The following is a 453,671-nucleotide window of genomic DNA, read 5'->3' on the forward strand; positions in this document are numbered from 1 at the left end:
AAAGCGCACATCACGGCGGTGCGGCAGGCAACCTTCGGGGGGCGCCGCGCGTTATTCCAGGGGCTTTCGTGAAAGCCCGGGGCATCCAGTCGACAGGTTTCAGGCAAATATGGTGAGTTTCAAGTGGTTCGGTCCCGGCGTCGTCTCGGCGCTAACGATCCTGTCCCTCGGTGCGCAAGTCGCGCAGGCCCAGAAGGCCAAGGCCGGGATGCCCGAGGATCTGCTGCCCAGCAGCGCGCCCACGCCGGCGCCCGTCCGCACCTCCGCGCCGACCCCGCTCCCCGCCGCGCGGCCAAGCGCCGTCCCCGCCACCGGCACGACCCCGGCCGGCGTTCCGGTGGTGTCCTCGCCGATGGTGCAGGACGTCGTCGTGTCGGAGCCGGTCATGCCTTGGACGCTGGCCGACGCGCAGGCGCTGCTGAGGACCGTCGAGTACATCGGCAAGGAAGGGCTGCTGCCCGCCGACTACCAGCCCAGCGCTCTCAAGGCGGCGATAGCGGCGGGCGAGGGCGACGCGCTCGACGCTCTGGCCAGCCGCGTCTTCGGCTGGCTGATCGAGGACCTGCGCGACGGCCGCACGCCGATGACCGCGCGTGTCCAGTGGTTCGCGGTCGATCCGGACCAGGACGCGATGCCCACCGCCACGATCATGGCGCAGGCGCTGTCCGACCACGACATCGCCGGCGTGGTCGACAAGCTCGCACCGACTAACCCGGACTACGCCGCGCTCAAGACCGAGCTGAACGCCACGCCGATGGCCAACAAGCCGCGCCGTGCGCTGATCCAGGCCAACATGGACCGCTGGCGCTGGCTCGCGCGCGATCTCGGCACCGTCTACCTGATGACCAACGTGCCCGAATTCCAGCTGCGTCTGGTGGTCAAGAACAAGATCCTGCGGACTTACAAGACCGTCGTCGGCAAGCCCGGCCGCACCGCGACGCCGCAGCTGGCCGAGACGGTCAGCGCGGTCGTCTTCAACCCGACCTGGACGGTGCCGCAGTCGATCGTCAAGGGCGAGGGGCTGGGCGCCAGGGTGCTGGGCAACCCGAAATGGGCGGCGGCCAACCACTACAAGGGCTACAAGAACGAGAATGGCACGATCACCGTCGTCCAGCAGCCGGGCCCGAGCAACGCGCTCGGCCTGATGAAGATCGACATGCCCAACCCGCATGCGATCTACCTGCACGACACGCCCTCCAAGCAGTACTTCAACTCCGAGGTCCGCGCTTTCAGCCACGGCTGCATCCGCACCGAGCGCGCGGTGGAGCTGGGCATGACCATGGCGATCCTGGGCGCGCAGATGCCCGCCGCCGAGGCCGCCGAACTTTCCCGCGCGGGCGAGTACAAGAAGGTGCCAATGACGCGCACCTTCCCGGTCTACCTCACCTACTTCACCTTCGCCCGCTCGATCGACGGCGAGCTGAAGCCCTTCGCCGACATCTATGAGCGCGACACGCCGGTGCTCGCCAGCTTCAAGGCCGCCCGCGAACTCAAGACCACCCAGCGCGCCAGCGAAGAGGCGATCATCCAGCTCGACAACCCGCTCTGACCTGATCCGTCGTCCCTGCATTCGCGGGGACGACGCCGATCCAACGCGCGGGCGATTGCACGCATCGTCCCCTTGCCCCGCCGGGCCCGGCCGCCCAAGTCGGCTGCAACGGCAAGGAGACCTGCAATGACCGACACCAACGCCGACCGTATCGCCGAGGCGACCTCCCGCATCGCCGACCTCGAGGCCGAACTGGAAGCCGCCGGCACCACCACCAGCGAGGCCGAGGCGCTCGCCCGCGTGCGCGCACTGCTCCACGACTGGGTCGACAGCGTCGTCGCCGTGGTGGCGACCCCCGGGGTGGGCCGCGTCGTGCTGATCCATGAAGACGGCTCGGAATCGCGCATCGCTTCGCCCGAACTGCCGTTCCGGCTGGCCGTGCCGGTGACGTTCGGGGATGCGGGCGCCGCCGCCGATTGAAGATGGAGGCGACGCCTGGTTGCGCCCCAAAGCGGAGGTATTGCGTTCAGCGCAAACCAGTACCGACCGGCACAAACTGAAGCAGAACCCGCAAGCCGTAAGCGACACATGCCAACGCGCTGATGCCCAACAAACCGGTGAAATACCAAAACGGGATGCGCTGATTGCTGCGATAAGAAGTCATTATCGATGCGTCCGCATGGCTACGTCGAAGACGCTTCCAAACAGCGCCGCCAAGAACCAGCCCAACGAGGAGATAAATTACAGCTTGCACCATAAGGTTGCTTATCCCAATCGACAGCCGATGGCAGCTTACTACCTAAGCCCGTCATCCCCGCGAAGGCGGGGATCCTGCTTCCTTTGTGTCGGATGAGAGGTTGGATAACAAGCGGGCCCCCGCCTGCGCGGGGGCGACGGGGTTGTTGATGCAAACTCCCTGTTCGCACGAACCGGTGGCGAATGCAGGATTGGCGCCGACAGCGGCATCTTGGTCAGCGCGGCGAGTCAGGCCCCGGTGGGAGCGGGGACACGTCCGCCAGCCCCTCAGAACTGCCTGATCACCGCCAGGAACGCCTCGCCGTAGGCGTCGAGCTTGCGGGTGCCGACGCCGCCGATGCGGCCCAGTTCGGCCAGCGACGAGGGGCGTCCCTCGGCCATTTCGCGCAGGGTCGAATCGTGGAACACCACGTAGGGCGGCACGCCGGCCTCCTTTGCCAGTTCGCGGCGCAGTTCGCGCAGGGCTTCGAACAGCGGATCGTCGACCGGGTTGGACACGGCGTCGCCGCCGCGCGAGCGGCGCTTGCGGTCGGGCTTGGGCGGCACCACGATCGCGACCGCCGCCTCACCCTTGAGGATCGCGCGGGCATCGCCGCCGAGCGCGAGGCCGCCGTGCTCGGTCGGGGTCAGGCTGCCGCGCGCCTGCAGCGCGCGGGCGAGCGCCTTCAGCAGCGGCTTCTCGTCCTCGGTGAGGATGCCGAAGACCGACAGCTGGTCGTGCCCGCGCTGGAGCACGCGGTCGTCCGAGACGCCCGTCAGGACCTTTTCCAGATGCCCCAGCCCATACGTCTGCCCGGTGCGGTAGACCGCCGAGAGCAGCTTGCGGGCAAGGTCGGTGACGTCGACCACGCCGACCGGATTGAGGCAGTTGTCGCAGTTGCCACAGGTCTCGGGCGGATGCTCGCCGAAGTGGCGCAGCAGGACGGCGCGGCGGCAGGCGGCGGTTTCCACCAGCCCGGCGAGTGAATCGAGGCGCTGGCGCTCGCTCTGGAGGCGGTGCGGTTCGATCTCCGAGAGGCGCTGGCGCGCGCGCGCGAAGTCGTCCGCGCCCCAGAACATCACCGCCACCGAAGGGTCGCCGTCGCGCCCGGCGCGGCCGGTTTCCTGGTAGTAGCCCTCGATCGACTTGGGGATGCCGGCGTGGGCGACGAAGCGCACGTCGGGCTTGTCGATGCCCATGCCGAAGGCGACGGTGGCGACCATCACCATGTCCTCGGACGCGACGAAGGCGGCCTGGTTGCGGGCGCGGACCTCGGGCGCGAGGCCGGCGTGGTAGGGCAGCACGCGGCGGCCGGTGGCGGCGGCGAGGCTTTCGGCCAGCTGCTCCACCCGCGCACGGGTGGGCGCGTAGATGATGCCGGGGCCGGGATTGTCCTCGAGCACGGCCTTCAACTGGCGGCCGGCATTGTCGCGCGGCTGGATCGTGTAGCGGATGTTCGGCCGGTCGAACCCGGCGACGATCAGCCCCTCGTCCGGAATGCCGAGCTGGGCGAGGATGTCCTTGCGGGTATGGTTGTCCGCCGTCGCCGTCAGTGCGAGGCGGGGCACGTTGGGGAAGGCATCGAGCAGCGGGCGCAGCAGGCGGTAGTCGGGCCGGAAATCGTGGCCCCACTCGGACACGCAATGCGCCTCGTCGATGGCGAAGAGGCCGACGCGTGCGTTCATCAGCAGTTCGCGGAAGTGCGGCTGGCTGGCGCGTTCGGGGGCGATGTAGAGCAGGTCGAGCTCGCCCGCGCGGAAGGCATCGACCGTCCGGGCGCCATCGGTGTCGGCGCTGGTGAGCGCGGCGGCGCGGATGCCGTTGGCGCGCGCCGAGCGCAGCTGGTCGTGCATCAGCGCGATCAGCGGCGAGACGACCACGCAGGTGCCCTGGAGCAGCACGGCGGGCAGCTGGTAGGTCAGCGACTTGCCCGCGCCGGTCGGCATGATGGCGAGGGTGGAGCGGCCGTTGATGACGCGGTCCACCACCTGGTTCTGCACGCCGCGCAGGGACGAGAAGCCGAAGACGTCGTGCAGCGCCTTGGCCACTGCCGCATCGTCGGGCACCGGGGCGGGCGACCAGTCCACGTCGGGGGCGTGGATGTCCATCATGTCGGCGTCGGGTTCGCCGTAGAAGGTCGTCTCGAAAGGCCAGTCGTCGTCGTTCACGGGGCCGACTATGGCAGATGCGGGGGGCGCATGGGAACCCGCAGGCCGAGCGGTTTCCTCCGCTTTCGTGGCGATTGGGGGCCGGGGGCCATGACTTTGGCCAGCTCGTAGGAATCCGTAGCAGCCGGTTCAGGCGCGCTTTGCCGATCCGGTGTTAGTTCGGTGTTGCTGCAAACGTTTTCAGGTCGCGGGGACCTGACAGCCGGCAGCGCTCACGGGTCGGAAAAAGAAACAATGGGTCGCTATACGCAGGATGCCTTCGCCGGGCGCGGTGAGAGCCGGTGGAACTGGCTGAACGAGATGGAATTCGCCGAGAAGGCCCACGTTCTCAAGATGCTGGCGCGCGAGCTGGGGCAGGACACCGCGCCTGCCATCGACGAACTGGCGCACCATGGGCTCGATGCGGCGCTGGGTGTGCTGACCGTTGCCGCCGGCGGCGCCAACGTGGGCGAGGCTTACTTGCGCCACCGCGCCCTGTGGCGGGCGGGGCAGTCGATGGGGTGAGCCCGGCGTCCCCGGCTCGGCCGGGGACGCCGGGTGCTCTTGAGGCGCGGTCCCGGCCTCCGCTCAGTCGAGGTTGGGACGCAGCCAGCGCTCCGCCGTGGGCAGGTCGACGGCGCGGCGGCTGGCGTAGTCTTCCAGCTGGTCGCGGCCGATGCGGGCGACGCCGAAGTACTGGCTTTCCGGGTGCGCGAAGTAGAAGCCCGAGACGGCCGCCGTCGGCAGCATCGCCTGGCTTTCGGTCAGGATGATGCCGGCGTTGTCCGATGCCTTGAGAAGGTCGAACAGGATCGGCTTGAGCGAATGGTCGGGGCAGGCGGGGTAGCCGGGTGCGGGGCGGATGCCGCGGTATTCCTCGCGGATGAGCGCCTCGTTGGTGAACTGCTCGTCCGGTGCGTAGCCCCACAGCTTCGTGCGGACATGGGCGTGCAGGCGCTCGGCGAAGGCTTCGGCGAAGCGGTCGGCGAGGGCTTTGAGCAGGATGTCGGAGTAGTCGTCGTGCGCGGCCTGGAAGCGGGCGAGGTGCGGCTCTATGCCGTGGATGCCCACTGCGAAGCCGCCCAGCCAGTCGTCCTGGGTGTCGATGAAGTCGGCAAGGCAGAAGTTCGCGCGCCCGCGTGACTTCTTGACCTGCTGGCGCAGCATCGGGATGCGGGTTCCGTCCTCGAGCAGCACGTCGTCGCCGTCGCGATGCGCGGGCCAGAAGGCGCAGACGCCCTTCGCGGTCAGCCACTTCTCGTCGATGATCTTCGCCAGCATCGCCTGCGCATCGGCGAAGAGGCTGCTCGCGCTTTCGCCGACGACCTCGTCCGTCAGGATCGCCGGATAGTTGCCCGCGAGTTCCCAGGCGCGGAAGAACGGCGTCCAGTCGATCGTCTCGGCGAGGTCGGCGAGGTCCCATTCCTCGAAGACGTGGAGGCCCGGCTCGACCGGGGCCGGAGCCTTCTGCGCGAAGTCGGCCGGGAAGGCGTTGGCGCGCGCGTCGGCGAGCGGGAGCAGGTCGCTCTGGCCCTTGTTCGCGCGGGCCTCGCGCACCTTCTCGTAGTCGATCGAGACCGACGACTTGAAGCCTTCCGCCTGCGTGTCCGAGAGGAGCTGCGAGGCGACGCCGACCGCGCGGCTGGCGTCGAGGACGTGGATCACCGGCCCCGTGTAGGCCGGGTCGATGCGCAGCGCGGTATGGACCTTGGAGGTCGTCGCGCCGCCGATCAGCAGCGGGATGTTCATCTCCGCGCGCTGCATTTCCTCGGCCACGGTCACCATCTCGTCGAGCGAGGGGGTGATGAGCCCGGACAGGCCGATGATGTCGGCCTGGTTCTCGTTCGCCGATTCGAGGATGCGGCTCCACGGGACCATGACGCCGAGGTCGATCACCTCGTAGCCGTTGCACTGCAGCACGACGCCGACGATGTTCTTGCCGATGTCGTGGACGTCGCCCTTGACGGTGGCCATGATGATCCGGCCCTTGGCCTTCGCGCCGGGGAGCTTGTCCGCCTCGATGTAGGGGATGAGGTGGGCGACGGCCTTCTTCATGACGCGCGCCGACTTCACCACCTGCGGCAGGAACATCTTGCCCGATCCGAACAGGTCGCCGACCACGTTCATGCCGCCCATCAGGGGGCCTTCGATGACTTCGATCGGGCGCCCGCCGCGCGCGAAAATTGCGGCGCGCGCTTCCTCGGTATCCTCGACGACATAAGCGTCGATGCCGCGGACCAGCGCGTGCTCCAGCCGCTTGACCACGTCCCAGCCGCGCCATTCCTCGGCGGCCTTCTCGGCGACGACGTCCTTGCCCTTGTAGCTTTCGGCGAGGTCGATGAGGCGTTCGGTCGCGGTCTTGCCGTCGGCACCGATGCCGGGATTGCGCATCATGATGACGTCTTCGCAGGCGTCGCGCAGTGCGGGTTCGATCTGGTCGTAGACGTCGAGCTGGCCGGCGTTGACGATCGCCATGTCGAGACCGACCGGGATCGCGTGGTAGAGGAAGACCGAGTGCATGGCCCGGCGCACGATCTCGTTGCCGCGGAAGCTGAACGAGAGGTTCGACAGTCCGCCCGAGAAGTGGACGTGCGGGCAGGCGGCGCGAATCTCGGCCACCGCCTCGATGAAGTCGAGGCCGTAGCGGTCGTGCTCCTCGATACCGGTGGCGACCGCGAAGACGTTGGGATCGAAGATGATGTCCTCAGGCGGAAAACCGATGCCGGTGAGCAGGCCGTAGGCGCGCTTGCAGATCTCGATCTTGCGCTCCTTGGTGTCGGCCTGGCCGGTCTCGTCGAAGGCCATGACGACCACGGCGGCGCCGTAGTCCATGCACTTGCGCGCGGACTCGAGGAACGGCGCCTCGCCTTCCTTCATCGAGATCGAGTTGACGATCGGCTTGCCCGAGACGCACTTGAGCCCCGCCTCGATGACGTCCCACTTCGAGCTGTCGACCATCACCGGCACGCGGGCGATGTCTGGCTCGGCGGCGATCAGCTTGAGATAGGTGGTCATCGCCTCGACCGCGTCGAGCAGGCCCTCGTCCATGTTGACGTCGATGACCTGCGCGCCGTTCTCGACCTGCTGGCGCGCGACCTCGACGGCGGCGGGATAGTCGCCGGCCATGATGAGCTTCTTGAATTTCGCCGAGCCGGTGACGTTGGTGCGCTCGCCGATGTTGACGAAGCGGGCGCCGGTGGATGCAGGGGCAGTCGAGGTCATTGTCATTCTCGTTGAATCAGAGAGGTCGTGCGAGCACGAAGTCGTCATAGGTCTTGCCGCCGACGTCGAAGCGGCGCGTGCCGATCGTCTCGAAGCCGTGCTTGGCATAGAAGGAAAGCGCGCGGTGGTTGTCGTCCTTGACGCCCAGCAGCAGGCGGCGGGCGTCCCCCGCCTCGGCCATGACGGCCTGCATCAGGGCGCCGGCGATCGTCGAGCCCCGGAAGCGCGAGAGCAGGTAGATGCGCTTCAGCTCCACGTCGCCGGGCTGCGCGAGCTCCAGTTCGGGCTGGCACGACATCGCATAGCCCACCGGCGCGCCGCCCGGTTCGATCTCGGCCAGCCACGCCTTCGCGCCGCCCGCGAGATAGGCGCGGTACTTCTCCGCCGAGTGCTGGGCCGCGCAGTGCGCGACGAGGCCCGCGCCGTCGATGAAGCCGGCGAAAGCCTCGAGGAACGTCGCCGCGCCCACCAATGCCAGCGCCTCGGCATCGGCGGGGCCGGCGGGCCGGATGCGCCAGATGGGGATGTCTGCGTTCACGTCAGGCCGGGAGGATGAAGGGTTCGAGGCCCGCGAGGCGCGTCACGGCTTCCAGCTGCGGCAGCACGCGAGGCGGCATGGCGGCGACCTTGTCGGCGATGGCCTTGATATGCGCGGGAGTGGAACCGCAGCAGCCACCCAGCACGTTGACCTGCCCAGCGATAGCCCATTCGCCGACGAAGCCCGCCGTCGTGTCCGGCATCTCGTCGTACTCGCCCAGTTCGTTGGGCAGCCCTGCGTTGGGGTAGATCATGATGAGCGTGTCGGCGGTCTCGGCCAGCGTCTTGACGTGCGGGCGCAGCTGCGTCGCGCCGAACGAGCAGTTCAGGCCGATGGTGATCGGTTTCGCATGGCGCACCGCGTGCCAGAATGCTTCGACTGTGTGGCCCGAGAGGTTGCGGCCCGACAGGTCGGTCAGCGTCATCGACAGCATGATCGGCACCTCGCGGCCCAGTTCCGCCTCGAGCTGGCGCACCGCCATGATCCCGGCCTTGGCGTTGAGCGTGTCGAACACCGTCTCGATCAGGATGAAGTCGGCGCCGCCTTCGATGAGAGCCGCCGCCTGTTCCTTGTAGACACTCGTCAGGGTGTCCCAGTCGATCTCGCGGTAGCCCGGATCGTTGACGTCGGGGCTGAGCGAGAGCGTCTTGTTGGTCGGCCCGATCGCGCCCGCCACGAAGCGCGGGCGGCCATCCTTCGCCTGGTACTCGTCGGCGAGGCGGCGGGCGAGTTTCGCCGATTCGACGTTGATCTCGCGCACGAGATGCTCGGCGCCGTAGTCGGCCTGGCTGATGCGGTTGGCCGAGAAGGTGTTGGTCTCGGCGATGTCGGCGCCGGCCTCGAAGTAGGCGCGGTGGATCGCCTCGGGCACCTCGGGCTTGGTCAGCGCGAGGATGTCGTTGTTGCCCTTCTGGTCGTGGGTCAGGCCGAGGTTGCCGGCATAGTCGGCCTCTGCGAGCTTCCAGTTCTGGATCTCGGTGCCGAAGGCGCCGTCGGTGATGAGGATGCGCTTGGCCGCCTCGGCGAGGAATGTTTCGCGTGCGCTCATGCCGCGTTCTCCTTGGGGCGAAGGCCGAGCAGCTGGCAGATCGCGTAGGCCTGCTCGGCCTTGTTGAGGGTGTAGAAGTGGAAATCGCGCGAGCCGCCTTCGTAGAGGCGCTTGCACAGGTCGGCGGCGGCGACGGCGGCGACCAGCGCGCGCGGGCCGGGGCGCTCGTCGAGCCCGGCGAACATCGTCTCCAGCCAATCGGGGACGAGCGTGTTGCCGCTCATCCGCCGGATCGCCGCGAAGCTCGTCACCGGCATGATGCCCGGCAGGATCGGCGCGGTGATGCCCGCCGCCAGCACCTTGTCGAGGAAGCGGAAGTAGGCGTCGGTCGAGAAGAAAAACTGCGTGATCGCGCGGGTGGCGCCCGCGTCGAGCTTGCGCTTGAGGTTGTCGAGGTCGGCCTCGGCGCTCGCCGCCTCGGGGTGGATTTCGGGATAGGCGGCGACCGAGATCTCGAAGTCGTGGCGCGCCTTCAGCCCCTCGACCAGCGCGGCGGCGCTGGCGTAGCCTTCGGGGTGCGGCACGAAGCGGCCGCCGTCGGCCGGCGGCGGATCGCCGCGGAGCGCAACGATGTGGCGCACGCCCGCTTCCCAGTACTGGTCGGCGACTTCGGCGATCTCGTCCTTGCTCGCCGCCACGCAGGTGAGGTGCGCGGCAGGGACCAGCGACGTCTCGCGCACGATGCGCGACACCGTCGAATGCGTGCGCTCGCGCGTCGAGCCGCCGGCGCCGTAGGTCACCGAGACGAAGCTCGGATCGAGCGGGGCAAGCTGGGTGATCGCATCCCACAGCTGCTCCTCCATCTTCTCCGACTTGGGCGGGAAGAATTCGAAGGAGACGTTGATGTCGCCGGGCAGCCCCGCGAACAGCGGGGTCTCTGCGGGGCGTGTGGTAGCGGTCATGTCAGGCTCGTCTCTCGGTTAACGGTGGTTTCGACGGCAGGCGCATCGCCGCGCCGCGCCGTCCAGATCTTCACGGTGAGCGGATCGCCTGGCAGCGCGACCGGCGGGCCGGGCTCGAGCCCGGCGCCGGCCAGCAGCGCCAGCATCTGCTCGTCGGAAAAGCCCAGGCGCGCATGGGCGTGGCGTTCGCGCAGTTCCTCGTGCTCGTGCGCGGCGAGGTCGACCACGGCGATGCGTCCGCCGCGGCGCAGCACGCGCGCCGCCTCGGCCAGGACCGCGCCGGGGTCCAGCGAATAGTGCAGCACCTGGTGGAACAGCACGGTGTCGAAGGCGTCGGCGGCGAAGGGCAGGGCCCCGAAGTCGCCCTGCACGAGGTCGACCTTGTCCGCCGGCAGCGCCTGCAGCCGGGCGCGCGCGATGCGCAGCATTTCCGGGCTCTTGTCCAGCGCGGTCACGCGGCCCGCGCGCGTGGCGAGAAGCTCGGCCATGCGCCCGGTGCCGGTGCCGACGTCGAGCAGCGCGCCGAGCGGCTGCGTTTCGTCCCCGTTATCCAGCGCGCCGATCAGCGCGGCTTCCACCGGCTCGTCCGCGCCGTGCAGGCGGCGCAGTGTATCCCATTCGACCGCGTGGCGCGCGAAATAGGCCTCCGCGCTCGCCTCGCGCCCGGCGCGGATCGCGGCGAGGTGGCGGCGATCCTCGGCGCAGCGGGCGGAGAACTGCGCGTCGTCGCGCTCGGCCAGCGCCAGCAGCTGCGCCGAGGCGCTGCCCAGCGAGGGCGGGTCCCGTTCGTTGACGGCGCTGCGCAGGAACACCCAGCTGCCTTCCTTGCGGCGTTCGGCGAGCCCTGCATCGCACAGGATGCGGATATGGCGCGAGACGCGCGGCTGGCTCTGGCTGAGCACCTGCGCGAGTTCGCCGACCGCCAGTTCCATGTGCGCGAGCAGGCGCATGATGCGCAGCCGCGTCGGCTCCGAAAGCGCTCTCAGAAGGGGGTCGATCCGCATGGCGCATCATATAAAGATATCTTTATATGTTCGCAAGCCCTAGGAAATCAGCGGATTTCGGCCCTTAACAATCCTATTTGCGTTGCACCATTGTCTCGTCTAAAGATTGGCGCTGCAGGCTTGCCTGCAAGCGTTGGCCTATGGGTCAAACAATGCAAGGGGATTCGCATGAAGAAGATTGCTTTCGCGGCGTTCGCGTCGGTTGCCGCTCTGTCGCTCGCTGCTTGCGGTGGTGACCCGGCTCCTGAGGCCACTGAGTCGGTTGAGACCACGCCGGAAGAGATGATGACCGGTGACGCCACCGACGTTCCGACCGAGGCTCCGTCCGAGGCGATGTAATCGGCGCAGGGGGTCTGGCGCCTGCTTCGGCAGGCTGCTGATCCCCGCCGCTTTCCGGTTCGGGACCTTCACGGGAACCGATGGAAAGTCCGTTTCACGACGGACAGAAGCCCTCCCCACCGGGAGGGTTTTTTGTATCCGCCGCAGACGCGGGCTTCCGCCATCGAACCGAGCTGGCGCTGCCCGGCGGCGGGGGGTGAGGCCAAGCGCCGCGCCGCGCCGATTTTCGTTTGCACTGCCCCTGCCTGCCGGGCATCAACCGGGCCATGCCCGATACGCTGAAGATCACCCTCGCCCAGCTCAACCAGTCGGTGGGGGACATCTCCGGCAATGCCGCCGCCGTCCTCGCCGCGCGCGACAAGGCGCAGGGCAGCGACCTCGTCGTCTTCCCCGAACTCCACCTGATCGGCTACCCGCCCGAGGACCTGATCCTCAAGCCCTCGCTGATCGAGCGCGCCGCCGCGCAGCTCCAGGTGCTCGCCGAGGCGAGCGCGGGCGACGGGCCGGCGATGCTGGTCGGCTCCGCCTTCGTACTCGATGGTGCGCTGCACAACGGTGTCGCCCTGCTCGACCAGGGCAAGGTCGCCGCCGTGCGCCTCAAGCACGAGCTGCCCAACTACGGCACCTTCGACGAGATGCGTCTGTTCCAGCCCGGGCCGCTGCCCGAGCCGGTGATCCTGCGCGGCACGATGATCGGCGTCCCCATCTGCGAGGACATCTGGCAGCCCGAAGTCTGCCGTCATCTTGCCGACTTCGGGGCGGAAATGCTCGTCTGCATCAACGGCAGCCCCTACGAGATCAACAAGGACGCCCTGCGCATCGAAGGGGTCGCCAAGCGCCGTGCGGTCGATACCGGGCTCCCGCTCGCCTATCTCAACCGCGTCGGCGGGCAGGACGAACTCGTGTTCGACGGCGCGAGCTTCGTGGTCAACGGCGACGGCGGCCTTGCCGTGCAGCTGCGCGACTGGGAGGAGCAGGTCGCCGAAACCCGCTGGACCAAGACCGCCAAGGGCTGGCGCTGCGACCGGGGCACGGTCGAAAGCCTCGCCGTCCACCCCGAGGACATCTACTGCGCGATGGTCCTGGCCCTTCGCGACTACGTGAACCGCAACGGCTTCCCCGGCGTGGTGCTCGGCCTTTCCGGCGGGATCGATTCGGCGACCTGCGCCGCCATCGCCGTCGATGCGCTGGGGGCCGACCGGGTCTGGGGCGTGATGATGCCCTCGCGCTTCACCAGCGCCGAGAGCCGCGAGGACGCCGCCGCCTGCGCGCGGGCGCTGGGCATCCGCTATAGCGAAATGCCGATCGGCATGGCCATCGACGGCTTCGATTCGATGCTCGGCGAGGCGTTCGACGGCCTGCCGCGCGACCTTGCCGAGGAGAACCTGCAGTCCCGCATCCGGGGCGCCGCGCTGATGGCGCTGTCGAACAAGTTCGGGCCGATGCTGGTGACCACCGGCAACAAGAGCGAGATGAGCGTGGGGTATGCGACCATCTACGGCGACATGGCGGGCGGCTACAACCCGCTCAAGGACGCCTACAAGGTGACCGTCTTCGCGCTCGCCCGCTGGCGCAACCACCACGTCCCGCGCATCGGCCTCGGCCCCGCGCATCCGGTCATCCCCGAGAACACCCTGACCCGCGCGCCCAGCGCAGAGCTGCGCGAGGGCCAGCGCGACGACGACAGCCTGCCGCCCTACGACGTGCTCGACCCGATCCTCATCGGCCTCGTCGAGAACGACAAGAGCGTCGAGCAGCTGGTCAAGGAAGGCTTCGAGCGCGGCGCCGTCCGCCACGTCGAACGGCTGCTCCACCTCGCGGAATACAAGCGCCGCCAGGCCCCGCCGGGGGTCAAGCTCACCGCCCGCAACTTCGGCCGCGACCGCCGCTACCCGATCACCCACGCGTTCCGGAGCGGGTGACCGCCGCGCCCTACTGCGCCGCGAGCAGTTCCTCCGCCCCGCCCAGGTCCACGCTCACCAGCCGCGAGATGCCCTTTTCCACCATGGTCACGCCGAACAGGCGGTGCATGCGGCTCATGGTCACCGCGTTGTGGGTGACGACGAGGTAGCGCGTGTCGGTCTCGCGCGTCATCGCTTCGAGGAGGTCGCAGAAGCGCTCGATGTTCGCGTCGTCGAGCGGGGCGTCGACTTCGTCGAGCACGCAGATCGGCGCGGGGTTGGTGAGGAACAGGCCGAAGATCAGCGCCACCGCCGTCAGCGCCTGCTCGCCGCCCGAAAGCAGGGTGAGCGACTGCAGGCGCTTGCCGGGCGGCTGGGCGTAGATCTCCAGCCCGGCCTCCAGCGGATCGTCCGAATCGACGAGCGCGAGGTGGGCCTTGCCGCCCTGGAACAGCTGCTGGAACAGGCGGCGGAAGTGGCCGTCGACCGCCTCGAACGCGGCGCGCAGGCGCTCGCGCCCCTCGCGGTTGAGGTTGCCGATCGAGCCGCGCAGCCGGTTGACCGCCTCGGTGAGTTCGGCCTTCTCGGCGGCGCTGGTGACCAGTTGCCCCTCGGCCTCGGCCAGTTCGTCGGCGGCGACGAGGTTGACCGGGCCGATCCGCTCGCGCTCGCCAACGAGGCGTTCCATCGCTGATGCCTCGTTCTCGGCGCTGACGACTTCGGCGGAAGCGAAGGCGAAACGTTCGGGCAGGACCGGGGGCGGACACTGAAAGCGTTCGCCCGAGACGCGGGTCATCTCGACGCGGCGCTGGTCCTCGTGCTCGGCGCGGGCGACCGCCCCGGCGCGGCCCTCGCGCGCGGCGGCGAGGGTTTCCTGCGCGGCGGAAAGCGCGGCGTCCGCCCGCTTCGCGGCTTCGGTGGCGGCGGTGACGGCGGCGTCGGCCATGCCCAGTTCGTCGGCAAGGCGGATGCGCACAGCTTCGCCCTGCTCGATCTGCGCCATCAGCGAAGCGGGCTTGGCGGCAACGATCGCGCGCTCGGTCTCGATCTCCTCGAGCCGGCCGGCCATCTGCGCGAGGCGGTTGGTGGCATCCCCCGCGCGCGCCTGCCAGCCGCGGATGTCGCCGCGCTGGGAGGTGGTGCGTTCGCGCGCGACGGCAAGCCCTTGGTCGTGCGCGGCGAGGCTCGCCATCGCGGCCTGGAGCGCGGCGCGGGCCTCGGCATTGCGGCCCCGCGCGGTTTCCAGCTCGGCGCGGCCCGAGGCGGGATCGGGCAGGGCGGTGAGCTTGGCCTCAGCGGTGGTGACCTCGGCGGCGGCGGCGGAGCGCTGGTCTGCAAGTTCGGCCACGGCGGCGTCGAGTTCGGCGCGCCGGGCGCGCTGGCGGCTGCGCGCATCCTCGGCCTGGTCGACGGCACGCAAGGCGCCGCGCTCGGCATCGGCGGCGGCGGCGATGGCGCGCTCGGCGGCGATGGCTTGCGAGGAAAGCGCGGCGAGGTCCTGCTGGGCGGTGATCTGGCGGGCTTCGGCAATTGCCACAGCCTCACGCAAGGGTGGCAGCTGCGCGTCGAGTTCAGCGAAGCGGTTCTCGGCCTCTAGCCGGGCTGCCTCGGCTGCGCCTTCGCCGCGCGCGACGAAGCCGTCCCACCGCCGCAGGACGCCGCCGCGCGTCACCAGCCATTCGCCGGGGTTCAGCGACCGTCCGTCATCCGCCTCGACGACGTGGACGAGGGCGAGGCGGGCGGCGAGTTCCGCCGGGCATTTCGCGACATGGGCGGCGAGGCTGTCGGCGACCGGCGCGGGGGCCTGCGCGCCGGTCCAGAAGCGGCCGTCGGCATTCGCCACCGCGCCCAGCGGGGCCTTGGCGTCGCGGCCGAGCACGGCGGCGAGCGCGCGTTCGTACCCCGGCGCGGCGCGTAGGGCGTCGATGGCGACGGGCAGGCCGTGCGCGGCCTTCGCCCCCTTGGCGCGCGCCTCGCGGTCGCGGACGAGGGCGGTGTGTTCGCGCTCGATGCCGGTGAGGTCGGCACGGGCTCCGGCGAGCGCGGAGGCGGCGGCGTCACGCTCGGTCTGGAGCGCGGCCTTGCGCGCCTGCATGTCGTCGAGGCCCTCGCGTGCGGCGGTGAGCGCTGCACCGGCGGCTTCGGCCTTGGCGCGGGCGGCGGCGATGGCGGCGTCGAGGTCGGCGGCGCCGGGCTGGGCGGCGATCTGGCCCTCGATCCGCGCGGCGTCCTGCTCGATACGGGTCTGGCGGGCGCGGGCCTGCGTCAGTTCGGCCTCGGCGATGCGCCATTCGGCTTCGACGCCGGCCTGCCGCGCGGTGGCCTGCGCGAGTTCGAGTTCGGCGGCGCGGCTGGCCTGCTCGGCGCCGTCGAGCGCGTTGGCGAAGCGCGGGCGCCGGGCCTCGTCGGCCGCCAGCTGCTTCTCGCCCTCGGCGAGGTCGCGTTCGAGGCGGGCGAGGGCTTCGGCGGCGTCGCGGGTCAGGCGGTCGGCGTCGTGGCGGTCTTCCTCCAGCCGGGTGCGCTGGCGGTCGAGGTCGGCGAGGCGCTGCTCGGCGGCTTCGAGCTGGCTGGTCAGCGTCGCCATGCGGTGTCCCTGCGCCGAGGCGTCGTCGCGCCGGTCGGCCAATTCGTCGCGCGTCTGCGCAAGAGCCTCGGCGGCGGCGGCCTGCTGCGACTGGGCTTCGGCGGCAAGTTGCTGCGCGGCGCTCACTCGCGCTTCGGCGGCCCCAGCTTCGCGCTTCGCGGCTTCGGCGGCGGCGGCGGCGTCGCGCCAGCGGGCGAAGACGAGGCGCGCTTCGGCGAGGCGGATCTGGTCGGTCAGCGCCTTGTAGCGCTCGGCGGCTTTCGCCTGTCGGCGCAATGTGCCGACCTGCTTGTCGAGGCTCGCCATGATGTCGTCGAGGCGGGCGAGGTTGGTTTCGGTCGCGCGCAGGCGCTGTTCGGCGTCGCGGCGGCGGACGTGGAGGCCGGCGATGCCCGCCGCCTCTTCCAGCATGGCGCGGCGCTCGGTCGGCTTGGCGGCGATGACGGCGGCGATGCGGCCCTGGCTGACGAGGGCGGGGCTGTGCGCGCCGGTGGCGGCGTCGGCGAAGATCAGCGCCACGTCGCGGGCGCGCACGTCGCGGCCGTTGACGCGGTAGGCGCTGCCCGCGCCGCGCTCGATCCGGCGTACGACCTCCAGATCCTCGCGCGTGCCGTCGGCGCGGGCGCTGGTCTCGGCCTTGAGGACGACTTCGGCGAAGGCGCGCGGCGGGCGCTTGTCGGTGCCGGCGAAGATCACGTCTTCCATGCCTCCGCCGCGCATCGACTTGGGCGAGCTTTCGCCCATGACCCAGCGGATCGCCTCGAGCAGGTTGGACTTGCCGCAGCCGTTGGGGCCGACGACGCCCGTCAGCCCCGGCTCGATGCGCAGTTCGGCCGGCTCGACGAAGCTCTTGAATCCGCTGAGCTTGAGCCGGTGGATGCGCATCTGATCGTTACCGGCGGCGCATCAGCGCGCGCCGGCCTGCTGCAGCTTGGCCTCGACTTCCTTCCAGACCGACGAGCCGACCGAGTTGCCGTTGATGATGAAGCTCGGCGTGCCGGTGATGTTGAACTCGTCCGTCGCCTTCTGGGTCTGCTCGGCGAGCGCCTTGGCCTTGGCGGTGTCGGCAAGGCAGGCATTGGCCTGGTCGCGGGCGATCCCGCGAGAGGCGAAGAACTCGGTCATGCCGGCCATTTCGGAGATGGCGCCGATCTGGCGCTCCTTGGGCAGAGCGTCGATCGCGGCGAGCTTTTCCTGGCCGGCGGCCTGCATGTTCTCGAACATCTTGGGTTGCCAGGCCCAGAACTGCTCGCTGAGCGGGATCACCGCCTCGGTCGCGCCGCAGGTGGCGAGCAGCGAAGCGGGGATGTCGTAGGGGTTGAGCATGAAGTAGCGCAGCTCGTAGCTCACGCGGCCGCTGGCGACGTAGTCGTCGCGCAGCTTCTCGAAGCTTTCCTTGGCGAACTCGGCGCAGTGCGAGCAGCTGAGCGCGCCGTATTCGACCAGCTTGATCGGGGCTTCGGGGTTGCCCATGCGGTAGCCGCCCTCCGGCGTCCTGACGACGGTGTCGGCCCAGGCTTTGCCGGCGGGGGCGGCGATCTTCGCGATCGGCTCGCCCGAAGTGGGGGCCGCCGCTTCGTCCTTCTTGCCGCAGGCGGCGAGGCCGAGCGCGAGCGGGGCGGCGATCAGGCCCAGGACAACGTGGCGCGAGATCAGGCGGAAGCGGTGGCGGATCATCTTAGGCGAATCCCTGGATAAGCGATTGGGGCGAGGCTAGCCGATGGTCACGGCGAAGACAAAGCGAAGGGGAGCGAATTTGCGCCCGGTCTTCCACAGTTTGCACGGCGGAAGGCGCGGGCCGAAGGTCAGATGTTGCCGGCGCGGGTTTCGGCGATCTTGGCGGTGATCGCCTTCGATACCGAAGCCCAGTCGTTGGCGGGAAGCACCTCGCCGTTGAGCGTGAAGCTGGGGGTGCCCTGGAAGCCCAGCTTCTCGACCTCGGCCTGCTGCGCGCGCAGGCGTTCGAACGCGGCCTTGTCGGCGAAGCAGGCGTCGACCTGCGGGCGGCTGACGCCGGCGGCCTCCATCTTCTCGTAGAAGCCGAAGTCGCTGGCGATGGCGCGCATGCGGATGGGCAGTTCGCCCTGGTACCAGCGCGCCTGCTGGTCCTTGCTGAAGCCCTCGATCTTGCCGAGCCAAGTGTCCTGGGTGCCGAAGAAGGCGCTGTGGCGCACGAAGAAGCGCTTGGGGTCGCCGCAGTTGGTGAGCATCGCCACGGTGAGGTCGATGGGGTTGCGCAGGAAGTTGGTGACGGTCACCGAAACCTGCCCCCTGGGGACCACCGTGGCGCGCAGCACCGCGTCCGATTCCTTGTGGAAATGCGCGCAGTGCGGACAGGTGTAGCTGACGTATTCGACCAGCTTCACCGGCGCGTCGGGGTTGCCGTAGCGGTGGCTGCCGTTGGCGGTCGTCGCGACCTGGGCGACCCAGTTCACTTTCCCGGCGGGCAGCGCCGCGGGCTTCTTCGCGGGCGTGGCGGCGACGCTCAGCGCGGCGCAGGCGAGCAGGGCGGCGATACGGGAAGTGCTCTTCATCGGGTGTTCTTCTGCCATCCTATTGATCTTCGTCGGCCTTGGCCTCGATGCTGCGTGCCAGCGATTCCAGCACCGCGCGCAGCTCGGGGTCGCCGATGTCGCGCAGCGAGTCGCCGAGTTCGAACGGCACCGGCCTGAGCGTGGGCGGGGCGCCGCGCGGTTTTGAAGCAGGCGGCGGCTTAACCTCGCCTTGCCGGATCTTCACGCGCGCGACCGCCTTGTAGCCGAAGAAGCGGTTCACCCGGTCCATGATCTCGGGGATGACGTGCTGGATCATCGGCGCGTGCGCGGCCACGACGACCAGCTGGAGGATGCCCTCGGTCTTTTCGCCCGGCGGGAAGCGGATCGATTCCGGCGCGCAGACGCGGGCATGGCGGGCGCCGACGATCTCGGGCCAGCGCGACACCACGCTCGACTGGATGAAGCCGAAGCGGCGGAAGGCGGTGCGTCCCACTTCGGGCATGAGTTCGGAGATCGGGCGCGCGCCGCCCCCGCGCGGGCGCTCGTAGCGCTTGAGGCCGGCGGTGCCTTTCGCGGGCTTGCCTGCGCCGGGTTTGTCCACCTTGTCCAACTGTTTGCCGCGATTCCGTTATGGGCCCGTTGCATGGGCGTTCCATTGCTGGGCCTCCAATGCCATAGCGGTCGGATGGACGCCAGTTCGGATACCGCAGGGATGCCCAGGATCGCGCAGGACCTGCTCGGCTGGTACGACGCCCATGGCCGCACGCTGCCCTGGCGCGCGGCGCCCGGCGAACCGGCGCCCGACCCCTACCGCGTGTGGCTGTCCGAGGTGATGCTCCAGCAGACGACGGTGGCGGCGGTGAAGGCCTATTTCGCCGCCTTCACGACGCGCTGGCCGACGGTGGAGGCGCTCGCCGCCGCGCCGGAGGGCGACGTCATGGCGGCATGGGCGGGGCTCGGCTACTATGCGCGGGCCCGCAATCTGCTCGCCTGCGCCCGGGAGGTTGCGGCGGGCGGAGGGACGTTTCCCGACACCGAGGAGGGCCTGCGCGCGCTGCCGGGGCTCGGCGCCTATACCGCCGCCGCCGTCGCCGCGATCGCCTTCGGGCGGCGCGCGGTGGTGGTGGACGCCAATGTCGAGCGCGTCGTCGCCCGGCTGTTCGCCATCGACACGCCTCTGCCCGCCGCGCGCCCGCTGATCCGCGACCATGCCGATGTCGTCACCCCGGACGCGCGCGCGGGCGACTTCGCGCAGGCCATGATGGATCTGGGCGCCACCGTCTGCACCTCGCGCGCGCCCCGCTGCCTGCTCTGCCCTTTGTCCGCCGACTGCGCGGGCCGGGCGAGCGGCGAGCCCGAGCGCCTGCCGGTCAAGGCGGCGAAGAAGGCGAAGGCGACGCGCAAGGGCCGCGCCTTCTGGATAGAGCGCGAGCGCGGCGGCCGGGCCGAGGTCTGGCTGGTGCGCCGCGAGGGCAAGGGCCTGCTCGGCGGCATGCGCGCGCTCCCCGACGACGGCTGGGCCGCGCGTGCCGACGGCTCGGGCGAGGGGCCGCTCCCCGGCCCGTGGGAAAGCGCCGGGGCGGTCGGGCACGTCTTCACCCACTTCGCGCTCGAACTGGAACTTGCGGTCCACCTCGGCGATGGCTTCGAGGGGCTGGCAGACGGCGAATGGTGGCCGCTCGACCGGCTGGACGAAGCCGGCCTGCCGACCCTGTTCGCCAAGGCTGCCCGCCTCGCCCTCGCGGCCGAGAAGGAGGACGCATGATCGACCGGCTCGGGGCGGCGATGGACCGCCGGGCGCTGATGCGCATGGGCGCCGCCGCAGGGCTCGGCGCCGCGCTGCTGCCGCGGCTGGCGTGGGCGACGGGGCAGCCCGAACTGCTCCCCAAGGTTCGCGCGCTGGTCGAGCGCTGGACCGGGCCCGGCAGGTTCCCCGGCATGGTCGCCTCGCTCGGCCTGCCCGGGCGCGATGCGGAATTCGTCGCGCGCGGGAGCGAGGGCTTCACCGACGCCGACCCGGTGACGCCCGACAGCCTGTTCCGCATCTATTCGATGACCAAGCCGGTCACCGCGATGGCGGCGATGCAGCTGATCGGCGAGGGGCGCCTCGCACTCGACCAGCCGGTCCACGAGATCCTGCCGCAGTTCCGGCACATGGCGGTGCAGGACACCTACGACGGCTCGGTCACCGCGCTGCATGACGCGCCCGGTGCGATCACCATGCGCCAGCTGATGACCCACACTTCGGGGCTGGGCTATACGATCGTGCAGACCGGCCCGATCAAGGCGCTGATGGAGAGCAGGGGCCTCGTCCCCGGCCAGGTCAGCCGCCTGAAGGCGCCGAGCCTCGACTGGGGCACCCCGGTCAGGGGGCTCGACCACTTCGCCGACCGGCTGGCCGAGGTGCCGCTGGTCGCCGACCCGGGCAGCCGCTGGAGCTACTCGATGGGCCTCGACCTGATGGGCCGGGTGATCGAGGTGGTGACGGGGCGGCAGTTCGACGCTTACCTCCACGATACGATCTTCGCGCCCGCCGGGATGACCAGCACCGGGTTCCGCGTTCCCGCCGAGGAGGCGCACCGGCTGACCACCAACTACGTCGCGGTGGGCGAAGTCCTCCTGCCCATCGATGAGGGCGCGAGCTCGATCTACCTCGACGCGCCCGCCTTTCCCTTCGGCGGCGCCGGCCTCGTCAGTTCCCCGCGCGACTACGACCGCTTCCTGCGCCTGCTCGCCCAGTTCGGCACGATCGACGGCACGCGTGTGCTGGGCGAGGGCGCGGTGCGCGCGGGCACCTCGGATCTGCTGCCGCCCGGCCTCGCCATGCCCGCCAGCTTCGGCGGACCCGCCGGCTTCGGCGCCGGCGGGCGCGTGGGGCGCGGCGCGGAGGCGGGCATGTACGGCTGGTCGGGCGCGGCCGGGACGGTCGGCATGGTCGACATGGTGCGCGCCCTGCGCTCGCAGATCTTCGTCCAGTTCATGCCGCCCGATGCGCTGGACCTGCTTCCCGAATTCCAGTCGGCGCTGAAGGCCGATGTCGTTGCTCTCCTGGAGACCCGCTGACGTGCTGCGCACCGCCAAGCCCCCCATCGCCTTCGCCGGATCGCCCATCGACCGCGCCGACCACGTCCGCGGCGACCCCGATGCCATCGCCGCCCTGATGACCGCGCAGGCCCGGCTCATGCGGCTCGACGGGCTCGACCCGCTGCTGACCGCCGAAGGCCTGCTCGACTGGGGCAGCCTTGCCGACGCCGTGCCCGGCGCCGAACTGGTGTTCCTCGGCCTCGACGACGAGGCGCGGGGGTGCTTCGCGCAGGTTCCGCCTGCCAACCCCGCGGGCGGGCCCCATGCCGGACCGGCCAGCTGGAACGCGATGACCGTGCTCGAACCGGGCGAACTGGCGGCTTACGGCGGCGCCCGCGCGCTGGTCGGCTGGCATGCGCGCAATCGCTTCTGCGCGGTCTGCGGCCAGCCCACCACGATCGCCAAGGGCGGCTGGCAGCGCACCTGCACGGCCTGCGGGACGGAGCATTTCCCCCGCGTCGACCCGGTCACGATCATGACCGTCGAGTTTGAGGGCAAGCTGCTGCTCGGCCGCCAGCCACGCTTTCCGGCGGGGCGCTACTCGGCGCTCGCGGGCTTCGTCGAGCCCGGCGAGACGATCGAGGAAGCCGTCGCCCGCGAGACCTTCGAGGAAGCGGGCGTGCGGGTGCGTGACGTCACTTACGTCGCCAGCCAGCCGTGGCCGTTCCCCTCCTCGCTGATGATCGGCTGCCACGCCTTCACGGATGAGGGTGCCATCACCATCGACGCCACCGAACTGGAGGACGCCCGCTGGTTCACCCGCGAAGAGGTGGTCGATGCGCTCGAGGCCATCGAGGTGGGAGCTGTCGGCCGCGCCTTCGGGGCGCCGCCCCGGCATGCGGTGGCGCATGTCCTGCTGCGCTGGTGGGTGGAGCAGGGGTAGTTGAGGGGCGCCCGATCCTCCCCATCGCTGCACGACAGGGAGGATTGAAGATACAGGCCGCTCCAACCCATCTCCCCGCGCAGGCGGGGATCCCGCTCGTTCCTTCGACCTTGCGGTCGGCCGCGAGGACGCGGGGCCCCCGCCTTCGCGGGGGCGACGGCGCGTTTTGGCGTCCGGCTTGGTGCGCCGCTAGACCAGCCCCAGCCTCGTCAGTTCGCGCGCCAGCTTCGGCGGCATCGCGTCGCCGGGGTCCTCGCCCGACTCGAGGTCGCGGGGGGCGTCCTCGTCCTTGAGGTAGCGCCAGCCCTGGTGGGCGCGCTTGGGCTTGGTGAGAATCGGGATCAGCCGGGGCTCGAGCCGGATGTGCCAGCGGCCGTCCTCGGCGCGCTGCTCGAAGCCGAGGATCGGCGAGCGGCCGATCAGCGTGTGCTCGAAGATCCAGAACAGCGAGCCGCCGATCATCTCGGCATGGCGCGTGGGCAGGTAGCGCGTGGTCATCAGCGCCTCTCCGGTCCCGCCATTGGCCTCGCCGTGGCTTTCGAGCCAAGCGCGCAGGGAGGCGGGGCTGGTCGCGGAGAAGGCGATCTTGGTCATGTGCAGCGGCATCACGGCCAAGATAGGGAGCGCAGCGCCGTCAGGCGAGTCCCGTCAGCACCGCCAGCCCAAGGAAAGTGAAGAAGCCCATCGTATCGGTCGCCGTGGTCACGAACACCGCCGAGGACACCGCCGGGTCGACGTTGAAGCGCTCCAGCGTCACCGGCACCAGAATGCCGGCAAGGCCCGCCACGAGGTTGTTGATCAGCATGGCCGAGGCGATCACCGCGCCCAGCAGCGGATTGCCGAACAGCAGCGCGGTGCCGGTGCCCACCAGCACGCCGAGCGCCGTGCCGTTGGTCAGCGCGATGCGGAATTCGCGCCAGATCATGCGCACGGTGTTGGAATCGGTCAGCTGGTTGGTGGCGATGGCGCGCACCACCACCGCGAGCGTCTGGGTACCGGCATTGCCGCCCATGCCCGAGACGATCGGCATCAGCACCGCCAGCAGCGCGAAGCGGGTGATCGCGCCCTGGAACGCGCCCACCACGGAAGAGGCGATCATCGCCGTGCCCAGGTTCACCACCAGCCAGGTGAGGCGGGCGCGCACGGTGAGCAGGATCGGCTCGTTGATGTCGCCGTCGCCCGCGCCCGAGAGCAGCAGGGCGTCCTCGCCCGCTTCCTCGGAGATGATGTGGACGATGTCGTCGACGGTGATCTGGCCGATCAGCCGCCCCGAGGTATCGACCACCGCGGCCGAGATCAGCGCGTACTTCTGGAAGCGCAGCGCGACTTCCTCCTGGTCCATGTCGGCCGGGATCAGCGTCTGGTCGCGCGCCATGACGTCGTAGAGCGGGATGTTGCGCGGGCAGCGCAGGATCCACGAGAGCGCGCAGGTGCCGACCGGGCGGTGCATCGGATCGACGCAGAACACTTCCCAGAACTCGGTCGGCAGCTCGCGGTGTTCGCGCAGGTAGTCGATGAGGTCGCCGACGGTCATCGTCTCGGGCACCGCGACGTGGTCGCGGCTCATCATGCGACCGGCGGATTCGTCGGGGTAGGACAGCGCCGATTCGATGGCGGCGCGGTCTTCCGGCTCCATCTCGGCGAGGACGGCCTGCTGGTCCGCCTCGTCGAGATCCTCGAGCATCGCGACGGCGTCGTCGGTGTCGAGTTCGCCGGCGATCTCGGCGACGACGTCGGCCGGAAGCGCTTCCATCAGCGCCTCGCGGACCCAGTCGTTCATCTCGGCGATGACTTCCACGCCCATCATGTCGCGGATCGAGCTGGCGAGGGTCAGGCGTTCGCGCTCGTCGACCAGCTCGAACAGGTCGGCGATGTCGGCGGGGTGAAGCGGTTCGACGAGGTCGTAGACGCGGTCGGAATCCTCGGCATCGAGGGCCTCCTTCACGCTGCGCACGAATTCGGGCTTGAGGCGGTTGTCCTCGTCCAGCGATTCCGATTCGCCGGAATTCTCGGGCGAATCCGGGCGCGCGGTGTCTTCCGCTTCGGCCGGCAGTTCGTCCTTGAGGTCCGCTTCGCTCATAAGGGCCGGTCTACGCAGCTATTTCGCAATTGCAACAGGGGGCGGCGCGGCGGCGGAGGGAAAACGGCGCACGCGCAGAGGCGAAGACAGAAGGGACCTGCGCCCATTCACCGTCGTCCCCGCGCAGGCGGGGACCCCGCTTGTTCCTCGGAGGGGGACGAGGCGCGTGTGAGAGGCCGGCGCATCCTCGGTCGGGTCCGATCGGGAAGGCGGCTCCCCGTGATCCCCTCCCTTTACACCGCTCCCGGCGTGACATTGGCGCGCCGCGCTCTATATCGGGCGCCAAGCCGACCGGCGTGGATACCCGCCGGCAGAAGGAGACAGGCACAATGGCTGACGAATTTCTCACCCTCACGCTCGACACCGGCAACGGCGAAGGCGGCGACGTCAAGATCAAGCTGCGTTCGGACCTGGCCCCCGGCCACGTCGAGCGCATCAAGGAACTGACGGCTGAGGGCTTCTACGACGGCGTCAAGTTCCACCGCGTGATCCCCGGCTTCATGGCGCAGGGCGGCTGCCCCGACGGCACCGGCATGGGCGGCTCAAAGAAGCCCGACCTTCAGGCCGAATTCAGCGCCGAGCCCCACGTGCGCGGCGTCGCCTCGATGGCGCGCACCAGCTACCCGCACTCGGCCAACAGCCAGTTCTTCATCGTGTTCGACAACGCGACCTTCCTCGACAAGCAGTACACCGTCTGGGGCCAGGTCGTCGAAGGCATGGAATTCGTCGACGCGCTCCCCAAGGGCGAGCCCCCGCGCGAGCCGGGCAAGATCGTCAAGGCGACCATCAGCGAAGGCTGATTTTCCGGCTTTGGGCGACGGGAGGGGCGGTCCGATGGGGCCGCCCTTTTTCGTTCGGGTTGGGGTGGAGAAGGAAGCGGGGCCCCGGCCTACGCGGGGGCGACGGGGTTTTTGGGGATAGGCTACGGCGGATAACAAACCCCGTCGCCCCCGCGTAGGCGGGGGCCCCGCTTCACTTCGCGGCAAAACCCCCGCCCTCAAACCACCCCGCCCAACCGTTCGTACAAATCCTCCCAGTCCGGATTCGCAGTCTCGATCAGCGCGATCTTCCAGGCCCGACGCCATTTCTTGACCGCCTTCTCACGCCGGATCGCGTCCTCGATCAGGTCATGGTGCTCGGCGTAGACAAGTCGGATGAACCCGTATGCGCGCACGAACGCCGAGCCGGTCCCCTCGCGGTGCTGCCACAGGCGGCGTTGCAGGTGCGCGGTGACGCCGGTGTAGATGCCGCCGCGATAGCGGTCGCTGGTCAGGTAGAGCCAGCCGCCTTTGGCCACGCGATAGCTCCACAAGAACAAGCGGGGTCCCCGCCTGCGCGGGGACGACGAGGTGTGTTTGGAGACGCTTGCTCTTGTTTTCGCCAACTAATTTCCCGTCATCCCCGCGAAGGCGGGGATCCCGCTTTTCCTTCCCCCAAGCTCCCGGTAGACGGCTACTCATGGACCTCGAAATCGACATCGAAGCACCCTGGCTCCCCGCCACCGACTGGGCCGACCTCGCCGAACAGGCGCTCGAAGCGCTGGTCCAGGTCGCGCCGGAACTGGACAATCCGCGCCTCGTCGCCAGCGTGCTGTTCACCAGCGACGCCGAGGTCCACGTCCTCAACCGCGAGTGGCGGGCCAAGGACAAGCCGACCAACGTGCTGTCCTTCCCGATGCTCGAACGCGACGACCTGCTCGATCTCGCCCCCGACGGACCGCCCGAAATGCTCGGCGACCTGGCGCTCGCTTGCGAAACATGCACGCGCGAGGCGGCCGAGAAGGGCGTGCCGGTGGAGCACCATGCGACCCACCTCATCATCCACGGGCTGCTCCATCTCGCCGGCCACGACCACGAGACCGGCGAGGCCGAGGCCGAGGCGATGGAAGCGCTCGAAACAAAGGCACTTGCGATTCTTGCCATTCCCGACCCATATGGGGATCGTTTCTAGGCAACAGGGATTACCACGCACGATGGCCGACAATGGCCGCCACACCGAGTCCGGCTCGGGAGAAGGCGACAGTAGCGGCACGCTCTGGCGTGCTTTCCGCCGGTTGTTCCAAGGCGACGGCGACCAGTCGCTGCGGGCGCAGATCGAAGAGGTCATCAACGACCACGAGGGCGACGGGGATGCGGAAGCCGCGTCCAAGGGCGACCTCTCCTCGATCGAGCGCCAGATGCTGCGCAACCTGCTTCACTTCAGCGAACACGACGCCGACGACGTGGCGATCCCGCGCGGCGAGATCATCGCGATCCCGGCCGCCGCCAGCTGGGCCGAGGTCGTGGAAGCCTTCGCCGAGCACGGCCACAGCCGCCTGCCGGTCTATGGCGAGACGCTCGACGAGATAAAGGGCATGATCCACATCAAGGACGTGTTCCCGCTGCTGGCCCGCGGCACGCCGCCCCCGTCCGACTGGACGCGGCTGATGCGCCAGCCGCTCTACGTGCCCCAGTCGCGCGGGGCGCTCGACGTGCTGGCCGACATGCGCGCGCAGCGCATCCACCTCGCGGTGGTGATCGACGAGTACACCGGAACCGACGGCATCATCACCATCGAGGACCTCGTCGAGGAGATCGTCGGCAACATCGAGGACGAGCACGACGATGCGCCCGAGGAATTGCTGGTTGCAATCGATGCGGGTATGTGGGACGCCGACGCCCGCGTCGAGCTTGACGAAGTGGCCCGGCGGATCGACCCCCGGCTCGCCGAAGTCGAGGAAGCGGTCGACACGCTCGGCGGCCTCGCCTTCGTCCTCGCTGGGCAGGTCCCGCAGGTCGGCGCGATCGTGGACCACGACAGCGGCTGGCGGATCGAGGTGACAGGCGGCAACGAACGCCACGTCACGCGCCTCCGGCTGCACCCGCCGGTGGAGGAATTGGAGAGAGAGGCCCACTAATCGCCGTCCTCGCATCTGCGGTGGGCGACCTTAACCGAGTGAAAAGACACAGAAATTGGCCGTACGTCGTCTCCCCCCCCTCCGTGCTCTCGAAGCCTTCGTGCGCGTCGTGCGCCTTGGTTCCGCCAAGGCCGCGGCGAACGAACTCGCGCTCAGCCCGTCCGCCCTGTCGCGCCGTGTCGCCGCGCTCGAGGACTTCACCGGCAAGCGCCTGTTCACCCGCCAGCACCAGGCGATGAAGCTGACCGACGAGGGCCTGGCCTTCTACAACGCCATCGGCCCCAAGCTCGAAGAGCTGGCCGAGGCGGTGGAGGCGCAGATCGATCGCGGCCAGGTGCTGCGCCTGCACCTGGGCGTGCCCTCGCTGTTCGGCGGCCAGCGGCTGTTCCCGCGCCTGCCCGAACTGCGCAAGCTGCACCCGCGCCTGCACATCGACATCGACACCGGCGCCCATCTGGAAGACCGCGTGGGCGACACGCTGGACGCCGCCGTGATCCTCGCGAAGGAGCCGGACCCGGCGTACTACCGCGTCCAGCTCGACCACAACAAGGTCTTCGCGATCGTCTCCAAGGAGCTGGCCGAGGAGCTGGGCGCGGTGCCCGACGAGGCCAAGCTGTCGCGCCAGACCTTCCTGATCCACCAGGACCTGCCCGAAAGCGTCGAGGCGTGGAAGAACGCCATCGGCCTGCCCGACCTCGAACCCGCCTCGATCGACCGCTTCGATTCGGGCCAGCTGGTGCTGGAAGCCGCCGCGCAGGGACTCGGCATCGCCATCATGCACGACGACCACTTCCGCCGCGCCCATGACACCCGCCTCGCGCGGCTCTACGATATCGACGTGGAAAGCCCGTACCGCTACTGGTTCGTCTGCCGCCCCAAGTCGCTGGAATCACGCCCCGTGCGCATCTTCCACGAGTGGCTGCTGCAGGCGGGGCTCTGAGAGCGGCTCTCTCCCCTTCAGGGGAGAGAGCCGCAGGCTTGTCAGCTTGCTGACTAGCCGGAGTTGAGAGGGGAAGGCGGCGCACATTCCCCTCTCCCAACCCTCTCCCCTGAAGGGGAGAGGGCTCGCACTGCACCCCACCACATTTTCGATTTTCCCTGTCACACGAACGGTCTAGCCTGCGCCGGTGTGACCTTCTGGGGGAAATTCGTGATGCGTTCTGTCCTTGCCGCCGCTGGTGCGGCTTTTCTTGCCTTTGCCGCGCCCGTGCTCGCCGCCGAGCCGGCGCCGGTCGCGGCCGCGCAGGTCGATCCGGCGCGCCTCGCCGCGGCGCGGCAGACCGTCGACTACGTGTTCCCCGCCGGCACCTATGGCCGGATGATGGGCGAGACGATGGACAAGCTCATGGACACGATCATGGATTCGACCATGCGCCTGCCCATGAAGGACCTCGCCGGGATGACCGGCGTCGATACCGCGACGCTGGGCGAGGGCTCGCTCGCGGAGATGATGGAAATCTACGACCCCGCCTACAAGGAGCGCATGCGCCTCTCGACCCGCGCGATGATGGACGAGATGATGGGGCTGATGACCCGGTTCGAGCCCGAGATCCGCAGCGGCCTCGCCAGCGCCTATGCCCGCCGCTTCGATGCGGGCCAGCTGGCCGAGATGAACCGCTTCTTCGCAACGCCGACCGGCAGGGCCTATGCCGCCGATTCGTACCTCATCATGATGTCGCCCGACGTCATGGAGAAGATGACGGTCTTCATGCCCGAGATGATGAAGGCCATGCCCGCCATCATCGGCAAGGTGAAGGACGCCACCGCCAAGCTGCCCAAGCCGCGCACCTATGCCGACCTCTCCGACGCGGAGAAGGACAAGCTGGCCGGCATCCTCGGCATCGCGCGCGAGACGCTGGATGAGAACGAGGCGGCGAAAACCGCGGACGACGTCGTCACGGACGATGCCGGCGAGGCGGTCATGGATGACGCCGAGGAAGCGGCGATGGACGCGGCGGCGGAGTAGGCGCGAGGGCGCTCGCCGGGGAGGAGGACGCGGGGCCCCCGCCTTCGCGGGGGCCCCGCTTATCTGCTCACTCCGTCTTGCCCTCGTAGGCCTCGACGATGCGGCCGACGATCGGGTGGCGCACCACGTCGGCCACGGTGAAGCGGGTGACGGCGATGCCGTCGACGCCCTCCAGCCGCGATACCGCATCGGCCAGGCCGCTCATGCGCTCGCCGCCGGGGATGTCGATCTGCTTGGGATCGCCGCAGACCACCATGCGGCTGTTCTGGCCGAAGCGGGTGAGGAACATCTTCATCTGCTCGCGCGTGGTGTTCTGCGCCTCGTCGAGGATGACGAAGGCGTCGGCCAGCGTGCGGCCGCGCATGAAGGCGATCGGGGCGATCTCGATCTCGCCGTTGGCGAGGCGGCGCTCCACCTGCTCGGGCGGCATGCAGTCGTACAGCGCGTCGTAGAGCGGGCGCAGGTAGGGGTCGACCTTGTCCTTCATGTCGCCGGGCAGGAAGCCCAGCTTCTCGCCCGCCTCGACAGCCGGGCGCGAGAGGATCAGGCGCTGGACCGAGCCGGTCATGAGCTGCGAAACCGCCTGCGCCACCGCGACGTAGGTCTTGCCGGTGCCGGCCGGGCCGAGCGCGAAGATCACGTCGGTGCGGGCCAGCGCGCGCATGTATTCGATCTGCGTCGCCGAGCGCGGCACGATCGTCTTCTTGCGCGTGCGGATCATGATCGGCGCTTCGCCGCCGGTGTCGCCGGAGATGATGCCTTCGAGGGTGGGTTCGGATGACATGGCGATCAGCGATTCGATGGCCCCGGCGTCGAGGTCCTGGCCCATCTCCAGCCGGTGATACATGCCCTTGAGCGTATCGCGGGCGCGGGCGACGAAATCGTCGGGCCCTTCGATCTGGATCTTGTTGCCCCGCGCGGCGATGTAGACGCCGAGGCGGTTCTCCACCTGCACCAGGTTCGCATCGAACTGGCCGAAAACGGCCCCCAGCAGCGTGGGTTCGTCGAACTCTATTTCGACACGCGCCCGGCGGTGAGTCTCTGGGCGGAACTGCGCCGGATCAACGACGCGGGCTGCTTTGCGGGCCATGCGCTCCTTTCGGGTGAGGATGCTTTTCGTTCTACCGTGAAGATGGCTCCGCTCAGGCCGTCAGGCAAGGAGGGGGCGGAGGAAAACTTTTCGTTTCGTGGGGGATAACCGGGCGGCTCGCCGCCAAAATCGCGATTGCCCGGCAACTGTCGCAGAGGTGCGACACTTATGACCGGACGCTGCACGCGATGTTACCTGGTCATTCAGGGGCAGGGGTCCAGCTTGACAGACAGAAGGCCGGTCGAGGGTCGCTCCCGACACGGTCTCGCGACCAAGAAAAAGAAGGAGATGTCACCATGCGCAAGTTCTTCATCGCGGCGATCGCCGCGAGCGTTGCCCTCCCCAGCCTGGCGGTTCCGACGATGGCCTCCGCCCAGAGCGCCCGCGAAGTGCGCGACAGCGCCCGCGATGTCCGCCGCGACCAGCGCGACCTGCGCGACGCCCAGCGTTACGGCAGCCAGCGCGACGTGCGCGATGCCCGCCGCGACGTGCGCGATTCGCGCCAGGAACTGCGCGAGGACTGGCGCGACTATCGCCGTTCGAACCGCAACGCCTTCCATCGCCCCGCCTACGTCGGCCCGCGCGGCTACGCCTATCGCCCGGTCGCGGTCGGCCACCGCTTCGACCGCTCGTACTACGGCGACCGTTACTGGGTGCGCGACTATCGCGCCTACCGCCTGCCCGCGCCGCGCGCCGGCCACCGCTGGGTCCGCTATGGCAACGACGTGGTCATGGTGAATACCCGGACCGGCCGCGTGGTGACGGCCTACAACAGCTTCTTCTGGTAAGCTGACCTTTCCCGCGAGAGCGGAAAAGCCACCGAGAGACGGCCCCGGAGCGACGCTTCGGGGCCGTTTTTTTACCTTACGAGGCCAGCCACGCGCGCAGCGCGGCGTTGACCGCTTCGGGCCGCTCCATCGGCGCCATGTGGCCGCAATGCTCGACCTCGCGCAGCACCGCGCCGGGGATGGCGGCGGCGATCTCTTCGGCGTAGCGCGGCGGGGTGGTGCGGTCCTGCGCGCCCACGAGCACCAGCGTCGGCACACGTACCGCGCCGAGCCCGGGCAGGGCGTCTGACCGGCCGATGATGGCCGCCTGCTGGCGCTCGAAGGTGTCGATGCCGACCCTGAGCGCCATGGCCACCACCGCCTCGCCGATCGCTGGGTCGGCGTCCGGGTGGACGAGCAGGCCGAGGCTGCCGCGCAGGACTTTCTCGAACCCGCGCTCGCGCGCGGTCCGCACGGCGGCGCGGCGCACGGCGGCAAGGCCCGCGTCGTCGGCTCCGGCATTGGTGTCCAGCAGCGCGAGGCGGCTCACCCGCTCCGGCGCAAGGGCCGCGACTTCCATCGCCACGTAGCCGCCCATCGAGAACCCGGCGAGGGCGAAGCGCTCCGGCGCGGCGTCCAGCAGGCGCTGCGCCATCGCGGCGATGCTGTCGTCCCGCGCGGTGTCGGCGACGGTCATCGCCGCGGTGTCCGACAGTCCGTCCAGCTGCGCGCGCCAGACCGCATCGTCGCAGGTCAGGCCGGGGACGAGGACGAGCGGCTGCGGAGCGTTCACGCCGCCCGCACGGCGAGCGGCTCGGCGCTCAGGCTGACGAGGCCGCTGCCGGTGATCGCGACCGGGACCAGCTGGCCCACTGCCGCATCGGCGCTGAAGTGGACCGACTGGAGCCACGGCGACTTGCCCAGCCACTGGCCGGGCAGCCTGCCCTTGCGCTCCACCAGCACCTCGCAGGTCTTGCCCACCGTGGCGGCGTTGAAGGCAAGGCTGTCGCGGCCGAGCGCGGCCTGGAGGCGGATGAGGCGCTCGCCCATGACCTCGGGGGGGACCTGCCCGTCCATCGTTGCCGCCGGAGTGCCGGGGCGGGGCGAATACTTGAAGCTGAAGCACTGCGCGTAGCGGGCCGCGTCGACGACTTTCAGCGTATCCTCGAACTCGGCGTCGGTTTCGCCGGGGAAGCCGACGATGAAGTCGCCCGAGAGTGCGATGTCCGGGCGCACCGCACGGAAGCGCTCGAGGATGGCGAGGTAGCTGTCGACCGTGTGGCTGCGGTTCATCGCCTTCAGCACGCGGTCGCTGCCCGCCTGCACGGGCAGGTGGAGGAACGGCATCAGCTTGGGCGTGTCGCCGTGGGCGTCGATCAGGCCCTGCGTCATGTCGTTGGGGTGGCTGGTGGTGTAGCGGATGCGGGCGAGGTCGGGGATCGCCGCCAGCTCGCGGATCAGTCCCTCGAGGCCGACGGCCTGCCCCCTGGCGTTCTCGCCGGTCCAGGCGTTGACGTTCTGGCCGAGCAGCGTGATCTCGCGCGCGCCGGCATCGACGAGGCGCTTCGCCTCCTCGACCAGCGCACCGTGCGGCCGCGAGACCTCGGCGCCGCGCGTATAGGGCACCACGCAGTAGGTGCAGAACTTGTCGCAGCCCTCCTGCACGGTGAGGAACGCGCTCGGCCCGGACCTGCGGCGGCGGGGCAGGGCGTCGAACTTGGTCTCGGCGGGCATGTCGGTATCGGTGACGCGGCGGCCCTCGCCGGCCTCGCGGATCATCTCGGGCAGGCGGTGGTAGGCCTGCGGGCCGACGACCATCTTCACGGCGGGCGCGCGGCGCATGATCTCGCTGCCCTCGGCCTGCGCGACGCATCCCGCCACCGCGATGAGCGGGCTGGAGCCGTCCGGACGGCGCAGGCGGCCGATGTCGGAATAGACCTTCTCGGCGGCCTTCTCGCGGATGTGGCAGGTGTTGAGCACGACGAGATCGGCATCCTCGCCCTCGGGCGCGGGGGCGATGCCCTGCTCGGCCAGCAGCTCGGCCATGCGCTCGCCGTCGTAGACGTTCATCTGGCAGCCGAAGCTCTTGACCCGGTAGGTCTGGGGGGCGGTGGTGGTGGGCATGGGCTGGGCCGTTAGCGGAAAACAGGCGGTTTTGACAGGGGGGTGCGAGGGGCTTCGCCTCCGCCGTCACTCTACCCCTTTACCGTTTTACCGTCATCCCAGCGAAGGCTGGGATCGCCCTCGCTCACACGAGACGCTCGAAGATATCGCTCCAATCGGGATTGTCCGTCTCGATGAGTCGCACTTTCCAGTCCCGCTTCCACGCCTTCAGTGCTTTTTCACGCTGGATCGCCGCCACAATTTCGGCGCGCGGCTCCGCCAGGACCAGCCGGGTCAAACCGTATTTCCGGCAGAACGCCGATCCGGTGCCTGCCCGGTGCTGCATCATGCGTGCCGCGAGGTCTCGCTGGTCACGCCGACATACAGAACGCCGTGTGGTTTGTTGGTGAGGATGTATGTCCAGCCGCCCATGCCTTACAGCGTACATGGTGCCGACAGCGATCCCAGCCTTCGCTGGGATCACGACAGGATTTTAACGGAAGTCACCGTTTTCCTACACGCCAACGCCCACGCTACCCTGGCCCCCATGACCACACCGCGCCCCCGCTCCGCCCGCCGTCCCAACGCCCAGTACCGCTGGACCCGCGACAAGGCGCTCGCCTTCCTGCATGCGCTCGCCCGCGGGGCCTCGGTCGCCGAAGCCGCGCGGGGGGTGGGGATGGGGCGGCAGTCCGCCTACCGCCTGCGCGCGCGGCTGGGCGAGGGTTTCGCCGAGGTCTGGGACGAAGGCCGGCAACGCGCCGCGCAAGGCGACACCTTGCCGGTGGAAGGCGACACATCGGCCCCGCAAGGCGACACGTCCTCCGGCGCAAGGCGACACTTTCGCGCGCAAGGCGACACCCAAGGCGACACTTCTGCCGCAAGGCGACACCCGGGCGGCCCGTTTCCGCCCAGGACCGTGTAAACCGTGTAAACCCGGTGTCGCCTTGCGCCTGTTCCCCTTTGCCCACAGTTCGGCTATTCGCGCCCGCATGAGCAAGACGCAGACCCTTTACGCCGCCTTCACCGGCCACCTCCACGCCGCGCTCGATGCGCTGGAAACGGCGGGCTCGCTGCCGGCGGGCCTGAAGCGAAGCGCGATCACGGTCGAGCCGCCGCGCGACACGTCGCATGGCGACCTGTCGACCAACGCGGCGATGGTGCTGGCCAAGCCCGCCGGCCTCAAGCCGCGCGACCTCGCCGAAGCGCTGGTGGCCGAACTGTCGAAGCTCGAACTGGTGACCTCGGCGGAAATCGCCGGTCCCGGCTTCATCAACCTGCGCCTCGCGCCTGCCGCGTGGCTCGCCGAACTGCGCACGATCGCTGACCTCGGCGCTGACTACGGCCGCTCGGTGATGGGCGGCGGCACCACCGTCAACATCGAATACGTCTCGGCCAACCCGACCGGGCCGATGCACATGGGCCACTGCCGCGGCGCCGTGGTGGGCGATGCGCTGGCCAGCCTGCTGGAGTTCGCGGGCCACAAGGTCATCCGCGAATACTACGTCAACGACGCCGGCGGGCAGGTGCAGGTGCTCGCCCGCTCGGCGCACCTGCGCTACCGCGAGGCGCTGGGCGAGGACGTCGGCGCGATCCCGGAGGGGCTGTACCCGGGCGACTACCTCGTGCCGGTCGGCCAGAGCCTCGCCGCCGAGTTCGGCGACCGGTACGCCGCCGCGCCCGAATCGGAATGGCTGGCGCTGTTCCAGCAGAAGGCCGTCGCCGCGATGCTGGTGATGATCCGCGAGGACCTGGCGCTGCTGGGCATCCACCACGACCTGTTCAGTTCCGAAGCCGAACTCCAGGCCTCCGGCAAGCCCGACGAGGCGGAAGCCTGGCTGCGCGCGCGGGACCTCGTCTACGACGGCGTGCTCGAAGCGCCCAAGGGCAAGACGCTCGACGACTGGGAGGCGGTGGAGCTGCCGCTGTTCCGCTCGACCCGGTTCGGCGACGACCAGGATCGCCCGATCAAGAAGTCGGACGGCACCTGGACCTACTTCGGCGCCGACCTCGCCTACCACTTCCAGAAGGCCCGGAACGCGGACGCCCTCGTCGACATCTGGGGCGCCGACCACGCCGGCACCGTCAAGCGCATCAAGGCCGCCGTCGCCGCGATGACCGGGGCGGACGGGGACGCCACGCCGTTCGAGATCAAGCTGGTCCAGATGGTCCAGCTCCTGCGCAACGGCGAGCCGGTGAAGATGTCCAAGCGATCGGGCAATTTCGTGACGCTGGCCGAAGTCGTCACCGAAGTGGGCAAGGACGTGGTGCGCTTCACCATGCTGACCCGCAAGCCCGAGGCGCAGATGGACTTCGACTTCGCCAAAGTGGTCGAAGCCTCGAAGGACAATCCGGTGTTCTACGTGCAGTACGCCAATGCCCGCGTCCACTCGACGCTGCGCAAGGGCGCCGAAGCGGGCTTCGCGCCCTCCGGCGAGAACGTCGAGCTGCTCGGCGAGGAGGAGCTGGAGCTGGTGAAGCTCGCCGCGCAGTTCCCGCGCATCGTCGAAGCCGCCGCCGCCGCGCGCGAGGCGCACCGCATCGCCTTCTTCCTCGGCGACCTGGCGGCAGCGTTCCATGGCTACTGGAACCTGGGTAACGACCGGGTGGACAAGCGCTTTATTAACGTGGCTGATGGTACACTTACCGAAGCCCGGCTTTTCCTGGCCGCGCAGATCGGGCAACTTGTCCGGAACGGGCTGGCCTTGCTCGGTGTCGAGGCGGTGGAGGAAATGTAGGTTATGGCGGGCGCTGACGAAGGTTACTTCCCCAGGCCGGAGAAGAAGAACCCCGTGTTCGGCGACGGGTCGCCGACCACGCCGTACTTCGAGCCGCATGGCGAGGCCGGCGTCGCGCCGCCGTTCCAGACCGGTTTCGAGGAGCCGCGCCGGCTCGACATGGGCGAGGAGGAAGTGCGCCTCCCCTGGCTCGAAGGCGACGACGAGGACTACGAGGAAGAAAAATCGGGGATGGGCCAGGGGCTGTTGCTGGCCGGGCTCGGCGTGGTCGCGCTCGGCCTGATCGCGGCGGCCGTGCTGTGGGTCATCAACAGCCGGCCCGAACAGGTGCTCGTCGCCGACGGCGGCGTGATCGCCGCGCCCAAGGAGCCCTACAAGGTCAAGCCCGAGAACCCCGGCGGCGAAGTGGTCGCCGGCACCGGGGACACCAGCTTCGCGGTCGCGGAGGGCCAGTCGCGGGCCCCCCAGATCGACGGCCGCGGCCAGACGCCGCGCCCGGGCTTCGAGACGATGGCGCCTGCCTCCGCCAGGCCCGAGGCGAAGCCCTCCGCCGCACCGGTCGCCGCGGTGAGCGGCGTCGGCGTGCAGGTCGGCGCCTATGCCACGCGCGAGCAGGCCGAGGCGGGCTGGGTGACGCTGAAATCGCAGTACGAACCGCTGGGCGCCGTCAGCCACCGTATCGTGCAGGGCCAGGCCGACATCGGCACCGTCTACCGCCTCCAGGCGGTCCCTGGTGACGGTGCGGCGGCGCGGTCGCTGTGCGCAGGCATGAAGGCCGCGGGCATGAGCTGCCAAGTCAAGAACTGAGGGTCGGCTTCGTCGCCCGGGGTCCGTTGGCAGGATCGGCGATTTTCTGCGGTGACGGTGGGACAGACTAAATCATAGACCCGTCGCCCCGCCTTCACGGGGATGACGAGGTGTTATGGGAGACGACGGTGTTGTCGTGACAGTCCCAATTGCCCCTCAGGCTGTCAGTATCCGGTCCAGCGCGAGGCGGAACTTCTGCATGTCCTCGCCCGAGCCCACGGTGATCCGCGACATCGCCGGCAGCGCGGTCCACGAGCGGCCGATCTGCACGCCCTGCGCTAGGAACGCCGCGGTCATCTCCTTGGGCGTGGCGGTCTTCCATTCCACCATGAACATGTTGGCGCGGCTGCCGGGCACCGTCCTCAGGCCGCGCCGGGTGAGGTGGGCCACGGTCTCGTCGCGCACCGCCACCATCTGCGCCCGCCGCGCGGCGATCTGGTCAGCCAGCGGAAGCGAGGCGGTGGCGCAGGCGACGGCGGTCATCGGCAGCATGTCGGTCACCAGCGGGCCGTCGTAGCGCATCATCCGCTCATGCAGCGCCTTCGATGCGAAGGTCAGGCCGAGCCTCATGCCGGCCATGCCGAACAGCTTGGAGAAGGTGCGCATCACGATCACGTCGTCGCGCGTCGCCGCCAGTTTCGCCGCGTTCGGCGCACCGGCGAAGTGGATGTAGGCCTCGTCCACCAGGATCACCGCGTCCTTCGGTTTGTGCTCGGCGAGCCAGGCGATGTCCTCGACCGGCGTCAGCGTGCCGGTGGGGTTGTTGGGCGAACAGATGTAGTAGAGCCCCGCGCTCGGATCGGCGGCGAGCATGGCGCGCACGTCGTGGCGGTGGTCGGGGGTGAGCGGCACCTTCGAAACTTTCGCGCCCAGCCATTCGCCGGTCATCCAGATCGGCTCGAAGGTCGGGTCGGCGGTGACGATGCCGCGCGTGGGCGAGGCGAAGCTGACCGCGCTGCGGCACAGCGGGTCGCTCGACCCCGGCCAGGCGAGGATACGGTCGGCGGGAATGCCCTCGACCGCGGCGACGGCGGCGAACAGCTTCGCGTGGTCGCCATCGGGCTCGTAGCGGTTGCACTGCGCGATGGCCCGCATCGCGGCCTCGCCCCCGGCGGGAAAGGGCCCGGTCCAGCACTCGTTCGATTCGAGCCGCACCATCCCCGGCACCGGGCGCGGGGCCTGCGCGATGGCGGGCGCGGCCTGCGCCACCGTCATGCCGCCGCCGAGCAGTGCGGCGATCCGCCCGAAGTCGCGGCGGTTATAGCCGCGCGAGACGAGTTCTTCCCCAGCCTCGCTCCTGTCCAGGCGATCCTCGATACACGTGTGCTGCCGGTCCATGCCCATGTCCCCTGTTCCACGACAAGAAGCCGCGCCCATGCCACGGACGGCCCACCGTGCATCCGTCATAATGCACCATGGTTTGCGGCGGGCAAGGGGGGTAGGAGCCGGCGTGGAGGACATGTGCCTCACCTGCGCTGGTAGCGATGAAAAGCGCTGGCGTTGCTGCGGTGCTCACCGATGGCACCGGAGGTCAGGATCCCCCGGCCTCCGGTTGCCTCCACAACAACAGCCTCAGACGTCGAGGTTTGCGACGTTGAGCGCGTTTTCCTGGATGAAATCGCGGCGCGGCTCGACGATGTCGCCCATCAGGCGGGTGAAGATTTCGTCGGTGACGTCGGCATCTTCCACCTTCACCTGCAGCAGGATGCGGTTGTCGGGGTCGAGCGTGGTCTCCCAGAGCTGGTCGGCGTTCATTTCGCCCAGGCCCTTGTAGCGTGCGATCGACAGGCCCTTGCGGCCGGCCGCGAGGACCAGTTCGAGGAGCTGGCTGGGCCGCGTGATCGCATCGTCGCCCTTGGTGAGGCGGATGGGAGCGGCTTCGGTCGCGGCGTTCTCGTCATCGGTTTCGCCGGTGACGATGGGTTCGGGCTCGCTCGTTTCGGCAGCGGCGGTGGCGCGCACGAAGCGTGCGCTGCCCGAATAGACGTCGGCGTGTTCGGCGACGAGGCGCGCGAGCTTGCGGGCTTCGGCGCTGGTGAGGAAGCTGGCCTCGATCTTGTGATGGTCGGTGACACCGCGCCACAGGCGCTCGATCTCGACGTTGCCGTCGTCGGTGAGGGCGGCGCTCCAGCGGGCTTCGGTGTCGCCGCGCTGCAGCCAGGCGGCGGTTTCGGCCAGCGCGGTGCGGCGGGCCTCAGGCTCGATTTCGGCCTCGAGCGCGCCGGAGAGCGCGAGCGCCTCGATCAGTACGGGGTCGTAGCGACGCGGCACGAAGGCCATGAGGTTGCGCATGCGGATGGCGTGCTCGACCAGGCTTTCGAGGTCCTTGCCCGAACGCGCGCCGCCCGCGCTTTCCAGCACGCGACCGGCGATGCCCGCCTCGACGAGGTAGCGGTCGAGCGCGGCGGCGTCCTTGAGGTAGACTTCCGAGCGGCCCTTCGCGACCTTGAACAGCGGCGGCTGGGCAATGAACAGGTGCCCCGAGCGGATGATCTCGGGCATCTGGCGGTGGAAGAACGTCAGCAGCAGTGTGCGGATATGCGCACCGTCGACGTCCGCGTCGGTCATGATGACGATCTTGTGGTAGCGCAGCTTGTCGAGGTTGAAGTCGTCGCGGATGCCGGTGCCCATGGCCTGGATCAGCGTGCCGACTTCCTTGGACGAGATGATCCGGTCGAAGCGCGCGCGCTCGACGTTGAGGATCTTGCCCTTGAGCGGCAGGATCGCCTGGGTCTTGCGGTCGCGGCCCTGCTTGGCTGAACCGCCTGCGGAGTCACCCTCGACCAGGAACAGTTCGCACTTGCTGGGATCACGCTCCTGGCAGTCGGCCAGCTTGCCCGGCAGCGAGGCGATGTCCATCGCACCCTTGCGGCGGGTCAGTTCGCGAGCCCGCTTGGCGGCTTCGCGCGCGGCGGCGGCGTCGATGATCTTCTGGACGATCGACTTCGCGTGGCCGGGGTTTTCCTCCAGCCATTCGTTCATGCGGTCGGCCATCAGGCTTTCGAGCGGCTGGCGCACTTCGGAGGAGACCAGCTTGTCCTTGGTCTGCGACGAGAACTTGGGGTCGGGCAGCTTGACCGAGACGATCGCGGTGAGACCCTCGCGCATGTCGTCGCCGGTGAGCGTGACCTTCTCCTTCTTCAGAAGGCCGGTCTTCTCGGAATAGTTGTTCAGCGTGCGGGTCAGCGCGGCGCGGAACGCGGCGAGGTGGGTGCCGCCGTCACGCTGCGGGATGTTGTTGGTGAAGCACAGGACGTTCTCGTAGTACGAATCGTTCCACTCCAGCGCGACGTCGATGCCGACGCCGTCGCGCTCGGACGAGATCGCGATGGGGTCGGCCAGCAGCGGCGTCTTGTTGCGGTCGAGATACTTGACGAAGGCCGCGATGCCGCCTTCGTAGAACAGGTCGTGCTCCTTGGTTTCCTCGTGGCGCTTGTCGCGCAGGAGGATGCGCACGCCCGAATTGAGGAATGCGAGCTCTCGGTAGCGGTGCTCCAGCTTGTCGAAATCGAACTCGAGGACATTCTTGAAAGTGTCGTTCGAGGCCAGGAAGGTCACTCGGGTACCCTTCTTGAAGCCGTTAACATCGGGATTCTGCTCGACCTTCGGGGCTGGGCCGGTGACGACGAGCGGCGATACGGCGTCGCCGTGCGCGAACTTCATCCAGTGCTCCTCGCCGTCGCGCCAGATCTTGAGTTCCAGCCATTCGGACAGGGCGTTGACCACCGAGACGCCGACGCCGTGGAGGCCGCCGGAAACCTTGTAGGCGTTGTCGTCGCTGGTGTTCTCGAATTTGCCGCCCGCGTGGAGCTGGGTCATGATGACTTCGGCGGCCGAGACGCCTTCCTCGGCGTGGATGCCGGTGGGAATGCCGCGGCCGTTATCCTCGACCGAGACGGAGCCGTCCGGGTTGAGTTCGATCAGCACCAGGTCGCAGTGACCGGCAAGCGCTTCGTCGATGGCATTGTCGGAAACCTCGAACACCATGTGGTGGAGGCCGGAGCCGTCGTCGGTGTCGCCGATGTACATGCCGGGACGCTTGCGGACTGCGTCGAGGCCCTTGAGCACCTTGATGGAATCGGCGCCGTAGGCGTTCTGGTTCTTGGCGTTCGGAGTATCGCTGGACATGACCAGCATATAGGGTTTGCGCCGCCGTAACCCAAGCGAAACCCGCGCGGCAGCGGGGGTTTTCCACAAGGGTGGCGGCTTGGGTGGGCCGGCGCGGTGCCAAGGCCGCATGGCAGCGGAGATCGTCCGCTGTTTGCATCCAAATTATATCCGATCCGGATCAATTTACCGCGTCAGGGACGCCGGTCGTCCCAATCCAAGGGTAGCGGCTGGAGCCGTGTCCCGAGTGGGGCTTTGGGATCTGCGTATCCGAAAACAGACGCGAGTATGCAGTCCAGTGTCAGCGCATCAGGCCCATCTGTGGGGGATCAAGGCCGCTCAGGAAGGCATTCCGATCTCCTGCAATCCCTATCGCAATCCCCAGTCCCGAGCCGCATGGGAAGCAGGTCATCGGCGGGATATCTTCGCCGAGCGCATGCATCGGCCCGCTTTCCCGCTCGATTGAGACCAGCCCTCGGCACCAAACGCAAAAGGGCGGCCTTGCAGCCGCCCTTCTAGTGGGTGTCGGTTGCCCCTGTTGTCAAGGCTCCCTCCGGAGCCTCGAAAATCAGGCCAGCGTAAGCGCGAACGCCAGGGCGCTGGCGCCCAGGGCTGCGGCAAAACCGAACGTCCGATGGACGAGGGTCATAATGTGCTCCTGCAAACATTGTTTTCGTTTTATCGCATGCATGGCGCGTTTGGTCGCTCATGTTGCAAGGCGGCAAATAGGCTTGCCTAAATTTTACGCAAATTCAAAAGCAACAATCTTGCTTGCATAATTTGCAATCTGCAAATGAGTCGGCCGCAAGACAATCAAGAAGCCGTCCATAAAATCGATTATGGGCGGTTTTTCGTGCTTCACTTTGTGCGCTTTCATGCATCCGCACTCAGGAATGGCCCGTCGCGAGGACCCCGGCTAGTGGCCCATCTCAATACTGATTAAATTTTAGGCAGAGGTCGCTCCGAAATCGCGCGAGCTAAATCCAGGTCTCACGCAAGTGTCACGGCGAACGCGAGAGCGAAGGCGCCAAGGGCAGCAGCAAAGCCGACGGACTTTTCGACGAGGGTCATGACAAGTCTCCTTTTACGGGGGCCCGAAACGCGGCGCGACTCGGTCCTTCCCTGCGTTACCAATAAACTAAGGTAGCTTAGTAATTTATGCAATACCGAGTGAAGCATTAAAACTAAGTTAGCTTAGGAATAGGAGAACTCCCAATCCGAATGCCTCGATGCGTCCCTCCGGGCTGGACAGAAAACGCGCGCGCGACTAGTGGCCCGCCATGAATATCCCGTCCTCCGAATCCGTCCTGATCGTCGACTTCGGCAGCCAGGTGACCCAGCTCATCGCGCGCCGCGTGCGCGAAGCGGGCGTCTACTCCGAGATCGCGCCCTTCAACGCCGCCGAAGACGCCTTCAAGCGCATGAACCCGGTAGGGATCATCCTCTCGGGCTCGCCCGCGTCGGTGCTCGACGCAGGTGGCCCGCGCATCCCCGACGTCATTCTGGAGAGCGGCCGTCCGATCCTGGGCATCTGCTACGGCCAGCAGGCGCTGATGCATCAGGGCGGCGGCGAGGTCACCGGCGGAGACGGGGGTGAATTCGGCCGCGCCTTCATCGAGATCGAAGACGAGTGCGCGCTGTTCAACGGCCTCTGGAACGTCGGCGAGACGCATCAGGTGTGGATGAGCCACGGCGACAAGGTTACCAGCCTCGCCCCCGGCTTCCGCCCCGTCGCCTCGAGCCCGGGGGCGCCCTTCGCCGTCATCGCCAACGACGAGAAGCGCATCTATGCGATGCAGTTCCACCCGGAGGTGGTCCACACCCCTGACGGCGGCAAGCTGCTCAAGAACTTCGTACGCCACGTCTGCGGCATGTCCGGCGACTGGACCATGGCCGAGTTCCGCAAGACCAAGATCGCGGAGATCCGCGAGCAGGTCGGCGACAACCGTGTGATCTGCGGCCTGTCGGGCGGTGTGGATTCGGCGGTCGCGGCGGTGCTCATCCATGAGGCGATCGGCGACCAGCTCACCTGCGTCTTCGTCGACCACGGCCTGATGCGCATGGGCGAGGCCGAGCAGGTCGTCTCGCTGTTCCGCGGCCACTACCACATCCCGCTCGTCCACGTGGATGCCTCGACCCTGTTCCTCAAGGGCCTCGAAGGCGTCACCGACCCCGAGGCCAAGCGCAAGTTCATCGGCAAGACCTTCATCGACGTCTTCGAGGACGAGGCCAGGAAGATCGGCGGCGCGCAGTTCCTCGCGCAGGGCACGCTCTACCCGGACGTGATCGAATCGGTCAGCTTCACCGGCGGGCCCTCGGTGACGATCAAGAGCCACCACAACGTCGGCGGCCTGCCCGAGCGCATGGACATGAAGCTGGTCGAGCCGCTGCGCGAGCTGTTCAAGGACGAAGTGCGCGAACTCGGCCGCGAACTGGGCCTGCCGGATGTTTTCGTCGGCCGCCACCCGTTCCCGGGACCAGGCCTTGCCATCCGCATCCCCGGCGAAGTCAGCCGCGAGCGCTGCGACATCCTGCGCAAGGCCGACGCGGTCTACCTTGAGGAAATCCGCAACGCGGGTCTCTACGATGCCATCTGGCAGGCCTTCGCGGTGCTGCTCCCGGTCAAGACCGTGGGCGTCATGGGTGACAGCCGCACCTACGACAGCGTCTGCGGCCTGCGCGCGGTGACCTCCACCGACGGCATGACCGCCGACATCTACCCCTTCGACGCCGCCTTCCTCAGCCGCGTCGCGACCCGCATCATCAACGAGGTCAAGGGCATCAACCGCGTGGTCTACGACTACACCAGCAAGCCCCCCGGCACGATCGAGTGGGAATAACCGTCGCCCCCGCCACTGCCCAGGACCGCGACGCCATCGTCGCGCTCTGGAGCGAGGCGGGGCTGACGCGGCCGTGGAACGATCCGGTGGCCGACTTCGACCTCGCGCTCCGCGGCCCCGCCTCGACGGTGCTGGCGGCGCGGATCGAGGAACGCCTTGCCGGAACGGTGATGGTCGGTTTCGATGGCCACCGCGGCTGGGTATACTACCTCGCGGTTTCGCTCTCGCGGCGGGGTGAGAGCATCGGCCGCCGGCTCATGCACGAAAGCGAGCGCTGGCTGCGCGCGCGCGGCTGCCCCAAGATCCAGCTGATGGTGCGCGGCGACAATGCCGATGCGCGCGGATTCTACGCCGCGCTCGGCTACGATTTGCAGGACGTCGTAACCATCGGTCGGCGCCTGGACGGGGCGGCATAGCGCTTCTCGCGCCGGGCTTGCGGTGAACCGAGAGCTCTGCGCGCGAATTCCCTCCGCGGGCCATCGTCAAGTCCTGCGGATCATGACAGAACCGCGCATGTTTCCGAATTCCGGGGCATCACTCGAATCGGCCGCGCGAGAGCGCAGTCGTGGTGCGCGAGTGGATTCGAAAAGGAATGTGCGGATTGGGCGTGTCGACTATTGCGCTGGCGATGATGCTGGCGACTGCCGGACCGACCTTCCAGGACGACGGAGTTTCCGAGACGACACGCGGACCCACGCCAGGCGAGTCGCAGGTGCCTTTTCTCGATATCCCGCCGCCGCCCGCCGAGCCCGTCCCCGTGCCTTCCGAAGCCACGCCGCCGGCGCCCATCCATCCCGGGGTGACGGCCGGATCGGAGGAGGGCGTCATCATCGTCAATGCCGACCCGCGCGAGGTCCGCGCCGATCCGCTTTCGGACGTGAACGCAGCCACTTACGAGGCCGTGGCGGTAGTCGACGAGGCGGTGCTCGGCCCGGTCGCGGGAACGTACGAGAAGGTTATGCCCGAGCCGTTCCGCAACGGCATCCGGAACGTCCTGCTCAACCTCGTCGAGCCGGTCGTTTTCGTGAACTACCTGCTCCAGTTCAAACCGGGCAAGGCGATCGAGACGCTTGGCCGGTTCGGCATCAACAGCACGCTGGGTGTTGCCGGCCTGTTCGACATGGCCAGGCGCAAGCCGTTTTACCTGCCGTATCGGCAGAACGGGTTCTCCAATACGCTGGCCTACCACGGGGTTCCGACCGGCGCCTACCTGTTCCTGCCGGTGGTGGGGCCGACTACGGTCCGGGATATGTTCGGCCGGGTGCTCGACGTCTCGCTGGTGCCGTCGGTTCTGGGCAGTCCGTTCAACACGACTGCCTACGCGGTGGGAACCGGCGTTGCGAAGGGGCTGAACGATCGTATCGCGTTCGACGAGCAGATCAGCGCCAACCGTGCTCAGGCGGATCCCTATCTTGCCACGCGGGACTTCTACCTGAAGCGGCGGCAGGCGGAAGTCGATGCGCTGCACAGTCCCGAATACCGCGCCCGGAAGGGCATTCCCGACCCGGTTTCGCCGGTTGCCCTGCCGCATGTGAACCACAATGCGGCGCCGGACAGCGGGGCGGCACAATCGACCACTTATGTCCCCAGTTCCACCGGAATGGCCCCGGCAGCGCCTGCCGAGCCAGTTCCGACGCCGTAGTCCGGGTTATCGGGCGCGGCGGCGCCGGGGCCAGCTCGTGACGCCCGCCGCCGACAGCGGCCACCAGATCAGCACCGGTTGCAGCGCCAGTCGCGGGATGTGGTAACCAAGCCCGAGGCCGTGATCTGCCCGCGCCATGTCGAGCAGCATGTGCTGGACGTTCGCGGGCCAGACGCAGATTGCATAGGCGGCAAGACCCCATGCCGCCGCCTTGCGCAGCGCGCTTGAGAAAGGCTGGACGAGGCCCGCGGCTCCGGCCAGTTCGGCGATCCCGGTCAGTGCCACCACCGGCGCAGGATAGGGGACCCACGGCGGCACGATACCGATGAACGGACCGGGCACGGCGAGGTGCAGCACTCCCGCCGCCGCATAGGCGAGGGCGAGGGCGAGACGGGAGAGGGCGCGGTGGTTCATGGCGCCCACCATGCGCGAAAAAAGCCCGGGCGCGAAGGCCCGGGCTTGCGAGGTTGGAGCCAGGGCGGCTCGAAACGCGATCTCAGTAGTCGAACTTGACCGTCACCCCGTACGTCGCGGGCGCCGAGCGGTCGGTGGTGGCCCCGAGGCCAGTCGAGATCTTCTGCTGGAAGTATTTGGTGCCGGTGATGTTCTTGCCCCAGAGTTCGACGCCCCAGTTCTCGGTGAGCCAGTAGCCAACCGAACCATTGAGCAGCGCGTACTTCTTCTGGCGCAGCAACCCGTCGGATTCGAACGGGAAGCCGCTGTTGTAGTTGCCCAGCAGGCTGAAACGCAGCTCGCCCGTCTCGGTGACCGGCACCGTCAGGCTGGCACCCAGGCTGGCGGTGAAGTCGGGCGCGCCGGGGGTCTGCAGGCCCGAGGCGTCGCCGAAGCAGGTGGCGAAACCGCCGGTGGGCGCGCCGGTAGTCGTGCCCGGATCGGGCGTTCCGGTCGCATCGCAGACCGCAGGCAGGGGGTAGAGGAACGGCGCCTGATAAGTCGACCCTGGCTTGCCGAAGTTGCTGAAGCGCGAGTTCAGCCAGTTGAAGCCGCCGAAGATGCGCAGGTTGTCGGTCGGCGCGGCGTCGAAGTCGACGTCGAGGCCATCGACCTTCACCGAGGCGGCGTTGAGCAGCACCGCCGCGCCGATCACCCCGGCCGCCGCCGAGCGGATCTGATAGTTCGAGATGTCGTAGTGGAAGACCGCGGCGTTGACGCGCAGGCGGCGGTCGAACAGCTCTGACTTCACGCCCAGTTCGTAGGCGTTGATGTACTGCGGCTGCACCGGCGGGTTGGCCGGGCTCTGCAGCGAATAGGTCCCCGCCTTGAAACCCCGGTTATACGAAGCGTAGGCGCTGATGTCGTCGGTCAGTTCCTGCCGGATCGCGAGGCGGTAGGTGAACTTGGCGTAGTCGATGCTGTCCTCGGTCGGCGTGAAGGCGCCCAGCGTGTTGTTGGCCACGAGGTAGACCCCGCCCCCCAGCTTGCGCTTGTCCTTGGTATAGCGGATGCCGCCGATGACCTGCGTGGTCGGCGTCAGCTTGTAGCTCAGCTCGCCGAAGGCCGCGTAGGAATCGGTGTCGAGCGTGGCGTCGATGAATGTGCCGCCGTTGACGCCGCCCGCCGCAAGGCCGCGGAATCGCGAGGCGTTGTCGACTTCGGAGCGCAGGTAGAAGGCGCCGATCTGCCAGCTCAGCGGGCCATCGTCGGCCGAGGCGAGGCGCAGTTCCTCCTGGTAGGCGCGCGAGCCGGACTCGAAGGTGATGCGCAGCCACGGGATCTGGGTGGCATCGACGTCGAAGTCGGAATTGTTCTGGCTGTCGCGCAGTGAGCTGATGCTGGTCAGGTTGGCGAAGCCGAGGTCCGCCTCGATCGTGCCGCTCACCCCCCAGGACTTCAGCTTGGTCAGCGAATACTGGTCGGCCGCCGTATCCATGCTCCCCACCGAGTAGACCGGGGTGCCGAGGCCGCGCACCGGGAAGTCCTCGTCCACCGACCAGCCGATCGCGGTATTGTCGTCGTTGTCGTAATAGTCGCCTGCGAGCGTTACCTTGACGTCGTCGCTGGCGCGCCAGACCAGCTTGGAGCGGGCGCCCCAGTACTGCATCTTCTTGATGTCGCGGTTCAGCGTGATGTTGCGGCCCCAGCCCTTGCCCTGGTCGTAGCCGGTCAGCGCGAGGTCCATCGATACGTTCTCGGTGACCGGGCCGCCGAGGTAGAGCTTGCCCTGCACGGTCTGGTAGTTGCCGTAGCTGGCCTCGCCCTGCGCCTCGAAGACGTCGCCGGGCTCCTTGGTGATGATGTGGATCAACCCGCCGAAGGCGTTGCGCCCGAACAGCGTGCCCTGCGGTCCCTTCAGGACCTCGATCCGGGCGATGTTGTTGAACTGGGTGACGGTGCCGGACAGGTCGGGGATGTAGACGCCATCGACGTAGAAGGCGTTGGATCCCTCGTCGCCGACCGAGGCATTGGTGGTGCCAACGCCGCGCACGAAGAACAGACCGCTGGCGCCCGAACGCTGGAAGTTCACCGAGGGGACGACCTGGCTCAGGCTGTTGGTGTCGTTGACGCCGGCGCGAGCGAGCGCGTCTGCAGTGACCGCGGCGATGGCGATCGGCACTTCCTGCAGGTTCTCGGACCGGCGCTGGGCGGTGACGATGATTTCCTCGAGACCGCTGGCCTGGGTCTCGGTCGGGGGCGGCGCCGTTTCCTGCGCCAGCGCAGGGGCGGCCAGCGCCAGAGTGCTGGTGGATGCGGCGGTGAGCCAGGCGCGCAGGCGCAGGCGATCGGTGCGATAAGCCATCGGTTCTCTCCCTCTTCTCCAAGACGCCGCGGTATCTTTCCGGGTCGCCGTATACGCCTGAGGCGCATGGGGCTTTCATGGTCGCGGTATTGCGATCCTCTCGGCCTGCATCGTACACATCATGGCGACTGTACACCTGTCAAGTGGAGGCGGGCGACTGCCGGGGCGCTTGCACTTGCCCGAGGATGCAGGCCCCCCGCCGCCTGAGCATCCGGGCGGAGTCAGCCGTATCGCTTGTGCGATATCGCGGTCGGATGCCGTCGCTAGTCGGGTTCGTATAGCTTGAGCGTCGCCTCGATGAACGCGCGGACCTGTTCGTGTCCAACGGTCATGGCCACGTTGTTCTCGATGATCATCGAGCGCGCCAGGGCCGAGATCAGGGCGGCGAGCGCGGCCGGGGCCATCGGCGGGTCGGTCAGTCGCCGCTCGGCGCAGACGCGCTCGACGGCCTCGATCTGGATGGCGCGGAAGCTCTCGCCGCTGGCGCGCATCGCCTCGCGCAGGGCGGGATAGATCTTGCCCAGCGCCACGTACTCGAGCATCCGGCGGCCCTCCGGCATGTTGCAGTTGAGGTTCCACAGCGCATGAAGCGGGCGCGGGCCGGACAGGGCCTCGTCATGCAGCACGAAGTAGCTGGCGGAGGAGCGCTGGAACACGGTCACCACCAGTTCCTCCATCGACCGGAAGTAGTAGTGAACGAGCTGCGGCTTGACCTCCGCGCGTGCGGCGATGCGCCTCACCGTAAAGGCGGGATAGCCTTCCTCGTCGAGCAGCGCGGAGGCGGCGTCGATGAGGCGCAGCCGGGTGGCGGCACTGGTCGAGAGGTATCCGCGGTTGGCAACCATCGCGGGCAGTCTATGCGATGGGCGTCATATTGCAAACCGCGCCAGCTACCTGGCCGCGACGACCTTGCGGTAGGGCACGAACTCGCGCAGCCCGAGAAAACCGTTCCACATGTTGCCGGCGGAGCGGTCGTGCAACTGGATGGTATCGCTGCTGCACAGCTGGGAGGTGTAGAGCTTGGTCACCATGATGTCGTCGTCGGTCAGCCGGTCGACGTTTGTGGGCCGGTTGACGTAGATCGTGGAGCCGACGCGGTAGACGATCGCGGTCTTGTCGATCACCGTCGTGTCCTGGGTCTGCGAATATGGGATGCAGCTCACCGGCTTGCCCGCTTCGCGCCCCTCCAGCATCTTGGCGAGCTTCTGCTCGCCCGTCAGTTTGGTGCGGGCATCGACGGCAGGAGCGGCGAGCAGCGAGACGCCGAGGGCGAATGTCGCGGCGATGGCGAGCTTCTTCATGGCCTTGTTCCTTTCCAGCGCACCCCGCGTTGTCGCTCTTATGGCACGATTCGGCTGAACTGGGGCTGACCGTCCGGGGTTGCTCAGGCCGTGCCGCCCACCGTCAGTCCGTGGATCAGCAGCGAGGGCTGGCCGACGCCGGCCGGCACGCTCTGCCCGCCCTTGCCGCACATGCCCACGCCCCGGTCGAGCGCGAAGTCGTTGCCGATCGCCTTGACGCGGGTGAGCACCGAAGGCCCGTCGCCGATCAGCGTCGCGCCCTTGATCGGAGCGCCTAGCCTGCCGTTCTCGACCATGTAGGCCTCGGTGCACGAGAACACGAACTTGCCCGACACGATGTCGACCTGGCCGCCGCCGAAGTTCTTGGCGAAGATGCCCTTCTTCATGCCCGCGAGCATTTCCGCCGGATCGTCGCCTCCGCCCTTCATGAAGGTGTTGGTCATGCGCACCTGCGGGGCATGGGCGTAGTTCTCGCGGCGGCCGTTGCCCGTGGGCTCGACGCCCATGAGGCGCGCGTTTAGGCGGTCCTGCATGTAGCCCTTGAGGATGCCGTCCTCGATCAGCACCGTCTCGCGCGTGGGGGTGCCCTCGTCGTCGATGGTGAGCGAGCCGCGGCGGCCGGGGATCGATCCGTCGTCGACGATGGTGACGCCCGGCGCGGCCACCCGCTCGCCGATGCGGCCCGAGAAGGCCGAGGTGCCCTTGCGGTTGAAGTCGCCTTCGAGGCCGTGGCCGATCGCCTCGTGCAGCAGCACGCCGGGCCAGCCGGCGCCGCACAGGACCTGGAACTCGCCGGCGGGCGCGTCCACGCTCTCGAGGTTGATGAGCGCCTGGGCGAGGGCGGTGTCGATCGCCTCGTTCCAGTTCTCGGGCTTGAACAGGTCGTCGTAGAGGAAGCGGCCGCCCATGCCGAACGAGCCGGTTTCGCGCCGTCCGTTGCTTTCCGCGACAATCGAGACGTTGAGGCGCACCAGCGGTCGCACGTCGGTGCCGATGTAACCGTCGGGACGTACGATCTCGACCACCGACCATGAGCCCGACAGGCTGGCGCTGACCTGCGAGACGCGCGGGTCGCGGGCGCGGGCGGCGGCGTCGATGGTTTCCAGCAGGCGCACCTTCTCGGCGAAGCCCACGAGGTCGAGCGGGGAGGCGTCGGTGTAGAGCCGGGCGTTGGTCTTGGCCGGGGGCGCCGAGCGCCTGCCGGTGGCCGGGTCGAGCAGCTTGAGCGTCTCGCCCGCGCGGCGGATGGCGGCGGGAGAAATCTCGTTGGCGTGGGCGAAGCCGGTCATCTCGCCCGAGACGCCGCGCAGGCCGAAGCCGGCGTCGCGCGAATAATCGGCGGTCTTGAGCCGGCCGTCGTCGAAGCCGAACGCCTCGCTGGCGGCGAACTGCATGAACAGCTCGCCGTCGTCGCACGACTTCAGGGTTTCGGCGGCGAGCGCCTGTGCCTCTTCGGGCGAGAACTGGCCGTAGAGGAGCGAGCGCGGGTCGGTCATGGTCATGGTCATGGCCGACGATATAGGGAGCAATTAGCGCCCGGGGAAGGCGCCATTAGCGCGCGATCAGGCCGCCTGCTGATCCGCCGGGCCGCCCCTGAGCACGAAGTGGCGGTCGCAGTAGCCGCAGTCGACGTAGCCCTTCTCGTCGATCTCCAGCCAGACCCGCGGATGGCCGAGCGCGGCGCCGCCGGGAATGTCGGTAGCCCCGTCGCAGGATACGCGGTGGGAATCGGTGAGGATGGTTTCGGGCGGGTTCGTCATGGACCGGCGGAGTACCAAGGCGCGGGCGGAATTTCCAGACGGGAATTTGCGCGAGGGGATGGAACCTGGTTCTGGAAAATCCGCGTATGACAAACCCGCTCCAGTCCTCGTCGTCCCCGCGAATGCGGGGACCCCGCTTGTTCTTGTAAACTTGCATATGGCGCAGGAAGCGGGGCCTCCGCCTGCGGGGGGCGACGGAGTTTTCGATGGATCGCTTACCCCCGCCCTCAACGAGTGGCGGGGGCACTGCCTCAGGCCGGGATCACCACGTCGCCCGCTTCGGCGATGGCGGCGGCGACGGCCTTGGCGCGGGTCTCGGCGTCGATGGCGAGGCCCTCGGCCAGCACGAAGGTGGGGTTGGCGATGCCGATGAAGCCGAGCACGGCGCGCAGGTAGGTCTCGGCGTGCTCGACGGCGGCGCCGGGCTGGCCTTCGCCGTAGTAGCCGCCGCGCGAGAGGGCGACGAAGACCTTCTTGTCGCCCACCAGCCCGACCGGGCCCTCGGCGGTGTAGCGGAAGGTCTGGCCGGCGATCAGGATGCGGTCGATCCACGCCTTGAGCTGGCTGGGGATGGTGAAGTTGTACATGCCCGCGCCGATCACGATCACGTCGGAGGCGAGGAATTCGGCCAGTTCGGGAGTGCCCCCCGGGGTGCCCAGCACGTCGAGCGTGAGGTGGGGCAGCGCATCGCCCGCGAGATCGCGCTTCGTGACCGCGATCGCAGGGTCGGCGGCGGTGAGAGCGGAGACGATCGCGGCGGAGATGGCGCGGCTGGCCGAGTTCTCGCCGGTGATGCTGGAATCGATCTGGAGCAGCTTCATGGGATGATCCTTGGATGAAGGTCTGGAATTGTGACCAGGTCTAGCTATGTTGCCGCAGACGCTACGCCAAGAACGCATATTTTCGGGACCAGGTACCATGAAGCTGACCACCTTCGATGAGGGCACCGCGCCGACGGAGCCCAGGCACGACCCCGCCAGCAAGGACTGCCGGCTGGTCGGCGACATCCTCAGCCGCGTGGGCGACAAGTGGTCGATGCTGGTGGTGATGACGCTGCTCGATGGGCCGCTGCACTTCAACGAGCTCAAGCGCGCGATCATGGGCGTGTCGCAGCAGATGCTCTCGCGCACGCTGCGGGCGCTGGAGCGCGACGGGTTGGTGACCCGGACGGTCCACGTGGGCGTGCCGGTGCGCGTGGAATATACGCTGAGCGATCTTGGCCGCTCGCTGTCCGGACCGGTGAAGGCGCTGAGCAGCTGGGCGATCGACAGTGGCCCGGCGATCGAGGCCAGCCGGAAGGTCTACGACGGCGCGCACGACGCGGTTTAATGCGGGGTTGGGCTGTGAAGTCTGACCTTGGGCTCAGACCTCACAGCCCAACCTTGGGCCCAAACCCTAAACCGCGTCGTCCCCGCGCAGGCGGGGACCCCGCTTGTTCTTTCGACTTCGCGGTCAGCCGCCCGGAAGCGGGGCCCCGCCTTCGCGGGGGCGACGGAAAATTTGTTGCCAATCGAACGCGAGTTCCTTTCCGACCCTCAGGCCGGCGTGAACTTCACGTGCAGTTCCGCGAGGCCGCGGATGATGTAGCTGGGCTCGTAGGCAATCCGGCGCGCGCCGGCGGGGCCGTGGTGGGCCTCGTCCAGCGTGATCGCGCTGGTGTGTTCGAGGAAGCGGTCGAGGATGACCGCCACTTCGGCGCGGGCGAGCGGGGCGCCGGCGCAGGTGTGGGCGCCCCGCCCGAAGGCCACGTGCTCGCGGACCTTGGGGCGGCCGATGCGGAATTCGTTGGGCGCGTCCCAGCGGCGCGGGTCACGGTTGGCGGCGGAGAGCGAGATGACCACGCGCTTGCCCGCCGGGATCGCCATGTCGCCGATCCTGGTATCGCGCGCGGCGATGCGGAAGGTGGCCTTGCTCGACCCTTCCATGCGCAGCACTTCCTCGAGGAACGGGCCGATCAGCTTGCGGTCCTCGCGCAGTTGCTGCTGCATCGCCTGGTCCTCGCACAGGTGGCGCAGCGCGTTGCCGATGAGCTTGGCGCTGGTGTCCTGCCCGGCGGCGAACAGGAACATCGCCGACTTCACCACTTCCATCATGTCGGGCGTCGAGCCGTCGGGGTACTTGGCGTTCGCCATCTCGGTCATCACATCGCCCTGCGGCGCGGCGCGGCGTTCGCCGATGTAGCGGGCGAAGTAGCCGGCCATGACCATCAGCGGATGGACGCTCTGCCCCTCAGGCGTGTCCATGTTGCCGGGAGGCGGGGCACTGTCGATCAGCTGGCGGAAGGCCTCGCGGTCGTCGGCAGGGACGCCCAGCAGGTCGGCGATGACCATGGTGACGAACGGCGTGGCGACCGCGTTCACCAACTCGCATCCGCCCGCCGCGACGACCTCCCGGACCATCCCCTCGGCATATTCGCGCATGAACGCCTCGTTGGCCTTGAGCCGCGAGGGGGTGAACAGCGGGTTGAGCAGCGAGCGCGCGGCGAGGTGCCTGTCGCCGTCGTAGGAGACCATCAGCTCCATGTCGCCGGCGGGAGTGGCGTCAAGCAGCGCGGAGATGTCGTTCCCGGCAAGCTCGAAGGGCAGGGCGACCAGCGGATCGGGGTTCAGCCACGAAGAGAAGTCGCGCTTGTTGAGCAGCACTTCGACCGCCTCGGCGAAGCCGGTGACGAACACGATGTCGCGTCCGGCCATCTGGTGGACCGGGCCGTGGACGCGGATCGATTCGAAATAGTCGTAGGGATCGAGCAGGACCGAATGGTCGGTGAAGTAGTCCTTCTCGATGACGGTCGCGGCGCTGGCCATGGTTGCTCTCCCGTTGTGCGGCCTGTCTGGCCTGCGGATAGTGATATAGTGTGTATCATATCCGCGGGCAGCGCCTGCGTCAATCGCGGCCTCGACCGTCCCGGCCCTTTACGCAGGCCCCATCGTGGCCCAAATGCAGCGCCATGAGCATCGCCCCCGAGACCACCGCCGCCATCTCCATCCGCGACCTCGTCAAGCGCTACGCGCCGGCCGGGCCCGGAGAAGGCAAGCTGGCGCTCAAGGGCGTGTCGTTCGACGTGCCGGAGGGCGGCATCTTCGGCCTGCTCGGCCCCAACGGCGCGGGCAAGTCGACGCTCATCAACATCCTCGCCGGGATGGTCATGAAAACTTCGGGCAGCGCCGAGATCTGGGGCTTCGACATCGACCGCGACACCCGCAACGCCAAGCGGTCGATCGGCATCGTCCCGCAGGAGATCGTGTTCGATCCCTTCTTCACCCCTTTCGAGGTCCTGGAGATCCAGGCCGGGCTCTACGGCATCGCCAAGACCCTGCGCCGCTCCGAGGAACTGCTGCGTGCGGTGCACCTCGCCGACAAGCGCGACGCCTATGCCCGCACGCTGTCGGGCGGGATGAAGCGCCGTCTATTGATCGCCAAGGCGCTGGTTCACCAGCCCCCGGTGCTGATCCTCGACGAGCCTACCGCCGGCGTCGACGTGGAATTGCGGCGCCAGCTGTGGGAACTCGTCACCGAACTCAACCGCGAGGGGGCAACCGTGGTGCTGACCACGCACTATCTCGAGGAGGCCGAGGAACTGTGCGACCGGATCGCCATCATCAACCACGGCAAGCTTATCACCAACAAGCCGACGCGCGAGCTCGTCGGCATGGCGCGCGAGAAGATCATCGTCCTGACGCTCGACCGCGACCTCACCGAGCTGCCCAGCCATCCCGGCTTCCTCAAGTGCGTGAAGACGGGCGAGCGCGCGCTCGAGATCACCTACGACAAGGATCGCAGCAATGCGGGCGAAATCCTGTCGGCACTGCAGGCGCAGGGCTTCGCGATCATCGACGTCACCACGCGCGAGGCGGATCTTGAGGATGTCTTCGTCAGCCTGACGAGCGAGGCGCGCGCCGCCTGATCCTGGGCGCTTATACTTCCGACCGTCGCTGAGACTTCGTTCGTGCTCGCCGATTCGCGTTTTGCCGGCGTTCGCAGTAGCAGCGTAAATTCGTCGGGGCCCCGGCTGGCGTTGGCTGCCCGGCACCTAACCGAGGCGGCTTTCTGCCGTTTTGCACCTGCGAAGCATATGGTGAAAAATACCAATGCCGGAAGGCGTGTCCGGCATAAAATGTTGCTGGGCTGCGAGCAGAATGCCCGATGTGGATGGGGCGGGGGCACTATTAGATGTGTTTCAGGAAGCGATAGCTCAGCTAAGTAATTTGACTTAACTTTCGCTTCTACTTTCCTCGTCAAGTTTCCACACCTTCCTTTTCTTACGGCGGATAGGTTTTCCGCAGTGCCTACACTCCCCTATATAACTAAATCCATCCCATATAACGCCTTTTCGCGATGGGTCGTGTCTATTGGCAAAGCATAGTGCAATCGATATCGCCACGGAAATTGCCCCTCCGGTGTGTTGCGAAAGCTGACTAAACTAATTAAGGGTGGTTGCAAGGTAACTTTTAACAGAGATTACGGACTTTGTAATCATTTCAATTGCGATATCTAAAATCGTGGCGCACTGCAACATCGCGGCGAGTTGTTCCGAAACTGTTGCGGTCCCCTCGGGGGAGTGGCTAGGGAGGCGTCATGGAAACGCCATCTCGCCCCCTCGCCACGGCATCCCACGCATTCGACGCGCTCGTGATCGGCTCCGGCGCCGCGGGCCTCACCGCTGCGCTCGCGCTGGCCGACAAGGTGAAAGTCGCCGTCCTCGCCAAGGGGGGGCTGGCGACCGGCTCCACGGCCTGGGCGCAGGGGGGCATCGCCGCTGTCCTCGATGCCGGTGACACCTTCGAGGAGCACGTCCACGACACCATGGTGGCGGGCGCGGGCCTCAACCGGCGCGAGACGGTGGAATTCGTCATCGAACGCGCGCCCCATGCCATCGACCGGCTGATCGAACTGGGCGTGCCCTTCAACACCGAGGGGGACGCGCTGCACCTCACGCGTGAGGGCGGGCATTCGCACCGGCGCATCGTCCACGTCGCCGACGCGACCGGCTGGGCGGTGCAGCAGGCGCTGCTCGCGGCCGCCGAGGCGCATCCCAACATCACGCTGTTCCCCGGCCGCTCGTGCATCGACCTCATCACCGGGCGGCACGAGATGCGCTATTCGGGCTCGGGCCGTGTCTGGGGCGTCTACGCGCTCGACGAGGCGAGCGGCGACGTCGAGGCCTTCACCGCCCGCGCCACGGTGCTGGCGACCGGCGGGGCGGGGCGCGTCTACCAGTTCAGCACCGCCCCGCGCGGCGCCACGGGCGACGGCATCGCCATGGCCTGGCGGGCGGGCGCGCGCGTCTCCAACATGGAGATGATGCAGTTCCACCCGACCTGCCTCTACAACCTCGAGGTCAAGAACTTCCTCATCACCGAGGCCGTGCGCGGCGAGGGCGGGCACCTCGTCAACCCGCGCACCGGCAAGCGCTTCATGAGCTTCTACGATCCCGAGCGGCTGGAACTGGCCCCGCGCGACATTGTCGCAAGGGCCATCGACTCCGAGATCAAGCGCTTCGGTCTAGACTTCGTCCACCTCGACATCAGCCACCAGCCGCCCGAGTTCGTGAAGGAGCACTTCCCGAACATCCACGAGAAGCTCATGGGCCTCGGCATCGACATGACGAAGGAGCCGATCCCGGTCGTGCCCGCACAGCACTACACCTGCGGCGGCGTGCTGATCGACCTCGACGGGCGCACCGACCTGCCGGGGCTTTATGCCGTTGGCGAATGCACCGAGAGCGGGCTGCACGGCGCCAACCGCCTGGCCTCGAACTCGCTGCTCGAATGCTTCGTCTTCGGCGAGGCCGCCGCCGCCGACATCCTCGCGCAGTGGGACGAGTTCGAGGCGCCGCCGCCGGTGCGCTCGTGGGACGAGAGCCGCGTCACCGACTCCGACGAGGAAGTCATCATCAAGCAGAACTGGACGGAGATCCGCCGGTTCATGTGGAACTACGTCGGCATCGTGCGCACCACCAAGCGGCTCGAGCGCGCCATGCACCGCATCCAGATGCTCAATGGCGAGACCGAGGAATACTATCGCCACTTCCGCGTCTCGACCGACCTGATCGAACTGCGCAACCTCCTCCAGTGCGCCGAACTGATCGTCAGCAGCGCGCTGAAGCGCCACGAGAGCCGGGGCCTGCACTACACGCTCGACTACCCGGGCATCGACGCCGAGCCGCTCGACACGGTGCTGGTGCCCTGAGGGCGCCGCGCCGCGCAAGGCGACACCAGGTTTACACGGTTTACACGGTCCAGGGGTGAAACTGCCCCCGCCGGGCCGGAATGTGTCGCCTTGCGCGGAAAAAGTGTCGCCTTGCGCCGCCGAAGTGTCGCCTTGCGTGTCGCCTTGCGGCGGACACCTGTCGCCTTGCGCCGACAAGGCGACACTTGGTCGGCGGCTGTCGCGGTGAGGTCGGAAAGGGCCGGGCGGATCATGCGGCGACGGTAACGCGGCCGACTGGATGTAGGAAAGCGGACTGTCCGGTCACGCCCCTTTGCGGACGTTGCGACGATCTTATGTGGCGCAAGTTTTCATTGGCTGAACGCCTTGCCCAACGGGAACTGTCTCAACATGCCAGCGCTGTGAAAAGGCTTTTATAAGACGTCCGGATAAACGATGCGCCTTAGCTGAGTTAGAGCCAGCGCCAAAACCTAGCGCGACTTGATAAGCCGGAAGCCCAAGATTGCCGCCCATGACAATAACGGTGCCGTCCATCTCGATGCCCACATTAATATGTTGCCCTAGATCATGCCTTAAAGATTTCTCTGCCCCAGTATTTTTCAATTCTTGTGCAGTTTTTTCACTGCCATCGATAAATGTCATATTTTCCGATTTTGCTATCGTTCGCATCGTGCTTTTGAACTGGGCCACCCCTGCTTGATCGACCACACACATTTGGGTTTGCAAAAATGTGTCTTGTTGCCTGTTACAACCTTGCAGGCAGAAAAGCACACCAATGGAAAAAAGTACTGGCTTTGAGATTTTGACCATAGCGCATTCCACACTGCACGGATTTGCGGTCCCCACCTAGCACGTTGCCGTGCAAAGCGGAGTGTCCGCTTTCCACCCAGAGCCGCCATTAAAATCCTGTCGTCATCCCCGCGTAGGCAAGGATCCCGCTGTTATCCCCGCCGGTGGAAGGTTCCGGACAGCCGGCGGCTTCAGAACCCGATGTGCAGCAGGCGCCCGAGGAAGATCAGCGCGATCGCGCCGAGGATCGAGGCGAGGCAGCCCGCGCGGCTGAAGTCGCCGCTGCCGCGGCTGGTGACGAGGCCGGCGACCAGCGAGCCGCCGATGCCGAGCAGGATCGTCGCGATCCAGCCCATGTCCACCGCGCCGGGATAGAAGTAGCGCGCCAGCGCGCCGATGACGAGGCCGCTGATGATGGCGCCGATGATGTTCAACATGAGCTTCGGAAACTCCCGGTTGCGCGGGCGCCCCAGCGCGCCCGCCGCCGTTCGCTACAAGCGGCGGGTGACAGGTGGGTTGCACCTTTCCGCCGTGATCGCATCCATCGTTCCACCGGCGACATGCCGGATCGACGACGGGCATCCTTGTTTCGCCCGATTCGGTTCGTCGCAAGTGGGATTCGTCTGGTCGGTAATTTATGTGGAAAAATTTTCCCGGCGCGGGCGTGATTTAGCCCCTTGCGCTACGAAGGGGGGCAGGACTTCCCACGCGTCGCGACGGGCGAGCGCCGCAACGCGGCAGCGGTTCGGGCGCGAACGATCTTCGCGGCCCCTCTTGAACCTTTCGGCGGAAAGGGCACTATAGGTTGTGTCGCGCCGGTTGCCGGGCCTCAACACCTAGGGATATCGCTCCGGAGCCGGCAAGGCTCCGAAGGTGTCCCCAGGGTGTTGCCGGGCCTGGCTGGCAGGGCGCGCGGACGGTCTGGCAGGGAATGTCTGTTCTCATTTTGTACTGGAAATGGTAGACGGGCCGTCCAACGCCCGCCGACTCGCTTCCAGCCAGCAGGCCGCTGGAAACGGCGTGGACCGTCCTTGGCGGTCCGATGACATTTTGAATTACGGGGGCACCGATGGATTTCAGGAACGCAAGCGATGGCCAGGTGTCTGATGCAGATGGGGATGTGGGCGTGACTTCGGCCCAGGTCGAGATGGAGGGGCTCTACGCCTCGCGCGAACCCGCGCCCCGCCAGGAAAAGGAGACGGGCAAGGGCCCGGCAATCGCCATGGACAAGACAGACACCGCAACGGCCGAACTCGTCGCCGAAGCCCTGGCCCAGGTGCCCAAGGCGAGGCTCGTCGATCGCGATTCCAAGACGATCAACGCCCGCCGCTTCACCATCGTGACCGATGCGTCGCGCGACGCGCTCCTGACCGACTTCGGCAAGGAAACGCTCGACGACCGCTACCTGCTCCCCGGTGAGAAGTACCAGGACCTGTTCGCCCGCGTGGCCGACGCCTATGCCGACGACCAGGACCACGCCCAGCGCCTCTACGACTACATCTCGCGCCTGTGGTTCATGCCTGCCACCCCGGTCCTGTCGAACGGCGGCACCGGGCGCGGCCTGCCGATCTCGTGCTACCTGAACTCGGTCGACGACAGCCTCGAGGGCATCGTCGCCACCTGGAACGAGAACGTCTGGCTCGCCTCGCGCGGCGGCGGCATCGGCACCTACTGGGGCAACGTGCGCGGCATCGGCGAGCCGGTCGGCCTCAACGGCAAGACCAGCGGCATCATTCCCTTCGTGCGCGTGATGGATTCGCTGACGCTGGCGATCTCGCAGGGCTCGCTGCGGCGCGGTTCGGCCGCCTGCTACCTCGACGTCTCGCACCCCGAGATCGAGGAGTTCCTCGAGATCCGCAAGCCCTCGGGCGACTTCAACCGCAAGGCGCTCAACCTGCACCACGGCGTGCTGCTCACCGACGAGTTCATGGAAGCCGTGCGCGACGGCGCGCCGTTCCAGCTGCGCAGCCCCAAGGACGGCTCGGTGCGCAACACGGTCGATGCGCGCGCGCTGTTCCAGAAGCTCGTCGAGGTCCGCCTTGCCACGGGCGAGCCCTACATCGTCTTCTCCGACACCGTGAACCGCATGATGCCCAAGCATCACCGCGACCTCGGCCTCAAGGTCTCGACCTCGAACCTGTGTTCGGAAATCACGCTGCCCACGGGCCGCGACCACCTCGGCAACGACCGCACGGCGGTGTGCTGCCTCTCCTCGCTCAACCTGGAGACCTGGGAAGAGTGGAAGGGTGACAAGCGCTTCGTCGAGGACGTGCTGCGCTTCCTCGACAACGTCCTGCAGGACTACATCGACCGCGCGCCCGACGAGATGGCGCGCGCCAAGTACTCCGCCTCGCGCGAGCGGTCGGTCGGCATGGGCGTGATGGGCTTCCACTCGTACCTGCAGAAGCGCGGCATCGGCTTCGAAAGCGCGATGGCCAAGGCGCTCAACCTCCAGATGTTCCAGTACATCAACCAGAAGGCCAACGAGGCCTCGATGATGCTGGCCAAGGAGCGCGGCCCCTGCCCCGACGCCGCCGACCAGGGTGTGATGGAGCGGTTCAGCTGCAAGATGGCGATCGCGCCGACCGCGTCGATCTCGATCATCTGCGGCGGCACCTCGGCCTGCATCGAGCCGATCCCGGCCAACATCTACACCCACAAGACGCTTTCGGGCAGCTTCGTGGTGAAGAACCCGTATCTCCAGAAGCTGCTCGCCGCGAAGAGCAAGGATTCCAACAACGTGTGGAATTCGATCCTCGAGCATGGCGGTTCGATCCAGCACCTCGACTTCCTCTCGGCGGACGAGAAGGCGGTCTACAAGACCAGCTTCGAGATCGACCAGCGCTGGCTGCTCGAATTCGCCGCCGACCGCACCCCCTACATCGACCAGGCGCAGTCGCTGAACCTGTTCATCCCCGCCGACGTCGACAAGTGGGACCTGATGATGCTCCACTTCCAGGCGTGGGAGCGCGGCATCAAGTCGCTCTACTACCTGCGCTCCAAGTCGGTCCAGCGCGCCGGCTTCGCGGGCGGCGTGGAAGCGGACAACACCAGCGAACTCGCCAAGTTCGAACTGGCCGCCAGCGGCGGCTCGACCGACTACGACGAGTGCCTCGCCTGCCAGTGATCGGCTGACAGCCCAAGTTCACCGAGAGCGGCCTTCCGGGAAACCGGGAGGCCGTTTTCGGTTTCGCGGCGGGAATGCGATTGAACACTAGGGCGGGCCGTCCTAGCCTTGGCCAATGCGCCTTCTCCCGATTTTGCTCGCCTTCATGACGGGGTTATCGACCACCGCCCACGCTCAGGCTTCTGACGAACTGGAACGCGGCTTCATGGGGGCGCTGAAGGGCTGCGAGGAATGGGTCTTGAACCCGGCCAGCTGGGCGCAAGATCCCAAGGCATTTGCCGAAGCAGTCGGGCTCGGCGCCAGCATGGGCGAGGTTGCCGGCGTGGCGGACGCCGCGCTCCCGCCGCCCGCCCTGCGTCGTGGCAATCGCTACTGGCGGATAAATTCCACCCGGCAGGCCGGCTACATCCTGGTCGTCTCGGACCAGCTTCCGATATGTCACATCACCGGCGGCGGAGGGACGGATCTGCAGTCGGCGGTTACCCATGCGCTGGCCTCCGCCGAATTCCGGAGTCACTGGCAGCAGGGCAGCGTCACCCGCCGCGAGGGGATGGTCACCACCCCGTTTCGCAGTTCGATCGACCCGAAATTCTCGATCGTCATCAGCCATGCTGCCGCCCCCGGTGGCCGGCTCGACCGGGTGCAGGTTCTCGCGACCGCGACTTACGATATGGGCCACTAGGCCATGGGGGCATTCCCGACCGAGCGGGAAGGTCGCCGGTCATGCGCCTTGACGCGAATTCGGACCGGTTCGGGCGTCATCGCGGATGCAGCGGGCAACCAGGAGTGGGTCTCGTTCGTCGCAGGGTGACCAACGTTTCCCGCAGCGAGGACCACCCATGCCCCAGCCCACCGATATCGTCCTCATCCCCGCCGCGCCCGCTTCCACCGTCGATATCGCCGTCGATGTGACCCGTGGCGCGGCGGCGGGCGCGGTGGCCGGGTTCGCGGCGTCGGCGGTGATGAACGGGTTCCAGTCGCTGGTCACCCCGCTGTTCCAGCCCTCGGGCGCGGGTGGCCCTCCGGCGACCGAGCTGGCGGCGCAGCGGATCTCGGTGCTGGCGTCGGGCGCAAGGCTCGGCGACGGCAACCGGCAGGCGGGCGGCAATGCGGTCCACTACGTCGTCGGCACGCTGACGGGGGGGCTCTACGGCGCGCTCGCCGAAGTCCGGCCCGGCGTCACCCGCTGGCATGGCTTCGCGCTGGGCCTGGCGGCGGCGACGTTGGTGGACCAGATCGCGGTGCCGCTCTCGGGCCTCGCGCGGCCGCCCTGGCGCTACACGCTGAGGACGCATCTCTACGGCTACGCCTCGCACCTCGTGTTCGGCTTCGTCACCGAAAGCGTGCGCAAGTTGCTGCGGGAGCGGTTGGCGCAGGTGCGGCGCGAGCGGGCCGATGCGGTGACGCTGGACGACGTTTCGGTGCCGCTCATGCTGGGCCTCGCCAACGGGCAGCGGACTTTCACGCCACCGGCCGCCGTGACGATCGCGGCGGCGGGCAGCGGGCTCGGGCTGGAGGGGACGCCGCTGGCGCTGCTCAACTCGAAATGGACCGGCGTGCTGCTGGGCGCGGCGGCGATCGGCGAATATGTCATGGACAAGCAGCCGGGCATCCCCGCGCGCATCTCGCCGCCGGGGCTGACCGCGCGGGCGCTGGGCGGCGCCCTGTCGGGCGCGGCGGCGGCACGGCCCGGCAAGGCGTGGCTGGCGGCCGGCATCGGTGCCGCCGGCGCGCTGGCGGGCGGCTACATCAGCTACCGCCTGCGCATGAGCCTGGCGCGCGCGCTTGGCCGTGATCGCCCGGTAGCCTTCGCCGAGGACGCGCTGTCGCTGCTCGGCTCGGCCGCGCTGGCGGGCTATGCGGCCATGCGCCAGACCCAGCGCGACGCCGCCGGGCCGGACAAGCGGGCGGCTTAACCCGCGGGCGGCCGACCGCATCCACTCAAGGAAAACTTGAGAGTGACCAAGGGATATCAATTTCTACTAATTTGGTAGACATGCCATCAGGGCCCGGACACAAACAGTTCCAGGGACCGATATTCCGTGAAAATCCTGAAGTTCGTTGCCTTGGTTGCCGGCGTATCGTTCCTTCCCTTTGCCGCCCATGCCGAAGAAGCCGCCGATGCCGCGCCCGCCGCTGCGGATGCGGAGGGCGGCGCCATCATCGTGACCGGCGCGCGGGGGCAGACGCAGCGGTCGGTGGCGGACAGCCCGGTGCCGGTCGACGTGATCGGCCCGCAGGAGCTGAAATCGACCGGGCGCACGGGCCTGAAGGAAATCCTCGGCAACATCATCCCCTCGCTGACGATGCCTGCGCTGGGCGGCGGCGGCACGTCGGCGAGCGTGCGGCCGATCTCGATCCGCGGGCTCTCGGGCGACTACGTGCTGGTGCTGGTCAACGGCAAGCGACGCCACACGACCTCGCTCATCAACAACCTCTCGCGCATTTCGGGCGGGTCCACCCCGGTCGACATCGACCTCATCCCCACCAGCGCGGTCGGGCGGATCGAGGTGCTGCGCGACGGGGCGGCGGCGCAGTACGGCTCGGACGCGATCTCGGGCGTCATCAACGTGATCCTCGACGATTCCGCGACCGGCGGCGACCTGTCGCTGACCGGCGGCTCGCTTTATTCGAAGGGCGGTGAACTGGCGCAGGTGTCGGGCTCCTACGGCACCCGGCTGGGCGACGACGGCGGCTTCGTCCGCTTCGCGCTGGAGGCCAAGTACCACGACCGCGCCACGTCCTCGGCCGAGCCGATCCCCTACCTCTACCCGCTGGTGAACGGCCAGCCCGACCCGCGCGAGGCGGGCGCCGACCACCTCATTGCGGGCGGCTATGGCCGCTCGAACCGCGACAGGATCGTCAACACCAGCTACAATGCCGAACTGCCGCTGGGCGAGGACACCACGCTCTATTCGTTCTCGACGCTGAGCTACCGCGACATCAAGGACGCGCGCGGCGCCTCGGTCGCCGCCGCCACGGGCTACGGCGGGCAGGCCAACACGCAGGGCGCCTCGGTGCTGCCGCAGATCTATCCGGGCGGCTTCCAGGCCTATCGCCGGATCAAGGAGTGGGACTACCAGGCCGCGCTCGGCGTGCGCACGGCGCTGGCGGGCTGGGACTTCGACCTCTCGACCACCTACGGCAGGGACAACGTCGAACTGGGCGCCGAGAACACGCTCAATCCCTCGCTGGGGCCGACCAGCCCGACCGACTTCTTCATGGGCCGCCAGAAGCAGGACCTGTGGGTCACCAACCTCGACGTCAGCCGCGCCTACGACGTGGGCCTCGCCAAGCCGCTCAACGTCGCGTTCGGGGCCGAGTACCGCTGGGAGCGCTTCCAGAACATCGCCGGAGAGCCCGACAGCTACCGCGACGGCGGCTACGTGATCCCGGTGGACGACACCCCGTTCGGCAAGCTCTACGGCGGCCGTTCGCCCTCACCGGGGCTGGTGTCCTTCACCGGCACGTCGCCGGCCGACGAGACCAGCCTCAGCCGCAACAACCTCGCCGCCTACCTCGACCTTTCGACCGACGTGACGCCGGGCTGGTTCGTCGGCGTGGCGGGGCGGTTCGAGCACTATTCGGACAGCGCCGGGGACACTTTCAGCGCCAAGGCCTCGACCCGGATCGAGCTGGCACCGGGCCTGGCGCTGCGCGGCGGCGTCAACACCGGATTCCGCGCGCCCTCGCTGGCGCAGACCGGGTTCTCGACCACGCAGAACACGGTGACGGTGATCGGCGACGAGCGGGTGCTGACGGTCTCGAAGTTCCTGCCGGTCAACAGCGCGGCAGCGCAGGCGCTGGGGGCGAGCCCGCTAAAGCCCGAGAAGTCGCTCAACTTCACGGCGGGCGTGACCTATGAAAGCGGGCCGCTGCGCCTGACGATCGACGCCTACCAGATCCGCATCGACGACCGCATCGTCAAGACCGAGTTCCTCGGCACCGCGTCCAACGGCGGGTCGGCGATCAAGGCGATCCTCGAGGCCAACGGGGTCGAGGACGTCGACAGCGCGCAGTTCTTCACCAACGCCATCGACACCCGCACGCGCGGCGTGGACGCGGTGGCCGAATACACCCTCGATACCGCGGCGGCAGGCACCTTCCGGCTGAGCGCGGCCTACAGCTACAACCGGACCAAGATCCTCCACGTCATCGACAATCCGCCCGAGCTCGCCAGCCTCAACGTCACGCTGTTCGGCCGCCAGGCGCAGCGCGATCTCGTCGCCGCGACGCCGCGTTCGAAAGTGGTGCTGACCACCAACTGGTCGTCTGGCCCGGTGCGGGCGCTGGTGCGCGCCACGCGCTATGGGCAGTACACCGAGTCGAGCAACGTCGCCGCGTCCGACCGCACGTTCGGCGCCCGGTGGATCGCCGACGCCGAGATCGGCTACCAGCTGACCGAGGCGCTCGACCTGTCGGTGGGCGCCAACAACCTGTTCGACACTTATCCCGAGAAGAACGGCGCGGTCGCCTTCGACGGGTCCGGGCTTTACGGCGGCTTCGCGCCGTTCGGCCTCAGCGGGGGATTCTACTACGCAAGGGTCGGGCTGAAGTTCTGAGCGACCCGTCATCCCAGCGAAGGCTGGGATCGCTGTCGGCGTCGCGCAAGTTGCAGACATGGCGGATGCCGGCGGTCGGCCGTCGGAACGGTTTCGCCTCAAGAGTACCCGGCGGTCCCAGCCTTCGCTGGGACGACGGCTATTGGCTGGCGGGCGAGACTATCGTCCCGCTGGCGCAGCAGGTTCTCGACCACCGCATGGCTGCGTTCGTCGTCGACATCGATGGCCTGCGATCCGTCCGCCAGCACCACCGGCAGGATGCGCAGGCCCCGCCGCGCCGAGACCCGGGCCATGGCGGCGGCAAGGCTCACCGCGCGCAGGCGCAGGAGCACGAGGTCGATCAGCCCGAAGGCGCGCAGCACCCGCCAGGCGTTGCCGGCGAAGCGGCCGCCGCCCCGGAACACCTCGGCCGCGTGCAGCGCCTCGGGTCCGGCGACGGCGTAGAGGTTGCAGCTGGCATAGGCGTCGTCGGAGAACTCGTGGAAGCGGATGGCGCGGTCGGGGTTCACCGTCAGCACCGAGCTGCGCGTGGCCATGGCGACGGCGACTTCCGCCTTGCTGTCCTCCAGCGCCGCCAGCATCGCGTCGATCGAAGCGGGGCTGAGCAGCGCGTGGTCGGCGGTGGTGATGAGGAGCGGGCCGTCCCAGCCCTCCGCCGCCGCCATCACGCTGTCGACGAGGTTCGCGCGCGCCTCCACCAGCTTGACGATGCCGCGTCCGGGAAGCTGCGAGAGCACGTCGAACAGCCCGTCGAACGCCTCGCGCTCGACCGAGACGGCGAGGCTCTCGACGGCGGGATGAAGCGCCGCGATCTGCAGCACGTGCGCCACCAGCGGCCGCCCGCCGAGCGGGATCAGGCAGCGGTGTGACATGCCGAAACGGCGGGCGAGCGGATCCGCGCCGGCACTGCCTCCGGCGAGCACGATCACGCGCAGCGGCGATCCGATATGCACCCCACCTGCCGGGAGCGGCCCCGGCCCGTTTCTCGTCGTTTTATCCATGGTCGGCTGTCTTGGGCGCGCGATGTGACGGCGGCATGAAAGGTACGGGCAAATTCGCGCGCCCGATCCTTCCCGTCGTGCTGCGATGGCGAGGATCGGAGCACGCACAATTTGCTCTGTCGCGCGCCGGGCCCGCGTGGCAAGAGGGCCGACAACACTTCGGGTAGGCAGGAATACGATGGGACGCGAGACGGTACCGACGGGCGCGGGCTCCGCGAAGGAACTCACGCTGCGGGGCATCGCGCTGGGCGGGGCGATCACGCTGCTGTTCACCGCCGCCAACGTCTATCTCGGCCTCAAGGTCGGGCTGACCTTCGCGACCTCGATCCCGGCGGCGGTGATCTCGATGGCGATCCTGCGCGGGTTCAAGGACTCGACGATCTGGGAGAACAACATCGTCCAGACCGTGGCGAGCGCAGCGGGGACACTGGCGGCGATCATCTTCGTGCTGCCCGGCCTCGTCATGATCGGCTGGTGGCAGGGCTTCCCCTACTGGACCACCGCCGCGATCACCGGCACCGGCGGCATTCTCGGCGTGCTGTTCTCGGTGCCGCTGCGCCGTGCGCTGGTGGTGGATACCCCGCTTCCCTACCCCGAAGGCCACGCCGCCGCCGAAGTGCTGCGCGTCGGCTCTGGCTCGCGCGAAGGTGCGGAGGAAAGCGCCAAGGGCCTCTCGGTGCTGGTGTGGAATTCGCTCGCCTCCGCCGGTTTCGCCATCCTCACGCAGACGCGCCTCGCGGTGGGCGAGGCCTCCGTATGGTTCCGCACCGGCTCGGGCGCGACCGGGATTTCGGGCGGCCTATCGTTCGCGCTGCTGGGCGTCGGGCATCTGGTCGGCCTCTCGGTCGGCATGGCGATGTTCCTCGGTCTGGCTGTCGGCTGGTGGGTGCTGCTGCCGATCCTGACCGCGCAGGCCCCGCAGGCCGGGGACATCGGCGCCTGGGCGGGGAGCGTCTTCTCCTCGCAGGTGCGCTTCTTCGGCGCGGGGGTGATCGGCGTCGCGGCGGTCTGGACCCTGCTGCGGATCGCCGGCCCGGTGGTGGGCGGCATACGCTCCGCCATGGCCGCCAGCCGGGCGCGCCACTCGGGCGAGGCGCTGGCGCTGGAGGAGCGCGACCTGCCGATCACGGCCGTGGCGCTGGGCGCGCTGGCGATGCTGGTGCCGATCGCGATCCTGCTCTGGAGCGTCATCGCGGGCGGCCCGCTGGCGGGCAGCGAAGTGGTGCTGATCGCGGGCGCGGTGGTCTTCGTGGTCGTGTTCGGGCTGCTGATCGCGGCGGTCTGCGGCTACATGGCGGGCCTCATCGGCGCGTCGAACTCGCCGGTCTCGGGCATCGGCATCCTCTCGGTGGTCGCCGCCTCGCTCATGCTGGTGGGCCTGTTCGGGCGCGAGCAGGGCGCGGGCACCACCGAGGCGCTGGTTGCCTATGCGCTGATCGTGACGGGCATCGTGTTCGGCGTCGCGACGATCTCGAACGACAACCTGCAGGACCTCAAGACCGGCCAGCTCGTCGGCGCGACGCCTTGGAAGCAGCAGGTCGCGCTGATGATCGGCGTGGTCTTCGGCTCGCTGGTGATCCCGCCGGTGCTCGACCTCCTGAACACCGCCTTCGGTTTCGCCGGGACCCCGGGCGCCGGACCCAACGCGCTGCCCGCCCCGCAGGCGGCGCTGATCTCGTCGCTGGCCAAGGGCGTGCTGGGCGGCGACCTCAACTGGACGATGATCGGCTGGGGCGCCGCCGCCGGCGTGGTCTTCGTGGCTTTGGATGAAGTGCTGGGCAAGATGGGCAAGCTGCGCCTGCCGCCGCTGGGCGTGGGCATCGGCATCTACCTGCCGATGGCCGCGATCCTCCCCGTCGTCATCGGTTCTGTCATCGGGCATTTCTACGAGGCCTGGGCCGATCGCCGTTCCGACCCGGAGTTCGCCCGCCGCATGGGCGTGCTGACCGCCACCGGCCTCATCGTCGGCGAGAGCCTGTGGGGCGTGACCTTCGCCGGCATCGTCGCCGCATCGGGCAGCGACGCCCCGCTGGCGCTGGTGGGCGAGGGCTTCGCCGGGTTCGCGCTGGTGGGCGGCACCGTGCTGTTCCTCGCGCTGACCGCGCTGCTCTACCGCCGCACGCAGCGGCTGGTGGGCTGAAGCTCCGTCAGAGCCGGTCGAACACCGAGCCCATGCGCGGGCTGAACAGGCGCTCGTACGTCTTGAGCAGGTGCGTGTCGGTCATCGCGGAGATGTAGTCGCAGATGACGCGCGGGTCGGCGCCGCGCTCCAGCCGCGCGCATTCGTCGCGGGGGAGCAGGCGCGCCGGGTCCGCCGCCAGCGCCTCGTATACCGCGACGACCATCGCCTGGCCCTTGAATTCGAGCTGCTGGACTTCGGGGCTGCAGATCACCTCGCGCACCACGAAGCCCTGCAGCGCGTCGAGGAAATCGCGGCGCGGACCGCCGAGCGCCGCCCGCCAGCGCAGCAGCGGCTCGCGGAAGCCCTTCTTCTCGACATAGGCCGCGCCGGTCAGGAAGTGGTGGACCATGCGGCTGACGAAGCGCTTGCGGCCGTTGGCATCGCCGAACAATCCGTCGACCAGTATTTCGAAGACGTTGTTCTCGCTCTCGCCCGGGTACTTTTCCTTGAGCGCGTCGAGGAACGAGGCGCAGCGGCCGTCCATGGCGGCGGCGAAGGCGTCCTTCGTGACCAGACCCAGGGCGATGGCGTCCTCGAGGTCGTGGACGCCGTAGGCAATGTCGTCGGCGACATCCATGATCGTGCAGTCGAGCGACTTGTGCAGCGTGCGCGCATGCTTGCCGGGGACCTGTTCCAGCGTCTGGAACCTGTCGCGCTCGGAGGGGGAGAGGGTGGCGAGGATCCAGTCGACCACGTCCTGCTCGCTGTCGAAATGGCACTTGGGCGGCTTGCAGGCCTTCGGGTCGAGCACCCGGATCGTCGAGGGCCCGTCGAGCAGTTTCGGCACGATTTCCGGGTTGCGGGCGGTGGACCACGCCACCGGGTACTTGAGCACGCCGAGCATCGTGCGGCGGCACAGGTTGGCGCCCGCGTTGGCCGAGAAGCTCTCCAGCCGGGCGAGAATGCGCAGCGTCTGGCCGTTGCCCTCGAACCCGCCGTGGTTTCTCATGCAGTAGTTGAGCGCCACTTCGCCGCCGTGACCGAACGGGGGGTGGCCGAAATCGTGGGTGCAGCCGATCGCGTGGATCAGGCTGCGGTCGGGCAGCAGCGCGGTGGCCGTGTGATCGGGAAACGACTTGGCGAGCTGGCGCGCGAGGCCCCCGGCGATCTGCGCGACTTCGAGGCTGTGGGTCAGGCGGGTGCGGTAGAAGTCGCTGTCACCGAGGTTGAGGATCTGCGTCTTGCCCTGGAGCCGCCGGAACGAGGCCGAGTGGATGACGCGGGCATAGTCGATGTCGCCATCCTCGCGGGCGTCCTCCGTCTGCGGGTTCCAGTTCTCGCGGCGCGCCTGCCAGCTCATGTTGTCACCATGTGTCCGGCTATTCCAGCTGGCGGGGGAATGGGCAAGCGACCTGACGGCACAAAAGCCCGTCGTCCCCGCGAAAGCGGGGACCGCTGGCAAGGTCGCGCGCGTTGTCGGCTGGGCGGTTGCTGGCGGGTGGCTGTTGGAAAGCCCTCGTCTCAAGAGTACCCAGCGGTCCCAGCCTTCGCGGGGACGACGGGCTGTCTTTGATAAGGCTCCAGCCCTAAAGCGTGACGCCCCGCTTCCAGATGCCGATGGCGCGTTCGTCGTTGCTTTCGTTGCGTGCGGGCTCGCCGCTGGCGATGGCGAGGATGCGGTCGAGCAGCGCCTCGGCGGCGGCTTCCATGCCGATGTCCAGCACCATGCCGGCGTCGAAGTCGATCCAGCCGGGCTTGTGGGCCGCGAGCGCGCTGTTCGACGCGATCTTGAGTGTCGGCACCGGACTGCCGAGCGGGGTGCCGCGCCCGGTCGAGAACAGCGTGATGGTCGCCCCCGCCGCCGCCAGCGCGGTGGTGGAGACGGCGTCGTTGCCCGGCGCTTCCAGCACAGTCAGGCCGTTCGTCGACAGCCGCTCGCCGTAGCCGATGACGTCGTGGATCGGCGCGAGGCCGCCCTTCTGCACGGCGCCGAGCGACTTCTCCTCCAGCGTGGTGATGCCGCCGGCGATGTTGCCGGGGCTGGGGTTCTCGGACACCGGCTCGCCGTGGTCGATGAAGTAGCGCTTGAACGAATTGACCAGCGCCGAGAGCTTGTCGAACACCTCGCGGCTGGTGGCGCGTTCCAGCAGCAGCGTCTCGGCGCCGAAGATTTCGGGGATTTCAGTGAGGATCGCGGCGCCGCCCGCCTGCGTCACCGCGTCGGCCATGAGGCCGATCAGGGGGTTCGCGGTCAGCCCGCTCATCGCGTCGGAGCCGCCGCACTTGACGCCGAGGCGCAGCTTCGAGAGCGGCACGTCCTCGCGACTGTCTCCGGCCATCACGCCGAGCAGTTCTGCGATTCGCTTTTCACCGGCGGCGAATTCGTCGCCCTCGGACTGCGCGCGCAGCACGCGGATGCGGTCTCGCCGCTCCTCGGGAATGCGCGTCAGGAGCGCGTCGAGCTGGTTGGACTCGCAGCCCAGCCCCAGCAGCAGCACGCCGCCCGCATTGGGATTGAGTGCCAGCGAGGCGAGGATCGCCGCCGTCCCGTCGAGGTCGGCGCCGAGCTGCGAGCAGCCAAAGGGATGGTTGAAGGCGTTGACCGCATCGACGCCGGGCGAGGCCATCGCGTTGCCCTTCTGCGCCAGCCGCTCGCCCAGCCGGCCGACGCAGCCGACCGTGGGGAGAATCCAGAGCTCGTTGCGGGTGCCGACGCTGCCGTCCGGCCGGACGTAGCCCTTGAAGGTGCGCACGGGAGCGGCGTCGTCCTGCACGACGTCGCCCTGCGCCCCGGAGAAGGCGTAGGCCCGCTCGCCCGCCAGCGCGGTCTTCACGTTGTGGACGTGGACATGCTCCCCCACCGCGATGTCGCGCGTGGCGCTCCCGATCGGCGCGCGGTAGCGCCGCACCGGCGCGCCCGCCGCGATCGGGGCGACCGCGAACTTGTGTCCCCGGTCGACCGCATCCAACAGGTGCACGACCTGCCCGCCCACATCCACGTCCTCCCCCGCTTCGAGCGGACGCAGCGCGACGGCCACATCGTCTTCGAGCGCGGTACGGATGGCGACGGGCGGGGCGGCGACAGGGGCAGCGAGAGTTTCGACCATGGCCGCCGAATACAAGATTGCCAGCGCTGGCACAACTGGGTAATCGTCGCCCCGCGCCAAGGAGTCCCCACCCATGTCCAAGCTTTCGCTGCACCCCGACCGCCTGTTTCCGGCAGACCCGACGACGCGGGCCATCGCCCGCGCGCTCTACGCGGAAGTGGCCGACGCGCCGATCATCAGCCCGCACGGGCACACCGACCCCGAGTGGTTCGCGACCGACGCGCCGTGGTCGAACGCGACCGAGCTGCTGCTGGCGCCGGACCACTACCTGTTCCGGATGCTCTATTCACAAGGGGTCGCGCTGGACGACCTCGCGGTGCCCCGGCGCGGCGGCGTCATGCCGGCCACCGACCCGCGCGACGCTTGGCGCCTGTTCGCCTCGAACCGCCACCTGTTCCGGGGCACGCCGTCGAGCATGTGGCTCGACCATGTCTTCGCCGACGTGTTCGGTTTCGAGGTCGCGCTCGATGCGGGCACGGCGGACCATTACTACGATGCGATCGGCGAGGCGCTGGCCTCGCCCGCGTTCCGGCCGCGCGCGCTGTTCGAGCGGTTCAACATCGAACTGCTCGCCACCACCGAAGGCGCGGGCGACGACCTCAAGCATCATAAGGCGATTGCGGCCTCGGGCTGGAAGGGCAGGGTGGTCACCACTTATCGCCCGGATTCGGTGATCGACCCCGAGCACGATTCCTTCACGCGCGACCTTGCCCGCTTCGCCGACCTGTCGGGCGAGAATATCGACAGCTGGACCGGCTACCTCGCTGCCCACCGCAAGCGCCGCGCTGACTTCCGCGCGATGGGCGCGACCGCAACCGACCACGGTTTCCTCACCGCGCGCACCGCGAACCTCTCGCGCGCCGAGTGCGAGGCGCTGTTCGCCAGGGTAATGGGCGGGAAAGCGGACGCCGGCGAGGCCGAGCTGTTTCGCGCGCAGATGCTCACCGAAATGGCGCGCATGAGCCTGGACGACGGCATGACCATGCAGATCCACCCCGGCGCCGCGCGCAACCACAACGCCGGCCTGTTCGAGAGCCATGGCCGCGACAAGGGCGCCGACATCCCGCGCGGCACCGAATACGTCGAGGCGTTGCGCCCGATGCTCGACCTGTTCGGCAACGAGCCCGACCTCAAGGTCATCCTCTTCACGCTCGACGAGACGACCTATGCGCGCGAACTGGCACCGCTGGCCGGGCACTATCCGTGCCTCAAGCTGGGCCCGGCGTGGTGGTTCCACGACAGCCCGGAAGGCATGCGCCGCTTCCGCGAGATGACCACCGAGACCGCGGGCTTCTACAACACCGTCGGCTTCAACGACGACACCCGCGCGTTCCTCTCGATCCCCGCGCGCCACGACGTCGCCCGGCGCATCGACTGCGGTTTCCTCGCCCGCCTCGTCGCCGAGCATCGCCTCGCCGACTGGGAGGCTGCCGAACTGGCGCAGGAACTGACCACCGGTCTCGTGCGCAGGGCCTACGGGCTCGAGGCTCCGGTGCGCGTCATGGAACCGGCATGACGCGGCTTTCGAATGGTGCGCTGGGCGCGCTGCCCGCCGGAATCGCGCGGCCGGGGTACGACCGGAGCGCGGTGAAGACGGGCGTCGTCCACTTCGGCCCGGGCGCGTTCCACCGGGCGCACCAGGCGGCGGCGTTCGACACGCTGCTGGCTTCCGACCCGCGCTGGGGGCTGACGGGCGTGAGTCTCAACTCGCGCGGCGTGGCCGATGCGCTGAACCCGCAGGACGGGCTCTACACGCTGGCGCTGCTGGAGGAGCAGGTCGACTACCGCGTGATCGGCGCGATCGGGCGCGTGCTGACCAAGGACGAGCCCGCCGCGATCCTCGCCGCGCTGGCCCATGCCGACACGCGCATCGTCAGCTCGACGGTGACCGAAAAGGGCTACTGTCTGGGCGCTGATGCGGCGCTAAATTTCGCGCACCCCGCGATCGCGGCGGATATCGAGGCCTCGCGCGCCGAGGGCTGGGTGCCCGGCTCGTTCACCGGCTGGCTGGTGCGCGGCCTTCAGGCACGGCGCCTTGCGGGGCTGCCGGGCGTGACCGTGCTGTCATGTGACAACCTCACCGACAACGGCCGCAAGCTGGAAGCCGCGACGATCGCGCTGGCCGAGGCGATCGACCCGGAGACCGCGCGCTGGATCGCGGAGAATGTGGCGTTCCCCAACGCGATGGTGGACTCCATCACGCCCGCGACCGACGACGCCCTGCGCGCCCGCATCGCCGCCGCGACCGGTCTTGAGGATGCCTGGCCGATCCAGCGCGAACGCTTCACGCAGTGGGTGATCGAGGACCGCTTCGCCGGGGAACGCCCCGCGCTGGAACTGGCCGGGGTGACGTTCGCGGGTGAGGTGCGGCCGTTCGAGACCGCCAAGCTGCGCCTGCTCAACGGGGCCCATTCCTCGCTCGCCTACATCGGGCTCGGCCTCGGCTTCGAGACCGTGGCCGAGGCGATGGCGGACCGCGAACTCGCCGGTTTCGCCGAGCGGCTGATGCGCGAGGACATCGCGCCTTCGGTCACCGCGCCGCCGGGGCTCGACCTGCCGGGCTATATCTCGGACGTGCTTGCGCGCTTCGCCAATCCGGCGATCCGGCACCTGCTGTCGCAGATCGCCTGGGACGGGTCGCAGAAGCTGCCGTACCGTCTGCTCGACACGGTGCGCGATGCGCTGGCGGCGGGGCGCCCGGTCGCGCGGCTGGCGCTGCCGATCGCGGCCTGGCTGCGCTTCCTGGACCGCGCCGCGCGGGAGGGGCATTCGATCACCGACCCGATGGCCGGGGCACTGCTGGAGCGCGCGGGCGACTGGCGCAGCGTCGTCGCCCTGCGCGAGATCTTCGGGGACCTCGGCGGCGATCAGCGTTTCCTGCGCACGGTAGAGGGCGGTCTGGCGGCGCTGGAGGCTGGGCGTCTGGAACCACTGCCGGCCTGAGTTCCGAAAAAAGCGGGGTCCCCGCGGAGGCGGGGACCCCGCTTTGCTTCAGTCCGGCGCAGGTCCGGTGGTCTCCGCCGCCAAGATCTCGAGCGCTGCCTGGAACGGCGGCGGCGGCTCCCGACCTTCGACAAGGGCGATGAGCCGGTCGGCCGCGGCTGCCGCCATATCGCCGAACGGGCGCAGCACCGAGGTCAGCGCCGGGGTGAGCATGCGCGTCAGGATGCTGCCGTCGAAACCCACCACCGAAAGCTCGGATGGCACCGCGATCCGCCGCCGGGCCGCGACCTTGAGCACGCCGGCGGCCATGATGTCGTTGGCGGCGAAGATGCCGGTCGGCCGGGCGGGCAGGTCGAGCAGATGCTCGGCCGCCGCCACGCCCGAGGGGAAATCGTAGTCGCCCGGCGCTTCGGCCACTTCGGCCCCGACGTGCCGCGCGGCTTCCTCGAGGAAGCCCATGCGGCGTTGCTGGGCGGAGGCGACGTCGGCGGGGCCGTTGACGATGCCGAGCCGCCGGTGGCCGAGGCCCAGCAGGTGCCGCGCCACCAGCGCGCCCGCCTCCCGTTCCTCGCTGACGATCACGCCCGAAAAGCCGTCCAGCGGCACCGAGGACAGCGCCACCGCGGGGACCTGCGCCGCGCCCAGCGCGGCGGCGAGGCCGTCGAGGCCCGAGATCGGCGGCAGCACCACCAGCCCGTCGACGCGCGAGCGCTCGACGAAGGCGAGGACGTCGGCGATCGCCGCGTCCGGCTGTACCGGGGTGGGGTGGACGATCACCTCGTAGCCGCGCGCCGCCGTCAGGGCGACGATGCCGCGCTGGATGGAATCGAGTACGAGCGCGTTGCGGTCGTTGTGGATCAGGCCGATCAGGAACGAGCGGCGCATCGCCAGGCCCCGTGCGCGCAGGCTGGGGCGGAACCGCAGCTGCGCGATCGCCGCCTCGATGCGGGCCCGCGTTTCCGCATTCACCTTGGGCGACTTGTTGAGCACGCGCGAGACGGTGCGGATCGACACGCCCGCCGCCGCCGCCACATCGTCGATCGTGGGCTCGCCTTCGCGTTGTCTACCGGGGGACGCCTGCATCGTGGTATCTCTATGGCATGGCGCCGGGCGATCAAGCTCGGGCCGCCGCCGCCCGGTTCTTTCCGGGTGAGAAGTGGTTTGGCGGCCCCCTGTCGCCGGCTTCGACGACGGCGTTGTTTCCCGGCCCGGCGCGTGCCTCAGCCGAACCCCACGGTCCGGGCCCAGGCACGCCAGAGGTCGGGCCAGACCTCGACCGGCTTGCCGATGGCGCGGCGCAGCCCGAAGCCGTGGCCGCCGTTGGCGAACAGGTGCGCCTCGACCGGGATTTTGCGGGCCTTCAGCGCGGCATGCAGGCGCACCGTGTTTTCGGCCGGGACGACGTCGTCGTCCTCGGCGTGGAGCAGGAAGTGGGGCGGGGCGTCCGCCGGGACGTTGCGGTCCGGCGAATGCGCGGCTTCGAGCGCGGGCGTGGGCGCGGCGCCGAGCAGCAGGTCGCGCGAGCCGGGATGGGCGATCGCCGGGTCCATGCTCACCACCGGGTAGATCGGCGCGGCGCAGAACGGCCTGGCGGAAAGCCGGTCCGCCGCGTCGACCGGATCGTAGACTTTCGCGGCGAAGCGCGCGCCGAGGTCGGCGCACAGGTGTCCGCCGGCGGAAAAGCCCATGGCGGCCACCCGCTCCGGGTCGATGGCGAAGTCCCGCGCGCGGTGGCGGATCAGGCGCATGCCGCGCTGGGCGTCGGCGAGCGGGGTGTCGGGGCCGCTCGACCAGCCTTCGCCCGGCAGGCGGTAGAACAGCACGAAGGCGGTGAAGCCGCGCGCGGTCAGCCAGCGGGCGATCTCGTAGCCTTCCTTGTCGACGACGATCCACTTGTAGCCGCCGCCCGGCGTTATCATCACGGCGGAACCGTTGGGCCGGTCGGGGCGGAAGACGGCCATGCACGGCCGTGTCACGCCGTAGACGGCGCGGTCGGTGACGAGTGCGTCGGAGGAGCGTTCGTTGACGGTTTCGGTGAGGGGCGAGGCGAGCGTCGCGGGTGGACCCTTGGGCCACAGGTCGATCGTCTCGGTCGGCTGCGGCAGGCCCGGCGGCAGGGCGTTCGATGCCATGGGCGGGGCGGTCTGGGCGCTCGCCCGCGAAGCAAGTCCGGCAGCGGCGAGGGAACCGGCGATGAGAGTCCTGCGATCGAGATCCAAGGGGCTTCCCCGTGCTGCCGATGCTGAAAAGAAAAGGAGCGTGGCCTGCGCAGGCCACGCTCCAGTCGGAGGGATCAGATCTTCGCGCGCGCGCCGAACAGGATGGTGCGGCCGAAGTGGTTGTTCTCGTAGTTGCGGGTCTCGAACTTGTCGTTGTAGCGGTAGCGGTAGGCGTCGGTCAGGTTGTTGCCGTCGATCGAAAGCTCCAGCCATTCGGTCGCCTTGTAGCGCACCGCCGCATCGACGCTGGTGTACGAGCCGTAACCCTCGAAGACGTTGCCGGTGGCGCTGCCCGCGTCGGTGAACGGGCTGCGGTAGCTGACCGAACCGCGGATGCTGAACTTGCCGTCGTCATAGTACACCGTGGCGTTCCAGGCGCGCTTCGACACGCCGTAGAGCGTGTTGGCGTAGACCGCCGTGACGCCGGTGAGCGCGCAGGCGCCCGTCGTCGCATTGCGGGTGCAGGCCGAGGTGGCCGGCCCGGTGATGGTGTAGTCGGCGCTGCTGTCGACGAAGGTCATGTTGCCCTGGAAGCCGGTGTGGCTGAGCAGGCCGGGCAGGAAGGTGAAGGGCAGCTGCAGCGCCACTTCCACGCCCTTGAGCGTTGCGCCCGAGCCGTTGACCTGCGACGAAACCACGTATTCCTGGTTCGGATCGTAGTTGATGTAGGCAGGCGTGCTCTGGCCGAGCACATCGCGGCCGAGGCCGAGCTGCGGCAGCGTGGCGACATACGTGCCCGAGACCGGGAAGCTCTCGATCTTCTTGATGAAGCCTGCGACCGAAAGCAGCGACTGCGGCGCGAAGTACCACTCGACCGAGGCGTCGAAGTTGGTGGCGCGATAGGGGTCGAGGAACGGGTTGCCGAAGGTGACGCGGTAGTTGAAGCCGTCGACCGAGCCGCCCGGGTTGAGGTTGCCCAGCGAAGGACGGGTGATGACCTTGGCGATCGCGCCGCGCACGATCACGTCGTGGTGCGGATAGAACGCGAGGTTCATCGACGGCAGCCAGTCGTCGTAGGTCCGCTCGACGGTGGCGGCGACGCCTGCGGTGTAGCCGGTCGAGGTCTGCTTGGTGTGGGCATAGCGCATGCCCGCGTTGCCCGCGTACTCGAGGCCGAAGAGCTCCCCCTTCACGTCGAACTGCACGTATCCGCCCGAGGTTTCCTCGCGCACGCGGCGGTTGTTGCCCAGGTCCTCGATGGCGGTGCGGCCGTAGAGGTTGGTGTAATCGGCCGCATTGGCGATGTTGCCGACGAGCCAGGACGAGGTGGTGCCGGCGGGCTGGCCGGCGTCGCCGAGCTTGACGAGGTCGGAGATGTCCGAGGTCACGGGCAGGCCGTAGACGGTGGACGAGCACGTGACCGTGCCCAGGATCAGGTCCTTCGTACCGTTGGCGCCGCAGGCGGCGGTGTCACGCTGGAACAGCTGGGTGCGGAAGTCGAATCGCCGCCAGACCGCGCCCGCCTTGACGGTGAAGCCTTCGGTGAGGTCCCATTCGGTGCGCAGCTGCGCGGTCTTGAACTGGTTCTTCACGTAGGAAGGACGGTCGCGGATTTCGGCGAGCTGGAAGTTCGCCGGGTTGGTCACGTCGAGGTCGTAGCTCAGTACCGGCGACTTCATGTCGGTATAGTCGTAGCTGAAGCCGTTGGCGTTGCGGTTGTCGTAGGCGATCGTGGTCTCGACAGGGATGTCGGCATTCGACTGCGAGAAGCCGCCCACCGCGGTGAAGCGGAAGGTGTCGGTGACGTCCTGGTCCCAGGTCGCGCCGATCTGGTAGAACTCGGTCTCCGACTTGCGCAGGTAGCTTTCGGTGCGCACGTAGGCGTTGTTGAACGTCGCGCTGACCATGTTGCCGCTGTCGTCGTAGACCGGGTCGACGACGTTGAAGCGGCGCTCGTTCGAACGGGCGAGCACTTCGAGCCACTGCTCCTTGCGGTCTTCCTTGAACGAGGAATAGAGGCCGTCGATGGAGATCTTGGTGCGGTCGGTCGGCTCGAACTGGATCGAACCGGTCAGGCCGAGACGGCGGCGGTCATGCTCGACCTTGCCGTAGCGCGGGATGCGCGGGTGGAACGAGAGCGAGGCCGCGTCGCAGACCGCCGAGGGGCGGTAGCTGCCGCCCGAGTTGACGGGCGTGCCGCCGGTCGCGCCGGGCACCGAGTAGAAGCACGGGTTGCCGTCGACCGAGTTGAAATAGGCCTGCGCCCAGCGCACGGTGTTGTTGCCGCTTTCGATCGTGTCGGTGTGCGAATAGGCCGCCGACAGGTTCACGCCGAGCGTGCCGGCGTCGTTCTTCCACGAGACCAGGCCGGCGATGCGCGGGCCGACGTTGTCCGACAGGTCGTTGTACGAGCCTTGGACGTTGAGCACGGCGGTGAGGCCGGTCTTGCCCGCCAGCGGGTTGCCGGTGTTGAGGTCGACCACCGCGCCCAGCGAACCTTCGTCGAGGCTGGCTTCGGCGGTCTTGTGGACGACCAGGCTGCTGAACAGCTCGGAGGCGAAGACGTTGAAGTCGAACGAGCGATCGCGGTTGGCCGAGGCGCCGTCCGAGCTGGTGGTGATCGTCTCGAGCCCATTGACGCGCACGCGGGTGAACTGCGCGCTCAGGCCGCGAACCGTGATCGCGCGGCCTTCGCCGCCGTCCTTCTGGATCGAGATGCCGGGGATGCGCTGCAGCGATTCCGCGAGGTTCTGGTCGGGGAACTTGGCCATGTCCTCGGCCACGACGGCGTCCACCGCCGAGATCGACTCGCGCTTGACGTTGAGCGCCGCCTGCAGCGACTGGCGGAAGCCGGTGACGACGATCTCGTCCGCCGTCGCCTGGTCGATCGCCGCTGCCTCGGCATTGGCCTGCGCCGCGGCATCGGTGGCGGTGCCGGTGGTTCCGGTCGCGTCCTGTGCGAATGCCGCGTGCGGCAGGGCGAGCGCGCTGCCGGCGAACAGAGCGGCTTTCAAAAGCGAAATTCCTGAAACATGCTGGCGCATGACAACATCCCCTCACGGCCTGACCGGCCAATTGATACCGGTGTCAGAAAGGAGCGCGGCCATGCCTGCTCTGTTCCGGCACCTCTCTACTCCCACCCCCCTGAAGGGGCACTCAGGCAATCTCCCGATCGCCTCACCCGTTCCAAAGATCGTCCTTGCGAGCAGTGGTAACCGGTGTCATTAGTTAGTGCCGCAGGGAGGTCGCCCTGTCAAGAACCTGTGCCATTGGGAGATCGGCAGTGAAAATCCGCAGGCTGACAAGCCGTGTCCTTCTTACTTTCGTTGCGTTCACGCTGGTCCCCGGCGCCGCCGGCGCGCTGCCGTCCGACCCCACGCAGGGCGGCGACGGCGGCCGGATCATCCGCGTCACGACTCTGGCCAAGGACGGCCCCGGCTCGCTCAAGGCGGCGGTCGAGGCCAAGGGCAAGCGCGTCGTGGTGTTCGAGGTGGGCGGGGTGATCGACCTCGAACGCTCGATCCTCGACATCGACGAGCCCTACCTCACGATCGCCGGACAGACCGCGCCGTCGCCGGGCATCACGATCATCCGTGGCGGCATCGATCTCAGGGGCCACGACGTCAAGATCAGCCACATCCGCGTGATGACCGGCGTCGACGGGCAGGCCAAGCTCTCGGGCTGGGAGGCCGACGCCTTCTCCACCGTCGCCGCGCACAACGTGGTGGTCGAGCACTGCAGCTTCCTGTGGGCTCTTGACGAGAACATGTCGACCTCGGGCCCGCGCTTCACCGGCAAGACCGTGAAGGAATGGCGCGCGGCCACCAGCCACGACATCGTGTTCCGCGAGAACCTCGCCGCCGAGGGGCTTGCCGATGCCAGCCACCCCAAGGGCGAGCACTCCAAGGGCACCCTGATCCACGACAACGCCACCCATATCACGCTCTACCGCAACCTCTATGCCCACAACATGGAGCGCTCGCCGCTGGTGAAGGGCGGGGCGCAGGTGCTGATGGTCAACAACATGATCTACGACCCGGGCCACCGCGCGGTGCACTACAACCTCATGAACCTCGAGTGGGAGGGGCACGACTACGTCACCGGCGAGATCACCGCGGTGGGCAACGTCATGCGCGCCGGCAACTCGACCGCGCTCGGCCTGCCGTTCCTGACGCTCGGCGGCGACGGCGACCTGGCCTATTACGGCAAGGACAACATCAACGTCGACCGCTGGGGCAATCCCGCGCCCACTTTCGGCCGCTACGGCGTGACCAGGGCGAAACTCATCGAGAAGTCCGCGCCGCTGACCCCGCTTGGCGACCTCGAGGTCATGCCCGCCGCCGAGTTGGAGACCAGCCTGCTCGCCTCGGTCGGCGCGCGGCCGTGGGACCGGGCGCCCGACGACATCCGCGTGCTGTTCTTCGTCGCCGAAGGGCGCGGCGAGATCATCGACGACGAGAAGGTCGTCGGCGGCTATCCGCATCCTTCGCCGACCCGCGCCGCCTTCGCCGAGAAGGACTGGAACCTGGGCCCGATGACCCCGAAGTCCGGCCGATACCCCGGCCAGAAGGCGGGCGCGCAGGAGAAGCTCTCGGCGCGCGACAAGGAAATGCGCGAAGGGGCGGCCAAGTGATCGCCGCCCTGCTGCTGGCGGCGGCGGTGACCACCGCCCCGCCGATGGCGGTCATCGACGAGCGCGACACCGTACGGGAGGAGGCCCCGCCCCACGGCGCGATCGGGATGAGCACCGCCTACCGCATCTCCGACGCCGCCCCGGCGCCGCGCGCGATGGAGTTCCGCCGCCGCGTCCTCCACCTCGGCGCGGCGATCGGCGAGCATCCCATCGCCCACGACGAGGTCTACTACGTGGTCTCGGGCGAGGGCGAGGTCGTCTCGGACGGGAAGCGCGCGGCGCTGAAGCCGGGCATGACCGCCTACCTCTACGACGGCGCCGTCGTCGGCATCCGGCAGCAGGGCGCCGAGCCGCTCTCGCTGATCATCGCCTACCCGAACCCGCCCAGGGCGAAGTAACCCGCGCCTTGCCCGGCCCGGCGCCGGGCGGGACCGCCATCCGCCGGTCCCGGCGGCCAGCCCACCGCCTCCGGGCGCGTCACAAGGCGACACGAGGTTTACACGGTTTACACGGTCCAGGGCGGAAACTGCCCCCCGAGGCCCGGAATGTGTCGCCTTGCGCCGAAAAAGTGTCGCCTTGCGGGTGCCAGGTGTCGCCTTGTGCGCCGAATGTGTCGCCTTGTGCGGGCAGAAGTGTCGCCTTGCGGTGCCGGGCGGCACCTTGCGGGCATCGCGAAGCAGGCAGGAACGGGCTGGCGGGGTCATGCGCCGACCCTATGCCGGGCGCCGGCATGTAGGAAAGCGGACTGCCGGGCCTGCCGCTGCCGCAGTTCTCCCGCGTCGTGGCTGCTTACGACACTGGCCGCCATTCGCTGATGGCCGGCGGCGTGCACCTCACGCCATGTCATCGCGCCGGGCGCCGGGACAAGACGCCCGGAGTATGGTACCTGCCGCCGTCAGCGGGGGCTGAAGACGGCAGCAGGCACCCGGCTCGGCGCGCACATGGGGAACGCGCCGACCGATCGGCATCAGGGCATCAGCACGCTGTCGATGACGTGGATCACGCCGTTGGACTGGTTGACGTCGGCAATGGTGATCTTCGCCTTGCCGCCCTTGGCATCGACGACCCACCAGCTACCGCCCGGGCCCTTGGTGACGGTGAGCTTTTCGCCCTGAACCGTGGTGAGCGTGGCCTTGCCCTTGTGCATGCCGGCGTTCTTGGCGAGCATCGCCGCGCTCATCTTGCCGGCGACGACGTGATAGGTGAGGATCGAGGTCAGCTTGGCCTTGTTCTCGGGCTTGACCAGCGTTTCGACCGTGCCGGCAGGGAGCTTGGCGAAGGCTTCGTTGGTCGGTGCGAAAACCGTGAACGGTCCGGGTCCGGACAGCGTCTCGACCAGCCCGGCAGCCTTTACGGCGGCGACCAGAGTGGTGTGGTCCTTCGAGTTCAAGGCGTTCTCGACGATGGTCTTCGTCGGGTACATTTCCGCGCCGCCGACCATCGGGAAATGCTTCGTGGCCGCGGCCGCGCCGGTGGCGAGCAGCGCCGACCCGGCGACGACGAGACCGATCTTCTTGAAGTTTGGCATCCTGGCTTCCTTCTCCGACGACCCCAAAATGCGGGGTTCGCAAGGAGCTACGAGCCGAGGTTCGCGGCGGATGCACCGGCGGTTCAGATCGTCGAAATTTTTCCTGCGGCGATCGGTGCGCTGCTCGGGGCATCGTGCGGCGCGCCGTCGCGTGGTTCGAGCGTGATCGCCAGGGTCGCTCCATCCTCGAGCAGGCCGCGATGGCCGGCGGAGACCGCGACCCTGGTGACGCCGGACGGCGCCACCAGGCCCAGCGATCGCGGCACCCCGTCAGCGGGGATCACCCAGAGTTCGGGAGCCAGCGCGCTCTCGGGCAGGCGCATCGCCCGGATCCGCAGGACGCCGCCCGCCGGATCGTAATTCGCCGCGAGCAGGGCCGGCGCGCCTTCCGCGCCCAGTTGCGCGACGGCCGCCTGATCCGGGGCGCGGACGATCTCTATCGGCGTGGGTGCCGGGCGCAGGACGATGATGGCGGCGAGCGATGCCGCCAGTGCGCCGCTGGCGATCGCGCCCAGGCGCCAGCGGCGCAGCCGCCGCCGGAATCGGTTATCGTCGCCCGGCCCCAGGCGACGCTGGATCGCGGACCACAGCGCCGGGGCAGGGTGCTCCTCGAAGCTGGAGCCAAGGGGCGCGAGACGGCGGTGCCATGCGGCGACAGCAGCGGCGAATGCCGGATCGGACAGGCGCAGCCGGTTGGCGCGCGCGCGATCCTCTCCGTCGAGGATGCCCAGCGCGAGTTCGCCCGCAAGGACGTCGCGATCGTCGGGGCCCAGCGTGTCAGTCATCGCCCACACAGCCGCGCAACTGGATCAGACCGCGCCGCACCCAGCTTTTGAGCGTACCAAGCGGCACTGCCATCGCCTCGGCCAGCTGGCTATACGTCAGCCCGTCGAAGAAGGCCGCCCGGATAGCGCTGCGCGGACGATCTTCCAGCATTTCGAGACAGTCGAAGATCCGGGCCCGCTGCTGTGCGCCTTCGATGAGTTCGGGCGCAAGCGGGCTGGTGTCCGCCACGGCGGCGGCGGCGCTGTCGGGAAGATGCACCGTGGCGTTGGCGCGCCGCCAGTCTATGGCGGCGTTGCGCGCGATCGCGCAGAGCCAGGTGATCGGGCTTGCCCGGTTGCCGTCGAACCGGCCGGCGCGGTGCCAGATTTTGATATAGACTTGCTGCAAGACATCCTCGGCGGCTTCGCGATCCTGGCAGATACGCAGGCAAACGCCGAATAGCTTCGCGGAGGTGGAATCGTACACCTCGCGCAAGGCGGCCTGGTCTCCGTCCGCGACGCGCGCAAGGGCGGACACCAGTCGCCGCCTTCCATCATTGCTCCCGGTATCGGCCATTGTCCCCAGCCTATCCGAGTTTGCCCGACTTGCCAGCTTTTCCGAGCATACATCCCGGGGGCCGTCCTCGCCATGGATGTCCCTGCCCTTGCGGCGAGCCTCGGGGGCTTCGCCGCCGCTCAGCTGCCCGGCTGGACGTAGGGCGCGGTGGCCCAGAGTTCGCGCTGCCAGCGGCGGGGGTCGTTCACGAGTCCGGAGGTCTCATCGAAGACCATCGTCGCGCGGTCGGGCAGGCGGTAGGGGGACCACTCGGCAAGGCCCGGCCGGCCGGTCTTCGCAAGGCCGGTGAAGGCCTGCATCATCTTGGTCCCGAGCGCCCGCGCGGCGGCGTCGGTTCCTGAAAAACTGCCCGGCGCGGCCTGGGTGCCGAAGACGTAGGGGATGTCGTCGGTGTGCGCCGCGCCGCGCAGGGGATCGACCGGCGAGCGGCGGTCGAGCTGGTATACCCAGGTCGCCGCCGCGCCCGCCGCCGCGCGCGCGTCGGCCTCGATCACCTGACCGGGCCACGAGCGGCCATCGGTGGTGGCGGCGTAGTAGACCTGCTCGGGCGTCCAGCCGGGCTCGCGGGCGCGGTACTGCTCGACCACCCAGACCGGATCGAGGTCGATCTTGATCTCGGGCAGGATGCGGGCGGCGAGGTTGTCCCAGTTCAGCCCCTGCAGCTTGGGCCCGCGCGGGTCGAGGAAGGCGCGGGTCTCCTCGCGCACGTTGCCCAGGATCATCGGTATCCGCAGCGACTGCGGCGCGGCATCCGGCCAGAACGGGTGGCGCGGCAGGTTGGTCATGTCGAGCACCGGGCCGAAATAGATCCCGCCGCCCATCACCGGGTCGGCGGCGCCGAGGCCCTCGACCAGCCGCTCGACCGGCATGGCGCGCAGGGCCTCGACGTCGCCGGGCGCGAGTTTCAGGGCGCGCATGAACGCCTGCGTGCGCGCCCAGGCATGGGCGGGGCCGCTCGCCTGCACCTGCTGGCCGCTCATCGTTGCGGCCGAGTGGAACAGGCCCTGCGCCGCGGGCATCGCCATGAGCGTCGCGATCTTGGCGCCGCCGCCCGACTGGCCCAGCACCATCACCCGCGCCGGATCGCCCCCGAACTGCGCGATGTGGTCGCGCACCCATTGGAGGGCGAGGATCAGGTCGAGCTGGCCGAGGTTGCCGCTGTCGGCAAACTGCGCACCGAAGGGCTTGAGCCAGGCGTAGCCGAGCGCGTTGAGCCGGTGGTTGACGGTGACCACCACCACGTCGCCCTGCGCGGCGAGGTTGCCGCCGTGGGTCAGCGGGTCGGTGACCGAGCCGCCCGAATAGGCGCCGCCGTGGAAGTAGACCATGACCGCGCGTTTGGCGCGAGGGTCGGCCTCGGGCGTCCAGACGTTGAGGAACAGGCAGTCCTCGGACTGCGGCTCGTCGCCGGAGCCGCGCTGCGGGGCGAGCGGGCCGAAGGTATCGGCGGCGATGACGGGGCCCTCCCACGGCTCGGCGACGGCGCGGGCGAAGCGGGCGGCGCGGGCGTAGCGGATGCCCTTGAAGGTCTGCACGCCGTTCTCGGTCAGACCGGTGTAGCGGCCGACGCGCGGGGCCTTCACGGTGCGGGCGAGGAGCGGGGCAGGGGCGACGGCCGCGAGGACCGCTGCGGTTTTCACAAGGGTGCGGCGTGTGATGGGGGTGGTCATGCTACTCTCTCCCTACTCGCGAAAGCGGGGATCCCGCTTGGTCTTCAGCAGTCGCGCACGAGGAAGCGGGGCCCCCGCTTTCGCGGGGGCAACTAGGCTATGAAATGCAAACTCAGCTTCGCCTTCGCCGACCGCCCCCTACCGCCGCACGTCCCCGCCGCTGGCCGAAAACGCTTCCAGCTCGGCCGGGCCGATCAGGCACATGTCGCCGGGCTGGGTGTGTTTGAGCACGGTGTAGGCCAGCCCCGCCTGCGCGGTGGCGACGAGGTCGGCGCCGGCGAGCCACTTGTGGAGGACGCCCGCCGCGAAGGCGTCGCCGGTGCCGATGCGGTCGACGATGCCGGTCACGTCGACTTCGCTGGTCTGGTGCGCTCCGTCACGCCCGTCGATGCGCGCGGCGATGCGATGGTGGCCGGCGTTGACGATATGGCGCGCGGTCGAGGCGATGAGTTGCAACTTCGGGAACGCCTCGAAAGCGGCGAGGGCGGCTTCGCGGCGGCGGTCGGACCCGTCGCCGGAGAAGGCCGTGCCCAACAGCAGAGAGATGTCGCGGTGGTTGCCGATCATCACCGTGGCCGACTGCATCAGGTCGGTGAGGATCGCGCGCGGGTCGCTGTCCCACGCATCCCACAGCATCGCGCGGTAGTTGCCGTCGAAACAGATGGGCACGCCGGCGCTGTTGGCCGCGGCGACGGCGGCTTGCGCAAGCGCGACGCCTCCGGGGCCGAGCGCCGGCGTGATGCCCGACAGGTGGAGCAGTCGGGCTCCCTCGAGAGCGGACGCGAAGTCGAAGTCGCCGGAGGAGGACCCTGCGAAAAGACTACCCGCGCGATCGTAGGTGATCGACGAAGGCCGAAGGCCCGCTCCGCTCTCAAGGAAATAGAGGCCCATGCGCCCGGGGGCGCGGCCGATATGCGTGGTGTCGATGCCGGCGGCGCCGAGCGCGGCGCGGGCCTTGTCGCCGAGCGGGCTGGTCGGCAGGCGCGTGAGCATCCTGACGTCGTGCCCCAGCGAGGCGAGCCCCGCCGCGACGTTGGCTTCCGCGCCGCCGACGACCAGGTCCAGCGCGTCACACTGGACCGTCAGCCTGGCGCCGGGCGTGGCGAGGCGCAGCAGCACTTCGCCGAAGGTGACGACGTGTCCGCTCACCTCAGCGCGCCAGCCAGCCGCCGTCGACCGCCAGGACCTGTCCGGTCACGTAGTCCGAAGCGGCGGAGGCGAGGAACACGGCGGCGCCGGCGATGTCCTCCGGGCGGCCCCAGCGTCCCGTCGGGATACGCTCGAGGATCTGGCGGTTGCGCGACTCGTCGGCGGACAGCGCGGCGGTGTTGTTGGTGGTGATGTAGCCGGGAGCGATCGCGTTGACCTGCACACCCCTGGGCGCCAGTTCGTTCGCCATCGCCTTGGTCACGCCGCCCACGCCCGACTTCGCCGCGGCGTAGCTGGGCACGCGGATGCCGCCCTGGAAGGTCAGCAGCGAGGCGATGTTGACGATCTTGCCGTAGCCGCGCGTCGTCATGCCGCGCGCCGCGCCCTGGCTCAGGAAGAACAGCGTCTTGAGGTTGGTGTCCATCACCGCGTCCCAGTCCTCCTCGGAGAACTGCAGCAGATCGTCGCGGCGGATGATGCCGGCATTGTTGACGAGGATGTCCACCTTGCCTAGTCCGGCGACGGCCTCGTCGATAACGCGGCCGACCGGCTCGATGCTGGAAAGGTCGGCCTTGATGTTGACGGCCTTGCGGCCCGTCGCGGCGATCAGGTCGAGGGTTTCGGTGGGCTCGCTGCGGCCCGCCACGGCGACGTCGGCGCCGGCCTGCGCCAGAGCGACCGCGATGGCCTGCCCGATGCCGGTGTTGGCGCCGGTGACGAGGGCGGCCTTGCCCGCGAGGTCGAAGGAAATTGCCATAAGTCTGATCCTGATCCCGTCATTGCGCTCCGGCCCCGGCCGGAAGAGGCGATCCGGGGCGGCCTGTTGCCGGCGCCCCCGGATCGCTTCGTCGCTTTGCTCCCCACGCTGGAGGAGCGTGCAAGCCCCTACTGGAGCTGGCAGATATCCAGCACGTTCATGTCGGTGTAGTCGAGGTTTTCCCCGCCCATCGCCCAGATGAACGCGTACTTCTTGGTGCCCGAACCCATGTGGATCGACCACGGCGGGCTGATGACCGCCTCTTCGTTGGCGATCACGATGTGGCGCATCTGGTCGGGCTCGCCCATGTAGTGGAAGATGCGGTCGTTCTCTTCCGGCAGCTCGAAGTACAGGTAGATTTCCGAGCGGCGGTCGTGGAGGTGCGGCGGCATCGTGTTCCAGACCGAGCCTTCCTCCAGCACGGTGAGGCCGAGCAGCAGCTGCGCGCTGTCGCAGACGCCGGGAATGACCAGCTGGTAGATCGTACGCTGGTTCGAGTTGGCGAGGTCGCCGCGCGCCAGCGGGTTGGCCTGGTCGAGCGTGATGTGCTTGATCGGCAGCGCCTTGTGGGCCGGAACCGACGCGATGTAGAAGCGTGCGCCCTGGCCTTCGAAGATCACCTCGTTGGTGCCCATCGGCACGTAGAGGCATTCCTTGTTGCCCATCTCGAAGCGCTGGCCGTCGACGGTGATCGCGCCCGGGCCGCCGATGTTGGTGATGCCGGCTTCGCGGCGCTCGAAGAAGGACTTACCCTCGGCGCTCTTGGGCACGGTCTGGAGCGGCAGAGGCAGGGGCGTCGCGCCCGGAACCGCGCCGCCGATGATGAAGCGCTCGTTGTGCGAGTAGTTGAGGTTGACCTCGCCGTCCTTGAACATGCCGGTGACGAGGTAGCGGTCGCGCAGTTCCTCGTTGGAGACGCACTCCATCATGTCCGGATGGGTGGCGTGGTAGGTCTTGCAGAACACGTCGAACTCTCCCGTTCAGATCTCTTGGGAGAACTCGTATCCGCTTTAGGTAACCGGTGTCAACGCCCCTCGGTCTTGGCCTGCGCGGGATAGGTGACGGCCGATGCGCGGCGGATCAGGTCGGAGGGGAACATCGAGGGCTGGGAGGCGGCGGAGGTCGGCTCGATCAGCTTGAGCGCCGCCGTGCTGGCCATCGTGCGGATCGGCCAGCGCACCGTGGTGAGCGGCGGCCAGATGTGCGCGGCGGTGGCGGTATCGTCGAAGCCGATGATCGACAGGTCCTCGGGAACGTCGAGCCCGCGCTCCTTGGCGGCGTGGAGCAGGCCCGCGGCCATCTCGTCATTGCTGGAAAACACGGCGGTCGGCGGCTCCTGCGCGGAGAGCAGCTGCTCACCCGCCGCGCGGCCCGATTCGAAGCGGTAGGTGCCGCGCGCCATGATCGCGGGGTCGGGGGTGAGGCCCGCCTGAGCCATGCCGTCGGCGAAACCCTGCTGGCGTTCGCGCGCGGAGCGGAAACCCTCGGGGCCGGCGATGAAGCCGATGCGGCGGTGGCCCAGTTCGGCGAGCCAGCCCACCGCCTCGCTCACCGCCTGCCGGTCGTTCGAGGCGACCAGATGCTCGTCGTCGTCGAGCCTGGCCGAACCCATGCGCACCACCGTGCAGCCGAGGTCGCGGCAGACATCGGCGATGTCGTCGCGCTCGGACAGCGGCGGCAGCAGCATCACGCCGTAGAGCCGCTGCTGCTCGATGAAGTGGCGGATGTCGTCGAGCAGGGTGGGCGAGTGGCGGTCGACCGGGCGGACCACCAGCGCGAACTCGGTCCTGCGGATGGTGTCGAGGATGCCCTCCTGCACGCCGAGCACCATCTGCGCGTTGGGATTGTCGTGGATCAGGCCGATCAGGAAGTTGCGCCGCAGCGCCAATGCGCGCGCCTGCGGATTGGGGACGTAGGCGAGATCGGCGATCACCGCCTCCACCTTCTCGCGCGTGGCCTCGTTGAGCAGGGGCGATTTATTGATGACCCGGCTGACCGTTTTCTTGGACACCCCGGACAGCCGCGCGACGTCATTGATGGTAGGTTTCTGCCCTTTTGCCATACGGCGATCTTCTGACCTCTTGTTCGTCACGATTTTCCGGCTTGCGCTCCACCGAGGCAAAAGGCAAGATGACACCGGTTACCATTCCGGGAAGCCCATGGTCGACGGCGGTGCATATAGCCGCCGGATCGCGCCTGGGGACAAGCGGCGCGGACGGTTCATCGCTCCGGCGGCAACCGGCCCGCCCTCCGGTGACACCGGTTTCCCCGGTGGGTGGCCTTTTCCAGGCGCAGCGATCGGCTGTGACAGATCTTAAGTGTGGGGATTGGCTTGACGGATAAGGCAAAGGCAGTGGCCGAGGCGTTTGTGGCGGCCCGGCGCGAGAAACGCGCGCTGGCTTCCTACCCCGGCGAGGCGCCGAGGGAGCTGGGCGGCGGCTATACGATCCAGGACATCGCGATCGGCATCGACGGACGCGCGATCGCCGGCTGGAAGGTCGGCAAGATCAACCCGCCGCTGGACGAGCAGCTCGGCAGCAACCGGCTTGCCGGACCGATCTTCGCGGACAGCGTGGTCGCGGTGAGGGCGGGCGAGGCGCCCGATATGCCCGTTTTCGCGCAGGGCTTCGCCGCCGCCGAGGCGGAGTTCCTGCTCCACGTCGCCGCCGGCTGGGACGGCACCGTCCCGCAGGACGACGCGGCCACCCGTGCCGTGCTCGACGCCGTGCACATCGGCATCGAGGTCGCCAGCTCGCCCTACCCCGGCATCAATGCCGATGGCCCGCCGGTGACGGTGTCGGACTACGGCAACAACTATGGCATGATCGTCGGCCCCGCGCTTGCGGGGTGGGAGACGGCGGACTTCAACGCCATCGGCGTGCGCCTCGAGATCGACGGCGAGGTCGCCGGCGAGGCCACCACGGCGGCCATGCTCGACGGCCCGCTGGGCGCGGTGCGGTTCCTGCTCGGCAACCTTGCCGCGCGCGGGATCGACGCCAGCGGCGGCACCTGGGTCTCGACCGGCGCGGTCACCGGGGTCCATCCGGTGGTGCCGGGCCAGCAGGTCCTCGCCACGTTCGAGGGGCAGGGCACCGTCGCCTGCGGCATCATCGCCGCCTGAGGAACAGATAAGCCGGCAGGCCAGCAAGGCCGCCGGCGGGGAGCAGGATAATGGACGCAGGTACGAAACCGGGCGAAGTCCAAGAGGGCGCGGTCAGGGTAGGCCGCTATCGCTGGGTCGTGGTGGCGCTGCTGTTCGCGGCGACCGCGATCAACTACATCGACCGCCAGATGATCGGCGTGCTCAAGCCGACGCTGGCGGCCGAGTTCCACTGGAGCGAGTCCGACTTCGCGAACATCGTCTTCTGGTTCCAGGTCGCCTACGCGGTCGGCTACCTGTCGTTCGGCAAGGTCGTCGACATGTTCGGCGCGCGGCTGGGCTACACCATCGCCATCGTCATCTGGACGGTGAGCCACATGGCGCACGGCTTCGCCACCGGCGTCGTTTCCTTCGCGATGGCGCGCTTCGGCCTCGGCATCGGCGAATCGGGTAATTTCCCCGCCGGCATCCGCGCCGTCACCGACTGGTTCCCCCAGAAGGAACGCGCGTTCGCGATCGGCCTGTTCAACGCCGGCGCCAATGTCGGCGCGATCATCACCCCGCTGCTCGTGCCGCTGCTGGTGCTGTGGTTCGACTGGCGCGTGGCGTTCTTCGTGACTGGCCTGTTCGGCATCGTCTGGCTGGCCGTGTGGTGGATCGTCTACCGCCACCCGGCCGAGCACGGCCGCGTCGGCGCCGCCGAACTCGCCTGGATCCGACAGGACCCGGCCGACCCGGTCGAGAAGATCGGCTGGGGCCGCCTGCTCACGGTCAGGGAGACCTGGGCCTATGCGCTCGGCAAGTTCCTCATCGACCCGATCTGGTGGTTCTTCCTGTTCTGGCTGCCGGGCTACCTGTTCGACCGCTACGACCTCGACCTCAAGACCTTCGGCCTGCCGCTCGCCGCTATCTACCTGATCTCGGACCTCGGCAGCGTGGCGGGCGGGTGGATGTCCTCGAAGCTCATCAAGTCGGGCCGCACGCCCAACTTCTCGCGCAAGGCGACGATGCTGCTCAGCGCGATCTGCGTGCTGCCGATCTGGTTCGTGCAAGGGATCGACAACGTGTGGATGGCGGTCCTCGTCATCGGCCTCGCGACCGCGGCGCACCAGGCGTTCTCGGCCAACCTCTACACGCTTCCCTCCGACGTCTTCCCGCGCGGCGCGGTGGGCTCGGTGGTGGGAATCGGCGGCACCGTGGGCGCCTTCGGCGGCATGGGCATGGCGCTGTTCGCCGGCTACATCCTCGATGCGACGCACAGCTACGAAGTGCTCTTCGCGATCTGCGCGAGTGCATACCTGGTGGCGCTCGCAGTGGTGCACGCGCTGAGCCCGAGGCTGGCGCCGGTCCGAATCTAGCCAGAGCGGCGGGCTGCCCGCGCGGCCCGCTTTCAGCAGGGGACGGGACGCGGCGTTTCCCGCCGCTCCCTGCGCTGCGGGCGCTCCCCCGGCTGTTCCGGGCAAGGAATGCCGCCGCGAACAGGGGGCAGCCACCGGGAACGCCGGAAATGTCCCGCGCGGGTTCAGGGCTGGAGAAAAAGCGGCGCAAACAGCGCCTGTCACACGGAAATAGGGAAGGGGTGGAGGCCCGAGCCGGAATCGAACCGGCGTGCGAGGATTTGCAGTCCTCTACGTAACCACTCCGCCATCGGGCCATCCGTGTGGAGGAATGGGCGCCTAGCAACCGATCGGGGGGAGCGCAATGGGTTTCGCGCGGATCGTCGCAAATTGCCGCTGGCCCGGCGCGGTGGGGGCGATTCCCGGCGGGAACCCGGCGGCCTCCGGGCGCTTCCCTACCGGACAGGGGCAGCGCTATGGTGGCGCGCTCACCGAGGTTTCTCACCGGGGTTTCCCCTCTCGCGAAAGGCTGTCGCATGATTCTCGGAGCTGTCCTGGCGGGAGGCCTGTCGAGCCGGTTCGGAAGCGACAAGGCGCTTGCCGAACTGGACGGGCACACGCTCATCGCGCTGGCTGTCGATACGCTTTCGGGATGGTGCGAGCATGTCGTCGTGGTCGGCCGTGCGACCGCTCCCGCGCCGACCCTGCCGGACTGGCCGCGACCGGGCATGGGGCCGCTCGGCGGACTGGCGGCGGCGCTGCACCATGCGCAGGACGAGGGCTACGTGGCGGTGCTGACCTGCGGCGTCGATGCGGCGCTGCTGCCCGACGACCTGCCGCTCCTGCTGGGCGCGGCGCCTGCCTGCCTTGCCGCGCAGCCGGTGATCGGGCTGTGGCCGGCCTCGGCGGCCGCTGCGCTGGAAGACCTGCTCCATGGCGCGGGGCCGCACTCGATGTACCGCTTCGCCGACCGCGTCGGCGCGCGCCGGGTCGAGACCCCGCGGCCGGTGCCCAACATCAACACCCCGGCCGACCTTTCGGCGCTAGCGGGGCGCCGCCCCGGCGCCTGACGCGGATGCCGATGCCGGTCTACCCCCCGGTGGACCGGCACCGGCTCCCGAAAACCCGTTGGTCGCAGCGGACTTCCGGGAAAGCGGAGGAAACGTTCACAGCGCCGCCTGGGCCGCGTGCTGCGGCAGGGGCGCGCACGGCGCGAACACCGGGGCGCCGCCGACGCGCCGCTCCGGCGGTCGCAGGCAATAGCCTCCGGCGCAGGCGGTGGCGATGACGCCGGACATGCCGACGAACTCCAGCTTGCGCCGCAGCCGCGACATGTGGACCGCGATGCTGTTGGTCTCGGGCACGAAGCCCATGCGCCAGACGTCCTGGATGAGGTTCTGCTTGCTCACCGGGTCGCCCGGCTGGTCCGCGAGGCGCCAGAGCAGCGCGAATTCGCGCGGGTTGAGGTTGAGCGGCTTGCCGTAGCCGTAACCCTCGCGCGCGAGCAGGTCGAGTTCCAGTTCACCGACCCGCCGGTGCCGCGGCAGCCAGCGCGTCAGTTCCGCGAGCCTGCTGGCGCGGGCTTCGAATTCGCCCGGCTCGATGTTTTCGGAAACGGCCTCGCCGAAGCCGGTCTTGAGCAGTTCGGCGCGTTCCTGCGAGCTTGCCGCGCCGATCACCAGAATGAAGCGGCGGACCTCCTCGGGAAAGGAGAGGACGTCCTGCCATGCGGCGCTGCCCGGTTCGCCCGCATGGGCCAGGACGATGCAGTCGCTGGAAGGTTCGCCCGCATCCTCGAGTGCCCATCCCGAGTGCCGCAGGTCGCAGTTGTTCGGAATGCGGCCCGATCCCAGCCACCTGAATCGATGAAGCGCGTTGCGCCGATGATAATTTGCCATGTGCCCCCCACCAGCCTTGGTTTTCCAATGCGATAGGAGGCAACAATGGCTTTATGCAGGTCCAAGTAACAACACGTAGAATCTTACAGCCTTACTCGCGGGTTAATTGTTATCCCGCGCCAGATCCCGTGTCTGCGGACCTGTATCGGGGTCAGGTGGCCGGCGTGTTCACACCCATCGACGTGAGATAACGCTTCACGTTGCGCGCCGCCTGGCGGAGGCGCTGCTCGTTCTCGACCATGGCGATTCTCACGAAGCCCTCGCCGTCCTCGCCGTAGCCGACGCCGGGCGCGACCGCGACTTCGGCGTGGACCAGCAGCTGCTTGGAGAATTCCAGGCTGCCCATCTCCTTGAGCGCGGGCGGCAGCGGCGCCCAGGCGAACATCGAGGCCTTGGGCGGGGGGATGTCCCAGCCGGCGCGGCCGAACGCCTCGACCATGACGTCGCGGCGCTTCTGGTAGAGCTGGCGGTTGCGCTCGACGATGTCCTGCGGGCCATTGAGTGCGGCGCAGGCAGCGGCCTGGATCGGCGTGAAGGCACCGTAGTCGAGGTAGGACTTCACGCGCTTGAGCGCGGCGATCAGCCGGGGGTTGCCGACCGCGAAGCCGACGCGCCAGCCGGCCATCGAGAAGGTCTTCGACATCGAGGTGAATTCGACGGCCACATCCTTGGCGCCCGGCACCTCGAGGATCGAGCGGGTCGGATTGCCGTCGAAGTAGAGCTCGGAATAGGCGAGGTCGGAGAGGATCCAGACCTTGTTCTCCTTCGCCCAGGCGACGAGGCGCTCGTAGAAGGCGAGGTCCACCGTCTCGGCGGTCGGGTTCGAGGGATAGTTGACGATCAGGATCGACGGGCGCGGCACGGTGAAGGCCATCGCGCGGTCGAGCGAGCGCCAGTAGCCTTCGTCGGGCGTCGTCGGCACCGAGCGGATGGTGGCGCCGGCGATGATGAAGCCGAAGGTGTGGATCGGATAGCTCGGGTTCGGCGCCAGCACGACGTCGCCGGGCGCGGTGATCGCGGTGGCGAGGCTGGCGAGGCCCTCCTTCGAGCCCATCGTCATCACCACTTCGGTTTCGGGGTCGAGATCGACGTTGAAGCGGCGGCCGTAATAGTTCGCCTGGGCACGGCGGATGCCGGGGATGCCCGAGGAGGCCGAATAGCCGTGCGCGTCTTCCTTGCGCGCCACTTCGCACAGCTTGTCGATGACGTGGGCGGGCGGCGGCAGGTCGGGATTGCCCATGCCGAGGTCGATGATGTCCTTACCGGCCTGGCGGGCTGCGTGCCTCATCGCGTTCACTTCGGCGATGACATAGGGCGGCAGGCGCTTGATGCGGTAGAACTCGTCTTCCATGACCTCGGATATCCATATGCGTCGCGGCAGAATGGCCGCAGCGCCCCTGTAGGGGATTACGACGTTCGCGCAAATGGGGACTCGCGAAAGATCGTTGCGTGTTTTCTCGCGCCGGAGCGTTCGAACGGGGCTCGACAGCGCGGGCGGGCGTCGGCAGAACCGGGCGGCAGACAACCAGGAGAGCGACTGCCCATGGCGACCGACGCCGATCTTTTCAGCGACGTCATGCGTAAACAGGCCCTGGCGCAGGTCCAGGGACTGACCACCCTGTTCGGGCAGATGGTCCCGGCGGAAGGCACGCCCGAGGCCGAGGCCACCGTCCAATGGGCCGAGATCGCGGGGCGCCTGCACGCGATCTGGACCGACTTCCAGGTGGAACAGCTCGCCAGTGCCGGCGCCGACAGGCCGCCGCACTTCGCCGACCCGGTGAAGTGGATCGCCACGGCCGAGGCGGTTTTCCGCCAGTTGCCGCTCACCCGGCCCGAGGCCCAGCAGAAGCTCTGGAACGAGGGTCTGACGCTGGCCAGCACGGTGTTCGGGCAGTACGGCCTGGGGCCGCAGGCCGCAGCCACGGACGAACCGCAGCTGCCGCGCGCGGACCGCCGCTTCGCCGATCCCGAGTGGCGCCGCCAGCCGTTCTTCGCGTTCCTCCACCAGGCCTACCTGCTGCTGAGCGAGCAGCTGCTCGGCATGGCCGAGGCGGTCGAGGGCATGGAACCGGCCCGCAAGGCGCAGCTCCTGTTCGCCACCCGCACCGTGGTCGATGCGCTGAGCCCCGCGAACTTCCCGCTCACCAACCCGGTGGCGCTCGGCAAGGCGGCGGAGACGCGCGGCGAGAGCCTCGTGCGCGGCTTCGAGAACCTGCTCGGCGACATGCGCAAGGGGCAGATGACCCACACCCGTGCGGGCGCTTTCGTGCTCGGCGAGAACATCGCGGTGACGCCCGGCAAGGTGGTGTTCGAAACGCCGCTCTACCAGCTGATCCAGTACACGCCGACCACCGACAAGGTCCTGAAGACGCCGCTGCTGATCTTCCCGCCGTGGATCAACCGCTTCTACATCCTCGACCTCAACGCCAGGAAGAGCTTCGTGCGCTGGGCGGTGGAGCAGGGGATCACGGTGTTCATGGTCTCGTGGAAGTCGGCCGACGCCTCGATGGCCGATCTCGTCTGGGACGACTACATCGCCGCGCAGATCGAGGCGGTCGACACCGTGCGCGACCGGCTCGGCGTGCCTGCGGTCCACACCATCGGCTACTGCGTGGCGGGCACGACGCTGGCGGCGACGCTGGCGGTGCTGGCGCGCCGGGGCGAGGCCGACAAGGTCGCCAGCGCCACCTTCTTCACCGCGCAGGTCGACTTCGAGGAGGCGGGCGACCTCAAGCACTTCATCGACGACCAGCAGATCGAAACGCTCGGCCACCTCTCGCCCGAGGGCTACCTCGACGGGCGCTATCTCGCCGCCAGCTTCAACCTCCTGCGCGGCAACGACCTGATCTGGAGCTACGTCGAGAACAACTACCTCAAGGGCGAGGAGTATCCCGCCTTCGACCTGCTCCACTGGAACGGCGACGTCACCAACCTGCCGGCGCGCTGGCACCGCGACTACCTGCGCGACCTCTACCGCGACAACCGGCTGGTCGTCGCCGATTCGCTCCAGGCGGGCGGCACGCCGATCGACCTGCACCGGATCGCCACGCCGGTGTACATCCAGGCCGGGCGCGAGGACCACATCGCGCCGCCGTCCAGCGTCTGGAAGTTCACCCGCTACCTCGCGGGTCCGAAGACCTTCCTGCTCGCGGGTTCGGGGCACATCGCGGGCGTCGTCAATCCGCCGTCCGCGGGCAAGTACCAGTACTGGACCAACGACGCCGATGCCGAGACGCTCGACGATTTCGTCGCCGGTGCGACGGAGCATCCCGGCAGTTGGTGGCCGCACTGGGCCGAATGGCTGCGGGGGCAAGGCGCAGAGGAAGTCTCGGCCAAAGGCAGGCGCAGGCCGGGCGGGCGCGGCGACCGCGTGATCGAGGATGCGCCGGGCCGCTACGTCGCCACGCGCTGACGCCTGGATACGGTGACCCGCCCTCGGCCCGCGTTCAGCCGCCGGCGATGACACACCGCAGCAATGGACTTTGCGATATGCTGGGCGAGACCCCGGAATGCACCTTATTGTGCGTTGCAACATTTTTGTGCGGCGCAACATATGATAGTTGACTTCGCTTATGCAAAAACTTATTTTGCATCGCAGCAACGGTTTGCGCGAATCGTCGTTAGCTTTCCGATGCGGGCTGAAGGCCCGGAAGTTTCAAGTTCTCTCCAAGGCTGGATTTTTCAGACATGGCCGACAACGAAGATACTAAGGACAAGCCCGCTGCAGAGCAGGCGTCGAAGCCGCCGTTGCCCGTAGGCGAGGCGAAGGCCACGTCGGCGGACCCTAAGCCGGCCGCGGCAGAAGCCAAACCGACCGCCCCCACGCCGCCGCCCGCCGCCGAAGCGCCCAAGCCGGCCGCTGCGGCGCCGGTCAAGGCGCCCGAGGTTGCGGCCAGGCCCGCGCCTGCGGTCGCCAGGACCGCCACGCCGGCAAAGCCGGTCGCCAAGGCTCCGGAGGTCGTCAAGCCCGCCCTCAAGGCGAAGCCGGCGGCCAAGACCCCGATCAAGACCGCTCCGCTCGCCAAGGCGAAGCCGAAGCCGGTCGCTCCCGTTGTTCCGGCCAAGGCCCTCCCGCCCAAGCCGGTCATCAAGGTTGCCAAGGACGTGAAGGCCCCGCTCGCGGTGGTCCCGGTCCCGAAGGCGGCCACTCCCAAGGCGGCACTTAAGACCGCACCCAAAACCAAGCCCGTCTTCGCAGGACTATTCACCAACTTCATGCTCGAGGAGCACAACATGGACATGAGCACTAACTTCGCGGGTCTCCAGGACGCGATGACCGAAGCCCAGGCCAAGGCCAAGGCTGCCTTCGAAAAGAGCACCAGCGTGCTCGGCGAAGTGAGCGAATTCACCAAGGGCAACGTCGAAGCCGTCGTCGCATCGGGCAAGATCCTCGCCGAAGGCGTGCAGGGCATCGGCTCGGAACTGGTCGCCGAAGGCCGCACCGCCTTCGAGACCATGACCGGCGACATCAAGGAACTGGCCGCCGCCAAGTCGCCGACCGACTTCTTCAAGCTCCAGGGCGACATCGTGCGCAAGAACTTCGACAGCGCCGTGGCGTACAGCTCGAAGAACAGCGAAACCATGCTCAAGCTGTTCAGCGATTCGTTCGCGCCCATCTCGGGCCGTCTGAGCATCGCCATGGACAAGGCGCGCTCGGTCTCGCTCTGACGCGCGAGGCCTTCCAACCGGCCGGATGAAGCGATTCTTCGGGCCCGTGGAGCGCCAAATCCGAGAATGTGGGCCGGGGCATCTTGTTATCGGGTGCCCCGGTACGATATTCTGGCCATCATGATTCCCGCGATCGCCGATTCCGAACCCCTGATTCCCCTCAGCGCGTCCGTGTGGACCACTGCTGCCGGGAGCGACGGCGATTCCGATCGCGGCAACGGCGACGATCAGCAGATCGGCATCGCCACCAAGACCCGCGCCAAGCCCAAGAAGCCGAGCCAGTTCAAGGTGCTCATGCTCAACGACGACTACACCCCGATGGAATTCGTGGTGCTGGTCCTCAAGCGCTTCTTCAACATGGACCTCGAGCAGGCGACGCGCGTCATGCTCCACGTCCACCAGAAGGGTGTCGGCGTCTGCGGGGTCTTCCCCTACGAGATCGCCGAAACCAAGGTGAACCAGGTGATGGACTTCGCCCGGCAGAACCAGCACCCGCTGCAGTGCACGCTGGAAAAAGCCTGACGCTTCGCGCCGCCCTGGCGGAAACCTTGCCCGACCAACGACGTTGTAAGCCTCGCCTGTCGGTGGCTCCTATCCGGGCAGCCCGGGGGGCGGGCGATGGCTCATTTGGCGGCCATGCGACAAATCGCTTTGCCCGCACGGTCCCAGCCGTTAAGGGCCGCAAGGGGGACGGCTCAGTGACGAAACCGGTCGGAAAGTGCTCTAGTTGAAGTTCATCAACGACATCGACCGATATATCCTGCGCCTCGTGCTGATGCCGATGTTCGGCATCTTCCTGCTGGCCGCATCGCTGCTCGTCATGGACAAGATGCTGCGGCTCTTCGATTTCGTCGCGACCGAGGGCGGGCCGATCGGCGTCGTCTTCAAGATGCTGGCGAACATGCTGCCCGAGTACGCAAGCCTCGCGATCCCGTTGGGGCTGATGCTCGGCATCCTGCTCGCCTTCCGCAAGCTCGCTACCAGCAGCGAACTCGACGTGATGCGTGCGGTGGGCCTGAGCTACACCCGCATGCTGCGCGTGCCCTACATCATCACGCTGGTGCTGGTCGTCGCCAACTTCGCCATCGTCGGCTACCTTCAGCCGCTCTCGCGCTACTACTACGAGGAGCTCAACTACGAGCTCAAGTCGGGCGCGCTCGGCGCCTCGATCAAGGTGGGCGAGTTCACCGCGCTCAAGGACCGCATCGCGCTGCGCATCGACGAGAGCCAGGACAACGGCCAGCGCCTGATGGGCATCTTCGCGCGCGTGGCGAACGAGAAGGGGCAGGTCCTGTCGATCTCGGCGCGCGAAGGGCGCTTCCTCGCGCTCAAGGACCAGCCCGACACCATCATCCTGCGCCTCGAGCAGGGCCAGATCATCCAGGACATGCCGGGCCAGATGCCGCGTGTCCTCTCCTTCACCCGCCACGACCTCCCGATCGAGCTTCCGGCGATCGAGAAGTTCCGCCAGCGCGGCGGGCAGGAGCGCGAATATCTCCTGCCCGAGCTGATGAAGCTGGGCTGGAACAAGGACATCCCCAAGGAAAACCGCGTCTCCAGCCAGGCGAACTTCAATTACCGCGTGGTCGAGGTGGTGATGATGCTGCTGCTGCCGCTGTTGGCGGTGGCGCTGGCGATCCCGCCCAAGCGCTCGACCTCGGCGCTGGGCCTGTTCGTGTCGATCGTGCTGGTGGTGGCCTATCACAAGGTCAACCAGTACGCGAACGACGTGGCGGCGCTGGGCAAGATCAACCCGATCCTCGGGCTGTGGGGGCCGTTCCTGGTCTTCGCGGCGATGATCCTGTGGATGTACTGGCGCGTCGCCTACGTGCCCGGCGGCCAGCCGCTGGGCTGGCTCGAGACCGCTTCCAGCAAGATCATGAAGCGCATGAAGTCGCTGCTGCGCCGCAACCGGCGCGGCCCCATCCTGCCCGTGCCGGCGGAACAGACCTGACATGCACCTGGAATTCTTCCCCTCGCGCACGCTGACCTTCTACCTTGCGCGCCTGTTCTTCACTCGCATCCTTGCCGTGCTCATCATGCTGGTGCTGGTGCTCCAGGTGCTCGACCTGCTAGGCGAGAGCGGCGACATCCTCGCGCACCAGGGCAACGGGCAGATGCAGCTGCTCTACTACGTGACCCTGCGCGCGCCGCAGCTGGTGGCGCGGTTCCTGCCCTATTCGGTGCTGCTGGCGACGATCATCACCCTCGCCACGCTGAACCAGAACAGCGAGGTCATCTCGATGAAGGCGGCGGGGCTCTCGGCGCACCAGGTGCTGGCGCCGCTGATCCTGACCGCGCTGGTGATCTCGGGTTGCAGCTTCGCCTTCAACGAGCGCGTGGTGACCCGCGCCACGGCGACGCTCGATGCCTGGGAGGCGGTCGACTACGGCCCGATCCCGGTGTCGACCGGGCCCAAGGCCAACCTCTACCTGGCGGACGGGCGCGACCTGCTGCTGGCGCAGTCGCTAACCGGCGAGGGCAACGCGCTGACGCTCAACGGCGTCACCTTCTACCGCCGCGATGCCAACGACATGATCGTCGAACAGCTGCGCGCGGACAAGGCGACGTTCCTCAACCCCGGCTGGAAGATGGACCGCCCGGTCAGGTTCGACGTCGCCGGCACCACCACCACGCGCCTGGCTTCGGCCACGGTCGCGCCGGGGATAACGCCCGCCAAGATCTACATCTCCAAGGTCGACTCGGACGCGCAGGACATCTTCACCCTCGCCGGCTCGATCACCGCCGTGCGCGAGGCGGGGCGCCGCACCAGCGAACTGGACGCGGCGTGGTGGCACAAGCTGTCGGGGCCGCTGTCCTCGGCGCTGATGCCGCTGCTGGGCGCGGTCGCGGCGTTCGGCCTCGCCCGCTCGGGCGCGCTGCTGATCCGCGCGGTCATCGGCATGGCGCTGGGCTTCGCCTACTTCGTGTTCGACAACGCGGCGCTGGCGATGGGCAATTTTGGCGGTTACCCGCCGTTCGTCGCCGCCTGGGCGCCGTTCCTGCTGTTCGCCCTGATCGGCGAGACGGTGCTGATCCGCACCGAGGAGTGAGGAGCGGGGGAGCGTAATTCCCGCCTCGAAGCCAATCTCAGGTCATCCGCGTCCTTGGTGCCTCGAAGGAACAAGCGGGGTCCCCGCCTGCGCGGGGACGACGGGCGAGGTGGGGCAGTGCCTGCGTGAGGGAGGTCCGGTCCCTTTACCTCGCCGTCATCGTGCTGCGTGCGAGCCGCGCCAGCAGCGGCGTCAGGCCGGAGTAGCTGGCCTTGCGATAGGTCGAGGTCTCGCCCAGGTGTTCATGGATGCGGCGGTGGGCCTCCGCGAGCGAGTGGTACGGCACCGAAGGCAGCAGGTGGTGCAGCGCGTGATAGCGCAGCCCCACCGGCGCCCACAGGCCCGAGAAGCGCGCCGGCGGCGGCACGTTGACCGAATCGAGGTACTGCGCGGTGACCGTCATGGATTCGCCGTCGTTCTCCCACAGATGGGCGACCAGCGTGCGGACCTGGTTGAGGAAGGCGGTGAGCGAGACCACGCAAAGCGCGATCACCAGCGGGCGCCAGCCCCAGGCGAAACTGGCGGCGAGCACCGACAGCGCCCAGGCCGAACAGCCCAGCTCCTGCCAGAACACCGTGCGCGCGAAGTCCCCCTCGGGCCTGCGGCGGCGGTACTGCGGGTTGATGGCGAGCGCCGAGGCGCGGCCCCAGACGAGGGTGCGCAGCGGCGGGATCACCGCGCCCAGCGGCACCAGCACCGCCGAGCGGACCAGCAGCGCCACCGGCAGCAGGATCGCGGTCAGCGCGAAGACCGGCAGGCTCCACGGCTTCATCAGCGCGAGGGGCAGGTATTCCGGGTCCTCGCCGGTGCCGTAGCGGGTGCGGGCGTGGTGCTGGGTGTGCACGCCTTCGTACATGAACGAGGGGATCAGCATGGGAATGCCGACGAGCAGGTTCCAGCCGAAGCGGAAGCCGGGCAGGGCGTCCTTGTGGATGTGGGTCAGCTCGTGGATGAACAGCAGCGCCCGGTACAGCGCCAGCGAGGCGAGCAGCCCCAGCAGCACCGCGACGACAGGATTGCCGACCAGGATCGCGCCCGCCAGCGCGCCGTAGCCCACAGCGGTGCTGGCCAGCATGTCGGGCCAGTAGATGCCGGGACGGGCCTCGGCGATATCGCGCGTCAGCTCGACGGCGGCGCGCAGCATGGCCTTGTCGTCGGGCATCTGGGAATGCCACGTCGAAGGGCCTGCGGCGTCGCGCGGGGTGATGTCAAGGGCGTGCGGGTCGACCGCGTTGCGGGCATTCATCATTCCAGAGTTCCAAATCCGCCGCGGCAAACAGGCGCCGGGACGAGGTTTGCCGCGAATCACCGCGCGGCGCGGGGGGTATGGCCCGGATCCCGGGCTTGACAACCTGCCGCCCTCGGCAGCAGGTCGCGCTCTCGCACCCTTTTCCTAAGCCGAAACAAAGGCAGCATCGTGGCCATGGCTGAACTAGTGATCACTCCCATCTCCAGCAAGGCCGATCGTGCCGCCTTCGTCGACGTGGCCTACCGGCTCAATGCGGCGGACCCGAACTGGGTGCCCAACCTGCGCTCGGAGGAAATCTCCAAGTTCACGCCGGGCAAGAACCCCTTCTTCGAGCACGCGAAGGTCCAGCTGTTCCTGGCCCGCCGCGAGGGCCGGATCGTCGGGCGCATATCGGCGCATATCGATGAACTGGCGCTGAAACAGCCGATCGAGCAGGGCATGGGCCCGGGCACCGGCAACTGGGGTGCGATCGAGGCCGAGGACGAGGACACCGCCCGCGCGCTCATCGCCCGGGCCGAGGACTGGCTGCGCGCCGAGGGCATGACCCGCGTCGTCGCGCCGATGAACCTCTCGGTCTGGGAGGAGCCGGGCATCCAGACGCTTGGCCACGATCACTCGCCGATGGTCATGATGGCGCACCACAACGCCGCCTACCAGGGCTGGATCGAGCGGTCCGGCTACGCTCTCGTGAAGACTTTGCGCACGTTCGACATCGACGTGCGCAACGAATATCCGGCGCTGATCCAGCGCATCATCGCCTCGGGCGAGAAGAACGCGCGCATCCGCATCCGCGACGTCGAGCTCAAGCACTTCGACCGCGACGCGGCGATCATCTGCGACATCCTCAACGATGCCTGGTCGGACAACTGGGGCTTCGTGCCCTTCACGCCCAAGGAAATCGAATACACCGGCAAGGCGCTCAAGCCGCTGGTGCATCCCGCGCTGATCCGCATCGCCGAATACGACGGCGAGCCGGTGGCCTTCATGATGACGCTGCCCGACCTCAACGGCATCCAGATGCGCGTCAACAAGCGCAACGGCAAGCCTTCCATTTTCGGGCTCCTCAAGCTGTTGCTGTGGCTGCGCAGGCCGAGGCCCGCCGACATGCGGGTGCCGCTGATGGGCGTGCGCAAGAAGCTCCAGTCCTCGCGCCTCGCGAGCCAGCTGGCCTTCATGATGATCGAATACATCCGCCGCGCCGCCATCGCCCAGTTCAGCGCCAAGCGGGCGGAGATCGGCTGGGTGCTGGAGGACAACCAGGGCATGGTCGCCATCGCCGATGCCATCAACAGCAAGGTCAACCGCGAATACGCGATCTACGACAAGGTGCTCTGAGGGGCGATGAGATCCTCCCTGTCGCGCAGCGACGGGGAGGTGGCGCGAGAACGACGTCAGGGGGCCGGGGCGACCGGGGCCACCTCGGCCGGGGCTGCCGGATCGCTGACCACGTCGTCCTCCACAGCCGCCGACGCGGAAACATCGGGCAGGACCGTTCGCGAGGTTCCCTCATAGAGCCCGTCATCCGGCGCCGACAGCGACGCCTGCGAGCGCACGGTATCGTAGGGCAGCATGTCGTCGCTCGCCGAGCGAGGCAGGAGTTCCCCGCCGGCGGCCGCCTTGGGCTGCTCCTTGGCCTTGTCGCAGGCGGCCAGGGCGAGCGCGGTGCAGGCAAGCGCGACCGAGAGGCGGAACTTCATGCGGCGGTCTCCGGAGGGCAGGGGCTTTCGAGCGCGGCGAGGAAGGCCGGGGCGCGGGCGATCATCGCCTCGTCCCAGGCGGCGAAATCGACCGCCTTGCCCAGCCGCTCGAGGCTGGTGACGCCGAACTCCTCGATGCCGCAGGGCACGATGCCGGTGAAGTGCGCGAGGTCGGGGCGGATGTTCACCGAGAAGCCGTGCATCGTCACCCACTTGCGGATGCGCACGCCGATGGCCCCGATCTTGGCCTCGCGGCCGTCGGTGTCGGCGGTCCAGATGCCGATGCGGCCCTCGGCGCGGAAACTCTCGACGCCGAAGTCGCGCAGGGTCTCGATCACCCAGCCTTCGAGGCCGTGGACGAAACCGCGCGCGTCGCGGGCGCGCTTCTTGAGGTCGAGCAGGACGTAGCCGATGCGCTGGCCGGGGCCGTGGTAGGTGTAGCGCCCGCCGCGCCCGGCCTCGACCACCTCGAAGCGCGGGTCGAGCAGTTCGCCGATCGCGGCGCTGGTGCCGGCGGTGTAGACCGGGGGATGCTCGAGCAGCCAGATCAGTTCGCGCGCCTCGCCGGCAGCGATGGCGGCGTTGCGCGCGGTCATCTCCTCCAGCGCCTCGCGGTAGGGGACCGGGGTGTTCGAGATCCGCAGCTCGATATCACCCGGAAGAATGGCGGGAATCGTCATGGCGCGTTGCGTGGCGTCATTCCCTGCGGTTATCAAGAGCCTTTAGGCGTGCGGAGGCGCGCGCCGCGCCGGATCGCGGCATTCCTGGAGCCAAGTCATGACGTTCGACAGCAACCGCGCCTGGAGCGACGCCATGGCCGCCGTGCGCGCCAATCGCGAGGTGCTGCTGGCGCTGGGCGGCGTGTTCTTCCTGCTGCCCACGCTGCTCTCCACGGTGTTCCTGACCGACCTGCAGACCCAGATGATCGAGGCGATGGGCGCCAACAAGCCGCAGGTGCTCAACCGGATCATGAGCGAGAACATCGGCCTGCTGCTCGGCTTCGGGCTGGGGGGCATGGTCGCGCAGATGATCGGCTACCTCTCGGTCACCGCGCTGATCGGCGGCCGGGGGCGACCGACGGTGGGTGAATCGATTCGCCTCGGCCTGCGCGCGCTGCCCTCGCTGCTCGCGGTCAGCGTGGTCGGTTTCATCGCGACGGTGCTTGCCATGGTGGCGCTGTCGCTGCTGGTGGTCGGGCTGTTCACGCTGGTGGGCGCGGGGGCGGCCGGCTCGGTGTTGGTGGTCGTGCTGCTGATGCTGGCGCTGACCTACGCCTCGGTGAAGTTCTCGCTAATCATCCCGGTGATCGTGAGCGAGGGCACCGGCAACCCGATCGCGGCGATGGCGCGCTCGTGGAAGCTGACACGGCGCAACAGCCTGCGCCTGTTCGGGTTCTACACGCTGCTGACCCTGGGATACTTCGCGATCGCGCTGGTGGCGACCTTCATCCTGGTCGGGCCGGTCATGCTGGTGCTGGGCCAGGGTCAGATCGCGATCCTGGTGATGGGCGTGGTCTCGGGCGCGATCGGCGCGGTGGCCAGCATCATCCTCGCGGCGGTGCTGAGCCAGACGCACCGCCAGCTGGCCGGGCCTTCGCCCGAGGTCATGGCGGACCTGTTCGAGTAACCGGAAATCGTCGTCCCTGCCTTCGCGAGGACGACGTTGGCAGGCGAATCAGTCCTCGTCCTTCCAGCCCCACCACAGGAAGCAGGGCGGCACGTTGATCGGCTCGATCGCGTCGTCGATGCGCTTGAAGTGGCGGGCCATGTAGCTCTTGGCCTTGGGGCGGAACTGGTAGACCAGGAACGCGCCGCCCTTGCGGATGACGCGGTAGGTGGCAGCGGCGATGGCCGGGGCCACGCCGTCCGGCAGGGTCGAGAACGGCAGGCCGGAGAGCACGTAGTCCGCCTTGTCATGCCCATGCGCGCGCACGATGTCCTCGACGTCGGCGGCCGAGCCGAGCACCGCGATGAAGCGGCTGTCGGTGATGGTGCGGCGCAGGTAGTCGATGAAGAGCGGGTTGGTGTCGATCACGATCAGCATGCCGTCGCGCGGCAGCTTGTCGAGCACGGGCTGGCAGAAGGTGCCCACCCCGGGACCGTATTCGACGAAGAGCTTGCAGTTGGGCCAGTCAACCCGCGAGAGCATGCGGTTGATGACGAAGCGCGAGGACGGGACGATCGAGCCGACCATCACCGGATTGCGCAGGAACCCCTCGATGAAGACGCCCCAGGGCCCGAGGCCATGCTTGATCTTCCGCGTGATCCGCTGGGACAGGCGCTCGCGGGCAAGCTCGGTACTGGTCATGCTGCGGGAAGCTCTCGGAAGTTTGTCATGTCGAATATTGCAAAGCGGTGGCAGATCGGGGCCATCATTGCAAGGCGATGACAGGGCGCGATGAGACAAAACGAGACGGGACTGCCGCCTCAGAGAATCTCCTGCACCAGGTCCTGGGGACGACAAAGCCTGACACCCTTTTCGGTTTCCACCAGCGGCCGCTCGATGAGTGCGGGCTGGGCGGCCATCGCCGCGAGCACTGTGGCGTCATCAGCATCGGGAAGGCCGCGCTCCGCCGCGTCGGTGCCGCGCATGCGCAGGCCCTGCTGGGGGGTGATCCCGGCGTCGCGGTAGAGCTGCGCCAGCTTCTCGGCGCTCGGCGGGGTCTTGAGGTATTCGACCACTTCCACCTCGACGCCGGGCGTTTCCTGGAGGATCGCGAGCGTCTTGCGCGAGGTGCCGCAGGCGGGGTTGTGCCAGATGGTGGCGTTCATGGGGTTTCTCCTTGAGGGTGTTCGGGTGGGCTCTCCGGCGCGGCGCCGATGGTTTCCTCGCGGCGGGCGACGGCGGCGGCGCGCTGCACCGCGCGCAGCAGCCGCGGCTGGACGCCGCAGCGGCACAGGTTGGGGATCGCCGCCCTGATCTCGGCATCGCTGGGGCTAGCGTTGTGGGCAAGCAGGGCGGCGGCGCTCATGACGATGCCGGGGGTGCAGAAGCCGCACTGGATCGCCTGTTCGGCGACCATCGCCTGCTGCACCGGGTGGTCGCGGTCTCGCGAGAGGCCCTCGATAGTGACGACGAAGCGGCCCTCGCACTCCGCCAGGGTGATGAGGCAGGCGCGCAGCGCGGAGCCGTCCACCAGGACCGTGCAGGCCCCGCAGTCGCCCACGCCGCAGCCGTACTTGGTGCCGGTCAGGTTGGCGGCGTCGCGCAGCGCCCAGAGCAGCGGCGTGCGCGGGTCCATCGCGAACGCGACGGCACGCTCGTTCACGGTGAGCCGGGTCATCGCCTTGCCAGCCTTTTCATGCCTTTCGGGTGCCCCAGTCGCGCGTCTAGCGCAAGCCCACCTTGAGCCCCGCCCACAGCGTGCGCGGCGTTCCGAGGTCGATCGAGCCGCCCTGGTTGCGGGTGACGATAGTCTCGTCGGTCAGGTTTTCCCCGCGCAGCACGATCGAGACGAAGCGCCCGACGGGAACCTGCGCGAAGAGGTCGAGCGTGGTGGCGGCGGGCAGCACGTCGGTCTCGAGGTCGTCCTCGAACTGCGCGCCGGTGTGGCGGACGGTGGCGGCAAGGCGCCAGCCGTCGCTGGGCGTCCAGGCGAGGGTGCCGCTGGCGGCGAGCTTGGGGACCTGCGCTGGCCTGAGCCCGTCGAGCTGGCTCTGCGTGCCGCTCGCCTCGACCTTGGCGTCGGTCCACGAGAGCGAGCCCGACAGGTCGACGCGGCCGAGCGCGAGGTCGGCGCTGGCCTCGATCCCGCGCGCCCGGATGGCGTCGACGTTCTGGCGCTCGCGCAGCGTCGAGGTCAGGGTGACGTTGGCGACCGCGTCCTTGAGCCGGTTGTCGAAGGCCGTCAGCGCGATCGACAGTGCCGCGGCAGGGTGGAAATCGACCCCCGCCTCGTAGCCGCGCAGGCGCTCGGGCTTGAGCGCGGCGTTGGCCTGGGTGGTGATCGGGAAGACCACGAAGGGCCGGTAAAGCTCGTTCAGCGTCGGTAGGCGCAGGCCGGTGTAGGCGGTGGCGCGCAGTGAAACCACCGGCGCGAGGTTCCACACCGCGCCGCCGCGCCCGTTGACGTTCCAGCCGTCGCGGTCGGCGAAGCGGGTGTCCTGGTTGACCGCGCCCGCCGCGCTGAGTTCGCGGTAGTAGCCGTCGCGGATGGTCCAGCGGTCGGCACGCACACCCCCGGTGACGACCAGCTGACCCAGCGTCCAGTCGTCCTCGGCGTAGAACCCGAGGTCGGACTGCCTGCCCCCGGCGCGGCGGTACGCGGTGGGGCGGCCGGTGGCGGCGCTGTAGGGCATCTCGACGAGATTGCCGCGTGACAGGCGCACGTCGGTGCCGAGCCGCAGGACATGCGCGTCGCCCACCGGCGGGCGCAGTTCGGCCTTGCCGCCGAGCGCCAGCGTCGGGGTCTTCTTCTGGTCCAGGGTCTTCTTGTAGCTCGTCGAGCTGATGACGACGTTCGAGAAGTCCTGCGCCTGGACATAGCCCAGCACGTCGAACTGCCAGTCGCCCCGGCCCACGAAGCGCAGCGATCCCTGCTGGCCGGACGAGGTCGAATCGGCGCCCTTGAAGCGCAGCGTGCGCTGGTCGTCGTAGACCAGGCCCGAGGCCTGCACTTCGACCGTGTCGGTCAGCGGGGCGACGGCGCGCAGCGAGCCGGACAGGCTTTCGTACTGCGCACGGGCGGAAGCGGCGACGCGCTGCTCTTTGGGCGTGGTCCAGAAACCCCGGCCCCGGTCCCACTGGACACCGGCGACCACGAAGCCTTCGCCCAGGCGCGGCGCCACCGTCAGCGCGCTCTGCGTTTCGCCCCGGTCGTTCACGAGGGCGGCGCCCTGGACCGGGCCGATCTCATCCGGCCCGGCGCTCTCCATCTCGATCGTGCCCGAGACCGCCCCGGTGCCGAAGGCGCCCATGCCGCCGCCGCGCGTCACCCGCACCGAGCGCAGGCGTTCGGGGGCGAGGGCGCTGAGCGGAATGTAGCCGAAGAACGGGTTGGCCACCGGCACCCCGTCGAGCAGCACCTGCGCGCGGCTCGAGGCGTTGCCGCCCAGCGCGCGCAGGGTCACGCCCTGGTTCGAGGGGTTGGAGGCGCGGCTGTCGGAGCGGCGGAACTGCTGGAAGCCGGCGACGGAGGACAGCACGTCCTCGATCCGGCCCGAGGCGCTGGACTTGAGCCGGTCGAGGTCAATCGTCTGCACGTCGTAGGCGGGCGTCGATGGCCCGTCGCCGAGGCCGCGGCCGGTGACGACGATCGGGCTGCGCGGGGCGTCGGCTTCGTCCTCGGCGTGGGCCGGGGCAGTGGCCAGCAGGGTAATGAGGGTGAGCAGCGGCAGGGTCGCATGGCGTCGCATCGAGATCATGGCGCTCTCTTAGGGACTGGGCGGACGCTGGCAAGCGCGGGGCGCGGCGGGCGACGCGAAAGGCCACGGGCCGATCGGGGCCGGTAATTCAGCGGCCCGGGAATGACGAAGGCCTGTACCGAAAAGAGCGGGGCTTTCGATCAGATGGACCGCACACCTGATCCGTCGCCCCCGCGCAGGCGGGGATGACGGGTTTTTGGGAGGTCCGCGCTGCCGGGGTTTTGCCGCTATTGCGCCGCGGTGATGTTCAGCCGAACCGGCTCCAGCCCGGCGATCGTGCCTTCCAGCACGTCGCCCTCCGCGACCGGGCCGACGCCTGCCGGGGTGCCGGTATAGATGAGGTCGCCCGGCGCGAGGTGGTAGAGGCGCGAGAGGTCGGCAATCAGCTCGGGCACCGACCAGATCATGTCGGAGAGCGTGCTGTCCTGCCGGGTCTCGCCGTTCTGGACGAGCGCGATGCGCTGGTCGGCCACCGGGCCGAACCCGGCCGCGGGCGTGATCGCGGCGATCACCGCGCCGTTCTCGAAGTCCTTGCCGGTGTCCCAAGGGTAGCCCTTGGCCTTCGAGGCGTTCTGCAGGTCGCGCCGGGTCATGTCGAGGCCGGCGGCATAGCCATAGACGACTGCCATGGCGTCTTCGGGAGCGATGCGGAACGCGGGCGCGCCGATCGCGACGACGAACTCCATCTCGTAGTGGCAGTTGGTGGTGCCCGGCGGATAGGGAACCGCCTCGCCCGAAAGGCACAGCGCGGCGGGCGCCTTGTTGAACCAGATCGGCGCCTCGCGATCGACCGCGTTGCCCAGTTCGAGCGCATGGGCGGCGTAGTTGCGCCCGACGCAGAAGATGCGCCGCACCGGATAGCGCGCCTCGCTGCCGAGGACGGGGACGGTCGGGACGGCGGGGAGGTCGAAAAGGAGGCTCATGGGGCGGTCTTAAGAGCTGAGGGCGAGCGGGGAAAGAGGCCTTGCCCTTGCCATCCCAAACTCCGTCACCCCCGCGAAGGCGGGGCCCCGCTTCCTTGTGCGCTCAAAAGAACAAGCGGGGTCCCCGCCTGCGCGGGGACGACGGCGCTTTTATCCGATCGGGATTCGCCCTTCGAAATGCGCTGGCTTGCCCTGCCATTTCATCAGGGCTCGCTTCCGGGTTGCAGTGGCGGACGCCTCGCCTACATTGCGGGGCGTGACAGCTGAACAGTACCTTTCGGGGCGCATCCTGCTCGCCATGCCCGGCATGTTCGATCCGCGATTCGAACGCTCGGTCAACGTGATGTGCGTCCACGACGAGAACGGCGCGCTGGGCATCGGCATCGGCCATGTCCGGCAGGGCGTACGCTTTCACGATGTGCTCGAGGAACTGGGCATCGATCCCGGCGTCTCCCCCAACCGCGAGGTCATGACCGGCGGCCCGGTCGAGCCGGGGCGCGGGTTCATCCTCCATTCGACCGACTGGGGCGGCGTCGACACCATCGCGGTCGAGCCGCTCTGCGCGCTCTCCGCCTCGATGGATGTACTGCGGGCCATCGCCGAGGGCCGCGGGCCGGCGCACTGGATCATGGCTCTGGGCTACGCCGGCTGGGGCGCCGGCCAGCTCGAAGGCGAGATGCGCCACCACGGCTGGTACGCGGCGGAAGGCCACCGCGAAGTGCTGTTCCAGACACCGCCCGAAGGCCGCTGGTCGGCGACCTGGCGGGCCGAGGGGATCGACCCGGCGCTGCTGTCGAACGAGACGGGGCGGGCGTAGATCATAACCCTCTCCCCTTCAGGGGAGAGAGTGGTCCAACTCAATACGTCCGTTCCAGTATCTTGTTGTCGCTCGAAGCCCCGCCTTCGAAATACCCCAATCCATAATCGCCCTTGATGGTGGTGCGCTGCATGCGGCGACCGTACTGCGGATCATGGCCGCTGACGGCGTGGAGCACGCGCCAGTTGTCCCAGATCAGCATGTCGGTGGGCTTCCACTGGTGCCAGTATGACAACTCCTTGCCGAGCGCGAAAATCTCGCGGCTGACGGCGTCGAGCAGGGCCTCGCCTTCGGGGGTCTCGTCGCCCTCGATGCCCTCGGCCATCCACGGCGAGACATGGAGCACCTTCTCGCCGGTCGCGCGCGTCCAGACCGCGGGGTGGACGGCGCGGGGGGTGCCCTGCGCGGCTTCCATCACCGCGTCGGCGTGGGGGTTCTCGGACAGGCAGCGGTAGTCCTCGGGCGCGCCGAAGTGGAAGTCCTGCATGATGACGTTCATCCGGTAGAGCACGTTCCGGCCGTCGATCTTCTCGCACAAGGTCGGCGAGAGGCGCTGGTACAGCTCGATACCGTCGACGAAGCCGGTGAGGCCGCCCTGGGGCGGGATGTCGAGCGCGCGCAGCACGCCGGCGCGATTCAGCTCGTTGTTGTAGGCATGGTCGAAGTGCCAGGGTAGCCACTGCGTGACCTCGCGCCCGCCGATCTGGATGCGGCCCTCGGGGAAGGGCTTGCAGGTCATGTCGATGACGCCGGGCATGGCATCCTGGTCGACGCGCGGGACCGCCTTGCTGGGGTGGTCCTTCATCGGGCCGAAGATGTCGGACAGCGCGACGTGCATCCGGCCGCTGGGCTCCACGTCCTCGAACACGATCATGCCGTGGCGGGTGAACAGCGCGTTGACCTCGTCGCGGACCTCGGGACGCGTCGTCTCGTCGAGGGTGAGGCCGGCGATGCGCACGCCGAAGTCGCGGCCTTCGATGAGCGGGCGGACGTCGAGCTGGGCCATACTTTTCTCTCCTGCGCCTTATTCGTCATCCCCGCGAAGGCGGGGATCCATCTCCTGACGGTGCAACCGAGCACGGCATCGGCTGGGTTCCCGCCTGCGCGGGAATGACGGTGTTTTTGTTCTTCGAAATCTTCACGAGTGCACCAGCCGCGCGCCCTCGGGGTTGGCCTCGGGCGTGCCGTGGCGCGCATGCCATGCGTCTGCCGCATCGTAACACGCCTCGACAATCCCCGAATAGGTACGCCGGAAGTGGTCGCGCTGGTCGGGATGGTCGAAAACGAAGGCGCGATTGTTGAGGACGGCATCCAAAACCATCGGGGCGATCGCCCGGGGGGTGTAGAAGTCGTGGCTGTGGGCGACGCTGGAGGCCTCGGTGACATGAATCTCGCCCTCGCCGGGGCCGCCGAAGCGGGCGGGGCGGTAGCGGGCGTTGTTGTCCTTCATGCCGGTGGCGACGCCGCCGGGGCAGTAGCTGGTGGTGTGGACGCCGTGCTCGGCCAGTTCGAGCCCGAGGTTCATCATCAGGCCGATGATCCCGGCCTTGGCGGCGGAGTACGGCGCGTGGACCGGGATCCAGCCCGGCAGCAGTCCCGCCATCGAGGCGGTGGCGCAGATATGGCCTTCGCCGGCCGCAATCATGTCCGGCAGGAAGGCGCGGGTGGTGTTCATGACGCCGTGGAGGTTGACCTGGAGGATCCAGTCGACGTCGTCGTCGCTCATCTCCACCAGCGGGTCGAACGAGGTGGCGCCGGCATTGGCGAACAGCAGCTGGACCGGCCCGAACGCGGCGTCCACCGTCTCCTTCAGGGTACGGATCGAGGCGCGGTCGCAGACGTCGCAGATGACCGCGATCGCCTCGCCGCCTTCGGCGCGGATGGCGTCGGCGACCCGCTCGGCGTTGTCGATCATGATGTCGGCGACGACGACGCGCGCGCCTTGGCGGGCCAGCTCCCTCGCCAGCCCCATGCCGATGCCGCTGCCCCCGCCGGTGACGACGGCGGTGCGTCCGGTGATCTGGGTCATGTCCTTTCTCCCTGTCGCTTCAGGGGGCGGCAAAAAACTCCGCTCCCCTCTTCGTCATCCCCGCGAAGGCGGGGATCCATCTCCTGACGGCTCAACCGGACAGGGCATCAGATGGGTTCCCGCCTTCGCGGGAATGACGAAGGTGTTGTGATATGGCCCGCCACCCTACGCCATCACCGGCTCTTCCGCCTTCAGCAGCGGCATGACCTTGTCGGCAAAGAGTTTCATCTGCGCGTACACGTCCTCGTAGGGCATGCCGCCGAAGCTGAAGTTGGCGATGATCTCGTAGTCGCCGACCATCGACTTGCGCATGAGGTGCTTTTCGTAAAGCTCCTCGGGCGTGCCGATGAGGTTGCCGCCGACGTAGTCCTTGTAGGCCTTGTCCGGCCCGCCGCGCGCCGCCGCCATGTCGCCCATGTAGGCGTAGGTGGCGTAGCTGGGCAGTTCCTTGAAGTGCGGGCTCATGAACTCGTAGTGGTTGGCGACCTGCTGGAACTGCGCGGCGAAATACTTGTCGGTGTAGTCGGTCACCTTGGCGCGGTCGGCGAAGCAGACCATGAAGTCCGAGATGATGAACGGCGGCGCGGCCTTGCCGTGGAGCGCCTTGAAGGTATCGCGGTACTTGTCGATCTCGGGCATCGCCGAGGCCCAGTCGCCCTGGCTGAAGCGCAGCGCTTTCAGGCCGAGTTCGGCGGCCACTTCGCACGATCCGGGCGACATCGAGACCATCACGCAGCGGTCGCGGCCAAAGCCCTCGGGCTTCGGGCGGATCTCGGCGCGCGGCTGCTTGTACCACTTGCCGTCGGCCTCGACGAAGCCGGTTTCCAGGCCATCGAGGATGATCTGCGCGGCCTCGTCGAACATCTCGCGGCTGTCTGACAGGCTCTTCCCGAACTTCTCGAACTCGCGCCGCGCGGCGCCGCGGCCCATGCCGAGGTAGAGGCGCCCCTCGCACAGCGCGTCGAGCATCGCGACCTTCTCGACCACGCGCAGCGGGTCGTTCCAGGGGAGGATGACGGCGGCGGGCATCAGCTTGATGGTCTTGGTCTTCGCCGCCACCCAGCTCAGCGCCTGCAGCGGGTCCGGGCAGGCGGCGTAGTCGGTGAAGTGGTGCTCGACCATCGCCGCGAAGTCGAAGCCCATCGCCTCGGCTTCGACCGCGAGCTGGGTTTCCTTGCGGAAGAATTCGTAGTCGGGCAGTCCGTGAAGGTTCTGGTAGCCCAGGTGTACGCCGACCTGCATTGGTTTCTCTCCCTTTTCGTCTGTCAGGTGACCGCTTCGGCGGCTCGCTCGGGCGCCGTCACCGGCTCCTCGCCGTTGAGGGTGCAGCGGTGGAATTCCCGCTTGCTGCCGGCCTCGAACGGCATGGCACGGTGCATGCAGCCGGTGTTGTCCCAGATCGCGAGATCGCCGGGCTGCCACTGGTGGCGATAGGTGTACTTGTCCTGCGTCGCGTGGATCATCAGCCGCTGGAGCAGGTCGTGGCTCTCGGCCGCGTGCATGCCCTCGATCCAAGCGCCCGAAGTGCTGAGCACCAGCGAGCGGCGGCCCGACTTGTGCTGCCACACCAGCGGGTGCGAGCGCTGCGGATAGCTCGACCACACCGCGAATTCCTCCGGCGTGCAGCCGCGCTTGGCGGGGAACAGCGCGGCCTGCATGGTGTGGACCACGCGCAAGCCGGTGAGCCGCTCCTGTTCGACTTCGGGCAGGTCCTCGTAGGCGGCGTAGGTGCTGGCGAACATGGTGTCGCCGCCCTCGCGCGAGAGGCGGGTGGGCGTGAAGAGCGTCGCGAAAGGCGGGACCGGCTCGTAGGTGCCGTCCATGTGCCAGAGCAGGTTGCCGAACAGGAACTTCGCGTATTCGGGGTTCACCTCGGGGTCGAGGCTGACCTTGAGCACGCCTTGCTCGCCCTCGTTGAGCACCTTGCCATCGGCGCCGCGCTTGGCCGAGCCGATCCGGAGGTCGCCCAGCGAGCGCGCCGCCATGCGCAGTTCCTCGTCGTTGAGGCCGAGCCCCCGGAACACCAGCGCCCCGCGCGCGACCAGCAGTGCGCGGATTTCGGCGGCATGGGCGCCGCCGAGCAGCGCCGCCTTGTCCAGCTTCACCTCGGACCCGATCCTCGGCGTCAAATCGACCGATGTCAGTGCCATCGTCATCCACTCCCGAACCTTGGCCCGGCCCCGCTTACCGCGAAGTCCTGATGCCGTATGTTACCTTGACCGTTTCATTAGCATCGATTCGACGCCTAGTCACGTGCTAAATACCGAGCGTAAGCGTAATATGTAGCCGCATCCGTTTCAAATGTCGTTGCCGCACGCGGGCGAGGGCGCTAAACGCGGGCGAGCGAGCCGACGAAAGGACCCCGGTGCCCGACAGCGATCCCTCCGACACCGTCCGCCGCCGTCCGGGCCGGCCCTCGCTCAGCAACGAGCAACTGCTCGACAAGGCGCTCGACCTGTTCCTCGAGAAGGGTTTCGCCGGCACCAGCATCGACGCGATCTGCGCCGCCGCCGGCATGGCCAAGCGTACCGTCTACGCCCGCTACGGCGACAAGGAGACGCTGTTCAAGGCCGCGCTCACCCGCGCGATCGAGGAGTGGCTGGTCCCCGTCGAAGTGCTGCGCGCGCAGGAAAGCGCGGATTTCGAGGCCAGCCTGGTGCGCATCGGCGCGCTCCTGGTCGAGAACGTGCTGGGGCCCGCCGGCCTGCGCCTGCTGCGCCTCACCAATGCCGAGAGCGTGACGATGCCCGAGATCGCGATCGAGAACGTCCGGCTCGGCACCGAACCGACGCTGCGCTACCTCGCCGACCTGTTCCGCCGCCACCTCGCCGCGCCCGGCGCTGCCTTCGCCGAGGCCGATGACGCGGCGCAGGCCTTCCTCGCGCTCGTCGTCGGCGGGCCGGCCAGCAACGCCGCTTGGGGCATGCGCCTCGACCCCTCCGCGATCGAGCGGCAGACGCGCTACTCGGTTCGCCTCTTCCTCCACGGCGTCAGCGAGCGAGGTCCCACGGCACCGCAAGGCGAAAGTGGCCAACTGCGCCGCCTGCTGCGCGATGCCGAGGAGGGCCTGGCGGTGGCGCAGCAGAAGGTGGAGCAGGCGGCCCGGCTGGTTCGGAACGCGGAGTAGGGATACGGGAACCTGGCCTTCGCGCGATGACAGGGTGGGGGCTGGCGTAGCCCTCTCAAGAGGGTTGGGAGAGGGGAATGCGTGCTCGCCTGCCTTCGTACCTCTTCAGAAATCGGCCTCACTTCACATGCGCCATCAGCGCGTCGTCGAGGGCCTTGGGGTTGAACGGCTTGAGGCGCTCGAACTCGCCCGCGTGCACCAGCTTGGGCCAGTCGGGTTCGGCGATCATGGCCCGGCCCACGGCGACGAGATCGAAGTCGCCCCGGTCGAAGCGGCGCATGAGGTCGTCGAGGCGGGCGAGGTCGAGGCCAGATTCGAGCCCTTCGCCGAGGTTGGTGAAGAAGTCGCTGTCGAGACCGACCGAGCCTATCGTGCAGGTGGGAACGCCGGTCACCTTTTTCACCCAGCCCGCGAAGTTCAGGTCCGAGCCATCTTCGAAACCCGGGTCCCAGAAATGGCGCTGCGAGCAGTCGATGAGGTCGACACCGGCCTCGACCACCGGGGCGAGCAACTCCTCCAGTTCCTGCGGGGTGTCGGCAAGGCGCGCGGCGTAGTCGACCATCTTCCACTGCGAGAGGCGCAGGATCAGCGGCATGCCGGGCTCCAGCGCGGCGCGGCAGGCGGCGATCACCTCAGCGGCGAAACGGCCGCGCGCGCGCGGGCTGCCGCCGTAGCGGTCGGAGCGGTGGTTGAGCGCCTTCCACAGGAACTGGTCGATGAGGTAGCCGTGGGCGCCGTGCAGTTCGATGCCATCGAAGCCCAGTTCCACCGCCTTCGCCGCGCCGCGCGCGTAGGCCGCGATCACTTCGTCGATCTGGTCCTGCGTCATGCCGTGGCAGACCCGGCTGGCGGGGTCGATGTAGCCCGAGGGGCTGATCTGGCCGAGTTCGGGTCGGTAGGTCAGCGGCCCGCCGGTGAGCACGTCCGGCCCGCGGTAGATCAGGCCGACGTGCCACAGTTCCGGCACGCACAGCGCGCCCGCTGCCCGCACTTTGGCGGCGACGTTGCGCCAGCCGGCGAAAGCGTCCTCGCCGTGGAAGCGGCCGAGCAGCGGGTTGTCGCCGGAGGAAGGGTGATCGATGTAGACGCCCTCGGTGACGACGAGGCTTGCCCCGCCTTCCGCGCGGCGGGCGTAGTACCGCGCGGCCTCCTCGCCGGGAACGCCGCCCTCGCAGACCTGCAGGCCCATCGGCGGGAAGACGATGCGATTGGGTAGGGTATGCCGGCCGAGCCGGAACGGGGTGAACAGCGCGCCGAGGTCGGTCACGATGCCCTGTGCCCATTTGCCGGAGGTGGTTCAGGCGTCGACATGATGCGCTCTCCCGGACCTGTGCGCCTTATGCCTTCTTCAGGTCCTCCGGCCGGTCCACATCGAAGAGTATCGCCGGATCCGGACAGTCGTCAAACACGACATCGCCGTGGCGGCGCAGCAGGCGGCCGGCGCCCTCGTCGCCGGTGAGCGCGGCGATGTCGGCGAAGGCTCTGGCGGAGAGCAGGACCGGGTGGCCGGGTTTTCCCTTGTGGCGCGGCATCGCCGCATAGGCGGGACCGATCACGGCGGCGAGCCGGGCGGGGAGGCCATGTGGGATACGCGGCATGTCGCCGAGGAACACGAAGGCGCCCGAGGCATCTCCGGCGGCGGCGATGCCGGCCTTGAGCGTGTCGGACAGCGCGGGGCTCGCGAGCTGCACGACGTCGACGGGCGGACCGCCCGACCAGTCGCCGGTTTCGAGGCCGGGGCGGGCGACGACGATCACTCTGGCCACCGGCGCGGCGCGGGCGGCGCGGATGGCGTGGTACAGCAGCGGCTCGCCGTCTAACGGGGCGGAGAGCTTGTCGCTGCCGAAGCGCGTGGCGCGCCCTGCCGCCAGCACCACCGCGACGAGATCGGTCAAGCGCGTTCCCGCGCGGGGTTCAGCGCCTGCATGATCTCGGCAAGGATGCCGGTCGCCACTTCCCACGGCGACTTGCCGAGGCCGGGAACGCCGGGCGACAATTGCAGGCGCGACAGTTCCTCGGGCGTGGCACCCGCCGCTACGAGCGCGGCGAGGCGTTCGGGCGCGCGCGACCGGGCGCCGATCATGCCGACGTAGCCCGCGTGCCCGCGCAGGGCGGCGAGGCAGCCGCCGAGGTCGTGGTGATCCTCGTGCGTGGCGCCGAGATAGGCCGTCCAGCGATCGACCTTGAGGCGGGCGAGGGCTTCGGAGGGCTCCTCGCGCAGATATTGCGACACCGGGAAGGGCGGCGGCGCGTGGGGGCCGCCGGGGCGCAGCAGGATCGTCTCGAACTGCGCCATCGACCCCAGGCTCGCGGCCGCGAGCGCGCCCGGATCGCCGCCGGAGACGATCAGCCGGCGCGGCGGGTCGTAGCGGCGGGCGATGCGGAAGGGCTCGTCGGTCAGCGCCAGCAGCGGGCCGGTGTCCTCGCTGACGCGCTGCATCTCGCCGTCGCTGTCCCAGGTGCAGGACCGGCGCTCGGCGGCGTGGCGGAGCAGGGCGGTGACGGCGGGCGAAGCGGGCGTGACGCGCTCGAGCAGGACGTGAAGCGCCCCGCCGCAGCGCAGGCGCAGGTCGATCCACGGGCTACCCATGCCGTAGTGCAGACGGCGGGGTTTGCCGTCTGCGAGGACCTGCGCGGCGTGGTTGGCGACGTCGCCCTCGATGCAGTCGCCCGAGAAATAGCCCGTCGCGGCGACGCCGCCGTGCGTCCCGGGCGCGAACAGCATCTGCGCGCCGGGTCCGCGCGGAGCGCTGCCTGCGACCTTGTAGAGCGTCGCCAGCGCGGCCGGGCGACCGGCGGAGACGGCTTCGGCCAGCGCCGGGCGGATATCGTCGACCCAGCCGAAGGCGGGCCAGTCCGCCCCCTCGATCTCGCCCGTGGCGGGCGCGACCTGGTCGGCCAGCGCGGTCATCAGGCCTCGGCCGGGCGCCGCGCGATGGTGTCGCCGATGAGCGGGGCGATCACCAGCCGGTGCAGGATGTTGGCGACGTCCTCGGACGACTGGATCGGGGCGGGGGTTTCGCCGTCCTGCGCCAGCCACCAGGCGAGGATGTCGAAGGTGGAGCCGGTGCCGTGGATCACGCCGAGGTCGGAGGGCAGCCAGTTGTTCTGCGACACCGCGCCGTCCACCAGCCCGCGCGCCTGGCGGATGAACTCGTCGCGCACCAGCGCCGCCGCGCCGCCGTTGAGCAGCGCCGACCACAGCAGGGCGTGCTCGGAAACATGGGCGCACAGCGCCAGCGTCGATTCGTAGCTGTTGGTTTCGTAGAGGATCGGGATCGTGCGGGCGAGCAGGTCCGCGATCTCCGCCGAGGCGACGTCGGCGAGCAGCGCTTCCTTGGTGGGATAGTGCCGGAAGAAGGTGGCATAGCCGGTGCCCGCCCGCGCGGTGATCTCGCGGATGGTGAGCTGGTCGAAGGACTTTTCCTCGAGCAGCGCGAGCAGCGCGGCGGTCAGCGCATTGCGCGACCGCACTTGCCGCGCATCGGTGGGGGCATCGCGTCTGAGGCCGTTGAGGCTGGTTTCCATGATCCACGCTGTATCATTGAGGTGGGCCGGTGTCTAATCGGCCGCAGGAGGTGTCCGCGATGCGAACGATGGGATGCGTGTCAGCCCTGGCCGATGCGGTCGGCGAACAGCAGGCGCCCGCCCGAGAGGTGCCAGAGAGCTTCGTTGAAGTCGGCGTTGCTCATCGCGAAGCAGCCTTCGCTGCGGCCGAGCTTGCCCCACTTTTCCACCATGGTCGGGTCGACGTACCAGGCCGGGTGCATGACGATCGCGCGGGGGAGCGCCATCGAATTGTCCTGGTCCAGCCCGACCAGGCGGATCGAGGTGCCGTACTTGCCCTTGTACCACTCGGCGGTGAGGTAGGCCCCGCGCGAGGTGGCCTCGGAGCCGGGGACGTTGGAGAAGCTCTGCAGCCAGCCGCTGTGCGCCGGGTCCGAGCCGCGTCCGTGGGCGACGAGAAAAGAGCGCACGGTGCCGTTCTCGAGATTGGCGAAATGCAGGCGCGGCAGCGACGAGGGCTGCGCGAAGTCGACGATGCCGACCACATCGGCGCGCCAAAGCTGCCCGCGCACCCGCTGCGACTGGCGCGCGGCGACCTCGAGAACGCGGCGCTGGTAGGGGATGAGCCCGTCGGCCATTGCCGGGGTGGCGGAGATGCCGGTGGGGAAGGTGCTCGAAAGCGTCGTGGCCTCGCCGGTCTCGGCGACATCGTCCGCTGCGAACGCGCGCGAGGGCAGGGCGAGGCCGAGCCCCGCTACCAAACCGCCTTTGAGTACTTTGCGTCGAGAATGCGCCCGATCCATAGTTGCACTTATAACACAATCGATCGTGGCGATCTACCGTCTCGTCGTCCGCGTCGGCGCAGGCGCGGAGCGGCTGGACGCATGAAGGGTGTCGGGGCCGTCATCGAACGACCTGCGGAGCGCAAGGCAACGGACCAAGCCATCTCGTCATCCCCGCGAAAGCGGGGATCCCGCTGCCCTCACCTTGCATCACAGGTAGCGGGGCCCCGCCTTCGCGGGGGCGACGAGTGAAAGGAGCCGCGTTTCGACGACTCAGTGCCTCAGGCGACCACCTTCAGCGGCTTGCGGCTGTGCTGGGCGATCCAGTCTTCCAGCACCGGCGCGATTCGGGTGCGCCACTTGCTGCCGTTGAAGATGCCGTAGTGGCCCACTTCCTCGGCGAGGAAGTACTTCTTGCGGCTGTCGGGCAGGTGGCTGGCGAGGTGCAGTGCGGCGCGGGTCTGTCCGATGCCCGAGATGTCGTCACGCTCGCCCTCGATCGCCAGCAGCGCGGTCTCGCGGATGCCGGAGAGGTCGATGACCTCGCCGCGGTGGACGAACTCGCCCTTGGGCAGCGAGTGCTTCTGGAAGACGTGCTCGATGGTCTGGAGGTAGAATTCGGAGGTCATGTCACAGACCGCGCGGTATTCGTCGTAGAACGCCTTGGTGGCGTCCGCGCTGTCGCCATCGCCGGCGACCAGGTGCTTGAACATGGCGTAGTGACTCATCATGTGCGCCTTGAGGTTCATCGCCATGAAGCCGGAGAGTTGCAGGAAGCCCGGATAGACCTGCCGCCCGGCGCCTGGATAGGTGTGCGGGACGGTGGCGATGACGTTGCCCGCGAACCACGAAAGCGGCTGCTGGGTGGCGACGTCGTTGACGCTCGTCGGCGCCTCGCGGGTGTCGATCGGCCCGCCCATCATGGTCAGCGTGGCGGGGCGGCAGGGATGGTCCTTGGCGCCCATGATCGCGGTGGCGGCATAGGCCGGGACCGAGGGCTGGCAGACCGCCAGCACATGTGTGCCGGGTCCGATGTGCTCGAGGAAGCCGACGAGGTAGTCGATATAGTCGTCGAGGTCGAAACGGCCCTCGCTGGCCGGGACCAGCTTCGCATCCGCCCAGTCGGTGATGTAGACCTCGCAGCTCTCGACCATGCGGGCGACGGTGCCGCGCAGGAGTGTCGCGTAGTGACCGCTCATCGGCGCCACGATCAGCAGCCTGGGCGCGTTCTTGGGAAGGCCGGGATGATCGAACCGCAGCAGGTCGCCGAAGGGGCGGTGGAGCACGATCGATTCGGTGACGGGCTGGACCCTGCCGCCCACGGTCACGGTCTCGATGCCGAACGAGGGCTTGCCGCGCGGCGAGGCGGCGTGCGCGAACACGTCGAGCGCGGAGGCCATGATCGGGCCGAGGCCGAAATAGCCCATGGGAAGCTTGGGGTTGCTCAGCAGTTCCGAGCCGACCGAAGCCCAGGCGGCGGCGCCGCTGAGCATGGTGCGCTGCAGTTCGTAGGCGTTGTAAAGCAAGTCGAGTCTCCTGGCCGAGGCCGGCCCTGTCCGGGCGTATAGCCCCTGATCTGGGCACTAGGCGTTAATGGTGCAACGCGGCAATTACGAAATCCGATAGGTACTGTTCGCATGTGCAGACCGTCTCGTCCCGAATCGCCGGGCCTTTTCCTCGGCCTCGCGAGGCTGTAAGGGCGCGCTGATGGATGGGACGCAGGGCAATTCGACAGCGCCGCAAGGCACTCCAGACGAACCGGCCGCACGCCGCAGGAGCCTGGGGCCCTTGCGCATGGTCTGGCGCGAGATGCTCAAGTATCCGGGGTGGATGGCCACGGCCGGGCTGGCACTGCTGACCACCGCCACCTCGACGCTGGCGATCCCCTTCGGCTTCCGCCAGATCATCGACCAGGGCTTCGCGAAAGGCGCCGATCCGCATGCGATCCGCTGGTGGTTCGTGATGCTGCTGGGCGTAGTGGTGATTCTCGCCGTCGCGACCGCGATCCGCTTCTATTCGGTGTCGTGGCTGGGCGAGCGCGTCGTCGCCGACATCCGCCTCAGGGTCCAGCGCCACCTGCTGACGCTGGCGCCGGGCTTCTTCGAGGAGAACAGCCCCAAGGAAATCTCCTCCCGCATGACCTCGGACACCGGGATCATCGAGCAGATCGTCGGCACCACCGTTTCCGTCGCGCTGCGCAATGCGATCATGGCGATCGGCGGAGTAATCTACCTCTTCATGCTGGCCCCGGGGCTGACGGCGGGGCTCATCATCGCGATCCCGCTGGTGATCCTGCCGATCGCCGCCTTCGGCCGCCGCCTGCGCGCCGTCTCGCGGTCGAGCCAGGACCGCGTCGCCGACATCGGCGCGCTGACCGCCGAAGTGCTCGGCGCGCTCAAGGTCGTCCAGGCGTTCAACCAGGAAGGCCGCGAGCACCAGCGCTTCGCCGCCGCGGTCGAGCGCACGTTCGACACCGGCAAGCGCCGCATCACCATCCGCGCGATCATGACCGCGGTCATCATGTTCCTGATCTTCGGCTCGATCACCGTCATCATGTGGCGCGGCGCGATCGGCGTCGCGGAAGGGACCATCACCGGCGGCACGATCGCCGCCTTCGTGGTCACCGCCGGCATCGTCGCGGGCGCGTTTGGATCGCTGACCGAGGTCTATGGTGATCTCGTGCGCGGCGCGGGCGCGGCCAGCCGCCTTGCCGAACTGCTCGACGAGCATCCCGCCATCGCCGCCCCGGCCCGCGCGCTCGACCTGCCCGCGCCGCCGCGCGGCAAGCTGGCGTTCGAGCGCGTGACCTTCCGCTACCCCTCTCGCCCCGAACTGCCGGCGCTGCACGATTTCAGCCTGACCATCGAGCCGGGCGAGACGGTCGCCATCGTCGGCCCTTCGGGCGCGGGCAAGTCGACGCTGTTCCAGCTGGCCGAGCGGTTCTACGATCCGCAGGGCGGCGCCATCAAGATCGACGGCGTCCCGCTCGCCTCGGCCGACCCGGCGCAGGTCCGGGCGCGCATCGCGCTGGTGCCGCAGGAGGGCGTGCTGTTCGCCGCCTCCGCCCGCGACAACTTGCGCTACGGCAACTGGCAGGCGGACGACGAGGCGATCTGGGAAGCGGCGCGCGCCGCCAATGCCGAGATGTTCCTGCGCGCACTGCCGCAGGGCCTCGACACCTTCCTCGGCGAAGACGGCGGGCGCCTGTCGGGCGGCCAGCGCCAGCGCATCGCCATCGCCCGCGCCCTGCTGCGCAACGCCCCGATCCTGCTGCTCGACGAAGCGACCAGCGCGCTCGACGCCGAGAGCGAGCGGCTGGTCCAGGACGCGCTCGACCACCTCATGGCCGACCGCACCACGCTGGTCATCGCCCACCGCCTCGCCACCGTGCGCCAGGCCGACCGCATCGTCGTCATGGACGGCGGCCGGATCGTCGAGCAGGGCACCCACGACAGCCTGAGCCGGGCCGGGGGGCTCTATGCGCGGCTCGCCTCGCTGCAGTTCGACAGTCCGCCGGTCATCCCGCTGGGCTGAGGGACTTTGCGCCGACGCACCGGCACCCCCCGATCCGGGCCATTTTCGGCTGGCATTGCGCGATGTTGCAATTATGTTGCGCGTCATCAGGGGGCATTCGATCCCCGCAGAAATGCCTGTCGCACACTCATCAAAAAGGTCAGGACATGCCCCGCTTCTCCGGCAAGGCGCTCGCATCGCGCGCCGCTGTTTCCCTTCTCGCCCTGAGCCTCGCCGCGCCCGCGCTGGCGCAGGACGCTGCCCCGGTCGCCGCGGCGCCCTCGCTCGCGCCTTCCTCTGACTGGGGCAAGTTTGGCGTCCAGACGCAGTGGATCGACCCCTCGGTCAAGCCGGGCGACGACTTCGACGCCTACGTCAACGGGACGTGGAACAAGACCGTCGAACTCCCCGCCGACCGCACCCGGTGGGGCTCGTTCCTTGAGCTGAACGACCTGTCCGAAACGCGCGTCCACGCGATCATGGACGAACTCGTCGCCTCCAGCCCTGCCCCGGGCAGCGACGGCGCGCGGATCGCCGCCGCGTACAAGGCGTTCATGGATACCGATGCGATCAACGCGGCCGGCCTCGCCCCCGCGCGCCCATACCTCGACAAGATCTATGCCGCGAAGACCCCGGCCGACCTTGCCCGCCTGTTCGGGCAGCCCGGCTTCGCCTCGCCGATCGGCCTCTACGTCGATGCCGACGAGAAGAAGAGCGACACTTACGCGCTCAATGCCAATATCACTGGCCTGGGCCTGCCCGACCGCGACTATTACCTGAAGACCGACGAGCGTTCGCGCGATATCCGCGAGAAGTACAAGGCCTACCTGGCCTTCGTTCTCGGCAAGGCGGGATACGCGGACCCCGAGGGCGCCGCCCGCGCCGTGCTCTCGCTGGAGACCTGGATCGCCCAATCCGACTGGGACCGCGCGGGTGCCCGCAACCGCGACCTCACCTACAACCGGCTGACCGCCGCCGAGTTCGAAGCGATGGGCTCGCCCGGCGTGGTGCGCGCCTTCATCGACTCGGTCGGCGCGGGCAAGGCCAGCTACGTGCTGGTCGGCGAGATGCCCCCTTCGGAGGAGGAGTTGAAGACCGCCCGCATCGACGCGGCCAAGGCGCAGACGCTGTTCGGCCCCGGCATGCCCGAAGTCGTCAAGCTGATCGACACCGTCCCCGTCGCCACCTGGCAGGCGTGGATGGCCGCGCACTTCCTCAAGGACAATGCTGCAGTCCTGCCCTCCGACATCGATCAGGCGACCTTCGCGTTCTACGGCCAGACCCTCTCCGGCCAGCCCGAACAGCGCGCCCGCTGGAAGCGCGGCATCGCCGCGGTCGAGGGCATGGCCGGTGAACTGGTCGGCAAGATCTACGCCGGAAAGTACTTCCCGCCCGAGCAGAAGGCGGCGATGACCGACCTCGTCGCCAACCTGCGCAAGGCGATGGCGTCCAACCTCAAGGAACTCGCCTGGATGAGCCCGGCGACCCGCGTCGAGGCCGAGGCCAAGCTCGACGCCTTCACGCCCAAGATCGGCGCGCCCGACACCTTCAAGACTTACGACGGGTTGACGTTCTCGGCGACGGCGCCGCTCGGCAACGTCATCGCCGCCGGGGCCTGGCAGTCGGCCTTCGACATGAACCGCATCGGCCAGCCGGTGGACCGCGCCGAGTGGGGGATGCTGCCCGAGACGGTCAACGCCTACTACAACCCGACCTTCAACGAGATCGTCTTCCCCGCCGCGATCCTGCAGCCGCCGTTTTTCAACCTCTCGGCCGACCCGGCGGTCAACTACGGCGGCATCGGCGCGGTGATCGGCCACGAGATGGGCCACGGCTTCGACGACCAGGGCGCCAAGTCCGATGGCACCGGCAACCTGCGCGACTGGTGGACGCCCGCCGATAAGGCCGCGTTCGAGAAGATGCAGGACACGCTCGCCGCGCAGTACGACGCGCTCTGCCCGTTTGACGCGGGCAAGACCTGCGTCAACGGCCGCCTGACCATGGGCGAGAACATCGGCGACCTAGGCGGTCTCAGCCTCGCCTACCGCGCCTACAAGCTCTCTCTGAACGGCAAGGAATCCCCGGTGATCGACGGCTTCACCGGCGACCAGCGCTTCTTCATGGGCTGGGCGCAGGTCTGGCGCTCGAAGGTCCGCGAGGCGCAGGCGCGCCAGTACCTCGTGATCGACCCGCACTCGCCGCCGCAGTACCGCATCAACGGTATCGTCCGGAACTTCGACGAATGGTACAAGGCGTTCGATGTGAAGCCCGGCGAGAAGCTGTATCTGGCGCCGAAGGATCGCCTGCGGATCTGGTGAGCTTGCGTTCCTCCCCGAGACGAGCTCGGGGAGGAACTTGGCGTCAAATTCCCGCAGCGCAGCATCCACCGGCTTGACTTGCCCGGCCCGTCCGGCATGACCTCGGTCTCATGGACCTGACCTTCACCGCGATCCTCCTCGGCATTGTCGAGGGCCTCACCGAGTTTCTGCCGGTCTCCTCGACCGGGCACCTCATTCTGGCCACCGAGCTGTTCGGGTTCGACCCGTCGCAATGGTCGACATTCAACATCGTCATCCAGCTCGGAGCGATCCTGGCGGTGATCGTGCAGTTCTGGCGCACGTTCTGGGCGGTGGGCATGGGGCTGCTGAAGCTCAATCCCACCTCGATCCGCTTCGTGCGCAACGTGCTGCTGGCATTCATCCCGTCGGCGGTGCTGGGCCTGCTGCTCAACGACTGGATCGAAGGGCTGCTCGGCCAGCCCTCGGTGGTCGCCTGGGCGCTGATCGTCGGCGGCATCGCCATCCTCGGCATCGAGAAGGTCGCCAAGCCCGGCCCGCTCACCGGCGTCGCGGAACTGCCCGCGAAGCAGTGCATCGGCGTCGGCTTCGCGCAGTGCCTGGCGATGGTGCCGGGCGTCAGCCGCTCGGGCGCGACGATCATGGGCGCGCTGGCGATGGGCATCGAGCGGCGCACCGCGGCCGAATTCAGCTTCTTCCTAGCCGTGCCGACGATGATCGGCGCCACGACGCTCGAACTCATCAAGCACGGCGACGGCCTGATGGCGGGCACCGGCGTGGTCGGCTGGAACGAGATCGCCATCGGCTTCTTCGTCTCCTTCGTGGTGGCGCTGGTGGTGATCAAGGCGTTCATGGCCTTCGTCAGCAAGTCGGGCTTCGCGCCCTTCGCCTGGTATCGCATCGTCGTCGGCATCCTTGCCCTGGTGCTGCTGGCGCGGGGTTGAACCGGTGAGCAGGCTGCATCGCAAGGACTACGACAAGCTCCTCGAGCCGATGCAGGAGGAACTCGTCGGCATGGCGCGCTGGGCGCAGAAGACCGGCGCGCGGATTGTCGTGCTGTTCGAGGGGCGCGACACCGCCGGCAAGGGCGGTGCGATCAAGGCCGTCTCGGGCGAACTCAACCCGCGCCAGTGCCACGTCGTCGCGCTCGCCGCGCCGAGCGAGCGCGAGGGCGGGCAGTGGTACTTCCAGCGCTACGTGCCGCATCTGCCGGCCCGGGGCGAGATCGTGCTGTTCGACCGCTCGTGGTACAACCGGGCCGGGGTGGAGCGAGTCATGGGCTACGCCGATCAGGCGCAGGTCGAGGCCTTCCTCCACCACGCCCCGCTGTTCGAGAAGGCGCTGGTCGACGATGGCATCCTGCTGTTCAAGTACTGGCTCTCCTGCGATCAGGAGAAGCAGGAGGAACGACTCGCCGAACGCGCCGCGGACCCGCTCAAGCGCTGGAAGCTCTCGCCCATCGATATCGCCGCGCGCGAGAAGTACGACGCCTATACGCTGGCGCGCGAGGCCATGCTGGAGGCGACCCACACCGCCCACGCACCGTGGACGCTGGTCGACTTCAACGATCAGAAGCGCGGCCGACTCACCCTGATTCGCGACCTGCTCGACCGCCTACCCGACACCGAGCAGGATGCCCCGGAACTCGTCCTGCCGCCGCTCGAGGCCAAGCCCAGGCGCGAGAAATTCGGCGTTCTTGAGCCGATCAAGCCGTTTCCGCTGCCCTGAACCGGCCTCGGCGGCTTGACTTCGGAGGGCATATCCAGCAAGGGGCGCAACCTTACGGGGCGGCGCGTTGGTGTCGCCCTCGTGGTATTGTCGAAACGCCGGCCTGCCAGGGCGGCTGAAACTTAGAGAGTACAGGAACCGCCATGGCGAAGCCCGCAACCGTCAAGATCCGTCTGGTCTCGACCGCCGACACCGGATTTTTCTACGTCACGAAGAAGAACCCGCGGAACACCACCGAGAAGATGAGCTTCTCCAAGTACGATCCCGTCGTGCGCAAGCACGTCGAGTTCAAGGAAGCCAAGATCAAGTAAGGTTCACGGTCGGTTCAAGGCTGTGAACCCAATGGGGATGCCATGAACCGTACCATCAAGACCTTTCGATCCTGCGTGGGCGCGGCCGCTTTGGCCGCGCTTTCCGTTCCTGCCCTCCTTCCGGCCGCTCCCGCGCTTGCCGCATCCCCCGAGGACGCGAAGCAGCTGGACCAGGCCGTCGAGGCGCTGCGCGCCATCGACACGCTGAAGGCGGACTTCGTCCAGACCGACCGCTCCGGCCAGTCCGTGCGCGGCGTCCTGACGCTCAAGCGCCCGGGCCGCATCCGTTTCCAGTACGAAAAGAGCGCCAACATGCTCATCGTCGGCGACGGCAAGGCGCTGACGTTCATCGACTACAGCGTGCGCCAGGTGCAGCGCTGGCCGATCAGCAACAGCCCGCTCGGCGCGGTGCTGGACCCGAAGCGCGACGTGGCCAAGTACGGCAAGGTTCTGCAGACCGGCAACCCGAACGTCACCAGCATCGAGGTCCGCGACCGCTCGCATCCCGAGTACGGCGTGATCACCCTGATCTTCCAGCGCAAGCCCTCGGCGCCGGGCGGACTGGAGCTGACCTACTGGGTCGCGCTCGATTCGCAGAACAAGCGCACCACCATCGCGCTGTCCAACCAGCGCTACGGCGTGCCCGTCACCGACAACGATTTCCGCTGGAACGATCCGCGCCCCAAAAACCGCCGCTGATGAGATCGTCGATGGCGCGGAACGACTCGTCGGGGGTTGTGCCTGCCAAGCGACAAACGGCGACAGTTTTCTGAACTTCGTTCACTTGCCAGCAAGGCGATCGCACCTACATTGAACTTGTCAGAGCGGCTTTGAGGCGGGTTTCCCCCCTGTTGCCCGCGCCTCCTGAGTGGCCGCTTTGATACTCTAGCGTGACGAACGCTTACAGGAACCCTCGAGCCTCTGCCCCCGGCTCGAGGGTTTTCTGTTTGGATGGCCGGCTTTTGCCCCATCCCGGGCTGAGGCAAAATCCGACCATCCAAAACGTCGCTCGCGGTTCCTCCCCGAGCTTGCTCGGGGAGGGGGACCATCCGCAGGATGGTGGAGGGGCACCCTTGGTTTACGCGAGACGGCAGGTCCCCGCCCTCTGGCATTTCGCCCCGCCCATGCCTAAAGCCTCGCGCATGAAGATCGCCACCTGGAACATCAACTCTGTCCGCCTGCGCATCGATCAGGTCGAGCGCCTCCTGACCGAGCAGGCGCCCGACGTGCTGTGCCTGCAGGAGATCAAGGTCGCCGAACCCCTCTTCCCGCACGAGATGTTCGAGCGGCTGGGCTACACCCACCGCGCCATCCACGGCCAGAAGGGCTACCACGGCGTCGCCACCGTCTCGAAGGTGCCGTTCCGCGACTTCTCGAAGCACGACTGGCAGGACAACGGCGAGGCCCGCCACATCGGCGTCGAGCTGCTGGGCCCGGGGCAGGGCATGATCCTCGAGAACGTCTACATCCCCGCCGGCGGCGACGTGGCCGATCGCGAAGTGAACCCCAAGTTCGGCCAGAAGCTGGACTTCCTCGAACGCATGACCCGCTGGGCTGACCAGATCGACCGCCCGACGCTTATCGTGGGCGACTTCAACATCGCCCCGCTCGAATCGGACGTCTACAACCACAAGGCGCTGCTCAAGGTCGTCAGCCACACCCCGCTCGAGGTCGAGACGCTGAAGCGCTTCCAGGACGCGCACGGGTGGGAGGACATGGGCCGCAAGTTCATCCCGGCGCCCGAGCGCAACTACTCCTGGTGGTCCTACCGCAGCTACTGGCGCGAGAAGGATCAGGGCCGCCGCCTCGACCACATGTGGGCCTCGCCCGAGCTGTCCGCACAGGCGCGCGGGCACCACTTCGTCGAGGAAACGCGGCGCTGGGAACAGCCGAGCGACCACATCCCGCTGATCACGGAGTTCGATCTCTGAGCACGGGGCTTCCCTCGTCCGGCGCCCGCCGCGTGGCGCTGGCGCTCGACGCGCTGCGCCACGGCTGGCCGGTGCGCGTCGCGGGCGGCGACGTGCTGCTGCCGGCGGAAACCGCCTTCGCGCCGGGTGTGACTGCGCCGCGGATGCTGATTTCGGCGGCGCGCGCGGTGACCCTCAAGCTTGCCAACCAGCGCGAGGCCGCGGTGCCCGAGGCCCCGGTGCTGATCCGCGCGGCCGAGCCCTTCGACCTCGACACCGCGCGTACCGTCGGCGACCCGGCGCTCGACCTAGCCTGGCCGATGAAGGGGCCGTTCGCCGCCCAGCAAATCGACGACCTCGCGTCCGCGCGCACGGCTATGGAACTGGCGCGCCTCGCCGGCATCCTCCCGGCCTTCCTCGTCGCTCCGGGTCTCGACGGGGAAATACAGGACGTCTCGCCCGCCGATCTCGCCGAGTGGAAGGACACCCGGCACTTGCGCATCGCCAGCCGCGCCCACCTGCCGGTCGCGGCGGCCGAGAATGCCGAAATCGTCGCCTTCCGCGCGCTCGACGACCTGCGCGAGCATGTCGCGCTCGTAATCGGCACCCAGGACGGCGACCGGCCGCCGCTGGTGCGGCTCCATTCCGAATGCCTGACCGGCGACATCCTCGGCAGCCTCAAGTGCGACTGCGGGCCGCAGCTCGACGCGGCGCTGCGGGCGATGGCGGACGAGGCCGGGAAGGGCGGCTGGGGCGTGCTGCTCTACCTGCGTCAGGAGGGGCGGGGCATCGGCCTCGTCAACAAGCTGCGCGCCTACCGGCTGCAGGACATGGGCTACGACACGGTCGACGCCAACAACCGCCTCGGGCTACCGACCGAGGCGCGCGACTTCCCGGTCGCGGCGCGGATGCTCGAATTGCTTGGCGTTTCGCGCATCCGGCTGATGACCAACAACCCGGCCAAGGTCGAGGCCTTGCAGGGCGTCGGCGTAGAGGTGATCGAGAGGGTGCCGCACCAGCTGCCGGCCAACCCCCACAACGCGCGCTATCTCGACACCAAGCGGGATCGGACCGGCCACCTGCTCGGCTGAGCGGGGAACCGGGACGCAGGCGAGGTTCGGGGGGAAATGCCTGCGCCCCGGCCCCGCGCGGTCAGGGCACCATCATGATCATGATGCCGACCACGCAGGCGGCGATGGCGGCAAACAGCGCGCCTATGGCGATGTCCTTTGCCGAGAAGCGGTCGTGATGGTCCTTGCGATACGCCCGGTACTGCTCGGCGATCGCGGGATCGCTTGCGAGCAGGCCCACGTCGAGCGGTCCTGCTACGCGCTTGAACCAGTGCTGGAGCACGCCGAGTTCGGTTTCGGAAAGGTCGGGGTAGCGGGCCAGCAGAGTCGTGGCCTGCGCACGGCCGTCGATAGCGGCGTCAAGCGTGCCGGTGAGTTGGTTAGCCATGGATAATCGTCCTGAAAAACGGAAATGATCGAGGTGCGCAAAGGCGCGCCTGGGGTCGGGACCGAATTCAGGCGATGGGAGGTGCGGTACTGTCGGGCAGGCGCGCGGGGTGCGCGCGCGGTGGAGGGCCGCGTGCTTCGGGGCGCAGGTGTGCGGGCTGGGCGAGTGCGAAGCGCGGCGCCGCGGCGGCGTCCTGAAGCGTCATGGCCGCGGGCGGGGCAGGCAAGGGCTGCGCGGGTGCGAGCTGCTGGGCCTGCGTCCGCCGCATTGTGGTCAATGCGACATCGAGCGTCGCCGCGCTGAACGCCGAACCCGGCATCCGCTCCAGCGGCGCGCGGATGGGCTCCGCCGCCTGCAGGCCGATCGCGGCGAGCAGGAGCAGGGACCAGATACGCATGCGCGCAAGCCAGGCGGGGGCGGAAGCCATCAGGGCAGAGCTAGGGATCGGGGGCGGCGCTGGCAAGGGACTGTCGGTCCGTCGGGTGCGGGTTCGATCGCGTGACGCCTCATGGTGACGAGTGGGGGGCAGACCTGGCCGGAGCCGTGCCCATACCGTAATCCTTTTATGCCGTCATCCCCGCGAAGGCGGGGATGACGCTCCTCTCGCGCAAGGCGCACGGTCGAAGGAAGCCAGAGCCCGCGCGCCAGACGGATCAGTGTCGATGGAGCTTGTTCTGGCGGTCTCAGGGCGCCCCGCCCCTCCGTCCTCAGCGCTTTTCGTAGCGGACCAGTCCGGTGCCCAGAGTGTTCGCACCCAGCTTCACCGCGTCGCCCGACCAGTCGGCGACGAAGGCGCTGCGGCGGTCGATGCCCGGCGCGAAGCGGGCGTCGTTGTCCTCGATCACCAGGCCGCCCGAGGTGTGGTTGCGGTGTTCGGCGGCGACCGCGATGAAGGCGGAGTAGTTCTCCTTGTCGCGGCCCTGCACGAACCAGTTGCCCGAGATTTCGCCGGTGGCGCCGTCGGCGAGGTCGATCATGTAGTTGGTCGAGCGGCCGCGCGAATCGTCGAAGCTGCAGTTGAGGATGGCGACCTTCTCGGCGCGGGTCTTGGCGTAGTGGCCGCCGGTGCCCGCCTCGAAGCGGCTGCGCGTCACGGTCAGGGCGCCGTAGTTGCCGATGTAGAGCGAATGCGCGCACCCCGAACCCTCGCAGGTGCCGAGCCGGGTGAAGGTGGACTTGTCGATGGTGATCGTGCTGGCGGGATCGTCGGCCGAAAGGATGCCCTGTTCGCTGTCGCGGAACCAGCTCTGGCCCACCGCGAGGTTGCCGTGTTCGAGCCGGATGCCGGCGCCGTTCTTGTCGTCCACGCGGATGTTGGCGAAGACGAGGCCTTCGACCCGGGCCGAGCGGCCGCGCAGGACCAGAGCGCCCTTGTTCTCGCAGGCGACGCCGTCGAGCACCGACTGGCCGGGGACCGCCGCCTGGTAGGTCACATCGCCAGAACCCTGGATCGCGCAGTCGGCGAAGCGCATCGAGGCGAAGCGGATGGTTCCGCGCCCCTCGCCGATCGCGTCGACCGCGTCCTGCAGGCGGGCGAAGGTGCGCCCGCTCTCGACCACGGTATAGGGTGCCTCCGGAGCTGTGCTCTGGGCCAGCGTCGAGGCGGCGGGAACGGCGGCGAGCAGTGCCGCCGAGGCGAAGGCGAGTCGGGAAAGCCGGGTCATTCTGGCAGGTTAGCGCGCATTATCGGCTAAGGGGTAAACGCTTCGGCGGCGTCCCGCGCAGGGACAGTCTCCGCGCTATTCCTTCTCGCCCCAGCGCCATTTCCAGCCGCCTCGTGTGCGTCTGGCGGCGACCACCGTAAACAGGGCCGTCACGAACAGGAACAGGACGAGGGCCGCCCACCGGGCGCCGCCATGGCCGGTACGGTCGAGCATGGCGATGCCTGCCAGCGCGGCGACGTAGCTTGCGAGCAGCAGCCACCCCTCCCGCCTGATCGGCAGGCCAGCGCCATATCCGTAACGCTTGGGGGCGAACCACGCCCCTTCCTCGGTGATCTTGTGGAGCATAGATCAATCCTCCTTGGGAGGGCGTCCCCGCCGTGCAGGTTCGCCGGTCTCCAGCTTCACCCCCCGCCGGGCGAGCGCCTCGCGCAGGAGCACTTCGACTTGCGCGTTGACCGAGCGGAAGTCGGCCGCCGCCGTCCGCTCCAGCGCTGCATGCAGCGCCGGATCGAGACGGAGCGCGAAGGCCTTCTTGCCGGGGCTCGCCATAAGCGCCTTACGAGTAGAGCGTGCCGGCGTTGATGACCGGCTGCGCCTCGCGCTCGCCGCAGAGCACGACCATGAGGTTCGAGACCATCGATGCGCGGCGCTCGTCGTCGAGTTCGACCACGTTCTTTTCCGAGAGCTGGGCCAGCGCCATCTCGACCATCGAGACGGCGCCCTCCACCAGCTTGCGCCGCGCGGCGATAACCGCTTCGGCCTGCTGGCGGCGGAGCATGGCGCCGGCGATCTCGGGCGCGTAGGCGAGGTGGGTAAGGCCGCATTCGTCGACCGTCAGGCCGGCCACCCGCAGACGCTCGATCAGTTCGGTGCGCAGTTCGGCGTTCACCTGGGTGTGGCTGCCGCGCAGCGTGATCTCGGCATCCTCGACGTCGTCGTAGGCATAGCGCGCGCCGATCGAGCGGACCGCAGATTCGATCTGGACGTTCACGAAGGTCCGGTAGTCATCGACGTCGTAGAGCGCCTGCGCGGTGTCGAAGACGCGCCAGACGACCTGGGTGGCGATCTCGATCGGGTTGCCGCGCAGGTCGTTGACCTTGAGCTTTTCCGAAACGACGTTGTTGGCGCGCACGAATATCTTGGTCTTGCCCATCCACGGCCAGACCCAGCGCAGTCCGGTGGTGCGGTCGGTCCCGCGATAGCTGCCGAACAGCGTCACGGCGGCGGCCTGGTTGGGCTGGATCATGTAGAAGCCCGAGGCGATCAGCACCTGGACGATGGTGGCGGGCAGCAGGAAGCACAAAAAGGCCAGGATCGTGCCGGGCGCGGGGTTGCTGCTCGACGCCAGGCTGACAACGGCGGCGACGATCGCCACCAGCAGCGCCAGGAACACGACGAGCATGACATAGCCGCTGCGTGTGGAGGCCAGGTGCTCCCGGCTGGCGTTGATGGGCAGATGCGAATCGGACATCGGCGGAACCCCTCTCGAAAAGTGATATCACTTTAATATCATTCATCGGCCCGTCGTCAATTCCCTTCGCGGCGTGCGTTGTCGCAAAACGGTGATCCGGGCGGTCCGGTGGAAGCGACGATTTGGCTGCGATCTTGAAATCCAGCCCGACCGCGCGTATCTAGGCCGTGCGGGCCGGGCCCCTCTGGCGCGGCGCAGGATCATCTTGCGCCTCGTGATGTCGGACCGCATCGGGTGAAACCGGTGCAGGTTCCAGACGTCCCTTACGCCTCGGCATTGATTCGTCACGCAACCTCCCCCGCGCTCATCCGATCGAACCGAACTCAAGTTCGATAGGGATTTGAAATGACCGACCGCATGTTCCGACTGCTCGAGCGCACCCAGAAGCTCGACACCCTGATCCAGAGCGCCAGGACCCGGCGCTTCGTCGATCCGCTCGAGATCGCCTGGTTGAGAAAACGCAAACTCGAACTGAGAGCGCGCCTCGCCTCGCTGCTGCCTTCGCGGCAGTGGGCCGGCACCCCCGCGTTCTGATTTCATAACCTGACGGCTGCGCGCCGAGGTTCTTGCCTGGCGCGCCGGCGCATCTGTTTTCCCCCGGCTAGGGCGACACATCATGGAATTCCTCTTCGCCGACTGGCTCGGCACCCCAGCATGGTTCTGGCTGGCTTTCGCCGCCGTCGTGCTGCTGCTCACCGCCTTCGACCTCGGCGTCCTGCACAAGGACGACCGCGAGATGGGCATCGCCGAATCGCTGAAGCTTTCGGTCTTCTACATCACCATCGCCATGGTCTTCGGCGCGTGGATATGGTGGGCCAAGGGCTCCGCGCCCGCGATCGACTACTACACCGGCTACTTCATCGAGAAGGCGCTCTCGATCGACAATGTGTTCGTGATCTCGATGATCTTCGGCTTCTTCGCGATCGCGCCCCGCTACCAGTACCGCGCGCTGCTCTGGGGCATCCTCGCGGTGATCGTGCTGCGCGGTCTGATGATCGCGGGAGGCGCGGCCTTGGTCGCCAACGCGCATTGGGTCATGTACCTGTTTGCGGCCTTCCTGATCTACACCGGCGTGAAGATGCTGTTTGCCGGCGATCACGATCCCGACATTGGCAACAACGCTGCAATCCGCTGGATATCGCGCCACATGCGCGTGACCAAGGCCCATCACGAGCAACATTTCTTCGTGCGTGAGACTGACGCCAAAGGCAAGCTGGTCTGGGCGGCGACCCCGCTGTTCCTGGCGCTGGTGGTCATCAACCTCGCCGACCTCGTCTTCGCGGTGGATTCGGTGCCGGCGATCTTCTCGATCACCACCGATACCTTCATCGTCTACACCTCGAACATCATGGCGATCCTGGGCCTGCGCGCGCTCTACTTTGCGCTGGCGGCGATGGTGCACCGGTTCGAATACCTGAAGTACGCGCTGGCGCTGGTGCTGGTGTTCATCGGCGGCAAGATCCTGATCGCCGACTTCGCGATGGGCGGGGCCAAGTTCCCGCCGCTCCTGAGCCTTGGCGTGACGCTGGCGCTGATCGCGGGCGGGGTGATGTGGTCTTTGTGGAAGACGCGGGGCGAGGGGAGCCTGGCGACGCCGGAGTAACCTTCCCACCTTCGTCATTCCCGCGCAGGCGGGAGCCCATCTGATGCGCTGCCGTGTTGCCCGGTCATCAGTTGGGTCCCCGCCTTCGCGGGGATGAAGAAAGAGGGGGCCGTGCCGGGGCGGGAGAAGCGCGCTGCGTCAATCCAACCGCCAATAAGCAGGTGCGCCGGGCGGGGCATGCCGCTACGAGGCGGCGATGAGTACGACCACCGCCGCCCCGCCTGCCGCCACTCCCGGCCACGACTGGACGCCGCGCCACCTGTTGGCGCTGCTCGCCGCCAACGTCGCGCTGGCGCTGGGGGCGTGGTTCGTCCGTCTCTCCGACACCGGGCCCGTCGCCGCCGGGTTCTGGCGCCTTACATTGGCGCTGCCGGTGCTGGCGCTGCTCGCCACGCGTGAGCCGGCGGCACAGCGGCGCATGGCGCCGGGCCTCGTCTTGCTGGTGATCGGGGCCGGCGTGTTCTTCGCGCTGGACCTCGCCGCCTGGCACTTCGGCATCGTGCGCACCAAGCTGGGCAACGCCTCGCTGTTCGGCAATTCGGGCAGCCTGGTCGTGATGGTGTGGGGCCTCTTCGTCGCGCACCGGGCGCCGCGCGTGCTGGAGATCGCCGCGATCTTCGCCGCGCTGTGCGGTGCGGGATTGCTGATGGGCGGCTCGCTGGAAATCAGCCACGACAACCTCGTCGGCGACCTGTTCTGCGTGCTCGGGGGGCTGTTCTATGCCGTCTACCTCATCATGCTCAACGGCGCGCGCGAGCGGCTGGGGCAATACTCGCTGCTGGCCGTCTCGACCGCTGCGAGCGCGCCCGTCATGCTGCTCGTCGCGGTCCTGCTGGGCGAGACGATCTGGCCGCACAACTGGACGCCGCTGGTCGCGCTGGCCATTTCCAGCCAGCTCATCGGGCAGGGCTTCCTGATCTATTCGCTGCGGCACTTCACCCCGCTGATCATCGGCCTGGCGCTGATGACGCAGCCGGCGCTCACCGCGACGGTCGGCTGGCTCGCCTTCGGCGAGACGCTGAGCGTGACCGACGTGATCGGCATGGTGCTGCTCGCCGCCGCCCTGATGCTGGCCAAGGCCGGCGACAAACCCGCAGCAAAGGCCTGAATCATGGCGCGACTGGTTCTCTTCAACAAGCCGTTCGAGGTACTCTCCCAGTTCACCGACGTGAAATCGCCCAGCCCGCGCGCGACGCTGTCGGACTTCATCCAGGTGCCGGGCGTCTATCCCGCCGGGCGGCTCGACCGCGACAGCGAAGGCCTGATGCTGCTGACCGACGACGGGCGCTTGCAGTCCCGCATCGCCGACCCGAAGTACAAGACCGCCAAGACCTACCTCGCGCAGGTCGAGGGCGAGCCCGACGAGGCGGCGATCGCGGCCTTGTGCAGCGGCGTCGTGCTCAACGACGGCCCGACCCTGCGCGCGAAGGCTGCCCGTATCGACGCACCCGACCTCTGGCCGCGCACTCCGCCGGTGCGCTTCCGCAAGAGCGTGCCCGACTGCTGGATCGAACTCACCATCCAGGAAGGCCGCAACCGCCAGGTCCGGCGTATGACCGCCGCCGTCGGCCACCCGACGCTGCGCCTCGTGCGCTGGCGCATCGGCGACTGGACGCTGGAGGGACTGGCGCCGGGCGAGTGGCGGGAAGTCGCGGTCTGACCTTCACCTATCGGCGCCCGGTCCCCAGATAGGCGCAAAGGAGACGATGCCATGACCCCAGACAGCGTGATCGTCGTGTGCCCGACCTGCACGACCTCCAACCGTGTGCCGACCGGGCGGCTGGGCGCGGGCGGGACCTGCGGGAAGTGTCGGAAGCCACTGTTCGCCGCCGCGCCCGTCACGCTGACGGCGGCCAACTTCGACGTCCACGCAGGGAAGAGCGACCTGCCGCTGCTGGTCGACTTCTGGGCCTCGTGGTGCGGGCCGTGCCTGCAGATGGCCCCGGCCTTCAACGCCGCCGCCGCGCAGCTGGAGCCGGAAATGCGCCTCGGCAAGCTCGACACCGAGGCGGAAAGCGCGATTGCCGGGCGCTACGCGATCCGCTCGATCCCGACGCTGATCCTGCTGCGCAAGGGCCGCGAGATCGCCCGCCAGTCGGGCGCCATGCCGGGCAGCGCGATCGTCTCGTGGGCGCGCCAGGCGGCGCGGGGGTAGGGGCGGGGTCCGTTGCGGACGCGTCCGCGATGGACGGACTTTAACTCGCCGTGCTATGTGTGATTCACATAGTCATGGGCGATGGAGTTCGAGTTCGATCCCGCCAAGGACGCAGCCAACCGGTTGAAGCACGGGCTGCCACTGGCGTTCGGGACGCGGGTTTTTGACGATCCGTTTCATGTGTTTACACCGACAGTCCGCCTCGGCGATGAAGAAGAGCGTTGGAAAGCGGTGGGGCGTGTCGAGGGAAAGCTCTACACTATCGTCCACGTCTGGCGCGGCGAACGTGTTCGATTGATCTCCGTCCGGAGGAGCAACGCAGGTGAACAAAGAGACTACGATCGCCATTCCGGCGGACCCGAATGATCCGGAAGACCGCGACGTCAGCGTCGCCGGGCTAGAACGCGCCCATATGGGCCGTCGTTTCCGCATCCTGCGGCATTGCCTCGGTATGAGCCAGGCCGAGTTCGCCGGCGCCTTCGGCATTCCCGTCGCCAACCTGCGGCAATATGAACTTGCCCGCCATATGCCCCCGCCGGCCGTCCGCGCCTACCTCCGGGTCATCGAGGCGGAGCCCGAGATGGTGCGCAGGGTGATGGCGCAGCCGGCGGAACCGGCCGCGCCTTCGACGGCCTAGCGCGCTCCCAAATCACCCTTGCCGATCGTGCCGCTGGCCATCTCCAGCATCCGGTCGAGGCTCTTCTTCGCCGCGAGGCGCAGGCCTTCCTCGATCTCCACGCGCGGCTCGAGGTCGCGCAGGGCGAGGTAGAGCTTTTCCAGCGTGTTGAGCGCCATGTAGGGGCAGATGTTGCAGTTGCAGTTGCCGTCCGCGCCGGGCGCGCCGATGAAGGTCTTGTCCGGGATCGCGAGTTCCATCTGGTGGATGATGTGCGGCTCGGTGGCGACGATCAGCGTGTCGCCGGGCATCGTCTTGGCGTACTGCAGGATGCCGCTCGTCGAGCCGACGTAGTCCGCGTGGTCGACGATCGTCGGCGGGCATTCCGGGTGCGCGGCGATCGGCGCGCCGGGGTGCTGGGCCTTGAGCTTGAGCAGCTCGGTCTCGCTGAACGCCTCGTGGACGATGCACACGCCCGGCCACAGCAGCATCTCGCGGTCGAACTTGCGGCTGAGGTAGCCGCCCAGGTGCCGGTCGGGGCCGAAGATGATCTTCTGGTCGCGCGGGATCTGCTGGAGGATCGTCTCGGCGCTGGAGCTGGTGACGATCACGTCGGACAGCGCCTTCACCTCGGTCGAGCAGTTGATGTAGGTCAGCGCGATGTGGTCGGGGTGCGCCTCGCGGAAGGCCTTGAACTTCTCGGGCGGGCACGAATCTTCCAGGCTGCACCCGGCGTCGAGGTCGGGCAGCACGACGATCTTGTTCGGCGAGAGGATCTTGGCGGTGTCGGCCATGAACTTGACGCCGCAGAAGGCGATGACGTCGGCGTCGGTCTCGGCGGCCTTGCGGCTGAGTTCGAGGCTGTCGCCCACGAAGTCGGCGAGGTCCTGCAGTTCGGGCTTCTGGTAGTAATGGGCGAGGATGACCGCGTTGCGTTCCTTGCGCAGCCGCTCGATCTCGGCGCGCACGTCGATGCCGGAAAGATCGGCGGGCATTACGGTCATGGCATTCCCTCTGGTCGCGGGCCGCGGTCCTTGCGCCTCGGCGGGGCCTATCTAGGGACGCGCGCGCGCGGACCCAAGGGGAAAATGTCAGGCGGTGAACTGTGCCGCGAAGGCGATCCACCACGGGGTGACGGCCAGAAGTTCGACAAGCCCGTGGGCGACCACGATCGCCATCATCGACGCGACCGTCGCCGGATGGACATGGCCCAGCGCCCGGCGGTCATGGCCCACGACCAGCAGGGCGACGCCAAGTTGGACCGCCATGCCCAGCCATTCGCCCCACGGCATGATGAGCGGCATCGGCAGGACCCGGCCGAGCGCAGGTTCCATGATGAGGATCGTCGAGCCGATAATCAGCCGCTTGTGCCAGTCCGCCTCCCTGCGCCGGGCGATGGCCGACGCTACCAGCACCGCGAAGACCACTACGCCGACATGGACGAGCGCAAGGAAATAGGCCGCCGTGAAGAAGGGCGGAAAGAACCCCGCCTTGAGCGCTGTCAGGCAGGTCAGGCTGGCGAGCACCATGATGAGCGGCACCATGGCGACGCTCGCCCAGCCGAGCCGGCGGTGGATTTCGAGGCCGATCCCGCGCCCGGCCAGCACCGATTGCGTACACAGCAGCCCCAGCCAGGCGAGCATCGTCATGCCGTGCAGGTGGAAGATCAGCGGCACCTGCGTGTAAGGCACGAAGCCCCGCAGCGCGAACTGCGCGAAGCCGAAGATGATGAAGGCACTGATGCCGATCGTCATCTTTGCCCAGAACGAGAGCCGCACCGCCTGTGCACCGGCCATGGTCGCCATGAATTATCCTCCGCCCTGTGATGGTGGCGGACAGTAATTCGTTCGGTGTATTTATGCCAACAGTAGTCGACGAACGCCTAATTCGCGGCGACGAGTTCCCACTCGTCTTCATAGCGCACTGTAATGCCACGCTTTTCGAGGTCGATCAGGTGGGACAGTACGGAACGGCCCGCTGCCGGCCACAATCGTTCGTCGACGCCCTTGTACATCAGCGGCACCATCCCGGTGATCGTGCGTACGCCCGATTCGATCTGGCGCAGGATCTGCCGCTCGCGCTGGCGGCGGTGGCCGATCATCCCGCGCACGAGCTGGCGCGGCTTGGTGACCTCGGGTCCGTGGGCAGGATAGTAGACGCTGTCCTGCTCGCGATCGTAGAGACGGGCGAGGCTGGCCATGTAGGCGGTCATGTCGCCGTCCGGCGGCGAGACGACGCTGGTCGACCAGCCCATGACGTGATCGCCGGTGAACAGTGCCCCGGTCTCTTCCAGCGCGAAGCACAGGTGGTTCGAGGTATGCCCCGGCGTCGCCACCGCGCGCAGCGTCCAGCCCTCCCCATGGAGCGCCTCGCCATCGGCCAGCACGCGGTCGGGCGTATAGCCGGGGTCGAACGAGGCGTCGGCGCGCGGGCCGTCGTCGTCGAGCACCAGCGCCGCGCAGCCGACGATCGGCGCGCCGGTGAGCGCTTTCAGCGGCCCGGCTGCGGGCGAATGGTCACGGTGGGTATGGGTGCAGGAAATCGCGACGACGCGGGCATCGCCGATCGCCTCGACCAGCGCGGCGATGTGCTCGGGCTCGTCTGGGCCTGGGTCTATCACCGCCACTTCGGCGCCGTCGCCCACCAGGTAGGTCTGGGTCCCGGTGTATGTGAAAGGCGAAGGGTTGCGCGCCAGCACGCGCCTGACCAGTGGGCCGACACGTTCGGCCACGGTGTAGGGGCGGTCGATCTGGGTGGGTGCGTCCATGCGGGCGATATGGGGTGTGGAGCGCGGCGTGTCGAGGTTGCGTCTAGCTGGCCAGCCGTCCTTCGATCCGTTCGCGCAGGCGTTCGATGGCGCTCTGGGCGACCGGTGCGGCCCGGCACCAGGCTTCGTCGAGCCGCAGCAGGCGCTCGTAGAAGCGGCGGGTGGCCTCGACTAACTGCGCCGTCGCAGGATCGAGCAGGGCGATCTGCACAGGGTCCGACTCGCGCATGTCGGGCGAGAGGCGGCCATGGCGGTTGAGCTGCAGCTCGTTGATTTCGCCGGTGAAGTAGGCGCGGTGATTGAGCAGCCAGGCGATGGCATGCATCATCCGCGTGGTCGTGCGCAGGCCCTCGCTCGACAGCGCGATGCGGGCGAGGTCGTCTTCCCGGCTCAGGCGGTCGCGGCGGCCGGACAGGGTGAAGGCGCCGCGCACTTCGTCCGACAGGACCAGTGCCTCGCAATAAAGCGCTTCGACGATGCGCGGATTGATGGTGCAGGATGCGGACATGAAGCGCTCATATTTCCGAAGCGCGACTCGCCCGCAACTGCCTCCCGGCCAAATTCCCGCGCAAAAATTCTTCTGTCCCCGATCGGTACGCCTGGCGATGGAAGAATGCTCGCCGGGATTGCGGTGAAATGGCGCAAATTCCGGCTTTTCAAGCATTTGGGCGCAGAGCGAGAGCCGTAATCGAGAGAACAGGTCAGGCGATGATATCGGGAATGAGGTAGTCGCCGATCTGCATGATCTGGTCCTTCAGGCGCAGCTTGCGCTTCTTGAGGCGTGCGATCTGCAACTGGTCGCCCGACCCGGCGGCCAGCAGCGCGTCGATCGCCGCGTCGAGGTCGCGGTGCTCGATCTTCAGGATTTCGAGGCGCTTGCGCATTTCCTCTTCGGTCAAACCGGAATTCCTTGCTCAAAAATACGCGCCGGTGCGACCGTCCGTGCGCTGCGGTGGGCAGAGCGCGGCCGAATCCTGCCGGACGCAGGATTCACGCGATTCACCGATATGAAGCAATACGAGTCTTCGCAAGGTCGGCCGAATGTGGTTCCTTTGGTTTTGCGCCGGATCATCGAAGCCGAGTCGCCAATTCGGGTCACTCGCCATTTAGCTCTTCCGCCGGGGTCCGGTCCAAGAGGAGGAACCGTCCATGGATAGTTCGCACGTCAGCGCCCTTCAGCTCAAGCATGCCGGCATCGATCGGCAGATCCACGAGGAAATGAGTCGACCGGTTCCTGATGCTGCGGTGGTCCAGTCCCTCAAGAAGCGAAAGCTCAGGCTCAAGGAGGAGATCGGACGGTTCTGACCGCCGATCTGGGCCTCGGATAATTCGCCGTCGGGCATTCGCCCACCGAAGAAATCCACCGGTCGAACCGGAGATTCCGATATCACCCACATAAGCTGATTCGGCGGCATCCGTTGCGTTCCCAAAGCGATCGCTTTGCGTTAGGCATAGGGCATGACCAGCGGAGCCGTCGAAGCAGCCCGAACCATCCTTACCCGCCTGCACGAGGTGATGGCCTCGCGCAGCAATGCGCAGTCCAAGCTGAACAACGTGGTCGAAGTGATCGGCGAAAGCCTCGATAGCGAGGTCTGTTCGATCTACCTCCTGCGCGAAGGCATGCTCGAACTTTTCGCCACGCGCGGACTCGCCCAGGAAGCCGTTCACGTCACCCGCATGGCCGTGGGCGAAGGGCTCGTCGGCACCATCGCCGACCAGACCGGTACGCTCAACCTCGCCGAAGCGGCGGCGCATCCCGACTTCTCGTATCGCCCCGAAACGGGCGAGGACAAGTATCACTCCTTCGCCGGCGTCCCCATCGTGCGCCGCGAACGCGCCGTGGGCGTGCTCTGCGTCCAGCATGTCGAGCCGCGCCGATACGAGGAAATCGAGATCGAGGCGCTGCAGACGGTGGCGATGGTCCTCTCGGAACTCATCACTAATGCCGACCTTGTCGACGAGGAGGGCGCAGGGGCCGCCGGCGCCGGGCAGACCGGGCCGGTCCAGCTCAACGGCCTGACGTTGGTCAAGGGCCTCGCCCTGGGCGTGGCGGTGTACCACCAGCCCCGCGTCACCATCGAGCACGTCGTCGCCGAGGATACCGAGGCCGAACGCCAGCGCGTCATCATGGCCTTCGACCGGATGCGCGAACAGATCGACCGCATGTCGAGCCAGGCCGAGTTCGGCGTCGGCGGCGAGCACGAGGAAGTGCTCGAGACCTACCGCATGTTCGCCTACGACGAGGGCTGGACGCGCCGCATCAACGAGGCGATCGACAGCGGTCTCACTGCCGAGGCGGCGATCGAGCGCGTGCAGCAGCGCACTCGCATGCGCATGCGCCAGATCGATGATCCCCTGCTCGCCGACCGCATGCACGACCTCGAGGACCTCGCGAACCGCCTGCTGCGGATCGTCTCGGGCCAGCTGGGCACCGCGGCGTCGATGGGCCTGAGGAACGACGCGATCCTGATCGCGCGCAACCTCGGTCCTGCCGAACTCCTCGAATACGACCGGCGGCGGCTGAAGGGCGTGGTGCTCGAGGAAGGCTCGCTCACCAGCCATGTCGTCATCGTCGCGCGCGCCATGGGCGTGCCGGTGCTCGGCCGCGTGCGGGGCCTGCGCGGCGCCGTGCGCGAGGGCGACCAGCTGCTGCTCGACGCCGACCAGGCCACCTGCACGGTGCGCCCCTCGACCGGCTCGCTCGAGGCGTTCGACGCGCGCTTCGCCAAGAGCCGCGAACGCCAGGCCATCTATGCGGGCATGCGCGACGTGCAGCCGACCACGCTCGACGGCACCCGCATCAACGTGATGATCAACGCGGGGCTGCGCGACGACGTCGTCAACCTCAACCTGACCGGCGCGGACGGCATCGGCCTGTTTCGGACCGAGTTCCAGTTCCTCGTCTCGGCCACGCTGCCCCAGCGCGAGAAGCAGACCCGCCTCTACCGCGACGTGCTCGACGCGGCGGGGGATCGTCCGGTGGTGTTCCGCACGGTCGACATCGGCGGCGACAAGACACTCCCGTACCTGCGCCACGATGACGGCGAGGGCGAGGAGAACCCGGCGATGGGCTGGCGCGCCTTGCGCGTCGCGCTCGAACGCGACGGGCTGCTCAAGGTCCAGGCGCGCTCGCTGCTGGAGGCCGCCGCCGGGCGCAAGCTCAACGTCATGTTCCCGATGGTCGCCGAGCCGTGGGAGTTCGACGCCGCCAAGGCGGTGTTCGACAGCCAGCTCGACTACCTGCGCAAGCGCAAGAAGGTGCTGCCCGAGGCGATCCGCTATGGCGTCATGCTCGAAGTGCCCGCGCTTGCCGAACAGCTCGACCTGCTGGCACCGAAGATCGCGTTCCTGTCGATCGGCACCAACGATCTCACGCAGTTCCTGTTCGCGGCAGACCGCTCGAACCCCAAGCTGGCCGAGCGTTACGACTGGCTGAGCCCGGCGATCCTGCGCTTTCTGCGCCGGGTCGTGCGCACGCTCGACGGCACCGGCGTGGACATCAGCGTCTGCGGCGAGATGGGCGGGCGCCGGCTTGAGGCGCTGGCGCTGCTGGGGCTGGGTATCCGGCGCATGTCGATCACCCCGGCGGCGGTGGGGCCGATCAAGGAACTGGTGGGCAAGGTCGATCTCGGCGAGATCACCCGCGCCATGGATGCCTGGATGGACGCGCCGCCGGCAGACATGCGCGCGGCGATGGTCGCCTGGGCGGCGGCGCGGGACATTCACGTCGATTGAGTCCGAAATCCGGGCCGATGCGCCGGCAATCGCTTGCGGACCGGGTTGAACGCAGAATTTTCAGGCGATTGACTGCGGACTGATTGACTTTGCAGCGTCAGACGGTTTGGTTAGGCCAAGGTCAGGTCGCAACACACACATCGCTTTTGGAGCGGAATGGAAAACGTCGAATCCCAGGGTCGCGCGCCCGCGCCGCAAAGCGTCGGAAGCCAGCTGTGTGCGGCTCGTGAGGCCGCCGGGCTCAGCCGTGCCGACATCGCGTCGAAGACCAAGGTCGCCGAACGCCATCTGCTCGCGATCGAGGAGGACCGCCTGGGCGACCTCGCGGCGCGAACGTATGCGGTAGGCTTCGCGCGCGCCTATGCCCGCGCGGTCGGCCTGAACGAAAACGTCATCGCGGCCAAGGTACGCGAACAGCTCGACAGCGAAGTGACCGAACGTCCCGAGATCGCGCCGAGTTTCGAGCCCGGCGATCCCGCGCGCGTGCCGACCCGGCGCCTTGCCTGGCTCGCTGCGGCGGGCGTGGTCGTCGTTGTGGCCGTGCTGCTGGTGTTCTGGAGCAGCTTCCTCTCGCCCGAGGGGCAGCTTCCCGACCTCATCGCCGAAAAGACGGATGCACCCGGCGGCACCGCCACGCCGATGGTCGCGGCGCCTGCACCGCCGCCGCCCGCGCCCGTTCCCGGTCCGGTCGTGCTGACGGCGACGGGCGACCAGGTCTGGGTCAAGGTCACCGACGGCGCCGGCGCCCAGGTGCTCCAGAAGGAACTGGCAAGAGGCGAAAGCTGGACCGCTCCCACCGGCGTCGCCGGACTGCAGCTGCGCACCGGGCGTCCCGACGCGCTTCAGGTTTCGGTCGGCGGCAAGGCCTTGCCCCCGCTTGACACGCAGCCGCGCCTGATCTCGGGCGTTTCCCTGGCGGCGTCGGACTTGCTGGCACGCGCCAATCCGGGCCCTGTCGGCAATCTCGCGCCGCCCCCCGCATCTCCATCTGCGATCACCCCCGCGCCGGCTTCTGCGACGAGCGCGCCGCCGCGCCGCCCGTCCGCGCGGCCTGCCCCCGCCACGAGAGCGCCGCGTGGGCCGACGGAGGCGCCGACGCCGGAATCGTTGCTGCCGCCCGGACTTTCCACGACTTCCGACTGACGCTGCCTCGACACGCGCAGGCCATTTCGGGCAACACCGGGCACCGGCCCATTGGTTAATCCCCGGTTTCGCCTGCCGCTGCCACAGCATGGCCAGTGATATCCGGGCATGGAGTTGATTTGGCGATGAAACCTACCTTTGCGGCAATGCGCACGACGCGCTGGCTGGCGACGGCTGCGGCAGCTTCCATTCTGGTCGGCGGGGCGGCTCCAGCCCTTGCGCAGGATGCCAACACCAATGCGCGGCTGAGCAAGGTCGAGGGCGAAGTCCGGGCGCTTCAGCGCAAGGTCTTCCCCGGCGCCGACGGCAAGTATTTCGAGCCGGAGATCACCTCGCGTCCTGCTCCGGCGTCAACGCCGGGCGGCCCCACCAGCACGCCGGTGAGCGACCTGCTTACCCGCATGGACTCGGTCGAGGCGCAGATGGCGCGGCTGACCGCGCAGGTGGAGCAGAACACCAACCGCATCAGCCAGCTCGAAGCGAAGCTGACGGCGGGCGTTCCGGCACCGTCCGCCATCGGCGCGCCGCCCGTCGCCCCGCCGCCCGCCTCGCAGAGCAATCTCGACGCGATGAGCGGCGGCATTTCGACGCGTCCGGTGACCGGCTCGGCCATCACGCCGGCGCCCCGGCCTTCCACGCTCCCGGCCGCTCCGGCGCCCAAGCCCGTCGCTGCGCCGTCGTCGCGGGTCGAGGCGGTCAAGGCGATCGTCAAGCCGCAGAGCGCGGATGCTGGCGACGACGAGTACAGCTACGGCTACCGCCTGTGGGAAGCCAAGTTTTATCCCGAGGCGCAGCAGCAGCTGAAGCTTTACCTCGAGAAGTACCCCAAGCACGCGCGCGGGAGCTGGGGCCGCAACCTGCTCGGCCGCGCCTATCTCGACGACAACAACCCAAGCGAGGCGGCCAAGTGGTTCCTCCAGAACTTCCAGACCGACAAGCGCGGTGACCGCGCGCCCGACAGCCTGCTCTACCTCGGCGTCTCGATGAAGCAGCTCAAGGACACCAAGCGTGCCTGCATCGCGCTTGCCGAGTTCAGCGAGACTTATGCCAGCGAAGCGGCGGGCCGTCTGAGCGGGCTCTACAACAGCACCCGCAGCGGACTTGCCTGTAGCTAACGTGAGCACTGCCGACGCCGGCCGGCTGCACGCCGGCCTGGCGGCGATCTGGCCCGAAGGCGTCGACGAGGCCGGCGCGCGGCTGGGCGTAGCCGTGTCGGGCGGTCCGGACAGCCTTGCCCTGCTGCTGCTTGCCCACGCCGCGTTGCCGGGGCGGGTGGAGGCGGCGACCGTCGATCACGGCCTGCGTCTCGAAAGCGGGACGGAGGCGTCGGAGGTCGCGAGGGTCTGCGCCGGGCTGGGCGTCCCCCATGCCACGCTGCGGGTCGAAGTTGCGGCGGGCAATGTTCAGGCCGAGGCGCGGGCCGCGCGTTACGCCGCGCTCGCGGAGTGGGCGGCCGGCCAGGGGCTCGCGGCGCTGGCGACCGGGCACCAGGCCGACGACCAGGCTGAAACCCTCATCATGCGGCTCAACCGCGCCAGCGGCCTCGCGGGCCTCGCGGGCGTGCGCGCGCGCGGGATCGTGCCCGGCTCTGACCTGCCGCTGCTGCGTCCGGTGCTGGACTGGCGCCGTGTGGAACTGGGCGCGGTGGTGCGCGCCGCCGGGTTTGTTGCGGCCGAGGACCCCAGCAACACCAACGACCGCTTCGACCGCGTCCGCGTCCGCAAGGCGCTGGCCGATGCCGACTGGCTCGATGTGCCTGCCATCGCCCAGAGCGCCGCGAACCTCGCCGAAGCGGACGCCGCGCTGGACTGGATGGCGGCGCTGGAGTGGCGCTCCTGCGTGAAGAAGGAACCGATGGGGCTGAAATACCGCCCGCAGGCTCCGCGCGCGGTGGCGCTGCGGGTGGTTGCCCGGATCGTGCGCGAGCTCGACGAAGAGGCGCGGGGCGGCGCGATCTCACGGCTGGTGGAAAGCCTCGCGGCGGGGCGGCCCGCCTCTATCGGCAACCTCGTGGCCCGCCCCAATTCGGGCGGCTGGAGTTTTGCGAAAGCCCCGGTACGCGCCGTAAAGCGCGAGAAGTAGGGGCTAACCCCCGACGAGGCTGTCGCCCATGCCGACCTGCTTGCCGCGCGTGATGTAGACCTTGTCGCCCAGATGAGTGGTGGCGAACAGCTTGGCGGCGAAGTCGTTGGGCATGCCCACGCAGCCGTGGCTGGCATAGCCGAGTTCGACGTTCGATCCGTGCAGGGTGATGCCGTCGTCGGTCAGCCGCTGCATGAAGGGCATCGGCGCGCCGGTGTAGATGTTAGAGACGTGGTCCTTGTCCTTCTGCGTGATCGGGAACACGCCGAGCGGGGTCGGCTTGTCCTCGGTCCCCAGTAGCACGGCGGTGGCGCCGATCTCGTAGCCGGCGCGGAACACAGATAGCACGCGCGCCTCCAGGTCGACGGTGACGACGATCGGGCCAGCGGGCACGTTCTTGTCGTCCCAGTGCCACTGCCCGTACTTTATCGGCCCTTCGATTGGCAATATCCGCTTGATGACGAAGGGTTCGTCCTTCTTGGGAACCGGCGCCGGAGCGGGCTTGGCGACAGCGGCGATCTTGGGCTGCGCCAGCTTCGCCTCTGCCAGAGACGCAGGCTCGGGCTTGCCGGGCGAGGCGGCGACGACCAGCACCCCGGCGATGGCGGCCAGGGCGACGAAGCCCGAGGCGAGAAGGATGCGCGCGTCCACGTCGGTTATCCGGTTCCTTTGACGACTCCTGCTAGGAGGTCGGCGTTAGCATCGCGTAAATGAGAGTTAAGCGCCAGCCAAACGCGTTGACCTTTGGTGCCGCTCGGGCAGGACGGCGGGATTGTTGCGTCAGCTAACTATCACGCTTGGCAATGCCTTCGCGCAGAATCGAATTGGCCAGTTCCGCCACTTCCTCCGCGGAGGCATCCTCCGACCAGACGGCGTAGCGAAGGCCCAGGAACACGTTCATGCCCATAATGGCCCAGGCATGCGCTTCGCCCAGGTCCTCGCGCAGTTCGCCCTTGCGGATGCCTTCGGCGAGGCGCTCGTGGATGCGGCGGGCGGTGTTGCGGTAGTGCAGGCGGAAGCTGCCGGGATCGACGAACTCGGCCTCGTCGATGATGCGGTAGATTTCCTTGTGCTCGCTGGCGAAGCGCAGGAAGCCGGTGAGCGAGGCGCGCTCGGTCTCCAGCGCGGGCAGGTCCTGCCGGCGAGCGCTCAGCGCAGCCTCCCGGACCTTGCCGCTGAGGTCGTCGACCAGCGCGCGGAAAATCTCGTCCTTGGAATTGAAGTACGTGTAGAAACTGCCCAGCGCGGTGCCCGCGCGCTTGGTGATGGCGGTGATCGAGGCTTCGTGGAAGCCGCGCTCGCCGAACTCCAGCGCCGCCGCGTCGAGCAGCTTGCGCAAGGTCCGCCGCCCCCGCTCGGTGCGGGGCGCCTTGTCGGGGAGGGCCGGTTCTGTGGTCACCGCGACACAGCTAGACCGCTCGTTCGGCCTTGGCAAACATTCAAAGTTGAAAGATGGTTCAACTATCAATATGAAGGTCGCCAACAAGAAACGACCATGGGAGAGACTACGATGCGCAAGGCGCGATTCCTCGCGATTTCCTCGAGCGTGCTGGCCATCTGCGGCGGGCTTTCGGTGACCCCTGCCGCGGCGCAGGAGGCCCCGACCGGCGCCGAGAGCTCGGCCGAGCAGACCGGCGGCGACATCATCGTCACCGCCCGCCGGCGCGAGGAACGCCTCGTCGACGTGCCGATCGCGGTCACCAGCTTCAGCGGCGAGCAACTTGCCAAGTCGGGCGCGATCGACATCACGGAGATAGCCCAGAGCGCACCGAACGTGACACTCGAGCCCTCGCGCGGCACCAACTCGACACTATCGGCCTTCATCCGCGGCGTCGGCCAGCAGGACCCGGTGTCGGGCTTCGAGCAGGGCGTCGGCATCTACCTCGACGACGTCTACCTCAACCGTCCCCAGGGCGCCGTGCTCGACATCTACGACGTCGAGCGCATCGAAGTGCTGCGCGGGCCGCAGGGCACGCTCTACGGGCGCAACACCATCGGCGGCGCGGTCAAGTACGTGACCCGGCAATTGCCGCAGGACCTGTCCGTCAAGGTGAAGGGGACTTACGGCACTTACGACCAGGCCGACCTCGTCGTCACCGCCTCGGCGCCGGTGAACGACCTTGTGCGCATCGGTGGTTCGGCGGCGCGGCTGTCGCGCGGGGGCTTCGGCACCAACCTCACCACCGGCGAGGACAACTATAACAAGGACATCTGGGGTGCCCGTGCCAGCATCGACATCGGCGGCTACGGCGAGCCGGTGCTGATCCGCATCTCGGGCGACTATACCAAGGACAAGTCCAACGCGCGCGGCGGTCACCGGCTGATCCCCGGCTACGCCTCGGGGGCGCCGGTGCTGGACGATCCCTACGACACGCGCGGCGGCCTCATCGACCCGAAACAGGAGGTCGAGGCTTACGGTCTTGCCATCAATGCCTCGGCCGAACTGACCGACCGCATCACGTTCCGCTCGATCAGCGCCTGGCGCAAGGACGACAGCGCCTCGCCGATCGACTTCGACGCGCTGCCTGCGGTCGATCTCGACGTGCCGGCCTATTACCGCAACGAGCAAGTCAGCCAGGAATTCCAGCTGCTCTACGACGATGGCGGCATGGTGCAGGGCATGATCGGCGGGTACTACCTCGGCGCCAAGGCCGACACCCAGTTCGACACCCGCCTGTTCACCGCGCTGAACGGCCTCACCGCCTTCACGCAGGCCAACGTCGACACCGAGACTTTCGCGGTGTTCGGCGACTTCACCTTCGACTTCAGCCAGCAGCTGAGCCTTTCCCTCGGCGGGCGCTATACCTGGGACGAGCGCAAGGCGCAGATCCTGCGGCAGAACTACCTCGGCGGCGGGTCTCCGGTGTTCGGCGGGGCGGGCGTGCCGCTCGGCGCCGCCAGCACCGATTTCTCGGGCAAGGCCAAGTTCGAGAAGTTCACGCCCCGCGCCTCGATCAGCTTCAAGCCGAGCCCCGACCACAACCTCTACGCAAGCTACAGCCAGGGCTTCAAGGGCGGCGGCTTCGACCCGCGCGGCGTCGGCGTCAACGCGCCCGCCGCGACGCCCGGCCGCCCGACCGACGCCGAGATTTCGGACTACCTGAGCTTCGAGCCGGAGACGGTCGACAGCTACGAGATCGGTTACAAGGGGAACCTGTTCGGCGGCGCCCTCTACATCGCGGCGGCGGCGTTCCACATGGACTACAAGGACGTGCAGATCCCGGGCTCGGCGGGCTGCACCGTGGGCGGACTGCCGACCTTCTGCGGCGTCATCACCAATGCCGGCAAGGCGAAGTTCAACGGCTTCGAACTGGAAGCCAGCGGCCGGCTGGCGCAGGACATGGCGATGGCGGGTGACCGTCTCAGCCTGTCCGGATCGCTCGGCTACATCGACGCACAGTACAAGGAATACATCGCCAACATCGGCGGCGTGCCGACCGACGTGGCGGACAACCGCAAAGTCCAGAACACGCCCAAGTGGACCGGCAGCGCCACGCTCGCCTACAGCGCCCCGGTGGGCGATGGCGACGTGAACTTCAGCACGACCTACTCGTACCGGGGCAAGACCTACCAGTTCGAGATCCCCAACCCCTACCTCGACCAGAAGGGTTATGGCCTCGTTGATGCCAGCCTTGTCTACACCGCGCCGGGCGGGCGCTGGAGCCTCGGCGTCCACGGCAAGAACCTGTTCGACAAGCGCTACAAGACCTCGGGCTACACATTCCTCGCCGCCAACCCGGTCACCGGAGAGCTGCTGACGAGGCCCAACGGGCAGTTCGTGCCGACGCTCGGCACCGAGGGCACGCTGACCACCTTCTACGGCAACCCGCGTCAGGTCTTCGCGACCGCGACGCTGGAGTTTTGAGAGCTACTGTTGCCATCCAAGACTTTCGTCATTCTCGCGAAAGCGGGAACCCAGCTGATTCCGGTTCAAGTTGCATTGTCATCAGATGGGTCCCCGCCTTTGCGGGAATGACGAAGAAGGGGTGGTGAACCGGGCTCGCGGTACAGCAGCGCAGGAAAGGATATCTCATGGACTACCGCGTCCACCGCTATCGCAGCGCCGACGGACGGCTGGATCTTGCCGCGCGGGACTATCCGGCCGCGAGCGGTGAGGCGCCGGTGCTGCTTATGATGCACGGCCTCACCCGCAACAGCGCCGACTTCGAGCCGCTCGCCGCGCGGCTTGCCGGGCGCTACCGGATGATCGTGCCCGACCAGCGCGGGCGCGGCCTGTCGCAGTGGGACGCGGACCCCGCGCAGTACCGCCCCGACGTCTATGCGAAGGACATGCTGGCGCTGGTGGACGACCTTGGGATAACGCGGGCGGCGCTCGTCGGCACCTCGATGGGCGGGCTCATGGCGCTCGTCATGAACGCGTTGCGACCGGGCCTGGCGCAGGCGGCGATCTTCAACGACATCGGCCCGGTGCTCGAACCCTCCGGCCTCGCGCGCATCCAGGGCTACGTCGGCCCGGCAGGCGCGATTGCCGACTGGACCGAGGCCGCCGCGCGCATCCGGGCCATCAACGCCCCGGCCTTTCCCGATTATGGGCGCGCGCAGTGGGAGGCCTTCGCCCGCCGCATCGCGCGGGAAAATGCCGATGGCACCGTCTCCTTCGCCTACGATCCGGCGATTGCGCAAGGCGTGGCGGGCGACGATCCCGACGCCGTGCCGCCCGATCTCTGGCCGCTGTGGGACCTGCTGGGCGCCGTCCCGGTGCTGGTGGTGCGCGGCGCGCTCTCCGACCTGCTGAGCGCCACCACCGTCGCCGAGATGGCGCGCCGGCACTCGGGCGCCTATGCGAGCGTCGAAGTGCCGCGCGTCGGCCATGCGCCGATGCTCGACGAGCCGGCGGCGCTGGTTGCGGTAGGGGTGTTTCTGGCGGAACATGTGGGGAGAGGGGCGTGAGGGAGGGTACCCCTCCCCATCATTGCCGCGAAGGCGGGAACCTATCTGATGACCTGTCCGGTCGAGATGGTATCAGCTGGGTCCCCGTCTTCGCGGGGATGACGAAATGAGGTCGGGAATGAAAATGCAGCCCGTGGACAATGCAGTGATCCCGCCTCCGGGCGCCCGGACCGGAGCCTCGCCCAACCTCGTGCTGGGGATGTTGCTGCTCGTCTACATCTTCAACTTCGTGGACCGGCAGATACTCTCAATCCTCGCCGCGCCGATCCAGGCCGACCTCGGGCTCGACGACGCGCAGCTCGGCATGCTGGGCGGCCTCGCCTTCGCGATCCTCTATTCGACGCTGGGCGTGCCGCTGGCCTGGCTCGCCGACCGCACCAGCCGGTCCTGGGTCATCACCGGGTCGCTGGTGCTGTGGAGCCTGTTCACCTCGGCCTGCGCGCTGGCGCAGGGGTTCTGGCACATCTTCGCCGCGCGCGTGGGCGTCGGCATCGGCGAGGCGGGCGGCGTGGCCCCCAGTTACGCGGTGATCGGCGATCACTTCCCCAGCCACCGCCGGGCCCTCGCGCTCTCGGTCTATTCGCTGGGCATCCCGCTCGGCTCGGCGGCTGGCGTGCTGGCGGGCGGTTACGTGGCGCAGGCGGTGGACTGGCGCACGGCGTTCCTGGTGGTCGGGCTCGCCGGCATCCTGATCGCCCCGCTGTTCAAGCTGGTGGTGCGCGACCAGCCGCGCCCGGTTCGCGCCGCCACCGATGCACCCGCGATCCGCTTCGGCGAGGTCACGCGGACGCTCGCGGGCAAACGGGCGTTCTGGCTGCTGAGCTTCGGCGCCGCGTCCAGCTCGATGCTGGGCTACGGTCTCATGTTCTGGTTGCCCAGCCTGCTCCAGCGCAGCTTCGGTCTCGACCTCGTCCACACTTCATGGTTCATCGGCGCGGTGCTGCTGCTGGGTGGATGCGTGGGCGTGCTCATGGGCGGCGCGCTGGCCGACCGGCTGGGGAAAGGTGACCGCGCGTGGTACGGCCGCGTGCCGGCCATCGCCTTCGTCTGCGCCGTCCCGCTGTTCGCCGGCGGCATCTGGACCTCGAGCGTGCCGCTGGCCTTCCTGCTGTTTCTGGTGCCCCAGGCGCTCGCCTACTTCTGGCTTGGCCCGGTGACAAGCGCGGTCCAGCACCTCGTCGAGCCTCCCGCGCGCGCGACGGCTTCGGCGCTGTTCCTGCTCATCAACAACCTGATCGGGCTGGGCGGCGGCATCTACGCGCTGGGCGCGCTGTCGAAGGCGCTGGTGCCGGTGTGGGGCACGGAATCGCTGCGATACTCGATGCTCTTCGCCCTGGTGCTCTACCTGCTGGCGGCCACCCTGATGACGCTGGCGGGTCCTGCGCTGCGCCGCGAGTGGGTGGCAGAAAGGTAGGGCCTCACATCGACACGGCTTTCGTAGGCCAACCCGGTACCTTCGCATCCCCGCGTGGCGCCGTGCGTTGGCGGTCCATGATCTATGTCGAACACATTCTCGTAGCGCTGGCCATCCAGGGCCTGGTCGGACGCCTGAGCGGCAACTGGTGGGCCGGTGCGGCTCTGGCCTCCGGCTATTTCGTCGGTCGCGAAGTGGCGCAGGCCGAGTACCGCTGGATCGAGGCCTATGGCGGGGCGCTGCGGGCGAACATGCCCTGGTGGGGGCCTCTCGATTACCGGGTCTGGCCTAAACTCGACCAGTGGATCGACTGGATCGGGCCTGTAACGGCCACCGGCGCGCTGGCATGGTTCATGGGTCGTCGCCGCGGCTGAAACGGAGAGGCATTCAGCCGCCGATGGCTTGCAAGCAGAACGTTCGGGAGGCGTTCAGACGTCTGACGGTATGGGGCGATCGAGGTAACTGGTATCTCCGCGTCTGCGCGCTTCCCAGGCGTTCGTGCGCTCGCGGGCATAGGCCTTCTGTACACGCACCTTGCTGATGCCGTACCGCTCGGCAAGCTCACCGAAAGTCGCACCGTCGATTACAGCGACGTAGATAGCGACGTTGCGCTCCGCGGTGGCATCCGAATTTTCCACGACCATCGACTTACTCCGATCCCATCCGCGATAGTTCGCTGCCCGCGTACCGATCATCGGTGCATCGCTGTGCCCGTCACCGCCGACGCCCCGCGTCGATACGGCGAAATCCCAAAGAACGGCGAAAAACTGGTGCCGGCTACAGGATTCGAACCCGTGGCCCCCTGATTACAAATCAGGTGCTCTACCAACTGAGCTAAGCCGGCGTGCCTTATGGCAAGTCCGGCGCCCTTACCGCGAGCGGGGGGCGCCGGTAAAGCCCTAACCTTTGCGGTCAGAACACCGCGTGGGGTGCGTCTTCCTTCATCATCTCCTGGCGGACCAGCGGGATCGGCGGGCCGCCGCGGCTGAGGAAGTCGTCGTGGAACGCCTTCCAGGCGGTGCGGCCGCCGCGCGTGGCGGTCCAGTCGGTGCGCAGCTTGCGGATCATCAGCTTGCCGAGCGTGTAGTTGAGGTAGGCCGGGTCGTAAGTGCCGCGCGCGGCCTGCTGCTCAGCGGTGCCTTCGTCCTGGTAGCACTGCTCCATGAACATCTTTTTCGACTGCGCCTGCGTCATCCCGCGCGCGTGCAGGCCGATGGCGGACAGGTAGCGGCAGTTGCGCAGTAATGCGTTGGAGATCTGGCCGACCTGGATGCCAGGGTCGCCGCCGCCGAGGCCGGCTTCCAGCATCATCTCCTCGGCATAGTGCGCCCAGCCCTCGGCGAAGGCGTAGCCGACGAACAGCTTGCCCACCATCGAGGGCGCGGCGTTCGAGTGGAGGAACTGCAGGTAGTGGCCGGGCATGACCTCGTGGACCGTGGTGAACATAAGGTCGGCCTTGCCGGGGATATAGTCCATCTGCATCTGCTTCGACCACGTCGGGTCCGGCGGGGAAATGTAGTAGATCGACGATCCGCCGTTCTCCAGCGGCCCTGGCGGGTCGATGTAGGCGGAGTTGGCGCGATTGTAGGGCGGGCTTTCCTCGACCTGCGCGAGCTTGGTGCCGGGGATCGTGACGACGCCGTTCTTCCGCACGAAGTCCGCCAGCTGGGGAATCTCGCGCCGGGCTTCGGCGACCGGGCCCCCGGCGGGCTTGTCGGCGCGCATCTTGTCGAAGCACTGCTGGATGGTCTTGCCGGGCGCGAACTTCGCACACGCGGCCCTTAGCCCCTGCTGATTGCGCAGGAGGTCGGCGCGGCCGGCCGCCTCAAGTTGGTCGAGCGGGGCGTCGACCGCCTCGGTGGCGGCGAGCATGCGCGAGAATTTGTCAGGGCCCATTGCGAAGCCCTGTGTCGGCGTGGACCGGGCGACCTGGTCGGCGACGGCCTGCATGGCGGTGGCGGCGGCTTCGGACGATGCCTTGAAGTCTGCCTGCAGCGCGGGGTCGGCCACGTCGGCGAAGGCGGCGCGGGCATCGCCGCGGTAGTAGCCGGCAAGACCGCCGAAGCCGTCCTTGCCTAGCTTGATGAAGCTGGCGGGCATCGCCTTGGGCAGGTTGGCGCGGATGTTGGCGGCCTGCGCGGGCACGGCCTTGAAGAAGGAAATCATCGCCTTCATCCGCGTCGGCTTGTCGGCATAGTCGCGGCTGACGTAGACGTTCGGGTCGAGCCCGCCGTTGATGTAGAACGCCGGGTTGGTATGCGGCAGGTCAGCGTCTTCCAGCCAGAACAGGTTACCCTTGGCGACCTGCACGAGATAGTCGCGCTCGAAGTGCTCGGCATCGGAGAGGTTGCTGAAGGTGGCGGCCTTGTCGATCACCGCGTGCAGGAAGGCGGCGCGGGCCTTGAGGCCAGCCTCGCTCCAATCGGGCAGCTTGCCGTCGTATTCGTGCGCGCCTTCGTAGATCGCGAAGGACGGGTCCGTGGCGAACCAGTCCTTGATGCTGGCATCGACGAACTGCTTCCAAGTTTCCTTGGGGAAAGGTTGCTCGGCGCCCGTTGCTGCTTCGACGGTCGGGGCTGCGCCATGGTCGGCGGTCGTCGTCGTGGCACACGCGGTGAGCGAAAGGCAGGCGATGCCTGCCAGCAGAACGGATTTCATGAAGAACGGCGCTCCCAGTTTTATGGCGCAGGTTGTGCGTCAGGGCGCGCCGAACGTCCAGCCCTCCGTAGCGGCGAGGTCGGGCGTGAGTTCGGCGGGGTGCCAGAGGTCGGCGCGGTGGGCGACGGTGCGCAGCCAGGCGGCGGTGACGAGGGCATCTGCGCTGTGGTCGTCGATCGGGCCGGTGCCTCCGCCGGGCTGGGAGCCCAGCGCCACGAGAGCGGCGTCGAGCGCGGCATGATCGGTCACCTTGGCGCGGCTGGCGGTGCGCCCGGCGGCGACGGCGGCAAGGGTGGTGTAGATCTCCACCAGCACCGAGCCGCCCTCCGGCAGCGGATCGACCGGCCAGACCGGTAGCCGCCTGTCCAGCCGGTGCAGCAGCCGCATCCCCGTCAGGCTCGACTTGCCGACCTGCGCCGCGCCGACGAGGTTGAAGTTGGAGTAGGGCTTGCACCCGGCTCGCGCCTGCTCCGCCTCGGTCACGCGCATACGCCCGCGCTTGTGGAGCGCGCCGGGCAGGTGGAACTGCGTGCCCTCGCGGCCTCCGTGGCGGCGGAAATAGGCGCTGAGCTGCGGGTGGTCGACGAAGCTGGCGGACGAGAGGTGCGCATCCTCCGCGCAAAGGCCATCGATCAGCGCCCAGAGTGCACGGGCGTTCGGCGGGCTGTCCGCCCAGCCGGGAAAGAAGGCGCCTGCATCGGCGAAGGGCAGCGAGATGCCGAGGTCCATGCCGACCAGCGTATCGGGCGGCAGGCGGTGCAGCAGCAGGTCCAGCACCTCGGCCCGCGACCACCTCGCGTGACCGGGCGGCGCGAGCAGGCGAGGCGCCGCATCGCCCTCAGCGCACTGGGCCACGGCGATGCCCTTATGCCGTTCGCCCAGCGCGCCCGACCAGTCGATCGCCATGAAGTTGCGGAAGTGGGTCAGAGCTGCGTGTTCCCGTCGATTTGGGCCGTCATCAGATCTCGCGCCGCTCGGCGCGCTTCTTGTCCCACCATTCGAGCCGCTTCTTGATCTCGCGCTCGAAGCCGCGTTCGACGGGGTCGTAGTAGACCTGCGGGCCGAGTTCGTCGGGCCAGTAGTTGTCGCCGGAGAAGCCGTCGGGCGCATCGTGGTCGTAGGCGTAGTCCTTGCCGTAGCCGATGTCCTTCATCAGCTTGGTCGGCGCGTTGAGGATGTTCGCCGGGGGACTGAGCGAGCCGGTCTCGCGCGCGGCCTTGAACGAGGATTTGAATGCCGCGTAGGCCGCGTTCGATTTGGGCGCGGTGGCGAGGTAGAGGCAGGCCTGCACGATCGCCAGTTCGCCCTCGGGAGAGCCGAGGAACTCGTAGGCGTCCTTAGCGGCGAGGCACTGCACCAGTGCCTGCGGATCGGCGAGGCCGACGTCCTCGCTGGCGAAGCGCACCAGCCGGCGCAGCACGTAGAGCGGCTCCTCCCCGGCGGTCAGCATTCGCGCCATGTAGTAGAGCGCGGCCTGCGGGTCCGATCCGCGCAGGGACTTATGCAGCGCGCTGATGAGGTTGTAGTGCCCGTCGCGGTCCTTGTCGTAGACCGCCACGCGGCGCTGGAGGAACTGGCCGAGGCCCGCCGGGTCGAGGGCCCTGGGGATGCGCGCGGCGTAGAGCGTCTCGGCCTGGTTGAGCAGGAAGCGCCCGTCGCCGTCGGCCGAGGCGACCAGCGCCTCGCGAGCCTCTGCGGTCAGCGGCAGCGGGCCTTCGAGGTCCTCCGCCTTGGCGAGCAGGGCGGAGAGCGCGGCGGCGTCGAGCCGGTGCAGGATCAGCACCTGCGCCCGGCTGAGCAGCGCGGCGTTGAGGGCGAAGCTGGGGTTCTCGGTCGTCGCGCCGACCAGCGTGACGGTGCCGCGCTCGACGAAGGGCAGGAAGCCGTCCTGCTGGGCGCGGTTGAAGCGGTGGATCTCGTCCACGAACAGCAGGGTGCGCTGGCCGGCCTTGGCGGCGACGTCGGCCTCGGCGAACGCCTTCTTGAGGTCCGCGACCCCAGAGAACACGGCGGACACCGCGTGGAAGCGCATGCCCACCGCGTCGGCAAGCAGGCGGGCGATGCTGGTCTTGCCGGTGCCGGGCGGGCCCCACAGGATCATCGAGGACAGGCGCCCGGCCGCGACCATGCGCCCGATCGCGCCTTCGGGCCCGGTCAGGTGCTCCTGCCCGACGACGTCGGCCAGCGTGCGCGGGCGCAGCCGGTCGGCCAGCGGGGCATCCTCGCGCACGGCGTCGGGGGCGTGGGCGGGGGGAAGGTCATCGGCGAAGAGGTCGGCCATGGAACCTATCTAGGCAGTAAAGGCGCAAACGTCATCCTCGCGCGCGCAGATTGCGCCGATGGGGCGACGGGCGTAAACCTGCGCCTGAAAAAAGGGAGCAGGGTCATGACGAGGGTTGCACGGCACGACGGTACAGTGAAGCCGGGCTGGCCGTACTGGGTGGTCGCAGTGCTGGCGCTGGTGTGGAATGCCTTTGGCTGCCTCGACTTTGCAATGACCGTCACGCGCAACGCCGCGTGGCTGGCGCCGTTGCCGCACGAGGTCGTCGACTGGCTCGACGCGGCGCCGACGTGGTCGATGTTCACCTGGGCTCTGGGGGTCTGGGGCGGCCTTATCGGCGCGCTGTGCCTGCTCGCGCGGTCGCGAATGGCGGTGATCGCCTTCGCCTTGTCGCTGCTGGGACTGGCGGTGAACCAGATCTGGCAGCTTACCACCCAGATGCCCGCAAGCATGGCCTCGCCCGGCAGCCACGCCCTTACCCTCGCGATATGGGCCGTAGCGCTGGCGCTGCTGTGGTACGCGACGCGGAAGCGCAGCGAAGGTGTGCTGCGCTGAGCGATCTCAGCGGCGTGCGTTCTGGCGTATCAGGCGGACGTATGTGTCGGCGACCGCCTGATTGATGCGATCCCAGCTGAATTCGCCCGCGCGCGCCACGCCGGCCTGGCCATGGGTGCAGCGCAGGGCCGGGTCCTCGATGTAGCTCTTGAGCGCCTCTGCAAACTGGTGGACCGCGCCCGGCGGGATGAGCCGGCCGGAGATGCGGTCGTCGACGAGGCTCTGGCTGCCCGTCGCGGCGGCGGCGACCACGGGAAGGCCGCAGGCCATGGCCTCGAGCGTGACATTGCCGAAGGTCTCGGTGACCGAAGGGTTGAACAATACGTCCATCGAGGCGACCGCGCGGCCGAGGTCCGTGCCCTGCTGGAAGCCGACGAAGGCCCCGCCGGGCAGGCGTTCCTCGAACCATTCGCGTGCAGGGCCCTCGCCGATCACGAGCACCTTGTTGCCGATGCCGCGGCGGCGCAGTTCGTCCAGAGTGTCGGAGAAGACGTCGAGACCCTTTTCCATGACCAGGCGGCCGAGGAAGCCGATCGCCACGTCACTGTCGCCGATGCCGTGGCTGCGCCGCCATTCGAGGTCGCGGCGGCCGGGGTTGAAGACTTCGTGATCGACCCCGCGAGACCAGATCGAGACATCGTAGTTCATGCGCTGCTGTCGCAGCAGCTGCGCCATGCTCTCGGATGGGGCGACGAGGGCGCTGCAGCGGCGATAGAAGCGGCGCAGCATCGCTTCCATCAACGGCTCGCCCCAAGCCATGTTGTAGTAGCGCAGGTACGTTTCGAACCGCGTGTGGACCGAGGCGAGCACCGGTAGATTGCGCCTGCGCGCCCACGCCACCGCCTGGTGCCCGACCGGATCGGGCGACGAGACGTGGACCACGTTGGGTTTGAACCGGGCAAGATCGCGGCCTGCCTTGCCCCAGATGGAGAGGGGTACGCGGTACTCGGGCCGGCCGGGAATTGGCACGGAATGCACGCCGACAAGATCTCCGGTCGGCTCGAAGGCCGGCGTCGCCACCGTGGGGGCATAGACGCGGACCTGAGCGCCTTGGCGCAGGAGGTAACCAACAAGACGGTTCAGCGCCTGGTTGGCGCCGTCTCGGACGTAATTGTAGTTGCCCGAAAACAGGGCGATGCGCAGGTCGGCGATTTCCATGGTGGGCTGGCCCATAGCGACCCCCGCCGCGCTTGGCGAGGGTCGTTGACGGGCTGCATCGCGCTCTGCCGGAAGGTGCGGCTCGCGGGCAACGGTGGACGGGGCCGGCCAGTCGCCGCGCCGCGAGTGCATTCCTGCGTGTCAGCGCTTAACGGCGGCGCCAGTCCCGCTCGCGGCGGTCGTCACGGCGGCGGTCGTAGCGGTCCCGGCCACGGTCCCAGCGATCGTTACGGCCATAGCGATCGTTGCGGCCATAGCGGTCATTGCGACCGTACCGGTCGTTGCGGCTGTAACGGTCGCGGTAATAGGGCGCGTAGTAGCGATCGTAATACCGGTCCTGATAGTAGCGGTTGGGGTTCCCCTGGTAATAATAGTAATATCCCGGCCGATCGCGGACGGTGACGTAGCGGCGCGAGGAATAGTACCCGCGATCGTAGTAGCGGCTGTCGCCGCGATCGGCGATCGCGGCCCCGATGGCGAGTCCGATCACGCCCGCGCCGATGGCGATCGCGGCGTCGTTACCGCCCCGGTCGTAGTACCGGTCGCGGGCCTGCGCCGGCGCTGCCGCCATCAGTAAGGAGGCCGAAAGCGTGATGCCGAGCGCCAGTTTCTTTCCGAGTGTCTTCAATGCAGTAGTCATGTCTTTCGACTCCCTTTCCGGGCCAACCTCGTAACGGCGGTTGCGGTGGGCGCGTTTCAACAAGCTGGGGTCGGTGGACTGAACCGCGAGTGAACTTGCTCCGAACCGGGCGACCCTTGCGACGGATGGACGGCGTTGCCGGGCCGAAACGCAAAGACGCCCGGCCAGGAGGGGGCCGGGCGTCTCGTCGGGCCGGGTGAGGAGGATCAGCCCGGTCGTTCGGTCGAGGGATCAGTAACCGCGGCGATAGTCGCCCCGGTCCCCGCCGTCGCCGCGGCGGTAGTCGTTGCCGCGATGATCGTCGTGACCACGGTTGTAGCGCCGGTACTCGTCGCGGTTGTGGCGGCCGCCGTTTCCGTCCCAGTAGTAGCCGTCGCGGTAGGCCGAGTTCGAACCGTAGCCCGAACCATAATACCGGTCGCTCTCGTAATAGCGATCGCCGCGGTTGCTCGACGAGGCGGCGATGGCGCCGACCGCGAGGCCGAGGATGCCGGCGCCGATGGCGACGGCGGCGGTGTTGTCGCTGCCGCGGTGATAGTCGCGCGCCATGGCGGGCGTGGTGCTCGCGAGGGCCGTGGCAGCAAGGCCGGCGGCGAGGGCGGTCTTCTTGAACAGGTTCATTTTCAACTCCTTGCGGGCGGCGGATCAACTGGCCGTTGTTCCCGTGTTGAGATTGTTCTACGCCTGTCCATCTGAACCGCATCGAAGCGGGCCTGGCAGAATTCATTCACGATTGTACGTAATTGTATGAACGTCCGCGCAGATGCGAACGGGCAACATTTCGTCACGCCCACGCCCGAAAGGCGACATGTGCCCCTCCCAATTTGGCGTCATCGAATTGCCCGATTGGAGAATACCCATGATTTCCGCCGCTCTTCTTGCCATCGTTTCGCTTGCCTCGCCGTCCGCCGTGCCCGTCACCGCCGCCTATGCCGGCGAGAGCGTGACCGCCGGCAAGGGCCACCCGACACCCGCACGCGGCAAGGTCGCCCGTTCCAGCGCGCCGGTCGCCTGCCACCCCGAGCCCTCCAAGGGCCGGGTCTGCCGCCACAACATCGCGCAGGCTGAAAAGGGCGAGCGTGAGGCTGCCGCCCGCGCCGACGTGGCCCTCGTCGCCATAGCGCCCCGTTAAGGCCTTCATCTCGCGGTGAAACCTCGCCGCGCCGTTCCTGCTTCCCCAGGGGCGGCGAGACATTTTCCGACCGGTGCGGCTTCCCACGCCGCACCGGTTCCCTTATTGGCAGCAGGGACAAGCACAGCACGATGACGGTCGCCCCACGCTACAGGCTCCCCCAGGACACCATGACGACACCCCCCACAATCCTGCTCGTCGAGGATGACGGCGCGCTCCGTACCCTGACCGCGCGGGCGCTGCGGCAGAGCGGGTTCAACGTCCTGACCGCCGCCACCGGCGCCGAGATGTGGGTCACCCTGCGCGAGGCGACGGTCAATCTCGTGGTCCTCGACATCATGCTGCCCGGCACCAGCGGCTTCGACCTGTTCCGCCGTCTGCGCCGCGAAAGCGACGTGCCGATCATCTTCGTCAGCGCGCGTGGCAGCGAGGAGGACCGTGTCCTTGGCCTCGAGCTTGGCGCCGACGACTATCTCGCCAAGCCGTTCAGCACGCGCGAACTGGCCGCCCGCGTCAGCGCCGTGCTGCGCCGCGGCGGCGGCCTCGACTCCGCCAGCGAGCCGGCCGATACACGCGGGCAGGACATGATCCACTTCGACGGGTGGCAGGTTTCGATGGCGCGGCGCGAGCTCCGCTCTCCGAACGGGGCCATTGTTGACCTCACCGGCGCGGAGTTCGACCTGCTCTCCACCTTCCTCGGCTATCCGCAGCGCGTGCTTGGCCGCGAACGCCTGATGGAGCTGTCGCGCTCGCGCATCGGCGACAGTTCGGACCGCAGCATCGACGTGCTCGTCAGCCGCCTGCGCCGCAAGCTGCAGGCCGAAGGCGGCGAGTCGCCGATCGTCACCGTTCGCGGTGTCGGCTACATGTTCAAGGCGGAAGTGACGCGCGCCTGATGTCCGGCAGGTCGGCCTGACAGTGCGGAAAGTTGTCGGCCTGTTCAGGCGGATGGGTCTTCCCGAGCGCCTGCTCGCGGTGCTGGTGCTCGTCGTCGTGGTGGAATTCGCCGCCAACTGCTTCCTGTTCGACCGCGTCAATTCCTTCGAGCTGCGCCGCGATGATGCCGACCGCATCGCCGAAAACCTGGTCCTCGCTCATCGCACGCTCGAACATGCCGAGCCAGGTGAGCGCGGCGCGGTAGCCCGGGTCCTCACCACCGACCGCTTCCGGCTGGTCTGGACCGGTCCCGACGACCGCCGGCGCGGCTCGCTGGGACTGTCGAACCTGCGTTCCCAGGTCGTCGGGATCGAGCCGGAACTGGCGCTCGCCGATCTGGAACTCCATCTCGAGGAACTGCCCGGCAAGGGCAATATCGGCGGTTCTTTCCGCCTGGCCGACCGCAGCGTGGTGCGCTTCCACACACATGCCAATGCCGTCTGGAAGCTGACTGCCGGCCGCATCGCCATCCTCGTGCTGCCGACGCTGCTGCTGATCGCGCTGGCCTGGCTGCTCGTACGCGCGACGCTGAGGCCGCTACGCAACCTGATCGGCGCCACGCGTCACCTCGGCTCGGGACCGCCGCGTCCGGTGCCGGAACGCGGCCCGGACGAGCTGCGCGAGCTCATCCGCGCGCTGAACGAGATGCAGGCCCGCATCCATCAGTCGCTGGTCGACCGTACCCAGACGATGCTGGCGATCGGTCACGACCTCAAGACTCCGCTGTCGCGCATGACGCTGCGGCTCGACGACGAAAGCGTCGATCCCGAAGTGCGCGAAGGCCTGTCGCACGACATCGAGGAAATGCGCCTGCTGCTCGATTCGATCCAGGCCTACGTCGACAGCGATGGGCGCACGATCCCTTCCGAACTGATCGACATTGCCGTCATGGCCGAGACGCTGGTCGACACGGCGGCCGACCACGGCGCGAATGCGACATATTCCGGCGCCTCCAGCGTCACCCTGAAGGTCAGGCCCGTGCCTATCCGCCGGGCGCTGTCGAACCTCATCGAGAACGCCATCCACTACGGCGGCAACGCCCGCGTCAGTGTTCGGCGCGACGGGGCCGGGGTGGAGATCGTCGTCGAGGACGACGGCCCCGGCATTCCCGAGGACCGTATCGCCGACGCGCTTCAGCCTTTCGTCCGGCTCGACACGGCCCGCGCCCGGGATACCGCCGGGATGGGGCTCGGTCTGCCGATCGTCGGCAAGGCGGTGCGCATGGAGAACGGCACGCTCGATCTGCGCAACCGCCCCGAAGGCGGGCTGCGCGCGACCATTCGCCTGCCGCTGGCTTCGGACTGACCGATCGCTGCGCTGCAGCAAACTTTCGTTACGTTAGCGACCGAAGGCCGAAAATCTCGATCCCTAGTTTTCTGGATAAGCCGCCGGCCCTGCGCCGGGCGGCCATGAAATTCAGTGAAAGGTATCCGAGATGAACGAGCTCATCGGCCGCGTCTTCAACTTCGAGAAGACCACGTTCCCCGCCAGCAGCGAGCTTTTCGGTGAACTGACCGCCAAGGGCCAGTTCCCCAAGGCGCTCATCATTTCCTGCGCCGATTCGCGCGTCGTGCCCGAGCACATCGTGCAGGCCGACCCCGGCGATCTGTTCGTGTGCCGTAATGCCGGCAACATCGTCCCGCCCTATTCGACCCAGAACGGCGGCGTGACCTCGACCGTCGAATATGCCGTCGCCGCGCTGGGCGTGCGCGACATCATCGTCTGCGGCCACTCGGACTGCGGCGCCATGAAGGCGCTCAGCGACCCGACCGGCCTCGACGCCATGCCCAATGTCGCCGCCTGGCTCAAGCACGGCGCCGCCGCCGAGCATATCGTCAGCACCTGCCACGCCGACCTCGAGGGCAAGGAGCGCGTCCGCGCGATCACGCTCGAGAACATCATCGCCCAGCTCAGCCACCTGCGCACCCACCCCTCGGTGGCAGCCGGCATCGCGCGCGGCGAGATCACGCTGCACGGCTGGTTCGTGGACATCCACGCAGGCCAGGTCCTCGGCCTGAACGGAGACACCGGCGAGTTCATCGTCCTGCGCGAGGACCGCGAACTGCCGGTCGCGCTGGCCGCGCGCACCCGCGTTGCCACCGAATACCTCGAAGCGGCAGAATGAGCGCCGTGGCCGCAGCCCCCGCGGGCGAGGAGCGCTCAGGCTTCTTCGCCCACTTCGGCCGGGACTTCACGGCGTCGATCGTCGTGTTCCTGGTTGCCATGCCGCTGTGCATGGGCATCGCCATCGCCTCGGGCGTCCCGCCCGAGCGGGGGCTCGTCACCGGCATCATCGGCGGCATCGTCGTCGGCATGCTGGCCGGATCGCCGCTGCAGGTCAGCGGCCCGGCGGCGGGGCTTGCGGTCATCGTCTTCGAATTCGTGCGTGAAAACGGGCTCGAGGCACTCGGGCCCGTCCTGCTGCTGGCAGGCGTGCTCCAGGTCGTGGCCGGTGCGCTCAAGCTTGGCGGCCTGTTCCGCGCGATCAGTCCCGCCGTGGTGCACGGCATGCTGGCCGGCATCGGCGCGCTGATCGTCATCGGGCAGTTTCACATCCTGTTCGATGCCAAGCCGATGGCCAGTGGCCTCGAGAACATGGCGATGATGCCCGCGCGCGTGCTTGGCCTCGATTTCAGCAACGCCGCCGCGACCGAAATGGCGCTGGCGATCGGCGTGCTGACGATCGCCGTCATGCTCGGCTGGGAGAAGCTGCGGCCCAAGTCCCTCTCGCTGGTTCCCGGCGCGCTGCTCGGCGTCCTCGCCGCGACCGCCGCCGCATGGGGCCTTGGCCTCGACGTTGCGCGGATCGAGGTTCCGGCCTCGATCGCCGCCGCCTTCACCTTCCCGACCAGCGCCGCGTGGTTCGCGCCGCTCGCCAATCCCACGCTCGTGATCGCGGCCATTGCGATCGCCTTCATCGCCAGCGCCGAGACACTTCTCTCTGCCGCAGCGGTCGACCGGATGCACGACGGTGTGCGCACCAAGTACGACAAGGAACTGCGCGCGCAGGGCGTGGGCAACTTCCTGTGCGGCCTCTTCGGTGCGCTGCCGATGACGGGCGTCATCGTCCGTTCGTCAGCCAACGTGCAGGCGGGCGGGCGCACGCGCCTCTCGACCATCATGCACGGTGCCTGGATCCTCGGGTTCGTCGCGCTGCTGCCCTGGTTGCTGCGCGAAGTGCCGATGGCGGCGCTGGGCGGCATCCTCGTCGTCACCGGCTGGCGCCTCGTCAGCGTGAAGCACGTCACTCACCTGTTCAAGGCACACGGCCCCCTGCCTGCCGCGATCTGGGCGGCGACGTTCATCCTGGTGGTGACCACCGACCTCCTGACCGGCGTGCTCGTCGGCCTGGCGCTTTCGGTGGTCGAATTGCTGCCACACTACCGCCACCTGCGCCTCAAGGTGAACGAGCACGAAGACGGTGAGGGGACCCGCGTCGCGCTGCATGGCGCCGCGACCTTCGTCGGCCTCACCCGCCTCAACGCGGTGCTTGAGAAGCAGCCAGCGAACCGACCCGTCCACCTCGACCTCGACCGCGTCAGGGCGATCGACCACACCACGGCAGAGACGCTGTCCGAATGGATCAGCCGTCGCCGCCAGGGTGGCCAGAACGACCGCGTGACCGGTCCCGACGCGATCCTGAGGCCACTGCCCGTCCCGGGCTGAGCCTTGCAACCGATACCTGGCGGGCCGGGAACCCTCACACCCGGCCCTCTAACCTTCCGGGCGGAACGCGAAAGCGTTTCCGCCCGGCTTCTTTTGACCGCAGGGCGGAGGCGTTGCATCTCGGCTCTGGCCAGATGCAGAGCCGAGTGCTTTGTGTTGCAATGCGAACACACATGTTGCGCTGCAGAAAGCAGCAATGTTTCGTCACGATTAGGCAAGCAACTGGACAATGCCCCAGCGTAGTTCTCGTCATGCCGGAGTGAAACGGGCCCGCCACGCAGCGAGGCCCGCGCCCCGGACGCAGGACGGAACGTGATACAAACAGCAACATGAGGGTGTTCCGTATGAAGTCTCGTCTTTTCGCCGGCGTCGCCGGCCCTGTGATCGCATGCGCCGCCGCATTCCTTGCGACCCCCGCGATGGCGCAGGAAGAAGCTCCCAGCGAAATCACCGTCACCGGCAGCGTCGGGCTCGTCACCGACTACCGCTTCCGCGGCGTCTCGCAGACCGACAAGGAAATGGCGATCCAGGGCGGCATCACCGCCACCCACGCCAGCGGCTTCTACGTCGCCACCTGGGCCTCGAACCTCTCGGGCTGGGGCACCTTCGGCGGCTCCAACATGGAACTCGACGTCGTCGGCGGCTTCGCCACCGAAGTGTCGAGCGGCGTGACGCTCGATGTCGGCCTGACCTGGTACATGTATCCGGGCGGCGCTTCGGACACCGATTTCGCGGAACCCTACGTCAAGCTGTCGACCACGATGGGCCCGGCCAAGGCGCTGATCGGCGTGGCCTACGCGCCCAAGCAGCAGGCTCTCGGCCGCTGGTACGTCGATGCCGACTCCTATGCGACCGGCATTCCCGATGCGCCGGGCGCCAAGTCCGACAACTTCTATGTCTGGGGCGACGTCAGCGGCGGAATTCCGGAAACCCCGCTCTCGCTGAAGGCGCACCTCGGCTATTCGGACGGCAACTCGGGCCTCGGCCCGAACGGCACCAGCGTCGCGCCGACCGGCAGCTATCTCGACTGGATGCTCGGCGCCGACCTCGCGCTGGGCCCGGTGACGCTGGGCGTCGCCTACGTCGATACCGATATCTCGAAGTCGCAGTCGGCCTATCTCAAGCCGAACTTCTCTTCGACCAAGAACGGTTCGCAGATCGCCGGATCGACCGTGCTGTTCTCGCTTACGGCAGGCTTCTGACCTGATCGAGGTGTCCCTCGCCCAGCCTCAGGCGAGGCGGGGCGAGGGATAGCCGCGACGAGCGGTGGAACGACGAACACTGTCACGAAGTGGCAGATTGCAATTGTAAATTATTGTAAACGTCAGATATTTTTGCGACGAGCTGAGCAACCTCGCGCCGTTTCGAAACTTCATCCTTCCGCAAAGGCGATAATCCGCCTCACGCTCAGGAAGGATCCTATGACTAATCTTCATCGCGCGATGTCTGCCATCGCGTTCGCAGCCGCCATGTCGGCCGCCCCCGCCTTCGCCCAGGACGCCGCGCCCTCAGGCCGCGACAGCCACTTCGACGGCGTCTACATCCAGGGCTTCGGCGGCTACTCCGCCCAGAACAAGGACAACGCCGAGCGCCTCAAGTTCGACACCGACGGCGATGGCAAGTACGACAACACCGTCCGTACCGCGACGGGCGCCGACGCCTTCGCGCCCGGCTTCTGCAACGGCCGTGCCAATGGTGCGACCCGCGCCGCCGGTGGATGCCGCGGTGACCGTGACGGTGCTGAATACGGCGCGCGGATCGGCTACGACCGCCGCATGGGCAACTTCGTCGTCGGCGGCCTGATCGAAGGCGCCAAGACCGAAGCCAAGGACGCCGTCTCGGGCTACAGCATCACGCCGGCAGGCTATGCCATCCAGCGCGAGATGGACTGGTCGGCATCGGCCCGCCTGCGCGCTGGCTACACTCCGGGCGGCGGCGCGCTGTTCTATGCCACCGGCGGTGGCAGCTACGCCAAGCTCGACCACACCTTCACCACCACCAACACCGCCAACTCGTTCGACGAGCAGCGCGACGGCAAGGGCGTGTGGGGCTGGCAGGTCGGTGGTGGCACCGAGATCATGGTGACCGACCACATGAGCCTGGGTCTCGAGTACCTCTACAACCGCTACACCGACAACAAGTACAATGTCGTGGTCGGCCAGGGCACCGCGCCGGCAACCAACCCGTTCCTCCTCGATTCGGGTTCGACCCGTCTCAAGGGCGGCGACAAGAACTTCGACTACCACTCGCTGCGCGCAACGGTCGGCTTCCAGTTCTGACCGTGACCTGATCCTCCCGGGAGGATCGCAGGAGGGACAACGGGCCAGCGTCTGTGCCGGCGCCCCGTTGTCCTTCCGGCGAACGCCCGGAGCATCAAACCCCACCGGGTCGCAAAACAAGAAAAAGGGCGCGATGGCTTGGCCATCGCGCCCTTTTCAATGTGCCGCCGACCTAGGCCGGCGAGGACACGCCTCAGGCGTTTTCCTTCTTGCGGCCGGCCTTCTTGCGCTCGTTCGGGTCGAGCAGGGCCTTGCGCAGACGGATCGACTTGGGGGTCACTTCGACCATCTCGTCGTCGTCGATGTAGGCGATCGCCTGCTCCAGCGTCATCACGCGGGGCGGGGTGAGGCGGATGGCGTCGTCCTTGCCGGTCGAACGGAAGTTCGTCAGCTGCTTCGACTTCATCGGGTTCACTTCGAGATCGTCGGGCTTGGCGTTCTCGCCGATGATCATGCCTTCATAGAGCGGCTCGCCCGAGCCGACGAACAGCACGCCGCGCTCTTCGAGCGGGCCGAGGGCGTAGGCCACGGCTTCACCGGCGCCGTTCGAGATCAGCACGCCATTCTTGCGGCCTTCGATCTTGCCCTTGTGGGGGCCGTACTTGTCGAACAGGCGGTTCATGATGCCGGTGCCGCGCGTGTCCGACAGGAACTCGCCGTGGTAGCCGATCAGGCCGCGCGAGGGCGCGACGAAGGTGATGCGGGTCTTGCCGCCGCCCGAGGGGCGCATGTCGGTCATCTCGCCCTTGCGGATCGCCATCTTCTCGACGACGGTGCCCGAGAATTCCTCGTCCACGTCGATCACGACGGTTTCGTAAGGCTCGGTCTTCTTGCCGTTCTCGTCTTCGAGGAACAGCACGCGCGGGCGGCTGATGCCCAGTTCGAAGCCTTCGCGGCGCATCGTCTCGATGACGACGCCCAGCTGAAGTTCGCCGCGACCGGCGACTTCGAAGCTGTCCTTGTCGGCCGATTCGGTGACGCGGATGGCGACGTTCGTTTCGGCTTCGCGGGCCAGGCGGTCGCGGATCATGCGGCTGGTGACCTTCGAGCCTTCACGGCCGGCCATCGGCGAATCGTTGACGGCAAAGCGCATCGACAGCGTCGGCGGATCGATCGGCTGGGCCTGGAGCGGCTCGGACACCGAAGGGTCGGCGATCGTGTTCGACACGGTCGCGGCGGTCAGGCCGGCGATCGAGATGATGTCACCGGCCTTGGCCATGTCGACGGGCACGCGGTCGAGACCGTGGAACGCGAGCAGCTTCGAGGCGCGGCCGGTCTCCACGACCTTGCCTTCGCTGTCGAGCGCGCGGATCTGGTCGTTCAGGCGGACGGTGCCCGACTGGACCTTGCCGGTCAGGATGCGGCCAAGGAAGTTGTCGCGGTCGAGCAGCGTGACGAGGAACTTGAAGGGACCGTCGACGTCGGCTTCCGGCGCGGGGACGTGCTCGATGATCTTTTCGAACAGCGGGGTCAGGGTGCCTTCGCGCGCATCGGGATCTTCGCTGGCGTAGCCGTTGCGGCCCGAGGCGTAGAGGGTGGGGAAGTCGAGCTGCTCGTCGTTGGCGTCGAGGCTGACGAAGAGATCGAACACTTCGTCGAGCACTTCGCTGTGGCGGCCGTCGGGACGGTCAATCTTGTTGACCACGACGATCGGCTTGAGGCCCAGGCCCAGCGCCTTCCCGGTGACGAACTTGGTCTGCGGCATCGCGCCTTCCGAGCTGTCGACCAGCAGGATCACGCCGTCGACCATCGAGAGGATGCGCTCCACCTCGGCGCCGAAGTCGGCGTGTCCGGGCGTGTCGACGATGTTGATGCGGTAGCCGTTCCACTCGATCGAGGTGGGCTTCGCCAGAATGGTGATGCCGCGCTCTTTTTCGAGGTCGTTCGAATCCATCGCGCGCTCTTCGACGCGCTGGTTGTCGCGGAAGGTGCCGGACTGGCGGAAGAGCTGGTCGACGAGGGTGGTTTTACCGTGGTCAACGTGCGCGATGATCGCGATGTTGCGCAGTGGAAGCGGGGCGGACATTCAGGTCTTCTTTCGAAAGGAGGGCAGCACCTGCAGATGCGTGCTGCACTGCAAAATTTGCGCGCCATTAGCGGATATGAGCCTTTTCGGCAAGGGCGCTGCGATGGACCGGATTGTGACGTTGGCGCCACAATGGGTGCGAAATGACCGCAGTTGTTCCCGGACTTTGATTGTAGCGCTTTCGGTTACTTCGTAAAAGCCCGTTTACGATACGCGGTGAGGCCGGTGCGCTCGATGCCGACACCCGCGATCGGAGAACAGGGGATCCCGATGAAGCGTATGGCAGCAGGCGCTGCGCGTGGACCGCGCATGGGCATTGGATTGGGCCGCTCGGGGCTGAGGGCAGGGGCCTCGCTGGGCGGGCTCGCGCTGGCGGCGCTAGCCTCGTCGGCCCAGGCGCAGGACGGCGCTCCGCAGGCGGAGGAGGAGCAGTACTCCGACACCATCATCGTCACCGCCACCAAGCGCGAACAGACGCTGCAGGACGTGCCCGTCGCCGTCTCGGTGACCACCGGCGCCACCTTGGAACGCGCGCAGATCCGCGATCTCAAGGATCTCCAGTCGGTGGTGCCGTCGCTGCGGGTGAACCAGCTGCAGTCGAGCGCCAACACCAACTTCTACATCCGCGGCTTCGGCAACGGCGCCAACAATGCCGGGATCGAGCCTTCGGTCGGCCTTTTCATCGACGGCGTGTATCGCTCCCGCTCCGCCTCGATGATCGCGGACTTCCCCGACGTCGAGCGGATCGAGGTGCTGCGCGGGCCGCAGTCGACGCTGTTCGGCAAGAATGCCTCGGCGGGCGTGATCTCGATCGTCACCAAGAAGCCGCAGTTCCAGTTCGGCGGCAACGTCGAGGCCAGCTACGGCAACTACGATGCCGTGGTGATCAAGGGCATGGTCACCGGCCCGCTTACCCAGAACGTCGCCTTCAGCGCGGCCGGCGGCCTCAACAGGCGCGACGGCACCGTCAGGGACCTCGCCACCGGGGAGCGCACCAACGAACGCGGTCGCTGGTTCGCCAAGGGCCAGCTTCTGTTCGACGACCACGACGGGCTCGAAGTGCGGCTCATCGGCGACTACGGCAAGATCGACGAGAACTGCTGCGCCGTCGTCAACCTGCGGCAGGCGGCGTCCACTGCGGCAATCTTCGCGCTGGGCGGTGCCGTCAACCAACCCGGCGAGAAGTACGACAACATTGCCTATGGCAACTTCCAGAGCTCGAACGACATCGAGAACTGGGGCCTCTCGGGGCAGGTGGACTATGATTTCGGCGGCGTGCAGCTGACCTCGATCACGGCCTATCGCCGAACCAATTCATTGACCAACCAGGATTCCGACTTCTCCAGCGCGGACCTTTTGGGCCGCAACTGGCAGGATCTGCGGATCAAGACCTTCACGCAGGAACTGCGCGCCAACTTCGAGCTGGGTGACAGGATCACCGGCCTGCTCGGCGGCTACTACTTCAACGAGAAGATCGACCAGGCCAACGAGGTATTCTGGGGCGACGACGCGCGTCCCTACGCCAACCTGCTGGTCCAGGGCCTCTCGGGCGGGTCGCTCAGCGTGCCGCAACTGGAGACCACCTTCGGCGCGCTGGAGGGCAATCCGGCGAAGTACGCGGGGCGCTTCTTCGCGGCCGGCACCGGGCTGACCGAGGCTTACAAGCTCAAGGACGAGGCGTTCTCGATCTTCGGCCAGCTCGATTTCGAGGTGGCGCCGGGCCTGATCGTGACCGGCGGCATCAACTACACCCACGACAGGAAGCGCTTCTCGACCGCGACGACCTCGAACGACGTCTTTGCCGCCATCGACTTCGACGACCCGCGCTATGCCGCGTTCCGCCAGCAGTTGCTGCTCGGCGGCGCGCTGCGTTCCGTCGGCGTGGACCCGACCGACATGGCGCAGGTCGTGAGCTTCGCCACCAGCCCGGCCACCGCGCCGGTTTACCGGCAGCTCGTCGCCTTCGCGAACGGCAACGCCAACAACCGCGCAGCCAACCCGCTGAATCCGCTGCGCGCGCTCCAGTATTTCCCGCCGTTCATGAACGTGCCCAACGCGGTCGAGCCGGGCGGGGTCAGCGACGGCGACTTCAGCTATACCGCGCGGGTGGCCTGGGACGTGACGCCCAGTGTCAACCTCTACGCCGCCTGGGCGACCGGCTACAAGGCGGCCTCGATCAACCTCTCGCGCGACAGCCGGCCGACCCCGGCCGACCTCGTCGCCCTGCGCGCGCAGGGGCTGGCGGTGACCAACCTGACCGCCGGCAGCCGCTTCGCCGACCCCGAGGACGCGACGGTCTACGAACTGGGCTTCAAGGGCAACTGGGGCCTGGTTTCGGCCAACGTCGCGGTGTTCAAGCAGACCATCAAGAACTTCCAGTCGAACGTCTTCACCGGCTCGGGTTTCTTCCTCGCCAACGCGGGCAAGCAGTCCGCCTTCGGCATCGAGTTCGAAGGCTCGGCCAAGCCGATCGAGCCGCTGACGCTGACGCTGGCCTGGACCTACCTCGACCCCAAGTACGACAGGTTCCAGCTCTCCGCTTTCGGCGATCTTTCGGGCACCACCCCGGCCAGCGTCTCGCCGCTGTCGGTGACCTTCGGGGCGGAGTTCGTGCAGCCGGTCGGCGGCAATGGCGACCGCGTGATCCTGCGCGGCGACTATCATTACGAAGCGCAGTTCCGGCTGGTCGAGGGTCTCCCGGGCCTCGTCGTGCGCGACAGTGTCGGCAACGTGACCAGCGTCGCGGCCGCGCTTGCGGCGGCGGAGGAGTTCAAGCAGGACATCAACGACGTCAACGCCTCGCTCACCTACGCGATGGCAAGCGGGCTGGAGCTGTCCGTCTGGGGCCGCAACCTGCTCGACGACCGCACCATCCTGCAGATCTTCGACAGCCCCGCCCAGCCCGGCTCTATCTCCGGCTACCCCAACCAGCCGCGCACTTACGGCGTGGCCGCGCGGATGCGGTTCTGAGCGGCGATTGACTCCGCCCCTACCCTAAACTCCGTCATCCCGGCGCAGGCCGGGAATAAGCGGGACCCCGACTGCGCGTTGGCGAGGAAGGAACGCGCTGTGTGAAAGGCACTCGGAACCCAAACCCTGCGCGCGTCTATTTGTCCACGTTTCCAACGGACTGAACTGCCCCGTTGCCCACCGAGTCTTTGTCCCTATAGTCCGGTGCTGCAAGGCAGGCACAATGACGCATCGGCGTCCGCGCGGCATTCCGCGTAGAAAAAGGGGAAAGACATGCTCGAATACATGCTGATGCCGTTTCGGCGTTACGCCGAGTTCAACGGCCGGTCGCGGCGGATGGAGTACTGGGCGTTCACCCTGCTCAACGTGATCGTCTACTCGGCGATCGGCCTGATCGCGCTGGCCATGGGCCTGTCGCTGAGCGCCCTGACCGACCTCGAGAGCGGCGGCATCTCGTCCGCAGCCCTGGGCGGCGGGTTCATGGTACTCGTAGGGCTCGGCGGGCTCTACTTCCTCGCCACGTTCATCCCCAGCATTGCCGTGGCCGTGCGCCGCCTGCACGACCGCGACATGAGCGGCTGGTGGTATCTCGGCTTCATCGTGCTGGGCATGATCCCGTTCGTCGGCTGGATCGCCAGCATCGCCTTCCTGGTGATCCTGTTCCTGCCCGGCACGCCCGGGCACAACCGCTTCGGTGAAGACCCCAAGGACCCGCTGGGCGCGGAAGTGTTCGCCTAAAGCTCCCTGAGCGCGCGCGCCGGTTTCGCCCGCAGCAGCGGTAGCGAGCCGGCCAGCGCGAAGCCGAGGATCAGCAGGAGGCCCACACCGAGCACCGCAAGGACGCGGGGCCAGTCGGGCATCCAGCTGAACTCGAACAGCTTGACCACCACCGCCCAGGCCATCGCGCTGCCGGCCGCCAGCGCCACCACCGCGAGCACCGCGGCGATGAGTCCGTACTCGGCCATCTGCAGGACCAGCAGCTGGCGCCGGCTGGCGCCCAGCACGCGCAGGATCACGGTGTCGTAAGTCCGGCTCGCACGCGCCGCCGCGATGGCGCCCAGCAGCACCGCCAGCCCCGCCAGCACCGCCACCGAGGAGGCCGCGAGGATCGCCGCCGACATCTGGTCGAGCAGCGCGCGGGCGTCGCGGAGCAGACTGCCGGTCTCGATCACCGAACTCGACGGGAAGGCGCGCACCAGCTTGGGCAGCAGCCCGGCGGTGGAGGCGCCCGCCGGCACTTCGATCGTCGCGGCGAGATTGTGGGGGGCATCCGAAATCGCGCCGGGCGAGAACACCAGCACATAGTTGAACCCTAGGGAATCCCAGTCGATCCGGCGCAGCGCGGCGACCCTGGCGGTCCGCTCCACGCCCAGCACGTTGACCGTGATGTAGTCGCCGACTTTGAGGCCGATCGCTTCGGCGAGGTCCTCGTCGAGCGAGACCAACGGCTCGCCCCACGGAATCTCCGGCCACCATTTGCCGGAGGTCACGGTGCTGCCTTCAGGGACCCCGACCGAGTACGTCAGGCCGCGCTCGCCGCGTAGCGCCCAGGCGCCGTCGGGCAGGTCCTTGCCGAGGCTCGACACCTTGGTCATGCGGTCCTTGGGGCCGTAGGCGACAATGCGGCCGCGCAAATTGGGCACCAGCTTGAGCTTGGCGCCCGGCACGGCCTGATCGACCGCATCACGGAAAGCGGTGGCCCTGGCCAGCGGCACATCGAGCACGAAGAAGTCGGGCGCGCGCTGCGGCACGGTGCGGCGGATGTTGGCGTCGAGGCTCGTCTGCACCGCGGCGATCAGCACGAAGGCGGAAAGCCCGAAGCCGAGCGCGGTCACCAGCGCGCCGGTCTGCGCGCCGGGGCGGTGGAGATTGGCGAGGCCCGCGCGCAGCATCGGCCCGCGCGGCCGGGGCAGCCGGGCGGCGCCCTTGCGGATGCCGAGGCCGATCAGCGCCAGCAGCCCCAGCATCGCCGCCGATCCGCCGAGGAAGCTCAGCGTCACCAGCGGCTGCGCGGCGTTGACCAGCGCCAGCGCGGCGATGGCGGCAAGGCCGAGCCCCACCGGCAGCGCCAGCGCCTTGCGGTCGGCAGCGAGGGGTGAAACCCGCGAGCGCATCAGCGCCATCGCCGGCCAGCCGCGCGCCCGCACCAACGGCGGCGCAGCGAACACCAGTGCCACCAGCAGGCCGTAGGCGGCGGCCGTCGCCAGCGCGGCGGGGGAGACGGTGAAGCCGGTGTTGACCGGCAGCAGGCTCGCCAGCGCCGAGGCCAGCAGCGGGGTCACCATGACCCCGGCGGCAAGCCCCGCCATGCTTCCGACCAGCGCCGCCGTACCGACCTGCAGCAGGTAGATGCGTGCGATGTCCCCGCTCGTCGCGCCCAGTACCTTGAGCGTGGCGATCGAGGTGCGCCGTGCCTCGAGGTAGGAGGACACGCCGCCGCCGATCCCGATCCCGGCGATCACCAGCGCGGCGAGGCCGACCAGCACGAGGAACTCGCCCATGCGGCCGACGAAGCGCTCGGTGGAGGGGGAGGCGGCCAGCCGGGTGCGGGTCTCGAAGGCGGTGTCGCCGAAGCGCGCTTTCAGCGCGTCGATGACGGGCTCCGGGTTGCGCAGGGGATCGGCGAAGCGGACGCGCACGGCGCTGCGGTACATGGCGCCGGGGCTCGTGAGGCCGGCGCGGGCGGGCAGGTCCAGCGGGGCGATGGCGGTGTCGCCGAGCGCGAAGCCCTCGCTCATCTGCTCGGGATCGGCGGCGATGATCCCGCCGACGGTCACGGGCACGCCGCCCATGTCGACACGCGAACCGGTCGCGACGTTAAGGCGGGCGGCAGTGCCCTTGGCGATCCACACCGTCCCTGCCGGCGGTGCGCCGACGCGCCGGCCGTCGGTCAGTTCGAGTCTGCCGTAGAGCGGCCACGCTGCGTCCACCGCCTTGAGCGCGACCGGCGCGGTGGCGTCGCCCTTGCTGGCGATGGCCTGCATCCGCTGGCCTTGCGAGACCGTGCCCAGCTTGCCGAGCGCCGCGTTCTCCTGCGCCGTCAGCGGGCGCTGCCACACCCTGAGCTCGATGTCACCGCCGAGGATTTCCCGGCCGCGCGATCCCAGTTCGCTTTCGATCGAGCCGGTCAGCGTCCCGATCGCGGCGATCGCGCCGACGCCGAGGAACAGGCAGACGAGCAGCAGCCTGAGGCCCTTGAACCGCCCGGACAGGTCGCGCCGGGCGATGGTCCAGGCGGTGCGCCAGGGGAGGGGTGTCATGCTCCGTCGTCCCCGGCTCGACCGGGGACCGCTGGGTACTCTTGAGGCGATAGTTTGCCGTGGGCCACTGTTGCGGTGTGCGTGTCGGTGAGGTGGGCGCGGCCTTGCCAGCGGTCCCCGATCAGGTCGGGGACGACGGTTATGGCGAGGTCACGCATGGTGATCGCTCGCGATGCGGCCGTCCGCCAGCGTCACCACCCGCTCGCACTGGCGGGCCAGGGCCTCGTCGTGGGTGATGATGATGAGCGTGGCGCCGGCCTCGGCGCGGCGGGCGAAGAGCAGGTCGACGATCGCCGCGCCGGTGGCGGCGTCGAGATTGCCGGTCGGCTCGTCGGCGAAGACCAGCGCCGGGCGCGGCGCGAGGGCGCGGGCGATGGCGACGCGCTGCTGCTCGCCGCCCGAAAGCTGTGCGGGATAGTGCGAGAGACGGTGGCCAAGGCCTACCGCGACCAGTTCCGCCTCGGCTCGCTCGCGCGCCTGCGGCATGCCGGCGAGTTCCAGCGGGGTCGCGACGTTTTCCAGCGCGGTCATCGTCGGCAGCAGGTGGAAGGCCTGGAGCACCACGCCGATCCGCCCGCGCCGGGCCCGGGCCAGGTCGTCCTCGCCCATGCCGACGAAGTCCTGCCCGGCCACCTGCAAAGCGCCGGAACTCGCCCGCTCCAGCCCGCTCAGCACCGCCATCAGCGACGACTTGCCCGAGCCCGAAGGTCCCAGCAGCGCCAGGGTCTGGCCCCGCGGCACGGCGAGGTCGATGCCTTTGAGAATCTCCACCGCGCTCGTCCCCGAACCCAGCGTGAGCCGCAGGTCGCTGGCAAGGATGGTGGGATCGGGAAGGGCGATGGGGGAGTGGGCAGGGCTTGTCACCGCCCCCATATGGGATAGCACCATGCGGTCCGACAAGTCGGGCACCCGAAGGAGTTTGCCTTGCGCTTCGATTCTCTCGCCTTCCTTGCCGTTTCCACCCTTGCCTTGGCCGCCTGCGACAAGGCGCCGTCACCCCCTCCCGAAGCCACCCAAAGCGCCCTAGACGCGCCGCCGCAGATCCCCGTGATGGGTCCGGAGCGGCACATCCTCGCCTTCGGGGACTCGCTGCTGGCGGGTTATGGGCTGGAGGACGGCGAGAGCTATCCCGACCGGATGGAGCAGGCGCTGCGGGCGCTGGGCGTGAATGCGCGGATCGCCAATGCCGGCGTTTCCGGCGACACCACGGCGGCGGGGCTGCAGCGGCTCGACTTCACGCTGAAGAGCCAGGCTGCCAAGCCCGAGCTGGTGATCATCAGCCTCGGCGGCAACGACATGCTGCGCTCGCTCCCCCCGGCCGAGACGCGCGCGAATATGGAGGCGATCCTCAAGCGGCTGCAGGCGGAGAAGATTCCCGTCGTCCTGCTCGGCATGCTGGCGGCGCCGAACCTGGGGCCCGACTACGCGCAGGGGTTCAATCCGATCTACCCGCAGCTGGCGGAGAAATACGGCGCGGTGCTGGTGCCGTTCTTCCTCCAGCCGGTGATCGACAAGCCCGATCTGCTGCAGGGCGACCACGTCCATCCCACCGCCATCGGCATCGACGCGATCGTCGCGGCGACGGTTGACGACGTACAGGACGCGCTGCCGAAAGTGGCGGGTTAACCCACCCGCCGCACCGCGCCGCCGCTGACTTCCCATACCGCCGCTTCGGCCGCGATGGCCTCGAACGGCGCGAGTTCGGTGCCGGTGAGCCAGACCTGCGCGGAGCCGGCGCGCAGGCGGTCGAACAGGGCCTCGCGGCGGACGGGGTCGAGGTGGGCGGCCACTTCGTCGAGCAGCAGCAGGCGCGGGCGCGCCTCGCCGCTGCTCTCCAGCAATTGCGAATGGGCGAGGGTGACGGCGATCAGCATCGCCTTCTGCTCGCCGGTGGAGCAGTCGGCGGCGGGCTGGTCCTTACCGGCCATGGTCACCGCCAGTTCGTCGCGGTGGGGGCCGGTGAGGGTGCGCTGCGCCGCGCGTTCGCGGGGTCGACCCTCGCGAAGGGCGGCGGCGAGCGCCTCGGCTTCCAGCGGCCCGCCCGGCACATAGGCCAGCGAGGGCCGCGCGAACGGGGCGTCGGGGAGGGCAGCCAGCATGTCCTCCAGCCGCCGCACGAGGTCGGCGCGCGCGGCCCCGACCAGCGCGCCGGCCTCTGCGATCTGCGTCTCGATGGCGTCCAGCCAGCGCGGATCGGGTGCGCGCTCGTCCGACAGCAGGCGATTGCGCTCGCGCAGTGCCGCCTCCAGCCGCGCGGCGTTGCCCGCATGGCCGGGGGCGATGGCCAGCACCAGCCGGTCGAGGAACCGCCGCCGCGCGCCTGCGCCCTCGACGAAGAGGCGGTCCATCGCCGGGGTCAGCCAGCCGATCGACAGCCACTCGGCCAGGCTCAGCGCGGAGGCCTGCGCGCCGCTCACCTGCACCAGCCGCCGCCCGGGCCGTTCCGCCGCGATGCCGGTGCCGAGCCGCACGGGCTCGCCCTGGGGCATGGCGAGGTCCGCGCTCACCGCGAAGCCGCCGTCGCCGCCCTGACCGGGCATGTCCGCCAGTTGCGCGCGGCGCAGGCCCCGGCCGGGGGCGAGCAGGCTGATCGCCTCGAGCACGTTGGTTTTCCCTGCGCCGTTCTCGCCGACCAGCAGGTTGAACTGCGCCGTGCCCTCGACCGCGGTCTCGCGGTGGTTGCGGAAACGGGACAGGAGGATGCGGTCGAGCATCGGCGCGGCCTAGCCGCTCAGCGCGCTCCGCTCAATCTCAGACCGAGCGCGTCTTGGCAAATGGCGAGAAGTCGACGTTGTCGTCGAAGACCTCGACACCCTCGCGGCCCTTAAGCCAGCCGACGACGGCGTAAGTCACCGGCGTCAACACGGCTTCCCACGCGACCTTCATCGCCCAGTTGGTGACCATGACGGTGAGCACCTGCCCGGTGGTCCAGGTGCCGAGGAAGGCGATGGGGTAGAACAGCGCGCTGTCGATCGCCTGGCCGAACACCGTCGAGCCGATGGTGCGGGTCCACAGGTGTTTGCCGCCGGTCAGCAGTTTCATCTTGGCCATGACGAAGGAATTGACGAACTCGCCCGCCCAGAACGCGGTGACCGAGGCGAGGACGATACGCCAGGTGGAGCCGAACACGGCTTCGTAGGCGGCCTGCCCGTCCCAGCCCTCGGACGGGGGCAGGGCGACGACGACGAAGCTCATGAAGGCCATGAACACCAGCGCGAAGAAGCCCGCCCAGACGCAGCGGCGGGCATTGGCGTAGCCGTAGACTTCGGTCAGCACGTCGCCGATCACGTAGCTGACCGGAAAGAACAGGATGCCCGCGCCGAACGTCACGCCGCCAAGCGAGGCCAGCTTGGAGGCACCGATGAGGTTGGAGAGCAGCAGGATCGCCACGAAGGCGACCATGACGTAGTCGAAGTACCGGAAGTGCCGCCGGGCGCCGGCGAGGCCGTCGATGCGGGACAGGTGAGGGCTGGGCGGCGCATCCGGGCTGGCGTTCATGTCGCTTGCGTAACGCGGCTTTACGGCGCCGCAAAGCACAAGTTTACGGCGCCATCTGGTTTGCCAAGCGCCGCAACCGCGCTATGGGGAAGCCGCGCGCGCCCGTAGCTCAGCTGGATAGAGCACGAGCCTTCTAAGCTTGGGGTCACAGGTTCGAACCCTGTCGGGCGCGCCAGTTTCTATTTCTCCTGCGCGAACCAGCGTTCCGGCGCCGGATGCGGTTGCGGCCCTACGATCGCCAGCGTGTCAGGATCGTAGAGGAAGCCGCCCTTCATCACGCCTGAGATCTTCGTGGTGTTGGTGATGTCCGCCGCCGGATCGGCGTCGAGGATGACGAGGTCGGCGTACTTGCCGGGTCCAAGCTGCCGACGTCGGCCTGATGGCCGATCACTTCGGCCGAGCCGATGGTCGCCGCATGCAGCACTTCCATGGGGGTGCCGCCGCCCGAGGCCAGCGCCTCCATTTCCCAGTGATACCCGAGGCCCTGGATCTCGCCGTGGCTGCCGACGCCGACGAGGCCGCCGGCGCGCTGCACCGTGAGCGCGTCGCGGGCGAAGCGCTGGTAGGTCTCGCCTTCGCCGGGCAGCCAGCGGCGGTTGCGCAGCTTCGAGGCAGCGACGCCGGGGGGCACGAAATGGGCCCAGCGCGGATCGCGGTCGGGCCGGCGCTCGCGGATGAACTGCGCATAGGCGCCGCCGCCGCCGTAGAGCACGCCGATGGTGGGCGTGTACGACATGCGGCTGCGGGCGATGAGCTGGATCACGTCGTCGTGGAGCGGGCTGATCGGCAGCGCGTGCTCGTTGCCGGAATAGCCGTCGAGCGCGTGGGTGAGGTCCATGGTGAGGTCGGCGGCGCCCTCGGTGGTGGGCATCATGCCGAGGTCCTTCGCCGCTTCGATCACGTATTGCCGCACCGCCCTGCCGCCCGTCATGTACTGCTTGATGTTGCGGGTGCCGTAGTAGTCGCGGTAGCGGGTGAGGACGTCGATGGCGTCCTGCTTCGACGCTATGTTGCTGTTAACGAACACACCGGGGCCGGTGGACCAGGCGCGGGGGCCCGGGGTCATGCCGGCGTCTATCATGTCCTGGTAGACGAAGGCGTCCCAGGTGAACGGCTGCGGATCGAGGCCCGAGGTGACCCCGTAGGCGAGGTTCACCGCGAAGTCCCAGTGCGCGGTGTCCTGAATCGTGCGGCGGATCTCGAACCAGTGGGCGTGGGTGTCGACGAAGCCGGGGACGATGAACTTGCCCGCGACGTCCCGGATCTGCGCCCCAGCCGGGATGGCGACCGAACCGCGCGGACCCACCGCGAGCACCCGGTCGGCGGAGACCACGACGTCGGCGTCGCGGATCGTCTCGGGGCCGGCCATCGGGTAGACGGTGGCGCCGCGCAGGACCTGCACGCCCTGCGGCACGAAGCGCGGCACGGTGATCTCGACCCGGTGGGTTTCGGCGGCGGCTTCGGCCGCTCCGGGGGCGGATGCGGCGGCCGTGGCAGCGGCGATGCGGCGCCAGGTGGCGCCGAGCGACCAGGCGAGGGTCTTGCCGTCGTCGCTCCAGTCCATGAAGTCGGCGCCGATGCGGGTCAGCTTGCGCGCGGCGATCGCGGGCGCGTCGAGGTCTATCGTCGGGGCCTGTGCGCCATTGGCGGGCGGGATGTCGACGAGGTAGAGTTCGGAGGCGGCGCGGGCGAGGACTTGGCGACCGTCGGGGCTGAGGCGCAGGTCCTGCACCGGCGTCGGCACGCCGACGTACTGCCCCATGTTGCGCGCGACGACCTTGACCTCGACTTGCGCGGACCCGCCGGCGAGCGGCACCGAGGACAGCCCGGCTGGCGCCAGGAACCACACGCGTGCGGTGTCGGGGCCGAGCTGGAGCGAGCGGGCGCCGAAGGCATGGGCGACGAGGCGCGGCTCGCCTCCCGAAGCCGGCAGGGTGACGATGTCGGTCGGCCGGGCGGGGTCGATCTCGCTGACGGTCTGGAGGCGGTCGAACTGGCTGGCGCGCAGGAAGGCGATGTTGCGCCCGTCACGCGTGAAGCGGGGCTCGGTGTAGTAGGCCGGCGCCTTGGTCAGCTGCCGGGGCTTGCCGCCGCCGGCGGGGATCGTCCAGACCTGACCGCCATCTTTCGCGGTCCAGGTGACGTAAACGAGGGTCCTGCCGTCAGGCGACCAGCTGGGCTGGAAGGCGTCGGCGGGGACCAGCTTGCGCGGGGCCCCGCCGACGAGCGGCTGCACGTAGAGCGCGCCGAGTGCGGTGAAGGCGAGGGTCTTGCCTTCGGGCGACTGGCGCGGGCCCTGGATGATGCGGGCGCGGACCGGGCCGTCGTCCTGCTTCTGCGAGACGCGGGTGAGGGGCCCCATCGCCTGGTCGACCTGGGCGGTGAAGGGGATCGGCGCGACCTTGCCGCTGGCGACGTCGAGCCGGGCGATGCCGCCGTTCAGGCCCAGGACGATGGATTTGTCGCCGGGCGCGAACGTGAAGCGCGGGGTGAGGTCGGCGTAGTAGCCGCCTTCCTGTGCGTCGTGGTCGATCCTGGCGGCGATCCAGCGGTCCTCGCCGGTGACGAGGTTGCGCAGGCGCAGGCCGGTTTCGGCGCCGTTGCGGCTGGCATAGGCGAGCAGCGTGCCGTCATGCGACAGCGCGGGATGCAGGGCGCCGCCGGGCGCGCTGACGGCGATGTCCTCGGCGCCGGTGCGCAGGTCGCGGCGGGCGATCTGCCAGTTCGGCGGGTCGTCCTCGGTCCAGGTGTGGCCGAGCTTGGTGGAATAATAGAGGAAGTCGCCGTCCGCCGAGACGGCTGCGCCGAGCGCGTTGTGGCGGGTGTCCCAGTTGGCGGGGGAGCCGGCCTCGGTGATCCGGATGCCGGCGCCGCCGTTCACGTCGAACAGGAACAGCTCGAAGGCGAGGATGGGCCGCGTCATGCGCGAGGCGTAGACCTTGGTGCCGTCGGGCGACCACGCGGGCGATGACCAGACTTCCATGCCGGTGTCGCGCGACAGCTGTTTCAGGCCGCTGCCGTCGAGGTTGGCGACCCACAGGTTCATCGCGCCCGAGCGGTCGGACAGGAAGGCGAAGCGCTTGCCGTCGGGCGAGAACACCGGGTTGCTCTCGAAGGCCATGCCGGTGAGCACGGGCCGCGCGGCGCCGCCTGACTGTGCGTCGAGGGCGTAGATGTCGCCGAGCAGGTCGAACAGGATCGTCCGGCCGTCGGGCGACAGGTCGAGCTGGGTCCAGGTCGCGGTCGTCGCGGTGAATTGCAGCGACCGCGTGGGCTGGAGCGTGAGCGTTTCGTCTGCCGCGTGAGCGGGGACGGAAAGAGCCAGCAGGCCGGCGGCAAGGAGGGCGCTCGAACGCATCAAGGGTCTGTCCTGGTTGCTGGGGCCATCGGGCGTAACGGAAAATCGCCCGGTCGTCCCCGCGCGGGTGGGCGACGAGGATTTTTGGTTCAGGGTGAGGTCGGCGAATTCAAGGTGGCTCTTGCAATAGTACGGCGGCGGGCCCTTCTCGAGACCCCGCCGCCGATCGCATCACATCGTCCAGTCTAGCTTCACGCCGATCGTGCGCGGGCGGATGATCGAACCCGCCGGGACCGCCTGCGAGGTGAACGGCGCGTTGAGCACGCCGAACTTGTCGAACAGGTTGTTGGCGAAGGCCATCACGCGGATGTTTTCGCCCAGGCCCATCGAGGCGCGCAGGTCGAATACCGAGAAGCCGCCGCGCGTGGCGTCGTTGCCGAAGGCGACGGGCGCCTTCGAGAGGTAGCGGTGCGCCAGCTCGATGCTCGGCGCGCCGGGGGTATCGACCATCTCGAAGCGCACGTTGCTGGCGACCGACCACTTGGACGAGCCCGGCAGCGTCGTGCCCGATCCATAACCGCCGCCCAGCGCGAAGGTATCGGGCAGGAACTTGCTGAGGCGGCCGTCCTGGTAGGTGACGTTGGAGCCGAAGCTGATCATGCGGTTGGCCTGGACGGAGCCAGCGAACTCGACGCCGTCGATCTTGGCGCCGCCCGCGTTGGTGACGTAGGAGTAGTAATAGGGCGCGTCGGTGAACAGGCGGGCCTGGATGTCGTTCCACTCGATATGGAAGGCGGCGAGGTCGATGGTCAGCACGTTGTCGAACAGGCTCGCCTTCACGCCGGCCTCGTAGTTGTCGACCGTGTCGCTCTTGTAGCTGGTGGGGATGCCGGTGAGGATCGCCGCGTTGGGGTTCGGCCCGCCTTCACGATAGCCCTGCGAGTAGGTCGCGTAGGCCAGCAGGTCCCTGCTCGGGTGCCACGAGACCGAGACCTTGGGGGTGAAGCCGTCTTCCTTCTGCTTCACGCCGAAGCTGGAGGCGACGGTGGTGTAGCTGCCGGGCGCCAGCGAGCCGGGGGCGTTGGTGATCTCGGCGCTGTTGCGGGTATTGTAGTAGCGGCCGCCCAGGGTGAACTTGAAGTCGGTGGCGAACTCCCACGAGATTTCGCCGAACACGCCGAAATTCTCGTTCTTCGTGTCCGAGAGATAGCCGTAGATCGCGTCGTCCGGCGCGATCAGGCTGCCGGGATTTCCGCCGTAGAGCGCGGGATTGGCGTCGATGAAGGCCGCCGCGCCGCCCTGGTAGATGCGGTCGTCGCTGTGCTTCCTTGCCTTCATGTAGCTGAAGCCGATCAGCCACTGGACCGGGCCGTCGCCGATTGAGGCGAGGCGGGTTTCGAACGACTTGATGTTGGCATGGGCATCGCCGAGCGAATAGGCCGCGTCGTCGCCGGTGGTGACGCCGGTGACGTAGGGGTAGGGATAGGAGAACACCGTGGTGTTGTTCTTCGCCGTCACCGCGCCGATCACGGTCAGGGTGGCGAAGGGCAGCTCCTGGTCGACGCGCAGGCTGTTCATCCAGAAGTCGGTCTTCTGCGGCTCGGCGCGCGGGGTGTTGCGGATGTAGGGATTGTCGAGGTCCAGGTAGGTCTGGTCGTCGAGCTTGGTGTCCTGGTAGGTCGACATGTAGGTGAGCGTGGTCGTCTCGGTCGGCGTCGCGACGATCGAGCCGCGCAGGCCGCGCGTGCGGTAGTCGCTCGAGCCGTTCACGCCGATGCCCGGGTTGTCGAGGTAGCCGGCGTCGACGCGCTGGAGCGCCATTACGCGCACCGCCAGCTTGTCCTGGATGATCGGCACGTTGACCATGGCCTTGGCGGCGTAGTTGAGCTGGCCCGAAGCGTTCTTGGTGCTGCCGACGAGGCCCTGCGCAGCGGCGTCGATCTTCGAGGTGTCGGCGGTTTCGGCCACGTAGTTCACCGCGCCGCCGAGGGTCGAGGTGCCGAACAGCGTGCCCTGCGGCCCGCGCAGTACTTCGACGCGCTTGAGGTCGAAGGTGTCGATGTCGGGAATGCCGATCGGGAAGCCGGGCTCCACCAGCGGCACTTCGTTGAGGTAGTAGCCGACGGTGGTCTGGCCCTGCTCGTGGTAGGTGGTGGCGGCGATGCCGCGGATCACGACCTCGGAGATGCCCGGCTGGTAGTCGTTGAAGACCACGCCCGGCAGGCGGGTGATGTAGTCGGCCAGCGAGTTGGCGTTCATCGCCTTGAGCTGATCGCCGCTGACCGCGCTGATCGGCATCGGCACGTCGCTGATGCGCAGTTCGCGCTTGGTCGCGGTGACGATGATGTCGTCCTTGGCAACGGCGTCCGCTGCGGCATCCTGCGCCATGGCGGGCATCGCAATGCCCAGCCCGAGAGTGGTGGAAGTGAGTATCGCAGTTCGGAACAAGGTCTTCATTGGTCTAACCCTCATGTTTTCGGAGCGAACGCGCCTCATGGGCGGTCCACCCTCGTTTGATTGTCACCGGCTTTTTGCTGCCGGCTTCCCTGACTTCCCCCGGCCCCGCGCTTCGGCGTGATCCGGGAAATTCCCTCGACTGCGCTCGTCCCGGCGCGTGCCGGTCGCGGCCTAGTCCTGGGCGAGCGCTTCCTGCGGGAGGCGCTGCGCGTTCATGCGTGTCATCCACCCGGCCAGCGCGTCGTCGCCGGTGCCGGAGATGAGTTCGGACAGCGCGGTCAGCGTCTCGTCCTGGCCCAGCTTGAAGCTGACCCAGGTCGAACGGACCGCCGCGCGGAAAGCGATGATGCGGCCCAGCATCGGCTCGACGCGGGGACCGGCGCGCTCGATCGTCCAGGGATCGGGCAGGCCGGCCTCCATGGCGTCCGACAGGCGCACCACCGACTCGAGCGTCTCGTCCTCCACAAAGGCGACATCCACCTCGATCGCCGCGACCGCGTAGTTCCAGGTCGGCACCCACACCGGATTGCTCACCAGCGAGGGCGACATGTAGCCGTGCGGTCCCGAGAACAGCACCAGCGCGCGCGGATCGGCGCGCAGGTGCGCGACCTGCGGGTTGGCGCGCGAGCAATGGCCGAACAGGCCTGCGAGTTCGCCCGCGTCGTCGGTCTCGGCAAGCAGCGGCAGCGGGATCGCCTGGAAGCGCCCCGCGCGCGCGGAGACCAGCCATGCGAGCGGATGCTCGCGGATGAGCTGCAGCAGGTCTTGCGTCGTGCCTGACGGGAACTTCATTCTCGCACTGTCGCGCCGAGCGGTCGCCCCTTCAATCGGCCAATTTTGAAAGAATAGCGGGTCCAAGCGGGGCCAGTGCGGCGTGCCTGCCCGTCAATCCGGGACGGCCATGTAAACGGGCGTTCATCCGTCGGCGGAAAAGGCGTGGATCGGCAGCAATGCGGCGCCCAGCGTGATCGGCGAGCCGCGCAGGCCCGAGGCCTGCACGGGCGGCCGGCGGTCCTTGACGGTGGTGACGAGGTCGGCCCCGTGCAGCCGCTGGGCCAGTCCCTCGAGGATGTCGAGGGGCAGGGTGCCGGCCAGCACGATGGCGCCGGGGTCCAGCCAGGCGAAGGCGGTGTTGCAGACCACCTCGAGCTGGCGGGCCGCCCGGTCCATCCAGGCCTCGATCACCTGGCGCTGGTCCCCGGCATCGGGGTCGATCTCGCCCACCGAGGAGACCGGGCAACCCCCGCTCCGCAGCGTGGAGAGGAGGTCGAGCGGGCTGGGGCGCGGCCGGTCGCCGGGGAACAGGCAGCCGATTTCGCCGGCGACGCCGAACTGCCCGCGCACCAGCCGCCCGTCGACGATCACCCCCGCGCCGATGCCGTAGCCGAGCAGCAGTACCACCACGGTAGAGAAATCGCGCATCAGCCCGCCGAGGTAGAACTCGGCGATGGCGGCGACGTTGGCGTCGTTCTCGATCCACAGCGGCCAGCCGAGTTCGGCGCTGAGGATCTCGCGCAGGGGTGTGCCGCGCCAGCCGGGCATGTCGTCCACCACGCTCCAGCGGTCGTTGCCCGGACCGAGCGAGGGGCCGGGCACCGCGACGCCGAGGCCGAGCATCCGGCGGCCGAGCAGGCGGTGCTCGTCCACCAGGTCGTGCGTGATCCGCCGCACCATCCGTGCGAATTCGCGCGGGTCGATCGGCGGAATCGCCTCGCTGCGGACGGCGATGGTCGCGCCGGCGAAGTCGACCAGCGCGATGTCGAGCATGCCCTTGTGCGCCGTCGCCCCCACTGCGTAGCCACCCTGCGAGGCGAGGCGCAGGGGGATCGCCGGACGGCCGCGGCCATGCACCTCGGCGTCCGGCACTTCCTCCAGCACCCCCAGCGTCAGCAGTTCGCGCGAAAGCCGGGTGAGTGCCGTTCCGCTGATTTCCAGCCGCAGCGCCAGCGCCGATCGCGACAGCGGGCCAGCCTTGCGCAGTTCATGGATGATGCGCCGCTGGTCCTTGTCGAACGAGGATATGTGCATGTCCGGCCTCCGGCACGAGCGGCTACCGCGCTTTATTTATTTTCACAACAATAATTAAAAATGTCATGTTGAGCGACCAGAGGCGGCCTCGTCGCCGCTTCGGCGGCACCGAAATTCATGAGGGGCCACCATGCTCAAGACCGTTCTCGCCACCGGAACCGCGCTTGCCGCGATCTGCACCGTCGCCGCGCCTGCCTATGCGCAGAGCGCCGCTCCCGCCGCTCCGGCGGCCGAAGACACCGCCGCGCAGGGCGACGACATCATCGTCACCGGCTCGACCCGCGCCCAGCGCCGCTTCGACGTGTCCTATGCGATCAACACGGTGTCGCAGGAAGACTTCGAGAAGATCGCGCCGGTCAACTTCGCCGACCTCATCGGCCAGCTTCCCGGCTTCCAGACCGAGATCACCGGCGGCGAGGTCCAGAACATCTATCGCATCCGCGGTCTCCCCAACGACGGCGGCTTCGTCAGCTTCCAGCAGGACGGCCTGCCGCTGTTCCACGAGAACGACGGCGTGTTCTTCCGCGGCGACGCGATCCTCAAGCCCGACCTGATGACCCAGCGCGTCGAAGTGGTGCGCGGCGGTCCGGCGCCGGTCTATGCCAGCTACTCGGGCGCGATCATCAACGCCATCACCGTCGAGGGCACCGACACCCCGCGCGGCAAGGTCCAGGTGACGCTCGGCGACACCGGCCTCTACCGCCTCGACGCCTATCAGGCGGGCAAGCTGGCCAAGAACACCTATTACGCGGTCGGCGGTTTCCTGCGCCAGCACGACGGCTACCGCGACAACGGCTTCCCCAACGACAAGGGCGGCCAGATCCGCGCCAACATCAAGCACGAACTGGACAACGGCTTCGTCAAGCTGAACGTCAACTACGTCAACGATCACAACGTCTTCTACCTGCCGATCCCGACCAACGACCCGCGCGATCCGAGCAAGTCGCTGAACCAGTACATCGACTACTTCGAAGGCACGATGAACTCGCCCGCCTTCCGCAACGTCAATCTCAAGTACCGCGACGGCAACGGCGTGATCCAGAGCCGCAACAGCGACCTGTCCGACGGGCGCCACATGCAGATGCTGAACTTCGGCGCGCAGTACGAAGGCGACTTCGACGGCTGGCTGGTTTCCGCCAAGGCCGGGTACACGCAGGGCAAGAACGACTTCACCGCGTTCTACTCGACCACCAACCCGGCCGACGGCACCACTTTCGCCAACAGCTACCTGGCCCGCGCGCGGACGGCGTTCGGCGCGGTCGACCACATGGGTTACGTGCTGGCGGGCACCAACACCGTCTACGATCCGTACGCGGCCTCGGGCCTCGTCATGCAGGGCCAGTACCGCGACATCCACTCGAAGTTCTATTCGGGCCAGGCCAACCTTTCGGTCGCCCGCAAGTTCGAGACCGGCATCGGCAGCCACGACATCAAGCTGGGCCTCTACGGGAGCCTCTACGGCGAGGACAGTCGCACCCTCTACCAGAACTACCTGATCGAGGTGGCCGGCAAGCCGCGCACGCTCGACCTCGTCGCATACAATGCCGCCGGCACCGCGATCGGCACCGTCACCGACAACGGCGTGCTCAACTATGCCGCCACGCTGAGCCAGGGCGATTCGGACGCGAAGATGTTCGCGCTCTACGCCAACGACACCTGGGAGATCGTCCCGGGCCTGCGCATCGACGCCGGCATCCGCCACGAGCGTTACAGCTACAAGGGCTGGGCGGCGCTGACCGAGGCCGCGAACCTGGGTGACACCACCACGCTCGCCGACGACAGCACCCGCGCCTTCACCGGCGTTATCCTGAACCAGAAGCTGAAGCCCAACGTCACCAACTGGACGGTCGGCGCGAACTACGACTTCTCGTCCAGCATCGGCGTCTACGGCCGCGCCTCGCACCTCGAGACGCCGCCGAACGTGCAGACGGTGATGAGCATCAACCCGACGATCATCACCACCGTGGCCGACCAGTTCGAAGTGGGCCTGAAGCTCGCCTCGGGCCGCTCGTACCTCTACGTCACCGGGTTCTACACCAACTTCGACCCGCTCAACGCCTCGTTCCTCGCCTATGACCCGACCACGGGCCGCAACGACGTGAACGTGCCGTTCGTCGGCGAGGCGCAGGTCAAGGGCGTCGAGTTCGACGGTGCCTGGTCGGTTACGCCGTGGTTCACGCTCAACGGCGCGCTGACCGTCAGCGATCCCAAGTACAAGAGCTTCCAGAGCACCACCGGCGCCGATCCGGAGCAGGTGGAAGGCAACCAGATCGTCCGCCAGCCCAAGGTCTACGGCAACATCCGCCCCAGCTTCGATTTCACCACCGGCGAGACGGACGTGTCGATCTACGGACGCTACACCTACATGGGCAAGCGCTTCGTCGATCTCTACAACAACACTGCGCTGCCTTCCTACGGCACGGTCGGCGCGGGCGTGACGCTCCGGCGTGGGACGTGGAACCTGCAGGTCGTCGGCGACAACCTGTTCAACGCCCATGGCCTGACCGAAGGCAACACCCGCACCGACTCGCTGGCCGGACAGGGCAGCGCGGAGGCGATCTACGGCCGTCCGATCTTCGGCCGCAACTTCCGCCTCGTCATCGGCAAGTCCTGGTGATGCGGAGCGGCCCGGCGCGCATGACAGCGGTGATGTTCGCGGCGACGGCGCTCTCCCTCATGGCTGTCCCGGCTTCGGCCGGGACGGCAAGGGACACCGTGGCGGAGGCGCTTTCGGCGCGGCTGTTCCCGCTGCTGGACACGCTGGGCCGCAATCCCTCGGCGATGAATGCGCTGCAGGCCCGCCCGGAAGTCGCCGCCATGCTGCGCGCGCGGTACGACCGGCGCGTGGCCTGCGGATCCGACCTAGGCTGCGCGGCGCAGGCGATGGTGTGGACCGATGACGAGGCGCAGGTGCTTGCCGCCGCCGTCGCGGGCGGAGGCGCGGACGATGGTCCCGCTGCCCAGGCGCGGCGCGAGATCGCGGGCATAAACGTGATCGTGCGCACTTATGGCCTCGGCCAGGTGCCGGGCTATCCGCAGATCGACGGCGCGGGCACGGTAGACCCTCAGGAGATCCGCGCCCGGCTCCAGGCGGCGGCGTGGCTTTCCCAGACCGCGCGTGCCGGTTCGGCGCAGGCGCTCGACCCCAGCGTGGAGTTCGCGCTGGCCCTGCTCGACGGCAGCGACCGCACCGACGCGATCGGTTTCGAGCCGCTGCTGGGCGGCCTCAACGCGCCGGCCCTGAAGCGCGCGAAGTCGCTGGACTGGAAGCGCTGGCGCTACAGCGCGATGATCGTCACCGGCGTCGGCCCCGAAGTGTCCGACATGGCGCTCAGCCCTTTCGGCAAGTACCACCTGCGCCTCGCCGCGCAGCGCTTTGCAGCCGGAGACGTGCCGTTCATCATCGTCACCGGCGGCCGTGCGCACCCGCGCGCCACCCGTTTCGCCGAGGCGCAGGAGATGCGCGCCGCCCTGATCTCGCGCTACGGTGTTCCGGCAGAGGCCATCGTCATCGAGCCCTATGCCCGGCACACCACCACCAACCTGCGCAACGCCACGCGCCTGCTGATGGCGATGGGTGCGCCGCTGGGCAAGGACACCATCGTCGTGTGCAACCCGGGCCAGAGCGCGGCGATCGAAAGCCCGCAGTTCGTCCAGCGCAACCTGGCCGAACTGGGCTACGAGCCCGGCAAGGTGGGCGCGCGCGTCTCGCCCACCGAGCTGGAATTCCGCCCATCGCCCCTCTCGGCGCGCATCGACCCGCGCGATCCGCTGGATCCCTAGAACCGGAGACATCCCATGCGTTCCGTCCTGCTCGCCGCCATCGCCGGCCTCGCGCTCGCTCCCTCCGCCGCCTACGCCTGGGGGCAGACCGCCCACGCCGTGATCGACCGCGCCGCGATCGAAGCGATCCCTGCCGACGGCCCGGTGTTCCTGCGCAAGTACGAGGACTACGTCGCCGCCTCGGCCACCCAGCCGGACGCCTGGCGCGGGGATGCGGAGAACTTCTCGAAGATCGAGGAAGACCCCAACCACGGCTGGTTCCGCGAGCAGTTCACCTTCGTGAAGCCGATCCCGCGCTCACGCTACGAATTCGTGCTGGCGCTCTACAAGCACTACGAGAAGATCAAGGACACAGACCCCGCCACCGCCGCGCGCACCAACGTGCGCTGGACCGGCACGCTGCCCTATGCCGCGATCGAGGCCTACGACCGGATCGTCGTCTGCATGCGGCAGGTCCGCGCCGCGCAAGGTGAGGGCCGCGACGCCTCGGTGCCCGAGCAGAACTGCGCTTTCGACGTGTTCCGCCTCGGCCACTACATCGGCGACGGCGCCAATCCGATGCACGATTCGGTCAACAGCGACGGCTGGCGAGGGCCCAATCCGCACGGCTACACCAACGACCGCACCGTCCACGGCCGCTTCGAAAGCCAGTTCGTCGACGGCATCGGCCTGACCGTGAGGGACATCGCGCCCCGCATCGGCGCTCCCGGCCGCAAGCAGGGCGACATGTTCGAAGCGGTGCTCGCCTATCTCGACCATTCGGGCGACAAGATGGAAGCGGTCTACAAGCTGGAGCAGCGCGCCGGTTTCGCGGACTTCACCGACAAGGACGTGCGCGAGATGGTCTACGAACGCACGAGCGCGGGTGCCGCGATGCTGCGCGACATGCTCTGCCGGGCCTGGGCCGAGAGCGCCGCGCCGCCCGCGAAAGTGGTGCCTTCGCCGCTCGACTTCGCCAACCCCAGGTTCAATCCCGAGACCGGCTCCGCGCCGGACTGATCGGGTCGCCGCGCCCCGGTGCTTGGGCGCGTGTTCCGGCGTCCAAGCGCGGCGAGCACGCCGGCATGGCGGCCATGGCCGATGTCGAAACGGCGCAGCAGCACGATCGCGCCGAGGCAGCCGGCAAACGGGACGCCAAGGCCCAGCGCGACCATGCCCGCTTGCACCGATGCGCTCTGCCCCATGCCCGCCGCATAGCCCAGCCAGCCCAGCGACCAGCCGATCAGCGCGGTCGATGCCGCGCCGCTCGCCTTCACCGCGACGAGGTAGGCTGCGAACAGCCCCGTTTCCAGCCGCCGGCCGTGCTTCCAGGCGACGAAGTCGACGGTGTCCGCCAGCAGCCCCCAGGGCAGCATGAACACGCTGGCGAAGCCGAAGCCGATCAGCGCCGCGCAGAACGGCAGGGCCTCGGGCCAGCCGAGGCACAGGCCGAACGCCGCGATGCCCAGCGCGCTCACACCGTGGCCCATGGCGAGCAGGCGGCTCTTGTCATGGCGGCCGGTCAGCGCCGTCCACGCCAGCACGCCGACGAACTGACCCGCCGTCACCGCCAGCAGCAAGGTGCCGACGAGATCGGGGCGGCCCACCACGTATGTCGCGACGTAGAGGATCATGCGCCCGAAGGTCGGGATCGCGAAGCCGGTGACAAGCGCCAGCAGTCCCATGCCGAGCACCAGCGGGTTGCCCAGCGGCACCGCGATGCCGTCGTGTGCGTCCGCCGCCGCCGGCCGGTCGGCGCCGCCGCGCGAAGTGAGGGCGCAGAGCACCATCGTCAGCGTGAACAGCGTGGCCGCGATGGCGCCGGTGGTCGCCAGCGCGCCGAAGGCCCGCTCGCGCGCGGCCTCCTGCACCAGCGGCGCGAGCACCGTGGCGACGGCCAGCGAACTCGCGGTGCTGAACAGCAGCCGGTAGCCCGAAACCCGCCCGCGCGCACGGCTGTCGGTGGTCATCTGCGCCATCAGCGCGTTGTGCGGCACGTCGATCACCGCATAGGCGCCGCGGAACACGAGAAGCGACAGGGCGAGCATCCAGCCGTGTTGCACATTCCATGCGGGCATCGCGTAAAGCGCGGCGAAGGCGGCCGCGCAGGGCAGGGCGCCTGCCACCACCAGCCAGCGATAGCCGCGTCCCGAACCGCGCAGGCGGATGACGAGCCGGGCCGCCAGCAGGTCGAAGATCAGGTCGCCCGCCAGTGCGACCAGCATGAGCGTCCCCGCCGCCGTGGCCGAAAGGCCGAGCAGGTCGGTGAGCAGGAACAGGATGGTGAGGTCGGCGCCCGCGAACACCAGCGCCTTGCCGAAATTGCCCGAGGAATAGGCGAACAGCCGCCCCTCGCGCGCCAGCACGGCGAGCGCGCCGGTTCCGGGAACGGACGGGACGGTATTCGAAGAAAGCAATCGCATGTCTCACGCCGGCAAATGTGAGCACCCTGACCCAAGGCTCGGCGCCTAGGGCCGGAGTGTTTCACAAATGCGACGGTGCCGGGATCAGGGTCCGCTGACGACCGTCCCGTAGGAGGCGGGCGGCGACTGCTTCATGGTGGCGAGCAGGTCCTCCATCGGCGCCTGCGGCTCGCGGATGCCGCCGCCGGTCGGGCGGTCAATGTCGAGGATCAGGAGATACGACAGCGTCACGAGTGCCAGCAGCACCGCCGTTGCCGTGCGCCTGGGCGAGCGCGACATGACATAGCCCAGGATCAGCGCGGAGATCACCATGTAGACCAGCAGCACCACCAGCACGCGCGGGGGAACGTGCGCGCGCCGGGCGGCGACGCGCGCGGCGCCTTCGTCGATGGTGGTGTTCATGGCGTCGACGAACGTGGAGGACACCTCCAGCCCCCGGATCGGCCGGATCGCCGCGACGGTCTGCGTCCAGAGCCGCTTCTGCAGCGTGTCGGACCGGGCGAGCAGGCCGAGCTGGCGCTTTCCGGGCGGCGCTTCGGCCACGGCCAGGCGATTTTCGGTGTAAGCGCGCAGGGTCGCGCTCAGCTGCGAGCGGTGGGGTTCGTCGAGCAGCTGGGCGCGCAGGTAGGTGGTGCCGATGGCGTTCGCCTCTTCGAGCACCAGCGCCCGCCTGCCGTCGTAGCGGTCGACCGCGAGGGCGAAGGTGAAGCCGAGCAGCAGCGCCAGCAGGCCCAGCGCGCCGGAGACGATGTAGCCCTCGTGCGTATCCTCCTCATCGTCGGCGTCCACCGAGTCGGGGGTGCGGCGGCGGCGGATCATGATGCCCACCTGCATCGCGCCCCACAGCAGCAGCAGCAGGCCGATGCCGATCAGCGGTATCGGCGTCTCGGCGAAAATGCGCCCCGTGAATGCGTCCATCCGGTTTCTCCCTAAGCGATGCGTGTCGCGATGCTGGCGAACAGCGCGACGCCGGCCAGCGACATGATGAGCGCCATGACGAGCACCGGGCGGTTGATGCGGAAGGCGTCGGTCCGGCTCAGTTCGCGCAGCGTCGTCCAGTAGCTGATCGTGCCCAGCACGATGGCGGCGGTGCCCATGGCGGCAAGGAACAGGCCGATGCGCTGGGGACTGTCGGCATGGGGTTGTCCGGGCGCCGGCGGGATGCTGTCGAGGAACTTGTAGATCGTGAACCCGAAGCTCAGCATCGACAGCGAGGTGCGGATCCAGGCCATCAGCGTGCGGTCGGCGGCGAGGATGGTACGCTGTTCGCCGAGGTCCTTCGGCATCATCGGCGGTCTGGTCATGATGCAGCTTTCTCCCTCATGTGTCCACCTCGTTGGTCTTGCGGAAGACCTCGATGTCGCGGCCGAGGAAGAAGCCGAGGCCCGTGCGGATCGCGGCGATCGAGGCGAGCTGGCCGATGTCGTTCCAGGTCGGCGCGACGGCGGTCTCGATGATGTCCGCGCCCAGCGCGAACTCGAGCGCGAGCAGGATCGAGGTCGCGAATCCGACCCAGATCTCGCGCGCGGTGGACGTGTCGAGGCGACGATGCAGGCAGGCGCTCGCCAGCTGCACGATCGCGCGCGCGCCGCCGACGAGCACGATGAAGACCACGACGAACTCCAGCAGGAGAGCGGCGTTTTCCGCCATGTCCTTCAGCCAGCTTTCCATCGCGCTTCCCTCGTTGCGGCGAGGACAGCATGGGGCCTGCGGGCGGGATCGGTGCATCGGCAATTTCCCTTAGGAACAGGGCGCCGATTGCCTAGGAACGCCGCTTTGGTCTGGGTTCGTGGGTTGCCGTACGGCCTGCGGGAAAGGGCGCATGGCCGGGGGAAGAAACGGCCGGAACTGGGCAATAACCCCGATGGGATCGCCCGCGCCAAGGCCGATAGTCGCACGGACCGAAAGCCGCCGACGGCGCCAGGCGAGGAGTGTTTCATGGCTTCCAGGATTACAGGCATCTGCATGGTCGCCCTTGCGGCGATGGCGAGCGGGGCCGGGCAGGCCCAGACCGCCTCCAAGACCCCCGCCGCGACCAGTCCTGCGACCCCCACCCCGACGGTAGAGCCCGAGGCGCTGGCGGCGATGGACAGGATGAGCGCCGCGTTGCAGGCGCTGCCGGGCTTCACGCTGACGTCCGACGTCACCACCGAGAAAGTGCTCGAGACCGGCCAGAAGCTCCAGTTCGGCGGCAGCGTCGAGGTGGCGATGCACCGGCCCGATGCCTTCAGGATCGTCGCCAGTTCCGACATCCAGCACCGCGAGTACTACTTCGCGAGCGGCAAGTTCACGGTGCTGGAACCGCGCCTGAAATACTACGCCAGCGCCGATGCGCCCGGGACCATCGGCCTTGCCCTGGACAAGCTCAAGACGACCTACGGCATCGAACTGCCGCTGGCCGACCTGTTCACCTGGGGCACCGACCAGACAATGCGCTCGCGGGTGAAGTCGGGCTACGCGGTCGGGCCGGAGACGATCGGCACGCGCACCTGCGACCACTATGCGTTCCGGCAGGAACTGGTCGACTGGCAGATCTGGATCGACAAGGGCGCGGCGGCGCTGCCCTGCAAGATCGTCATCACCGCCACCGACGATCCCTCGATGCCGCAGTACACCGCGCTTCTGAACTGGGACACTGCGGCGGTGCCCCGGGCCGAGGACCTTGCCTTCGTGGCCCCCGCCGGGGCCCACAAGATCACGCTGGCGAAGCAGTCCGGCCAGCCTTCCGCAGGAGACAAGCAGTGAGCCCACTTCGTTCGCGCGGCATCGCCGCGGTCGCATCGCTGGCCCTCGTCGCCGATCCGGTCGGGGCCGGGCTCGCGGGTATCTCCGCGCTCGTACTGGCAGGCGCCGCGCTCGCCCCGGTGCCGAGCGAGGCCGCGCCGCCGCGCAAGGGCGGAGGGGGCGCCCGTGCGAAACCGGCATCGCGTCCCTCCGGCGCGGGCCGGGCGGCAGGCGGAGGCGCACGCCCCCCCGCCGGTGGCGGCGCGGGCCGCCCCCCCGTGCGCGGCGGATCGACCAGCAACATCAACCACAACAACCGCCACAACACGAACGTCAACGTCAACAACGTCAACGTGAACCGCAACGTCAACGTGAACAACAACGGCTACCACGGCGGCGGCTACTACGACCATTACGACGACCACTGGGACGATCACTGGCACCCGGTCGCTACTGCCGCGACGGTCGCGGTGACGGCGGCGGTGGTCGGCTCGATCGTGCGCAGCGTGCCGCCCAGCTGCTCGACGGTGATCGTCAACGGTATCAGCTACTCGCAGTGCGGCAGCACCTGGTATCAGCCGCAGTATTCGGGTTCCTCGGTGCAGTACGTCGTGGTCAACCCGCCGCGCTGAACGCGGCGGGTCTCTCCCCGCGAACGCAAGAATAACCCCGGTCGAAGGCCTCGACCGGGGTTATTCTCGCCTCGACTGGCCAGGCTCCGCCGCCGCGCTCAGAACGAGGCCTGGAGCACCAGCGCGGGGCCTTTCAGCTTGTAGCGGATGCGTCCGTTCCAGCGCTCCTTCTCGATGCCGACACGGTAGTCGACATAGCGATAGGCGGCGCCGATCGAGACGTTCTTCAGGATCGCATAGTTCGCCCCGGCCTGGGCATTGATGAGCCGGCCGTCGTAATCGTCGATCTTGAGCGAGAGATAGTCGACGCGCCCGTTCAGTTCGAACCGCGGCGCGACCTTCCAGGTACCGAAGACGCCCAGCGTCGGCAGCGGCGCCAGGACGTCGCGCTTCCGGCTTTGCGCCTGCGCGCCCTGGCCGCCGGCGGAACCCTGTCCGGCGATCGAGAAGTCGAATTTGGTGACGTGGGCGCCGAGCGCCGCGCCCAGTTCGAGGTTCGGTTTGCGCACGATCGCGTATCCTACCGTCAGCCGGTAGATGTCGCTTTCGAAGCCGCTGCGAAGATGCGCGGCGAGGGGATAGGTGACCCCGTCGAAGGTGATTTCGCGCGAGAGGTCGATCTGGCCGGTCCGCTTGAGCTTGAAGTAGTCGGCGCCGACGATCACCCGCCCGAAGCGTCCCCCGGCGGTGACCGAGGGCAATATCTCGTCCTTGTCGAGATTGAGGTCCTTCTCGAAGTCGATGTCGGTGCCGACCGTCTGGTTGGGGCCGTTGACGGCGACCCGCACGTTGGTGTCGATCTTCGGATAGAACGCCATGACGCTCAGCCAGTACTTGTTGTCGAGCGTCTGCGCCTGCGCCGGCGCGGCAAGGGCAAGGCCGGCAGCGACCGATACGCCAGGGAAGATCGCCCGCAGCAGCGTACGGCGCCGCGCCAAGATCACTCGCGGCATCGTTCCCGGCTTGTCCTGTACCATCGTCTGCTCCTGGATTGCGTGGCGTTTCCCATCCGGGATTAGGGTCAACGGGGCGCGCGGCGTATTGGGATTACCCAGCAGGATCACTAAGCATAAACCCTGAGCGCCGGGAGGCCGGGAGGCGGCGGGGTTAAGCCCTGTTAAAGGGAATCGCAGTAAGGCCACCGCATGACCCGCCGTATCCTCCCCCGACGTTCGCAGCGACGCGCCGTTGCGATGGCCGTCCAGTGCCGCACCCAGAGCGGTCTGCGCGACGACGGCGAGATTTCGGACATCTCCTCGGAAGGCTGCTGCCTGCGCATGCGCGGCCTCTATTTCCGCGTCGGCACGCGCCTCATCATCCGGCCCCAGGGGCTGGAGGGCATGCCCGGCGTCGTGCGCTGGATCCGCGGCGACCTCGCGGGCGTGGAGTTCGACCGCCCGCTCTACGGCCCGGTTCTGGATCACCTCGCCAGATCCCACGCGATTCCCCAGATGGCATAACGTCGCCCCTGCGAATTCTCGTTCGCCGAGGCCGAAAGTTCTGGCCAAGCCCGGCTACCCCTCCACACTCCCGATCACATACGACCGGCGCGTCCAGCGCCGGCGACCGCACAAGCATCGGGAGAGAGCGCTTGGCACTATCGACTGGCCCCGTGAGCGAGGCCCCCAACCACCCGCTCGCCGTCCGCATGGGCGTGATCGCGGGCGTATCGCACAACATGGTGATCGGCACCGTCATGGGTTCCTTCGGGCTCATGCTGGCCTCGGTCGAGCAGCGACTCGGCGTCAGCGGAGAGCAGGCGGCGGCGGGCATCCCGCTGGTTCTGGTCGGCTCCTCGGTGCTGGCGCCCTTCGTGGGCGTTCTGATCGCCAGGGTCTCGCTGCGGCTGCTGCTGCTGATCGGCGCGCTGCTGACGGTGGCGGGTTACCTGACGCTGGCCTTCACGCACAGCTACGCGCTTTACCTTGTCGCCTATGGCCTGTGCTTCGGGCCGGCGATGAGCCTGGCCGGATCGATCGGCCCGGCCACGCTGGTGACGCGCTGGTTCAGCCGCAACCGGGGGCTGGCGCTCGGCATCGTCCACCTACCCGTGGTGATCGCGGTGGTGCCGTGGACGCTGGAGCGGGCGCTGTCGGTGACGTCGGCCTCGACCATCTATCTCGTCATCGGCGGGCTCTGCGCGGCGCTGATGCTGCCGCTGGTGCTGCTGGCGGTCGACCACCCCCCGGGACAGGCCGAGACGCTCGCGCCCGAACCCAGCGAAAAGCGCACCGCCGACGGCTCGTTCAGCGTCGGGCAGCTGCTGGCCCGCCCGCGCTTCTGGGCGATCTCGCTGGCGGCGGTCGCCAGCATGACCAGTTCGGTGCTGCTCGGCTCGCTGCTGGTGCCGATGGGCATGTCCTGGGGCTTTACCCGGCCCGAGGCAGCGCTGCTGCAGTCGATCATGTCGCTGGTGGGCATCGCCGGCTCGATCCTGTTCGGCTGGATCGCGGACAAGCTCGGCGGCGGCCGCTCGCTGGCGCTGATCGGCTTCAACTGCGCGGTTCTCTGGCTGATCCTGCTGCAGCACCCGCCGTTCTGGATCGCCGCCGTGGTCATCGGCCTCATCGGCATGCACGGCGCGGGCGCTATCCCGACGCTGGGACGCGGACTGTCCGACGCTTTCGGGCAGGCCAGTTACAGCCGGGGCTTCGGCCTCAACACCCTGATCGGCCTTCCGTTCATCGCCTTCGCGGTGGTCGGCTCGGCGCGGGTGTTTTCGGTGACGCGCAGCTACGACGGCGCGATTCTGGCGATGTGCGTGTTCTTCGTCGTGGCCATCGTGCTTGGCATCTATGCCGCGAGCGGCGCCAGGACGAAGGAACCGCTCGCGGCGGCGGCCTAGCTTGCAGGCGGGGCGACGCGCTATCTCGGCGCTAACCCCTCCTTGCGGTGGCCTTAAGCTGGCCCAGAACCGGGTAGCCATGGCCTGCGGCGATGACGAGCCATTCGCCGTCGTCGCGGTTCTCGATGGCAGGATGGATGCGCGAGACCGGGTGGGCGGCGATGTCCGCCAGCGCATCGTCGTGGCAGCCGTACCGGGCGAGGCGTTCGAGATTGCGGCGGGTGGGGAAGATCACCGAGATGTCGCCCCGGTCCGCCATGTCCAGCGCCTGCGCCGCGCTCACCCAGAACAGGCGCGTGTTTTCTGTCGCATCGACGGCGATGTCGACCGCCCCGGTGCCGAGATCGGTCACGAAGAAGCGGGTGTCGAAGGCCTTGTCCCATAAGGGACACCAGTGCGCGAACAGGGTCAGCGCGCCGGGTTCGAGTTCCCAGCCGAACCGCTCCAGCACGGTGTCCAGCCGCCCCGTCTCCAGCAGCAGCGCGCGCGCCGCCGCCGCCTCCGCCGCGCCGACCGGCCGGCGCGTGGCGATCATCAGGCCGGTTTCCTCCAGCGTCTCGCGGATGGCGGCGATGCGCGCCGAGGCGATCTCCTCGGCTTCGTCGGGGAGAAGGCGGCGGGCGAGTTCGTAGTCGCCGGGATCGACCCGGCCGCCGGGGAAGACCGCAGCGCCGCCGGCGAAGCGCATCTCCTTGGCGCGCTGCACCATCAGCAGGTCGGGCGGCCCGCCCCCGGCAGAGCGGCGGAAGATCACCACGGTTGCGGCAGGTACGACGCTGGGGCCATCGGCGGGCATCGGCCGGTCGGAAGGAGCACTGAAGGACATGCCCGGGATGTCGCGCGCAAGGGCCGGACGGGCAAGCGGAAACTGCCTCGCTCCGGCGCGAACGAGGTGTCGGGCTGGCTTACACATGGGTGCGTAGCGGCTAAAGTCCATTGGCCCGAACTCGCGATTTTCCGGGCGATAATGGAAACTGGCACGGGCCATGCTTATGGTTTCATGTACCCCGAGAAGCAGTCTCGATAGAGGCGGGGCCGATCAGTCTCACGGCCCCGCCTCCCCGAGAATTCCGGTACGCTTGCCAGAAACAATTACGCTGAGCACGAGGTCTTCCGGCTGACGGCGCAAAAAAGCCCGGGCGTTTCCACCCGGGCCTTCGAAACTCGGCAATGCCGCGAGCGGATCAGCCCTGCGCGGCGATCCCGGCGTCGGCGACGAGCTGGTGCAGTTCGCCGGCTTCGTACATTTCCATCATGATATCGCTGCCGCCCACGAACTCGCCCTTGATGTAGAGCTGGGGGATCGTCGGCCATTCCGAGAACGACTTGATGCCCTGGCGGATTTCCATGTCCTGCAACACGTCGACCGTCTCATACGGGACGGCGAGATGCTCGAGGATAGCGATCGCGCGGCTCGAGAAGCCGCACTGCGGGAACAGCGGCGTGCCCTTCATGAACAGGACCACGTCGTTGCTGTTTACGATGTCGCCGATGCGGGCGTTGACGTCGGACATTTTCGAATAACCTCTAACTGTATGCGACGTCAGTTGGGGACGGCGGTGGTGAGTTGCAAGGCGTGGAGCACGCCGCCCATGCGGCCGCCCAGTGCTTCGTAGACCAGCTTGTGCTGGGCGACACGGGGCTTGCCGACGAAAGTAGCCGAAACGACGTGCGCGGAATAGTGGTCACCGTCGCCGGCGAGGTCGGTGATGGTCACCTCGGCATCCGGGAGCGCATCGCGGATGAGGGTTTCGATTTCGGTGGCGGTCATGCCCATGACGGTAATTCCTTAACCCAGGAAGGCGCGGCGCGCCTCGACCTGCTTGGCTTCCAGCGCGGCGCGGATCTCGCCTTCGCTGGTATCGACGCCGGCGGCGGTAAGGTCGCCGAGCAGCTTGCGGATGACGTCCTCGTCGCCGGCTTCCTCAAAGTCTGCCTGGACGACGGACTTGGCATAGGCGTCGGTTTCTGCCGGAGAGAGGCTCATGCGAACGGCCGCCCACTCGCCGACGAGGCGGTTGCGGCGGGCCTGGATGCGGAACAGGGTATCAGCGTCGTGCGCGAACCTGGCTTCCTCCGCGCGCTCGCGATCCTCAAAACTCGTCATCGGACAACCTCGATTGATAGCGCCTCGCAAATGCGAAGGCGCGATGCTCGGGTAAGCCGATACGTGGAGGCGGGAGCAGGTTCAATCCCGATTCGACCGATCCTCCCCCGCGAGGCGGGAGGATCGCCGTTTCAGTTCACGCTGGCCGGCGTCTTCGCCAGGAACGGCAGGCCGCCGCGCGCCTTGGCCTCGTAGGCCGAGATCGCGTCGCCCTGCGCCATGGTCAGGCCCACTTCGTCGAGGCCGTTGAGCAGGCAGTGCTTGCGGAAGGCGTCGATCTCGAAGGTGAAGCGGTCCTGGAATGGGGTGGTCACCGTCTGCGTTTCGAGGTTGATGTCGATGGGGTCGGTCTGGGCCACTTCCATCAGCCGGTCGACAGCCTCCTGCGGCAGCGCCACGGTGAGAATCCCGTTCTTGAAGGCGTTGCCCGAGAAGATGTCCGAGAAGCTCGGCGCGATCACGCAGGTCACGCCCATGTCGAGCAGGGCCCAGGCCGCGTGTTCACGGCTGGAGCCGCAGCCGAAGTTGTCGCCCGCGATGAGGATCGGAGCATCGGCGTTGGCGGGGTCGGTGAAGACGTTGCCCGGCTCCTTCTTCACGGCCTCGAACGCGCCGCGGCCCAGGCCGTCACGGGTGACGGTCTTGAGCCAGTGCGCCGGGATGATGACGTCGGTGTCGACGTTCTTGCGGCCGAAGGGGATCGCCTTGCCGGCGACGTGGTTGATAGCCTGCATCAGTCCGTCTCGGTGGGGTAATGCGGTGCGGTGCTGGTGGCGCCGGGCTTGCCGTCGGCCTTCTTGCGGTCGCTGCGGCGCTTCACGAAGAGCAGCGCGGCCGCAATGGCGGCGGAACCGATGGCGGCGCCGGCGGCGAGGGCGGCCTTGCCGGCCAGCGAGTTGTCGTTGTCGTCGGACATGAGGGTTATCCTATCAGTTGGCGGCAGCGAGTTCGGCGGGCGCGAGATCGCGCACGTCGGTCAGCTTGCCGGTGACGGCGGCGGCGGCGGCCATCGCCGGGCTCATCAGGTGGGTGCGCGCACCCGGACCCTGGCGGCCGGTGAAGTTGCGATTGCTGGTGGAAGCGCAGCGCTCGCCCGAGGGGACCTTGTCCGGGTTCATGGCAAGGCAGGCCGAGCAGCCCGGCTCGCGCCATTCCAGCCCTGCGTCGATGATGATCTTGTCGAGACCCTCGGCCTCGGCCTGTTCCTTGACGAGGCCCGAGCCGGGGACGACGATCGCCCACTTGACGTTCTCGGCCTTGTGGCGGCCCTTGAGCACTTCGGCAGCGGCGCGAATGTCCTCGATGCGGCTGTTAGTGCAGCTGCCGATGAAGACGTTCTGCACTTCGACGTCTGTCAGCCGGGTGCCCGGTGTCAGGCCCATGTATTCCAGGCTCACCTTGACCGCGTCGCGCTTGGAGGCGTCGGCGAAGTCTTCGGGCGCGGGGACCACGCCGCCAATGCCCGAGGTGTCCTCGGGGCTGGTGCCCCAGGTGACGGTGGGCTGGATGTCCTCGGCGCGGATAAAGACGGACTTGTCGTAAGTCGCGCCCGCGTCGGTGGCGAGGCCCTTCCACCAGGGGAGCGCCTTGTCCCAGTCCTCGCCCTTGGGCGCGTAGGGGCGGCCCTGCACATAGGCGAAAGTGGTTTCGTCGGGTGCGACGAGGCCAGCGCGGGCACCTGCCTCGATCGCCATGTTGCAGACGGTCAGGCGGCCCTCGATGGACATCTCCTCGAAGACGTTGCCGCAGAACTCGATGACATGGCCCGTGCCGCCGCCGGTGCCGACGACGCCGATGATGTGCAGGACGACGTCCTTGGGCGAGACGCCGGCGCCGAGCTTGCCTTCGACGCGGACCTCGAAGGTCTTGGACTGCTTGAGCAGCAGCGTCTGCGTGGCGAGCACGTGCTCGACCTCGCTGGTGCCGATGCCGAAGGCCAGCGCGCCGATGCCGCCGTGGCACGCCGTATGGCTGTCGCCGCAGACGATGGTCGCGCCGGGGAGCGAGAAGCCCTGCTCAGGGCCGACGACATGGACGATGCCCTGTTCGCGGTCGGTGTCGGCGATATAGCGGATGCCGAAGGCGGGCGCGTTCTTCTCGAGCATGTCGAGCTGCTGCGCGCTTTCGCGGTCGGCGATGGGCACGCGGTTGCCGGCCGCATCCTTGCGCGCAGTGGTGGGCAGGTTGTGGTCGGGCACCGCGAGGGTAAGGTCGGGACGGCGCACCGGGCGGCCGGCAGCGCGAAGGCTTTCGAAAGCCTGCGGGCTCGTCACTTCGTGGACGAGGTGCCGGTCGATATAGACGAGGCAGGTGCCGTCGTCGCGTGTGTCGACGACGTGGGCGTCCCAGATCTTCTGGTAGAGGGTGCGCGGTGTGGTTGTCATGATAAGGCGCGATTAAGCGCGCGAGGCCTGCAATTCAAGGGGCAAGGCCATTCGGCTGGAAAGTTTGGCGAAACTTTCATTCAAATCAATGCGCATTTCTGATCTATCGTTGCTTTAAGGCAACCTTTGCCTCGTTATGCGAGACGAGCCCGACCTTTCGGCCGGGCGCGTTAGAATGTCCGCCCGCTCAGCGGTGCCGCCGATCATGGTGGACCGGGGCGTGATGAGCTGGAGCACGATGGGCCACGCGGTGATGGACCACGCGGCGGTGCTCGACGTGGGGTTTGGGTGCGTGGCGAACGTGGTGCACCGGCTTGCGATGCTCCGCGCGTTGGTCGTGATGGCGCGGCGCTGCTTCGGCGACGGTGGGGGCCAGCGACGCCATGCCGATCAGGGCGGCAAGTGCGGGCGCGACGATCTTGGTGAACTTGCGCATGGGTGAATCTCCTCTGAGGGATGCGGATTGGAGCGGGGATAGAACCGCGATCGGTAAGGATGGCTGCCATATCCCCGAAAAATCAGGCTATTTGCCGATCAGCCGCGCCGGCCGTCGTAGTCGCGGCGTTCCATGTGCAGGGCGACGTAGACCTTGTTGACGCCGTTCTGGAGCGCGCGCGTCTCCTGCCTGCTCAGGCCGCCGCGGTTGTAGTTCACATAGAGACGCTGCAGGTTGACCGCGTCGCGGCGCAGTCCAGTGGCTTCGCGCTGCGAGATCGTGCGGCGCGCGGCGGCGCGGTCGATCTGGGCGCGCAGGCCCTGGATGTCCGAGCGGATGTTGAAGCTGCGGTTCGGGGTCGGGCGCGCCGCCTGGTGACGGTTCTGGCTGTAGGGTGCGGCCTCGGCGATGGTCGGAGCAACGGCCGATAGGCCGAGCACGGCGACGAGGGCAGGGGCGACGATCTTGGTGAACTTGCGCATGATAAGCACTCCTTGTCTGAAACCTTAAGGTTGGGAGGGGCTGACCTCACTTCCGATGCATTCAGGTTTAGGGCCATCAAGCTGAACGGCAGAGATATGACTCGTCGCATAAAGGTCTGCGATTGTAAGAGAGTGTCGCAAGTCGCGCCGCGGCTGCTATAAGGCGGCGCATGTCGCTCATCGCCGTGATCCTTGTCGTTTCCGCCTCTGTCGCTGCGATGGAACTTGTCGCTTGGTCGAGCCACAAGTACGTGATGCACGGCTTCGGCTGGGCATGGCACCGCGACCATCACGAACCACACGACAAGCTGCTCGAGAAGAACGACCTCTTCGCGCTGTTCGGCGCCGGGATCAGCGTGGGCATGTTCGCGTCGGGCTCGCCGATGGTGATGGGCTCGGCGGCATGGGAGCCGGGCACCTGGATCGGGCTCGGCGTGCTGGTCTACGGGGTCATCTATACGCTGATCCATGACGGCCTCGTCCACCAGCGGTACTTCCGCTGGGTGCCCAAGCGCGGCTACGCCAAGAGGCTGGTGCAGGCGCACAAGCTGCACCATGCCACGATCGGCAAGGAAGGCGGCGTCAGCTTCGGCTTCGTCGTCGCGCGCGATCCGGCGGCGTTGAAGCGCGAGCTGCGGGAACAGCGGATGCGCGGCATTGCCGTGCTGCGCGAGGCCATCGACGAGCGCTGAGGCCAAACGTCTCCGCGAAGGCGGGGGCCGCTTGGGACTTTTTTAGGCGATAGCTTGCGTTGGGCCGTGCAGCGGGCGGCCATGAGCCGGGGCTGCTTTACCAGTGGTCCCCGGTAAAGCCGGGGACGACGTCAGTTCGTCACTCCGCCCTGGTCCAGATCCACGTCCCGATCGTCGCCAGCACGGCGAGGGGAATCAAAGTCCACCAGCCCCCGGCGGTGTACCACACCACCACAACGCTCAGCGCCATCGAGAGGATCGCCGCGATCTTGCCCTTGCGGCTTATCGCGCGGCGGTCGCGCCAGGCGCGCAGGTGGTGGCCGTGGGTGGGATGGGCATAGAGCCGCTCGGCCCATTCGGGGTGGCTGTTCGAGAAGCACCACGCCGCCAGCAGGTAGAATACCACTGTTGGCAGCAGCGGCACGAAGATGCCCAGCGTTCCCAGCCCGACGAAGAACACCCCGCCGGCAATCCAGAGCGGCCGGCTAATCCTGCGCATAGCGGGCCGCGGTCTCCCGGATCAGCGCGATCATGTTGGGGATGCCCTGCGTGCGGTTGGACGAGAGCTGGTTCTTGAGATCGAACGGAGCGAGGGCATCGGTGATGTCGGTAGCGGCGACGGTGGCGGCGGGCCGGTCCTGCACCGCGGCGATCACCAGCGCAACGATGCCCTTGGTGATACCGGCGTTGCTGTCGGCCAGGAAGTGCAGGGTGCCGTCCTCGCGGGCGGTGGGATAGACCCAGACGCTGGCCGAGCAACCGCGCACCTTGGTGGCGTCGGTCTTGAGCGCGTCCGGCATCTCGTCCAGCTCACGGCCCAGGTCGATGAGCAGGCGATAGCGTTCGTCGCCATCGAGGAATTCATACTCTTCGCGGATATCGTCGAGGCTGCGCATGGACTTGGCATTTAAGGCGGAAGGGCTGCAGGGCAAGGGGGAGATTGCCCCGGCGCCGGGTTGCTGTAGGGATTGCATGAAAATACGACCAACATCATCAGACAAAACCAACAACCTACCTTCGTCATTCCCGCGAAAGCGGGAACCCATCTCCGGTGCTTTCCGATGGTCTGACGTCGGAGATCGATCCCCGCCTTCGCGGGGATGACGAAGAAGGGTGCGGGTCAAGGGAATGCTATGACGGACCAGCGAAGCCACCCCTTCCACGACATGCACGAGCACGGCTTCGTGCGCGTCGCCGCCTCCACCCCGCGCGTGCGGACCGCCGACGTCGCCTTCAACCTGGGCGCCGTGCTGGCCGAGGCGCGCCGCGCGCACGAGGCGCATGTCGACCTGCTGGTGTTCCCTGAACTGTGCCTGTCGTCCTACGCCATCGACGACCTGCACCTGCAGGGTGCGATGATAGAGGCGGTAGAGGCCGCGATCGCCGACGTGGTGAAAGCCAGTGCCGACCTTTCCCCGGTGCTGCTGGTCGGCGCGGCGCTGCTGCGCAAGGGTCGCCTCTTCAACTGCGCGCTCGCCATCGCCCATGGCAAGCTGCTGGGCGCGGTCCCCAAGTCGTACCTCCCCAACTACCGAGAGTTCTACGAGAAGCGCTGGTTCGCCAGCGGCAAGGCGATTCGCAATGCCACGATCACGGTCAACGGCGAGGAGGTGCCCTTCGGCGTGGACCTCGTCTTCGCCTCCGAGGTCCTGCCCAGCTTCCGCTTCTTCGCCGAGATCTGCGAGGACTTCTGGGCGCCCACTCCGCCAAGCTCGCTGGGCGCTATGGCCGGGGCAACGATCCTGGCCAACCTCTCGGCCTCGAACATCGTGATCGGCAAGTCGGACGAGCGCCACATGCTCTGCCGCTCGCAGTCGGCGCGCGCGGTGGCGGCTTACGTCTACTGCGCGGCGGGGCACGGCGAGAGCACGACCGACCTCGCGTGGGACGGGCAGGGGATCGTCTACGAACTGGGCGACCTGCTCGCCGAATCGGAGCGCTTCTCGCTCGCGCCCGAACTATGCATCGCCGACGTCGATTGCGACCGCATCGTCATGGACCGGGCGCGCGTGCCGACCTTCAACGACGCCGCCGAACTGGCCGGCTCGCCCGAGGAGACCTTCCGCACCGTCCGCTTCGACCATGTTCCGGCCAGGGGCGACATCGGGCTCATCCGCCCGCTCGGCCGTTTCCCCTTCGTCCCCGCGCGCGCCGACAAGCTCGATGCGGACTGCTACGAGGCGTTCAACATCCAGGTCGACGGGCTGATGCGGCGAATGGAATCGACCGCCGCCAAGTCGCTGGTGATCGGCATCTCGGGCGGGCTCGATTCGACCCATGCGCTGATCGTCGCCGCGCGCGCCTGCGACCGGTTGGGCCTGCCCCGCACCACGATCCGGGGCTACACGATGCCCGGCTTCGGGACGAGCGATGGCACCAAGGCCAACGCCTGGAAGCTGATGGAGGCGGTCGGCATCACGGCGGAGGAAATCGACATCCGCCCTGCCGCGACAACCATGCTCACCGACATCGGCCATGCCTTCGCGGACGGTCAGCCGGTCTACGACGTGACGTTCGAGAACGTCCAGGCGGGCCTGCGCACCGACTACCTGTTCCGCCTCGCCAGCCAGCATTCGGGCTTCGTGGTCGGCACCGGGGACCTGTCGGAGCTGGCGCTGGGGTGGTGTACCTATGGCGTCGGCGACCAGATGAGCCATTACGCGGTCAACGCCGGCGTGCCCAAGACGCTGATCCAGTACCTGATCCGCTGGTGCGCGACGACCGACCAGTTCAGCGCCTCGACCGAGGACGTCCTCCTCGCCATCCTCGCCACCGAAATCTCGCCCGAGCTGGTGCCTGCAGGCGCGGACGGCGCGATCCAGAGCACCGAGGCGAAGATCGGGCCCTACGAGCTCAATGACTTCTTCCTCCACCACATCGTGCGCTTCGGGCAGAAACCGTCGAAGGTCGCGTTCCTGGCGTGGCACGCCTGGCGTGATGCGGCGGCGGGGGCGTGGCCGGCGGGCTTCCCCGAGGCCAAGAAGAACGCATACGACCTTGCGACGATCCGTGCGTGGCTGGAGAAGTTCCTGCGGCGCTTCTTCGCGTTCAGCCAGTTCAAGCGTTCGGCCATTCCCAACGGCCCGAAGGTATCCTCCGGCGGCGCCCTGTCCCCGCGCGGAGACTGGCGCGCGCCGTCCGACGCCAGCGCGGCGGTGTGGCTGGCGGAACTCGACGCAAGGATGCCGTAGGCGCCGTCAGGCGCGGGGTGCTTGACGGCGGTAGCTGAGCGCTTCGGCCACGTGGACGCGCCCGACCGTCTCCGCCCCGGCGAGGTCGGCGATGGTACGCGCGACCCTCAGAATACGGGTATAGCCGCGCGCGGAAAGGCGCATCGCCTCCGCCGCCTGCAGCAGCAGGCGCCTTCCGGCTTCGTCCGGGGTGGCGTGGCGTTCGAGCAGGTCGCCGTCGAGTTCGGCATTGGTGCGCGCCGGGACGCCTTCGAGCCGCGCGGTCTGCCGCTGGCGCGCTCTTTCGACGCGTGCGGCCACGTCCTCGCTTCCCTCGGCGGGCGGGGGCAGGGCGAGGTCGGCGGCGCGCACGGGATCGACCTCGACGTGGAGGTCGATGCGGTCGAGCAGCGGGCCGCTGACCTTGCTCTGGTAGTCCGCGGCGCAGCGCGGCGCGCGGGAGCAGGCGAGCGCCGGGTCGCCAAGGTGCCCGCAGCGGCACGGGTTCATCGCCGCGATCAGCTGCACCCGCGCCGGGTAGGTTAGGTGGGCATTGGCGCGCGCGACGGTGACTTCACCGGTTTCCAGTGGCTGGCGCAGCGAATCGAGAGCCTGACGCTGGAATTCGGGCAGCTCGTCGAGGAACAGGACGCCCAGGTGCGCCATCGACACCTCGCCGGGCCGCACCTTGAGCCCGCCGCCGGTCAGTGCCGCGATCGAGGCGGAGTGGTGCGGCGAGCGGTAGGGCCGCGCCCGGCTGATCCGTCCGCCCTCCAGCGTTCCGGCGACCGAGGCGACCATCGACACCTCCAGCGCCTCTCCCGGCGTCAGCTCGGGCAGGATACCGGGCAGGCACGAGGCGAGCAGCGACTTGCCCGCGCCCGGCGGCCCGACCATCAGCAGGTTATGGGAGCCTGCCGCCGCGATCTCCAGCGCGCGGCGGGCGACTTCCTGCCCCTTGACCTGCCGCATGTCGGGCCCTCGCCGCGGCGCCTCTACACTGCCGGGCTGCGGCACGGGGAGGGTCTGGGTGCCCTTGAGGTGGTTGAGCAGGCTGATGAGGTTGGGCGCGGCGATCACCGGCACTCCGCTGGCCCAGCGCGCCTCCGACCCCTGCGCGGCGGGGCAGATGAGGCCCTTGTCGCCCTCGCTCGCATGGATCGCGGCGAGCAGGACGCCGGGCGAGGGGATCACCCGGCCGTCGAGCGCGAGTTCGCCGACTGCCACGAAGTCCGCGATCAGCTCGGCGTCCACGACGCCCATCGCCGCCAGCAGCGCCAGCGCCACGGGCAGGTCGTAGTGCGAGCCTTCCTTGGGCAGGTCTGCGGGGGAGAGGTTGATGGTGATGCGCTTTGGGGGCAGCGCCAGTCCCATCGCCGTGAGCGCGGCGCTGACCCGCTGACGACTTTCGCCCACCGCCTTGTCGGGGAGGCCGACGAGCGTGAAACCCGGTATGCCCGGTGCGATCTGGCACTGCACCTCTACGGCGCGTGCCTCGAGCCCGAGGTACGCGACGGTCGAGACGAGTGCGACCACGAAATTCCCCTTTTTCACATAAGTAATTCAACAGAACAGGAACAATGTTGTAACGGTTCATCATCACGCCGCTATTGCGTATTTTATACCTTACAGCGTTTTAACCCCGCTTGTGAGGCAGAAGGTAAGGCCGCGTCCCTAGGGTCCGGGCATGCGCTCGCTCACTGCATGCCTTGGCCTTGCCTGCCTGTACGCCGCTTCCCCCCTGTCGGCGCAGGTGATCGAGTACGAGACCGTCGAAGTGGGTGCCGACCGTTTCGACAGCGGTGGCGAGCGCAGCCTCTTTACCGTGCCGGCTTTCGAAGCCGGCACGGTCCTCACCCCCCCGACCGTCCCCGAGGACGCGGCGGCCTATGGGCCGTTCCGCGTGCTCGGCGACGACCGCGCCGCGCTGGTCGACGTCACCGACGGGCGCAGTCCCGCGCTGTTCGCCGCCATGCTGCGCGACCATCCCGGCATCGCCACGATCGAGATGGTCGAGTGCCCCGGCACCGAGGACGATCTCGCCAACCTGCGGCTTGGCCGGATGATCCGCGAGCGAGGTATCGCCACGCATGTGCCCGCCGGCGGTTCGGTCCGCTCGGGCGGCGTCGAGCTGTTCCTCGCGGGTGCCCACCGCTACGTCGATCCGGGCGCGGAGTTCGCGGTCCATTCCTGGCAGGACGACACCGGGCTGGAGCCGGGCGACTATTCGGCCAATGCGCCCGAGAATCGCCGCTACCTCGATTACTACCGGCAGATGGGCATGAGCCCGATCGAGGCCGAGGCCTTCTACGGCATGACCAATTCGGTGCCGTTCTCGTCCGCGCGCTGGTTCGGCGCGGGAGAGATGGGATTATGGGTCACGCCCGAGAACGCCGGGTCCTGAGCGGCCGTTTTTCTTTCGCCTTCGAACAGCCGTCATCCGAACAGCCGCGCCATCCAGCCACGACGGGGCGGCGGCGTCGCCCCGGATGCCTTCAGCAGGTAATTGGCCAGTACCGCGGCCTGGCTGTTGGTCATCATGACCTTGGTGCGGAATGGGTCTTCGCCATGCTCCCAGGTGGCGCGCTCGACGGTCTGGATCTCGAGTACCAGGCTTTCACCCAGGTCTTGCGAGCGCCAGCCGACGAGCACGCCGAAACGCTCGGTCGGTTCGTCCTGCATCGTCGGTTCCCCCCGTCTCCAGGCGCGACTGCATCGCTGGGCGGTATCCTGCCGTGCATGATCTCCCATCGCTGTGCGGTCCGCCATACTGGTAAATCGGGAAGGATCCGGTACGGGCTTGGGGCGGGTTGTGCTTGGCTTCCCGACGCGCGTTGGCGAGCACTCGGCCTTGACTCTGGAGCGGTGCTTCAGTATCGGCGCCCCAGAGTTCAGCGGTCGTCCGGTCCGGGCGGCCCTTTTTGTTCAGGTCCTTCGGGGCCAAGTTGGTATTTCGAGGACTGACATGAAGCGCACTTTCCAGCCCAGCCGCCTTGTTCGCGCCCGCCGTCACGGCTTCCGCGCCCGCGGTGCGACCGTCGGTGGCCGCAACGTGCTTCGTGCACGCCGCGCTCGCGGCCGCAAGAAGCTCTCGGCCTGATTCGCCGGTAACGGCAGGGGTTCGTCCCCTGCCCAAGCGGCGCCAGTTGATGCCTTCGCCGACGGGTGGAGGTATCAACTGGCGCCGTTTTGCTTTGGTGCGAATCGCCTTCGTCAAAGGATGGTATTCGCTTCGGAGGATCCCTAGCTTCCCGCCATGGCAGACGCCTACACGACCCTGACCCGCCGTTCGGACTTCCTCGCCGCCAATCACGGCCTGCGAGTCGCGCGGCCCGGATTCGTGCTGCTCGCCAAGGCGAACGAGGGGCTGGGGCGGCGCGCCGGGATCACGGTAACCAAGAAGATCGGCAACGCCGTCGTGCGAAACCGTATGAAGCGACGCTTTCGGGCGCTGCTGCGCGAACTGCTGCACGACCACGGCTTGCCGGATACCGACCACGTCCTGATCGGCCGTGAGGGCGGTATCGAACGCGATTTCGCGGCGCTGCGCAGCGAACTGGTCGCGGCATTCGGCCGGGCGCGCGAGGGCAAGGGCGATTCGCCCCGCCCCCATGGACGCAAGCGCGGACCTCGCAAGTGAAGCGGGCGCTTCGCTTCGTCGTCTCGATTCCCGGACTCCTCCTTATCGGCATCGCGCGTCTCTGGCAGATAGGCCCTTCCGCGATCATGCCGCCGACCTGCCGCTACACCCCGTCGTGCTCGCAATACGCGATAGAGGCGGTGCGCAGGCACGGTGCGATTAAGGGTGGATGGCTGGCGCTCTGGCGTCTATTGCGCTGCCAACCGTGGGGCGGGCACGGTCACGATCCTGTCCCGGACTGAAATAGAACGACCTTGAAGTGAAGCGCAGCGGCCAGCCGCCGCCGCCGACCGGCAATACGAGCAGGAAACAAGCCTTCGTGGAAAAGCAGCGCAACATCATCCTCGCGGTCGTGCTGACCGCGCTCGTCCTGTTCGGATGGGAAGCCGGGGTCGGCTACTTCTACCCGCAGGCCAAGACGCCGGTGCAGACCGTCGCGGCAGGCGGTGCGGAGAACGCCACCAGCCCGACCAAGCCCACCCGCGAAGGCGGCCTGCGCGATGCGGCCGACGTCGCGCTCGAGACGCAGGACCTCAAGAGTGCGCTTGCCTCGGGCGGCCGCGTTCCGATCGCGGCGCCTGGCCTCTCGGGCTCGATCAACCTGACCGGCGCTATCGTCGACGATCTCGTGCTCAACCGCCACCGCGAGACGGTGGAGAAGAATTCCGGCCCGGTGCGCATCTACTCGCCCGCCGGAACCCCGGCGCAGCAGTTCGCGCAGGTCGGCTGGGTCGGTGAGGGCGGCGTCGCCGCTCCCGGCGCACAGACGGTGTGGACCGCGCCCGCCGGCGCGAAGCTGACGCCGACGACGCCGCTGACGCTGACCTGGGCCAACTCCACCGGCCAGCGTTTCGCGATCACCTATTCGATCGACAAGGACTACATGATCACGGCCGCGCAGACGGTCGAGAACGCCGGCGGCGGCGCGGTCACGGTCAAGCCCTTCGCGCTCGTCAACCGCACCGACAAGACCTCGAGCCTCGACACCTGGAACGTCCACTCGGGTCCGATCGGCGCTTTCGACGGTTCGGTCACCTTCGCGAACAACTACAAGGACGTGCTCGAGGCCCAGACCGTCACCGGGACCGGCCGCACCGACTGGATCGGCTTCACCGACGTCTACTGGATGTCGAGCCTGATCCCCGTCGGCACCAAGGCCGAAGGCACTTTCCGCTCGCTCGGCAACTCGATCTTCCGCGCCGACCTCGTCTACGACCAGCAGGTCCTCCAGCCGCGCCAGCGCCTGACGGTGACCACCAAGCTGTTCGCCGGCGCCAAGGAGCACACCGTCCTCGACACGTACGAGAAGCAGGGCATCGCCAACTTCGGTCTCGCGATCGACTGGGGCTGGTTCCGCTGGTTCGAGAAGCCGATCTTCTGGCTGCTGACCTCGCTGTTCAAGCTGACAGGCAACTTCGGCGTCGCGATCATCCTGCTGACCGCCATCGTGCGCGGCATCATGTTCCCGGTCGCCCAGCGCGGCTTCGCCTCGATGGCGGCGATGCGCGCGATCCAGCCGAAGATGAAGGCGCTGCAGGAGCGCTACAAGGACGACAAGCAGAAGCAGCAGCAGGAGATCATGGCCCTCTACAAGAAGGAGGGGGTCAACCCGATGGCCGGGTGCCTGCCGATGTTCCTGCAGATCCCGGTGTTCTTCGCGCTCTACAAGACGCTGATGCTGGCGATCGAGATGCGCCACCAGCCCTTCGTGCTGTGGATCAAGGACCTCTCGGCGCCCGATCCGCTGCACATCCTCAACCTGTTCGGCCTGCTCGACTTCCAGCCGCCCGCGTTCCTCGCGATCGGCGTGCTGGCGTTGCTGCTGGGCCTGACGATGTTCCTGCAGTTCAAGCTCAACCCCGCGCAGATGGACCCGGCGCAGCAGCAGGTCTTCATGATCATGCCCTGGTTCATGATGTTCGTGATGGCGCCGTTCGCCTCGGGCCTGCTGGTCTACTGGATCACCTCGAACCTGCTGACCATCGCGCAGCAGAAGTACCTCTACAGCCGCCACCCGCAGCTGAAGGCACAGCAGGAGAAGGACGCGGCCGACAAGACCCGCGCCCTCGAGCGCGACAAGGGCGCAAAGGCCTGACTATGGATGACGAACAGGCCCAGGCCGACCTCACCGAACGCGCGCGCAAGCTCTTCTCCGGACCGGTGACGTTCCTGAAGAGCGCGCCCGCGCTCAAGTTCCTGCCCGATCCCGACGTTCCCGAGGTCGCCTTCGCCGGCCGCTCGAACGTCGGCAAGTCCTCGCTGCTGAACGCGCTGGTCGGCCGCAAGGCGATCGCGCGCACCTCGGTGACGCCGGGCCGCACGCAGGAGCTGAACTTCTTCGACGTCGGCGAGCCGCTCAAGTTCCGCCTCGTCGACATGCCCGGCTACGGCTTCGCCAAGGCACCGCCCAAGGTGACCGAGGAATGGCGCCGCCTGGTCCGCGACTACCTGCGCGGCCGGGTCGAGCTCAAGCGCACGCTGGTGCTGATCGATTCGCGCCACGGCGTGAAGCAGGTCGACGTCGACATGCTCAAGATGCTCGACGAGGCCGCGGTGGGCTATCGCCTCGTCCTCACCAAGGCGGACAAGATCAAGGCCAGCGAGCTGGAAGCGGTCCACGCGGCCACTCTCGTCGAGGCGCGCAAGCACCCGGCGGCCTATCCGGTGGTCCACGTCACCAGCTCGGAAAAGGGCATGGGCATCGAGGAACTGCGCGCCGCTGTGCTGGGCGACGCGGAAACGTGAAACTAGCTTCGTCCCCGGCTTGACCGGGGACCGGTGGGTACTTTTGAGGCGGTAGCTTGTCCTCGATCGCTGCAGCGCGCGGCGCTCAGGTCTCAACTATCGTCATCCTCGCCTCCGTGGGGATGACGAAGAGTGTTTCGCGGGCAGGATTGTCACATCCGAATCCGCTGCAACCATTCCGTCACCTATCGCGTACACACTCGAATCCCGAGTTTTCCATTGTGACGATTGCGTGACAGCTCCGGCTCACCTATGGGCCGCGCTCCATTTGCGTCAGGGATGAAAAAGGAGTCTCGCCGATGCGCCAGATTGCCGTTCTTCCCTACCGTACCGTCGGGCCCGCCGTCGACGCCCCGATCCAGATTCTGCTCATCACCTCGCGCCAGACCCGGCGCTGGGTAATTCCCAAGGGCGGGCTGATGAAGGGCATGGCCCCGCACACCGCCGCCTCGGTGGAAGCGGAGGAGGAAGCCGGCGTGCTCGGCGCGACCTGCCCGGTGCCGCTGGGGTCCTACCGCTACCGCAAGCGCCGCAATTCGGGTGCCTGGGTCTGGGCCGACGTCGACGTCTATCCCTTCGCCGTCACCGACGAGCTGGAGACCTGGGACGAGCAGCACCAGCGCGAACGCCGCTGGTTCCCGCTTGCCGAGGCTGCGCGCGCGGTCGAAGAGGAAGACCTGCGCGCGCTCATCCGTTCCTTCGGCGCGCGCGAGTTCCGCGCCGCCGCCAGTCCCGCGCGCTTCATCGGCGCAATGGCCGATACCGTGGCCGACAAGACAGGGGTTACCGCCATGTTCGCCTGGTTCCAGAAGCTGCTGCCCGAACAGGGCAATTTCTTCGACCTCTTCGAGCGGCAGGCCGCCACGCTGGTCGCCGGCGCCGATGCGCTCGCGCGTCTGGCACAGGGCGGGGCGGGCCGCGCCCAGCACATCCGCGAAATCGCCGAGCGCGAGCACGACGCAGACGACATCACCCGCGAAGTGCTCCAGACCGTGCGCCGCAGCTTCCTGACGCCGTTTGACCGTTCGGCGATCACCAGCCTCATCAACACGATGGACGATGCCATCGACGAGATGCAGCACACCGCCAATGCCTCGGACCTCTACGAAGTCGTCGAGTTCGAGCCCGAGATGCGGGACATGGCGGCGATCATCGTCGATGCCGCGCGCCTGACGGCGGAAGCCATGCCGCTGCTGCGCCGGATCGGCGACAACGGCCACCGCCTGCACGAACTGACCGAGCGCCTCGTGCGCATGGAAGGCCACGCCGACGAGATCCACGCCGCCGGCCTCAAGCGCCTGTTCAAGGCCGATTCGGGCCCCAACGGCGAGCGCGGCGACCCGATGCACTTCTTCGTGCGCCAGGAAATGTTCAAGCGCCTGGAACGCGTGGTCGACCGCTTCGAGGATCTCGCCAACGAGATCGACGGCCTGGTCATCGACCACTCCTGATCCGATGGACCACAGCCTTGCCCTGCCGCTGCTGATCGGCCTCGTCGCGCTGGCGCTGGCGTTCGACTTCCTGAACGGGCTGCACGACGCCGCCAACGCCATCGCGACCGTGGTGGCGACGCGCCTGCTTTCGCCGGTGGTGGCGGTGCTGTTCGCGGCGGCCGGCAACTTCGCGGCCTACTTCTTCATGGGCCTGCATGTCGCCGAGACGGTGGGCAAGGGCATCATCAACGTCGACGCGGTGACGCCCGCCGTGGTGTTCGGCGCGCTGGTCGGCGCGATGTTCTGGAACGTGCTGACCTGGATCAAGGGCATACCCTCCAGCTCCAGCCACGCGCTGATCGGCGGCCTCCTGGGTGCAGGCATCGCGCATGGCGGTTTCGCCGTGGTCGAGAGTTCGGGCACCTTGAAAACCATCGCGGCGATCTTCGTGTCGCCGGTGCTGGGCTTCGTCATCGCCATGCTGCTGATGCTGGTCACCAGCTGGCTGTTCAAGGGCGTCAGCCCGCGCCAGTCGAACGGCATCTTCAAGACGCTGCACCTGTTCTCCAGCGCCGCCTACTCGATCAGCCACGGCGGTAACGACGCGCAGAAGACCATGGGCATCATCGCGGTGCTGCTCTACTCGACCGGGCACATGACCGGCGAGTTCCACGTGCCCGAATGGGTGGTGCTCTCGTGCTACCTGGCGATCTCGATCGGCACGCTGTCGGGCGGGTGGAAGATCATCAAGACGATGGGCTCCAAGCTCACCAAGCTCAACCACCACTCGGGCTTCTGCGCTTCCACCGCCGGCTCGATCGTGGTCTTCGGGGCGAGCGCGATGGGCATCCCGGTCTCGACCACCCACGCCATCACCGGCTCGATCGTCGGCACCGGTGCCGCGCGGCGCGCCAGCGCGGTGCGCTGGTCGGTGGCGAGCAAGGTGATCGTCGCCTGGTTCATCACCATCCCGGCGAGCGCTGCCGTGGGCGCGCTGTTCTACACGATCACGCGGGTGTTCTGAGGGGGAGTGGGCATATCCCACCTTCGTTCGTCATTCCCGCCAAGGCGGGAACCCATCTCCTGACCGCGCCTGCCGAACCGGCATCAGCTGGGGCCCCGCCTTCGCGGGGATGACGAAGACAGGGCTGAAAGCGGCCAAGGTCCGGGCCGTGCCTCCATTTTCCTACAGCGGCGGACCCTGCTACCTTCGCGCAGGTTCTTTCGCATCGTCGCCGTCCCGCCCGCTTTCGCCCGCAAGTACGAATGCGCCGTGCATGCATTTCATCAACTAACTCCCCACCCCGGACCGGCCACCCGGACCGCGCAGGATTAAATTCATGTCATCGCCGGAGCTTTCCCGGCCTCGACACGCCGCCGCCCAGCCCCTAGGCCGCGCACTCAGCCACCCGAGGAACGCCGCCCCGTGAAGCTCATCATCGGCAACAAGAACTATTCCAGCTGGTCGCTGCGCGGCTGGCTCGCGTGCCGGCAGTCGGGCCTGCACTTCGAGGAACTGACCGTCCCGCTCTACGGCGAGGAATGGGAAGCGCTCAAGCGCAGTTCGGACGACCTGGCGCCCAGCCACGGCAAGGTGCCGATCCTGTGGGACGGCGACGCGGTGGTGTGGGACAGCCTCGCCATCGTCGACTACCTCGCCGACAAGGTGGGCCGCGACCGCTTCTGGCCCAAGGCCGACGACGCCCGCGCCATGGCGCGCTCGATGGTGGCGGAAATGCACTCCAGCTACCTCTCGCTGCGCCGCACCTGCCCGATGAACATTCGCTCGCGGGTGGAACTGCCGGGGGTCGACGAGGATACCCGCGCCGACATCGTGCGCATCCTCACCCTCTGGGCCGAGGCACGGGCGCGCTTCGGCAAGGGCGGGCCGTTCCTGTTCGGCACCTTCGGCGCGGCGGACCTGTTCTACGCCCCGGTGGTGAGCCGCTTCCTGACCTACGGCATCGGCGTCCCCGGCTTCGCGCAGGCCTACATGCAGGCGGTGTGGGAGCACGAATGGATGCAGGCCTGGATCAACGCCGCCGAGGCCGAGGACTGGGTCATCGAGCAGTTCGAAAAGCCGATGGCCTGAGATGACCTTGCGCAAGGTCCTGACCTTCCTCGCCGCCCTGTCGGTGGTGTTTTCCAGCCCTGCGATGGCCTGGGGCGCGATGGGCCACCGCACCGTCGGCGCGATCGCCATGGCCAACGTCAAGCCGTCCACGCGCGCTGCGATCCGCGACCTGCTGCGCCATCAGGGCCAGCTCGACACCCCCAAGTGCCGCATGGGCACCCTTGAGGACGCGGCGACCTGGCCCGACTGCATCAAGGGCGAGCAGTGGCGCTGGGCCTACGCGAACTCGTGGCACTACCACGACCAGCCAATCTGCGGGACGTTCGACATCAAGGCCCACTGCCGCGACGGCCTGTGCGCCACCGCGCAGATCGACCGGGATGCCAGGCTGCTCGCCAATCGCAAGCTGGCGCCGGTGCTGCGGCTGGAAGCGCTCTCGTTCCTCGTCCACTTCGTCGGCGACATCCACCAGCCGCTCCACATCGGCGAGAACGAGGACATGGGCGGCAACGCGGTCAAGGCTGACTACGGCATCGCGCCGGGCCGCAACCTGCACTCGATCTGGGACGGCGTCCTTGCCGAGCGCGCCATCACCTCGGCGCCGAGCCTGGTGCGCCGCTACAGCGCGGAGGAGAAAGCCCGGCTCGCCACCGGCACGGTCGAGGATTGGGAGCGCGAAAGCTGGCAGGTCAGCCGCGACTTCCTCTACCCCCTCGCGTTCGGCGGCAAGCTGCCCTGTGACGTCAAGGAACCGCAGAAGGTGGTCTGGAGCAACGAGGCGATCGAGCAGGCGATCCCGGTGATCGACGAACGCATCGAGCGCTCCGGCCTGCGCCTCGCCAAGATGCTCGACGCGGCGCTGGGCTGATCTACCGCAGGCGTTCGGTCGCGTAAGGCGTGCCGTTCTTGTGGAAGTATCCGTCGGCGTCGAACATCATATCGATGTCGGAATAGCCGCCGCTGCCGTCCTTGTTGCCGGCGCTGATGGCGATGAAGCTGCAGTCCGCCTCGCTCTCGTTGACGAGGTGGTGGCCGTCGGTGACGCCCTTGGCCCAGGCGCAGACGTCGCCGGGCCTCAGGACGGTGCGGCCGCCATCCTCGATGAGCACCGCCTCGCCGGTGAGCATGACGAGCAGTTCGTCCTCGTCATCATGCCAGTGGCGCTGACTGGACCAGCCGCCGGGCTTGAGCACGACGTGGCTCGCGCCCATCTTGGTCAGCCCGCCGACGGGGGCGAGGCGGCGCCACCAGCGGCCCGCTACCGCGGCGTCGAACGGGGCAGGATAGCCCGTCGCGTTGGACTGCGGGATCGCTTCGATATCGAGCTTGGGCATGGCACCGCGCTCCTCCCTATGGTCATGGCCCCTATGGCCTTGCCTCGCCTCTTGTGCGATGGCCCGGACCTATGTCCCAGACCGTCTCCTCCTCCGCAAGCGTCCTCGAACTTGCCGAAGCCCTGATCGCCTGCCCGAGCGTGACGCCTGCCACCGGCATGGTGTTCGACTGCCTGGAAGGCCAGCTTGCCCCGCTCGGCTTCGAAGTGACGCGCTTCGTGGCGGGAGAGGCGCCGGACGGGCCGGTCGAGAACCTCTTCGCGGTGCGGCGCGGCCCGCCCGGCTCGCGGCACCTCGCCTTCGCCGGGCACCTCGACGTGGTGCCGCCCGGCGAGGGCTGGACCAGCGGTCCATTCTTGCCCGAGAGGCGCGGGGACCTGCTCTACGGGCGCGGCGCGGTCGACATGAAGGGCTCGACCGCGGCGATGGTCGCGGCCGTGGCAGACATTCCGGCCGAAGCAGGCACCGTCAGCTTCGTCATCACCGGCGACGAGGAAGGCCCGGCGCGCTACGGCACCCTCGCCCTGATCGACCTGATGCGCGAGAAGGGCGAGATCCCCGACCTCTGCCTCGTCGGCGAACCCACTTCGGTCAACCGGCTGGGCGACATGATGAAGGTCGGCCGGCGCGGTTCGGTCAACATCTGGCTCGAGGTCGAGGGCGTGCAGGGCCACGTCGCCTACCCGCACCTTGCCGACAACCCGATCACCAGGCTGGTCGCGATGCTGGCCGAACTGGGCGCCATGGTGCTCGACGAGGGCACCGACTGGTTCCAGGCCAGCAACCTCGAAATCACTGACGTCGCCTGCGGCAACCCCACCACCAACGTCATCCCGGGCAAGACGAGCGCGCGGATCTCGATCCGCTTCAACGACCTCCACACCGGCGAGGGTCTCGCGAGCCGGGTCGCGGAGATTGCGCAAGCCCACGGCGGCACCGCCCGCGCGGTGATCTCGGGCGAGGCGTTCCTGACGCAGCCGGGCGCCTTCTCGGACCTGCTGGCCGAGGCGATCGAGGCGGAGACCGGCATCGCGCCCGAGCTTTCGACCAGCGGCGGCACCTCCGACGCCCGGTTCCTCAAGGACCTGTCGCCGGTCATCGAGTTCGGCCTGTGCAACGCGACGATGCACAAGCGCGACGAGGCGGTGGCGATTGCCGATCTCGAGGCGCTGGTGCGCATCTACCGCCGGGTGGTCCTCGCCGCCCTCGCATAGTGGTTCGGGGACTGCGGCCCCGCTGCCGTTGACCCACCGGGCCCTGCTGTTAGGTTCCGGGGCAGGGCTTTCGGGCAGTTTCGGTACGAGGTACGCATGGGCAGGCGCCTGACGCTCTATATCATCATCGGCATGGTCCTGGGGATCGTGGCCGGGTGGATACTCCATTCCAGCCTGGCGGCGGACGATCAGCGGCTCGCGTTGTGGGCCGACTACTTCAAGCTGCTGCCCGACGTCTTCCTCAAGCTGATCAAGATGATCATCGCGCCGCTGGTCTTCGCGACCATCGTCACCGGCATCGCCGGCATGGGCGACAGTGCGGCGCTGGGCCGTATCGGCGGCAAGGCGATCGCCTGGTTCCTGAGCGCGAGCCTGATCTCGCTCGGCCTGGGGCTGTTGCTGGTCAACCTGTTCAAGCCGGGTGTCGGCGCGGGCCTTGAACCGGCTGAAGACCTCGGCAAGCTCGACACCGCCGAACTGACGCTGCGCCATTTCATCCTCGAGATATTCCCCAGCAGCGCCTTCGATGCGATGGCGAACAACAACATCCTGCAGATCCTCGTGTTCTCGCTGTTCGTGGGCGTCGGCCTCACCGCCATTGGAGAAAAGGGCGCGCCGGTGGTGCGCGGCGCCGAGGCGCTGGCCGAGCTGATGCTGCAGATCACCGGCTACGTCATGCGCTTCGCCCCCTTCGCGGTGTTCGGCGCGCTCGCCGGCGTGATCGGCACGCGGGGCCTGGGCATCATCGTGACTTACGGCGTGCTGGTGAGCGAGTTCTACTTCGCCATGTTCCTGCTGTGGGTGCTGCTGTTCCTGGTGGGCGGCCTTTTCCTGGGTGGGCGGGTGGTCACGCTGTTCCGCTACATCCGCGAGCCGCTGTTGCTCAGCTTCTCGACCGCGTCGTCCGAGGCGAGCCTGCCCAAGCTGTTCGAGCAGCTCGACCGCTTCGGCGTCCCGCGCCGCGTCTCGGGCTTCATCCTGCCGCTGGGCTACAGCTTCAACCTCGACGGCTCGATGATCTACATGAGCTTTGCGTCGATCTTCATCGCGCAGGCTTACGGCATCCACGTGCCCATCGGTTCGCAGATCCTCATGCTGCTGACGCTGATGGTGAGTTCCAAGGGCATCGCCGGGGTGCCGCGCGCCAGCCTCGTGGTGATCGCGGCGACCCTCTCGCAGTTCGGCCTGCCGGTGGAAGGCATCGCGCTATTGCTGGGGGTCGACACCTTCCTCGACATGGGGCGCTCGGCGACCAACGTGGTCGGCAACGCCGTCGCCACGGCGGTCATCACGCGCAGCGAGGGCATGCTCCAGCCGCTGCACGACCCCGACGCCGACGTGCCGCCAGCGCCGACCGACAGCACCTCGAAAGGGCGCCACGGGCTCAACATCGACCCCGAGCAATACGAGGCCTGAGCCCCTATCGCGCCAGCTTCACCGGGACGAAGGGCGCCAGCCCGCAGCCCGGGCCGCGCTGGTAGCTGCCGCCGTATTGCTGGAGCGGATAGATGATATCCTGCCGGCACAGCTGCGAGAGCGAGGTCTCGTAGGTGAACGTGTCGGCCGCCTTGAGCCCACTGCAGCGGTTGGGCAGCGTCACCCGCCAGACTTTGTTCCCGGCGCCGCCGATGAAGTCGATCGTGTTGTCGTCGCGGATGCGGGTATTGGAGAACTGCGTGAGCGGCAGGCAGTCGCGCGGCTCGCCGATGGCTTGGGCGGCGGGCGAGGGGGCCGGCGTCTCGCGCGTTTCCCCCTGCGTGCAGGCGGCAGTCATGAGCAGCAGTATAGCTGCGGGGCCTTTTTTCATGGCGTTATCCTCTCCTTGCCGGTGGGCACGTCAGGGCGAGTGTCTGCCCAACCGTCCCTGCCTGCAAGACGTAGCCGTCAGGCGGCGGCCTTTTTCGCGCCCGCCTTCGCCTTGGGGTCCAGCACCTTGGGTTTGAACGCGCAGAGGTCCACTTCGGGGCAGCGCCAGCACTCGGGCGTGCGCGCCTTGCAGATGTAGCGGCCGTGGAGGATCAGCCAGTGATGCGCGCCGACCCGGAAGGGCTGGGGCACCTTCTTCTCCAGCTGCTTCTCAACCGCGAGCGGCGTCTTGCCCTTGGCGAGGCCGGTGCGGTTGCCGACGCGGAAGATGTGGGTGTCGACCGCGAAGGTCTCGGCGCCGAAGGCGCAGTTCATCACCACGTTGGCGGTCTTGCGTCCGACGCCGGGCAGTTCGACCATGGCGTCGCGGTCCGCCGGCACTTCGCCGCCGTGGCGGTCCACGAGGATCTGCGAGAGGGCGATGACGTTCTTGGCCTTGGTGTTGAACAGGCCGATGGTCTTGATGTGTGCCTTCAGGCCTTCCTCGCCCAGCTCGACCATCTGCGCGGGCGTCTTCACCTCGCGAAACAGCGCCCGCGTGGCCTTGTTGACGCCGACGTCGGTGGACTGCGCCGAGAGCGTCACGGCGACGAGCAGCTGGTAGGTATTGCCGAATTCCAGCTCGGTCTCGGGCGAGGGATTGGCCTCGGCGAGACGGCGGAAGAATTCGAAGACGTCGTCCTTCTTCAAAGACCGAGCACCTCGGGCATGGTGTAGCGGCCGGGCGCCTTGCCGACGAGCCACTGCGCCGCGCGCACCGCGCCCTTGGCAAAGATGCCCCGGTTCTCGGCAAGGTGCGAGAGCGAGAGGCGCTCGTTGTCGGCGAGGAAGTGGACGGTGTGATCGCCCGCGACGGAGCCGCCGCGCAGCGCCGCGAAGCCGATGGTGCCTGCCTCACGCTTGCCGGTGATGCCGTCGCGGCCGCGCACGGCGTTGTCTGCGAGCGGGACTTCGCGGCCTTGCGCGGCGGCCTCGCCAAGCAGCAGCGCAGTGCCCGAGGGCGCGTCCACCTTCATGCGGTGGTGGGTCTCGACGATCTCGATGTCCCAGTCCTCGCCGAGCCGTGCAGCGGCCTCGCGCACGAGATGGGCAAGCAGCGTGACGCCGAGCGAGGTGTTGCCGGTCTGGAGCACGGGGATCGAAGCGGCGGCATCGTCGATCAGCCAGTGGTGGCGCTCCTCGAGGCCGGTGGTGCCGATCACGATGGGCAAATTCGCGGCGATCGCGGCCTCGAGGTTGCCTTCGAGCGCACCGGGGCTGGAGAAGTCGATCAGGATGTCGGCCTTGGCGGCGATGGCGGCTACGTCGCCGTCCTTGTCGACGCCGCCCGCAAGATCCTCGCCCGCGTCGGCGATGGCCGCCGCGATCGCTTGGCCCATGCGCCCTTGGCTGCCGATGATTCCGATTCGCGTCACGTACTGTCTCCGTCGGCCCTACGCCTTTGCCAGCGCGAATGAAGCAAAGCCGAGGCTTCGACAAGCTTGGGATGCGCGGTATGGTGCGGCCATGACCAGCATCCGCAACATCGTCATCCTCACCGGCGCGGGCGTCTCGGCCGAGAGCGGCATCGACACCTTCCGCTCCGAAGGCGGCCTGTGGGAGCAGCACCGGGTCGAGGATGTCGCCACGCCAGAGGCGTTCGAGCGCGACCCCGACCTCGTCCTGCGCTTCTACGACATGCGCCGCGAAGCCATCCAGACCAAGCAGCCCAATGCCGCGCACCATGCGCTTGCGAAGCTGGACGCGGAGTGGGAAGGCGAACTGCTGATCGTCACCCAGAACGTCGACGACCTCCATGAACGCGCCGGTGCGCGCCGGGTGCTTCACATGCACGGCGAGCATCTCAACGCCTGGTGCACCGCCTGCGACGTGCGTTCGCCCTGGACGGGCACGCTGATCGACCGCCCCGCCTGTCCCGAGTGCGGCGAGGCGGCATTGCGTCCGGACGTCGTGTGGTTCGGCGAGATGCCCTACCAGATGGACGAAATCTTCGCGGCGCTGCGGGGCGCCGACCTGTTCGTCTCGATCGGCACCTCGGGCGCGGTCTACCCCGCCGCCGGTTTCGTCCGCAACGCGCGCGAGCTGGGTGCGGCGACGCTGGAACTCAACCTGGAGCCCAGTCAGGGAACCGCATGGTTCGACGAGGCACGCCATGGCCCGGCGACGAGAATCGTGCCGGAGTGGGTGGAGGAGGTGCTGGCAGGATAACGCCGCGGCCGGCCCCGCTGGCAGGGCCGTTTCAAGCGTACCCGGCGGTCCCCGCCTACGCGGGCACGACGAGGTCGCCGCAAGCCTTGCAGGCTGGGTCCTTGGCAATCTTCAAGGGCCGCATCGAGGGCGCCAGCCCGTCGATCAGGTGCAGCGTCCCGAACTGCGGCTCCCCGAATGCCGCGTGGCCGGCCAGCAGCACGCGCATCGCATGCATCGCCGCGAAAGTCCCGACCATGCCGACCATCGCGCCGAGCACGCCATCGGCGGCACAGGTGTCGCAGTCCACCGCGTCGAAGGCGTCGCCCACGAAGCAGCGGTAGCAGGGCTGGCCGGGCAGGTGCCCGGCGAAGTTGGCGACCTGGCCCTGGAAGCGTCCGATGGCGGCGGTGGTAAGCGGCACGCCCAGTTTCACGCAGGAATCTGACACCAGCAGCCGAGTCGCGAAGTTGTCACAGCCGTCCAGTACGAGGTCGGCGCCGGAAAGTATCTCGTGCGCGTTGTGATCCCCCAGGCGCGCCACCACGGGTTCGACCTTCAGGCCAAGATCAAAACGCCGCACCCATTCGGCTGCCGTTTCCGCCTTGGGCCTGCCGACATCCGATGGCGTATAAATCGTCTGACGCTGGAGGTTGCTGACGTCGATGACGTCATCGTCCACCAGGGTGAGGCGGCCTATGCCGGCTGCGGCGAGATACTGCAGGGAAGGACTGCCGATCCCGCCGCAGCCGACAAGCACGACATGCGCCTCGCTCAGCGCGACCTGGCCGGTGCCGCCCACTTCCGGCAGCACGATGTGGCGGGCGAATCGGCCCAGGCGGTCGGCGGTAAGGCTCATGTCCCGGCGCCGTCCTCGGGCAGGCGTTCCTTGATGAAGCCGTGCATGCCGTTCCACCACTGTACCGCGATCACGCCGCCCTTGGCCGGCTGGAGCATGCCCAGCATCATGACCAGCGCGAGCGGCACCAGGATCGCCATCATCGCCACCGGCCCCAGTTCGAAATCGCGCGAGAGCATGATGATGAGCGGCGCCATCAGATGGCCGGTCACGATCATCGCGATATAGGCGGGAAAGTCGTCCGCGCGCTGCGGTGTCAGGTCCAGCATGCAGACCGGGCAGCGCTCGCGTGGCTTGAGCCACTTGCGGAACAGGCTTGCCTGCTCGCAGCGCGGGCAGCGGCCGCGAATGCCGCGCCAGGCGGCCTGCGTGAAGGTGGCGGGAATCATGCCCGAGCGCCTACAGCATGCGCGGCAGGGGGTGAAGCGGCAAAGGCGCGGCGCCGGGCAACGACGCCCCGCCGCTTACAGCCCGAGGATGTGCACCTGGTTGCGACCGGCGTTCTTGGCCGCGTAGAGGGCCGCGTCGGCCTGCTTGGTGGCATCGCCCAGCTGCGCGAAGGCGCGCACCGGAGCGAGGCCGCAGGAGAAGGTGACCGCGCGGTCCTCGATGCCGAGCCCGTTGTCGAGGGCGACGGTGGCGCGCAGGCGCTCCATGACAAGGCGCGCCTCTTCGATGGTGGTATGCGGCAGCAGGACGGCGAACTCCTCGCCGCCCCAGCGCGCGGCGATGTCGCTGCGGCGCAGGTGGTCCTCGATCTTGCGGGCAAGAGACTGGAGGATGACGTCGCCGGTGGCGTGGCCGAACTCGTCGTTGATGAGCTTGAAGTGGTCGATGTCGATGATGCCGAGCACGGCATTGCTGCGACCGCGCAGGACCTGTTCGGCCGAATCGAGGAAGCCGCGGCGGTTGCGGATACCGGTGAGTGGATCGCGTTCGGCGGCGTCGACCAGCTGCTCGATGCGCGCGGCGGTGTCATTGGCGGCGGTGGTGACGCCGCTCAGGAGGCGGCCGACAAGGTCGTGGCCACCTTCGGGCACCACCACGATACGCTCGCCGTTCTGGATCGCCGCGAGCATCTCGGTGGCCGTGCCGATCGGCGCAAGCAGCGCATGGATGGCGGCGAGGCCAAGCCCCGTGCCGATCAACGTGGCCACCAGCAGCGTGAGAAGCGTACCGACCTGCCACTCGCCCGTCAGCGCCTGGAGCGCGACGCAGGCGAGGAGCGGAATATGGACCGCACCGAAGCAGAAGAAGAGTACCCGCCGCTCGTAGCTGCGGGGAAATAGAAATGCTGTTGCCCTGTAGAAGCGCATGGGGGGAATGCCTTCTTTCCGTTCGATGAGAATGAAACGCGATGTCGTTTCTTCGAATTACCGGAAAGAGACTTATGGAAGTGTTAACTTCTGCGCCCACACGCCTGTTTCCCGCCACGAGACGTTCATGGCGGGAGAATCTTCAACTTTCGAGCTGGCGCAGCAGCGAACGCACGTCGCCGTCCATGTCGGCATCGCGGGTCCGCAGTTCCTCGATCAGGCGCACGGCGTGGATCACCGTCGAGTGATCGCGGCCGCCGAACTTGCGGCCGATTTCGGGGTACGAACGCGGCGTCAGCACCTTGGCGAGGTACATCGCCACCTGGCGCGGGCGCACCACGGCGCGGGCGCGGCGCTTGGAGCTCATCTCGGTGCGGTCGATGCGGTAGAACTGGCAGACCGTGCGCTGGATCTCGTCGATCGTGATGCGGCGGCGGTTGGCCGACAGGATGTCTGTCAGCTGTTCCTCGGCCAGCTGGAGCGATACGGCCTGGCCGGTCAGCTGCGCATAGGCGATCAGCTTATTAAGGCCACCGACCAGTTCACGCACGTTGCGGTTGATGGTCCGGGCGAGGAATTCGATGACGTCTGCGGGCACGACGACCGAGGCGAAGCGCGTGAGGCGGCTTTCCAGGATCGAGCGGCGCAGTTCGATGTCGGCGGGCAGGATGTCGGCGACGAGGCCCATCGACAGGCGCGAGAGCAGGCGCGGCTCGACGCCGTCGAGCGCCTGGGGAGCGCGGTCGGCGGCGAAGACCAGCCGCTTGCCTTCCTGGAGCAGGGCATCGATCGTGTAGAGCAGCTCTTCCTGCGCCGAGGCCTTGCCGATGATGAACTGAATGTCGTCGACCAGCAGCAGGTCGAAGCCGCGCAGGCGCGACTTGAACTCGATCATCTGATTCTGGCGCAGCGCCTGGACGAACTCGACCATGAAGCGCTCGGCCGAGCAGTAGAAGATGCGGGCGTGCGGATGGCTGGCAAGATAGGCGTGGCCGATCGCGTGCAGCAGGTGCGTCTTGCCCTGGCCGGTCGCGGCCTTGAGGTAAAGCGGCGAGAACTGCGGCGTTTCGGTGGCGGCCATGCGCTGTGCCGCGTTGCAGGCCAGCACGTTGGAAGTGCCGGTCACGAAGCTGGTGAAGGTCTGCGAGGCGTCGATCCCGGCGGGACCCTGGCCCAGCGCAGCGAACGATTCGCCGGCCAGCGCCGCCGAAAGCGGGTCGATCGAACCCTGCGCCGAATCGTTGGCGGGCGCGCTCGACGGGCGGCCCCCGTTGCCCAGGCGCAGTTCGGGCAGCTGGCGGCGACCCGGGTGGACGAGAATACGCACGTGGCGCACGTCGGGGCGGGCGATCTTCCAGGCCAGCGAAAGCCGGTCCGCGAATCGGTCCGTGACCCAGTTCGCCGAGAATTCGGTCGGCAGGTAAAGGTCGAGCGTACCGGTTTCCGCGCAGTATGTGCCCGGCTGGATCGGCTTGATCCACTGGCTGTGCGCCTGATGGCCCAGATCCTTGCGCAGGCCCTGGCTGATGTCCGCCCAGTCCGCCGCCAGGTTTACGGCTTCCTGATCTTCTTCCATCGCTACTCGCACCGCCTTGGACTTCCTGTTCACGCCATTCGCACCTTGATCGACCGTCGGGTTCACCGCGGGGGGCACCGAGGGGTGACCTGCTGACGTATTTGACATCGGTCGAACCCCCTTGTTCGCGTGATTACCCAACGGCTGCGGAAAAAGGCTCGACATCGGAAGCGGCATTGGAAGGCGGAAAGGTAAAACCTTCCCCCAGCCGCAAACACATGTTTGCCGCCGTTGTTCCAGACGCTATCGATGTTTCCCCGGCCAGTTCCGCAACGGCCGAGGCCCCTTTTAGGAAGGCGTTTGCCCCACAAGCAAGACGGGCCTCCCCAAATAAATAAAATTATGGCTGTTGACTCACACGCGACCCGCCAATTTCCGTCGCCGAACTGTAATATGCTTTGAATTCAGAATGTTCCGCGACGCAGCGTCCCGAATCGCAGCATTTCCGCGAGTTTACAAAACCTCGTGCTGCACCGCAGCGAAAACAAAAACGGAGCCGGGATCGTCGACCCCGGCTCCGTTCCTGTTTCGTGCTTGAGACAGCTGTCCAGCAGCGGGCCTCAAATGCGAATCGGTATGCGCCTCAGAGCGCAGCGACGCGCTTGGTCAGGCGCGACAGCTTGCGCGCTGCCGTGTTCTTGTGGAGCACGCCGCGGGCAACGCCGCGAGCCAGCTCGGGCTGGGCAGCCTTGAGCGCTTCGGCCGCAGCGGCCTTGTCGCCGCCGTCGAGAGCCGATTCGACCTTCTTGACGAAAGTACGGATGCGGCTGACGCGGTTGGTATTGATCTCCGCGCGGCGATCGTTGCGACGGATGCGCTTGCGGGCTTGCGGCGTATTGGCCATCGAATTTCCTCTGTCTGGCCCCCCAACTGCTGACTGGGCGGCCTATGCCTAACGAATCTGCTGTGGCGAGCGGACTCGCCGGAAAGCGCGGCCCTTAGCGATGAAGGCGCTTTGCGTCAACAAAAGACAGGCGCGGCAAACCGCCTATTTCTGGCACTTGCGGCACCAGAAGGTGCTCCGTCCGCCCTGTACGAAGCGCAGGACGGGCGCTCCGCACGAGCAGGAGTCGCCCTCGCGCCCGTAGACCTGCCACGAGGCGGCGAAATAGCCCAGTTCGCCATTGGGCTGTGCATAGTCGCGGATGGTGGAGCCACCCGCCGCGATCGATTCGCCCAGCACCGTCTGGATTGCGGGCACCAGCCGGGAAAGGGCTGGGAGCGTGACGAGGCCCGCCGCCTTGTCTGGACGGATACCTGCGCGGAACAGCGCTTCGCAGACGTAGATATTTCCGAGCCCGGCGACGATCGTCTGGTCGAGCAGCATCTGCTTGATCGGCGCGACGCGGCCGGAGAAGGCGTTCTGCAAGTGACGCGGGGTCAGGCCATCCCCGAGCGGCTCGGGGCCGAGCGCGGCGAAGGGCCCCCACGAATCGAGGTCCGCCGTCGGCACGAGGTCGACCGAGCCGAACCGGCGTGCATCATTGAGCGCAAGGACGTGGCCGGAGCCGGTCTCCAGCACGAGGTGGTCGTGCTTGTCGGGCGTCTCGGGCTCTATTCGCCAGCGGCCCGACATGCCGAGGTGGAAGACCATTGTCTCGTCGCGATCGGTATGGATCAGCCCGTATTTGGCCCGGCGGCCCATTCCCGTCACCCTGGCGCCGGTCAGCACCTGGACGAGGTCGGGCGGGAACGGGCGGCGCAGGTCCGGGCGGTTGACCGCGACGCGCGTGATCCGCTCGCCTTCGAGGAACCGTGCAAGGCCGCGGACCGTGGTTTCGACTTCTGGAAGTTCTGGCATCGTGCGATGCAGATAGGGATACTCTGCGGCCGCGCCAATGCCGGGTGCCGACGCTTTGGGCAATCGCTCTCGCCAGCGACTCGCCCTGCCGCTAAGGCGTCGCGCATGCCTGAATCCCGATCGAACGCGCGTGCCTTCTTCCTGCTCGGCCTCGTCATGCTGTTCTGGGCGGGGAACTCGATCACCGGCCGGGCCGTGCGCGATGACATCCCGCCCTTCACGCTGGCCTTCGGGCGCTGGCTGGTCGCGGTGCTGGTGATAGCGCCGTTCGCCGCGCGCAAGCTGGTGGCGGAGCGGGCGGCGGCGCTGGCAGGGTGGCGCTGGATCCTGGCGCTGGGGTTCCTGGGCATCGTCTGCTTCAATGCCTTCATCTACTCCGGACTGCATCATACCACCGCCGCTAATGCGCTGCTATTGCAGGCTTCGATACCGGCGCTGGTACTCGTGCTCGACCGGGCGATCTTCGGGACGCGGGCCACGGGGCTGCAGATCATGGGCGTCGTCGCCTCGACGCTGGGCGTGGTGTGGATCGTGTTTCGCGGGGATATGTCGGCATTGTCGAGCCTACGTCTCGGCGTCGGCGATGCGCTGATCCTCTGCGGGGTGCTCGTCTGGGCGCTTTATACCGTGCTGCTGCGCAGGAAGCCGGCCATCTCGGCCTCGAGCTTCCTGCTGCTGGTCTTCGTGATCGGCGCACTCGCGATGGCGCCGCTGGCGGTATGGGAGTGGCGGCAGGGACTGTCGATCTCGTGGAGCCCCCGGGTGCTGGCGGCCTTCGCTTATGTCGGGGTGTTTCCTTCGGTCCTCGCCTACTTCATATACAACACCGCAACCGCGCGGCTTGGCGCAGGACGGGCGGGGCAGGCGATCACGCTGATGCCGCTGTTCGGAGCGCTGCTCTCCGCGCTTCTGCTCGGCGAGCGGCTGGAGAGCTACCACATAGCCGGCATGGCCCTGATCCTCGCGGGCATCGTGATCGCCGCAATGGCATCACGTCCTGGACGCTCGAAGCAAAACTAAGGTGGCGCCCCCTCGCGCGGATGGTTAGAGGACTGACCCCATGAGCGAAACCAGCGATACCGTTTCCTTCGGCTACGAAGAAGTCCGTCCCGAGGAGAAGGAAGAGCGCGTTGGCGCCGTCTTCTCCGCCGTCGCGCGCAAGTACGACATCATGAACGACGCGATGTCGGGCGGCATGCACCGGGTCTGGAAGGACAAGTTCGTGCGCCGCGTAAAGCCGCGCGCGCACGAACAGATCCTCGACATGGCGGGCGGCACCGGCGACATCGCCTTCCGCATGGAGAAGGCGGGCGCGCGCATCACCGTCTCGGACATCAACCAGGACATGCTAGACGTCGGCATCGAGCGCGCCATGGACCAGGGGATCGACACCCTCGTCTGGTCGCGCCAGAACGCCGAGGAGCTGACGTTCGACGACCGTTCCTTCGACGCCTACACGATCGCCTTCGGTATCCGGAACGTCACCCGCATCGACAAGGCGCTGGCCGAGGCGCACCGCGTGTTGAACTACGGCGGGCGCTTCTTCTGCCTCGAATTCTCGACCACGGAATGGCCGGGCTTCAAGGAAGTCTACGACGCCTATTCGCACAAGCTGGTTCCCAAGATCGGCCAGATGATCGCGGGGGATGCCGATTCGTACCGCTACCTCATCGAATCGATCCGCCGCTTCCCGCCGATGCCCGAGTTCGAGCGCATGATCCGCGAGGCCGGCTTCAAGCACACCAAGGTCGAGCCGATCATGGGCGGCCTCGTCGCGATCCATTCGGGCTGGAAGGTCTGAACGCCGCGTGACCAGCACCCCCGTCCACATCTGGCGCCTGCTCAAGTGGGGCCGCATCCTCGCGCGCCACGGGGCGCTGCGCGGGATCGAGAACGACCGCAACGCCCCCGCGCCGGTGAAGCGCCTGTGCCGGATCGCCCGCTTCGGCACGCGCCAGTCTCCCGAGCCTGACTATGCCGGCGCTTTCCAGGAGATCGGCCCCGCCGCGATCAAGCTCGGCCAGGCCCTTGCGACCCGGCCCGATCTTGTCGGCGAGATCCCCGCGCGCAATCTGCTGACCCTGCAGGACAGCCTGCCGCCGGTGCCCTTCGCGGCGATCCGCGCGCAGATCGAGAGCACGTTCGGACGCCCGCTCGATGCCCTGTTCGCTTCGATCGACGAGGAGCCGGTCGGCGCCGCTTCGATCGCGCAGGTCCACCGCGCGGTGACGCCTGATGGACGCAAGGTCGCGGTCAAGGTCCTGCGTCCGGGCATCCGCGAGCAATTCAGCCGCGATGTCGAGACTTACGAATGGGCCGCGGCGCACCTCGAGGCGCTGGGCGGCGAGGCGACGCGCCTGCGTCCGCGCGCGGTCATCGCCAACCTCAAGCGCTGGACCCTGCGCGAATTCGACCTCCGGCGTGAGGCGGCCTCGGCCTCCGAACTGTCCGATGCGATGAAGGGCATCGAGGACTACCGCGTCCCCGCGATAGATTGGGACCGCACCAATGGCTCGGTGCTGACGCTCGAGTGGATCGACGGCATCAAGATGAGCAACCTCGGCGCGCTGCGCGAGGCGGGGTACGACCTGCCCGCGCTGGCCCGGCGGCTGGTGCTGACCTTCCTGACGCAGGCGATATCGGGCGGCTTCTTCCATGCCGACATGCACCAGGGCAATCTGTTCGTGCAGGGCGGGGCGGATCGCCACACGACCATCGTCGCGATCGACTTCGGCATCATGGGCCGGATCAACCGGCAGGCGCGGCTGTGGCTGGCGGAAATCCTTTATGGGCTGACGACCGGCAACTACATCCGCGTCGCCGAAATCCACTTCGAGGCACAGTATGTGCCCAGCTATCACACCGTCGAGGAGTTCGCGACGGCGCTGCGCGCGGTGGGCGAACCGATGCGGGGCAAAGCGGTGTCGGAACTGTCGGTCGGCCAGATGCTCGACGGCCTGTTCGCGATCACCCGTGACTTCGACATGGCGGTGCAGCCGCACCTGCTGCTGCTGCAGAAAACCATGGTCATGGTCGAGGGCCTGGCCACCGCGCTCGATCCGACGATCAACATGTGGGACGTATCGGGCCCCTTCGTGAAGGGCTGGATCCGCGACGAACTCGGCCCCGAGGCGGTGATCGTCGATCGCCTGCGGACGGACGTCGATACCCTCCTGCGCCTGCCTGCGCTTGTCCGACGGATCGAGGAACGCTTCCCGCCCAAGGGCGGCGCTCCCGAACAGGCGCCGCTGCCAGAGGTGGAGATCTTCTGGTCTCGTAAACGCGAAAGTAACCACTGGGGCGGCTATGCTCTCGCCGCAATCCTCGGGGGCACTGCGGCGTGGGCACTGACGTACTGGACACTTCTGGCCTGAGCGCCGCGACCCCTGCCGCATCGGCGGGGTGGTTCGCGCGCCTGACGCCGCTCGCCGCGCGAGCGGTGCTCGCGGTGCTGGTGGTAGTCCTCGTCGCCTCGATGATCGTGCCGACCAACAAGCCGGGCAACCGCTCGCCCTGGCTCGGTCCGGTGGAGGGCCCGGTCGATTCGGGCGGTCGGGCCGTCGATACGCCGGACAAGCCCTATGACGAGGATATCGCCCTCTACGAAGTTGCTATCGAGCGCATCGCCAGAGGCGAGAACTACTACGACTTCATCGTACCGGAGCAGCGCGCACGCGACTACCCGGTGAACCCCGGCATCGCCGTACGCCTGCCGACGCTCGCCCACATCGACGCCTGGCTCGGCAAGACCGGGCAGCTCGTCGCCGCGATCGCGCTGATGCTGGCGATCATTGCGGTGTGGTGGCAGCGCCTGGGCGAGGAGGCCGAGGATCGCGGCCGCGTGCGGCGGCTGGGCACGGCGCTGGTGTTCGTCGGCGCCTCGCTGGGGCTCAACCGCCATTACTTCCCGCTTCACGAACTGTGGGCCGGCGGGCTCATGGCGCTGTCCTTCGGCCTGCACCGGATCGGGCGGAACGGGCAGGACGGCCGCTGGGTCGCGGCATTTCTCGTGGCCGCGCTGGCGCTGGCCATCCGCGAGCATACACTGCCCTATGTCATGCTCATGGCGGCCTTCGCGCTGTGGCAGCGCAACTGGCGCGAGGGCGCGGCGTGGAGCCTGCTCATTCTGCTGTTCTTCGCTGGGCTCTACTGGCACCTCTCGCTCATTGCGCGCGACGTGCTGCCGAGCGACCGCCACGGCCCGCCCTGGCTGGTGCTGCGGGGCATGACGGGCTGGCTCGCCAATGTCGTGCAGTCGAGCAACCTGCGCTGGCTCCCGCATTTCCTTGCCGGGCCGGCGGTGATCCTGATGACCTTCGGCTGGCTCGGCTGGCGCAGCCGGTCGGGGCTCTTCGGCTTCGTGCTCTGCGCGGGCTACGGCGCAGCCTTCATGATCGCGGGACGATGGGACAACTTCTACTGGGGCGCGATGATCGCGCCGGCCATGTTCGCCGGAATCGTCTTCGCGCCGCGCGCGGTTTCCCAGCTGTGGGCGGCAGGGGCTTCGCCCACAACCACAGGGCGGGGTAATCGTTCATAAGTCCGTCACCCCCGCGAAGGCGGGGGCCCCGCTTACGTGCGCGCCCGAAGGAACAAGCGGGCTCCCCGCCTGCGCGGGGATGACGGGTCGGGGAGCGCGGACTGGTTGCGACGCCCCTTCCGCTGCAAACTGATTGCACGACCTTTCCGGCTGTTGCACAAGCCCGGATCATGAACGGACCCCGGATTCTGCTCGTCGTCGGCGGCGGCATCGCTGCCTACAAGTCCTGCGAACTCGTCCGCACCATCCGCAGGAACGGCGGTTCGGTCACCTGCGTCCTGACCGATGGCGGGTCGAAGTTCGTGACTCCGATGACTTTGGCGGCGCTTTCCGAAAAGCCCGTCCACACTACGCTCTGGGACCTCAAGAACGAAGCGGAGATGGGCCACATCCAGCTCAGCCGGGAGGCCGACCTCGTGGTGGTCTGCCCTGCCACCGCCGATCTCCTGGCCAAGATGGCCGCTGGCATCGCCGACGATATCGCGACGACTCTGCTGCTGGCGACCGACAAGCCGGTCATGGCGATCCCGGCGATGAACGTGCGCATGTGGCAGCACGCCGCCACCGTGCGCAACGTCGCGACCCTGCGCGGTGCCGGTGTCGACGTAATGGAGCCCGACGAAGGTCCGATGGCCTGCGGCGAGTTCGGACCCGGCCGCCTGCCCGAGATCGACGCGATCTGGCAGCGGATCGTCTGGGCGCTCGGCGGTGAGGCGCCGCAGCCGCGATCCTCGCTCGCCGCCAAGGGCGATGCCCGCCCGGCGCCGCCCACCGACCCCGACGCCATCAACCATCTCGTCACCGGAGGGGCCGCCGCGCAGCCCTTCGATGCGCTGGCAGGGCAGCCCGATTTCGATCGCGGCACCGAGCACCGCCCCCTCTACGGCCGCCACGTTCTCGTCACCGCCGGGCCGACGTGGGAGCCGATCGACCCGGTGCGCTACATCGCCAACCGCTCGTCCGGCAAGCAGGGCTTCGCCATCGCAGCCGCCGCCGCCGAGGCCGGCGCGCGGGTGACGCTGGTGTCGGGCCCGGTGCATCTAACGACACCCCCGGGTGTGGATCGGGTCGACGTCGAAAGTGCGCTCGAAATGGCCGAGGCGGTGGAACAGGCGCTTCCGGCCGACGTCGCCGTCATGGTCGCCGCCGTTGCCGACTGGCGGGTCGCGCGCTCTGCCGACCAGAAGCTCAAGAAGGTGGGGGGCGGCATTCCCGCGCTCGAACTTACCGAGAACCCGGACATCCTTGCCACCCTCGGCCGGAGCGCGCACCGCCCGCCGCTGGTGATCGGCTTCGCCGCCGAGACACAGGACGTCATCCGCTACGCCCAGGAAAAGCGCGTCCGCAAGGGCGCCGACTGGATCATCGCCAACGACGTCTCGGGCGACGTCATGGGTGGCGATGCCAACGCCGTCCACATCGTCACCGCGGATGAGGTGACTACGCTTCCCGAAATGCCCAAGGAGGATGTCGCGCGCATCCTCGTCGAAAGGTTTACCGATGCACTCCCCCGCTGAAGTCCCCGTCATGGTCAAGGTGCTGCCCCACGGCGAGGGACTGGACCTGCCCGCTTACGCCACCGAAGGCGCGGCAGGCATGGACGTGGTCTCGGCAGAGGACGTGACGCTGGCTCCCGGCGCTCGCCATGCGGTAGCGACCGGGCTGTCGGTGGCGATTCCCGCCGGGTTCGAAATCCAGGTGCGTCCGCGCTCGGGCCTTGCGCTCAAGCACGGCATCAGTGTGCCCAATGCGCCGGGCACCGTCGATTCGGACTATCGCGGCGAACTCAAGGTCATCCTGATCAATCTGGGGGCCGAGCCCTTCTCGATCCTGCGCGGCGACCGCGTGGCGCAACTGGTGCTTGCGCCGGTGACTCGCGCCTCCTGGCTGAAGGTCGAGGAACTCGAGGAGACAGTGCGCGGAGAGGGCGGTTTCGGTTCGACAGGCGGAGTCGTTGCGCTGGGTAACTGACTGCCGCGCGTCTCGCTCAATCCTCGCCCTTGCCCCGCTGGCGGCGGGCCCTGCGCCAGCGGAGGCCGTACCAGCCGGCCCCGCCAAGGCCGCCGATCATCACCGCACCCTTGGCGAGCGTTTCGAACGCGGTGGTCAGCGCTCCGATCGTGACGCCCCAGAAGAGCTGGGACATGATGGCCATGAAATTATGCATCGGTCAGGGTAATCCGGGTGGGAGTCGGCCTTCCATAGCAAAAGGGCGGGCCCGCATGAATTCAGCGGACCCGCCCCTCGGTGTCTCCCACTCTTTGCAGGGGAGCCTGTCAGTGAAATCTCGTCAGAAGGTCACTTCTTCTCGGGCGCAACGGTAATGCGCACGGTCTCTCCGGAGTTCCCGGGGAAATTCGTGAAGATCGCTTCGACCAGGTTGGGCACGAGATACTGCAGGCGATTGGAAGAGGAAACCGCCTCGGCCTTGCCTTCGAAGAGGCGCTGGCCGTCCGCCGCGCGATCGATCTTCAGGCCGACGCCGCTGGTGAAGACGGTATAGGACTGGATGCCGGCGTCGAAGAACGGGTCGTAGAAGCCATACCGCCACGGGCCGCCATAGCCGCCCCAACCGCCGAAGCCCCGGCGTCCATAGAAGCCGCCGCCGAAGCCGCCGTACCCGCCCCAGGGGCCCCAGTAGGAGCTGGCCATCGGGGTGGAACGCACGCGCTCGCGGCCGCCATCGACGCCGTAGTCGAAGCGCACGACGAGGTTGGCGCGGGCAGGGTCCTCGACCGGCACGTAGCCGACCTTTGCCATGCGTTCGCGCACTAGCGAGGCATACTGCGCGAACTCGAGGCCGCCCGAGAGCTTGGGATCGTCAGCGACGATGGCGAAAGTCTGGCCCGAAGGGGCCGGCAACTGCGACTGGAAGCGCGAGACGTCGGCCTTGAACGGCGTCGTACAGGCCGCCACGGCCATGAGCAGCGCGGCGGCTGCGACAAGCCGGAGCCTGCCTATCTGGAATCGGGAATGGTCTTTCATCATTGTCTGCTCCACGAACCCCGAAGAGCCCCTGACGCCCATCCCCGGCGCGGCCTTCGATTCTTTGCGATCCTGTCGTAAAATCAATGCCCTGAATAGCGGTTGAATGAACTCGGCGTACGACGGGCTGCGCAGCCCGTTCACCCGCCATCCAACTGACCGGACGACTTGATCGCTCGCCCTTCATGTAGGAAGGATGGAAGGCGATGAACAGCCCGGTCCCCATACTTTCGCTCCAGTGCGGCAAGGTCGCCCCGTTCCGCGGTCCCGACGAGCCGAGCGCGATCGGCAAGGTCCCGGTCGCAGGGCGAATCCGCGTGCACCGGCTCGGGCTGGAGGGCGACGCGCAGGCCGACCTTTCGGTGCATGGCGGGCCGGACAAGGCGATCCACCACTATCCGCACGACCACTATGCCTTCTGGCGCGGCGCCATCGGCGACCACCCGCTGCTGGGCGACTACGGCGCCTTCGGCGAAAACATCTCCACCACCGGGCTGACCGAGGACACCGTCTGCATCGGCGACCGCTGGCGGCTGGGCACCGCGCTCGTCGAGGTCAGCCAGGGGCGCCAGCCCTGCTGGAAGCTCGATCACCGCTTCGACGGCGCCAAGGTCAACGCGGTGTGCATCAGGTCGCGGCGGCCCGGCTGGTACTACCGTGTGGTCGAGGAAGGCGAGGTCGAGGCGGGCGAGGCGATGGAACTGGTCGATCGCCCGTTCCCGGAGTGGAACGTGGCGCGCGTCTTCGGCCTGCTCATCGCCGGCGACCACAGGACTGACCGCGCCGGGCTCGAGGCGCTGGGCGCAGTCACCGCGCTGGCCGCGCCGTGGGCGTGGCGACGGGAGAAGCTGCTCGGCTGAGCGGTTGCTTGGCGCGCAAGTTGATGAAAGGCATGCGCGGGCCGCCTATGAGGCGCGGCGGGGTGGGATTACCGGACGATGCAAAGGGCCGGCCGGATTTTGGCAGGTGCCGGCGATGTAGGAAAGCGGGTTCGCGACCAGGACTGCGTGCTCTCAATGAGATATTTAAAACCCCCCATCGTGCCCGGCTCGACCGGGACCGATGGCGTTGCTTCAGGCGCGGCCTTGCCGAGAGCCTGCGCGGCTCGGCCAGCGGTGCCCGCTTTCGCGGGGACGACGGTCAGCCCCGGACGAGGCCCAGCGCCTGGTACGTCTTCTCGAGCGTGGGGATCGCCAGCGCGCGGGCCTTGGCCGCGCCCGCCCGCAGGATCGCGTCGAGCGCCGCGGTATCCTCGCGCAGGGCGACGAAGCGTTCGTTGATCGGCGCCAGCTTCTCGACCAGCAGTTCGCCCAGCGCGGGCTTGAACTTGCCGAAGCCTTCGCCGCCGAACTCGCGGAGCACCGCATCGACGCTGGTGCCCGCCATCACCGCGTAGATCGCGACGAGGTTCTTGGCCTCGGGCCGCCCTTCGAGACCGGCCTTGCCCGAGGGCAGCGGCTCGGGGTCGGTCTTGGCCTTCTTGACCTTCTGCATGATGGTGTCGGCGCTGTCGGTCATGTTGATGCGGCTCATGTCGGAGGGGTCCGACTTGCTCATCTTCTGGGTGCCGTCGCGCAGCGACATGATCCGCGCCGCCTCGGGCGGGATGAACGGCGCGGGCAGGGTGAACAGCGGCGCCTCCTGGCCATCGAGGTCGGTCGGGCAGAAGTCGTTGTTGAACTTCTGCGCGATGTCGCGCGCCAGTTCGAGGTGCTGCTTCTGGTCCTCGCCCACGGGGACGTGGGTGGCCTGGTAGAGCAGCACGTCGGCGGCCTGCAGCACCGGGTAGGTGAACAGCGCGACGCTGGCGCCCTCGCGGTTCTTGCCGGCCTTGTCCTTCCACTGCGTCATGCGGTTCAGCCAGCCCATGCGCGCGGTGCCGTTGAGCAGCCACTGCATCTCGGAGTGCTGGGGCACCTGCGCCTGGTTGAAGAGGATCGAGCGTTCAGGGTCGATGCCGCAGGCGACCAGCGCCGCGACCATCTCGCGGGTGTTGGCGCCGAGGTCCTCGGGCACGTGCGGCATCGAGATCGCATGGAGGTCGGCGAGGAAGTAGAGGCACTCGCCGCCCTCGGCCGCGACCTGCTCCTGCATCGCCACCCAGTTGCGGATCGCGCCCAGGTAGTTGCCGAGGTGCAGGTTGCCGGTGGGCTGGATGCCGGAGACGATACGCATGGAATTCCCGTTTCGGATGATCGGTTAGCGGCGGTGCCGCAGGAGCTTCAGGTCCTCGCGGGTAAACGCTCCCGAGACCATTGTGGCGAGCCCATAGACGAGGCAGCCGGCCGAGACTAGCACCGCCAGCGTCAGCCCGCGCACGGCCCACGTCCCGTGGAGGTAAGGCGTCATCAGTCCCTGCCCGAACCACAGCGCGACGCCCATAGCCACCGCCGCCAGCGCGAGCCGGGGCGCGCGCCGCCGCAGCCTTGCATCGACGACGAAATGGCCGCGCTTCACCAGCGTCCAGTAGAGCATGGCGACGTTGACGGTGGAGGCGATCGCGGTCGCCAGCGGCGGACCCATGTGCTGCAGCGGCACGATCAGGATGAGATTGCCCACCAGGTTCACCACCATCGAGATCATCGCGTAGCGCACCGGCGTACGGGTATCCTGGCGGGCGTAGAAGCCCGGCGTCAGCACCTTGACGAGGATGTAGCTGGGCAGCCCGATCGAGAACGCCGCAAGCGCCTCGGCGGTGCGGGCGACATCGACGGCGTCGAACTTGCCGTAGCCGAACAGCGCGGCCGCGATCGGCCCGCCGCAGACGATCAGCGCCACGGCGGCGGGCAGGGTGAGCAGCAGCGCGAGTTCGAGCCCGCGGTTCTGCGTCTCCATCGCCGCAGCCTCCTGCCCGGAACCGAGCTGGCGCGAGATGGTGGGCAGCAGCACGGTGCCGAGGCCGATGCCGATCAGGCCGAGGGGGAGCTGGTTCAGCCGGTCGGCCATGTAGATGTAGGTCACCGAGCCGTGCGCCAGCAGGTAGGCGGCCAGCGCGGTCGAGATGACGAGGTTGATCTGCACCGCGCCCGCGCCGGCGGCTGCGGGCAGCACCAGCTTGAGCAGCTGCTTCACGTCGGCGTTCCACACCGGCATGCGCAGCCGCATCGACACCCCGTTGGCGCGGCAGGCCCAGACCAGCCACAGCAGCTGCAGCGCGCCCGATACCGAGACGCCGATCGCCTGGTTGCGCGCGGTGACGAGCGGGTCGTCTGCATGGAAGCCCAGCAGCGCGACGATCAGCGTCAGGTTCAGCAGGATCGGCGCGGCGGCGTTGACCCAGAACTTGTTCATCGAATTGAGGATGCCGCCCAGCAGCGACACCACGCTGATGAGCGCAAGATAGGGGATGGTGATCCGGCTGAGCGTGACCGCGAAGGCGAACTGGTCCGTGGTGACGTCGTTGAACCCGCCCGAGAGCATCAGCGTCACCGGCCAGGCCAGCACCTCGAGCACCACGGTCATCGCGATCAGGATCGGCAGCAGCACCGACAGCGCCTGCTCGGCGAAGAGGATGCCGGCCGGCAGGCCCAGCCCACTGGTGTCGCCGACCTTCTTGTTGAACATCGGGATGAACGCCGAGGCGAAGGCCCCTTCCGCGAACAGCGCGCGGAACATGTTGGGCAGCCGGAAGGCGATCAGGAACGCGTCGGACGCGAACCCCGCGCCGACGAAGCGCGCGAACAGGCTGTCGCGCACGAGGCCGAGCACGCGGCTGGCCAGCGTCAGTCCGCCGACGCTGGCGAGGGCCTTGGCGAGGTTCATGGAGCTGAAGCCAATTCGATCAAGGCACTGTCCCCATCCGTTCGTGTCGAGCGAAGTCGAGACACGCAGGCGCTGCGTGTGGTGTCTCGATTTCGCTCGACACGAACGGGGGTGTCGTTTGAAATCGAAATCCGTTCACTCGCCCTTCGGTTGTCGAAGGGCGAGTGAAGACCGCTCAGGCGTGGCCGGCGGGCTCACCCATGCCGGATTCGGCCTGCGCGGCCTGGGCCTGCAACTGCTGGACGTAGAGGCCGTTGAAGTCGATCGGCTCGAGCATGAGCGGCGCGAAGCCCGCATCGCGCACGGCGTCGGCGATGACGCGGCGGGCGAAGGGGAACAGGATGCGCGGTGCTTCGGCGAACAGGAAGGCATGGCCCTGCTGCTCCTCCAGGTTGCGCATGCCGACGAGGCCGCAGTAGCTCAGCTCGACTGCGAAGGCGACGCCGGCGCTTGTGCGCGACGAGCAGGTGATCTTGAGCTCGACCTCGTGGACCTCGCCCTCGATCGCGCGCGCGCCGATGTTGAACTGCACGTCGACTTCCGGCTGTTCCTGCCAGGCGAAGCTCTCCGGCGAGTTCGGGTTCTCGACCGAGAGGTCCTTGACGTACTGCGAGATGATCCCGGCTGCGGGCGCGCTGTCCTCGTCGTTGCCGAGGTTGAGGTCGGAAATGATGTTGCCTTCGTCGGCCATCTGATGATCGTCCCGAAAATGAAAACTGAAAATGGGCGTGGGTGCGCGCCTAAAACATTTTGCAGGATCGGGGAACACCCGAGCATCCGGAAAATTGTAGTCGGCATGTCCCAATAGGTCGCGTAGCGCGCGCAGGAGTGGGCGGATCGCCACGAAACCGGCTTCGGCCGGGCGAAAAAATACCGGAGCCCGCCGCTCACGCGTTGTTCATTTGTAATGACTACCTATCTGGGGCTATGTTGGAGAGCTTAAGGCACGACGCGCCGGAGTCTCTCCGTGAGGCTCCGCCCAGCGCCGGAGCCGACCGCCGCTGCTCTCGGATGTCGATAGCCGATATCCACGGCGCAGACCTTGCGGACAGAAGGGATGGATTTAGGGACGTGACACCGGAAATAGTGATCCTGGCCATGATCGCAGCCTTCCTTGGCCTGCGGCTCTACTCCGTGCTTGGCCGCCGCGCGGAGCATGAAGAAGAGCCGATCCAGGGCCGTTTCGAAGGACGCCAAGGCCAGCAGCCGGGTGCTCCCCGCGTCGCCGCGCCCGCCAAGCCCGATGCTCGCGGTGAAACCCGCTCTCAGCAGCCGCAGCGACTGCGCGAGATGCCGCTGGCCTCACCTTCGGTCGAGCGCGGTCTTGCCGAGATCGCGCAGGTCGACCGCCGCTTCGATGCTGCCGCCTTCGTCGAAGGTGCGCGCGGCGCCTACCGGATGATCCTTGAAGCCTTCTGGAAGGGCGACAAGGCCGAACTGCGCAATCTTTGCGACGACGACGTCTACGCCGGGTTCTCGGACGCCATCGACGCGCGCGTCGCCGCCGGTGAAACGCTCGACAACCGTCTGATCCGCATCGAGGAAACCACGCTGGTCGCTGCCGGGGTGGACAGCGGGTTCGCGCGCATCACCCTGCGCTTCCGCACGGACGTCGCCGCCGTCACCCGCAGCGCTGACGGTGTCGTCATCGCCGGTTCGCTCGACGATGCGATCGAGGCTATCGACGTGTGGACCTTTGGTCGCGCGGTCAACTCGCCTGATCCCGACTGGCTGCTCGAAGAGACCGACGAAGGTTGATCGCCCAGCAGGGTTTGATATCCATTCGCGCCTGAACTGCCCCGCGCCTTCGTGCGTGGGGCTTTGGCGTTAAGGGGAGGGCGATCTTGCAGCTTTGGGGGAAAGCGCCGTCTATCGCCGGCAGGTCTGCGCGCGCAGTTCTGATGGCGACGATGGTGACGGCGCTCGCCGCTTGCGGCGGCATCGTTCCCAATACTGGCGGACCTTCGCCGGGCCACAAACCGACGGCCCCTTCGGTTAGGCCAGGTCCCTCTGCGTCGCTGCCGCCGCCGCAGAATGCGCTGGTCATGGGCGTACGCGCCGGGCCTGCCGTTTCCTCCCTGCCGATGACCGCTGTCAAGGCTGCTGGCGCACTCGCGTCGTTCCGCGAGAGCTGCGCGCGGCTGACCTCGCGTACCGATGGCAGCGGCCTGACCCGGCCTGCCGACTGGCGCCCGGCCTGCGCCGCAGCAGCTGGCTGGGGGACGGCTTCGGCGATCGGTTTCTTCGCCAGCTATTTCGAGACCGCGCGCGTGGGCGACGGCAGCGCCTATGCCACCGGTTACTACGAGCCTGAGATCGCCGGATCGCGCACGCCCCTGCCGGGCTATGCGCAGCCGGTCTACGCCTTCCCGCCCGACCTCGTGCGCGCCCGGTCCGGTGATGCCGCGCCGTTGGCCAGTGGACGGATGCCGCTGGGCCGCTATGGACCGGACGGCAGGTTTACCAGCTACTTCGACCGCGCGCAGATTACGAACGGGGCTCTTGCGGGGCAGGGTCTGGAAATCGCCTGGGCCGCCGATCCGGTGGAGTTCTTCTTCCTCCAGGTCCAGGGTTCGGGCCGCCTCGTAGCGCCGGACGGCACGGTGACGCGTATAGGCTACGCCGGGCAGAACGGGCTCGCCTATACCGGCATCGGCGGCGTCATGCGCGAGCGGGGGCTGGTGGGCTCGGGACCGGGGCAGTATTCCGGCTCGATGCAGGGCATCATGCAGTACATCCGCGAGCATCCCGTGGAAGGCCGCGCGCTGATGAACGCCAACCGTTCGTGGGTCTTCTTCAAAGTGCTGAACGGCGACGGGCCGATCGGCGCCCTGAACGTGCCGGTGCGCGGCGGCGCCTCGGTCGCCGCCGATCCGCGCTTCGTGCCGCTCGGCGCCCCGGTCTGGCTCGATCTCGATCGTCGCGAGGCGAACGGCGTGTGGATCGCACAGGACACCGGCGGCGCCATCAAGGGCGCCAACCGCTTCGACACCTTCTGGGGCGCGGGCGCGCGGGCGCGCACGATCGCGGGCGGCATGAGCGGGCGGGGCAGTGCCCTGGTGCTTGTCCCCCGGGGAACGCTCGCGAGACTGGGTGCCGGGCTGGGCACGCGATGAGACGTCCGGGGCGCAGGCTCACGCCCGAGGAGGCGCAGGTCTGGGCGCTGTTGGCGCGCACGGTGAAGCCGCTGGTCGCTCCCCGCAAGGAAGGCGAATGGCCGAAGCTCGCACCCGAGCCGCCACCGTCCGCGCCGCTACCACCACCCAAGCGCTTGAAAGGCCGCGTGCCGCCCTCGCTTGCGCCGAAGCCCGTTCCCGTGAAACCCAGGGCGGAAGCGCCTGCTCACTTAGACGGTTCGTGGGACAAGCGCATCACCAAGGGGACCCTGGTTCCGGACTTCAGCCTCGACCTGCACGGCTCGACGCTCGACCAGGCCTATTCGCGGCTGATGCACGGGCTCGTGCAGGCCAAGTCGATGGGCGCGCGGGTGGTGCTGGTCGTCACCGGCAAGCCGCGCCCGGTGGACGCTGCCGATCGCGGCACTGCGCGGGGCGCCATCCGTGCCAAGGTTGCGGACTGGCTCGCGGCGAGCGACCACGCCTCCGATATCGTCGCCATTCGCGGTGCCCACCGCCGCCACGGCGGACAGGGGGCGATCTACGTGGTGCTGAAGAAGCGGCGCTGAACGGCGATCAAGGACGAGTCCGATACGGAGCGTTCACAAGTGATCGCAAGTTATCAAGTCATGGCAGACATGGGGTAAATTCGGGAACGACGGCCTTCGTACAGCGCCGCATCCGATGCAAAAACGGCTGCCCCGATTTTGAATAGCCGGCCCGAAAAGTTATGATCCTGTCCCGGGACAGAGCGTTGGCCTGCCAGGGCGGCGATCGACGGGGGAACGGGGATGCCGCTGTATTACTTCCATGTGCAGGATGGGCGCGATCAGGATTTCGACGGGGTCGACCTTCCCGATCTTCATGCCGCGCGGCAGGAGGCCATTCGTTTCGCCGGCTACCTGATCCAGCAGGCGGCGGAGAATTTCCTCGTTGGTGAGCTGTGGTCGATGCAGGTCTGCGATGAGGCAGGCGCGCGCCACATGACGCTCGAGTTTTCGGTACTCGACGAACCGGGTGCGGCGGCCTGACGCGCAACGGGCGGAAGTCTTCCGACTCCCGCCCGCCTCTCGTTATCGCCTGCGGCTCAAGCGGCCTTGGCGGCCTGCCCGGCCTGGGCGATCTCTTCCGGGGCCTCGTTGCGGATCAGGTAGTCGAACGCGGAAAGCGCCGCCTTCGACCCTTCGCCCATGGCGATGATGATCTGCTTGTAGGGCACCGTGGTCACGTCGCCCGCGGCGAAAATGCCGGGGAGGTTGGTGGCGGCCTTCTCGTCGATCATGATCTCGCCGCGCGGCGACAGCTGCACGCCCGAGTCCTTGAGCCATTCGGTGTTGGGCACCAGCCCGATCTGGACGAACACGCCTTCCAGTTCGACCTTGTGCTCCACCCCGGTCTCGCGGTCCTTGTAGACCAGCGCGCTGACCTTCTCGCCGTCGCCTTCGACCTCGGTGGTCTGGGCGGAGGTGAAGATGTCGACGTTCTTCATCGAGGCCAGCTTGTCGACCAGGACCTGGTCGGCGCGCAGCTTGGAGTCGAACTCGACCAGGGTGACGTGGCCGACGATGTTGGCGAGATCGATCGCCGCCTCGACGCCGGAGTTGCCGCCGCCGATCACCGCCACGCGCTTGCCCTTGAACAGCGGGCCGTCGCAGTGCGGGCAATAGGCCACGCCCTTGTTCTTGTACTGCTCCTCGCCGGGAACGCCGAGGTTCCTCCAGCGCGCGCCGGTGGTGAGCACGAGGCTGCGGGCTTTCAGCGAGGCGCCGTTGGCGAACACGACCTCGTGGTAGCCGCCCAGCTGGGTGGCCGGGATCAGCTTCTCGGCGCGCTGCAGGTTCATCACGTCGATGTCGTATTCGGCGACGTGCGATTCCAGCGCGGCGGCGAGCTTGGGACCTTCGGTGTAGGGAACCGAGATGAAGTTCTCGATGCCCATGGTGTCCTGCACCTGGCCGCCGAAACGCTCGGCGGCGATGCCCGTGCTGAAGCCCTTGCGCGCGGTGTAGACCGAGGCCGCTGCCCCGGCGGGGCCGCCGCCGACGATCAGCACTTCGAAAGGCTTCTTCTCGGCCAGCTTTGCGGCGGCCTTGGCGTCGGCGCCGGTGTCGAGCTTGGTGAGGATCTCCTCGACGCTCATCTTGCCCGAACCCCACATCTTGCCGTTCAGGAAGACGGCGGGGACGGCCATGACGCCGCGCTCCTCGACTTCGGCCTGGAAGGTGCCGCCCTCGATCAGCGTCGCGTTGACGTGCGGGTTGTTGAGCGACATCAGCGTCAGCGCCTGCACCACGTCGGGGCAGTTGTGGCACGAGAGCGAGAAGTACATCTCGAACTCGGTGCCGCCTTCGAGCTGGCGGATCTGCTCGAGGACCTCGTCGGAAACCTTGGGCGGGTGGCCGCCGGCCCACAGCAGGGCGAGGACCAGCGAGGTGAACTCATGGCCGAGTGGCAGGCCGGCGAAGCGCACCCAGGCGCTAGCGTCGCTCGCGCGGCGGATGATGAAGCTTGGACGGCGCGCGTCGTCGCCGTCGAAACTGGCGGTGACCTTGTCCGAGAGCGAGGCGATGGTGGTCAGCAGCTCGCGGGTCTCGGCGGACTTCGCATCGTCGCCGAGAGAGGCGACGAGCTCGATCGGCTCGCGCAGCATGGCGAGATATTGCGAGAGCTGTTGCTTCAGGGTGGCGTCGAGCATGGTCGTGGGTCCTTTGGAAATTGCGTTGGGAGAAAGGGGGCGGCCCGGGGCATGTTCCCGCCGGCCGTGCCCTATGCACTGGGCGATAGGGCGCGGCTCGGGGGAGGGGGAAACCCCGGGCCGCGCACCTTCACGCGACCCGAAGGGTGTCGCGGGTAGTTTTAGATCTTGCCGACGAGGTCGAGCGAAGGAGCAAGCGTCTCGCTGCCTTCTTCCCACTTGGCCGGGCAGACCTGGCCGGGGTGCTCGCGCCAGTACTTGGCGGCCTTGATCTTGCGGACGAGCTCGACCGCGTTGCGGCCCACGCCCTCGGGGGTGATTTCGACCAGCTGGATGACGCCGTCCGGATCGACCACGAAGGTGGCGCGGTCTGCAAGGCCGACGCCTTCGCGCAGCACGCCGAAGTTGTTGGTCAGGGCGTGGTTCTGGTCACCGAGGAAAGCGTAGGTGAGCTTGCCGATGGTCTCCGAGGTGTCGTGCCAGGCCTTGTGGCTGAAGTGCGTGTCGGTCGAAACGCCGAACACTTCCACGCCGAGGCCCTGGAGCGTCGCATACTGATCGCCGAGGTCTTCGAGCTCGGTGGGGCAGACGAAGGTGAAGTCTGCGGGGTAGAAGAAGAACACGGCCCACTTGCCGGCGATGTCCGCCTCGGTGACGTCGAAGAAGTCCTTGCCTGCCTGGAAGGCGGTGTTCTGGAACGGCTTGATGTGGCTGCCGACGATACCCATGGATATATTCTCCCTCAGTGGGTGGTTGAAACTGACGAGACGGAGATAGGCCGGGAGCATGACGATTTGTAGGGCCATGATCCGATTGACCTGATCGATTAAGGCGATCACAGGGCGATGGATTGTGCGGATGCGTCGATGAGACGCGGCCCCCGGCTGTCGTCAGGTAAGCGGCGCCTCGAGGGCAGTGACGCGGGCGACGTGCGCGATGATGTCCTCGTTCGCCGCGATGTCGGGGCGGGGCGAATCGACGTAGACCGCGACCGTGAATGCACCGCCGGCGGGGCTGTGGACGACGGCGATGTCATTGGTGGCGCCGGCGTAGTTCGTGCCGGGCTTGTTGCAGACGCTCCAGCCCGCGGGCAGCCCGGCACGGATACGCCGCGTGCCGTTGCGTTCGTGCTCCATCCAGCCGAGGAGTCGCCCGCGACCCGCTGCGGCGAGCAGTTCGGGACCCAGCAACAGGCGGCGCAGCGATCCGGCGACGGCGGCGGGGGTGGTGGTATCACGCAGGTCGCCCGGCGCGCCGACGTTGAGCTGCGGTTCGATCCTGTCGAGCCGGGAGGCCCGGTCGCCGAGCCGCCGGAAAGTCCGCGTCACGCCGGCAGGCCCGCCGACGAGATCGAGCAGCGCATTGGCCGCCGTATTGTCGCTGAGCTGGATGGCCGCCGCGCACAGGTCCTCCACCGACAGGAACGAAAGCGCCCCCGTCACCGGCGAATTGACCACCTTGCGGTCCTCTCGCAGGCCTATCCGCCGCGCCAGCAGGCCAGGGCTGGTTTCGGCGAGCTTGAGGACGGCGCCGACGAGGAACACCTTGAAGGTGGAGCACAGCAGGAACCGCTCGTCCGCCCGGTGCGACAGGACCACCCTGCCGTCCGCCGTCTGCATGACGGCGCCGATGCGGACCCCGTGCTGGCGTTCGAGGTCGCTGAGAGCGGCGAAGCGCGCTGCGGGCCTCGCTTCGACCCGGCCGGCGACCAGCGTGGCGGCGAGGGCGGCCATCACTGCGCGGCGGGTCAGCGCGCTCATGCCTGGCGCAGCAGCCGCACCAGCACCTCGTCCAGCGCGGAGAGGAACCGCGAGCGGTCCTGCTTGCCGAACGGGGGCGGCCCGCCGACGATATCGCCCCCGGCCCGCAGGTCCGCCATGATCGCGCGGGTGGCGATGGCGCTGCCGATCGAGGCGCTGGTGAAGGGCTTGCCGTTGGGGGCGACGACACTCGCGCCCAGCTTCAGGCAGCGGTCGGCGAGGAGGATGTCGGCGGTGATGATGACAGAGCCGGCGCCGTCCGCGCCTTCCACGGCCTCGACGATCCAATCGTCGGCGGCGTCGAAGGCATCGCTCACCACCTTGCGCGAGATGAGAGCGCTCTGCGGTACCCGGATCTGGCTGTTGCTGACCACGACCACAGCCACCTTGTGGCGAGCCGCGACCTTGTAGACCTCGTCCTTGACCGGGCAGGCGTCGGCATCGATCAGGATGCGGATCGTCATAGCCCTCTCCCCTTCGGGGTAGAGGGTTGGGAGAGGGCCTTTCGCTCCGGGTCACCCCTCTCAACTGCAGCAAGCTCGCAAGCGGGCAAGCCTGCGTATCTCTTCCCTGATGGGGAGAGAGCGGGCATCGCGCTCACCCGCACTGGCCCCTGTGGAGCAATTTGTGGTCGGCCAGCACCAGCGCCATCATCGCCTCGACCACCGGCACGCCGCGGATGCCGACGCAGGGGTCGTGGCGGCCCTTGGTGAACATCTCGGCCGCCGCGCCGTCGCGGGTTATGGTCTGCTGCGGGGTGAGGATCGAACTGGTCGGCTTGAAGGCGACGCGGCAGGTCACCGGCTGGCCGGTGGAGATCCCGCCGGCGATCCCGCCCGCATGGTTGGCGAGGAACTCGGGCGCGCCGTCGGGGCCTTCGCCGGAGGGCCGCATCGGGTCGGCGTTCTGCTCGCCCGAGAGACGCGCGGCAGCGAAGCCATCGCCGATCTCGATGCCCTTGACCGCATTGATGCCCATCATCGCGCTCGCGAGGTCGGCATCGAGCTTGCCGTACAAGGGCGCGCCCCAGCCGGCGGGGACGCCGCTGGCGTAACATTCCACCACCGCGCCGACCGACGAGCCGGACTTGCGGGCATCGTCGACGATCTTTTCCCAGCGCTTGGCGGCGGCCGGGTCGGGGCAGAAGAACGGGTTTTCGTGGATTTCGTGCTCGTCGAAGTTGCCCGGATCGATCATGTCGCCGGCGATCTCGGAAACGTAGGCGAGGATCTTCACCTCTGGGATGACCAGCCGCGCCACCGCGCCGGCCGCCACCCGGCTCGCCGTCTCACGCGCGGAGGAGCGGCCGCCGCCGCGATAGTCGCGGAACCCGTACTTGGCATCATAGGCGTAGTCGGCATGGCCGGGACGGTAGGCCAGCGCGACCTCGGAGTAATCCTTGGAGCGCTGGTCGACGTTCTCGATCATCAGGCTGATCGGGGTGCCGGTGGTCCGGCCCTCAAACACGCCCGAGAGGATGCGCACCGCGTCGGGCTCCTGTCGCTGCGTAGTGTACTTCGACTGCCCGGGCCGGCGCGCGTCGAGGAAGGGCTGGATCACGCCTTCGTCGATGGCGAGCCCCGGCGGGCACCCGTCGACGACGGCGCCGATGGCGGGCCCGTGGCTCTCGCCCCAGGTGGTGAAACGGAAAAGGCGTCCGAAGCTGTTCACGCTCATGGCCCGGGCCTTGTCGGCAAATGCGCGATTTGTCCAGTGGAGGGACCCGCCGCCCGGTTTGTGCCAGCCCGGGACGCATGCCTCCGCTCCGGCTGCAATCGTGTGAAAGAAGTGAAGCTTTGTGCTCGCAATGGACATTTTGGCGCTTGTCTGACGGCGCGAGCGGAGCAAAGGAGAGCCATGTTCCTCGTTCTCTTCCGCAACCGCAAGCGCGCCGATATCGATGCCGACGCCTACATTCATGACGCTGTGGCCATGGAGGTAATGGCCGCCGAGCAGCCGGGCTTCCTGCTGTTCCGCAGCTACACTGCCGACGATGGCGAAGTGCTCTCCATGTCCGAATGGGAAGACGCGGCGGCGGCGGCGGCATGGTCGCGCAATGCCGAGCACCTGCTGGTTCAGCGGCGCGGGCGCGACGAGTATTACGAGAGCTACACGCTCTATACGTGCGATTCGCCCAAGGTGCAGCGCTTCACCCTGAACGAGGACGTCGAGGCCTGATCGCCGTCGTCCCCGCAAGCGCGAGGACGGGTCTTTTCGTGTTGTAAACTCGCCATACCCAAGCGGCCCGCCTTCGTGTATCGCCATGCCCATGCAGGTGCGTTCGGTGCGTTTTCGCCTGCAATCCAGCTAGATACGCGAGAAGTCATGGCGATCGAAGTCTACGGCATCCCCAATTGCGACACGGTGAAGAAGGCGCGCGCCTGGCTTGGCGGCCAGAACGTCGCGTACACCTTCCACGACTTCAAGAAGGAAGGCGCGCAGCCTGAAAAGCTGGCGGCGTGGATCGATGCCGCCGGGCTCGACAAAGTGCTCAACCGCGCCGGCACGACTTTCCGCAAACTGCCCGAAGCCGACAAGGCCGACCTCGACACGGCCAAGGCGATCGCGCTGATGGTGGCCCATCCCAGCACGATCAAGCGGCCGGTGGTCGAGCATCCAGGTGGCATTCTCGTCGGCTTCAAGGAGGCGGAATGGGGTGCGGCGCTGCGCTGAGGCGACTGTGAATCCGATCGAGTGGATCGCGGCCGCCCTCGGTCTCGCCAACATTGCGCTGCTGGTGCGGCGCAGCGTGTGGAACTACCCCTTCGGCATGGCGATGGTAGCGCTCTACGGCCTCGTCTTCTTCGAGGCGCGGCTCTACGGCGAATCGGGCCTGCAACTGTTCTTCTTGGCGGCGCAGGCGTGGGGCTGGGCGCTCTGGGTGCGTGCCGCCAAGCTCGATAGCCTCGGTGACAGCCAGGTGCCCGTCCGTTGGCTCGGCAATTTCAGCCGCGTGGTCTGGATGACCGCGACGGCGGCTCTGGCGCTGAACCTCGGCTGGGTCATGCACCGCTTCACCGACGCCTCGCTGCCTTATGCCGACGCCGCGATCGCAGGAGCGAGCATCGCCGCGCAGATACTGCTCGGCTTGCGCCGGATCGAAAACTGGGTGTTATGGATCGCCATCGATGTCGCCTCGATCGCGGTCTACGTGACGAAGGGGCTGTGGCCCACCGCTGCGCTCTACGTGGTGTTCCTAGGCATGTCGGCGCTTGGGCTGCGCGAGTGGATCGCGGCTTACAGGAAGCAGCAGGGATGAAGACGGTCTGCCTCCACGGCGCCGAGAGCACCGGCAAGTCCGTGCTGTGCGAGCGGTTCCTGGTCGCGCGCGGCTGGCCGTTCGTGCCCGAATACGGGCGGTACTATTGCGAGGAGCACGGCATCGACCTCACCATGGCCGACCTCATCATCATCGCCGATGGGCAGGCCCGCTCCAACCGCCACGCCATGCGGGATGAGCCGCCGGTTCTGCTGCTCGATACCGACCAGCTGATGACCGCCGCCTGGGCGCAGATGCTGTTCGACGAAGTGCCCGACCAGTTGCTCGCCTACCCCAAGGCCGACCTCTACCTGCTGTTCGAAGCGGACGTGCCCTGGCGCGAGGACGGAACCCGTTTCTTCGGCGAGAATGACACCCGCGCTCGCTTCGCCGCGCTCTCCGAGGAGATGCTGCTGCGCGCAGGGGTGCCCTTCGTACGCATCGCCGGCTCGTGGGCCGAGCGTGAGGCGCAGGCCAGCGCTGCGATCGAGGAATTGCTGGCGGCGGGGTGAAAGCGGTAGGCCGGTGCGGTCATCTGCACCGCACCATCAAACTCCGTCACCCCCGCAGGCGGATGCCCCGCTTGATCTTTGCCGGCGAGCGAGAAGGAAGGGAGTCCCCGCCTGCGCGGGGACAACGGCTGTTGGCTACCCCCGTGACCGTTTCCACTCGCCCACCGGCGCCACGGGCAGGCCCACATCCGTCAGCCCCAGCACCCCAGACCGTGCCGCCTTAATCTGCGGGATCGCGCTGACGGCGGGGAGCGCGGTCATGATGTCCCAGTCGTGGTTCTTCCAGTGGTCGGCGGGGATCAGGCGCATGCGGGTGTCGATGCTGGGCTCGCCCTTGACGACGAGGTGGTACTGGTCGTCGTCGATGTCCCAGCCCTCGGTGAGCTTGCGGGTGAGATACCAGACCACGGTGATGGTTACGACCGTCTGGCCGCCCACCTTGCCGTGCCAGCCGCCGCGCAGTGCCGCGTTGGTCCCCTTGGCCATGCGCAGCCAGCCGAGGTCCACGTCCTCGGCGGCGGAGGCGTATTCGCAGAAGAATTCGATGTCATCGAAGGCGAGGCCCAGCGCCGCGCCGATGCGTTCGGCGGCGTCCTTGAACAGGATCAGCCAGGCCTGCGCGCGGTCCTTCAGCTCCGGGGTCATGCCGCCGTGCTCGCCGATGCCGAGGAAGCCCCAGGTCTCCAGCGATTCGTAGACCGAGCAGTCCGCCGATTCGGTGATGGCGACCGAGTCGACCTCGCGGCAGATCGCGGTGAGGCTGGTGACGACGGAGTTGATCCAGCCCGGGTTGATGCCGGTGATGTAGAGCGAGGAATTGCCCTTGGCGCAAGCCGCCTCCAGCCGCTCTTTCACCGGCCCTCGAATGCCGCCGACATTGAGGAACAGGTTAGTGGACACCACGTCGAGCCCGCTTTCCAAAAGGCGCACCGCCTGGTCGAGATCGGCCTCGAAGGGCGTGTAGAGCACGGTGTCGGCCCCCAGCGCGAGGAGCGCGTCGATGTCGTTGGTGGCCGCGATGCCGGTCGCCGGACGGCCGCAGAGTTCACCCGCATCCTCGCCCTTCTTGGCGTCCGACCAGGCGTAGCAGCCGACCAGTTCGAGGCGCGGATCGTCAAGCACCGCGCGCAGCGAATGCTTGCCGACCTTGCCCGTGGTCCACTGGATGACGCGCAGCTTGTCCATGTTCTCTCCCATTTTGCGGCGAGTGTTCCGCGAAGGGGAGGGGGAGGGTAGTTCCCGGCTGGGTACGTCTCGCCGTCGTCCCAGCGAAGGCTGGGACGACGGTACAGGTTGATCGGGCGTTCAGGCCTTCCGCGCCGTCACGATGTAGTTCAGCGACAGGTCTTCCGACAGGTGCAGGCCCTTCACCGGCGACCACGCGATGCCCCTCGGCTGGCCGAGGATGAGACCGGCACCTTCTGCCAGTTCGTGCAGTTCGTCAGGGGTCGGGAACTGGCTCCAGTCGTGGGTGCCGCGCGGGACCTGGCCAAGCCGCTCGGCGGCCTCGACCAGCAGCAGGCGCGAGGGGACGGTGCGGTTGGGGCAGGAGAGGATCATCAGCCCGTCCGGCGCCAGCGCGGCGGCGAGGCTGCCGAGGAACGCGGCCTTGTCGGTGACGTGCTCGATCACTTCCAGCGAGCAGACGAGGTCGAAGCCCGGCCCCATCACCTCTGGCCCCAGTGCGCCCAGTTCCCCGGCGCGGTAGTCGATCTCCAGCCCCATGCCTTTCGCATGCGCGCGCGCCGCCTCGATGTTCTCGGGCGCCGCATCGACGCCGGTCACGGCCGCGCCCATGCGCGCCAGCGGCTCGCACAGCAGTCCCGCCCCGCAGCCCGCATCGAGCGCGCGCTTGCCGGACAGGGGGCGCAGGCTGCGCGATTCGCAGGCGAAATGCGCGTCGATCGCCTCGCGGATGAAGGCGAGGCGCACCGGGTTCAGCCGGTGGAGCATAGCCGACGAGCCCTTGGGATCCCACCACTCGGCGGCCAGTGCGCCGAAGTGTGCGGCCTCCTTCGGATCGATTGTTGCGCGATTGGTGGTCATCGTTGCAGTTGCATTGTCCATGGGACCCTCCTAACAGCGCGCCCGACTGTTATCCATCCTCGGGCAGGAGCTAGAGCGCCTTGGCACGTATCGTGATGAAATTCGGCGGCACTTCGATGGCCGGCACCGAGCGCATCCGGCGCGTGGCGGGAATCGTCAAGCGCCAGCAGGAAGCGGGCCACGAGGTCGCCGTCGTCGTCTCGGCCATGTCCGGCGAGACCGACCGCCTCGTCAACTTCTGCCGCGAGGCCAACGCCCTTTACGATCCGGCCGAGTACGACGTCGTCGTCGCCTCGGGCGAACAGGTCACCTCGGGCCTCCTGGCGCTGACGCTGCAGGCGATCGGCTGCAAGGCGCGGTCGTGGCAGGGCTGGCAGGTGCCGATCAAGACCGACGACGCCCACGCCAAGGCCCGCATCGAGGACATCGATTCGGATGCGCTGATCGCCTCGATGGCGGCCGGCGAGATCGCCGTGATCCCGGGCTTCCAGGGCGTCTCGCCGCAGGGCCGCGTGACCACGCTGGGCCGCGGCGGCTCCGACACCTCGGCGGTGGCCGTGGCGGCGGCGGTCAAGGCCGACCGCTGCGACATCTACACCGACGTCGACGGCGTCTACACCACCGACCCGCGCATCGTCGCCAAGGCGCGCAAGCTGCCGCTGGTGACCTACGAGGAAATGCTCGAACTGGCCTCGGTCGGCTCCAAGGTGCTGCAGACCCGCTCGGTCAGCCTCGCCATGAAGGAGAACGTGCGCGTGCAGGTGCTCTCCTCGTTCATCGACGAGAGCGCGCCGGCCGCCGATACCATCCCCGGAACCCTGATTGTCAGCGACGAAGAACTAGAGGGAAGCGACATGGAACGTCAGCTCATCACCGGCATCGCCGCCGACAAGAACGAAGCCAAGATCACCCTGACCCGCATCGCCGACCGTCCTGGCGCGGTGGCGTCGATCTTCGCGCCGCTCGCGGATTCGAACATCAACGTCGACATGATCATCCAGAACGTCGCCAAGGACCAGGGCGAGACCGACGTCACCTTCACGGTGCCGCTGGCCGACCTCGCCCGCGCGCAGGCGATGCTGGAAGAGCGCAAGGAAGCGATCGGCTTCTACCGCATGATCGCCGAAGGCAACGTCGCCAAGATCAGCGTCGTGGGTGTCGGTATGCGCAGCCATGCAGGCGTTGCGGCGACCATGTTCAAGACGCTGGCCGACCGTGGCATCAACATCATCGCCATCTCGACCAGCGAGATCAAGGTCTCGGTCCTGATCGACACCGACGAGACCGAACTGGCCGTGCGCGTGCTGCACACCGCCTACGGGCTCGACGCGGCAGCCTGATTTCGGCGTGAACGGCGGCGCGGTCAGTCGTCGTCGCCCGTTGCCGCGTCCCGCCATATGCGGTCGACTGCTTCGGCGGCCTGCGTGACCTGCGCGGCGTCGATCATCGCGATGATCTGGGCAGGGCGGTTCTCGTCCTTGCGGGTGTGCGGTGAAAAGGCGAGGGGAATGAGCAGGCGCCGCGCGCTTGCTGCGTCGTCCTTGCGCAGGTTCTCGCGGATCATGGCCCAGGCGATGTCCTGGTTCTCCGGTGCCAGTTCGCGCGCGCGGTGGAGCCCGAGGACCGCACTCTCCGGTGGCTGCTGTCCGGCGAAGACATAGCTGACATAGAAGCGGTAGAAGGGCTCGGCCGCGTTGGGCGCGGCGCGGTTGGCGCGGGCGAACCACTTTCGGCCCGCCGCCCATCCTGCCGGATCCGCAGGGTTGGCGTCGATGGCGCGGCCCGTGACGATGCGGCCCTTCACCAGCAGCGCGGCAGCGGAAGTCGGATCGATGGCCAGAGCGCGGTCCGCCTGCTGCTCCGCCTCGTCGTAATGCTTGGCCACGAGGCTCGCCTCGGAGAGCATGGCCAGGGCCCTGGCATCATCGTTGTACGCCTTCGCCAGCTTTGCGGCTTTGACCGAGACGTTCTTGCCGTAGCCCCGCGCGATGCCGCGGTGAGCCTGCAGCCATAGCAGCAGGGTGTTGCCCTCGCCTTCGGACAGGCTGCGCATGGTGATTGCGGGGGTGGTCCTGGCGGCGGGCACGCGCACGGGTGCGATGTCGGCGCGGATGTAGCGGTCGAGTTCGCGGTCGAAGGCGTCGAAGTCACCGAAGACTTGCTGGGCGGCCTGCAGGCTGGGCGTTCCCGAGGCCATCGCGGCAAGATAGCGACTCAACTGGCCCGACCGTTCGGGACGGACCATCAGGTAATGTGTGAGCAGCCAGGCTCGGCCGTAAGTCTGGTTCGCATCATCACCGTAGCCGTGGATTTCGGGAGCGACGAGCTTGCGCATCGGCAGCGGCGTATTGCGCAGCAGCGACCCGCCCCGATAGTTCGCGGGATACCCGATCCGGATCGCGCCGTCGTCTGCGAAGGTGGCGTTGGCGTTGAACTCGGCAAAACCCTCGACGTACCAGTAGGGATAGGCGCTGGGCGTGTTCGCAAGCATGAAATGGTGGCTGTATTCGTGCAGGAGCAGCGCCTGAGAGTTGAGGTAACCGACCTTCTGGTATTTCTCCTTCTCCGCCTGGAGAGTGATGACCGTGATCGTAGGGCTGTCGAGCCGGCGGCTATACCAGCCCAGCACGCCTGAATAGGCGCATCCGCAGGCCATGGCGAACGGCTCCGGTTCAAGCGCGTAGATGGTGACGGGCCGGTCGTGTCGTTCGGGGGTGTCGGGAATGGCGTAGAGGCGGCGCAGCGCTATGTCGAAGCGCTCCAGCCGCTCGGCAAAGTCTCGCGCGCGCTGCTCCGTGCTGTCGATGACCAGTACGAAGTGATCGGTACGCGCCTCGAGCCACTCTGCGCGCGCAGGCGATACAGCTACTGCCGCCGCCATGGCGGCGCCCACGATAGTCTTGAAATGTTTCACCGCTGGCCCCCGCCAATACTTTGCGGAAGCGACCATACCCGCTGTTTTTCCAGCGTAAAGCGCCCGTCTACGCAGGCTGGTAAATCCGCGAAAGCGTCTCGGAGACGATGCCCTATGCGCGCGAACGAGTGCGTCGAGGCATCGAGGTGTCCCGCCGCCGGAGGGAGGCGGCGGGACAGGGAGGCTCAGTCCGCCAGCTCGGGCTGGGGGGAGAGCTGCGGGCTGACGCTCATGCTCAGGGCCGCCGCCACGCCCGCGCCATAGGCAGGGTCGCAGCGAGTGCAGTTGTCGATGTGGCGCTGCTTGATGAACGCGGGGGCATCACCCATGGCGCGGGCAGTATTCTCGAACAGACGCTGGTGCTGGGCTGCGTCCATCAGCTGGAACAGCGCCCGCGGCTGGCTGTAGTAGTCGTCGTCATCCTCGCGGAAGTTCCAGAAGTCGGCATTGCCGTCGATCTTCATTGGCGGCTCACGGAATTCGCCCTGCCCCTGCCACTGGCCGAAGGAGTTCGGGTGGTAATGCGGCAAGCCCCCGTAGTTGCCATCGACCCGGCCCTGTCCGTCGCGGTGGTTGTTGAACACCGGACAGCGCGCGGCGTTCACCGGGATCTGGTGGTGGTTGACCCCCAGCCGGTAGCGCTGCGCGTCCGAGTAGGCGAACAGCCGCGCCTGGAGCATCTTGTCGGGCGAGACACCGATGCCGGGCACCAGGTTCGAGGGCGAGAAGGCGCTCTGCTCGACGTCGGCGAAGAAGTTCTCCGGGTTGCGGTTGAGCTCCATCACGCCGACCTCGATCAGCGGGTAGACCTTCTGCGACCAGACCTTGGTGAGATCGAACGGGTGGAACCCGCAGGTCGCGGCCTCTTCCTCGGCCATGACCTGGATCTTGACCGTCCACCTGGGGAAATCGCCGCGCTCGATCGCGTCGTAGAGATCGCGCTGGTTCGATTCGCGGTCACCTGCCACCACGTCCGCGGCCTCGGCGTCTGTGAGGTGGGCGTGGCCCTGCTGGGTCTTGAAGTGGAATTTCACCCAGAAACGCCCGCCGGCCTCGTTGTAGAGCGAGTAGGTGTGGCTGGAGAAGCCGTCCATGTGGCGGTAGCTGCGCGGGATGCCCCGGTCGCCCATCACGTAGGTTACCTGGTGCAGCGCCTCGGGCAGAAGGGTCCAGAAGTCCCAGTTGTTGCGGGCGGAACGCAGATTGGTGCGCGGGTCGCGCTTCACCGCCTTGTTCAGGTCGGCGAACTGACGCGGGTCGCGCACGAAGAAGACCGGCGTGTTGTTGCCGACCATGTCCCAGTTGCCTTCCTCGGTGTAGAACTTGACCGCGAACCCGCGGATATCGCGTTCGGCATCCGCTGCGCCGCGCTCGCCGGCGACGGTGGTGAAGCGGGCGAACAGCTCGACCTGCTTGCCGACCTCTCCCAGGAACTTCGCGCGGGTGTACCGGCTGACGTCACCCGTGACGGTGAAGGTGCCGAACGCGCCCGAGCCCTTGGCGTGCATGCGCCGTTCGGGGATCACCTCGCGGTTGAGGTTGGCCAGCTTTTCCAGCAGCCATACGTCCTGCATGAGCAGCGGCCCGCGCGGGCCGGCGGTCATCGAGTTCGAAGCATCGACGACGGGTGCGCCGAACGCCGTGGTGAGCGGGGTACGTACGAGGCCATCGGCGCCTTCGCCGTAAGGGCACTGGCCCTTGGGGGGATTCGATCCGTTCATCGCTGAACTCCTTGGTTTGCCGCGCCGCCGGCGCGGCGGAAACGGGTTGCCCATAGGTCTACCGAACGAGGAACCGGGGGAGAAGCTATACGAACATCTATCTGTGATCGGAAAAAGCGATCGAATTTGGACTTCGGATGAGCGTTTTGGCGGTCAGTCTCCCTGGCGCAGCGCGGCGAGCGCATCGACGAGCGCACCCTGGGCGGCACGTACTCCGTCGGCATCGCCAGCATTGGCGGCCGCGCGCAAACTGGTTGCCTGGATGCGCAGCTGCACACTGATCTGCTCGGGAATCCGGGGCGCAAGCAACGCGATGCCGCGCTCGACATGATCGATGGCCGGCTTCGAAAAACCCGCGACGGCCGTCATGGCAATTCGAAGTGGCCCCTCGATGTCGAGGATATCCTCGAAGAGCTCGCCGCTGTCGCGGACAATGGCCCAATCGTCCTGTGCCGTGGTTGTAGGCACCACGCTCCCTGCTTCATTCGCGCCGCTCTGCGGCTTGTCGTCCTTCAACATCTGGATCCCCTGCTGAATTCACCCCAATTCTGCGGCAATTAAACTGCCCTGTCGTCCCCCGGTTCCGCCGCTCGCCGCTTGTAAGGGGCGATTCGTCATCCTATGGCGCTGACCTGTAGAAAACCCGGGCTATGGGAGCCTCGATGACCGCCTATACCAAGACTTCCGCCCTGATGGCGCGGGGATGCGAATTCCTCGGCAGCGAAACCGCGATCCTGTGCGGCGCCATGTCCTGGGTGTCGGAACGCAACCTCGTCTCGGCGATCAGCAACGCGGGAGGCTTCGGCGTGATCGCCTGCGGAGCGATGACCCCAGCACTGCTCGACGGCGAGATCGTGGGCACGAAGGCACTGACCGCCAGGCCCTTCGGCGTCAACCTCATCACCATGCATCCGGACCTGTTCGAGCTGATCGAGGTCTGCGCCAAGCACGGCGTCACCCACGTCGTGCTGGCCGGCGGCATCCCGCCGAAGGGCAGCGTCGAGGCGATCAAGGCCAGCGGCGCCAAGGTCATCTGCTTCGCGCCGACGCTGGCGCTGGGCAAAAAGCTGCTGCGCTCGGGCGCCGACGCGCTGGTGATCGAGGGCTCCGAGGCCGGGGGCCACATCGGTCCGGTCTCGACCTCGGTGCTGGCGCAGGAAATCCTGCCGACGCTGGCGGCCGACCATCTTGTCTTCGTCGCCGGCGGCATCGGCCGGGGCGAGGCGATTGCGGGCTACCTTGAAATGGGCGCCGCCGGCGTGCAGCTCGGCACGCGCTTCGCCTGCGCCACCGAATCGGTCGCCCACCCGGACTTCAAGAGGGCCTTCTTCCGCGCCTCGGCGCGCGAGGCCGTCGCGTCGGTCCAGGTCGACCCGCGGCTGCCGGTAATCCCGGTGCGCGCGCTCAAGAACAAGGGCACCGAGGAATTCACCGCCAAGCAGGTCGCGGTGGCCAAGTTGCTCGACGCCGGCGAAGTCGACATGGGCGAGGCGCAGCTGCAGATTGAGCGTTTCTGGGCCGGCGCCCTGCGCCGCGCCGCGATCGACGGCGACATCGAGAGCGGCTCGATCATGGCCGGCCAGTCGGTCGGCATGGTCACCAAGGAGGAGCCGGTGGCCGAGATCATCGCCGCGCTGCTGGCCGAGAGCGAGGCGGCGCTGACCAACCGCGCCGGCGCGCCCGCCATCGCGGCTGCCTGAGGAGAGGCGCGCCATGGCCGAGCCGATGATCCTGGCGCTGTCGTGCGCCGACCGTCCGGGCATCGTCGCCCGGGTGACCGGCTACCTCGCGCAGTCCGGCTGCAACATCATCGAGGCGCAGCAGTTCGACGACCTCGCCGAGGGCCGCTTCTTCATGCGCGTGGCCTTCGATCCGGGCACGTCCGACCGCGAGGAAATCCGCGAGGGCTTCGGGCCGATCGCGCACGAGTACGGCATGGCCTGGTCGATGCTGCGCCGCGACCGGCCGCGCCGGGTGCTGCTGATGGTCAGCAAATTCGACCACTGCCTAGCCGACCTGCTCTACCGACACCGCATCGGCGAGATCGCGATGGAGATCGTCGGCGTCGTCTCGAACCATCCGCGCGAGGCGATCAACACGCTGATGCTCGGCGACATTCCGTTCCACTACCTGCCGGTGGCGAAGGACAACAAGGCCGCGCAGGAAGCGCAGGTCCGCGCGCTGGTCGAGCAAACCCGCGCCGAACTGGTCGTGCTGGCGCGCTACATGCAGATCCTCTCGGACGAGATGGCGGTGTTCCTCTCGGGCCGCTGCATCAACATCCACCACTCGTTCCTGCCCGGTTTCAAGGGCGCCAAGCCCTACCACCAGGCCCACGCGCGCGGCGTGAAGATGATCGGCGCCACCGCGCACTACGTCACCGCCGACCTCGACGAAGGCCCGATCATCCATCAGGACGTCGAAGCCGTGACCCACGCCGACACCCCCGACGACATGGTCCGCAAGGGCCGCGACATCGAGCGCCGCGTGCTGGCCGAGGCGGTACGCCTGCACCTCGAGGACCGCGTGCTGACCAACGGCTCGCGCACGGTGGTGTTCAGGAGCTGAGGCGGGGCGGCTTTGGGCCTGCCCGGCGCATAAGCCACACCCCGTCCAAATAACACCCCGTCGCCCCCGCGAAGGCGGGGGCCCCGCTTTCCTTCCGGCTGGCCGTGAGGTCGAAGGTACAAGCGGGATCCCCGCCTGCGCGGGGATGACGAAAAAGGGGGCGCTCGATAGCCGTCCAGCCTCGTTCCAACCTTGCCCCCATGCGCGCCTTGCGCGACACTCGCCCGCAAGAAACACGGGAGAGCATCATGCAGGTCAGCGGCCTAGATCACGTCAACATCCTGACCGACGATCTCGAAACCACCGCCAGCTTCTACGAGCGCGTGCTGGGTTTCCGGCGGGGCAAGAACCCGTCGGTCGCCATGGGCATCGCCGGCTACTGGATGCACGACGGCGCCGACCAGCCCATCGTCCACCTCGTCGACCGCCTCACCGGCGGGCCGCGCTACGACGCCTACCACCCCGGCTCGCCTACCAACGCGCTGCACCACGTCGCGCTGCGCTGCCAGGGCTTCGCCGAAACTCGCGAGCGGCTGGAAAGCCTGGGCGTCGAGCACCGCGTCAACGACCTTCAGCACATCGGCCTCAAGCAGATCTTCCTCGTCGATCCCAACGCGGTGAACCTGGAACTCAACTTCAACGGGGATTGAGCGCGCCTATCCCTCGATCATCAGCGTCCCCAGCAGGCCGCCGTCCACCGCGAGGCTCTGCGCGGTGACGTGGCTGGCGTCGTCGGAGAGCAGGAAGGCGGCGACATTGGCGGCTTCCCCGGACGTGCCGATGCGCTTCTGCGGCACGCGGGAAGCCATCTGCGCGCGGAAGCTGTCGGGCAAGCCCTCAAGGATCGGGGTGTCGATGAAGCCGGGGTTGATAACGTTGCAGCGCACCCCGTGCGGGGCCGCCTCCATGGCCACGGCCCGCGCGATGCCGAGCGCGGCGTGCTTGCTGGCGAGGTAGCCGACGTTGCCGGCCATGCCGGTCTCGGCCGCGAGGCTGCCGGTGATGACGATCGCCCCGCGCCTCCGCGCGGTCATCGCCGGCAGGAGGTGGCGGATCGTCCAGAACAGCGAGGTGGTGTTCACCCGCATCACCGCCTCGAACGCTTCGTCGGTGTAGTCGGCGGCGGGCGCGAACAGGCCGCCGATTCCGGCGTTGAGGAACAGGCCGTCGATCGGGCCGGAACGGGCGATGGCCTCGTCCAGAGCGGCGAGGATGGCGGCCTTGTCGCCGACGTCGGCGGCGATCCAGCGGGCGGCGGGGCCGATCTTCGCCGCCTCAGACTCCAGCATTTCGGCGCGGCGAGCGATCATCGTCACGGTGCCGCCGAGCCCGGCAATGCGCGTGGCGGCGGCGAGGCCGATCCCGCTCGACGCGCCGGTTATGACGACATGCTGTCCGGTGAAATCCATGCCCGGCGCTCTCCCACCCCTGCTTTTTGTGTCAACAAGGATGACTTAAGGACGGGTTAGTGTCCATGTAGCGTGAAACGAGCGCCGAAAGGCGAAGGGGCTCGCCTCCGGCGCGATCGCTGGCTAGGCTGCCGGGCAGCGGGACTTTGGAGAGCGAATGCATGTGTGACGACCTGACGCCGGAAGAAATGCGCTCCCAGCGCCTAGCGGGTCTCAACCGCCGCGAATTCGCCGTGCTGGGCGCGAGCGCCGCGCTCGCCGGCTGCGCGTCCACGGTCGCGGCCGAGGGCGGCGGCGCGGTGACCGAGCGGATGGTCTCGATCACCACGAAGGACGGCGTGTGCGACGCCTTCTTCGTCCACCCCGGCAAGGGCGCGCACCCCGGCGTGATCATGTGGCCCGACATCGCGGGCCTGCGCGACGTGAAGAAGATCATGGCCCGCAGCCTCGCCGCGCAGGGCTATGCGGTCCTGGTGGTGAACCCGTATTACCGCTCCGGCCCCTCGCCGATCATGCGCAGCTTCTCCGAATTCCGCACGCCCGAGGGTCAGGCGAAGGTCGCGCCGATGCGCGCCTTGCTCACCCCCGATGCGATCACCCGCGATGCCGAGGCTTATGTCGGCTTCCTCGACCGGCAGGACGTGGTCGACAAGAAGCGCAAGATCGGCAGCAACGGCTACTGCATGGGCGGCCCCTTCACCGTGCGCACCGCCGCCGCCGTTCCGGCGCGCGTGGGCGCGGCGGCCTCGCTCCACGGCGCCGGGCTCGCGACCGACGATGCCGACAGCCCGCACCGCCTGCTCGCCAGGACCAGGGCCGGCTACCTCTTCGCCCTCGCCCGCAACGACGATGCCAAGCAGCCCGACCAGAAGGGTAAGCTGCGCGAGGCCGCGGACGCCGCGGGCCGCCCGGCGCAGGTCGAGGTTTACGCTGCCGACCACGGATGGTGCGTGCCCGATTCCCCCGCCTACGACCCAACCGAGGCCGACCGCGCCTGGCAGCACATGCTGACGCTTTTCGCCACGCTCTGAACGCGGCGGCGCATCCCTCTGGATTCGTAGCCTTTCAGGCCCATATCTGCGCTCGAAGGAGTCCAGCGATGACCGACAAGATTGAACTCACCGACGCCGAATGGCGCGACCGCCTGACGCCCGAGCAGTACCATGTCCTGCGCGAGGCGGGGACCGAGCGCGCCTTCACCGGCAAGTACGAGAAGAACAAGCAGGAAGGCCTGTATACCTGCGCCGGCTGCGGCGCCCCGCTGTTCGCGTCCGACACCAAGTACAATTCGGGTTCGGGCTGGCCGAGCTATACCGCGCCCGTGGCGGACGGCGCGGTCGAGCAGCACCGCGACGTCTCGCACGGCATGGTCCGCGTCGAGGTGAACTGCGCCAGGTGCGAAGGCCATCTCGGCCATGTCTTCCCCGACGGGCCCGGCCCCGAGGGCCTGCGCTACTGCATCAACAGCGCGTCGCTCGATTTCGAGCCCAAGGACTGAGGCGCGTGCCCCACCACCGTCGACGCAGTCGGTGGTGGTGGGGGCAACTTGCGTGTTCACCTCGGGTTACAAATCCCCATGCAAGGTGTAGAGCGACCGGACATACCTGTCCTCCATAGGGGTTTGCACCTTAGCAATGGCCAAGAATTCCGGCCGCGGCCGCGGTAGTCGCGGCGCATCCACCGAGCCTGCCAGCAAGCCCCTGTGGCGCCGCATCGTGCGCGGCGTCCTGGTATGGGGGGCCGCGCTGGCCCTGCTTGCGGCCATCTTCCTGGGCACCGCCGTGTTCTTCACGATGCGCGAGCTGCCCGACTATGGCGCGCTCAAGAGCAGCCAGAACGGCCAGATGATCGTCGTGCGCGACCGGGACGGGCGTGAACTCGTGTCGCTCGGGCCGAGCTACGGCAAGTGGCTCGCCTATAACGACATCCCGCCGATCATGCGCGACGCGCTGGTCTCGGTCGAGGATCGCCGCTTCCGTGACCATCCGGGCGTCGATCCGGTCGGCCTCGCGCGCGCGGTCTACGTCTCGTTCACCACGGGCGGGCGGGCCAAGGCGACTTCGACGATCACGCAGCAGCTGGCGCGCAACATCTTCCTCAACAACAGCCGCTCGTTCACCCGCAAGGCGCGCGAGGCGGTGCTGGCGCTGGCGCTGGAACGTAAGTTCACCAAGGACCAGATCCTCGAGCTGTACCTCAACAAGGTCTACTTCGGCGGCGGCGCCTACGGGGTCGACGCGGCCAGCCGCAAGTTCTTCGGCCATCCGGGCACCGAACTGTCGACCGCCGAGGCGGCGATCATCGCGGGTCTCGTCAAGGCGCCTTCGAACTACTCGCCCACCGCCGATGTCGAGGCGGCGACCGGGCGCGCCCGCGTCGTGCTGGGGCTGATGGTGCGCGAAGGCGTCATCACGCAGGCCGAGGCCGACGGCACCGACTTCTCGAAAGTGACCGTCGCCAAAGAGAAGGGGCAGGATTCGGTCCGCTACTTCACCGACTGGGCGCTGCCGCAGCTCGACATGCTGCTGCCCGAGAACAAGGAGCCGATCGAGGTCTGGACCACGCTGGACCGCGGCATGCAGAACGCCGCGACCAGCGCGATCGACCGCAACGCCCCCAAGGACGCGCAGGGCGCGCTCGTCAGCCTCGACCGCGACGGCGCGGTGCTGGCGATGGTGGGCGGCACCGACTACGTCAATTCGAACTACAACCGCGCCACCAGCGCGCTGCGCCAGCCCGGCTCGTCGTGGAAGCTGTTCGTCTACCTCGCCGCGCTGGAAGCGGGCCACAAGCCCGACGACCGCGTGGTCGACGAGCCGGTGACGATCGACGGCTGGAGCCCCAAGAACGACGGCCGCAATTTCGCGGGCGAGATCGACCTGCGCACCGCCTTCGCCTATTCCAAGAACACCATCGCGGCGCAGCTCGGCAACGAGGTCGGCTTCGGCACCGTCGCCAGCATGGCGCGCCGCTTCGGCATCACCACGCAGATCAACACCAAGCCGGCGATGGTGCTGGGCACGTCCGAAGTGCGTGTGATCGACATGACCCGCGCCTTCGCCGCCGTCTCGGCGGGCGGCACCTCGGTCGGGCCCTACGGCATCCTCAAGGTCACGACCACCGCGGGCGAGCTGCTCTACGAGCACAAGTCGGTGCGCGGGCAGGTGCTGGTGCCGCATTACGTCGCCGCCGGGATCACCGACCTGATGCAGACGGCCGTCGCCACCGGCACGGGCCGCGCCGCGCAGATCGGCCGTCCTGTCGCGGGCAAGACCGGCACCACCAGTTCGAACAAGGACGGCTGGTTCCTCGGCTTCTCCAGCGGCATCACAACCGGCGTGTGGATGGGCCGCGACGACGCCAAGCCGGTCGGCGGCCTTTCGGGCGGCCATGCTCCGGCGCGGGCCTTCGCCGACTACATGCGCGTCGCGGTGGCGAAGCGCCCGGTCGAGCAGTTCGACACCGAGCTTCAGCTGCCCGAATGGCAGCTCGATCCCGATGACGAGCAGCTTCAGGGCAATCCGGGCGAATATTCCTACTACGACGAGAACGGCAACCTCGTGCATCCCGACGGTGCGCCCATGCCGGGCGGCCAGCCCGGCTACGAGGACGGCGCGGGACCCGGCGCGGGCCTGATGGTGCCCGACTACGGACCGCAGGGCGCCGCGCCGCCGCCCGCCGCCAACGGCGACCTCCTCGACAAGGCGACCGGGCGCACCCCGGACGATCCGGGACTGCGGCCCGGGCAGGGCGCGGGCTACCCGCCGCGCGTGGCGCCGATGCCCCGCACTACGCCCAGTCCCCGGCCGACGCCGCTAAGGCCCCCGGTGACGCAGCCGTAAAAGGAAGCGCACTACGCGGCAGATCGAACGAGAAACGCCCGCCGGATCGAACCGGCGGGCGTCTTCATGTCCGGCACTGGCGGCCGCTGCGTGTCAGCGCAGGCGGACCGGCACGAACGTGGCGGGCTGGCCGCGCGGCTGGACGCGCAGGAGGATGGCCGAGCGACCTTCCGCCTTGACGGCAGCGACGGCGGCGTTGAGGTCGGCCTGGGTCGCCACGGCTTTGCCGTTGGCTTCCAGGATGATGAACCCGCGCGCGAAGCCCTTCTGGCCGGCGTCCGAGTTGGGATCGACGGCGACGACGACGACGCCCTTGGTCCCGTCGGCCGCGCCGAGCTGGCGGGCGATCTGCGAGGTCAGCGGCGTCACCGACAGGCCGAGCGACTTCTCGACCGCGCCCTGTTCCTGCTGCGTGGGCGGGTTGTTGAAGGCGTCGTCCTGCTCGCCGTTGGGGTCGAACGACTGCTGCAGTTCGTCTTCGCTCGGACGCTTGGCGACCGTGGCGGTGAGCGTCATGCGGCGGCCGCTGCGGATCACGTCGATCGGGATGCGGCTGCCCGGCGCCGTGTTGGCGACGATGTACGACAGCGTCTGGTCGCGCGTGACTTCCTTGCCGGCGACCTTCACCACCACGTCGCCCGCCTGCATGCCGGACTTGGCGGCGGCGCCGTCAGGCTCGACCGCCTGGATGAACTCGCCCTTGTTGTGCTCGATGCCGAGCGAGTCCGCGAGGTCCTCGTTCAGCGCCTGGATGCGCACGCCAAGATATCCGCGCTCGATCGCCTCGCCCTTGATGAGCTTCTGGACGAGCGGGGCGGCGATCTCGGCGGGGATCGCGAAGCCGATGCCGACGCTGCCGCCGGTGGGCGAGAAGATCGCGTTGTTGATGCCGATGACCTGGCCGCTCATGTCGAACATGGGGCCGCCCGAGTTGCCCCGGTTGATGGCGGCGTCGGTCTGGAGATAGCGGTCGTAGGCGCCTGCGCCCGACCCGGTGTTGCGGTAGACGGCCGAGACGATGCCCGAAGTCACCGTGCCGCCGAGGCCGAACGGGTTGCCGATCGCGATGATCCAGTCACCCACGCGCGCCTTCGAGGAATCGCCGAACTTGACGAACGGCAGCGCCTTGCCCGCGTCGATCTTGAGGACCGCGAGGTCGGAGGCGGCGTCCTTGCCCACCAGCTTGGCGGGATACTCGGTGCCGTCGGGCATGGTGACGGTGATCGATTCGACCTGGCCCTTGCCGTCGGCGGTGATGACGTGATTGTTGGTGACCACGTAGCCATCGGCCGAGACGATGAAGCCCGAGCCGAGCGACTGTGCTTCGCGCGTCTGCGGCGCGCCGCCGCCGCCCTGCTGGCCGCCGAACAGGCCTTCGAAGGGCGTGCCCGCGAACGGGTTGGCGCCGCCGCCTGCGACCTGCACCTTCTGGCGGGTCGAGATGTTGACGACCGCGGGCGCGAGCTGCGCCGTCAGGTCCGCGAAGCTGGCCGGCGCGCCGGAGCGCGGGACCACCTTCGACATTTCGCTGGATTCGTTCTGGGCCACCTGCGCACCTGCGGGGTAGCCGGTCATGAGCGTTGCGGTGGCGCCTCCGAGAAGGAGCGCGGTGGTCAATCCATAAGCATATCGCACTGGCTTCACGTCCTTTGATTCCTCCGTTTCGGCGGTGCCTGGGCACCGACCGGGAAACTCACCACCGATTGAGGCCTAGTGAGCTTAACCGGATTTGAATGATGCGGTAATCCGCCATTCTCCGGGTTCAGGCAGCAACGACCGGGAGCGCTTACGGCTCCCGGAAATGATTGAGATAGGCGTTGTCGGGCGAAAGCAGGATCGTCTTGCCGCCGTCGCCCTTGCCGAACGACACCGAATAGCTCTGCATGGCGCGGTAGAAGTCGTAGAAGGCCGGGTCCTTGCCGAAGGCTTCGGCATAGATCCTGGCGGCCTGGGCCTCGGCCTCGGCGCGGATGATCTGCGCGTCGCGCTGGCCGCGCGCGGCGACCGTCTTGGCCTCTTCCTGGCGCGCCGCTTCCATGCGCACGAAGGCGGCGGCAAGCGCGCCCTCGGGCAGGTCGGCGCGCTTGATGCGCACGTCGACGATCTGGGCGCCGTATTCGCGCGCCTCGCGGTCGAGGCTGGTGCGGATGTTCTCCATCGCCTGCCCGCGCTCGGCGGTGAGCAGCGACTGGAAGGTGCGCTTGCCCAGTTCCTGGCGGACCGAGGAGGACAGGATCGGCTCGAGCTGCTGGGTGACGCGCTCGGTGGTGCCGGCGGTCTCGACCATCTTCACCGGATCGACGATGCGGAAGCGCGCATAGGCATCGACGTTCAGCCGCTGCTGGTCGGTCGAGAGCACCTGCTGCTGCTGCATGTCGACCGAGAGCAGGCGCTTCTCGATGCGGATGACCTGCTCGACCAGCGGCATGCGGAAGTGGACGCCCGCGCCGGTCTGGCCGAAGTCGGCCTTGTCGATGAAGGGGTTGTAGACGCGCACCGGCTTGCCGGTCCGCACCACGACCGCCTGCTCGTCCTCGGGGACGACGATGACGCTGAGCATCAGTGCGATCACGGCGACGCCGCCGGCGATCCACGCGGCCTTGTAGTCCTGCCAGAGGTTGCCCATCACTGGCCTCCCCGCGGTGCCGGGGCCGTGACCGTGGTTCCGGGACCGGCGGCTGCATCGGCGCCCGGCGCGGGCTGTGCACGGCGCTTCATTTCGGAGAGCGGCAGGTAAGGGGTGACGCCCTTTTCGGCGACGACCGTGTCGTTGTCGCGGATCACGCGTTCCATCGTCTCGTAATACATGCGGCGCTTGGTGACCTCGGGAGCGAGCTTGTACTGCTCGTAGACCTTGTCGAAGGCGGATGCGTCGCCCTGGGCGCGGGCGATGACCTGCTGGGCCCAGGCACGCGCCTCGGAGCGGTCGCGTTCGGATTCCTGCTGGGCGACGTTGACCTGGTCGAACGCGCCCTTGGTCTTGGCCGGCGGATCGGCCTTCTTGATCTCGACGCCCTGGATCGAGACGCCGGCGTGGTAGCCGTCGAGGATGCGCTGCATGCGCTCGCGCACATCCTGCTCGACCTTGGCGCGGCCCGAGCCCGACAGTGCGTCGGAGAGCGTGATCTGCGCGATCGAGGCGCGCATGGCGGCCTCGGCCACTTCGCGCACGGTCTGCTTGGGATCGGCGAGGCGGAAGGTGTAGTTCTTGAGGTCCTTGATGTTCCAGCGGACCAGGTAGCTGAGATCGACGAGGCTCTTGTCGCTCGTCAGCATCAGCTTCTCGTTGTCGTTCTCCGGGATCATGTCGACCGTGAACGAGCGGACGTCGGCCGTCTGCACCTGCTCGATCGGCCAGGGGAAGGTCATGCTGACGCCGGAATCGATCGTGCGCGAATACTTGCCCAGCGTGGTGACCACGCCCTGCTCCTTGGGGCCGAGCATGTGGAAGCTCGACATCGCCAGCAGGGCGACGACCGCCACGCCGACACCCAGGGGAACCCACGACTTGCCGTCGGGCCGGCGCGGGATGTTGGGGAAGCCTCCGCGTCCGGGACCGCCGCTGCCACCGCCGCCGCCGGCGCGGCGCGCATCGCGGCCCCGGAAGATATCCTCGATGCCGGCCGAGCGGCGCGGGGGCGGAGTGTCGCCGCTGGGCAGCCAGGGATTGCGCGGGCCGCGGCGGTCTTCCTTGTCGGAATCCTTGTCGCCCCTGCCTTCGGGCTCGGGCGCGTCGCCGGGCTGCTCGCCGCCTTCCGGAGTGCCGTCCTCGCTGCCGCCATCATTGCCGCCGCCCCAGGGACTGCGACCGGTCATAGCCGATACGCCGTCCTGCGCTGCGCCATGTCCCCCAACGCGGCCTGAGCCGCCGTGCCTGTCTGCACCACCGATAGCTTTCATGGGGCTATCTATAAGAACCCCTCGGCCAAATAACAGTGCCTCTCTTGCCCTTTTTCCCGTGGTACGCCACCTGAGCGGCGACGGAACGGTGCGACCGCACGTCCCGGATTTTCCTCGTCATCCCCGCATTGGGTGGGGATACATCCCGCTGTCCCGCCCCTGCGGACGGGCCGGAGATGGGTTCTCGCGAGCGCGGGGACGGCGAATGTTTATTATTGTTGCGGAGACACGAGTGACCAGCGCTGCGGGATCGTCCGAGGAACTGAAGGCACTGCTGCCCGCCGATGCCGCGCCGCGGCTGCAGTCGCTGCGGCTGGTCGAGGGCCGGGCGATCCTCGTCCTGGACGCGACCGGGCTCGGCTCGCTGGCGCGCGAGCGGCTGGAGGCGGCGGTCACGGCGGCGCTCGGGTCGGCGCCGGGCGTGACCGACGTGCGCGTGGCGATGATGGCGGACAAGGCCGAGGCGCCCGCTCCGGCGCCCGCACCGAAAACGCCGCGCATCCTCGCGGTCGGCTCGGGCAAGGGCGGGGTCGGCAAGTCGACGCTCGCGGTGAACCTCGCCGTCGCGCTGGCGCGCAGCGGGCGCAAGGTCGGGCTCGTCGATGCGGACATCTACGGCCCCTCGCAGGCACGGCTGCTCGGCACCGAGGACAAGCGCGCGGTGGCGCACGAGGGCAGGCTGGTCCCGGTCCAGAGCGCCTGGGGCGTGCCGGTGCTGTCGATGGCGCACCTCACCAGGGCGGGCCAGGCGATCGCCTGGCGCGGACCCAAGATCGCGGGCGCGCTGATCCAGCTGGTCGAGGCGCACTGGGACGGGGCCGAGCTGCTCGTCGTCGACCTGCCGCCCGGCACCGGCGACGTCCAGCTCACCATGCTCCAGCGCTTCAAGCCGGCGGGCGCGGTGATCGTCTCCACCCCGCAGGACCTCGCGCTGATGGACGCCGCGCGCGCCGCCGACATGCTCGAGAAGGGCGGCGTGCCGATCGTCGGCGTGGTCGAGAACATGGCCGGCTACGCCTGCCCCCACTGCGGCGAAGTCAGCGACCCGTTCGGCACCGGCGGCGCGGAGGCGGCGGCGAAGGCGATGGACGTCCCCTTCCTTGGCCGCATCCCGCTCGACATCACGATCCGCCGCGAGGGCGACGCCGGAACCCCCACGGCGGCCGGTGACGGTCCGCAGGCCGAGGCGTTCACCGCGCTTGCCCGGCAGGTGGGCGCGTGGCTGGACAGGCAGCCCTGATGGCCGTCACGCGGCGCAAGGTGCTGGTCGGGGCGCTGGCGGGGGGCGGGCTCACGCTCGGCTTCCTGCTGCGCCCCCGTTCGTACCCGCTGCCTCTGGAACCGCGCGAGGGCGAGTTCCCGTTCGACGCCTGGCTGCGGATCGGCACCGACGGCGTCGTCACCGTCTCCGTGCCGCAGGTCGAGATGGGGCAGGGCGTCACCACGCTGATACCGCAGGTCGTGGCATACGAACTGGGCGCCGACTGGCGGCAGATCTCGGTCGAGCCGGCGCCGGTCAGCGCGCGCTACGCCAACCTCCCGCTGGCCGCGAAGTGGGCGCCGCTGTGGATGCCGCTCGCCCCCGCGCTGGCGGACGGCCCGGACGGCATAGTGGCCCGCCGCTGGGCCGAGGGACACCGCTTCAACGCCACCGCCGACGGCACTTCCCTTGCCGCGTACGAGGCCCCCGCGCGCGCCGCAGCCGCCTCCGCGCGGGCGATGCTGATGCAGGCCGCCGCCGCGCGCTGGAACGTCGCCTGGGAGGAATGCGAGGCACACGGCGGCTTCGTGCTCCACGAAGGCAAGCGCCTCGCCTTCGGCACGCTTGCCGAGGAAGCCGCCGCCTTCTCGCCGCCCTCCACCCCGCCGCTTCGCGCCGAACCGATGGCCGAGCGCCCGGGCGAATTCCCCTCCGGCGCCCCGCTGCGCTACCCTCGGCTGGACCTGCCCTCCAAGGTTGACGGCTCGTGGACCTTCGCGGGCGACGTGCGCCTGCCGGGCATGGTCTACGCGGCCATCCGCCACGCGCCGATCGGCATGAACGCTGCGGTCGCGGGCGTGGACGAGGCCGCGGCGAAAGGCCTGCGCGGCTACGTCGGCGTGGTGAAGGGCGACGACTGGGTCGCGGCCGTCGCCGCCGATGGCTGGACCGCCGAGCAGGCGCTCACCCGCATGGCCCCGCGTTTCAGGGTCGCCGCCGGAGCCGACTCCAATGTGGTCGACGCCGCGATGGACGAGGCCCTGCGCACCGCCGACGCGCACCGCCTGCACCGGGAGGGCGACATGGACGTGGTTGAGGGCGGTTTGCCGGTCCAGCTGCGCTACGAAGTCGCCCCCGCCGTCCACGCCGCCATCGAGACCGCCGCCGCCGCCGCGCATTTCCGGGACGGCAAGCTCGAACTCTGGGTCGGCACCCAGGCCCCCGAGGCCACCCGCGAAGCCGCGGCGCGGGCCGTCGGCCTGAACCTGCGCGACGTCGTGCTTTACCCGGTGGCGATCGGCGGCAGCTTCGACCGCCGCCTGGAATTCGGCCACGCGGTGGAGGCCGCCGTCATCGCCAAAGCCGTCGGCAAGCCCGTCCAGCTCACCTGGGACCGCCGCGAGGAATTCCGCGCCGGCCTGCCGCGCACGCCGGTCGTCGCGGTGATGGCCGCGCGCGTCGATACCGAGGGCGCCGTCGCTGGCTGGCGCGCGCGCATCACCGTGCCAGCGACCGCCCGCGAGTTCGGCCGCCGCCTGTTCGATGGCGACGCCCCGTTCGACGCCGTCGCCGCCGTGGCGGGCGAGGCCGACCCGATGGCGCTCGAAGGCGCGCTCCCGCCTTACGACATCGCCAATCTTGCGATCGACCACGTCCCCGTCCGCATCGGCCTGCCCACGGCGCGGATGCGCGGCAACGCCCACGCCTGGACCGCCTTCTTCAACGAGAGCTTCGTCGACGAACTCGCCCACAAGGCCGGCCACGAGCCGCTCAGCTACCGCATGGCGATGCTGGGCAAGGACCCGCGCCTGGCCGAGTGCCTGCAGCGCGTGGCGGCGCTCTCGCAATGGGGCGGCGGCGCCGACGCCAGCGGGCAGGGCATCGCTTGCCACGTCATCGGTGGAGGGCGGATCGCCGTCGTCGCCAGCGCGCGGCGCGATGCGGAAGGCGTGCGGGTGGACAAGCTCAGCGCGGTCGCCGACATCGGCCGGATCGTCAATCTCGACATCGCCCGCCAGCAGGTCGAGGGCGGGTTGATCTTCGGCCTCGGCCTCGCGCTCGGCTGCGCGGTGCGCTACGAGAGCGGCCGGCCCGACGGCGAGAGCCTCGCCGCGATGGGCCTGCCGACGCTGGCCGACTGCCCGGAGATCGAGGTCGAATTCGTCGAGAGCAAGGCGGACCCCGCCGACCCCGGCGAACTCGGCGTCGCCGCCGTTGCCCCGGCGGTCGCCAACGCGCTCTATTCGGCGACGGGCCTTCGCCTGCGCCGCCTGCCCTTCTTCGGCGAGGACCTGTGATGCCCCCTGCAAATGCCCCCGCCGACCACCCGGAAGTCGCCGTCGGCAAGGTCGGCGTGCTGCTGGTCAACCTCGGCACGCCCGACGCCGCGACCCCGGCGGCGGTGCGCCGCTACCTCGCCGAATTCCTCTCCGACCCGCGCGTGATCGAAATCCCGCCGGTGGTATGGAAGCCGATCCTGTATGGCGTGATCCTGCGCACCCGCCCGGCCAAGTCCGCCCATGCCTACGCGCAGGTCTGGACGGCGGAGGGCTCGCCGCTCGCCGCGATCACGGCGGCGCAGGCGCGCGGGCTCCAGGCGCTGCTCGGCGGCGGCGTGCGGGTGGACTGGGCGATGCGCTACGGCAACCCCTCGATCCCCTCGCGCCTGCAGGCGATGAAGGACGCGGGATACGACCGCATCCTCGTCGCGCCGCTCTATCCGCAGTATTCGGGCGCGACGACCGCTTCGGTCATGGACAGGCTGGGCGATGCGCTGGGTGCGATGCGCTGGCAGCCCGCATTGCGCACCCTGCCGCCCTACCACGACGACCCCGCCTATATCAGCGCGCTGGAGGACGATCTCGCGGGGCAGGTCGCCGCGCTGGACTTCACGCCCGAGCTGCTGCTGCTCTCGTTCCACGGCATGCCCCAGCGCACGCTCGAGCTGGGCGATCCGTACCACTGCCACTGCCGCAAGACCGCGCGCCTGCTGGCCGAACGTCTCGCGATGCGCCTGCCGGGCCTGCGCGTCGAGACCAGCTTCCAGTCCCGCTTCGGCCGCGCCAGGTGGCTCGAACCCTCGACCGAAGCGACGCTGGAGAAGCTGGCCAAGGATGGCACCCGCCGCATCGCGATCGCGGCGCCCGGCTTCTCCGCCGACTGCGTCGAGACGCTCGAGGAACTCGCGATCCGCGGCCGCGAAGTGTTCGAGGGCGCCGGCGGTGAGCGGCTCGCCGTGCTCACCTGCCTCAACGACGGCCCCCCCGGCATGGCCATGCTCGAAACGCTGGTGCGGCGTGAACTCCAGGGTTGGTGGGGCGCGGATTGAGCCCTTCCGGGGGCTTGCAGATTTTTAACCTCCCACCGTGCTTCGTTCGAGTTATGTTCCGATCCAAAGGAGTCGGAAAGCATGAGCGACAGCCTATCCCAACCGGACTTCGCCTATGGCCAGGCCCGGGGTGCGGACGGAGAGATCCCGATCGCCCTGTCGATCTACGCCGATCGATCGCGGCTGCGCACGGCCCTGCGCGAGGATGCCGAGACCGCCGGTCTTAAGGTGACCTCGGTCGGCTCGCTGATCGACCTGGCGGAAGGTGTCGACCGGACATTGGGCGATGTGGTGATGGTCGACTGCCCGCAGGTCGATGGCGCCTCGCTCGCGGCGCTCACGCAGCTCGACATGCGCGCGGGACGGGGGAGAACGCGATTGATCGTCTCGACCAGCGTCGACGCGCTGGAGGACGTGTTCGCCTGCATGGACCAGTCCGCGCCGATCCTGCTCGTCGACCCCGACCGCGCCGAACGCGTCATCGCGCTGGGACAGGTGATGGCAGGCTTCCCGTCCGGGCGCTTGCGCGAACTGTCGGACGATGATCGGCTGATGCTGCTGCGCCTGACCGAGCAGGTCGGCCAGATCGCCGGACGCATCGACCGGCTCGACCCGCGCGGTTCCGGATCGGCCTTCGCCTTTCCCGATGGTCAGGCCGCTCCGGCCCCCACCCCTCCCGCGCCAACCCCCGCCGCAGAAGGGCAGCTTCCCGATGCCAAGCTGGTGCGCCGCATCATCCGCCAGCGCCAGCTGCGCGCGCGTTTCCTCGACGGCGAACTGTTCGCCGACCCCGCCTGGGACATGCTGCTCGACCTCACCGCCGCGCGGATCGAGGGGAAGCAGGTCTCGGTCACCTCGCTGTGCATCGCCGCCGCCGTCCCGCCGACCACCGCGCTGCGCTGGATCGGCCAGATGGTCGAGGCGGACCTGTTCGAGCGGGTGAGCGACGATGTCGACCGCCGCCGCGCCTTCATCGCGCTCAGCGACAGGGCGCAGCGGGCGATGGGCCGCTACTTCTCCGAAATCGGACTGGCGGGGCCGGTCCCGGTCTGACGCCGTCGCTGGCCCCGCCTCGGGGATGCGAGTTGGCCCGTTGTCGTGGACCGCGCATTGGATATGACTTCTGCTCCAAGTCAGGACATCGGACGCGCCATGAAGAGACTCGATCGCCGTACCTTCCTTTCGGCTAGCGCGGGCGTGGTCGCCGCGCCGCTGCTGCTGCGCCAGGCCGCCTTCGCGCGCGGAACGGCGGTCGACACGATCTACACCAACGGCCGGATATGGACGGGCGAGGGGCGCGAGATCTTCACCGACGCCCTCGGCCTGGTGAACGGGCGGATCGCGGCACTCGGAAGCGAGGCCGCGCGCAGCCTTGCCGACAAGAGGACGCGGGTGGTCGACCTCGGCGGCGCTTTCGTGACGCCGGGCTTCACCGACAGCCATGTCCATTTCACCCTCGGCTCCGCGATGATCGGTCAGCCCTCGCTGCGCGATGCCCCGGGCCGGGCCGAGTTCGCCCGGCGCATCGGCGAAGCGGCGCGCGCGCTGCCTGCCGGTGTCTGGATCCAGGGCGGCGAATGGGACAACGACCGCTGGGGCGGCGAACTCCCCTCGCGCGACTGGATCGACGCGGTCAGCCCGAACACCCCCGTCGCGGTGCTGCGCTACGACCTGCACATGGCGCTGCTCAACAGCCGCGCGCTCGAAGTGCTCGGGCTGGGCGAGAGCACGCCCGATGTCGAGGGCGGGGTCATCGGGCGCGATGCCAGGGGCCGCCTCACCGGCATCTTCAAGGACGCCGCCAAGGACATGGCGCTCGCCCGCATCCCCCTGCCTTCCGACGCGGCCACCGACGCCATCAACCGGCGCGGCATCGCGCTCGCGCTCTCCAGGGGCGTAACCCAGGTCCACGAGACCGGGATCGACTGGCGAACGTTCGAGTCCGCCCGCCGCCTGCGCGCTTCGGGCGACCTGCCGATGCGCTTCTACGCGATGACGCCGCTCAAGGACTGGGCCAGACTGCGCGACCTCATCGCCGCCGAGGGCCGGGGCGACGACCTCGTGCGCTGGGGCGGCTGCAAGGTCGTGTTCGACGGCTCGCTCGGCTCGCGCACGGCGCTGTTCTACGAGCCCTACCTCGACGATCCCACCACCCGCGGCATCACTGTCACCGACCCCGGGGAACTGCTCGAACTCGCCCGCGCGGCCGACGCCGCCGGCCTGCAGATCGCCGCCCACGCCATCGGTGACCGGGCCAACGACACCGTCCTCGATACGCTGGCGGAAGTCGCCGCCGCCAACGGCCCGCGCGATCGCCGCTCGCGCATCGAACATGCGCAGCACCTCAACCCGGCCAGCATCGGCCGGTTTGCGCAGCAGGGCGTGATCGCCTCGGTCCAGCCCTACCACGCCATCGACGACGGCCGCTGGGCGGTCCGCCGCATCGGGCCCGAGCGGCTGAAGACGACTTACGCGTTCGAATCGCTCCTGCGCAGCGGCGCCCATGTCGCCTTCGGGTCGGACTGGCCGGTCGCCCCGCTCGATCCGCTGACCGGGCTCAAGGCCGCCACGCTGCGCGAGACGCTGGACGGCGCCAACCCCGGCGGCTGGTATCCCGAGCAGCGCGTGGACATCCACGATGCCATGCTCGCCTATACGCGCGGCGCCGCCTACGCCGGCGGGCATGAGGCACATACCGGCACCCTGGCGCCGGGCCGTCTTGCCGATTTCGTGGCCTGGGACCGCGACCTGACGGCGATCGACCCGGAGACGCTGGAATCGGCCAAGGTGGTGTCGACCCATCTCGCCGGCCGCAAGGTGCACGGGTGAGCGGACCTTTCACGGACGACGACGTCGATCCCGAGATCCGCGACTGGCTCGGCCGCATGTTCGCCGCCTCCGCCGCGCTGGGCTCGCGCCCCGGCCTGACGCCGGCCGCGCGCCGTGCGATCGCGGAGGCGCAGCGCGCGCCCTGGCAGCAGGGCGGCCCGGCCATGGCGGCGAGCGAGACGCTCACCGTCGGCCGTGCGGGAACGCGCATCCGCATCCACCGGCCGACGACCGGCGCGGACCTCCCGGTCCTCGTCTACCTCCACGGCGGCGGCTGGACGCTGTTCAGCATCGACAGCCACGACCGCCTGATGCGCGAATATGCCGGGCGGGCCGGCATCGCGGTGCTGGGCGTCGACTACCCGCTGGCGCCGGAAAGCCGCTTTCCCGCCGCGCCGGACAGCATTGCCGAAGTGCTGGGTTGGCTCCAGGACCACGGCGGCGAGCACGGGCTGGATGCTTCGCGCCATGCCGTCGGCGGCGACAGCGCGGGCGCCAACCTGGCGGTGTCCGCCGCGCTGCGCCTGCGCGCGGCGAACCGGCCCATGCCGCGCGCGCTGCTGCTCAACTACGGCGCCTTCGACGGCACCTGGACGCCGAGCTACGAACGCTACGGCGACGGCGAGCGCTACATGCTCACCGGTCCGGAGATGGACGACTTCTGGGCCAGCTACCTCGGCGACGACTGGGCGACGTCCCCGCCCGATCCCCTGGCGCGCCCCCTCCATGCGGACCTTGCCGGCCTGCCGCCGACCTGGCTCTGCACGGCGCGATGCGACATCCTGCTCGACGAGAACGCGGCGATGGCGAAGCGTTTGGACGAGGCCGGAGTGGACGCCGCCCTCCATGTCTACGACGGCGCCACGCACAGCTTCCTGGAAGCGGTGACGGTCTCGCGCCTCGCCGACCGGGCGCTGGCCGAGGCGTCGGCGTGGCTGGCGGCCCGCCTCGCCTGAACGCGGGCCCCCGCAAGGCGGTGATGGCGCTGCGCCGCGTGAGTGTATAAAGGCGCCACGATGCTTCGCCTGACCGATCTTGCACTGCCCCTCGACCACACCCCCGCCGACCTCGACACGGCGGTGATCGAACGCCTCGCCATCGCGCCCGCCGACCTGGAGCGCGTGACCGTCGTGCGCCGCGGCAACGACGCGCGCCGCAAGAACGCGATCAAGCTGGTCTACGCGCTCGACGTGACGGTGCGCGGCGAGGCCGAGGTGCTCGCCCGTTTCGCCGGCGGCCCGCACGTCCGTCCTGCACCGGATACCGCATACAGGTTCGTCACCCGTGCTCCGGAGGACTACGCCGGCCCGCGCCCGGTCGTCATCGGGGCCGGCCCCTGTGGGTTGCTCGCCGCGCTGGTGCTGGCGCAGATGGGGCTGAGGCCGATCATCATCGAGCGCGGCAAGGCCGTGCGAGAGCGCACCCGCGACACCTGGGGCCTGTGGCGCCGCTCCGAACTCAACCCCGAAAGCAATGTCCAGTACGGCGAGGGCGGGGCGGGCACGTTCTCCGACGGCAAGCTCTACAGCCGCATCAAGGACCCGCGCCACCTGGGGCGCAAGGTGCTGACCGAGTTCGTCAAGGCCGGCGCTCCGGAGGATATCCTCACCGAGGCGCACCCGCACATCGGCACGTTCCGCCTCGTCACCATGGTGATGTCGATGCGCGAGACGATCGAGGCACTGGGCGGCGAATACCGCTTCGGCACCCGCGTCGACGACTTCGCGATTCGCGAGGACGCGGATGGCGCCCGCCACCTGACCGGCCTGCATCTTGCGAACGGCGAACTGCTCGAAACGCAGCATGTCATCATGGCCGTCGGCCATTCGGCGCGCGACACGTTCGAGGTGCTGCACGATCGCGGCGTCTTCATCGAGGCCAAGCCCTTTGCCATCGGCGTGCGCATCGAGCATCCCCAGGGCTGGATCGACAAGGCCCGCTTCGGTCCCTGCGCGGGCAACCCGATCCTCGGCGCGGCCTCCTATTCCACCTCGTACAAGGCAAAGAACGGGCGCACCGTCTACTCGTTCTGCATGTGCCCTGGCGGGCGCGTGGTGGCGGCCGCGAGCGAGGAGGGCGGTGTCGTCACCAACGGCATGAGCCAGTATTCGCGCGCCGAGTTCAACGCCAACTCCGGCCTCGTGGTCGACATCACGCCCGAGCGCGACTTCCCCGGCCACCCGCTCGCGGGCCTCGCGCTCCAGCGCAAGTTCGAGAAGCTGGCCTTCGTCGCCGGCGGGTCCGACTACAGGGCGCCGGGGCAGAAGCTGGGCGACTTCCTCGCCGGGCGCGCGTCCACCGAACTGGGCGAGGTCATTCCCAGCTATCAGCCGGGCGTCCACCTCACCGACCTCGCGCAGTGTCTCCCCGACTACGTGATCGAGGCGATCCGCGAGGCGCTGCCGGTGTTCGGCCGCCAGGTGCCCGGCTACGACCATCCCGACGTCATCATGACCGGGGTGGAGACGCGCACGTCCTCGCCGGTGCGCATCACCCGCGGGCGCGACTTCCAGAGCCTCAACACGCGCGGCCTCTACCCGGCGGGCGAGGGCGCGGGCTATGCGGGCGGCATCCTGTCGGCCGCCGTCGACGGCATTCGCGTGGCCGAGGCGCTGGCGCTGGACCTGGTGCCGGCATGAGCGAATACGACGCCATCGTGCTCGGCGCCGGCGCGGCGGGCCTGTTCTGCGCCGCCACCGCCGGGCAGCGCGGCAAGCGCGTGCTGCTGCTCGACCACGCGGCCGAGCCCGGCAAGAAGATCGTCATCTCCGGCGGCGGGCGGTGCAATTTCACCAACATCCACACCGCGCCCGACCGTTATCTCGCCAGTAATCCGCACTTCGCCAAGTCCGCGCTCAGCCGCTACACGCCGTCGGACTTCCTGGCGCTGATGGAAGCCTACGACATCGCCTGGCACGAGAAGACGCTGGGACAGCTGTTCTGCGACGGTTCGGCCAAGCAGGTCGTCGCGATGCTGCTGGAGGAGTGCGACAAGGGCGGCGTCACGCTGAACTGCGGCGACGCGATCGGCGCGGTGGACCATGCAGACGGCCTCTACCGTGTGGAATACGGCGGGACAGTCGCCGCCGCCCCGGCGCTGGTGATCGCGACGGGCGGCCCCTCGATCCCGAAGATGGGCGCGACCGGGTTCGCCTACGACCTTGCGCGCAAGTTCGGCCTCAAGGTCGTGCAGCCGCGCCCGGCGCTGGTGCCGCTGACGCTGCCGGGCGAGGAGACGCTGTTCCGCGAGCTGTCGGGCGTGTCGACCGAGATCGTCGCGCGCATTGACGGAAAAGCGGGCGGCAAGGCCGCCTTCCGAGAGGCGGCGCTGTTCACCCATCGCGGGCTGTCGGGCCCGGCGATCCTGCAGATTTCAAGCTACTGGCAGCGCGGCGACACCGTGACGGCGCAGTTCGTCCCCGACCGGATCGATGGCTGGCTGAAAGCGATCAAGCGCGAGCGCCCGCGCCTGTCGTTCCGCAAGGCGATGGGCGATGGCCTGCCCGAGCGGCTGGCAGACGCGCTGTTCGCAAGGCTCGGCATCGAGGGCGAGATGGGCAGCCTGACCGACAAGGTGCTGGCCGCCGCCGAGGCGCGGCTGGCACGCTGGCCGTTCCTGCCCGATGGTTCGGAGGGCTATGCTAAGGCCGAAGTCACCGCCGGGGGCATCGACACTGCCGAGCTGTCGTCCAAGACCATGGAAGCGCGCAAGAGCCCCGGCCTCTACGCCATCGGCGAGGCGGTGGACGTCACCGGCTGGCTGGGCGGCTACAACTTCCAGTGGGCCTGGGCGAGCGCGCGGGCAGCAGGGCTGGCGCTCTGATCGAGGGAATGAGCCGCGCTTTCACGACCGAAGCGTGAATGTCGGATGCTCCGGTTCAGCGAGAACCGGCGCGATCCTCAACTGCGGTACAGCGCCGGCCAGGTCTTCTTCAGCGCATCCAGCTTGGGCATGTCGTAGCGGCGGATGTAGCCGTTGGTCGGGTTTCGCCGCAGGAAGTCCTGGTGGTAGCTCTCGGCCGGATAGAAGGCGCCGGTCTCGATCTTCGTCGCCACCGGCCTGGGATAGACCCCCGCCTTGGCGATCGCGGCGATGTAGGTGGCGGCGATCTGTCGCTGCGCGTCGTTCTGCGCGAACACCGCCGAGCGGTAGCTGGGGCCGACGTCGGGGAACTGGCGGTTCACCTGCGTCGGGTCGTGCCCGACCGAGAAGAACACCTTGAGCAGCGTACCGTAGCTGACCTTGGCGGGGTCGTAGACGATGCGCACCGCTTCGGCATGGCCGGTCTTCTCGGTGGAGACGGCGCCGTAGGTCGCGTCCTTCCGCGCACCGCCGGCATAGCCCGCGGTCACCGATTTCACGCCGCGCACATGTTCGAACAGGCCCTCGATACCCCAGAAGCATCCGCCCGCGAGGACGGCGACCTGGTCTCCGGCGGATGCCTTCTCGGCGGGCGGGGCGGGGAAGGCGGCGGCGTTGGCGGGCGTTTCGGGCCAGGAGGCGAGGCCCATGGCGGCAAGGCCGAGCGCGGCGGCGGTGGCAAGGAGGGGCAGGGGACGGATCGACATGGGAAGCTCTCCGGGTTTCCCAGTACATGGGGAGGGAACTGGCGCAGCGCCAGAGGGCGTCGCGCCGGCCGGGCCGGGGGGGCCTACAGCGTCAGCAGGATCGCGCGGCGGGTATCGCCCTTCCAGCCCAGCGTGGCTTCGAGCAGGGCGATCGAAACGGCGCAGCGCGCGGAATCCGGGCCCTTGCCCTGCATGGCCTGCGCGACCTCGGACTTGGAAAGCCCGGTCGCCGCGACCACCCTGGCGACGAGCGCGCCGGGGACGCTGGCGGTGGTCGGGCCGGAATGCGCGGGCGGGCCGAGTAGTCCGCGTTGGGCGAAGGACGCGGCAAGCTCGCGCTCGCGTGTGCGCACGGCCCCCGGCACCAGGACGCCGGCGGGCAGCTGGCCGGTGTTGAGGTAGAGCAGGCAGGTGGCCGTGTCCTTAACCCGCGCCGCCTTCAGCAGGTCGAGGCGCAGGCGCATGGTGCGGTCGAAGTCGTCACCCGTGGTTGCCCTGCCGTTGAGGTAGATCCGCTGGCGCACGAACTCGGCGGCGCGACTGGCGGCTCCTGCCTTGCCCTCGCCCGACTGGACGGCAGTGCGGCTCAGGTTCTCTATGGCGACCGAGAGCTCGGGGTCCTGTCGCCGCAGCCATCCGGGATCGTGTCCCGCGCCGAAGGTTTCGGCGACGGCGGCGAATTCCGACCTGTCGGTGACGATCGGAGGCCGGTCGGGCCGGGGCGCGGGCTCGGCGAGACTGAACAGGAAGCCGAGGAGCGCCAGTCCCAGCACGGCGATCACAGCCGTGGGCCACGCGCTGCCCCCTTCCCACGAGGCTATGCGGTCGGCGTTCAGATGCCCTTCCAGCTCGGGGAAGCGCCTGCGGATGCCGGCAAGCAGTTGCCTCACGTCGGCGCCGTTGACGCTCAGCGCGCGCAGAGGGCCGGCTTTTCCGGTTCGGCTGAGTTCGGTCCAGGCCTTGTGGAAGCGGTGGCCGGGCCGCTGCACGTTCGCATGGAAGCGATAGGCGCGCAGGTGCGTCCCGAGGTAGGCGACGGCGGGCCGAGCGTCGACCTTGTCCCATTCCCTGTCCCACGCGAAGACTTTGCTGGCCTCCTCGGCCAGCGGCGCGCTGCGGGGCCAGGCATCGACGAAGAGGTCGAGCAGCCAGGCCTCCATCTCGTCCTGCCGGGTCACGTCGGATTGGTAGACCGTGCCCAGCACCGCGCCGAGGACCGCGAGGGCGCGGGCCTCCTCGCCTGCGTCCATCGCCGCCACCCCGGCGGGCCCGCTGGAATCGAGCATGGCGGAGAGCCGGGCGAACGGCGATTCCAGCGCGTCCTGGCCGATCGTGCCGGCCCTGCCGTGATCCTCGAGCAGCGGCGCGCCAAGGCGCGGCGTGGCCGCGGGGAGGACGGCATGGCCGGGACCGTCGCCGGTGGCGGACAGGTCCGGCGAAATGCGGCCGAGCAGGGCGCCGGACGCTTCCGGCAGGATGGAGAGTGCAGGGTCGCCCTCGCCTTCGCCGGTCAGATCCGGGGCGGCGAAACGCCAGCGCGGCGGGGCTTCATCCTCGAGCGGTCCAACCGAGGCCCGTTCCTCGACCTCGGGTTCCTCGTCCAGCGGCGGGGGCGTCATGCCCTTGGCGATCCGCAGTGCCAGGTCACGCGCCTGTCGCAGGTCGGCATAGCCTTCGACGTCGGCGTCGAGATCCATGGTCTTGATCCGCGCGGCGTAGGCGCTGCGGATGGCGCGGGCATCGCCGGTCGGGGCGATGCCGAGCGCGGACCACGGGAACTCGCTCACGCCGGGGCTGTCACAGCGGGCTGGCGCTGTCGATTTCGTCGAGGCGCGTGCTGAGGAAGCTGCGCGCGTCGGCGATGCGGCGCGGGTCCTGCGTGTTCAGCGCGCCCGCGAACTCGGTGATCCAGTGGCCGATCGCCTGCCGCAGCTCGCCGATGTGCTCCTCGTATGCACGTTCCGCGCGGGCCATCAGGGCGACGTGGCCGGCCTCCTCGCGCGGGTGGTGCTTGAGCGCGGCCAGCGCGGCGCGGCGCCTGTCGATGTCCTTGCGGTCCGGCCGGTCCTCCTCGTCGACGATGACGAGGCTGTGGCTCTGGCCGCTGGCGGGGACGTGGACGTCGACTTCCAGCAGGCCCGAGCTGTCGTAGGAGAAGCGCACCTCCGCGCTGACCTCGCCCGCCGGGCGGGGCGGGACCGGGACGACGATCTGGCCCAGCTTGACGTTGCCCGAAACCTCACGCGCCTCGCCCTGGTAGATCCCGAACTCGATCTGCTTCTGCCCGTCGCCCATGGTCGAGTAGCTGTTGACGCGGCTGACCGGAACCGGCGTGTTGCGCTCGATGATCGGCGAGAACAATCCGCGCTGGAGGCCGCCGAAGCGGTCCTGCTCGGCCACTTCGATACCCAGCGTGAAGGGGCAGACGTCGGTGATGCGGATCTCGTCGAGCGCGGCGTCGCGGCCGACCAGCCCGGCCTGGATCGAGGCGCCCAGAGCGACCGCGTGGTCGGGATGGACCGAGGAATTGGGGAAGCGGCCGAACAGGCGGGTGATGGCCTTGCGCACCACGGGCATGCGCGTGGCGCCGCCGACCAGCACCACGTCGGACAGCTCCGCCGCCTCGATCGCACTGTCGCGAAGCGCGCGCACGACGGGCTCGCGCAGGCGGCGGACGAGGGGTTCGACGGCGGCTTCGAACTCAGCCTCGGTGACGGTCGTGGCGAGGCGGGTTTCCTCGACAGTCAGCGCGAATTCGGCCTCGTTCGCGGTGCTGAGCGCACGGCGGCAGGTTTCGGCGGCGCGCTTCAGCAGGGCGTCGCGGCGCTCGTCGGGCAGCTTGGCCAGCAGGCCCTCGGGATCGAGGCGCGGCCTCGCGAAAGCGGCGAGGGCATCGTCGAAGTCGTCCCCGCCGAGCCGGTTGTCGCCCGCCGAGGCGCGGACCTCGACGATGCCGTCGAACATCTCCACCACCGAAACGTCGAAGGTGCCGCCGCCGAGGTCGAACACCAGGAACGGCTCGCGGTCGCCCTTGTCCTGCAGCCCGAAGGCGAGCGCGGCGGCGGTCGGCTCGTTGATGAGGCGGCGCACGGTGAGGCCCGCCAGTTCGCCCGCGCGGCGCGTGGCCTTGCGCTGGCGGTCATTGAAGTAGGCGGGGACGGTGATGACCGCCTCGGTCGGCTTCTCGCCGGTCAGCGCCGCGACATCGCGCACCAGCGCGCCGAGCACGATGGCGGAGATGTCCTCGGGCTTGTACTCCCGGCCGCCGAGGCGCGCGGTGCGCTGGGTGCCGATCAGGCGCTTGAAGCTGGTGGCGGTGTCCTGCGGATGGGCGGCCATGCGGTCGAGCGCGGGCGTGCCGACCCAGACCTGCCCTTGCCTGTCGATGCCGACGGCCGAGGGGGTCAGCAGCTCGCCCAGGGCATTGGGCACCAGCTCGGCCGCGCCGCCGCGCCAGATGGCGACGGCGCTGTTGGTGGTGCCGAGGTCGATGCCGATCAGCATGAGGCTACGCAAGACTTTTGGGGAACCACGATCGTCCTCGACTGCACCGGCGCTGGGAGCGGTGAGTAGCGGCATCGCGGGGCGGGGGTAAAGGGTGAATTGGGCGGCACGGGGCCGGCGTCGCTCACCCCCGCGTGGTGCGGCGCACGATCAGGCCGGGGGGCATCGCGAGGCTGTCGGCAGCCTCGCCCTCGATCTTCGCCTTGAGCTTCTCGACCATGACGCGGGCGCCCTCGGCGATTTCCTGGCGGATGGTGGTGAGGGGCGGCATAGTCTGCGCGGCCATCGGCAGGTCGTCGAAGCCGACCACCTGGGTGTCGTCGGGGACGGCGCGGCCGGTCTCGTAGAGGACGCGCAGCGCGGACATGGCTATGAGGTCCGAGGCGCAGACGAAGCCATCGAAGTCGATGTCGGGCAGGGCCAGCGCGGCCTTGATCTGCGGGCCCATCTCGGCGCTCGCGAGATTGACCGGGATGTGCGCGAGCGGCAGGCCCGCGGCCTTCGCCGCCGCGGCGGCGCCGCGGTGGCGCATGGCGATCTCGATGCCGGTGGTGTCGCCGAGGAAGGCGATGCGCCTGGCGCCGCTGGCGATCAGGTGCTCGGCGCCCAGTCGTCCGCCGATCTCGTTGTCGGTGCCGACGACGCAGTGGACCTGGCCCTCGCGGTAGTTGCCCCAGGCAACCAGCGGGCGATAGTACGCGGCGACCTGGTCGATCACCTCCGACTGGTCCGACTGGCCGATCACCAGGACGCCGTCGACCATCCCCGAACCGGTGATGCGCTCCAGCCAGTCCGCGGTACCGTCGGGGATCGCGCGGCTGAGCATGAGGTCGTAGCCGCTCTCGGTCAACTGGTCCGCCAGGTGGCCGAGCAGGGTGAGGAAGAACGGATCCGAAATGCTCTGGCGCTTTTCATGGCCGAGCGGGATGACGACACCGATCACGCCGGTGCGCCGCGAACGCAGCTTGCTCGCCATCTGGTTGGGGCGGAAGCCGTAGTGCCGGGCGAGGGCCTGGATGCGGTCGCGGGTCTCGGCATTGACGAGCGCCTTGCCGGCCAGAGCGCGCGACACGGTGCCGGCGGACACACCGGCCACACGCGCCAGATCGGCAAGGGTGCGCACTTCCACAGACGGCCTGGACACCTCCAGGCCTTCGTTCCCGTCGCTGCTGTCGCCCATCCCTGCCACCATGGGCGCGAGCCTTAACACCCTGATCGCCTTGCCGGAAGGGACTAGTTCAGGCGGTGGCAGAGTTTTGCAGAGGAGGTGAACCTGCGTTAACAAACAGGGTTGCGATTGCACCCGCCAGCATCAGCATGCCTGCAAATATCAGGGCATTTCGGGCATCGCCATCGAGGATCGGATGGTAGATGAGCGGCATCGTCAGGTTCTCGAACAGCATGGGAATGACGATGAACATGTTGAAGATGCCCATGTAGATGCCGTTGCGCGCCGGCGGGATCGAATCGGCGAGCATGACATAGGTGTTTCCCATCATGCCCGCCCAGCCCAGCCCGATACCCACCATGAGCACCGCGAGATGCGGCAGCGTTCCCGCCGAAGGAACCGCCATCATCGCCAGGCCCGAGGCGGCAAGGCAGGCGACATGGACCGCGCGCGCGCCCAGTCGGCGCACCAGCGGAATCAGCGCCAGCGCCGCCACGAAGGCCACCGCGTTGTAAATAGCGCCCAGCTGCTGCGCGGTTAGCGCCGCATCACGGAACGCCTCGGTCGTCGTGTCGGCCGTGCCATGGAGCGAGCGCGACAGGGCGAAGGCGATGTATTGCCAGTACGCCATCATCGCATACCACTGGCACAGCATCGCCAGCGCCAGCTGGCGCATCGGGCGCGGCATCTCGGCGATGGCGGAACGGATTTCGCGCAAGGTCGCGCGAGGAGTGAGCGGGTCGCCGGAGATCAGGACGCGCTGTCCCGGCGAGAGCGGGAGTTCCGGTACGCGCGTGATCGAATAGAGGATCGTCGAGATCGACAGAACCGCCCCGACGATGAAAGCCCAGCGCACGATTTCCGGGATGCCGCTCGGCCCCAGCAGGTGCCGGTCGACGATGCTGGCGAGCAGCGAGGGCGCCAGATAGGAAAGGGTATGCGCGAGGCCGGTGAAAGCGCTCTGCGTCAGGAAGCCGACCGCGCGCTGGTCCGGCGCGAGCCGGTCGGCGACATAGGCGCGGTACGGCTCCATGGTCACGTTGTTGCCCGCGTCGAGCAGCCACAGCAGGCCTGCCGCCATCCACAGCGCCGAGGAATTGGGCATCAGCAGCAGCGCCGCCGAGCAGAGCACCGCGCCGACGAGGAAGTACGGGGTGCGCCGCCCCATGGGCGAGAGGGTCCGGTCGCTCATCGCGCCGACGAGCGGCTGGATCAGCAACCCGGTTATCGGTCCGGCTAACCACAACAGCGGCATGATCGCCTCGCTCGCGCCGAGATAGGCGTAGATCGGTCCCATGTTCGCCTGCTGCAGGCCGAAGCTGAACTGCAGCCCGAAGAAGCCGATGTTCATCTCGACGATGCGCGGCAGGGAAAGTCTCGGCCGGGTGCCTTCGGGCATGGACGCCTTTCATGTGGCTTCGGCCAGCATCGTTACCGGGAAATTAGGCAGTCGCACAGGCCGCGTTTCATAAGAATCGATTGCATGTCCTGTACTTAGGGATCGTCCTGAGGGATTTTGCATAGAGATCCGACCGTGAGCCGGACTGCCACCCTCGGCAGTTCAAAGGGTTGCGTGTTTTTCGTTTACAACGAATTTCAAACGATTGTACGTCCACGCCCGATGAATTTTCCGTCCGTTCTTCCCGAGTCTCCGGTTTCCCTGAAATGGTCGTCGGCGGACATCGCTGGGCTGGCTGACGGGAGGTTTTCACGCGCGCCTGTGTTCACCGCGGGCGACGTGCGGCGCTTGGCGCGCGACCTCGACGTGTGGGATGCCTGGCCGCTCGCCTGCGGGAGGGGCATGCCGCTGCGCTGGCGCGGCGGCGAGCTGTGGTTCGCGCTCGCCGCGCCGGCGCTGGACGATCCGGAGGGTCGCCACGACCTTGCGCGCATTCACCACTTCCATCGTTTCGAGGGCGACTTCATTCACCTCGGCGCGACATTTGCCGACGGCTTCACGCCCGGCAGCCGCGAATGGTCGGGCTCGGCGCTTTACGACGATGGGGTGGTCACGCTCTACTTCACCGCCGCCGGCATGCGCGGGGAGGCTGCGGCGACGTTCCGGCAGCGGCTCTTCGCCGCTACCACCCGGCTGGCCGAAGATGGCGAAGAAGCCGTGTTCACCGGGTGGTCCGAGCCGGTCGAACTGGCCGTCCCCGCCGACGTCATCTACATGAGCCGCCACGATGCGACCGGGCAGGTCGGTGAGATCAAGGCGTTCCGCGATCCCGCCACCTGGCGCACCGGAGAAGGCGGGGAATATCTCCTGTTCACGGCCTCCTCCGCGCGCCATCTCGGCCGCTACAACGGCGTCATCGGCTGCGCCCGGCGCGGGCCGGACGGTAGGTTCGAGAAACTGCCGCCGCTGATCGACGCATCGGGCCTCAACAACGAGCTGGAACGCCCGCATGTCGTCGCTTACGGCGGGCTGGTATACCTGTTCTGGTCCACTCAGGCGCGGGTCTTCGCGCCCGGCGTTTCCGCTCCCACGGGGCTCTACGGCGCCGTCGCCGAGCGGATCGAGGGGCCCTGGACCCTCCTCAACGGCCACGGCCTCGTCTTCGCCAATCCCGAAACCGAGCCGTTCCAGGCCTATAGCTGGTGGGTGCTGCCCGACCTTTCGGTCACCAGCTTCGTCGATTACTGGGGCCTTGCCGACGCGCAGGCGCGCGAAAAACCGGCCGGGCGGACGCATTTCGGCGGAACCTTCGCCCCCTTCGTGCAGTTGCGTCTCGATGGCGAGAGCGCCGCGTTGAAGGACGGGTGAGCGACATGCACAAGCTGGCGGGCATCGAACTGGGCGGGACCAAGACGGTGGTCGTGCTGGGCGCGCCGGGCCGGATCGACGAGCGGCTCGAATTTCCCACCACCACGCCGACCGAAACGCTCGACCGTGCGATCGACGCGGTCCAGGGCTGGCGTGACGACAAGCCGGTCGATGCGGTCGGCATCGCCAGCTTCGGGCCAGTGCGCGTTTCTCGCGAGGCATCGGACCACGGCTTCATGCTGGATACCCCCAAGCCCGGCTGGAGCGGGGCGGCGGTGTCCGGCCCGGTCGCGGCGGCGCTGGGCTGCCCGGTCGCCATCGACACCGACGTCAACGGCGCCGCGCTGGCTGAGCATCGCTTCGGCGCCGGGCAGGGGTGCGAGAGCCTCGTCTACCTCACCATCGGCACCGGGCTTGGCGGCGGCGTGCTCATCGGCGGCGAGCCGGCGCACGGGCTTCTCCACCCCGAGATCGGCCACGTCCGCCTGCGCCGCGCAGCCGGCGACGACTTCGACGGCGCCTGCCCGTTCCACGCCGATTGCATCGAGGGTTTGATAGCCGGCCCCGCGCTCGCGGCGCGGCTGGGCACGCATCCCTCGCGTGCGCGGCCCGACGACCCGGTGTGGGAGCGGGCCGCACAGGATCTTGCCGAACTGTTCGCCATGCTGATGCTGACCGTCTCGCCGCAGCGGATTGTCGTGGGCGGCGGGGTTTCCGCAGGCCAGCCGCAGCTCCTGCCGATGGCGGTGGCGAGGGTGCCCGCGCTGCTGGGCGGTTACCTGCGCGATTGCACGCCCGAAAAGCTGGCGGACATGATCGTGCCGCCGCTGCTGGGGGACGATGCAGGGCCGATGGGCGCTCTCGTGCTTGCCGCCCGCGCGCTCGAGGATCGCACCGCCGCCGTCAGGATTGCCGCCGGCGTCTGAGGCCACTAGGCTCGCCCCACGCGCACCAGACGCGGGGGAGAGCGAGCGATGACCACGGCCGAAGCGGCGATCGACCCGGGGCGCCCGATCATCGACCCGCACCTGCATTTCTGGCACATCCGCTCCGGCCCCAATCCCGAGCCGCAGCGCTTCCTGTTCGACGAGGCCGTGGCGGCGATCCGGGAGAGCGGCCACACGATAACGCACAGCGTCCATGTCGAGTGCGGGCAGATGTACCGCGCGGAAGGCCCGCCGGAACTGCGCAGCCTGGGCGAGACCGAGTTCGTCAACGGCATCGCCGCGATGAGCGCCAGCGGCGGCTACGGCCCCGCGCGCCTCGGCCACCGGATCGTCGGTAGCGTGGACCTGACGCTGGGCGCTCGGCTGCGCGATGTGCTGGAAGCCCACATCGCGGCCGCAGGCCCGCGCTTTCGCGGCATCCGCATGGAAACCGCGTGGAGCGGGGAGGGGCTGTTCGGCTACCCTTGCGATCCCGCGCGCCGCGGCGTGATGACGCGCGCCGCCTTCGTCGAGGGCGCCCGCGCGCTGGCGGCGCTGGACCTCAGCCTCGACGTCTGGTGCCTCCATACCCAGCTCGGCGAGCTTGCCGCGCTGGCGGATGCGGTGCCGGACCTGGCGATCGTGCTCGACCATCTCGGTACGCCCGAATGCAGCGGTTCGTGGGCCGCGCGGCCGGCGGAGGCCTTTGCGCAGTGGTCGGGCGCGATCCGCGACCTGGCGCTGAGGCCGAACGTGCGGCTGAAGGTCGGCGGCATGGGCATGAACGTCGCCGGCACGCTCGCCGCGAACGACGGGCCGGGCACGGGCAAGACCCTCGCGAACGAGTGGCAGGCGCGGGTGGACACGGCGATCGCGGCCTTCACTCCGGCCCGCGCGATGTTCGAAAGCAACTTCCCGCCCGACCGCTGCGCCGCCAGCTACGGCGCGACCTGGAACGCCTTCAAGCACCTCGCCGCCGGGTACTCCGAGGAGGAGAAGGATCGCCTTTTCCGGGGCACGGCGGCGCAGGTCTATCGGATTCAAGTCCCATTGGGGGACGGGTGACCCTACCGTCCGCTGTCCTGTGCCGCCCGCGCGGCGTCGGCCATGTCGGGCAGGGCGCAGGCCGCCAGGTACTCGGCGCGCAGCGTACGGACCAGATCCGCGACCGACGGCACCTCGTGGATGAGGCCAATACCTTGCCCGCCGCTCCAGATGTCGCGCCAGGGCGTGCGATCCGGCGGCAGGTGGTCGGTCGAGCGTCCCTCTGGAATGAACAGCGCATCGGGATCGAGCCCGGCCTCCCGCAGCGAGGCCTTGAGCCACATCGCCGGCAGGCCGTTGACGCCGCGCGTGTAGATCACGTCCTCCACCCCGCCGGCGACCAGCATCGCCTTGTAGGCGTCGGGCGCCCCGGCCTCGCGCGTGGCGATGAAGCGGGTGCCCATGTAGGCGAGGTCGGCGCCCAGCAGTTCGGCCGCGCGGATCGCCGCGCCGGTGGTCACCGCGCCTGCCATGACCACGGTGCCGCCGAACAGCGCGCGGATCTGCGGAATGAAGGCGAGGTGGCTGATCGTGCCCGAGTGGCCGCCGCCGCCCGCGCCGATGGCGATCATGCCGTCGACGCCGGCCTGCGCCGCCTTCTCGGCGAAGCGCAAATTGGTGACGTCGTGGAAGTGCAGCAGGCCATGGTCGCGGATCATCGGCCCGACCGCCACCGGGTTGCCCACCGAGGTGACGACGATGCTCGCTCCGTACGCCGTGGCGGCGGCGAGATGCTCGCGAAAGAGCGCGGCGTCCATCGTCGGCGCGAGGTTGACGGCGAGCGGGCCGGGAAGGGCGCCGTGCCCCTCGTCCGCCCATGCCGCCAGCGTTTCGCGCACCTCGCGCAGCTGAGCGACGAATCCCTCGAGGTCGCGGCAGTGGTTGGCGGTGAGCGAGCCGACGATGCCCGCCTTGCAGCTCGCAGCCGCCAGCGCGGGCGTCGAGCACAGGAACATCGGCGCGCAGAATACGGGCAGCGTGAGCCTGTCGCGGATCGATGCGGCGAGTGCCATGGCCGGTCCCTTCCCTTCGCAGCGCACCTGCGGCCGCCGTCTCGTGGGGATAGGCATCGGCATCAGGCCAAGGCAATCGCCGCGGCGACAACATCGCGGAGGCGGGCCGACCGAAACAACTTGCGCAACCTTGAACTAATATTGCGCGTTATCGGCGTTGTGTTACAAGCGCCGCGAATCGATTTTACCCATGCCGCCGCTCTTCGGGTCGCACCAGAGCGGGCGCAGCATGGCTGTCATGATCCCATCCGATACCGGATAAATTCCTCGGACGGATGGGTGCATATCACTGGCGCAGGCCTATATGGTCACAACGCTGCAGTCCCGACGCAGAAGCGGGACAAGGGCAAAACATAAATCGACGATCGCGGAGAATGTATGAGCGCAGGCGAACTGTCCGTCCCCGGCAAGGCCCGGACCTCCAGGAAGCGGGGGGCGCAGGCCGCCACCGCGTTGCAGGGGGCGATCGTCGAACATCTCTGCGGTGCGCTTCTTCCCGGTGAAAATGCCGATACGGGGGACGGGACCGGCGGCTGGGTAGACGAAGCCGCGCGCTTCGTGCTCGCCGCCGCACAGGTCCGCGCTCCGGGCGAGCCGGTGATCGAACTCGCCTCCGCCAGCGAGGAACGGCGCCTGCTGCGCATCGCGCTGGTCAACGACGACATGCCGTTCCTGGTCGATTCGGTCGCGGCGGCGGTGGCCGATGCGGGGCTGGTCATAGACCGGCTGGTCCACCCCGTCGTCCCCGTCCAGCGCGACGCCAAGGGCAAGCTCGTCGGCTTGCCCGAAGAGTTCGCCGAAGCCACGGGCCGCGAATCGATGATCTACATCGAGACCGCGCGCGTCGATGCCCGCCAGCGCCGCGACCTGCTGCGCTCGCTCGAAACCACGCTGGCCGAAGTGCGCGCCGCCGTCGCCGACTGGCCGAAGATGGTCGAGGCGATGCGCGCCGATGCCGAACACGTGGGCGACGCGGAAGGCGCCGAACTGCTGCGCTGGTTCGCGGGCGGCATGCTGACCCAGCTCGGCCACGTCACCCGCGGCCGCGACGGCAGCCGGACCGACTGCCTCGGCGTCTGCCGGCTTGACGAGGAGGACGTGCTCTCTGACGCCAGCTACCTGCGCGCCTTCGCGGCGTTCGACGCCCAACTGGCGAGCGGCCCGGTCCACGCGCCGATGGCGATCAAGGCCAACCGCATCGCCAAGGTCCACCGCCGCGTCCCGCTCGACCTGTTCCTCGTCCCGGTGATCGAGGGCGGGAAGGTGACGGCGCTCTCCGTCCACGCAGGGATGTGGACCAGTGCTGCGCTCGCCGCCACGCCCGACCGCGTACCGCGCCTGCGCGGGCAGCTTGCCGCGTTCTCGCAGCGGCTGGAACTCGACCCCACCGGCCACACCGGCAAGGCGCTTGCCCACGCGCTCACCAGCCTGCCGCACGACCTGGTGATGGGGCTCGGCGAGGCCGACGTCGAGCGGCTGGCTATGACCATGACCGGCCTCGTCGATCGCCCGCGCCCGCGCGTGCTGATCGCGCGTTCGCCGCTGATGCGCCATATCTTCGCCTTCGTGTGGCTGCCGCGCGACATGCTCTCCACGCAGGTCCAGCGCCGCATCCAGGCGATGATCGAGGACGCGGCCGACGCCCCGACGCTCGACTGGAGCCTGCAGGTGGAAGCGGGCAACCTCGCCATGCTGCGCTACACGCTCGACGTGCGCGAGGGGAACCACGAGCCGTCCGAGGCCGATCTCGACCACGAGCTGCAGGTCATGCTGCGCGGCTGGACCGAGGCGGTCGAGGTGGCGCTGGCGGCCACGCTGGAGCCGGGCCGCGCCGCCGCCGTCGCCGGGCGCTACGCCGAGGCGTTCCCGATGGGCTATCGCAGCGACTACGGCGCCGCCGAAGCCGCGCTCGACATCACCCACATGCGCCGCATCGCCGTGGGCGAGGCCGCCGAGGCCGGCGCCAACCACCGCGACGTACGCCTCTACTCGCGCGAAGGCGACGCGGCGGGCCAGCTGCGGCTCAAGGTCTACCAGTCGGAGGGCGGGCTGCCCCTGTCCGATGCCGTCCCGGGGCTGGAGAACTTCGGCTTCCGCGTCCTCGCCGAAATCCCCACTCCGCTGGAGAAGGGGAAGCTGGGCACGATCCACGACTTCACGCTCGAGCTGGGCGCGGGGCGTCCCGCCCACGAGGTGCTCGAACTGGCGCCGATGATCGAGGACGCGATGCGCTGCGTCCTCAACGGCGCGGCCGAGAACGACGCCTTCAACCGTCTCGTCCCGGGGCTGGGCCTCACCAGCACGCAGGCCAACTGGCTGCGCGCCTGGTATCGCTACCTGCGGCAGGCGGGCACGCACCTAGGCATTCCCACCGTAGTCGACGCGCTGCAGGGTGCGCCGGCGGTGACACTTGCGATCGTCGACCTGTTCCGCTCCCTGCACGATCCCGCGTTCGAGGGCGACCGCGCCGCGGCGCGCAAGGATGCCGAGGAAGCGATCCGCACCGGCCTCGCGGGTGTGAGCGCGCTCAACGACGACCGCCTGCTGCGCGGCTTCCGCGACATCGTGCTCGCCATGCTACGTACCAATGCCTTCGCCCCGGCGGGCGCCGTGGCATTGGCCTTCAAGTTCGATTCCGCGCTCGTCCCCGGCCTCCCCAAGCCGGTGCCGTGGCGTGAGATCTTCGTCTATTCGCCGCGCGTCGAGGGCATCCACTTGCGCGCCGGTCCCATCGCGCGCGGCGGCCTGCGCTGGTCCGACCGCCGCGACGACTTCCGCGTCGAGGTGCTCGGCCTGATGAAGGCGCAGCGCGTCAAGAACGCGGTGATCGTGCCGACCGGCGCCAAGGGCGGCTTCTACCCCAAACAATTGCCCGACCCCGCGCGCGACCGCGCCGCATGGGCGGCCGAGGGACAGGCCAGCTACGAGGTCTTCGTCGATACGCTGCTGTCGATCACCGACAACATCGTCGCCGACAAGGTCGTCCATCCCGACGGCGTGGTGGTGCTGGACGGTGAGGATCCATACTTCGTGGTCGCCGCCGACAAGGGCACCGCGAAGTTCTCCGACGTCGCCAACGGCATCGCCGAAGCGCGCGCATTCTGGCTCGACGACGCCTTCGCCAGCGGCGGCTCCAACGGCTACGACCACAAGGCGATGGGCATCACCGCCAAGGGCGCGTGGCTTTCGGTGCAGCGCCACTTCCTCGAACTCGGCGTCGACGTGCAGGCCGATCCGGTCCGCGTGGTCGGCTGCGGCGATATGTCGGGCGACGTGTTCGGCAACGGCATGCTGCTGTCGAAGTCGCTGAAACTGGTCGCCGCGTTCGACCACCGCCACATCTTCCTCGATCCCGACCCGGACCAGGCGAAGAGCTGGGAGGAACGCCAGCGGCTGTTCGACCTGCCGGTCTCCAGCTGGGACGACTACGACAAGGCGCTGATCTCCAAGGGCGGCGGCGTGTTCCCGCGCAAGCTCAAGTCGATCCCGCTGAGCGACGAGATCCGCGCGGTGCTCGGCATCGACGCGAAGGAGATCGACCCGGATTCGCTCATCACCGCGATCCTGAGCGCGCCGGTCGACCTGCTGTGGTTCGGCGGCATCGGCACGTACGTAAAGGCATCGGCCGAGAACAACGTGCAGGTGGGCGACCCCACCAACGACGCCCTGCGCGTCAGTGGCAACGAGGTGCGCGCGCGCGTCATTGGCGAGGGCGCGAACCTCGGCGTCACGCAGGCCGGGCGCATCGAGTTCGCCGAAAAAGGTAACGAGGGTCGGGGCGGGCGCATCAACGCCGACTTCATCGACAATTCGGCGGGCGTCGACTGCTCGGACAACGAGGTCAACATCAAGATCGCCCTCGCCGCCGCGAAGCGCGCAGGGAAACTGACCGAGCCCAAGCGCGTCGAGCTGCTGCGCTCGATGACCGACGACGTCGCCGCGCTGGTGCTGGAGGATAACCGCCTCCAGGCGCTCGCGCTATCGATCGCCGAGCGGGGCGGGGCGCAAGTCATGCCCTCGCAGATCCGCCTGATCGAGACGCTGGAGGAAGGCGGCCATCTCGACCGCCGCACCGAGGGGCTGGCCGACAACGACGTGCTGGCGCGCCGCGCGCAGGACGGGCGGGGGCTGACCCGGCCCGAGCTGGCGGTGCTGCTCTCCAGCGGCAAGCTGGTGCTGCAGGCGGCAATCGAGGACAGCGACCTGCCCTCCGATCCCAGCCTCACCGACCTGCTCGTCGCCGCCTTCCCGGAGGCGATGCGCAAGAAGTTCGCGCGCTTCATCAAGGGCCACCGGCTGGCGCGCGAGATCATCGCCACCAAGCTCGCCAACCGCATCGTCAACCGCCTCGGCATCGTCACGCCATTCGAACTGGCCGAGGAGGAAGGCGCGCACCTCGCGCAGATCGCCGCCGCCTTCGCGCTGGCCGACCGGCTGTTCGGGCTCGACGCGCTGTGGGAGCGGCTCGAGGTCGCGCCCATGGCCGAGCCCGCGCGCGTGGCGCTGTTCGACATGGTCGCCAACGCGGTGCGCGGCCACATGGCCGACCTGCTGCGCGCGGGCGCGGGCCGCATCGCCCCGTCCGAACTCGCCGCCAAGCTGGAGAAGGGCATCGGCGCGCTCTCGACCGATACGGTCGAGCTGCTGGGCGAGCGGACCCTGGCGCACTCGCGCAAGCTGCGCGCCGGTCTCACCGAACTCGGTGCGCCCGATGACGTCGCGGCCGAGGTGGGTAACCTGTTCGATCTCGACGGCGCGGTGGGCATCGCCGCGCTGGCGGCCGAGACCGGCATCGCCCCGCGCCGGCTGGTCAATGCCTTCACCCGCGTCGGCGCCGGCCTCGGCCTCGACTGGGCGCAGGCGAGCGCGGCGATGATGAGCCCGTCCGACCCGTGGGAGCGCCTGCTCGTCGCGGGCCTGGCGCGCGATTTCCAGCAGATGCGCCTCGACTTCCTGCGCGGCCTCGCGCGCACCAAGGCCGGCAAGAACGATCCCCTCGCCGCGACCGAGGCCTGGGGCCGCGACCACGTCGCTGCGATCAACGCCTTCCGCGCCATCGTCCACCGCGCCGAGCACGCGGTGGCGGTGACCCCGGCGATGCTGGCGCAGATCGCCAGCCAGGCGCGGAACCTGCTGGGGCGGTAGTGCCGCCGGGTTGGTAATGCCATTACGTCGTCCCCGGCTCGACCGGGGACCGCTGGCCAATCTTCAGGCACGGCCTTGCCGAGAGATCGCACGGAGTCCGCTCCGTGCAGACCGGACCAAAACCCCGTCGTCCCCGCGCAGGCGGGGATCCGGCTTGTTCTTCTGGCGTCGCGCACAAGAAGCGGGGCCCCCGCCTTCGCGGGGGCGACGGAGAAATTGCCGGCAGGCGGCGCGGCGTGGCCAGCGGTCCCCGCGTTCGCGGGGACGACGGATTAGTTCAGCGGCACTGCGCGCTGTTCCTTCACCGTCTCCAGCACGATGATCGATTTCACGTCGCGCACCCCCGGAATGCGCAGCAGCGTGCGCAGCGTGATCTGCGACAGGTGCTCGACGTTGCGCGCCATCACCCGCACGAGGTAGTCCATGTCGCCGGTCACCGCGTGGCAGGCGATGACGTGCGGGTTGTCGGCGATGGCCTGTTCGAAGCGGGCGATGTTCTCGTCGACGTGGGCGACGAGGTTGATCAGCACGTAGGCCTCCAGTTCGAAGCCCAGCTTGCGCGGGTCGAGCACCGGCGCGTAGCCGCGGATGATCCCTTCGTCCTCCAACCGCTTGATCCGGCGGCTGACCGGGGTGGCGGAGAGCGACACGCGCTCGGCGACTTGCGCGACGGGCATGCGCGCGTCGTCCTGGAGCGCAGCGATGATCCCGCGGTCGAATTCATCCATCTGCACGGATCACCTCAAATAGGGTTTATGCTTGGCGGATTCCTCCAATAGCAGATTTGAGGGCGGCGACAATCGCACGGAACTGACGCGGCCCCTGTGGTATTGTCCATGAATGAAGAAGCCCGCCACGCAGACCTCCTCCAGCGGCCTTCGGGGAGAGTACGAAGGCGCTGCCGACGACTACACCGTGGGGCAGGACTGGGATGCCTATACCCCCGAAATGCACGAACGCTGGCGCCGCCTGTTCGCGCGCCAATCTGAGCTCGTGCGCACCCACGCCTGCGCCTCGTTCCGCGAAGGTCTGGCGCGGCTCGACTGTGCGGACGCCATCCCCCGCTTCGAGGATGCCAACGTCATCCTGGGCGCGGCGACGGGCTGGCAGCTGGTCTGCGTTCCCGGCTTCATCCCCGATGCGGTGTTCTTCGACCATCTCGCTCACCGCCGCTTCCCGGTCACCCGCTGGCTGCGCGAGGAGCACGAGCTGGATTATCTCGTCGAGCCCGACATCTTCCACGATTTCTTCGGCCATGTGCCGATGCTGCTCGACCCCGCGATCGCCGATTTCCTCGAACTCTACGGCAAGGCCGGGGAGCGCGCGATGGCAATGGACGCGCTGGACATGCTGGCGCGCATCTACTGGTACACGATCGAGTTCGGACTCGTGCGCGAGGATGGCGGTCTGAAGGTGTTCGGCGCCGGCATCATCTCTTCCTCAGGCGAGACGCGCTATTCCATCAAGGACCGCGATGTCCTGCGCCTGCCGTTCGACCCGGTGCGGGTGATGCGCACGGGCTACATGATCGACAGTTTCCAGAAGACCTATTTCGTCCTCGAAAGCCTGCCGCAGCTGATCGAGGCGCTCGTCGGGCTCGACTTCGGGCCCGTCTACGAAACCTGGCGCCACGATGCGCCGCTGCCCGCCGGCGAGACGCTGCCGGGCGAGACCCCCGTGACCGGAGCAAGTGCATGACCGACCTTTTCGACAATCCCATCGGCCTCGACGGTTTCGAGTTCGTGGAATTCTCCGCGCCGGAAAAGGGCGTGCTCGAGCCGGTCTTCACCGCGATGGGCTTCAGCCTGATCGCCCGCCACCGCTCCAAGGACGTGGAACTGTGGCGTCAGGGCTCGATCAACTTCATCACCAACTACGAACCGCACAGCCCGGCCTGGTTCTTCAGTCGCGAGCATGGCCCCTCGGCCTGCGGCATGGGCTTCCGCGTGCATGATGCGCGCGCCGCCTATGCCGAACTGCTCGCCCGCTCGGCCGAGCCGGTGCAGGTCGCGACCGGCCCGATGGAACTGCATCTTCCCGGCATCCGCGGCATCGGCAACTCGATCATCTACCTGATCGACCGCTACGAGCGAGATGGTGACGGTGCGCTGTCGATCTACGACATCGACTTCGAATACCTGCCGGGCGTCGATCGCCACCCCGTCGGCGCCGGCTTCGCGCTGATCGACCACCTGACCCACAACGTCTATGGCGGCCGCATGGCCTACTGGGCGGACTACTACGAGAAGCTCTTCAACTTCCGCGAAATCCGCTACTTCGACATCAAGGGCGAATACACCGGCCTCACCTCCAAGGCGCTCACCGCGCCGGACGGCAAGATCCGCATCCCGCTCAACGAGGAAGCCGACGGCGGCAAGGGCCAGATCGACGAGTTCCTGCGCGCCTTCAACGGTGAGGGCATCCAGCACATCGCTCTCATCTGCGATGACCTTGTCGCCGCGTGGGACCGCCTGAAAGCGCTCGGCGTGCCGTTCATGACCGCGCCGCCCGAGACCTATTACGAGATGCTCGCCGAGCGCCTGCCCGGCCACGGCGAACCTGCCGACGAGCTTCAGGCGCGCGGTATCCTGCTGGATGGCACGACGGGCGAGGGCCAGCCCCGCCTGCTACTCCAGATCTTCGCCGAGGCCAGGGTCGGGCCGGTGTTCTTCGAATTCATCCAGCGCAAGGGCGACGACGGCTTCGGTAACGGCAACTTCAAGGCGCTGTTCGAGAGCATGGAACGCGACCAGGTCCGCCGCGGCGTGTTGAAAGTATCCGAACCGGCGGAGTGAGGGAGCTGAACGCACTCTCGCGCGGCACGGAGTTTTTTTTATTTTTAGGCGAGGACCCTCAGGCCGCCACCAGCATATCGCGCAGGTGCGTGAGGCTCGGCAGCACCTTCACCACCACGCTTTCCTGCTCTTCCATCGCGGGGAGCAGGTCGGGAACCATGATGGTCGCGATGCCCGCCGCCACCGAGGAGCGCACGCCCGCATAGCTGTCCTCCACCGCCACGCAGTCCGCCGGGTCGACGCCGAGGCGCTGCGCGGCGAGCAGGTAGGGTTCGGGGTGCGGCTTGGCATGGGTCACGTCGCTGCGCGTCACCACCACGTCGAAGTAGTCCAGCAGCCCCGCCTGCGCGAGCCGCGCCTGCGCCTTGCCGCCCATGGTCGAGGTGCAGAGCGCCAGCGCCACGCCGGTGTCGCGGAAGTGGTCGAGGATGAGCCGGGCACCCGGGCGTAGGGGCAGCCCGGCATCGACCGCCGCCTCGAACAGCACGTCGGAATCTTCGTAGAACTGCGCCAGCGGGAAGTCCGGGCCGAGCTTTTCGGCGAGCATGAGCTGGTTGAGATCTCGCGAGATGCCCACCATGCCATCGAGGATGTCGTGCCCCAGCGGCCAGCCCAGCGCCTCGCCGGTCGCCTCGAAGGCGCGGTGCTGCGCGGCTTCGGTGTCGAGCAGGGTGCCATCCATGTCGAAGATGACGGCGCGGATCGGTTCGGGGAGGACGGGGGTGCGGACGGGAGGGGAGACGGTGGCCATTGTCTCTATATGCAGGGAAGTTGTGGAGGGACCATTGCAAAACGCGAAAGCCCGGTTGCGTTCTGGCGTCGTCCCCGGTCGGCCGGGACGACGTCAGAACTCAGCGCGGTCCAGTTCCGCCAGCCCCAGTTCTACGCAGAGCGAGGCCCGCGCATCGAGGCAGGCGCGCCAGAGGGAGGGGTCGGACAGGTCGTCGACGGCGATTCGTTCGGGCCACAGCCGAGCGACCAGCGCCTCGATGCGGCCGAGCTTCTCCGGCGTCGCCATGAAGCGCGGGTCGATGGTCGCAGGGTCGGCCACCACGCGCAGGCGCAGGCAGGCAGGGCCGCCGCCGTTGGCCATGGACTCGCGCAGGTCGTGGACGAAAAGGTGGCGGATCGGACCGTTGCCGGCGACGTGCGCCTCCAGCCAGCGCCAGACGGAGGGCGTCTCGCGCGCTTCCTGCGGCAGGACCAGCGCCATTGCGCCCGAGGGCAGCGTGACCAGCTGGGCGTTGAACAGGTACGAGGCGATGGCGTCGGCGAGGCTGACGGAGGCTGCGGGGACTTCGACGATCTCGACCTCTGGCAGCTTGGCGCGCAGTTCGGCGTAGAAGCCCTCGCGGTCGGCGAAGGCGAGTTCGTGCGTGAACAGTACCCGCTCGTTCGCCACGGCGACGACGTCGTTGTGGAACGCCCCAGCCGCGATCGCCTCGTCGGACTGGCGCGCGAACACGGTGCGCTCGGGCGAGAGGCCGTGGATGCGTGCGACCGCCTCGCTCGCCTCGCGGTGCTGGCGCGCGGGGAAGGGGCCGCCCGTGACGCCGTAGACGAAGACTTCGACGCCCGGCGCGCCGTGGCCTGCGCACAGCCGCATGTGGTTGGCCGCGCCCTCGTCGCCGAAGGGAGCGGGGACCGGGGCGTGGACGGCGAAGTGCTCCGACGCGAAGGCGATCTGCAACTGCGCCAGCGTCTCGCGCCATTCGTGGCTGCGGTGGGGCATCGTCACGAGGTTGGCGACGGTCAGGTGGCAGCGCCCGTCGGCGGCGTCGGGCGCGGGCGACACGGTCGCGGCATTGGCGGCCCACATCGACGAGGCCGACAGCGCATTGGCGCGCAGCGTTGGGCTGGCGGCCTCGATCGTGGTGCCGAGCTGCCGCAGCCAGCCTTCGTCGGGGCGGCGCTGGGGCAGGAAGAACCCCTGCTGCAGTCCGCGCTCAAGGTTGGCGCGCATCTTGGCGAGCCCCTGAAGCGCCGCCGCACGGGGGGCGGAGACCTTGCCGAAGTTCCTGGCCGAGGCGAGATTGCCCAGGCTCAGCCCGGCGTAGTTGTGGCTGGGGCCGACGATGCCGTCGAAGTTGATCTCTTGGAGCATGGGGTGAGCCTAGCTTGGTGATTGCGCGCTGTCATGGGGTCACGCGGAGGCGCGGAGACGCGGAGAAGAGCAGGGGGATTGGCGCGCGGAGACGCAAAGATGACGTAGACTCCATGAATCCCGTCGTCCCCGCGTAGGCGGGGACCCCGCTTGTTCTTTGATGGCGCAAGGAAGCGGGGCCCCCGCCTTCGCGGGGGCGACGGGGTAGATTGATGGACCCGTCCTCCCGTCCTGAAGAGAGAGACTGCGGCGCGGGACGACATCTCTGCGCCTCCGCGTCTTCGCGTGAAAAACTCTCCCGAATCTCAAGCCGGCGCGTAAGTAACCACATCCCCCGCGCCGATCCCGAGCAACGCCGCAGCCGCCTCGTCGAGCGAACCGTCCTCGCCGACCCGGCCGAGGCAGGCGCGGAAATCGGCCAGGCGCCCGGTCGCGACGAGGTGCGTCGGCTCGTCAGAGCCCGGCACGATGCCAGAGACCGTCACCGTCCGCGCTTCCTGTATCGTCCTGATCTGGTCGGTACGCGCAATCATGGTCGGGCCGCCGTCGAAGATGTCGACGTAGTTCTGGAAGGCGAAGCCCTCGCTCTCCAGCATCCGCATCGCCGGGCGGCCGGAGTAGTGCGGCTGGCCCATCACCTGCCGCGCAGCTTCGGAAAGCAGCGCGGTATAGATGGGGTGCTTGGGCATGAGGTCGGCGATGAACTGGTTGCCGTGGGTGCCGTTGAACTCGTCGGCGTCGCGGAAGCTCATGTCGAAGAAGCGGCCGGCGAGGCCGTCCCAGAACGGCGAGTTGCCGGCGTCGTCGATGGCGCCGCGCAGTTCGGCCAGCGTCATCTCGCCGAAGCGCTGCCGGTGCATGGCGATGAACAGGTAGCGGCTGCGCGCCAGCAGCTTGCCCACGCCCGCCGAGCGCTCGGTGGCGTCGAGGTAGAGGCCGCCTACCTCGCTGGCGCCGTCGAGATCGGTGCAGAGCGTCAGCATCTCGGCGCGGAAGGTGCGGTCCAGTTCCTTGGAATGCTGGGTGATGCGCCCGATCCGGTACGAGTAGAAAGGCAGTTCGGTGCCCACCTGCGAGAACGCCTGGCAGGTGCCGCGCACCTTGCCGTCGGTGGTGTCCTCGAGGATGAAGACGAAGAGGTCGTTGGCGATCTGCCCGTCGTCGCGCGCGAAGCTCTTCGCCGCGCGCTCCAGCTTGGCGGCGAGGGTCGGGCGGTCAGGCGGCAGGTTGGTGAAGCCGCCGCCGGTGCCCTTGGCCATGCGGTAGAGCGATTCGAGGTCCTTCTCGTGCGCGGTTCGGAGCAGGAAGGTCATGCCGGTACTCCGAAGCGGTCGAGGCGGTGCATCACGAGGGCGGTGAGGCGGGCGCGGGCGTCGAGGGAAGGGGCGATCAGGAACTCCTGCGGCGAATGGATCGAGCCGCCGAGCGCGCCCATCGTGTCGAGCACGGGGACGCCGCAGGCGGCGATGTTGTTGCCGTCGCAGACCCCGCCGGTGTCCTGCCAGCGCATCGGCTGGTCGAGGTCGGCGGCGGCCCGGCTGACGAGGCCGAACAGGGCTTCGGTGCGCGGGGTAATCGGCTTGGGCGGGCGCGAGACGTGGCCGTGGACGTGGACCTGCACCTCGTGCGCGGCGCTCACATCGGCGACGGCGGTGTCGATGAGGGCGCGCGCGGCTTCGGCCAGTTCAGGCGTGCGCGGGCGCAGGTTGAAGTGCAGGATGGCGAGGTCGGGCACGGTGTTGTTCGGCGCGCCGCCCTCGATCCGCGCGGGATTGATCGTCAGCCCCTCGCGCACTCCGGCGGCGAGGCGCATCGCAAGGTCGGATGCTGCGACGAGGGCGTTGCGGCCGTCCTGCGGGTTGCGTCCGGCGTGGGCGGAGCGGCCCGTCACCACGGCGGCGTAGTTGCCCGAGCCCGGCCGCGCGCGGGCCATCGAGCCATCGGGCAGCGCGGGCTCGTAAGTCAGTGCCGCCAGCTTGCCCTGCGCCAACTGCGCGATCAGCGCGGCGGAGGAGAGCGAGCCGGTCTCCTCGTCGCTGTTGATGAGCACGTCGTAGCCGAGCGTCGGGCCGCTGGTCTCGTAGGCGGCGAGGCCTGCCAGCATCAGCGCGAGGCCGCCCTTCATGTCGGCGGTGCCGGGGCCGTTGAGGGTGTCCTGGTCGAGCCACTCGCACTTCTGGAAGGGATGCTCGCGGGAATACACGGTGTCCATGTGCCCGGTCAGGATCACCCGGCGCGCCGCCTGGGGGCGGACCGAGACGACCAGATGGCGGCCATGGCCGACCTCGCGTAGCTGGCCCTGCGCATCGACTTTCTCGATCGGCGCAGGCTCGACCAGCCGCACGTCGCCGGGTAGCTGCGCGAAAGCATCGGCGAGGTAGCCGGCCATCGCGGCGAGGCCGTCGAGGTTGCCGGTGCCGCTGTTGATCGAGGCCCATTCGAGCGTGCGCGACAGGATCGGCGCGCGCTCGACGGGGGCGAGGAGGTCCTGTTCTTCGCCGGTGAGGCTCATGCCCGCAGCTTGCCGGCGAGGGCGCCGGCGTTTCCGCCGGCGTCCGCCGCCTCGAAGCTGGCGACCGGATAGGCGCAGTAATCGGCGGCATAGTAGGCGCTCGGGCGGTGGTTGCCGCTGTCGCCGAGGCCCCCGAAGGGCATCGAGCCCGCCGCGCCGGTGGTCGGGCGGTTGCGGTTGACGACGCCCGCGCGGCCCTCGACGAGGAAGCGCTGCCACAGCGCGTCGTCGGCGCTGATGAGCCCGGCGGAAAGGCCGAAGCGGGTGTTGTTCGCGGCCTCGATCGCCGCGTCGAAGTCCGGCACGCGGCTGACCTGGAGGACGGGGGCGAAGATTTCCTCGTCGGGCACGAAAGTCCCGGTCACGTCGAGCATCGCCGGGGTGACGAAGGCGGCGGAGCGGCCCTCGACGCCGGAGAACGGGCGGATGATCTGGGCCCCGCGCGCGACGAGGCCGTCGAAGCTGGCCCTGGCGCTGGCGGCGGCGGCGTCGGAAATGAGCGGGCCGAACCACGGCTCGGGCGTCTCGTTCCAGGCGCCGATGACCACGCGGTCGGCGATTGCGGCCACGGCATCGACCAGCGCGGTGCCGAAGGCGGTGTCGGGCACGATCAGGCGCCGGGCGCAGGAGCAGCGCTGGCCACTGGTGATGAAGGCGGACTGGACGACGACCGACGCGGCTTCCTCCAGATCCTCGGCATCCCATGCGATCAGGGGGTTGTTGCCGCCGAGTTCGAGCGCGAGGATGACGTCGGGGCGGTCGGCGAACGTACGGCGGAAATGCGCGCCCGCGCCGGCCGAGCCGGTGAACAGCAGTCCGTCGATATGGCCGGCCAGCAGCGCCTCGCCGGTCTGGCGCGCGCCCTGGATGCACTGGAAGACATGGGGATGGTCCGCCAGCGCCTCGGCCCAGCATGCGGCCATGGCGGCGCCGGTTGCGGGGGTCATTTCGGAGGGTTTGAACACCACCGTGTTGCCCGCGAGGAGGGCGGGGACGATGTGGCCGTTGGGCAGGTGGCCGGGGAAGTTGAACGGACCGAGAACCGCCATGACCCCGTGCGGGCGGTGGCGCAGCACGGCCTGCCCGAACGGCATGTCGCTGCGCTTCTCGCCCGCGCGCTCGGCCTGCGCGGCGATCGAGAGGCCGACCTTGCCGATCATCGAGGCGAGTTCGGTGCGGGTCTCCCAGAGGGGCTTGCCGGTTTCGCGCGAGATGATTTCGGCGATGGCGTCCTTGCGGCTTTCGAGCGCGGCGCGGTAGCGCTCGGCCACGGCGACGCGCGCCGAAACCGGCAAGGCGGCCCAGGCGGGAAACGCCTTGCGGGCGCGCAGGAGCGCGGCGGAGACGGCCTCGGGTCCGGCTTCTTCGCCTTCCCATACGCGTTCGCCGCTGGCGGGGTCGAAGGAGCGCAGCATGGTCACCTGTCTCTCGTCACGGCGAAGATGCCGGTCGCGTTGCCGCTGTCGAAGGTGAGATCGAGCTTGCCGGTCCCGGGATCGACGTCGCGGCTGATGAATTCGAAGAACGAGCCCGGGACGTCGAGCGTCGTCTCGCTGCCGTCGGGCAGGCGGAACGGGCGGGCGACCTTGTCGGCGAGGATCGCGGTCTGGCGCACGCGGCCGCTGCGGGACACTTCGACGGAGGGTTTCAGCGGGTAGCCGGCGGCCTTCAGCTCCTCGGCATGAGCCTCGACGTCCGGCACGCGGGTGGTCGCGTGGTTGAAGGCGTTCCCTTCTGTGGCGATCCAGGCGGCTTCCTTGCTGTGGGCGAGCAGGACCTCGTAGTCGGCAAGGGCAGGGGTGGGGTGCTGGCGTTCGAAGGTGCGCAGCGCGCCCTTGAGGATGACGGTGCCTTCCTCGATCGTGCAGTCGCCGTGGCGGCCGATCGAGTTCAGGGCGAGCCATTCGGCCTCGCCCAGCGGGTCGGTGGAGGCGCCGAAAACCTTCGCCGCCGCAGCTTGCGCGGGCTCGGCAAGCTGGTCGATGTGAAGCTCGGAGACGAAGAACTGGGGCACCGCCTCGGGCAGGTCCACCTGTACGAAGGCGCGGCCGGTCATCGTCAGCGCGGGCAGGGGATAGAGCCCCCGCACCTCGTAGCCCAGCGGAGCGAGGAAGCGGAGGAACGCTGTGTGGCCGGAGGGGAGAGCGCCGGTCTCGCCGTCGATCGTGCGCAGGGCGCCGTGGTCGAAGACGATGGGCTCGCCCCGTGCCCGCATTTCCGAGACATAGCGCGCAGCGGTCGGCACGCGGCCGAGCAGGTCGAGGAACAGTGCGGCGTTGAGGGCCATCGCCACTTGCGCCCGGCTGGCGCGGTCGGCCGCGCCGCTGAGTGCCGGGTCGATGGAGAGCGCGGCGAGCGCCCAGTCGGCGCGCTCTGCGCCGAAAATCGGAGCGAGCAGATCGCGGAGCGTTTGCAGGCTTTGCGCAGCGCTTTGAGAGGCCGAGGCCATGGCATCCCCGTTGGTAAATTGTTGCGTGAGGACGAAACATAGGAAAGCGGGACCGCGAAGTCCATCGCAGTGAATTTGCGGGCAAGGCCCCCATCCGCCGCGGCCCCGCCCATTCTTCGTCATTCCCGCAGAGGCGGGAACTCCGTTGATGACCTCCGGCAGGGCAAGCATCGGGAGATGAATCCCCGCCTGCGCGGGGATGACGAACGAAGCTAGGGAGTATGACGAAGGGCGGTATTCGCGCCGCCCCGACGATGGTGGATGGCCTCACGCTGGACACCGGGCGCGCCTCGCGCTTTGCAACGTGCAGAGGATAGAGGAGAGACACGCATGCCCGCCATCCAGACCGGCTTCATCGGCATCGGCAGCCAGGGCGGCCCGATGGCGCACCGCATGCTGGGCAAGTTCCCGCTGACTGTCTGGGCGCGGCGACCTGAGGCGGCGACCGAGTTCGCCGAAGCAGGCGCCACGGTCGCCGCCAGCGTCGAGGAACTGGGCGCGGCCTGCGACCATGTCGGGCTCTGCGTGGTCAACGACGAAGACGTGCTCGATATCTGCGCGAAACTGGTACCGGCGATGAAGCCCGGCAGCCTGCTGGCGCTCCACTCGACGGTCCTGCCCGAAACGGCCGAGGCGGTCGAGCGGCTCTGCGCGGTGCAGGGCGTGGCCATGGTCGATGCGCCGGTCAGCGGCGGCTCGCCCGGCGCGCAGGCGGGCACGATGACGGTGATGTGCGGCGGCTCGGCGGCGGCCTTCGAGCAGGCGCGGGGCGTGTTCGAGAGCTTCGGCAAGCTGATCGTCCTGCTTGGTCCGGTCGGTGCGGGGCAGAAAGCCAAGATCGTCAACAACGCGCTGATGGCGGCTAACATGGGCCTTGCGCAGGCCGCGCTGCAGGCGGGCGAAGCGCTGGGAGTGGAGCGCAAGGCGCTGGCCGAACTGATCAACGCCAGTTCGGGTCGCAGCTTCGGTTTCGAGGTCTACGCCCGCGTCCCCGAGGCGCGCGCCTTCGCGCATGGCGCCAAGATGCTGCTCAAGGACACCGATCTTCTCGCCGCGATCCTGCCCGGTTCGCCCGACACGCGGCTGCTGGAAACGTCCGCCAGATCATTCCTGCTGCTGGCAACCGGCTGACGGTGCTTCCACTCTTCCGTCGGCAATAGCGGTCAAAAGTGAGCTCAATTCCCACAGTCTGCGCACGATATCGATCCCGGATAACGGCTGGCCTGTTTTTTGCAGTGCAGCGTGAAACTGAATCGGTGGTAGGGACTTAAGCAGGAGATACTTTCATCTCTCGTTAACGGGGTGCGCATGGCCCATCTGCCTCTATCCCACGACTTCCAGAATGGCCGCGAAACGGCGGATGTCCATTCGATTTTCGACGGACTGCCGCCGCTGACGAGCCAGGCCATGCGCCTAGCACTGGTGGGCAACTTCGCGCCGCGCAAATGCGGCATTGCGACATTCACCACCGATATCTTCGAAAAGCTGCGCGATCATCATCCCGAGATCGAAGTGGACGTCCACGCGCTCGACGATCCCCGGGCGCCGCTCGATTACACCGGGGTCGCAGGCACGATCGCTTTCGACGATCCCGAGGCTTACGCCGCCGCCGCTCGGCGGATCAACGAATCGGGCGTCGATGCGGTCTGGCTCCAGCACGAATACGGAATTTTCGGCGGCCTCGACGGAGAGATGGTGCTCGACTTCGTCGATCGGCTGGCAGCGCCGCTGGTACTCACGCTCCACACCGTGCTCAGCGAACCCTCGGAGCGCCAGCGCACGATCCTGCGTCACCTCGTTACCCGTGCCTCGCGGATCATGGTCATGTCGCGCCAGTCGCAGGATCTGCTCGAGCAGGTCTACGGCGCCCCCGCGCGCATCATCGAAGTGATCGACCACGGCGCCCCGGACCGTCCGTTCGGCAGACAGGAGGAGTTCAAGGCGCTCCTCGGCCTGACGGGGCGCAAGGTCCTCATGACCTTCGGCCTGCTCGGGCCGGGCAAGGGTCTGGAGCACGCGATCCGCGCGCTCCCCGCGATCGTCGAGCGCCATCCCGAGGCGCTGTACCGCATCGTCGGCGCGACCCACCCCAATCTCGTCGCTCGTGACGGCGAGGCGTACCGTGACAAGCTCGCCGGCCTCGCGCAGGAGCTGGGCGTCGCGCGCCACATCGCTTGGGACAACCGCTTTCTCGACACCCCCGAACTGCTCGACCAGCTCGAAGCCTGCGACATCTACCTCACGCCTTATCCCGGGTTGCAGCAGTCCACCTCCGGTACGCTGAGCTATGCGGTGGCGCTGGGCAAGGCGGTGGTGTCGACCCCTTACGTCCATGCCCGCGAACTCCTGGCGCAGGATGTCGGCAAACTGATCGAGGCCAATTCGAGCGAAGCGATCGCCCGCGCCGTCAATGCGCTGCTCGACGCTCCCGCCGAGATGGCGGCGATGCAGCGCCGCGCCTATGCCCGCGGCCGCGAAACGATCTGGCCGCGCTTCGCCGATGCCACTGCCCGGCTGGCCGCCGCCGCGCTTCCGGCCGAGCCCGAGGCGCCGCCGCTGACGGCGACCCCCGGCCTTTCCGCCGTGCTCGCGATGAGCGACGGGACGGGCATGTACCAGCACTCCATCGGCGTGGTGCCGGACCGGCGCCATGGCTACTGCCTCGACGACAATGCGCGGGCGCTGATGCTCATGAACGTCGCGCAAGGCATGCCCGCCGCCGAGCGGATGAAGTGGAGCCTCGCCTACGCCGCTTTTGTGCAGTTCGCCTGGAATCCCGATCTGCAGCGCTTCCGCAACTTCATGCGCTTCGACCGCAGCTGGTGCGAGGACGAGGGCTCCGAGGATTCCAACGGCCGCGCTGTCTGGGCTCTCGGCCAGACCTATGAGCGGGCGCCCGACGACGGCCTCGCGCAGTGGGGGCTGCATCTCTACGAGGAAGTCCTCAAGACGATAGCCCCCCTCGGTTCGCCCCGCGCCATCGCCTTCACCATGCTCGGCGCCTGTGCGGTGCTGCGCCGTGACCCGGGTCATGCCGCGTCGCGCACGCTGGTCGAGCGCGGAGGCGACTTCCTGATGCGCCTGCTCGGCGAAGGGCGGCGACCGGACTGGGCGTGGTTCGAGACCGTGCTCGGCTACGACAACCCCCGCCTGTCGCAGGCGCTCATCGAGGCCGGCATGGCGCTCGGCCGCGAGGACTGGACCGACGCTGGACTGGAAACCCTGCGATGGATCTGCGCCCAGCAGGTTTCCGCCAAAGGCCAGTTCCGTCCCATCGGCTCGGAAAGCTTCCACCGCGATTTCGGCTACCTGCCGTTCGACCAGCAGCCCCTCGAAGCGCAGGCCGCCATCGAGGCGGCGCAGTCCGCGTGGAACGCCACCAGCGGCGCCTTCTGGCGCGAGCACGCGCTGGTCGCATGGCGCTGGTTCTTCGGAGACAACGACCGCGGCGCCGTCCTCGGCGACGTTGCGACGGGCCGTTGCCGGGACGGGGTGACCCCCCGGGGCGCCAATGCGAATTGCGGCGCGGAGTCCATACTGGCCTTCCAGTTGTCGCATTATGCGCTTATGAAGCTGGTCCACGAGCCCTCCACGACTGCCCCAATCTCCCGGGAAGGAGACCCGCTTGAACCGGCCCGAGAACGCCTGGTCTGATCCGCTTCGTATCTTCGAAACCCGCCTGCATGCCGATCCGGCGCGGGTGGTCCTGCGCCCGTTCCACCTGGGCTGGCAGGCGAAGAACGCACCGGGCGGGCGGGCCCTACAACTCGTCGAGGACGTCGCCGCTCTCACGGAAGAGCGTGCCGCGACCGAATACGAGCGCGTGCTTCGCGACTTCAAGGAACGTCACTGGCAGACCGAGCGCATTTTCGCCGACCGCTTCGACGAAGTGGCGGTAAATCTTGAACTCGATCCTGAAGCCTATTCCGAGACCAAGCAGCGGCTGATCGGCTCGTATTTCTGCCACGAGTACACTTTCGCCGCCGCAGCGCTGATGAACCCCTCGATCGTGCCGTCGCCCGATCAGTCGGGCATGCAGGACGGCTGCGTGCGCTTCATCATGTCCCTGCGCGCGGTGGGCGAGGGGCACATCAGTTCGATCGCCTTTCGCGAAGGCATTGCCGAGCCCGACGGGGAATTCTGTCTCTGGCCCCAGGCCGCATTCGCCACATCGGTTGAACTCGACGAGGAAGATCAGGTCGACGCAGACGGCACCGTCTCGGTCCATCGCCACGCCGAATCCAGCCTGTCGAACACTGTCATCTTCCCGATCACCGAGCAGCAGCGCGGCGGCCTGGAAGACCTGCGGCTCGTGCGATTCGACCATGGCGGCGGCGATTTCGAATGGGTGGGCACCTATACCGCCTATTCGGGCAGCTCGATCCGCTCGGAACTGCTGCGCACCCGCGACTTCCGCAGTTTCGATCTCGAGCCTATCCGCGGCGCCGCCGGGCGCAACAAGGGCATGGCGCTGTTCCCCGAGAAGATCGACGGCCGCTTCGCGATGGTCGGGCGGCAGGACGGCAAGAACCTGTTCCTCCTCAAGTCCGACACGATCGACCATTGGGAGGACGAAGGCATCCTCCTGATGGAGCCGAAGTACCCTTGGGAGTTCATCCAGATCGGCAACTGCGGCAGCCCTATTCCGACCGAGGAAGGCTGGCTGATGTTTACGCACGGTGTCGGCGCGATGCGCAAGTACGCGCTTGGCTGCGCACTGCTCGACCGCAAGGATCCGAGCAAGGTACTCGCCCGTACGCCCGAACCGGTGCTGACGGCGGAGAACGCGGATCGTTCGGGCTACGTGCCCAACGTGGTCTACACCTGCGGCGCGCTCAAGGTGGGCGAGCAACTGCTCATTCCTTATGGCATCTCTGACAGCACCGTCGGCTTCGCGACCTGCAATATCCAGACGCTGCTGGGGATGATGGAGTAGCTGCGCCGACACCGTCGAGGACCGGCGCTAGGGAATTGAGACATGACGCTGCGTGATCGCCTCGGGCTTGAGGTCCCTCTCATCCAGGCGCCCATGGCGGGTACAAGCACGCCGCAGCTCGCCGCCGAAGTTTCGAACGCAGGGGCGCTGGGCTCGATCGGCTTGGGCGCGACCGACGCAGCAGGCGCGCGAGCCATGATCGACGAGGTTCGCGCGCGCACGTCCCGGCCGTTCAACGTCAACCTGTTCGTCCATGCCACTCCGGTGGCGGATGCCGGGCGCGAGGCGGGGTGGATCGACTGGCTGCGCTCCCTGTTCGTCGAGTTCGGTGCGGAGCCGCCCGAAGCCTTGCAGCCGGGCTACACCAGCTTCGCCGACGACGCGGACATGGTCGCCTTGATGATCGAGCAGGGACCCCCGGTGGTCAGCTTCCACTTCGGCCTGCCCTCCGCCGATGTGATCACCTCCCTGCACGAGCGCGGCGTGCTGCTGCTGGCCACCGCCACCAGCGCGGAAGAAGCGCGCCTCGTCGCGGGCGCGGGCATCGACGGAATCGTCGCGCAGGGGATCGAGGCCGGCGGGCACCGCGGCGTGTTCGATCCCGCCGCGCCCGACGACGCGCTCGGCACCATGGCGCTGACCCGGCTGCTGGTGCACGAGGGATTGGCCCCTGTCATTGCCGCGGGCGGCATCATGGACGGCGCGGGGATCGCCGCTGCGCTCGACCTCGGCGCGGTCGCGGCGCAGTTGGGGACCGCCTTCATCGGCTGCCCCGAGTCCGCCGCCGACGAGGCTTACCGCGCCGCACTGGCTGGGCCGGGGGCGTGGCACACGACCCTAACGCGGCTGGTCTCCGGTCGCCCTGCGCGCGCTCTGGCCAACCGCTTCACCGCGCTTTCGGCGCAGGTGGGAGACCGCCAGGTGCCTGACTATCCCATCGCCTATCACGCCGGAAAAGCGCTCAACGCCGCCGCCAAGGCGCGCGGTGAGCATGGTTTCGGCGCGCAGTGGGCCGGGCAGGGCGCGCCGCTGGCCCGAGCGATGCCGGCGTCGGAGCTGGTCGCAACACTGAGGGCCGAGCTGGCGGCGTGCCGGGCGTGATCGCCAGAGATCCTCCCCGTCGCGCCGCGACAGGGAGGATTCGCATCAACCGTGGGCGCCGAACTCGTTCGCCAGCGCCGTGGTGATCCTCAGGGACAGCGCATAGGACCGCGCGATCGGGTCGATGTAGTCCTTGTGGATGCCCGCGTAGCCAGTTGCGCTGGAGTCGGGGTAGTCGCTCGGCTCGTCCACCGCGAAGTCGCCGATCGAAGGGAAATGGATGGGAAAGGCGCGGCGCAGCTGGGCGAGGCCATCCTCGACGCGCAAGGTGAAGAACATCTCCAGCACGTCGTCGCGGCTGATGTCGTTGGCGCGGCTGAACTGCGGCACCATCACCGCGCGCAGGAACATGTGCTGGAACAGCGCGATGCGCAGGCTCTGGAGCACGCCGAGGCTGCGGCGGGTATGCTCGCGGTCCTTTAGCGGGGCCTCGTCCGGGATCAGTTCGAGCAGGCGGTGCAACTTGAGGGCATCGACCCGAAGGCGCGAGGCGAGGCGGCGGTAGACGCCGGTACGGTCGTCCTTGGTGAGGTATTCCGCGAGCTTCAGGCAGGCGTCGGCGATGTGCTGTTCGTCGCCGCGATAGGGGCGGCTGGCCCAGTAGGCCGAGTTGAACAGCTCGCCGTAGGCCGAGACCGTCTTGATCGAGGCGAGCGCGTTGGCGGCGCGCGCCAGCCGGACGATCTGCCGCCCGCGCGCGGATTCGCGCAGGAGCCCGGCGATCTCCTCGCGGTTGCCGTCCGCCGCGGTGCCGATGCCAGCGATCACGTTCACCGGATAGCCCAGCTGCTGCAGGATCGCGTTGTGCGGGATGGCGCGGATCTGGCGCAGGCTCATCGTCCGGTCCGAGGCGAGGTCGGACTGGCGGCGCGCCTTGCGGCTGCCGGTGTCGTTGAGCAGGCCGAGCCCGAAGGCAGTGATCGCGCGGCTGTAGGTCGTCGATTCGAGGTGGTCGTGCTGGACGCCCCGGATCGCGCGATAGAAGTCGAGGCTGAGGTCGGTGCGGCGGTAGAACGGGTCGGTCGGCGCGTTGACGTTGGCGGCCCAGAGCGGGCGTTCCATCATGCGGGTCAGAGTGGCGAGCGCCAGTTCGTCGGAGCCGAACCAGAGGTAGCCATCGCCGCCCTGGAACGACACTTCGGGCTCCAGCCGGATCGCGGCGCGCAGGAAGCGGCGGCGGGCCCACGGAGACATCTGCCAGTCGAAGCGGTCGTCGATGGAGGAGGGGTGGCAGCCGCGCCCCATCGATTCGCCGCCGGTATTGAACACCAGCGCGGACACGTCGGACAGGCCGTTCGCGGCCATGGCTTCGGCAAGCCGGCCCTGCAGGCGCTCGATCGCCAGCGCGGCGGGGACCTGGCCGACGAAGCGGCCGGCGTCCGAGAAGCCCGTCTGGATCGCAACGCGGCCGCGTTTGCGGGCGTAGTCGCGGTAGGCTGGCTCGGCGAGCACGGCGTCGAGGAACCGGCCGCCGTGTTCCAGCGCGTTCTCGGTTTCGAACAGCGGCGAGACGTCGACCTTGTCGTCGATCCCGAACATGCGGGCGAAGTAGAGCGCGGCAAGGACGGTGGTCGGCTCCTCGCACTCGGCCACCAGCATGCGAATGGGCGAATCAGCGTCGATGTGGCCGAGAATCTGCGCCATCGCGAGGAACTGGCGCACGGCGGTGGAATTCTCGATCGCCAGCGCCGCGAAGTTGGAGCGCAGTGGCTTCACTTCGGCGAGCAGCTCGCGCATCCGCACCAGCGCCGCCTGGCTGGCGAGGCTGAGCTTGCCGTCGGGGTCGAGGCGGCGGCGGATCGCGTTCTGGAGCTGCGAGGCGTTCACGCGGAAATGGATCCAGCCCATGCCGAGGCCGTCCGCGCGCATCGCGGCGGCGACGACCAGCAGCGCGCGGGCCTGGTCCTGGTCGGCGTGGCGGGCGTCTTCCTCGAGCCGGGTGATGACGCTTTCGAGGCTGACGAGCTTGTCGGGATGCTCGGCAGTGAGGCCGTTGGCGGCGGCGGACAGGGCCTCGGGGTCTGTGAGGTCCTGCTTGAAGGCGCCCGCCACTTCAGCGGTGTGGGCGTGGGCGCGGCTGAGCTGCGCCGCAATTTCGGGCGCGACCTTTTCGAGGCTCTGCGCGTAGGCGGCGAGGCGCTGGGCCTTTTCCTCCAGCCGGTAACGGATCGATGTGGACCACGAGATGTCGGTGCGCCCGTCCATGTCGTAGCCGACCCAGTGAGCGAAGCGCACCGGCATGGGCGACAGGCCCTTCCAGCGCTTGGGCCAGCGGGCAGCGGCAAGGTCGAGCAGGCGCCCGACGATGCGGTCGCGCGCCTTCTGGCCGCGCGCGATTGCGGCCATCGCGGCGTCGTGCTCGTAGTCGAGCGTGATGGTGTCGCGCGCCGGCGAGGCCACGCAGACGGACGCCTCGCTGAAATCGCCGCGCGAGGCGGAAGAGGTAACCGCCTCGGTCTGGTCGGCGGTGAGGAGGAAGGTGGGGTGTGCGGTGAACACGACGTGGGCTGCTGGCCGCTGCCAGCGCACCGCGAAGGCGCTGAAGTCGTCGTCGGCGGCAGTGTTGGCCGCAGCTTCGTCGAGCAGGGCGTCGTTGTCTTCGATCGGCACGGTCTCGAGGACGCGGTCGAGACGGGCGGCGCGGGCGCGCAGGCCCTCGCAGTCCATCTCGGCGACGAGCGCCTCGATGTGGTCGAGGCTCATCTCGCCTGTCTCCAGCAGCCGCGACAGTTCAAGGCCGAGCTGGAACACGGGGTTGAACAGCGGGGTCTGGGCGGTGAGCTTGTGGAGTTCCCGCAGGCGGGCGTCGAGCGCGTCGACGGTGCCGAGAGCCTGTGCCGACCCCGCGCTCACCGGCCGAGACCCGCCGCCAGGCGCGCGGCCACCTCGATCTTCGCCGGGTCGGGCTTGCCCTTGGGGACCATCCAGCTGCCACCGACGCAGAGCACCGCGTCGAGGGCGAGCCACTCGGCCGCGTTCTCGGGGGTGACGCCGCCGGTGGGACAGAACCGCGCGGCGAGCAGCGGGGCGGAGATCGCCTTCAGCGCGGGCGGGCCGCCGGCGGCCATGGCGGGGAAGAACTTCAACCGGTCGAAGCCCATCTCCAGCGCCAGCATCACGTCGCTGGCATTGGCGGTGCCGGGCAGGAACGGGATGCCGGTGTCGAGCGCAGCCTGGCCCAGCGTGGGGGTGAGGCCGGGCGAGACGATGAACTCGGCGCCTGCGTCGATCGAGCGGGCAAGGTCGTCCGGGGTGAGCACGGTGCCCGCGCCGACCATGGCGCCGGGGACCTGCTTCATCACCTTGATCGCCTCGATCGCGCATTCGGTGCGCAGCGTCACTTCGAGCGCGGGCAACCCGCCGGCGACGAGCGCCTCGGCGATCGGCAGGGCGTGCTCGATATCCTCGATCACCAGCACCGGGATGACGGGTGCGAGACGCATGACCTTTTCGACGGCGGCGGAGAGGGTCGTCATTACTGGAGGTGCTCCCTTGCGAAGGCGGCCGCCGCGCCGAACAGGCCGGGCTGCGGATGGGTGATGAGCTTGACCGGCAGCTTCGCCATCATGCCGGCGAAGCGGCCCTTGGCGGTGAAACGCTCGGCGAAGCCGGACTTGAGGATGGTGTCGCGGATCCGGTAGCCCAGCCCTCCCGCGATGACGACGCCGCCGGCGCCATGCGCCAGCGCATAGTCACCCGCCGCCGCGCCGAGCGCAAGACAGAAGCGGTCCACGGCGGCTTCGGCGATGCTGTCCTCGCCCGAAGTGCCGTAGGTCCAGATATCGACGTCGCTCTTTTCGAGCACCGCCTTGCCCTCCATCGCGGCGAGGGCGTGGTAGATGTCGACGATGGCGGGGCCCGACACCACGCGCTCCACCGAGACTCGGTTATGGCGCTTCCTCAGGCGGGCAAGAATGGCGTCCTCGATCAGGTCGAGCGGGGCATAATCGATGTGGCCACCCTCGGTCGCCTGGACGTGATAGGTCGTCCCATCGCGCAGGAGATACGCGACGCCGAGGCCGGTGCCCGGGCCGAGCACACTGATCGCGCCGACTTCGGGCAAGGGCGCGTCCTGCGGCCCCGCGAGGTGCAGGAACTCGCTGGCGTCGGCCCGCGCGACGGCGTGGGCGACGGCGGCGAAGTCGTTGACGATGGTCTGGCGTCTGGGTCCCAGCATCTCCTCGATCCGCGCGGGGCGCAGGATCCAGGGGTTGTTGGTGAACTTGATGACCTCGCCGCCGACCGGCCCCGCGACCGACATGGCGACGGCATCGGGCAGGGTGCCGCCGTTCATGTCGCGGAACGCCTGCCAGGCAAGCTGGAAGCTGCCGTGGTCCTTGGTGTGGAGCGTGGCCGGCTCGCCCAGGATGATCGCGCCGTCCTCTGCGATCGAGGCGAGTGCGAAGCGGGCGTGGGTGCCGCCGATGTCGACGGCGACGAGGTCGGTCACGCTCACAGCCCCGCCAGCTCCAGCATCGAGGAGCCGCCCTGTTCGGCGCCGCCCGCGTTCATGCGGAACATCGCGAACAGTTCGCGGCCCATGCCCATTGGTGCGACTGGGGTGGGCGCGGCTTCGCGGCTCGCGAGGTCGGCGGTGGTCGAGAGGGTGCCGTTCTCGGCGCAGAGGCGCACGATGTCGCCGTCGCGCAGGTGGGCGAGCGGACCGCCGCCCAGCGCCTCGGGAGTGACGTGGATCGCCGCCGGAACCTTGCCCGAGGCGCCCGACATGCGCCCGTCGGTGACGAGCGCCACCTTGAAGCCCTTGTCCTGCAGGACGCCGAGCGGCGGGGTCAGCTTGTGCAATTCCGGCATTCCGTTGGCACGCGGGCCCTGGAAGCGAACGACGACGACGACGTCGCGGTCCAGCTCGCCCGCCTTGAACGCTTGGCTGACGCCTTCCTGGGTGTCGAACACGCGGCAGGGGGCCTCGATGGTCCAGCGCTGCGAGTCCACGGCGCTGGTCTTGAAAGTGCCGCGACCGAGGTTGCCCTCGACGAGACGCATGCCGCCGTCGGGCAGGAACGGCTCCGCGACGGTGCGGAGCATGGCGTCGTCGCCGCTCTTGGCGGGGGCCGGGGTCCAGGCGAGGGTGTCGTCCACCAGCACCGGCTCGGAGGCATAGGCATCCATGCCGCCCTCCGAGATCGTCAGGATGTCGGCATGGGCAAGGCCGGAGCCGAGCAGTTCGCGCACCACCCAGGCCATGCCGCCTGCGTGGTGGAAGTGGTTCACATCGCCCGAACCATTGGGGTAGACGCGGGTGATGAGGGGGACGACGGAGGAGAGTTCGTCGAAGTCCTCCCAGTCGATCAGGATGCCCGCCGCGCGCGCCATGGCGGGCAGGTGGATCGCGTGGTTGGTCGATCCGCCGGTCGCCAGCAGGCCGGCAATGGCGTTGATGATCGCCTTCTCGTCGACGACATGCGCCATCGGGCGGTAGTCGTCACCCTTGCGGGTGATCGCGGCGAGGCGGTGGGTGGCGGCGCGGGTCAGTGCCTGGCGCAGCGAAGTGTTGGGCGGCACGAAGGCTGAGCCCGGAATGTGCAGCCCCATCATCTCCATCATCATCTGGTTGGAATTGGCGGTGCCGTAGAAGGTGCAGGTGCCCGGCGCGTGGTAGCTGGCGCTCTCGCTTTCGAGCAGTTCCTCGCGCCCGGCCTTGCCCTCGGCGTAGAGCTGGCGGACCTGCTGCTTCTGCTTGTTCGAGATGCCGCTGGGCATCGGTCCCGACGGCACGAACACGGCGGGCAGGTGCCCGAAACGCAGCGTGCCCATCACGAGGCCGGGGACGATCTTGTCGCAGATGCCGAGCAGCGCCATGCCGTCGAACATCGCGTGGCTGAGCGCGACGGCGGTAGAGAGGGCGATGGCGTCGCGGCTGAACAGCGACAGCTCCATGCCGTCGAAGCCCTGCGTCACGCCGTCGCACATGGCGGGCACGCCGCCTGCGACCTGCGCCGTTGCGCCGAGTTCACGGGCGTAGAGCTTCATCTGGTCGGGATAGCGGCCATAGGGCTGATGGGCGCTGAGCATGTCATTGTAGGCGGTGACGATGCCGAGGTTGATCGACTTGCCCGCCGCGATCGTGGCCTTGTCCTCGCCCGAGGCGGCGAAGCCGTGCGCGAGGTTGGAGCAGGACAGGAAGCTGCGGTCGGAATGGCGGTCGGCCTCGAAGGCGACGAGATCGAGGTAGCGCTGGCGGCTCGGGCGGGAGCGCTCGATGACCCGCTGGGTCACGCGCTCGACCACCGGATTGAGCCGGGGCGGGTTGAGGTTGCTCATGGGTTTGACTCCTGGTCTTTTATGGCGACCAGCCCGGTGATCATGCCGCACCCTTGCCTGCGCAGGCGCGATACCGGACGGCCGTTCTCAATCAACAGCTTCAGGCGAAAGCAGAAGTCCCGGAGGGCTTCATTCGTGCCAGGTGACGCCGTCACGCTCGGCGAGCGCGATGGCGGCGGACGGTCCCCAGCTTCCGGAAGTGTAAGTCTTCGGCTCCTGTCCCTGTTCCTCCCAGCCGGCACGGATCGCATCGATCCAGTCCCACTGGGCCTCCACTTCGTCGCGGCGGACGAACAGCGTCTGGTCGCCTTCGATGAGGTCGAGCAGCAGGCGTTCATACGCGATGCGGCGCTGCCGGTCGGCAAAGGCGTCGGGCATGGTGATGGCGAGCGGCACCGAGCGCAGGCCGAAGCCGTTGCGGTCGAGCCCCGGCACCTTGGCCATGAGCGAGAGCGTGATGTTCTCTTCGGGCTGGATGCCGATGACGAGCCGGTTCGGTACCGTCTTGGCGCCGCGGCCGGTGAAGATCGAGTGCGGCACGTCGCGGAACTGGACGACGATCTCGGTCGTGCGCTTGGGCAGGCGCTTGCCGGTGCGCAGGTAGAAGGGCACGCCCTGCCAGCGCCAGTTGTCGATATGCGCCTTGATCGCGACGAATGTCTCGGTGCCGGAATCCTTGCCGAGTTCCTCGTCGTAGCCGGGGACGGCCTGGCCGCCGATCGCGCCTGCACGGTACTGGCCGGTGACGGTCTGCGCGGGCAGGACCTTGCGCAGGGACCGCAGGACCTTGACCTTTTCGTCGCGCACATTGGTGGCGTCGTAGGACACCGGCGGCTCCATCGCCACGAGCGCGAGGAGCTGGAGCATGTGGTTCTGCACCATGTCGCGCAGTGCGCCGGAGTCGTCGTAATAGGCGACGCGCGATTCGAGACCCACGGTCTCGGCCACGGTGATCTGGACGTGGTCGATGTGCGCCGCGTTCCACAGCGGCTCGAACATCAGGTTGGCGAAGCGCAGCGCCAGCAGGTTCTGGACCGTTTCCTTGCCGAGGTAATGGTCGATCCGGTAGATCCGGTCCTCGGGGAAGGCGTGGGCGACGGCATTGTTGATGACCTTGCTCGAGGCGAGGTCGATGCCGAGCGGCTTTTCGAGGCCGATCCGCACCTTCTCACCCGCCAGCCCGCTCTTTTCGAGGCCGTGGATGGTGGCCTCGAACAGGCTGGGCGCGGTCGACAGGAAGATCGACAGGCCTTCCTGCGGCGTCCCGACCTTCTCGGCGAGGGCCTGGAAATGGTCGATGTCGTTGGCGTCGAGCGGCTGGTAGGTCAGCCGGTTGAGGAACTGCGCCATGCCGCCGCGCCGCGTGGCGGGGAGGAACTGCTCCAGCGATTCGCGTGCGAAGTTGCGGAAGCCCTGGTCGTCCATGTCGGACCGGGCGGTGCCGATGATCTGGATGCGTGGGTCCAGCAAGCCTTCCGCGTCGAGCGCGCAAAGCGAGGGGAGCAACATCCTGCGGGAGAGATCGCCTGTGGCACCGAAGAGGAGCAGGCGATCGGAAGTGAATTGCGTCACGGATACCTTTCCACCGAACGGCCGCGCTCCTCCTCGCTTCCGTGATGTACCATCTTATGGTTTGCCCCTTGCAGGGCGCTGCACAGGCCTACGTCCGTTCTTCGACGCATGGCCACGCAGGTGCAGCATAGCAAGGGCTTCCAGTGGGCGCTAGGCCGCATGGGCTGCGCCGGCACGTTTTCCAAAGGCGCTGCCTGCCGAACAGCCATGGAAATGTCATTTACAGGGTGTCTGAATACGAATGTTGCAACAAGACTGTAGTCGAACCATGTCACGCGCGCTGGATAACGCCGCCGTTCCCATGCATGGAGCACCGGCAATGGGAGCTGACCAAGCATGACCATCGAGGGCGTCCACCTCCTCGAACACCTCCAGACTCCGGCGATGATGGTGTCGCGCGGACAGGTGCGGTTCGCCAATACGGCGGCAAAGGCCCTGCTCGGCGCGCATATCGTCGGGCAGGACGTGCGCATCGCCATCCGCGATCCGCGCGCGGTCGCCGCGATCCTCAGTGAGAACGGCGGCTCGGCGAAAGTGAAGGGGCTCTCCACCGGGGGGTCGGTGTGGGAGGTCGACTGCCGGGTGATCGGCCCTGCCGAACGCATCGTCAGCCTCTACGACCTGTCCGAGCGCGTCAGCGTCGCCAAGTCGCACGCCGATTTCGTCGCCAACGCCAGCCACGAGCTGCGCACCCCGCTCGCCAACGTGATCGGCTACTGCGAGACGCTGATGAACCCCAAGGCGGGCGGCGACGAGGCCCTGCGCGGCCGCTTCCTCGGCACCATCCGTCACGAGGCGCAGCGCATGCAGGCACTGATTTCGGACCTCATGTCACTGTCGCGCATCGAGGCGGTGAAGCACGAGGCCCCTTCCGAAAGCATCGACATGGTCGCGCTCGCCCATGAGGTCGCGGGCGAGTTCCGGGGGGGGGCGTCGGTCACGGTGCGCGCCAACTGCGCCGAGGCGGTGATCGCGGGGGACCGGGGCCAAATGTCGCAGGTGCTGCGCAACCTCGTCGACAACTCGCGCAAGTACGCCAAGGCCGATGGCCCGGTCGAAGTCTCGGTCGAGGCGGCGAACACCGGCTGGGCCCTGGTCAGTGTACGCGACGAGGGCGAGGGCATCTCGCCCGAGCACCTGCCGCGCGTGACCGAGCGCTTCTACCGCGCCGACACCAGCCGCAGCCGTGCGGCAGGCGGCACCGGCCTCGGGCTCTCGATCGTCAAGCACATCGTCGAGCGCCACCGCGGCCGCTTCGACATCGAAAGCCGGCCGGGGGCGGGTACCACGGCTTCGCTCATGCTGCCGCTGCGGGGGGAGTGACTGTCGTCTGACGTCGTCCCCGGCCCGACCGGGGAAGGCTGGGAAGACCGCGCGACTGCTGTACCTCCATCGCCCTAAGTACCGTCATTCTTACTTTGCCCGTCATCCCTGCCTTCGAGGGAATGACGAAATCGCATCAGCCCGGGACGCGCACGTTCCAGGCCGTCCCCCTCAGAAATCGAATTCGAAGCGCGTCGCGACGACGTTAGCGTCGTAGTTGCGGTCGCCCGAAGCCGTTGCGGTGGCGCCGGTGTACTGCATCAGTGCATAGTTCACGTTGAAGCGGAAATACTGGATCGGCGACCAGATCAGGCCGACGATGTACCCATTCTGGGTGCCGCCGCGGATGTCGCGGTCGTTGAGGTCCAGCCAGTCGTAGCGCAGGTTCACCTGGATCGACCCGATCCCGTCGTGGCCCAGCGGATGCGCGGGGGCCTCGGTGGTGAAGATGCCACCCTTGTAGCCGCGCGTATCGCCCTCGGTGAGGAAGTAGCCGACCTCGCCGTAGGCCCCGTGGAACGCCACCGACGACAGGCCGACCCGGTCGGCGTCGAGGGTGTAGTATTCCGCCGCGCCATGCCAGCGCCCCGAGATTGCGGCCAGTTCCACCCCATACATCGTTTCGTCCTCGACGTTCATCGCGGGCGTGCCGATCAGGCGGGTATTCGTGGTGTGAACGAAAGGGCGCTGGCGATAGCGGGTGCTAGCATCGGCGAGCCGCCCGAGGCGGCGCCAGTGGCCCGAGGCGCCCAGGTGGAGCTGTACGTCGCCGAACTTGGGCGCGTATACGAGCCTACCATCGACGCTGTAGCTGTTGTTCTCGTCGCCGCCGTTGACCCCGTCGCTGGCGTTGGCGAGTGCGGTGATGTCGTCGGTGAAGATGCCCAGTTGCGCGATCAGCGGGCCCTTGGCGTACTGCGCGCCGATGCCGAGCCGGCGCTCGAAGGCGAAGGCATCGGTGAAGGCGGCGCGCTCCATCACGCTGCCGCTGGTGTCGCCGGTCAGTTCGTCCAGAGACCAGAAGGCGTTCTGGTTGCCGAGCTGCAGCTGCCAGGGACCGTCCTTGAAGGTCACGAACGTGTCGACCAGGTCGACTGCGTTGTCCGACAGTTCCAGTTCCAGCTTGTAGGAGAAGTGGCTGTTGAACGCGCCTTCGCCGCCGAGGCGGATGCGGCGCATCTCGCTGCCGAAGCCGAGGCCCTGGTCATTCAGGCCCTTTGGCGCGGAGACATAGGCGGCGTCGGCCTGGATACGGCCCTTCACCTTGAAGGCCTTGTCGCCCTCGACGATCTGGGGCGAGCCCTTCCACTTGATCTGGGCTCCGTCGGCCGGTTTCTTGGTCTCCGCCGAGACGGCGAGGGCGGGAGCTGCGGCCGGCCCGTCCACGGACGGCGAGGCGGGCGAGGCGGCCGGCTGGCCGGCAGGGGCTGCATCCAGCCGGCTCTCCAGCGATTCGAGCCGTGCGCGAAGCTCCCGGATTTCGGCGCGCATGGCCTCGGCCTGCTGGGCGTCGACCGCCTGGGCGGATGCGGTTGGGGCGAACGCCATGCCCGTCATGGCAGTGGCACCGAGGAGAAGGGAGCGAATGGGCATCGGTGTCTTTCGCAAGAGGTCCGGTCTTGGAGCGGCTGCTATGACTTCAACGTGACGATTAAATGACACTTCAGGGACAATGCCATACCCACCTCCTACCTTGCGGATGTGGCACATTCGTGCCGGTCCGGTCTGCACTGCGCCAAAGCGAGTATTTTGCGGGATACTGAACAGAACGGGGCGGGCAATGCACTGGAAATAATTTTCTGCGCGGAGCCCAACTGTCATGCACGGGGGCTAAGGCCGCTCATGCTTGCCATCATCGGTGCCGGCTCCTAGACCGGTGCCACGACGCATGTATCGACGGGGCGGTATCGAACACCGGCCCATGGGACAGGGGTTTCGCCGGTGACCTCCCGTTCCCGAATAAAAACGGGACCCGGCAGGTCGATGTCACTTCTTCGTCATGGAAGTGTCATCGAAGCCCAATAGGGGCATCCCACAGTAGAGCCCAAGGGGTATCCAAAATGCGTTCGACCACGACCATCATCTTTGCTGCCGTTTCCGTCCTTGCGCTCAGCGCCTGCGGTTCCTCGGGCGGCGGCTCCGGCGGCGGTGCGCGCGACTTCGTGCGCGGTGTCGGCTCCTCCACCGTCTATCCCTTCGCGACCACCGTCGCCGAAGCCTACGCCAAGGCCAGCGGCGCCAAGTCGCCGGTGATCGAGGCGACCGGCACGGGCGCGGGCATGAAGCTGTTCTGCGCCGGCGTCGGCGCCCAGCATCCCGACATCGAGAACGCCTCGCGCCGGATCAAGAAGTCCGAGTTCGAGGAATGCCAGAAGAACGGCGTCAAGGAGATCGTCGAAATCCAGGTCGGCATCGACGGCATCGCCTTCGCCGAATCGAAGACCGGTCCCGGCTTCGGCCTGACGCCCGCCGATATCTACAAGGCACTCGCCGCCAACCCGTTCGGCAAGCCCAACACCGCCAAGACCTGGAAGGACGTCAATCCTTCGCTCCCGAACGAGCCGATCCTCGTCTACGGCCCGCCTTCGACCTCGGGCACGCGCGACGCGCTAAAGGAGCTGATCCTCGAGGCCGGCTGCAAGACCGATGCGGCGACCAAGGCGCTCAAGGACACCGACAAGGACAAGTACGAGGCGACCTGCCACGACATCCGTGAGGACGGTCCCTACGTCGATGCCGGCGAGAACGACAACCTGATCGTCCAGAAGATCTCGCAGAACCCCAAGGCCATCGGCATCTTCGGCTACTCGTTCCTCGAAGAAAACCCCGACAGCCTCAAGGGCATCCCGATGTCGGGCATCGCGCCCACCTACCAGACGATTTCGGACTACACCTACCCGGGTGCCCGTCCGCTCTACATCTACGTCAAGAAGCAGCACCTCGCGCCGATCAAGAGTCTCCAGGGCTACGTCGCGGAGTGGGTGAAGGCGTGGGGCACCGACGGCCTGCTCCAGAAGAAGGGCATGGTCATCGCGCCGCAGGACGTGCGTGCGAAAAACGCGGACATCGCCGCCAAGATGACCCCGCTCGATCCGGCGGGCCTGAAGTAAGCTCGATTTTGGTGACCGTTTACTCTCGTCCACTCTTCTTCCGTCGTCCCCGCGCAGGCGGGGACCCCGCTTGCTCCTTCGAGGGCGCAAGGAAGCGGGACCCCCGCCTTCGCGGGGGCGACGGGATTGGTGATGCGGCGAAACGGTCGAACGTTACGAAAGGGCCGATGGGCCAGTCATGATACTTACGGGAGTTCTCCTGGCCGTCTTCGGCCTGGGCCTGGTCGGCTGGTTCGCCGCGCGGGGCCGGGCCCGGCTGCTGTACAAGGGGCGGGGGTCGATGCATTCGATGCCCGCCTACCACGGCTGGCACATGGCCCTGTGGATCCTCGTTCCCGCGCTGGTCGCGTGGGGCGTGTGGTCGCTCATCATGCCCGGACTGATCGAGGGCGCGGTCTTCGCCAACCCGGTCGCGGCGACGCTGCCGACCGATCCGATGACGCTGGGCGCGATCGTTGCCGAGGCCCACAACCTCGCGAACGATCCGTCCGCCACCGCCTTCAATCCCGAAGCACAGGCGCTGGTCGAGCCGATCCGTGCCGCGCAGACCCGCTTCGGGCTGATCGGCGGGCTCATCATCCTGATCGTCGCCTTCGCCGGCGGCGCCTACGGCTTCACCCGCATCCGCCCCAACTTCCGCGCCCGCACCCAGGTCGAGCGCGCGGTTCTGGCGCTGCTGCTGGCCGCCTCGCTTATGGCGGTCCTCACCACCTTCGGCATCGTCGGCTCGCTGGTGTTCGAGGCCGGACTGTTCTTCAAGGACGTCTCGCCGATCGCCTTCCTCACCGGCACCCACTGGTCGCCGGCGAGCACGTCGGGCGCGAACATCTCAAACAACTTCGGCGCGGTGCCGCTGTTCTGGGGCACGATCTACATCGGCGCGATCATCGCTATGATCGTCGCCATTCCGCTCGGCCTGATGAGCGCGGTGTACCTCACCCAGTACGCCGCCCCCGCCGCGCGCAAGTGGCTGAAACCGATGCTCGAGATCCTCGCAGGCATCCCCACGGTGGTCTACGGCTATTTCGCCGCGCTGACCGTGGCGCCGCTGATCCGCGACTTCGCCGCCTCGATCGGCATGCAGAACCCGTCGACCGAGAGCGCGCTGGCCGCCGGCCTCGTCATGGGCGTGATGATCATCCCGTTCGTCTCCTCGATGGCCGACGACGCGCTCGCCGCCGTGCCGCGCGCCATGAGCGACGGCAGCCTTGCTCTGGGCTCGACCCGGTCGGAGACGATCAAGAAGGTGCTGCTGCCCGCCGCACTGCCGGGCATCGTCGCGGGCGTGATGCTGGCGATCAGCCGGGCCATCGGCGAGACCATGATTGTCGTCATGGCCGCGGGCGCCGCCGCCAACCTTTCCGCCAACCCCTTCGCCTCGATGACGACCGTCACCTACCAGATCGTCCAGATGCTGACAGGCGACCAGGAGTTCAACAGCCCCAAGACGCTGTCGGCCTTCGCGCTCGGGCTGGTGCTCTTCGTCGTCACTCTCATCCTCAACATCGTCGCCCTGCGCGTCGTGAAGCGGTTCCGCGAAGCCTATGAGTAACCTCACCTGGAATTCGCCCGAGGCCCGCAAGCGCCTTGCGAAGCGACATGCCGCCGAACGCCGCTTCAAGGCGGTCGGCCTGGGCGCCATCGTGCTCAGCCTCTCCTTCCTGGCGCTGCTGCTGGTCATCATGCTCAAGAACGGCGTGGCCGGCCTCGACTGGAGCTTCCTGTCGGGTTCGGACTCCACCGACGCGACCGTCGCCGGCGTCTGGGGCGCGACCAAGGGTTCGCTCCTGACGATGGCGATCACGCTGCTGCTGAGCTTCCCGATGGGCGTGCTGGCGGCGATCTACCTCGAGGAATTCGCGCCGCGCAAACGCTGGATCGAATGGATCGAAGTCTCGATCAACAACCTCGCCGCCGTGCCTTCGATCATCTTCGGCCTGCTGGGCCTCGCGGTGTTCATCAACACGCTCGGCATGCCGCGCTCCTCGCCGCTGGTCGGCGGGTTGACGCTGGCGCTGATGACGATGCCGGTGATCGTGATCTCGGGGCGCAACGCCATCAAGGCCGTTCCCCCCTCGATCCGCGAGGCGGCCTACGGGGTCGGCGCGAGCAAGGTGCAGACGACCTTCCACCACGTCCTGCCGCTGGCGCTGCCGGGCATCCTGACCGGCACCATCATCGGTATGGCCCGCGCCCTGGGCGAAACCGCGCCGCTGCTGATGATCGGCATGCGCGCCTTCGTCTCCACCCCGCCCGACGGCCTGACGTCGCCGTCGAGCGTGCTGCCGATGCAGATTTTCCTGTGGTCCGACGAAATCGACAAGGGTTTCGTCCAGAACACTTCCGCCGCCATCATCGTGCTGCTGGTCTTCCTGCTCGCGATGAATGGTATTGCGATCTATCTTCGCAACAAGTTCGAAGTCCGCTGGTAGGGACATGACAGAAACAAAGCTCACAGCCCGCAACGTCGACGTCTTCTACGGACAGAAGAAGGCGATCAACGACGTCTCCATCGACATCGACAACGGCCTCGTCACCGCTTTCATCGGCCCCTCGGGCTGCGGCAAGTCGACGTTCCTGCGTACCCTCAACCGGATGAACGACACCATCGCCGGCGCCCGCGTGGCAGGCGAGATCCTGCTCGACGGCGAGGATATCTATGCCGCCAACATGGACCCGGTCGCCTTGCGCGCCCGGGTGGGCATGGTGTTCCAGAAGCCCAACCCGTTCCCCAAGTCGATCTTCGAGAACGTCGCCTACGGTCCGCGCATCCACGGCCTCGGCACTTCGAAGTCCGAACTGGACGGCATCGTCGAGCGGGCGCTGACCAAGGCGGGCCTCTGGGAAGAGGTCAAGGACCGCCTGACCGACGCCGGCACCGCGCTCTCGGGCGGCCAGCAGCAGCGCCTGTGCATCGCCCGCGCCATCGCGGTCAGCCCCGAAGTCATCCTGATGGACGAGCCGTGTTCCGCGCTCGACCCGATCGCCACCGCGCGCATCGAGGAACTGATCGACGAGCTGAAGGAAAGCTTCGCGATCGTCATAGTCACCCACTCGATGCAGCAGGCCGCGCGCGTTTCCCAGCGTACCGCCTTCTTCCATCTCGGTAGCCTCGTCGAATACGGCGAGACCGACCAGATCTTCACCAACCCGCGCGAAGTGCGCACCAAGGACTACATCACCGGCCGTTACGGCTGAGTGATGCTCTGACAGGAACACGCCATGGTCGACCATACCGTCAAGGCCTTTGACTCCGAGATCGGGCAGCTTCGCGGCCTCGTCGCCGAGATGGGCGGGCTTGCCGAAGTCGCGATCCGCGACGCCATCACCGCGCTCGTCCAGCATGACGAGGTCCTCGCCGCGCAGGTCGTGGCCGCTGATGCCCGGCTAGACGCGCTCGAAGCCGAAGTGGACCGGCTCGCGGTGCGCACGATTGCGCTTCGGGCTCCCATGGCCGACGATCTGCGCGACGTCATCGCCGCGCTCAAGATCTCGGGCGTCATCGAGCGCATCGGCGACTACGCCAAGAACATCGCCAAGCGCGTCAACGCGCTCGAAGGCCGCACCAAGATCGAGCCGGTCACGCTGGTCCCGACCATGGCGGAGATCGCCGAGAGCATGGTCCGCGACGTCCTCAACGCCTACGGCTCGCGCGATGCCGCGCTGGCGGTCGAGGTGATCCGCCGCGACCAGAAGCTGGACCAGTTCTACAACACGCTGTTCCGCTCGCTGCTGACCCACATGATGGAGAACCCGGCGACGATCACCAGCGCGGCGCAGCTGCTGTTCATCGCCCGCAACCTCGAGCGCATCGGCGACCACGCCACCAACGTGGCGGAAATGGTCTACTACGCCGCCACCGGCGAGTACTGCACCGAGCGCGATTCCCTCACCGACGACACGTCAGGACCCCTCGCATGATGGCATCGGTCCTGGTCGTCGAAGACGATGTCGCCTTGTGCGAACTGCTCACCTGGAACCTCAGCGCGGAAGGCTATGACGTGCGCTCCACCGGGGACGGCGAGGAAGCGCTGGTCATGGTCCGCGAGCAGGCGCCCGACGCCATCGTGCTCGACTGGATGATCGAGCAGGTACCCGGCATCGAGGTCTGCCGCCAGCTGCGCAAGGACAAGGAAACCGCCTCGATTCCGATCATCATGGTCACCGCGCGCGGCGAGGAGGAGGACATGATCCGCGGCCTCAAAACCGGCGCGGACGACTATGTCACCAAGCCGTTTTCCCCGCGCGAACTGATGGCGCGCATCGAGGCGCTGCTGCGCCGCTCGCGCCCGTCGCTTTCGGGCACCGTGCTCTCGTGGGGCGACATCGAGCTCGACGCCACCAGCCACCGCGTCCGCCGCTCGGGCGAGGCACTGCACCTGGGCCCCACCGAGTTCCGCCTGCTGCGCTACTTCATGGAGCGGCCCAACCGCGTCGTCTCGCGCCAGCAGATCCTGGACGGGGTCTGGGGCATGGACTCCGACATCGACGAGCGCACCGTCGATGTCCACATCCGCCGCCTGCGCAAGGCCATCAACCGCGACGGCGACACGGACCCGATCCGCACCGTCCGTGCGGCGGGCTACGCGATGGACGTGGCATAAGTTCTTTCCCCTCCCTGAGCGTGCTTGGGGGGAATGGAAATCACTCATCGCCCCCACGACCTTCCGCAATTTTCCACCTGCAAGATGAAGCGTCGGTGGAGCATTTCCCCGGATGATGCCGCGCGGGCTTCCGGCGAGACGCTTCCTCGCATATGCGAGGACTTTCGCCGGGCCGATGCGTCCCGGCCTTGGGGCGAGGGCGGCTTGAGCGCGGAAGACCGGAACGGGGAAGAGCAGAAGGGCGAGGAGCGCCGCGGTGGTTCGCCGCAGTCGGTCACTCGCGTCATCCGCCTGCTTGAAGCCCTCTGTGCCAGCAACGAGCCGGTTTCGCTCGCCGATCTCAGCCGCCGCCTCGCCACGCCCAAGAGCAGCCTTGCGGCATTGCTGCGCGGGCTGGCCGACGAGGACCTCGTGACGGCGACTGACGGCGCCTGGCGGCTCGGTCCCGGGGCGTTCGGGCTAGGCAGCGCGCTGACCGAAGCACGCCGCCGGCTGCACAGCTCCGACCTCGTGCGCGAAGGCATGCGCCGCCTTTCCGATCGCAGCGGCGAGACCGTGCTGCTGGCCGTGGGCGATCACGAAGGCGACTGGGTAACCTACGTCGATCTGATCGAGAGCCGTAATGTCGTGCGGTATTCGGTCTCGATCGGGGACCGCCGTCCGTTCTACGCCACTGCCGGGGGCCGGGCGCTGCTCTCCACCTGCTCCACCGCCGCGGTAGAGGCCTATCTCAAGCGCGTTGCGCCACAGCGGATGGCGCGCACCACCGAGGTCGATCCCGCCGCTCTGGCCCAGGCCATCGAGCAGGCCCGCATCGACGGTTACGCACAGACGGTGGACCAGGCGGCCGAGGGCGTGACCGGCACCGCCGGCGTCATTCGTGACGCATCGGGCCGCGTCGTTGGCGCGCTGGTGATCGCCGCTCCCAGCGCCCGCTCGCGGGACCGGCTGGACGAACTGGCCGGACTGGTGCTCGATGAAGCGGCGGCGATCTCGCGCAGCCTGGGATTTCGCTGACCCGGCGGGCCCGCCGAGGGGTGGGGCCTTCCCGTTGCGTCCTACGACCGCCGATGGTTCGCCCTCACGCTGCGCGCGACGTCTCGATCTCCGCAAGGCACTCCCCGAAACGGCGCGTCGCCCACAAATTCAAGAAGTTGGTGGTAACCAGCAGGAAGCCTTCAACCACCTTGTCCCGCGACAGTAGCGGGTCGAGCGGGCCGGTCGCGTGGGCGATGTCGGGCATTCTGGCGGTAATCAGCGCGGGCAGGTCCATCATCAGCGCGAGGCCGGTGATCGCCAGCGACAGATCGAAGTGGCAGGCGAGCACCTCGGCCGGGACATGCGGTCCGCCATAGGCCGCCAGCTCGGTACGGTAGTGGGCAAGGAGCCCGCCTAACTCGGCATCGAGGAACGCGGTGGACGCCGCCGACAGCCCGCCCCACAGCCCTGTGGCGACGTTCATCGGACGCACCATGCCCCAGTCGAGCAGCCCGCAGTGCAGGACCCCTTCGCCGGTCCGCCAGAACCAGGCGTTGTCGATATTGGCGTTCCAGTGGCACACCGCGACGAGGCGCGGGTCTGACTGGAGGAAACGGCGCACCTCGCTCTCGCGGACGAGGATCGCCAGCGCCTCGCGCTCCAGCCGGGCAGGGAAGGTGGGGTCGGTGACGCTGGCCGGGAAAAGCCGTGGATGGTCAGCGATGAAGGCGGTCAGGCTCGCGACCTTGGCGAGCAGCTCTCCTGTGTCATACGCGATCGGCAGGTCAGCTTCGGCGGCGGCGCGGTCGTAAGGGAAGAGGGCTTCCAACTGCGGCGAAAGGTCGCCGCGATGCTGTGCTGCCGTCAGCCGCGCCTGTGCCGAAACCAGCGCACGGTAGTGCTCCAGCGGTGCGGGCAGCAGATGGTCGCGGCATTTTTCGTGGAGCGTCTCGATGGCGCCCTCGCCGAAGGCGATGCGCTCGGTGACGAGCATGCCGGTACCGCTGGTCGCCTCGAAATCAGCGAAGACCGGGCGGGGCACGGCAACCGGGAAGGCGGGTAGCCGCGAGAGGGCGGCGAGGTGCACTTCGCCTTCGAGCTCGTGGCGGCGACGGTCGCGGAACGGGTCGGCGAAATCGCGCGAGAACTTCGCGAAGAGGCGGCGGGGCAGGGCGGGTTCGTTGCCGGCGTAAGTGACGTCGATTAGGGCCTTCTGGCCAGAATTGCCGCCCGAGAAGACCTCCAGTCGGTCGATGGAAGCCACCGCGTTATCGGGCGATAGCGAGCCGTAGGCGCGCATCGCCCGTGTCAAGAACCGCGCCGTATCATCGCGCAGCGCCTCGGCGGTGGCGGGCATGAGCACGCCGGTGGCGTCGCCCATTGCAGGTGCCGTCATTGGAGCTCGAAGATCAGCAGCGCGTTGCCGGGCATCTTCGAGACGAAGCCGTAGCCCGAGGAGACGATGACCTGCCCGCCCTCGACGATCGGCGCCGCGCCTCCGCTCATCGCGCCGCCGCGTGTGGCCACGCCGTTGACGGACGCGAAGTCCTGCACGGTGTCGAACTGCCACAGCACCTTGCCGGTCGCGGCGTCGTGGATGCGCACGAAGCCGTCGTCGCTGCCCGCCAGCACGAGGTCGGGTGTCACCGTGATCGCGCCGCTGTTGCCGGGGGTGCAGAGCGGGCGACCCCCGCAGACCTTGTCCGGCGGCGGGGCGACCCACAGGTCCTTGCCGGTGGCGATGTCGAGTGCATGGATGCCGGGCGCGGCGGGGAAAGGGCGCTCGACTCCGTCGGGCATGTCGCTGATGGCAACATAGGCGCGGCCGCCGTCCGCCGCGATGCCGAAGTGGATGCCGCCCGCCATGCCGCCACGCCCGACCTGGCGGTGCCAGGCGAGCTTGCCGGTCGCGGCATCGACGGCCCAGACCGCGCCTGATTTCTGCCCTGCGAGCACGTAGTCGCGCCCGTCCTTGCCGTTCGCAAGCACCGGGATCGCGCCGAAGTCGTAGTCGGGCCCGGCGTCCTCGGGGCAGTTGTCGGGGTCCGCAGTGACGCAGTCGACGTTCCAGGCATCGCCCTCGGTCGCCTGGAAATGCCAGCGGATCGCGCCCGTCTTCAGATCCAGCGCGACGATCGCGTCGGACAGTTCGGTGGCGGGGCGGGTGTAGTTGTCGCCGGTCGCGACGATCAGGTTGCCGCGCTTTTCGTCCACCGCGATGCCCGCCCAGACGGGGACGCCGGAGGGGCCGAGCGTGCGGCTGTCCTTGGACGGCTTCGGCTCATCGACCAGCCAGGTGCGCCACTTCTCGCGGCCGGTGCGCGGGTCGAGGGCGAGGATCGAGCCGCGGAAGCTGCAGCACACGTATCCCGGGTTCGCCGCCGAGGCTTCCTCCAGCGAGGAGACGGGGACGTAGAGCGTGTCGCCGTAAAGCGCGGGGCTGGCGGTGATCACGGCGGCGGGGTGCGCGTCGGCGTGGACCTTCCAGACCAGCTTGCCGGTGAAGGCCTCGACCGCATAGGCATTGCCCGACCAGTCGCCGAAGAAGGCGAGCGGTACCGCTTTCACGTCGCCCGCCTGCCAGGGCGAAAGCACGATGGCGGTGCGCACTTCTGACGCCGCGGCATAGCTCCAGCGCACGCAGCCGGTGCTGCGGTCGAGCGCGTAGACGCTGCCGCCGTGGCTGCCCACGAAGATCGCCCCGCCGCCGAGCGCCGGCTGCGAGCGGGCGCGGTTGGCGAGGGGGAAGCCGAAGGCCCACTTGAGCCTGAGCCTGCCGACCTCGCGCTCGCCGAGGCCCGCCTGCGCGGTGGTCACGGAATGGGTCGCCGCCTGGTCGAGACCGGCGCCGGCGAAGGCGGGGACCTGGCGGCGATCGAACAGGGCGCGATCGGGGGCGCAGGGCGCCGGCCTGGGCGCGCTGGCCTGGGCCGCGCCGAGCGCCTGGCCGGACAGGTGCTGCGCGACCTCGATCTTCTGCTCGGTGCTGAGCGCGGCGCCCTGCGCCTGCATCGGCCCGGTGGTGAGCGCGGCGACGATGGCGTCGGGGGTCATGTAGGCGAGGATCACCCGCGCCGGGGCGCGCGCCGCGCCGGTATCGTGGCAGGCCGCGCAGTGCTGGCGGTAGATCTGCGCGCCGGCGGGATATTTCTCCTGCGCGCGGGCCACGCCGGGCGTATTTTCTACGGCCGCGCGCAAAGGATGACCGGGAAGGAGGAAGGCGACCGCCAGCGCCAAAAAAGCGAGAGCCGTCCATGGGCCGGGGCGCGGCGCTTTCTTCCGATGCATGGTCGTTCCCTCTCGCGAGTTCTGTCCGGCGAACTCTTGTGCGAAGGAGGGAACAGCAAATCGCCGTGCGCGTAAACTCAGGCGGCGGTGCGAAGCGCTCGGTCGTCTTCACTCAGCGCGGTGGCGATGGCGGCGAGGAACTGGTCGGTCGCGCGCTCCCACGAGTAGAGGCTGCCCAGTGCCGCTGCATCGGTGCGCTCGGCGTCCAGCGCGCTCTCGATGGCGCGCGCCAGCGAGGTGTCGAGCATCCCGGCCGGATAGCCGACGCGGTGGTCGACGCCGCGCCCGTCGAGGCCCAGGATGTCGATCGGGCCGGTGACCGGGAAGGCGGCCACGGGCGTGCCGCAGGCCAGCGCCTCGATGATGACGAGGCCGAAGGTGTCGGTCAGGCTGGGGAACACGAAGCAGTCGGCGGCGCGGTAGGCGCTGGCCAGTTCCTCGCCCGAGAGCGCGCCGAGGAACAGCACGTCGGGATAGCGGCGGCGCAGCGCCTCCAGCGCCGGTCCGTCGCCGACCACGACCTTGCTGCCGGGGACGTCGAGGGAGAGGAAGGCGTCGAGGTTCTTTTCGGGCGCGACGCGGCCGACGTTGAGCAGGACCGGACCGGGCAGGGCGGCCATCTGCGGATGGCGGGTGCCCTCGGGACGGAACAGCGCGTGGTCGATGCCCCGGCTCCAGGCCCGCGTCGGACCGATGCCCCGGCCTTCCAGCTCAGCGGAGAGCGTACGGGTGGAGACCATCACCGCGCGGCTCTGCGCGTGGAAGCGCTGGAGGATCGGCCAGAAGTACTCGGCCGACAGCCCGGTGCGCACGGCGGCGTATTCGGGGAAGCGAGTGTGGAACGCCGAGGTAAACGGCACCCCGCGCGACAGGCACCAGCCGCGCGCGGCCCAGCCGATCGGGCCCTCGGTGGCGATGTGGACGATGTCGGGTTCGGCGTCGTCGAGCATGCGGCGCAGGCCGAAGCGCGGCGCCATCGCCAGCCGGATCGAGGCGTAGCCGGGCATCGGCACGGTCAGGAAGCGGTCGGGCGTGATTGTCTCGACCGTGTGGCCGCGCCGGACCAGCTGTTCGACGGTGGAGGTCAGCGAACGGACCACACCGTTGACCTGCGGCAACCAGGCGTCGGTCGCCAGCGCCAGCTTCACGCTGATGCCTCCGCCGCGACCTCGGGCTTGACGGTGTGGCCGCCGGTCTCGGCGATCCAGTCGATGATCGCGAGGTGGCCGGTGAGGTCTTCTGCGAGCGCGGTGCAGCTTTCGACCCAGTCGCCGTCGTTGTAGTAGGTGATGCCTGAGAACTCGCGGATTTCGGCGCAGTGGATGTGGCCGCAGACGACGCCGTCGAAGCCACGGCTGATCGCCTCGTTGGCGACCGCTTCCTCGTAGCTGCCGATGTACTGGACGGCGTTCTTGACCTTCTTCTTCATGTAGGCCGAGAGCGACCAGTACGGCAGGTGGAACCGGCGGCGCACGGCGTTGAAGACGATGTTGGCGCGCAGCAGCAGCCCGTAGGCCTTGTCGCCCAGAAACGCGAGCCAGCGCGCGTAGAGCACGACGCCGTCGAAGGCGTCGCCGTGGGTGACCAGCAGGCGGCGGCCGTCGAGCGTGGTATGGACCGCCTCCAGCGCCAGTTCGACGCCGCCGAAGCTGAGGCCCGCATAGTCGCGCAGCATCTCGTCGTGGTTGCCGGCGATGAAGATCACGCGGGTGCCGCGATGCGCCATCTTGAGGATGCGGCGCACGACTTCGTTGTGGGCGTCGGGCCAGTACCAGCCCTTGCGCAGCCGCCAGCCGTCGACGATGTCGCCAACAAGGTATAGCGTCTCGCATTCGACCGAACTGAGGAAGTCCACCAGCATGCCGGCATTGCAGCCGCGCGTGCCGAGGTGGATGTCCGAGATCCAGATCGTGCGGTATTTGCGTTTGGGCCGGAAGCCCTTGGGTTCGGGGATGTCGAGCCAGGCGGGGATACGGCCCCGCAGTTCGGTCTGGCGTTCGAGAAGCGTGTCCACGTGATCGCGCATAGTCGGTCTCCCCGGCTGCCTGCTGGGTTCCCTTTGCCATCAGGGCGTTGCGTGGGCGTGACGGTTGCGGGTCAGTTCGATGACATGGGGCGGGGCGAATGGTGGACGCCGCCGGTCTTTCACCGCCATGTCACCGATATGTCACTCACCCGTCACACTCGGATGCAAAAGCCCCCGCGTACTTAGGGGCAGACGGCAGCGATGCGGCGGATCGACATATTGCTGGCGAGCGAACTTTCCGGCGGGGCGGCGGGCGCACTCGCGCCTTTCCGGCACGACCAGTTCGACGTGGCGCTGCACCGCTGGACGGACTTTTCGGAGCTGCCGCTGATCGAGGGCGCGCTCTGGATCTTCATCGACTGGGTGCTCCCCGAGATGTCGGGGCTGGAGCTGTGCCGCCGCCTGCGCGCGGACACGCTGACGGCGCATGCCCACGTCACCATGGTACTCGAGGAAGACAACCAGGAAGACCGCAAGCGCGCGCTGCGGATGGGCGCGGACGACTATCTCGTGGGTCCGCTGACGCGCAACGCGCTGCTCGACCGCGTGCTCGGCGCGAACCTGGGCGACCAGGACAGCGCGGGCATCCGCATGGTGACGCAGGGCGACCTGATGGTCGATGTCGCCGCGTTCCAGGCGCGCTGGCAGGGCAAGCCGATTGCGCTCATGCCGAACGAATTGCGGTTGCTGCGCTACTTCATCGAACATCCGGGACGGGTCTTCAGCCGGACCCAGCTGATCGCCGCGCTCGGCAAGCAGGAACCGCCGGTGGACGAGCGCACCGTCGACGTGTGGATCGGCCGCCTGCGCCGCGCGCTCAAGGGCGTGGGGGCGGGCAATCCGCTGCGCACGGTACGCTCGCTCGGCTACGTCTTCGATACCGCCTGAGGATGATCCTCCCCGTCGCCCGATGCGACAGGGAGGCCCAGCATCATCCCAGCCAGCCGGAGGTCTGCGCGAGCAGCCACAGGCCGATCGCCAGGAACAGCAGCGCCGCGACGGTGCGCACCACGTTCAGCGGCACCCGCTTGATGAGGGCATTGCCGAGGAACACCGCCGGCACGTTGGCGATCATCATGCCGATCGTCGTGCCCATCATCACCGGGATCACGCTCTGGAAGCGGGCACCCAGCGCGATCGTGGCGATCTGGGTCTTGTCGCCCATCTCGACGATGAAGAACGCGATGGCAGTGGCGAGGAACGGGCCGAAACGGCTGGGCTTCGCCTCTTCGTCCTCATCGAACTTGTCGGGGATGAGAGTCCAGGCGGCCATCACGATGAAGCTGGCGGCGACGAGGTAGCGGAACCACAGCCCGTCGAGGAACGCCGCCGCCTGCTCGCCCACCAGGGCTGCAAGGAAGTGGTTGGCGACCGTGGCGACGAAGATGCCGCCGACGATCGGCCAGGGCTTCTTGAAGCGCGTGGCGAGGACGATGGCGAGAAGCTGGGTCTTGTCGCCGATCTCGGCAAGCGCGACCACGGCGGTGGAGGTGAGCAGGGCTTCCAAGGCAGGTACTCCGGGGCCGGGCGAAAAAGCGGACGCAACGACGCAGACGGAACCCGCCCGGCCGAGCGGAACCGCAAGCGTCATTGGTCTCGCCCGAACGGTCTCCCGTCCTCCTGCGCGCCATGGCCTCTCGGCCAAGTATGTTGACGGCAGGTCCCGCTCGAGGCGGGTGGCTACTCCCCAGATGACCCGAGTCCCTTACGCTCCGGCAGACGGATTGGGAAGGTCAAAAAAAGCCCGGCCGCATTGCTGCGACCGGGCCGTTCGAGTTTTCGCCGGAAGGGCAGGAACCCTCCGGCTGAGAGCAATCAGAAGTTCAGCTGCGCCGAGAACGCGACGATCGTGCCCACGTCGTACGTGTTGAACTCGAGCACGTTGTCGCCGCTCTTCTGGTACTCGCGGTGGCGGGTGCCCAGAATGTTGCGCGCTTCGAACTTCAGCTCGACGTCTTGGCCGAGGAAGTCGACGCCCTCGCGGGCCACGAAGTCAAGCTGGACGCCCGGCTTCTCGATGATGTCCGGCTGCGGGGTCGAACCGTTCAGGCCACGGCTGACCGCGCGGTTGCTCGCGTAGCTGACCAGGAGGGTCTGCTGCGACAGGCGCTCGGTGTTCTCGAGGCCGATCTGCAGGTTCGCGAGGTGGTCGGACTGGCCGGTCATCGGGGCGCCATCGCGGAAGTAGTCGGTGGCGATGCCAGAGGAAGCGGCATAGACGGCGGTGGTATCGTCGGCGCCGACCTTCAGCTTGGACTGGCTGTAGGTGTAGTTGGCGACGAGCACCACGCGGCGTTCGGCCAGCCAGCCGCCGGCGTCGGACAGGTCGAAGTACTTCGTCGCTTCGAACTCCGCCCCGTAGAGCTGCGCTTCCGGCGCGTTGGCGTAGCTGGTCACGAGGTTGTCCGAGAGCAGCGAGATGAAGCTCTCGATCGGCTTGTCGATCTTCTTGTAGAACGCAGAGATCGAGACGCGCTGCTCGGGCGCGAAGTAGTATTCCAGGCGCGCTTCGCCGTTGTAGAGCTGGCTGTCGGTCAGCAGCGGGTTGCCGAGGTACTGGCGGTTGCTCTCGGGATCGAAGAACGGCTGGTAGATCAGCTCGCGGAACTGTGGGCGGGCGATGGTCTTCGAAGCACTGACGCGGGCCTGCAGCTCGGGCTGGATCTGCCAGGTCAGCGTCGCCGCCGGCAGCCAGTATTCCTTGTTGAGCGCAGGCGTGGGCGTGTAGTTCGGCGCGGTATTGAACACCTGCACCGCCGTCACTTCCTGGCGCGCCTTCTCGAACCGGACGCCGGCATCGAGGCTGAAGGCATCGTTGAACTGGAAGTTGGCCTTGGCGTAGCCAGCCCAGTTACGCAGCTTGCCGCGGAACGCCGGCGTCGCCTCGTCGGGCTCGATCAGGTCGATGCCGCCGACGGTGGTGCCGCCGCTGGTGGTGCCGGTGACAAGGCCGGGCGAAAGCAGCAGGTCGGGTCGCAGTACCGAGGCTTCGGTCGGGAACGTGCTCGACGCGCGGAACAGGAACTGGCGGCGCGAACTGAGGCGGTTGGTGTCGCTGAAGGCACCGCCGACCGTGGCGGTGATCGACGGCGTCAGCTTGTACGACAGGTCGAGGCCGGCCGACCACAGGTCTTCGTTGAGGTCCGAGAAGGTGACGCTCGCTTCACCGGCGTTGCCGTTCAGGCGGTTGACGAAAAGGTCGCCGTAGGGATCCGTGTCGGTGTTGGTGCGCACGTATTCGAAGGCGTACTCGTACGGAGCCTCGCGCTGTGAATTGGCGTAGCCGCCACGCAGGTCGACCGACAGCTTGTCCGTCGGTTTGAATTCGCCGGTGAACTGGGTGTCGATCAGCTGGCGTTCGTACCAGCCGTTGTTCTGCTGCATGTAGTCTGCGGTGGTCTGGTTGCGCTGGCCGATGCCGAGCCGGCCCTGCTTGATGGTGTCGCGGATGTAGAGGTTGGTCCAGCGGATCTTGTTCTCGCCGAACTCCAGACCGAGGCCGACGAGGCCGTTGGCGACGATGCGGTTGTCCGTGGTGACGCGGTTGAAGTCGGTCTGCAGCGTCGAGAGATCGGCGCTGAACGAAGTCTGCTGGATGGCCTGGCGGTTCGTCCACTTGTTGCTGTAGCCGGCCGCGGCGATGATGCCGAAGTCCGCGCCGCCAAGATCCCAGGACGTGCCGCCGGTGATCGAGGCGGAGAAGTTCACCGGCAGGTCGCCGACCTTCTGCATCGTCGCCCGGCTGAAGCGGACCAGCTCGGACCCGATCGCGCGGGTGTCGACGGTTCCCGAGTTCATGGATTCGCCGCTGTCGAGGAACGCCTGGAGGGCCGGAGGCGTGTCGCGGCTGCCGTTGTCGAAACCGGTCCAGTCGCTTTTGGCGCCATAATAGCTGTAGCCGAATTCGCCGGTGGCCTCGGTATCGACCTGGAAGCCGCCGCCTATGGTGAGGAACGATTCCTTGGGCACGGCCTTGGTCGTCAGGTTGATGACGCCGCCGCCGAATTCGCCGGGGAAGTTCGCGGAATAGCTTTTCTGCACCAGCGACGAGGCGATCACGCCGCTCGGGAAGATGTCGAGGGGGACGACGCGGCGCAATGGTTCGGGGCTGGGCAGCGGCGAGCCGTTGAGCAGGGCCAGCGAGTACCGGTCGCCGAGGCCGCGCACATAGACGTAGCCGGAGCCGACCACGCTGAGGCCGGTCACACGGCCGAGCGCGCCGGCAATGTTGCCTTCGCCGGTGCGGGCGATTTCCTCGGTTGTCAGGACCGAGACGACCTGGGCCGACGAGCGGACGACGTTGCGGCTGCGCGAGCCGGTGACGATGATATCGCCGCCGGGCACCGAGATATCGACCTGGTCCTCTTCCGGAGCCGCCTCTTCCGGCACGGTTTCGGCCGATGGGCTCCCGGCCCCCGAGCCGGCGGTGGAAGCCGCAGGATCGACCTGCGCAAAGGCCATGGTTGGCGAGACGAGAGCCGACGTGATCAGAAGACCGCCAGCGAGCCGCGACGTCAAAGACATCGGAATTCCCCTAGTTCCAAATGCAAGGACGGGGGCAGCCATTGCGACTGCCCCCGCATTAAGTCGGGCAGTCCCGGCTCAGGTGGTGGGCAGGGTGGTGCAGGCGCCCGAGTTGCCTGTGCCGAAGTTGGCAGTGGCGCTGTTGCAGGTCCAGCCGGCGTACCAGGTGTCGGCTGCGTTGCGCACGGCACCGATCCAGGTCGTCGTGTCGAAGAAGGCCGAGAAGGTCTTCGGATCGACTGCGGCGACGGCCGTCTCGTTGGCGCCGTTGACGAAGGTGCTGGTCAGCGTGCTGGTGAATGCGTCGGTGTTCGCGGAATTGGCGAACTGCGCCTGAACCGTGGAAGCGGTATAGCTACCGGTGCCCAGGAACTTGGTCGCGTTGCACTGGAGCGCCACAGCGCGTGCGGTGAGCGTGGCAGGCGTGGTGCCAGTGCCGTTCATGCGCAGGCACTCGTTGTTTGGCGTCACGATGAGGCCATTGGCCCAGGTCGTGTCCGAGTTGCCACGCAGCAGGACCGAAGCCTGGTCGTTGGCTTCGTTGTTGCTGCTGACGGCGGGCTGCAGCGCGGTGAAGTTGGCGATCGTCAGCTTGGTGCGGGGGGTATCGCCCTCGTTGCCGTTGCTGTCGATCTCCATCAGCGCGTCGCCGAGGCCCGAACGCTGGGCAAGGATGGCGTACTGGACGTTCATCTGCGCACCGGTATCGACGTCGAGACTGTCGTCGTCGGCGCCGACTGCGATGTAGTACTTCAGGTTGATGTTGCCGCCGAAGAACTCCGAACCATCGTCCGAGCTGTTGAAGCTCTGGAAGTGGTCGAGCGTGGTGCCGGTGCCGATGCCTTCGCCGGTCAGCGACTGGAGCTCGACGTTCGAGCCGAGGATGAAGCCCGAATAGCGGATCTGGAAGTACTTCATGGTGCCGGCATTGTAGGCCGTGTCCGCGCCGCCGAAGCGTGCCGGGTTGGGCGAACCTTCAGTCTGGCGCTCGCAGGTGCCGCTGGCGACCGTACCGGTGGTGCAGTCGGTGGTCGGCGCGCGGCCCATCAGCACGACCCCGCCCCACTGGCCTTGCGACGAATCGCTGTTCAGGCCGAGGATGTTGTCGCGGCTGGTGAAGATGATCGGCGCGGTGGCGGTGCCGGTCGCGTTGATCTTGTTGCCGCGGTTGACGGCCAGCCAGGACTGGCCGGTGCCGCCGAACACGATGACGCCGGGCTCGAACGTCAGGGTGACGTTGGTGTCGGCGGTCAGCGAGGCCGAGGGGCAGCCGACAGTCGACGTGGCATAAGGCGCCGCAGTGGTCGGGGCGGAGAAGCCGCCGTCGCAACCGACGTCGACGCGGCCGGGCAGCTGGTAGAGCACGCCGGCGATCTTCGGCAGCGTGGCGGACGAACGGATGACGTTCGGCAGGCTGCAGACGCGCCAGGTGCCGGTCGGGCCGGTGATCGTGCCGGCGTCGGTCAGGCCCTGGGGATCGGCGATCGTCGGGCAACCGGTGGCGGGGGTCACGGTGCCGGTGCCGGGCGTCGGCGTGGGAGCCGGGGTCGGCGTGGGCGTCGGCGTGATGATGACGTCCCCGCCGGTGCCGGGCGAGGCGATGTCACTGGGGCCGCAGCCGGAAAGTGCGAAAGCGCTGCAGCCCACGAGCAGCAGACCAGAAATTTTCTTCACGTTGAGTCCCCCGTGTTCAGGTCGAACGAGGCGGCGATTCCGCTCCCGTTGCTTCGGGGCGTCTAATCCGGGGGGGTGACATTTTGTTGGCGCTATGATGACACTAATCTGCACTAACACGACAGTAGTGTGACGTTCGGCTTCATGCCATTCGGTCAGGCGCTTGGCGACTCGCGGGTAAATAGTGAGATCACACTTCGATTGCATTTTTATGACAGTTTCGACATTTCCTTGATGGCAGTCGGTTTCAGGCAGACGATGCACCTCATCACACGTATTCCCGGGAGAGTTGCCATGTCGCTTTCAGCCCTCGTTACCGCAGTCCTGCTCGGCCAGTCGGTGTTTGCTCTGGATGTCGATAAGACCGCGCCGGACGCCACCGACGTCGCGTACCAGGAACTTGCCGCTGGGCAGCCGAAGGCGGCCGTGGCCAAACTCGAGGCGGGCGGAGCCGCGCGCTCGAATGATCCCGCTGCGCTCATCAACCTTGGCGCTGCCTATGCTAGGGCCGGAATGCCGGACAGGGCGCTCGCTGCCTATCGCGCCGCCGTGGCTAGCCCGGAGCGCTATGACCTGCAGCTAGCCGATGGCAGCTGGGTTGATTCCCGCACGGCCGCGCGCGCTGCGCTCAAGCAGATGATGGCGGCCCAAACGGTCGCCTCGCGCTAGGCTCAATCATTTCGGAAAAAGGCGGTCCTGAAGGGAGGGCTGCGGAAATCCGCAGGAGTTCCATGATTTCGACGAGGGTGCCGGAACTGCCATAAAAGAGTCACGCGAACCGACACGTCCGCTAGATTAGCCGCGTCATCGTCACACACCTGTCATTGATCGGGAGCACTTGGCCTTCATTACGGAGGGCATGGTGATTCGATACGCTCAGCTTCAGGACCGCATTACGCGCGGTTTCTTCCCGCTTCTTGGCGCCGCTGCGGCGCTGCTGACCCCGGGCCTCGCGCACGCTCAGGCGGTCGCCAACGACCCGGCGGGCTCGGGCCCGATCATCGCTGCGCTTGGCTGGCTGCAAGGCACGCTGCTCGGCAACGTCGCCACGGCGGTCGCGGTCATGGCGGTGGCCGCGGTGGGCTTCATGATGCTCACCGGCCGGATGAACTGGCGCTTTGGCGCTACCGTCATCATCGGCGTGTTCATCCTGTTCGGTGCGGGCGCGATCGTCACCGGCATCCAGTCGGCAGCGGTGGGCTGAGCGCATGAGCCTCGCCCGCTATCCGGTGCATCGCGCGCTGACCCGCCCGCAGATGTTCGCGGGCGTAACCTACAGCTTCTTCATCATCAACGCCGCGGTGACGACGGAAATCTTCCTCATCACCAAGAGCTTCTGGGCCTTGCCCGCGGCGCTTGTCATCCACGGCACCGGATACCTTGCGTGCCTGCGCGAGCCCCGGGTGTTCGACCTGTGGATCGCCAAGGTCAGCAAATGCCCGCGCGTCGCCAACTGGCAGCGCTGGGGCTGCAACAGCTACGCACCGTAAGCGACATGGGCGCGGGGGAATTACGACGATGGCCAAGAGCTTCAAATCACCGCTGAAGGGCTGGGGCAGCAAGGAAGTCCTCGCGGGCGACCGCTTGCCTTATGCCGGTCTGGTGGACGAGAACGTCGTGCGCCTGCGCGACGGCTCTGTCATGCTCTCGCTGATGGTGCCGGGCTTCGCGTTCGAGACCGCCGACAGCGACGAACTCAACGCCCATGTCGCCACCCGCGAAGTGCTGCTGCGCTCGGCACTCGACGCCCGCTTCGTGCTTTACCATCACGTCATCCGCCGCCGTGTGGAGATCGAGATGGAAGGCCAGTTCGACGACGCGCTGGCCGCGCACATCGACGCGCGCTGGCGTTCGCGCACCTCTTCGGGCGCGCTGTTCGTCAACGACCAGTTCGTCACCCTGGTGCGCCGCCCCGCGCGGGGCAAGGCGGGCTGGGCCGACAAGCTTTCGCGCATGATGAAGTCGAAGGCCGAGTCGATCGACGTCGATCCCGGCGATGTGCGGGCCCTGCGCGCCGCGGCCTCGGCAATGGTCGCGTCGCTCGGGGCCTACGGCGCGCGCCTGCTCGGCGATTACGAAGGCACGGCCGGGCAGTGCTCGGAAGTGCTCGAACTGCTGAGTGCGCTGTACAACGGCGAGATGCGCCCGGTGCGCCGTCCTGCCGACGAGACCGACATCGGTCACATGCTGCCCTACCGCCGCGCCAGCTTCGGCATGGACGCGCTGGAACTGCGCGGCGCGACCGGGGGAGGGTTCGGCTCGATCGTCAGCCTTAAGGAATACCCCGATTCGACCGCGCCCGGCCTGACCGATGCGCTGCTGCGCCTGCCCTGCGAACTCGTCCTTACCGAGACGTACGCGCCGTCCGACCGCCAGATCGCGCGCGAACGCATCGACCTTGCCGTCCGCCGCCTGCGCTCCGCCGACGAGGAAGCCGTGGCCGAGCGCCGCGAGATGTCCGCCGCGCGCGATGCGCTCGGCACCGGTTCGGTCGGCTTCGGCGATCATCACCTCTCGGTGCTCGTGCGCGCCGACACGCTCGACCAGCTCGACGAAGTGACCGCCGCCTGCGCCGCCGCACTGGCCGATGCCGGCGCGATCGCCGTGCGCGAGGACGTCAATCTCGAGCCCGCATTCTGGGGCCAGCTCCCCGGCAACGAGGCGTTCATCGTCCGCCGCGCGCTGATATCCAGCGCCAACATGGCCTGCTTCGGCTCGCTCCATGGCTTCGCGATGGGCCAGGCGAGCGGCAACCACTGGGGCGACGCGGTCACGCTGCTGGCGACCACCAGCTCGACGCCGTTCTTCTTCAACTTCCACCAGGGCGACCTCGGTAACTTCACCGTCATCGGTCCGTCGGGCTCGGGTAAGACCGTGGTCATGAACTTCCTCGCCGCGCAGGCGCAGAAGTTCGCGCCCCGCACGATCCTGTTTGACAAGGACCGCGGCGCCGAGGTGTTCCTGCGCGGCATCGGTGGCACCTACAGCCGCGTCGCCGCCGGGCACCCGACCGGCTTCAACCCACTCGCGCTGCCCGACACCGCCATCAACCGCGCGTTCCTGCGCGACTGGCTGGGCGTGCTGCTCGCGGCGACGGGTCCTGAGGAACTTTCGACCATCGCCGGCGCCGTTGATGCGGCCTATCATAACGACCCGTCGCTGCGCCGCCTCTCGCACTTCCGCGAACTGCTGGCCGGCGCTCGCCGGCCGCAGCCGGGCGACCTCGCATCGCGTCTCGACGCATGGCTGCAGGGCGGCGAGCATGGCTGGCTGTTCGACAACCAGCACGACCGCCTCGATCTGACCCAGCGCGTGCTCGGGTTCGACATGACCGCGCTGCTCGAAAGCCCGCGTCTGCGCACGCCGGTCATGATGTACCTGTTCCACCGCATCGAGGAGCGCCTTGACGGCGAGCCGACGATGATCCTGATCGACGAGGGCTGGAAGGCACTCGACGACGAGGTCTTCGCCGCGCGCATCCGCGACTGGCTCAAGACTTTGCGCAAGCGCAACGCGCTGGTCGGTTTCGCCACCCAGTCGGCCCGCGACGCGCTGGATTCCAAGATCGCCACCGCCCTGGTCGAACAGACCGCGACGATGATCTTCATGCCCAACTCGCGCGCTCGGGCCGAGGACTATTGCGAGGGCTTCGGGCTGTCGCAGCACGAACTCGACGTCATCCGGACGCTGCCGGCGCACTCGCGCTGCTTCCTGATCCGCCAGTCGGACGCTTCGGTCGTGGTCCGCCTCGACCTTTCGGGCATGCCCGAGGTGCTCACCGTCCTGTCGGGCCGCGAGAGCGCGGTGCGCAAGCTCGACACCTTGCGCGAACGCTACGGCGACGCGCCCGAGGGCTGGTATCCGGTTCTTACCGGCATGCAGTGGCCGGGTGAGGGCGACGAAGACGCACTCTGGACAGAGGCGGCCGAGTAACCATGAGCGCCGCCTGCGAACAGCTCACCGAAGTCGCCTCGGGCGGCGTCGCGCCCGCATTGCGCGCGGTCGACTGCGTGGCCAACGAGATGGCGGCGGCCGCCTTCGGACGGCTGTTCGGGGCAGGTGGAGCGATGGGCCCGGTGCTCACTATCCTGCTCACGCTCTACATCGCCTTCTTCGCCTTCTCGCTGCTGACCGGCCGCTCCAGCCTCGGCATCTCGGCGCTGACGCCGCGCATGCTGCGCCTCGGCGTGGTGCTGACCTTCGCGACCAGCTGGATCGCCTATCAGGGCGTCGTCTGGAACCTCGCCGTGGGCGGTCCGGACTGGATCGCGGGCATCCTGATGGGCGCCAAGGGTTCGGCTACCCAGCTGTTCGGTGACCGCATCGACATTGTCTTTGCCGCTATCAACGACATCTCCGAAGCGACCGCGAAAGCCACCGGCGCAGCGCAGGAGGGCGGCGACGGCGCCGCCGCTGCGGGTGCTGCGATCGCCGCCAAGGGCGCGGGCGGGCTGTTCACGCCCGAGAGCGTCATGTGGATGGGCGCGCTGCTCCTCCTGCTTGGCACCGTCGGCGTGCTGCTCACCGCGCGCATCGCGCTGGCCGTGCTGCTGGCGCTCGGGCCGATCTTCGTCGTCATGGCGCTGTTCGGCGGCACTCGCGGGCTTACCGCAGGCTGGCTGCGCGGCGTGGTGCTGACGGCCGTGACACCGCTGTTCGTGGTGCTCGCCGGCGGGATCACGCTTGAACTGCTGGTGCCGATCATATCCGGGCTGGTGCAGGGCGCCAATGCCGGGGAGATCGACGGACGCGGCGCGATGGCGTTCTTCCTCGTCGCCTCGGTTCATGTCGCGCTGATGGTCATGGTCGTGAAGGTCGCGAGCACGATGGTCGCGGGCTGGCAGGTCTTCGGCCTCGCCGGTGGCAGCGAGCGCGAAAGCGGCCGGACCGCATCCTCGCAAGCCGCAGCCCCGGCACCTGCCGACGCCGCCGCACCCGCCGCGTCGGCCTACCAGGGCCGCGCCTCGGTGATCTCGGCCGCCGGGGCCGCCGCGATGGTCGAGGCTCCGGCACAGGGCGGGAGCGGTGCGAGCCATTCAAGCGAGCGCCGGACCGTGGTGACCCAGGTGACGGGCGGGGGGATCGAACCGCTCCGCCAGGGCGATTCCGGACCGCGCGCCAAGGGTATCGGCAGCCGTTTCCGCGCCTCGAACGACTCCGGCAGATTGCCGGCGAAGGAGAAGACACGATGATCCCCGCAACCCTGCGCAACCTCGCGCTGACCGCGAGCTTCGCCGCCCTTGCAGTGGCGCTCCCGGCACAGGCCGACGAGCGCCTCGTCGCCCATGCGTTCAGCGACAACGAGGTCGTGCGCATCGACGGCAAGGCCGGCGTCCAGGCGACCATCGCCTTCGGCAGCGGCGAGGCGATCGAGAACGTCGCGGTCGGCGATTCGCAGGCCTGGCAGATCACGCCCAACAAGCGCGCCGACCTGCTGTTCGTAAAGCCGCTCGAAGCCAGGGCGCGCACCAACATGACGGTGGTGACCAACCGCCACACCTATTTCTTCGACCTTGTCGCCACGGCCGCCGCGAAGCCGCTCTACATGCTGCGTTTCACCTACAAGGACGAGCCCAAGGACCCACAGACCGGGCTGTCTGCAGGCGCGCCGCTCGATCCGTCCGAGATGGCGCTGGCCGCCGGTGATCCCGCTGCGCTGCCCGCCGATCCCGCCGCGCTGAACTTCGCATGGAAGCGCGTTGGCGTCGAGAAGCTGATGCCCTCGCGGATCTATGACGACGGCACTTCCACTTACCTGCTCTGGCCCGACAAGGCGCCGGTACCCGCGATCCTCGTCACCAATGAGAAGGGGGACGAGGGCCCGGTCAACTACGCCGTGCGCGGCGCGACGATCGTGCTGGAGGAAGTGCCGGGCACCATCGTCCTGCGTTCCGGCAAGTCGAAGGCCGAGCTGATCAATGCACGGCCGCTTGCCTCGCGCCCCGCGCCCGCAGCCACACCCGTGGTCGCGGCCGCCGCGCCCGCACCTTCGCCCACAACCTCGCCGTCCGCAGCGACCGCACAGGGGAATTGATCCATGGCGCCCAACTTATCCATGCGCGAACGCCTTGCTCCCGGAGCAGCCACCGATCCGCGGGACGGCGAGGGCGCGCAGGTCATCGACCTCGCCACCCGCAACGTCCTGCCCCGCGTCACTCAGCGCAAGAAGGCCGATGGCCTCGGCCTTGCCGCCGGCGTCCTGATCGTGGCGGCGCTCGGCGGGCTGACGCTGTGGTCGATGGATTCCGCGCGTAACGGACCGGTCGGCGCCAATGCTGGCAACCCGGCGCCGCAGCCTGCCGCACCCGCCCCCGCCGCCAGCGCCCCCCTTCCTGCAGTCGTCCCGGCGGCGACGCCCGCGCCGCTGCCCGCCCCCGCTCCGGCCCCCGTCCTCGCAGCAGCCCCTGCCGCCAATCCGGCCACTGGCCCGCAAGCCAACCGCTATGCCAGCCCGACCGTCGTGTTCGACGTCGGGACCGGTACGGCTGTGGCGCTCCCCGGTGCCGCGGGCGACATCGCCAAGGGAGGCACCCCCAACGACGATTTCGCCGCGCGCATCGGCGGCACCGGCGCGACGGCGTCGGCCACCCGCTCGTTCGATCCGGCCACCACGGTAACGCAGGGCACGCTGATCCCGGCGGTGCTTGAAACCGCGATCGACACCGACGTGCCTGGTTACGTGCGCGCCATCGTCTCGACCGACGTGCGCAGCTTCGACGGCAAACGCGTACTTGTCCCCCGCTCATCGCGCCTGATCGGGCAGTACAAGAGCGGGCTTACGGCGGGCCAGAAGCGCGCCTACGTGATCTGGTCGCGCCTGATCCGTCCGGACGGCGTCTCGGTCAACCTGGGCTCGCCCGCCGTTTCCTTCGGCGGCGAGACGGGCCTGCCGGGCAAGGTCAACAGCCACTTCTTCGAGCGTTTCGGCTCGGCCATGCTGCTTTCGGTGGTCGGCGGGCTGACCACGCTGGCGTCCAGCGGTTCTAACGTCATCGTGTCCGGCGGCGGTTCGGCGGCCTCCAGTGCTGTGCAGAGCGGCGCGCAGATCGGCCCGACCATCCGCGTGCGTCAGGGCGAGCCGATCCGCGTGTTCACCGCCAAGGACCTGGACTTCAGCCAGGTCCAGTGACGCGATATGGCCGACGTACTCACCCTTCAGCCGGCAGCGGCGTCCTTCGGCATGACTGATGTACCCATCGACGCCGCCGCCGCGCGCAGCGTCTACCTCGACGCCTACCTCGCGCCCCTGCGGCCATGGCTCGAGCGCGAAACGGTGACCGAAATTCTCGTCAACCGTCCCGGCGAGATTTGGGTCGAGGATGCCGAGCTTCCGGGCATGACCCGCATCGAACTGCCGCAGATGGATAACCGCCTGCTCCAGCGCCTCGCCGAGCAAGTCGCGCGGATCAGCCACCAGGGCATCAACCGCGAGCACCCGCTGCTCTCGGCAACCCTGCCCGCCTATGCCGGCCAGTCCGGCGCGCGTATCCAGCTGATCGGCCCGCCGGCGACGCGCAGCAACTGGGCGCTGGCGATCCGGCGGCACCGCCTGCTCGACCTGCCGCTCGACGCCTACGACCGGGGGCCGATCGTGCCGCCGCTGGAAGTGCCGACGCCGGACCCGATGGCCGAGCCTATCGCTTTCCTGCGCGATGCGATCCGCCGCCGCCGCACGATCCTGATCTCGGGCGGTACTTCGACCGGCAAGACCACCTTCCTCAACGCCATGCTGACCGAAATCCCCGAGCACGAGCGCGTGGTGCTGGTGGAGGACACCGCCGAACTGCGCCTGCCGGGCGCCAACGGCGTCGGCCTCATCGCGGTCAAGGGAGAACTGGGCGAGGCCAAGGTCTCGGCCAACGACCTGCTCCAGGCCGCGCTGCGCCTGCGCCCCGACCGCATCGTGCTGGGCGAGCTGCGCGGCACCGAGACGGTCAGCTTCCTGCGCGCCATCAATACCGGCCATCCGGGCTCGTTCTCGACCGTCCACGCCAACTCCCCGCGCGGCGCGCTGGAGCAGATCGCGCTGATGTCGATGCAGACCGGAATCGGCCTGACGCGGGCGGAGACGCTGGAATATGCCTCGTCGGTGATCGACATCGTCGTCCAGCTCGATCGCAGCGGCGGCAGGCGCGGTATCTCGGCAATCGCGGAGAGCGCGACATTGGTTTGAGACGATCGTTGTTCCCGATCGAGCCGGGAACTACGATGCCGCGGGACTTTTCGCTGTCACGGCGGCATTCAAGTCTTGCTCGACGCGTCCTCGATCAGCACGCCTTCGTCCGTCTCGACGCGCCACGTCAGCCCGAGCCAGTCGGCCAGGCACTTGAGATCCTTGCCGTTGCCGGCTCCGTAGAGCGGGCGCGCAGGTGCCTGCAACGTCAGGACCAGCGTATCGCCGCGTACCCCTAGCGAGGATGCCGCCATGCCCCGGGCGGTGCCGCCGGTCAGGCGCCGGCACAGGCGCACGGCAAGGCCCCAGCCGATGGCGCGGTCAAGATCGCACTTGTCGGCAAGGCGGCCGAACTCGGGCGGCGCCTGGGTCATGCCCGAGTTGGCGAAGACGGTCATGGCCATCATCCCGCGCCCGCACATGTCGAGCCCGATCCAGCGTTTGCGCAGCGCCCAGGTCAGCGCCTCCTCGGTGCGCATGTTGGGCTCGGTGCGCATGGCGGCGAGCGCGAGCAGGCCGGCGGCCTTGCGCAGGTCGCCATCGGCGCGGGTGTCGCGGCAGACCGGCGCGGTCCAGTCGGCGACGCGCACGGCATCAGCCGCATCGACGCGCGCGCTCTCCGCGAAGGCGGCGACGCTGGCCAGCATCGGGCTCTCCTGCTGGACGCTGACGGGCAGTTGCATGTGCAGCAGCCCCTCGCGCAGGCCCCACGACGAGAACACCAGCTTGGAAGGATGAAGGTTGGCGACCAGCTGTGCCATCAGCGCGGCGGCGTCAGCCAGGGTGGCGAGGCGCGAGCCGGAGATGCGCGGGTCGGGATCCTCCGGCTTGCCCTTCTCGAACACGCGGGCAAGCCGCAGGGCCTCTGAGGCGGAAAGTTCGAAGCCGTGGGGATCGTCCACCGGCCAGTCGAGTACACGCATGGCCTGCAATGCCAGCGCGCGCCACGAACCGCCGACGATGTAGAGCGGAAGGCCGCGCCCTTTCTGCCACCCGCGCGCCTGAAGACCCGATCGCACCGCATCGGTGAATTTCTGCGGCCCCAGGGACCGCATGTCGGGCAGGCGCAGTGTGCCGAAGGGCAGGGTTATGCCGCCCGGGCAGATGCCCTCGGGCGCGATCTCGACGAGTTCCAGGCTGCCGCCCCCGAGATCGGCGGCGATGCCTCTGGCGCCCGGGAAGGCGGCAATCACGCCGGTGGCGCTGGCGCGGGCCTCCTCCTCGCCCGAGAGCAGGCGGGGTGAAAGGCCGAAGCCGTGCACCGCTTCCAGGAACTGCGGGCCGTTGGCGGCATCGCGCGCGGCGGCGGTGGCGACGCACTCGATGTTGTCGACCCCCATCAGCCGCAGCAGGGCGGCGAAGCGTGACAGCGCCGCAAGCGCGGTGCGCATCGACTTGTCGGAGATCGCTCCGGTACGGCCCAGGTCCTTTCCGAGCCGGGCATTGACCTTTTCATTGAGGACGACGACCGGCGCACGCGGCGGCCCGTTGTAGACGACGAGGCGCACCGTGTTCGACCCGATGTCGATGATGGCGCGCTTTTCGCTGGACTGGCTGATGCCGATCATTCTGTTCAAAATGTACCGTAAGGACCGAAAGTTCCGGCCGGACATTCGCGCCCTAGAGTATTTTGACGGCGGGTGGAAACGTTTGCCGGCTCGGAAGATGCGGAGAACTTTGCTTCAGATCGTGCCGCGCCGCAGCGAGAGCTTCGGCACCTTGCGCCCGCTGTCCAGCGCCGCGCCGCGCCCGGAGAGCGACGGGTTGGTCATGAAATAACGGTGCAGGTTGAAGGGGTTGGTCACTTCGCCGACCCGGTCATAGGTGCCGTCGGGCGCGCAGACCCAGCTTTGTTCGGTGTCGATCAGGTTCGCCAGCATGACCTGGTCGAGGATCTGGTCGTGCACCGTCTTGTTGCGGATCGGCAGCAGCACCTCCACGCGGCGGTCGAGATTGCGGCTCATCCCGTCGGCCGAGGTGATGAACAGCTTGGCGCGGCGGTTGGGCAGGTCCGCGCCGTTGGCGAAAGCCCAGATGCGTGCATGTTCGAGGAAGCGGCCGATGATCGACTTGACCGCGATGTTTTCGGACAGGCCGGGGATGCCGGGGCGCAGGCAGCAGATGCCGCGCACTACGAGGTCGATGTCCACGCCCGCACGGCTGGCGGCATAGAGGCGGTCGATGATGCCCGGATCGGTCAGCGAGTTGAGCTTCGCCCAGATCGCCGCCGGCTTGCCGGCCTCGGCATTGGCGATCTCGGCGTCGATGCAGTCGTTGAGGGTGGAGCGCAGCGAGATCGGCGAGATCGAGAGGATCTCGGTGCTCTTGGGCTCTACATAGCCGGTGATGAAATTGAACAGCCGGCCGACGTCGCGCCCTGCCGCCGGGTCGGCGGTGAAGTACGAGATGTCAGTATAGATGCGGGCCGTGAACGGGTGGTAGTTGCCGGTGCCGAAGTGACAGTAGGTGCGGTAGCTCTCCCCTTCGCGCCGCACGACCATCGAGACCTTGGCGTGGGTCTTCCAGTCAACGAAGCCGTAGATCACCTGGACGCCGGCGCGTTCGAGCTGGCTGGCCCAGAGCAGGTTCTGCTCCTCGTCGAAGCGGGCCTTCAGCTCGACCACGGCGGTGACGGACTTGCCCTGTTCAGCGGCCTGGATCAGCGCGGAGATGATCGCGGACTGCTTGCCCGCGCGGTAGAGCGTCTGCTTGATCGCCACCACGTCCGGGTCGCGCGCGGCCTGCTTCAGGAAGTCGATGACGACCTCGAAGCTTTCATAAGGATGCTGGACGACGATGTCCTTCTCGCGGATCGCCGCGAAGATGTCGCCGTCGTGTTCCAGGATGCGTTCCGGGTAGCGGGGGCTGTAGGGCTCGAACTTGAGTTCGGGCCGGTCCTCGTCGCAGATCGCCGAGAGGCCTGAGAAGCCGATGATGCCATCGGTCTTCATGATGAGCGCCTTGTCGAGCCCGAGCTGCGTGCGCAGCAGGTCCTCGGCGGCGGGATCGAAATTGCCCTGGAGCTGGAGCACGATGACGAGACCGCGGCGGCGGCGCTGGATCGCGGTGCGGTAGTAGCGCACCAGATCCTCGGCATCCTCCTCGATCTCGATGTCGCTGTCGCGCAGGATGCGAAAGACGCCGTGGCCGTTGAAGCGGAAACCGGGGAACAGTTCCTCGGTGTTGCGGCAGATCAGGTCCTCGATCGAGATCCACGCCGCTTCCTCGCCCGGGATGCGCACGAAGCGCGGCAGCGGGGCGGGGATCAGCACCATCTCCATCACCGGCGCGTCGTCGGCTGTGCGGGTCAGCGAGAACAGCACGCCGATGCCCTGGTTGGCGACGAACGGGAACGGGTGCGCCGGGTCGATTGCCTGCGGGGTTATGACCGGCATGACATGGGTGATGAAGTAGTCGCGCAGCCACTTTTCGCGGTCGCGGTCGAGCTTGTCGTCCTCGCCGATCACGGCGACGCCGGCTTCGCCGAGCTGGACCTTGAGGGTGTTCCAGACCTGCTGCTGGATGGTCTCCAGTTCCATCACCTTTTCGTGGGTGACGGCCAGCGCCTGAGACGGCGTGAGCCCGTCGATCGAGATTTCCTCGATCTGGCGGCGCACCTGTCCGGCGAGGCCGGCGACGCGCACGGTCAGGAACTCGTCGATGTTGCTGCCCGAGATCGACAGGAACCGCAGCCGCTCGATAAGCGGGTAATTGGGATTGCAGGCTTCGGCGAGCACCCGCTCGTTGAAGGCGAGCCAGCTCAGTTCGCGGTTGAAATAGCGCGCGGGCAAGGTGCCCAGTTCGGCAGTTTCGGCGCTGTCGCCGGCTGCGTCCGATTCGTTGCGAATGTCCAGCATATCCATCTTCTTCATCCGACCGTCTGTTGGCATGCCACCATGACACCATCGCGGCAATTGCTGCGAGTTGTTCCGTAATCGTCGAAAGCGCACGGGCGAAAGGTTTTGCAGCCCATTTGGGCTGCCATTTTCGAACGTCGTGACGAATTGTTGCCTAATTGGGCAGTGTCGCCAAGTGAACATCGTTGCGGTGCAGCATCGTTTGCCGCACACTCCGCCGCGATGATCAAGGCAGCCCTGCACCACCTCACCCGTTATCGCTATTCCAAGCGGATCCGTCTCGGCCCCCAGGTCATCCGGCTTCGCCCGGCGCCGCACAGCCGCACGGAGGTGCCCAACTACTCGCTGACGATCAGTCCGCCCGAGCATTTCCTGAACTGGCAGCAGGACCCGCACGGCAACTGGCTGGCCCGAGTGGTCTTCCCGGAACCCGTCGACCACTTCTCGATCGAGGTGGACCTGCTGGCCGAACTCGCCGTCATCAATCCGTTCGACTTCTTCGTCGAGCCCGACGCCGAGGAATATCCCTTCACCTACGACGCCACGCTGAAGGGCGATCTTTCGGCCTACTTCGAGGTCGAGGAACAGGGCCCGCTGTTCGAGGCGCTGGTGGCCGAGCATGCCGGCTGGACCGGCCGCACGGTCGATTTCCTGGTCGATATCAACAGCAAGCTGCAGCAGCGCATCGGCTACGTCATCCGCATGGAATCGGGCGTAATGACGCCGGAGGAGACGCTGAACGTCGCCATCGGCTCGTGCCGCGATTCGGCCTGGCTGCTGGTGCAGCTGCTGCGCCGCCTCGGCTTCGCGGCGCGGTTCGTGTCGGGCTATTCGATCCAGCTCGTCGCCGACGTGCTGCCCAAGGAAGGGCCGGTCGGCGTGCTGGAGGACGTGACGGACCTCCACGCCTGGGCCGAGGCCTATGTGCCCGGCGCGGGCTGGATCGGGCTCGACGCGACTTCGGGCATGTTCGCGGGCGAGGGGCACATTCCGCTCTGCGCCACGCCGCACTACCGCTCCGCCACCCCGATCGAGGGCATGGCCGAGCCCGCCGAAGTCGACTTCGACTTCAGCATGAAGGTCAGCCGCATCGCCGAGGCCGTGCGCATCACCAAGCCGTTCACCGACGAGCGCTGGGAGGGCCTTCTGGCGCTGGGCGACAAGGTGGACGAGGACCTCGTCGCGGGCGGCGTCAACCTGACGATGGGCGGCGAGCCGACCTTCATCGCCGCGACCGACTTCGAGGCGGATGAGTGGAACTCCGGCGCCGTCGGCCCGACCAAGGCCGCCTACGCCGACCAGTTGATCCGCCTGCTGCGCGCCAAGTTCGCTCCGGGATCGCTGCTCCACCACGGGCAGGGCAAGTGGTATCCCGGAGAGACGCTGCCGCGCTGGGGGTACTCGATCTATTGGCGCAAGGACGGCGTGCCGATCTGGACCGACGACACCCTGCTCGCCGGTGAAAAGCCGCTCGAGACGGGCGGCGATCCCGATCCGCTGCCCTCGATCGACATTCTCTCGGCCGCGAACCTGCTCGCCGCCGCCGCCGAGGGCCTCGGCATCGACACGGACTTCGTGCAGCCGGTCTACGAGGACCGGGGCGTCTGGATGCTGCGCGAGGACGAACTGGCGGTGAACGTCACTCCTCTCGATCCCAGCATCGAGGACGAGGAACTCGCACGCCGCTTCCGCCGTACCTACCGACGCGGGCTCGACAAGCCGGTGGGCTTCGTGCTCCCGGTGCAGCGCTGGAACGCGCGGGACCAGTCGCAGCCGCGCTGGCGCTCCGAGCACTGGCGCGTGCGCAAGGGCCTGCTGACGGCGGTGCCGGGCGATTCCGCCATCGGCTACCGCCTGCCGCTGGGCTCGCTTCCTTACGTGGCGCCGAAGGACTTCCCCTATATCCACCCGCGCGACACGGCGGAGGAGCGCGAACCGCTCGCCGACTTCCGCGTGCAGGTGACCGAGCGCGCCAACGAACACCAGACCAGCGATGGCGGTCCGCAGCGCTTCCGCGCCGTGCCCGAGCCCAAGTCCTTTGCGGAAGCCCCGGTGGAGGCGGACATCATCCAGGGCGCGGTGCGTACCGCCGTCACCGTCGAGCCGCGCGGCGATTACATTGCCGTGTTCATCCCCCCGACCGAAGCGCTTGAGGACTACCTCGAACTCGTTGCATCGATCGAGGTCGTGGCGGAGCAGCTGAAGCTGCCCGTGCGCGTCGAGGGCTACGGCCCGCCGCCGGACCCGCGCCTCATGGTGCTCAAGATCACGCCCGATCCCGGTGTGATCGAGGTCAACATCCACCCCTCGGCCTCATGGCGCGAGACGGTGGAGATCACCGAGACGCTTTACGATGCGGCGCGCGAGGTCGGGCTTACCGCCGACAAGTTCATGGTCGACGGCCGCTCGATCGGCACCGGCGGCGGCAATCACATCGTACTGGGCGGACCGACCCTGCTCGACAGCCCGTTCATCCGCCGCCCGGACATGCTCAAGAGCTTCGTCACGTACTGGCAGCGGCATCCCTCGCTCAGCTACCTGTTCTCCGGCCTGTTCATCGGCCCGACCAGCCAGGCTCCGCGCATCGACGAGGCGCGCCACGATTCGCTCTACGAGCTGGAGATCGCGCTCGCGCAGGTCCCCGGCCCAAACGAGCCGCAGCCCGCGCCGTGGGTGGTGGACCGCCTGTTCCGGAACCTGCTGGTGGACGTCACCGGCAACACCCACCGCACCGAGATCTGCATCGACAAGATGTTCAGCCCGGACGGTCCCACCGGCCGCCTCGGCCTCGTCGAGTTCCGCGGCTTCGAGATGCCGCCCGAGCCGCGCATGTCCTGCGCGCAGCAACTGCTCATCCGCGCGCTGGCGGCGTGGTTCTGGCGCGAGCCGGTCGAAGGGCCGCTGGTGCGCTGGGGCACGCAGCTCCACGACCGCTTCATGCTCGGCCAGTTCGTCTGGGCCGATTTCCTCGACGTTCTCGATGACCTGCGCCGCGCCGGCTACGATTTCGACCCTTCGTGGTTCGAGGCGCAGCGCATGTTCCGCTTCCCCGTCCACGGCGAGGTCGAGGGCGGCGGCGTAAGCCTCGAAATCAGCCACGCGCTCGAACCGTGGAACGTACTGGGTGAGACCGGCGCGATCGGCGGCACCGTGCGCTATGTCGACAGCTCCACCGAGCGGTTGCAGGTCAAGGCCACCGGCCTCGTCGCGGGCCGCCACGTCATCACCTGCAACGGCCGCCGCGTGCCGCTCACCCCGACCGCTCCCGGAGAAGGCGTGGGCGGCGTGCGCTACAAGGCCTGGTTCCCGGCCGAGTGCCTTCACCCGATGGTGCCCGCGCACCCGCCGCTGACTTTCGACATCTTCGATCTGTGGAACGGCCGTTCGCTGGGCGGCTGCGTCTACCACGTCGCGCATCCGGGCGGGCGCAACTACGACACCATGCCGGTGAACGGCTACGAGGCGGAGGCGCGGCGCAAGGCGCGCTTCCAGGAACACGGCCATTCGCCCGGCCCGCTGGAGCGGCCTCCTGAGGAATCCGCTACCGAATTTCCCTACACTCTCGACCTCAGGCGGCCTGCCCGGCTAATGTAGGGGATGGTCGCCCGGGTTTCCTGTTGCACGCTTATGCCGACAGTCGTCGTCCCCCGCTCGACCGGGGGCCGCCGGCGGCCTTCAGGCGGAACGTTGCCGATCGCCGCGATGGGCGAGCCAAGGCGTGATCGCCCTACCGGAATGACAAAGAGGATTTCCGTGAGATACGGTCTCGCGCCACTCGCCAGCGGCCTCTGGCCGGATCGGGGACGGCGCCTATGAGCACGCAGCCCCAAGTCGCGCCCTCACTGAACTGGCTCGACGGTTATGCCGCGTCGAGCGGTGACCTGTTCGGCGATGCCTCGCGCCCGGTCGCGGATGCATGGCGCAAGGTGGCGCAGGGGCTCGCCGGGCTGACCGACGCGGACCCCGCCGCGCTGCAGGACGCCACCGCGCGCCACGCGGCTGACCTCGGCCTCGCCTTCCGCCTCACGGGCGACGAGGACGAGCGCTCATGGCCCCTGAACGCCATGCCGCTGATCGTCGGCGCGGGCGAATGGGCCGAGGTCGAGCGCGGCTTGGTCCAGCGCGCCGAGCTGATGGAGAAGCTCGCCGCCGATATCTACGGGCCGCAGACGCTGGTGAAGGACGGTCACCTGCCCGCCGCCGTCGTCGCCGGTAGCCCGTTCTTCGCGCGCCGGATGATCGGCCGCACGCCGCCGGGTGGGCGTTTCGTCCACATCTACGCCGCCGATCTCGCGCGTGGGCCGGGCGGGCAGTGGCGCGTGCTCCAGGACCGGGTGCGCGTCGCCGGCGGGGTCGGCTATGCGCTGGAGAACCGCCTCGCGATGTCGCGCGCGGTCGGCAACCTGCTCGCCGACGCCCACGCCCGCCGCCTCGCCGACTTCTTCGCGCAGATGCAGGCGGGCATGGCCGCCGCCTGCCGCCGCGAGAACCCGCGCATCGCGCTGCTCACCCCCGGCCGCTTCAACCAGACTTATGCCGAGCAGGCGCACCTCGCCCGCTATCTCGGCCTGCCGCTGGTCGAAGGGCGCGACCTCACCGTGCTCGACGACCGGCTCTACGTCGGCACCATCGCTGGCCCCAAGCGCGTCGATGCGGTCTGGCGCTGGATCGACACCACCGCGCTCGACCCGCTGTCGTTCGACGCCAAGTCGCAGCTGGGCGTCGCCAACCTGTTCGACGCCTGGGCCGGCGGCGGCGTCGAGATGGTCAACTGGCCGGGCGTGGAAGTGCTCGAATCCGCCGCCTTCGCCGCCTTCCTGCCCCGCCTGTGCCGGGTCATGCTCGGCGAGGCGCCCGTCCTGCCCAATGTCGCGACCTGGTGGTGCGGGCAGGCGGTGGAAAGCTCGACCGTGGCCGCGCGGCTGGGCGACCTCGCGCTCCTGCCCGCCTTCGGCCAGCCCATCGATGGCCTCGACAGCCGCGACCCGGTTGCCGGCGCAGCGCTCGGCGCAAAAAAGCGCGATGCGCTGATCGATGCCCTGTGGCGCCGACCGATGGACTATTGCGGACAGGAGATCGTGCGCCTTTCCACCACGCCCGCGATCATCGACGGCGCCATCGTGCCCCGCCCGTTCACCGTGCGCGCCTTCGTTGCGCGGACCGCCGACGGCAGCTGGACGGTCATGCCTGGCGGATTTGCGCGCCTGTCTTCGAACACGGCGCTACCGACTTCGCTGATGGGCGCGGGCGACCTTTCGGCGGACCTCTGGATCGTAGACGAGAAGCCGGCCAGCCAGCATCTCGGCAGCCGCTTCGCGGGCGAGCCGCCCATATCGCGGGGGGGTGGCATTCTCGCGAGCCAGGCCGCGGACAATCTGTTCTGGTTCGGCCGCTACAACGAGCGCGCCGAGACCATGGTGCGGATCGTGCGCGCCATACTCGCAAACCCGGCCGACAGCGACGGCGCGGCAGGGCAGGACGGCACGCTGCCGCGCCTGACCGCGCTGCTGCGCGATTGGGGGGCGATCAGCGCCGAGACCGCGAAGCTCTCGGTAGCCAAGATCTGTGCGCGGGCGCTGACCGAAACCCGCCTGACCAGCGGGGTCGCCACGCTGATGCGCCGCCGCCAGCAGGTCGGCATGGCGCTGCGCGAGCGTTTCGCGCGCGATTTCTGGCGCATCGTCAGCCGGCCGATGCCCTCGATCAACGTCGAGCAGCCGCAGTCGATGCTAAGCAGCACGCGCTGGCTGACCGAGCATTTCAGCGCGCTTGCCGGGCTGATCGCCGAGAACATGGTGCGTTCGGCCGCCTGGCGTTTCCTGGAGATCGGCCAGCGGCTCGAGCGTGCGCAGGCGATCTGCCGCATGGCCCGGCTGCTCACGCCCAAGCCCGGCGACAGCGACCCTGCGGCCATGCTCGGACTGCTGCTGGACCTGTGCGACAGCCAGATCATCTACCGCAGCCGCTATCTGACCAGTCCGGTCGCCAACCCGGTGCGCGACCTCGTGCTGCTCGATCCCGACAATCCGCGCGCGCTGGTGTTCCAGGTGGGCGAGGTCGCGGCGCACCTGGCCGCGCTCCCCAGCCTGCGCGACGACAACATCCCCGAAGCGCCCTTGCGCGCCGCCCGCGCTCTGCTTGGCGAACTGCAGGCCGCCACCGCGCCGGACATGACGCCGAAGCGGCTGGAAGCCATCGAGGAGCATCTCCTCGGCCTGTCCGACGCGATTTCGCAGCGTTACTTCCTTCAGCTCGATTCCGAGGAAGCGGAAAGGCGTTCGCGGCTGCTGTGATGCGCTATTCGGTCAGCCACATCACTACTCTCAAGTACGCGCAGCCCGTGCGCATGGCGCAGTTCAACGTCCGGTTGCGTCCGGCGGAGTGGACCGGGCAGACGGTTTCGGACTTCTCGCTCAGCGTCGACCCGCAGCCTTTGCAGCTGGTCGAGGGACCGGGCGGTTATCACGTCAACGAGGCCCGCTTCGTTCTGCGCGAGGCGACCGCGCAGCTGCAGATCGAAAGCCGCTTCACGGTCGAGGTCGAACCGCTGCCTTTCTTCGTCAGTGATGCCACCGGGCCTGGCCTTGCCGACCTGCGCGAGCGGGCGATGAGGAAGCCGGACCTCTCCGACCTTGGCCCGGCCTCGTACATCTTCGCCTCGGCCATCGCCCAACCCGAGCCGGCGATCGCGCATTGGGCGGCCTCGTTCGTGGACGAGGCGATGCCGGTGATGGTGGCGGGCCGCGCGCTGATGTCGGCGATCCACAAGGAATTCACCTACGACGCGGGCGCGACGGAGACCGACACTCCGCCGATCGAGGCGTTCAACCAGCGCCATGGCGTGTGCCAGGACTTCAGCCACATCATGATCGTCGCCGCGCGCGCCCACGGGATCCCGGCGGGCTATGTCAGCGGCTACCTGCGGACGTTGCCGCCGCCGGGCAAGGAGCGCCTCGTCGGCGCCGACGCGATGCACGCCTGGGTCAACCTGTGGTGCGGCGAGGAACTGGGCTGGATCGGCTTCGACCCCACCAACGACTGCCTTGCCGACACCGACCACATCTTCCTCGGCATGGGCCGTGACTATTCCGACGTCGCGCCGCTGGACGGGACTTTCCGGGGCGGCTCCGAGCAGAAGATGTTCGCCTCGGTGGACGTTGCCCCGCTGGATTGAGGAGGCACGGTCCTCCCCGATGCGGGGAGGATCGGTTCAGTGACCGCGGGTCTGGTTGGCGCCCGGGCTGGTCACGGGCTCTCCAGGAAAGATTCCGGCGATGGCGAGTGCCGCGCCGATTCGCGACAGCGTCTCCAGCAGGTCGCCGATGCTGTCCTCGCCGACCACCAGTTCCAGCGTCTGCCGAGTCGCCTGCGGGCCGCGATCGCGCAGGCTGGTGATGAGTTCGAGAATCACCGCCTCGTGCTCGGAAACGTGGCTGCAGCCCATCGGGCAGAACGCGAGCGTGTCCAGTGCGTCGCGATTGAGAAGCATCATGGCGCGGTGGAAGGGCTGGAGCCCGCCAATCATGCGCCAGCGCGCGAAGGCGGGGGCGAGAAGCTGCGCCGGGCAGCGCTTCTGGCCGATCGCGGTGACCCACGCGCGCATGGACCAGACGAGGAACCGGCAGCCTTCGTCGAGGGTGCTGAGCGGGCGGTCGACGTATTGATACATGCCGGGGACTCCTTAGGGCTTGCACATGCGAATGATTATCATTAGCTACTGTTGCGCGGCTTGCTCCTCTCGTCAAGCCTGCACCAAGCCCGGAGAAACGCTTGTCATGGGGCGTTTCTCCCATCCTGTGACCTTTGGCCGGGGCGGCTCCTTGCCTTGCTCGCCCCGGCCTTTTTTTCGAAGGTCACAGAAGGCCGCGAAAGCGGCGGAAATCAAAGGGTTTTCGGGGTTTCTGCGCCGCTGGGGCGTCGATCCGATAGCGGTGGTGGTCGTCAGGCGCGCCTCAACGGCGGGACGTCACGCCCCGCCAGCGGTTCGGTCTTTCGCGCGAACGACGAATCGAGCGCGATTCGTGGCAGGCGCCCGAGTTGTCCGGCCATACACACAGCTTCTGCCCGCGTTATCCACAGATGTATCCACGCGGGCGAGCCTGAATCAGCGGTAGTCGAACCCGGCCTTGGGCTGGATCTTCAGCGAATTCTGCTGGAGCGCGGTCATCAGGTATGAGCCGATGAGCATAGGAAATTCCAGCATCTGCTTCTCGTCGTAGGTCTTGGCCAGAACCTCCCAGGTCGCATCGGCGATGCAGTGATCGGCGAGGAGTTCCTCGACCGCGCGCAGGACCGCCGACTCGTGCGCCGTCCAGCCGGGCGCGTCGGAGCCGTCGATCACCCGCTCGATTTCCTCCGGGGTGACGCCGAAGGCCTTGCCGATGTCGACGTGCTCGCACCACTCGAACGGCGCGCGGGCGAGCAGGGCGAGGCGCAGGATCGCCAGTTCGCGCTCGCGGGCGGGAATGGTGCCCTTGGCGGCGAGTTCGATGCCGAGCACCATCTGGCCCTTGAACATGCCGGGATGGCGCAGCGTGATGAGGCTGACGTCGGGGAAGGGGCGGCTCTCGGGGATCGAGAAGGCGGCGCGGATCGCATCGACCTGCTCCTGCCCCTCGGGGCTCACTTCGCCGAGCGTGAGGGGGGCGTAGCGGGGGCCGTGCGCCACCGTCTGTGCCAACCGGGCGTCTGCGTCGAATTCGTATCTGCCGGTGGTGGGTGCGGCCATTGTTATGTCGATCCTTGTTGAGAGAGAAGCGTTCAGGCGGCCGCGGCACGCGGGGCCCAGCGGTCCATGTGCCGCAGGTAGTCGGCGAAATGTGTCCGCACCGCGCCGGGCTCGAGCCCGAACCGGGCCGGGTCGGGCTTGGCCATGCGCTCGGCGTCGCTGTTCGAGGCCCACCACTCCGCCATGGCTTGCGCGAAGGCGGGCGAGACCGCCTCGCCCAGCCAGGCGTAGAGGGCGCGGACTTCGCGAATCGGGTCCTCGTGCATCGCGCGGAAGTGGATGTCGAAGAAGCGCTCGTCCCGCCCGCCGTCGCGGAAGGCGATCGCGCGGTCCATCGCCTCGGACCAGCAGCGCACGTTGAGTTCGCCGATATAGGCGTCGTCGACGTGGTCGGAGAACTTGCCGATGATCTCGGAATAGACCGTCGCGACAGAGAGCATCACGTCGGTGGGGTCGCGGTGGGTCATCACGAAGCGGGCGTCTGGATAGACCGCGTCGAGCGCATCCAGGTAGAGCATGTGGGTGGGCGCCTTGAGACGCCACGGCCGGGCCGGCTCGCCCCACTGCAGCAGTTTCAGGGTGCGCCTGTGGTAGCGGTAGGTGCCCTCCATGTCGGTTTCGAGCAGCCATTCGGAATAGCTGGGAACCTGGGCAAAGGCCTGGAATATCTGGCTCTTGAAGTCGAGCGCCATGAGGTCCTGGCACTCCATCGCGCCGTCGATCCCGGTCGGCGTGCGGTTGCCGCCCTGCAGTTTCGCGTCGGTGGCGCTGGCGGAGACGCCGCGGCGGGGGTCGGGTGCTTCCACCGTGGCGGGCGGGGGGCAGGGCTGGGCGCTTTCCCAGACCCGCAGGTAGCGGACCGCCGGATCGCTCGCCAGCAGGAACGAGAGCGCCGAGGAGCCGGTGCGCGGCAGGCTGACGCCGAACAGCGGCGCGGTGACCTGCTCGTCCGCGATCTCGGGGTGGCGGCGATACCAGTCCTCGATCAGGAGGCGCTGGCCCAGGTGCAGCCCGATGCGGTCGCGCAGGGCGTATTCGCCGGTGGGGTTGAGGCGGGCCTCGGTGTTCAGCGCGCGGACCAGCCGTTCCAGCCCGTCGCGAAAGCCGTCAGGCCCGAAGTCGTCGAGTCCCGTGGCGGCGCGGGCCGCCGCCATCAGGTCCTTGCTGTCTTCCATCGCCGGCTGCCTCCCCGCCCGGATTGCCCGGTACGTTCATGTCGGGAGGCAGTATGCGCGGCTCGCGCGGCGGCGCCAAACGCCGCAGCGATGAACGATGGAAAGGGGTGTCTCAGTCTTCCTGGGCGATGGTGATCTTGGCGCCTTCGAGCACCGCGGTCACCGGCACCTGGCAGGACAGGCGCGAGTACTGGTTGCGGTGGTCCGAGCTGTCGAGCAGGTCGTTCTCGTCCTCGCTCATGGCGGGGAGCTTGTCCATGTACTCGGGGTCGATGTGGACGTGGCAGGTCGCGCACGAGCAGCAGCCGCCGCACAGCGCGAGCAGCTCGTCGAAGCCGCTGTCGCGGATGACTTCCATGAGGGTGCGGCCCTCGGGAGCCTCGACGTTCGATTCTTCACCCGACTGGTTGACGACGATGATCTGCGGCATGGCTCTCGATTCCCCTTTGATACACCCTGTATCATAAATGCGGTCATATGCGCACTTGCCGCAGGCTGCTAAAGGCTGCAACCTTCTTTTGCAAGGTAGCGGAAATCATGGGTTTGACTGCAGACGAACTTCGTTCGGGCCTGGACGCCATCGCTTCCATCGACCCGGCGATGGCGCGGGCCCTGGAGATCGCCGGTTACCCCGAGCCCCGCATCCGCGCGACCGGTCATGCGACGCTACTGCGCACGATCGTCGGCCAGCAGGTGAGCGTGGCGGCGGCGGCCTCCGTGTGGAGCCGGCTGGAGGCGCTGCTGGGCGGGAACATCCATCCCGAGACCCTGCTCGCCGCCGAGTTCGAGGCGCTGCGCGGCTGCGGCCTGTCGCGCCAGAAGCAGGGCTATGCGCGCTCGCTGTGCGAACTCGTCGTCGCCGGCAGCCTCGACCTCGACAACCTCCCCGCCGACGACGAGGCGGCCATCGCGCAGCTGGTGCGGATCAAGGGCATCGGCCGCTGGTCGGCGGAAATCTACCTTCTCTTCGCCGAGGGCCGCCCCGACATCTGGCCCGCCGGCGACCTTGCCGTGCAGGCCGGACTGCACAAGCTGCTGGGCCTTGCCGAACGCCCCGCCGAGAAGCTGACCCGCGAACTGGCCGAACCCTGGCGCCCCCACCGCGGCGCGGCGGCGATCTTCACCTGGCACTGCTACAACAACCCGGCGCTGTAGCGCTGTCCGGCCGCCGCAAGGCGACACCAAGTTTACACGGTTTACACGGTCCAGCGGGCAAACTGCCCTCCCGGGGCCGGAAAGTGTCGCCTTGCGCGAAAAACTGTCGCCTTGCGCGATGAAACTGTCGCCTTGCGCAGCGAACCTGTCGCCTTGTGGGCCCGCGGGTGTCGCCTTGCGGCGCGGGCGGCGCGGGGAGACTGCAAGGGAGCGACGGGCGTCCATGCCCTCCCTGTACCGCGGCGGCGGCGAAGTAGGAAAGCGCCGAGGGGGCTCTCGGGCCGTGCGGATGGCGCCCGGAAGACGGATATGACCGGTTTCGGGCGCTGCCCGATGCCCTCGCCGCAGCGGGAATGAGGGGTGTTAGCTGCCTTCAGGCGTGCTCGGCTAGCGTTGCCAACGTGCGCTCATACTCGCGCAGCTCCATTGCTTTCTTGAGCCTCCATCGACGAAGCGCATAGCTTATCGCAAAGATTGGAAAGCAGCCGATAAGCACGCCAATCTGAAGATATGGCACTTCAGACCATGTGATCAGGCCCCTGGAGACTGCATCCACGAGGTAGATCAGCATCCCGACTAAAACGAACACGCCAAAACCGAGGGCGGAGATTTCAAGAGCGCGCGGCGGCGGAGCTGGCGGTCTGCGGAAAGTCATCACCTCCAACTATATCGACAGCGATTGGCCGACAAGTGAGGCCGTTCCTAATTCGTGACCGGCTATGTCTGTTAAGCGGGCGCTTCCGGACAGTCCGCTTTCGGCGAAAATCGCGCATGGCGGCCATTGCGGCCGGGCAAAAATCGCCCCATTGGCAGCGCCGAGCGTGGTGCGCCGCTCGAGGGCAAGTGGGCGGCTCAAGGTCCGCCCCGCCGCCTCCCGCGACAGGCAGGACCGAGCATCCCCGCCTTCACGCAATCGCGTCGATGAACTGCGCCATCGCCACGTCGCGTTCGCTCAGGCCGTCGGCGTCATGGGTGGTGAGGGTCACGCGGACGGTGGCGTAGACGTTGAACCATTCGGGGTGATGGTCGGCCTTGTCGGCATGGATCGCCACGCGGGTCATGAAGCCGAAGGCGGCGTTGAAGTCGGCGAATTTGAGCGTGCGCTCGATGGCGCGGCCGTCCTCGCGCAGGGACCAGCGGGGGAGGGCGGCAAGCGCTTCGTCGCGCCGGGCGTCGGTGAGGCGGGCAATCGGCATCGGGGTCTCCTTGGCAGGGGCCAGCGTTTCTCCTATCGCTCCGCTCCATGCAAGAGGCCGAACTCCCGCGCGTGACCGTGACCGACCTGGCGTGCCGGCGCGGCGACCGGGTGCTGTTCGCGCGCCTGTCGCTGGCTCTCCACGCCGGCGAGGCGGTGCAGGTGGCGGGGCGCAACGGCATCGGCAAGTCGAGCCTGCTGCGCCTCCTGGCCGGGCTGGCGCCCGCGTATGCGGGGTCGGTGCGGGTCGAGGGCGCGGTCGGTCTGCTCGACGAGCGGCCCGCGCTCGACCCGGCGCTGCCGCTGGGCAGGGCGCTGGCGTTCTGGGGGCTCCTCGACGGCGATCCCGGCGCCGGGGCGCTGCGCCGCCTCGGTCTTTCGGAGCTGCTCGACGTGCCGGTGCGCTACCTCTCCACCGGGCAGAAGAAGCGCGCGGCGCTGGCCCGGCTGCTGGGGCAGCAGGCGCGGGTCTGGTTGCTGGACGAGCCGCTCAACGGGCTCGACGGCCACGCGGTCGAGATCGCCGAGACCATCGCCGCCGAGCACTGCGCGGGCGGCGGCATCGCCGTCATCGCCTCGCACCAGCCGTTCCGGTTGCCCGCGATGCGCCTGCTTGCGCTGTCGGACTACGCGGCATGAGCGGCAGGGGGGCAGGCCTCGTCATGACCCTGCTGCGCCGCGACCTCGCCCGCCTGCTGCTGGGCGGCAAGGGCGGCGGGGCGCTGCTGCCGGTGCTGTTCTTCCTTTCCGTCGCCATGCTCTACCCCTTCGCGGTCGGCCCGGACGCGCCGCTGCTGGCGCGGACCGGCGGGGGGGTGATCTGGGTCGCCGCGCTGCTCGCCGCGATCCTGCCGCTCGACCGGCTGGTGGAGCCCGACATCGAACTCGGCCTGTTCGACCAGTGGGCGCTGCGCGGCATCTCGGAGGAACTGGTGATCGCGGTGCGCGTGGCCGCCCACTGGCTGAGCTTCGGGCCGCCGCTGATGCTCGCCGCGCTCCCCGCCGCCGCGCTGCTCGGGCTCGACGGGAGGACCCTGCGCATCGTCGAGATCGGGCTGCTGGCCGGCACCCCGGGCCTTGCCGCGCTGGGCGTGACGGTCGCCGCGCTGACGGCAGGCCTGCGCGGCGGGGCGGCGCTTTCGGGCCTGCTGGTGATCCCGATGGCGGTGCCGGTGCTGATCTTCGGCGCCGGGAGCCTGGGCACCGCCGGCGCCAGCGGCCTCGCGCTGACCGCCGCCGCCAGCCTCGTCCTGATCGCGCTGGCGCCTTTCGCGGGCGGCGCGGCGGTGAGGGCGGCGCGGGGGTGAGCGCAAGTTTGCGATCAAATCATTTGCGCGCGCGCTCCGCTCTTCCTAACTCTCGCGCCATGACCTCCCAGACCTCCGCGCCGCCAGCCCAGCCCTCCACCCTCGACCTCATCGGCAACACCCCGCTGGTGCTGCTCAAGGGCCCGAGCGAGGCGGCCGGCTGCGAAATCTGGGGCAAGTGCGAATTCGCCAACCCCGGTGCCTCGGTGAAGGACCGCGCGGCGCTTTGGATCGTGCGCGACGCCGAGGCGCGCGGCGCGCTGCTGCCCGGCGGCACGATCGTCGAGGGCACCGCGGGCAACACCGGCATCGGCATCGCGCTGGTCGCCAACGCGCTGGGCTACAGGACGATCATCGTCATGCCCGAGACCCAGTCGCGCGAGAAGATGGACACCCTGCGCGCGCTCGGCGCCGAGCTGGTGCTGGTCCCCGCCGCGCCGTTCTCCAACCCCGGCCACTTCGTCCACACCTCGCGCCGCCTGGCCGAGGACACCGAGGGCGCGGTCTGGGCCAACCAGTTCGACAACATCGCCAACCGCAAGGCCCACATCGAGAGCACCGCGCCCGAGATCTGGGCGCAGATGGAAGGCCGGATCGACGGCTTCACCTGCGCGGCGGGCACCGGCGGCACCATCGCCGGCACCGGCATGGGCCTCAAGGCCTTCGACGAGACCGTGACGATCGCGCTCACCGACCCCTACGGCGCCGCGCTCTACAACTATTACGCCCACGGCGAGCTGAAGGCCGAGGGCTCCTCGGTCGCCGAGGGCATCGGCCAGGGGCGCATCACCGCCAACCTCGAAGGCGCGCCGATCGACACCCAGTTCCGCGTCTCCGACGAGGAGGGCCTCGAATGGGTCCGCCGCCTGCTTGCCGAGGAAGGGCTGTGCCTGGGCCTGTCCTCGGGCATCAACGTGGCGGGCGCGGTGGCGCTCGGCCGCCAGCTGGTTGCGGAGGGGAGAACCGGGGTCCGTATCGCCACCATCCTGTGCGACACCGGATTCCGCTACCTATCCTCGCTCTACAATGCCGAATGGCTCGAAGCAAAGGGCCTGCCGGTCTTCCCTTGGCTGGCGAAGTGATGTAACCACTCGTCGATGGCAGGAAACATTCCGCCTTTTATGGTCGATCCGAAAAGCATCCTCGAACCGCTGCAGGCGCCGACGCATTTCATGCCGCCGTCCGCGCGCGAGCTGCGTTCGCAGGCCGTGTACCGGTTGCAGATCGGCCTGTTCGGCCTGTTCGCGATGCTGCTGATCGTCGGCCTCGCCAACATCATCCGCGACCGGCTGCGCCTGTCCGAGACGAGCGCGGACCCGATCCAGCAGGTCGTCGCGGTGGACGCCAAGCCGACCAAGACCGCGAGCGACCCGCTGGCCGACATCGGCGTCGTGCCCGCCTCCGACCCCAGCCCGACGCCCTCTCCGGACGTTTCCGGTGATCCCGGCGCGCCGGCCGCGCCTTAAGCCCGTCCTGCTGTTCGCGCTCGCGCTTGCCGGATGCGGCGAGGGCGGGGCGGTGGCGTCGCGGGCCCCGCAGACGATCGGCCTCTATTCCAGCCTGCCGATCGCCTGGAACGAGAGCGCCGACATCCGCGGCCTGCTGTCCGATGACGCGCCGCCGCACTGGGCCCTGACCACGCTGCGCGGGCGCGGCCGGGTGATCCCGCTCGATACGCTGGCGGACCCGGCCGGCAAGCTGCCGCTGCCCGAGGGCGCCATCCTCGTCCTGGCGCAGCCGCGTCCGCTCACGGCGCAGGAGAATGTCGCGCTCGACGCCTGGGTGCGCGGCGGAGGGCGCGTGCTGCTGCTGGCCGACCCGATGCTCACCGCCCATTCCCTGTTCGGCCCCGGCGATCCCCGCCGCCCGCAGGACATCGCGATGCTCTCGCCCATCCTCGCGCGCTGGGGGCTCGTGCAGGAGTTCGACGACGGACAGGCGGCGGGTGAACACGCCGTGCGCCTGCCCGAGGGCGACCTGCCGGTGAACCTGCCGGGGCGCTTCCGCATTTCGGGGACGGGCGGGGATGGCGCCGGAACGGGGAAGGCCGGGGAAAGCGTTGCCCGCTGCCGGATCGAGGCCGGGGGGCTGCTGGCCGACTGCGCGTCGGGAAAAGGGCGGATTCTCGCGATCGCCGACGCCGCATTGCTGGAGAATCCCGAAGATTCCGGCGCGGGGGCGCTGCGGCGGATGATTCTCGGCGCTCTGCTCGATCGGGTGTCCGATCGGGGGCGTTCGGGGAAATGATGGGGATGGGCGGGGACACGCCGGGGGCCGGACGGGATGCTCGGCTGATTTCAGATAAAAATCTAGGATTTACGGATGTTTACATCGATCCTGAAAATCCCGGAATATCCCGGATGGACTGATCCTCGGCTGGTGCGTCTGCCGGTTCGGGGGATAAATCACCTGCTTTCCCCAAATTTCCCTTTAATCGCCTGATTTCCCGTTATAGAAGAACGGTCAATCGGAATGGCTGAGTCTCGCCGTGCCTTATGCGGGCACGGGGTCCGGATGCGCGCGTGCGTGTCCGGGAGCGGGTTCGGCTGTGTTCGTGACGGTTATTCATGGGGCGAAAACAGGCGGACATGGCTGGGCAGCCGTTCATCTACAGCGGGCAGGGCTTTTCGCTTCTACGCGACAAGAACCGCTTCGTGCTGCCGAACGTGCTTCGCTCGACCGTCCGCGATTCGAGCAGCCGCGACGTGCTGTTCCTCGCCAAGCATTCCGAGTGGAAGTGCCTCGTAGGCTTCGGCCAGTCGCGCGTCGACGAGTTCGAGGCCCAGCTCGATGCCGAGCAGGCCCGCGCGGACGGCGCCGGCCGCCCCTTCAACCGCGACAAGCGGGCGATGCAGCTCTACAATTTCCAGCAGGTCCCGTTCGACGGCAGCGGCCGCTTCACCATGCCCGAGGCGCTGACCAGCCTCGCCGCGCTGGATGACCAGCTGTTCTTCCAGGGCATCGGCCGCACGATCCTGATCTGGAACCCCGCAGAACTCTACAAGCTCGCCGACGACCCCGAGTTCGAGGCCGCGATCGCGACCTGCCGCTCGTTGCAGGATGCCGAGCAGGCCAAGGCGAAGAAGAAGTGAGTACGCCCGACCAGCCCCACATTCCCGTGCTCCTTGAGGAGGTTGTCGCCGCCCTGAACCCCCGGGGCGGCGACATCATCGTCGATGCGACGCTGGGCGCCGGCGGCTACACGCGCCGCCTGCTCGACACGGGCGCGACGGTCCACGCCTTCGACCGCGATCCCGACGCGATCGCCGCGATTGTGGGAAATCCGGGGAAATGGCCCGAGCTGGCCGAAAATCCGCCCCGCCTCGTGTTGCACGCCCGCCGCTTCTCCGAAATGGTCGAGGGGTTGGCGGACGCAGGGGTAGACAGCGTTGACGGCGTGGTGATGGACATCGGGGTGTCGTCCATGCAGCTGGACCAGGCGGGCCGCGGCTTCGCGTTCGGCGCCGACGGCCCGCTCGACATGCGCATGAGCCAGGACGGCATGTCCGCCGCCGACTTCTGCAACGAGGCCGACGAGGCGCAGATCGCCGACGTGCTGTTCCTCTACGGCGAGGAACGCCAGTCGCGCCGGGTCGCCCGCGCCATCGTCGCCGCGCGGCCGCTGGAGACCACCGCCGACCTCGCCCGCGCGGTGCGCAAGGCGGTGGGCTACAACCCCGCCTACAAGGGCAGCAACGCGCCGAAGGACCCGGCGATCCGCAGCTTCCAGGCGATCCGCATCCACGTCAACGGAGAGCTGGACGAGCTGGACGCCGCGCTCGATGCGTCCGAGGTCCTGCTGCGCGAGGGCGGGCGCCTGGCGGTGGTGACGTTCCACAGCCTGGAAGACCGCAAGGTCAAGCGCTTCCTGCGCGATGCCAGCAGCGCCGGCAAGACCACCTCGCGCTACCTGCCGCAGGCCGCCGCCGCGCCCGCGCCGTTCGAGCTGGCCGGCAAGGCGGTCCGCCCCGGCGAGGCCGAACTGGCCGTCAATCCGCGTTCGCGCTCCGCCACCCTGCGCAGCGCCGTCCGCACCGCTACCCCCCCGAGAAACCCTGTTGGGACCCCCAACCACAGGAGCGCCGCATGAACTTCACCAGTGACCGTGTCCGATCGATCGGCTGGATTTCCGTGCTGGTGGTCTGCGGGGCGATGACGATCGGCCTCACGCTGCGCGTCAATGCGGTCAAGAGCCAGGTCCACGACACCGAGAAGAAGATCGTCTGGGTCAAGCAGGACATCGACTTCTTCGAGACCGAGTTCGCGACCCGCTCCAACCAGCAGGCGCTCAAGCAGCTCAACGACCTCGAGTTCGGCTACAAGGCCCCGATGGCGGCCCAGTACATCGAGGGCGAGCGGCAGCTGGCGGCGCTGGGCGCGGTGCCGGGGCCGGGCGCGCCGGCGCCGATCCGCTACGCCAACGCCGAGCAGCCGGAGGGCGAACAGGGCTCGCTGCTGGCGATGGTCTCGCCGGTCAGCGGCGCCACCGCCGCCGCGCTGCCCGAAGCTCCGAAGAAGGCCGGCGCCAATGCCCAGGGTGGCCGCGACCCCGAGCGCGAGGCCATGGCGCGCGACGCCGCCGCGATCGGCAAGCGCCTCGCGCGCATCGAAGTGGCGGAGGCTGCCCAGCAGTGAACGCGCAGACCTTCTCGTTCGGCACCATACCGACGACGGTCTCGACCGGCCGGCGCAAGCTCTTCAACGTCCGCCAGCGCTCGCTGCTGGTGGCGAAGCTGCGCACCCTGTGGATCCTGGGCGTCTTCGTGCTGGTCACGGTCTGCGCGCTGGGCCGCATCACGTACCTCGGCTTCACCGGCGTGACGCCGCGCCACGGCGAACTGGGCGACCTGCTGATCCCGGGCCGCGGCGAGATCGTCGATCGCAACGGCGTGCCGCTGGCGCGCGATTTCCGCGTCTACTCGCTCTGGTTCAACCCCAAGGCGATGACCGAGGGGTCCTCGCTGGTCCGCAGCCCCGAGGACGTGACCGCCGGGCTGCTGCGCATCTTCCCCGACCTCGACCGCGACGAGATCCTCGCCAAGCTGCGCGCGGGCCAGCCGTGCTACCTGCGCAAGTCGATCCTGCCCGAGGACGCCAACAAGGTCCACGCGCTGGGCGAACCGGCGCTGGAATATCCGCTGGAGGCCACGCGCTTCTACCCGCAGGGCTCGATGGCCGCGCACGTGCTCGGCTACGTCGACAGCTTCGGCCACGGCAAGGTCGGCATGGAGCAGGCGTTCAACGACCAGCTCATCAGCGCCGAGGGCCGGTCGGGCTCTTCCGTCCTGTCGATCGACTTCCGCGTCCAGAGCGCGCTCGAGGACGAGCTTGCCCACGCCATGGTGCTGAGCAAGGCGAAGGGCGCGGCGGGCGTCGTGCTCGACGTTGACAGCGGCGAGATCCTTGCGCTGGCCTCGCTGCCCTCGTTCGATCCCAACCACGTCAAGCCCACCGACATGGTGATCTCGGCGGAGGAGGCGCGCCAGGGCGACGTGCCGCACGGCTTCAACCGCGTGACCAACCAGGTCTACGAACTGGGCTCCACCTTCAAGCCGATCACCGTCGCCTCCGCGATCGACGCCGGGGTGGTGACGAACCTGGGCAAGCAGTGGCCGGCGACGCCGCTGCACGTCGGCCGCTTCACCATCCACGACCTGCACAACTACGGCGCCTCGCTCAACGTGCCCGAGACGCTGATCCACTCGTCGAACACCGTGACCGCGCGCATCGCCGACGAACTGGGCGGGGTGCGGCTCAAGAAGACGATGGAAGCGCTCGGCATGAACGAGCGTCCCTATGTCGAGCTGCCCGCCAAGGGCTTCCCGATCTGGCCGAGCGGCGAATGGCCGCGCCTGCGCACCATGACCGTCGCCTATGGCCACGGCATCGCGGTGACCCCGCTGCACCTCGCCTCCGCCTACGCCGCGCTCGTCAACGGCGGCATCTGGCGTCCGGCGACGCTCAAGAAGCTCGACCCTTCCGCCATCCCCGCCGGCCGCCGCGTGTTCCAGGCCTCGACCAGCGCACGCATCCGCCAGCTGCTGCGCATGATCGTGCGCTACGGCACTGGCCGCAAGGCCGACGCGCCGGGCTTCCGCGTCGGCGGCAAGACCGGTTCGGCCGAGAAGCCGGGCGTCGGCGGCTACCGCAAGTCGTCGCTGATCGCGACGTTCGCGTCCGCCTTCCCGATGGACAAGCCGCGCTTCGTGGTCATCGCCATGATGGACGAGCCGCAGGGCACCGCCGCCACCTCGTTCCAGCGCACCGCCGCCTGGAACGCCGCGCCGGTGATCCAGCGCGTCGTCCCCCGCATCGGTCCGCTGCTCGGCGTCATGCCCGACGAGACGCGCGACATCGACATCACCGACCTCAAGCCGCTGGTGCCGCAGGGGAGCGACGGGGAATGAAGCTTTCCGCGCTCTGCGCCGCCGCCGGCATCGCTTTCCCGGGACCTGACGCGAACGTCACGGGCTTCGCGATCGATAACCGCAAGGTCGCCCCCGGCACCGTGTTCGGCGCCTTTCGCGGCACCCGCTTCAACGGCGAGGACTTCATCGCCGCCGCCATCGAGGCGGGCGCGGTGGCGGTCGTCGCGCATCCCGGCGCGAAGGTCGAAGGCGCCATCCACTTCGCCGCCGAGGAACCGCGCCGCCTGTTCGCGCAGCTTGCCGCGCCGTTCTTCGCGCCCGTGCCGGAAACGCTGGTCGCAGTCACCGGCACCAACGGCAAGACCTCCACGGTCGAGCTGACCCGCCAGATCTGGCGCATGGCCGGCCAGCGCGCCGCTTCGATCGGCACGCTGGGCGTCACCACCGGCGACGAAACCGTGTCGACCGGCCTGACCACGCCCGACATCGCGACTTTCCTCGCCAATCTTTCCGGCCTTGCGCGCGAAGGCGTGACGCATGTCGCCTACGAGGCGTCGAGCCACGGCCTCTCGCAGTTCCGCATCGAAGGCCCTCGGGTCGTGGCGGGCGCGTTCACCAATCTCAGCCGCGACCATCTCGATTATCATGCGACCATGGACGAGTACTTCGCCGCGAAGATGCGCCTGTTCGACGAAGTCGTGGTCGACGGCGGCACGGCGGTGGTCTGGGCCGACGATGCATGGTCGGACAAGGCGATCGCGCATGTGCAGGCGCGCGGACTGAAGCTGTTCACCGTCGGCACGAAGGGCGCGGACATCCGCCTCGTCGGCCGCACGCCCACGGGTCTCGGGCAGAAGCTGGAGATCGAGCACGAGGGCCAGCGCCGCGTGATCGATCTGCCGCTGATAGGGGCTTATCAGGCCGCTAATGCGCTCGTGGCGGCAGGCCTGGTGCTGGCGACGGGCGGCGATGCGCACCTGACCTTCGACGCGCTCAAGCGGCTGGTCACGGTGCGCGGGCGCATCGAACGGGCGGCGATCACGCCCTCGGGCGCGCCGGTCTACGTCGACTATGCGCATACGCCCGATGCGCTGGAGGCGGCCATCGCGGCGCTCCGGCCGCACGTTGCGGGCAGGCTGATCGTGGTCTTCGGCGCCGGCGGCGACCGGGACCAGGGCAAGCGGCCCGAAATGGGCCGGGTGGCGAGCGAGGGGGCAGACCTCGCGATCGTCACCGACGACAATCCGCGCGGGGAAGATCCCGCCACCATCCGCGCGATGATACTCGCCGGCATGGGGGCAGGGGCGCGGGAAGTGGGCGACAGGCGGGCCGCGATTCGCGCCGCCGTCGCCGAGGCGGCGGAAGGGGACATCGTCCTGCTCGCCGGCAAGGGGCACGAACAGGGGCAGATCATCGGCAGCGGCGACACTATTCGCGTCCTGCCATTCGACGACGTCACCGTAGCCAGGGAAATGGCTGGCTCGCTGGGAAGGTAGAGACGCATGGTAGCTGTTGCCCGGATTCTCGATTGGCCGCTCGACCCGGCAGAGGAGAACCTGCAGGTCCTGTGGGACGCGATCTCCATCGCCCGCGCCGTCAGGGGTACCGCCAGCGCGGACTTCACCGTGTCCGGCGTCGAGATCGACAGCCGCGACGTCCAGCCCGGCGACCTGTTCTTTGCGCTCAAGGGCGAGGCCATGGATGGCCACCGCTTCGTCGAGATGGCCTTCGCCAAGGGCGCGGCCGCCGTCGTGGTGGACCGCCCGGTCGATGGCCCGCACATCCTCGTCGCCGACACCATGGACGCGCTGGAACGCCTCGGCGCGGCCGCCCGCATGCGGGCTCGCGGTCCGGTGATCGGCGTGACCGGCTCGGTCGGCAAGACCGGCGTGAAGGAGATGATCTTCACCGCGCTCGACCGCTCCAGCAGGGGCGACGCGCACCGCTCTGTCAAGAGCTACAACAATCATGTCGGCGTGCCCCTCAGCCTTGCCCGGATGCCCGGCCGCGCCCGTTTCGGCGTGTTCGAGATGGGCATGAACCACGCGGGCGAGATCGCCGCGCTGACCCGGCAGGTCCGGCCGAACGTCGCCGTCATCACCACGATCGCGCCCGCCCACATCGAGATGCTGGGCTCGGAAGAAGCGATCGCCCGCGCCAAGGCCGAGATATTCGAAGGCCTGGAGGCGGGCGGCACCGCCGTCATCCCGATCGACAGCCCGCACTACGGCGCCCTCCGCGAAGCGGCGCTGGCCTGCGGGGCGCAGGTCGTCGCGTTCGGCAAGGCCGCCGACGCCGACGTGCGCCTGCTCGACACGGTTGCCGCGATCGGCGGCGGCTCGCTCGTCACCGTCGACATGGGCGACCGGCGGGTGTGCTACACCGTCGCCGCCCCGGGCGAGCACCAGGTCATCAACTCGCTCGCCGTCATGGCGGCCGTCCGTGCCGTCAAGGGCGACCTCGGTGCCGCCGGCGTCGCGCTCGCGGAGATGGGCGGCATGGCCGGGCGGGGCGCGCGGCTGGAGATCGACGTCGAGGGCGGCGAGCCCGATGACCAGGGCCGCCGCAAGGCGCTGCTGATCGACGAAAGCTACAACGCCAACCCCGCCTCGATGAGGGCCACGCTCGCGCAGCTCGGTCGCACCCCGGCGCAGCGCCGGATCGCGGTGCTGGGCGCGATGAAGGAGCTGGGCAGCCACGGCCCGGACTACCACGCCGCGCTCGCCGGGCCGATCCGCGAGGTCCCGGTGGACTACGCGGTGCTGGTTGGCGAGGAGATGGGTGCTTTGGCCGAGGAATTGGGGAAATCACAGGGCCCGGAGGTTGGCAAAGCCGTGCCCTTCGCGCATTGCCCGAGTGTGCGGGAAGCTGTCGAAACCTTGCGCGCATTCGGGCTCCGGCGGGATGATGCCATCCTCGTCAAGGGCTCGAATTCGGTAGGTCTCGCGGCCCTTGTGACGGCGCTCAGCAAGCAGGAAGGGTAGGGCGAAAGCCCACAAGATGTTGTATCTCATCGCAGATTTGTTCCACTACGAGGGACTTGCCAACCTCTTCCGCTACCAGACGTTCCGTTCGGGCGCGGCGCTGATGACGGCGCTGGTGATCGGCCTGATCATCGGTCCCAAGTTCATCAACATGCTGCGAATCCGCCAGGGCAAGGGCCAGCCCATCCGGGAGGACGGTCCGCAGAGCCACCTCGCCAAGCGTGGCACCCCCACGATGGGCGGGCTGATGATCCTGACCTCGCTGGTGCTGACCATGTTCCTGTTCATGGACATGACCAACCCGTTCGTCTGGGCGTGCCTCGCCGTGACGGTCGGATTCGGCGTGATCGGCTTCCTCGACGACTACGACAAGGTGACCAAGCGCCACCACGCTGGCCTGTCGAGCAAGGTGCGCCTGCTGCTCGAATTCATCGTCGCGGGCATCGCCTCGTACATCATCGTCAGCCAGCTCAACACCAACCTCTACGTGCCATTCCTGTCGGGCCGGTACATCCCGCTGGGGCCGCTTTACTACGTCTTTGCCGCCGTGGTGATCGTCGGCGCGGGCAATGCGGTGAACCTCACCGACGGGCTCGACGGCCTCGCGACGATGCCCGTCATCATCGCGGCGGGCACGTTCGCGATCATCTGCTACCTCGCCGGGCGCGTCGATTATGCGACGTATCTGGGCATCCCGCACGTGCCGCGCGCGGGTGAGCTGGCGATCTTCTGCGCCGGGATCATGGGGGCGGGGCTCGCCTTCCTGTGGTTCAACGCGCCGCCCGCCGCCGTCTTCATGGGCGATACCGGCAGCCTCGCGCTGGGCGGGGCGCTCGGCTGCATCGCCGTTGCCGCGCACCACGAGATCGTGCTCGCCATCGTCGGCGGCCTGTTCGTGCTGGAGGCGGTGTCGGTCATCATCCAGGTGTTCTGGTTCAAGCGCACCGGCCGCCGCGTCTTCCGCATGGCGCCGATCCACCACCATTTCGAGCAGAAGGGCTGGAAGGAATCGACCGTCGTGATCCGCTTCTGGATCATCTCGATCGTGCTCGCCGTGATCGGCCTTTCCACCCTGAAACTGCGTTGAGGGGCGCCGGGGCATGATCGTCTCCCCCGTCTTCGCCGGCAAGCGCTACGCGGTCCTCGGGCTCGCCCGCTCGGGGCTGACCGCCGTCGCCACGCTGGTGGGGAGCGGGGCCCAGGTCATGGCCTGGGACAGCCGGGACGAGGCGCGCCAGATGCTCTGCGAATGGACCGACTGCGGCAAGGTCGAACTGGCCGACCCGGTGACGGCCGACCTGACGGGCTATGACGGCGTCGTCGTCTCGCCCGGCATCCCGCTCAACCGCCACCCCATCGCCGAAGCCGCCGCGCGCGCCGGCGTGCCGGTGATCGGCGACATCGAACTCTTCGCGCTCGCCAGGGCCGACCTGCCCGCGCACCGCGTCGTCGGCATCACCGGCACCAACGGCAAGTCGACCACGACCTCGCTTGTCCACCACCTGCTCGAGTGTGCGGCGGTGCCTTCGCAGGTCGGCGGCAACATCGGCGTGCCGGTGCTCGGCGAGGACCCGCTGCCGGCTGGCGGCGTCTATGTGCTCGAACTGTCGAGCTACCAGATCGACCTCACCTACAGCCTCGACTGCGACGTGACGGCGCTCCTCAACATCACCCCCGACCACCTCGACCGCTACGAGGGGTTCGAGGCCTATGCCGCGTCCAAGCAGCGCCTGTTCGAGATGCAGGGCGCGGGCCGCAGCGCCATCTTCGGCACCGGCGACCGCGAGACCAGGGCGATCGGCCACATCGAGGCGGCGCGCCGCGCGACGGGCCTCGTGCGCATGGTGGACGGGGCCGAGTTGCAGCCGCTCCAGTCGGAATGGCCTTCGCTGCAGGGCCCACACAACCTCCAGAACGCCGCCGTCGCCATCGGCATCGTCGAGGCGCTCGGGATCAAGAAGGCGCAGTGGCGCAAGGCCCTGCGCACCTTTAGCGGGCTCCCGCACCGCATGGAGCGCGTCGCGGAATCGGGCGGCGTCACCTACATCAACGACAGCAAGGCGACGAACCCGGCCTCCACGGCGCCGGCCATCGCCGCCTTCCCGCCCGAGCCGACCCCGCGCATCCACTGGATCCTCGGCGGGCTCCCCAAGGGCGACAACCTCGACGAATGCGCGCCGTTCTTCGGCAACATCGCCGCCGCCTACACCATCGGCGATGCCGGCCCGCGCTTCGCCGAGATCCTGGCGCCGCACATGCCGGTCCACAATTCCGAGATGATGGCCGAGGCGATCCGCGAGGCGATGGCCGCCGCGAAGCCCGGCGACGTCGTCATGCTGTCGCCCGCCTGCGCCAGCTTCGACCAGTTCCGTGACTACGAGGCGCGCGGCCTTGCCTTCCGCCAGATCGTCGAGGCCCTGCTCGAACTGCATGGCGAGCAGGAGGGCCCGCGCTGATGGCGACCATTGCCCCGAACACCGGCGCCGCCTCGTCGCAGCGCTACAGCCGCAGCCGGCGCGGCCAGCTCGCGATCTGGTGGCAGGAAATCGACCGGCCGACGCTGGTGCTCGTGCTGATCCTGATGGCGATCGGCGCGGTGGCGGTGGCGGCAGGCTCGCCCGCAAGCGCGCGGCGCCTGTCGACGACGGCGGAGAAGCTGCCGCAGCTCCACTTCTTCTATCTCCACATGCGCTGGCAGATTCTCGGCCTGATCGCGATGTTCTGGGCTTCGACGCTGAGCAAGGACAGCGCGCGGCGCCTCGGCATCCTGCTGGCGGGTGCGATGCTCTTCGCGCTGATCCTGGTGCCGCTGGTCGGCTCGGAAGTGAACGGCGCCAAGCGCTGGCTGCGCTTCGGCATCTCGCTGCAGCCGTCCGAGTTCCTCAAGTGCGGCTTCCCGATCCTGCTCGCCTGGATCCTCTCGTGGCGCGCGCGCGACCCCGGCATCCCGGTCGTGGGCATCTGCTTCGGCCTGATGGGCCTGCTGGCCGCGCTCCTGATGCTCCAGCCCGACTTCGGCTCGACGATGCTGTTCTCGGGCGCCTTCCTGGTGCTGATCCTGCTTTCGGGGATCGATCTCAAGCGCATCGGCATGTTCTTCGGGGCGGGGCTCGCGGGGCTGGTCCTGATGTATTTCACCTATGACAACGGCCGCAACCGCATCGACAACTTCCTGTTCGGCGGCACCGCGTTCGACCAGGTGGACCTTGCCCAGCGCACCATCCTCAACGGCGGCTGGACCGGGCTCGGCTTCTGGATGGGCACGCGCAAGCTGGCGCTCCCCGAGGCGCATACCGACTACATCTTCTCGGTCATCGGCGAGGAATTCGGGCTGCTCGCCTGCATGATCATCGTGATGCTCTACCTCGCGATCCTGACCCGCGTGATCCTGCGGCTGGTGGAGGAGGAGGACCTGTTCACCGTTCTCGCCGCCTCGGGCTTCGCCGCGCAATTCGGGGGCCAGGCGTTCATCAACATCCTCGTCAACCTGCAGCTGTTCCCGTCCAAAGGCATGACCCTGCCGCTCATCAGCTACGGCGGCTCGTCCACCGTGGCGATGTGCCTCTCGATGGGCCTGCTGCTCGCCGTCACCCGGCGCAATCCGTTCATCAAGCGCGAGAAGTTCTCGCTCCGCGCTATCGGAGATATCCATCCATGAGCCTGGTTTCCCGCCACTATGTCCTCGCCGCAGGCGGGACGGGCGGACACCTCATACCCGCCTTCGCGCTCGCCGCCGAACTGCATGCGCGCGGCCACCACGTCGCACTGGTGACCGACGAGCGCGGCGCCGCGATTCCCGGCAAGCCCGACTACCTACCCGCCCATATCCTGCCGCCGGGGCGCATCGCGGGCCGCAACCCGATCGGCTGGATCAAGGGCCTCAGGGGCGTGATCGCCGGCCGCCGCATGGCGCTGCGCCTGTTCGACACCTTCCAACCCACCGCCGTCGTCGGCTTCGGCGGCTACCCGGCGCTTCCGACCCTGCTCGCCGCGCGCTCTGCGAAGTTGCCGACCGTGCTGCACGAGCAGAACGCGGTGCTTGGCCGCGTGAACCGCTATTTCGCGAAGAAGGTCGACGCCATCGCGACCTCGAGCGCGAAGACCGACCGGCTCGACCCGGCGCTGGAAGGCAAGGTCACGCTCGTCGGCAACCCCGTGCGCGAGGACGTGCTGACCCTGCGCGACCAGCCGTTCCCCGAGTTCTCGGAGGACAGTCTTTTGCGCATCCTCGTCACCGGCGGCAGCCAGGGCGCGCGGGTGCTTTCGCAGGTCGTTCCCGAAGGGCTCGCCATGCTGCCCCCGGCGCTGCGCTCGCGCCTGCAGGTCATCCAGCAGTGCCGCCCGGAGGATATCGAGGGCGTGCGCCAGCGCTACGCCGCGCACGGCATCCCCGCCGAACTCGCCACCTATTTCGAGGACATGGCCGACCGGCTCGCCGGCGCCCACCTGTTCATCGGCCGCTCGGGCGCCTCGACGATCGCGGAGCTGACCGGCGTCGGCCGCCCCGCGATCCTGATCCCGCTGCCCTATGCGACCGACGACCACCAGACTGCCAACGCGCGCGAGATCGTTGCGGCGGGCGGCGCGCGCGTCATCCGCCAGCCGGCGATCACCACCGAGGATCCCGACGCCTACAAGGGCGACAAGCGCAATGCGCTGCTCAGCACGCAGGCGGACATCCACCAGCAGATGGCCAAGGACCTGTGCCTGCAGATCCAGGCCATCGCCCAGCATCCCGCCACGCTGGCGAATGCCGCCCACGCGGCGTGGAACTGCGGCTACCCGAATGCCGCGAAGGACCTCGCCGACCTTGTCGAAAGCTTCGGCGCCGCGCCGATCATGGACGTGATCCGGATGGAGAAGGCCGCGGCGCCGCAGGGCGGCGAAGCGCTGGCGATGGAGTCCGCGCAGTGAAGGGCGTCGGCACCGAGATCGGGACGATCCACTTCGTCGGCATCGGCGGCATCGGCATGTCCGGCATCGCGGAGGTCATGCACAACCTCGGCTACTCGGTGCAGGGCTCCGACATCGCCGAGGGCTACGTGGTCGAGGGCCTGCGCGAACGCGGGATCAAGGTCATGATCGGGCAGGTCGCGCAGAACGTCGAGGGTGCGGCGGTCGTCGTCACCTCCACGGCGGTGAAGCGCGACAACCCGGAAGTCGTCTACGCGCTCGAGCACCGCATCCCCGTGGTCCGCCGCGCCGAGATGCTGGCCGAGCTGATGCGCCTCAAGAACACCGTCGCGGTGGCCGGCACCCACGGCAAGACGACGACGACCTCGATGGTCGCCGCGCTGCTCGATGCGGGCGGGATCGATCCGACCGTCATCAACGGCGGCATCATCAATTCCTACGGTTCGAACGCGCGCCTCGGCGCCTCGGACTGGATGGTGGTCGAAGCCGACGAGAGCGACGGCTCGTTCCTGCGCCTCGACGGCACCATCGCCATCGTGACCAACATCGATCCCGAGCACCTCGACCACTACGGCTCGTTCGAGCGGATCAAGGACTCGTTCGTCGAGTTCATCGAGAACGTGCCGTTCTACGGCGCCGCACTGCTGTGCATCGACCATCCCGAAGTCCAGGCGATCATCCCCAAGGTGCGCGACCGCCGCGTGGTGACCTACGGCTTCTCCGCACAGGCCGACATCCGGGGCGAGAACGTCACCCCGATCCCCGGCGGCAACCGCTTCGATGTGGCGCTGCGCCAGCGCGACGGCTCGTTCCGCCGGATCGAGGGGATCGAACTGCCGATGCCCGGCCGCCACAACGTCCAGAACGCGCTCGCTGCCGTGGGCGTGGCGGCGGAGATGGGCTGCTCGGATTCGTGCATCCAGGGCGGCTTCTCCAAGTTCAAGGGCGTCAAGCGCCGCTTCACCAACGTCGGCGAAGTCGCGCTGGACGGCGGCATCGTCACCGTGATCGACGATTACGGCCACCACCCGGTCGAGATCCGGGCCGTGCTCGCCGCCGCGCGCGAGGGCGTGAAGGGCCGCGTCATCGCGGTGGTCCAGCCGCACCGCTTCACCCGGCTGCGCGACCACATGGAGGACTTCCAGGGCGCTTTCAACGACGCCGATGTGGTCTATGCCGCGCCGGTCTACGCCGCCGGCGAACAGCCGATCGAGGGCGTCGACAGCGCCGAGATGGTCGCCGGTATGAAGGCGCGCGGCCACCGCTCGGCGCAGGTCATAGGCGGCTCCGACGCGCTGGCCGACGTGCTCGCCGAGACCGTCCTGCCGGGCGACATGGTCGTGTGCCTGGGCGCGGGCGACATCACCAGGTGGGCGGCCGGTCTGGCCGAGGCGATCAAGGCGCGGAGGACCGCGTGAGCGAGGCCGCCAGCCTCCCCGCCGTTCGCGGCAAGCTGACGGCAAATGCGCCGCTCGCGCCGCTGGTCTGGTTCAAGGCCGGCGGTCATGCGCAGTGGCTGTTCGAGCCCAAGGACCTTGCCGACCTGCAGGACTTCCTGGCGCAGCTCGACCCGTCGGTGCCCGTCATGGCGCTGGGGCTGGGCTCCAACATGATCGTGCGCGACGGCGGCGTTTCGGGCGTGGTGATCCGGCTGGGCAAGGCCTTCGCCAAAGTCGCTGCCGAGGGCGTGACGCTGACCTGCGGCGGGGGCGCTAGCGGTATCCTCGTCTCCTCCACCGCGCGCGATGCGGGCGTCGCGGGGATCGAGTTCCTGCGCTCGATCCCCGGCACCGTCGGCGGGTTCGTGCGCATGAACGGCGGCGCCTATGGCGGCGAGGTCAGGGACATCCTCGTGGACTGCGACGTGGTGCTGCGCTCGGGCGAACTGGTGACGCTGGCGAGCGCCGACCTCGGCTACACCTACCGCCATTCCGAACTGCCCGAAGGCGCGGTCGTCGTCTCCGCGCGCTTTAAGGGCCGCCCCGGCGAGCCCGCCGATATCCAGGCCGAGATGGACCGCATCTCCGCCGCGCGCGAGGCGTCGCAGCCGCTGCGCTCGAAGACCGGCGGCTCGACCTTCAAGAACCCCGAGGGCCACAAGGCCTGGCAACTGGTCGACGAGGCCGGATGCCGCGGCCTGCAGCTCGGCGGGGCGCAGGTCAGTGAGAAGCACACCAACTTCCTGCTCAACACCGGCGACGCTACCAGTACCCAGATCGAGGACCTTGGCGAGGAAGTGCGCCGCCGCGTGAAGGACCGCTCGGGCGTCGAACTGGAGTGGGAAATCCAGCGCGTGGGCCTGAGGCCATGAGGGACGAGGACTGGGACGTCACTGGCCACGAACAGCAGATTCTCGATAACATCGGCGAATTCGGCTGCCACATCACCGTGGTCTCGCCGCCCGACGGCATGGACGACGAGGATGATTTCGACGACGAGATCGACAGCGAGTTCGTGGACGACGACGAGGACGAAGGCGACGAGCGTTTCGCCTACTCGGTCGGTTTCCCGAAGACCGTGAAGCAGCCCGAGGTGATCGTCTTCGGCTTCTCGACCGAGCTTTCCGCCGCCGTCATCAACGGCCTCCTCGACATGTGCCGCGAGGGGCTGGTGCTGGAGGACTGGAAGGAAATCGACGGACTGCTCAAGGGCCACCGCTGCGTCCTGCGCGAAGTCGAGCCCGAGTGCATCGTGCCATACTACTTCAATTCCGCGATCTGGTTCGCCGAGCACGAGACCGGCCACGAACTCACCCGCGCCATGCAACTGGTCTGGCCCGGCGTCGACGACGGCCTGTTCCCGTGGGACAAGGGCTGCTCCGAGATCGTCCGCGACCTGCAAACCCCGCTTTACAGAACGAGTCTGAATTCATGAGCCTGCCTAAAATCCACGTCGCGGTCCTGATGGGCGGCTGGTCGAGCGAACGCCCGGTCTCGCTGATGAGCGGCGAGGGCGTGGCCAGGGCGCTCGAGGGCAAGGGCCACAAGGTCACGCGCATCGACATGGACCGCGACGTGGCGCTGCGCCTGGCGGAGGCGAAGCCGGACGTGGTGTTCAACGCGCTCCACGGCACGCCGGGAGAGGACGGCACGGTGCAGGGCATGATGGACCTGATGGGCCTCACCTACACCCATTCCGGCCTCGCCACCTCGGTGATCGCCATCGACAAGGAACTGACCAAGCAGGCGCTCGTCCCCCATGGCATCCCGATGCCCGGCGGGCGCGTGGTCAAGTGCGCCGAGATCTTCGAGCGCGACCCGCTGGCGCGCCCCTACGTGCTGAAACCCGTCAACGAAGGCTCGTCGGTCGGCGTCGCCATCGTCACCGCCGAGGGCAACTACGGCAACCCGATCGCGCCGGATGTGAAGGGGCCGTGGCAGGAATTCGACGAACTTCTGGCCGAGCCTTACATCCGGGGACGCGAACTGACGACCGCCGTGATCGGGGACCGCGCGCTGCTGGTGACGGAACTCAAGGTCAAGGCGGGCTTCTACGACTTCGATTCCAAGTACACCGACGGCATGACCGAGCACGTCTGCCCCGCCGAAATCCCCGACGAGATCGCCCAGGCCTGCAAGGACCTTGCGCTGCGCTCGCACCAGCTGCTCGGCTGCAAGGGCACCAGCCGCGCCGACTTCCGCTGGGACGACACGCAGGGGATCGAGGGCCTGTTCCTGCTGGAGGTCAACACCCAGCCGGGCATGACCCCGCTCAGCCTCGTCCCCGAACAGGCGCGCGCCTGCGGCATGGACTATCCTGAACTCGTCGAGGCGATCATCGCCGAAGCGCTCGCCGACGCCGAAAAGGCCAGGGCGAAAGCGGGTGCCAAATGAGCCAGACGATCCGGCGCAAGGGCACCACCGCCCGCAAGGCCGCCGCCGCCCACGGCACGCAGCGCAAGGTCCGCGCGGCCAAGGCCCGCACCGGCTCGGCGCTCGACACGGCGATGGGCTGGCTGCCCTTCACCGAGGCGCAGCTACAGAAGATCTTCCTCGTCCTGATCCTGGGCGGGGCGGTCGCGCTCGCCTGCGTGGTCGCCTCGTTTGCCGGGCTTCCGGGGCTGGCGGGCAAGCAGATGGCGCTGGTCGCGGGCCAGACCGGCTTCGAGGTCAAGCGTGTCGAGGTGCGCGGCGTCAGGAACATCAACGAACTCAAGGTCTACGAAAAGGCGCTGGCCGAGCGCGACCGGGCGATGCCGCTCGTCGATATCGCGGCGCTGCGCGAGGACCTGCTCGGCCTGTCGTGGGTCAAGGACGCGCGCGTCTCGCGCCAGCTGCCCGACACGCTGGTGATCGACATCGTCGAGCGCGAACCCCACGCGGTGCTGCGCAAGGCCGACCGCTTCATGCTGATCGACGAGACCGGGCACGAACTGGAGGCGGTCAGCCGCAAGCAGGTCAGCGGCAAGCTCATCGTCTCGGGCCCCGGTGCCGGGCAGCAGGTCGTCACGCTCGGGCACCTGCTGGAAGCCGCGCCCGCGCTGAAACCGCGTGTCGCCGAGGCGGAGTGGATCGGCAATCGCCGCTGGAACCTGACCTTCAAGTCCGGCCAGGTCCTCGCGCTGCCCGAGGGCGACCGCGAGTCCGCCGGGGCACTGGTCACGTTCGCGCGGCTCGACGGCACCAACCGCCTACTCGGCGGCAAGGTCACCGCCTTCGACATGCGCGCCAGCGACCGCATCTATATGCGCGTGCCCGAACAGGACGGGCAGGAACTGGCGCTCAAGGCAGGCTCGGTGCCGCATACCGCCGCGGCCGAAAGCGCCGCGACTGCGGCCGCACCGGCCGCCGTAACGGAAGATCAGTGATGAGGGGATCACGCTAATGCCCACGCAGCGCATCACCCGCGTCTTCGGCGCGGTCAACATCGGCTCCTTCCGCATTTCCGCGATCGTCGCGGGGATCAACGAGGTGGGCGACATGGTCGTGCTCGGCTCCGGCCACCGCGCCAGCCAAGGCATCAAGCGCGGCTACGTCACGGACATGGCCGCCGCCACCTACGCCGTGCGCGACGCCATCGACCGCGCCGAGAAGATGGCCGACACCGCCGTCCAGAAGGTGTGGATCGGCTGCTCCGGCGCCGGGCTCGCGAGCCGCATCGACCAGTTCGATGCCGAGATCGGCGGCCGCCGCATCGAGCAGGAGGACATCGACCAGCTGCTCATCTCCGCGCGCGACGTCATCCAGCCCGACGGGCGCATGGTGCTCCACGCCCAGCCCGCCCAGTACCGGCTCGACGGTGCGCACGGCGTCGGCAACCCCAAGGGTCTCCATGCCGAGCGCCTGGGCGTCGATATCCACATCATGCTCGCCGACGGCGCGCCGATCCGCAACCTGACCGAGGCGGTCCAGAGCGCGCATCTCGAGGTAGAGGCGGTGGTCGGCTCGCCCATCGCGGCGGGCCATGCCTGCCTCTCGCCCGAGGAGCGGGACCTCGGCGTCGCGCTCGTCGAGTTCGGCGGCGAGGTCACCAATGTCGCGATCTACGAGCAGGGCATGCTCAAGGACATGATGGCGATCCCGATGGGCTCGGCCGACATCACCGACGCCATCGCCTCGGCCTTCGGCATCCGCCGCTTCCAGGCCGAGCGTCTGAAGTGCGTCAACGGCTCGGCCATCGCCAACCCGACCGACCACCGCGAGATGATCCCGGTCAACGCGCCCGGCGAGGAAGGCACCGGCCCGATCGCCCGCCACGCCGACGATAAGAACCGCATCCCGCGCGCCGAGCTGATCGGCGTCATCACCGGCCAGCTCGGCTCGCTGATGGAGGAGATCAACAAGGCGCTTAAGACGATGCGCTTCACCGGTCAGCGCGGCAAGCAGGTGGTCTTCACCGGCGGCGGCGCGGAGCTGGTGGGCCTTGCCGACTATGCGCAGGCCGCGATCGGCAAGCCGGTGCGCATCGGCCGCGTCGCGCAGCTGGCGGGGCTGGCCGAAGCGCACGTCAAGCCGGGCTTCTCGACGCTGGCGGGGCTGGTGCTCTACGCCGCCGCCGATCCGGTCGACATCCGTGCGCTCGGGAGAAACAACGCGCGCACCGTCAAGCTGGGCGGCATGGGCACGGTCGGGCGGGTGTATCAAGCGCTGCGCGAGTATTTCTGAGCGAGTGTCCGGGCGTCGGGCATGTCGAACCCTATGTCCCGTCGTCCCCGCGCAGGCGGGGACGACGCTTGTTCTTTCGACGCCGCGAATAAAGCGGGACCCCCGCCTTCGCGGGGGCGACGGCTTGATAGGGTCGCGGGCATTTGCAGTTAGGCTGTGTCGGCGCCTCGGCCGCCCCCGAGCCCAGCCGTGCAAACCGGGCGATGGGCGCGGACGACGTGGCGGAATTGGCGGCTTTGGCTGTGGACAACGGTTTATGATGCTTTGCTTCGACGACTCGAAGCATGCCATCAGGCAAGTCAATAATTTTTCTTCGCGCACGTGCCTGCCAGGAGAGCGTAATGAGCATTAACATCGGACCCCCGTCGATCGAAGAGCTGCGCCCGCGCATCGTCGTGATCGGCGTGGGCGGGGCGGGCGGCAATGCCATCGCCAACATGATCCAGGCGCAGATCGAAGGCGTGGACTTCGTCGTCGCCAACACCGACGCGCAGGCGCTCAACAACTCGATCGCCGAGACCCGCATCCAGCTCGGTCCCGACATCACGCAGGGCCTTGGCGCGGGCGCCCGCCCCGAAGTGGGCCGCGCGGCGGCCGAGGAAACGCTCGAGGAACTGGAGCGCCTGCTCGACGGCGTCCACATGGTCTTCATCGCGGCCGGCATGGGCGGCGGCACCGGCACGGGTGCGGCCCCGATCATCGCCGAAGCCGCGCGCGCCAAGGGCGTGCTGACGGTCGGCGTGGTTTCCAAGCCGTTCATGTTCGAAGGCACGCGACGCATGCGCGCCGCCGACGCCGGGATCGAGGAGCTGCAGAAGCACGTCGATACCCTGATCGTCATCCCGAACCAGAACCTGTTCCTGGTCGCCAAGGCCGACACCACCTTCAAGGAAGCCTTCAGCCTCGCCGACGAAGTGCTCCAGCAGGGCGTGCGCTCGATCACCGACCTGATGATCATGCCGGGCCTCATCAACCTCGACTTCGCGGACGTCCGTTCGGTCATGGGCGAGATGGGCAAGGCGATGATGGGCACCGGCGAGGGCGAAGGCCCGAACCGCGCTCTCGAAGCTGCGGAACGCGCGATAGCGAACCCGCTGCTCGACGGTGTGTCGATGCAGGGCGCCAAGGGCGTCATCATCTCGATCATCGGCGGCGACGACATGAAGCTGCTCGAAGTCGACGAGGCCGCGAACCACATCCGTGAGCTGGTCGATCCCGACGCCAACATCATCTGGGGCTCGGCGTTCAACCCGGACCTGCAGGGCAAGATCCGCGTCTCGGTCGTCGCCACCGGCATCGAGCAGACCACCGAGATGGCCGAGATCGCCTCGCGCCCGATGAACCTGGGTTCCTCGCGCGGCCCGGTGCGCCCGGCGCTGCAGACCCCGTCGTCCTACCAGCCCGCACCGGTCCAGGCGCCTGTCCGCCAGGCCGAACCCGCGCCCTTCGTGGCGGCGCCCGAGCCCTACGAGCCCGCTGCGGAACTCGAACTCGGTGCGGAAGACGAAACGCACGAACCCGCGACCGGCAACGCGGGCGGCTTCGGCGGCCTGCGCGGCAGCTACAGCGAACCGCTGGAACTGGGTCTCGACGCCCAGGCCGAGCCGGTGCCCGCGCCGGCAGCCCCGCGCCCCCGCGCGCAGGACGAACTGCGGCTCGACGGCGGACAGGTCCAGCCGCCGGTGCAGCCCGCCGCCCAGGCACCCGCCGCGCCGCGCCCCAAGCCGGCCGCCGGGGGTGGCAGCACGCTGTTCGAACGCATGACCAGCCTTTCGCGCCCCCGTCCGGGTGCCGAGCCGACCGGCGATGACGACGACGGCGATGCCGGCTCGATCAGCATCCCGCGCTTCCTCGGCCGGCAGAACAACCAGTAGGATGCCGGACCGGCGCCGCGTTCCGCTTCGCTCGGCGGGGTGACGGGCGTCCGGCCGCGTTCGCTTGCGGTTCATCGGGCCGGGTGCAAAGGCGCGCGGGTGCGTCCGGCAGGGCGCGCCAGGCATGACGAAGGACTTGCGGGTGGATCACTTGGTATCGCGGTTGCTGGCGGGAGCGGGCATGGGCTGTGCGCTGGCATGGTCGCCCGCAGCATCGGCGCAGGGCGCTCCGGTGGTTTCGCGCCCGGTCGTCCAGGCGCTGCCCAGCGCGGACAGCAAGCGTCTCGCCGCCGCGCTCGCCACGATCGGCCGCAATCCCCGTGATGTCGCGGCGCTGATCGAAGCGGGAGACGCCGCGCGCGCACTGCAGGACTTCGACGCCGCGATCGGCTTCTATCGCCGCGCCGACGAGGTCAGCCCGGGGAACGGCAGGGTCAAGGCCGGGCTTGGCAGCGCCTTCGCGCTCAGCGGCGATCCGGTCAGCGCCATTCCCTTTTTCGATGCCGCCGAGAAGGCCGGCGCCGCCCCCGTACTGATCTCCGCCGATCGCGGCCTCGCTTACGACCTCGTTGGCGATAACGCCGCGGCGCAGCGCCAGTACGCCCTGGCATTGGCCACGGCGATCGGCGCGCAGGCCGACGAACTGCGCACGCGGCTCGCCGTCAGCCAGGCGATCGACGGCCAGCGCGACGCTGCTTATGCGACCCTGCTGCCGCTGCTCAACAAACGGGATAAGCCGGGTTGGCGTACCCGCGCCTTCACGCTGGCGATCGCGGGCGACACCAACGAAGCGGTCGATGTCGCGCAGAAGATCCTGCCGGGGCCGCTCGCGGAAAACATTGCGCCTTACCTGCGGTACATGCCGCGACTGACCCGCGCGCAGCAGGCCGCGGCGGCGAACCTCGGGCGCTTCCCGCGCGCCTCCGAGGTCGGCCGCGACGATGCCCGTATCGCCGCTTACGCCCCGCCGAGCGCGGCGGCGGCAGGCAGCGGCCTCATTCCCAAGGGCCAGCCGCTGGGCGGCACCCGCGTTGCCAGGGCGGGACCGACCAGGGCGGAGCGCGACCGGGCAGCCCGGGCCGCGAAGCCCGCCACGACCCGGGCCCGCACCGGCACGAGCGAAACCAGCCAGACGGCGGCCCGCTCGGTTATCCTGGCGGCCGCCGACCCGGACCGCGTTGCTCCGCCCGAGGTGAAGCCGACGATCGAGCGCGACACCGGCGAACTGCCGCCGGTCGGCCGGCGCACCGAACTGGCGCCCGTGGTCGAGACGCCGAGCGCCGCGTCTCCGGCCCCGGTCGCACTTCCCACGTCCTCGCCGGTCACGGCACCGGGCCGGTCTGCGCAGGCGGCGGCCTTGCCGGCGGCGAACGCGCCTGCGCCGGGCTTCGATCTCGGGCGCATGTCGGCGCCCGCCCAGCCAACCCCGGCGCCCACGCCCACGCCCGTTCCTGCTCCAGCGACTACCGTGTCCTCTGCCTCGGCTCCGCCGACACCTGGCCCCACGCAGCGCTCGTTGTCCGATATCTTCGCCGATCTGGGCAAGCCGGTCTTGGTAGCCGTGCCGGCCTCGGGCGCGGTGGACATCCGGACGATCACGCCGGCCCCGCCTCCCTCGCGCGTTGCCCCCAAGGTGGAGGAGCCCAAGCTGGCCGACGCCGGGCCTGCCGATGCGACGGGGAAAGACGCGAAGGGGCGGCCCGTCGATCCGAAGACCAAGCTGGCCGATGCCAAGGCCAGGGATGCGAAGGGCAAGGCGGCCGAAGCCAAGGCGGCGGCCGACGCCAAGGCCAAGGCGAAGAAGCCCGCTCCTCCCGCGCACCCCAGCCGGATCTGGGTGCAGATCGGGGTCGGGCGCGACAAGGACGCGATCGCCTTCGACTGGCGCCGCTACAATCGCGAAACCCCTGCGCTGTTCAAGGGGCGCCAGCCCTATATCAGCGACATGGGCCGCACCAACCGCATCCTCGTCGGGCCCTTCGCGACGCAGAAGGCAGCCGCGGCGTTCCTTGCCGATGCCAGGAAGCAGGGCTTCTCCGGCGCGCTGCCGTGGACCAGTCCCGCCGGTCAGGTGGTGGACACGCTGCCGGGCAGATAGGGCATCCCGGCCTCCACTGGCGCCGGGCCGGGCGCTGTGTTAACGGGTGTTCATTCTTATCCACACGCTGTGAACAGGCTTGTGCAGTTATGCGCAGGCGATCGCGGGGTCCCGGATTGTGCTTTCCCGCCCGCTGGCAGCATCCATGCATCGTATTCGCGGAGGGTTGATGTCACAGATTATGAGGACCGTTCAGGACGATATCGACCGCGACGACGACGAGGCCGCGCCTGTCGAGATGCTTGCCGCGCTGTTCGAGGCGCGTGACTGGCCGTTCGAGTATTCGGGCGAGGACGAGATCTCGGCGGAGGTGAAAGGCGCCTGGGCGAGCTACCAGCTGCAGGCGATCTGGCGTCCGGAGGACCGGGTCCTGCAACTGCTGTGCCTGCCCGACATCCGCATCGCCGACGCCAAGCGCGCCGCCGTCCACGAAGCGCTCGCGCTCATCAACGAGCAGCTCTGGCTGGGCCATTTCGACGTCTGGTCGAACGGCGGCGTGGTGCTGTACCGGCACGGACTGATGCTCGGCCCCGACGGACTGCTCGGCCCGGGCCAGGCGCAGATGGTCGTCGAAGCTGCGATCGAGGAATGCGACCGCTTCTATCCGGTGTTCCAGTTCATCCTCTGGGGCGACAAGACCCCCGCCGAAGCGCTGACCGCCGCGATGGTCGACGCCGCCGGGGAAGCCTGAGCAGGCCGGCCCCTCCCGCGCGGGAATGAGCCCGCGGCGATAGCCTGTCTTCCGCGCGCAGGCAGGCCCTTGGGGCACCCTTGCGGCACAACGCCTCCCTGGCGTTGGCGCGCTCCGATCAGACCCTCCCTTGCCCTCCCAACGGTCGCCGCCCTGCCTGGGGGCGATGGGCCGGCGCGCCCGCGCACGTCCGCCACGGCGATGCCCATGCCCATTTACGACCGTTCGATTCCGGTGTATCCGCCGTGCTGTACACATGTTCAGCAACACCTCCGGGAGAGGCGGCCAAATGGCTATCCGTTTCGAAAACATCAAGGAATTCATAGGCTCGCGCGTGATCTGGGACGACCGCGCCGACCTGTTCACGCCCGAAGCGGCCAAGGCGATTCGCGCCAAGGTTGAGGAGCGCACCGTGCTCGTCTTCCCGCAGGTGGACCTGACCGACGCCGAGCAGCTCGCCATTACCAACGCGATGGGCGAGAAGATCCGCCTGACCGCGCGTAACAACGTACAGACCGGCGACGACGACATCTACCAGGTCACGCTGGACGAGAAGATCAACCCGCAGCCCGAATACGTGCTCGGCACCTTCTTCTGGCACATGGACGGCATCACCGTCGACATGCCGCCGCCGTTCGCCACGCTGCTGTCCTGCCGCATCGCCCCGGCCATCGGCGGCGAGACCGAGTTTGCCAGCACTTATGCCGCCTACGAAGGGCTGCCCGAGGAAGAGAAGCAGGCGCTCGACGGCCTCAAGGCCGTGCATTCGGTGCGCGCCAGCCTCTCGCCGATCGCCGACGCCATTCCCGAGAAGCACCGCGAGAAGGTGCTGGGCATCGGCCTCATCAAGGAGCACCCGATGGTCTGGACCCACGAGTCCGGCCGCAAGTCGATGGTCATCGGCACCACCGCCGACCACATCGTCGGCATGGAAGTGCCCGCCGGCCGCGCCATGCTGATCCGTTTGCAGGAGTGGGCCGCTCAGCCCGCCTACTCGCTGCGCCACAAGTGGACCAAGGGCGACTTCGTGATATGGGACAACACCGGCGCCATGCACCGCGCCATCCCCTACGACAAGTCGACCGGCCGCATGATGCACCGCACCTCGATTGCAGGCAGCGAGGCGGTGGCGGCCTGAGGCGGTCGCCGCTTCCTCAAGCCCTAAACCCGGCCCCGTCGTCCCCGCATTCGCGAGGGCGACGGAGTTGGCTTCCGGTACAACGCCGCCGCGTTGCCCGGGCGGCTCAGCCCAGCGGCGCCAGGTTCGCGGCGGTATAGCACTCGACGAGATAGGCCAGTGGCCGCCCGTCGGGCAGTACCAGCATCGCGCGGTGGGTGGATATGGTGTCGGCGGGGCAATTGTCCGCCGGGCCGGCCACGATCGAGAGCGGCACGCGGCGGAAACGCAGCGGCGCGACGACCTTGCCGAACGGCGCCTCGCTCAGCCGCAGCGCGTCCTGCATCTCCGGCGTCAGGCGCGCAGGCACGAACCAGTTCCACGCCACCGAGAGCACCCTTGCGCCGCAGCTGAGTTGCACGTGGCGCATGGCAAAGGCTTCGTCGGGGGCGAGTGCCAGCTTGTCGCGGATCTTGGCGGCCGATTCGTCGCTTGTCGCGCTTATCGTCCGCGCCGTGACGCGCGCCGGGTCGGCCATCCCGCGCAAGGCGCACCATTCCTCGAGCGCCAGCGTGGCGCTGTCGTGGCGGCGCAGGACCGCTTCGAATTCCTCGAGCGTTGGAGCCGCCGCAAGGGCAGGGGCGGGAGGCACGGGGGTGGCCATCAGCGCGAGCGCGGCAAGCAGTTCAGATGCCACCCGGCACCGCCGGCCGGTCGATCGCCGCCAGCCCTTCGACCAGCGCGCGGGTGCAGGCGGCGAGGTCCTCTGCGCTGACCGAGCGGATCACGAAGTTGGCGCCGGTGCGCCCCTCGGCCCAGAACGGGTAGGAGCCGATCTGGCAGCTTTCGAACGCCTTCTCGGTTTCGCGCAGGAGGTCGGCGACCTCGCTCTCGCCGACCCAGCAGCCGACCGTCTCGGACAGCAGCGGCGAGCCGCCCTCCAGCTCCCCCGAGAGCGCGTCGAGCATGCCGGCGGTGATGCTGGGCACGCCGGCCATGATGAAGACGTTCTCGTAGCGGATGCCCGGCGCGCCGGTGTAGCGGTTGGGGATCAGGCTCGCGCCCTCGGGCGTGCGGGCCATGCGCAGGCGCGCCTCGGTGAGGCCGCCGCGCGTCTCGTAGTAGGCCTCCAGGATCGCGCGCGCCTCGGGATGGACGATGACGGGCACGCCGAGCGCCTGGGAGATCGCGTCGACGGTGATGTCGTCGTGGGTCGGGCCGATGCCGCCGGTGGTGAACAGGTAGTCGTTGCGCGCGCGCAGCGTGTTCACCGCCTCTACGATGGCGTCGGGGTCGTCGGCGACCACGCGCACTTCGCGCAGGCGGATGCTCTGCACCTGTAGCCAGGTGGCGACCTGGGCGATGTTCTTGTCGTGGGTGCGACCGGACAGGATCTCGTCGCCGATGACGACGAGGGCGGCGGTGAAGATTCGCGCGGAACTGGCCATGCCCGCATCGCTAGGACAATTGCGCGCCCGCGGCTAGGGGACCGGCGCCCCCCATCGCGCGTCCGGCGGACAAAAAAAGAAGGGCCGGTCCGAAGACCAGCCCTATGAAAGTTTTGGGAGAGGATGCCTGAAAGGCACCGTCTTTATGTATGAGCGCGGCTTATGCTGCAAATGCGAAAAGTTTGAGCAACATTGCGTTTGGTGCAACCTGTTCGTTGCGTGGCCGGTACCTCGGGCTCGTTTCCTTCGTCGAGCCCGCTCAGGCCGGCATTGCGCCCGTGCTTTGCCATTCGCGCCGAACAAGAAGCGGGACTCCCGCTTGCGCGGGGCGACGGGGGACGGGGCTGTTTCGGCGGCCTCGCCGTCGCTCTCGCGAAACGATGGGGAGGGGCCCGCCGACGCAGTCGGTGGTGGAGCGGCGGCGACCCTCCGTCAGCCGGTTCGCAACTGCCGCTCCCCATTGCTTCGCAACAGAGAGGACCGCGCGTGCTGTGGACGAAAAAAAGGGCCGGTCCGAAGACCAGCCCTTGAAAAGTTTTGGGAGAGGATGCCTGAAAGGCCCGTTCCGTATGATCGGACCGCCCGATTCCCGCAAATGCCGAAAAACGCACACCGGTTGCAAGGACTGCAACTCGCAGCAATATCAGCCTCGCGTGAGCGCTCCGTAGAGATCGTGCTCGTCTGCATCCTCAACCAGAACTTCAACGATATCACCGACTTGCAGCGCCGGGCCGACGTTGCGCAGGAAGACGTTGCCGTCGATCTCGGGCGCATCGGCCTGCGAGCGGCCGGTGGCGCCAATGTCGCCGTCCTCGTCCGCTTCGCCGATTTCGTCGATGATGACGTCGAGGCGCCGGCCGACCTTGGCCTGGAGCTTGGCGGCGCTGATCGCGGCGGTCTTTTCCATGATCCGGGCGTAGCGCTCTTCCTTGACCTCTTCGGGCACATGGCCGGGCAGCAGGTTGGCGGCCGCGCCCTCGACCTGTTCGAAGCGGAACGCGCCGACGCGGTCGAGCTGCGCTTCATCGAGCCAGTCGAGCAGGTACTGGAAGTCGGCCTCGGTCTCGCCGGGGAAGCCGACGACGAAGCTGGAGCGGATCGCGATGTCCGGGCAGATCTCGCGCCACTTGTGGATGCGATCGAGCACCTTGGCCTCGTTGGCCGGGCGCTTCATCGCCTTCAGAACCGACGGGGCGGCGTGCTGGAAGGGAATGTCGAGGTAGGGCGTCAGCAGGCCCTCGGCCATCAGCGGGATCACCGCGTCGACGTGGGGGTACGGGTAGACGTAGTGCAGGCGCACCCAGGGCCGGCGGCCTTGCGAATCGGACAACTGGCCGAGTTCGCGCGCGAGGTCGGTCATGTGGGTGCGGACCGCGTGGTCCTTCCAGGTCCGCTCTTCGTGGCGCACGTCGACACCGTAGGCCGAGGTGTCCTGGCTGATGACCAGAAGCTCGCGGGTGCCGGCCTGGACCAGCTTCTCCGCCTCGCGCAGCACCGCGTCGATCCGCCGGCTGGCGAGCTTGCCGCGCAGGCTCGGGATGATGCAGAACGAGCAGGCGTGGTTGCAGCCCTCGGAAATCTTGAGGTAGCTGTAGTGGCGCGGCGTCAGCTTAACGCCGGCCTCGTCATAGGCCTGCGGGATCAGGTCCACGTAAGGCGAAAGCTCGGGCGGCGCGGCCTCGTGGACGGCCTCGACGACCGCCTCGTACTGGTGCGCGCCGGTGACCGCGAGGACCTGCGGGAAACGCGCGCGGATCACGTCGGCCTCGTTGCCCATGCAGCCGGTGACGATGACGCGCCCGTTCTCGGCGATCGCCTCGCCGATGGCGGCGAGGCTTTCCTCCTTGGCGGAATCCAGGAAACCGCAGGTGTTGACGAGGACCACGTCGGCGCCGGAATAATCCGCGCTCATGGTGTAGCCGTCGGCACGCAGGCGCGTGAGGATACGCTCGGAATCGACGAGCGCCTTGGGGCAGCCGAGGCTGACCATGCCGACCTTGGGCGGGTGGGGGATTTCTATAGCCATGGGATTGGCCGCGCCGATACGCGCATTGGGCGCAGGAGTCACGAAAAAGCGAATCGCCAGGGCTCGCCTGCGAATCGATTGCAGCTACGGCCGCTGCTTGCCTAACCCCACGGGGGCTGCAAGACATGTCGCAATTGAACACAAGAGGGGGTGTCGCGATGGGTCCTGTGAACTGGCTGGCGGTGATCCTCGCCGCGGCGCTGGCATTGGCGATAGGGATGGTCTGGCATGGTCCGCTGTTCCGCACCGGGCGCCAGCTGCTTCCCGGCAATTCGCAGCGCGCGGGCAATTACGCGGTGGTCGGGATCGTGTTCCTCATCAGCTCGGTGATGCTGGGCCACATGTTCGCGCGCATCGGGGCGGAGACGCTGGCGGTGAAGCCCTGGCTCTACTTCATGCAGACCGGCGGCGTCGCCATCGCCTTCGTCATCCCCTCGGTCTGGCTGACCCACGTCCGCAACCGCGCCGAGCCGGCGCGGCGGGTGGTGGACTGCCTGTTCTGGCTGGTCGCCTATCTCGCGATGGGGCTGGTGTTCTGGGTCCTGTCCTGAGGGCCGGTCAGCCGGTGCGGCCTTCCCGGGCCTCGGTCGCGGCGACCTCGACGATGACGTCGCCCGCTTCGAGGACATGCGCCTCGGGCTCCCAGAAGCCGATCGCCCGCTTGCCGCGGTAGATGCGCACGCCCTTGCCGGTGCCGATCTGGTCGAGCGGCTTGCCGATCTCGTCGGGCGCGACCGGCCGCTCGACCAGCTGGACCCGCCCGCCGACCGAGGCGAGGTCGGACATGTATTCGGCGATGTGCTGACCCTCGGCCGAACCCGCCAGCAGCAGGCCGGTGAAGCGCACCGGGTTGATGACGTTGTCGGCGCCCGCCTGCCGGGCGAGCAGTTCGTTGTCGTCCGCGCGCACGACCGCGGTGATCGGCACGCCCGGCGCCATGTGGCGCGCGGTGAGCACGATCAGGATCGTGGTGTCGTCGCGTCCCGCGGAAATCAGGATCGAGCGCGCGAGGCCGATGCGCACCGCCCCCAGCGTCTCGTCGCGGGTGGCGTCGCCTTCCAGCACGTTGCAGCCGGACTGCTCGGCCAGCCTGAGCCGGGCGGAGGAGGGGTCGATGACGACGATGCACGACGCCTCGGTGCCGCGCGCGATCAGCTCCTGCACGGCTTCCTGCCCGCTGACGCCGTAGCCCAGCACGACGATGTGATCGGCGAGGCGTTCCTGGATGCGCTTCATGCGCCACGTCTCCCAGCTGCGTTTGATGATGAAGTTGTAGGCGGTGCCCACGAAGATGAAGATCACCGCGAAGCGGATGGGGGTGACGATCACCGCCTCGATCAGACGCGACTTGTCGCTGACCGGGGCGATGTCGCCAAAGCCGGTGGTGGTGATCGAGATCATCGTGAAATAGAAGACGTCGAGGAAGCTGACGGTGCCGTCGTGCGTGTCCTTGAGCCCGTCGCGGTCGATCCAGTGGATCAGCACGACGAAGAACACGAGCGCGAAGGCGCCGCCGAGCCGCAGCCCGAGGTCCGCCCAGACCGGCAGCGCCACCGCCCGCTTCAGCGGCTTGGCCAGCACCGGGGGCGAACGCCGCATGGTCACGGCGCCTTGGGCAGCTCGCCCAGCGGGTCGACGGGCTTGCCGTCCTGCCGGACCTCGAAGTGCAGTTCGGAGCGCTTGGTCTGCCCGGTATCGCCGACCAGCCCGACGCGCTCCCCGGCGGAGACATGCGCGCCTTGCTTGACGGTCACGCGGCTGAGGAAGCCGTAGGCGGTGAACCAGCCGCCGCCGTGGTCGAGCACGACGAGGTTGCCGAACTGGTCCTTTTCCCTGCCCGCGAAGGTTACGGTGCCGGGGGCGGCGGCGCGCACCATCGTGCCCTTGGGCGCGGTGATGTCGAGGCCGTCGTGGTATTTGCCGCCCGCCGCGTCGTAGCCGCGCCGCACCGGGCCGGTCAGCGGCCAGGCGAAGCGGGGGGCCCTGGTTTTGGTCGGCGCCGCGATGGGGCCGGGAGCGGGGGCGATCGTTTTCGGCCCGGTCGTCGGCGGGTCGAGCAGGGTGGGGATCAGCAGGTCCTGCCCTGCCCTGACCGGGGCGGCGGGATCGAGATTGTTGGCGAGCGCGATCTGCTCCCACGGCACCGCATAGTCCATCGCGATGGAAAAACCGGTGTCCCCGGCCCTGACGGCGTGGTGGCGGGTGCGCGGGATGCGCAGGGTCTGGCCGGCGCGGACGTCGAAGGGCGGCTGCAGCCCATTGGCCTCGGCGATCAGCACGCGCGGCACCTTGGTGCGCGCGGCGATTCCGCCCAGCGTCTCTCCCTCGAGCACCTTGTGCGACGTCTCGGTTTCCGGGCTGTCGGCGGCGGACTTGGGCGGCGTACGCGCCTCGATCACCCGGGCGGCCGTCGTCGCGGCCTTGCGCGCCGAGGTGTCGGGGGAGGGCGTTGCCGGACTGGGGGCGGCAGGCGGCTTGGCGGCGACCCTGGGTTCACGGGGGATCGTCAGCTTCTGGCCGATGCGCACGCCGTAGGGTTCCTTGAGCCCGTTGGCTCTGGCGATGGCGGCAGCCGAGACCCCGGCGCGGTTGGCGATGCCGCCCAGCGTCTCGCCCGCGGTGACGACGTGGACGTTCTCCTCCGCCGGCGGGGCGGCGAGGGCGGGCGTGGCCGCCAGCAAAGCGGCGAGGGCGAGCGCGTGCTTCACTGGCCGTAGCGCTCGGCCATCGCCTTCAGCGAGGCGTCGTGGGTGAGGTCGAGCTGCAGCGGGGTCACCGAGATGTAGCCTTCGGCGATCGCCTCGAGATCGGTGGCGTGGCCTGGGGTGTGCTCGATCCCGTGCAGCCCGAACCAGAAGTACGGGAAGCCGCGCGGGTCCATGCCCTCGACCACCGATCCGCGCGCGTAGTCGTGGAAGCCCTGCCGCACCACGCGGATGCCCTTCACCGCGTCGGCGGCGAGCGGCGGGAAGTTGACGTTGACCAGCGTGCGCGGCGCGAACGGCTGGTCGAGCAGCGGGCGCAGGACTTTGGCGCCCCATTCCTCGGCCGCCGCGAAGCTGACCCCGTCGCCGAGGCCTTCCTTCGAATAGACCTGGCTCAGCGAGATCGAGCGGATGCCGGCCAGCGCGCCTTCCAGCGCGGCGGATACCGTGCCCGAATAGGTCACGTCGTCGCCGAGGTTGGCGCCGCGGTTGACGCCCGAGAGGATCAGGTCGGGCGGTCCGGGCAGGACCTTCTTGAGCCCCATCGTCACCGAATCGGTCGGCGTTCCCGTCACCGAGAAGCGGCGCTCGGCATGCTGGCGCATGCGGACCGGGCGGGTGAGGGTCAGCGAGTGCCCCGCACCCGACTGTTCCTCGCTCGGCGCGCAGATCCAGATGTCGTCGGAAAGCTGGGCGGCGATCTTCTCCAGCACATAAAGGCCGGGAGCATTGATGCCGTCGTCGTTGGTGAGGAGGATGCGCATGACTTGCCTTTAACCATAAGCGTAGGGGCGGGGCTATGGGAAAGCCCGGTTGATCCGGCGATCGTCTCAATTCGGTCCGTTCGAGCCGGACCGCTGGCGGCGAATGCGTAAATCCGTCGCCTCTAAGTCCTGTTGCTTCCCCAACATCCCGTCATCCCCGCGAAGGCGGGGATCCCGCTTGGTCTTCGCAGGTCGCGCACAAGGAAGCGGGGCCCCCGCCTTCGCGGGGGCGACGGAGGTCGTTGTGGGGTGTCGGCAGGGGCGCGCCGCTCAGGCCAGCGCCTCCAGCTTCTCGATCCCGCCCATCCACGGCTTGAGGACTTCGGGCACGGCCACCGAGCCGTCCTCCTGCTGATAGTTCTCCAGCACCGCCACGAGCGTCCGCCCCACCGCGAGGCCCGAGCCGTTGAGGGTGTGGACGAACTCGGTCTTCTTGGCGCCCTCGGGCTTGAAGCGGGCGTTCATGCGGCGCGCCTGGTAGTCGCCGCAGTTGGAGATCGAGCTGATCTCGCGGTAGGCCTGCTGGCCCGGCAGCCAGACTTCGAGGTCGTAGGTCAACCGCGCGGTGGAGCCCATGTCGCCGGCGCAGAGCAGGACCTTGCGGTACGGCAGGTCCAGCGCCTGGAGGATCGATTCGGCGGCGGCGACCATCTTCTCGTGCTCGCCCTCGCTGTCCTCGGGGCGGCAGACGGTGACCAGTTCGACCTTCTCGAACTGGTGCTGGCGGATGAACCCGCGCGTGTCGCGCCCGGCCGCGCCCGCTTCCGAGCGGAAGCAGGGGGTGAGCGCGGTCATGCGCAGGGGCAGGGCGGCGATGTCGAGGATTTCGCCGGCAACCGCATTGGTCAGCGAGACTTCGGCGGTGGGGATCAACCAGCGCCCGTCGGTGGTGCGGAACAGGTCCTCGGAGAACTTAGGCAACTGGCCTGTACCGTAGACGGCGTCATCCTTCACCAGCAGCGGCACGTTGCATTCCATATAGCCGTTGGTCGCGGTCTGCGTATCCAGCATGAACTGCGCGAGCGCGCGGTGCAGGCGCGCCATCTGGCCCTTGAGGAACGTGAAGCGCGCGCCCGAAAGCTTGGCACCGGTCTCGAAATCGAGGCCGAGCGCGGGGCCGATGTCGGCGTGTTCCTTCGGCGTGAAGGCGAAGGTGCGCGGCACGCCCCACTTGAAGACCTCGACGTTCTGCGCCTCGTCCGCACCGTCGGGCACGGCATCGACGGGGATGTTCGGCAGGCCGGCGAGCAGGTCGTGCAGCTCGGCCGCGACGGCCTTCTCCTCGGCTTCGAGTGCGGGGAGGCCGTCCTTGAGCCCGGAGACTTCGGCCTTGAGCGCCTCGGCGGCTGCGGTATCGCCCTGGCCCATGGCCTTGCCGATCGCCTTGGAGGCTTCGTTGCGGCGGTTCTGGCCTTCCTGCGCGCGGGTGGCGAGGGCGCGGCGCTGTTCGTCGAGCGCGACGATCTCGGCGGATACGGGCGCGATCCCGCGGCGGGCGAGGCCGGCGTCGAAGGCTGCGGGGTTTTCGCGGATCTGGCGGATATCGTGCATGGCGCGCGCTATGCCGAACAGGCGCCCGCCTCGCAAGCCGCTGCGAGGGATATGCCGCCATTGCCGAAGCGATTCGCGCGACGACCGGGCGGATGGGCGAGACAGACCGAGGGTTTCTACTGATTTGTCTGGATTGCGACCAAACAGCGCGGTGCTAGGATGGCGCCATGCACACAATGCCCATGGAGCACGTATGAAGCTTAGGACCGCACTTTTCGCCCTGACCGCAGCCAGCGTGGCTGCGGCGCCTCTGGCCGCGCAGGCTCGCACCACTGCGGCGGATTCCGCGGTCCGGATCGCAGGTCCGGCAGGTTCCATCCAGCGCCTGTCGACGCCCGTTCAGGCCAGGCAGAAGCTTGAGGCCGAGACGCTGATTCTGGTGATCCTTGCCGCCGGCGCCGCCACCTTCGGCGTGGTCAAGGCGCTCGACGACGACAAGTCCGGCGGCACCTGATCGCCGCTGTTCAGGTGAAGCAACGAAAAGACCACGTGGCCCCGGCTGCGTGGTCTTTTCGATTCCGGGATCGGCAGCTCAGTCAGGCGTCCGGCCGGGCCTGGGCTATGATGGAGAATTTCGTGGATCCGGGGAGCCGCGCCATCCCGGAAGGGATGGTGGGCGCGGCAGGGATTGAACCTGCGACCCCACCCGTGTGAAGGGTGTGCTCTACCACTGAGCTACGCGCCCGCTCTCAAGCGGAAGCGGCCCCCTAGACAACTCGGATCGAATTGACAAGCGCCGATCTGCATCTAAACGCGCAAGGCATGACCGAAGACACCAGCACCCCCGAAACCGCGCCCGCCACCTCCGGCCCGGACGTGCCGCCCGACCACCTCGCGATCAATCCGCGCAGTCCGTTCTTCGACCAGGAGAAGCTGCAGCGCGGCATCGGCATCCGCTTCAAGGGCACCGTGCGCACCAATGTCGAGGAATACTCGATCTCCGAAGGCTGGATTCGCGTCCAGGCCGGGAAGTCGATGGACCGCCACGGCAATGCGCTGACGATCAAGCTCTCCGGCCCGGTGGAAGCCTGGTACGAGGATATCGGTGACGACGCGCCGGTCGCGAAGAAGGACTGATCCCCACCTCGTCCCCGCGAAAGCGGGGACGAGGGGTCCTACCAACCGCTCAATACGTGCCCGCGATGATTGCGCCGATCGGGTCGCGGTGCTTGTTCGCTGCGCCCTTGATCGCCTTGGCCGACACTGCGGCCGATGCAAGGCGGGCGGTGCCGAGATCGCGTACGGTGCCCGGCTTCGCATTGTAGATGAAGCCCGCGACCGGCCAGTGCGTGGTGCCCAGGCTGCGGCTTGGCGCGTACCAGATGCGCACTTGGCTCCAGTCGTTGTCCGGCGAGACGTCGAGCGCGGTGACGTTGCGCTCGATCTGGCCCGGCGCCGACCAGTTGGCGTGGCTCAGCAGGATCGTGCGCGAATCGACGATCCGGCTCACCGTCGCCACATGGCCCAGCTTCGAATTGTTGAATGGCCGGATCGCCAGGACCGCGCCGACCCGCGGCGAATGGCCGGTGGCGTAGCGGTCCCTGGCCTGGCCCCACCAGGTATGCGCATCGCCGTAGATCTGGATGCCCGAGGTCGAGCGCGCATAGGGCACGCATTCGAGATGCCCCGGCGCCTTGGGGATGGTCAGTGCCGAACCGGCTGCGGAGTCGCCGGGCGATGCCGCGCCGATCGCGGTATCGATGGCGGTACGGGCGTGGGCCGGCGTCATGCACGCGGCGGCCAAACCCAGAATGATTACCTTGCTGAAAGCCCTCATGCCCGCCCTTTTGAAGTGGGAAGGTTATTGGCGTCATGCCGAGTCTGGTTAATCCCGGCGCAAGGATTTGTTCCTGATTTCGCTCGAAATTTAGGGCGATCGATACGCAATCGTTTGCATTCGTAGGCCTTGCAGCGGACCGATCATCGCCGGTCGAGCGACGCTTCTGCGTCAAGGCGTCGCGGCCGGTGAACAGGCCCGTCGAGGGCGGCAGAGGTGCCCGCCTGCGGGGCGATGATCCGCCGCCGTGCGGCGAATCGACCGCAACGCTTGCCAAAAGCGCCGGAAATCCCCATGCGCTGGGAATCATGCTTCCCCAAGTCATCATCATCGGCCGACCCAACGTCGGCAAGTCCACGCTATGGAACCGGCTGGTCGGCAAGAAGCTCGCGCTGGTCGACGACCAGCCGGGCGTCACCCGTGACCGCCGCTTCGGCGACGCCGAACTGCTGGGCCTGAAATTCCAGATCGTCGACACCGCCGGCTGGGAGGACGACGAGGCCGAAACGTTGCCCGGCCGCATGCGCAAGCAGACCGAAGCCGCTCTCGCCACTGCCGACGTCGCCCTGTTCGTGGTCGATGCGCGCGCGGGGATTACGCCGCTCGACGCGGAGATCGGCCAGTGGCTGCGCGCCTCGCCGGTGCCGGTGATCCTGCTCGCCAACAAGGCCGAGGGCCGCGCCGGCGAGCACGGGGTGCTCGAATCCTATTCGCTGGGCCTCGGCGATCCGATCGCCTTCTCCGCCGAGCACGGCATCGGCACCGCCGACCTGTTCGAAGCGCTGCTGCCGCATCTCGAGCCGCTCCAGCCCGAGGAGCCCGAGTTCGAGGAGGAAGAGGACGAGGAAGCCATGCTTCTGCGTCCGCTCAAGCTCGCCATCGTCGGCCGCCCGAACGCCGGTAAATCGACGCTCATCAACCGCATCCTGGGCGAAGACCGCCTGCTCACCGGCCCGGAAGCGGGGATCACCCGCGATTCGATCGCGGTCGACTGGGAATGGACCGACCCCAAGACGCAGAACGTGCGGCAGGTCAGCCTGATCGACACCGCAGGCATGCGCAAGCGCGCCAACGTGGTCGAGAAGCTGGAACGCATGGCCGTCGCCGACGCGCGCCACGCGATCGACTTCGCCGAAGTGGTGGTGCTGCTGCTCGACGCGACGCGCGGGCTGGAGCACCAGGACCTGACGATCGCCTCCAAGGTGCTGGAGGAAGGCCGCGCGCTCATCATCGCGGTCAACAAGTGGGACGTGGCCGAAGGCGCCTCGGGCCTGTTCAACGGCATCCGCGCCGCGCTCGACGAGGGGCTCGCGCAGGTGCGCGGCGTGCCGCTGCTCACGGTGTCGGCGCGCACGGGGCGCGGACTGGACGAGCTGATCTCGGTCGGCTTCTCGATCCGCGAGGCCTGGAGCAAGCGCGTGCCCACCGCCGCGCTCAACCGCTGGTTCGACGATGCGCTCTCGGCCAACCCGCCGCCGGCGCCGGGCGGCAAGCGCATCAAGCTGCGCTACATCACCCAGGCCAAGACGCGGCCTCCGGGCTTCGTGGTGTTCGGCACGCGCCTCGACCTGCTGCCCGAAAGCTACCGGCGCTATCTCATCAACGGGATGCGCCGCGAACTGGGCTTCGAGGCGGTTCCGATTCGCCTGAACCTGCGCAGCGCGAAGAATCCGTTCGCGAAGGATTGAGGGGGCGCGGTCCCAGGAGGGGCGGCGTCTTCTTGGGTATGCGGCCGCCTGAGACCGAACAGGCACGAGCGCAAGGCGGCTTGAACCCAACTCACTCGAATACAAAACCACCGTCGTCCCCGCAAAGGCGGGGACGACGGTGTCTTGTTGTGCGTAAGAGCTGTACAGGGATCAGGCGTTCAGCCCAGCGGCTTTCGCCGATTTACCCCTCATGACGGGTGCGCCACGGCCTCCTCGGCCGCTTTCTCGGCGCTCGCCTGCGTCTGCACCGGCAACCCGGTGCGATCGCTCTCCAGCTTGGCGGCGCGCTGGTCGCGGTGCTGGTTCCACACCGCGATGAACAGGGCGGCGATGACCGGGCCGATGATGAAGCCGTTGAGGCCGAACAGTTCCAGCCCCGCCAGCGTCGCGATCAGCACCACGAAGTCGGGCAGGCGGGTGTCGCGGCCGACCAGGATCGGGCGCAGCACGTTGTCGACCATGCCGATCACGAACACCCCGCAGAAGACGACGATCGCGGCCTTGCCGGTGTCCCCGGTGGCGAAGAGGTAGATCGCGACCGGGACCCAGATGATGCCGGTTCCGACGGCGGGAAGCAGCGAGAAGAAGCCCATCAGTACGCCCCAGATCAGCGCGCCCTCGATGCCCAGCAACGAGAACAGCACCCCGCCGAGCACGCCCTGGACCACCGCGACGACCACGGTGCCGCGCATCGTCGCGCGCACCACGAGCAGGAAGTTCTCGATCAGCGCATCGCGGGTGTCGGCATGGAGCGGCAGGCTGGTGCGGACCATGTCGCCATAGCGCTGGCCGTCGCGGAGCAGGAAATAGCTGAGGTACAGCATCACGCCGAGCGCGGCGATGAAGCTGAGCGCGCCCTGTCCCACCGTCAGCGCACGGCCGGCCACCGTCTGGAGCCCGCTGGTGATGCTGGAGCCGAACTGGCGGCGGATCGCGTCGAAGTCGGTCAGGCCATATTCTTCGACCATGCCGCGCACGCGATTGGGCAGAGCGTTCAGGAGCTGCTGGAAGATGCGCCCGAAGTCGATCTGGCCGCTGGAGATCTTCTGGTAGAGCGCGGTGGCCTCGTTGACGATGCTGATACCGAGCAGGATCGTCGGGATCACGAACAGCGCGATGAGGCCGAACAGGACGATGGAGGTTGCCAGGTTCTTGCGGCCGTTGAGGCGGCCTGTCAGCTTCGCGGTGAGCGGCTGGAACATGATGGCGGCAACCACGCCCCACAGGACCGCCCCGAAATAGGGGGCGAGTAGATAGGCGAAGGCGAGGGTGATGATGACCACGAGGATGGCGAAGCCGATATCCTCGATTTCAAGGCCGCGCTTACCTTGAGCATCGCTGCGCGGTGAATTCATGCTTTCCCCCTGACACGTCCCTGATGCGGCACCCGGCCGCTCCTCCCAGGCACAAGTGCCGGGAGGAGCGCGGGTTCCCGCGCGCCAGGCGCAGAGGGCGTGCGCCTCAGCTTTCGGCAGGCTTGCTCTGCAGCTGGCAGTAGTTCTGAATACCCATGCGCTCGATCATGTCGAACTGCTTTTCGAGGAAATCGACATGCTCTTCCTCGCTCTCGAGGATGCGCTCGAAGATTTCGCGGCTGACGTAGTCGCGGACCGATTCGGCGTGGCCGATGGCTTCCTTGAGCATGGGCAGGGCGTCGTATTCCAGCGCGAGGTCGGCGCGGAGGATTTCCTCGACCGTCTCGCCGACGCGCAGCTTGCCGAGCGACTGGAAGTTGGGGAGGCCGCCGAGGAACAGGATGCGGTCGGCCAGGACGTCCGCATGCTTCATCTCGTCGATCGATTCGTGGCGCTCGTACTCGGCCAGCTTCTTGATGCCCCAGTTGTCGAGCATCCGGTAGTGCAGCCAGTACTGGTTGATGGCGGTCAGCTCGTTGAACAAGGCCTTGTTCAGGAACTCGATAACCTTCTGGTCGCCATTCATCGCGCGGAAACTCCTCTATGTGAGCCGCGGCCTATAGGCGAAACCGGTACTGGAGTTCAAGTCAGGTCATGTCAGGCGGCTGCAGAGATTCCCATTCCGGCCGACGAAAGTTCGTCGGCAATGATGTCTTCGGCCTCGTCGAGGCACTGGCGGCATTGAGGAGTCCGTCCAAGCGATCCGTAGATGGCTTCCGCACTGCCGCGACAGCGGCGCGCGGCGCAGCGAAGCTCGGTTTCCCGGATGGCATTGCAGATGCACACGTACATGAGCGAATCCTCTAGTCCCGCCTTACTATATGCGAGTGCGAATGGATCGCAATAGCATATTTTCACGAAAACGGAGGGATCTCAGAGGCGGTTGGGCAGCGCCCTGTGCTCGACCAGCGAGCGCCATATCCACTCGAGCGGCCCGCGCCGGAAATGCCGCAGCCACACGGGGCTCCAGCCCAGCATCAGCGCCCAGCCGCCGATGACGAACGGCCATTGCGCCAGCGGCCCGAACCGGGCGTAGAGGCCCAGACCCCAGCCGTAGAAGGCGAAAGTCATGACCAGGCTCGTCAGGATGTAGTTGCTGAAGGCCATCCGCCCGGCGGCCACGAGTCGCCCGCCGATCCGGGTCGTCGCGAGACGCGGTGCGGCGAGCACCAGCAGGCCGGCATAGCCGCAGCCCGCCAGCAGGTGCGGCATGGCGAGGCCCCAGACCAGCGCCGCGTTCATCGCCACCGGCGGGAAATGGCGCGGCCAGGCCCAGCCGAGGAACATCGCGGTCAGCGCCAGCCCGGCAAGCGTGCAGGCGACGGAAATCTCGACCAACCGGCGGCGCGGCAGCCGCCCGTCGAAGAAGCCCCGGCGGAACGCGACCATGCCGATCAGCATCAGCGGCAGCGTTTCGGAGAAGACGCCCGAGACCATCTGTATCTGCCAGAAAGGCCGCTCGAGCAGCTTGATGCGCAGCAGTTCGAAGTAGCCGAGGCGAGCTTCGCGCAGCTCCTGCGCCGCCCAGGCGCGGAGCGGCTCGATCCATTCGGCGAGGAGGCGCAGCTGTGCCGGCCCGGCCTCATGGTGGCGCAAGGCGGTCTCGGCGGCGATCGCGGCAGAGGCGTCGAGCATGCCCCAGACGTGCCAGGCGTAGTAGAGCAGCAGCGCCAGCACGAGCAGCACGCCGTTGCCCAGCGGCCGCAGCAGCAGCGCGGCGATGCCGCAGGCCGCGTAGACGAACAGGATGTCGCCCCACCACAGCAGCAGGTAGTGCAGCATGCCGAGCAGCAGCAGCCAGCCGAGCCGGCGCAGCTGCAGCAGATCGCCGTCGCGCCCGGCGGCCTCGGCGCGCTCCCAGAACAGGATCAGCCCGGCGCCGAACAGCAGCGAGAACAGCGCCCGCATCTTGCCTTCGAAGAACAGGAAGTTGAAGGCGTAGGCTGCCTCGTCGAGCGGGGCGACCGGCGCGGGCAGGTTGGGCGAGGTGGAGGCGATCATCGGGCCGGCGAACCCGGCGATGTTTATCGCCAGGATGCCCAGCACCGCGACGCCGCGGATCAGGTCGAGCGTCGCAAGGCGCGGGAGCGGGGCCGGGGAAGCGCCGTCCTCGCCGGGCGCGGCTGTGGTCAGTCCTGGACCGGCAGGCACCCGAAGCCACCGGCGGTCAGGCGCGAACAGGCGGCGGCGGCGTCGGCGCGCGAGGCGAAGCCGGTCGCCTGCAGCTTGACCAGTCTGCCCGCGGGAACCAGCGCCCTGGCATGACCGGCCAGCTCGGGCCGGGCACGGACGCGGGCCCAGAGCGTGTCGGCATTGCCGGAGACACCGAACGCGCCGAGCTGCACGCGCCACGGGCCTGATGCAGCGGGAGCCGGTTTCGCAGCGGGCCTGGATGCGGCGGGCTTCGGCTCGGGCTTTGATTCGGTCCTGGCGACGGGCGTGCGCGCCGGCACCGGGGCGGCGGCGGGTTTCGGCGCGGGGGCGGGCTTGGGCGAGGGTGCCGGGCGGGCATAGTCCGCGCCGGCGCTCGACGGACCGTCGGTCCCGGCGAGGCGGGTGGCCTGCGCCACGGCGCTCCGGGTGCCGGCGATCTCGGGCGTGGGCGGGGCCACCGCCAGCTGCGTGCCGAGTTCGGCGGAGGTGTTGAGGCGCGCCCGGTTGGCATTGGCCTGCGCCGCGATCTGCTGGGCGAGCACGACGCTCTTCTGCCGGTCGGCGAGCGGAATGTGCTGGTCCATCTGCGCCTTGGCGCCGGTCGCCTGGGGCAGGCCTTCCTGCTGTGCGAGGCTGACGAGCGCATAGGCGCGCACCCAGTCCTTGGGCACCATGTCGCCGTTGAAGTGCGCGACGCCCAGGATGTACTGCGCGCGCGCATCGCCGCGCGCCGCCGAGGCCTGGAGATAAGGCAGCGAGCGGGCGCGTTCGCCGCGCTGGAATAGGAGCAGCCCGTAGGCGTCGGCGGCCTGGGTGTGTCCCCTGGCGGCGGCCTGGCCGTAGAGATCCTCGGCTTTGGCGACGTCCATCGGTACGCCCCGGCCCAGCTTGTAGGCCTGCGCGAGGTTGAACTGCGCATCCGCATCGCCCCGGTCGGCGAGCGGGCGCCACTGGGCGACGGCGCCGTCGTAATCGCCTGCGGACCAGGCATCGACACCGGACTTCACGTCGGCATGCGCGAGCGGTGCCGCCAGCGCGGTTCCCATGGTCGATGCGGCCAGCACCAGCAGGCCCGAGCGGAGGAAGGGAAGAACTTTGGTCAAATCGATGTCGTCCGGTCCAGCGCCGTGAATTGTGCCCATGGTAAGCGCATTGCCCCCGCTCAGGCCAGCATGAAGCGCGCCAAGGTCCCATTTTGAACCGAAAATCAACCTAACCGAGAAGGGTTAACGCACCGTGAGGATGATGGGGGACGCCGCCGCTTTCCTCACCGCCTCCTCCCATTTCCCACCTCGTGCAGGTTTCGGGAGCCACGGCGAACGGCCGATGTGGCCGGCCCTGTCGCTTGCCGGCCTCCAGGAGCCCGATCATCTGGACTGAAACCGTAAAACTACGAACTTAACCGTAAATTAGGAACGATCTGGCAATTCCGCCTTCGAAGGTTCGGGAAGGGCATGGCCCCGCCCGGCGCATCGGCTTCGGGGGAATGGTTTTGCGCGTACTTGCTTTGGCATCGCAGAAAGGCGGATCGGGGAAGACGACCCTGTCCGGCCATCTCGCCGTGCAGGCCCAGCGCGTCGGAGCAGGCCCCGTCGTCCTCATCGACATCGACCCGCAGGGCTCGCTCGCCGACTGGTGGAACGAGCGCGAGGCGGAGATGCCCGCGTTCGCGCAGACCACCGTGGCGCGACTCGCCAGCGACCTGCAGGCGCTGCGCCAGCAGGGCTTCAGGCTGGCCGTCATCGACACTCCGCCCGCGATCACGCTGGCGATCCAGAGCGTCATCCACGTGTCGGAACTGATCGTCGTGCCGACCCGCCCCAGCCCGCACGACCTGCGCGCGGTGGGTGCCACCGTCGATCTGTGCGAGCGGTCGGGCAAGCCGCTGCTGTTCGTCGTCAACGCCGCCACGCCCAAGGCGCGGATCACCGCCGAGGCCGCCGTCGCGCTCTCGCAGCACGGCACGGTGGCGCCGGTGACGCTGCACCAGCGCACCGACTTCGCGGCTTCGATGATCGATGGCCGCACTGTCATGGAAGTCGACCCCAATGGCCGCTCCGCGCAGGAAGTCGGCGCCTTGTGGAATTATGTCGCGGATCGCCTGGAGAAGAACTTCCGGCGCACCGTCTTCGCCGCTCCCGCACCCGGCCAGCCGGTGATGCAGGGGGCGCTTCGGCCCGTGGGCGGCTTCGGCCGCCGCGTCACCGTGTCCTGATGGGAAATCATGTAATGGAACGCCTTGGTAGCAACGCCCGCAGCGCGGGATTCACCCTGTGCTCGGCGATGGTCGCGGCGCTGCTTGCCGGATGCTCGGGCCAGCCTTCGGTGGCGAGCGCCGGTTCGGCGCCGATGACCGGTTCGCCGGTCGACGGGCAGGGCGAGGGGGTGGCGGACAGCGTCCTGGCCAAGGCAGAGGCGCGGGTCGCTAAATCCGCAAGGAATGCGGCCGCGCGCGCCGACCTCGCGCAGCTGTACCTTGCCGTGGGTCGCTTCGATTCGGCGGCGACGACGTTCGAGGATGCGGTGTCGCTGGGCGACCAGAGCCCGCGCACCGGGCTGGGCCTCGCGCTCTCCTATATCGGGTCGGGCCGCAATGCCCAGGCGATCGAGGTGCTCTCGCGCTGGCAGGGACGGATCCCGGCGGGCGACTTCGGTCTCGCCGTCGCGCTGGCGGGGCGGCCGGCCCAGGGCGTCGCCATGCTCACCGATACCCTGCGCGGGGGCGAGAACAGCCCCAAGGTGCGCCAGAACCTGGCCTATGCCTATGCGCTCGACGGGCGCTGGTCGCAGGCGCGCGTGGTCGCCTCGCAGGACGTGCCCGCTGACCAGATCGACGCACGGATCGCCGAATGGGCGGCCCATGCCCGTCCCGAGCAGGCGCAAGCCCGCGTCGCCGGGCTGCTCGGGACGCCGCTGCGCGCCGATCCCGGCCAGCCGGCCGCGCTGGCGCTGGGCGGGATCGACCGTGCGCCGCGCATGGCGATTGCCCAAGCGCCGGTTGAAACTCCGGTTGTCGCCACGCAAGCGGAGCTTCCCGCCGTCGAGACGGGTAAAAGCTTCTGGGGTGCGGGCCAGCCCGCACACGTTGCGGCGGCGATCGTGCCCGCCGCTCCCGAAACGCCGGCCGAGGCGCCTGCGCGCACCACCATCGAGCGGGCCTTCGCCGACCTCGCCAAGCCGGCGCCGCGCAAGGCCGTTCCGGTCAATGCGCAGTCGGGCAAGGCGCAGTCGGGCAAGGCCCAGCCTGCGCGTGCAGGCAGCCACCTCGTCCAGCTGGGTTCGTTCAGTACGATGGAGGGGGCGCAGCGGGCCTGGGGCATCTACCTCAGGCGCAACCCGGCGCTGCGGGACCACGCCATGCGCATCACCGAAGCGCAGGTGCAGGGCCGCCGCTACTTCCGCGTCGCCGCCGAAGGTTTCGACCGGGGTTCGGCGCAGGGGATGTGCTCCACCGTCCGGCGCGGCGGCGAGGCCTGCCTCGCCATTGCCGATACGCGCCAGCCCCGCGCGCTGCCCGCCAGCCCGATGCTGGCACGCAGCCGCTGAGGGCAGGCGTTCGGCCTGGAAATTCCATGTGAAGCTTGCGCGGCCTTCCGTCCCTGGGGACGGAGGGCCGTTTTTTCGGGCGCAGGATCGCCGACAGACCCCGTCCGCCGCCTTCACGGGGGCGACGGAGCTTTTTGCCATGTCAGTCGGACCATGTCCGGGACGAGGTTATGAGCCCGTCTTCTTCGTGCGCACCACGACGCCGCCCTTGAACAGTGCGAGGACGCGGCCCTGGACCGGCTGGAGGTCGAAGGGGGTATTGCCCGCGCTGGCGGCCATCTTGTCGGAATTGACGATCCACGGCCGCTCGGTGTCGATCACCGCGATGTCCGCCTCGAGTCCCGGCGCGAGCCGCCCGGCTTCGACGCCGAGCAGGCGCGCGGGATTGCCCGCCAGCAGGTCGAAAGCGCGTCCGATGTCGATCATCCCGTCGCGGACCAGCGAAAGGGTGAGGGGAAGCAGCGTCTCGGCGCCTGCCATGCCGGGGGCCGAATCGGCGAAGGGCAGGCGCTTGTCCTCGGGTCCGCGCGGGTCGTGGCCCGAGGCGACGATGTCGATGGTGCCGTCGGCGACTGCGGCGATCACCGCCTGGCGGTCCTCCTCGCAGCGCAGCGCCGGGGACAGGTGGGTGAAGGTGCGGAACGCCCCGATCGCAAGGTTGGACAGCATGAAGTAGGCCGGGCTCACCCCCGCCGTCACCTTGAGCCCGCGCGCCTTGGCCGCACGCACGAGGTCGAGCCCGGCGGCGGTCGTCACGTTGCGGAAGTGGATCGCGGCATTCGCCATCTCGGCCAGCGCGATGTCGCGGGCGATGGCGATGGCCTCCGCCTGCGCGGGCGCGCTGGGGAGGCCGAGGCGGGTCGCCATCTCGCCCGCCGTGGCGACGGCGGTGCCGACGATGCCCGCGTCCTCGGCATGGGCGATCACCACCATGCCGAGCATGCCGGTGTACTGCAGCAGCCGCAGCATGGTGCCCGAATCGCCGATCCAGCGGCGTCCGGTGGAGACCGCCCGGGCGCCGGCATCGCGCATCATCGCGATCTCGGCGAGCGCGGTGCCGCCCAGCCCCTGCGTCGCGGCGGCAAGCGGGTGGACCCAGAAGTCCGGCTTGCCCGACTGCGCCGCGAAGCGCACTCGCGCCGAGACGTCGAGCGGCGGGTTCTGGTCGGGCATCAGCGCGGCGCGGGTGACGCCGCCGAAGTGGAAGGCGGGCTTGTCGATCGCGAAGACGCCGATGTCGACAAGGCCCGGCGCCACCAGCAGTCCGCGCGCGTCGTGGACGGTGTCGCCGTCCTGCGCGGTCACGTCGGCGCCAAGCGCGGTGATGAACCCGCCCTCGCAGCGGATCGCGCCCGGGGCGACGGTGCCGTCGGGAAGCAGCAGCTTGCCGCCGGTGATCGTGAGCGGTGCGTGAAGGCTCATGCCCAGCCCTCCAGCTTGCGGCCCTTGCGGGTCAGCACGTCGAGGCAGGCCATGCGGATGGCGACCCCCATCTCGACCTGCGTGGTGATCATCGAGCGTTCCACATGGTCGGCGACGTTGCTGTCGATCTCGATCCCCCGGTTCATTGGCCCCGGATGCATGACCAGCGCGTTCGATTCGGCGAGTTCCAGCCGGTCGAGCGTCAGCCCGTAGAGGTGCCGGTATTCGCGCGGGGACGGGATGAACTGGCCCTCCATGCGCTCGAGCTGGAGGCGCAGCATCATCACCACGTCGGCGCCCTTCAGCGCCGCGTCGAAGTCGTGGAAGACCGTCACGCCCATCTGCTCGATGTCGGCGGGCATCAGCGCGGGCGGCGCACAGACGCGCACGTCGGCGCCGAGCGAGGCGAGGCACAGGATGTTCGAGCGGGCGACGCGGCTGTGCAGGATGTCGCCGCAGATGGTGACGCGCAGGCCGTTGAAGGCGCGCTTGGCCTGGCGGATGGTCAGCGCGTCGAGCAGGGCCTGGGTCGGGTGCTCGTGCTGGCCGTCGCCGGCATTGAGCACCGGGCAGTCGACCTTGCCCGCGATCAGCGCCACCGCGCCCGAGGAGGCGTGGCGGATGACGATCGCGTCGGCGCGCATGGCGTTGAGCGTCATCGCCGTGTCGATCAGCGTCTCGCCCTTCTTCACGCTCGAATTGGCGACCGCCATGTTGACCACGTCGGCGCCGAGGCGCTTGCCGGCGATCTCGAAGCTCAGCAGCGTGCGGGTCGAGTTCTCGAAGAAGGCGTTGATGATCGTCAGGCCCGAGAGCAGCTCGCGCCGCTTCTGCGCCCCCCGGTTCATCTCGACCCACTGTTCCGCCTCGTCGAGCAGGAACCAGATCTCGTGCGGGGCCAGCCCCGCGATGCCCACGAGGCCGCGATGCGGGAAGGCGAGCGCGCCTTCCGGATAAGTGTATTCTGGTGATGTCATTAAAGACGATGCCTTAGGCTTGGGCGGCGCCGGGCTCAAGGGGGTAGGCGGGGTGATCCACGGCTATGTCTCCCCATCCTCCTCGGCGATCTCGATGTAGCCGAGGTTGAGGAGCGCGACGAGGAGGGCAAGCGTCGAGGGTGTCTCCAGCTCGGCGGGAGCGATCGTGAGCACGCCGGGCGCGCAGAGGCGTTCGGCAAGCCGCGCGCACTCGCCCGCGCACGCATAGGACCGGCCATCGACGAACAGCACGAGGGCGTCGGCGTCCTCGCGGACGAAGGCGAACCGGCTGGCCGGGTTGCGGATCACCTCGACCGGCGCCCGCACCAGCGCGCGAAGATCGGCGGCATCGACCGGAACCTCGGGCGACCAGTCGATGTCGGGGTTCTTGGGCGCGGTGTTGTACCGGCCGAACCACCGCGCGAATTCGCGGCGGTCCAGCAGCTTCCCGGCGATCATCGCATGCAGGCCCTCGAGCGCCTGCCCGGTGATCTCGCCGGGGTTGTCCTGGAGGGCAAGGGCGGGGTCGGCGTAGCGGTGGTCGCCGTCCGCCTGGTCGACCAGATGCTCGGCCCACTGCGCGATCAGTTCGCCCTGCGCAGGCGCCCGGAAGCCGATCGAGTAGGTCATGCAGTCGTCGCCGACGGCGATGCCGTTGTGGGCGATGCCCGGCGGCACGTAGAGGACATCGCCGGGTTCGAGAATCCACTCGTCCACCGGCTCGAACTCGGCGAGCAGGCGCAGGTCGTCGTGGGGGAGCAGCGGGGTCGCGGCGTCGCAGGCAGCGCCGATCTGCCACCGCCGCCGGCCGAGGCCCTGGACAAGGAACACGTCGTACTGGTCGAAGTGCGGGCCGACGCCGCCCTGGTCGACCGCGTAGCTCACCATGACGTCGTCGATCCGCCAGTCGGGGATGAAGCGGAAGGTGTCGAGCAGGGCGCTCACCTCGGGCACGTGATGGTCGACCGCGTTGACGAGGAGCGTCCACGCCCCGTCGCCCAGTTCGCCGAAGCGGCTCTCGGCAAAGGGGCCGTGTTCGAGGGCGAGAGTTCCTTGGGCCTGCCGGATCAGGCGGGCCTCGATGCCGTCCTCGCAGGCGAGGCCGGCCAGTTCGTCGGGCTCCAGCGGGTTGCTCCAGGCGGGCCACAGGCCCCTGATCAGCAGCGGCTTCTTCTGCCAGAAGTCGCGCAGGAAACGGTCGGGCTGGAAGGGGGGGACTGGCACGGGATCATCGCCTCGGGACATTCGGGGGCATCGGAAAATCAGCTGGCGTCCCGTTGAACCATGCGACCGCGAATGGCGAGGGCAATTCGGCGCGAGGGGCATCGCGCGCAGCATACTCCCTGCCGCGCACAAGCGTTTTCCTACCCGGCCCGTGCGCGGTAGTTTCGCGGACATGATCCAGCCCACGACCCTCCAGCCGACCGCCCCGCACCCGATGCGCAAGGCGACACTTTTCCGGCACAAGGCGACACATCGGGCCCCGAGGGCGGTTTCTCCTCTGGACCGTGTAAACTGTGTAAACCTGCGTGGCCCGGAAAGCGGGGCGGGGATGGGCAGGCCCCGCCGGTTCGCGCCTGCCTGCCCGTCCGGCGCGGCGGGAACCCTTTCCTCCCGCGCCCCTTTCCCATCCGCCCCCGGTGCCTTTAAGACCGCAGGCGAAAGGCAGATCAATTCATGAGATTCGCATCAAAGGTCTGGAAGCTGCTGGTCGCGGTCAAGGACGGCATGGCGCTGCTGTTCCTGCTGCTGTTCTTCGGCCTCGTCTATGTCGCGCTGTCCGCGCGCCCCGCGCCCGGCCGGGTGGAAGACGGCGCGCTGCTGCTCGAACTGGACGGCACCGTGGTCGAGGAGAAGAGCCAGTCCGATCCCGTCGCGCTGCTGATGGGCGCGGGCGGATCGGTCCATGAATTCCAGGCCCGCGACATTGAGCGGGCGCTGCGCCTGGCGGCCACCGACAAGCGGATCAAGGTCGTCGTGCTCGACCTCTCGCGCTTCCTTGGCGGGCGTTACATCCACCTTCACGACATCGGCGAGGCCATCGACGAGGTCCGCAGAGCCGGCAAGCCGGTGCTGACGTTCGCCAACGCCTACGCCGATGACGGGGTACAGCTCGCCGCCCATGCCAGCGAGGCGTGGGTCGATCCGATGGGCGGGGCCTTCGTCACCGGGCCGGGCGGCAACCTGCAATTCTACAAGGGCCTGTTCGACAAGTTCAAGGTCAACGCCCACGTCTACCGCGTCGGCACCTACAAGTCGGCGGTCGAGCCCTACATGCGCGGCGACCTGTCTCCCGAAGCGCGCGAGGACTTCCAGTTCGTGCTCGACGCGCAGTGGAACGCCTACCGCGCCGAGATCGCCAGGGCGCGCCCCAAGGCGCAGCTCGACCGCATGACCGGCGACCCCGTCGCCTGGCTCAAGGCCTCGGGCGGCGACATCGCGCAGGCGGGCAAGGCCGCGGGCCTTATCGACCGGATCGGCGACCGGACCGAGTTCGAGAAGCGCGTCGAGGGCATCGCGGGCGAATCCGCGCAGGCCCGTCCCGGCGACAGGGACGCGCCCTCCTATGCCCACACCGGCCTCGCGACCTGGCTGGCGGCCAACCCGGTGAAGGACGAGGGCGCCGCGATCGGCGTCGTAACCATCGCCGGCGAGATCGTCGACGGCGATGCCGGGCCGGGCACCGCCGGCGGCGACCGCATCGCCGACCTGCTCGACGAGAATCTCGATGCGGGCAAGTACAAGGCGCTGGTGGTGCGGGTCGATTCGCCGGGCGGCTCGGTCATGGCCTCGGAACGCATCCGCCGCGCGATCCTGCGCTGGAAGGATGCCAAGATCCCGGTCGTGGTCTCGATGGGCAGCATGGCGGCAAGCGGCGGCTACTGGGTCTCGACCCCCGGCCAGCGCGTCTTCGCCGAACCCGCAACCGTCACCGGCTCGATCGGCGTCTTCGCGGTCATCACCAGTTTCGAGAAGACGCTCGCCGATTTCGGCGTCACCAGCGACGGGGTGGGCACCACGCCGCTATCGGGCCAGCCGGACCTGTTCGCCGGGCTGACGCCGGCGGTCGACGGCATGCTGCAGACCTCGGTGGAGAGCAACTACGCGCGCTTCCTCGACGTGGTCGGCAAGGCGCGCGGCAAGACCGCGCCGCAGGTCGACGCCGTCGCGCAGGGCCGCGTCTGGCCGGGCGCGGCGGCGCGGGCCAATGGGCTGGTCGACCAGATGGGCGGCTTCGGCGACGCCCTCGCCTATGCCGCGAAGCTGGGCAAGGTCGGTAACGGCAAGTGGCATGCGGCCTACCTGCAGGACGATCCCGACCCCTTCGCCGCTTTCATAGAAGGCCTGACCTCGGGCTCGCAGGAGCAGGCGGCGGGTTATGACTTCGCCGGGCTGGTCGCCACGCGGCAGCAATTGCTGGCAGGGCAGGCGGTGTCACGGATCGACGCACTGCTCGGCGCGAAGGGCGTGCAGGCCTATTGCCTGGAATGCGCGATGGAGCCGGATTATCGGCAGTCGGCCAAGGCGGCGGGGCAGGGCTCGAACGTGGCGATGCTGCTGCGGCTGGCGGGCTGGAAGTAGGTTGGAGACGATAGGAAAAACGTCGTCCCGGCCTTCGCGGGGACGACGTTTCACGCAGGGTTTTTCAGGTCCGGTCGATCACCATCCGCCTCAATCCGGCGGCGGCAGTTCCACCGGCGCGCTGTCCGGCTGGTCGTAGTTCGGGTTCTCCACCGGCGTTTCGTCCGGAGCTCCGGGCGCGCCGGGATCGGTGGGCGCGGGGAACTCCACGGGGGTGTCGCCCGGGTTGTCTGTTGACGGTTGGGTGGCCATGGTCGTCTCGCTCCTCAAGGTTGCCCCATCTCCTCTCCTGACGTGGGCACCGCCGGGGCGCTGTGCAAGGGGCGGTCGTTGCGCCTGCGACTCACGCAGTCTTGCCCTTTCGCGTACGACCTTATATGGGCCCGTCCCTTGAGTTTCAGGCTTCTCTCATGCGGGCGTGGCGGAATTGGTAGACGCGCTGGTTTTAGGTACCAGTATCGAAAGATGTGGGGGTTCGAGTCCCTTCGCCCGCACCAATCCGTCGCCCATGGGAGAGAGTGCCGCGTAATACGGGCCGCAGGGCCTTTTGGATTGCACAGGAAGGCATCGAAATGCAGATCGTCGAAACGACCAACGAAGGCCTGAAGCGCGCCTACACGGTCACCATCCCCGCCGCCGCCATCTCGTCCAAGGTCGAGGGTGAGATCAAGAAGATCGCGCCGCAGGTGAAGATGCCCGGCTTCCGCGCCGGCAAGGTTCCCGCCAACCTCGTCAAGAAGCTGCACGGCCCGGCGATCCACCAGGAAGCGCTGAACACCTCGATCCGCGAAGCGATGGACAAGCTGGTCGCCGACAACGCGCTGCGTCCGGCGATGAACCCCGACGTCCAGCTGGGCGAAGGCTACGAGGAAGGCAAGGACGCCGAGCTGACCGTCAGCCTCGAAATCCTGCCCAAGATCGAGACCCCTTCGCTCGAAGGCCTGAAGCTCGAGAAGCTGACCGTCGCGGTCGCTGACGATGCCGTGACCGAAGCGGTCGAGCGCATCGCCACCCAGCAGCAGCGCTTCGAGACCAAGGACGGCGCGGCCGCCGACGGCGACCAGGTCATCTGCGACTTCACCGGCAAGCTCGATGGCGTCGAGTTCGACGGCGGCAAGGCCGAGAAGCAGCCCATCGTGATCGGCGCCGGCCGCCTGATCCCGGGCTTCGAGGAGCAGCTGGTCGGCATCAAGGCCGGTGACGAGCGCACCATCACCGTGACCTTCCCCGAGGACTACCAGGCCGAGAACCTCGCCGGCAAGGAAGTCACCTTCGACATCGTCGCCCACGAGATCAAGGCGCCTGCCGAATCGAAGATCGACGACGATTTCGCCAAGGAACTGGGCCTCGAGAGCCTGGAGCAGCTCACCGGCCTGCTGCGCGGCCAGCTGGAGCAGGAAACTGCCGGCCTGACCCGTACCGCCATGAAGCGCTCGCTGCTCGACCAGCTGGCCGCCGGCCACGACTTCGAAGTGCCGCCGACCATGGTCGAGGCCGAATTCTCGCAGATCTGGCAGCAGCTCGTCCAGGAAGCCCAGGGCGAAGAAGATCCCGCCGCCGCGCTCGAGGAGATCGAGGCCGAGAAGGACGACTACCGCAAGATCGCCGAGCGCCGCGTGCGTCTGGGTCTGCTCCTGTCGGAAATCGGCCAGGCTAACGGCGTCGAAGTCACCCAGCAGGAAATGGGCATGCTGATGCAGCAGGCCGCGCAGCAGTACCGCCCGGAAGACCGCCAGCGCTTCTTCGAATATGTCCAGCAGGACCCGATGATGGCCGCCCAGCTGCGCGCCCCTCTCTATGAGGACAAGGTCGTCGACTTCCTCATCGAGAAGGCCGAAGTCACCGAGCGCGAAGTGACCCGCGAGGAACTGCAGGCCGCCATCGAAGCCGACACCGACGGCGCGACCGAAGAAAAGCCCGCCGCCAAGAAGGCTCCCGCCAAGAAGGCGAAGAAGGCCGACGACGCCGAAGCCGCAGCCGAGGAAGCGCCGAAGAAGGCCGCTGCGAAGAAGGCCGCGAAGAGCGCCGAAGAGCCCGCCGAAGGCGAGCGCGAGCCGGCCAAGAAGGCTCCCGCCAAGAAGGCCGCCAAGAGCTCCGAAGACGCCGTCGAAGGCGAGGCGGAAGCCAAGCCCGCAAAGAAGGCACCTGCCAAGAAGAAGGCGGCCGACACGGAGGGCTGAGCCCCTCTTTTCGGTCTGACCGTCACGAAAAACGGCCCGGTGCAGCGATGCGCCGGGCCGTTTTCGGTGTTCAATCCTTCCCGCCGCGAAACGACGGGGGCGAAAGCCCGCCCCGGCTATTCCTCCCAGCGTTTCAGCCCCGGCGGCGCCAGCGTCGCGCTCCGCGCCCGTTCGTATCCCGCGCCCGTGCGCAGGACCTTCGCGTCGTCCCACTTGCCCGCGATGAACGACAGTCCGACCGGCAGGCCTTCCACCGCGCCCATCGGCACCGAAAGGTGCGGGTAGCCCGCCACCGCGGCCAGCGCGCCGGCGCCGATGTCGAGGAAGTGGTCGCCGTTGACGGGGTCGATCGACGCGGCCGGGCCAGTGGTCGGGGCGACGAGCGCGTCGACCCTGTACTTCGCCATCAGCGCGTCGATGCCTTCCACACCCGCGAGCCGAGCGGCGTCACCGCGGTCCTTGGCGTACTGCGCGTCGTCGGTGGCGGCGAGGGCCTGCTCGAACAGCTCCTGGCCGTACCACCGCATTTCGTCGGCGGCGTGGACCTTGTTGAAGGCGATCAGCCCGGCGAGGTCGCGGGCGGGCGGGTTGCCGGGCAGCGCGGCGAGGTAGGCGGTGACGCTGCCATGGAACTCGTGGAGCAGGGCGGAGAACTCGGCCTCGCCGAGGCGCTCGGCGGGTTCGTAGTCGATCTCGACCACTTCGGCGCCGGCGCGCTTCATGTCGGCCACGGCCTGGTCGAACAGCGCAGTCAGCGCGGGCATAGGCCCGACCTGCCGGCGCAATACGCCGATCCTGACCCCCGCGAGGCTGGCCTTGTCCATTCCCTTGGTGAAATCGACCGCGTGGCGGGCCGCATCGGCGGTTGCGGGATCAGCCTTGTCGGGCCCGGCCATCGCGGTGAGCAGCAGCGCCGCGTCGTATACGCTCGTCGTCATCGGTCCGGCGGTGTCCTGCACGGGGCTGATCGGCACCACCAGCGAGCGGCTGACGAGGCCCACGGTGGGCTTGAAGCCTACCACGCCGTTCATCGAGGCGGGGCAGGTGATCGAGCCGTCGGTCTCGGTGCCGATGGCGGCCCAGGCAAGACCCGCCGCCACCGCCGCGCCGCTGCCCGAGGACGAGCCGCAGGGGCTACGGTCGAGCGCGTGGGGATTACGGGTCTGGCCGCCCACCGCGCTCCATCCGCTGGACGAGCGGTCGCCCCGGAAGTTCGCCCATTCGGAAAGGTTGGTCTTGCCCAGGATGACCGCGCCGGCGGCCCTAAGCCGCGCGACGAGTGGCGCGTCGCGGCCGGTGGCGTTGTCCCCGAGCGCCAGGCTGCCGGCGGTGGTCGGCATGTCGCGCGTCTCGATGTTGTCCTTCACCAGCACGGCGCGGCCGGCGAGCGGCCCCTTCACGCGCGCCGCCGCGGCGATCGATGCGGCGGGCGCGACCGCAACGACGGCATGGATCGCGGGGCCTGCGTCGTCGATCGCGGCGATCCGCTCGAGATAGGTGGCGGGTGTCTCCTGCGCTGGGGCGGAGACGGGGGAGAGGAGCGCTGCAAGGCAGATGGAACCGGATCGGCGCATGTTCTTGTGAAGTCCCCCGATGGGCGGCCCGTGCCGCGCAGTCGCGGGAGAACCTGCGCGGCCCCGCCCGGCATGGCAACCCCGTCGTTAACCGACCCCGCGCTGCAGTTGTCCGCAAGCGCCGCGCCGATTGATGGGTTAATCCCCTTGAATGTCGGCGCCAGCCACGCGACATAGGCGGTCCACACCCAGATGAGGACTCCCATGCTCGACCTGTTCGGCGCTTCGAACGCCCAAGGAAAGTTCCACACCGATCCCGTGACCGGCGCGCTCGTGCCGATGGTCGTCGAGCAGACCAGCCGCGGTGAGCGTAGCTTCGACATCTATTCGCGCCTCCTGCGCGAGCGCATCGTGTTCATCACCGGTCAGGTGGAGGACCACATGGCCTCGCTGATCGTCGCGCAGCTGCTGTTCCTCGAGTCGGAAAATCCCTCGAAGGACATCTCGATGTACATCAACTCGCCGGGCGGCGTGGTGACCGCCGGCATGGCGATCCACGACACCATGCAGTACATCAAGCCGCGCGTGTCGACCGTGTGCATCGGCCAGGCCGCTTCGATGGGCAGCTTCCTGCTCGCCGCCGGCGAGCCGGGCATGCGCATCGCGCTGCCGAACGCCCGCATCATGGTGCACCAGCCTTCGGGCGGCGCGCAGGGCATGGCGTCCGACATCGAGATCCAGGCGCGCGAGATCCTGCGCATGCGCCGCCGCCTGAACGATCTCTACGTGAAGTACACCGGCAAGACGCTCGACGCGATCGAGAAGGCGATGGACCGCGACACCTTCCTCGAAGCCGATGAAGCGCTGGCGTTCGGCCTCGTCGACAAGGTCTTCGAAACGCGGCCGGAAGGCGACAAGCCCGCGGGCTGATACTCGGTCCTGAAACGGGACCGGTGCTTCAGGCTATCGCAAGGATTTGGCGGTAGCATTGCAAAACCGGTCCCCCACGGGGTAGAGTGGACGAGTCGCCTCGATTGGAGGCTAAAGACGGAAAATGACGAAATTGAGCGGATCTGACGCGAAAAGCACCCTTTACTGCAGCTTCTGCGGCAAGTCGCAGCACGAAGTGCGTAAGCTGATCGCGGGACCAACGGTCTTCATCTGCGACGAATGCGTCGAGCTTTGCAACGACATCATTCGCGAGGAAACGAAGGCCGGCATCGCGGGGCGCAAGGACGGCGAAGTCGTCTCCCCCCGCGAAATCTGCGAGACGCTGAACGACTACGTGATCGGACAGGAGCGCGCCAAGCGTGTCCTGTCGGTGGCTGTCCACAACCACTACAAGCGCCTCAAGCACAGCGGCAAGCAGGGCGACGTCGAGCTTTCGAAGTCGAACATCCTGCTAGTCGGGCCGACCGGCTCGGGCAAGACGCTGCTCGCGCAGACGCTCGCCAAGACGTTCGACGTGCCCTTCACGATGGCCGACGCCACCACGCTGACCGAAGCCGGTTACGTGGGCGAGGATGTGGAAAACATCATCCTCAAGCTGCTCCAGTCCTCCGACTACAACGTCGAGAAGGCGCAGCAGGGCATCGTCTACATCGACGAGATCGACAAGATCAGCCGCAAGGCCGAGAACCCGTCGATCACGCGCGACGTGTCGGGCGAAGGCGTGCAGCAGGCTCTGCTCAAGCTGATGGAAGGCACCACCGCTTCGGTTCCGCCGCAGGGCGGCCGCAAGCACCCGCAGCAGGAATTCCTGCAGGTGGACACGACCAACATCCTGTTCATCTGCGGCGGCGCCTTTGCGGGTCTCGACAAGATCATCGCCGACCGCCTGCAGAAGCGTTCGATCGGTTTCGGCGCGCACGTCGCCGATCCGGACAAGCGCCGCGTGGGTGAACTGCTCCAGAAGGCCGAGCCCGAGGATCTCCTCAAGTTCGGCCTGATCCCCGAATTCGTCGGCCGCCTGCCGGTGATTGCGACCCTCAACGACCTCGACATCGAGGCGCTGGTCAAGATCCTCAAGGAACCGAAGAACGCGCTGATCAAGCAGTATGCGCGCCTGTTCGAGCTGGAAGACGTGGAGCTGACCTTCACCGACGACGCGCTCGAGGCGATCGCGCAGAAGGCCATCGAACGCAAGACCGGTGCGCGGGGGCTGCGCTCGATCGTGGAAGGGCTGCTGCTCGACACCATGTTCGACCTGCCGACCGAGCGCGACATCGCCGAAGTCGTCGTCGACAAAGACGTGGTGGAGGGCCGCAAGCAGCCCGTCCGCGTCCTCAAGGGCGACAAGGCCGAAGAAGCCGCCTGACGCTTCCCAGCGCCATAGGCTAAAAATCGAAAGGCCGCTCACTGTGAGGTGGGCGGCCTTTTCGTTGAGCCCGCAATGGGCATCGCCGGCGGTCGTGCAATTATCCCCTGGTCGTCACCCCCGCTTTCGCGGGAATGACGAAGAGGTTTGATCCGACCCGATCGGTCTAGCGCGTGCGACCGCGGAAGAAGTTGACGATCGCCAGCAGGATGACAGCGCCGACGAAGGCGATGATCAGGCCAGTGATCGAGAATTCCTGGACGCTGCCACGGATCCCGAACAGCGGGCCCGACAGGGCGTTGCCGATGACCGAGCCGACGCAGCCAACCACGATATTGAGGAAGATGCCCATCGAAGCGTCGCGCTTCATCACCATGCTGGCCAACCAGCCTGCGATACCACCGACGATCAGTGCAATGATCCAACCCATTGGAAGTCTCCCTGTTTGAATAATAATTTGTGGCTTACCGATCGGGCTTCGATCGGTCCGGCCGGACTTGAATTCAGCGGGTCAGCCTGGAGGCTTCGCGCTTTTCGGAATAGCGTTTGATCGCGTAACCACCGACCGCTGCGGCGACGAGCCCCAGTGGGCCCATGCGGCGCATGACCGTCGCCGCGCCGACGCCCAGCAGGGCACCGCCGGTCCCGCCGACACCGTCGACGTGATGCGAAATACGTTTGCCTGCGACGGCGCCGATAATCTTGCCGATCATATGAATCTCCTATGGACGCACAACGGACCGGCAGGCCCTAATGTTCCGCTGCCTAAGGGATTCTACGCAGCGAGGTATCGTTCGAGGTCGTCGCTGCCGCCGATCCGCTCGCCGTCGATGAACACCTGCGGCGTGGTATCGACGCCATGCTGGCGTTCGAACGCATCCACCTCCTCGCGTGCGGAGAGGATATTGTCTTCGACCTCGTAGCCTGCGCCTTCCAGCATCTGCTTGGCGCGCAGGCCGAAGGGGCAGGTGTGCTCGGGCAGGACCATGCGGTACAGTTCCGCTGTCTTGGTATCGGCCAACGCGCGTCTCCATCGCGGGACGGAATGTCCCCCCTTGAAGCGTGCGACGCGGCCGGGCGTTCCCGCGCACCGGGCCGCGCTCGCGATATTGCCGCCCGCTGCTTGGCAACGTCGCCCCGCCGCCGCACGCTGGAGGAAAGAAAGACCAGGAGAGAGAGAACGATGGCGCGCATTCCGGTTTCGCGGGTGATCCACACGATCCATGCCACCACCGACATCTACAAGTGCCGCCTACTTTACCAGGACGCGCTTGGCGGCCTCGTCTTCGCCGAAAACTATTTCCCGGCCGAGGACCGCGACGCGGCGCTGCTCTACGTGACCGACCACATGGTCGAGCCGATGGCGCCACGCAGCGCACAGGACCTGACCAAGCCCTATGCACGGCAGGCGGCGCGGATCGGGCAGCAGTTCCACTCCTTCGAGATCAAGGTGGCGGACGGCAAGGCAGCCGGCGCCGCCTTCCGCGAAGCGGGCTGCACCGTCGCCAGTGACTACGGTGTGTTCTTCTTCGTGAAGCCCGAATCGACCGGCGGCGTGCTGATCGAGGTCTGCGAGTTGCCGATGCCCAATGATCCGTGGGAACGCGGCAACTGGGACCCGAAGGTCGGGGCAGGCCACCACTGCACGGTGACCGGCCTCGATCACATTGCCTGCGTCACCGCCGACATCGACGCGGCACTGCGGTTCTTCACCGAGGTCATCGACGGGGAGGTGCTGGAGGATGCGGCCACCACGCTGCCGCAGCCGGGGCGGCGCGTGCTGCTGCGCGTCGGCGACACCCGCGTGGCTTTCGTCCAGCCCGACGATCCGTCCTCGGGGCGGCTGGGGGCGTTCCTGGCAGCGCCGCAGAACGGGATCTATGCTCTCGTCTGGAAGGTGGCGGACGAGCCCCGGGCGCGGGGGCATTTCGAGGGCAAGCTCGGACTGCGCCTGACGGGCGAGGGCTGCGTCTCCCCCGGCTTTGCGATCGATCCGGACGACTTCCTCGGGGCCCGGCACGAGTTCGTGCCCGGCTGAGGTTCAGACCACCGCTTCGCTTTCGAGCGCACAGGGGCTCTGGGCATCGGTCTCGATCTGGATGGTGGGGTGGCCGATGCCGAACTCATGCGCGAGGTCCTCGGCGAGTTCGCACAGGAACGCGTCGCCCGGCTGGCCGCCAGGGATGAGGAGGTGCGCGGTGAGGGCGGTCTCGGTCGTGCTCATCGGCCAGATGTGGAGGTCGTGGACGCGGGTGACGCCGGGCCGGGCCTCGAGAAAGGCACGCACCTTCGTGCCGTCGATGCCCTCGGGCACGCCGAGCATGCCCATGTGCAGCGCATCGCGCAGCAGGCCCCAGCTCGACCAGGCGATGACTGCGGTGATGACCAGCGAGGCGATCGGATCGACCAGCGCCCAGCCGGTCTGCAGGATGACAACCCCCGCGACCACCACGCCGACCGACACCAGCGCGTCGGCCATGAGGTGGAGGAAGGCGGCGCGCAGGTTCAGGTCGGACTTCGCACCCCGCGCGAACAGCAGCGCGGAGAGCGCGTTGACCGCGATGCCGAGCCCCGCAACCACCATCATTGTCGTGCCCGCGACGGGTGCGGGCTCGGCGATGCGGCGGAGCGTCTCGACCAGGATTGCCCCGATCGCCACCCACAGCAGCGCGGCATTGGCGATGGCGGCGAGGATCGAGGAGCTCTTGAGCCCGTAGGTGAAGCGCTCCGAGGGCGGGCGGGCCGACAATACGCTCGCCGCCCAGGCCAGCACCAGAGAGAGCACATCCGAGAGATTGTGTCCGGCGTCCGCCAGCAGCGCCATCGAGCCGCTCAGCAACCCGGCCGAAACCTCGGCGACGACGAACAGCGCGTTGAGCGTGACCGCGATTGCGAAGGCCCGGCCGATGCTGCCCGGTGCCGGGGGGGGATGATGGCCGTGCCCATGGTGATGCCCATGACCATGGCCGTGCTGATGTCCGTGTTGATGCTGATGTCCGGCGCTCATGGCGACGAGGATTGCCACGCTGGAAGGGGCCGTATCAAGCTATGACGTAACATCACACCGACTGGCCGTTCCTTAAGGGTTTTCCGCCGCAAAAGTGGGACGCAAGCGCAGCAATGGCTTTTCCCGGCGCGTGGCATTTATGCCGCAGTGCACTATATCACATAGTTTATAACCGTATGAAATATAACGATATATATGCGAGATAACGGCTTATGTGACCATAGTGTCACAAAATTTCGCGCGGCTGTAGCCAAATGATTCCCAAATGTCAGAAAGTTGTCATATGGCCCTGCTCTTAGCAGCCGCAGCAATCAGCGCGGCGCAAGCAGTTCGTCGCAACATTGTGACCACTCCAGTCTGACTAGCTCAGGGGCATACGATGAAAATTCACACCCTCCTTTCCACGGCGACCAGCACCCTGGCCGTCGGCGCCGCATTCCTCGCAATGCCTGCCTTCGCGCAGTCCACCGGTTCGCTCGACTTCGAAGAGGGCGAGATCGTCGTCACCGGCCAGACGCAGCGAGGCGTCGCCGGCGTTCAGCTGCCGCCGACCACCAAGGCCAAGCAGGTCCTGACGCAGGAGATCATCTCCACGCAGGCTCCGGGCCAGTCGATCAACGACATCATCAACCTGGTCCCGGGCGTCAGCTTCCAGAACAACGATCCGTTCGGTTCGGCCGGCGGCACGCTGACCATCCGCGGTTTCGACGACGGCCGCATCTCGCAGACCTTCGACGGTATCCCGCTGAACGACACGGGCGGCTATGCGCTCTACTCGAACCAGCAGCTCGACCCCGAGCTGATCGAGCAGGTCAACGTCAACCTCGGCTCGACCGACGTCGACTCGCCGACCGCCGCCGCCACCGGTTCGACCGTCAACTATCGCACTCGCAACCCCACCGACGAGTTCGGCGCGCGCATGCTGGGTTCGGTCGGTGACTTCAACTTCATGCGCCTGTTCGGCGAGATCGACACCGGCGTCCTGAACTCATCGGGCACCAAGGCGTTCTTCGCGGCTTCGAAGGCGACCAACGACGCGGTCTTTGGCAAGATCGGCCAGATCGACAAGATGCAGCTGAACGCCAAGATCTACCAGCCGCTCGGCGACAACGGCGATTTTATCTCGATCGCCGGCCACTGGAATCGCAACCGCAACAACTTCTTCGGTTCGGTGCCCCTGCGCAACGACCCGACCCGCATCGTCAACAGCGCCACGGGCGTGGGCCGCTTCCCGAACACCAAGGCGGAGCGCGACGACTACGACGTCGGCGCCTACGACGCGGCCCGCTGCCCGGCTGCTGCAGGTGTGGGCGGCGTTGCCGATGTGGTCGCTGCGGACAGCTGCGGTTCGCTCTACGAGTACCGCTTCAACCCCTCGAACACCGGCAACATCCGCATCAACTCGAAGTTCACGCTCAGCGACAAGCTGACGCTGACCGTCGATCCGAGCATCCAGTACACCAAGGCCAACGGTGGCGGCACCGTCATCGCGCGTGAAGGCTTCTACACGCAGACCGCCAATGCCACGCGCGCCGCGATCACGGCCGCTCAGCGGGTGTCTGGCTATCTCGGCGGCGTGCCCTACTTCGGCGGCGTCGATCTCAATGGCGACGGCGACACGCTCGACCAGGTCCGCGTCCTCGCTCCGAGCAACACCGAAACCTGGCGCCTGGGCGTCATCGCCTCGCTGCGTTACGACTTCGACGAATACAACCGCATCCGCGTTGCCTACTCGTACGACCGCGGACGTCACCGCCAGACCGGCGAAGTCAGCCTGATCAAGCCGAACGGTTTCGCGACCGACGTCTTCTCCGACAGCTCGCTGACCGATGCCGACGGCAACGTCCTGCAGAAGCGCGACCGCCTGTCCTACGCGATCCTACACCAGGTTTCGGGTGAATACTCGGGTGACTACCTGAACGACACGCTGCACCTGAACATCGGCGTGCGCGCACCGTTCTTCAAGCGGAACCTGACCAACAACTGCCTCGCCACCAGCGCTTCGGGCTTCGTCGACTGCTTCACCACCAACACGGTGGACCAGGCGACCTACGCCAACGCCAACCCCACCTACAAGCTGCCGCAGCAGCGCATCTTCAACTACAACAAGGTGCTGCCGAACGCCGGTTTCGTCTATGACTTCACCGACGCGGCGAGCCTGAACTTCAACTACTCGAAGGGCCTGCAGCCCCCGGGCACCGACAACCTCTACCAGTCGTTCTGGTTCTCCGAGGACTCGGCGCAGGCGACCCCCGGCGTCGAAACCACCGACAACTTCGACCTTGGCGTCCGCTACACATCGGGCATCATCCAGGCGATGCTGACCGGTTGGTACACGATCTACCACAACCGCCTGGCCTCGTCGTACGACCGCGACCTCAACGTCACGATCTACCGTAACCTCGGCCGCGTGGACAAGTACGGCATCGACGGCAGCTTCGCCGTCCGCCCGATCCCCGAAGCCAGCATCTACCTCTTCGGTTCGTACCTGAAGTCGGAGATCAAGGAAGACGTCGAAACCGGCAACGGCGTGTTTGCCCCGACCAAGGGCAAGCGTGAAGCCGGCGCTCCGGTCTACACCTTCGGTGCCCGCGCCGATGCCAACATCGGCCCGGTCTCACTGGGCGCGCAGGCCAAGCGCACCGGCCCGCGTTACGTCAACGACGTCAACATGCCGATCATGAGCGGCACGACGCAGGTCTACGGCAAGAAGACCCCGGCCTACACGCTGGTGGACCTCGACGCCAAGGTGAAGCTGGACTTCGCCGGCCTGGGCGACCGCACGTTCCTGCAGCTCAACGTGCTGAACGTCTTCGACAAGCTTTATGTCGGCGGCTTCGATGGCGCGGGCACGTCGGCCACTTCGGTGCCGTTCGCGCAGATCGGCTCGCCGCGTACCTTCATCGGTTCGATCAGCTTCGGCTTCTGATCGCCTCCGCTTCGGTAACGGAACAGGGAAGGGGAGGAACCGCAGGGTTCCTCCCCTTTTCCGTTGAGTCGCAGGGCTCATCCTCCCTGCGGTAAATCGGCGACCCGCTTGCCTAGCCGGCGACCTCGGATAGTTTCCGGGCCGAGGGAGAGAGTGATGGCATGGGATGCGCAGGCGCGCGATCGGCAGGTTCTGGGGGCAGGCGAGCGCTTGAGCTTTCTCGACGAGGGGCAGCTCGACGAGCGGCACCGTGAGGCGATGGAGCAGCTTCGGGTGCTTTACGGCTATCCCGAGGGGATGCCGCTGGCGCCGTTCTTCGCGAACCTGGCGCACAGTCCCGAATTCTTCGCCGGCTACATGGCGCTCGGCGTCACCGCCTCGACCCGCTCGGCGCTGCCTGACCGGGTTCGTGAACTGGCGATCCTGCGCACCAGCTGGCTCTGCGGCGCGCCCTATGCCTGGGGCGAGCACGTCCACGCCACGCGCGAACGGCTGTTCCGCGCCGAGGAGATCGAATGGATCGTCGAGGGCTCGGGCGCGCCGGGGTGGGACGATCTCGACCGCGCCGTGCTGCACGCGGTGGAGGACCTGCACGGCGATGCGATGATCTGCGACGCGACCTGGGACGCGCTCGCCCCGCATTTAGACGAGCGGCAACTGCTCGAACTGCCGATCGTGATCGGGCACTACGTGATGACGGCCTATGTCCAGAACAGCTTGCGCACCCGCCTGACCGACCACGGGCAGGGGCTGGCGGCGCGCTGAACCTCGATCACTCGTAGACGCAGGCGTCGTAGCCCTCGCGCTTCACCGTGCCGATGCGCGCGGCGATGGTGTTGCCGTAGCGGCGAGTAAAACCTGCCGGGTTCTTGACGCTGCGCTTCTTGGGGCTGGGGAGGGCGGCGGCCATCCGGCCCGCCTCGGCGGGGGTGAGGTTGGCGGCCGACTTGCCGAAGTAGCGCTGGGCCCCGGCCTCGACCCCGTAGGTGCCGATGCCGGTCTCGGCGACGTTGAGGTAGACCTCCATGATCCGCCGCTTGTCCCACAGGTTCTCGATCAGGAAGGTGAACCAGACTTCTAGCCCCTTGCGGGCGTAGCGGGTCCAGCCGTCGCCCTGCCAGAGGAAGACGTTCTTGGCGGTCTGCTGGCTGATCGTGGAGCCGCCCCGGATGCGGCCGCCCCTGGCGTTGCGCTCCATCGCCTTTTCGATCGCGTCGGTGTCGAAACCGTTGTGCGAGCAGAACTTCCCGTCCTCGGCGGCGACCACGGCCGCGACCATGTTGCGGTCGATGTTGCTCAGCGGTTCCCAGTCCTTGGTGATGCCGTTGCCGTCGACCAGCATCGTCACCGTCACCGGCGGCGGCACAAAGCGGTAGAGCACCGTCACTGCCACGCTGATCGCGACGAACCAGAGGATGAACTTGGCGATAAAGCGCATGAGTGGGAACGGGCCTCGATTGAGTGGATGTCGGCTCCCTCTCTAGTCGAAACGGCGGCGGTTGCGCCAGCGGCTCCGTCAGCCCCGCCCCGCCGATGCCTGTATTCGCAGTTGCGCCCTTTCGTTTGCAGTTGCGACCGTTCTTGCCGATAACTCTGCCAACTAAAAGAACGGGAGAACACGGGCATGGCGGCATCCTTCGCAGCCGGATGGAGGCAGGTGGCGGTCGGCTTCATGCTGCTGGCGGCCACCGGCATGGTCGCCTCGACCTACTCGATCGTCGCGGTGCCGCTGGCGAGGGAGTTCCAGCCGAGCCGGACGGTGCTGATGCTGGCGATGACGGTACTCTCTGGGACCAGCGCGGTGCTCGCACCGCTGCTCGGGAACCTGATGGACCGCGTGCCGCTCAGGCGCCTGATGCTGACGGGAGGTGTGTGCCTGGCGCTGGGCTATGCGGCGATGTCGCTGGCGACCTCGTTCACCCAGGTGCTCGTCATCTTCGGTGTGCTGATCGCGCCGGCCAACGTGCTGATCGGGCCGGTGGCGATCACCGTGCTGCTCTCGCGCTGGTTCGCGCAGAAGCGGGGGCGGGCGGTGGGCATCGCCATAGCCGGGATTTCGGCAGGCGGGTTCTTCTTCCCGCTTATCATCCAGGCGCTGCTCAATGCCAACGAGTGGCGCCCGGCGCTGCAGCTCCTGAGCCTCGTGCTGTTGGCCTGGACGATCCCGGTGACCCTGCTGGTGATCGACCGCCCCGCCGATCGCGGGCTCAATCCGGACGGTGCCGCGGAAGCTCCCCAACTGAGCAGGGAGGAACTGGCCAAGGCGCCGATCTCCGCGCGGGAGGTGCTGAGCGATCCGACCTTCTGGGTGCTGGCGGTGACCGTCAGCATCGTCACCGCCGGGCTCAAGGGCACGATCACCAACCTCGCGCCGCTCGCGATCGACGCGGGTATCCAGGCCAAGGACGCGGCCTCCCTGATTTCGATCTACGCGGCCTGCGGCTTCATCGCCAAGCTGAACTTCGCGGCGCTCTCGGACCGGCTGGGCGCGCGCACGCTGATGTACATCTCGCTGGCGGGGTTCTCGGTCGGGATGGTCTGTCTGACCCAGGCGATGAGGGGCTACTGGACGATCGCCTTCGGCATCGCGCTCGCAGGCCTGTTCGGCGGGCTGATGGTCCCGGCCGAGAGCTATCTCGCCCCGCGTGTCTTCGGGCAGCGCGCGGTAGGGCGGGCGATGGGGCTGCTGTCGGGCACGATCCTGCTGGCCATGCTGGCGACGCCGCCCATCTTCGGACTGATCTTCGACCTGTTCGGCAGCTATACCGGGGTGTTCTGGACCTTCGCCGGTCTTGCGCTGCTGGCGCTGACGTGGGTGCGCATCATCCGCATGCACCCGCGCGGTGAGGCGGCGCCGGCATAAGAAAAGCCGGGCGACCCTCGCGGATGGCCCGGCTTTCTTTTGTTCAACCCGCGGCGGATCAGCCCGCCGGGAGGAGCCGCTTGTCGGTGGCGATGCGGTTCATCGCCTTCTGCAGCTTCTCGAAGGCGCGAACCTCGATCTGGCGGACACGCTCGCGGCTGACCGAATAGACCTGGCTCAGTTCCTCGAGGGTCTTGGGATCCTCGGTCAGGCGGCGCTCCTGAAGGATGTCGCGCTCGCGCTCATTGAGCGAGCCCATCGCCTCCAGCAGCATCGAGTGGCGCACCGACGCTTCCTCGGCGTCGGCGACGGTTTCATCCTGCAGCGGACGGTCATCCTGGAGGATGTCCTGCCACTGGCCTTCGCCTTCTTCGCGCAGCGAGACGTTGAGCGAGGCATCGCCGCCCATCATCATGCGGCGGTTCATGTTGACCACCTCGGTCTGCGAGACGCCCAGCTTGGTCGCGATGGCGGCGACGTGGTCGGGGTGCAGATCGGAGTCCTCGTAGGCGTCGAGGTTCTTCTTCATGCGGCGCAGGTTGAAGAACAGCTTCTTCTGCGCAGCGGTCGTGCCCATCTTCACGAGCGACCACGACCGCAGTATGTATTCCTGGATCGAGGCCTTGATCCACCACATGGCGTAAGTCGCCAGGCGGAAGCCGCGCTCGGGCTCGAACTTCTTGACGCCCTGCATCAGGCCGATGTTACCTTCAGAAATCAGCTCGGACACCGGCAGGCCATAGCCACGGTAGCCCATGGCGATCTTGGCGACGAGACGCAGGTGGCTGGTCACCAGCTGCGCTGCAGCGGCGGGATCCTCATGTTCGGAGTAGCGCTTGGCGAGCATGTATTCCTGCTCGGGAGCCAGCACGGGGAACTTGCGAATCTCCGAAAGATACCGGTTGAGGCTCTGCTCGCCACCAAGGGCTGGAACGCTCAGGTTACGGTTGTTGCTCACGATCATCCGTCCTTTCTAGGTCGGCACACGGTCAAAGACCCTTGAAGGCATCTTAGCTTGTGGCCACCTTGGGGTGGTAGCACATAAAAGCGATTTCAGTGTCGCAGTTCGTCGATCAGTGTCCGCATGTCGTCGGGAAGCGGACTGGCGAGATGGACGTTCTTTCCTGTAACGGGATGGACGAAGCCAAGTTCCGCAGCGTGGAGCGCCTGGCGCGAGAAATCGAGCTCATTGAGAGTCGCGCGCAAAGAAGAAGGTGTTCGTCCATAGACAGGATCCCCTAATAGCGCATGACCGATTGACGCCATGTGAACGCGCACCTGATGCGTGCGGCCGGTCTCGAGGCGGCACTCGACGAGGGTCGCGCCCTTGAGCGGCTCGACGGTGCGGAAATGCGTCACCGCGTGCTTGCCGCGCCCATCCTCGACCAGTGCCATCTTTTTGCGATCATGGGGCGATCGGGCGATCGCGCCCTTGACCGTCCGCGCGGCGGGTATCGGCCGCCCGCCGACGACGGCGAGGTAGGCGCGCACGATCGAGTGGTCGGCGAACTGGACCGCCAGCCCCTCGTGCGCCTTGTCGGTCTTGGCGACCACCAGCAGGCCCGAGGTGTCCTTGTCGATGCGGTGGACGATGCCCGGACGCGCGACGCCGCCGATGCCGGAAAGCTGGCCCCGGCAGTGGTGGAGCAGCGCATTGACCAGCGTCCCGTCGAGATTGCCGGCGGCGGGGTGGACGACGAGCCCGGCGGGCTTGTCGACCACGATCAGGTATTCGTCCTCGAATACGACATTGAGCGGAATGTCCTGCGCCACCGCTTCGGCGGCGACGGCTTCGGGCACTTCTATGGCGAAGGGCGTGCCGGGCTCGACCTTGAGCGAGGCGTGCGCGGTCTGCTTGCCGGCGAGGCTGACGCGGCCTTCGCCCATCAGCGCCTTTACCCGCTCGCGCGAGAGGCCGCTCGCGTCGGCAAGCGCCTTGTCGAGACGGCCGCCGGGCTTGCCCACGAGCCCTTCGATGATATTTGCGTTGCCCCCCATTGCCGGTACGATTTGGGGATGGATATCGAGGTGACAAGTGGCGTGCTCGCCATACTTTTAAAAGAGGCCGCAAAAGCGGCTCCCGAGGAATGCTGCGGTCTGTTGACGGGGCGAGGAGCACGTATCGAGACCGCCCAACCCGCCGCCAATCTCGCCGACGACCGCCGCCTGCGCTTCGAGATCGACCCGCTCGCCCTGCTCGCCGCGCACAAGACGGCGCGCGGGGGCGGGCCGCAAGTCCTGGGCTATTACCACTCGCATCCTACGGGTCATCCCGTGCCCTCGGCGACCGATTGCGAACATTCCACCGGGGATTCGCGCATCTGGGCGATCATCGCCCAGAGCGAGGTTGCATTCTGGCGCGATAGCGGGAATGGATTTTCGCCATTGGCCTTCCGCGTCGTGGACTGACGGCGCGCCCAAGCGCAGGGCCGCCTGAAAAGAATACGGAAAGTACCTGATTCCATGACCACCACGAGTTCGGTCGAACTTGCCAGCCTCCTGTGTTCGCGCCTGTGCCACGACATGCTCAGCCCGGTCGGCGCGCTGTCCAACGGCCTCGAGCTGCTCGCCGACGAGAAGGACCCGGAGATGCGGGCGCGCTGCTTCGAGCTGCTCGAGCAGAGTGCGCGGATCTCGGCGGACAAGCTCAAGTTCTTCCGCCTCGCGTTCGGTGCCGCCGGCGGCTTCGGCGAGATGGTGCCGGTGGGCGAGGCCAAGGTGCTGGTCGACGCGCTGGTCGCCAACAACAAGCGCGTCACGCTGAACTGGGCTTTGCCGAGCGATTCGCTGCCCAAGCCCGCAATCAAGACGCTGCTGAACTTCGCGCTGATCGGCCTCGAGGCACTGCCGCGCGGCGGCACGCTCGACATCGCGGCGGAGTACCGGGGCGGCCCGGCCGGCGGGGCGAGCGAGATCGTCGTGCGCGCCGCGGGTCCGCGCATCGCCTTCGACCGTTCGGTGGGAAGCGCGCTGGAAGGGACGCTGCCCGAGGGGGAGCTGTCCAGCCGCACCGCGCCGGCCGCCATGCTCGACCAGCTCGCCAAGGCGATCGGCGGGCAGCTGCAATATGTCCTAGCAGAGGATGCGCTGGTGCTCGGCGCGGTTCTCCCCGGGGCCTGAAGGGGAGGGGAGGGCACGATGAACCGCTGGCTCGTCAACCGCAGGGTTTCCTCCCCCAACTGGAACGAGCGCAAACTGCCGGTCACCATGGCGGTGCTGCACTACACCGGCATGAAGTCCGGCGAGGAGGCTCTGGCGCGGATGTGCGACCCGGAGGCGGAAGTCTCGGCACACTACATGATCGACGAGGACGGGACCGTCACCTCGCTGGTGCCCGAGGACAAGCGGGCCTGGCACGCCGGGCGCGCGTATTGGCGCGGGGTCACCGACGTGAACTCCGCCAGCATCGGCATCGAGCTGGTGAACCCCGGCCATGAACACGGCTACCGCCCGTTCCCCGAGCCGCAGATGGATGCGCTGACCCCGCTCCTCGCCTATATCCTCGACCGTCACGACATCCCGCGCGCCAACGTCGTCGGCCATTCCGACATCGCGCCTGCCCGCAAGGACGATCCGGGCGAATACTTCGACTGGCCGCGCCTCGGGCAACTAGGTCTCGCGCTGGAGATCCCGCGCGCGAAGATGAACCTGTTCTACGACAATCCCGGCGCCTTCTACCTCGCCATGGAGCGTTTCGGCTACGACATCACCGACGGCCGCGCGGCGGTCCGCGCTTTCCAGCGGCGCTGGCGGCCCGAGATCATCGATGGCGAGATCGACGGCGAGATCGGCGGAATCCTGCTCGAACTCCTGTTGGAGCGCGACATCGGGCGTGCTAGGTGAGCCTCGCGCCGGGGAGCCGGGCAGCCGCGGGGTCCTTTGGACCGCGAGGAAAGTCCGGGCTCCACGAAACAAGGGTGGCGGGTAACGCCCGCCGGGCGAGGGGGGCTTCTAGGCCTTCCGAAGCTTAGGGAAAGTGCCACAGAGAGCAGACCGCCGCGTCTTCCTCGGAAGACAGGTAAGGGTGAAAGGGTGCGGTAAGAGCGCACCGCGCTACCGGTAACGGCAAGCGGCAAGGCAAACCCCACCCGGAGCAAGACCGAATAGGGGCTGCGCGCCGGCGTCTGCGAAAGCGGGGAGATCGGCGGGTTCGTTTCGGACCCAGGCAGCCCGGGTTGGTCGCTTGAGCGATGCAGCGATGTATCGCCTAGAGGAATGGCTGCCACCTGTCGTAAGGTCCCTCGATTGGGAGACCACGCCAGGAACAGAACCCGGCTTACAGGCTCCCCGGCGCAAACCGGCCTTCGAGACGGATACCACAGACTCTCGCTGGCGAATGACCGCGGCGTCGTGGACAGGCTCGTGCCGCAACGCCCGCCGCAGGTCGGCGCGGCGACCGGCTCACGCGGCTTCGCTTTGTGGATCGCTGGCCTGGAGGAACCAGCGGTCAGTCCCCTGGAGACCGATCGCCGTGAGTGTCCCGTACAGGAACGCTCCGGTATCCACACCGATGCGGTTGGCGCAGATTTCCGGCGCCTGCGTGATCGTATGGCCGTGAATCACGAAAGCACCGAAATCGCCGCGATGGCTGAGGAACGGCTCGCGTATCCAGCGGCAATCCCGACCGGACTGGAATTCGAGCGGCGTATCGGGGCGAACGCCGGCATGAACGAATACGTAGTCGCCGATGCGGATCATTTTCTTGAAACCGTCGAGGAAATCAAAGTCATCCTGCGGGATGGCTTCGTTCATCAGCCGCTGGAGATCCTCGATCTCGGTCGTCATCGCCAGTTCGGGGTCGACGCCGTAGGACAGGATCGTCTCCAGCCCGCCGAACTTCAGGAAGCCCCGAAGCGCTTCGACGTCGGTGCGGCTGACCAGCAGCATTTCCTCATGATTGCCCTGGATGAATTCCACTTCACGGCGGCTTGCCCACTGCCGCGCCTGTTCGACCACCGCGGCGCTGTCGTGCCCGCGGTCGATGAGGTCGCCCAGCAGCACCACGGTGGTGTGCGCGCGGCCACGTTGGGCGTCGTCCCGTTCGATGATGCCGATCAGCGCTTCGAACAGATCGGCGCGGCCATGGACGTCGCCCACGGCATAGACGCGTTCGCCGGGAGGAATGGCGGCCGCCTGCCTGTCGTTGCGGCGGCGCAGAAGATTACGGATCTTTGAAAGCATTTATTGCACCGCAGTATAGCACTCGCTCCCGCGCGCACAAGCGTTCGCCCCAAGGCCACTCAAGTGACATAAAATCCACAGTTCGTTTCCCTAATATTGCTGAATTGAAATTTTTCTTGTGTGGTCTCTGGGTGCGGTGCAGCAATATTCCGCCAGCGCAACCCATGTCCATCACGAGACCGGGGGCGCAGGATGCAGGTGGGACGAGGCATCAAGACAATAATTGTGAGGGAATGATCATGCTTTTGTCCGTCCGCGGCGCCATCGCCGCCACTCTTCTTGCGGGAACTGCGCTTTCCGCTGCTCCGGCCTTCGCGCAGGATGCCGAGGCTCCGTCCGAAATCACCGTCACCGGCAGCGCTGCCGTGACCAGTGACTACCGTTTCCGCGGCGTTTCGCAGTCGGGTGGCGACATCGCGATCCAGGGCGGCATCACCGTTTCGCACGCCAGCGGCTTCTACATCGCCACCTGGGGCTCGTCGCTCGATCTGGGCCCTCTCTACGGCAGCACCGAACTCGATCTGTTCGGCGGATGGACCGGTGAAGTAGCCTCCGGCCTGACCACCGACGTCGGCCTGCTCTACTATGCCTATCCGAATGGCACCGGCGGCGATTCCGAATTCTTCGAGCCTTACGCCTCGCTCACCGCGATGGCCGGCCCGGCGAAGGTGAAGGTGGGCGGCACTTATGCCTGGAAGCAGGACGCGCTGCCGAACTTCGCCGGCAACAAGAAGAGCGACAACCTCTACCTTTACGGCAACGTCGACGTCGCGGTTCCCAACACCCCGCTCACCATCTCGGGGCACTTCGGTTACACCGACGGCGCGCTGGCGCCTTGCTATTACTGCAACGCTGACCGCACCGGCATCGACTATTCGATCGGCGCTTCGGGCACGATCTACGGCCCGCTCTCGCTGAGCGTGTCCTACGTCGGCGTCTCTGGCCCGAGCATCGACAGCTACACCAACGACACCGTGGTCGCGACGCTTACCGCTTCGTTCTGATCATAGCAGGCGGAACCCTTCGCAGGAGGACCCGTCCGGAGCGATCCGGGCGGGTTTTTCGTGTCTACTCAAGGTAGAAGTCGATCGTCGTGACCACGCGCACCTTCTTGTAGGGCGTATCCGACTGGCCCCAGCCGCCGCCGGAATCCCCGTCCCGCGCCTCGATCGAGAAGTAGCCCTGCGCCGCGTTCTTGATCGCGCCGACCTCGGCGCCGCTGTCCTTGGCGAACTGTTCGGCAGCGGCGCGCGCGTCGTTGGTCGCGGCGGCGACCATCTCGGGCTTGATGCCGTTCAACCGGGTGAAGGTATAGGCCATGCCGGAACCCTCCTCGAGGATCACCCCGCGTTTCACGAGTTCGAACTGGCGGCGCACCGCGTTCTGCGCGCGCTTGATGTCGGTCGTCCGCAGGGTGACGCGCTGACGCACCGTGAAGCTCATGGTCCCGGCGTTGTCCCTGGCCTGGTTGACCGTCACGCCGGTCGGCTGCAGCGCCTCGGCCGGAAAGCCGAGTTCGCCGAAGAAGGCACGGATCTGTGCGGTGTCGCGATCGACGCCGCCCTGCGCCGTGGAGAGATCGGCCGCGGTGGCGGAATAGCTGATCGTCCAGGTCGCGAGGTCGGCGGTGACGTCGCGTTCGGCGAGGCCCTTCACGGTGACGGCGCGGTCGGCCCGCTGCGCGCGCTTGATCCCGTCGCCCAGCGCGAAGCCTCCGATCACGAGGCCGACGGCGAGGATGGCCGAACTCGCGAGCCAGCGGGCGGTCGTGCCCTCGATGTTCCTTGTACCCTTGCCTCCACTCATGCCCGAACTATCTTCGCTCATCGCATCTCTCCCTGATCGTCCCCCGGTTATGGCAAGCACCGGCTGTATCCGCGATGAACCGTTCAATCCCATAGACGAACCGAGAAAGCCCTTCCATGACACGCTACCTCCATACCATGATCCGCGTCACCGACCCCGACGCGACGATCCGCTTCTTCGAACTCGTCGGCCTCAAGGAAACCCGCCGATTTTCGAGCGAGCAGGGCTGCTTCACGCTGATCTACCTGGCGGCGCCGGGGCAGGAGGAAGCCGAGGTCGAACTGACCTACAACTGGCCGGGCGAGGACGGCGCGTTCGAGGAATACACCGGAGGGCGCAACTTCGGCCACCTCGCCTTCCAGGTCGCGGACATCTACGAAACCTGCCAGCGGCTCCAGGACGGCGGCGTCACGATCAACCGCCCGCCGCGCGATGGCCACATGGCGTTCGTGCGCACGCCCGACGGCATCTCGGTGGAATTGCTGCAGGACGGCCGCCTCGATCCCGCCGAGCCTTGGGCGAGCATGCCCAACATCGGCAGCTGGTAAGCCGCGCCCGCGGCGCTCGACCCCTGTGCCGAGCGCCGCCGGGGCGGGCACTGGCCTTCCTTTCCGTTAACTTTGTGAAACCACGGCGAAAGCGGCTGGCGCAACGGCGGCACCTGCCCATAATCCCTGCCTGAGAAAGGTCGGCGGGGGGTCGATCCGTTCCGGGCTCCTCGGGTCGCATAAGAGGGGACGAAGGTGCAGCCAACGTTGGGGTTTCAGTATGCCGTCACCTACCTGCAGGCGGCCGAGCATGAACTGCTGCTGTTCACCGCATTCTGGTTCATCCTGGGCGCGGCTGACGATTTCGGGATCGACCTGTGCTGGCTCTGGCTGCGGGTGACGGGCAGGGGGCGGGCGGGGCGGATCACGCGAGAAGCGGCAGCCGCCCCGCTTTCGGGCCGCGCTGCGGTGCTGATCGCCGCCTGGGACGAAGCGCCGGTCATCGGCCATACGATCGCGCATGCGCTCGGGGCCTGGGCGCAGCAGGACTTCACGCTCTACCTCGGCTGCTACTGCAACGATCCCGCCACCATCAAGGCAGCATCCGACGCCGCTCGCGACGATCCGCGCGTCCGCATCGTGATCACCGAAACCCCGGGCCCGACCACCAAGGCCGACTGCCTCAACCGCGCCTATGCCGCGCTCTGCGCGAACGAGCGGAGGTATGGACGGCGCTATCGTTCGGTCATCCTCCACGATTCGGAGGACATGATCCATCCCGCCGAACTTTCGGTGATCGACCGCGGGCTGGCCGATGCGGAGTTCATACAACTGCCGGTCCGGCCCGAGCCCCAGCCCGATTCGCCGTGGGTCGCCGGCCATTATGCCGACGAGTTCACCGAAGCGCACGCCAAGGCGCTCATCGTGCGCGACGCGCTGGGCGCGGCGATCCCGGCGGCGGGGGTGGGCTGCGGCTTCTCGCGCGACATGATCGCCCGCATCGCCCGGCGGCGAGGCGGTGGCGGAGGCCCCTTCGCGGCCGAGTGCCTGACCGAGGACTATGAACTCGGGCTCCTGGTGCGCAGGGAAGGCGGTCGCTCTCGCTTCCTGCGCGTCCGCGATGACAACGGCGATCTCGTGGCGACCCGGGCCTATTTCCCGGCGACCATCGAAACCTCGGTGCGGCAGAAATCGCGATGGATCCACGGCATTGCCTTCCAGGGCTGGGATCGTCTGGGCTGGAGCACCGATTCTGCCGACCTATGGATGGCGCTGCGAGACCGGCGCGGGCCGTTGACCGCGATCGTCCTGGCGTGCGGCTACATGCTCGTCGTGGTCGAGGGTCTGCTGGCGATGGCCGGCCTGGGCGGCATCTATCCGCAGCCGGTGGTCTCTCCGGTCCTGCGCTTCATGCTTCAGGCCTGCTTCGTGTGCTTTGCATGGCGCTGCCTCTTCCGATTCGCCTTTACCGCGCGGGAGTACGGCGTCGCCGAGGGGGTCAGCGCGGTCATGCGCATCCCCGTCGCCAACTACATCGCGATCCTTGCGGGGCGGCGCGCGCTGTCCGGTTACATCGGGACGCTGCGGGGCGTGGCGGTGCGCTGGGACAAGACCACCCACCATGGACACCCCGCACTGGCAGCGGCGCAGTGAGCGGGGGCAAGATCTCGCGCGGTCACCCGCTGGTGGCGCTGCTGGCGGTACTGGGCGGCTGGGCCGGCGGCCGCGCGGCGACCTGGGACATGCCCACTGCCAGCGCGGTGCAGGCGGCGCAGCCCGTCGCGGCGGCTGCAGAAAGCGGCGGCTTCGCAGTTGATCCGCGGGGAGGGCCGCTGTCGCTCCCCCCTGCCGACTATGCCTATCCCTACGCGCCGATGCCGGTCGATCCGCGCGCACCCGCATATTTTCGCTATCCCGCTGTTTCGAGGCCAGCATTGGGATGGGCGCCGCCATCGTACTACGCGGGCGGAGCGGCGCCGCCCGGTCCTTCGTTGCCGCGCCATTTGCGCGATGAGTTCGCCCTGTCGGAGGGCCTGCCGCGCTTCTATGCGCCGGAGCCTCCCGGCATGGCGGCGACGGGCGCGCCGGTGGGCGCGGCCCCGTCGCTTCCGCAAAAGCCCCGGCGCTGGTCCGCCGATGCCTGGGCCTTGCTGCGCCGCGATGGGACCGGAAGCATCGCTTCGCCGGGCGCCTTGCCGGCGACTTACGGGGCGAGCCAGGCAGGCGCGGTGCTGCGCTACCGGTTGGCCCTTTCCAGCCCCTATCGCCCGGCCATCTACATGCGTACCACTTCGAGCATGGGGCAGTTGCAGGAGACCAGCGCGGCGATCGGCCTCTTGGCGCGGCCATTGCCGGCCTTCCCCGTCATCGCCGCGCTCGAGGCGCGGCTGACCGACCAGGGCGGGTCACGCCGGTTCCAGCCTGTCGCCATGGCCGTCACCGAATTGCCGCCGTTCGTGCTCCCTGGTCGCCTTCGCGGGGAAGCTTATGCACAGGCCGGCTACGTCGCCGGCAGTTTCGCGACGCCGTTCGCCGACGGGCAGTTCAGGGCCGACCGCGCGCTGCTCAGCGTTGGCAAGGTCGACACGCGCCTGGGGGTGGGGGTCTGGGGCGGCGTCCAGAAGGGTGCGGCGCGGCTCGACGCCGGGCCGTCAGCCGCGATCGCGATGCCGCTCGGCCGGGGTACGATGGGCCGGGTTGCGATCGACTGGCGGTTCCGGGTGGCCGGCGAGGCGGTGCCCGACTCCGGACCGGCCGTCACTCTATCCGCAGGTTTCTGAATCCCTGCTTTTCTGCAAGGCCTTGCTGCGGTAGCGAGAAGTCAGCAATGGATGTTTACCTCCCCATCGCGAACCTGTCGGTCAACGGTCTCATCATCGTCGGCCTGGGTCTGCTCACCGGCCTGCTTTCGGGCATGTTCGGCGTGGGCGGCGGGTTCCTGACGACCCCGCTGATGATCTTCTACGGAATCCCGCCCACCGTCGCCGCCGCCTCGGCCGCGAGCCAGGTGACCGGCGCCAGCGTCTCGGGGGTGTTCGCCCATACCCGGCGCGGCAACGTGGACTACCAGATGGGCTCGGTCATGGTGGCGGGCGGCATCATCGGCACCGGCATCGGCGCGCTGCTGTTCAACCTGCTGCAGAAGCTGGGGCAGATCGATACCGTCATCAACATCCTCTACGTGCTGATGCTCGGCTCGATCGGCTGGCTGATGGCGCGCGAGAGCATCCAGTCGATCCTCGCCGAGCGCTCGGGCGTCCCGCTTCCCGCGCGCAAGCGGCGGCATCATCCCATGGTCGCCAGCCTGCCGATGCGCTGGCGCTTCTACCGCTCGGGTCTCTACATCTCGCCGCTGGCCCCGCTGCTGCTGGGCATGGGCACCGGCATCCTGACGATGCTGATGGGCGTGGGAGGCGGCTTCATCCTGGTGCCGGCGATGCTCTACATCCTGGGCATGAGCGCGAACGTGGTGGTCGGCACCTCGCTGTTCCAGATCCTGTTCGTCACCATGGCGACGACGATGATGCACGCACTCACCACCCACGCGGTCGACATCGTGCTGGCCTCGCTGCTGCTGCTGGGATCGGTGACGGGCGCGCAGGTCGGCGCGCAGTTCGCCCAGAAGGCGAGCCCGGTGAAACTGCGCCTGATCCTCGCGGTGATCGTGTTGCTGGTTGCCGGGCGTATGGCGCTGGGCCTCGGCTACCGACCCGACGAGATCTACACCGTGGCGCCGCTGTGAAGGCGCTGGCGCCCGTCCTGGCGGCGCTGCTCGCGCTGGTCATGCTCGCCGGCGCGCGCGATCCGATCCTGGTGCCCGAAGTCTCGCAGCACGAAGTGGACCTCCAGCAGGGCTTCACCGGCACCGAACTGCTGCTGTTCGGCGCCATCCTCACGCCCGAGGGCTCCCGCGCGGCGCAGGACTATGACATCGTCGTCGTGCTCAAGGGGCCGACCCAGTCGATCGTCCTGCGCGAGAAGCAGAAGGTGGCGGGCATCTGGATCAATGCCGCCAGCACCGAACTGCGCAGCGCGCCCAGCTACTTCGCGATCGCTTCGACCCGGCCCATCGCCCAGATCGTCGACGACAAGACAGCGGCGATCTACGAGCTTGGCCTCAAGTGGCTGCAGCTCTCGCCGATCGGTGCGATCGATCCCGAGGAACAGCAGCGCTTCTCCGAGGGGCTGGTGGACCTCAACCGCCGCAACGGCCTCTACCGCGAGGAAGAGGGCGGCGTGAAAGTGAGCGAGCAGGTGCTCTACCAGGCCCGCATCGGCCTGCCCTCGCGCGTGCCGACCGGCATCTACACGGCCGAGACGTATGCCGTCTCCAAGGGCAGGGTGGTGGCCTCGGCAAGCAGCCAGGTCGAAGTGCGCAAGCTGGGCATCGAGCGCGCCATCGCCAATTTCGCGGAGAACTACGGGTTTGCTTATGGCCTGCTCGCGGTGTTCGTGTCGGTGGCGATGGGCTGGCTCGCCGGCCGGCTGTTCGCGCTCATCTGACACGGTGCACAGGTTCGCCGCGTGCGTGCTCTGGTAACGCTCTTAGGCGGAAATTAACCGAGGCCGCGCTACCGCTCGCAATCGGTTGCCAGATAATCCGACGGTAGAAGAACAACATGCATGTCGAGGGTCTCGATCAGGTTCACGCGGCCCAGGCCGGAACCTCGCCCGTATGTCACGAGCCCATTGGCCACGAGCCGATCGGGGTGGTGCTGGAGATCAGCGGGTCGGGCAGCCGGATCGCGTTCGACCTCGAACGTCTGAACGAGATCGCGCTCGACGCCGACCCTTCGGTCGCACTGTCGGGCCAGGTCAGCAGCCAGGTCAAGATACGCGTCGGCAATGGCTGGCTGCTCGCCAGCGTGCGCAACCAGAAGCAGGACGGACGGACGACCGGCGCGGTCCTCTCCGATGTCGATTTCCTTGGCGAGGGGCAGGTCGAGCGACTGACCGGGCGCATCCACGCCTTCCGGCGCGGCGTCACCTTTTACCCGATCCCCGCCGCGATGGTCTATCCCTGCACCAGCGACGACCTTCGCCAAATCTACGCCAGTGACGGCCGCTCGGCGATCCAGGTCGGCAACGTCTATCCCACCCGCGACATTCGCGCCGGGCTCTACGTCGATGCGCTGCTGGGCAAGCACTTCGCGCTGCTCGGCTCGACCGGCACCGGCAAGTCCACCAGCGTCGCGCTGATCCTCCACCGCATCTGCCAGCATGCGCCCGAGGGGCACATCATCATGGTCGATCCGCACGGTGAATATGCCGCCGCCTTCCGCGACACCGGCATGATCCTCGACGTTTCGAACCTGCAGATGCCCTACTGGCTGATGAACTTCGAGGAACACTGCGAGATACTCCTCACCTCGCGCGGGGACGAACGGCAGCTCGACGCCGAGATCCTCGGCAAGGCGCTGCTCGAGGCGCGATCAAAGAACCGGCTGGCAGAGCAGATGGGCCGGATCACGGTGGATTCGCCGATCCCGTACCTGCTCTCGGACCTCGGCATGATCCTCAACAACGCGATGGGCAAGCTCGACAAAGGCCATACGACCGCCCCGTATCTGCGCATCCGCAGCAAGCTCGACGAACTGAAGGGCGACCCGCGTTA

At 68.2% G+C, this 453,671-nt stretch carries 409 protein-coding genes, 5 tRNA genes, 1 other RNA gene, 2 pseudogenes and 1 riboswitch (1 of these 418 cut by a window edge); of the genes and pseudogenes, 214 read left to right on the forward strand and 203 right to left on the reverse strand.

The genetic code is table 11. From position 1 onward, the window contains the following. The first annotated feature begins 109 nt into the window (after window positions 1-109). Together AC07M9_RS01090 and AC07M9_RS01095 are read left to right on the forward strand one after the other, a co-directional pair. A complete protein-coding gene (locus AC07M9_RS01090) occupies window positions 110-1,549 on the forward strand; it encodes a L,D-transpeptidase family protein (protein WP_494880602.1) in 1,440 nt (479 codons plus the stop codon). A gap of 126 nt (window positions 1,550-1,675) precedes the next feature. Then, complete coding sequence (locus AC07M9_RS01095) at window positions 1,676-1,969, forward strand: hypothetical protein (protein WP_494880604.1); 294 nt, start codon at window positions 1,676-1,678, stop codon at window positions 1,967-1,969. A gap of 543 nt (window positions 1,970-2,512) precedes the next feature. Here AC07M9_RS01095 and recQ read toward each other — a convergent pair. After that, on the reverse strand, window positions 2,513-4,393 hold the full coding sequence (gene recQ / locus AC07M9_RS01100; protein WP_494880606.1) for a DNA helicase RecQ: 1,881 nt from the start codon (window positions 4,391-4,393) through the stop codon (window positions 2,513-2,515). Window positions 4,394-4,627: 234 nt separating this feature from the next. Between recQ and AC07M9_RS01105 the strand changes: the two genes are divergently transcribed. Then, entirely contained in the window at window positions 4,628-4,897 is a 270-nt protein-coding gene (locus tag AC07M9_RS01105; protein WP_494880608.1) for a hypothetical protein, read from the forward strand. Between the two features lie 63 nt (window positions 4,898-4,960). On the opposite strand, the gene metH is transcribed toward AC07M9_RS01105, so the two are convergent. From metH to AC07M9_RS01130, 5 genes are read right to left on the reverse strand one after another with little or no spacing between them, the layout of a single operon-like run. Further along, a complete protein-coding gene (metH, locus tag AC07M9_RS01110; RefSeq protein ID WP_494880610.1) occupies window positions 4,961-7,594 on the reverse strand; it encodes a methionine synthase in 2,634 nt (877 codons plus the stop codon). A 16-nt stretch (window positions 7,595-7,610) separates the two neighbouring features. Continuing rightward, window positions 7,611-8,132: a GNAT family N-acetyltransferase gene (locus tag AC07M9_RS01115; RefSeq protein WP_494880612.1), complete on the reverse strand. Its 522-nt coding sequence runs from the start codon at window positions 8,130-8,132 to the stop codon at window positions 7,611-7,613. A 1-nt stretch (window position 8,133) separates the two neighbouring features. Next, on the reverse strand, window positions 8,134-9,180 hold the full coding sequence (locus tag AC07M9_RS01120) for a homocysteine S-methyltransferase family protein (protein ID WP_494880614.1): 1,047 nt from the start codon (window positions 9,178-9,180) through the stop codon (window positions 8,134-8,136). After that, on the reverse strand, window positions 9,177-10,082 hold the full coding sequence (gene metF / locus AC07M9_RS01125; protein WP_494880616.1) for a methylenetetrahydrofolate reductase [NAD(P)H]: 906 nt from the start codon (window positions 10,080-10,082) through the stop codon (window positions 9,177-9,179). The genes AC07M9_RS01120 and metF overlap by 4 nt, the downstream gene beginning before the upstream one ends. Then, entirely contained in the window at window positions 10,079-11,086 is a 1,008-nt protein-coding gene (locus AC07M9_RS01130; protein WP_494880618.1) for an ArsR/SmtB family transcription factor, read from the reverse strand. The genes metF and AC07M9_RS01130 overlap by 4 nt, the downstream gene beginning before the upstream one ends. Before the next feature lie 168 nt (window positions 11,087-11,254). Here AC07M9_RS01130 and AC07M9_RS01135 point away from each other — a divergent pair, with 168 nt between their 5' ends. Together AC07M9_RS01135 and AC07M9_RS01140 are read left to right on the forward strand one after the other, a co-directional pair. Further along, complete coding sequence (locus tag AC07M9_RS01135; RefSeq protein WP_007687823.1) at window positions 11,255-11,425, forward strand: hypothetical protein; 171 nt, start codon at window positions 11,255-11,257, stop codon at window positions 11,423-11,425. 266 nt (window positions 11,426-11,691) lie between these two features. Beyond that, window positions 11,692-13,347 carry an NAD+ synthase gene (locus AC07M9_RS01140; RefSeq protein WP_494880620.1) on the forward strand — a complete coding sequence of 552 codons (1,656 nt, stop codon included), beginning with the start codon at window positions 11,692-11,694 and terminating at the stop codon, window positions 13,345-13,347. A gap of 10 nt (window positions 13,348-13,357) precedes the next feature. Here the strand turns inward: AC07M9_RS01140 and smc are convergent, their stop codons facing one another. From smc to AC07M9_RS01160, 4 genes are all read right to left on the reverse strand, one after another. Beyond that, window positions 13,358-16,795: a chromosome segregation protein SMC gene (gene smc / locus AC07M9_RS01145; protein WP_494880622.1), complete on the reverse strand. Its 3,438-nt coding sequence runs from the start codon at window positions 16,793-16,795 to the stop codon at window positions 13,358-13,360. A 21-nt stretch (window positions 16,796-16,816) separates the two neighbouring features. Further along, window positions 16,817-17,587: a thioredoxin domain-containing protein gene (locus tag AC07M9_RS01150; protein ID WP_494880624.1), complete on the reverse strand. Its 771-nt coding sequence runs from the start codon at window positions 17,585-17,587 to the stop codon at window positions 16,817-16,819. 128 nt (window positions 17,588-17,715) lie between these two features. Further along, the gene (locus AC07M9_RS01155; RefSeq protein ID WP_494880626.1) at window positions 17,716-18,444 is read right to left on the reverse strand and encodes a thioredoxin domain-containing protein; all 729 of its coding nucleotides are present in this window, start codon (window positions 18,442-18,444) and stop codon (window positions 17,716-17,718) included. A gap of 19 nt (window positions 18,445-18,463) precedes the next feature. Then, the gene (locus AC07M9_RS01160; RefSeq protein WP_494880628.1) at window positions 18,464-19,006 is read right to left on the reverse strand and encodes a DUF721 domain-containing protein; all 543 of its coding nucleotides are present in this window, start codon (window positions 19,004-19,006) and stop codon (window positions 18,464-18,466) included. A gap of 84 nt (window positions 19,007-19,090) precedes the next feature. On the opposite strand from AC07M9_RS01160, the gene AC07M9_RS01165 reads away from it, so the two are divergent. From AC07M9_RS01165 to nudC, 3 genes are read left to right on the forward strand one after another with little or no spacing between them, the layout of a single operon-like run. Next, complete coding sequence (locus tag AC07M9_RS01165; RefSeq protein ID WP_494880630.1) at window positions 19,091-20,170, forward strand: A/G-specific adenine glycosylase; 1,080 nt, start codon at window positions 19,091-19,093, stop codon at window positions 20,168-20,170. Further along, window positions 20,167-21,468, forward strand: a complete 1,302-nt coding sequence (locus AC07M9_RS01170; protein WP_494880632.1) for a serine hydrolase domain-containing protein — start codon at window positions 20,167-20,169, stop codon at window positions 21,466-21,468. Before AC07M9_RS01165 ends, AC07M9_RS01170 begins: the two co-directional genes overlap by 4 nt. Continuing rightward, a complete protein-coding gene (gene nudC / locus AC07M9_RS01175; protein WP_494880634.1) occupies window positions 21,440-22,372 on the forward strand; it encodes an NAD(+) diphosphatase in 933 nt (310 codons plus the stop codon). The genes AC07M9_RS01170 and nudC overlap by 29 nt, the downstream gene beginning before the upstream one ends. A gap of 189 nt (window positions 22,373-22,561) precedes the next feature. On the opposite strand, the gene AC07M9_RS01180 is transcribed toward nudC, so the two are convergent. Then, window positions 22,562-22,978: a DUF1489 family protein gene (locus AC07M9_RS01180; protein WP_494883859.1), complete on the reverse strand. Its 417-nt coding sequence runs from the start codon at window positions 22,976-22,978 to the stop codon at window positions 22,562-22,564. A gap of 28 nt (window positions 22,979-23,006) precedes the next feature. Beyond that, window positions 23,007-24,452 carry a magnesium transporter gene (gene mgtE, locus AC07M9_RS01185; RefSeq protein ID WP_494880636.1) on the reverse strand — a complete coding sequence of 482 codons (1,446 nt, stop codon included), beginning with the start codon at window positions 24,450-24,452 and terminating at the stop codon, window positions 23,007-23,009. A 329-nt stretch (window positions 24,453-24,781) separates the two neighbouring features. On the opposite strand from mgtE, the gene AC07M9_RS01190 reads away from it, so the two are divergent. Further along, window positions 24,782-25,252, forward strand: coding sequence for a peptidylprolyl isomerase (locus AC07M9_RS01190; protein ID WP_494880638.1), 471 nt, complete (start codon window positions 24,782-24,784; stop codon window positions 25,250-25,252). Window positions 25,253-25,449: 197 nt separating this feature from the next. On the opposite strand, the gene AC07M9_RS01195 is transcribed toward AC07M9_RS01190, so the two are convergent. Continuing rightward, window positions 25,450-25,749 carry a GIY-YIG nuclease family protein gene (locus AC07M9_RS01195; RefSeq protein WP_494880640.1) on the reverse strand — a complete coding sequence of 100 codons (300 nt, stop codon included), beginning with the start codon at window positions 25,747-25,749 and terminating at the stop codon, window positions 25,450-25,452. Window positions 25,750-25,910: 161 nt separating this feature from the next. Here AC07M9_RS01195 and ybeY point away from each other — a divergent pair, with 161 nt between their 5' ends. From ybeY to AC07M9_RS01215, 4 genes are all read left to right on the forward strand, one after another. Further along, the gene (gene ybeY, locus AC07M9_RS01200) at window positions 25,911-26,402 is read left to right on the forward strand and encodes an rRNA maturation RNase YbeY (protein ID WP_494880642.1); all 492 of its coding nucleotides are present in this window, start codon (window positions 25,911-25,913) and stop codon (window positions 26,400-26,402) included. Between the two features lie 22 nt (window positions 26,403-26,424). Then, window positions 26,425-27,348 (forward strand): hemolysin family protein, encoded by a 924-nt coding sequence (locus AC07M9_RS01205; RefSeq protein WP_494880644.1) that lies wholly within the window; start codon window positions 26,425-26,427, stop codon window positions 27,346-27,348. A 55-nt stretch (window positions 27,349-27,403) separates the two neighbouring features. Continuing rightward, window positions 27,404-28,288, forward strand: a complete 885-nt coding sequence (locus AC07M9_RS01210) for a LysR substrate-binding domain-containing protein (RefSeq protein WP_494880646.1) — start codon at window positions 27,404-27,406, stop codon at window positions 28,286-28,288. Between the two features lie 213 nt (window positions 28,289-28,501). Then, window positions 28,502-29,314 (forward strand): DUF2059 domain-containing protein, encoded by an 813-nt coding sequence (locus AC07M9_RS01215; RefSeq protein ID WP_494883860.1) that lies wholly within the window; start codon window positions 28,502-28,504, stop codon window positions 29,312-29,314. 67 nt (window positions 29,315-29,381) lie between these two features. Here the strand turns inward: AC07M9_RS01215 and AC07M9_RS01220 are convergent, their stop codons facing one another. After that, window positions 29,382-30,404 carry a PhoH family protein gene (locus AC07M9_RS01220; protein WP_494880648.1) on the reverse strand — a complete coding sequence of 341 codons (1,023 nt, stop codon included), beginning with the start codon at window positions 30,402-30,404 and terminating at the stop codon, window positions 29,382-29,384. A 296-nt stretch (window positions 30,405-30,700) separates the two neighbouring features. Between AC07M9_RS01220 and AC07M9_RS01225 the strand changes: the two genes are divergently transcribed. Continuing rightward, window positions 30,701-31,192 carry an RcnB family protein gene (locus AC07M9_RS01225; protein ID WP_494880649.1) on the forward strand — a complete coding sequence of 164 codons (492 nt, stop codon included), beginning with the start codon at window positions 30,701-30,703 and terminating at the stop codon, window positions 31,190-31,192. A 76-nt stretch (window positions 31,193-31,268) separates the two neighbouring features. Here the strand turns inward: AC07M9_RS01225 and AC07M9_RS01230 are convergent, their stop codons facing one another. From AC07M9_RS01230 to AC07M9_RS01240, 3 genes and pseudogenes are all read right to left on the reverse strand, one after another. After that, window positions 31,269-31,964: an alpha/beta fold hydrolase gene (locus AC07M9_RS01230; protein WP_494880651.1), complete on the reverse strand. Its 696-nt coding sequence runs from the start codon at window positions 31,962-31,964 to the stop codon at window positions 31,269-31,271. Then, window positions 31,961-33,295, reverse strand: a complete 1,335-nt coding sequence (miaB, locus tag AC07M9_RS01235; RefSeq protein WP_494880653.1) for a tRNA (N6-isopentenyl adenosine(37)-C2)-methylthiotransferase MiaB — start codon at window positions 33,293-33,295, stop codon at window positions 31,961-31,963. Before miaB ends, AC07M9_RS01230 begins: the two co-directional genes overlap by 4 nt. A gap of 124 nt (window positions 33,296-33,419) precedes the next feature. Further along, a pseudogene (locus AC07M9_RS01240) lies at window positions 33,420-33,706 on the reverse strand (GIY-YIG nuclease family protein). Window positions 33,707-33,821: 115 nt separating this feature from the next. On the opposite strand from AC07M9_RS01240, the gene AC07M9_RS01245 reads away from it, so the two are divergent. From AC07M9_RS01245 to AC07M9_RS01255, 3 genes are all read left to right on the forward strand, one after another. Continuing rightward, entirely contained in the window at window positions 33,822-34,199 is a 378-nt protein-coding gene (locus tag AC07M9_RS01245; RefSeq protein ID WP_494880654.1) for a hypothetical protein, read from the forward strand. A 67-nt stretch (window positions 34,200-34,266) separates the two neighbouring features. Beyond that, window positions 34,267-36,012 carry an arginine--tRNA ligase gene (gene argS / locus AC07M9_RS01250; protein WP_494880655.1) on the forward strand — a complete coding sequence of 582 codons (1,746 nt, stop codon included), beginning with the start codon at window positions 34,267-34,269 and terminating at the stop codon, window positions 36,010-36,012. 3 nt (window positions 36,013-36,015) lie between these two features. Beyond that, a complete protein-coding gene (locus AC07M9_RS01255) occupies window positions 36,016-36,819 on the forward strand; it encodes an SPOR domain-containing protein (RefSeq protein WP_494880656.1) in 804 nt (267 codons plus the stop codon). 156 nt (window positions 36,820-36,975) lie between these two features. Here AC07M9_RS01255 and AC07M9_RS01260 read toward each other — a convergent pair whose 3' ends face one another. Then, window positions 36,976-38,157 carry a pyridoxal phosphate-dependent aminotransferase gene (locus tag AC07M9_RS01260; RefSeq protein ID WP_494880658.1) on the reverse strand — a complete coding sequence of 394 codons (1,182 nt, stop codon included), beginning with the start codon at window positions 38,155-38,157 and terminating at the stop codon, window positions 36,976-36,978. A gap of 234 nt (window positions 38,158-38,391) precedes the next feature. Further along, on the reverse strand, window positions 38,392-40,956 hold the full coding sequence (gyrB, locus tag AC07M9_RS01265) for a DNA topoisomerase (ATP-hydrolyzing) subunit B (protein WP_494880659.1): 2,565 nt from the start codon (window positions 40,954-40,956) through the stop codon (window positions 38,392-38,394). 1,250 nt (window positions 40,957-42,206) lie between these two features. Between gyrB and guaA the strand changes: the two genes are divergently transcribed. From guaA to AC07M9_RS01280, 3 genes are all read left to right on the forward strand, one after another. Next, window positions 42,207-43,766: a glutamine-hydrolyzing GMP synthase gene (guaA, locus tag AC07M9_RS01270; protein ID WP_494880660.1), complete on the forward strand. Its 1,560-nt coding sequence runs from the start codon at window positions 42,207-42,209 to the stop codon at window positions 43,764-43,766. Then, window positions 43,757-44,182 carry a GNAT family acetyltransferase gene (locus AC07M9_RS01275; RefSeq protein WP_494880661.1) on the forward strand — a complete coding sequence of 142 codons (426 nt, stop codon included), beginning with the start codon at window positions 43,757-43,759 and terminating at the stop codon, window positions 44,180-44,182. Before guaA ends, AC07M9_RS01275 begins: the two co-directional genes overlap by 10 nt. Before the next feature lie 191 nt (window positions 44,183-44,373). Further along, window positions 44,374-45,408: an MlaA family lipoprotein gene (locus tag AC07M9_RS01280; protein WP_494880663.1), complete on the forward strand. Its 1,035-nt coding sequence runs from the start codon at window positions 44,374-44,376 to the stop codon at window positions 45,406-45,408. 6 nt (window positions 45,409-45,414) lie between these two features. On the opposite strand, the gene AC07M9_RS01285 is transcribed toward AC07M9_RS01280, so the two are convergent. The 7 genes from AC07M9_RS01285 to AC07M9_RS01315 all read right to left on the reverse strand — a co-directional run bounded on the left by AC07M9_RS01285 (window position 45,415) and on the right by AC07M9_RS01315 (window position 52,048). Continuing rightward, window positions 45,415-45,822, reverse strand: a complete 408-nt coding sequence (locus AC07M9_RS01285; RefSeq protein WP_494880665.1) for a DoxX family protein — start codon at window positions 45,820-45,822, stop codon at window positions 45,415-45,417. An 82-nt stretch (window positions 45,823-45,904) separates the two neighbouring features. Continuing rightward, window positions 45,905-48,166, reverse strand: a complete 2,262-nt coding sequence (locus AC07M9_RS01290; RefSeq protein ID WP_494880667.1) for a TonB-dependent receptor — start codon at window positions 48,164-48,166, stop codon at window positions 45,905-45,907. A 263-nt stretch (window positions 48,167-48,429) separates the two neighbouring features. Beyond that, window positions 48,430-49,011, reverse strand: coding sequence for a TetR/AcrR family transcriptional regulator (locus tag AC07M9_RS01295; RefSeq protein ID WP_494880669.1), 582 nt, complete (start codon window positions 49,009-49,011; stop codon window positions 48,430-48,432). A gap of 45 nt (window positions 49,012-49,056) precedes the next feature. After that, window positions 49,057-49,467: a hypothetical protein gene (locus AC07M9_RS01300; RefSeq protein WP_494880671.1), complete on the reverse strand. Its 411-nt coding sequence runs from the start codon at window positions 49,465-49,467 to the stop codon at window positions 49,057-49,059. A gap of 83 nt (window positions 49,468-49,550) precedes the next feature. Further along, complete coding sequence (gene tldD / locus AC07M9_RS01305) at window positions 49,551-50,969, reverse strand: metalloprotease TldD (RefSeq protein ID WP_494880673.1); 1,419 nt, start codon at window positions 50,967-50,969, stop codon at window positions 49,551-49,553. A gap of 60 nt (window positions 50,970-51,029) precedes the next feature. Then, window positions 51,030-51,227: a zinc-finger domain-containing protein gene (locus tag AC07M9_RS01310; RefSeq protein ID WP_494880675.1), complete on the reverse strand. Its 198-nt coding sequence runs from the start codon at window positions 51,225-51,227 to the stop codon at window positions 51,030-51,032. 251 nt (window positions 51,228-51,478) lie between these two features. Then, entirely contained in the window at window positions 51,479-52,048 is a 570-nt protein-coding gene (locus AC07M9_RS01315; protein WP_494880677.1) for an FMN-dependent NADH-azoreductase, read from the reverse strand. A 97-nt stretch (window positions 52,049-52,145) separates the two neighbouring features. Here AC07M9_RS01315 and AC07M9_RS01320 point away from each other — a divergent pair, with 97 nt between their 5' ends. Next, window positions 52,146-52,556: a winged helix-turn-helix transcriptional regulator gene (locus tag AC07M9_RS01320; protein WP_494880679.1), complete on the forward strand. Its 411-nt coding sequence runs from the start codon at window positions 52,146-52,148 to the stop codon at window positions 52,554-52,556. Between the two features lie 206 nt (window positions 52,557-52,762). Here AC07M9_RS01320 and AC07M9_RS01325 read toward each other — a convergent pair whose 3' ends face one another. Further along, the gene (locus AC07M9_RS01325) at window positions 52,763-54,031 is read right to left on the reverse strand and encodes a cytochrome P450 (protein ID WP_494880681.1); all 1,269 of its coding nucleotides are present in this window, start codon (window positions 54,029-54,031) and stop codon (window positions 52,763-52,765) included. Window positions 54,032-54,174: 143 nt separating this feature from the next. Here AC07M9_RS01325 and AC07M9_RS01330 point away from each other — a divergent pair, with 143 nt between their 5' ends. Continuing rightward, window positions 54,175-55,131: an ABC transporter ATP-binding protein gene (locus AC07M9_RS01330; protein WP_494880683.1), complete on the forward strand. Its 957-nt coding sequence runs from the start codon at window positions 54,175-54,177 to the stop codon at window positions 55,129-55,131. A 671-nt stretch (window positions 55,132-55,802) separates the two neighbouring features. Continuing rightward, the gene (gene nadB / locus AC07M9_RS01335; RefSeq protein ID WP_494880684.1) at window positions 55,803-57,416 is read left to right on the forward strand and encodes an L-aspartate oxidase; all 1,614 of its coding nucleotides are present in this window, start codon (window positions 55,803-55,805) and stop codon (window positions 57,414-57,416) included. A 312-nt stretch (window positions 57,417-57,728) separates the two neighbouring features. On the opposite strand, the gene AC07M9_RS01340 is transcribed toward nadB, so the two are convergent. Further along, on the reverse strand, window positions 57,729-58,205 hold the full coding sequence (locus AC07M9_RS01340; protein WP_494880686.1) for a hypothetical protein: 477 nt from the start codon (window positions 58,203-58,205) through the stop codon (window positions 57,729-57,731). A gap of 170 nt (window positions 58,206-58,375) precedes the next feature. Then, window positions 58,376-58,621 carry a GlsB/YeaQ/YmgE family stress response membrane protein gene (locus AC07M9_RS01345; protein ID WP_494880687.1) on the reverse strand — a complete coding sequence of 82 codons (246 nt, stop codon included), beginning with the start codon at window positions 58,619-58,621 and terminating at the stop codon, window positions 58,376-58,378. 632 nt (window positions 58,622-59,253) lie between these two features. Here AC07M9_RS01345 and AC07M9_RS01350 point away from each other — a divergent pair. The 4 genes from AC07M9_RS01350 (at window position 59,254) to AC07M9_RS01365 (ending at window position 65,873) form a co-directional block, all read left to right on the forward strand. After that, window positions 59,254-61,311, forward strand: coding sequence for a ribonucleoside-diphosphate reductase subunit alpha (locus tag AC07M9_RS01350; RefSeq protein ID WP_494880689.1), 2,058 nt, complete (start codon window positions 59,254-59,256; stop codon window positions 61,309-61,311). Between the two features lie 145 nt (window positions 61,312-61,456). Beyond that, window positions 61,457-61,993 (forward strand): hypothetical protein, encoded by a 537-nt coding sequence (locus AC07M9_RS01355; RefSeq protein WP_494880690.1) that lies wholly within the window; start codon window positions 61,457-61,459, stop codon window positions 61,991-61,993. A 157-nt stretch (window positions 61,994-62,150) separates the two neighbouring features. After that, complete coding sequence (locus AC07M9_RS01360; RefSeq protein ID WP_494880692.1) at window positions 62,151-63,227, forward strand: DUF1440 domain-containing protein; 1,077 nt, start codon at window positions 62,151-62,153, stop codon at window positions 63,225-63,227. Between the two features lie 126 nt (window positions 63,228-63,353). Beyond that, window positions 63,354-65,873 carry a TonB-dependent receptor plug domain-containing protein gene (locus tag AC07M9_RS01365; protein ID WP_494880694.1) on the forward strand — a complete coding sequence of 840 codons (2,520 nt, stop codon included), beginning with the start codon at window positions 63,354-63,356 and terminating at the stop codon, window positions 65,871-65,873. 98 nt (window positions 65,874-65,971) lie between these two features. Here the strand turns inward: AC07M9_RS01365 and AC07M9_RS01370 are convergent, their stop codons facing one another. After that, a complete protein-coding gene (locus AC07M9_RS01370) occupies window positions 65,972-66,874 on the reverse strand; it encodes an NTP transferase domain-containing protein (RefSeq protein ID WP_494880696.1) in 903 nt (300 codons plus the stop codon). Window positions 66,875-67,052: 178 nt separating this feature from the next. On the opposite strand from AC07M9_RS01370, the gene AC07M9_RS01375 reads away from it, so the two are divergent. After that, a complete protein-coding gene (locus AC07M9_RS01375) occupies window positions 67,053-69,014 on the forward strand; it encodes an OPT family oligopeptide transporter (RefSeq protein ID WP_494880697.1) in 1,962 nt (653 codons plus the stop codon). A 7-nt stretch (window positions 69,015-69,021) separates the two neighbouring features. On the opposite strand, the gene AC07M9_RS01380 is transcribed toward AC07M9_RS01375, so the two are convergent. Beyond that, on the reverse strand, window positions 69,022-70,356 hold the full coding sequence (locus AC07M9_RS01380; RefSeq protein ID WP_494880699.1) for an anti-phage deoxyguanosine triphosphatase: 1,335 nt from the start codon (window positions 70,354-70,356) through the stop codon (window positions 69,022-69,024). A 226-nt stretch (window positions 70,357-70,582) separates the two neighbouring features. Then, window positions 70,583-72,103 (reverse strand): UxaA family hydrolase, encoded by a 1,521-nt coding sequence (locus AC07M9_RS01385; protein ID WP_494880701.1) that lies wholly within the window; start codon window positions 72,101-72,103, stop codon window positions 70,583-70,585. A gap of 73 nt (window positions 72,104-72,176) precedes the next feature. Here AC07M9_RS01385 and uxaC point away from each other — a divergent pair, with 73 nt between their 5' ends. Together uxaC and AC07M9_RS01395 are read left to right on the forward strand one after the other, a co-directional pair. Beyond that, window positions 72,177-73,619 (forward strand): glucuronate isomerase, encoded by a 1,443-nt coding sequence (uxaC, locus tag AC07M9_RS01390; RefSeq protein WP_494880703.1) that lies wholly within the window; start codon window positions 72,177-72,179, stop codon window positions 73,617-73,619. Further along, entirely contained in the window at window positions 73,616-75,046 is a 1,431-nt protein-coding gene (locus AC07M9_RS01395) for a mannitol dehydrogenase family protein (RefSeq protein ID WP_494880705.1), read from the forward strand. The genes uxaC and AC07M9_RS01395 overlap by 4 nt, the downstream gene beginning before the upstream one ends. Before the next feature lie 48 nt (window positions 75,047-75,094). Here AC07M9_RS01395 and AC07M9_RS01400 read toward each other — a convergent pair whose 3' ends face one another. The 3 genes from AC07M9_RS01400 to AC07M9_RS01410 form a co-directional block, all read right to left on the reverse strand. Then, the gene (locus tag AC07M9_RS01400) at window positions 75,095-76,129 is read right to left on the reverse strand and encodes a LacI family DNA-binding transcriptional regulator (protein ID WP_494880707.1); all 1,035 of its coding nucleotides are present in this window, start codon (window positions 76,127-76,129) and stop codon (window positions 75,095-75,097) included. 137 nt (window positions 76,130-76,266) lie between these two features. After that, window positions 76,267-77,265: an alpha/beta hydrolase gene (locus AC07M9_RS01405; RefSeq protein ID WP_494880709.1), complete on the reverse strand. Its 999-nt coding sequence runs from the start codon at window positions 77,263-77,265 to the stop codon at window positions 76,267-76,269. 74 nt (window positions 77,266-77,339) lie between these two features. Further along, complete coding sequence (locus tag AC07M9_RS01410) at window positions 77,340-80,249, reverse strand: TonB-dependent receptor (RefSeq protein WP_494880711.1); 2,910 nt, start codon at window positions 80,247-80,249, stop codon at window positions 77,340-77,342. 239 nt (window positions 80,250-80,488) lie between these two features. On the opposite strand from AC07M9_RS01410, the gene AC07M9_RS01415 reads away from it, so the two are divergent. Together AC07M9_RS01415 and AC07M9_RS01420 are read left to right on the forward strand one after the other, a co-directional pair. Then, entirely contained in the window at window positions 80,489-81,838 is a 1,350-nt protein-coding gene (locus AC07M9_RS01415) for a pectate lyase family protein (protein ID WP_494880713.1), read from the forward strand. A gap of 44 nt (window positions 81,839-81,882) precedes the next feature. After that, window positions 81,883-82,236 (forward strand): cupin domain-containing protein, encoded by a 354-nt coding sequence (locus AC07M9_RS01420; RefSeq protein ID WP_494883861.1) that lies wholly within the window; start codon window positions 81,883-81,885, stop codon window positions 82,234-82,236. 569 nt (window positions 82,237-82,805) lie between these two features. On the opposite strand, the gene AC07M9_RS01425 is transcribed toward AC07M9_RS01420, so the two are convergent. The 8 genes from AC07M9_RS01425 to AC07M9_RS01460 form a co-directional block, all read right to left on the reverse strand. After that, window positions 82,806-83,366, reverse strand: coding sequence for a fasciclin domain-containing protein (locus AC07M9_RS01425; RefSeq protein ID WP_494880715.1), 561 nt, complete (start codon window positions 83,364-83,366; stop codon window positions 82,806-82,808). A gap of 83 nt (window positions 83,367-83,449) precedes the next feature. Then, complete coding sequence (locus tag AC07M9_RS01430) at window positions 83,450-84,151, reverse strand: anti-sigma factor (RefSeq protein WP_494880717.1); 702 nt, start codon at window positions 84,149-84,151, stop codon at window positions 83,450-83,452. Beyond that, window positions 84,144-84,707: a sigma-70 family RNA polymerase sigma factor gene (locus AC07M9_RS01435; RefSeq protein WP_494880719.1), complete on the reverse strand. Its 564-nt coding sequence runs from the start codon at window positions 84,705-84,707 to the stop codon at window positions 84,144-84,146. Before AC07M9_RS01435 ends, AC07M9_RS01430 begins: the two co-directional genes overlap by 8 nt. A 119-nt stretch (window positions 84,708-84,826) precedes the next feature. Continuing rightward, a complete protein-coding gene (locus AC07M9_RS01440) occupies window positions 84,827-86,377 on the reverse strand; it encodes a carboxylesterase/lipase family protein (protein ID WP_494880721.1) in 1,551 nt (516 codons plus the stop codon). A 138-nt stretch (window positions 86,378-86,515) separates the two neighbouring features. Continuing rightward, window positions 86,516-87,526 carry a sugar kinase gene (locus tag AC07M9_RS01445; protein WP_494880722.1) on the reverse strand — a complete coding sequence of 337 codons (1,011 nt, stop codon included), beginning with the start codon at window positions 87,524-87,526 and terminating at the stop codon, window positions 86,516-86,518. Window position 87,527: 1 nt separating this feature from the next. Then, a complete protein-coding gene (kduD, locus tag AC07M9_RS01450; RefSeq protein ID WP_494880724.1) occupies window positions 87,528-88,283 on the reverse strand; it encodes a 2-dehydro-3-deoxy-D-gluconate 5-dehydrogenase KduD in 756 nt (251 codons plus the stop codon). Between the two features lie 128 nt (window positions 88,284-88,411). Further along, complete coding sequence (kduI, locus tag AC07M9_RS01455; protein WP_494880726.1) at window positions 88,412-89,248, reverse strand: 5-dehydro-4-deoxy-D-glucuronate isomerase; 837 nt, start codon at window positions 89,246-89,248, stop codon at window positions 88,412-88,414. A 59-nt stretch (window positions 89,249-89,307) separates the two neighbouring features. Next, window positions 89,308-90,345: a LacI family DNA-binding transcriptional regulator gene (locus tag AC07M9_RS01460; protein ID WP_494880728.1), complete on the reverse strand. Its 1,038-nt coding sequence runs from the start codon at window positions 90,343-90,345 to the stop codon at window positions 89,308-89,310. Window positions 90,346-90,615: 270 nt separating this feature from the next. On the opposite strand from AC07M9_RS01460, the gene AC07M9_RS01465 reads away from it, so the two are divergent. Both AC07M9_RS01465 and AC07M9_RS01470 read left to right on the forward strand, forming a co-directional pair. Then, window positions 90,616-91,404, forward strand: a complete 789-nt coding sequence (locus AC07M9_RS01465) for a 2-keto-4-pentenoate hydratase (RefSeq protein ID WP_494880730.1) — start codon at window positions 90,616-90,618, stop codon at window positions 91,402-91,404. 50 nt (window positions 91,405-91,454) lie between these two features. Then, complete coding sequence (locus AC07M9_RS01470; protein ID WP_494880732.1) at window positions 91,455-92,741, forward strand: MFS transporter; 1,287 nt, start codon at window positions 91,455-91,457, stop codon at window positions 92,739-92,741. A gap of 222 nt (window positions 92,742-92,963) precedes the next feature. Here AC07M9_RS01470 and AC07M9_RS01475 read toward each other — a convergent pair. Then, window positions 92,964-93,037: transfer RNA gene (locus AC07M9_RS01475), tRNA-Cys, on the reverse strand. Between the two features lie 219 nt (window positions 93,038-93,256). Between AC07M9_RS01475 and mobA the strand changes: the two genes are divergently transcribed. Then, window positions 93,257-93,790: a molybdenum cofactor guanylyltransferase gene (gene mobA / locus AC07M9_RS01480; protein WP_494880734.1), complete on the forward strand. Its 534-nt coding sequence runs from the start codon at window positions 93,257-93,259 to the stop codon at window positions 93,788-93,790. 96 nt (window positions 93,791-93,886) lie between these two features. Here the strand turns inward: mobA and AC07M9_RS01485 are convergent, their stop codons facing one another. Continuing rightward, window positions 93,887-94,618, reverse strand: a complete 732-nt coding sequence (locus AC07M9_RS01485; RefSeq protein WP_494880736.1) for a winged helix-turn-helix transcriptional regulator — start codon at window positions 94,616-94,618, stop codon at window positions 93,887-93,889. A gap of 151 nt (window positions 94,619-94,769) precedes the next feature. Beyond that, window positions 94,770-95,969: an LL-diaminopimelate aminotransferase gene (locus tag AC07M9_RS01490; protein WP_494880738.1), complete on the reverse strand. Its 1,200-nt coding sequence runs from the start codon at window positions 95,967-95,969 to the stop codon at window positions 94,770-94,772. A gap of 192 nt (window positions 95,970-96,161) precedes the next feature. Here AC07M9_RS01490 and AC07M9_RS01495 point away from each other — a divergent pair, with 192 nt between their 5' ends. The 5 genes from AC07M9_RS01495 to lptG all read left to right on the forward strand — a co-directional run bounded on the left by AC07M9_RS01495 (window position 96,162) and on the right by lptG (window position 102,339). Next, a complete protein-coding gene (locus tag AC07M9_RS01495) occupies window positions 96,162-98,030 on the forward strand; it encodes a PHA/PHB synthase family protein (RefSeq protein ID WP_494880740.1) in 1,869 nt (622 codons plus the stop codon). 275 nt (window positions 98,031-98,305) lie between these two features. Beyond that, window positions 98,306-99,286: a phasin family protein gene (locus AC07M9_RS01500; RefSeq protein WP_494880741.1), complete on the forward strand. Its 981-nt coding sequence runs from the start codon at window positions 98,306-98,308 to the stop codon at window positions 99,284-99,286. 120 nt (window positions 99,287-99,406) lie between these two features. Beyond that, window positions 99,407-99,808, forward strand: a complete 402-nt coding sequence (clpS, locus tag AC07M9_RS01505) for an ATP-dependent Clp protease adapter ClpS (RefSeq protein WP_494880742.1) — start codon at window positions 99,407-99,409, stop codon at window positions 99,806-99,808. Window positions 99,809-100,013: 205 nt separating this feature from the next. Continuing rightward, the gene (lptF, locus tag AC07M9_RS01510) at window positions 100,014-101,240 is read left to right on the forward strand and encodes an LPS export ABC transporter permease LptF (RefSeq protein WP_494880744.1); all 1,227 of its coding nucleotides are present in this window, start codon (window positions 100,014-100,016) and stop codon (window positions 101,238-101,240) included. 1 nt (window position 101,241) lies between these two features. Further along, entirely contained in the window at window positions 101,242-102,339 is a 1,098-nt protein-coding gene (gene lptG, locus AC07M9_RS01515; protein WP_494880745.1) for an LPS export ABC transporter permease LptG, read from the forward strand. A 145-nt stretch (window positions 102,340-102,484) separates the two neighbouring features. Here the strand turns inward: lptG and AC07M9_RS01520 are convergent, their stop codons facing one another. Then, complete coding sequence (locus AC07M9_RS01520) at window positions 102,485-103,585, reverse strand: fatty acid desaturase family protein (RefSeq protein WP_494883862.1); 1,101 nt, start codon at window positions 103,583-103,585, stop codon at window positions 102,485-102,487. Between the two features lie 177 nt (window positions 103,586-103,762). On the opposite strand from AC07M9_RS01520, the gene AC07M9_RS01525 reads away from it, so the two are divergent. Next, window positions 103,763-104,923: an N-acetyltransferase gene (locus AC07M9_RS01525; RefSeq protein ID WP_494880746.1), complete on the forward strand. Its 1,161-nt coding sequence runs from the start codon at window positions 103,763-103,765 to the stop codon at window positions 104,921-104,923. A gap of 56 nt (window positions 104,924-104,979) precedes the next feature. Here AC07M9_RS01525 and AC07M9_RS01530 read toward each other — a convergent pair whose 3' ends face one another. Next, window positions 104,980-105,285, reverse strand: coding sequence for a hypothetical protein (locus AC07M9_RS01530; RefSeq protein ID WP_494880747.1), 306 nt, complete (start codon window positions 105,283-105,285; stop codon window positions 104,980-104,982). Further along, window positions 105,282-105,965: a lipoyl(octanoyl) transferase LipB gene (gene lipB / locus AC07M9_RS01535; protein WP_494880749.1), complete on the reverse strand. Its 684-nt coding sequence runs from the start codon at window positions 105,963-105,965 to the stop codon at window positions 105,282-105,284. Before lipB ends, AC07M9_RS01530 begins: the two co-directional genes overlap by 4 nt. A gap of 97 nt (window positions 105,966-106,062) precedes the next feature. Between lipB and AC07M9_RS01540 the strand changes: the two genes are divergently transcribed. Further along, window positions 106,063-106,911: a lipoyltransferase gene (locus tag AC07M9_RS01540; RefSeq protein WP_494880750.1), complete on the forward strand. Its 849-nt coding sequence runs from the start codon at window positions 106,063-106,065 to the stop codon at window positions 106,909-106,911. Window positions 106,912-106,959: 48 nt separating this feature from the next. Here the strand turns inward: AC07M9_RS01540 and AC07M9_RS01545 are convergent, their stop codons facing one another. The 5 genes from AC07M9_RS01545 to AC07M9_RS01565 form a co-directional block, all read right to left on the reverse strand. After that, window positions 106,960-107,592 carry a class I SAM-dependent methyltransferase gene (locus AC07M9_RS01545; protein WP_494880752.1) on the reverse strand — a complete coding sequence of 211 codons (633 nt, stop codon included), beginning with the start codon at window positions 107,590-107,592 and terminating at the stop codon, window positions 106,960-106,962. A gap of 119 nt (window positions 107,593-107,711) precedes the next feature. Then, window positions 107,712-108,056: an arsenate reductase family protein gene (locus tag AC07M9_RS01550; RefSeq protein ID WP_494880754.1), complete on the reverse strand. Its 345-nt coding sequence runs from the start codon at window positions 108,054-108,056 to the stop codon at window positions 107,712-107,714. Further along, window positions 108,053-108,568: a (2Fe-2S)-binding protein gene (locus AC07M9_RS01555; RefSeq protein ID WP_494880756.1), complete on the reverse strand. Its 516-nt coding sequence runs from the start codon at window positions 108,566-108,568 to the stop codon at window positions 108,053-108,055. The genes AC07M9_RS01550 and AC07M9_RS01555 overlap by 4 nt, the downstream gene beginning before the upstream one ends. Before the next feature lie 46 nt (window positions 108,569-108,614). Beyond that, a complete protein-coding gene (locus tag AC07M9_RS01560; RefSeq protein WP_494880758.1) occupies window positions 108,615-110,648 on the reverse strand; it encodes a TonB-dependent receptor in 2,034 nt (677 codons plus the stop codon). A 227-nt stretch (window positions 110,649-110,875) separates the two neighbouring features. After that, window positions 110,876-111,571: a fumarylacetoacetate hydrolase family protein gene (locus AC07M9_RS01565; protein ID WP_494880760.1), complete on the reverse strand. Its 696-nt coding sequence runs from the start codon at window positions 111,569-111,571 to the stop codon at window positions 110,876-110,878. A gap of 256 nt (window positions 111,572-111,827) precedes the next feature. Between AC07M9_RS01565 and AC07M9_RS01570 the strand changes: the two genes are divergently transcribed. Beyond that, window positions 111,828-112,388 carry a YqgE/AlgH family protein gene (locus AC07M9_RS01570; RefSeq protein ID WP_494880762.1) on the forward strand — a complete coding sequence of 187 codons (561 nt, stop codon included), beginning with the start codon at window positions 111,828-111,830 and terminating at the stop codon, window positions 112,386-112,388. A 40-nt stretch (window positions 112,389-112,428) separates the two neighbouring features. On the opposite strand, the gene AC07M9_RS01575 is transcribed toward AC07M9_RS01570, so the two are convergent. From AC07M9_RS01575 to AC07M9_RS01590, 4 genes are all read right to left on the reverse strand, one after another. Next, window positions 112,429-113,394, reverse strand: coding sequence for a TauD/TfdA dioxygenase family protein (locus AC07M9_RS01575; RefSeq protein WP_494880764.1), 966 nt, complete (start codon window positions 113,392-113,394; stop codon window positions 112,429-112,431). Window positions 113,395-113,526: 132 nt separating this feature from the next. Next, window positions 113,527-114,417 (reverse strand): SDR family NAD(P)-dependent oxidoreductase, encoded by an 891-nt coding sequence (locus AC07M9_RS01580; RefSeq protein WP_494880766.1) that lies wholly within the window; start codon window positions 114,415-114,417, stop codon window positions 113,527-113,529. Between the two features lie 165 nt (window positions 114,418-114,582). Beyond that, the gene (locus tag AC07M9_RS01585; protein ID WP_494880768.1) at window positions 114,583-115,659 is read right to left on the reverse strand and encodes an LLM class flavin-dependent oxidoreductase; all 1,077 of its coding nucleotides are present in this window, start codon (window positions 115,657-115,659) and stop codon (window positions 114,583-114,585) included. 23 nt (window positions 115,660-115,682) lie between these two features. Further along, window positions 115,683-116,567, reverse strand: coding sequence for a TauD/TfdA dioxygenase family protein (locus tag AC07M9_RS01590; protein WP_494880770.1), 885 nt, complete (start codon window positions 116,565-116,567; stop codon window positions 115,683-115,685). 215 nt (window positions 116,568-116,782) lie between these two features. On the opposite strand from AC07M9_RS01590, the gene AC07M9_RS01595 reads away from it, so the two are divergent. Continuing rightward, a complete protein-coding gene (locus AC07M9_RS01595; protein WP_494880772.1) occupies window positions 116,783-117,544 on the forward strand; it encodes a TetR/AcrR family transcriptional regulator in 762 nt (253 codons plus the stop codon). A 118-nt stretch (window positions 117,545-117,662) separates the two neighbouring features. On the opposite strand, the gene AC07M9_RS01600 is transcribed toward AC07M9_RS01595, so the two are convergent. The 6 genes from AC07M9_RS01600 to AC07M9_RS01625 form a co-directional block, all read right to left on the reverse strand. Next, window positions 117,663-118,811 (reverse strand): oxidoreductase, encoded by a 1,149-nt coding sequence (locus tag AC07M9_RS01600; protein WP_494880774.1) that lies wholly within the window; start codon window positions 118,809-118,811, stop codon window positions 117,663-117,665. Window positions 118,812-118,881: 70 nt separating this feature from the next. Next, on the reverse strand, window positions 118,882-119,439 hold the full coding sequence (locus AC07M9_RS01605; RefSeq protein WP_494880776.1) for a nucleotidyltransferase family protein: 558 nt from the start codon (window positions 119,437-119,439) through the stop codon (window positions 118,882-118,884). Continuing rightward, window positions 119,436-120,455, reverse strand: coding sequence for an XdhC family protein (locus AC07M9_RS01610; protein ID WP_494880778.1), 1,020 nt, complete (start codon window positions 120,453-120,455; stop codon window positions 119,436-119,438). Before AC07M9_RS01610 ends, AC07M9_RS01605 begins: the two co-directional genes overlap by 4 nt. Then, window positions 120,455-121,072 (reverse strand): TetR/AcrR family transcriptional regulator, encoded by a 618-nt coding sequence (locus tag AC07M9_RS01615; protein ID WP_494880779.1) that lies wholly within the window; start codon window positions 121,070-121,072, stop codon window positions 120,455-120,457. Before AC07M9_RS01615 ends, AC07M9_RS01610 begins: the two co-directional genes overlap by 1 nt. Before the next feature lie 80 nt (window positions 121,073-121,152). Beyond that, window positions 121,153-121,812: a murein L,D-transpeptidase catalytic domain family protein gene (locus AC07M9_RS01620; protein WP_494880781.1), complete on the reverse strand. Its 660-nt coding sequence runs from the start codon at window positions 121,810-121,812 to the stop codon at window positions 121,153-121,155. A gap of 302 nt (window positions 121,813-122,114) precedes the next feature. Further along, a complete protein-coding gene (locus tag AC07M9_RS01625; protein WP_494880783.1) occupies window positions 122,115-123,359 on the reverse strand; it encodes a polyhydroxyalkanoate depolymerase in 1,245 nt (414 codons plus the stop codon). Between the two features lie 181 nt (window positions 123,360-123,540). On the opposite strand from AC07M9_RS01625, the gene AC07M9_RS01630 reads away from it, so the two are divergent. The 8 genes from AC07M9_RS01630 (at window position 123,541) to ribA (ending at window position 132,683) form a co-directional block, all read left to right on the forward strand. Further along, a complete protein-coding gene (locus AC07M9_RS01630; protein WP_494880785.1) occupies window positions 123,541-125,367 on the forward strand; it encodes an ABC transporter transmembrane domain-containing protein in 1,827 nt (608 codons plus the stop codon). Window positions 125,368-125,513: 146 nt separating this feature from the next. Continuing rightward, window positions 125,514-127,664 (forward strand): M13 family metallopeptidase, encoded by a 2,151-nt coding sequence (locus AC07M9_RS01635; RefSeq protein ID WP_494880787.1) that lies wholly within the window; start codon window positions 125,514-125,516, stop codon window positions 127,662-127,664. Window positions 127,665-127,774: 110 nt separating this feature from the next. Continuing rightward, a complete protein-coding gene (locus AC07M9_RS01640; protein ID WP_494880789.1) occupies window positions 127,775-128,587 on the forward strand; it encodes an undecaprenyl-diphosphate phosphatase in 813 nt (270 codons plus the stop codon). 4 nt (window positions 128,588-128,591) lie between these two features. Further along, window positions 128,592-129,371 (forward strand): polyphosphate kinase 2, encoded by a 780-nt coding sequence (ppk2, locus tag AC07M9_RS01645; protein ID WP_494880790.1) that lies wholly within the window; start codon window positions 128,592-128,594, stop codon window positions 129,369-129,371. A 143-nt stretch (window positions 129,372-129,514) separates the two neighbouring features. Continuing rightward, window positions 129,515-129,682: a 50S ribosomal protein L33 gene (gene rpmG / locus AC07M9_RS01650; RefSeq protein ID WP_007688317.1), complete on the forward strand. Its 168-nt coding sequence runs from the start codon at window positions 129,515-129,517 to the stop codon at window positions 129,680-129,682. Between the two features lie 42 nt (window positions 129,683-129,724). Beyond that, a complete protein-coding gene (locus AC07M9_RS01655) occupies window positions 129,725-130,381 on the forward strand; it encodes a LolA family protein (protein WP_494880791.1) in 657 nt (218 codons plus the stop codon). 443 nt (window positions 130,382-130,824) lie between these two features. Next, window positions 130,825-131,613, forward strand: coding sequence for an exodeoxyribonuclease III (gene xth, locus AC07M9_RS01660; RefSeq protein ID WP_494880792.1), 789 nt, complete (start codon window positions 130,825-130,827; stop codon window positions 131,611-131,613). A 32-nt stretch (window positions 131,614-131,645) separates the two neighbouring features. Then, on the forward strand, window positions 131,646-132,683 hold the full coding sequence (gene ribA / locus AC07M9_RS01665) for a GTP cyclohydrolase II (RefSeq protein ID WP_494880793.1): 1,038 nt from the start codon (window positions 131,646-131,648) through the stop codon (window positions 132,681-132,683). Window positions 132,684-132,744: 61 nt separating this feature from the next. On the opposite strand, the gene AC07M9_RS01670 is transcribed toward ribA, so the two are convergent. The 6 genes from AC07M9_RS01670 to AC07M9_RS01695 all read right to left on the reverse strand — a co-directional run bounded on the left by AC07M9_RS01670 (window position 132,745) and on the right by AC07M9_RS01695 (window position 136,185). Then, window positions 132,745-133,050 carry a hypothetical protein gene (locus AC07M9_RS01670; RefSeq protein WP_494880795.1) on the reverse strand — a complete coding sequence of 102 codons (306 nt, stop codon included), beginning with the start codon at window positions 133,048-133,050 and terminating at the stop codon, window positions 132,745-132,747. Between the two features lie 67 nt (window positions 133,051-133,117). Further along, entirely contained in the window at window positions 133,118-133,447 is a 330-nt protein-coding gene (locus AC07M9_RS01675; RefSeq protein WP_494880796.1) for a hypothetical protein, read from the reverse strand. 310 nt (window positions 133,448-133,757) lie between these two features. Next, complete coding sequence (locus tag AC07M9_RS01680) at window positions 133,758-134,714, reverse strand: right-handed parallel beta-helix repeat-containing protein (RefSeq protein WP_494880798.1); 957 nt, start codon at window positions 134,712-134,714, stop codon at window positions 133,758-133,760. 75 nt (window positions 134,715-134,789) lie between these two features. Then, complete coding sequence (locus AC07M9_RS01685) at window positions 134,790-135,059, reverse strand: hypothetical protein (protein ID WP_494880799.1); 270 nt, start codon at window positions 135,057-135,059, stop codon at window positions 134,790-134,792. Between the two features lie 3 nt (window positions 135,060-135,062). Continuing rightward, the gene (locus tag AC07M9_RS01690) at window positions 135,063-135,263 is read right to left on the reverse strand and encodes a type II toxin-antitoxin system antitoxin (RefSeq protein ID WP_494880801.1); all 201 of its coding nucleotides are present in this window, start codon (window positions 135,261-135,263) and stop codon (window positions 135,063-135,065) included. A 7-nt stretch (window positions 135,264-135,270) separates the two neighbouring features. After that, the gene (locus AC07M9_RS01695) at window positions 135,271-136,185 is read right to left on the reverse strand and encodes an SPFH domain-containing protein (protein WP_494880803.1); all 915 of its coding nucleotides are present in this window, start codon (window positions 136,183-136,185) and stop codon (window positions 135,271-135,273) included. A 345-nt stretch (window positions 136,186-136,530) separates the two neighbouring features. Between AC07M9_RS01695 and AC07M9_RS01700 the strand changes: the two genes are divergently transcribed. The 7 genes from AC07M9_RS01700 to AC07M9_RS01730 all read left to right on the forward strand — a co-directional run bounded on the left by AC07M9_RS01700 (window position 136,531) and on the right by AC07M9_RS01730 (window position 140,580). Next, a complete protein-coding gene (locus AC07M9_RS01700) occupies window positions 136,531-136,719 on the forward strand; it encodes a DUF465 domain-containing protein (RefSeq protein ID WP_494880805.1) in 189 nt (62 codons plus the stop codon). An 82-nt stretch (window positions 136,720-136,801) separates the two neighbouring features. Further along, window positions 136,802-137,788, forward strand: a complete 987-nt coding sequence (locus tag AC07M9_RS01705; RefSeq protein WP_494880807.1) for a TerC family protein — start codon at window positions 136,802-136,804, stop codon at window positions 137,786-137,788. A gap of 196 nt (window positions 137,789-137,984) precedes the next feature. Beyond that, window positions 137,985-138,896: a DMT family transporter gene (locus AC07M9_RS01710; protein WP_494880808.1), complete on the forward strand. Its 912-nt coding sequence runs from the start codon at window positions 137,985-137,987 to the stop codon at window positions 138,894-138,896. Between the two features lie 3 nt (window positions 138,897-138,899). After that, the gene (locus AC07M9_RS01715; protein WP_494880809.1) at window positions 138,900-139,448 is read left to right on the forward strand and encodes a pseudouridine synthase; all 549 of its coding nucleotides are present in this window, start codon (window positions 138,900-138,902) and stop codon (window positions 139,446-139,448) included. Window positions 139,449-139,499: 51 nt separating this feature from the next. Further along, window positions 139,500-139,943 carry a thioredoxin TrxC gene (gene trxC / locus AC07M9_RS01720; protein WP_494880811.1) on the forward strand — a complete coding sequence of 148 codons (444 nt, stop codon included), beginning with the start codon at window positions 139,500-139,502 and terminating at the stop codon, window positions 139,941-139,943. A gap of 81 nt (window positions 139,944-140,024) precedes the next feature. After that, entirely contained in the window at window positions 140,025-140,309 is a 285-nt protein-coding gene (locus tag AC07M9_RS01725) for a BrnT family toxin (protein WP_494880813.1), read from the forward strand. Beyond that, window positions 140,266-140,580: a helix-turn-helix domain-containing protein gene (locus AC07M9_RS01730; protein ID WP_494880815.1), complete on the forward strand. Its 315-nt coding sequence runs from the start codon at window positions 140,266-140,268 to the stop codon at window positions 140,578-140,580. Before AC07M9_RS01725 ends, AC07M9_RS01730 begins: the two co-directional genes overlap by 44 nt. Here the strand turns inward: AC07M9_RS01730 and nadA are convergent. From nadA to AC07M9_RS01755, 5 genes are all read right to left on the reverse strand, one after another. After that, entirely contained in the window at window positions 140,577-141,563 is a 987-nt protein-coding gene (gene nadA, locus AC07M9_RS01735) for a quinolinate synthase NadA (RefSeq protein ID WP_494880817.1), read from the reverse strand. The two genes, AC07M9_RS01730 and nadA, sit on opposite strands and share 4 nt — an antisense overlap. Window positions 141,564-141,650: 87 nt before the next feature. After that, window positions 141,651-142,364 carry a hypothetical protein gene (locus AC07M9_RS01740; RefSeq protein ID WP_494880818.1) on the reverse strand — a complete coding sequence of 238 codons (714 nt, stop codon included), beginning with the start codon at window positions 142,362-142,364 and terminating at the stop codon, window positions 141,651-141,653. A gap of 77 nt (window positions 142,365-142,441) precedes the next feature. Continuing rightward, a complete protein-coding gene (locus AC07M9_RS01745) occupies window positions 142,442-143,326 on the reverse strand; it encodes an MBL fold metallo-hydrolase (protein WP_494880820.1) in 885 nt (294 codons plus the stop codon). Between the two features lie 43 nt (window positions 143,327-143,369). After that, the gene (locus AC07M9_RS01750) at window positions 143,370-143,834 is read right to left on the reverse strand and encodes a DUF1465 family protein (RefSeq protein ID WP_494880821.1); all 465 of its coding nucleotides are present in this window, start codon (window positions 143,832-143,834) and stop codon (window positions 143,370-143,372) included. Window positions 143,835-144,027: 193 nt separating this feature from the next. Next, the gene (locus tag AC07M9_RS01755) at window positions 144,028-144,225 is read right to left on the reverse strand and encodes a DUF465 domain-containing protein (protein ID WP_494880822.1); all 198 of its coding nucleotides are present in this window, start codon (window positions 144,223-144,225) and stop codon (window positions 144,028-144,030) included. A gap of 250 nt (window positions 144,226-144,475) precedes the next feature. Between AC07M9_RS01755 and AC07M9_RS01760 the strand changes: the two genes are divergently transcribed. From AC07M9_RS01760 to tilS, 5 genes are all read left to right on the forward strand, one after another. Further along, on the forward strand, window positions 144,476-144,631 hold the full coding sequence (locus AC07M9_RS01760; RefSeq protein WP_494880824.1) for a YdcH family protein: 156 nt from the start codon (window positions 144,476-144,478) through the stop codon (window positions 144,629-144,631). A 153-nt stretch (window positions 144,632-144,784) separates the two neighbouring features. After that, window positions 144,785-147,061 carry a phosphoenolpyruvate--protein phosphotransferase gene (gene ptsP, locus AC07M9_RS01765; RefSeq protein ID WP_494880826.1) on the forward strand — a complete coding sequence of 759 codons (2,277 nt, stop codon included), beginning with the start codon at window positions 144,785-144,787 and terminating at the stop codon, window positions 147,059-147,061. Between the two features lie 156 nt (window positions 147,062-147,217). Then, window positions 147,218-148,204, forward strand: coding sequence for a helix-turn-helix domain-containing protein (locus AC07M9_RS01770; RefSeq protein WP_494880827.1), 987 nt, complete (start codon window positions 147,218-147,220; stop codon window positions 148,202-148,204). 125 nt (window positions 148,205-148,329) lie between these two features. Beyond that, on the forward strand, window positions 148,330-149,319 hold the full coding sequence (locus AC07M9_RS01775; protein WP_494880829.1) for a tetratricopeptide repeat protein: 990 nt from the start codon (window positions 148,330-148,332) through the stop codon (window positions 149,317-149,319). Between the two features lies 1 nt (window position 149,320). Further along, the gene (tilS, locus tag AC07M9_RS01780; protein ID WP_494880830.1) at window positions 149,321-150,286 is read left to right on the forward strand and encodes a tRNA lysidine(34) synthetase TilS; all 966 of its coding nucleotides are present in this window, start codon (window positions 149,321-149,323) and stop codon (window positions 150,284-150,286) included. 3 nt (window positions 150,287-150,289) lie between these two features. Here tilS and AC07M9_RS01785 read toward each other — a convergent pair whose 3' ends face one another. Next, window positions 150,290-150,937 (reverse strand): L,D-transpeptidase family protein, encoded by a 648-nt coding sequence (locus tag AC07M9_RS01785; RefSeq protein ID WP_494880832.1) that lies wholly within the window; start codon window positions 150,935-150,937, stop codon window positions 150,290-150,292. 133 nt (window positions 150,938-151,070) lie between these two features. Next, complete coding sequence (locus AC07M9_RS01790; RefSeq protein WP_494880834.1) at window positions 151,071-151,685, reverse strand: TetR/AcrR family transcriptional regulator; 615 nt, start codon at window positions 151,683-151,685, stop codon at window positions 151,071-151,073. Window positions 151,686-151,796: 111 nt separating this feature from the next. On the opposite strand from AC07M9_RS01790, the gene AC07M9_RS01795 reads away from it, so the two are divergent. The 4 genes from AC07M9_RS01795 (at window position 151,797) to AC07M9_RS01810 (ending at window position 156,985) form a co-directional block, all read left to right on the forward strand. Next, window positions 151,797-154,151, forward strand: a complete 2,355-nt coding sequence (locus AC07M9_RS01795) for a TonB-dependent receptor (RefSeq protein ID WP_494883863.1) — start codon at window positions 151,797-151,799, stop codon at window positions 154,149-154,151. A gap of 167 nt (window positions 154,152-154,318) precedes the next feature. After that, window positions 154,319-155,197 (forward strand): alpha/beta fold hydrolase, encoded by an 879-nt coding sequence (locus AC07M9_RS01800; protein ID WP_494880836.1) that lies wholly within the window; start codon window positions 154,319-154,321, stop codon window positions 155,195-155,197. Window positions 155,198-155,315: 118 nt separating this feature from the next. Beyond that, window positions 155,316-156,611, forward strand: coding sequence for a spinster family MFS transporter (locus tag AC07M9_RS01805; RefSeq protein WP_494880838.1), 1,296 nt, complete (start codon window positions 155,316-155,318; stop codon window positions 156,609-156,611). Between the two features lie 77 nt (window positions 156,612-156,688). After that, window positions 156,689-156,985, forward strand: coding sequence for a hypothetical protein (locus tag AC07M9_RS01810; RefSeq protein ID WP_494880840.1), 297 nt, complete (start codon window positions 156,689-156,691; stop codon window positions 156,983-156,985). Between the two features lie 54 nt (window positions 156,986-157,039). Here the strand turns inward: AC07M9_RS01810 and AC07M9_RS01815 are convergent, their stop codons facing one another. From AC07M9_RS01815 to AC07M9_RS01835, 5 genes are all read right to left on the reverse strand, one after another. Continuing rightward, the gene (locus tag AC07M9_RS01815) at window positions 157,040-157,249 is read right to left on the reverse strand and encodes a hypothetical protein (RefSeq protein ID WP_494880842.1); all 210 of its coding nucleotides are present in this window, start codon (window positions 157,247-157,249) and stop codon (window positions 157,040-157,042) included. Between the two features lie 130 nt (window positions 157,250-157,379). After that, a tRNA-Thr gene (locus tag AC07M9_RS01820) sits at window positions 157,380-157,455 on the reverse strand. Between the two features lie 68 nt (window positions 157,456-157,523). After that, window positions 157,524-159,269, reverse strand: a complete 1,746-nt coding sequence (locus tag AC07M9_RS01825) for a DUF885 domain-containing protein (protein ID WP_494880844.1) — start codon at window positions 159,267-159,269, stop codon at window positions 157,524-157,526. Between the two features lie 39 nt (window positions 159,270-159,308). After that, window positions 159,309-160,175: a hypothetical protein gene (locus AC07M9_RS01830; protein ID WP_494880846.1), complete on the reverse strand. Its 867-nt coding sequence runs from the start codon at window positions 160,173-160,175 to the stop codon at window positions 159,309-159,311. Window positions 160,176-160,227: 52 nt separating this feature from the next. Then, complete coding sequence (locus AC07M9_RS01835; RefSeq protein WP_494880848.1) at window positions 160,228-161,550, reverse strand: replication-associated recombination protein A; 1,323 nt, start codon at window positions 161,548-161,550, stop codon at window positions 160,228-160,230. A 105-nt stretch (window positions 161,551-161,655) separates the two neighbouring features. Here AC07M9_RS01835 and AC07M9_RS01840 point away from each other — a divergent pair, with 105 nt between their 5' ends. After that, window positions 161,656-162,105 (forward strand): hypothetical protein, encoded by a 450-nt coding sequence (locus tag AC07M9_RS01840; protein WP_494880850.1) that lies wholly within the window; start codon window positions 161,656-161,658, stop codon window positions 162,103-162,105. 6 nt (window positions 162,106-162,111) lie between these two features. On the opposite strand, the gene AC07M9_RS01845 is transcribed toward AC07M9_RS01840, so the two are convergent. The 3 genes from AC07M9_RS01845 to AC07M9_RS01855 all read right to left on the reverse strand — a co-directional run bounded on the left by AC07M9_RS01845 (window position 162,112) and on the right by AC07M9_RS01855 (window position 164,524). Continuing rightward, window positions 162,112-163,263, reverse strand: a complete 1,152-nt coding sequence (locus AC07M9_RS01845) for a glycosyltransferase family 4 protein (RefSeq protein ID WP_494883864.1) — start codon at window positions 163,261-163,263, stop codon at window positions 162,112-162,114. 148 nt (window positions 163,264-163,411) lie between these two features. After that, a complete protein-coding gene (locus tag AC07M9_RS01850) occupies window positions 163,412-163,903 on the reverse strand; it encodes a hypothetical protein (protein ID WP_494880851.1) in 492 nt (163 codons plus the stop codon). A gap of 231 nt (window positions 163,904-164,134) precedes the next feature. Continuing rightward, window positions 164,135-164,524 carry a hypothetical protein gene (locus AC07M9_RS01855; protein WP_494880852.1) on the reverse strand — a complete coding sequence of 130 codons (390 nt, stop codon included), beginning with the start codon at window positions 164,522-164,524 and terminating at the stop codon, window positions 164,135-164,137. 238 nt (window positions 164,525-164,762) lie between these two features. Here AC07M9_RS01855 and AC07M9_RS01860 point away from each other — a divergent pair, with 238 nt between their 5' ends. The 7 genes from AC07M9_RS01860 to AC07M9_RS01890 all read left to right on the forward strand — a co-directional run bounded on the left by AC07M9_RS01860 (window position 164,763) and on the right by AC07M9_RS01890 (window position 171,916). After that, window positions 164,763-165,035, forward strand: coding sequence for a hypothetical protein (locus AC07M9_RS01860; RefSeq protein WP_494880853.1), 273 nt, complete (start codon window positions 164,763-164,765; stop codon window positions 165,033-165,035). Between the two features lie 170 nt (window positions 165,036-165,205). Next, window positions 165,206-165,931 (forward strand): response regulator transcription factor, encoded by a 726-nt coding sequence (locus tag AC07M9_RS01865; protein ID WP_494880855.1) that lies wholly within the window; start codon window positions 165,206-165,208, stop codon window positions 165,929-165,931. Window positions 165,932-165,983: 52 nt separating this feature from the next. Next, window positions 165,984-167,276: an ATP-binding protein gene (locus AC07M9_RS01870; protein WP_494883865.1), complete on the forward strand. Its 1,293-nt coding sequence runs from the start codon at window positions 165,984-165,986 to the stop codon at window positions 167,274-167,276. 130 nt (window positions 167,277-167,406) lie between these two features. Continuing rightward, a complete protein-coding gene (locus AC07M9_RS01875; protein ID WP_494880856.1) occupies window positions 167,407-168,096 on the forward strand; it encodes a carbonic anhydrase in 690 nt (229 codons plus the stop codon). Beyond that, window positions 168,093-169,637 carry a SulP family inorganic anion transporter gene (locus AC07M9_RS01880; RefSeq protein WP_494880857.1) on the forward strand — a complete coding sequence of 515 codons (1,545 nt, stop codon included), beginning with the start codon at window positions 168,093-168,095 and terminating at the stop codon, window positions 169,635-169,637. Before AC07M9_RS01875 ends, AC07M9_RS01880 begins: the two co-directional genes overlap by 4 nt. A gap of 344 nt (window positions 169,638-169,981) precedes the next feature. Next, window positions 169,982-170,839: a TorF family putative porin gene (locus tag AC07M9_RS01885; protein ID WP_494880858.1), complete on the forward strand. Its 858-nt coding sequence runs from the start codon at window positions 169,982-169,984 to the stop codon at window positions 170,837-170,839. Between the two features lie 219 nt (window positions 170,840-171,058). Then, window positions 171,059-171,916: an outer membrane protein gene (locus tag AC07M9_RS01890; RefSeq protein ID WP_494880859.1), complete on the forward strand. Its 858-nt coding sequence runs from the start codon at window positions 171,059-171,061 to the stop codon at window positions 171,914-171,916. 193 nt (window positions 171,917-172,109) lie between these two features. Here AC07M9_RS01890 and typA read toward each other — a convergent pair whose 3' ends face one another. Further along, window positions 172,110-173,942 (reverse strand): translational GTPase TypA, encoded by a 1,833-nt coding sequence (gene typA, locus AC07M9_RS01895; protein WP_494880861.1) that lies wholly within the window; start codon window positions 173,940-173,942, stop codon window positions 172,110-172,112. 270 nt (window positions 173,943-174,212) lie between these two features. On the opposite strand from typA, the gene AC07M9_RS01900 reads away from it, so the two are divergent. Both AC07M9_RS01900 and AC07M9_RS01905 read left to right on the forward strand, forming a co-directional pair. Further along, window positions 174,213-176,912, forward strand: coding sequence for a TonB-dependent receptor (locus AC07M9_RS01900; protein WP_494880863.1), 2,700 nt, complete (start codon window positions 174,213-174,215; stop codon window positions 176,910-176,912). A 273-nt stretch (window positions 176,913-177,185) separates the two neighbouring features. Further along, the gene (locus AC07M9_RS01905) at window positions 177,186-177,650 is read left to right on the forward strand and encodes a DUF805 domain-containing protein (RefSeq protein WP_494880864.1); all 465 of its coding nucleotides are present in this window, start codon (window positions 177,186-177,188) and stop codon (window positions 177,648-177,650) included. Here AC07M9_RS01905 and AC07M9_RS01910 read toward each other — a convergent pair. Together AC07M9_RS01910 and AC07M9_RS01915 are read right to left on the reverse strand one after the other, a co-directional pair. Next, window positions 177,647-180,172: an ABC transporter permease gene (locus AC07M9_RS01910; protein WP_494880865.1), complete on the reverse strand. Its 2,526-nt coding sequence runs from the start codon at window positions 180,170-180,172 to the stop codon at window positions 177,647-177,649. The genes AC07M9_RS01905 and AC07M9_RS01910 overlap by 4 nt on opposite strands. 150 nt (window positions 180,173-180,322) lie before the next feature. Continuing rightward, complete coding sequence (locus AC07M9_RS01915; RefSeq protein ID WP_494883866.1) at window positions 180,323-181,045, reverse strand: ABC transporter ATP-binding protein; 723 nt, start codon at window positions 181,043-181,045, stop codon at window positions 180,323-180,325. Between the two features lie 51 nt (window positions 181,046-181,096). On the opposite strand from AC07M9_RS01915, the gene AC07M9_RS01920 reads away from it, so the two are divergent. Further along, window positions 181,097-181,798: an arylesterase gene (locus AC07M9_RS01920; protein WP_494880866.1), complete on the forward strand. Its 702-nt coding sequence runs from the start codon at window positions 181,097-181,099 to the stop codon at window positions 181,796-181,798. Here AC07M9_RS01920 and recF read toward each other — a convergent pair. Both recF and AC07M9_RS01930 read right to left on the reverse strand, forming a co-directional pair. Beyond that, window positions 181,795-182,886 carry a DNA replication/repair protein RecF gene (gene recF / locus AC07M9_RS01925; RefSeq protein WP_494880868.1) on the reverse strand — a complete coding sequence of 364 codons (1,092 nt, stop codon included), beginning with the start codon at window positions 182,884-182,886 and terminating at the stop codon, window positions 181,795-181,797. The genes AC07M9_RS01920 and recF overlap by 4 nt on opposite strands. Window positions 182,887-182,923: 37 nt before the next feature. Further along, window positions 182,924-183,670 (reverse strand): queuosine precursor transporter, encoded by a 747-nt coding sequence (locus tag AC07M9_RS01930; RefSeq protein WP_494880869.1) that lies wholly within the window; start codon window positions 183,668-183,670, stop codon window positions 182,924-182,926. Between the two features lie 98 nt (window positions 183,671-183,768). Between AC07M9_RS01930 and AC07M9_RS01935 the strand changes: the two genes are divergently transcribed. After that, window positions 183,769-183,845 (forward strand) — tRNA-Arg (locus AC07M9_RS01935). Window positions 183,846-183,944: 99 nt separating this feature from the next. On the opposite strand, the gene AC07M9_RS01940 is transcribed toward AC07M9_RS01935, so the two are convergent. From AC07M9_RS01940 to AC07M9_RS01955, 4 genes are all read right to left on the reverse strand, one after another. Then, window positions 183,945-187,028, reverse strand: a complete 3,084-nt coding sequence (locus AC07M9_RS01940) for an amidohydrolase family protein (protein WP_494880871.1) — start codon at window positions 187,026-187,028, stop codon at window positions 183,945-183,947. A 171-nt stretch (window positions 187,029-187,199) separates the two neighbouring features. Beyond that, on the reverse strand, window positions 187,200-189,425 hold the full coding sequence (locus AC07M9_RS01945; protein WP_494880873.1) for a TonB-dependent receptor: 2,226 nt from the start codon (window positions 189,423-189,425) through the stop codon (window positions 187,200-187,202). A 171-nt stretch (window positions 189,426-189,596) separates the two neighbouring features. Next, window positions 189,597-190,217 carry an FMN-binding negative transcriptional regulator gene (locus AC07M9_RS01950; protein WP_494880874.1) on the reverse strand — a complete coding sequence of 207 codons (621 nt, stop codon included), beginning with the start codon at window positions 190,215-190,217 and terminating at the stop codon, window positions 189,597-189,599. Window positions 190,218-190,340: 123 nt separating this feature from the next. Beyond that, entirely contained in the window at window positions 190,341-191,453 is a 1,113-nt protein-coding gene (locus tag AC07M9_RS01955; protein WP_494880875.1) for an ROK family protein, read from the reverse strand. A 130-nt stretch (window positions 191,454-191,583) separates the two neighbouring features. On the opposite strand from AC07M9_RS01955, the gene AC07M9_RS01960 reads away from it, so the two are divergent. The 3 genes from AC07M9_RS01960 to AC07M9_RS01970 are packed head-to-tail and all read left to right on the forward strand — an operon-like array spanning window position 191,584 to window position 196,235. Then, on the forward strand, window positions 191,584-194,070 hold the full coding sequence (locus tag AC07M9_RS01960) for a TonB-dependent receptor (protein ID WP_494880877.1): 2,487 nt from the start codon (window positions 191,584-191,586) through the stop codon (window positions 194,068-194,070). Between the two features lie 20 nt (window positions 194,071-194,090). Then, on the forward strand, window positions 194,091-195,236 hold the full coding sequence (locus tag AC07M9_RS01965; RefSeq protein WP_494880879.1) for a YdcF family protein: 1,146 nt from the start codon (window positions 194,091-194,093) through the stop codon (window positions 195,234-195,236). A 15-nt stretch (window positions 195,237-195,251) separates the two neighbouring features. Then, window positions 195,252-196,235, forward strand: coding sequence for a phospholipase C/P1 nuclease family protein (locus tag AC07M9_RS01970; protein WP_494880881.1), 984 nt, complete (start codon window positions 195,252-195,254; stop codon window positions 196,233-196,235). A gap of 89 nt (window positions 196,236-196,324) precedes the next feature. Here the strand turns inward: AC07M9_RS01970 and AC07M9_RS01975 are convergent. From AC07M9_RS01975 to AC07M9_RS01990, 4 genes and pseudogenes are all read right to left on the reverse strand, one after another. After that, a pseudogene (locus tag AC07M9_RS01975) lies at window positions 196,325-197,638 on the reverse strand (MFS transporter); the annotation flags it as partial. An 84-nt stretch (window positions 197,639-197,722) separates the two neighbouring features. Continuing rightward, entirely contained in the window at window positions 197,723-198,556 is an 834-nt protein-coding gene (locus AC07M9_RS01980; RefSeq protein WP_494880883.1) for a bestrophin-like domain, read from the reverse strand. 11 nt (window positions 198,557-198,567) lie between these two features. Further along, window positions 198,568-198,942 carry a YidH family protein gene (locus AC07M9_RS01985; RefSeq protein ID WP_494880885.1) on the reverse strand — a complete coding sequence of 125 codons (375 nt, stop codon included), beginning with the start codon at window positions 198,940-198,942 and terminating at the stop codon, window positions 198,568-198,570. A gap of 16 nt (window positions 198,943-198,958) precedes the next feature. After that, complete coding sequence (locus tag AC07M9_RS01990; RefSeq protein ID WP_494880887.1) at window positions 198,959-199,309, reverse strand: DUF1622 domain-containing protein; 351 nt, start codon at window positions 199,307-199,309, stop codon at window positions 198,959-198,961. A 267-nt stretch (window positions 199,310-199,576) separates the two neighbouring features. Here AC07M9_RS01990 and AC07M9_RS01995 point away from each other — a divergent pair, with 267 nt between their 5' ends. Both AC07M9_RS01995 and AC07M9_RS02000 read left to right on the forward strand, forming a co-directional pair. Continuing rightward, window positions 199,577-200,383 carry a DUF2092 domain-containing protein gene (locus AC07M9_RS01995; RefSeq protein ID WP_494880888.1) on the forward strand — a complete coding sequence of 269 codons (807 nt, stop codon included), beginning with the start codon at window positions 199,577-199,579 and terminating at the stop codon, window positions 200,381-200,383. Next, the gene (locus AC07M9_RS02000) at window positions 200,380-200,994 is read left to right on the forward strand and encodes a DUF6515 family protein (protein ID WP_494880890.1); all 615 of its coding nucleotides are present in this window, start codon (window positions 200,380-200,382) and stop codon (window positions 200,992-200,994) included. Before AC07M9_RS01995 ends, AC07M9_RS02000 begins: the two co-directional genes overlap by 4 nt. Before the next feature lie 98 nt (window positions 200,995-201,092). Here AC07M9_RS02000 and AC07M9_RS02005 read toward each other — a convergent pair whose 3' ends face one another. Beyond that, entirely contained in the window at window positions 201,093-201,971 is an 879-nt protein-coding gene (locus AC07M9_RS02005) for an outer membrane beta-barrel protein (protein ID WP_494880892.1), read from the reverse strand. Window positions 201,972-202,139: 168 nt separating this feature from the next. Here AC07M9_RS02005 and AC07M9_RS02010 point away from each other — a divergent pair, with 168 nt between their 5' ends. Both AC07M9_RS02010 and AC07M9_RS02015 read left to right on the forward strand, forming a co-directional pair. Continuing rightward, the gene (locus AC07M9_RS02010; protein WP_494880894.1) at window positions 202,140-202,454 is read left to right on the forward strand and encodes a PilZ domain-containing protein; all 315 of its coding nucleotides are present in this window, start codon (window positions 202,140-202,142) and stop codon (window positions 202,452-202,454) included. A 131-nt stretch (window positions 202,455-202,585) separates the two neighbouring features. After that, window positions 202,586-203,839: an MFS transporter gene (locus AC07M9_RS02015; protein ID WP_494880896.1), complete on the forward strand. Its 1,254-nt coding sequence runs from the start codon at window positions 202,586-202,588 to the stop codon at window positions 203,837-203,839. 31 nt (window positions 203,840-203,870) lie between these two features. Here AC07M9_RS02015 and AC07M9_RS02020 read toward each other — a convergent pair whose 3' ends face one another. The 9 genes from AC07M9_RS02020 to AC07M9_RS02060 form a co-directional block, all read right to left on the reverse strand. Then, window positions 203,871-204,665, reverse strand: coding sequence for an NUDIX hydrolase (locus AC07M9_RS02020; RefSeq protein WP_494880897.1), 795 nt, complete (start codon window positions 204,663-204,665; stop codon window positions 203,871-203,873). A 358-nt stretch (window positions 204,666-205,023) separates the two neighbouring features. After that, entirely contained in the window at window positions 205,024-205,353 is a 330-nt protein-coding gene (gene grxD / locus AC07M9_RS02025) for a Grx4 family monothiol glutaredoxin (RefSeq protein ID WP_494880899.1), read from the reverse strand. Between the two features lie 29 nt (window positions 205,354-205,382). Next, window positions 205,383-205,616, reverse strand: a complete 234-nt coding sequence (locus tag AC07M9_RS02030) for a BolA family protein (protein ID WP_494880901.1) — start codon at window positions 205,614-205,616, stop codon at window positions 205,383-205,385. A gap of 12 nt (window positions 205,617-205,628) precedes the next feature. Further along, entirely contained in the window at window positions 205,629-205,946 is a 318-nt protein-coding gene (locus AC07M9_RS02035) for a DUF1476 domain-containing protein (protein ID WP_007686972.1), read from the reverse strand. A gap of 131 nt (window positions 205,947-206,077) precedes the next feature. Beyond that, window positions 206,078-206,680, reverse strand: a complete 603-nt coding sequence (leuD, locus tag AC07M9_RS02040; RefSeq protein ID WP_494880903.1) for a 3-isopropylmalate dehydratase small subunit — start codon at window positions 206,678-206,680, stop codon at window positions 206,078-206,080. Continuing rightward, complete coding sequence (locus AC07M9_RS02045; RefSeq protein WP_007686976.1) at window positions 206,680-206,862, reverse strand: hypothetical protein; 183 nt, start codon at window positions 206,860-206,862, stop codon at window positions 206,680-206,682. The genes leuD and AC07M9_RS02045 overlap by 1 nt, the downstream gene beginning before the upstream one ends. Before the next feature lie 13 nt (window positions 206,863-206,875). Then, window positions 206,876-208,330 (reverse strand): 3-isopropylmalate dehydratase large subunit, encoded by a 1,455-nt coding sequence (leuC, locus tag AC07M9_RS02050; protein ID WP_494880905.1) that lies wholly within the window; start codon window positions 208,328-208,330, stop codon window positions 206,876-206,878. 187 nt (window positions 208,331-208,517) lie between these two features. After that, window positions 208,518-208,766: a hypothetical protein gene (locus tag AC07M9_RS02055; RefSeq protein WP_494880907.1), complete on the reverse strand. Its 249-nt coding sequence runs from the start codon at window positions 208,764-208,766 to the stop codon at window positions 208,518-208,520. Between the two features lie 98 nt (window positions 208,767-208,864). After that, window positions 208,865-209,248: a hypothetical protein gene (locus AC07M9_RS02060; RefSeq protein WP_494880909.1), complete on the reverse strand. Its 384-nt coding sequence runs from the start codon at window positions 209,246-209,248 to the stop codon at window positions 208,865-208,867. Between the two features lie 170 nt (window positions 209,249-209,418). Here AC07M9_RS02060 and AC07M9_RS02065 point away from each other — a divergent pair, with 170 nt between their 5' ends. After that, the gene (locus tag AC07M9_RS02065) at window positions 209,419-209,940 is read left to right on the forward strand and encodes a sterol desaturase family protein (protein WP_494880911.1); all 522 of its coding nucleotides are present in this window, start codon (window positions 209,419-209,421) and stop codon (window positions 209,938-209,940) included. A 139-nt stretch (window positions 209,941-210,079) separates the two neighbouring features. Here the strand turns inward: AC07M9_RS02065 and AC07M9_RS02070 are convergent, their stop codons facing one another. Beyond that, window positions 210,080-210,439: a YbaN family protein gene (locus tag AC07M9_RS02070; protein ID WP_494880913.1), complete on the reverse strand. Its 360-nt coding sequence runs from the start codon at window positions 210,437-210,439 to the stop codon at window positions 210,080-210,082. Next, window positions 210,426-210,836 carry a SufE family protein gene (locus tag AC07M9_RS02075; RefSeq protein ID WP_494880915.1) on the reverse strand — a complete coding sequence of 137 codons (411 nt, stop codon included), beginning with the start codon at window positions 210,834-210,836 and terminating at the stop codon, window positions 210,426-210,428. The genes AC07M9_RS02070 and AC07M9_RS02075 overlap by 14 nt, the downstream gene beginning before the upstream one ends. 237 nt (window positions 210,837-211,073) lie before the next feature. Between AC07M9_RS02075 and AC07M9_RS02080 the strand changes: the two genes are divergently transcribed. Further along, window positions 211,074-213,131, forward strand: a complete 2,058-nt coding sequence (locus AC07M9_RS02080; protein ID WP_494880916.1) for an NAD(+) synthase — start codon at window positions 211,074-211,076, stop codon at window positions 213,129-213,131. Between the two features lie 6 nt (window positions 213,132-213,137). Here the strand turns inward: AC07M9_RS02080 and AC07M9_RS02085 are convergent, their stop codons facing one another. Then, on the reverse strand, window positions 213,138-214,646 hold the full coding sequence (locus AC07M9_RS02085; protein WP_494880918.1) for a YifB family Mg chelatase-like AAA ATPase: 1,509 nt from the start codon (window positions 214,644-214,646) through the stop codon (window positions 213,138-213,140). Between the two features lie 151 nt (window positions 214,647-214,797). Between AC07M9_RS02085 and AC07M9_RS02090 the strand changes: the two genes are divergently transcribed. After that, window positions 214,798-215,514, forward strand: coding sequence for an alpha/beta hydrolase (locus AC07M9_RS02090; protein ID WP_494880920.1), 717 nt, complete (start codon window positions 214,798-214,800; stop codon window positions 215,512-215,514). A gap of 32 nt (window positions 215,515-215,546) precedes the next feature. Here the strand turns inward: AC07M9_RS02090 and AC07M9_RS02095 are convergent, their stop codons facing one another. Further along, entirely contained in the window at window positions 215,547-215,792 is a 246-nt protein-coding gene (locus tag AC07M9_RS02095) for a hypothetical protein (RefSeq protein ID WP_494880922.1), read from the reverse strand. A gap of 283 nt (window positions 215,793-216,075) precedes the next feature. Between AC07M9_RS02095 and rpmH the strand changes: the two genes are divergently transcribed. From rpmH to AC07M9_RS02140, 9 genes are all read left to right on the forward strand, one after another. Continuing rightward, window positions 216,076-216,210: a 50S ribosomal protein L34 gene (rpmH, locus tag AC07M9_RS02100; RefSeq protein ID WP_007684233.1), complete on the forward strand. Its 135-nt coding sequence runs from the start codon at window positions 216,076-216,078 to the stop codon at window positions 216,208-216,210. A 156-nt stretch (window positions 216,211-216,366) separates the two neighbouring features. Further along, window positions 216,367-216,750, forward strand: a complete 384-nt coding sequence (gene rnpA / locus AC07M9_RS02105) for a ribonuclease P protein component (RefSeq protein WP_494880925.1) — start codon at window positions 216,367-216,369, stop codon at window positions 216,748-216,750. A 26-nt stretch (window positions 216,751-216,776) separates the two neighbouring features. After that, a complete protein-coding gene (gene yidD, locus AC07M9_RS02110; RefSeq protein WP_494883867.1) occupies window positions 216,777-216,992 on the forward strand; it encodes a membrane protein insertion efficiency factor YidD in 216 nt (71 codons plus the stop codon). 77 nt (window positions 216,993-217,069) lie between these two features. After that, a complete protein-coding gene (yidC, locus tag AC07M9_RS02115; RefSeq protein ID WP_494880927.1) occupies window positions 217,070-218,845 on the forward strand; it encodes a membrane protein insertase YidC in 1,776 nt (591 codons plus the stop codon). 2 nt (window positions 218,846-218,847) lie between these two features. Next, on the forward strand, window positions 218,848-219,495 hold the full coding sequence (gene yihA, locus AC07M9_RS02120) for a ribosome biogenesis GTP-binding protein YihA/YsxC (protein WP_494880928.1): 648 nt from the start codon (window positions 218,848-218,850) through the stop codon (window positions 219,493-219,495). Window positions 219,496-219,794: 299 nt separating this feature from the next. Then, window positions 219,795-220,946: a DUF47 family protein gene (locus AC07M9_RS02125; RefSeq protein WP_494880930.1), complete on the forward strand. Its 1,152-nt coding sequence runs from the start codon at window positions 219,795-219,797 to the stop codon at window positions 220,944-220,946. 4 nt (window positions 220,947-220,950) lie between these two features. Continuing rightward, complete coding sequence (locus AC07M9_RS02130) at window positions 220,951-221,952, forward strand: inorganic phosphate transporter (protein ID WP_494880931.1); 1,002 nt, start codon at window positions 220,951-220,953, stop codon at window positions 221,950-221,952. Between the two features lie 402 nt (window positions 221,953-222,354). Further along, window positions 222,355-223,020, forward strand: a complete 666-nt coding sequence (locus AC07M9_RS02135) for a glutathione S-transferase family protein (protein WP_494880932.1) — start codon at window positions 222,355-222,357, stop codon at window positions 223,018-223,020. Window position 223,021: 1 nt separating this feature from the next. Next, window positions 223,022-223,870 carry a S1/P1 nuclease gene (locus AC07M9_RS02140; RefSeq protein ID WP_494880934.1) on the forward strand — a complete coding sequence of 283 codons (849 nt, stop codon included), beginning with the start codon at window positions 223,022-223,024 and terminating at the stop codon, window positions 223,868-223,870. 1 nt (window position 223,871) lies between these two features. On the opposite strand, the gene AC07M9_RS02145 is transcribed toward AC07M9_RS02140, so the two are convergent. Further along, window positions 223,872-224,336, reverse strand: a complete 465-nt coding sequence (locus AC07M9_RS02145) for a cupin domain-containing protein (protein ID WP_494880935.1) — start codon at window positions 224,334-224,336, stop codon at window positions 223,872-223,874. Between the two features lie 71 nt (window positions 224,337-224,407). Here AC07M9_RS02145 and dapE point away from each other — a divergent pair, with 71 nt between their 5' ends. After that, window positions 224,408-225,550 (forward strand): succinyl-diaminopimelate desuccinylase, encoded by a 1,143-nt coding sequence (gene dapE / locus AC07M9_RS02150; protein ID WP_494880936.1) that lies wholly within the window; start codon window positions 224,408-224,410, stop codon window positions 225,548-225,550. Between the two features lie 96 nt (window positions 225,551-225,646). Then, window positions 225,647-226,966: a dicarboxylate/amino acid:cation symporter gene (locus AC07M9_RS02155; protein WP_494880937.1), complete on the forward strand. Its 1,320-nt coding sequence runs from the start codon at window positions 225,647-225,649 to the stop codon at window positions 226,964-226,966. 4 nt (window positions 226,967-226,970) lie between these two features. Here AC07M9_RS02155 and AC07M9_RS02160 read toward each other — a convergent pair whose 3' ends face one another. The 3 genes from AC07M9_RS02160 to dapB all read right to left on the reverse strand — a co-directional run bounded on the left by AC07M9_RS02160 (window position 226,971) and on the right by dapB (window position 228,831). Next, complete coding sequence (locus AC07M9_RS02160; protein ID WP_494880938.1) at window positions 226,971-227,357, reverse strand: hypothetical protein; 387 nt, start codon at window positions 227,355-227,357, stop codon at window positions 226,971-226,973. Window positions 227,358-227,434: 77 nt separating this feature from the next. Beyond that, a complete protein-coding gene (nth, locus tag AC07M9_RS02165; protein WP_494880939.1) occupies window positions 227,435-228,106 on the reverse strand; it encodes an endonuclease III in 672 nt (223 codons plus the stop codon). Then, window positions 228,103-228,831: a 4-hydroxy-tetrahydrodipicolinate reductase gene (gene dapB, locus AC07M9_RS02170; protein ID WP_494880941.1), complete on the reverse strand. Its 729-nt coding sequence runs from the start codon at window positions 228,829-228,831 to the stop codon at window positions 228,103-228,105. Before dapB ends, nth begins: the two co-directional genes overlap by 4 nt. Window positions 228,832-228,922: 91 nt before the next feature. On the opposite strand from dapB, the gene AC07M9_RS02175 reads away from it, so the two are divergent. Beyond that, window positions 228,923-229,624 (forward strand): NAD-dependent deacylase, encoded by a 702-nt coding sequence (locus AC07M9_RS02175; RefSeq protein WP_494880942.1) that lies wholly within the window; start codon window positions 228,923-228,925, stop codon window positions 229,622-229,624. Between the two features lie 55 nt (window positions 229,625-229,679). On the opposite strand, the gene AC07M9_RS02180 is transcribed toward AC07M9_RS02175, so the two are convergent. The 6 genes from AC07M9_RS02180 to mutM form a co-directional block, all read right to left on the reverse strand. Next, the gene (locus AC07M9_RS02180; RefSeq protein ID WP_494880943.1) at window positions 229,680-230,462 is read right to left on the reverse strand and encodes a HesA/MoeB/ThiF family protein; all 783 of its coding nucleotides are present in this window, start codon (window positions 230,460-230,462) and stop codon (window positions 229,680-229,682) included. Beyond that, window positions 230,459-230,851, reverse strand: coding sequence for a DUF983 domain-containing protein (locus AC07M9_RS02185; RefSeq protein ID WP_494880945.1), 393 nt, complete (start codon window positions 230,849-230,851; stop codon window positions 230,459-230,461). The genes AC07M9_RS02180 and AC07M9_RS02185 overlap by 4 nt, the downstream gene beginning before the upstream one ends. Before the next feature lie 75 nt (window positions 230,852-230,926). Beyond that, a complete protein-coding gene (locus AC07M9_RS02190; RefSeq protein ID WP_494880947.1) occupies window positions 230,927-231,778 on the reverse strand; it encodes a GGDEF domain-containing protein in 852 nt (283 codons plus the stop codon). A 142-nt stretch (window positions 231,779-231,920) separates the two neighbouring features. Continuing rightward, window positions 231,921-233,354: a chromosomal replication initiator protein DnaA gene (gene dnaA, locus AC07M9_RS02195; RefSeq protein ID WP_494883868.1), complete on the reverse strand. Its 1,434-nt coding sequence runs from the start codon at window positions 233,352-233,354 to the stop codon at window positions 231,921-231,923. Window positions 233,355-233,937: 583 nt separating this feature from the next. Continuing rightward, window positions 233,938-234,198, reverse strand: a complete 261-nt coding sequence (gene rpsT / locus AC07M9_RS02200) for a 30S ribosomal protein S20 (RefSeq protein ID WP_494880949.1) — start codon at window positions 234,196-234,198, stop codon at window positions 233,938-233,940. Window positions 234,199-234,342: 144 nt separating this feature from the next. Further along, window positions 234,343-235,155, reverse strand: a complete 813-nt coding sequence (gene mutM / locus AC07M9_RS02205; RefSeq protein WP_494880951.1) for a bifunctional DNA-formamidopyrimidine glycosylase/DNA-(apurinic or apyrimidinic site) lyase — start codon at window positions 235,153-235,155, stop codon at window positions 234,343-234,345. 105 nt (window positions 235,156-235,260) lie between these two features. Here mutM and AC07M9_RS02210 point away from each other — a divergent pair, with 105 nt between their 5' ends. The 6 genes from AC07M9_RS02210 (at window position 235,261) to dut (ending at window position 241,666) form a co-directional block, all read left to right on the forward strand. Next, window positions 235,261-236,175, forward strand: coding sequence for a DMT family transporter (locus tag AC07M9_RS02210; protein ID WP_494880952.1), 915 nt, complete (start codon window positions 235,261-235,263; stop codon window positions 236,173-236,175). 40 nt (window positions 236,176-236,215) lie between these two features. After that, window positions 236,216-236,956: a class I SAM-dependent methyltransferase gene (locus tag AC07M9_RS02215; RefSeq protein WP_494880954.1), complete on the forward strand. Its 741-nt coding sequence runs from the start codon at window positions 236,216-236,218 to the stop codon at window positions 236,954-236,956. 7 nt (window positions 236,957-236,963) lie between these two features. Beyond that, window positions 236,964-238,529 carry a 2-polyprenylphenol 6-hydroxylase gene (gene ubiB / locus AC07M9_RS02220; protein ID WP_494880956.1) on the forward strand — a complete coding sequence of 522 codons (1,566 nt, stop codon included), beginning with the start codon at window positions 236,964-236,966 and terminating at the stop codon, window positions 238,527-238,529. Next, window positions 238,496-239,695: a hypothetical protein gene (locus AC07M9_RS02225; protein ID WP_494880957.1), complete on the forward strand. Its 1,200-nt coding sequence runs from the start codon at window positions 238,496-238,498 to the stop codon at window positions 239,693-239,695. The genes ubiB and AC07M9_RS02225 overlap by 34 nt, the downstream gene beginning before the upstream one ends. 170 nt (window positions 239,696-239,865) lie before the next feature. Beyond that, a complete protein-coding gene (locus AC07M9_RS02230) occupies window positions 239,866-241,212 on the forward strand; it encodes a bifunctional phosphopantothenoylcysteine decarboxylase/phosphopantothenate synthase (RefSeq protein ID WP_494880959.1) in 1,347 nt (448 codons plus the stop codon). Then, entirely contained in the window at window positions 241,196-241,666 is a 471-nt protein-coding gene (gene dut, locus AC07M9_RS02235; protein ID WP_494880961.1) for a dUTP diphosphatase, read from the forward strand. Before AC07M9_RS02230 ends, dut begins: the two co-directional genes overlap by 17 nt. Window positions 241,667-241,682: 16 nt before the next feature. On the opposite strand, the gene AC07M9_RS02240 is transcribed toward dut, so the two are convergent. After that, complete coding sequence (locus tag AC07M9_RS02240; protein ID WP_494880963.1) at window positions 241,683-241,850, reverse strand: hypothetical protein; 168 nt, start codon at window positions 241,848-241,850, stop codon at window positions 241,683-241,685. A gap of 143 nt (window positions 241,851-241,993) precedes the next feature. Continuing rightward, on the reverse strand, window positions 241,994-242,680 hold the full coding sequence (locus tag AC07M9_RS02245) for a DUF4136 domain-containing protein (protein ID WP_494880965.1): 687 nt from the start codon (window positions 242,678-242,680) through the stop codon (window positions 241,994-241,996). Window positions 242,681-242,886: 206 nt separating this feature from the next. Between AC07M9_RS02245 and AC07M9_RS02250 the strand changes: the two genes are divergently transcribed. Next, window positions 242,887-243,540, forward strand: a complete 654-nt coding sequence (locus tag AC07M9_RS02250) for an MOSC domain-containing protein (RefSeq protein WP_494880967.1) — start codon at window positions 242,887-242,889, stop codon at window positions 243,538-243,540. 280 nt (window positions 243,541-243,820) lie between these two features. Here the strand turns inward: AC07M9_RS02250 and trpS are convergent, their stop codons facing one another. The 3 genes from trpS to secB all read right to left on the reverse strand — a co-directional run bounded on the left by trpS (window position 243,821) and on the right by secB (window position 247,133). Beyond that, on the reverse strand, window positions 243,821-244,855 hold the full coding sequence (gene trpS / locus AC07M9_RS02255; RefSeq protein ID WP_494880969.1) for a tryptophan--tRNA ligase: 1,035 nt from the start codon (window positions 244,853-244,855) through the stop codon (window positions 243,821-243,823). 24 nt (window positions 244,856-244,879) lie between these two features. Continuing rightward, window positions 244,880-246,442: a murein biosynthesis integral membrane protein MurJ gene (gene murJ / locus AC07M9_RS02260; protein WP_494880971.1), complete on the reverse strand. Its 1,563-nt coding sequence runs from the start codon at window positions 246,440-246,442 to the stop codon at window positions 244,880-244,882. 175 nt (window positions 246,443-246,617) lie between these two features. Beyond that, a complete protein-coding gene (gene secB, locus AC07M9_RS02265) occupies window positions 246,618-247,133 on the reverse strand; it encodes a protein-export chaperone SecB (RefSeq protein ID WP_494880973.1) in 516 nt (171 codons plus the stop codon). Window positions 247,134-247,513: 380 nt separating this feature from the next. Between secB and AC07M9_RS02270 the strand changes: the two genes are divergently transcribed. The 4 genes from AC07M9_RS02270 to AC07M9_RS02285 all read left to right on the forward strand — a co-directional run bounded on the left by AC07M9_RS02270 (window position 247,514) and on the right by AC07M9_RS02285 (window position 250,589). Further along, complete coding sequence (locus AC07M9_RS02270) at window positions 247,514-248,200, forward strand: Tim44/TimA family putative adaptor protein (RefSeq protein ID WP_494880975.1); 687 nt, start codon at window positions 247,514-247,516, stop codon at window positions 248,198-248,200. A 143-nt stretch (window positions 248,201-248,343) separates the two neighbouring features. Beyond that, complete coding sequence (gene mltA, locus AC07M9_RS02275) at window positions 248,344-249,558, forward strand: murein transglycosylase A (protein WP_494880976.1); 1,215 nt, start codon at window positions 248,344-248,346, stop codon at window positions 249,556-249,558. Then, window positions 249,555-250,127, forward strand: coding sequence for a Smr/MutS family protein (locus AC07M9_RS02280; protein ID WP_494880977.1), 573 nt, complete (start codon window positions 249,555-249,557; stop codon window positions 250,125-250,127). The genes mltA and AC07M9_RS02280 overlap by 4 nt, the downstream gene beginning before the upstream one ends. A 222-nt stretch (window positions 250,128-250,349) precedes the next feature. After that, entirely contained in the window at window positions 250,350-250,589 is a 240-nt protein-coding gene (locus AC07M9_RS02285; RefSeq protein ID WP_494880978.1) for a DUF6894 family protein, read from the forward strand. Window positions 250,590-250,645: 56 nt separating this feature from the next. Here AC07M9_RS02285 and ahpF read toward each other — a convergent pair whose 3' ends face one another. The 5 genes from ahpF to aroC all read right to left on the reverse strand — a co-directional run bounded on the left by ahpF (window position 250,646) and on the right by aroC (window position 255,690). Beyond that, entirely contained in the window at window positions 250,646-252,253 is a 1,608-nt protein-coding gene (gene ahpF, locus AC07M9_RS02290; protein WP_494880980.1) for an alkyl hydroperoxide reductase subunit F, read from the reverse strand. 161 nt (window positions 252,254-252,414) lie between these two features. After that, window positions 252,415-252,981 (reverse strand): alkyl hydroperoxide reductase subunit C, encoded by a 567-nt coding sequence (ahpC, locus tag AC07M9_RS02295; protein WP_494880981.1) that lies wholly within the window; start codon window positions 252,979-252,981, stop codon window positions 252,415-252,417. A gap of 162 nt (window positions 252,982-253,143) precedes the next feature. Beyond that, window positions 253,144-254,013: a class A beta-lactamase gene (gene bla / locus AC07M9_RS02300; RefSeq protein WP_494880983.1), complete on the reverse strand. Its 870-nt coding sequence runs from the start codon at window positions 254,011-254,013 to the stop codon at window positions 253,144-253,146. After that, entirely contained in the window at window positions 254,010-254,471 is a 462-nt protein-coding gene (locus tag AC07M9_RS02305; protein ID WP_494883869.1) for a YaiI/YqxD family protein, read from the reverse strand. Before AC07M9_RS02305 ends, bla begins: the two co-directional genes overlap by 4 nt. A 139-nt stretch (window positions 254,472-254,610) precedes the next feature. Then, window positions 254,611-255,690 carry a chorismate synthase gene (gene aroC / locus AC07M9_RS02310; RefSeq protein ID WP_494880984.1) on the reverse strand — a complete coding sequence of 360 codons (1,080 nt, stop codon included), beginning with the start codon at window positions 255,688-255,690 and terminating at the stop codon, window positions 254,611-254,613. Between the two features lie 180 nt (window positions 255,691-255,870). Between aroC and AC07M9_RS02315 the strand changes: the two genes are divergently transcribed. The 4 genes from AC07M9_RS02315 (at window position 255,871) to AC07M9_RS02330 (ending at window position 257,784) form a co-directional block, all read left to right on the forward strand. Continuing rightward, window positions 255,871-256,191 (forward strand): antibiotic biosynthesis monooxygenase family protein, encoded by a 321-nt coding sequence (locus tag AC07M9_RS02315; RefSeq protein ID WP_494880985.1) that lies wholly within the window; start codon window positions 255,871-255,873, stop codon window positions 256,189-256,191. A 147-nt stretch (window positions 256,192-256,338) separates the two neighbouring features. Then, window positions 256,339-256,686, forward strand: coding sequence for an arsenate reductase (locus AC07M9_RS02320; protein WP_494880987.1), 348 nt, complete (start codon window positions 256,339-256,341; stop codon window positions 256,684-256,686). A gap of 7 nt (window positions 256,687-256,693) precedes the next feature. After that, window positions 256,694-257,272, forward strand: coding sequence for a nicotinamide riboside transporter PnuC (gene pnuC, locus AC07M9_RS02325; RefSeq protein ID WP_494880989.1), 579 nt, complete (start codon window positions 256,694-256,696; stop codon window positions 257,270-257,272). Next, window positions 257,269-257,784: an AAA family ATPase gene (locus AC07M9_RS02330; RefSeq protein WP_494880991.1), complete on the forward strand. Its 516-nt coding sequence runs from the start codon at window positions 257,269-257,271 to the stop codon at window positions 257,782-257,784. Before pnuC ends, AC07M9_RS02330 begins: the two co-directional genes overlap by 4 nt. Window positions 257,785-257,919: 135 nt before the next feature. Here the strand turns inward: AC07M9_RS02330 and AC07M9_RS02335 are convergent, their stop codons facing one another. Both AC07M9_RS02335 and ubiG read right to left on the reverse strand, forming a co-directional pair. Then, on the reverse strand, window positions 257,920-258,969 hold the full coding sequence (locus AC07M9_RS02335; protein ID WP_494880993.1) for an NAD(P)H-dependent amine dehydrogenase family protein: 1,050 nt from the start codon (window positions 258,967-258,969) through the stop codon (window positions 257,920-257,922). A 120-nt stretch (window positions 258,970-259,089) separates the two neighbouring features. Continuing rightward, window positions 259,090-259,851, reverse strand: coding sequence for a bifunctional 2-polyprenyl-6-hydroxyphenol methylase/3-demethylubiquinol 3-O-methyltransferase UbiG (ubiG, locus tag AC07M9_RS02340; RefSeq protein ID WP_494880995.1), 762 nt, complete (start codon window positions 259,849-259,851; stop codon window positions 259,090-259,092). Between the two features lie 59 nt (window positions 259,852-259,910). On the opposite strand from ubiG, the gene AC07M9_RS02345 reads away from it, so the two are divergent. After that, window positions 259,911-261,170: an aspartate kinase gene (locus AC07M9_RS02345; RefSeq protein ID WP_007681676.1), complete on the forward strand. Its 1,260-nt coding sequence runs from the start codon at window positions 259,911-259,913 to the stop codon at window positions 261,168-261,170. A 23-nt stretch (window positions 261,171-261,193) separates the two neighbouring features. Here AC07M9_RS02345 and AC07M9_RS02350 read toward each other — a convergent pair whose 3' ends face one another. The 3 genes from AC07M9_RS02350 to AC07M9_RS02360 form a co-directional block, all read right to left on the reverse strand. Then, entirely contained in the window at window positions 261,194-262,744 is a 1,551-nt protein-coding gene (locus AC07M9_RS02350) for a tetratricopeptide repeat protein (protein WP_494880998.1), read from the reverse strand. 185 nt (window positions 262,745-262,929) lie between these two features. Then, window positions 262,930-264,465, reverse strand: a complete 1,536-nt coding sequence (locus tag AC07M9_RS02355; protein WP_494880999.1) for a catalase — start codon at window positions 264,463-264,465, stop codon at window positions 262,930-262,932. A 153-nt stretch (window positions 264,466-264,618) separates the two neighbouring features. After that, on the reverse strand, window positions 264,619-264,984 hold the full coding sequence (locus AC07M9_RS02360; protein ID WP_494881000.1) for a hypothetical protein: 366 nt from the start codon (window positions 264,982-264,984) through the stop codon (window positions 264,619-264,621). A gap of 143 nt (window positions 264,985-265,127) precedes the next feature. Between AC07M9_RS02360 and AC07M9_RS02365 the strand changes: the two genes are divergently transcribed. The 3 genes from AC07M9_RS02365 (at window position 265,128) to AC07M9_RS02375 (ending at window position 267,683) form a co-directional block, all read left to right on the forward strand. Beyond that, window positions 265,128-266,165 carry an NAD(P)H-dependent flavin oxidoreductase gene (locus AC07M9_RS02365; RefSeq protein WP_494881001.1) on the forward strand — a complete coding sequence of 346 codons (1,038 nt, stop codon included), beginning with the start codon at window positions 265,128-265,130 and terminating at the stop codon, window positions 266,163-266,165. Window positions 266,166-266,178: 13 nt separating this feature from the next. Then, window positions 266,179-267,033, forward strand: coding sequence for a formyltetrahydrofolate deformylase (gene purU / locus AC07M9_RS02370; protein WP_494881003.1), 855 nt, complete (start codon window positions 266,179-266,181; stop codon window positions 267,031-267,033). 248 nt (window positions 267,034-267,281) lie between these two features. After that, on the forward strand, window positions 267,282-267,683 hold the full coding sequence (locus tag AC07M9_RS02375) for a VOC family protein (protein ID WP_494881004.1): 402 nt from the start codon (window positions 267,282-267,284) through the stop codon (window positions 267,681-267,683). 6 nt (window positions 267,684-267,689) lie between these two features. Here the strand turns inward: AC07M9_RS02375 and AC07M9_RS02380 are convergent, their stop codons facing one another. Further along, window positions 267,690-268,442 (reverse strand): SDR family NAD(P)-dependent oxidoreductase, encoded by a 753-nt coding sequence (locus tag AC07M9_RS02380; RefSeq protein WP_494881005.1) that lies wholly within the window; start codon window positions 268,440-268,442, stop codon window positions 267,690-267,692. Between the two features lie 161 nt (window positions 268,443-268,603). Between AC07M9_RS02380 and AC07M9_RS02385 the strand changes: the two genes are divergently transcribed. From AC07M9_RS02385 to AC07M9_RS02395, 3 genes are all read left to right on the forward strand, one after another. After that, the gene (locus AC07M9_RS02385) at window positions 268,604-269,473 is read left to right on the forward strand and encodes a dienelactone hydrolase family protein (protein WP_494881006.1); all 870 of its coding nucleotides are present in this window, start codon (window positions 268,604-268,606) and stop codon (window positions 269,471-269,473) included. Between the two features lie 68 nt (window positions 269,474-269,541). Next, window positions 269,542-269,940, forward strand: a complete 399-nt coding sequence (gene msrB, locus AC07M9_RS02390; protein WP_494881008.1) for a peptide-methionine (R)-S-oxide reductase MsrB — start codon at window positions 269,542-269,544, stop codon at window positions 269,938-269,940. 136 nt (window positions 269,941-270,076) lie between these two features. Further along, on the forward strand, window positions 270,077-272,284 hold the full coding sequence (locus AC07M9_RS02395; protein WP_494881009.1) for a transglycosylase domain-containing protein: 2,208 nt from the start codon (window positions 270,077-270,079) through the stop codon (window positions 272,282-272,284). Between the two features lie 93 nt (window positions 272,285-272,377). Here the strand turns inward: AC07M9_RS02395 and AC07M9_RS02400 are convergent, their stop codons facing one another. The 3 genes from AC07M9_RS02400 to hflK all read right to left on the reverse strand — a co-directional run bounded on the left by AC07M9_RS02400 (window position 272,378) and on the right by hflK (window position 276,100). Further along, window positions 272,378-273,919 (reverse strand): Do family serine endopeptidase, encoded by a 1,542-nt coding sequence (locus AC07M9_RS02400; RefSeq protein WP_494883870.1) that lies wholly within the window; start codon window positions 273,917-273,919, stop codon window positions 272,378-272,380. 151 nt (window positions 273,920-274,070) lie between these two features. After that, complete coding sequence (hflC, locus tag AC07M9_RS02405; protein WP_494883871.1) at window positions 274,071-274,910, reverse strand: protease modulator HflC; 840 nt, start codon at window positions 274,908-274,910, stop codon at window positions 274,071-274,073. Beyond that, window positions 274,910-276,100 (reverse strand): protease modulator HflK, encoded by a 1,191-nt coding sequence (hflK, locus tag AC07M9_RS02410; protein ID WP_494881011.1) that lies wholly within the window; start codon window positions 276,098-276,100, stop codon window positions 274,910-274,912. The genes hflC and hflK overlap by 1 nt, the downstream gene beginning before the upstream one ends. Window positions 276,101-276,389: 289 nt before the next feature. Between hflK and AC07M9_RS02415 the strand changes: the two genes are divergently transcribed. The 8 genes from AC07M9_RS02415 (at window position 276,390) to AC07M9_RS02450 (ending at window position 287,365) form a co-directional block, all read left to right on the forward strand. After that, a complete protein-coding gene (locus tag AC07M9_RS02415; protein WP_494881013.1) occupies window positions 276,390-277,424 on the forward strand; it encodes an Mrp/NBP35 family ATP-binding protein in 1,035 nt (344 codons plus the stop codon). Further along, window positions 277,424-279,682, forward strand: coding sequence for a molybdopterin cofactor-binding domain-containing protein (locus AC07M9_RS02420; protein ID WP_494881015.1), 2,259 nt, complete (start codon window positions 277,424-277,426; stop codon window positions 279,680-279,682). Before AC07M9_RS02415 ends, AC07M9_RS02420 begins: the two co-directional genes overlap by 1 nt. Next, window positions 279,682-280,713 carry a ferrochelatase gene (gene hemH, locus AC07M9_RS02425; RefSeq protein ID WP_494881017.1) on the forward strand — a complete coding sequence of 344 codons (1,032 nt, stop codon included), beginning with the start codon at window positions 279,682-279,684 and terminating at the stop codon, window positions 280,711-280,713. Before AC07M9_RS02420 ends, hemH begins: the two co-directional genes overlap by 1 nt. A gap of 81 nt (window positions 280,714-280,794) precedes the next feature. Continuing rightward, window positions 280,795-281,766, forward strand: coding sequence for a MarR family transcriptional regulator (locus tag AC07M9_RS02430; RefSeq protein ID WP_494881019.1), 972 nt, complete (start codon window positions 280,795-280,797; stop codon window positions 281,764-281,766). 99 nt (window positions 281,767-281,865) lie between these two features. Next, window positions 281,866-283,542, forward strand: a complete 1,677-nt coding sequence (locus AC07M9_RS02435) for an amidohydrolase (RefSeq protein ID WP_494881021.1) — start codon at window positions 281,866-281,868, stop codon at window positions 283,540-283,542. Then, entirely contained in the window at window positions 283,539-284,498 is a 960-nt protein-coding gene (locus AC07M9_RS02440; RefSeq protein ID WP_494881023.1) for an alpha/beta hydrolase, read from the forward strand. Before AC07M9_RS02435 ends, AC07M9_RS02440 begins: the two co-directional genes overlap by 4 nt. Window positions 284,499-284,558: 60 nt before the next feature. After that, window positions 284,559-286,181: an NAD(P)/FAD-dependent oxidoreductase gene (locus AC07M9_RS02445; RefSeq protein WP_494881025.1), complete on the forward strand. Its 1,623-nt coding sequence runs from the start codon at window positions 284,559-284,561 to the stop codon at window positions 286,179-286,181. Then, complete coding sequence (locus AC07M9_RS02450; protein WP_494881027.1) at window positions 286,178-287,365, forward strand: BaiN/RdsA family NAD(P)/FAD-dependent oxidoreductase; 1,188 nt, start codon at window positions 286,178-286,180, stop codon at window positions 287,363-287,365. Before AC07M9_RS02445 ends, AC07M9_RS02450 begins: the two co-directional genes overlap by 4 nt. 77 nt (window positions 287,366-287,442) lie before the next feature. Here AC07M9_RS02450 and msrA read toward each other — a convergent pair whose 3' ends face one another. The 5 genes from msrA to AC07M9_RS02475 all read right to left on the reverse strand — a co-directional run bounded on the left by msrA (window position 287,443) and on the right by AC07M9_RS02475 (window position 294,182). Then, window positions 287,443-288,111: a peptide-methionine (S)-S-oxide reductase MsrA gene (gene msrA, locus AC07M9_RS02455; RefSeq protein ID WP_494881029.1), complete on the reverse strand. Its 669-nt coding sequence runs from the start codon at window positions 288,109-288,111 to the stop codon at window positions 287,443-287,445. 83 nt (window positions 288,112-288,194) lie between these two features. Beyond that, entirely contained in the window at window positions 288,195-289,898 is a 1,704-nt protein-coding gene (locus AC07M9_RS02460; protein WP_494881031.1) for a hypothetical protein, read from the reverse strand. 10 nt (window positions 289,899-289,908) lie between these two features. Beyond that, window positions 289,909-291,615: an Hsp70 family protein gene (locus tag AC07M9_RS02465; protein WP_494883872.1), complete on the reverse strand. Its 1,707-nt coding sequence runs from the start codon at window positions 291,613-291,615 to the stop codon at window positions 289,909-289,911. Between the two features lie 124 nt (window positions 291,616-291,739). Beyond that, on the reverse strand, window positions 291,740-292,795 hold the full coding sequence (locus tag AC07M9_RS02470; RefSeq protein WP_494883873.1) for a LacI family DNA-binding transcriptional regulator: 1,056 nt from the start codon (window positions 292,793-292,795) through the stop codon (window positions 291,740-291,742). A gap of 58 nt (window positions 292,796-292,853) precedes the next feature. Then, the gene (locus AC07M9_RS02475) at window positions 292,854-294,182 is read right to left on the reverse strand and encodes an MFS transporter (RefSeq protein WP_494881033.1); all 1,329 of its coding nucleotides are present in this window, start codon (window positions 294,180-294,182) and stop codon (window positions 292,854-292,856) included. A gap of 222 nt (window positions 294,183-294,404) precedes the next feature. Between AC07M9_RS02475 and AC07M9_RS02480 the strand changes: the two genes are divergently transcribed. Genes AC07M9_RS02480 through AC07M9_RS02490 form a run of 3 tightly spaced genes read left to right on the forward strand, consistent with a single transcriptional unit; the run spans window position 294,405 to window position 297,541 of the window. Further along, window positions 294,405-295,550 (forward strand): glycoside hydrolase family 68 protein, encoded by a 1,146-nt coding sequence (locus AC07M9_RS02480; RefSeq protein WP_494881035.1) that lies wholly within the window; start codon window positions 294,405-294,407, stop codon window positions 295,548-295,550. A gap of 5 nt (window positions 295,551-295,555) precedes the next feature. Next, window positions 295,556-296,476, forward strand: a complete 921-nt coding sequence (locus tag AC07M9_RS02485; protein WP_494883874.1) for an ROK family protein — start codon at window positions 295,556-295,558, stop codon at window positions 296,474-296,476. A gap of 48 nt (window positions 296,477-296,524) precedes the next feature. Then, a complete protein-coding gene (locus AC07M9_RS02490) occupies window positions 296,525-297,541 on the forward strand; it encodes an amidohydrolase family protein (protein WP_494881037.1) in 1,017 nt (338 codons plus the stop codon). 2 nt (window positions 297,542-297,543) lie between these two features. On the opposite strand, the gene AC07M9_RS02495 is transcribed toward AC07M9_RS02490, so the two are convergent. Beyond that, the gene (locus tag AC07M9_RS02495) at window positions 297,544-298,533 is read right to left on the reverse strand and encodes an NAD(P)H-dependent flavin oxidoreductase (protein ID WP_494881039.1); all 990 of its coding nucleotides are present in this window, start codon (window positions 298,531-298,533) and stop codon (window positions 297,544-297,546) included. A gap of 378 nt (window positions 298,534-298,911) precedes the next feature. Between AC07M9_RS02495 and AC07M9_RS02500 the strand changes: the two genes are divergently transcribed. Then, the gene (locus AC07M9_RS02500) at window positions 298,912-303,678 is read left to right on the forward strand and encodes an NAD-glutamate dehydrogenase domain-containing protein (protein WP_494881041.1); all 4,767 of its coding nucleotides are present in this window, start codon (window positions 298,912-298,914) and stop codon (window positions 303,676-303,678) included. A 272-nt stretch (window positions 303,679-303,950) separates the two neighbouring features. Here AC07M9_RS02500 and AC07M9_RS02505 read toward each other — a convergent pair whose 3' ends face one another. After that, entirely contained in the window at window positions 303,951-304,406 is a 456-nt protein-coding gene (locus AC07M9_RS02505) for an Lrp/AsnC family transcriptional regulator (protein WP_494881043.1), read from the reverse strand. Between the two features lie 112 nt (window positions 304,407-304,518). On the opposite strand from AC07M9_RS02505, the gene phhA reads away from it, so the two are divergent. Together phhA and hppD are read left to right on the forward strand one after the other, a co-directional pair. Beyond that, on the forward strand, window positions 304,519-305,376 hold the full coding sequence (gene phhA / locus AC07M9_RS02510; protein WP_494881044.1) for a phenylalanine 4-monooxygenase: 858 nt from the start codon (window positions 304,519-304,521) through the stop codon (window positions 305,374-305,376). Beyond that, window positions 305,373-306,473 carry a 4-hydroxyphenylpyruvate dioxygenase gene (hppD, locus tag AC07M9_RS02515; protein WP_494881046.1) on the forward strand — a complete coding sequence of 367 codons (1,101 nt, stop codon included), beginning with the start codon at window positions 305,373-305,375 and terminating at the stop codon, window positions 306,471-306,473. The genes phhA and hppD overlap by 4 nt, the downstream gene beginning before the upstream one ends. Before the next feature lie 58 nt (window positions 306,474-306,531). Here the strand turns inward: hppD and AC07M9_RS02520 are convergent, their stop codons facing one another. The 6 genes from AC07M9_RS02520 to AC07M9_RS02545 form a co-directional block, all read right to left on the reverse strand. Then, window positions 306,532-307,224: an HAD family hydrolase gene (locus tag AC07M9_RS02520; RefSeq protein ID WP_494881048.1), complete on the reverse strand. Its 693-nt coding sequence runs from the start codon at window positions 307,222-307,224 to the stop codon at window positions 306,532-306,534. 93 nt (window positions 307,225-307,317) lie between these two features. Next, window positions 307,318-308,577 (reverse strand): N-succinylarginine dihydrolase, encoded by a 1,260-nt coding sequence (locus AC07M9_RS02525; RefSeq protein ID WP_494881050.1) that lies wholly within the window; start codon window positions 308,575-308,577, stop codon window positions 307,318-307,320. 305 nt (window positions 308,578-308,882) lie between these two features. Next, a complete protein-coding gene (locus AC07M9_RS02530) occupies window positions 308,883-309,890 on the reverse strand; it encodes an arginine N-succinyltransferase (protein WP_494881052.1) in 1,008 nt (335 codons plus the stop codon). Further along, window positions 309,887-311,089, reverse strand: coding sequence for a hydrolase (locus AC07M9_RS02535; RefSeq protein ID WP_494881054.1), 1,203 nt, complete (start codon window positions 311,087-311,089; stop codon window positions 309,887-309,889). Before AC07M9_RS02535 ends, AC07M9_RS02530 begins: the two co-directional genes overlap by 4 nt. Next, a complete protein-coding gene (gene astD / locus AC07M9_RS02540) occupies window positions 311,086-312,504 on the reverse strand; it encodes a succinylglutamate-semialdehyde dehydrogenase (RefSeq protein WP_494883875.1) in 1,419 nt (472 codons plus the stop codon). Before astD ends, AC07M9_RS02535 begins: the two co-directional genes overlap by 4 nt. A gap of 2 nt (window positions 312,505-312,506) precedes the next feature. Next, entirely contained in the window at window positions 312,507-313,538 is a 1,032-nt protein-coding gene (locus tag AC07M9_RS02545) for a 2-oxoadipate dioxygenase/decarboxylase family protein (RefSeq protein WP_494881055.1), read from the reverse strand. A gap of 330 nt (window positions 313,539-313,868) precedes the next feature. Here AC07M9_RS02545 and AC07M9_RS02550 point away from each other — a divergent pair, with 330 nt between their 5' ends. From AC07M9_RS02550 to AC07M9_RS02565, 4 genes are all read left to right on the forward strand, one after another. Further along, entirely contained in the window at window positions 313,869-314,669 is an 801-nt protein-coding gene (locus AC07M9_RS02550; RefSeq protein WP_494881057.1) for an NAD(P)-dependent oxidoreductase, read from the forward strand. Window positions 314,670-314,846: 177 nt separating this feature from the next. After that, window positions 314,847-317,192 (forward strand): glycosyltransferase family 4 protein, encoded by a 2,346-nt coding sequence (locus AC07M9_RS02555; protein WP_494881058.1) that lies wholly within the window; start codon window positions 314,847-314,849, stop codon window positions 317,190-317,192. Next, window positions 317,164-318,474, forward strand: coding sequence for a glycoside hydrolase family 130 protein (locus AC07M9_RS02560; protein WP_494881059.1), 1,311 nt, complete (start codon window positions 317,164-317,166; stop codon window positions 318,472-318,474). The genes AC07M9_RS02555 and AC07M9_RS02560 overlap by 29 nt, the downstream gene beginning before the upstream one ends. Before the next feature lie 42 nt (window positions 318,475-318,516). Continuing rightward, window positions 318,517-319,575 (forward strand): NAD(P)H-dependent flavin oxidoreductase, encoded by a 1,059-nt coding sequence (locus tag AC07M9_RS02565; protein WP_494881060.1) that lies wholly within the window; start codon window positions 318,517-318,519, stop codon window positions 319,573-319,575. A 45-nt stretch (window positions 319,576-319,620) separates the two neighbouring features. Here the strand turns inward: AC07M9_RS02565 and AC07M9_RS02570 are convergent, their stop codons facing one another. From AC07M9_RS02570 to zwf, 5 genes are all read right to left on the reverse strand, one after another. Then, window positions 319,621-322,428, reverse strand: a complete 2,808-nt coding sequence (locus AC07M9_RS02570) for a phosphoenolpyruvate carboxylase (RefSeq protein WP_494881061.1) — start codon at window positions 322,426-322,428, stop codon at window positions 319,621-319,623. Then, window positions 322,425-323,051 (reverse strand): bifunctional 4-hydroxy-2-oxoglutarate aldolase/2-dehydro-3-deoxy-phosphogluconate aldolase, encoded by a 627-nt coding sequence (gene eda, locus AC07M9_RS02575; RefSeq protein WP_494881063.1) that lies wholly within the window; start codon window positions 323,049-323,051, stop codon window positions 322,425-322,427. The genes AC07M9_RS02570 and eda overlap by 4 nt, the downstream gene beginning before the upstream one ends. Continuing rightward, window positions 323,051-324,025, reverse strand: a complete 975-nt coding sequence (locus AC07M9_RS02580; protein WP_494881064.1) for a glucokinase — start codon at window positions 324,023-324,025, stop codon at window positions 323,051-323,053. Before AC07M9_RS02580 ends, eda begins: the two co-directional genes overlap by 1 nt. Before the next feature lie 2 nt (window positions 324,026-324,027). Then, window positions 324,028-325,857: a phosphogluconate dehydratase gene (gene edd, locus AC07M9_RS02585; protein ID WP_494881065.1), complete on the reverse strand. Its 1,830-nt coding sequence runs from the start codon at window positions 325,855-325,857 to the stop codon at window positions 324,028-324,030. A gap of 129 nt (window positions 325,858-325,986) precedes the next feature. Next, on the reverse strand, window positions 325,987-327,429 hold the full coding sequence (gene zwf, locus AC07M9_RS02590) for a glucose-6-phosphate dehydrogenase (protein WP_494881066.1): 1,443 nt from the start codon (window positions 327,427-327,429) through the stop codon (window positions 325,987-325,989). A 336-nt stretch (window positions 327,430-327,765) separates the two neighbouring features. Here zwf and AC07M9_RS02595 point away from each other — a divergent pair, with 336 nt between their 5' ends. Beyond that, on the forward strand, window positions 327,766-328,752 hold the full coding sequence (locus tag AC07M9_RS02595) for a sensor histidine kinase (protein ID WP_494881068.1): 987 nt from the start codon (window positions 327,766-327,768) through the stop codon (window positions 328,750-328,752). A 171-nt stretch (window positions 328,753-328,923) separates the two neighbouring features. Here AC07M9_RS02595 and AC07M9_RS02600 read toward each other — a convergent pair whose 3' ends face one another. Then, entirely contained in the window at window positions 328,924-330,345 is a 1,422-nt protein-coding gene (locus AC07M9_RS02600) for an OprO/OprP family phosphate-selective porin (RefSeq protein WP_494881070.1), read from the reverse strand. 467 nt (window positions 330,346-330,812) lie between these two features. Between AC07M9_RS02600 and AC07M9_RS02605 the strand changes: the two genes are divergently transcribed. The 7 genes from AC07M9_RS02605 to AC07M9_RS02635 all read left to right on the forward strand — a co-directional run bounded on the left by AC07M9_RS02605 (window position 330,813) and on the right by AC07M9_RS02635 (window position 337,483). Further along, window positions 330,813-331,862 carry a substrate-binding domain-containing protein gene (locus AC07M9_RS02605; RefSeq protein WP_494881072.1) on the forward strand — a complete coding sequence of 350 codons (1,050 nt, stop codon included), beginning with the start codon at window positions 330,813-330,815 and terminating at the stop codon, window positions 331,860-331,862. Window positions 331,863-332,040: 178 nt separating this feature from the next. Further along, window positions 332,041-333,414, forward strand: a complete 1,374-nt coding sequence (gene pstC / locus AC07M9_RS02610) for a phosphate ABC transporter permease subunit PstC (protein WP_494881074.1) — start codon at window positions 332,041-332,043, stop codon at window positions 333,412-333,414. Then, window positions 333,407-334,294 (forward strand): phosphate ABC transporter permease PstA, encoded by an 888-nt coding sequence (pstA, locus tag AC07M9_RS02615; RefSeq protein ID WP_494881075.1) that lies wholly within the window; start codon window positions 333,407-333,409, stop codon window positions 334,292-334,294. Before pstC ends, pstA begins: the two co-directional genes overlap by 8 nt. Before the next feature lie 4 nt (window positions 334,295-334,298). Beyond that, complete coding sequence (gene pstB, locus AC07M9_RS02620; RefSeq protein ID WP_494881077.1) at window positions 334,299-335,060, forward strand: phosphate ABC transporter ATP-binding protein PstB; 762 nt, start codon at window positions 334,299-334,301, stop codon at window positions 335,058-335,060. Window positions 335,061-335,084: 24 nt separating this feature from the next. Continuing rightward, the gene (gene phoU / locus AC07M9_RS02625; protein WP_404480269.1) at window positions 335,085-335,783 is read left to right on the forward strand and encodes a phosphate signaling complex protein PhoU; all 699 of its coding nucleotides are present in this window, start codon (window positions 335,085-335,087) and stop codon (window positions 335,781-335,783) included. Next, on the forward strand, window positions 335,780-336,466 hold the full coding sequence (phoB, locus tag AC07M9_RS02630; protein ID WP_494881080.1) for a phosphate regulon transcriptional regulator PhoB: 687 nt from the start codon (window positions 335,780-335,782) through the stop codon (window positions 336,464-336,466). Before phoU ends, phoB begins: the two co-directional genes overlap by 4 nt. 204 nt (window positions 336,467-336,670) lie before the next feature. Further along, complete coding sequence (locus AC07M9_RS02635; RefSeq protein ID WP_494881081.1) at window positions 336,671-337,483, forward strand: IclR family transcriptional regulator; 813 nt, start codon at window positions 336,671-336,673, stop codon at window positions 337,481-337,483. Window positions 337,484-337,547: 64 nt separating this feature from the next. Here the strand turns inward: AC07M9_RS02635 and AC07M9_RS02640 are convergent, their stop codons facing one another. From AC07M9_RS02640 to AC07M9_RS02655, 4 genes are all read right to left on the reverse strand, one after another. Further along, complete coding sequence (locus tag AC07M9_RS02640; protein WP_494881083.1) at window positions 337,548-338,840, reverse strand: protein kinase family protein; 1,293 nt, start codon at window positions 338,838-338,840, stop codon at window positions 337,548-337,550. Beyond that, window positions 338,837-340,732, reverse strand: coding sequence for an outer membrane protein assembly factor BamB family protein (locus AC07M9_RS02645; protein WP_494881085.1), 1,896 nt, complete (start codon window positions 340,730-340,732; stop codon window positions 338,837-338,839). Before AC07M9_RS02645 ends, AC07M9_RS02640 begins: the two co-directional genes overlap by 4 nt. A gap of 77 nt (window positions 340,733-340,809) precedes the next feature. Continuing rightward, a complete protein-coding gene (locus AC07M9_RS02650; protein ID WP_494881087.1) occupies window positions 340,810-341,880 on the reverse strand; it encodes a glycosyltransferase family 4 protein in 1,071 nt (356 codons plus the stop codon). Further along, complete coding sequence (locus AC07M9_RS02655; RefSeq protein WP_494881089.1) at window positions 341,877-342,758, reverse strand: UDP-2,3-diacylglucosamine diphosphatase; 882 nt, start codon at window positions 342,756-342,758, stop codon at window positions 341,877-341,879. Before AC07M9_RS02655 ends, AC07M9_RS02650 begins: the two co-directional genes overlap by 4 nt. Window positions 342,759-342,959: 201 nt before the next feature. Between AC07M9_RS02655 and AC07M9_RS02660 the strand changes: the two genes are divergently transcribed. Next, on the forward strand, window positions 342,960-343,646 hold the full coding sequence (locus AC07M9_RS02660; protein ID WP_494881091.1) for a response regulator transcription factor: 687 nt from the start codon (window positions 342,960-342,962) through the stop codon (window positions 343,644-343,646). Between the two features lie 43 nt (window positions 343,647-343,689). Here AC07M9_RS02660 and AC07M9_RS02665 read toward each other — a convergent pair whose 3' ends face one another. The 3 genes from AC07M9_RS02665 to AC07M9_RS02675 form a co-directional block, all read right to left on the reverse strand. Then, window positions 343,690-344,265: a TMEM165/GDT1 family protein gene (locus AC07M9_RS02665; RefSeq protein WP_494881093.1), complete on the reverse strand. Its 576-nt coding sequence runs from the start codon at window positions 344,263-344,265 to the stop codon at window positions 343,690-343,692. A 44-nt stretch (window positions 344,266-344,309) separates the two neighbouring features. Beyond that, window positions 344,310-344,460: riboswitch (yybP-ykoY riboswitch) on the reverse strand. Window positions 344,461-344,573: 113 nt separating this feature from the next. Continuing rightward, window positions 344,574-347,282, reverse strand: coding sequence for a TonB-dependent receptor domain-containing protein (locus tag AC07M9_RS02670; protein WP_494881095.1), 2,709 nt, complete (start codon window positions 347,280-347,282; stop codon window positions 344,574-344,576). 78 nt (window positions 347,283-347,360) lie between these two features. Then, window positions 347,361-348,956, reverse strand: coding sequence for a beta-helix domain-containing protein (locus AC07M9_RS02675; RefSeq protein WP_494881097.1), 1,596 nt, complete (start codon window positions 348,954-348,956; stop codon window positions 347,361-347,363). Between the two features lie 129 nt (window positions 348,957-349,085). Between AC07M9_RS02675 and AC07M9_RS02680 the strand changes: the two genes are divergently transcribed. From AC07M9_RS02680 to AC07M9_RS02715, 8 genes are all read left to right on the forward strand, one after another. Then, window positions 349,086-349,625, forward strand: coding sequence for a hypothetical protein (locus tag AC07M9_RS02680; RefSeq protein WP_494881099.1), 540 nt, complete (start codon window positions 349,086-349,088; stop codon window positions 349,623-349,625). A 190-nt stretch (window positions 349,626-349,815) separates the two neighbouring features. After that, the gene (locus AC07M9_RS02685) at window positions 349,816-350,160 is read left to right on the forward strand and encodes a TrbC/VirB2 family protein (RefSeq protein ID WP_494883876.1); all 345 of its coding nucleotides are present in this window, start codon (window positions 349,816-349,818) and stop codon (window positions 350,158-350,160) included. 4 nt (window positions 350,161-350,164) lie between these two features. Next, complete coding sequence (locus AC07M9_RS02690; RefSeq protein ID WP_494881101.1) at window positions 350,165-350,446, forward strand: VirB3 family type IV secretion system protein; 282 nt, start codon at window positions 350,165-350,167, stop codon at window positions 350,444-350,446. Window positions 350,447-350,474: 28 nt separating this feature from the next. Beyond that, window positions 350,475-352,889 (forward strand): VirB4 family type IV secretion/conjugal transfer ATPase, encoded by a 2,415-nt coding sequence (locus AC07M9_RS02695; protein ID WP_494881103.1) that lies wholly within the window; start codon window positions 350,475-350,477, stop codon window positions 352,887-352,889. Window positions 352,890-352,891: 2 nt separating this feature from the next. Beyond that, window positions 352,892-354,148, forward strand: a complete 1,257-nt coding sequence (locus tag AC07M9_RS02700) for a TrbL/VirB6 family protein (RefSeq protein WP_494881104.1) — start codon at window positions 352,892-352,894, stop codon at window positions 354,146-354,148. Beyond that, on the forward strand, window positions 354,145-354,990 hold the full coding sequence (locus tag AC07M9_RS02705; protein ID WP_494881106.1) for a TrbG/VirB9 family P-type conjugative transfer protein: 846 nt from the start codon (window positions 354,145-354,147) through the stop codon (window positions 354,988-354,990). The genes AC07M9_RS02700 and AC07M9_RS02705 overlap by 4 nt, the downstream gene beginning before the upstream one ends. A gap of 3 nt (window positions 354,991-354,993) precedes the next feature. Further along, entirely contained in the window at window positions 354,994-356,085 is a 1,092-nt protein-coding gene (locus AC07M9_RS02710) for a TrbI/VirB10 family protein (RefSeq protein ID WP_494881107.1), read from the forward strand. A gap of 6 nt (window positions 356,086-356,091) precedes the next feature. Next, window positions 356,092-357,129 (forward strand): ATPase, T2SS/T4P/T4SS family, encoded by a 1,038-nt coding sequence (locus AC07M9_RS02715; RefSeq protein ID WP_494881108.1) that lies wholly within the window; start codon window positions 356,092-356,094, stop codon window positions 357,127-357,129. A 68-nt stretch (window positions 357,130-357,197) separates the two neighbouring features. Here the strand turns inward: AC07M9_RS02715 and AC07M9_RS02720 are convergent, their stop codons facing one another. Beyond that, entirely contained in the window at window positions 357,198-358,697 is a 1,500-nt protein-coding gene (locus tag AC07M9_RS02720; RefSeq protein ID WP_494881109.1) for a Ppx/GppA phosphatase family protein, read from the reverse strand. A gap of 114 nt (window positions 358,698-358,811) precedes the next feature. Then, complete coding sequence (locus AC07M9_RS02725) at window positions 358,812-361,001, reverse strand: RNA degradosome polyphosphate kinase (RefSeq protein WP_494881110.1); 2,190 nt, start codon at window positions 360,999-361,001, stop codon at window positions 358,812-358,814. A gap of 207 nt (window positions 361,002-361,208) precedes the next feature. On the opposite strand from AC07M9_RS02725, the gene AC07M9_RS02730 reads away from it, so the two are divergent. From AC07M9_RS02730 to AC07M9_RS02740, 3 genes are all read left to right on the forward strand, one after another. Then, on the forward strand, window positions 361,209-364,580 hold the full coding sequence (locus AC07M9_RS02730; protein ID WP_494881111.1) for a transglutaminase family protein: 3,372 nt from the start codon (window positions 361,209-361,211) through the stop codon (window positions 364,578-364,580). Between the two features lie 218 nt (window positions 364,581-364,798). Next, entirely contained in the window at window positions 364,799-367,279 is a 2,481-nt protein-coding gene (locus AC07M9_RS02735) for a circularly permuted type 2 ATP-grasp protein (RefSeq protein WP_494881113.1), read from the forward strand. Beyond that, window positions 367,279-368,160: a transglutaminase family protein gene (locus AC07M9_RS02740; protein ID WP_494883877.1), complete on the forward strand. Its 882-nt coding sequence runs from the start codon at window positions 367,279-367,281 to the stop codon at window positions 368,158-368,160. Before AC07M9_RS02735 ends, AC07M9_RS02740 begins: the two co-directional genes overlap by 1 nt. 36 nt (window positions 368,161-368,196) lie before the next feature. Here AC07M9_RS02740 and AC07M9_RS02745 read toward each other — a convergent pair whose 3' ends face one another. The 4 genes from AC07M9_RS02745 to AC07M9_RS02760 form a co-directional block, all read right to left on the reverse strand. Then, on the reverse strand, window positions 368,197-368,655 hold the full coding sequence (locus AC07M9_RS02745; protein ID WP_494881115.1) for a hypothetical protein: 459 nt from the start codon (window positions 368,653-368,655) through the stop codon (window positions 368,197-368,199). A gap of 435 nt (window positions 368,656-369,090) precedes the next feature. Continuing rightward, window positions 369,091-369,714, reverse strand: coding sequence for a carboxymuconolactone decarboxylase family protein (locus AC07M9_RS02750; RefSeq protein ID WP_494881117.1), 624 nt, complete (start codon window positions 369,712-369,714; stop codon window positions 369,091-369,093). A 32-nt stretch (window positions 369,715-369,746) separates the two neighbouring features. Continuing rightward, a complete protein-coding gene (locus tag AC07M9_RS02755) occupies window positions 369,747-370,889 on the reverse strand; it encodes a sulfotransferase family protein (RefSeq protein ID WP_494881119.1) in 1,143 nt (380 codons plus the stop codon). A gap of 112 nt (window positions 370,890-371,001) precedes the next feature. Next, window positions 371,002-371,319 carry a 2Fe-2S iron-sulfur cluster-binding protein gene (locus AC07M9_RS02760; protein WP_494881121.1) on the reverse strand — a complete coding sequence of 106 codons (318 nt, stop codon included), beginning with the start codon at window positions 371,317-371,319 and terminating at the stop codon, window positions 371,002-371,004. Window positions 371,320-371,426: 107 nt separating this feature from the next. Here AC07M9_RS02760 and AC07M9_RS02765 point away from each other — a divergent pair, with 107 nt between their 5' ends. Beyond that, a complete protein-coding gene (locus AC07M9_RS02765) occupies window positions 371,427-372,044 on the forward strand; it encodes a DNA-3-methyladenine glycosylase family protein (RefSeq protein ID WP_494881123.1) in 618 nt (205 codons plus the stop codon). A 373-nt stretch (window positions 372,045-372,417) separates the two neighbouring features. Here the strand turns inward: AC07M9_RS02765 and AC07M9_RS02770 are convergent, their stop codons facing one another. Next, window positions 372,418-372,699 (reverse strand): hypothetical protein, encoded by a 282-nt coding sequence (locus AC07M9_RS02770; RefSeq protein WP_494881125.1) that lies wholly within the window; start codon window positions 372,697-372,699, stop codon window positions 372,418-372,420. Between the two features lie 250 nt (window positions 372,700-372,949). Beyond that, the gene (locus AC07M9_RS02775; protein WP_494881127.1) at window positions 372,950-373,240 is read right to left on the reverse strand and encodes a 4a-hydroxytetrahydrobiopterin dehydratase; all 291 of its coding nucleotides are present in this window, start codon (window positions 373,238-373,240) and stop codon (window positions 372,950-372,952) included. Between the two features lie 47 nt (window positions 373,241-373,287). Between AC07M9_RS02775 and ccmA the strand changes: the two genes are divergently transcribed. From ccmA to AC07M9_RS02900, 25 genes are all read left to right on the forward strand, one after another. Further along, window positions 373,288-373,878: a heme ABC exporter ATP-binding protein CcmA gene (gene ccmA / locus AC07M9_RS02780; RefSeq protein WP_494881129.1), complete on the forward strand. Its 591-nt coding sequence runs from the start codon at window positions 373,288-373,290 to the stop codon at window positions 373,876-373,878. Then, window positions 373,875-374,546: a heme exporter protein CcmB gene (locus AC07M9_RS02785; protein WP_494881131.1), complete on the forward strand. Its 672-nt coding sequence runs from the start codon at window positions 373,875-373,877 to the stop codon at window positions 374,544-374,546. Before ccmA ends, AC07M9_RS02785 begins: the two co-directional genes overlap by 4 nt. A gap of 59 nt (window positions 374,547-374,605) precedes the next feature. After that, window positions 374,606-375,628, forward strand: coding sequence for a cysteine synthase A (locus AC07M9_RS02790; RefSeq protein ID WP_494881132.1), 1,023 nt, complete (start codon window positions 374,606-374,608; stop codon window positions 375,626-375,628). 39 nt (window positions 375,629-375,667) lie between these two features. Then, a complete protein-coding gene (locus tag AC07M9_RS02795) occupies window positions 375,668-376,012 on the forward strand; it encodes a hypothetical protein (RefSeq protein WP_494881134.1) in 345 nt (114 codons plus the stop codon). Then, on the forward strand, window positions 375,984-376,793 hold the full coding sequence (locus tag AC07M9_RS02800) for a Gldg family protein (RefSeq protein ID WP_494881136.1): 810 nt from the start codon (window positions 375,984-375,986) through the stop codon (window positions 376,791-376,793). The genes AC07M9_RS02795 and AC07M9_RS02800 overlap by 29 nt, the downstream gene beginning before the upstream one ends. A gap of 341 nt (window positions 376,794-377,134) precedes the next feature. Beyond that, window positions 377,135-377,638: a division/cell wall cluster transcriptional repressor MraZ gene (locus AC07M9_RS02805; protein WP_494881138.1), complete on the forward strand. Its 504-nt coding sequence runs from the start codon at window positions 377,135-377,137 to the stop codon at window positions 377,636-377,638. Then, on the forward strand, window positions 377,635-378,636 hold the full coding sequence (gene rsmH, locus AC07M9_RS02810) for a 16S rRNA (cytosine(1402)-N(4))-methyltransferase RsmH (RefSeq protein WP_494881139.1): 1,002 nt from the start codon (window positions 377,635-377,637) through the stop codon (window positions 378,634-378,636). The genes AC07M9_RS02805 and rsmH overlap by 4 nt, the downstream gene beginning before the upstream one ends. Then, the gene (locus tag AC07M9_RS02815; RefSeq protein WP_494881141.1) at window positions 378,633-379,181 is read left to right on the forward strand and encodes a hypothetical protein; all 549 of its coding nucleotides are present in this window, start codon (window positions 378,633-378,635) and stop codon (window positions 379,179-379,181) included. The genes rsmH and AC07M9_RS02815 overlap by 4 nt, the downstream gene beginning before the upstream one ends. Continuing rightward, window positions 379,178-380,953 (forward strand): peptidoglycan D,D-transpeptidase FtsI family protein, encoded by a 1,776-nt coding sequence (locus AC07M9_RS02820; protein ID WP_494881143.1) that lies wholly within the window; start codon window positions 379,178-379,180, stop codon window positions 380,951-380,953. The genes AC07M9_RS02815 and AC07M9_RS02820 overlap by 4 nt, the downstream gene beginning before the upstream one ends. Continuing rightward, window positions 380,950-382,410, forward strand: coding sequence for a UDP-N-acetylmuramoyl-L-alanyl-D-glutamate--2,6-diaminopimelate ligase (locus AC07M9_RS02825; RefSeq protein ID WP_494881144.1), 1,461 nt, complete (start codon window positions 380,950-380,952; stop codon window positions 382,408-382,410). The genes AC07M9_RS02820 and AC07M9_RS02825 overlap by 4 nt, the downstream gene beginning before the upstream one ends. Window positions 382,411-382,416: 6 nt before the next feature. After that, window positions 382,417-383,898: a UDP-N-acetylmuramoyl-tripeptide--D-alanyl-D-alanine ligase gene (locus AC07M9_RS02830; protein WP_494881145.1), complete on the forward strand. Its 1,482-nt coding sequence runs from the start codon at window positions 382,417-382,419 to the stop codon at window positions 383,896-383,898. A 16-nt stretch (window positions 383,899-383,914) separates the two neighbouring features. After that, complete coding sequence (gene mraY / locus AC07M9_RS02835) at window positions 383,915-384,985, forward strand: phospho-N-acetylmuramoyl-pentapeptide-transferase (protein WP_494881146.1); 1,071 nt, start codon at window positions 383,915-383,917, stop codon at window positions 384,983-384,985. 13 nt (window positions 384,986-384,998) lie between these two features. Next, complete coding sequence (gene murD, locus AC07M9_RS02840; protein ID WP_494881148.1) at window positions 384,999-386,354, forward strand: UDP-N-acetylmuramoyl-L-alanine--D-glutamate ligase; 1,356 nt, start codon at window positions 384,999-385,001, stop codon at window positions 386,352-386,354. After that, entirely contained in the window at window positions 386,354-387,556 is a 1,203-nt protein-coding gene (locus tag AC07M9_RS02845) for an FtsW/RodA/SpoVE family cell cycle protein (protein WP_494881149.1), read from the forward strand. Before murD ends, AC07M9_RS02845 begins: the two co-directional genes overlap by 1 nt. Next, window positions 387,553-388,812, forward strand: a complete 1,260-nt coding sequence (murG, locus tag AC07M9_RS02850) for an undecaprenyldiphospho-muramoylpentapeptide beta-N-acetylglucosaminyltransferase (protein WP_494881151.1) — start codon at window positions 387,553-387,555, stop codon at window positions 388,810-388,812. The genes AC07M9_RS02845 and murG overlap by 4 nt, the downstream gene beginning before the upstream one ends. Next, complete coding sequence (murC, locus tag AC07M9_RS02855) at window positions 388,809-390,230, forward strand: UDP-N-acetylmuramate--L-alanine ligase (RefSeq protein WP_494881152.1); 1,422 nt, start codon at window positions 388,809-388,811, stop codon at window positions 390,228-390,230. The genes murG and murC overlap by 4 nt, the downstream gene beginning before the upstream one ends. Then, window positions 390,227-391,123, forward strand: a complete 897-nt coding sequence (gene murB / locus AC07M9_RS02860; RefSeq protein WP_494881153.1) for a UDP-N-acetylmuramate dehydrogenase — start codon at window positions 390,227-390,229, stop codon at window positions 391,121-391,123. The genes murC and murB overlap by 4 nt, the downstream gene beginning before the upstream one ends. Beyond that, a complete protein-coding gene (locus tag AC07M9_RS02865) occupies window positions 391,120-391,686 on the forward strand; it encodes a DUF4262 domain-containing protein (protein ID WP_494881155.1) in 567 nt (188 codons plus the stop codon). Before murB ends, AC07M9_RS02865 begins: the two co-directional genes overlap by 4 nt. Then, window positions 391,683-392,645 (forward strand): D-alanine--D-alanine ligase, encoded by a 963-nt coding sequence (locus AC07M9_RS02870; protein WP_494881156.1) that lies wholly within the window; start codon window positions 391,683-391,685, stop codon window positions 392,643-392,645. Before AC07M9_RS02865 ends, AC07M9_RS02870 begins: the two co-directional genes overlap by 4 nt. Then, a complete protein-coding gene (locus tag AC07M9_RS02875) occupies window positions 392,642-393,619 on the forward strand; it encodes a cell division protein FtsQ/DivIB (RefSeq protein WP_494881157.1) in 978 nt (325 codons plus the stop codon). The genes AC07M9_RS02870 and AC07M9_RS02875 overlap by 4 nt, the downstream gene beginning before the upstream one ends. Before the next feature lie 16 nt (window positions 393,620-393,635). Continuing rightward, window positions 393,636-394,916: a cell division protein FtsA gene (gene ftsA, locus AC07M9_RS02880; protein WP_007682445.1), complete on the forward strand. Its 1,281-nt coding sequence runs from the start codon at window positions 393,636-393,638 to the stop codon at window positions 394,914-394,916. 341 nt (window positions 394,917-395,257) lie between these two features. Beyond that, entirely contained in the window at window positions 395,258-396,790 is a 1,533-nt protein-coding gene (ftsZ, locus tag AC07M9_RS02885; RefSeq protein ID WP_494881158.1) for a cell division protein FtsZ, read from the forward strand. 124 nt (window positions 396,791-396,914) lie between these two features. Beyond that, complete coding sequence (locus AC07M9_RS02890; protein ID WP_494881160.1) at window positions 396,915-398,888, forward strand: tetratricopeptide repeat protein; 1,974 nt, start codon at window positions 396,915-396,917, stop codon at window positions 398,886-398,888. A 181-nt stretch (window positions 398,889-399,069) separates the two neighbouring features. Next, window positions 399,070-399,579, forward strand: a complete 510-nt coding sequence (locus AC07M9_RS02895) for a type III secretion system chaperone family protein (protein WP_494881162.1) — start codon at window positions 399,070-399,072, stop codon at window positions 399,577-399,579. Window positions 399,580-399,868: 289 nt separating this feature from the next. After that, complete coding sequence (locus AC07M9_RS02900; RefSeq protein WP_494881163.1) at window positions 399,869-400,717, forward strand: TauD/TfdA dioxygenase family protein; 849 nt, start codon at window positions 399,869-399,871, stop codon at window positions 400,715-400,717. Between the two features lie 106 nt (window positions 400,718-400,823). On the opposite strand, the gene AC07M9_RS02905 is transcribed toward AC07M9_RS02900, so the two are convergent. The 3 genes from AC07M9_RS02905 to rimO form a co-directional block, all read right to left on the reverse strand. After that, window positions 400,824-401,393: a hypothetical protein gene (locus AC07M9_RS02905; protein ID WP_494881165.1), complete on the reverse strand. Its 570-nt coding sequence runs from the start codon at window positions 401,391-401,393 to the stop codon at window positions 400,824-400,826. Next, window positions 401,383-402,144 (reverse strand): competence/damage-inducible protein A, encoded by a 762-nt coding sequence (locus AC07M9_RS02910; protein WP_494881167.1) that lies wholly within the window; start codon window positions 402,142-402,144, stop codon window positions 401,383-401,385. The genes AC07M9_RS02905 and AC07M9_RS02910 overlap by 11 nt, the downstream gene beginning before the upstream one ends. A gap of 643 nt (window positions 402,145-402,787) precedes the next feature. Next, window positions 402,788-404,170 (reverse strand): 30S ribosomal protein S12 methylthiotransferase RimO, encoded by a 1,383-nt coding sequence (gene rimO, locus AC07M9_RS02915; protein ID WP_494881169.1) that lies wholly within the window; start codon window positions 404,168-404,170, stop codon window positions 402,788-402,790. A 158-nt stretch (window positions 404,171-404,328) separates the two neighbouring features. Between rimO and AC07M9_RS02920 the strand changes: the two genes are divergently transcribed. Beyond that, on the forward strand, window positions 404,329-404,721 hold the full coding sequence (locus tag AC07M9_RS02920) for a DUF1761 domain-containing protein (RefSeq protein ID WP_494881171.1): 393 nt from the start codon (window positions 404,329-404,331) through the stop codon (window positions 404,719-404,721). Between the two features lie 7 nt (window positions 404,722-404,728). On the opposite strand, the gene AC07M9_RS02925 is transcribed toward AC07M9_RS02920, so the two are convergent. The 4 genes from AC07M9_RS02925 to serS all read right to left on the reverse strand — a co-directional run bounded on the left by AC07M9_RS02925 (window position 404,729) and on the right by serS (window position 409,190). Then, complete coding sequence (locus AC07M9_RS02925) at window positions 404,729-405,769, reverse strand: potassium channel family protein (RefSeq protein WP_494881173.1); 1,041 nt, start codon at window positions 405,767-405,769, stop codon at window positions 404,729-404,731. A 2-nt stretch (window positions 405,770-405,771) separates the two neighbouring features. After that, window positions 405,772-406,878 (reverse strand): LysM peptidoglycan-binding domain-containing protein, encoded by a 1,107-nt coding sequence (locus AC07M9_RS02930; RefSeq protein WP_494881175.1) that lies wholly within the window; start codon window positions 406,876-406,878, stop codon window positions 405,772-405,774. Next, window positions 406,875-407,639, reverse strand: coding sequence for a 5'/3'-nucleotidase SurE (surE, locus tag AC07M9_RS02935; RefSeq protein WP_494881177.1), 765 nt, complete (start codon window positions 407,637-407,639; stop codon window positions 406,875-406,877). Before surE ends, AC07M9_RS02930 begins: the two co-directional genes overlap by 4 nt. Before the next feature lie 270 nt (window positions 407,640-407,909). Further along, on the reverse strand, window positions 407,910-409,190 hold the full coding sequence (gene serS / locus AC07M9_RS02940; RefSeq protein WP_494881179.1) for a serine--tRNA ligase: 1,281 nt from the start codon (window positions 409,188-409,190) through the stop codon (window positions 407,910-407,912). 193 nt (window positions 409,191-409,383) lie between these two features. Between serS and AC07M9_RS02945 the strand changes: the two genes are divergently transcribed. After that, on the forward strand, window positions 409,384-409,644 hold the full coding sequence (locus AC07M9_RS02945) for a hypothetical protein (RefSeq protein ID WP_494881180.1): 261 nt from the start codon (window positions 409,384-409,386) through the stop codon (window positions 409,642-409,644). A gap of 156 nt (window positions 409,645-409,800) precedes the next feature. Here the strand turns inward: AC07M9_RS02945 and AC07M9_RS02950 are convergent. Next, window positions 409,801-409,875, reverse strand: a tRNA-Val gene (locus AC07M9_RS02950). A gap of 77 nt (window positions 409,876-409,952) precedes the next feature. Between AC07M9_RS02950 and AC07M9_RS02955 the strand changes: the two genes are divergently transcribed. Further along, a complete protein-coding gene (locus tag AC07M9_RS02955) occupies window positions 409,953-410,267 on the forward strand; it encodes a DUF3297 family protein (protein WP_494881182.1) in 315 nt (104 codons plus the stop codon). A gap of 49 nt (window positions 410,268-410,316) precedes the next feature. Here AC07M9_RS02955 and AC07M9_RS02960 read toward each other — a convergent pair whose 3' ends face one another. Further along, a complete protein-coding gene (locus AC07M9_RS02960; RefSeq protein WP_494881184.1) occupies window positions 410,317-410,919 on the reverse strand; it encodes a CHAP domain-containing protein in 603 nt (200 codons plus the stop codon). A gap of 356 nt (window positions 410,920-411,275) precedes the next feature. Between AC07M9_RS02960 and der the strand changes: the two genes are divergently transcribed. Then, on the forward strand, window positions 411,276-412,655 hold the full coding sequence (gene der / locus AC07M9_RS02965) for a ribosome biogenesis GTPase Der (protein WP_494881186.1): 1,380 nt from the start codon (window positions 411,276-411,278) through the stop codon (window positions 412,653-412,655). A 209-nt stretch (window positions 412,656-412,864) separates the two neighbouring features. Here the strand turns inward: der and AC07M9_RS02970 are convergent, their stop codons facing one another. The 5 genes from AC07M9_RS02970 to AC07M9_RS02990 form a co-directional block, all read right to left on the reverse strand. After that, window positions 412,865-414,031 carry an AI-2E family transporter gene (locus AC07M9_RS02970; protein ID WP_494881188.1) on the reverse strand — a complete coding sequence of 389 codons (1,167 nt, stop codon included), beginning with the start codon at window positions 414,029-414,031 and terminating at the stop codon, window positions 412,865-412,867. Between the two features lie 106 nt (window positions 414,032-414,137). After that, on the reverse strand, window positions 414,138-414,617 hold the full coding sequence (bfr, locus tag AC07M9_RS02975) for a bacterioferritin (protein WP_494881190.1): 480 nt from the start codon (window positions 414,615-414,617) through the stop codon (window positions 414,138-414,140). A gap of 71 nt (window positions 414,618-414,688) precedes the next feature. Then, window positions 414,689-414,883, reverse strand: a complete 195-nt coding sequence (locus AC07M9_RS02980; RefSeq protein WP_494881192.1) for a (2Fe-2S)-binding protein — start codon at window positions 414,881-414,883, stop codon at window positions 414,689-414,691. Between the two features lie 81 nt (window positions 414,884-414,964). Then, on the reverse strand, window positions 414,965-416,242 hold the full coding sequence (locus AC07M9_RS02985) for a DUF418 domain-containing protein (protein ID WP_494881194.1): 1,278 nt from the start codon (window positions 416,240-416,242) through the stop codon (window positions 414,965-414,967). After that, window positions 416,221-417,348 (reverse strand): tetratricopeptide repeat protein, encoded by a 1,128-nt coding sequence (locus AC07M9_RS02990; RefSeq protein ID WP_494881196.1) that lies wholly within the window; start codon window positions 417,346-417,348, stop codon window positions 416,221-416,223. The genes AC07M9_RS02985 and AC07M9_RS02990 overlap by 22 nt, the downstream gene beginning before the upstream one ends. 389 nt (window positions 417,349-417,737) lie before the next feature. Between AC07M9_RS02990 and AC07M9_RS02995 the strand changes: the two genes are divergently transcribed. Continuing rightward, complete coding sequence (locus tag AC07M9_RS02995; protein WP_494881198.1) at window positions 417,738-418,460, forward strand: AAA family ATPase; 723 nt, start codon at window positions 417,738-417,740, stop codon at window positions 418,458-418,460. A gap of 14 nt (window positions 418,461-418,474) precedes the next feature. Continuing rightward, window positions 418,475-419,791: an SPOR domain-containing protein gene (locus tag AC07M9_RS03000; RefSeq protein ID WP_494881200.1), complete on the forward strand. Its 1,317-nt coding sequence runs from the start codon at window positions 418,475-418,477 to the stop codon at window positions 419,789-419,791. Window positions 419,792-419,959: 168 nt separating this feature from the next. Here AC07M9_RS03000 and AC07M9_RS03005 read toward each other — a convergent pair whose 3' ends face one another. From AC07M9_RS03005 to AC07M9_RS03015, 3 genes are all read right to left on the reverse strand, one after another. Beyond that, window positions 419,960-421,213 carry a dihydroorotase gene (locus tag AC07M9_RS03005; RefSeq protein ID WP_494881202.1) on the reverse strand — a complete coding sequence of 418 codons (1,254 nt, stop codon included), beginning with the start codon at window positions 421,211-421,213 and terminating at the stop codon, window positions 419,960-419,962. After that, the gene (locus AC07M9_RS03010; RefSeq protein WP_494881204.1) at window positions 421,210-422,190 is read right to left on the reverse strand and encodes an aspartate carbamoyltransferase catalytic subunit; all 981 of its coding nucleotides are present in this window, start codon (window positions 422,188-422,190) and stop codon (window positions 421,210-421,212) included. Before AC07M9_RS03010 ends, AC07M9_RS03005 begins: the two co-directional genes overlap by 4 nt. Window positions 422,191-422,253: 63 nt before the next feature. After that, entirely contained in the window at window positions 422,254-423,435 is a 1,182-nt protein-coding gene (locus AC07M9_RS03015; protein ID WP_494881206.1) for a cupin domain-containing protein, read from the reverse strand. A gap of 432 nt (window positions 423,436-423,867) precedes the next feature. Here AC07M9_RS03015 and sppA point away from each other — a divergent pair, with 432 nt between their 5' ends. Next, window positions 423,868-425,772, forward strand: a complete 1,905-nt coding sequence (gene sppA / locus AC07M9_RS03020) for a signal peptide peptidase SppA (RefSeq protein WP_494881208.1) — start codon at window positions 423,868-423,870, stop codon at window positions 425,770-425,772. A gap of 90 nt (window positions 425,773-425,862) precedes the next feature. Here the strand turns inward: sppA and AC07M9_RS03025 are convergent, their stop codons facing one another. Next, the gene (locus AC07M9_RS03025) at window positions 425,863-426,024 is read right to left on the reverse strand and encodes a hypothetical protein (RefSeq protein WP_494881209.1); all 162 of its coding nucleotides are present in this window, start codon (window positions 426,022-426,024) and stop codon (window positions 425,863-425,865) included. A gap of 160 nt (window positions 426,025-426,184) precedes the next feature. On the opposite strand from AC07M9_RS03025, the gene AC07M9_RS03030 reads away from it, so the two are divergent. Beyond that, a tRNA-Leu gene (locus tag AC07M9_RS03030) sits at window positions 426,185-426,269 on the forward strand. Between the two features lie 75 nt (window positions 426,270-426,344). After that, entirely contained in the window at window positions 426,345-427,952 is a 1,608-nt protein-coding gene (tig, locus tag AC07M9_RS03035) for a trigger factor (protein WP_494881211.1), read from the forward strand. Between the two features lie 116 nt (window positions 427,953-428,068). Here tig and AC07M9_RS03040 read toward each other — a convergent pair whose 3' ends face one another. Next, window positions 428,069-429,526: an amidase gene (locus AC07M9_RS03040; RefSeq protein ID WP_494881212.1), complete on the reverse strand. Its 1,458-nt coding sequence runs from the start codon at window positions 429,524-429,526 to the stop codon at window positions 428,069-428,071. A 204-nt stretch (window positions 429,527-429,730) separates the two neighbouring features. On the opposite strand from AC07M9_RS03040, the gene clpP reads away from it, so the two are divergent. Together clpP and clpX are read left to right on the forward strand one after the other, a co-directional pair. Beyond that, window positions 429,731-430,396 (forward strand): ATP-dependent Clp endopeptidase proteolytic subunit ClpP, encoded by a 666-nt coding sequence (clpP, locus tag AC07M9_RS03045; RefSeq protein ID WP_007681973.1) that lies wholly within the window; start codon window positions 429,731-429,733, stop codon window positions 430,394-430,396. 124 nt (window positions 430,397-430,520) lie between these two features. Then, a complete protein-coding gene (gene clpX, locus AC07M9_RS03050; protein WP_007681972.1) occupies window positions 430,521-431,783 on the forward strand; it encodes an ATP-dependent Clp protease ATP-binding subunit ClpX in 1,263 nt (420 codons plus the stop codon). Window positions 431,784-431,949: 166 nt separating this feature from the next. On the opposite strand, the gene AC07M9_RS03055 is transcribed toward clpX, so the two are convergent. The 3 genes from AC07M9_RS03055 to AC07M9_RS03065 form a co-directional block, all read right to left on the reverse strand. Then, the gene (locus tag AC07M9_RS03055) at window positions 431,950-432,213 is read right to left on the reverse strand and encodes a GlsB/YeaQ/YmgE family stress response membrane protein (protein WP_494881213.1); all 264 of its coding nucleotides are present in this window, start codon (window positions 432,211-432,213) and stop codon (window positions 431,950-431,952) included. Window positions 432,214-432,286: 73 nt separating this feature from the next. Further along, window positions 432,287-432,496 (reverse strand): hypothetical protein, encoded by a 210-nt coding sequence (locus AC07M9_RS03060; RefSeq protein ID WP_494881214.1) that lies wholly within the window; start codon window positions 432,494-432,496, stop codon window positions 432,287-432,289. A 62-nt stretch (window positions 432,497-432,558) separates the two neighbouring features. Then, entirely contained in the window at window positions 432,559-432,804 is a 246-nt protein-coding gene (locus AC07M9_RS03065) for a glutaredoxin domain-containing protein (protein ID WP_494881216.1), read from the reverse strand. A 162-nt stretch (window positions 432,805-432,966) separates the two neighbouring features. Here AC07M9_RS03065 and AC07M9_RS03070 point away from each other — a divergent pair, with 162 nt between their 5' ends. Beyond that, the gene (locus AC07M9_RS03070) at window positions 432,967-433,821 is read left to right on the forward strand and encodes a VOC family protein (protein ID WP_494881217.1); all 855 of its coding nucleotides are present in this window, start codon (window positions 432,967-432,969) and stop codon (window positions 433,819-433,821) included. A 3-nt stretch (window positions 433,822-433,824) separates the two neighbouring features. Here the strand turns inward: AC07M9_RS03070 and AC07M9_RS03075 are convergent, their stop codons facing one another. Beyond that, window positions 433,825-434,790, reverse strand: a complete 966-nt coding sequence (locus AC07M9_RS03075; RefSeq protein ID WP_494881219.1) for a cation diffusion facilitator family transporter — start codon at window positions 434,788-434,790, stop codon at window positions 433,825-433,827. Window positions 434,791-435,169: 379 nt separating this feature from the next. Here AC07M9_RS03075 and AC07M9_RS03080 point away from each other — a divergent pair, with 379 nt between their 5' ends. Both AC07M9_RS03080 and AC07M9_RS03085 read left to right on the forward strand, forming a co-directional pair. Continuing rightward, window positions 435,170-437,719, forward strand: a complete 2,550-nt coding sequence (locus AC07M9_RS03080) for a TonB-dependent receptor (RefSeq protein ID WP_494881221.1) — start codon at window positions 435,170-435,172, stop codon at window positions 437,717-437,719. 156 nt (window positions 437,720-437,875) lie between these two features. Further along, on the forward strand, window positions 437,876-438,484 hold the full coding sequence (locus AC07M9_RS03085; RefSeq protein WP_494881223.1) for a carboxymuconolactone decarboxylase family protein: 609 nt from the start codon (window positions 437,876-437,878) through the stop codon (window positions 438,482-438,484). A gap of 7 nt (window positions 438,485-438,491) precedes the next feature. Here the strand turns inward: AC07M9_RS03085 and mtgA are convergent, their stop codons facing one another. Further along, window positions 438,492-439,157: a monofunctional biosynthetic peptidoglycan transglycosylase gene (mtgA, locus tag AC07M9_RS03090; RefSeq protein ID WP_494881225.1), complete on the reverse strand. Its 666-nt coding sequence runs from the start codon at window positions 439,155-439,157 to the stop codon at window positions 438,492-438,494. Between the two features lie 186 nt (window positions 439,158-439,343). Between mtgA and AC07M9_RS03095 the strand changes: the two genes are divergently transcribed. Continuing rightward, on the forward strand, window positions 439,344-440,582 hold the full coding sequence (locus AC07M9_RS03095) for an MFS transporter (protein WP_494881227.1): 1,239 nt from the start codon (window positions 439,344-439,346) through the stop codon (window positions 440,580-440,582). Window positions 440,583-440,640: 58 nt separating this feature from the next. Here the strand turns inward: AC07M9_RS03095 and rpoH are convergent, their stop codons facing one another. Both rpoH and AC07M9_RS03105 read right to left on the reverse strand, forming a co-directional pair. Then, window positions 440,641-441,546, reverse strand: a complete 906-nt coding sequence (gene rpoH / locus AC07M9_RS03100; protein WP_494881229.1) for an RNA polymerase sigma factor RpoH — start codon at window positions 441,544-441,546, stop codon at window positions 440,641-440,643. A gap of 89 nt (window positions 441,547-441,635) precedes the next feature. Continuing rightward, window positions 441,636-442,580 (reverse strand): RluA family pseudouridine synthase, encoded by a 945-nt coding sequence (locus AC07M9_RS03105; protein ID WP_494881230.1) that lies wholly within the window; start codon window positions 442,578-442,580, stop codon window positions 441,636-441,638. Window positions 442,581-442,598: 18 nt separating this feature from the next. On the opposite strand from AC07M9_RS03105, the gene AC07M9_RS03110 reads away from it, so the two are divergent. From AC07M9_RS03110 to rnpB, 4 genes are all read left to right on the forward strand, one after another. Beyond that, entirely contained in the window at window positions 442,599-442,991 is a 393-nt protein-coding gene (locus tag AC07M9_RS03110) for a M67 family metallopeptidase (RefSeq protein ID WP_494881232.1), read from the forward strand. A gap of 54 nt (window positions 442,992-443,045) precedes the next feature. Then, on the forward strand, window positions 443,046-443,702 hold the full coding sequence (locus tag AC07M9_RS03115; protein WP_494881234.1) for a histidine phosphotransferase family protein: 657 nt from the start codon (window positions 443,046-443,048) through the stop codon (window positions 443,700-443,702). Between the two features lie 18 nt (window positions 443,703-443,720). Continuing rightward, a complete protein-coding gene (locus AC07M9_RS03120) occupies window positions 443,721-444,425 on the forward strand; it encodes an N-acetylmuramoyl-L-alanine amidase (RefSeq protein WP_494881236.1) in 705 nt (234 codons plus the stop codon). An 8-nt stretch (window positions 444,426-444,433) separates the two neighbouring features. Further along, an RNA gene (rnpB, locus tag AC07M9_RS03125) (RNase P RNA component class A) lies at window positions 444,434-444,877 on the forward strand. A 106-nt stretch (window positions 444,878-444,983) separates the two neighbouring features. Here the strand turns inward: rnpB and AC07M9_RS03130 are convergent. After that, entirely contained in the window at window positions 444,984-445,679 is a 696-nt protein-coding gene (locus tag AC07M9_RS03130; RefSeq protein ID WP_494881238.1) for a metallophosphoesterase, read from the reverse strand. A 323-nt stretch (window positions 445,680-446,002) separates the two neighbouring features. On the opposite strand from AC07M9_RS03130, the gene AC07M9_RS03135 reads away from it, so the two are divergent. Further along, entirely contained in the window at window positions 446,003-446,767 is a 765-nt protein-coding gene (locus AC07M9_RS03135; protein ID WP_494881239.1) for a TorF family putative porin, read from the forward strand. Between the two features lie 64 nt (window positions 446,768-446,831). Here AC07M9_RS03135 and AC07M9_RS03140 read toward each other — a convergent pair whose 3' ends face one another. After that, window positions 446,832-447,569: an SIMPL domain-containing protein gene (locus AC07M9_RS03140; protein WP_494883878.1), complete on the reverse strand. Its 738-nt coding sequence runs from the start codon at window positions 447,567-447,569 to the stop codon at window positions 446,832-446,834. 116 nt (window positions 447,570-447,685) lie between these two features. On the opposite strand from AC07M9_RS03140, the gene AC07M9_RS03145 reads away from it, so the two are divergent. The 6 genes from AC07M9_RS03145 to AC07M9_RS03170 all read left to right on the forward strand — a co-directional run. Further along, window positions 447,686-448,117 (forward strand): VOC family protein, encoded by a 432-nt coding sequence (locus AC07M9_RS03145; RefSeq protein WP_494881241.1) that lies wholly within the window; start codon window positions 447,686-447,688, stop codon window positions 448,115-448,117. Between the two features lie 195 nt (window positions 448,118-448,312). Beyond that, window positions 448,313-449,710: a glycosyl transferase family protein gene (locus AC07M9_RS03150; protein WP_494881243.1), complete on the forward strand. Its 1,398-nt coding sequence runs from the start codon at window positions 448,313-448,315 to the stop codon at window positions 449,708-449,710. Continuing rightward, window positions 449,707-450,837, forward strand: a complete 1,131-nt coding sequence (locus AC07M9_RS03155) for a hypothetical protein (RefSeq protein WP_494881244.1) — start codon at window positions 449,707-449,709, stop codon at window positions 450,835-450,837. Before AC07M9_RS03150 ends, AC07M9_RS03155 begins: the two co-directional genes overlap by 4 nt. Before the next feature lie 47 nt (window positions 450,838-450,884). Next, window positions 450,885-451,799 (forward strand): sulfite exporter TauE/SafE family protein, encoded by a 915-nt coding sequence (locus tag AC07M9_RS03160; RefSeq protein ID WP_494881246.1) that lies wholly within the window; start codon window positions 450,885-450,887, stop codon window positions 451,797-451,799. A 41-nt stretch (window positions 451,800-451,840) separates the two neighbouring features. Beyond that, window positions 451,841-452,560 (forward strand): TIGR02186 family protein, encoded by a 720-nt coding sequence (locus tag AC07M9_RS03165; RefSeq protein WP_494883879.1) that lies wholly within the window; start codon window positions 451,841-451,843, stop codon window positions 452,558-452,560. 116 nt (window positions 452,561-452,676) lie between these two features. Beyond that, window positions 452,677-453,671: the 5' portion of an ATP-binding protein gene (locus AC07M9_RS03170; protein WP_494881248.1), read on the forward strand. The gene runs 676 nt beyond the window's last position; the window shows 995 of its 1,671 coding nt (coding positions 1-995); its start codon is at window positions 452,677-452,679; the stop codon falls past the right edge of the window.

This window comes from Novosphingobium sp. GW821-FHT09E05 (assembly GCF_059416165.1).

Coding starts and splice junctions, on each gene's coding strand:
- AC07M9_RS01090 (WP_494880602.1), top strand. CDS start 110: ATGGTGAGTTTCAAGTGGTTCGGTCCCGGCGTCGTCTCGGCGCTAACG.
- AC07M9_RS01095 (WP_494880604.1), top strand. CDS start 1,676: ATGACCGACACCAACGCCGACCGTATCGCCGAGGCGACCTCCCGCATC.
- AC07M9_RS01105 (WP_494880608.1), top strand. CDS start 4,628: ATGGGTCGCTATACGCAGGATGCCTTCGCCGGGCGCGGTGAGAGCCGG.
- metH (WP_494880610.1), bottom strand. CDS start 7,594: ATGACCTCGACTGCCCCTGCATCCACCGGCGCCCGCTTCGTCAACATC.
- AC07M9_RS01120 (WP_494880614.1), bottom strand. CDS start 9,180: ATGAGCGCACGCGAAACATTCCTCGCCGAGGCGGCCAAGCGCATCCTC.
- metF (WP_494880616.1), bottom strand. CDS start 10,082: ATGACCGCTACCACACGCCCCGCAGAGACCCCGCTGTTCGCGGGGCTG.
- AC07M9_RS01130 (WP_494880618.1), bottom strand. CDS start 11,086: ATGCGGATCGACCCCCTTCTGAGAGCGCTTTCGGAGCCGACGCGGCTG.
- AC07M9_RS01135 (WP_007687823.1), top strand. CDS start 11,255: ATGAAGAAGATTGCTTTCGCGGCGTTCGCGTCGGTTGCCGCTCTGTCG.
- AC07M9_RS01140 (WP_494880620.1), top strand. CDS start 11,692: ATGCCCGATACGCTGAAGATCACCCTCGCCCAGCTCAACCAGTCGGTG.
- smc (WP_494880622.1), bottom strand. CDS start 16,795: ATGCGCATCCACCGGCTCAAGCTCAGCGGATTCAAGAGCTTCGTCGAG.
- AC07M9_RS01150 (WP_494880624.1), bottom strand. CDS start 17,587: ATGATCCGCCACCGCTTCCGCCTGATCTCGCGCCACGTTGTCCTGGGC.
- AC07M9_RS01155 (WP_494880626.1), bottom strand. CDS start 18,444: ATGAAGAGCACTTCCCGTATCGCCGCCCTGCTCGCCTGCGCCGCGCTG.
- AC07M9_RS01165 (WP_494880630.1), top strand. CDS start 19,091: ATGGACGCCAGTTCGGATACCGCAGGGATGCCCAGGATCGCGCAGGAC.
- AC07M9_RS01170 (WP_494880632.1), top strand. CDS start 20,167: ATGATCGACCGGCTCGGGGCGGCGATGGACCGCCGGGCGCTGATGCGC.
- nudC (WP_494880634.1), top strand. CDS start 21,440: ATGTCGTTGCTCTCCTGGAGACCCGCTGACGTGCTGCGCACCGCCAAG.
- AC07M9_RS01180 (WP_494883859.1), bottom strand. CDS start 22,978: ATGCCGCTGCACATGACCAAGATCGCCTTCTCCGCGACCAGCCCCGCC.
- mgtE (WP_494880636.1), bottom strand. CDS start 24,452: ATGAGCGAAGCGGACCTCAAGGACGAACTGCCGGCCGAAGCGGAAGAC.
- AC07M9_RS01190 (WP_494880638.1), top strand. CDS start 24,782: ATGGCTGACGAATTTCTCACCCTCACGCTCGACACCGGCAACGGCGAA.
- ybeY (WP_494880642.1), top strand. CDS start 25,911: ATGGACCTCGAAATCGACATCGAAGCACCCTGGCTCCCCGCCACCGAC.
- AC07M9_RS01205 (WP_494880644.1), top strand. CDS start 26,425: ATGGCCGACAATGGCCGCCACACCGAGTCCGGCTCGGGAGAAGGCGAC.
- AC07M9_RS01215 (WP_494883860.1), top strand. CDS start 28,502: ATGCGTTCTGTCCTTGCCGCCGCTGGTGCGGCTTTTCTTGCCTTTGCC.
- AC07M9_RS01220 (WP_494880648.1), bottom strand. CDS start 30,404: ATGGCCCGCAAAGCAGCCCGCGTCGTTGATCCGGCGCAGTTCCGCCCA.
- AC07M9_RS01225 (WP_494880649.1), top strand. CDS start 30,701: ATGCGCAAGTTCTTCATCGCGGCGATCGCCGCGAGCGTTGCCCTCCCC.
- miaB (WP_494880653.1), bottom strand. CDS start 33,295: ATGCCCACCACCACCGCCCCCCAGACCTACCGGGTCAAGAGCTTCGGC.
- AC07M9_RS01245 (WP_494880654.1), top strand. CDS start 33,822: ATGACCACACCGCGCCCCCGCTCCGCCCGCCGTCCCAACGCCCAGTAC.
- argS (WP_494880655.1), top strand. CDS start 34,267: ATGAGCAAGACGCAGACCCTTTACGCCGCCTTCACCGGCCACCTCCAC.
- AC07M9_RS01255 (WP_494880656.1), top strand. CDS start 36,016: ATGGCGGGCGCTGACGAAGGTTACTTCCCCAGGCCGGAGAAGAAGAAC.
- AC07M9_RS01260 (WP_494880658.1), bottom strand. CDS start 38,157: ATGGACCGGCAGCACACGTGTATCGAGGATCGCCTGGACAGGAGCGAG.
- gyrB (WP_494880659.1), bottom strand. CDS start 40,956: ATGCTGGTCATGTCCAGCGATACTCCGAACGCCAAGAACCAGAACGCC.
- guaA (WP_494880660.1), top strand. CDS start 42,207: ATGAATATCCCGTCCTCCGAATCCGTCCTGATCGTCGACTTCGGCAGC.
- AC07M9_RS01285 (WP_494880665.1), bottom strand. CDS start 45,822: ATGAACCACCGCGCCCTCTCCCGTCTCGCCCTCGCCCTCGCCTATGCG.
- AC07M9_RS01290 (WP_494880667.1), bottom strand. CDS start 48,166: ATGGCTTATCGCACCGATCGCCTGCGCCTGCGCGCCTGGCTCACCGCC.
- AC07M9_RS01295 (WP_494880669.1), bottom strand. CDS start 49,011: ATGGTTGCCAACCGCGGATACCTCTCGACCAGTGCCGCCACCCGGCTG.
- AC07M9_RS01300 (WP_494880671.1), bottom strand. CDS start 49,467: ATGAAGAAGCTCGCCATCGCCGCGACATTCGCCCTCGGCGTCTCGCTG.
- tldD (WP_494880673.1), bottom strand. CDS start 50,969: ATGACCATGACCGACCCGCGCTCGCTCCTCTACGGCCAGTTCTCGCCC.
- AC07M9_RS01310 (WP_494880675.1), bottom strand. CDS start 51,227: ATGACGAACCCGCCCGAAACCATCCTCACCGATTCCCACCGCGTATCC.
- AC07M9_RS01315 (WP_494880677.1), bottom strand. CDS start 52,048: ATGAAGCTGCTCCAGATCGATTCCAGCATCACCGGCGAGAACTCGGCC.
- AC07M9_RS01320 (WP_494880679.1), top strand. CDS start 52,146: ATGAAGCTGACCACCTTCGATGAGGGCACCGCGCCGACGGAGCCCAGG.
- AC07M9_RS01325 (WP_494880681.1), bottom strand. CDS start 54,031: ATGGCCAGCGCCGCGACCGTCATCGAGAAGGACTACTTCACCGACCAT.
- AC07M9_RS01330 (WP_494880683.1), top strand. CDS start 54,175: ATGAGCATCGCCCCCGAGACCACCGCCGCCATCTCCATCCGCGACCTC.
- nadB (WP_494880684.1), top strand. CDS start 55,803: ATGGAAACGCCATCTCGCCCCCTCGCCACGGCATCCCACGCATTCGAC.
- AC07M9_RS01340 (WP_494880686.1), bottom strand. CDS start 58,205: ATGGTCAAAATCTCAAAGCCAGTACTTTTTTCCATTGGTGTGCTTTTC.
- AC07M9_RS01345 (WP_494880687.1), bottom strand. CDS start 58,621: ATGTTGAACATCATCGGCGCCATCATCAGCGGCCTCGTCATCGGCGCG.
- AC07M9_RS01350 (WP_494880689.1), top strand. CDS start 59,254: ATGGATTTCAGGAACGCAAGCGATGGCCAGGTGTCTGATGCAGATGGG.
- AC07M9_RS01355 (WP_494880690.1), top strand. CDS start 61,457: ATGACGGGGTTATCGACCACCGCCCACGCTCAGGCTTCTGACGAACTG.
- AC07M9_RS01360 (WP_494880692.1), top strand. CDS start 62,151: ATGCCCCAGCCCACCGATATCGTCCTCATCCCCGCCGCGCCCGCTTCC.
- AC07M9_RS01370 (WP_494880696.1), bottom strand. CDS start 66,874: ATGGATAAAACGACGAGAAACGGGCCGGGGCCGCTCCCGGCAGGTGGG.
- AC07M9_RS01375 (WP_494880697.1), top strand. CDS start 67,053: ATGGGACGCGAGACGGTACCGACGGGCGCGGGCTCCGCGAAGGAACTC.
- AC07M9_RS01380 (WP_494880699.1), bottom strand. CDS start 70,356: ATGAGCTGGCAGGCGCGCCGCGAGAACTGGAACCCGCAGACGGAGGAC.
- AC07M9_RS01385 (WP_494880701.1), bottom strand. CDS start 72,103: ATGGTCGAAACTCTCGCTGCCCCTGTCGCCGCCCCGCCCGTCGCCATC.
- uxaC (WP_494880703.1), top strand. CDS start 72,177: ATGTCCAAGCTTTCGCTGCACCCCGACCGCCTGTTTCCGGCAGACCCG.
- AC07M9_RS01395 (WP_494880705.1), top strand. CDS start 73,616: ATGACGCGGCTTTCGAATGGTGCGCTGGGCGCGCTGCCCGCCGGAATC.
- AC07M9_RS01400 (WP_494880707.1), bottom strand. CDS start 76,129: ATGCAGGCGTCCCCCGGTAGACAACGCGAAGGCGAGCCCACGATCGAC.
- AC07M9_RS01410 (WP_494880711.1), bottom strand. CDS start 80,249: ATGCGCCAGCATGTTTCAGGAATTTCGCTTTTGAAAGCCGCTCTGTTC.
- AC07M9_RS01420 (WP_494883861.1), top strand. CDS start 81,883: ATGGCGGTCATCGACGAGCGCGACACCGTACGGGAGGAGGCCCCGCCC.
- AC07M9_RS01425 (WP_494880715.1), bottom strand. CDS start 83,366: ATGCCAAACTTCAAGAAGATCGGTCTCGTCGTCGCCGGGTCGGCGCTG.
- AC07M9_RS01430 (WP_494880717.1), bottom strand. CDS start 84,151: ATGACTGACACGCTGGGCCCCGACGATCGCGACGTCCTTGCGGGCGAA.
- AC07M9_RS01435 (WP_494880719.1), bottom strand. CDS start 84,707: ATGGCCGATACCGGGAGCAATGATGGAAGGCGGCGACTGGTGTCCGCC.
- AC07M9_RS01440 (WP_494880721.1), bottom strand. CDS start 86,377: ATGACCACCCCCATCACACGCCGCACCCTTGTGAAAACCGCAGCGGTC.
- kduD (WP_494880724.1), bottom strand. CDS start 88,283: ATGGCAATTTCCTTCGACCTCGCGGGCAAGGCCGCCCTCGTCACCGGC.
- AC07M9_RS01460 (WP_494880728.1), bottom strand. CDS start 90,345: ATGGCAAAAGGGCAGAAACCTACCATCAATGACGTCGCGCGGCTGTCC.
- AC07M9_RS01470 (WP_494880732.1), top strand. CDS start 91,455: ATGGACGCAGGTACGAAACCGGGCGAAGTCCAAGAGGGCGCGGTCAGG.
- mobA (WP_494880734.1), top strand. CDS start 93,257: ATGATTCTCGGAGCTGTCCTGGCGGGAGGCCTGTCGAGCCGGTTCGGA.
- AC07M9_RS01485 (WP_494880736.1), bottom strand. CDS start 94,618: ATGGCAAATTATCATCGGCGCAACGCGCTTCATCGATTCAGGTGGCTG.
- AC07M9_RS01490 (WP_494880738.1), bottom strand. CDS start 95,969: ATGGAAGACGAGTTCTACCGCATCAAGCGCCTGCCGCCCTATGTCATC.
- AC07M9_RS01495 (WP_494880740.1), top strand. CDS start 96,162: ATGGCGACCGACGCCGATCTTTTCAGCGACGTCATGCGTAAACAGGCC.
- AC07M9_RS01500 (WP_494880741.1), top strand. CDS start 98,306: ATGGCCGACAACGAAGATACTAAGGACAAGCCCGCTGCAGAGCAGGCG.
- clpS (WP_494880742.1), top strand. CDS start 99,407: ATGATTCCCGCGATCGCCGATTCCGAACCCCTGATTCCCCTCAGCGCG.
- lptG (WP_494880745.1), top strand. CDS start 101,242: ATGCACCTGGAATTCTTCCCCTCGCGCACGCTGACCTTCTACCTTGCG.
- AC07M9_RS01520 (WP_494883862.1), bottom strand. CDS start 103,585: ATGAATGCCCGCAACGCGGTCGACCCGCACGCCCTTGACATCACCCCG.
- AC07M9_RS01525 (WP_494880746.1), top strand. CDS start 103,763: ATGGCTGAACTAGTGATCACTCCCATCTCCAGCAAGGCCGATCGTGCC.
- AC07M9_RS01530 (WP_494880747.1), bottom strand. CDS start 105,285: ATGAAGTTCCGCCTCTCGGTCGCGCTTGCCTGCACCGCGCTCGCCCTG.
- lipB (WP_494880749.1), bottom strand. CDS start 105,965: ATGACGATTCCCGCCATTCTTCCGGGTGATATCGAGCTGCGGATCTCG.
- AC07M9_RS01540 (WP_494880750.1), top strand. CDS start 106,063: ATGACGTTCGACAGCAACCGCGCCTGGAGCGACGCCATGGCCGCCGTG.
- AC07M9_RS01545 (WP_494880752.1), bottom strand. CDS start 107,592: ATGACCAGTACCGAGCTTGCCCGCGAGCGCCTGTCCCAGCGGATCACG.
- AC07M9_RS01550 (WP_494880754.1), bottom strand. CDS start 108,056: ATGAACGCCACCATCTGGCACAACCCCGCCTGCGGCACCTCGCGCAAG.
- AC07M9_RS01555 (WP_494880756.1), bottom strand. CDS start 108,568: ATGACCCGGCTCACCGTGAACGAGCGTGCCGTCGCGTTCGCGATGGAC.
- AC07M9_RS01560 (WP_494880758.1), bottom strand. CDS start 110,648: ATGATCTCGATGCGACGCCATGCGACCCTGCCGCTGCTCACCCTCATT.
- AC07M9_RS01565 (WP_494880760.1), bottom strand. CDS start 111,571: ATGAGCCTCCTTTTCGACCTCCCCGCCGTCCCGACCGTCCCCGTCCTC.
- AC07M9_RS01575 (WP_494880764.1), bottom strand. CDS start 113,394: ATGGCCCAGCTCGACGTCCGCCCGCTCATCGAAGGCCGCGACTTCGGC.
- AC07M9_RS01580 (WP_494880766.1), bottom strand. CDS start 114,417: ATGACCCAGATCACCGGACGCACCGCCGTCGTCACCGGCGGGGGCAGC.
- AC07M9_RS01585 (WP_494880768.1), bottom strand. CDS start 115,659: ATGCAGGTCGGCGTACACCTGGGCTACCAGAACCTTCACGGACTGCCC.
- AC07M9_RS01590 (WP_494880770.1), bottom strand. CDS start 116,567: ATGGCACTGACATCGGTCGATTTGACGCCGAGGATCGGGTCCGAGGTG.
- AC07M9_RS01610 (WP_494880778.1), bottom strand. CDS start 120,455: ATGACCGCGCTGGCCGACCAGGTCGCGCCCGCCACGGGCGAGATCGAG.
- AC07M9_RS01615 (WP_494880779.1), bottom strand. CDS start 121,072: ATGGAAACCAGCCTCAACGGCCTCAGACGCGATGCCCCCACCGATGCG.
- AC07M9_RS01630 (WP_494880785.1), top strand. CDS start 123,541: ATGGATGGGACGCAGGGCAATTCGACAGCGCCGCAAGGCACTCCAGAC.
- AC07M9_RS01635 (WP_494880787.1), top strand. CDS start 125,514: ATGCCCCGCTTCTCCGGCAAGGCGCTCGCATCGCGCGCCGCTGTTTCC.
- AC07M9_RS01640 (WP_494880789.1), top strand. CDS start 127,775: ATGGACCTGACCTTCACCGCGATCCTCCTCGGCATTGTCGAGGGCCTC.
- rpmG (WP_007688317.1), top strand. CDS start 129,515: ATGGCGAAGCCCGCAACCGTCAAGATCCGTCTGGTCTCGACCGCCGAC.
- AC07M9_RS01655 (WP_494880791.1), top strand. CDS start 129,725: ATGAACCGTACCATCAAGACCTTTCGATCCTGCGTGGGCGCGGCCGCT.
- xth (WP_494880792.1), top strand. CDS start 130,825: ATGAAGATCGCCACCTGGAACATCAACTCTGTCCGCCTGCGCATCGAT.
- AC07M9_RS01670 (WP_494880795.1), bottom strand. CDS start 133,050: ATGGCTAACCAACTCACCGGCACGCTTGACGCCGCTATCGACGGCCGT.
- AC07M9_RS01675 (WP_494880796.1), bottom strand. CDS start 133,447: ATGCGTATCTGGTCCCTGCTCCTGCTCGCCGCGATCGGCCTGCAGGCG.
- AC07M9_RS01680 (WP_494880798.1), bottom strand. CDS start 134,714: ATGACCCGGCTTTCCCGACTCGCCTTCGCCTCGGCGGCACTGCTCGCC.
- AC07M9_RS01685 (WP_494880799.1), bottom strand. CDS start 135,059: ATGCTCCACAAGATCACCGAGGAAGGGGCGTGGTTCGCCCCCAAGCGT.
- AC07M9_RS01690 (WP_494880801.1), bottom strand. CDS start 135,263: ATGGCGAGCCCCGGCAAGAAGGCCTTCGCGCTCCGTCTCGATCCGGCG.
- AC07M9_RS01695 (WP_494880803.1), bottom strand. CDS start 136,185: ATGTCCGATTCGCATCTGCCCATCAACGCCAGCCGGGAGCACCTGGCC.
- AC07M9_RS01700 (WP_494880805.1), top strand. CDS start 136,531: ATGACCGACCGCATGTTCCGACTGCTCGAGCGCACCCAGAAGCTCGAC.
- AC07M9_RS01705 (WP_494880807.1), top strand. CDS start 136,802: ATGGAATTCCTCTTCGCCGACTGGCTCGGCACCCCAGCATGGTTCTGG.
- AC07M9_RS01710 (WP_494880808.1), top strand. CDS start 137,985: ATGAGTACGACCACCGCCGCCCCGCCTGCCGCCACTCCCGGCCACGAC.
- AC07M9_RS01715 (WP_494880809.1), top strand. CDS start 138,900: ATGGCGCGACTGGTTCTCTTCAACAAGCCGTTCGAGGTACTCTCCCAG.
- trxC (WP_494880811.1), top strand. CDS start 139,500: ATGACCCCAGACAGCGTGATCGTCGTGTGCCCGACCTGCACGACCTCC.
- AC07M9_RS01725 (WP_494880813.1), top strand. CDS start 140,025: ATGGAGTTCGAGTTCGATCCCGCCAAGGACGCAGCCAACCGGTTGAAG.
- nadA (WP_494880817.1), bottom strand. CDS start 141,563: ATGACCGTAATGCCCGCCGATCTTTCCGGCATCGACGTGCGCGCCGAG.
- AC07M9_RS01740 (WP_494880818.1), bottom strand. CDS start 142,364: ATGGCGACCATGGCCGGTGCACAGGCGGTGCGGCTCTCGTTCTGGGCA.
- AC07M9_RS01745 (WP_494880820.1), bottom strand. CDS start 143,326: ATGGACGCACCCACCCAGATCGACCGCCCCTACACCGTGGCCGAACGT.
- AC07M9_RS01750 (WP_494880821.1), bottom strand. CDS start 143,834: ATGTCCGCATCCTGCACCATCAATCCGCGCATCGTCGAAGCGCTTTAT.
- AC07M9_RS01760 (WP_494880824.1), top strand. CDS start 144,476: ATGGATAGTTCGCACGTCAGCGCCCTTCAGCTCAAGCATGCCGGCATC.
- ptsP (WP_494880826.1), top strand. CDS start 144,785: ATGACCAGCGGAGCCGTCGAAGCAGCCCGAACCATCCTTACCCGCCTG.
- AC07M9_RS01770 (WP_494880827.1), top strand. CDS start 147,218: ATGGAAAACGTCGAATCCCAGGGTCGCGCGCCCGCGCCGCAAAGCGTC.
- AC07M9_RS01775 (WP_494880829.1), top strand. CDS start 148,330: ATGAAACCTACCTTTGCGGCAATGCGCACGACGCGCTGGCTGGCGACG.
- AC07M9_RS01795 (WP_494883863.1), top strand. CDS start 151,797: ATGCGCAAGGCGCGATTCCTCGCGATTTCCTCGAGCGTGCTGGCCATC.
- AC07M9_RS01800 (WP_494880836.1), top strand. CDS start 154,319: ATGGACTACCGCGTCCACCGCTATCGCAGCGCCGACGGACGGCTGGAT.
- AC07M9_RS01805 (WP_494880838.1), top strand. CDS start 155,316: ATGAAAATGCAGCCCGTGGACAATGCAGTGATCCCGCCTCCGGGCGCC.
- AC07M9_RS01810 (WP_494880840.1), top strand. CDS start 156,689: ATGATCTATGTCGAACACATTCTCGTAGCGCTGGCCATCCAGGGCCTG.
- AC07M9_RS01825 (WP_494880844.1), bottom strand. CDS start 159,269: ATGAAATCCGTTCTGCTGGCAGGCATCGCCTGCCTTTCGCTCACCGCG.
- AC07M9_RS01830 (WP_494880846.1), bottom strand. CDS start 160,175: ATGGCGATCGACTGGTCGGGCGCGCTGGGCGAACGGCATAAGGGCATC.
- AC07M9_RS01835 (WP_494880848.1), bottom strand. CDS start 161,550: ATGGCCGACCTCTTCGCCGATGACCTTCCCCCCGCCCACGCCCCCGAC.
- AC07M9_RS01840 (WP_494880850.1), top strand. CDS start 161,656: ATGACGAGGGTTGCACGGCACGACGGTACAGTGAAGCCGGGCTGGCCG.
- AC07M9_RS01845 (WP_494883864.1), bottom strand. CDS start 163,263: ATGGAAATCGCCGACCTGCGCATCGCCCTGTTTTCGGGCAACTACAAT.
- AC07M9_RS01850 (WP_494880851.1), bottom strand. CDS start 163,903: ATGACTACTGCATTGAAGACACTCGGAAAGAAACTGGCGCTCGGCATC.
- AC07M9_RS01855 (WP_494880852.1), bottom strand. CDS start 164,524: ATGAACCTGTTCAAGAAGACCGCCCTCGCCGCCGGCCTTGCTGCCACG.
- AC07M9_RS01860 (WP_494880853.1), top strand. CDS start 164,763: ATGATTTCCGCCGCTCTTCTTGCCATCGTTTCGCTTGCCTCGCCGTCC.
- AC07M9_RS01865 (WP_494880855.1), top strand. CDS start 165,206: ATGACGACACCCCCCACAATCCTGCTCGTCGAGGATGACGGCGCGCTC.
- AC07M9_RS01870 (WP_494883865.1), top strand. CDS start 165,984: ATGGGTCTTCCCGAGCGCCTGCTCGCGGTGCTGGTGCTCGTCGTCGTG.
- AC07M9_RS01875 (WP_494880856.1), top strand. CDS start 167,407: ATGAACGAGCTCATCGGCCGCGTCTTCAACTTCGAGAAGACCACGTTC.
- AC07M9_RS01880 (WP_494880857.1), top strand. CDS start 168,093: ATGAGCGCCGTGGCCGCAGCCCCCGCGGGCGAGGAGCGCTCAGGCTTC.
- AC07M9_RS01885 (WP_494880858.1), top strand. CDS start 169,982: ATGAAGTCTCGTCTTTTCGCCGGCGTCGCCGGCCCTGTGATCGCATGC.
- AC07M9_RS01890 (WP_494880859.1), top strand. CDS start 171,059: ATGACTAATCTTCATCGCGCGATGTCTGCCATCGCGTTCGCAGCCGCC.
- typA (WP_494880861.1), bottom strand. CDS start 173,942: ATGTCCGCCCCGCTTCCACTGCGCAACATCGCGATCATCGCGCACGTT.
- AC07M9_RS01900 (WP_494880863.1), top strand. CDS start 174,213: ATGAAGCGTATGGCAGCAGGCGCTGCGCGTGGACCGCGCATGGGCATT.
- AC07M9_RS01905 (WP_494880864.1), top strand. CDS start 177,186: ATGCTCGAATACATGCTGATGCCGTTTCGGCGTTACGCCGAGTTCAAC.
- AC07M9_RS01910 (WP_494880865.1), bottom strand. CDS start 180,172: ATGACACCCCTCCCCTGGCGCACCGCCTGGACCATCGCCCGGCGCGAC.
- AC07M9_RS01915 (WP_494883866.1), bottom strand. CDS start 181,045: ATGGGGGCGGTGACAAGCCCTGCCCACTCCCCCATCGCCCTTCCCGAT.
- recF (WP_494880868.1), bottom strand. CDS start 182,886: ATGCTCGACCGCATCCTCCTGTCCCGTTTCCGCAACCACCGCGAGACC.
- AC07M9_RS01930 (WP_494880869.1), bottom strand. CDS start 183,670: ATGAACGCCAGCCCGGATGCGCCGCCCAGCCCTCACCTGTCCCGCATC.
- AC07M9_RS01940 (WP_494880871.1), bottom strand. CDS start 187,028: ATGCGTTCGAGCGCCCTCCTTGCCGCCGGCCTGCTGGCTCTTTCCGTC.
- AC07M9_RS01945 (WP_494880873.1), bottom strand. CDS start 189,425: ATGAAGACCTTGTTCCGAACTGCGATACTCACTTCCACCACTCTCGGG.
- AC07M9_RS01950 (WP_494880874.1), bottom strand. CDS start 190,217: ATGAAGTTCCCGTCAGGCACGACGCAAGACCTGCTGCAGCTCATCCGC.
- AC07M9_RS01955 (WP_494880875.1), bottom strand. CDS start 191,453: ATGCACATATCCTCGTTCGACAAGGACCAGCGGCGCATCATCCATGAA.
- AC07M9_RS01960 (WP_494880877.1), top strand. CDS start 191,584: ATGCTCAAGACCGTTCTCGCCACCGGAACCGCGCTTGCCGCGATCTGC.
- AC07M9_RS01965 (WP_494880879.1), top strand. CDS start 194,091: ATGACAGCGGTGATGTTCGCGGCGACGGCGCTCTCCCTCATGGCTGTC.
- AC07M9_RS01970 (WP_494880881.1), top strand. CDS start 195,252: ATGCGTTCCGTCCTGCTCGCCGCCATCGCCGGCCTCGCGCTCGCTCCC.
- AC07M9_RS01980 (WP_494880883.1), bottom strand. CDS start 198,556: ATGGACGCATTCACGGGGCGCATTTTCGCCGAGACGCCGATACCGCTG.
- AC07M9_RS01985 (WP_494880885.1), bottom strand. CDS start 198,942: ATGACCAGACCGCCGATGATGCCGAAGGACCTCGGCGAACAGCGTACC.
- AC07M9_RS01990 (WP_494880887.1), bottom strand. CDS start 199,309: ATGGAAAGCTGGCTGAAGGACATGGCGGAAAACGCCGCTCTCCTGCTG.
- AC07M9_RS01995 (WP_494880888.1), top strand. CDS start 199,577: ATGGCTTCCAGGATTACAGGCATCTGCATGGTCGCCCTTGCGGCGATG.
- AC07M9_RS02005 (WP_494880892.1), bottom strand. CDS start 201,971: ATGGTACAGGACAAGCCGGGAACGATGCCGCGAGTGATCTTGGCGCGG.
- AC07M9_RS02010 (WP_494880894.1), top strand. CDS start 202,140: ATGACCCGCCGTATCCTCCCCCGACGTTCGCAGCGACGCGCCGTTGCG.
- AC07M9_RS02020 (WP_494880897.1), bottom strand. CDS start 204,665: ATGTCCTTCAGTGCTCCTTCCGACCGGCCGATGCCCGCCGATGGCCCC.
- grxD (WP_494880899.1), bottom strand. CDS start 205,353: ATGTCCGACGTCAACGCCCGCATCGGCGACATCGTAAACAGCAACGAC.
- AC07M9_RS02030 (WP_494880901.1), bottom strand. CDS start 205,616: ATGGGCATGACCGCCACCGAAATCGAAACCCTCATCCGCGATGCGCTC.
- AC07M9_RS02035 (WP_007686972.1), bottom strand. CDS start 205,946: ATGACGAGTTTTGAGGATCGCGAGCGCGCGGAGGAAGCCAGGTTCGCG.
- leuD (WP_494880903.1), bottom strand. CDS start 206,680: ATGCAGGCTATCAACCACGTCGCCGGCAAGGCGATCCCCTTCGGCCGC.
- AC07M9_RS02045 (WP_007686976.1), bottom strand. CDS start 206,862: ATGTCCGACGACAACGACAACTCGCTGGCCGGCAAGGCCGCCCTCGCC.
- leuC (WP_494880905.1), bottom strand. CDS start 208,330: ATGACAACCACACCGCGCACCCTCTACCAGAAGATCTGGGACGCCCAC.
- AC07M9_RS02055 (WP_494880907.1), bottom strand. CDS start 208,766: ATGCGCAAGTTCACCAAGATCGTCGCGCCCGCACTTGCCGCCCTGATC.
- AC07M9_RS02060 (WP_494880909.1), bottom strand. CDS start 209,248: ATGCGCAAGTTCACCAAGATCGTCGCCCCTGCCCTCGTCGCCGTGCTC.
- AC07M9_RS02065 (WP_494880911.1), top strand. CDS start 209,419: ATGTCGCTCATCGCCGTGATCCTTGTCGTTTCCGCCTCTGTCGCTGCG.
- AC07M9_RS02070 (WP_494880913.1), bottom strand. CDS start 210,439: ATGCGCAGGATTAGCCGGCCGCTCTGGATTGCCGGCGGGGTGTTCTTC.
- AC07M9_RS02075 (WP_494880915.1), bottom strand. CDS start 210,836: ATGCGCAGCCTCGACGATATCCGCGAAGAGTATGAATTCCTCGATGGC.
- AC07M9_RS02080 (WP_494880916.1), top strand. CDS start 211,074: ATGACGGACCAGCGAAGCCACCCCTTCCACGACATGCACGAGCACGGC.
- AC07M9_RS02090 (WP_494880920.1), top strand. CDS start 214,798: ATGCGCTCGCTCACTGCATGCCTTGGCCTTGCCTGCCTGTACGCCGCT.
- AC07M9_RS02095 (WP_494880922.1), bottom strand. CDS start 215,792: ATGCAGGACGAACCGACCGAGCGTTTCGGCGTGCTCGTCGGCTGGCGC.
- rpmH (WP_007684233.1), top strand. CDS start 216,076: ATGAAGCGCACTTTCCAGCCCAGCCGCCTTGTTCGCGCCCGCCGTCAC.
- rnpA (WP_494880925.1), top strand. CDS start 216,367: ATGGCAGACGCCTACACGACCCTGACCCGCCGTTCGGACTTCCTCGCC.
- yihA (WP_494880928.1), top strand. CDS start 218,848: ATGGATGACGAACAGGCCCAGGCCGACCTCACCGAACGCGCGCGCAAG.
- AC07M9_RS02125 (WP_494880930.1), top strand. CDS start 219,795: ATGCGCCAGATTGCCGTTCTTCCCTACCGTACCGTCGGGCCCGCCGTC.
- AC07M9_RS02130 (WP_494880931.1), top strand. CDS start 220,951: ATGGACCACAGCCTTGCCCTGCCGCTGCTGATCGGCCTCGTCGCGCTG.
- AC07M9_RS02140 (WP_494880934.1), top strand. CDS start 223,022: ATGACCTTGCGCAAGGTCCTGACCTTCCTCGCCGCCCTGTCGGTGGTG.
- AC07M9_RS02145 (WP_494880935.1), bottom strand. CDS start 224,336: ATGCCCAAGCTCGATATCGAAGCGATCCCGCAGTCCAACGCGACGGGC.
- dapE (WP_494880936.1), top strand. CDS start 224,408: ATGTCCCAGACCGTCTCCTCCTCCGCAAGCGTCCTCGAACTTGCCGAA.
- AC07M9_RS02155 (WP_494880937.1), top strand. CDS start 225,647: ATGGGCAGGCGCCTGACGCTCTATATCATCATCGGCATGGTCCTGGGG.
- AC07M9_RS02160 (WP_494880938.1), bottom strand. CDS start 227,357: ATGAAAAAAGGCCCCGCAGCTATACTGCTGCTCATGACTGCCGCCTGC.
- AC07M9_RS02175 (WP_494880942.1), top strand. CDS start 228,923: ATGACCAGCATCCGCAACATCGTCATCCTCACCGGCGCGGGCGTCTCG.
- AC07M9_RS02180 (WP_494880943.1), bottom strand. CDS start 230,462: ATGAGCCTTACCGCCGACCGCCTGGGCCGATTCGCCCGCCACATCGTG.
- AC07M9_RS02185 (WP_494880945.1), bottom strand. CDS start 230,851: ATGATTCCCGCCACCTTCACGCAGGCCGCCTGGCGCGGCATTCGCGGC.
- AC07M9_RS02190 (WP_494880947.1), bottom strand. CDS start 231,778: ATGCGCTTCTACAGGGCAACAGCATTTCTATTTCCCCGCAGCTACGAG.
- dnaA (WP_494883868.1), bottom strand. CDS start 233,354: ATGGAAGAAGATCAGGAAGCCGTAAACCTGGCGGCGGACTGGGCGGAC.
- rpsT (WP_494880949.1), bottom strand. CDS start 234,198: ATGGCCAATACGCCGCAAGCCCGCAAGCGCATCCGTCGCAACGATCGC.
- mutM (WP_494880951.1), bottom strand. CDS start 235,155: ATGCCAGAACTTCCAGAAGTCGAAACCACGGTCCGCGGCCTTGCACGG.
- AC07M9_RS02210 (WP_494880952.1), top strand. CDS start 235,261: ATGCCTGAATCCCGATCGAACGCGCGTGCCTTCTTCCTGCTCGGCCTC.
- AC07M9_RS02215 (WP_494880954.1), top strand. CDS start 236,216: ATGAGCGAAACCAGCGATACCGTTTCCTTCGGCTACGAAGAAGTCCGT.
- AC07M9_RS02230 (WP_494880959.1), top strand. CDS start 239,866: ATGAACGGACCCCGGATTCTGCTCGTCGTCGGCGGCGGCATCGCTGCC.
- dut (WP_494880961.1), top strand. CDS start 241,196: ATGCACTCCCCCGCTGAAGTCCCCGTCATGGTCAAGGTGCTGCCCCAC.
- AC07M9_RS02240 (WP_494880963.1), bottom strand. CDS start 241,850: ATGGCCATCATGTCCCAGCTCTTCTGGGGCGTCACGATCGGAGCGCTG.
- AC07M9_RS02245 (WP_494880965.1), bottom strand. CDS start 242,680: ATGAAAGACCATTCCCGATTCCAGATAGGCAGGCTCCGGCTTGTCGCA.
- AC07M9_RS02250 (WP_494880967.1), top strand. CDS start 242,887: ATGAACAGCCCGGTCCCCATACTTTCGCTCCAGTGCGGCAAGGTCGCC.
- trpS (WP_494880969.1), bottom strand. CDS start 244,855: ATGCGTATCGTCTCCGGCATCCAGCCCACCGGCAACCTGCACCTCGGC.
- murJ (WP_494880971.1), bottom strand. CDS start 246,442: ATGAACCTCGCCAAGGCCCTCGCCAGCGTCGGCGGACTGACGCTGGCC.
- secB (WP_494880973.1), bottom strand. CDS start 247,133: ATGGCCGACGAAGGCAACATCATTTCCGACCTCAACCTCGGCAACGAC.
- mltA (WP_494880976.1), top strand. CDS start 248,344: ATGGCGACGATGGTGACGGCGCTCGCCGCTTGCGGCGGCATCGTTCCC.
- AC07M9_RS02280 (WP_494880977.1), top strand. CDS start 249,555: ATGAGACGTCCGGGGCGCAGGCTCACGCCCGAGGAGGCGCAGGTCTGG.
- AC07M9_RS02285 (WP_494880978.1), top strand. CDS start 250,350: ATGCCGCTGTATTACTTCCATGTGCAGGATGGGCGCGATCAGGATTTC.
- ahpF (WP_494880980.1), bottom strand. CDS start 252,253: ATGCTCGACGCCACCCTGAAGCAACAGCTCTCGCAATATCTCGCCATG.
- ahpC (WP_494880981.1), bottom strand. CDS start 252,981: ATGGGTATCGTCGGCAGCCACATCAAGCCGTTCCAGAACACCGCCTTC.
- bla (WP_494880983.1), bottom strand. CDS start 254,013: ATGAGCGCGCTGACCCGCCGCGCAGTGATGGCCGCCCTCGCCGCCACG.
- aroC (WP_494880984.1), bottom strand. CDS start 255,690: ATGAGCGTGAACAGCTTCGGACGCCTTTTCCGTTTCACCACCTGGGGC.
- AC07M9_RS02315 (WP_494880985.1), top strand. CDS start 255,871: ATGTTCCTCGTTCTCTTCCGCAACCGCAAGCGCGCCGATATCGATGCC.
- AC07M9_RS02320 (WP_494880987.1), top strand. CDS start 256,339: ATGGCGATCGAAGTCTACGGCATCCCCAATTGCGACACGGTGAAGAAG.
- AC07M9_RS02330 (WP_494880991.1), top strand. CDS start 257,269: ATGAAGACGGTCTGCCTCCACGGCGCCGAGAGCACCGGCAAGTCCGTG.
- AC07M9_RS02335 (WP_494880993.1), bottom strand. CDS start 258,969: ATGGACAAGCTGCGCGTCATCCAGTGGACCACGGGCAAGGTCGGCAAG.
- ubiG (WP_494880995.1), bottom strand. CDS start 259,851: ATGGACAATGCAACTGCAACGATGACCACCAATCGCGCAACAATCGAT.
- AC07M9_RS02355 (WP_494880999.1), bottom strand. CDS start 264,465: ATGAACGGATCGAATCCCCCCAAGGGCCAGTGCCCTTACGGCGAAGGC.
- AC07M9_RS02360 (WP_494881000.1), bottom strand. CDS start 264,984: ATGTTGAAGGACGACAAGCCGCAGAGCGGCGCGAATGAAGCAGGGAGC.
- AC07M9_RS02365 (WP_494881001.1), top strand. CDS start 265,128: ATGACCGCCTATACCAAGACTTCCGCCCTGATGGCGCGGGGATGCGAA.
- purU (WP_494881003.1), top strand. CDS start 266,179: ATGGCCGAGCCGATGATCCTGGCGCTGTCGTGCGCCGACCGTCCGGGC.
- AC07M9_RS02375 (WP_494881004.1), top strand. CDS start 267,282: ATGCAGGTCAGCGGCCTAGATCACGTCAACATCCTGACCGACGATCTC.
- AC07M9_RS02380 (WP_494881005.1), bottom strand. CDS start 268,442: ATGGATTTCACCGGACAGCATGTCGTCATAACCGGCGCGTCGAGCGGG.
- AC07M9_RS02385 (WP_494881006.1), top strand. CDS start 268,604: ATGTGTGACGACCTGACGCCGGAAGAAATGCGCTCCCAGCGCCTAGCG.
- msrB (WP_494881008.1), top strand. CDS start 269,542: ATGACCGACAAGATTGAACTCACCGACGCCGAATGGCGCGACCGCCTG.
- AC07M9_RS02395 (WP_494881009.1), top strand. CDS start 270,077: ATGGCCAAGAATTCCGGCCGCGGCCGCGGTAGTCGCGGCGCATCCACC.
- hflC (WP_494883871.1), bottom strand. CDS start 274,910: ATGGGCAACCTCTGGCAGGACTACAAGGCCGCGTGGATCGCCGGCGGC.
- hflK (WP_494881011.1), bottom strand. CDS start 276,100: ATGACCGGTCGCAGTCCCTGGGGCGGCGGCAATGATGGCGGCAGCGAG.
- AC07M9_RS02415 (WP_494881013.1), top strand. CDS start 276,390: ATGTTTATTATTGTTGCGGAGACACGAGTGACCAGCGCTGCGGGATCG.
- AC07M9_RS02420 (WP_494881015.1), top strand. CDS start 277,424: ATGGCCGTCACGCGGCGCAAGGTGCTGGTCGGGGCGCTGGCGGGGGGC.
- hemH (WP_494881017.1), top strand. CDS start 279,682: ATGCCCCCTGCAAATGCCCCCGCCGACCACCCGGAAGTCGCCGTCGGC.
- AC07M9_RS02430 (WP_494881019.1), top strand. CDS start 280,795: ATGAGCGACAGCCTATCCCAACCGGACTTCGCCTATGGCCAGGCCCGG.
- AC07M9_RS02435 (WP_494881021.1), top strand. CDS start 281,866: ATGAAGAGACTCGATCGCCGTACCTTCCTTTCGGCTAGCGCGGGCGTG.
- AC07M9_RS02445 (WP_494881025.1), top strand. CDS start 284,559: ATGCTTCGCCTGACCGATCTTGCACTGCCCCTCGACCACACCCCCGCC.
- AC07M9_RS02450 (WP_494881027.1), top strand. CDS start 286,178: ATGAGCGAATACGACGCCATCGTGCTCGGCGCCGGCGCGGCGGGCCTG.
- msrA (WP_494881029.1), bottom strand. CDS start 288,111: ATGTCGATCCGTCCCCTGCCCCTCCTTGCCACCGCCGCCGCGCTCGGC.
- AC07M9_RS02465 (WP_494883872.1), bottom strand. CDS start 291,615: ATGCTGATCGGCATCGACCTCGGCACCACCAACAGCGCCGTCGCCATC.
- AC07M9_RS02470 (WP_494883873.1), bottom strand. CDS start 292,795: ATGGGCGACAGCAGCGACGGGAACGAAGGCCTGGAGGTGTCCAGGCCG.
- AC07M9_RS02475 (WP_494881033.1), bottom strand. CDS start 294,182: ATGCCCGAAGGCACCCGGCCGAGACTTTCCCTGCCGCGCATCGTCGAG.
- AC07M9_RS02480 (WP_494881035.1), top strand. CDS start 294,405: ATGAATTTTCCGTCCGTTCTTCCCGAGTCTCCGGTTTCCCTGAAATGG.
- AC07M9_RS02485 (WP_494883874.1), top strand. CDS start 295,556: ATGCACAAGCTGGCGGGCATCGAACTGGGCGGGACCAAGACGGTGGTC.
- AC07M9_RS02490 (WP_494881037.1), top strand. CDS start 296,525: ATGACCACGGCCGAAGCGGCGATCGACCCGGGGCGCCCGATCATCGAC.
- AC07M9_RS02495 (WP_494881039.1), bottom strand. CDS start 298,533: ATGGCACTCGCCGCATCGATCCGCGACAGGCTCACGCTGCCCGTATTC.
- AC07M9_RS02500 (WP_494881041.1), top strand. CDS start 298,912: ATGAGCGCAGGCGAACTGTCCGTCCCCGGCAAGGCCCGGACCTCCAGG.
- AC07M9_RS02505 (WP_494881043.1), bottom strand. CDS start 304,406: ATGGATGAATTCGACCGCGGGATCATCGCTGCGCTCCAGGACGACGCG.
- phhA (WP_494881044.1), top strand. CDS start 304,519: ATGAAGAAGCCCGCCACGCAGACCTCCTCCAGCGGCCTTCGGGGAGAG.
- hppD (WP_494881046.1), top strand. CDS start 305,373: ATGACCGACCTTTTCGACAATCCCATCGGCCTCGACGGTTTCGAGTTC.
- AC07M9_RS02520 (WP_494881048.1), bottom strand. CDS start 307,224: ATGGCCACCGTCTCCCCTCCCGTCCGCACCCCCGTCCTCCCCGAACCG.
- AC07M9_RS02525 (WP_494881050.1), bottom strand. CDS start 308,577: ATGCTCCAAGAGATCAACTTCGACGGCATCGTCGGCCCCAGCCACAAC.
- AC07M9_RS02530 (WP_494881052.1), bottom strand. CDS start 309,890: ATGACCTTCCTGCTCCGAACCGCGCACGAGAAGGACCTCGAATCGCTC.
- AC07M9_RS02535 (WP_494881054.1), bottom strand. CDS start 311,089: ATGAGCCTCACCGGCGAAGAACAGGACCTCCTCGCCCCCGTCGAGCGC.
- astD (WP_494883875.1), bottom strand. CDS start 312,504: ATGCTGCGCTCCTTCGACCCCGCCAGCGGCGAACGCGTATGGGAAGGC.
- AC07M9_RS02545 (WP_494881055.1), bottom strand. CDS start 313,538: ATGGCCTCGGCCTCTCAAAGCGCTGCGCAAAGCCTGCAAACGCTCCGC.
- AC07M9_RS02550 (WP_494881057.1), top strand. CDS start 313,869: ATGCCCGCCATCCAGACCGGCTTCATCGGCATCGGCAGCCAGGGCGGC.
- AC07M9_RS02555 (WP_494881058.1), top strand. CDS start 314,847: ATGGCCCATCTGCCTCTATCCCACGACTTCCAGAATGGCCGCGAAACG.
- AC07M9_RS02565 (WP_494881060.1), top strand. CDS start 318,517: ATGACGCTGCGTGATCGCCTCGGGCTTGAGGTCCCTCTCATCCAGGCG.
- eda (WP_494881063.1), bottom strand. CDS start 323,051: ATGACGACCCTCTCCGCCGCCGTCGAAAAGGTCATGCGTCTCGCACCC.
- edd (WP_494881065.1), bottom strand. CDS start 325,857: ATGAGCAACCTCAACCCGCCCCGGCTCAATCCGGTGGTCGAGCGCGTG.
- AC07M9_RS02595 (WP_494881068.1), top strand. CDS start 327,766: ATGACCATCGAGGGCGTCCACCTCCTCGAACACCTCCAGACTCCGGCG.
- AC07M9_RS02600 (WP_494881070.1), bottom strand. CDS start 330,345: ATGCCCATTCGCTCCCTTCTCCTCGGTGCCACTGCCATGACGGGCATG.
- AC07M9_RS02605 (WP_494881072.1), top strand. CDS start 330,813: ATGCGTTCGACCACGACCATCATCTTTGCTGCCGTTTCCGTCCTTGCG.
- pstC (WP_494881074.1), top strand. CDS start 332,041: ATGATACTTACGGGAGTTCTCCTGGCCGTCTTCGGCCTGGGCCTGGTC.
- pstA (WP_494881075.1), top strand. CDS start 333,407: ATGAGTAACCTCACCTGGAATTCGCCCGAGGCCCGCAAGCGCCTTGCG.
- pstB (WP_494881077.1), top strand. CDS start 334,299: ATGACAGAAACAAAGCTCACAGCCCGCAACGTCGACGTCTTCTACGGA.
- phoU (WP_404480269.1), top strand. CDS start 335,085: ATGGTCGACCATACCGTCAAGGCCTTTGACTCCGAGATCGGGCAGCTT.
- phoB (WP_494881080.1), top strand. CDS start 335,780: ATGATGGCATCGGTCCTGGTCGTCGAAGACGATGTCGCCTTGTGCGAA.
- AC07M9_RS02640 (WP_494881083.1), bottom strand. CDS start 338,840: ATGACGGCACCTGCAATGGGCGACGCCACCGGCGTGCTCATGCCCGCC.
- AC07M9_RS02645 (WP_494881085.1), bottom strand. CDS start 340,732: ATGCATCGGAAGAAAGCGCCGCGCCCCGGCCCATGGACGGCTCTCGCT.
- AC07M9_RS02655 (WP_494881089.1), bottom strand. CDS start 342,758: ATGCGCGATCACGTGGACACGCTTCTCGAACGCCAGACCGAACTGCGG.
- AC07M9_RS02660 (WP_494881091.1), top strand. CDS start 342,960: ATGCGGCGGATCGACATATTGCTGGCGAGCGAACTTTCCGGCGGGGCG.
- AC07M9_RS02670 (WP_494881095.1), bottom strand. CDS start 347,282: ATGTCTTTGACGTCGCGGCTCGCTGGCGGTCTTCTGATCACGTCGGCT.
- AC07M9_RS02685 (WP_494883876.1), top strand. CDS start 349,816: ATGGTGATTCGATACGCTCAGCTTCAGGACCGCATTACGCGCGGTTTC.
- AC07M9_RS02690 (WP_494881101.1), top strand. CDS start 350,165: ATGAGCCTCGCCCGCTATCCGGTGCATCGCGCGCTGACCCGCCCGCAG.
- AC07M9_RS02695 (WP_494881103.1), top strand. CDS start 350,475: ATGGCCAAGAGCTTCAAATCACCGCTGAAGGGCTGGGGCAGCAAGGAA.
- AC07M9_RS02700 (WP_494881104.1), top strand. CDS start 352,892: ATGAGCGCCGCCTGCGAACAGCTCACCGAAGTCGCCTCGGGCGGCGTC.
- AC07M9_RS02705 (WP_494881106.1), top strand. CDS start 354,145: ATGATCCCCGCAACCCTGCGCAACCTCGCGCTGACCGCGAGCTTCGCC.
- AC07M9_RS02710 (WP_494881107.1), top strand. CDS start 354,994: ATGGCGCCCAACTTATCCATGCGCGAACGCCTTGCTCCCGGAGCAGCC.
- AC07M9_RS02715 (WP_494881108.1), top strand. CDS start 356,092: ATGGCCGACGTACTCACCCTTCAGCCGGCAGCGGCGTCCTTCGGCATG.
- AC07M9_RS02720 (WP_494881109.1), bottom strand. CDS start 358,697: ATGATCGGCATCAGCCAGTCCAGCGAAAAGCGCGCCATCATCGACATC.
- AC07M9_RS02725 (WP_494881110.1), bottom strand. CDS start 361,001: ATGAAGAAGATGGATATGCTGGACATTCGCAACGAATCGGACGCAGCC.
- AC07M9_RS02730 (WP_494881111.1), top strand. CDS start 361,209: ATGATCAAGGCAGCCCTGCACCACCTCACCCGTTATCGCTATTCCAAG.
- AC07M9_RS02735 (WP_494881113.1), top strand. CDS start 364,799: ATGAGCACGCAGCCCCAAGTCGCGCCCTCACTGAACTGGCTCGACGGT.
- AC07M9_RS02740 (WP_494883877.1), top strand. CDS start 367,279: ATGCGCTATTCGGTCAGCCACATCACTACTCTCAAGTACGCGCAGCCC.
- AC07M9_RS02745 (WP_494881115.1), bottom strand. CDS start 368,655: ATGTATCAATACGTCGACCGCCCGCTCAGCACCCTCGACGAAGGCTGC.
- AC07M9_RS02750 (WP_494881117.1), bottom strand. CDS start 369,714: ATGGCCGCACCCACCACCGGCAGATACGAATTCGACGCAGACGCCCGG.
- AC07M9_RS02755 (WP_494881119.1), bottom strand. CDS start 370,889: ATGGAAGACAGCAAGGACCTGATGGCGGCGGCCCGCGCCGCCACGGGA.
- AC07M9_RS02760 (WP_494881121.1), bottom strand. CDS start 371,319: ATGCCGCAGATCATCGTCGTCAACCAGTCGGGTGAAGAATCGAACGTC.
- AC07M9_RS02765 (WP_494881123.1), top strand. CDS start 371,427: ATGGGTTTGACTGCAGACGAACTTCGTTCGGGCCTGGACGCCATCGCT.
- AC07M9_RS02770 (WP_494881125.1), bottom strand. CDS start 372,699: ATGACTTTCCGCAGACCGCCAGCTCCGCCGCCGCGCGCTCTTGAAATC.
- AC07M9_RS02775 (WP_494881127.1), bottom strand. CDS start 373,240: ATGCCGATTGCCCGCCTCACCGACGCCCGGCGCGACGAAGCGCTTGCC.
- ccmA (WP_494881129.1), top strand. CDS start 373,288: ATGCAAGAGGCCGAACTCCCGCGCGTGACCGTGACCGACCTGGCGTGC.
- AC07M9_RS02785 (WP_494881131.1), top strand. CDS start 373,875: ATGAGCGGCAGGGGGGCAGGCCTCGTCATGACCCTGCTGCGCCGCGAC.
- AC07M9_RS02790 (WP_494881132.1), top strand. CDS start 374,606: ATGACCTCCCAGACCTCCGCGCCGCCAGCCCAGCCCTCCACCCTCGAC.
- AC07M9_RS02795 (WP_494881134.1), top strand. CDS start 375,668: ATGGTCGATCCGAAAAGCATCCTCGAACCGCTGCAGGCGCCGACGCAT.
- AC07M9_RS02805 (WP_494881138.1), top strand. CDS start 377,135: ATGGCTGGGCAGCCGTTCATCTACAGCGGGCAGGGCTTTTCGCTTCTA.
- AC07M9_RS02815 (WP_494881141.1), top strand. CDS start 378,633: ATGAACTTCACCAGTGACCGTGTCCGATCGATCGGCTGGATTTCCGTG.
- AC07M9_RS02825 (WP_494881144.1), top strand. CDS start 380,950: ATGAAGCTTTCCGCGCTCTGCGCCGCCGCCGGCATCGCTTTCCCGGGA.
- AC07M9_RS02830 (WP_494881145.1), top strand. CDS start 382,417: ATGGTAGCTGTTGCCCGGATTCTCGATTGGCCGCTCGACCCGGCAGAG.
- mraY (WP_494881146.1), top strand. CDS start 383,915: ATGTTGTATCTCATCGCAGATTTGTTCCACTACGAGGGACTTGCCAAC.
- murD (WP_494881148.1), top strand. CDS start 384,999: ATGATCGTCTCCCCCGTCTTCGCCGGCAAGCGCTACGCGGTCCTCGGG.
- AC07M9_RS02845 (WP_494881149.1), top strand. CDS start 386,354: ATGGCGACCATTGCCCCGAACACCGGCGCCGCCTCGTCGCAGCGCTAC.
- murG (WP_494881151.1), top strand. CDS start 387,553: ATGAGCCTGGTTTCCCGCCACTATGTCCTCGCCGCAGGCGGGACGGGC.
- AC07M9_RS02865 (WP_494881155.1), top strand. CDS start 391,120: ATGAGGGACGAGGACTGGGACGTCACTGGCCACGAACAGCAGATTCTC.
- AC07M9_RS02870 (WP_494881156.1), top strand. CDS start 391,683: ATGAGCCTGCCTAAAATCCACGTCGCGGTCCTGATGGGCGGCTGGTCG.
- AC07M9_RS02875 (WP_494881157.1), top strand. CDS start 392,642: ATGAGCCAGACGATCCGGCGCAAGGGCACCACCGCCCGCAAGGCCGCC.
- ftsA (WP_007682445.1), top strand. CDS start 393,636: ATGCCCACGCAGCGCATCACCCGCGTCTTCGGCGCGGTCAACATCGGC.
- ftsZ (WP_494881158.1), top strand. CDS start 395,258: ATGAGCATTAACATCGGACCCCCGTCGATCGAAGAGCTGCGCCCGCGC.
- AC07M9_RS02890 (WP_494881160.1), top strand. CDS start 396,915: ATGACGAAGGACTTGCGGGTGGATCACTTGGTATCGCGGTTGCTGGCG.
- AC07M9_RS02895 (WP_494881162.1), top strand. CDS start 399,070: ATGAGGACCGTTCAGGACGATATCGACCGCGACGACGACGAGGCCGCG.
- AC07M9_RS02900 (WP_494881163.1), top strand. CDS start 399,869: ATGGCTATCCGTTTCGAAAACATCAAGGAATTCATAGGCTCGCGCGTG.
- AC07M9_RS02910 (WP_494881167.1), bottom strand. CDS start 402,144: ATGGCCAGTTCCGCGCGAATCTTCACCGCCGCCCTCGTCGTCATCGGC.
- rimO (WP_494881169.1), bottom strand. CDS start 404,170: ATGGCTATAGAAATCCCCCACCCGCCCAAGGTCGGCATGGTCAGCCTC.
- AC07M9_RS02920 (WP_494881171.1), top strand. CDS start 404,329: ATGGGTCCTGTGAACTGGCTGGCGGTGATCCTCGCCGCGGCGCTGGCA.
- AC07M9_RS02925 (WP_494881173.1), bottom strand. CDS start 405,769: ATGCGGCGTTCGCCCCCGGTGCTGGCCAAGCCGCTGAAGCGGGCGGTG.
- surE (WP_494881177.1), bottom strand. CDS start 407,639: ATGCGCATCCTCCTCACCAACGACGACGGCATCAATGCTCCCGGCCTT.
- serS (WP_494881179.1), bottom strand. CDS start 409,190: ATGCACGATATCCGCCAGATCCGCGAAAACCCCGCAGCCTTCGACGCC.
- AC07M9_RS02945 (WP_494881180.1), top strand. CDS start 409,384: ATGAAGCTTAGGACCGCACTTTTCGCCCTGACCGCAGCCAGCGTGGCT.
- AC07M9_RS02955 (WP_494881182.1), top strand. CDS start 409,953: ATGACCGAAGACACCAGCACCCCCGAAACCGCGCCCGCCACCTCCGGC.
- AC07M9_RS02960 (WP_494881184.1), bottom strand. CDS start 410,919: ATGACGCCGGCCCACGCCCGTACCGCCATCGATACCGCGATCGGCGCG.
- der (WP_494881186.1), top strand. CDS start 411,276: ATGCTTCCCCAAGTCATCATCATCGGCCGACCCAACGTCGGCAAGTCC.
- AC07M9_RS02970 (WP_494881188.1), bottom strand. CDS start 414,031: ATGAATTCACCGCGCAGCGATGCTCAAGGTAAGCGCGGCCTTGAAATC.
- bfr (WP_494881190.1), bottom strand. CDS start 414,617: ATGAATGGCGACCAGAAGGTTATCGAGTTCCTGAACAAGGCCTTGTTC.
- AC07M9_RS02980 (WP_494881192.1), bottom strand. CDS start 414,883: ATGTACGTGTGCATCTGCAATGCCATCCGGGAAACCGAGCTTCGCTGC.
- AC07M9_RS03000 (WP_494881200.1), top strand. CDS start 418,475: ATGGAACGCCTTGGTAGCAACGCCCGCAGCGCGGGATTCACCCTGTGC.
- AC07M9_RS03005 (WP_494881202.1), bottom strand. CDS start 421,213: ATGAGCCTTCACGCACCGCTCACGATCACCGGCGGCAAGCTGCTGCTT.
- AC07M9_RS03010 (WP_494881204.1), bottom strand. CDS start 422,190: ATGACATCACCAGAATACACTTATCCGGAAGGCGCGCTCGCCTTCCCG.
- AC07M9_RS03015 (WP_494881206.1), bottom strand. CDS start 423,435: ATGTCCCGAGGCGATGATCCCGTGCCAGTCCCCCCCTTCCAGCCCGAC.
- sppA (WP_494881208.1), top strand. CDS start 423,868: ATGAGATTCGCATCAAAGGTCTGGAAGCTGCTGGTCGCGGTCAAGGAC.
- AC07M9_RS03025 (WP_494881209.1), bottom strand. CDS start 426,024: ATGGCCACCCAACCGTCAACAGACAACCCGGGCGACACCCCCGTGGAG.
- tig (WP_494881211.1), top strand. CDS start 426,345: ATGCAGATCGTCGAAACGACCAACGAAGGCCTGAAGCGCGCCTACACG.
- AC07M9_RS03040 (WP_494881212.1), bottom strand. CDS start 429,526: ATGCGCCGATCCGGTTCCATCTGCCTTGCAGCGCTCCTCTCCCCCGTC.
- clpP (WP_007681973.1), top strand. CDS start 429,731: ATGCTCGACCTGTTCGGCGCTTCGAACGCCCAAGGAAAGTTCCACACC.
- clpX (WP_007681972.1), top strand. CDS start 430,521: ATGACGAAATTGAGCGGATCTGACGCGAAAAGCACCCTTTACTGCAGC.
- AC07M9_RS03055 (WP_494881213.1), bottom strand. CDS start 432,213: ATGGGTTGGATCATTGCACTGATCGTCGGTGGTATCGCAGGCTGGTTG.
- AC07M9_RS03060 (WP_494881214.1), bottom strand. CDS start 432,496: ATGATCGGCAAGATTATCGGCGCCGTCGCAGGCAAACGTATTTCGCAT.
- AC07M9_RS03070 (WP_494881217.1), top strand. CDS start 432,967: ATGGCGCGCATTCCGGTTTCGCGGGTGATCCACACGATCCATGCCACC.
- AC07M9_RS03075 (WP_494881219.1), bottom strand. CDS start 434,790: ATGAGCGCCGGACATCAGCATCAACACGGACATCAGCACGGCCATGGT.
- AC07M9_RS03080 (WP_494881221.1), top strand. CDS start 435,170: ATGAAAATTCACACCCTCCTTTCCACGGCGACCAGCACCCTGGCCGTC.
- AC07M9_RS03085 (WP_494881223.1), top strand. CDS start 437,876: ATGGCATGGGATGCGCAGGCGCGCGATCGGCAGGTTCTGGGGGCAGGC.
- mtgA (WP_494881225.1), bottom strand. CDS start 439,157: ATGCGCTTTATCGCCAAGTTCATCCTCTGGTTCGTCGCGATCAGCGTG.
- AC07M9_RS03095 (WP_494881227.1), top strand. CDS start 439,344: ATGGCGGCATCCTTCGCAGCCGGATGGAGGCAGGTGGCGGTCGGCTTC.
- rpoH (WP_494881229.1), bottom strand. CDS start 441,546: ATGATCGTGAGCAACAACCGTAACCTGAGCGTTCCAGCCCTTGGTGGC.
- AC07M9_RS03105 (WP_494881230.1), bottom strand. CDS start 442,580: ATGGGGGGCAACGCAAATATCATCGAAGGGCTCGTGGGCAAGCCCGGC.
- AC07M9_RS03110 (WP_494881232.1), top strand. CDS start 442,599: ATGGATATCGAGGTGACAAGTGGCGTGCTCGCCATACTTTTAAAAGAG.
- AC07M9_RS03115 (WP_494881234.1), top strand. CDS start 443,046: ATGACCACCACGAGTTCGGTCGAACTTGCCAGCCTCCTGTGTTCGCGC.
- AC07M9_RS03120 (WP_494881236.1), top strand. CDS start 443,721: ATGAACCGCTGGCTCGTCAACCGCAGGGTTTCCTCCCCCAACTGGAAC.
- AC07M9_RS03135 (WP_494881239.1), top strand. CDS start 446,003: ATGCTTTTGTCCGTCCGCGGCGCCATCGCCGCCACTCTTCTTGCGGGA.
- AC07M9_RS03140 (WP_494883878.1), bottom strand. CDS start 447,569: ATGAGTGGAGGCAAGGGTACAAGGAACATCGAGGGCACGACCGCCCGC.
- AC07M9_RS03145 (WP_494881241.1), top strand. CDS start 447,686: ATGACACGCTACCTCCATACCATGATCCGCGTCACCGACCCCGACGCG.
- AC07M9_RS03160 (WP_494881246.1), top strand. CDS start 450,885: ATGGATGTTTACCTCCCCATCGCGAACCTGTCGGTCAACGGTCTCATC.
- AC07M9_RS03165 (WP_494883879.1), top strand. CDS start 451,841: ATGCTCGCCGGCGCGCGCGATCCGATCCTGGTGCCCGAAGTCTCGCAG.